This is a genomic window from Kribbella solani (assembly GCF_014205295.1).
Classification (GTDB): Bacteria; Actinomycetota; Actinomycetes; order Propionibacteriales; family Kribbellaceae; genus Kribbella; species Kribbella solani.
Map to the genome: position 1 here is coordinate 3,383,389 of NZ_JACHNF010000001.1, position 457,386 is coordinate 3,840,774.

The window sequence follows — 457,386 nt, forward strand, 5'->3', positions numbered from 1 at the left end:
GGACATCTCTTCTGCAGTATGAACTTTCCGTTGCCCAAGTCAAACAACCAGTAACTGACAACGAAAGACTTCCTGGAACGAAAGACTTCCTCGGTGGGGGTTCTCCACTGCTGTTGTGGGTTCTCCACCGGTACACGAGCGGAGAACCCACACAACGGGTGGATATCCACCCTTGTGACAGACCCGTGGGCGAGCGTGGGTGGTGGTCGGGCTGGGGATGGTTGCCTCAGGCATGGGCCATTCGGTGGATGATGACGATGGCCGAGTCGTCGCCCGGGCCGCCGGCGGTCGCGACGAGTTCGGCGGCGGCGCCGAGGAATCCCTGCGCGACCAGCCGTTCCGCGTGCCCGGCAAGCCGGTCGGTGCCACGGCCGATGTCGCGGCGCGGCGTCTCCACCATGCCGTCGCTGTACAGGAACAGCGCGTCCCCAAGCTTCAGCTGCCCGGTGTTCACCTTGAACTCGGGTGACTCCATCAACCCGAGCAACGGCCCGTCCGCGTCCCGCGTCTGCCACCGCCCGGACCACGCGTCGAACTGGATCGCCGGCGGATGCCCAGCAGTACGTACGTCGAACTCACCGGTCCGCAGATCCACCACGACGTGTACGACGGTGGCGAAGTCGTCGTCCCAGTCCTGCCTGCGCAGGTACCGGTTCGCCGACGGCAGGAACTCCTCTTCCGGTACGACGCCCAGCAACCCACCGAACGCACCGGACAGCAGCAGTGCCCTGGTCCCGGCGTCGATTCCCTTGCCGGAGACATCGACCAGCGCCACCTCCAGTACGTGGTCGTGCACCGTCGACACGACGAAGTCGCCGGAGAACGTGGACCCACCAGCGGACTGGATCGCCACCTCGACGCGCCAGCCGGGCGGCAGCGTCGGCATCTCCCCCTGCGCCGTCAGCGTGTCCCGTAGCTCCATCAGCATCGACTCACCACGCGTACCAGGCACTCCGAGCCGGCTGCGTACTTTGGCACTCGCCAGCACGATCCACGCGACCAGTGCGAGCACCAGCACGAATCCGGTACGCGGCAGGACCGGATGCCGTACTGCCACCACGTACACGGCGAATGCCAGTGTCACCACAGTCAGCGCGACCAACTGGCGGAACCGCAACAACAGGCCGCCCAGCAGGATCGGGATGATCAGCAGGGACGCGGGCAGGTACCCCGGCCAGGCCAGACTGCCCATCGCGAACACCAGCGACATCAGCGCCAGCGCGATGAAGGCCACCCGGTGCGATCGGCGGGCGCGACGGGCCAGCGCCTCGACCCGGCGGCCGATGCGTCGTACGGGCGCGAGTCCGCCGTTCTTCCTCATGGTCTGAAGAAGATAACGGTACTGACCGGTCCGCGCATCAATTCGCAACACAACCGATGGAGATCAGCTCTTGCGAGTGAGGCCGGTCCGCTGGCATTTGGGGCACCAGAACAAGTTACGGCCCGCGAGGAGCTTTGTCCTGATCACCGACTGACAGACATGGCATCGTTGCCCCTGGCGCCGGTACACGTACACCTCGCCGCCGTGGTCGTCCTGGCGCGGATCGCGGCCCATCGCCTCGGGCGTGTGGTCGTCGGCAACGGTGTCGATCCGGCCGGTCTCCACGCCGTACTTCATCAGCTCGAGCAGGTCGTCCCACATGCCCTGCCACTCGCGCTTCTTCAGCACGTTGCCGGGTGTCATCGGGTTCAGCTTGGCCCGGAACAGCACCTCGGCGCGGTACACGTTGCCGACCCCACTCAGCACGTCCTGGTTCATCAGCAACTGCCCGATCGGCAGTCTGCTGCGGTGGATGCGCTTCCAGGCGAGCTCCGGGTCCGCGTCGTCGCGCAGTGGGTCCGGTCCGAGCCGGCCGATCAGCTTGTCGCGTTCTTCATCGGTGATGACTTCACACACCGTCGCACCGCGCAGGTCGGCGTACGCGGTCCTGTTCTGGAGCCGTAGCCGGACCTGGCCGACCGGCTCGGGTACCAGACCCGCCTCGGCCGCGTGGATGTCCATCTTGCCGATCAGACCGAGGTGGATGTGCAGCCAGCCGCCGCCCTCGAGCTCAGCGAGGAAGTGCTTGCCGTGGGCCTCGGTCTGCCGCAGCAGGTGCCCGTCCAGCAGGCCGGCGCCCTCGGCGAACCGGCCCTGTGGGCTGGACGCCCGGACCTTGCGGCCGCCGAACGCGTCCCAGACGTCGTTCGCCAGCCGGTGCAGGGTGTGACCTTCAGGCATGATTCCTCATATGGGGACGACAGGTGATTCCGGTGCGGCCAAGGGACGGTCCGGCCCGCCGACTCCGGCAGTGGTCGGGACCGGCCGCAATATGCGCGCTCGCGACGTCTCCCGGCCCAGCCGGCCCGTCCAGCGCCGCCCGGTGCTGCCACCGGACGAGCCGGACAGCCAGGACGGGCCGGGTGACGGTCAGGGCAGCGGCGGGAGCTCGCCGGTCGACTCGTAGGCCGACAGCATCTCGATCCGGCGGGTGTGCCGCTCCTCACCGGAGTAGTCGGTGGCCAGGAACGTGTCGACGAACCCGGCCGCCTCCTCCTCGGTGTGCATCCGCGCACCCACACTGATCACGTTGGCGTTGTTGTGCTCGCGGCCGAGCCGTGCGGTGTCGGTGCTCCAGGCCAGTACCGCCCGGACGCCCTGCACCTTGTTGGCGGCGATCTGTTCGCCGTTGCCTGAGCCACCGATCACGATGCCCAGACTGCCCGGGTCGTTGACTACTGCCTGCCCGGTCCGCAAGCAATAGGGCGGGTAGTCGTCCACGGCGTCGTACACGGCCGGACCGTGGTCCGCGACGTCGTGCCCGGCGGCAGTCAGGTGCTGCACCAGGTGGTTCTTCAGTTCGAAGCCGGCGTGGTCAGAGCCGATGTGCACTCGCATGCCGAGCAATCTACTGACAGACCGGGACGCCTGGCAGCTTGGGTGCACCCGATCCGATGTACACGTTGGTCACATAGCCGCCGTACTTGGGCAGATAGGCCCACCAGTTGCTGGACCGAGGCGGCGCGTCGATCAGCTCGCCCTGAGCCTGTCCACTGACCAGCACCTCTACCCCGGATGGCAGGTGCCCCAGGATCCCTCCGGACGTATTCGGCGCGCTCCGCACCCGTACGCCGTCCCCAGTGGTCAGCACCCAGCTCCCAGCGGTCCGTACCGCGCCGGGCACGGTCAGCTCCCTGGTCAGCCGAGTCACATCGGTGTACGCCTTCCCGTACGGAGTACCAGCCGGATGCAACGTGAACACCGAGACAATGCTCCGGTCCGCCACGCCAACTGTCCCGGTGGTGTGCAGCGCATCACTGACCAGGTCCACAACCGCCTCCGGCTTGGCGCGATCGGACTGGTACCCACTGGACCCGTGAAACCCGGACCAGCCCTGTTTGATGCTGAAGTCCGGGTCGAAGACAGAGGCGATCCCGAAGTACTGGTCGAAGCCGTCCGTGCCGTACCGGGTCGGTCGGTGCAACAGGTCCATCACGTACTGCCGTACGGGCGCCGGTGCACGGTCCAGCAGGTACTGGTAGATCCGCACGGTGTCAGCCGCCGTGATCGCCACGTACCCCCAGAACCCTGGGTGACTCACCGGCGGACCGGCAGTGTGCGTAAGTCCGAGCCGGTCGATCATGCGGTCCACGATCGCGCTCCCACCGCGCTGCTCCCAGTAGTAGCTCGCCGCGTCGTCGTCACTGCTCCGCAGCATTACCTCGAGCCGCTCCTGGTCAGCGGCATCGACTTCGTACCGCGGACCACGCTCCCAGAGCAGATCGAGCACGATCAGCAGCTTCACCACGGAAGCCGACCGGAACGGCAGGTCCGCGTTCAGTTGCTGGACGAACCCGCCGGTCTGGCGGTCGAAGACGGCGATGCCGGCGATCACATCGGACGGGACGGCAAGATCGCCGGCTGTGGGCAGCTCATCACGCAAGGTCATCTGGTTCCTACTCACCGCTGGAGGTCGTTCCTGAGTGAGCAACTTTCACCGGCCGGACGGCCGCGGAGCAAGCCCTGAACGTGAGACGAAATCGATCAGTCGAAGATCGGGCCGCGGTCCCGGGTCCGCTTGATCTCGAAGAAGCCCTCGGTGCCGGCCACCAGCCGGACGCCGTCCCAGAGCTTGCCGGCCGCCTCGCCCTTGGGTGCCGGCGTCACCACCGGACCGAAGAACGCGGTGCCCTCGACCGAGATCACCGGCGTACCGACCTCCATGCCGACCTGGTCCATCCCGGCGTGGTGCGACTTCTTCAGCGCGTCGTCGTACCTGGTACTGGTCGCCGCCTCGATCAGCGACGCGGGCAGGCCGACCTCCGCGAGCGCCTCCTTGATCACGTCCCCGGAGCCGTTCTCGATCCCCCGGCCCTCGAGGTGGATGCGCTTGCCCAGCGCGGTGTACAGCGGCAGCAGCACCTCGTTGCCGTGCGCCTGCTCGGCGGCGATCAGCACCCGGACCGGACCCCACGCGTTCAGCATGAAGTCGCGGTACTCCTCGGGCAGCTCGTCGCGGCCGTCGTTCAGGACGGCGAGGCTCATCACGTGCCAGGTCGTCCGCACGTCCCGGACCTGCTCGACCTCGAGCATCCAGCGAGAAGTCATCCAGGCCCAGGGGCAGGCGGGGTCGAACCAGAAGTCAGCAGAGGAAGTCATATTCACCATCATACAAAGTTGAAGAACTGAGATACCGACTTGGTATCCAGTACCCACGGTCGAGGGGAAACCCTCGGCGAAGCCCGGTGCCAGGTGCATAGGATGCGGACATGCCTGGAACCAACCTGACGCGCGACGAGGCGCGTTCCCGTGCGGGTGTGGTCGGTGACGTGAGTTACGCGATCGAGCTCGATCTGGCCAACGCGCCCACCGGCGCCCCGACCTTCCCGTCGGTGACGACGATCACCTTCTCCGCCGAGGCCGGCGCCAGTACGTTCGCCGACCTGATCGCGGAGAAGATCCGCTCGGTCACGCTGAACGGCACCGCCCTCGACCCGGACGCGGTGTACGACGGCGCCCGCATCCAGCTCGACGGCCTGGCCGAGAGCAACGAGCTGAAGGTCGTCGCCGACTGCCTGTACTCCCGCACCGGCGAAGGGCTGCACCGCTCGGTCGACCCGGCCGACAAGGAGACCTACCTCTACACGCAGTTCGAGGTGCCGGACGCCCGCCGGGTGTTCGCCACCTTCGAGCAGCCGAACCTCAAGGCCCCGTTCACGTTCACCGTGTCCGCTCCGGCCCGCTGGGTGGTCATCTCGAACGCTCCGACGCCGGAGCCGACGCCGTACGCCGGCGAGAACGGGGAGGAGCTGGCGCGGTGGGAGTTCCCGCCGACCGAGCGCATCTCGACGTACATCACCGCGGTGGTCGCCGGCCCGTATCACGTGGTCACCGACGTGTACGAAGGGCCGCACGGCTCGTACCCGCTGTCGCTGTTGTGCCGTCCGTCGCTGAAGGGCGCACTGGACACCGATGACCTGTTCGAGGTGACCAAGCAGGGCTTCGCGCTGTTCGAGGAAGCGTTCGGTACGCCGTACCCGTTCCACAAGTACGACCAGGCGTTCGTGCCGGAGTACAACATGGGCGCGATGGAGAACGCCGGCTGCGTGACGCTGCGCGACGAGTACCTGTTCCGCAGCCGGACGACGCACGCGGAGCTGGAGGCCCGTGCCAACACCGTGCTGCACGAGCTGGCGCACATGTGGTTCGGCGACCTGGTCACCATGTCCTGGTGGGACGACCTGTGGCTGAACGAGTCGTTCGCCGAGTGGGCCAGCCACTGGGCCCAGGTGGTCGCGACGGAGAAGTACTCCGATGCCTGGACGACGTTCTGCAACGCCCGGAAGAACTGGGCGTACCGGCAGGACCAGCTGCCGTCGACGCACCCGATCGCCGCGGACATGATCGACTTCCACGCGGTCGAGGTGAACTTCGACGGCATCACGTACGCGAAGGGCGCGTCGACGCTGCGCCAGCTGGTGGCGTTCGTCGGTGAGGACACCTTCGTCGCCGCGCTGAAGGAGTACTTCCACGACCACGCGTTCGGCAACACCGAGCTGGCCGACCTGCTGAAGCCGCTGGAGAAGGCGTCCGGTCGTGACCTGGACGACTGGACCGAGCGCTGGCTGCGGACGGCCGGCGTGAACACGCTGCGCGCCGACTTCGCGGTCGACGACCAGGGCGCGTTCACGTCGTTCGCGATCGCGCAGACCGCGATCGAGAAGTTCCCGGTACTGCGTCCGCACCGCCTCGCGGTCGGCCTGTACCGGCGGAGCGACGCGGGACTGGTCCGGACCGAGCGGTTCGAGGTGGACATCGACGGTCCGCGTACCGAGCTGCCGGAGCTGGTCGGCGCAACCCAGCCGGACCTGGTGCTGCTGAACGACGACGACCTCACGTACGCGAAGATCCGGCTGGACGAGCGCTCCCGGGCCACTCTGGTGGAGTCGATCGACCAGTTCACCGACTCGCTGCCCAGGGCGCTCGCCTGGGGCGCCGCGTGGGACATGACCCGGGACGCGGAGATGCCGGCCAGCCAGTACGTCGGCATCGTGCTGCAGGGCATCCGGGCCGAGACAGACCTCACCGGTGTCCGCGCATTGCTCGCCCAAGCCGGTACGGCCATCAACCAGTACGCCGCACCGCAGAACCGGCCGGCACTGCGTGCACAGTTCGAGGAGGCGCTGGCCGGGCTGGTCGCTGACGCCGATCCGGGCAGTGACCACCAGCTGGCGTACGTCCGGGCGTACAGCTCGGCAGTGTTCTCCGAGGCCGGAGCCGACCGGCTCGCTGCCTGGGTGGCCGGCAACGACCTGCCCGCTGGTCTGGCCCTCGACACCGACCTGCGCTGGACGCTGATCGTCGCTCTGGCCCGGCTGGGCCGGATCGGTGCCGCGGAGATCGACGACGAGCTGACCCGCGACACCACCATCACCGGTCAGGAGCGGGCCGCGCAGGCACGCGCCGCGCGGCCGACTGCCGAGGCCAAGGAAGAGGCCTGGCGGGTCGCGGTCGAGTCGGAGGACACGCCGAACGAGACGCAGTTCCGGACCATCCTCGGGTTCCAGCAGCCCGGCCAGGAGGACCTGCTGCGGCCGTACGTCGACAAGTACCTGGCGGCGGCCAAGGACGTGTACACCCGGCTCGGCTCGTCCATGGGCGAGAACGTGCTGGTGTACCTGTCCCCGCGCCACCTGGCCGACCAGGAAGCACTGGACGCACTGACCGGCTGGCTGGCCGCGGAGTCCGCGTCGGTGGACGCTCCGACCCTCCGCTACGTCACCGAGGCGCAGGCCGACCTGACCCGCGCGATCGCCGCGCAGGCGCAGGACGTCGCCTGATCATCCTGCTCTGACGGGCCCGGTCTCATCGGAGGCCGGGCCCGTCGCATTGAACCTCGTAGTGCGGTAAGACTGGGTCGGTGCCCGCCTCAGACCCCGCCTTGGCTGGTGCGGCAGCTGTAGCGCTGACCGGACTCGCAGAGGCGTACCGACCCCGACCTGTCACCCCACTGATGCCCTGGCGATTCCCACATCGTCTGGTGAAGCCGTACATCGTCACGGCCCGCGGACGGCAATGGGACGACCAGATGGTCGACACCGCCCGCATCACCGCCACCAGGCAGTTCGAATTCGACGATGCGATGGGCTCGGCCGGACTGGGCGTGGTCGTACTGCACCTGTCCGACGACGGTGTCTATCTGGTCGTGCAGAGCTGGGCCAAAGACTTCCAGTCCCGACTGAGCATCTTCAGCGGTATCGACGTCGGTGATCTCCGACCAGCTCCGATCGGCGCCGGTCCGACGGTCTGGGAACAGGAGGTCCTCAGCCACGAGCGAGCCGCGTACGTGCAGCACATCCTGTCCGCGGAGGTCGATGTCGACGCCTGGCTGGACGATGCGCTCGATACCCGTCCGCAGGTCAGGTACGACGGCATCCCTTCCGGCACCTAGTTGTTGCCTGCCGCGTCCAGTCGCTGCCGCTGGTCCGCTGTGAGCTCCAGGTCCGCGGCGGCGAGGCTGTCGTCGATCTGAGCCACCGAAGACGCGCCCACCAGTGCGATGGTCGGGATCTCACCGCCAGTCAGCCAGGACAGCACCACCTGGTTCGCCGTTGCCCCGGTCTCCTTCACTACCTCGTCCAGTGCTGCCTTACGCGCTCTGGTACCGGCGTGGTCGTACAGCTCGTCCAGCGGCCTGTCAGCTCGTACGTACGCACCACTCAGCAGTGGTGTGTAGGCCACAAGCGTCAGACCGGGCTCGGAACGTAGATAGGTGAGTAGGTTGCCGTCGGCGACACCGAGGGTGCCGTCCTTGGCCCGGAGCCCCCCTCGGTCCGTTCGGCTGCGGAAGTACGTGTGGTGGTACTGCAGCAGGTCGTACCCAGGTAGACCGGCTTGAGCAGCCAGCGCCCGGTACCGCTCGAGCCGCCAGGTCCAGTAGTTGCTCAGACCGACCAGACCGACCGATCCGTCCTTCACGAGCGACCCGAACGTCTCGACCTGCTGCTCAACCGGTACGGAGTAGTCGTCGATATGTGCGTAGTACACGTCGATGTGGTCCCGGCCGAGGTTCTCCAGGCTGCGCGCCAGCGACTCCTTGACCCCCTGCAGGCCCTCCACGCTCTCACTCAGCTGGTTCGCCGGCTGCAGTGGCCGGCCACCTACCTTGGTAGCGATCGTGAGCTCGTCCCCCACTCCCCGGCTGCGCATCCACCGCCCGAGCAGCTGCTCACTCTCGCCACCCTGAGTGCCGTTCACCCAGTAGGCGTAGTTGTTGGCCGTGTCAATGAACGTCCCGCCGGCTTCGACGTAGCGGTCCAGGACCGCGTACGACGTCGACTCGTCGGTCGCCGTACCCATCAGCATCGCCCCGAGGGCGATCTGGCTGACCCGCCGCTGCCGCGCCGGGTCGCTCCCAATCGTCAGATATCGCATGCCGCCAGCCAAACAACTAGAGCGCTGTCTAGGTCAAGCGCTGCGGCACAACGCGTTGTCGATCAGCCGCGTAGTGGCGTTCTCCTGGGCGATTCCAGCCGCGAGCGAGTCGTTCAGCTGGCTCGACATCGAGACCACGACGCTGTGCCGGCCATCCGCGGTCACACCCGTACGGGTCCGGTAGCCGATCTGGTCACCACTCGGAATCCACACCGTCCCGCCACAGGACAGGTCGCGAGAGAACACACCCAGACCGTACCGGGCGTTCCGCCAGAACGGGTCGGGGCTGCCGTCGGTCTGGACCGTACGCTTCAACCGCCGCAGCTGGGCGGGCCGCAGCAACCGTCCGTCGAACACCGCGCGCACGATCGTGTCCAGGTCCTTCAGCGTGGAGATGTAGCCGCCGGAGGCATCCGCATCGATCAGATCAGTCGTATCGGTGTACTCAGTCGGCGTGAAGCGGGTGTAGCCATGTGCGTACGGCCGGGCGATCCGTGGGTCGGTTCCGGGGAAGTAGGTGTCCCGCAGACCCAGCGGACGAACGATCCGGCGATCCACCTCGCCGTACCAGGGCCGCCCGGTCACCGCCTTGATCACCAGGCCTACCAGGTCGTAGCCAGTGTTGGAGTAGCTCCAGCCTTTGCCCGGCTCGAACTCCGGCGGGTGGCTGAGGCCGGCACGGACGATCTCGTCCTCGGTGTGGATGGTGAAGCGGCGCTCGTAGTACTGCCGGGCGTTCTCGATGGACGGGAAGTTGCCGTCGTAGATCCCTGCAGTGTGCTGCAACAGCTGCCGGATGGAGATGCGGCGCCCGTCGTACCCATTGCCTTGGACCAGCCCCGGCAGCCAGCGCTCGACTGAGTCTTCTAGTCGCATCCGGTGCTCGGCGACGAGTTGCAGGACTACGGTGCCGACCAGCAGCTTGTTCGTACTGCCGATCCGGAAATGGCCGTCGGCGCGCGGTAGCCGGCCGTTGAGCTCACCGACACCGCTAACCACGGTCCGGGACTGCCGGCCGGATGTCTCGCGTACGAGCACGCCGGTGACTCCGGTGGACCGGATCGCATCGGCATCACGTTGCAGGGTCGACCGCTCCGGCGCATCGGCGGGCGCTGCCTCGGCGGGTACGACGGTCGCGGCGAGCAGTGTGGTCGCGGTGAGGAACAGCAGCAGGCGTTTCATTTCTGGCGAGTCCTTCCAGGGCCGGAGGTCGTGCTTCGAGATTTCCAGCCGGTGGCGTACGCGGCCATCGCCCGCGGACCCGCACTGTGGTCGCGTCGGCGCTACCGGTGAGGGTCAAACGCTTGCTGGTCGGCGGTTCGTGAGCAGGCGTACGCGGTCCGCGATCGCCTGCTGAGCAAAGAGATTCTTGCCACCTGAAGAACCCTCACTTCTCCGGATCTTCGGTTTAAGCTGCACCGAACTGTTCATCAGGGGTTGTCCGGGGAGGGGCCCTTGCCATGACCCGTGTCGATCACCGCCGCGTCGATCGCCGCCGCGTCGATCGCCGCCGTGTCGATCGCCGGAAGGCGCCCGCGCGGGCCGCCCGGCCGCAACGGTCCCGTAGCGCCGTCAGCGCCGCGATCGTGGCCGCGGCGGCGATGGCCGCGGCGTTCGCGTTCATCCTGACCCGCGGGACGTCCGCCGACCCGCCGGCCGCCGGGCCGCCGACGGGCACCAACGCCGCCGCGCCCTCGACCCCGACCGCCGACAGCGCCACGAAGGCGGACCGAAAGCCGCCGGTGTCGGCGCCAGAGACCACTGTGAAGGCCCAGACCACCACGCCGCCCGCGGTGAACACCGGGCCGGTCTCGCCGAAGTTCAAGCGCGGCGAATGGATCGCGGTGCTGGACAAGTACCCGACCGACGTCGGTCTGGCCGCGGATCAGGCCGCGAAAGATACCGCGACGAAGCTGTCCCGCGCGGGCGTACCGGCAAAAGCGATGCTGGTCGACGGGCAGTACCCAGGGCTCACCAACAGCTCACTGACACCCGTCACCGCCACCTGGGTGGTGTACCTCGGACCGGGAACGTCGTCCGAACAGATGCTCGACCTGTGCCTCGACCCGCGCACTCAGCGCGTCTACCCGAGCCCGGCCTGCCCTACCTACGAGCCGGCGGCCACTCGCGGCTGAGCGACCGCATCGGTCGCCAGGCGCGCATGCAGGTGTGAATCGTGCCGCCGCCCGGTCGGCTCGACGTAGTAGTCACGCATCACGCCTTCCAGCTGGAAGCCGGCGCGCAGCGCAACGTGACACGAACCCTCATTGACCAGTGCATGGTCGAGTGAGATGCGGTGCAGGCCGAGTCCATCACTGGCGAAGCCCCAGCGCGCAGCGGCATCCAGTGCGCGCGCACCGAGCCGCCGGCCACGAGCTAGTGGACTGACCCAGTACGCGGCAACAGCCTGGTCAGGCACTCGGTGTACGTCCCGTAGCGTGACGCTGCCAAGTACCTGGTCCGTACTGGTGTCAGCGACCGCGAAAACAGCATTGCCACGTACCCAGCCATCGATTCGCGGCTCCAGCCACCTGCCGGCGCGCCGGTCCGCGGGCAGCCGGATCACGGCAGTACCCGCGGTCCACCGGAGGATGGCCGGGTCCTGTAGCGCAACAGCCACCGCAGCCTCGTCGGATGCCACGAAAGGGCGCAGCACCACGTCGCCGAGGTCGATGCGACGTGGCTGGAGAGCAGCCGTCACCGTACTAGAGCTTGTGCGGCTCGTTGTTGGCGTGCAGCAGCGGCGCCTGGTGTGCGTGCGCGCCCAGCTGCTGGACGCCGGTCACCAGGCCACCGGTCAGGTCACCGGTCGCGAACGACGTCTGCATGGTCAGTGCGGCCAGACCGGCGGACGTGTCCGACAGCTGGCGCCGGGCCTGCGCGCCGCTGACGATCTCGAGGCGGCGGCCGGCCGGGTCGACGTACACCAGGACGGTGTTGTCCGGGTCGTCCAGCTCGTTCAGCAGCTCGATCGCGAACGGACGGGTCTCGGAGTCCGCGCCGCCGACGTACACCGAGAAGCGCAGGCCGGACGCCTCTTCGGCGTTCCGGACCGCCCGCTCGATGTCGTAGAGCTGGTCAGGGGTGAATGCGTCACCAGCTGGCACTTGCGCCTCCGGTCGTACGGGCAACGCCGACACCGGCGGTCGCGGTGGTACCCGGAGCGCTGTTCAGCTCGGGCAGCTCGGGCAGGCTGGCCGGGTCGGGCCGGGTCGCGGTCGGGCCGTTGATCCAGACCGGCGGAGCCCACCAGGACAGGCCCGGGCGGTACCGCGGTCCGTTGGCGATCGAGGAGGCGAAGACCAGCAACGCCACGATCGCGACCACCAACACGGGGATCCCGACGAACACCAGCACGGAGTGGCTGGACAATTCAGCAATCACGCCCCGAAGCCTAGTACTTGACAGGTCGGAAGGGGCCGCAGCCCCTCCCAACCCGTCCAACAGCCGCTGCTCCACTCACAACCCGCGCGGAGCGCGCCTGCTCTTCCTCTGTTCAGCAGCCGCCGCATCTCCGCTCACAACCCGCGCGCAGCGCGGCTGCTTTTCTCCTGTTCAGCAGCCGCCGCAGTTGAAATACGTGATATCCCAGTGATTTCCCTCGTTCGCGTAAATGTTGCCCGCGCCCGACTTCCACTGCTGGGCACCGTCGCCACGGTCCGCGATCCTGGTGAACGTGTTCCGGATGTAGTTACTCACACAGGTGTACACCGCGATGTCCACCTTGTACCCGTTCCAGTGGCTGTACGTCCCACTGGCATGACCGGTCTCAGTACCACCGGTGATGTTCACCGCGCACCCACTGGCCGTCTTCAACGTACGCACGCCGTACACCGTGCTGTCGTTGATCTGATCGAACGAGGTACAGGTAGCGACGTTCCGGTTGGAGCAGTTGCCGCTGGACGACCAAGTGATACCGGCGGCCCGGAAGATCGCGGTCGCCTGCGCGTGGGTCATCTTGGTCAAGGCCGATGCCTGCTCGACCGCCACCACGCCGGGCAGCAGCCCGACCAGTACGGCAACCAGGGGTACGACGACACGACGGAGCACTGTCTTCATGGGGACACTCCTTGAAACGGGGCGGATGTTTCAAGGAGTGCATTTCCCGGGAAAGTTATTGGCGAAACGCCAGGTCGAATCAGAAACTGACATCCGAACACTGGTAGAAGGCGTTGCCGGTGTCGGCGATCGTCCAGACCGCGAGGATCATGTGCCGCCCGGTGCGGCCGGCGGGGATCGTGCCCGGGTGCGACACGTCGTTCGGCGGGCGGGTGCCGTTCAGGCTGACAGTCAGGAACGGCGTCAGGTCGAGCGCGGCCCGGGTCAGCGGCTTGCCCGAGTCCCAGCCCTGTTTCGTCAGGTAGTACTTGAAGTCGGTCGTCGCGTGCGGCGCGGTCAGATGCCAGGTGAAGTTGAACCCCTGACCGGCCTGGAGCCGCGTGGCCGGCCACGCGCCACCGCGCTGATCGTCGAGCTCGGCGAACTGCGGCAGCCCAGCCGAGCAGAGCTTCCCGTCCGCCGGACCGGCCGCCGGGAACCCCTTCGGACCCTCCACGCTCTGCGGCTCCCACTGGATCTGGCCGCAGTTCGTCACGGTCCCTTGCTGGCAGTACTTGGCCCGGCTGGTCGGGCCGGTCGTGTACCCGTGCCCGAAGGCGAGTACCGACGTGCACACCGTCAGCGCCAGCGCGCCGGCGGCGATTCCAGCCATGCTGAGTTTCCGAATCCGCAGCATGAGATCTCCTTCCACTGTTGGGGCGGTGGACAGCGAAGGAAGGCGCCTCTCCTGCTCAATAGAAAACAACCGTTCATAACTATTGTCAACGGTTCGTGAGCAGACGCGTACGGAAAGCTAAATGTTCAGTGCGCCGATCAGTCGTCGCAGCCGATGGTTGTTGGGCAGGTCCTCGACGAGTACCGGCTCGCCCTCAGGTCCGCCGAGCGGCACGCGCCAGTTCGGGTACTCGTCCGTGGTGCCCGGCTGATTCTGCGTACGCCGCTCGCCGACCGCATCCGTGAGCGCGACCCCGACCAGCTTCGCGGGTGTGTGAGCCACGTACTGGTGCAGCGCCTCCACGATCCGCTCGACGTCTCCATCGGTGTTGGAGAGCAGATGGCGCTCACGTAGCGCATTGAGCCACGCGTCCCGATCCGCCTCGTCAACAGCCAGTTCTTCGGCCACGGGACGAGTCAGTAGGCCAAGGCGGTTCCTCAGCTCCACGTGATCGCCTGCCAAGTACCCAGCGGTCGGCGGAAGGTCATGTGTCGTCACAGTGGCCAGACAGAGCTCACGCCAGCGCTCCGGAGCCAGCGGCTTGCCCTTCGCGTCCCGCTCGAACCACAGCACCGACGTACCCAGCACACCGCGCTCCGTGAGGTAGTCACGCACCCAGGGCTCCACAGTGCCCAGATCCTCACCGATGACGGTCACGCCGGCCCGCTGGGCCTCCAGCACAAGGATGCCGACCAGTGCCTCGTGGTCGTAGCGCACGTAGGTGCCCTCGGTCGGGCGCTCCGGTGAAACGACCCACCACAGCCGGAACATCCCCAGGATGTGGTCGATCCGCAGTCCGCCACCGTGCCGCATCACGGCACGCACCAGATCCCGCCAGGCGGCGTACCCGGTCTCGGCCAGCGCGTTCGGCCGCCACGGCGGCTGCGACCAGTCCTGGCCCTGCTGGTTGAACGCATCCGGTGGCGCGCCGACGTGGATGTTCGGTGCCAGCACGTCCTGCAGCGCCCACGCGTCCGCACCGTCCGGGTGCACGCCTACCGCCAGGTCATGCAGTACGCCCAGCGACATGCCCGCCGCCTTCGCCCGGGCCTGCGTACGCGCCAACTGCTCGTCCAACTGCCACTGCAACCAGCAGTGGAACTCCACCGCATCCGGGTTCTCATTGCGGAAGGCAACAACTTCCGATGCGTTCGGTGACTGCAACTCCTCCGGCCACTTGCTCCACTCCGGTCCGTGTACGTCCGCGAGCGCGGCCCAGGTCGCGAAGTCGATCAGTCCCTGGCTCTCCCGGTCGCAGTACGCGCCGTACTCGGCAATGCGCCCCACCGACGGCTGCACCCGGAAGAGCACCTGCAGCGCCTCACGCTTCGCCGCCCAGACCGTGTCCCGGTCCAGCGCGTCGGAGTCCTCGCTCAGCGCACGCGCCTGTAGTGCCAGCGTCCGTACCCGGTCGCGCTCCGCCGGCGCCAGGTCGCCGTACTCGTCGATGTCCTCGATCCGGAGGTAGATCGGGTTACCGAATCGCCGTGACGCCGGCAGGTACGGCGAAGGTTCCATCCGGCCGGCCAGCTCAGCGGCGTGCAGTGGGTTGACCAGCACGAACCCGGCGCCCAGGTCGTGTGCCGACCAGGCAGCCAGATCAGCCAGGTCGTGCAGATCACCGATCCCCCACGACCTGCGTGAGCGGACCGAGTACAGCTGCAGCACCCAGCCCCAGGTGCGGCGCAGCTTCTCCGGCTCGAGCTTGCGTGGCGTGACAATCAGCGTGCTGACCGAAATCTCCGGACTGGTCCCCACCTTCGCGCACAGCCGGTGGTACCCGAGTGGCAGGTCACTGGGCAGCTGGAACGTCGCCTCACCGACCTGCACGCCGTCGATCCACTCCGGTTCGACCCAGTGGTCCTGCTGCGGTACGTCCCGCCGCTGACCGCCGTCCTCGAGGTCGACCCACACCTCCGCCGTAGACCCGTGCGGTACGTGCACGGCGAACCACGGCGTCCACCCCTCCCGCATCACCACAGTCGCGGGCAGCGTACGCCGCCACCGCGCCTGACGGTGCTCTGCCAGCGCGAGCGCGGCCTTCTCCGGTGTGGACGCATCCACACCGAGTGCGGCCAGCACGTCCGACACGACCTCGCTGGAGACGATCACATGCTCGCCTTGCCAGTTCCAGTACTCCGTCGCAACGCCATGGGCAACCGCAAGCTCTACAAGGGCCGGAGTGGGAGCTGTCACCCCAGCGAGTCTGCCGTATCAACCGCACCTAGGTACAAACGGCGCGCGTCCTGTTATGCGTTCGAGCGGCGGCGGCTGAGCATCAGGACGGCCACCAGCAGGACTCCGCTCGCTACGACCAGTCCGATTGCCACACCGCCCAGGTTGTCGGTCAACTGGTACAGGGCGGTTGGCCAGATGACCAGGAGGATCGCGCAGCCCACCACCGCGTACGCGGGGCGCCGCGTCCGGCCGTACGCGACCAGCAACGCGGCAGGACCGGCAGTACCCACGGCAAGCGCCATGATCTCGCCGCGCTCCTGCACCAGCCAGCAGATCGACGAACTGAACATCGCGGCTCCGGCCAGTGACCAGGACGTCACCTGATCCCGCACCATTCCCAGCATCGCGAACACGAACGCGACGATGATGAAACCGGTCCCGGCGATCCCCGCGCTGTTCGCGGCCGAACCGGTGTCCGGAGTGAGGACGTCTGCCGTGATCACCAACACACCGACGGCCAGGATCCCAAAAGTTGCCACCAGCAACGAAGAACCCGCCAGCCAGCACAGCCCCGCGCCGGCCAGCGCGAGCGCGACCAGCACCCCGGCCACTCGCCCGGTCTCGCCCTCGATCGCCACGAACGTCGCGAACCCGGCCACGCAGCAGCCCATCGACGCGAGCGCCGAGCTGAGCTGCTCACGCCGCCGCAGCAGCGCCAGCACGACGGCCGCGCCGAGCAGCACCACGGCCGCGGTGGTCCCGGTGCTGATCCGGGCCGCGCGGCCCATCTCACCCCAGTTCGCCAAGGTCAGGAGCGCGACGGCGCCGAGCAGCAGCGCGCCGCCGATGTAGCCGAGCACCTCGACCAGGGCGTTCGGGTGCGACGCCGTCAGCGGTCGGTTCGCTTTGGTCTGGACCGGCTCCGCGGGCTGTTCCGGCGCCGCGGCCGGCGCCGGCGGCCGGCCCGGGTCCGCGAGGGCCGCGTCGATCTCCGCGTCGGCCGCGTCCCGGATCGAGTCGGCCTGGTACTGGCGCAGCACGCCGGCGCTCACGAGCCTCGACAGCTCGTCGTCCAGACGGCTCGACATGCGATCGCTTCTCCCTTGTCAGCCTTACTAAGATCGGGCGGCGAGATGCCTATTCTGACCAGCTACCTTGCGTCCCTAATCAGTCACCCCCTGTTTTCGCTACCGGGTACCTTTCCGACCTTCTTCCGGACGGGCCCCGACGGCAAGCTGAAGATGACCGATCAGATCGTCGTGGTCCCGGCCCGGATCGCCGCCCTGATCATCGGTTTCTTCGTCCTCCGCTGGGTGCTGCACAAGCTCATCCGCCGGTTCGCCCGGCGAACCGGCAACGGGGCCGTCGCGGGCGTCCTGGCGAAGTCGAAACGCGGCCAGGAGTTCGTCGAGAACACCCTCGCGAACGAGCGCCGGGCGCAGCGCGCGGAGACGATCGCCTCGCTGCTGACCAGCGCGGTCACGATCGTGCTGAGCGCGGTCCTGGTGGTGATGGTGCTGGCCGAGCTCGGCTTCAACATCCTGCCGGTGATCGCGTCCGCGAGCATCATCGGCGTCGCGCTCGGCTTCGGCGCGCAGACGCTGGTGAAGGACTTTTTGGCCGGCGTGTTCATGATCTTCGAGGACCAGTACGGCGTCGGCGACCTGATCGACATGGAGAAGGCGACCGGCACCGTGGTCGCGGTCGGTCTGCGCATCACCACGCTCCGTGGCGAAGACGGCACCACCTGGTACGTACGCAACGGCGAGGTGCTCCGGGTCGGCAACATGACCACCCGGGATCCGAACAGCACCGGCTCCTCCGGCGTCGGCTCCGGCACCGAGAAGGAAGAGGAAACCAGGGCCGAGGACAGCACCACGGCCGAAACCCACGGCGAGCACCAGGGCTGAGGTAGGGCTGGAACGGGTGCGTCCGGCGAACCAGGTGGCTCGCCGGACGCTGTTGGTGCGGGTCAGGCGGTGAAGGTGACGTCCAGGGTGATCGGGACCGCGGACAGCGCCTGCGACACCGGGCAGTTCTTCTTCGCGCCCTCGGCGAACTCGGCGAACTCCTCGGCGGTCAGGCCCGGCACGTTGCCGTTCACCGACAGCTTGATGCCGGTGATGCCCTCACCCGGCTGGAAGGTGACGTCGGCCTGGGTGTCGATCGACGCCGGCGGCTTGCCCGCGCCGGCCAGCGCGTGCGACAGGGCCATCGAGAAGCAGGTGGAGTGCGCGGCCGCGATCAGCTCTTCCGGGCTGGTCTTACCGTTGGCGTCGTTCGCGCGGGAGGCCCAGGTGACGTCGTAGGTGCCGACACCGGACGACTCGAGCGCGACCTGGCCGGCGCCCTCCATCAGCGAGCCTTCCCAGTGGGCCTTGGCCGTACGAGTGGTAGCCATGCTCGTGTTCTCTCCTTAGAGGGGTGGTTCGGCGCCCGGACACGTCGATCGCGTCCGGGTGGTTCAGTTCTGCGGTTCGAGCGTGTTCACCATGCTGTCCGCGGCCATCAGCATGTACCGCCAGATCTCCGCGTCCCGCTCCGGGGACAGGGCGATCTCGTCGAGCGCGGCCCGCATGTGGCCGAGCCACCGGTCCCGGGCGCTCGGCGTGACGGCGAACGGCGCGTGCCGCATCCGCAGCCGCGGGTGCCCACGCTGCTCGGAGTACGTCTTGGGGCCGCCCCAGTACTGCTCCAGGAACATCCGGAAGCGCACCTCGGCCGGACCGAGGTCCTCCTCCGGGTACATCGCCCGGAGCTCCGGATCGGCGGCAACACCCCGGTAGAACGCTGCCACCAACCGGTGGAAGGTATCCGCCCCACCGACGGCGTCGTAGAAGCTCTGCTGGTCACTCATGTCGGTCCCAGTCTCTCAAGTGGCCGCAACCTGCTGGACCAGGGCTGCCCGTTCCACGTCACCCAGCACGCGCTTGGCATGCGTCCGGCCGTCCACTGCGACGATCACCGACTCCGCCTTGGCGTACACGTCCTCCGACTCACCACTGCGGTCCACGATCCGCGAACCGAGCGTGTACGAGGTCGTACCGACTGACTGAACCCACACGTCCACGTCGTACGGCGGGTGGCGGAGCAGGATCGGCCGCAGGTAGTCCACGGTCTGACTGACCAGTACGCACGGGTACCGCGCGAAGTAGTCCCCTGTGGTGTCCATCAGCTGACTCAGGAACGCGATCCGGGCTTCTTGCAGGTAGTCGAAGTACCTGACGTTGTTGACGTGGTCGTACGAGTCGATGTCCGACCAGCGGACCAGCACCTGGTACGTGAAGGTCATGCGCCCACCAGCTTCTCCAGTGCGGTGCGCTCGACCGGCGTGATCCGGCGCAGGCGGTTCGCGGTGAAGTCGAACGGCACCAGCTTGGTACGCGCCTCCACGTACGTACGCCGCACCGGCTCCGCGTCCAGGATCTCGTAGTCGACCGTGAACGACGCTGCCTTGATCTCACTGATCCACAGCTCGATCCGGACCGGTTCGGGCCGGAAGTGCAGCGGCGCGCGGTACTGGACCTCGTGCCGGGCGACCAGCAGACCGGTCTCCAGGTTGTCGGCGCCCAGCTCCTTCGCGGTCCGGAACAGGAAGTCGACACGGGCGTCCTGGAGATAGTCGACGTACCGGCCGTTGTTCACGTGGCCGAGCGCGTCCAGGTCTCCCCAGCGCAGCGGGCAGTGGTAGACGTGGCGGTTCCTCATACCTTTCCCACCGCACACCCCGAGCTGTGATGATCCACACGGCGATCATCGCATCCTGGGTACATCCCGGGTGACAGAGCGTGGGTAATGTCATCTTCGGCAGACCAGTCGACCAATTGGAGTGGTGGCGTGAGCGGACAGCGGGTGGCGATCGTGACCGGGGCGGCCCGGGGAATCGGCGCGGCCGTCGCGCAGCGCCTCGCCCAGGACGGCAACGCGGTCGCCGTCATCGACCTCGACGAGGGCGCCTGCGCGGCGACGGTCGAGGCGATCACCGGCGCCGGCGGCCGGGCGATCGGCGTCGGCGCCGACGTCAGCAAGGCCGACCAGGTCGCGACCGCGGTCGAGCGGGTCGCCGCCGAGCTGGGCGCGCCGACGATCCTGGTGAACAACGCGGGCGTGCTCCGCGACAACCTGCTGTTCAAGATGTCCGAGGACGACTGGGACACGGTCATGTCGGTACATCTCAAGGGCAGCTTCCTGATGTCGAAGGCCTGCCAGGCGCATATGGTCGAGGCCGGGTACGGCCGGATGGTCTTCCTGTCCTCCACGTCCGCGCTGGGCAACCGCGGCCAGGCGAACTACGCCTCCGCGAAGGCCGGCCTGCAGGGGCTGGCGAAGACGCTGGCGATCGAGCTGGGCAAGTTCGGCGTCACCGCGAACGCGATCGCGCCGGGCTTCATCGAGACCGACATGACCGCCGCCACCGCGGCCCGGGTCGGCGTCGACTTCGAGGAGTTCAAGAAGGCGACCGCCGCGAGCATCCCGGTGCAGCGGACCGGTACGCCGGCCGACATCGCCGCCGCGGCATCGTTCTTCTGCAGCGCGGAGGCGGGTTTCGTCTCCGGCCAGGTGCTGTACGTCGCGGGCGGACCCCGGAACTAGTAGGGAGCGAACCTATGCCGCAGTCCTTCACCGGTGCCGACGAGGTCGTGCACGCGGTCGGCACCCGGCTGGGTGAGACCGAATGGCTGGAGATCACCCAGGAGCAGGTGAACCAGTTCGCCGACGCCACCGGTGACCACCAGTGGATTCACGTCGATGTCGAGCGGGCGCGCAAGGGGCCGTACGGCGGGACGATCGCGCACGGGTACCTGACGCTGAGCCTGATCGCCCGGTTCGGTGACGAACTGTTCAAGGTCGACGGGGTCAGCGCCAAGCTGAACTACGGCGTCAACAAGGTCCGGTTCCCGTCCCCCGTCCCGGTCGGTACGCGGGTCCGGGCCGGCGCGTCGATCGCCAACGCGGTCGAGACCCCGGCCGGCGTCCAGGTCTCCCTGCACTGGGTCATCGAACTGGAGAACTCCACCAAGCCGGCGTGCGTCGCGGAGACGGTCGTACTGCTGGTGCCCTAACTCAGTGGGCAGACAAGCACGGCGTGGGTAGCAATGCGCTGGTACCCGAGCCAATCGTTCACCGCGAGCATCGGGGTGTTGCCGTCGTAGTTGGCCGTGTACATCCCGCGTACGCCCGCGCTCGCCGCCTGTCGTAGCGCGGTGGCCTTGACCAGTTTGGCCAGACCACGACCGCGGTACTCCGGCATCGTCGACGTCATCTTCGACCAGATCACCGTGTGGTCACCGAGTCCGAGCGTGAAGGCGATCACCTGCTCGTCGTACACGGCCGCGACGCTCAGGTCGAGCACCGTGTCCGGTGAGCGCCAGACCGCGGCCAGCCACTCCTCGTACGGCCGGGAGGTGATCCTCGCGTCACCGGGTTTGGTGCGCTGGGCAACTTGATCGGCGGCGTACAACTGGTGCGGTTCGACGTCGGTCAGCGGTACCAGCCGGACCTTGCTCGGCGTCTCCGGGACGGCCTGTACCTTGGCCGGATCGATGCCCGCGTAGTGCACCTGCCGGGTCTGCCGATAGCCGAACCGCGCGGCCCAGTCGACCGCACCTGGCTCGGAAAACACCCGGGCCGAGGCCGCACCCGCCGCGCGCAGCTCGGCATGCGTTGCCGTCAGCAACCGCGTCCCGATCCCACGGCCCCGGTACTCCGGCCGCACCAGCACCCGCACCTCACCGTCCAACGGATCGGAGCCGGCGATCAGGTTGCTCGTCGCCCAGCCCACCACGGTTCCGTCGTCGAGCGCCGCGAACTCCGACCGCCCAGGCGTCACGGGCGCGGCCAGCCGACGACTCAGCAAACCCCGGGTGACCACCAGATAGGGCACCAACTCGTCGTGAAACGCGACTGCCCCGGCCACGTCCCCCGGTCCAGCCGCCCTGATCTCCATCCGAACTCCTTGGGCCTTCCAACAGCGAAGTCCCCCGGAACATAACGCCCTTTCAGGTGCACACCAGAACGAAAGGCGTTACAGCTGCGTCTCAGACACCCTCACAGCGAGCGGAGCAGGCCGTGTTCGGTCTGTACGCGGCGGTAGCCGAGCCAGTTGTTGATGGCAAGCATCGGGGCGTTGACGTCGTCGTTGGAGGTGTACGCGGCGGTGATGCCGGCCGCGGCGGCGCGACGGAGGGCAACTGACTTGACCAGCTTGGCCAAGCCGCGGCCGCGATGTGCCGGGACTGTTCCGGTCATGCCCGACCACATCCGGTCGGTGTCGGTTTCGACGACCGTGAAGGACGCGATCTCGTCACCTGCCATTGCCGCGACGCTCAGTGACTTGTCCATCGCCGGGCTGTTCCAGATCTCCTCCAGCCACTGGTCGTACTCGACGGCGTCCAATGGTGAGTCACTCGGCTCGTCCAGCGAGGAGATCGTGTCAGCGGTGTACGCGGCCCGCGGGTCGACGGTGTCGAACGTCACCAACTCGATCCCGTCCGGTGTCTCCGGTTGCACGGGCAGCGAGCCGAGCTCCACTCCGGCGTAGTGCATCTGCCGCGTACCGTCGTACCCGAGGTTCCGAGCGAACTCCAGGCCGTCCGGCTGGACGAAGGTCCGGACCCGAAGCGCTCCGACCTCAGTCAGGTGCTGGTGCAGCCGCTCGGCCAGTGCGCTGCCGATGCCGCGCTTGCGGTGCTCGGGATGTACATAGATGCTCAGCTCGCTCTGGCCCGGTTCACTGGTCCAGACGTTCAGCCCGGCCGATCCCCAGCCGATCAGCTCGCCGTCCCGCTCCGCGACCAGTGGCAGGAACCGCTCCCCCGGCGACTGCACGGTGATCATGTGCCGCGTCGCCGCCGCTGACATCGCCTTGTACGGGTACACCACCCGCCGGACCGCTGCCACGCCCTCGGCGTCATCACCTGTTGCCAGCCGGACCAGCGCCCCAGTAGTCATGCCCCGGACCCTAGCCAGCCGGGCGTACCCACGCCATGCATTAACAACAGCAACGCGATCGCAACAGCCGCGAGAATCCCGCGATTCGGCTGTGTAGCCGACTCGTACTAGAGTGACGCGGTGCTGTCGGACTGATCGCCCCGACCGCCGGAAGTGCCATCGTGGTTGCACGCGACGGGGTCACCGGCGGCGGGGCGTCCGCATCTCGCCCATTTCAGCCGTACGTAGCGACTGCCGCCTCGGCGAGCTCCAGCATCCGCTCGCGCAGCTCGGTCGGCTCCAGCACCTCCAGATCACCGGAGAAACCGAGCAGTACCCCGCACGCGGCCTCTCGGACCCGGAAGTGCATTCGTACGTGCGGCCACTCGTCGTCACTCGGTACGTCGCGAGCCACCGCACCTTTCGCGAGCATCGGCGAAGCAATCCGCCGGATCAGCTCGAGCCGCTCCGGCCGGACCCGAACAAGTACGTCGACTCCCACCGGCCGGTGCTTCTCCAGAGCAGACCGCAGTCGCTCCCACTCGGTGCGTACGTCCAGACCGTCCGGCCGATCGGCCTTCTCCTCCAGGATGTCCGCCTGTTCGACCCTGGAGACCCGGTACATCCGTGCAGCCCCACGATGAGCCGCCACCAGGTACCAACGGCCGGCCTGCTCTACCAGCCCCCACGGATCGACAGTTCGTTGCTGTACGCCCTCACTCGCCGACGCGTACCGCAGCCGTACCCGCCGCTGCTTCACCACCGCCTGACGCAGCACTGGTAGCGCACCGGTGTCTTCGGCCTCCGCGAACCACCGGCGCCGGTCTACGACGATCGCACTGGACAACGCATCCGCGTCCCCTTGCAGCTCGACTGGCAGCGTCGCGGCGAGCTTGCCCATCGCAGTGTGCAGCGCATCCCGCAGTCCGAGCTCCTCCGACAACGCAGCACGTCCGGACCAGGCAAACAGCGCCTGTGCCTCCCGTGGCGTCAACTCACTGACGTCGGCTCGGTACCCCGGCAACAGCACACAGCCGCCGTTGCGGCCGCGCTCGCTGTACACCGGCACACCGGCCGCGGACAGTGCCTCCATGTCCCGCAGGACAGTCCGCGTCGACACCTCCAGCCGCTCGCCCAGCTCCCGGGCACTCAGCCGCTCGTGCCGCTGCAGCAACAGGATGATCTGCAACAACCGGTCCGCTCGCACGACTTCCATAATATGCGACAGAAGATGTCGCATATAGGCTGAGAAGCTCTCGTCATGAACGCAATCGATCCTCGCCCGCTGTTCGTCCGCGCCCTGGACCAGGCCGAGCAGCTCATCGGCGGCACCGATCCTGATCACTACAACCTGCAAACCCCGTGCGACGACTACGACGTCCGTACGCTCGAGAACCATCTGCTCAGCGTGCTCACCCGCATCGACCTGGCTCTGCGCGGCGGCGACCCATTGACGATTCCCGTCATCGCCACCGGCGTCGACGACATCCCGGCCAGCTGGAAAGAACGCCGGACGACACTCGACGGCACAATCGCGAACGACGCCGTACTCGAGCAGATCTGCACGCTGCCCTGGGGGACGCTGCCCGGCGCGGCGGCCCTCGCCGGCTACACCGGTGAGCTGACCACGCATGCCTGGGACCTGGCCAAGGCCACTGGCCGTCTCGACGAGCTGGATCAGGACCTGGCGGCTCAGGTACTTCCGATCGTGCGCCGGTCCATTCCGGCCGAGGAGCGCGGTGGGCGGGTTCCGTTCGGCCCGGTAGTACAGGTCGCGGACGACGCGTCGCCGTACGACCAGCTGGCCGCCTGGCAGGGACGTCAGCCCTAGCTAGCTGATCCCACCTTTGAGGGTGAGGCCGCCGTCGACGGTGACTGTCTGGCCGGTGATCCACGACGCCTCGTCGGACAGCAGGAACCACACCAGCGACGCGACGTCCTCCGGTCGCCCCAACCGGCCCAGGGGGTACGTCGCCGCCACCTTGTCCTCGCGGCCTTCGTAGAGCGCCCCGGCGAACTTGGTCTTCACCACCGCCGGGGCCACCGCGTTCACCCGGATCTCCGGCGCCAGCTCGACCGCCAGCTCCTGCGTTACCCGGGACAGCATCGCCTTGGTCGCGCCGTACCAGCCGATCCCGGGCGACGGTGACAGGCCGGCCACCGACGACAGATTCACCACGGCGCCACCGTGCGCGCGCATCCACGCGTCCCGGCACGCCTTCACCCAGGCGATCGCGGCCAGCACGTTGGTGTCCACCATCTTGGCCGCGACCGTCTGATCGACGTCGAGCAGCTTCCCGTAGATCGGGTTGATGCCGGCGTTGTTCACCAGCAGGTCCACCGACCCGTACGTCGCCACTGCCGCCGCGACCACCTGCGACCGGTGCTCCGGATCGGCCGCCTTGCCGGCCACGGCCAGCGCGTGCTCCCGGCCGCCCAGCGTCTGCACGGCCTGGTCGAGCGTCTCCTGGGTACGGCCGGTGATCACCACTCGCGCACCGTCCCGCACGAGGCGCCGCGCGATCGCCAGCCCGATGCCGCGGGACGCTCCGGTGACGATCGCCGTCCGGCCGTCGAGGCCCATCAGCTGAGGCGCTCGAGAACGATCGCCATCCCCTGACCACCGCCGACGCACATGGTCTCGAGACCGAACTGCTTGTCCTCGAACTGCAACCCGTTCACCAGCGTGGTCATGATCCGCGCGCCGGTCGACCCGAACGGATGGCCGAGCGCGATCGCGCCGCCGTGCACGTTCAGCTTGTCCTCGTCGATCCCGAGCTCCCGCGCCGAACCGATCACCTGCACGGCGAACGCCTCGTTGATCTCGACCAGGTCGATGTCGTCGATGCTCATCCCCGCCCGGGCCAGCGCCTGCTTCGACGCCTCGACCGGACCGAGGCCCATGATCTCCGGCGACAGTCCGCTGACACCGGTCGACACGATCCGGGCCAGCGGAGTCAGCCCGAGCTCGCGGGCCTTGGTGTCGCTCATGATCACGACCGCGGCGGCGCCGTCATTCAGCGGGCAGCAGTTGCCGGCCGTCACGGTGCCGTCCGGACGGAACACCGGCTGCAGCTGGCTGACCTTCTCCAGCGTCGTCCCGGCCCGCGGGCCGTCGTCCTTGCTGACCACGGTCCCGTCCGGCAGCGTCACCGGCGTGATCTCGCGCTCGAAGAACCCGTTGTTGATCGCCTTCTCGGCCAGGTTCTGCGAGCGGACGCCGAACACGTCCTGGTCCGCGCGGCTGATCCCGCGCAGCGTCGCCACGTTCTCCGCGGTCTGGCCCATCGAGATGTAGATGTCCGGGATCAGCCCGTCCTGGCGCGGATCGTGCCAGGTGTCGTTGCTCTCGGCGTACTTCTCCGTGCGCGCCACCGCGTCGGTGAAGACCGGGTTGAACGAGCTCGGATCACCGACCCCGGCGGAGCCGAAGTTCTTGTACCGGGACACGCACTCGACGCCGGCACTGACGAAGATGTCGCCCTCGCCCGCCTTGATCGCGTGGTACGCCATCCGCGCGGTCTGCGTCGACGACGCGCAGAACCGGTTCACCGTGGTCGCGGGCGTGTTGTCCCAGCCGAGCTGCACCGCGACCCGGCGAGCCAGGTTCCCGCCGTGCTCGTCGTGCGGCTCCGCGCAGCCGAGCGCCAGATCCTCGATCTGGTCACCGGTCAGCCCGGCCTTCGCGACCGCGGCCTGGATCATCTGGACCGCCAGATCGTCCGGCCGGATCGAGGCCAGCGACCCCTTGTAGGCGCGTCCGATCGGCGAGCGGGCGGTAGAAACAATCACTGCTTCAGGCATCTGCACGTCCCTCTCAGAGACCGAGATCTCTCCCGATCAGTTCCTTCATGATCTCGTTGCTACCGGCCCAGATCTTCGTCACCCGGGCATCCCGCCAGGCGCGCGCGACTCGGTACTCGTTCATGTACCCGTACCCACCGTGCAGTTGCACGCACGCGTCCAGGATCTCGTTCTGCACGCTGGCGCTCCACCACTTCACCTTCGCCGCGTCGACCGCGGACAGCCGGTCCTCGTCGTGCGCGACGATCGCGTTGTCGACGTACGCCTGGGTGACCTCGGCCTTGGTGACCAGCTCGGCGACCAGGAACTTGTTGTACTGGAAGGAGCCGACCGGCTGCCCGAAGGCCTTCCGCTCCTTCACGTACTCGATCGTCTCGGCCAGGATCTGGGTGGCATGCGCGATGTTCGACACGGCGGCACCCACCCGCTCCTGCGCGAGCCGCTCCATCATGTGGATGAAGCCGCGGTCGACGGTACCGAGCACGTTGTCATCGGCAACGAAAACGTCCTCGAAGAAGAGCTCCGACGTACCCGACTCGGTCTGGCCGACCTTGTCCAGCTTGCGGCCACGGGCGAAACCGTCCATCCCCTCCTCGACCACGAACAGGGTGATGCCCTTCGCGCCCTTCGACGGGTCGGTCCGGGCCGCGACGATGACCAGATCGGCCATGTCGCCGTTCGTGATGAAGGTCTTCGACCCGTTCAGCACCCAGCCGCCGTCGGTCTTCTTCGCGCTCGTCTTCAGCGCGGCCAGGTCGGAGCCGCCGGACGGCTCGGTCATCCCGATCGCGGCCACGTACTCACCGGAGCAGAACTTCGGCAACCAGCGCTGCTTCTGCTCCTCGGTGCCGAGATCCACCAGGTACGGCGCGGCGCAGTCGTAGTGGATGCCGAAGCAACTCGACAGCGACGCGGACACCTTCGACAGCTCCTCCGCGAAGACCGCGTTGAACCGGTAGTCGCCGACGCTCGAACCGCCGTACTCCTCCGGGACGTCCAGCCCGAGGAAACCCTGCTTGCCGGCTTCCAGCCAGACCGCGCGGTCGAGCGTCTTCTCCTCCAGGAACTGCTCCATCCGCGGCACCAGCGAGCGGTCGCAGTACTCCTTCGCACTGGCCCGGAACGCGTGATGGTCCTCGCTGAAGATGACGCGCTCCATGGGGCCTCCCCGAGATTTGAGACTGATTGCTAGAGGGTGTCTGGGAACTCTGTGCCGTAGCGAGGAGGTGCTCGGTGCGGTAGCTCGGTGCGCGGGGGCGAAGGTCTCGATGCGGCGCATCGTGGCCTTTGCACCCGTGCGGCGAGGTGCCGTGCCGAGTGCCCCGCAGTAGGTGCAGGGTTCTCAGACACCCTCTAAGCGCTTGCTTAGCTTCACAAGTTTGGTGCAGGGTGTCAACGTGTCCGCAGTCACCGACCCGCTTGTCTGGGAGCATGTCCAGCCGGCCGCCGCCCGCCGGCTGCTGACCGGCGCCATCGACGCGTTCGCCGAGCGCGGGTACCAGGCCACAACCACCCGCGACATCGCCGCCCGCGCCGGTATGAGCCCCGCCGCCCTCTACGTGCACTACCCGTCGAAGGAACGCCTGCTCTTCGAGATCAGCCGCTACGGCCACAACGCCGCGCTGAACGTCCTCCGCGCGGCAGACCCCACCATCTCACCCCCGGACCGGCTCGCTGGATCGCCGGAGCAGTCGACTCCCTCAGAGCGGTTGCGGTCGCTGGTAGCTGCGTTCACCGCGTGGCATGCACGTCATCACACCATCGCCCGCGTGGTCCAGTACGAGCTCGCCGCCCTCTCCCCCGAGCACCTGGCCGAGGTGGCAACGATCCGCCGCGCCATCTCGTACCAGATCGAGCAGGTCCTGTCCGACGGAGTGGCCGACGGCTCGTTCGCCGTCACGGACCTTCCGGGCACCACACTCGCCGTACTGTCCCTGTCGATCGACGTAGCCCGCTGGTACACACCACACCGCGGCGACCCCGAAGCCCTCGGCACCCTGTACGCGGACCTCGCCCACCGCATGGTCCAGGCATAACGAAGACCCCGCACCGGCAGGCGCGGGGTCTTTCGGAAGATGCTGTGGTCAGGCCTGCAGGGCGGCCTGTACGTCGAGGTGGATGTCCACCTTGTCACCGATCAGCAGCTTGCCGCCCTCGAGCGGCACGTTGAAGTCGATGCCCCAGTCCTTGCGGCTGATCGACGCGGAGGCCTCGAAACCGATGATGGTCTGGCCGTAGGCGTTCTGGTCGACGCCGAGGAACTCGAAGGCCAGCTCGATCGGCTTGCTGACGTCCTTGACCGTCAGCTCACCGGCCAGGATGTAGTCGTCGCCCGCGGCCTTGATACCGGTGCTGACGAAGGTCATCTTCGGGCTGTTCTCGGCGTCGAAGAAGTCGCCGGAGCGCAGGTGCCCGTCGCGCTGCTCGTTCCGGGTGTGCACGGAACCGAGCTCGATGGAGACGTTGGTGGTGGAGCCCTCGATGGTGTCCCGGACGACGATCTCGCCGCTGAACTCCTGGAAGGTGCCACGGACCTTGGTCATCAGGTGCCGGACGGTGAAGCCGATCTCGGTGTGCGCCGTGTCGAGGGCGTACGTGCCGGCGGCCAGGCCCGGGATGGTGCTGGTCGGGGTGCCGGTGGTGGTGTCGCTCATGAGGTCCTCTCGGGAAGGGTCGGTACTGGTCGGGGTGACGCAGCCGCTATAGTTCAACATTCAACCGATGACTACGACGGTAGGACTCAACGGTTTAAAAGTCAACTATATTCCCGCTACACTGTTCTCGTGACGATCGATACTGGGACTCGGTGGCTGAACGCCGAACAGCAGGTGGCGTGGCGTGCCTACCTGCTCGGAACCGCACGCCTGATGGCCAAGCTGGACGACGACCTGCGCCGGTTCGGCATCGGCATCAACGACTACGAGATCCTCGTTCGCCTGTCCGAGTCGCCCGAGCGACGGCTCCGGATGGCCGACCTGGCCGACCGGCTGCACCAGAGCCGGTCCCGGCTCACCCACACCGTCGGCCGCCTCGAGAACGCCGAGCTGGTCCGCCGGACGTCCTGCACGAGCGACAAGCGCGGCGTCTGGGCGGAGCTGACCGACGCGGGGTTCGCGCTACTCGAGCAGGCCGCGCCGTACCACGTCGAGGGCGTCCGGGAGAACCTGGTCGACCTGGCCGGCACCGAGGACTTCGCCGCGGTCGGCCGGGTGTTCGACGCGGTCGCGGAGCACATCGGCCAGCGCTGACCGACTGCCTTGGCGCCCTACCGTTGTGCCTGAGCCGGCGTGATCTCCAGGGTCAGCTCGTCCCGGTTGGCGCCGCGGTAGGCCAGCATCGAGTCCCGCATCCGTCGCTTGACCGGAGGAAGATGGTTCACCGCGCGCATGCCCGTACGCATCACCGCCAAGGCGATCCGGCCGATCACGGGCTTGTGCATCGGATCGTCCGACGTCATCTGAGCACGTGACTTGAATACCGCATCGAAGCCGTACTCGATCATCTTGGCCTCGTAGGCGTTCACGGCCGGGATCAGTTCGCGTTTCCCGTCGCGTACGTCGATCAGCGCCCGGCACAGGTTCACGGCGTCGCGCAGCGCGGTGTTCGCGCCGACGCCACGGCCTGGCGTCATGGTGTGAATCGCGTCACCGATCAGCGTGACGTTCGTCGTCGGCCAGGGCTCGACCGGCGCCGAAGTCCAGATGTTGACCGGGAAACAGGTGCCGGGATCGGTCAGTTCGAACAACCGGCGAAGGTCCGGATGCCAGTCCGGCGTCAGGTCCAGCGTGAGCTTCACCAGCTCCTCGCCGCGCAGCTCCATGACATTCGCGGGCAGCTTGTCCCGGGTCGCCGACACACCCCAGTTGATGTAGTCGCGGGTGTTGTCGAACTGCAGCCCGGGCCAGCGCCGGATCAGCTCCTCGGTGTTGCCGCCGATCCCGTGCTTCACCCGGCCGTCGCGGTCCCACTGGAACTCCATCACGTGCAGGATGCAGAACAGCCCCCGCGGCGCGTTGATCATCGAGATGCCCTCGAACACCTTCGGCGGCACCAGCTTCGCGCTCTCCGCGGTGATCGGCAGCTTTCCGGCGATCGCGATGATCCCGGTCTCCTCGATGTCCGCGTGCGGCAGATACTGGCGGCGTACGCGGGAGTGCGCGCCGTCCGCGGCGACAAGAAGATCGCCCGTGGCCTGCGTACCGTCGGCGAAATGGGCGGTGACCCGATCGCCGTGCTGCTCGAACCTGGTGAACTCTCTGCCGAACTCGACGACATCCTCCAGGCCGGTGAGCAGTACCTGCCGAAGCGTCATCCGGCTGATCGACTTCTCGCTCTCGATCGGGTCCGTCGACGGCTCGACCTGCATCGACAGGACCTCCTTGAAGTTCTCCGTGAGCATGTTGAAGTACTTCGGGTCGCGGGCCTTGGTGGCCACGAACGTGTCGTACAGCTCCTTCGGCAGCAGCCCGTGCAGGGCCCGGCTGCCATCCGGGTCGATGCCGACCCGATAGCCGTGCAGGCCTTCGGTCCGCAACGCGTCCCGCTCGTACACCGACACCTCGATGCCGGCCCGCTTCAGGCCGTGCGCAAGCGCCAGCCCTCCGGTTCCGCCACCGATCACCAGCACCTTCATGATTTCTCCATTTATCTCGGGATTCCAAGTATCTTGGTGATTCGAGTATCTTGGAGATTCGAGATAAAAGCAAGCCCTATGCTGAGGTGGCCATGACCAGTAGCCGAGAAGAGCTCGCCGCCGAGATCCAGGAGCAGCTGATCCGGGTCATCGCGGCGCTCGTGCTGTACAACCACGCGGTGTCCGCCAAGGTCGGTCTGGGCGCCAGCGACTCGCAGTTCATGACGCTGCTGCGCGCGCACGGACCGCTGACGCCGCGGCAGCTGGCCGACCACACCGGCCTTACCTCCGGCACGATCACCGGCGTTATCGACCGGCTCGAAGCGCACGGGTTCGTCACCCGCGAGGCCGATCCGACCGACCGCCGCAAGGTCGTCGTGACGCCGGCCCTGGAAAAGATCCAGGAGACGATGGTCCCGCTGTACGCCGAGCAGGGCGCGCGGCTCCAGGGCGTACTGGCGTCCCGGACCGATGACGAACTCCGGGTGATCCTGCGGTTCCTGTCGGACGCGGTCGACAACTCTGCAGACCCGGGCTAAATCCATTGAGCCGGTCACCGCGGTCCGGAACGCTGACGACGTGACCGAACTTCATCAAGACGGGCGCGCCGGTATCGACGCGGCACTCGTCCAGCGACTGATCGCACGGCAGTTCCCGCAGTGGGCCGAGCTGCCGGTGACTCCGGTCAAGATCGACGGCTGGGACAACCGGACGTACCGGCTGGGCTCCGAGCTGACCGCTCGGCTGCCCACGCACGCCAGCTACGTCGCCGCCGTGGACAAGGAGCACCAGTGGCTTCCGGTGCTCGCGCCGCAGCTGCCGGTCGCCATCCCGACCGCGGTCGCGAAGGGATCACCAGGCGAGGGCTATCCGCACCCCTGGGCAATTCGTCGCTGGATCGACGGCCGGACCGCTTCGCCCGAGACGGTGCCCGACCTGTCCGAGTTCGCCCTCGCGGTCGCGGACTTCATCCTCGCGCTGCAGCGCGTCGACGCCACCGACGGACCGCTCGCCGGCGACCACAGCTTCCACCGCGGCGCGCCCCCGGAGTACTACCACGACGAGACCATGCAGGCGCTCACGGCGCTGAAGGGGCGGATCGACGCCGACCTCGCCCTGGAAGTCTGGAAGGCGGCGCTCGCGTCGCCGTGGGATCGGCCGGCGGTGTGGTTCCACGGCGACATCGCGAGCGGGAACCTGCTGGTCCGGGACGGGCGTCTGGCCGCGGTCATCGACTTCGGTACGTCCGGCGTCGGCGATCCCGCCTGCGACCTGGTGATCGCCTACGGATTCTTCTCCGGTACGTCACGCGAGGTGTTCCGCGAAGCGGTCGGCCAGGACGACGCGATGTGGGCACGCGCTCGTGGCTGGGCGCTGTGGAAAGCACTCATCACCGAGAACCTGCCGATCATCGACGTCGTTCTGGCCGATCACGTCAGACAAACGCGCTGACCCCTTCGTACTCGGCCACCGGCGCGGCGCCGACGGTCTCGTACTCGAGCAGCAGGAGACCGCTCGGTGTCGCCGCCTGCTCGGTCAGCCGTAGACCTGCCGTGTCGCCCGGATGCTCGAACAAGCGCCTACCGGAACCGATGATCGTTGGCGCGACCACCAATCGGACGACATCGATCAGGCCCGCCTTCAGGAGGGCGTTGCCGAGCCTCGCGCTGCCGTGGATCTGCAGCTCACCTCCGCTGCTCTGCTTCAGTTCCCCGACGTCGGCCAGGCCCGTCAAGATCGTGGCCGGTCGCCAGTTCGCCTCGGCGAGCGTGGTACTCACGACGTACTTGGGCAAGGCGTTCATTCGTACGGTGAAGGGGTCATCCGGATCGGTGATTCGCGGCCAGTCACGGGCGAAGGCTTCGTACGTACGCCGCCCGAGGAGGAGACCGTCGGCACGGGCGAGCCAGTCGACGGTCTGCCGGACAAACGCCTCGTCGAAGTACGGCACCAGCCAGCCACCCCGCGTGAAGCCGTCACTGATGTCCTCGGTCGGCGAACCCGGCCCCTGACTTACCCCGTCAAGCGTCACAAACTCGGTCAACACAACCTTCATCTGTCTCCCTCCGCTCCAACGCTCTTCATCTGACTCCCCCGGCTTCCGTGCTCCTCAACTGATCCCCGCGCTCTCGACAAGCGCGGCCAGCTGTCGCGTCACCGTGCCCCAGCCGTCGGCGAACCCGAGCTCGGCGTGCCGCCCGCGGCTGGCCGGATCGCCGTGCCGAGCGATCATCCGGTAGTCCGTGCCGTCAGCATGCTCAGTGAGAACGACCTCGACCGTGACCACGATCGGCTGCGGATCAGCCGGCCGCCAGTCGCTGCGGATCGCATTCGTGAACGCGATCCGCTCCAACTCGTCTGCCGCCAGCACCACCGCGTCAAGATGCGGCTCGAACCGCAGACCGTCTGAACTGAGCCGCGACACCAGTGCCCCACCCGGCCGCAGGTCCAGACGCTCAACCCGACACACCGCCGGCGCAGGCACCCACCACTGCGCCAACTGCGCCGGATCACTCCACGCCGCCCACACCACCTTGCGTGGCGCGCGGATGATCCGCTCCACCACCAGATCGAGCTCCGGATCGAACTCTCCGCGACTCACAGGCCCTCCTCTTGCCGTTCTGGTTCGTTTCGTGCCGCTTGTTCGGCGACGAAGCGCTCCAAACGATCGGTACGGTCCTCCCAGACCCGGCGCTGTTCAGCCAGCCAGTCATCGACCAGTGCGAGCCGCTCCCGGTTCAGTACGCAGGTACGCACCCGACCGGTCTTGACGGTCCGGATCAGGCCGTTCGACTCCAGCGTCCGGACGTGCTTCATGAACGACGGCAACGTGATCGGGAACTCCGCCGCGAGCTCGCCGACGCTGGTCGGTCCGCGCCCGAGCCGCCGGATCACGCTCCGCCGGGTCGGATCGGCGAGCGCGACGAACACCCCATCCACTTCCGCCGAATACTGTGCCATGAAGCTAAGTATTAATCAGCTCCAATACTTAGCGCAAGGGCTAACTGTCAGCAACGCGAAGGACCCCGCCTCCGATCGCCGGAGACGGGGTCCTCGATGCCTGGCTCGCTCAGTCGCGGGTGAGCTTGCGGTGCGTGACCCGGTGCGGGCGGGCGGCCTCCGGGCCGAGGCGCTCGACCTTGTTCGCCTCGTACGACGCGAAGTTGCCCTCGAACCAGAACCACTTGGCCGGGTCCTCGTCGCTGCCTTCCCAGGCGAGGATGTGCGTCGCCACCCGGTCCAGGAACCACCGGTCGTGGGAGACCACCACGGCACAGCCCGGGAACTCGAGCAGCGCGTCCTCGAGCGACTGCAGGGTCTCGACGTCCAGGTCGTTGGTCGGCTCGTCGAGGAGCAGCAGGTTGCCGCCCATCTTCAGCGTCAGCGCCAGGTTCAGCCGGTTCCGCTCACCACCGGAGAGTACGCCGACCGGCTTCTGCTGATCCGGTCCCTTGAAGCCGAACGACGCCACGTACGCCCGGCTCGGCATCTCGAAGTTCGCGACCTTGATGAAGTCGAGCTCGTCGGACACCATCTGCCAGACCGTCTTCTTCGGGTCCAGGCCACCACGGGACTGGTCGACGTACGAGATCTTCACCGTCTCGCCGAGCTTCAGCGTGCCGGCGTCCGGCTGCTCCTCGCCGACGATCATCCGGAACAGCGTCGACTTGCCGACACCGTTCGGGCCGACGATACCGACGATGCCGGCCCGCGGCAGCGAGAAGGTCAGGCCGTCGATCAGCTTGCGGTCGCCGAAGCCCTTCTCCAGCTTGGAGACCTCCAGCACCGTGCTGCCCAGCCGGGGACCAGCCGGGATGTTGATCTCGTCGATGTCCAGCTTCCGGGACCGCTCGGCCTCGGCCGCGAGCTCCTCGTAGCGGGCCAGCCGGGACTTGCTCTTGGTCTGCCGGGCCTTCGCGTTCGACCGGACCCACTCGAGCTCGCGCTCCAGGATCTTCTGCCGCTTCGCGTCCTTCTGGCCTTCGACCACCAGCCGCTGCTGCTTGGTCTCCAGGTACTTCGAGTAATTGCCCTCGTAGCCGTACGTCCGGCCGCGGTCGAGCTCCATGATCCACTCGGCGACGTTGTCCAGGAAGTACCGGTCGTGGGTGATCGCCATCACGGCGCCCGGGTACTTCTGGAGGTGCTGCTCGAGCCACAGGACCGACTCGGCGTCGAGGTGGTTGGTGGGCTCGTCGAGCAGCAGCAGATCGGGCTGCTGCAGCAGCAGCTTGCAGAGCGCGACCCGGCGGCGCTCACCACCGGAGAGGTTGTCGACGAGCACCTCCGGCGGCGGGCAGCGCAGCGCGTCCATCGCCTGCTCGAGCTGAGCGTCGACGTCCCAGGCGTTGCGGTGGTCGAGCTCGGTCTGCAGGTCACCCATCTCGGCCAGCAGCGAGTCGTAGTCGGCGTCCGGATCGGCCAGCTCGGCGGAGATCTCGTTGAAACGGTCGAGCTTCTGCTTGGTGTCGCCGACCCCTTCCTGAACGTTCTCCAGCACCGTCTTGCCCTCGGTCAGCGGCGGCTCCTGGAGCAGGATCCCGACCGTCGCGCCCTCGGCCAGCCGGGCCTCGCCGTTGGAGGGCTGATCGAGCCCGGCCATGATCTTGAACAGCGAGGACTTGCCGGTGCCGTTCGGCCCGACCACGCCGATCTTCACGCCGGTGAGGAAGTTGACCGAGACATTGTCGAGAACGACCTTGTCGCCGTGCGCCTTCCGGACGTTGCGAAGCGTGTAGATGAATTCCGCCATACCCAGAGCCTATGTGCTCGACCGGGGCGTTACCCAACCCGCCCACCGCGGTTGTCCACAGCCGGCCGGTTCACGGCTCCGATCCCGCGCCGATCGGTGCATCTTCTCCGGTGACAGCGGACCACACCGATCGGAAGGCGCCACGACATGAGCCTCGGCGAAACGTACCTGACAGTTCTCGGCTGGGTCGGCAGTGACCCAGATTTCAAGGAGTACCGGAAGAACTCGCAGACGACCTTCCGGCTCGGGTCGACGCCACGCCAGTTCGACAAGGCGCTGAACCAGTACGTGGACAAGGCCACGACCTGGTACACGGTGCAGTGCTGGCGAAGTCTGGCCCGGAACGCGTTCGAGTCCGTCCGGCGCGGCCAGCCACTCATCGTCACCGGCCGGCTCCGAACGCACGAGTGGACCGACGACGCCGGCGAGCAGCGCAGCCGCGTCATTCTCGAGGCCTTCTCGCTCGGCCACGACCTCGTCCGCGGCACAGCCGCGTTCACCAGAAGCGTGTCCCGCGCCGAAGCGCCGGCCTTCGCCCACGCCGATTCCGAAACCACTCCGGCCGAAACGACCGCGACACCGTTCCCACCGGACGAGTACTCCGTTCCGCCACTGCCGTTGCCGGCGACCGTCGATCCGGAGGTACGAGCGGCATGATTATCTCAATCTTGACTTATATAAGTACTGCCCGGCATTCTGTGGTCGATCCCAGCAACCGAGCAGAAGAGGGAACCCTCCGTGATCGACATCCTCGAGCACCTGAACGCGGTCCAGCGCGAGGTCAGCCGGACCGGCGAGACCGTCACGGTGCTGATGCGCCGTTCGTACCAGGCCGAGCCGGCCGAGCTCTGGGACGCGCTGACGGACCCGGAGCGGATGCGACGCTGGTTCATGCCCGTCACCGGCGAGCTCCGGGTCGGCGGCACGTTCCAGTTGCAGGGCAACGCCGGCGGCGAGATCCTCGAGTGCGAGCCGCCGCGGCGGTTCAAGGTGACCTTCGGTGGGCCGAACAGTCTGCTGGAGCTCCGGCTGCTGCCCGGCGCGGGCTCGTCCACCGAGCTCGAGCTCGAACACTCGATGAGCGAGGCCCCGGCGCCTGGCGGCGCGGGCGCGCTCTGGGTCGGCCCGGGCTGGGACGGCGGTCTGCTCGGTCTGGCTCTCTACGTGACCGGCGAACTGCCCGCGGACGCCGATCCGGTGCAGATGGCGAACTCTCCCGAGGTGATCAGCTACAACGAGCAGTCCGTCCGGGTCTGGATCGAGGCGGTCCGCTCTTCGGGTACCACCTCGGAAGCCGATCTCACCGAGGCAGCCAAGACCTCACTCGCGCAGTTCGCACCCGACGCCACGCTCTGACCCTTGCACTTCGTGCGAGCGCGCGTCCGGGTGTTCCGAGGCGCGCGCTGCGCCGTACACCGATCGAGCTACTGGCGGGCGATCGCGAGACTGTCGCGGCAAGTCGTGTACGCGGCCAGCTCCTCGCGGGCGGGCTGTACAACGTGGCTGTCGGCAACCTTTTCGAGCTCGGACCGCAGCGCCTTGGCGACCTGCCGGGACCGTCGCTGCGCGCCGTTGGTGGCGAACACCCGGCAGACGAACGACAGCGCCAGCCCGAGCACGGCTCCACCGACCAGCATGACCCACGCGTAGGGGATGCCGTTCCATTCCGGCAAGGGCGGATCGTTCAGCTTGGCAATCCGGGTCACCAGCAAGGCGATCAGCCACGCGGCGCCGCCCAGCGTGACCAGGAACAGCAGCCACTGCACGATCCGGGCGAAGCTCCACCAACCAGGATTGTTGGCCACCCCAAGGTCTGTCCGCGCGACCGCCTGGTCGAGCTCGTCGCCGAGGGACTCCTCCCGGCGCCGGATCGTCGACCGCACCGAGTCCGCCCACGGGCGGGACAGCCCGGCGGCCGCCTTGGTGGTGATCGTGCGTACCGCGGCATCCATCCGCGCCCGCTGCACCGGAGTTGCCGACGGCAACGACGAACGTGCGATCGCCACCTCGTTGGACGCGGATTTACGCAGCGCCTTGCCCTGTTCGCGGGACACCTGGTCGCCGTGCAGCCGACGCAACGGATCCGGCCGGAACCGTCCGATCCACTTGGTCAGCGGCCAGCCCGTCGCGGCGGCGGCCCGCTGCAGATAGGACCGGCGGACGGCGTCCGACACCACGGTCAGCCCGCTGGCGTCGGAGAGCGCATCGACCAGCTCGGTGACATCGGCCTCGGCCACGTCCGGCGTCTTGGCGGTGCCGCACTGGCTCGCCATCCGGTCCGCGACCCGGTCGACATCGGCCGACAGCCGCTCCCGGGCGGAGCGCTTGTTGCTCACCCGCTTGACCAGGAGGGACCGCACTTCCTCAAGGCCGTCACCGCTGACGGCCGAGGTCGCAACGACGGCCGGTGACTTCAGACCGTCGGACTTGAGCAGCTTCTCGAGGTCCTCGAGGCAGCTCTTCTGCTGGTCCGGCGTCAGCTTGTCCATGTGGTTCAGCGCGAACACCATCACCCCGGAATGCGAGGCGAACGGTTTGATGTACCGGTTGTGCAACGCCGCATCGGCGTACTTCTGCGGATCGACAACCCACACCAGCAAGTCGACCAGCTCGACCAGCCGGTCAACGATCAGGCGGTGCTCCACTTCGGTCGAGTCGTGGTCGGGCAGGTCCAGCAGGACCAGTCCGTCCAGGTCTTCGGAGTGTGCGTCCTCGAGCGAGCTCCGGTGCTGCACCTGGTGCCGGCGCGGGATGCCCAGCCAGCTCAATACTTCACCTGCCGGCTCGTCACCCCAGACACAGGCGAGCGGCATCGAGCTCGTCGGCCGGCGGGTTCCGATCGCCGCCAGGTCGAGACCGGTCAACGCGTTGAACAGCGACGACTTTCCCGAGCCGGTGGCCCCGGCGAGGGCAACCACGGTCAGGTCGCCCGACATCCGCAAGCGCTGTCCGGCGCGGTCCACGATCTGCCGGGCCTCGGTGAGTACCACCGGATCCAGCCGGCCGTCACCGGCCTTCGCGGCGGCTTCGATCGCGTCGATCTTCTTCAGGACATCGGTCTCGGCCCGGGCCGGGGTCTCGACCGTATCCACTGTTTCCGTCACGTGCAGTCCTCCACCGCGCGCGCGGCCTCCGTCAGGTTCCTGGCCGTGTCGGCATCGACCGGATGCTGGTCGAGGACTGCCAGGTAGCGGGCGAATTCGGCATCCATCAGGGCATGAACCTTACCGTCAAGGTCGTCCCGCGCCTTGCCGACCATGCCCTGAACCGCCTTGTCGCCGAAAACAGCGTCCAGCAGCCGCTGACCGACCACCGCGCTGCCCGCCCCGACGCTAGCCTCCGCACCCTTCGGAATCCCTGCCCCGCTGGCGAAAACGACCACCATCAACGAAAGGCCGAGACCATTCACGCCGTACTCCAGGATGCGCGCGGTCGACTTCTTGTCCGCGCCTTCACTGCGCACCAGTTCGAGAACGGACTCCTGCCACTCCCGGACCGCACGGCTCGCGGCCGCCGGGAAGTCCGCCGACATCGCACCGAGCGGCGTTTCGCTCGCCGCCAGCAGCTGTCGTCCCGGCGCGGTCCCCTGCCAGATCTTCTCCGCCCGCTCGGCAGCCTCGGCCGCCTGCTCCCGCAGCAACGACTCGACGCCCGACTGGATCGCGTCACTGACGTCCCGCGTCTCGGCCGGCTTGTTGCCGAGCGAGCTCTTCAGGCGATCGCGCAACCGGCCCGAGCCCGACTGCAGTCCCTTCAGCAGCTCACCGCTCCCGACGAATTCCTGCCACCGGGCCAGCACCTCGCCACGCAGCAACGTACCGTCCTGGCACGCCTTCGCGACGTCCTTCACACCCTGGTCGTACGTGGCCTCGACCGACGATCGCAGCTCGAGCGCCGTGTCCGCCTGCGCCTTGACCGCGCTCGCGAACGGCGGCGCCTTCTTCACCATCGCCGTCACCGCGCCCTGCAGGGTCCGGCGCACCACAGCGGCCCGCGCCTCCGCGTCGGCGGCCAGGTCGACCAGCCAGTCCTTGATCGAGGCAACGGCCGCGTCCGGCAGCATCCCGTTGCCATCGACAACGGTCTCCTGGATCGAGAACAACGGCGAGTCACCCAGCCCGCGCTCGAGCAGCATCTGCGCGAGGTGCCCGGTGATGTCGTCGATGGTCTCGCCCGGCGCCCGGTCGAGTACGACCGCGACCGCCGTACTGCGATCCGACGCGCTCTGCAGGAACTCCCACGGCACCGCATCCGAGTACCGCGCCGCCGTCGTCACGAACAACCACAGATCCGCCGCGGCAAGCAGCTGGGTGGCGAGGTCACGGTTCGCCTCGACCACCGAGTCGATGTCCGGCGCGTCCAGAATCGCGAGCCCCCGCGGAACGGTGTCCGCGGCAACCAACCGCAACTGCCCCGCGTCCTCCATCCCACCCGGCTCGTCCGCGGTGGTCCGCGCCATCCCCGGCAACACCCGATCGCCCACGAACCAGTCCGCGTCGGCCGGGTGATGAATCAGCACCGGCGACCGCGTAGTGGGCCGCAACACCCCCGGCTCACTGACGACCTTCCCGATCACCGTGTTGACCAGCGTCGACTTCCCGGCCCCCGTGGACCCACCCACCACAGCCAAAATCGGAGCCTCAAGCTGAACCAACCGAGGCAACAGGTAGTCATCCAGCTGATCCAGCATCGCCTTCTGCTGCTGCCGAGCCTCGTCAGCCCCCACAACCTCCAACGGCAACCGACTCCCCGCCAACACCCCCCGCAACTTCATCAACGCAGTAATCAAAGCCATAGCAGCCTGCTCAGCCACCAACTGCGCCGCCAATTCCTCCCCACTAACCTCCCGCTGCTCTCCCCCACCCTGCATGCCACCCTCACCCACCGACGACCCACCACTCACAGCCGCCGCACCACCCTCACCCGCCGCCCGCCCACCACCCGCAACGCCCTCAGCACCACCTGCACCGCCCGGAGCACTCTCAGCACGCCCGGCACCGCCCGCAGCACCATCAGCCTCGCTCGATCCACCGCCAACGCCCGGCACCTCAGACACGGCATCCTCAGACGGAGCGTCGTCGGACGCCGCACCAGCACCACCGCCGGCGCCTCGCGCGTCTCCTGCTCCGTCGCCCCCATCAGGCCCGTCAGCCTCGGCATCTTCAGCCACCACGGCGCGGTGAGCCCCCTCAGCGCGCTGCCCGCCCTCCGCGCCATCAGCAGGCTCCACACCCACATCAGCCGCATCCGCGTCAGTCGTCGCGTCGGTGTCACCAGTCGTAGCGCCCGCCTCAGCAGTCGCCACGTCCGCCTGACCAGTAGCCACGTCCGCGTCAGCAGTAGCCACGTCCGCGTCAGCAGGCTTCGCGTCCGCCTCGGCCTCATCCGCACTCGTTACGTCCACGCCATCCGCATGCGTCCTGCCCGCGCGTGCAGTCCCCGGGTCCGCATCATCCACCTGCGTCGTACCCGCGTCTGAACTCAGCGTGTCCGCGCCATCAACCTGCGCCGTACCGCTGCCTGCGCCTGGAGCCTGCGTGTCCGCATCATCAACATGCGCCGTACGGGTGCCTGCGCCTGGAGTCTGCGTGTCCGCATCATGCGCGTGCGGCGTGCCCGTCTCAGCGGTCCGCGTCTCCGCGTCATCCGCCTGTGCCGCGCCTGCGTCAATGGTCGCGGCGTTCGGGACATTCGCGCGTGCCGCGTCAGCGTCAGCGGTCGCAGCGCTCGGGACATTCGCGCGTGCCGCGTCGGCGTCAGCGGTCGCGGTGCCAGCAGCATCCGCCTGTGTCGTACGCGCGTCCGTGGTCTCGTTGTCTGCGGCCCCGGCAGCCGTCGCATCCACAGATGCTGAGTCGGAGTGGGTCGCGTCCGTGACCGGGGAACTGTTGTCCGGTGTGCCGGTAGCTGGTGTGACCGTTGCCGGCGTGTCCTCGGCCTGAGCAGCCGTGTCCTCGTCTTGCGTGCTGCCGGGTTCGCCAGGGGTTTTCTGCTTGGGGAGGCCGACGATGATGTTGCCGAATTCCAGGGGGAAGCCGTCTGGGGAATCGTCCGGCTCATACACGACACCGACGGGCGGACGTGGGTTCTGCTCAGGCGACTCCGAGGAGGCATCAGCCGTGGACGGTACGCCTCCTGCGGCGGCCGGCTTGGAGGCCTGAGGCAGTTCGTCCTGAGGACTGGCGCCGTGCGTGTCAGCGTTGTCCATCCGGGCGTTGTACGTGCGGGGTTCCCGGTCCGTTGAGTGGTCGGACGTTGTGTCTATGCCCGGCTCGGCGTCACCGGGCGCGGAGGCGTCCCCGGCAGCCGAAGCCGCACCGGCTGTCGCGGAGGGTGCTCCGGCTGTTTCGGCGGGGTCGCCAGCATGCGCGGAGGTATCGCCTGTGGTCGGCGAGGCTTCACTGGCCGTTGTGGCGGGGTCGGCCGCAGGTGCGGCGGTGTCGCCAGAAGTTGCAGAGGCGTCGGCGGTGGAGGGGGCGGCGCTGGTTGTTGGGGCGGAGTCGGTGGAGGTCGCGGAGGGCTGGCTCTTGTCGGCGGTGGGGGTGGATGCCGGCGGGTCAGTTGGCGTTGCGGCTGATTCTGCGGCCGGGGCATCGGCGGGCTCAGGCGCGCGGCCGGGCTCGGCGGCGGGGTCAGGCGTGCGGCCTGCGTCGGGGGTGGGCTCGGGGGTTTTGCGGCGGCGGCGGCGCCAGAAGCCTTTGGGTTTGGTGGGGGACTGGGCGATCAGGTTCGCCAGCTCCTGGGCAGGCTGATCCTGGCTCGGAACTCGCGGTTCCGAACCTTCACCAGCTGCTGGCTTGGGGTCAGCCACGGTGTCCGCCCACGAGCACAGAGTGCCCGGTCGGACAGCGCAGAAGCAAAGTCATCGTCATCCCCGTTTGGCGGCGTGGACGGGTGGCATCACTGCGGTGGTGGATACGGACCGTATCCTCCCGGCGGTCCTTGGCGGTCAGGGGGCCCCGGCGGGTAACCGGGCTGACCGGATGAGTGATCGGGTTGGGTGGACGGATACCCGGGTTGAGCGGGCGGGTAACCGTCCGGCGAGCGGGGGTGATCCTGCGGGCGCGCGTCGCCCGTGGGGTTTGGAGAGGTACTCGCCGACGCTCCAGAACCAGGCGAAGACTGTCCCGGACCAGACTGCCCCGGACCGGGGGCGCCGGGGTCCTGCCCAGGTCCGCCGGGGTACTGCTGCCCGAAAGCGCCAGATTGCTGCCCAGGTGCGCCAGGGTGCTGCTGGCCGCCGGACGGTTGTCCGGGACCAGTTGGGTACAGCGAACCGTCTCCACCGGGAGGGGGCGCGTACTGCTGGCCGGGAGCCGACCCGTATGGCTGGGTCGGGCCCGGTGCGTAGGGCTGGGTGGGGGTGGCGTACTGGTTGGGGGTGGCGGCGTACTGGGGGGCGGCTTGGGCGAAGGCGGGCATGGGTGGGAAGGGGACTGTGGGGCGGCGGTCGCGGAGTTCGTCGAGGAGTTGTTTTTCGGTTTGGAGGGCCTCGGGGCCGATCACCTGGCGGACGATCTTGTCGCGCAGGTACGCCAGCTCGGTCGCGTTGTGCTGGAAGGCCTTCGCGGCGGCCTCCGCCTGGGGGCCGTAGCGGCGGGCGTTCTGGCGGAGGGCCTTGCGGCCACGGAGAGTGGCGATCAGGGGTACGTCCTGTGGTACCAGCCAGCCGAACCGGACGTAGTCGTACAACCGGGACGCGATCATCTGTCCTTCGCGTGATCGCATCACCAGCGCGAAAACCACCAGGCAGATGAACAGCGGGACCATCAGGCACAGGTACGCGACGATGAATCCGCCGCCGCCGGCCCAGCTCGCGGAGGCGTTCCAGGCGGCGTGGGCGAGGACGGCGGCCAGGTACCCGACCACGGGGGCGAGGAAGCGGACGACGGTACTTCGGTGCCGGATCGCGACGCCGATGCCGATCGCGGTGAACGACGTGAAGAGTGGATGCGCGAACGGCGAGATCACGCCGCGGATGATGAACAGCGCGAACGCGCCGCGCAGTCCGGCGTCGCTGCCGGCCTCCTCGGAGAGCGTGTTGAAGACGCGGCCGTAGTACAGGATGTTCTCGGTGAAGGCGAAGCCGACGCCGACCATTCCCGCGTACACGAGGCCGTCGATGATGCCGTCGAACTCCTTGCGCCGGAGCAGCGCGAGCAGCAGGATCACCGAGCCCTTGGCGAACTCCTCCACCGGCGGCGCGACGAAGACCGCGGACCGGTCGCCGCCGACGCCGGTCTCGGCGAGCCGGTGCGAGACCTCGGTGTTGATGAAGATCGCGGCCAGGGTCGCGATGAAGGCGCCCCAGCAGAGCGCGAAGACGATGTACCTGGTCGGCTCGGGTTCGTAGCGGTCCAGCCAGAGGTACAGCGCGATCACCGGGATCACCGGGACGAACGCGAACACCAGGCCCCAGGTGAAACCGCCCGCGCCGGTCGACTTGGCGACGATGCCGAAGATCACCAGGCCCGCGATCGCGAACACGACCGCGATCACGATGCCGATCAGGACGCCCTGGTTGCGCCGCTGGCCGGGTACCGGGTGGTTCCCGAGCACGTTCGGCCGCGGGTACGGCCCGCTGGACGTGTACGCCGACCCCGCCGCGGGTTGCGGCGGACCTGCCGGGCCTGGTGAGGGGTAACTCATGCCCGCAGCCTAGTTGGGGTGCAGTTTCATCGGCAGGACCACCCACTCAGCGTTACCTGGATGGAACGACAGCCCTGTACTTCGGCTCGCCGCGAACCGCCGTGATCGGGAACCCAGAGGCGCGATCCCCCGGCTATCTGAGAGACTCTCCCTGCCATACGCCCCCGTAGCTCAGCTGGATAGAGCGTCGGACTTCTAATCCGTTGGTCGCAGGTTCGAGTCCTGCCGGGGGCGCACTGCCGCTCTGCGATCCGCCGCTCGAAGATCCGTTCGAGCCGTCGCCGGAGCGCCCGGACCGGGCTGGTAGGGTTCCGGTCGTGGAGATCGAGGTCGACAGAGGCTAGCCGCCGAACTGCCGGTGGCCTTCCTTCCCGTGCGGGTGCCTTCGCGCCCCGGGTGAACGACCCGCACGTTCGCATAGCAGCGAACTTGTCCTGTACGCATGCCCGTCGGCGTGCGCCTCGAATGCCTGGCAGCGAGTCACCGGCCGGGCAGAAAGCAGTGAGATGTCCACGAAATCTTCGGTCGTGCTGCGCGACCTGACCTTCGAGTGGCCGGACGGCGCCGTCGCGCTGGACCGGCTGAACGGAACCATCGGCGCCGGGCGTACCGGTCTGATCGGGCGCAACGGCGCCGGCAAATCGACCTTGTTGCGGCTGATCGCCGGCGTGCTGCGGCCTACTTCCGGCCAGATCGAGACCGACGGCGAGGTCGGGTACCTGCCGCAGACCCTGACCCTTCGCCACGACGCCACCATTGCCGAGTTGCTCGGGATCGACAGGATTGTCGCGGCGATCCGGGCGGTCGAGGCGGGCGAGGCCGACGTACGCCATTTCGATGCCATCGGCGACGACTGGGACATCGAGGCCCGTGCCGGGGAGGCACTGGATCAGCTCGGGTTCTCGGCGGGTGACCTGGATCGCCGGGTGGCCGAGGTGTCCGGCGGTGAGGCGATGCTGATCGCGATCACGGGCCTGCGGGTACGGCGTACGCCGATCACCTTGCTCGACGAACCGACCAACAACCTGGACCGGCTGACCCGCGCGAAGCTGGCCGGGTTCGTAGATCAGTGGCCTGGGACTCTGATTGTGGTGAGTCACGACCTGGAGCTGCTGGAGCACATGGACAGTACGACCGAGCTGTACAGCGGCGCGCTCGCCACGTACGGCGGTCCGTACAGCGCCTGGAAGGAACACCGGGAGCAGACTCAAGCAGCGGCTGTGCAAGCCGCCCGGTCTGCTCAGCAGGCGCTGAAGGTCGAGAAGCGGCAGCGGGTGGAGGCGGAGACGAAGCTGGCTCGCCGGGAGCGCACCGCGAAGAAGACACAGCAGCAGGGCGGTATCCCGAAGATCCTGGCCGGCAACCGTGCGAGCAAGGCGCAGGCCTCCGCCGGCGCGATGCGTTCCACTCTCGACGACAAGGTGCAGGCGGCGCAGGCTGCTGTCGACGCGGCAGACGCCCGGGTCCGCCAGGACGAGCACATCAACCTGGTACTGCCCGACCCGGATGTACCGCGTGGCAGACGCATTGCCGAGCTGTACGACGCCGACCGCACTGTTGTCGTACAGGGCCCAGAGCGGATCGCCCTTGTCGGTGCGAACGGGAGCGGCAAGTCCACTCTGATCAATCAGCTGATCAGCGGCACCGCTCCGCTGCCGGACCGACCGCATGGCCGCCTGCTGACCGAACTGGTCGGGTACCTCCCCCAGCGCCTTGATGGACTGGATGAGGACGCCAGTGCGCTGGCCAACGTGCAGCAGGTCGCACCTGGCACACCAGCAGGCACCATCCGCAACCAGCTGGCCCGTCTACTGCTCCGCGGCGACAGTCCGGATCGCCCAGTACACACGCTGTCGGGTGGAGAGCGCTTCCGCGTCTCGCTGGCCCGGCTACTACTGGCGGAGCCGCCGGCGCAGCTGCTGGTACTGGACGAGCCCACCAACAACCTGGACATCGCCAGCGTGGAGCAGCTCGCGGAAGCACTCGACGCGTACCGGGGTGCGCTACTGGTTGTCAGCCACGACGTCGCGTTCTTGCAGCGGCTTGGGGTAGACACCGTCATCGAGCTGGACAGCGACGGGCGTATGCACCAACGGCGTGAGCTGGAGGGGTGATCCTCTCAGGGAGTTCCTAGCGACTTCTCAGTTGCTTCTCGGGGCGATCCGGCAACCTGGTTCGTCCAACCGGTACGTACGGGTGCTGGAAGGACCGATGCCGTGCATTCAGGAATCATCGAAGGAGTACTACGGGGACGGGAGCTGCGCTACGCGCTGGATGCGGTCGTGGTGCTGGCTGGGATACCAGGTGCTGGGAAGAGTACGTTCCTGCGCCGGGTGTTCACCGGCGGCGAACCAGTACGGGTCTTCGACTCGGCACAGGTCCGTGACCGGTGGAGACCGGTGCTTGGCGTGCTCCCGTACGCCCTGTGGCGGCCGCTGGTGCATCTTGTGTACTACGTGACGCTCCTCGCCGCGATGCGCCGTGGCCAAGGGCCGATGGTGGTACACGACTGCGCCACGCGGCCGTGGGCGCGCCGCCTGATCGGGTGGCGTGCCCGTCAGGCCGGTCTGCCGCTGCATCTGATCCTGCTGGACGTGCCCGGTGACGTGGCTCGTTCGGGGCAGTGGGCGCGCGGCAGGGTCGTCCGGTCGGCCAGCATGGAGAAGCACTGCCGAAGATGGCCCGGGCTGGCCGCGAGGGCGGTCGACGACCCGGGATCCGTCGTGCCGGGGGCCGCGTCGGCGATCGTGCTGACCCGGCGGCAGGCCGATCAGGTCGGGCGGATCAGCTTCGGTTGCGGAAATGTCGGTGGCACCTGATTGACTCTTCCCTCTCGATCGGTAGGAGTGGGAATGAAAGTTCGGGTCGCGCGTGAGGTGCTGGCCGAGGCTGTCGGATGGGTCGCGCGCGGGTTGCCGAGCCGGCCGAGTGTGCCGATTCTGGCCGGGATGGTGGTGAAGGCCGCGGACGGGCAGGTGACGCTGTCCGGGTTCGACTACGAGAGTTCGGCGCAGGTGAGCGTGCCCGCCGAGGTGGCCGACGAAGGCCGGGCGCTGGTGTCGGGGCGCCTGCTCTCGGACATCTGCCGGAGCATGCCGCGGGACTCGGTGGACCTCAGCGGTGAGGCGGCGCGGGTCCAGGTGAGCAGCGGCTCGGCTCGGTTCATGCTGCACACCCTGCCGCTCGACGAGTACCCGCCGCTGCCCGAGGTGCCGGCGGCGACCGGCGTGGTCGACGGGGAAGCCTTCGCGCGGGCGGTGATGCAGGTGGTGAGCGCGGCGGGGCGGGACGACACGTTGCCGGTCTTCACCGGTATCCGGCTGGAGATCCGCGGGTCGGCCATCGCCCTGCTCGCCACCGATCGGTACCGGCTCGGCGTCCGGACGCTGCCGTGGCAGCCGGTGGACGCCGCCGCCGAGGCCAACGCGCTGGTCCCGGCGAAGCTGCTCGCGGAGGTCGCGAAGGCGATGTCCGGCGGCGAGCTGACCCTCGCGCTCGGTTCAACCCGCACAGGGGACGGGTTGATCGGGTTCGAGGGTGGCGGGCGGCATGCGACCAGCCGGTTGATCGACGGCGAGTTCCCGAAGGTGCGCAGCCTGATCCCGACCGAGAGCACGATCACGACCACGGTTGCGGTGGACACGGCCGCGCTGGTCGAGGCGGTCAAGCGGGTGGCGCTGGTCGCGGAGCGCTCGGCGCCGGTCCGGATCACGTTCGCGGACGGTGTCGCGACGCTCGACGCCGGGAACGGCGAGGAGGCGCAGGCCTCGGAAGCAGTCGAGGTGACGATCACCGGCGAGCCGATGGTGGCCGGGTTCAACGCCGGCTACCTGCTCGACGGCCTCGCCTCGCTCGGTACGCCGATCGCCCATTTCGCCTTCACCCAGCCGACCAGACCGGCGAACCTGACCGGCATCAGCGAGCCCGGCGAGACGCCTTCGCCCGACTCGGCGTACATCCTGATGCCGATGCGCCTGCCGACCTGAGCCGGCCATGGACGAAGAACTGATCGCCCGGTACCTCGCCCGCCGCGATCCGGTCGACCACCCGGTGGACCGGATCGTGCTGCTGGGTTCTGCCGTCATCGAGTCGGTCGCGGTGGCCGCCGCGGCGCATCGTACGTACTCGGCGCCGATCCTGGTCAGTGGTGGGATCGGGCACTCGACGCGGTACCTCGATGAGGCGATCCGGCGGCGGGGGTTGGGCGTCGACACCGGCCGGCCGGAGTCGCGGGTGTTTCGTGAGTTGCTGATCCGCGATGGCGTACCACCGGACGAGATCGTGGTCGAGGACCAGTCGGCGAACTGCGGTGAGAATGCCGAGTTCACCCGCCGCCTGATCACTGGCGCCGCGACACTCTTGCTCATCCAGGACCCGACGATGCAGCGCCGTACGCACGCGTGTTTCGAGCGCTCCTTCGCCGACCTGCCCGGCACCAGACTGTTCAGCCTCGCGCCCCTGATCCCATGGATCGGCACTGACCAGGTGGGTGCCGGGCCGGAGACCCCGCCGATCTGGAGCCGAGCACGTTTCCGCTCGCTCCTGCTCGGCGAGATCCACCGCCTGTCCCCCGACGGCTACGGCCCACGCGGACGCGATTTCATCGATCACGTCGACATCCCCGCCGAGGTACTCGCCGCGTACAACCGCCTGGCAACCGCCCACCCCGACGCCATCCGTCATCCGTAGGTCCCAGATCGGCTTTGAGCAGACCTGCTTCAGCTGGTGACGAAGTAGTCCTTCAGCGCCGCTGCCAGAGTTTCAGGCGGCAGTGTGTGGAACGTACCGTCGTGACCCGCCGTAGTGCCGTGCGGAAGCGCGGCGGCTGCCTCCCGCACCGACCGCTGCAACCACTCCGGACTCACGTTGCTGAACAGCCCCGGCGGTCATACGCGACCACCGTGAACGTCGGCGACAGCGCCTCGGCGTACTCGGCGTACTCGGCGAAAGTACGCACGGCCCGTGAACGCACCGGCGATCAGTACCGGCCCCGGCCCGTTGCCGGTAACGTCGTACGCGATCTCGGTGCCGTCCTTCGAAACGACTTTCTGCATCAGCTAGCTCTCCCTCCGCCAGAGCGTGGAACCAGCGATCGCGCGGCAGACACGCTGTGATCCAGTTCACATCGGCACCGCCGTACCCACCCGAGTAAAGTTGGATCATGTATACAGGCGACTGCACACCATCGCGAGGTTGTTGATGCTGCTCCGGCAGTTGGAGTACCTCGTCGCGCTTGCCCGGGAGAAGCACTTCGCCCGGGCCGCGGACGCCTGCTACGTGTCGCAGCCGTCGCTGTCCGCCGCGATCCGCAAGCTCGAGCAGGAGCTGGATGTGCCGATCGTGCGGCGCGGACGCCGGTTCGAAGGACTGACGCCGGAGGGCGAGCGGGTGCTGCTCTGGGCGCAGCGCATCCTCGCTGAGCAAGAGGCGCTCCGCCACGAGCTGTCAGTCATGCGTGGTGGCCTCACTGGGACGCTGCGACTCGGTGCGATCCCTACGGCTATGCCGGTGGTCTCTCTGCTCACTACTCCGTTCTGTGAGCGCCATCCGAACGCGCGGGTCACGCTGGAGTCGCTCTCGTCGCGTGACATCACCCAGAAGCTCGCCGAGTTCGATCTGGACGTCGCGATGACCTATCTGGACGACGACACGCTTGGACACGTACGGAAGACTCCGCTGTACGAGGAGCGCTACCTACTGCTGACACCGAAGCACCCCGAGCTGGCAGACCTACCAACAGCGACCTGGGCCCAGGTCGCTGAGCTACCGCTCTGCCTGCTCTCCCCCGACATGCGTAACCGCCGCATCATGAACGGCTACTTCACCGACGACGGCGCGACCGCGACACCGTCCATCGAGAGCGACACGGTCTCCGGGCTCTACAGCCACCTGCACGGCAACCACTGGTCCACAGTCATCTCACACGCCTGGCTGCACATGTTCGGCGTACCGGAGGGCATGCGCGTCGTACCGCTCAAGCGGCCGGCGATCGGACCGCGCGTCGGTCTGGTGATCGCGGCGCGCAGTCCAGAGCCAGTACTCGCGCGGGCGCTGCTCGACGTCGCGCGGCAGGCCGGCGTACACCAGGCACTCGACGATCTGCTCGACGTGCACTTGATGGGTTCCGGCTATCTCGACATAGCGAGCAAGTCTTTGACCGCCGGACCGTGACCCGGCGATGGTGGAAATCCCTTCAGCACAAGGAGATTCCCACCATGGCAAAGATCGTTTGCGTCCTGTACGACGACCCGGCCGCCGGCTACCCCAGCGCGTACGCCCGCGATGACGTACCCACCATCGAGGGCTATCCCGACGGCCAGACCGCGCCCGCGCCGAAGGCGATCGACTTCACGCCGGGCGCGTTGCTCGGCAGCGTGTCCGGTGAGCTCGGTCTGCGCGGGTTCCTGGAGAGCGCCGGGCACACGCTGGTCGTCCTGTCCGACAAGGACGCGGCGCTGGATCGTGAGTTGCCGGACGCGGACGTCGTGATTTCACAGCCGTTCTGGCCCGCGTACCTGACCGCCGAGCGGATCGCGAACGCGCCGAAGCTCAAGCTCGCGATCACCGCCGGCATCGGCTCCGACCACGTCGACCTGGACGCCGCGATCGCGCACGGCATGACCGTTGCCGAGGTCACCTACTCGAACAGCATCAGCGCCGCCGAGCACGTGGTGATGATGATCCTCGGCCTGGTACGCAACTATCTCCCGTCGCATCAAGTCGTACTCGACGGTGGCTGGAACATCGCGGACTGCGTCGCACGCGCGTACGACCTCGAAGGCATGCACGTCGGCACGGTCGCGGCCGGGCGGATCGGTACGGCGGTACTACGCCGACTCGCGCCGTTCGACGTCAAGCTGCACTACACCGACCGGCATCGGCTGCCGGAATCGGTGGAGCGAGAGCTCGGACTGACCTTCCACCCGAGCGCGGCGGAGCTGGTGCCGCACTGCGACGTGGTCACGATCAACGCGCCGTTGCACCCGGAGACCGAGGGCCTGTTCGGCGACGAGCTACTCGCGACGATGAAGCGCGGGACGTACCTGATCAACACCGCGCGGGCGAAGATCGCGGATCGGGACGCGATCGTCCGGGCGCTGGAGAGCGGGCAGCTGGCCGGGTACGCGGGCGATGTCTGGTACCCGCAGCCCGCGCCCGGCGATCACCCGTGGCGGACCATGCCGCACCACGGGATGACACCGCACATCTCCGGGTCGACGTTGTCCGCCCAGGCACGGTACGCGGCGGGTACGCGGGAGATCCTCGAGGCGTGGCTGGGTGGGACGCCGATCCGGGACGAGTATCTGATTGTCAACAATGGACAATTGGCCGGCGCCGGGGCACACGCGTACTCCACCCGGGCAGCGTCCTCGACCCGGGTGTAAGGGGGATCACGTGAGATCCGGGAAGAACCGGTAAGTACGCCTGGTTGAATGTATACAGAAGCCAGAATTCAGAGAGAGGTTGGACATGATCTTCACCCGTAGGTTCGGTGCACTGGCGGCCCGCCCGCGGTTCCCGGATGCACCGGAGCTGCAGCAGGAGCTCGGCACCCCGATCGACCTCGACGCCGAACTCGCCCACCTGACCGCGGACACCCAACCGGGGCAGCACGGCGGCAAAGCGGACGAGTCGGCCGCCTGATCGGCGGCGGATCCGCAGGTCAGAACGTGGCACTTGGTAGACTGTCTACCAAGTGCCACTGGTGACTCGGGAAGGGACCTCAATGACCACGATGAGCGCGGGGCCAGGGGCGGGTGCGGAGCCGGTCGGGGCGCGGCACGTGAAGCGGCCGACGCCGTTGCGGGAGTCGGTGTACGAGGCCCTCACCGAGATGATCATCGACGGTACGCTCGAACGCGGCCGGCACCTGGTCGAGGTGGAGCTGGCGGGCCTGCTCGGTGTCTCCCGTCAGCCGGTACGCGAGGCCCTGCAGCGACTGAACAACGAGGGCTGGGTGGACCTTCGCCCGGGCTTCGGCGCGATGGTGCACGTACCCGCCGAAGACGAAGTGGATCAACTGCTGGCTGCCCGCGCCGCACTCGAATCGGAGTCCGCGCGCCTGGCCGCCCGGCATGCCACCAAGGACGACATCGCCAAACTCCGCGAGCTCTGCAAGGTCGGCACCGCGTTCCAGGAGTCCGGCGACATCGACGGCACGGTCCGTACGAACGGCGACCTGCACAACCTGATCACCCAGATGTCCGGCAACAGGTTCCTGGTCGATTTCGCCGCGCAGGTCGATCGCCGGGTCCGCTGGTACTACACGCCGGTCGCTCCCGTCCGCGGCGCCGCCTCGTGGCGCGAACACAACCGTCTGGTGAAGGCGATCAGCGAGGGCGACGAGGACAAGTCCGCCCAGATCATGCGCGAACACACCGAACAGACCCGCAAGGCCTACCACGAACTCCAAGCGGCCACCGCCGAGGAGCCCGCTGAGCCGACGTCACCCGCCCGCCGCCGCCGCTCAACCCGCTGACGCCGCGCTAAACCGCCGACGCCGCCGCTCAACCGCCGACGCCGCCGCTCAACCGCTGACCTGCGCCCTTCACCTCCCGGATGCGGGAGGTGAAGGGCCAACCTGAGGGGTTAACCACCCAACTGTCAAAGGCTGCGGGTGGGTTTGCGGGCCGCCTTTCGCGATTGCAGGGCGGCGGCCAGGTGGGTGTACTGTTCCACGACCCGCCGCGCGTACGGGTTGTGGCCGATGATGCGCGGCCACCAGAAACGGCCGATCTGTTCGTGCATCCACAGGAAACCGATCGCGAATCCCATGCTCACCAACGCGCGGAATGCCAGGAACTTCCACGGCTCCGGCGGCAGCGACGGCGTACCGGTGATCACCCAGGCTGTCACTGCTGCGTGCATCAGCAGTGCGAGCGGAAACGCGATCACCCAATAGACCGCCGCCGGCGCGAACACCCCCGCCGGTACCTTGCCCAGCGCAACCAACACGGCGTACCCGGCGCCAAAGACCATCAACGGCACCGCGAGCCCGAGCCCGGTGACTACGGCCCAACCGATGGGCTGACCAACAAACGCGCCCAATCCGCCGGCGATCAGCCCGGCCGCCGCGCCCACCAGCATCGCCGGCACGGTGTACTCCGCCAACTGCTTCACGTCGGCCATCTCAACCCACAGCCACACCGAAGCGGATCAAGCAGTAGAACAGCATCCCGAGATAGAACACCGCTCCGAACCCGATGATCACATTGCGTACGGGACCGGGCCGGATCTTCTTCGGCAGCAGCAGGTTGTTCGTCAGTAGCAACACGATGCAGTACGCGCCCATCGCGAACGTGGACAGGAACGCGAGGATGTCGAGAATCCCGGCCGGACCATCCGCCGGACCGAACAGCAGAATCAGAATCCCGAACAGGATCACGCCCCACAGGAACCCCGCGTACAACCGCGACATCGAGAACCGTTTCGCACCCGGTACGAAGTAGTACGTCATGTCCGCCTGGCCGCGGGAGAACGAGTCGAACAGGCCGAGCGTCGCGTTCAGCCCGATCAGTGCGATGAAGGCGAAGAACAATGTGCCCAGAATCGGCGATCCGGCGGAGGCGAACGCGTCCGACATCGCCTTCAGCGCGGCGGATCGGTCACCACCTTCGATCAGCGAGGCGACGTTCGGGTTCTCCCGGGCCGCGGACATGGCCAGTACGGTGAACGAGATCGTCACCAGCATGGTGATGCCCCAGAAGAGCAGTAGCGCGTCGAACGTGACCCACTTCCGCCAGCCCTTCCACTTCGCCATTTCGGCCGGGTCCTCGGTGTCGAACATGAACCCGCGCGACGGCATCGACTCGGCTTCGCCCTCGGTCCGCAGGCCGCGGATCTTCGGGATGTGCGCGCCCATGCCGGCGCCGCTGTCGCGCAGCTGCAGTGTGTACCACATCTGCTGCATCCCGGACGGTCCCGCGAACGCGATCGAGCCGACCACGATCGGGAACCAGGCCGACGTCATCGCCTTGTCCGGGAAGTACCCGATCGCGAACATCCCGGACAGGGTCCGGCCGAGGTCGTCCCAGTTGCCGACCAGCGCGGCGATCACCGACGTACCGACGACCAGCAGGCCGATCAGCAGACCCAGCAACTTCTCCAGGAAGTTGTAGATCACTGACAACAGACTGAACAGCACGCCGACGAACACCAGCGCCACACACGCGGTGACCTGCCAAGGTATGCCGCTGATCTCCTCGAACGCGGCCGCGCCGGCGGACAGATGACCTGGCCACATGTAGATCAGGATCGCCGCCGCGTAGAAGAACCACATCAGTGGTTTGAAGATCCGGGCCGCGCCGAAGAAGATGCTTTCCCCGGTGGCCATCGCGTACCGCGCCATCTCCAGCAGCACGAACGCCTGCAGCGTGACACCGACCATGAACAGCCAGCGGATGTCCGGCCCGAACACCAGGACGAGCCGGGGCCACATGTACGACTCCCCCATGCCCACGCCCAGTGCGACCAGGAAGACGGTCGGACCGAGGATGTGCAGGGAGGGCGGTGCGTCCGGAAGCTTCCGGATCGGCATCGGTTCGAGCCGGCCGGCCTTCCAGACCTTCTCGGTAACCGCGGCCGCCGGCTCTTCGGGAACTTCTGAGGTCTTGCTCGTGACGTCCAAGGCGGACTCCTTAGATCGACGCCAACTAGCGGATCACTGCACCCCCGCGACGTGTTCCTCCCATCAACCGAGGCCGAGCGGACCGGCGTTGCGGGCCCAGCGATATTTGGCACCGAGGACCTGGACGGGCGTCTCGGTGGTGTACGGGTACGCGACCACACCGTGGTCGAACAGGTACTGCGACGCTTCCTCGACCTCGACGTCACCGGACAGCGAAGCGACCACCGGCTTGTCGATGCCCTTGGCCCGGAACTCCTCGACCACCTCGGCGACCAGCTTCGCGAACACCATCGGCGGCGTCACGATCGTGTGCCAGTAGCCCAGGATCAGCGCGTGGATCCGCTCGTCGGACAGGCCGAGCGCGATCGTGTTCCGGTACGTCGACGGTGGCTCGCCGCCGGTGATGTCGACCGGGTTGCCGGCCGCGCCGAACGGCGGGATGAACTTCCGGAACGCCTCGTCCAGGTCGGCCGGGATGTCCATCAGGGTCAGGCCCGCGTCGACACAGGCATCCGAGAGCAGTACGCCGGAACCGCCCGCGCCGGTGATGATGACGACGTTCTCGCCCTTCGGCGCCGGCAGCAGCGGGATGCCGCGGGCGTACTGCAGCATCTCGTTCAGCCCCGGTGCCCGGACCACGCCGCTCTGCCTGAGGATGTCGTCGTACACCTTGTCGTTGCCGGCCAGTGCGCCGGTGTGCGAGCTGGCGGCGCGCGCGCCCAGGGAAGTTCGGCCGGCCTTCAGTACGACGACCGGCTTGTGTTTCGACACCCGGGCCGCCGTTTCGGCGAACGCCCGGCCGTCCTTCAGATCCTCGAGATGCATGGCGATCAGGTTGGTGTTGTCATCGTGCTCGAAGAAGGTCAGGAGGTCATCCTCGTCGATGTCGGCCTTGTTGCCTACCCCAACGATCGCCGACACGCCCATCCGGCTGGACCGGCTGAAGCCGAGGATCGCCATTCCGATGCCACCCGATTGCGACGACAGGGCAACGGATCCACGCACGTCGTACGGCGTGCAGAACGTGGCGCACAGGCTCTCCGGCAGGTAGTAGTAGCCGTAGATGTTCGGGCCAAGGATGCGTACGTTGTGCTTGCGCGCGATCGCGACGACCTCGTCCTGCAACTCCTGCTCACCGGTCTCGGCGAACCCGGACGGGATCAGGATCGCGCCGGCGACGCCTTTCTGCCCGCACTGCTCGAGGGCCGCGCCGACGAACTTGGCCGGCACCGCGAACACCGCGACATCGACGTCCCCCGGGATCTCAAGGATGCTTGGGAACGCCTTCAGCCCGAGAACCTCGCCGCCCTTCGGGTTGACCGGGTAGATGTCACCCGCGTACCCGCCGTTGACCAGGTTCTTCATCACCGAGTTGCCGATCTTGCCGGCTTCGTTCGACGCCCCGATCACCGCTACCGCGCGCGGCTTCATGATCCGGGTCATCGCGGTCAGGATCTCGTCCTGGCTGTACCGCTCGACGGGTTTGCCGGCCTCGGCGTCGACGATGATCCGGAAGTCGACCGCGGTGGCGCCGTCGGGGCCGGCGAGGACCGGGTTCAGGTCGACCTCGGCGAACTCGGGGAAGTCGGTGACCAGGTCGGAGACCCGCTGGATCAGATTGCCGACAATCTCCTTGTCGACCGGTCGCGCGCCGCGGACGCCTTCGAGCATCTCGCGCGCCTCGATCCCGTCCACCATCGCCCGCGCCTCGGCGGCGGTCAGCGGCGCCAGCCGGAAGGTGACGTCCTTCAGCACCTCGACGAGGACACCGCCGAGCCCGAACGCGACCACCTTGCCGAAGGTCGGATCGGTGACCGCGCCGACGATCACCTCCTGCACGTCACCGCCGGTGACCAGCATCTTCTGCACCTGCACGCCGGTGATCGCCGCGGCCGGATTGTAGGCTTGCGCATTGTCGACAATCTTCTGGTACGCGACCCGCGCCGCGTCCGCGGACTCGACGCCGACCACCACGCCACCGGCCTCGGTCTTGTGCAGAATGTCCGGCGAGACGATCTTCAGCACCACCGGATACCCGATCTCGGCGGCGAGACCGGCGGCACCGTCGGCGGTCGTCGCCAGTCCCTCCCCCGGCGTCGGGATGCCGTACGCGTCGGCGACCAGCTTGGCCTCCGGCGCGCTCAGCGACGCGCGGCCGTCCGCCAGCACCTGATCGAGGATGGTCCGGACTGCTGCCTTGTCATAAGTCATCTGCTGCACTCCCATGTCAGATCACGCCGGCACTTCGTCTCCCGCCACTTCCAGATCACGCCACCCGGATCACCGCGCACTCCGGGTCACACCACCGTCAGCTCACCCGCTTCGGCTAACACCGCCCAGATCACCGCGCACCTCGGACCTCCGCACCTCGGATCGCCACGCTCGGACCTCCGCATCTCGCGGCTCACCGCGCACCTTCAAACGCGTTGGGCGTCAGATCACGCCGGCGGCTTTCAGGTCCTTCAGTTCGCCGGCATCGATGCCGAGCGAGCCGTAGATCGCGGAGTTGTGCTCCCCCAGTCCCGGCGAGGTGAGTACCTCGACCGGGGAGTCGGACAGCTTGATCGGGCAGCCGACCGTCTTGAACGTCCCGCGTTGCGGATGCTCGACCTCGACCACCGCGCCCAGCTCGGCGAGCGTCTCGTCCTCGATCAGCTCCCGCGTCGACATGATCGGCCCGCACGGCACGTTCAGCGCGTTCAGCCGGTCCATCACCTCGAACTTGTTGTGCTGTTCGGTCCACTGCTCGATCAGCGCGAACATCTTGTCGAGCTTGTCGAGCCGCGCGGCCGGCGTCGCCCAGTCCGGGTCCTCGGCCAGCTCCGGCTTGCCGATCAGGTTCGCGATCGGCGCCCAGACCGGCGGCTGCACGATCACGTAGATGTAGTCGTTCGGCCCGCCCGGCGCGCACCGCACCGCCCAACCCGGCTGACCCCCACCGGACGCGTTCCCCGACCGCGGTACCTCATCACCGAAGTGGTCGTTCGGGTACTCCGGCAACGGCCCATGCGCGAGCCGCTGCTGGTCACGCAGCTTGACCCGGGTCAGGTTCAGCACGGCTTCCTGCATCGCCACGGTCACCCGCTGGCCCTTGCCGGTACCAGCACGTTGCAGCAACGCGGCCAGGATGCCGGCGACCAGATGGATTCCCGTACCCGAGTCGCCGATCTGCGCGCCGATCGCGGTCGGCGGCCCGTCCTCGAACCCGGTCGTACTCATCGCGCCACCCATCGCCTGGGCGACCACCTCGTACGCCTTGAAGTTCTCGTACCGACCGGGCCCGAAGCCCTTGATGGACGCGAACACCAGACCGGGGTTGAGTTCCTGGAGCCGTTCCCAGGTGAAACCCATCCGGTCGATCGCGCCGGGGGCGAAGTTCTCCACCAGGACGTCGGCGTCCCGCACCAGCTCGGTGAAGATCTCCTTGCCGCGATCGGATTTCAGGTTCAGCGTGATGCTGCGCTTGTTGCAGTTCAGCATCGTGAAGTACAGGCTGTCGACGTCGGGCAGATCGCGCAGTTGCTGGCGGGTGATGTCGCCGGTCGGTGCCTCCAGCTTGATCACGTCCGCGCCGAGCCAGGCAAGGATCTGGGTGCACGACGGGCCGGACTGCACATGGGTCATGTCGAGTACACGGACACCTTCGAGGGCCTTCATGCTGGTCCCCTTACTTGTACATGGTCTGGTTCATGGTTCCGGGGGCGTACGCGTCCGGGTCGACCCAGACGTTGATGAGTGCGGGCAGTCCGGATTCACGGGCCCGGAGCAACGCCGGCCCGATGTCCGCCGGGTCGCGGACCTCTTCGCCGTACCCGCCGAGCATCCGGGCGAACTCGTCGTACCGAACGTCGCCGAGGGTGTTCCCGATCCGGCTCCGGTCGTGGCCGTACTTGGCTTCCTGTCCGTAGCGGATCTGGTTCATCGACGAGTTGTTGCCGACGACACCGACGAACGGCAGGTTGAACCGGACCAGCGTCTCGAAATCCCAGCCGGTCAACGAGAACGCGCCGTCGCCGAACAGCGCGACGACTTCCTTGTCCGGTCGCGCGTACTTCGCGGCCAGTACGAACGGGATGCCGACCCCGAGCGTGCCGAGCGGTCCCGGGTCCATCCAGTGGCCCGGCGACTTCGGCTGCACGACCCCGCCGGAGAAGGTGACGATGTCGCCGCCGTCGCCGATGTAGATCGAGTCCTCGATCAGGAACTCGTTGATCTCGTGCGCGAGCCGGAGCGGGTGGATCGGGTTCGCGTCCGACAGCTGGCGCGGTAGCCGCTTCTGGTACGCCGCGTTCTCCTCGGCGCGCAACTCCGCGAACCAAGCCTTCCGATCGGCCTTCCGGGACCGGCCGGACGCCGCCTGCGCGACGGCGGCCAGGATCGCGCCGGGGTCGCCGACCAGGCCGAGGTCGATGTCGCGGTTCTTGCCGACGGTGCGGTAGTCCAGGTCGATCTGGACGACGGTCGCGCTCTTCGGCAACCGGCGCCCGTACCCCATCCGGAAATCGAAGGGCGTACCAACGATCAGGATCAGGTCGGCGTTGTTGAACCCGTACCGCCGGGACAGGTGGAAGTGATGCGGATCGCCGGGCGGCAACGTACCGCGCGCCGATCCGTTCATGAAGGCCGGCACGTCGAGCGTACGAACGAAGTCGACCGCCGCTTCGCTCCCACGGGAGGTCCATACTTGCGAACCGAGGAGGACGACCGGCTTCTCGGCGCGGACCAGCAGATCGGCCAGCGCCTCGATGTTCGCCGGGTCACCGATGCTCTTGGTGGACGCGCGGTAGTGACCCGCCTCCGGCACGGTCGCCGAATCGGCCGGCACCGAGTTGTCCAGGATGTCCCGCGGGATCTCCAGGAAGGACGGGCCGGGCGCGCCGTTGTAGCACTCGCGGAACGCCATCGAGACCATGTCGGCCACCCGCGCGGTGTGCGGAACGGTCGCGGCGAACTTGGTGATCGGCGTCATCATGTCGACGTGCGGCAGGTCCTGCAGCGACCCCATCTTGTGCTGGTTGAGCGCGCCCTGCCCGCCGATCAGCAGCATCGGGCTCTCGGCCCGGAACGCGTTCGCGACGCCGGTGACCGCGTCCGTCGTACCCGGCCCGGCGGTGACGACCGCGCAGCCGGGCTTGCCGGTGACCCGCGCGTACCCGTCGGCGGCGTGCGCCGCGACCTGCTCGTGGCGGACATCGACGACCGCGATGCCCTCGTCGACGCAGCCGTCGTAGATGTCGATGATGTGACCGCCACAGAGGGTGAAGATCACGTCGATCCCCTCGGCCTTCAGGGCCTTCGCGACCAGGTGGCCGCCGGAGATCGTCTCCGGCTCCTTCACTTGGGCGGCGGGCTGGGTCTCCGACACTGTCTGCGCCATCTGCAGTCAACTCCTCGGACTGGGGCCTGATCAGGCTTGCTGTAGATTGCATACCGTATGGTGTAGTCGTAGTCTTAACCCACTCGATGGTGGTTGTCCAGAGCTCGGCACCAGGAGGCCGCGATGACGATTCCCGACGAACTCGACCGGACCCACCAGGGCTACTGATGTTGCGGAATTCCCTTGTGGCGTTGAGGAATCGCGACTACGAGCCGGATTTCCGGGCGGACGCGGAGCACGAAGGTCTTGGGCGTACGGCGCCCTGAGCGAGGCACTGCTTCAGCAAGGCGCGTGCTCGTACGTCACCGTTGGCGGACCGGGCAGTGACCGCGACGGCCTCGGCCGCATGCTCCGGAGCAACGAACGTTCGATAGAACGGCTCGCCCCATCGGCCGAGCGCCGGCAGCCACCAGCGCGCCGCTCCCCCGGGCCGATCCTGCGAGCCCAGCAGATGCAGCGCGGTCTCATGAGCCGCGCGGATGCGACGGCGTTCGTCGGGACGGACCTCCCCGACGGTCAACGCTGTCGAGACGCACAGCGCGACCAGCCGGGCGGAGTACTCGAAGCCGACCCGGCTGGTGTCGATGAAGCGCGGCGCCAGTGGCAGTAGCTCGCGGCGGCCGGACAGGCTGCTGTGGTCATGCACCGCCCGCGCCACCGCGCTCAGCACCGGATGCACGCAGGCCGGACGATCGGTCCACGGCTCGCGGGCGAGGCGCGACACCAGCTCCATCACACACGGGTCAGCGCGCGCGACCTTCCCGTACCCGTTCACTCGCCGGCCACCGGCGTACCGAGTTGCGAACGCACCGGCAACGCGGGTCGACCAGGTTGTTTGAGCAGGCGGACGCTGAGCGCGGTGAGTACGCCGAGCAGGCCGGCGCCGAGGAACAGCGGGCGGTAGCCGATCGCGGCCACCACGGACGCGGCCACGCCAATACCGATCAGGCCGCCGACGGCCTTCGCCGAGTACAGGATCGCCTGGTTCTGGAGCAGGCTGTTCTCGCCGAAGAACTCGAGCACGAGGTTCGCCATGATCGCGTAGAACGCGCCACCGCCGAGTCCGGCGAACATCGCGCAGGCGACGAACACCCAGCCCGTGTTGGCGACGACGAGGCCCAGGTGGGCGAATCCCTCGATCATCAGTACGGCGGCCAGTACCCGGCGGCGGCCGAACCGGTCGGAGAGATGACCGGCGAACGAACGGCCAAGACCGTTGACAGCGGCAAGCAGTCCGGCGGCGAACGCGGCGACGCCCATACTCAGTCCGGTGCTGACCGCGTAGCTGACCACGAATCCGATGCCGAACAAGGACAGCGCGGCACTGATTGCCAGAAGCAACCACATCAGCGGAAGCGCGCCCGTACGCATCGCCTCGACCGGCCGGTACTGGCGCGCTGCCGGGATGTTGTGCGGGATGTTGCGATTCAGCTTCCGGTCGACCGCCCAGGCCTGCGCGTCGAGCTCGGCCGGCCACCAGTGCCGTGGCGGGTCCTTGAGCAGGCCGCCGGCGATCAGGACGACCAGCACGGCGAGCAATGCGGTCAGATCGAAGATGATGCTGAGGCTGGATGGAAACCAGGCCAGCAAGGCGATACTCGGCACCGCGCCGATCGCGAATCCACCGGTGACAAAGCCGATCGTGGCGGTTCGCCGATCCGGGAACCAGCGCGCCGACGTGGTGATGCACGCGGCGTACACGATGCCCGCGCCAGTGCCGCCGAGGATCGCATAGCCGACGAGCGCCGCGGCGTAGCTGTCGACGTGGGCGAGGGTGACGAGGCCGATCGCGGCGAGTACGCCACCGCCGACGACGAGTTGGGTCGGCGAGGCACGTCGTACCCGCTGCACCCAGGCGGCCGGTGCGGCGACCAGAGCCTGGCAGGCGACGAAGATCGCGAGCAGCCAGAGCGCACGCGTCGCTCCCCAGCCGTGATCGGGCGCCAGGCCGAGCGCGGCGGTGCCGAATGAATACTGCAGTGGGCTGATCGCGACCATGCACGCCCAGGCAGCCCACAGCTGCCAGCGGCGCGAGTGGCCGGTCAGTTCGCGGGCATCCTCACCGATCCGGTACCGGCGTCCGTAGACGTCACGGACATCCCGGGGCGTGGGCATCACGTGATTCATCAGACCTCCATGCGTACTGCATACCGTATTAGGTCTACATGGGATCTTTCGTACGCCTCCCGGGCCGAGGTTGTCCAGAGCTGGGACGTTGCGACTGGCTCTTGTGACCAGATTGCATACCGAATACAGTCGTCATCAAACATCTGGAGGGACATGGACCTGATGGAGTACCAAGCCAAGGAACTGTTCGCCCGGCACGGCGTCCCGGTGACGCTCGGCCGGGTGCTCTACGACCCGGCGGACGCGGCGGCCGCGGCCCGCGCGCTCGGCGGGCGCGTGGTGGTGAAAGCGCAGGTCAAGGCCGGCGGGCGAGGCAAGGCGGGCGGCGTGCAGCTGGCCGGCGACCCGGACCAGGCGGAAGCGAAGGCCCGCGAGATCCTCGGGATGGACATCAAGGGGCACACCGTACGGCGGGTGCTGCTCGCGCCGGCCGCGGACATCGCCGCGGAGTACTACCTCTCGTTCCTGGTCGATCGGGCGAACCGTGAGTACCTCTGCATCGCCAGCACCGAGGGCGGCGTGGAGATCGAAGAGGTCGCGCACACCAACCCGGACGCGATCGCGAAGGTGCCGATTGATCCGATCACTGGCGTGGACGAGGCGAAGGCAGCTGAGATCGTGGCCGCAGCCGGGTTCCCGGCGGCGGCGGCCGAGGTCGTACGGCGACTGTGGAAGGTGTTTGTCGCCGAAGATGCGTCGCTGGTCGAGGTGAATCCACTGGTCAGGCTGGGCGACGGCTCACTGGAGGCACTGGACGGCAAGGTCACGCTCGACGACAGCGCGGCGTACCGGCACCCGGACCATGCCGGCTTCCAGGATCACGCCGCCGCCGATCCACTGGAGGCCGCGGCGCATGCCAAAGGGCTGAACTATGTGAAGCTGGACGGCTCGGTCGGGATCATCGGCAACGGCGCCGGGCTGGTGATGTCGACGCTGGATGTCGTCGCATACGCGGGCGCGCGGCCGGCGAACTTTCTGGACATCGGCGGTGGCGCGAGTGCCGAGGTGATGGCGAACGGGCTGGAGATCATCCTGTCGGATCCGCAGGTGCGCAGTGTTTTCGTGAACGTGTTCGGTGGGATCACCGCTTGTGACGCGGTGGCGAACGGGATCGTGCAGGCGTACGAGCTGCTGGCCTCCCGGGGTGAAGCGGTGTCGAAGCCGCTGGTGGTGCGACTGGACGGGAACAACGCCGAGGAGGGTCGCGGGATTCTGGATCGGGCCGGACTGGCCGGGCTGGAACGGGTCGACACGATGGACGGCGCCGCTGCCCGCGCCGCCGAACTGGCCGCGTAGGACCTTGCCGCCCGCAACGTTGTGGCTGACAACGTTGCTTCTGACAACGGTTGCGGTTACTGGGCCGCGTAGAGAGGTGTGGAGATGGCGATCTTTCTGACGGAGAAGAGCCGGGTCGTGGTGCAGGGCATGACCGGGGCCGAGGGACAGAAGCACACCAGCCGGATGCTTGCTGCCGGCACCAATGTGGTGGCCGGCGTGACCCCGGGCAAGGGCGGGCAGTCGGTCGACTTCGCGAAACGCTCGATCCCGGTGTACGGATCCTGCGCCGACGCGGTCCGATCGTCCGGCGCGGACGTGTCGGTGATCTTCGTACCACCACGGTTCGCCCGGGGCGCGGTGATCGAGGCAGTGGATGCCGCGATTCCCCTCGTCGTGGTCATCACCGAGGGCGTACCGGTCCACGACACCGCCGCGTTCTTCGCGTACGCCCAGGCGAACGGAACACGCGTGATCGGCCCGAACTGCCCGGGTATCATCAGCCCGGGCGCATCCAACGCCGGCATCATCCCCGCCGACATCGCCGGTCCCGGACGACTCGGCTTGGTCTCGAAGTCCGGCACGCTGACGTACCAGATGATGTACGAACTGCGTGACTTCGGCTTCTCCACCGCGATCGGGATCGGCGGTGATCCCATCATTGGAACCACCCACATCGACGCGCTGCAGGCGTTCCAGGACGACCCGGACACCGACGCGATCGTGATGATCGGCGAGATCGGCGGCGACGCCGAGGAGCGGGCGGCCGCGTTCATCAAGGCGAACGTGACCAAGCCGGTGGTCGGCTACGTGGCCGGCTTCACCGCGCCGGAGGGCAAGACGATGGGCCACGCCGGCGCGATCGTGTCCGGTTCATCCGGTACGGCGGCCGCGAAACAACAGGCACTCGAAGCGGCCGGCGTACGCGTCGGCAAAACCCCCACCGAAACCGCCAACCTCCTCCGCACGATCCTGAACTAGCGCGGCGCGGTGCTCTTGCGGACGATCAGGGTGGTGGGTACGGGTACGCGCCGATGCTGGTGATCGACCGAGCGGATCTCCGCGATCAGCGCGTCCACGCTGCGCCGCCCGATATCGCTGAACGTCTGCCGGACGGTGGTGAGCGGCGGCCAGAAATGCGCCGCCTCCTCCATGTCGTCGAACCCGACCACGCTGACCTCATCGGGTACGGCGCGACCGTGCTCGTGCAGCGCCCGCAGTACGCCGAGCGCCATCTGGTCATTCGCGACGAAGATCGCCGTGACCTCAGGGTTCGCGGCGAGCCGGCAGCCGGCCTCGTACCCGGATGTGGACGACCAGTCGCCGGTGAGCGCGGGCGGCACGGCACGCCCGTGATCGCGCAATGTCTGCTGCCAGGATTCACGCCGCTGCTTCGCGGCGAACGAGATCGACGGGCCACCGACATGCCACACCGTCTCGTGCCCGAGCTCGAGCAGATGCTCGGTCGCCTGCCGCGCGCCCTGGACCTGATCGGTGTCGATGACGGGATGGTCGTAGTGCCCGCCGCCGGCATGCACCACGACGACGGGCAGGCCGACCGGCAGCTCGACCTCGTCGAGCACCCAGGCCTCGATCATCATGATCACGCCGTCGACGGCCTGCTCGGCCAGCCGGGCGAACGCGTCGGCGACCGCCTGCCGGCTGACCGCGAGCACCGGCATCAGGTTCACCGAGTACCCACGCTCGGTCGCGGCGGTGGCGATCGCGTCCAGCGTGCTCTTCGTACCGAAGGTGGAGAGCTCGAACACGATCACGCCGACGCTGCGGAACTCGCCGCTGCGCAGCGCCCGGGCCGCGCCGTTCGGGCGGTAGCCGAGCTGCCGCATCGCCGCCTGCACGCGGGCGCGGGTGATCGTGTCCACGTTCTGCCGGCCGTTCGCCACCCGCGAGACGGTCTGCCCGGACACCCCCGCCAGCCGCGCGACGTCAGCCATCGACGGACCCCGCCGCCGCCTGCTCACCGTTCCCTCCACCCCGGCACCTCCCGTGTGTCTCGCAGTCTAGACATGTTTGCGTCAACACAACGTCCACCGGCGAGCCGCGGGCGGCAGCCCGGGTGGGCCCGGTCGTGCTGCGGCCGGACCCAGGTGCCATACCAAACCGTTTGGTATGTTCGGCTCAGGCCACCCCGACTTTGGTTGCGAGCAGGTCGGTCACCGCGTGTACGGCGCGCAACGTCGGCGCGGGCGTACCGGTGAGCTCGGCGAGCTCGACCACCGCGGCCAGGATGACGTCGAGCTCGAGCGGCTTGTCCTTCTCCAGGTCCTGCAACATCGACGTCTTGTGCTCGCCGACCCGCTCGGCGCCGTCGATCCGCTTGTCGACAGAGATCTCCGGGTGACACCCGAGCGCGGCGGCGATCGCCAAGGACTCCTCCATCATCAGCCGGACCATCTGCCGCGTGCCCTGGTGGGTGGCGATCTCGACCATCGTCGCCCGGGCCAGCGCGCTGATCGGGTTGAACGCCGCGTTCCCGAGCAGCTTGATCCAGATGTCCTTGCGCAGATCGTCCTCGACTGGGCACTTCAGTCCGCCGGCGACCATCGCCGTACTGAACGCCTCGCATCGTTGCGACCGTCCGCCCGCGGGTTCGCCGATCGAGAAACGGGTTCCTTCCAGGTGGCGCACGACGCCGGGTCCTTCGAGTTCGGTCGAGCAATAGACGACGCAGCCGATCGCGCGGCCGAGTTCGAGTACCTGGGTGACCGCGCCGCCCGGGTCGACCGATTCGATCCGCCGGCCTTCGTACGGGCCTTTGAGCCCGTGGAAGTACCACCACGGGATGCCGTTCTGGGCCGCGACGACGACCGTACGATCGTGCAGCAGCGGCGTCAGCAGCGGTCCGGCGCTCGCGTACGAGTTCGCCTTCAGCCCGAGGAAGACATAGTCGACCGGGCCGATCTCGGCCGGATCGTCGGTCGCCGGCGTCCGGGCGGTGAAGTCACCACGCGGACTGAGCACCGTGACGCCGTCGGACCGGATCGCTTCGAGGTGCGCGCCGCGGGCCACCAGGTGGACCTCGGTCCCACCCCGGTGCAGCGCCGCGCCGACGTACGCGCCGATCGCGCCGGCGCCGAGAATCGCGACTCTCATGGAGGTCCCTGCCTTTCTCCGGCTTGTATACGGAATACAGTAGGCTGGAGTCTGAATGCGGTCAAGATCACAGAAATTCGCCAGAACTCGACCGATGAGTCCGCTCCGGCCCGGCGGTATGTACGGGTGTCAGGAACCATTACGAAGGAGCAGGACCATGGGCCACGTCATCGTCACCGCGTTCATCAGCCTCGACGGCATCGTCACCGACCCGGACGGCTCCGGCGGCACCCCGGCCGGCGGATGGGCCTTCCGGCACGGTCCGGAGACTGTCGGCGGGGACAAGTTCCGGCTCGGCGAGCTGATGGACAGCGGCGTACTACTGCTCGGCCGGAACACCTGGGAGCTGTTCAGCCGCCTCTGGCCGAACCGCACCGACGACTTCTCCACCCGCATGAACAAGATGACCAAAGTGGTCGCGTCACACTCGCTGACCGACCTGTCCGCGTTCCCGAACTCCACACTGCTGCCGCAGCCTCTTACTGAGTACGTGCGGTCGGAGCAGCGCACTATCGCGGTCACCGGCAGCCTGAGTGTCATCAGGGCACTGCAGGAAGCCGATCTGGTGGACGAGTACCGGCTGATGACCATGCCGTCGATCGTCGGCGCCGGTGAGAAGCTGTTCGGCCCGGCGGACAAGCCGCTGCACCTCCGGCTCGTTTCACAGGTACCTGCCGGTGCAGCGTCGCTGGCCACGTACACCCGGGACACAATGGCTGGATGAGTTGGCCGGCGATGGTGTGGATCGGTGGAGCTCCCGGCGCGGGCAAGTCGACCATCGCCCGGGAGCTGGCGCGGCAGTGCGATCTGCCGCTTCATCCCATTGACCTCTGGACGTACGCGCACCTGGACCGGCTACCACCGCTCCGGCCGTTAGCTGACGAGCTGGCGCAGGGGCCGGAGTACGCCGCTGATGCCTTCGTCCAGACGGCGCGGTTGCGGCTGGAGCTGGTAGTCGCTGATGTACGGGGGCGCGCGCTGGGTGACGTACCCGCGCTGGTGGAGGGACCACAGCTCTTCCCGTCGATGGCTGATGGAGTCAGCGCGGCAGTCTGGTTAGTACCGGATGCTGCCCAGACCCGTCGGGCTCGGGAGGAGCGGTTGGCCCGCGTGGACGATCCTGCCGGTCATACGCGACTGGAGGCTCTGCTGGCGCGGGACGCGGTGCTGGCGGACCGGGTACGACGTGAGACGGCGGAGCGTGGACGGGTGCTCATCGAGGTGCCAGCTGAGCCGGACTGGGCCGCTGTTGGACGGGCGGTGCGGGAGGCGATCGGCACGGTGCCCGCGCTGGCGGGTGGCTCGGAGCTACGCCGGCAGCGGCAGTACGAGAACCTGGCCGCCTGTACGCAGGGACGGCTCTGGCAGGCGGACCTCGGGCTCGCGGAACTGCCGCCCTACCCGTTCGCCTGCGAGTGCGGTACGCCTGGCTGCACGGCGACGTGGGCGGGAACACCAGAAGAATACGACGCTCGCGGCACGGAACAATGGCTGTCGGGTCACTGAGCGTGCTACGCTCCTGGGCGGTTGATGTTTTGCAGTTCCACGTTCGTTTCGAAGCGCCCGCGGATTTGTGATCCGCCGGGCGTTTTGTCGTATCAGGAGAAAATCATGGCTTTGGGAACAGTGAAGTGGTTCAACGGCGAGAAGGGCTTCGGCTTCATCTCCCAGGAGGACGGCGGCGCTGACGTCTTCGTTCACTACTCGGCGATCCAGACGCAGGGCTTCCGGTCGCTGGACGAGAACCAGCGGGTCGAGTTCGAGATCGCCCAGGGCCCGAAGGGCCTGCAGGCGGAGAACGTCCGCCCGCTCTGAGGCGTACCGCGACAGGCCCGGCCGACTCGTTCGGCCGGGCCTGTTGTCTTGCCGCCACCCTGTCTTGCGTGGCGGCTCGTCCGGCGCCGTGACCGCTGGTCGGGTGGCGTGGTCGCTGGTCAGGTGGCGTGGTCGCTGGTCAGGTGGTCCAGAGGTACTCGCCGTCGTCCAGGACGTCGGTGCGGTGCAGACCGGCCGCTGCGGCGACGGCGGCTGATGCCGTGTGCTCCGGGTGAACATGTGCGACGACCCGGTCGACCTCCTGCGTCTGCAGCCAGCTCACCAGCCCCCGGGCGGCCTCTTTGGCGTAACCACGGCCCTGCCAGCCCGTACCCAGCACCCAGGCGATCTCCGCAGTACGCCCAGTGATAGTCGCCTGGACGTACCCGATCAGCTCCTCCTCGACCTGGATCACCCAGTTGAGCCACTGCTCGCCCGGACGACCCGGACCGGCCAGCTGACGGCGGTAGCGCGCTTCCAGCGCGTCCACAGTGGGCGGCTCACCACCGGTGAAGGTATAGAGCGCTGGATCTGACAGTACGTCCGCCATCCGCGCGGCGTACTCGATCTGCAGCGGCAGCAGGGTCAGACGATCGGTGCGGTACACCGGACAGACAGTAGACCTTCTCTCTACTTCTATTGCTCCAGCTTTTGCTACTCCGGCAACGGCGTGCCCGGCGGAGCCCCAGCGCGGGCGACACTGGGCGCATGATCGAGATCGATTGGGCCGAAGAGGCCGGACGGCTCCGGGCATCAGCCGCAGGCGAGGCCGACTGGAACGCTGCCGTGGCCGGCAGCCTGGTACGCGACGGCGACCGGGTGGTTGCAGACGTCGGCTGTGGCGGCGGTGGCATGGCCAAGGCGCTGGCAGAGGCTCTCCCAGCGGGTACGACGGTGGTCGCGATCGACGCGGATCCAGAAGTACTCGAACAGGCCCGCCAGCACACCGCTGGTCTCGTGCGGTGCGAGCTGGCGTCAATGGACGCCGGTGCAGAGCCCTTGCGGCAGGCAATCGCCGCACCGGCCGATCTGGTCTGGGCGTCCGCGTCAGTGCACCACGCCGCCGACCAGCAAGCTGCCATTGACGCCCTGGCCTCCCTGCTCGCACCAGGCGGTCGGCTGGCGCTGGCTGAGGGCGGACTGCCCGCGCGACACCTGCCATGGGACCTCGGTATCGGTGAGCCCGGACTGGAGCTCCGGCTGGACCTGGCCCAGGACAAGTGGTTCAAGGTGATGCGGGAGTCACTACCTGGCTCCGTACCGATGCCGTACGGGTGGACCGAGGCACTGAGCCGCGCTGGACTCACCGACGTGACCACTCGCAGCGTACTGACCGAAACGCCCGCGCCACTGCCGGCCGGACGGCTGGACGAACTCGTGAACCAGTTCCGCGCCCGGATCGAGCGGATGACCGGTACCGGCGCTGGGCACGGTCATGGGCACGGACACGGGCCTGTGGTGACCGGTGATGAGGAGTGGCTGGAGCCGGCCGATCTGGAGGTCTGGAGACAGTTGCTGGACCCGGAAGGACAGTATTACCTCGGGCGGCGCCGCGACCTGGCCGTACTGTCCGTCCGGAGCGTCCACCTCGGTCACGCGGCGCGTTAACCGGGTACGCCGTCGCCGAACTGTCCGGGCGTCGCCGTAAGGTGGGTGCCCATGAACGACCGGCTGGTGTGGATCGACTGCGAGATGACCGGCCTCGACCTGGCGAACGATGCCCTGATCGAGGTCGCGGTGCTCGTCACCGATTACGAACTGAACGTGCTCGGTGACGGGATCGATCTGGTGATCGCGCCACCCCCCGGCGCGCTCGAACAGATGGGCGACTTCGTCCGCGACATGCACACCGCGTCCGGGCTGCTCGACGAGCTCGGTGACGGCATCCCGCTCGCCGACGCCGAACAGCAGGTCCTCGACTTCATCAGCGGGTACGTCAAGGAACCGCGCAAGGCCGCCCTCGCCGGGAACTCCGTCGGCACCGACCGGACGTTCCTGGTCCGCGACATGCCCCGGGTCGAATCCCACCTGCACTACCGCAACGTCGACGTCAGCTCGATCAAGGAACTCGTCCGCCGGTGGTACCCGCGCGTGTACTACGCGACGCCCGCCAAGAACGGCAACCACCGCGCGCTCGCCGACATCACCGAAAGCATCGCCGAGCTGCGCTACTACCGGGAAACCGTCTTCGTCCCCCAGCCCGGCCCCGACTCCCCCACCGCCCGCGCCGCCGCAAGCCTCGTCAGCGCACCTGCCCCGAGCGCCCCCGCCCCGAGCGCGCCGACGCCGAACAGCCCGGCCGAAGACACCACAACAGCCTCCTGACCTGCACGTTCACCCTCGATTTCAGCTCCCGCGAGTTGATCGCTATGATTGCTCAGCCGTCGCGGTTCGGACGGCAATGGTGGGTGTAGCTCAGCTGGTAGAGCACCTGGTTGTGGTCCAGGTGGTCGCGGGTTCGAGTCCCGTCACTCACCCGAAGTCGAGGGCGACCTGTGTCCGCGGAGAGCGCGGAGCTGGTCGCCTTCGGCATTTTGTGCGGCTGCGCTTCGCTTGCCGCGAGTGGGGGCTCCGCCACCCACACCCCCTGCGCCTTCGCTTCGCTCGGCTCCTGTGGTTGGGCATCGCGGTCTGGCATCCGGCGTCGGTTACCCACATGATCGGGCTCCCGACTCTGGCTGGGCACCGCCGTCTGACATCCGGCTCCGGTTACCCACATGATCGACTGCGGTTGGGCATCGCGGTCTGGCATCCGGCGTCGGTTACCGACGTGATCGGGCTCCCGACTCTGGCTGGGGCGCCGCGGGTCAGGAGTAGAACTTCACTTCGGGATACCGCGTCGAGGCGCCGTCGAAGAGCTGTGTCGGACGGCGGTGCAGCCACAGGTCGAAGAACGCGCGGATGTAGGTGCGGATGGCAGTGACCGCGTGGTCGGGGTCAAGTCCTACGCCGACCTGCGGTGCCTCGGGGATGACTCTGCCCCTCACGAGGCCGGTCAGCAGCGGCAGTAGATCGGTGTACGTGTAGTGGGTGGAGCCGGTGATCGACAGAAACCGGTGCCACCCGCGCAGGTTGTGCCAGACGACGCTTGTCAGGTCTCCGAAGTAGTCGGGGCCGAATCCGCCCGAGGCCATGATCATGAAGGGACGGGCGCCGATGCGGTCCGCGAGCCGGACGAGCTCCTGGCGCGTCCGGTCGGGTCCGGCGTCCGGGCCCGAGTCGGTGAAAAAGCTGCCGTCGAGGTTGATCCCAGCACCGATGCGTGCGTCGTTCGCCATCGCCTGTGCCGTGGTGGCTCCACCGAGCGAGTGTCCGAACATGCCGACCCGGCGCAGATCCAGACTGCCTCGAAGGCCGGCCGGCACGCGGGTATCACGCGGCGACAAGCCGTGACCCGCGTTGAATCGGGTGAGCTGATCGAGGACGAACCGGGTGTCGTCCCGGCGGATCTGCATCGCGCGGTTCGGCTCGCGATCCAGATCGTGCCTGCCGATCTCGACCCGCCCGCCGGGGAATTCCACTTCCGCGGCGTCGTACGTGTGGCTGATCGTCACCACGACGTACCCGTGGCTGGCGAGGTCCTCCGCCACGAAGGTTCCGTGCTCGCGACCGAAGGCGAATCCGGGCGAGAACAAGATGACGGGACGCGGGCGCAAGGATGGTGCGACGGGCCCACCGCTCCGTGCATGCGTAGCAGGAAAGTCGACGGTGTCCAACGAGACCGGCTGGGTTGCGGCGGCCTTGGGGCCTGCCCCGGTGTCCGGGCCGGTCGGCTGGTTGAGAAAGGTCGTCAGTTCCGGTCGGTACCGCGCGAGCGCGGCCGCCGTCATCCACGGCGCGGTTCGGCCGCGTCCGATGCTCGGGTACCACAGACTGACCATCAGCTCCCGTGGACGTGCAACGGTGAGCCAGGGATCCTGACGTGTCTTGTCGACGAGGTGCAAGGCAGCCGTGCCGACGGCGTACGGCCCGGTGGGCGCGGGCAGCGCGAGACGGACCCGGTCGCTTCCTCGGCCGGCCGCGCCGGCGCTTCCAGGCACGGTCTGAAGTGTGAACCCGGCCGCGAGGGAAAGTGCGCCGCCGAGCACCCGGCGCCGTGTGATGTCGTTCATCGGATGTCCTGTCTTCGAGATCATGGCGAGGGCACTCGCATGTACTCACTGTGGCGATGCCCGCGTCACTTCGGCGTCAACACCTTCGGCGACGCCGAGAGGAGACGACAGGTGCAGTTATGGGCTAGAGCCGTTGGGTTTGGGGTGTGTGGTCTTGGGCGGCGTGGGTTGGTAGGACTGGATTCGGACTGGGCCGGGGCCCTGGTCTTTCAGGGTGTCGTCGGGGTTCAGGAGGAGGCATGCCTTCATGGACAGGCAGCCGCAGCCGATGCAGCTGGTCAGTTGGCGTTCTAGGGCTTCCAGTTGCCGGGAGCGTTCTTCCAGTTGCTGTTTCCAGACACGGGAGACGTGGTGCCAGTCGTGCTGGGTGGGGGCGCGATCGGTGGGCAGGTCGGCGAACACCCGGGCGACGTCGGCCAGCGGTATCCCTAGTCGTTTCGCGACCAGGATGAGCGAGATGCGGCGGAGCATGTGCCGGGCGTACAGACGCTGGTTCGCGGACGTTCGCTCGCTGACGATGAGGCCTCGGCGTTCGTAGAAGTGCAGCGCCGAGGCAGACACTCCCGTACGCCGCATCACCTCCCCGATGGTCAGCGGCTCCGCCGGATCGATGTGGCCGGCCGACGTGGCGCCGTCAGGTTTCGCGGGCATCGCCACGTCCCCCCGGGCTGGTGAAGTGGAGGGCGGCGACGGCTGCGGTCAGCAGCAGGCACAAGGCGCCGACGCCGAGCTGAGTGAAGTGCCAGGAAGTGGTGAATGCACCGATCTCGAACGCGCGGACTGGGTCGCTTGGGGTCAGGTGGCCAGCGGCGACATCGGCCGCGTGCCCTCGGTCGTCGAGCTTGCTGGTGAGGAAACCGAGCAGGGACGCACTGAACCCGGCGATGACGAGGGCTTCGGCCGCACCTCGCAGGGTGTTGAGGAACCCGGCGGCCGTACCCAAGAGCCGCGCCGGAACCAGCGCCATGGCTTGCCCATCGGTGATCCCGAACGAGGTTCCCATCCCGATCCCGATCAGCAGCAGCGGGACAGCGACGCGTACGGCCGTGTGGTCCGGGCGAAGGATCAGCAACGCCACGTTGCCGACGACAACCAGTACGAGAGCGGTCATGATCAGGACCCGGGCCGAGACGCCGCGGTTGACCGCGGTCGCGGCGAGGACCGGTGCGACCAGTACGGGCGTGGTCAGCAGCAACATGACGAGTCCGGCGGCGACCGGGGTGTGGCCGGAGACGGCTTGCAGGTACGTCGGCAAGAACACCAGCACGCCGAGGAACCCGATCGACGTCGTCAGCGTGGCCAGGCACCAGCCCATGAACCCGCGGTTGGCGACGAGCTCGGGCGCGAGCATCGGCGCGGCGCCGCGCCGCTGGGCGACGACGAACACGATCAGGCCGACCGCGCCAACACCGAAGCCCGCGATGACGACCGGATGGATCCACCCGAAACTCGGGCCTTCGAGCAGCGCGAACATGACCGCGGTGAGCGCGATCACGAACAGGCCGCTGCCGATCCAGTCGGTTCGTGCGTGCTCGTCCCGTGATTCGGCGAGCCGCGTCGCACCGGCGGCGATCAGCGCGGCCAGGGCGGCGAACACGCCGAAACTGCCGCGCCATCCGGTCAGGCTGATCAGTCCGCCGACGAGCGTCGGGCCGACCGCGATCCCGACTCCGGCCATGGTGCCCATGAACGCGAACGCCCGATTGCGCGCCGCGCCGTCGTACCCGGATGCCAGCAGCGCGCCGCCGGCGGCCATGACTCCGGCGGCCCCGATGCCGGAGACGATGCGGGCCGCGTCCAGGACCTGGATCGTGGGTGCGGACGCCGTGACCAGGAACCCGGCCGCGAACAGCACGGCCGCGACGACGAAGATGCGGCGACGCCCCGCCCGGTCGGCCGCCGCGCCGGCGACCAGGGTCATCGCCGCAAAGGCGAGGTTGTACCCGGCGACCGCCCAGTTCAGCGCCGAGCCGGCCGTACCGAGGTCGGTTCCGATGCTCGGCAAGGCGATCGCCGTGCCGGAGATCGACATCGCCGCCAGCGCGACCCCCGTCAGGACGACCGGCAAGGTCAACCGGGAGGGTACCCGCGGTGTCACGGGCGCGCCTGGTTCAGTCGGTGAGGTGGTGGGCGACGTCATCGGCGGAGGTCCTCTCGATCGCGGTCCGAGCTTGCGGGTTGCGATCACTCCACTGCCTCAACTTAGGTTGAGGTCAACTCAGCGCTCGAGCCGAACCTGACGCGAGCACGCCGCTCCTGGCGATCAGGCTCCGGCCTGGCCGCGGGCGGCCGCGTGGGAGGATGCTCGGGTGAAATCCTGGTTCGGGTACGCGGTTGTGGTGGGGGTCACCCTGGTGGTGGGGTTCTTGGCGTTCGCGGTCTGGGTCCTGTCGCTGGTGTTCTGAGGTGTGACCTGGGTGGGGCGTGGGTGCGTCTTGGGAGGTAGAGGCGCCTACGAGAGGGGTGTGGATGAGTGGGACCGCGGAGTTCGAGGAGTTCGCTCGGGCTCGGATACCGCAGTTGTACCGGACCGCCTGGTTGCTGGCGGGTGATCGGCATCATGCGGAGGACCTCGTACAGGAGACGCTGGCGAAGCTGCTGACCGTCTGGTCGCGGATCGAGAACCCGGGGGCGTACGCGCGAACCGCCTTGGTGCGGACGTACATCTCGCAGCGGCGGCGCAAGAGCTGGGGTGAGCGGCCGACCGGCGAAGTGCCCGAAGTGGTGGAGCGGCCCGGGGATCCGGAGCTGCGGATGGCCTTGCAGGGGGCGCTGGCGGAGCTGGCGCCGCTGGATCGCGCCGTGCTGGTGCTGCGGTTCTTCGAAGATCGCAGCGTCGAGCAAGTGGCGCTGGATCTCGGCAAGACCACCAGTGCGATCACCACTCGCACCGCCCGCGCCCTGAACCGCCTGCGGGCGGTACTCGGCGACGACGCCCAGCTGATCGCGCTCTGAACCAGAGGAGAACCATGAACACGCAACTCACCGACCTGATGCAGCGGGCCACCGAGAACCTCGAACCGGTCACCCCGGACCTGCTGGAGCGCAGCGTCACCCACGGCCTCCGGCTGCGTCGCCGGCGTACGGTCATCCGTACGGCCAGCGGCGCTGGAGCTGTCCTCGCCACGGTCGGCCTGATCGCCGGCGGGGTCCAGCTGCTCAGCTCCCCCGCCGACACCGCGACCGCGGGCACTCCCGCCCCGCTCCCAGTCACCAAACCGTCGGCCAAGCCGTCCCCAGCGACCAACAGCGCCCCGACGTACAAGCCGGGTCCCACCGCAACGAAGGCGCTGGCCACCCTGCAGAGCCTGGTCGCTGCTCCCGGGCGCACGTTCGCGGAGCCCGAGACCTGGGGTGAGCGAGACTTCGCCGGGGCGGCGTACGTCGTCAACGACGGCAAGGGCGCCACGCGGGTCGACGTCATGCTGTCCGGCGGCGGCGAAGCCAACCCCTGCGTACCGCACCGCGCCGGCTGCACCTCCCTGCCCGACGGCTCCTTCCTGTACACGTCCAAAGAGGAGCCGACGTACAACGACGGCCGCCAGGCCGAGTTCAGTGTCGTCGCCAACCGCGTCATGCTGTACCGACCGGACGGTCGCAACATCAACCTGACGAGCTACAACGGCCCAGCCGAGAAGGGCCGGCAGCACACCCGTACGCACCCCATGCTGTCCGTCCAGGACCTCACCACGCTGGCGAAGAGCAAGGCCTGGAAGCTGCCCCCGGTCCGCTCCAGCTCGTTCGGCAAGCCGACCAAATAGCTCAACGACGGAGGAAGCGGACCGCGTCGGCGACGACGTACCCGCTGGGGGCGTCGGTGAGGGACACCGAGGCGGCGAGACCGGCAGCGAAGGTGTACGTACCCAAGCTGACCCACTCGCCGCCTCGCGAGTCCGGCGCCCCACGAACTGTCTGATCAACCAACACCGTGCTGGACCCACCTGCGTACGCGACGGTGTACGGCGCGGCAGTCGACCTGTTCGAAGCAGCCGTGTACGACACCTGCACCTCGTACCGCCCGTCACCAGGAAGACAGGGCTGCCAGCGCACCTGTGCAGTACCAGCGCCCGGAGCATGCGATGCGTAGTTCCCGCTGTAGTAGCCGGGCACTCCGGTACCACTGGGCCAACTGCCCGCGACAACTGAGTAGCCAAGCGCACCGTTGTCCACAGTGATCTCCTCGGACACGTCTGGTGCAGCAGGTCCCTGGGTAAGTGTCAGCTTGTCCAGGGCAACAGCCTGACCACCACCTCGGCCCGTACCAGCCGCAGCGAACCGGACGCCATGCGGTCCGCCACTGAGCTGCATGGTTCCCAGCAAGAGGACGTCGTACCCGGCTGCGGTCTCAGAGGTCGTGTCGATCAGGTAGTTGCGTGGCTTCTGCCCGTCTACCGTCACCGACACCAGTCCGCCGTCCGGCGACCGGTGGTAGCGCAGCCAGAGCTCGTACTCCCCCGGGCCGGGCGCTACTACTCGGCAGGTGAGCTGCTCCACCGGATAGGACCTGGACCTCAGCCGCGGACCACTCGCCAGACTGTCCCGTCCTTGCGTCAGCCATTCCAGGTTGAATCGACACACGTTCACTCGCAGCGGGAAGCTCGGGATGTCACCGTCGCACCCGTAGATCAGCACGATCGTCCCGTCGGACAGCCGGGCCAGGTCCGAGTAGTACGAACGCCCAGGGTTGATCACCCGGCTGTAGCGCAGGCTCTCCGTACCGTCGTAGCTGACCGAGACCGTCATGTTGTAGCGCATCGGCGAGTCCGGCCGGCTGAACAGGACACGTCCACGCGTGTACCCCAGCATGCCCGCGTCAACCGCGTTGAACGTCCCCGTGCCGCCGTCCATCACCGGTGCCGACCAGGTCAGTCCACGGTCCTTGCTGACCGACACGATGCGCTGCCGGTTCCCGCCTGCGGCGTAGCGTCCGTTGATCAGTACCGATCCGTCGTCCAACTGCACCAAGCGGGCCTCGTTGATCGGGTAGTCCGCCGACACCGGCACCGCACCGGTCGTCTGCCACGTACGCCCGTGGTCGTCGCTGTAGACGGACGCGACACCGTACATCCGCTCGACGACGGTGTTCCCGACGATCACCCGCCGGTGCGCCACGTTCATCAGCAGTCGCCCGTTGTCCAGCTGGATGCCATGACCCGGTCCGGGCGAGTGCAGCGCCCAGTCGTACCCGAAGTGATCGAACAGATCGAGTACGCGCGGCTCACCCCAGGTGACGCCCTTGTCCTTGCTGGAGATCACGTGCAGTACGCCGGTGTCACCAGAGCAGCTGGTGTTTTCGGGTAACCGGTCGGACAAGGCGTAGAACAGGAACACCTCGTGCGTTTGCCGGTCGTACACGGCTGCCGGGTTACCCCAGGACTGCCCGTCCACGGACGGTACGACGACCTGTGACTCGCTCCAGGTGTCGCCCTTGTCCGTACTACGTCGCATCAGCAGGTCACGCGGCCCCGCATCGCACACCTCGTGCCGCCCCTCGCAGAACGCGAGGATCGTGTCATCGGGCAGCACGGTCAGTCCGTGCACGTGGTAGTTCGCCAACGGCCCCGATGACGCATCCCACAGCGTCTGCTCGTCGTACGCCGGCTGCCCTGGCGTACGGCCTGCGAACGCCGGCGTCACCCCAGTCATCGCAACACCTAGTCCTACTGTGAAAGCCCGCCGACTGATCATCACGCACTCCTGGGGATGAGGTGTTCTTCCATCGGTTCTACGAGCTCGGTCATCCGGTCCAGCTCATCCGGGGTCACCGGTGCGAGCGGAGGCGCGCAGTGCGGCGGGCACAGACCACGTGCGTTCAGCAATGCCTTGACCGTCGGTACGCCTGGACGCACCGTGTGGATCTTGGTCAGCGCAGTGGCCAGCTCCTGCAGCCGGTCCAGCTCAGCGCCGGGTGTAACCAGCTGCAGTGCCAGCCCTGGAGCCAAGTTCGCAATACCAGGTGTGATGCCGTGTACGCCGGTGCGGATCGCGTCAGCCAGCCCCTGCTCATCTCCTTGACTGACCTCGATGCCAAGCGACATGAGGTAGCGCAGCATCTCGGTGTCACCCGATGAGTCCTTAACACCGACTAGGTACGGCCTGGACGCCGCTGCGCTCTCCTGCGTGAACAGAGTCGAGCGGGGCGAGTTGTACGCGACCACAGGTAGCCCATGGCGGCTGAGCGCCTCGTAGTGCGCTGCTACCTCGTCATCGCGGTGTTTGAAGAACGTGGGTGGACTGGACACGATCCCGTCCGCACCGGCTGCGGCTGCGTCGTCGGCTCGCCGCTCCGCTTCCGCGGTACCAGGTGCAGTCACGTTGACCAGGACTGTCCCGCCCGTGACCAGGTCCCGCCAGCGCTTCACCACACCGGCTGCGAACTCACCTGACAGCTCCACTGGGATCAGCGGTCCTTCACCATTGCTGCCAAGCAGCATCAGCCGTCGTACGCCGACCGATGCCATCGCCACCAGCAAGCTCTCCGCTGCCTCCGCCGACGGCACTCCAGGCGACGACATCGGCGTCACCAACGGAACGACCACACCACTCAGCAGACTCATCCGCGCCACCTCTCGTCGTCGAACAGCGTCACTTCGCCACGCTCCATCAGCACGATCAGACTCAGCAGTGCGCCCCACGTCTGGAACGGCTCACTGTTCGGCTTGTCGCAAGCGGCGCCGTGCACGCTGGAGTAGTTCTCGTGGATGTGCCGGTGCTCGTTCCACTCCTTCAGCACCAGCCGCGAACTCCCCTCGGCCAGCCAGGTGGCGGCGTCCTTCTCACCTGCACGCAGCAGCCCGAGGTAGACCAGGAAGTTCACCGGCGGCCAGGCACGCAGCTCCCAGTACGACGTGTCCTTGAGCTGGATCGGCTCGTGCCGCGGCGACGTCGGCAAGATCCACTCGCCACCGAACCCGTCATCGGTCAACAGGTGCTCGGACAGCATCCGCCCAGCGCGCTCCCCCGTACCTACTCCGGCCAGCAGGGGGTAGAAGCTCATTGTCGACAGCCGCTCTGTCACCAGGCCGGTGTCAGTCCGACGGCTCCGATAAATCCCACTCAGCTCGTCCCACAACGTCTCCATTGCGCGTACGACGGTTTGCCGGCGCTCGCGCAGTTCAGCAGCTACCGCTGTCTCGCCGAGGAGGTCCGCGATGTCTGCCAGCGCCTCACAGTCGGCGGCGTACAGGCTGTTCATCCCGACGTCGTGCGCGGCGAGCAGACTCTTCTCCTGGTCGAACGGAACGTCGTCGAACACCGGATGCCCGTCCCACCCGGTCTCACAGGTCGCCCCGAAGTGCTGGTGGATGCGCGGAATGTCCTGCGGCGACGGGTACTCCGCGTCGAAGTACGTCGACCCCGCGCACAACAGCTCGCCGTCACGGCGTACGCGCCACCACCAGCGGTTCCAGGACAGCAGCGCCTCGAAGGTCTCCGCCAGGAACCACCTGTCGCCGAACCGCCGGTAAAGCTCCAGAACGGTCAGCGAACCGACCGGCGGCTGCGAGCCGTCGTACGTCTTCCGGCCGGTGCCCTGCTCGACGTTCGGGACGAAACCGTCCGGGGTGCGGGCGCGGAGCATCTCGACCACGTTCAAGTACGCGACCGGCTTGCTGTTCGGCGCCGCGAGGAGCGCGTTGAAGAACGCGTCCCAGCAGAACAACGCGTACCCACCGCGCTTGCCGACGTTCCACAACCGGCTGACGGTGGTGATCACCCGCGCCGTGGCCGGCTCGTAGATCGTGTTCCACGAGATCGCGTCCCGAACGATCTCGTGGTGCTGAGCGATCTCGTCCTGCCTTGCGGTCTCGTGGTGCTGGGCCGGCGGTTCCGAACTTGCCGCGCCGAGGTCCGCCGCCGCGGTCGCGACGATCCCCGCGATCTCGGTCAGGCTCCGCACACGACCGGTCGACACCCCGACCACCCGCGAGAGGTCGACGGCAAGGTACGGACCATCGATGTCACAGTACGGATCGTCAACGTGCTCGCCGGTCGTGAAGACCTCCACGACCCGATCGCCGGTCGCGCGAATCCGATCGCCCTCACGCACCACCACGCCGGCGCGATTCCAGAGATAGCTGACCCCGACCGTCAGCAGCGCGCTCTGCTGCTGATTGGCCGACGGCGTCACCAGCGCCACCAGGTCATCACCAGCATGCGCGGTCTGGACCCGAACAGTGATTCCGGCCCAGCTGACAGTCGTCTCGGTGTAGCTTCCGTCGTACGCGTGCGGGCCGAGCGTCACCGTCTCCGCGCCTTCGGTCCGCCGCCCGATCTGCGCGGTCCGCAGCGACGTCCCGCGGTAGTACTCCTTCAGCCCGAAGGACAGGCCGAGCGCGTCGGGGAGCAGGACCTGGGTCAGGACACTGCGCGTGTCCCAGGTGTTCCAGCCGCGCCCCACCTCGTTCTGGAGCCGGTCGTAAGCCGCCGTACTCTCGTTCGTCATAGCACCAGCCTGGCATCGCCGGCCTGGCTAATACGAATTACTCGGCGCGTTACCGGATCACTTCACCGCGAGTACGCCGTGCGTCACCAACTCGACACCGATCGCGAGCGTGAGGAACCCGATGATCCGGCTGAGGGCGCCCAGACCGGTCGGACCGAGCTTGTCGACCAGCGGCGTACCGAACCGGAGCATCAGCGCGACCAGCGCGGCCAGGACCAGCGCCGCCACGATCACGCTCAGCCGGTTGGTGATCCCCGGGTGCCGCGCGGTCAGCGCGATCACCACCCCGATCGCACCCGGACCGGCGATCAGCGGCAAGGCCATCGGCGAGAACGACACGTCCGGCTTGGCGACGCCATGCGTCTTCTCGTCGTCGGTCAGCGCCTGCCGGGACACGATCATCCCGAAACCGGAGTGCGCGACGACCAGGCCGCCGGCGATCTGCAGCGCCGGCAGACCGATGCCCAGGCCTTCCAGCACCAGCGTGCCGAGCAGCGCGAACACGGTCAGGATGCCGAGCACGTAGACCCCGGTCATCACCGCCTGCCGCTTCATCGCGGCCCGGTCGACGCCTTCGGTCAGCCCCGCGAACGTGGCCAGCGCACCGATCGGGTTCGTGATCGGCAACAGTGCGGCCAGCGCTGAAACCGCAACGTGTACGGGCTCCACGGTCGGGAGCGTACACCTCCGAACCTACAAGTCGGGCGCCTTACAACGGCGGTTCGACGTACCAGCGCGGCAACTGATCCGGCTGAAGGTCCGTCGCGTCGCCGGGGCGCGACAACGTGAGGATCGCCTGCTGGATCTCCGGGCGTTCGTTCAGCGCGTCCTCGATCGTGTACAGGCGGGCGGCCACCTCCGACTCGACGTCGTTGCCGACGACATCGACCGCGGCGACCAGGAAGATCCGGTCCGCGCCGACCCACTCCATGTGCAGGAACGTCACCCGCTCGATGTCGTGGTGGTCGAGCAGCGCGCGCAGTACCCGGTTCCGTGCCAGTGGGGTGACCGCCTCACCGGTCAGGAAATCCAGGTTCCGGCTGATCAGGAACAGCGCCACGACGCCGAGCAGTACGCCGACCACGATCGAGCCGATCGCGTCCCAGATCGCGTTGCCGGTCAGTTGGTGCAGGAAGATCGCGACGCCGGCGATCAGGATGCCGATCAGCGCGGACAGGTCCTCGACGAACACCGCGCGGAGGACCGGGTTCGAGGTGAGTCGCACGTACCGCCACGGCCTCAGCATCCGCTGCAGCGCACCGGCCTTGGTCTGTCGCATTGCCTGGGTGAACGAGATCCCTTCCAGTACGAACGAGACACCGAGCACCGCGTACGCCCAACCGTACGACGTGCTTTCCGCCTCGCCGTGCTCGAGCGACTGGATGCCGTGCCACACCGACACCGCGGCGCCCACGGTGAACAGGCCGAACGCGGCGAACATCGACCAGACATAGCCAACCCGCCCGTATCCGAGTGGGTGCTTCCGGTCAGCCGGTTTCCGCGCCCGCCGCTCCCCGACCAGCAGGAAGATCTCGTTGCCGGTGTCAGCCCAGGAGTGCGCCGACTCAGCCGCCATCGACGCCGAACCGGTGATCACCGCGACGATCGTCTTCGCGACCGCGATCAACAGATTCGCCGTGAGCGCAACCAGAACCGTCAGGAGGCTCTCACTCCCACCCTCCACCTCGCCGGTACCACTCACAACTCCGACACTAGGTCATCCGGCCAGCACCATCTGGTACCACGCACACATCTGACAACAGGTCATCCGGTTGAATTCATCTGGCACCGCGCGCACATCTGAGTCATTCAGTCGGCTTCACCTGGTCGGCCGGATGATGCGTTGCTCGATCGCGCGGTTGACCGCGCCGGCCCGGTTGTCGACCTCCAGCTTCGAGTAGATGTGCGCGAGGTGCGACTTGACCGTGGCCTCACTGACGAACAGCAGCTTGGCCAGGTCGCGGTTGGACTTACCGCTGGCGAGCAGGGTGAGGATCTCCACCTCCCGCTCGGTCAGCGTCGGCCCGGAGCGCCGCATCAGCCGGGCAGCGACCGCCGGCGCCAGCACGGTCTCGCCGCGCGCGGTACCGCGGATGGCCCGGAACAGATCCTCCGGCGGCGCATCCTTCAGCAGGTACCCGGAAGCTCCCGCGTCGATCGCGCTCATGATGTCGGCCTCGGTGTCGTAGGTCGTCAGCACCAGCACGTACGGCGGGTCCGGCAGCGCCCGCAACCGTGCGGTCGCCTCGGCACCACCCGCGCCGGCGCCGAGGTTGAGGTCCATCAGCACCACATCCGGGTGGAACGCCGCGACGAGCTGCTCGGCACTGTTCGCATCCGGGGCCTCGCCGACCACGGACAGATCCTCCTGCCCTTCGAGCAACGCGCGCACCCCGGCCCGTACGACCGGGTGGTCGTCGACCAGAGCCACCCGGATCACGGGCTCTCCTTCGTCGCCCGGAGCGGGACCGACGCGGCCAGCGCGGTTCCCTCGCCCGGTTCACTCTCAAGCACCAGCGTTCCTCCCAGTTGTTTCAGCCGGTCACGGATTCCGGCCAGACCGTGTCCGCGGTCGGAATCGATCTTGGCACGAGATCGCGGAAGGCCGCGGCCGTTATCCACAACGTCGAGGACGACGGCATCGGGCTGGTAGGTGAGCGTCACGACAGCCGATTCCGCGGCCGCGTGTTCGAGTACGTTCGCGAGCGCGCCGCGGGCCGTACGCAGCAGAGCGGTCTCCACCTCGGAGTCGAGCGTCACGGGCGTACCGTGCACCTGCATGCGGACCTCGACCGGGCTGTGCGCCGCCAGCCGCTCACAAGTGCGGCGGAGCGCCTCTGGTAGGCCGACCACCAACTCTGCCGGTGCCAGGTCCCGGACCACCCGCCTGGCCTCATCGAGCCCGTCACGTGCGGTGGCAGCTGCCTGAGCGGCGTGCTGTCGCGCCGCAGCAGGCTTGTCGTCCCACTCACGCTCAGCCGCCTGGAGCAACAAGTTGATGCTGGAAAGGCCCTGCGCCACGCTGTCGTGGATCTCGCGAGACAACCGGGCCCGCTCCGCCAGTACGCCGGCCTGGTGCTGTGCGTCGACCAGATCACCCTGGGCGGCGCTCAGGTCGTCCAGCAACGCCTGCCGCGCCAGTGCGTCCCGCTCCAGCGCCCGATAGGCGCCTACGGCAAGCACCGCGATGCAGACCGGTCCCAGCACGATGGTCGGATCGACCCGGTCAGCCATGCGGGTCCACTGCACCACCGTGACCACCACCATGCCCGCTACGACCACGCAGGCCGGCCGGAACGACAGGACCCGCAGGGCAACGAACGAGAGTGGCACGGCGCACCAGGCGAACGAGGGCGCCAACAGGACCAGCAGGAACCACTCCAGCACCAGCAACGCCAGCCAGACCCGGCTGTTGAGCAGGCGGTAGGCGGCGTACGTCGCCAGCAGCACCGCGGCGCCCGCGAGCACCCACGGCGCCCGGTCACCGAAGCCATGGCCGGTCAGGTAGCGCACCGCGGAGGCCAGCACGAGGACGACCAGCGCCGCGTGCAGCGCTGTCGCCAGTCGGTGCGCGTGGCCCAGGATCGCCGGACTGCGGGTCGCCGGACTGTGTGCAGTGGTCATGTCCTGCCGATCGTAGGCCGGAAAGTGCCGGTTCCGAATCATCCGTTCGGCTAGCCGTTGCTGGCCGAACGCCTGTCGTGCCGACGGCCGCGGGGACGGAGGCTGGAAGCAGTTCGGAACCGATCCGCACTCCCCGACCGACTGATTCGCACTCCTGACCGACTGAGAGGCCCGCACATGTCCGTCCGTACGCTGTCCGCCACCCTCGCGCTGTCCGCCACGCTGCTCGGCCTCGGGGCCTCGACCGCGTCCGCGGCCCGCCCGAGCAGCTACGAGCTACCTGGTGACCCCGGTGGGTCGAAGTTCGAGGGCATCGGGTTCGACGCCCGGACGCAGACCCACTACGTGTCCGAGACCACCGGCGGCGAGATCCACCGCGGCCAACTGCGGAGCGGCGCCGCCGCGGAGTGGCTGCGCGGCGACGGCACCGACGGCCGCTGGACCGCCCGTGGTGTCAACGTCGACTCCCAGGGCCGGGTGTATGTCGCCGGTGGCCCGAACGGGATCGACCACCCTGGCGCGCCAGATCTCTGGGTGTACGACCGCGACGGCCGGCTGCTCGCCGCGTTGCGCACCGGCGTACCGAACGCGTTCCTGAACGATCTGGTGATCGGGCCGGACGGCGCGGCGTACGTGACCAACTCCAACGCCCCGCAGGTCTTCCGGGTCGCCGAGCAGCACGGCCAGTGGAGCATCAAGACCTGGGCCGACGCGACCGGCACGATCGAGACGGCGACCGGCTTCAACCTGGGCGGCATCGTCGTGTCACCCGACCGCAAGGCGCTGGTAGTGGCCCAAGGCAACGTCGGCAAGCTCTGGCGCTTCGACCTGCGAACCGGCAAGGCCACCGCGGTCGACACCGCCGGGGCCAACCTGGTCGACGCCGACGGACTCGTGCAGCAAGGCACGAGCCTGTGGGTCGTCCGGAACTTCTCCCGGGTGCTGAGCACACTGCGACTCGCACCTGACGGCCGGACCGCGCGGCTGCTGTCGGCGACACCGACCGACCCGGACCGGGTGCTGACGACCGCGAAGCTGGCACAGGGACGGCTGCTGGTGGTGGACAGCAAGTTCGACGAGGCGACCGCCGTTCCGCCGTACCAGGTCATCACCATGAACCCGCCGCGCCGATGAAGCGCCGCCCGATCGCCGTGGTCGCCGTCCTGCTGATGGCGGTGACCACCGCGTGTTCCACTGAGACCAGCAGTACACCGAGTCCCGCCACGCCAACCTCAGCTCCGACCACCGGAGCTGCCTCCGAGCCCAGCCCTGAGGCCAGCTCTCGGGCCAGCTCCGGGGCGAGCGCTGGGGCCGGCTCGGTGCCTGCGACGCCGCCACCGACCGCGAGGAGTACGCCAGTGCCGTCTACGCTCGACCGCCAGCTGATCGCCGCCGCCTGGAAGAACGACGTCGCCGAGGCCAAGCGCCTGATCGCGGCCGGTGCGAACGTCAACGCGACCGACGACACCGTGCAGAGCGCGTTCCTGATCGCCGCCAGCGAGGGCTACCTGCAGCTGCTCGACCTGACCCTGGCCAACGGCGCGGACATTCGCGGTCTGGACAGCTACCACGGCACCGCACTGATCCGCGCGGCTGAGCGTGGTCATGCGGCCGTCGTCGGCCGGCTGATCCAGGCGGGCGTAGCGGTGGACCACGTCAACAACCTGGGCTGGACCGCGCTGCACGAGGCGATCCTGCTCGGCAAGGGCACCCCGGAGTACATCGACACGGTCCGGCTGCTGATCGCCGCCGGAGCGGACCGTGACAAGCCCGCCGCCAAGGACGGCACTACTCCGGTGCAGGGCGCCAAGGAGCGCGGCCAAACCGAGGTGAGCGCCGTGCTGGGCACCAAGGCGCCCGCGAATGCGTTGCTGGGTGCAGCGACCTCCGGTGACGCCAACAAGGTCGCCGCCGCGCTGGCGGCGGGCGCATCGATCGAGTCCCGCGACGACCACCGGCGTACGCCGCTGTTGCTGGCCGCGCTCAACGACCGAGTGGACGCCGCCCGGCTGTTGGTGGAGCTAGGCGCCAACCCGGATGCGCAGGACGACCGGCAGGACTCCGCCTGGCTCGTCACCGGGGTCACCGGCAGCGTGGCGATGCTGGAGACCCTGCTGCCGGCCAGCCCGGACCTGACGCTGCGGAATCGGTTCGGCGGCATCTCGGTCATCCCGGCCAGCGAGCGCGGCCACGTGGAGTACGTGCGCCGAGTGGTCCAGACCAAGATCAACGTCAACCACGTCAACAACCTTGGTTGGACCGCGCTGCTGGAGGCGATCATCCTCGGCAAGGGCACCAAACCGTGGCGGGAGATCGTCCAGGTCCTGCTCGACGCCGGCGCCAACCCCAACCTCGCCGACACCGACGGAGTCACCCCGCTCCAGCACGCCGAGTCACGCGGCTACGACCAGATCGCGAAGACCCTCCGTACCGCGGGAGCCCGCCAATGACGCCGATCAGTCGCGGATGAGGCAACGGGATGGCAGCTCGAACCAGCGCAGGTGGTCGAACTCGCGGTTCACCCGGCCGTCGGGATCGGACGGGTTGTCCGCGCAGGTGGCGACCAGGTCGCGGGCCTCGGCCAAGTACCCGTCGAGGGCCGATTCGGGAGCCGTGTGATCGTGGCGCGGGTACCGGAGCCTGCCGTCGGCGTCGTACCCGACCTGCGAGAGCCGCATCGGCGGTTCGACCGGACCGCGGTGATGCCGCCACAGACCGTTGGCCGGATCGAAGCGGTAGTCGCCGAGCAGCCGCCAGCCGTCGCGGGCGACCAGCTTGACCGCCTCGACCACGTACGTGAAGACCGCTTCCGAGATGAAGTAGTTGAAGTTGACCCGCACCCAGCCCGGCTTGATCCCCTCGCAGCCGTGCAGGATCTCCTCCTCGAACTCGTGCGAACGATCCAGGTCGATGCCCAGCAGCGCGTGACCGTACGGACCGGCGCACGAACAGCCGCCCCGCGACTGAATCCCGAACAGGTCGTTCAGCAGCGCGACCACGAAGTTGTGGTGCAGGTACCGCCCCGACGGCGCCTTCACCACGAAAGACACGATCGACAACCGCTCGGCATCCAGATTGCCGAGGATCTGGAGGTTCGGCTCGTCCTTCCACGCGTCGACCGCACGCCGCAGGTACGCGTTCTCGTGCGCGCGGATCACCTCGATCCCGACCGCCTGCTTCAGCTGGAACGCCAGGCCGGCGCGGATCGACCCGATGATCGCAGGCGTCCCGCCCTCCTCGCGGTGCACCGGATCGTCGAGATACCGGTGCTCCAACGGGTTCACGTACGCGACGGTCCCGCCGCCCGGCACATCCGGTACCCGGTTGCGCAGCAGCTCCCGGCGGGCCACGAGTACACCCGGCGTACCGGGGCCGCCGATCAGCTTGTGCGGACTGAGGAAGATCGCGTCCTTGTACGCGAGCGGATCGTCCTGCTGACCGCCGTACATGTCGATCTCGATGTACGGCGCCGCGGCCGCGAAATCCCAGAACGACAACGCACCGTACCGATGCAGTAGCGCCGACACCCGGTGCGTGTTGCTGACGATCCCGGTGACGTTGCTCGCTGCCGAGAAGGACCCGATCTTCAGCGGGCGATCGGCGTACTCGCGCAGTCGTGACTCCAGCTGCCCGATGTCGATGTGACCGTCCTGGTCCTGGCTGATCATCACCACGTCGGCGATCGACTCACGCCAGGGCAACTCGTTCGAGTGGTGCTCGTACGGGCCGATGAACACCACCGGACGCTGCTCCGGCGGGATCTGATCGGTCAGGTGGTAGGTGTCGTCCAGCTCGGCGGGAATCCGCAGCCCCATCACGCCGATCAGCTTGTCGATCGCGCCGGTCGCACCGGAGCCGCAGAAGATCACCGCGGTCGCGTCGTCGCCGCCGACGCTGGTGTGGATGATCCGCCGGGCGTCCTCACGCAACCGGGTGGTTTGCAGACCGGTCCCGCTCGACTCGGTGTGCGTGTTCGCGTACCGCGGCAGCACCTCGGCGCGGATGAAGTCCTCAAGGAAGGTCAGTGCCCGGCCGGACGCGGTGTAGTCGGCGTACGTCACCCGGCGCGGACCGTACGGCCCCGGCATCACCTGGTCGTCGCCGATCACCGACGCGCGGATCTGCCGCAGCAACGGCGTCTCGGGTGGCATCCCCGGCGACATCGCTGTCCGGCCGCCGGCCCGCTCCCCCTGGATGCTCATGTAGCCAGGGTAGGTCCGCGGAGTGATGTTCGTCTCGTGTGGCGACGCGGCGCTCTGGATAGGGTCGGTGCCAGTCGACCGCGAGGAGTTGGGATGACGTTTTCCGCCGAGCTGTGGGACCGCGGTGCCGCCGCCGTGTACGAGCAGATCGTCCGGCACCCGTTCATCACCGGGCTGACCGACGGGAGCCTGAACCACGACGCGTTCCGCTACTTCATCGTCCAGGACAGTCACTACCTGCGCGCGTACTCACGGGCACTCAGCCTGGTCGCCGGACGCGCACCGGACGAGGACGCGGTCCGCATGTTCGCGCTACACGCCGCCAACGCGATCGCGGTCGAGCAGGAGCTGCACACCTCATTGCTGGACTCACTGGGGCTGACAGCCGCTGATGTGGATGCAGCCGGTTCCGGTCCGACCACTACGGCGTACATGTCCTATCTGACCGCGGTGTGCGCCACAGGTACGTACGCCGAGGCCGTAGCCGCAGTACTGCCCTGCTACTGGATCTACCGCGATGTAGGTCGGGAGCTACTCAAGCGGTCGTCACCCGACCCGCTGTACGCGAAGTGGATCGCTACGTACGGCTCTGAGGAGTTCGACGCGGTAGTCGAGGACGTGCTCGCCGTCACGGATGCACTGGACGTAGGCGCCGCGGAGCGGGAACGTTGTCACCAGCACTTCGCCATGACGTGCCGCTACGAATGGATGTTCTGGGACGCCGCGTACCACAAGCTCGATTGGCCGGTGGGATGAAGGACTTCTACGACGTCGTCATAGTCGGCGGTGGGCACAACGGTCTCGTCGCCGCCACGTACCTGGCTCAGTCCGGGCTGTCCACGCTCATCCTCGAGCAACGGGCGCACACCGGCGGCGCAGCAGTCAGCGAGCGCGTCTTCCCCGGCGTGGACGCCCGCCTGTCCCGCTACTCGTACCTGGTCAGTCTGCTGCCCGACAAGATCGTCGCCGACCTGGGACTCGCCCTGGAGCTCAGATCACGCTCAGTCGCGTCGTACACGCCCGTGCGGCGTTCTGGACGTGACCTCGGGCTGATGGTCGAGCGGCCAGAGGGTGCGGCGACCAGGGAGTCGTTCAGGGCGCTCACGGGCAGCGACACGGAGTACGAGGCCTGGACCGACTTCTACGGCGCTGTCGGCACGCTGGCCGCCGCTGTAGCGCCCACACTGCTCGAACCGCTGCAGCCCGCTGCTGAGCTGCGTTCGCGCGTCGGCAACGCACTGTGGGAGGACTTGGTCGAGCGACCGCTAGGCGAGACCATCGAACGCCGGTTCGCCGACGACACCGTACGCGGCGTGGTAGCGACCGACTCCGTCATCGGCACGTTCGCTGGACTGCACGACGACTCACTCATCCAGAACAGGTGCTTCCTGTACCACCTGATCGGCAACGGCACCGGTGAGTGGCGCGTACCCGTCGGTGGCATGGGAGCCGTCACCGACGCACTGGCAGCCGCTGCACGACGTGCTGGTGCTGCCCTGGTCACCAACGCGTCAGTCACCTCGGTAGAGGTCGACGGCGTACGCGGATCGGTCACCTGGCTCGGCGGTGACGGCGAGCGGTCCGTCGACTGCTCCTGGGTACTCTCCAACGTCGCTCCGTCGACCCTGGCCGAGCTGCGCGGCCAGACCGGCGTCGAGAAGCCAGAGGGGTCCCAGCTCAAGATCAATCTGCTGCTCCGGCACCTACCGGCGCTCAAGTCCGGTGACGACCCGGCGCGCGCCTTCGCCGGTACGTTCCACATCGACGAGGACTACCCACAGCTCGAGTCGGCGTACCAGTCCGCTCTGGCAGGCCGGCTGCCGGCCGTACCCCCGTCCGAGGTGTACTGCCACTCGCTGACCGACCCGTCCATCCTCTCCCCCGAGCTGATTGCCTCCGGCCATCACACCCTGACCGTCTTCGGCGTCCACTTCCCGGCCCGTTTGTTTGCCTCCGACAACGACTCCGTCCGCGCCGAGGCCACCCGCCGGGTGCTGGCCGGCCTCGAGTCGTACCTGGCCGAGCCGCTCGACGCGTGCATCGCCCGCGACGCCGACGGCAACCCGTGCATCGAGGCGAAGACCCCGTACGACATCGAGGAATCCGTCGGCATGCCCGGCGGCCACATCTTCCACGGCGACCTCCAATGGCCCTGGGCCACCACCCCCGCCGACGCCGGCCGCTGGGGCACCGAAACCGACACCGCCAACCTCCTCCGCTGCGGCTCCGGCGCCCACCGAGGCGGCGCCGTCTCCGGCCTCGGCGGCCACAACGCCGCCATGACCATCCTCACCCGCTAACCGATTTCGCATCTCCCCAATCCTCCTGCTACGCTCCTCTTCGTTCGAAAGCAACACCAAGCGCCGCTAGCTCAATTGGCAGAGCAGCTGACTCTTAATCAGCGGGTTCGGGGTTCGAGTCCCTGGCGGCGCACAAAAGCCCTGGTCACGAAGGTGACCAGGGCTTTCGCTTATGTGGAGCCCATGGTTTATCCCATGGTTTTGTGTCCTACCGCACACTCACCCGCCTGTTCCTGTCGCGTCAGTCGGCTCGCCGTGCCCGGACTGATCGGCGACGTCGAGTGACCGGTTGAGCGCGGTCTCCAGCGCGGCAGCCGCGTCCGGGTTCTTCGCCCGCCGCGCCATGTAGACATCCTGAGTCAGCGACGGCCGGGCGTGCCCGAGCTGGTCGGCGATCTGGCGTGCGCTCTGCCCAGCATCGTCCAGGATGGTCGCCGTGGTCTTCCGGAACGAGTGCGACGTGATCCACGCGAGCGCGTCAGCCTGGCTTCCCTCAGCGGCCTCGCTCGCGAGCTCCAGCAGCTCGACGCGGTCGCTGCCACGGACCCGGTACAGGTCGAGCACCTTCTCAGCGTCGCCCACCTCCAGCCGGACCCGGGCCGTCTCGACCAGGCTCACCCGAGACTGTGGCCAGCTGAGCTTGGTCGCCGTCTCCGTCTGAGACAGCCCGGCCGCCCGTCGAGCCTTCCGAAGCCGGTTCCCGAGATCGCGGCGCGTCTCGCTGCCGATAGGTGACCGCGCCGCCCGCAGGTCGCGACGTACGTTCGTCGGATCGCGGTAGTCGCCGTCACGGTTGGCGAAGATCGGCCGGTCCAACCGGCCGCCGTCCATCAGGCGTCGCCGGAGCATCGCCAGACCCCATGCCGGCACTTTCAGAACGCGCTCCCCCGCCCGCGACTTCGTCCTGATCCGCACCAGACCTTCGCCCCTCACACGGATGATCTGGTGCGTGATCTCGACCTCGCTAGCGGCGAAGTTGACCTGGTGCCCGAGTACTCCCAGCGCCTCGCCGATCCGTACGCCAGTCGCGAGCATGAACGTCGACAGGTCAGGCAGATCGGCTGCGACGGCTCCTCGGTCAGCGCGCAGCTGCTCAAACCAGGCGTCCCGCTCCTCATCCGTGAGCGCCCGTGCTTTGCGCTTCGACGCACTCTCGATCGTGTCGACGTCCCTGATCGGATTGAAATCGAGCGCACCGTACCGCGCTGCCAACCCCAGCGTTCCGGATACGACGCTCCTGCACGTCTTTGCGGTCGGCGGACCAATCTCCGACTTGATCTTGCCGATCACCTTGTCCAGCAGCGGCGTAGTCAGTTCACCGAGGCGCACCTCCCCGAGCGCGGGGAGCACGTGATTGTCGAGCTGACGCCGGTAGGTGTCCACGGTGCCGGGCGATCTCTTGCCGTCCCGCACCTTCTCCTCCAGCTTCGCGAACCACATCTCAGCGGCTTTCGAGAATCGGTCCATCGCATCAAGCCCAATGCCTCGGTTGGCCCGGCGACGATTCTTGAGGTTCTCCTGCAGGTTGTCCTCTGCGACCGTCTTAGTCCGGCCGTTCGCCTCTACCTGACGCACCTTGCCGTCGAAGTCGCGGTAGTACGCCACCGACCGATACGACGTCGCTTTGCCCTTCTCGTTGGTGACGGCAACGTAGGTGCGAATCTTGCCCCAGCTACCCAGCGGGAGGGGTTTCCGTGCCATGTCTGCGTTCCTCTCAGGCTGCGGTCTTCTGGGATTCGAACCAGGCCACGACGTCGGCCGGGTCGTAGCGCAGGTGCTTACCGATCCGCACACCAACCGGCCCATCGCCGGTCAGCCGCCACTTGTAGATCGTCTTCACTGAAATCCGGAGGTAGTCGGCGACGTCATGCACCGTCCAGCGGACAACGTGCTCACCGATCCGGGTCAGGTTGAGTTCCGCGATTCCCTCGGTCACTTGTGATGCCCTCCCGGTCAGGCGCAGTTGATGCGGTCATCGGTGATGTCGGGTACAGCTCGGGGGACCCAAGGCGTACCAGCCGTACCAGCCTCGTTTTGCCTGGTCAGCCCCAAGGAGGCTTGGTTGCCTGGTACGGCTTGAGCCGTACCAGTGGTGGAAGCCTCATCGGGGCTGACCTGCGATGTTGAGGCTGGTACGGCTGGTACGGCTTCCCCACCGGCCTGTTTTGGCTCGGGGCAGTAGCGGTTCCAGGCGTCGGCGAAATCGCTGCGGTGGTAGCCCTTGGCCTGTCCGGTCGGGAACCGGATGGTGTCGCTGCGGATCTCGAAATCGCGCAGCAGGTTGCCCATCCGCATCGCGGTGAGTCCGGCCGCGCCCATCGTCGCCCAGGGCGCTTCGGCATCGCTGCGCAGCCGGTCGAGCAGGATCTGTGTTGGCAGCGCGTCGGCGTCTTGGAACGCCGTGCGGCAGTCGGCCAGCAGCCGGGTCGGGATGGAACCCTCGTCGCCCGCGTCGCGGTCGCTGGTCAGCGCTACGGCTGCCTTCCTGGCAGCGCGGGGCCACTGCCCACCTGCCAGGTCGGCAACGGCAATCATCGGCTCCCAGGTGTCGGCCGCGCGGTCCTCCAACGGCATGTCCGGGGTAGCTGCCCGCAGACCCTTGATGTGGCCGGAGAGCCAGTGGTTGAGGCGCTGTCGCAGCTCATCCAGCTCGGGACCGTCGCGGCCGACACGGTATGGCGCGACCTTCTCCCCGGCAGCGCGTCGGCGCATCCGGATCACAGCCGCCCGGTCCTCGATCGTGTCGGGCATCGCGCCGATCCCTGCCAGCGCGGCCATAGCGAATGTGGCGATCTTTTCCACGGACTTGGTTCCGGCGTCGTACCGCAGCGCGGGGCGGCCGCGCTGGTGACCGGCGTTCAGCAGCCCGCGCAGGTCTTCGTTCTCCCCGGCCTTGGGGCCAAAGATCGTGTCGGCCTCATCGATCAGCAGCGTCGGCGGATCACTCGGCGCAACCCCGATGGATCGGTAGACCGCTGACGGCGACGCGTTCACAGTCATCAACGGCCGGTGGCTCATCCCTTCCACCATGTCGAGCAACCGCGACTTTCCGCAGCGCCGTTCGGGCGCCCGGATGACAAGCCGGGGCGCGCAGTTCCAGGCGGGTACGGCGTGCGTCGCGGCGATCCACAGCACGACAGCGATCGCGGCGGACGTGCTCGGCAGAACCACGTACCGCGCGATGGTGTCGGCCACGTCGTCCAGCAGCTCCGCGCCGTCGATCGGCTCGGGTGCGGTGTCGGTTGGGGAGGTCATGCGGCGATCCCTTCGTCACGGAAGCCGTCAGCGATAGCGGCTCGAATGTCGCGGGCGGTTTGCTCGGCTTGCTGCCCCACATCAGTAAGTGCGGCGATCGCGTCGGCACGGGTGATAGCACCGGCCGCGACCATCCGCGCCACGCCTCGCGCAGCGCCGTACAGCGTCGTTCGGCGCTTCCCCTCGCCCGCGTTGCGGACGGCGTTCAGCGTCGACGTGAGCAGTCCCTCAGGGTTGGAGATGCCCCCCGCTCGGGTGGTCCGGATCGGCCCGGCCGGGTGGCTGGTGGAAATGGCCGGCGGGGCGGGTAGGCATGCGTCGATCAGCGCGGGGGGCATCTCGCTCGGGTCGCACAGTCCCTCGCCCCACCGGTAAGGCTGGCGGGTGCGGTGGTGGATCGACGGCGGCAGCACTACGTACCCGCCGTCAGCCTTCACATCGATCCCGGGCCGGTTCGGCATCGGCCGCGAAGGGATTTCGCGGCCGGGGTGGCGGTAGTACAGGTGCTGTCCGAAAGAGCCCGTGACGACCCACAACGTGCGCGGCACCAGCTGGCCCGTGACCAGGTCGGCAAGGCTGTCCGCTCCCCCATGGGCCGGGTCCACGTCGACCACTACGAGCCCAGACGTAGCCCCTGTGCGTACGGCGAGCTGGCCGCCCGGAACAGCGCCCACGATCAACCTCACGCGGTCCGGGTCGGTGCTGGCGGCGTAAAACCCGTGGCAGGTCAGATGCCCACAGGTCGCCGGATCGTGCGGGTTATCTCGGCAGTCGTTGCAGTTGGCAACGGGCCGCTTGGAGCGACCGAGCATGAACACCGGCCAGCCACGATCAGCGGCAGCGACGGCGGCGGTCAGCAGGTCATTCATCGGAGATCTCCTCTCGAGGTGGGCTAGGCGGCGGTGACGTGTTCGTACGCGTACATGCACGTGTCACAGAGCGGGTCGTGAGTGGGCACGCAGTAGGCCTCGACGCGCCCGCATTTGCGGCAGGTGCGGCGTGCCTGCATCGCCTTGTCGAGCGCGTTGAGCTGTGCCGGTGACGGGACGCGGGACGGGCGGGCGAGGTCGAGCCGGTACAGCCACGCCCACCGCTTGCCGTTGCGCCACACGAGCAGCGCGTACGGCTCCTGTCCGCCCGGTGACATGCGCATCGCCCGGAGCTGGCGGCGGGTGGCTAGCCCTGCGGGTGCCCACCGGAACTTGAACACCGGAGTGCCGTAGTAGTCCCAGCCGAGCGCCTGTTGGCCGTTCCACAGCTCGACCCAGCACGACTTGGCCGGGTGGAGGCTGAGCCCTGCCAGCGCGGCGCACATCAGCGGTCGCCTTTGCTGGTCTTGCTGGTGGTGTTGGTGCCCGCGCCACGGGTGGCGCGGATGCGGTTGATGATGTGGCGTCCGAGCCGGACCCGCAGCCCGGAACCGTCACACCTCGGGCAGTGCCGGAACGCGTTGCCGAACGGGGACTTGAACTTGCCGACGCCCTTGCACTTGCGGCACTTGCCGAACGGCCAGACAGCACAGGTCAGCAGGTAGAACGCGGCGGCAGCGGTCACGATGAGTGTCACCGTGGCGGCCTGCTCGACGGTGTGGAGGGTCGCGGCCAGATCGGCCGACAGGGGCAGCGAGGCGCTACCCTGCCCGCTACCGTGGGTAGCGGCGGTGAGGGTAGAGGTAGCGGCGGCGGACAGCATGGGAAGCCTCCAGAGGGCTGTTTTTGGGCGTGCGGAGCCTGAGCCGCGACCCGCTACCTGCGGATATACGGCCTGGTCAGATCTGGGTTGTGGGGTAGCGGGACGGGTAGCGTTGCCGCTACCGGTAGCGGCAACGCCGCTACCTAAGCCGTCCCGCCACCCCTGCCGGAATGGTTACGCTCCGTTGATGTTGCTGCGGCGGTCGATCGCAGCCCGGATGTCGTCGGCGCGGGCACCCTTGCGGTTCACGCCGTCGCGTTTCACGTCGCGGCTGGGGACCTTCAGCGCGCGGGCCTGAGCCGAGATCGCGTCCGGCGTGGTGCCGTCGTACTGCTCGGGCATCTGCTCTCCGAGCCGTCCGGCGATCGCCTCCCAGTGCGCGGCGGTGTCGGCACCGAGCACGGTGAGGATGTCGGCCAGCACGTCCCGGCTGGTCCGCTCGATCTGTTCCCCGGCCGCGTCGCCGGTCAGCAGGTTCAGGTTCTCGCGCAGCTTGCGGGCGGCGGTCAGGATGTGGTCGGCGTCCTTGGCGTCGGCCAGGAAGGTCCGCACGGTCGGGGTGTCGTCGCTTGCTCCGTACAGGTAGCCGACTCCCCGGAACTTGTCCCCGACGGGCAGCGTGGAGGCGTCGAAGCCTTCCTGGTAGGCGTCGCCACCGAGCACGGCCATGGACACGTCGCGGTTACCGCAGCGCAGCGCGAACCGCAGCGTGTGGTTGTCCCGGAACCGGTTGAACAGCCGCGCCACGTCGCCCGCGCCGACGCCGGACGGCTTCTGCGACGCCGACACCAGCCACACACCAGCGCTCGGGCCGACCGCCTGAATCATCGACAGCTTGCGGGCGATCTGCTTGTTGATCTCCTGGTCTTCGGTCTCGAAGTACTTCTGGAACTCCTCCATCACCAGAATCCACACGCGCAGCTCGGGGTAGCGGGGATCGCGGGCCAGGGCCTCGGTCAGTTTCCCTTCCTCGCACACGTCGACCGGCAGTGTGGTGAGCAGGCTGTTGACGTTGTCGATGTGGGTCAGGATCTCGTCCAGCGCGGCCAGCAGGTGCCCGATCGGGTCGGGGTCGTTGACGTTGGGCACGTCACCGAAAACGATGCGGTGGGCAACCTTTTTGAAGCCGAGCCAGTCCGGGGAGTTCTTCCCGTCGACAATGACCAGCTTCACGAACGGGTCCAGAGCGGCATGCAGGGCGACCATCCGGGCGGAGAACGTCTTGCCCTTACGGGGCTGAGCACCGACCAGCAGGGAGAACCACGGCAGCGACAGCCCGACCAGGCGACCACGCTCGTCCAGCCCGAACCGGACCGGCTGCCAGATCGAGCGGCGCTTGCCGTCGAGCATGTCGGTACGCCCGGCCGGTTCAGCCAGCGGGTCCGTGTCGGCCACGAACAGCTTGTGGCGACGGCTGGACGAGTCGTCCGGGGTCAAGAACACCTGCCGCACATGGACATCCAGGCCGGAAGCGATCTTCTCTTTCGCGCCGACGACCTGCGTCCAGCCCAGACCCCACGGCAGATCGATGACAACCTCGGTGCCGGTGTTGCTCGCGTCGCGGGACATGGTCGAGCCGAAGTTGACCTGCTTGTCGGTCTTGTCCGGGTTGCCCAGTCCGGCGGCGTAGTAGGCGCGCAGCACGATGTCTGAGTTGAGCTTGCGGTACCGGGGCGCGACCACAGCTGTCCCCACCAGCGTCTGACCGGCCGGGCGGCCGTAGTGCGCCAGAACCGCAGTCAAACCAGCCAGCACCGCCGCTACAGCGGCCCCAGGAGCCATGTTCAGCCCAACCAGCGCACCAACGGTCACGGCGATGTTCTGCACGGCCAGCACGCCACCACGCCACAACCGGGTTGCCTTGAGCTGACGGTGGATCCGCTCCCACTCCTTCAACGCGCTCTCGTCGGCCGCCTTCTGCTCCAGCGCGAACGAGTTCGGCACCCACCACCACCGCACCTGCGTCCCAATCAGCCGCGACAGGCCACGGCCCGCGAACCACAGGAACTTCGTTGCATACCAAGGGGATCGGACCGCGTGGAACGCCGTCACGTGCCCGGCCCGGCCGCCAACGCGGCGCATCGTCGCGGGCAGCGCCTTCGGCCGCAGATGCACCGGCACGATCGGCACCCGCTCACCCGACTGCACCGGCAGCGGCAGCGTCCGCTTGTCCACCGGCACCAGCACGTTCCCCGTGGCCGGGTCGTCGTCGGTGTCGCCGTCCAAGGCGACCTCGTAGGCGGTGTCCATCCGCTCAACCTCGGCAGGCGACACCGGCACCAGCGCGCCGGCCAAATCCTCCGGGGCCTGCGCGTCGTCGCGACGGGCGCGGCGCGCGTCCAGGTCGATCGGGTCAGGCAGCTCGTTGTTCATCGGCTCGGTCATGTCACTTCTCCCCGTTCTCGCGGGTGTGGATCAGGTGGGCCAGCGCGGCACCCATGCCGAGCACAGCGACGGGCAGGCAGGCAACGGCAGTGGTGATGGGCCACGGCGCGGCCGTAACGCCAGCGGCCTCCAGCAGGTGATAGGCGACCTGCCCCAACGCGCCCAGACCAAGGGCGGACAGTGCGGAGACCTTGGCGAACCGGCGCGCCTTGGCCGGGACCCGGCCGGACAACCACACCCGCAGCGCGAACGCGGCATACGTCTCGACACCGATCGGAAGCGTGATCGCAGAGTTCAGCGTGAACCCGTCCGCGATGCCGGGCAGCGGGTGCACGACCCCGAACCCGGTCAGCTCACCGAGACCGACCCAGCCGGACCAGACCGCGACGAACGCGGGCAGCGCCAGCAGCAGCACCGGCCACGATCGGACGGGGCGCATCTCAGCCCCAGCCTCAGCGTCGGTGTCCGGAGTCGCCTTGGGAGCCGGGGAGATGCCCCCGCGCCGGATCAGCCGCGGGAACCAGCCCAGCCATCCCGCACGGCGCGCCGGAACCAGGGCTACAGGCGGCGCGACCTGCGAAGACTCCTCGTCAACAGACTCAAGAGCCGTTGCCGCGACCTTGGTTTCGGTGGTGGTCTCGTTCGGGTCCGGCACCGAGTGCAGCCGGGTCTCCGGACGGTCCTCGGTCCGGTCGGCGATGTGCTCGTCGGTCAGGGCAGCGTGGACGGCCTTGGCCTTGTCCTTGCCGATCCGCAGGTGCTTCATCAGCCGGTTCTGCGACGGGACCTCGCCCAGCTCGGCAGCGAGACGGCGGGCGTCCGGGATCAGGTCCTCTACCGGGACCGGGTACGACGTACGAAGCGGGGTACTCATCGCGCCTGACCTCCCGTCAGGTGGCTAGCAACCCAGCCGCCCGCGTGGGGCAGCGTGTCGGTGGTGTGCAAGACGTGATCGCCGCGCCAGACGATCCACGCCGTCCCCAGCGCCGTACGGGGCGAGACGACCTGCACCAGGTCGTATCCCGCGACCTTCCACCAGCCCAGATCGACCTGCACGAGGTCCGCCAGAGCCGTACCGGCGGTCATGCCGCGCCCTCGGTTTCCGGGTCGCGGTCGCCCAACTCCCGGCCGATCTCCAACACCCGGCGCTGCGCCCGCCGAACCCGGCGGGTTTCCAACGGGGACGCGTACGGACCAGCGTTGATGAACGCGATCTGTGCATCCAAGAGGTCCAGCTCGGCCGCGATCAGCGGCCATTCCAGCTCGATACCGGCCAGGTCCGCTGCCGAAGGTTCCTGGCTAGCGACGGCCGACAGGTGGATGATGCTCATTGGGTTGTGCTCCTGTTCGTGAAGGGACTGGACCGGCCCTGACGCCTCGGCGGTTGCACCCGCCGGGGCGTCGCTCTGTCGGGCCTGACCAGAACATGAAGCGAAACTAAGGTGCGCACCACGGTAGCGCTTCAGCGAAGGTTGCGCAAGCGAGGTGCGATACCCTGGTTGGGTGACTGATCTACGTGACGAGTTGAAGTCGGCGACGCTGCGGTATCGCGAGACCGAGGCGGCCCACGAGCAATCCCGGACCGAGATGCTGACCGCTGTCCTTGCGGCGCTCCGGGGCGGCGTACCCCCTACTGAGGTGGAACGGTTGTCGCCCTTCACAGCGGCGTACATCCGCAGAGTTGCCCGCGCGGAGGGCGTCCCGCCAGCGGCGCCAGGGCCTAAGCGGGTGAGCTCCTGAGTGGTCGGCTCGTTCATGCGTCCAGCGTCGGCGCGAAACGATCGATTGATGTGCACTCGGCAGGCTGCGCACTTTTGTGCGCGTTATCCGGTCCAATCGGCGGTTGACTAGAGGGACCACATCAACGAGGGGAAGTGCAGATGCACGTAGGTGAGCGCATCGGGGCCTACCGCAAGCGACGCGGTATGTCGCAAGACGCCCTGGCGGGACTCATCGGAATGTCGCGCTCCTGGCTGTCGCAGGTCGAGCGTGGGATTCGTGGTGTCGATCGACTGTCCACCCTGAACGACCTAGCAACCGTCCTGCGGATCGACGTAACCGACCTGATCGGCCGTGACTGGGTTCTCGCGCCGGACGCGCCAGAGCACGTGAAGGCCGTCGACGCCGTCCGCAGCCAACTGGCGAGCTATCACCACCTCCTGGGCGAGCCCGCAGCTCCGTGGCCGCTCCCACAGCTCCGAAACGGCGCTGTGCAGGTCCACCAGGCCTATCAGGCCGCGAAGTACCACACGGCGACGGCGATGCTTCCAGACCTCATCCGGGCCGCCGACGCGTACGACGGCTACCAGGGCCGCGACGGCAGGGAGACCCACCTTGCGCGATGCTCGGTCTACTCGGCCGCCGCCAAGCTCCTCACGAAGGTGGGTGAGCACCAGCTCGGGTGGCTTGCCGCCGACCGCGCCACCCACGCAGCTATGGCTGCCGAATCCAAGGCCGCACAGGGCCTCGCGGCGTATCAGGTCGTCTGTGCACTGCTCCGCAGCGAGCGCACCGACGACGCGGAAAGGATCGCGGTCCGATCAGCCGAAGGTCTCATGTCGCTGACCGGCTCGGACGCGCCCGACGCGGTGTCACTCGCCGGTTCCCTGTGGCTCATCTCCTCCGTCATCGCTGCGCGCCGCTCAGACCGTGCGACGGCGACCGACCGGCTGACGACGGCCGGACAGCTCGGAGACCTCCTGGCGCACGACGGCAACCACTGGTGGACAGCGTTCGGCCCCACCAACGTCCTCATCCATCGCGCCTCTGTCGCAGCCGAGTTCGGGGAGCCGTCCAACGTGCTGCGGGTCGCTACGGAAATCGACCTGGACACTATGCCGGCCGGACTCCAAGGCCGCCGATCCCGCCTCCACATCGACCTGGCATGGGCGCAAACCCAAGCCAAGAACGACATGGAGGCGATCCTGCATCTCCAGGCAGCCGAGCGCGTAGCTCCCGAGTCGATCAAGTACCACACCATCGCCCGCGAACTGGTACGCGAACTCCTCCGCCGCTCCCGCAAACCCAGCCCGTCCCTGACCGCTATCGCTACCCGCGCAGGAGTACTCGCGTGACCGACCGAACCCTGTACATCGTCGTCTGCGGTGCGCCCCTCGCCTCCCGTACCGCAGACGGCGTCAAGGCCGCCCGAGCCAACGGCTGGGACCCCTACGTCATCCCCACCGAAGCGGCAATGCCATGGCTCGCAGACCAGGACCTTGGAGATGCGCCCGTCATCACCGGCAATCGCACCCCAGACGAGCCGAGGCGCACCCCACCGCCCGACGCGATCGCCGTCGTCCCGATGACCTTCAACACCCTCAACGCCTGGGCGAATGGCAACGCACACACCTACCCGCTAACGACTCTGTGCGCAGCAATCGGGGCCCAAACTCCTACCGTCGCGGTCCCATTCGCGAAACAGGACCTCGCTGGTCATCCCGCCTGGCTCGCCTCACTCGCAGTCCTTCGGTACGCAGGGATAAGCGTCATTGACCCATCCAGCGGCGCAACCAACTCCATCGACCCGGTTGCATCAGGGACGGGAGCCGAGACCGCGGAGAGGTTCGATTGGGCTTGGGTGCTTGGAGTTCTGAATTCGGTCGGGAATCGCTAACCTCCGGGCCGAAGGCGAACTACTTCCTCAACAATCTTCGCAATCAGGGTCGAGTCCGGCGCACCCGACTTGGATTCCTTGATCTGCGGTGCAGACCCGTTGGCTTCCCACGCCCGCCCGAACATCCGTTCCATGAAAGCCAGCTTTGCAGCCTTTACAGCTTCAGGGTCATCGACATCAGCCAAGAACGGACCAACAGCGCGCAACTCCAACTCGACACGCTTGTTCATGTTCGAGCGCGAGAGGGCGTGGGAACCAAACTGAAATGCGACTCCAGCTGCGGTTGCCGCGGTCAAGGTCAAGCCGAGCTTGAGGGCGACGAACTGCCACGAGGGCTTCGCATTCATGTCAATTCGACCAACCGTCCGAACGAGATAAACCGCGACAACCACGAGCAGTACAAAGCCTAAGAAGTAGGCCAGGACTCCCGAGATCCATTCCCTAGTGGCGTACGATCCATAGTCGCGCGCGAGCACAGCCGCGGCAGCTTTGCCCGACACCTTCTCGACGTCATCCCTAAGTACCTTCACGGCATCAAGCTGCTTATCTGCGTCACCTTGGATCTCTTGGAGTTTGTCCATTGTCGGCTTAGCGGATGACAGCAGCGCTTTGCTCTGATCGCTCAGCCATTTCTCATAGCGTTCCTCGCGTTCCGTCTGCTTTGTCGTGAAGGCATCATTGTTCTGCGTCAGAGCAATATCGAGCCGAGTTTCATCCGTCGAGATCTTCGTTCGTAGCGACTCGACCTCAATGGCAAGGGTAGCAAGTGAGTCACTTAGCGCCTTAGCTTGCTCGCTGTCGCTAGCATGCAGCTCAACCGCTTTCTCCCTCTCCTCCGAAATCTTCGTGGTGAGATCGACTATTGAGCGATCGACAAGCTCCCGATACTCCAGGAAGGTTCGGGCCGCCTGGGTGGCTTGCGAACTCTTAGGGACTGGCGGCAGAGCACCAATCGCATTCTGTATTCCATCGACATAGTTCGCAGCGTTCTGCAGGTGGCCAACATTCGCATTAGCGTTATAGTTGCGAATCTCACCCATCATCGCGTTGAATGCGGATTGCACAGCCGCGAAGGTTTGCGAGGAATACGGAATGGTGTCGGAAGCATCTTGATGTGCCTTTAGCACGCTAATTATGTAGCGGACGTGCCTCAACGCTCCCGCCGCCGGTTCCCCTCCCGCCGACCGCTCGGTTGCCTCGGCGACCAGCTCCTCGGCCTGGCCTAGCGCCACCCAAATCTCAAGCGCCTTGAACGCGGTCTCATCCATACCCGACTGCCCCTCCCGAGCGTCTCGCCTGTACCTCCCCACCGAACGCTAGCGGTTTGCCCCGGCGCAGCCGAAGAGGCTGGCTGGCGAGACACGGCACGAGCGTCGACAAGGCAAAGGGAATCAGCGGATTCGACGCTCCTAGCTCGGCCTCGGTGCCCATGCTCGGGCGCGCCGAACAGCCCCCAGCCGCTGACTCGTAACGCAGCACCCGGCTGTGCCGATGAAGCTGGCAGTGGGATGCAAATGACCGGGGGGAGCCGTTGTGGAGCAGATGAAAGGCAAGGCGCGCTTTCGCTGGGAAGTGGCCCGGCTCAGCGCAACACCCGTGCACGTCCACGAAGCTGTGACAATCGAGCTGCCGCACGATCCCGCCACTGTGTGGAACTTCCTCGAAGATCCACAGAGCTCGATCCTGCTATCAGACCGCACGTCTCGCGCCGAGCGCCTGTCCGGGACACCGCTCGGATTGGGTGAGATCCAGCTGTTCATTCAGGAGAGCGATTCGGGTCGGGTCGGCAGCATGCTCGAGGTGGTGGCCTACGATCCGGGGCGGCGGGCTGTCACTCGTGACATTTCAGGTGGCCCGCGTGGCGGTGGCGAGTTGCTGGTGGAGCCGCTTAGCGCTGGCTGTCGAGTTACCCAAAGCCATTGGGTCACATTGCCGGTGGGCACTTCCAGTCGCACAGCCAAGGTCACGCGCCAGGTCTTCCGTGCACATCTGGACGACTTCGGGAGACGGCTGCAGCGCGTAGACAGCAGCGTCATCGCGCGATGGGCGCCATCAGGCGTTTGAGGCCAACCAGTCCGGCCCGATGAAATGGGCAGCGGATGCGGGACCGCCAAGGGCTCGTAAGTGATCGGGGTTCAGGCGTAACCTCGATCCGAACCAGTCGACCGTTATGTGTGGAGGGGCACAGATGGCAGACGAGAAGCCGACCGATCAGCCAGGACAAGAGTCTGTGGAGCCAACTGGAGCGACAGTCGAGCGCGTCGGGATGACCGCCGGCGGTCCGCCGGACATCCGCGGGCTGGATGACCAAGAGGGCGTCCCGGAAGTAAGTCCTGGTACAGAGATCGAGAAGGACGGACCGCCTGACTTCTAGGCGAACTGAGCATGCTTCCCAACAGCACTCTTAGCGTTGTCTTGCTTCTGCTCCTTGTACTGCCAGGGATCTTCTTCGAGTTGATCAGCGAACGTCGGCGCGCTGCGCCGGTCGAGACAAGCTTGCGAGAGTTCGGCCGGATTGTGCTCTATAGCATGCTGTTCACGTTCATTGGGCTGCTACTCGTGGCCATCGTTAAAGCGATCGCGCCGTCGTCGCTGCCAGACGGGGAGACCTTACTCGGGGGCGGGCGCAAGTACTTCGCATCCAACTATCGACAGCTCCTGTTCGGAATCGGCCTGCAACAGGTGGGCGCGCTGGGTTCCGCGTGGGTCACCAACTCGGTGCTCAAGAGACGACCGGGCGCGGCGAACATCAAACCGGCGAGCGCATGGGTACACGTCTTCCGAGGCTCAGTGCCCCCGGGCGAGATCCCGTACGCACGTGTCGTCATGCAGAACGGCGATGTCTACGTCGGCGCCGTCAAGCACAGCTCTGTCGAGATCGCCCAGTCCGACCGCGAGTTGGTACTCGCTCCGCCGCTGAGATACAAGCGCAACGGCGAGGACGACAAGCGTCTGCCTGCCAAGTACCAGAGGGTTGTCCTTAGGGGCACCGAGATCTCGGCTATCGCAGTTGCATACGGCAAGGAACTCGTAGCCGTTGAGGCAAAGCCGCGACGTGGCCTGCGAGAACGTCTGAAGGCTCTTCGAGCAGGTGGAGATTGGGTCTCAGGAATCCTCGACCGCTGATGTGCTGTGGCCCGCACCCCCACGCTTTACCCCATGGGATTGATCGGGAAGCAACGAGTACCAACGACTCCGAACCGCCGTCGCGCTCAGCGCTCCTTCCCAGGTCACGGGCAACATCGGAGTAGCAACGAGCACCAAACGCCAGCCCTGTAAGGGAATCAGCGGGTTCGGGGTTCGAGTCCCTGGCGGCGCACAAATGCCCAGGTCACGCAAGTGTCCTGGGCTTCTTCATGTCTGCGACGCACTCAATACGCACTCAAATGCCGCGCGCAGCCTCCAAGGTGATCCGCACACAGCCGCCTCGCCGACCCTGATCGCGGTTCGTGTGCCCATAACTGTGCGTGACATCACATCGTTTCGCATCGTCGCCGAACTCGCCGGATCAGGCCACCCACCAACGTTGAGCCTCCAACCACTACACCGGTTGGAGGCCTGACATGGCGAAGCCACCGATCCCCCTCGGCTCCTGGGGCGAGATCTCGACCTGGGTAACGTCGACCGACGACAAGGGCAAGCCGATCAAGTACAAGTCGCAGGCCAAGTTCCGCGACCACGACGGTCGTGTGCGCCAGGTTTCGGCGTACAGCAAGACCAAGACGGCGGCCGAACGGGCCCTGTTGAAGAAGCTCCAGGACCGCGCCAGGACCAACCAGTCCGGCGAGCTCACCGCGATGTACAAGGTCAACCGCCTCCTCGACCTGTGGGAGAAACGGTTCGAGGGACTGATTGCCGACGGGAAACGCTCACCCACTTCCCTCGTCACCTATCGCCGCGTCCTCAAGAACCACATCCGCCCGGCCCTCGGCGAACTCCGCATCGGCGAAGCCACCACCCCACGCATCGACGCCGTCCTCGCCAAGATCAAGAAGAACGCAGGAGCACCCACCGCCAAGACCTGCCGCGCCGTCCTGTCCGGCTCCATGAAACTCGCCGTCCGCTACGGCGCACTCTCCATCAACCCCGTCCGCGAAGTCGACACCATCGAAGGCATGCCCAAGTCCCAACCCCGAGCCCTGACCGGCGAAGAAGTCACCCTCCTCAGAACAAGCCTGGCCACCAACGAACCGGCTATCCAGGCCGACCTCCCCGACCTGACCACCTTCATGCTCGGCACCGGTGTACGCATCGGCGAGTCCCTCGCCGTCCTCTGGTCCCAGGTTGATCTGGACGCCGGCACTGTCGAAATCACCCACACCATCGCCCGCATCCCCGGCGAAGGTCTCGTCCGCAAGATCACCAAGTCCAGAGCCGGCGAACGCGTCCTCAGCCTGCCCCAATGGGCCATCGCCATGCTCCGCACCAGACACGCCGCCGGCATCCGCCTCGACGAGCCGATCTTCGCCGACGCCCTTGGCGGCTACCGCGACCCTTCCAACACCCGTCGAGCCCTCCGCACCGCCCTCTCGCCTGTTGGCAGCACTGCTCGCCGCGATCTGGGCGAAAGCCTGAAGACCCTCCGCCGCCAGACCCACCTGACCCGCAAGGAGGTCGCCCACCAACTCGACTGGCCCCAAACCAGAATCGAACTCATCGAAACCGGCCGCATCAAAGTCGACCACCAACTCATCAAGACCCTCGTGGCCACCTACGACATCCAGCTAGACCACCACCACGCCCTACTGGCGCAACTTCACGAAGCCGCCCAGCCAGCCGAATCCGACAAACTCGCCTGGGTCCGCTCCCACGCCCTCCGCAAAACCACCGCCACCGCCCTCGACGACGCCGGCCACACCGCCCGCCAAATAGCCGACCAACTAGGCCAAGCCAAAGTCTCCATCACCCAAGACATCTATCTACACCGCCAAGCCGCCAACCCAGCCGCCGCCCAAGCCCTCGAACACGCCTTCGACGACCCGGATCTCCCTTGAACGAGGACAGATTCCGGTACCTGATGATTTGTGATCCGAAGGTTGCGAGCGTGCCGAACGGCCATCCTGGCTCCAGCACGTCGCTCGCCAGCCGTAGCATCGCGCGTGCGGGAAGCCGGCGCCCGCGACGGCGCCGGACCGGTAGGGCTGCGGGTTGGTCGAGCGTTGCTCACTCGTCCATGCCGCCTACGGGACGCACGGCAACCGGCTATCGCATACTTCACCTGGTTCGGCTCCAGGTGAGCCCGGTCGTCTGCCGCAGGCACGCCGCCCCCGAACGGCGGATACGCCGGGGGCGGTCCAAGATGGCTCGCATGACGGATGTGACGGAATTGCGCGACCACTGGTATTGGCGTCCCGGCTGGAGAGCTGGCCGGTCCTTCTACACCTGGCACATCACGTTCGCCGACTCGCCTGCGGTCGTGGACCTGGGCCAGCAGTACGCGGCCGCGCTGGCCGACCTGCCGGAGTACGACCCGATCCCGTTGCGGTGGCTTCACCTGACCATGCAAGGCATCGGCTTCACCGACGAGACCGAGCGCCGCACAATCGACCAAATCGTCGAAGCAGCGCGAGGCCGGCTCGCCGCGATCCCGCCGGTTGACATCACCATCGGCCCTGCCCAGATCGACACCGAAGCACTTAAGCTTCCCGTCCAGCCTGTCGAAGCACTGACCGGGATCCGCGACGCGATCCGGACGGCTATCGCCGATGTACGCGGCGAGGACAACGTCACCGAGTCGCCGGACTACCGGCCACACGTCTCCATCGGCTACACCAACACCACCGGCCCAGCGCGGCGCGCGGTCGAGTCCCTGGCCCGCCACACGCCCCGGACCACGCAGATGACCGTGGAGGCTGTCGCGCTGATCGATCTGAACCGCGACCACAAGATGTACCAATGGACCACCGTGGCCGAAGCCCAACTCGGTGGCCACCGCTGACCCTCGGGAACGCGGACCCGAACCAGAGGTGGCCACCGGTGGTGGTGTGGAGGTTAGGGATGGTCACCGGGCGAAAGCAGAACCAGTCCGCAGTCGCAGATGTATCGAGGCGGCCCGGGCAGGTTGGCGTACGGCGGTAGGGCATCGTCGCGATAGATGTCATGTCCGCGCCGCGTCGTCGAGACGAGGACCCGCTCTGAGCGCGGAGGCCGGATGCCCCCGGGAAAGAGCATCACCCGGCCACGCCTGACATCAATCGCCGGCGCAGTGATGGCCGTACGCGCCGTGGAACGCGCCGGTCGGGAAGTTCGGTTGGGCACAGGCATGACACGCGGGCCAGACGTGCCGGCACCTTCGTTGTCTCTTGCTGCCGCGGCGGCCGCTGCGATCTGCGTGAGCAGCCACGCCGGTGGGTGAAGGCCGTCGCTGGCCAAGGTCATGTCCGGCAGCGGCACCGTGATCGATGCGGTGCGGTCACCCGGCTCGGGCGGCCAGCGCAGCGGAACATCGTCGCGGGCCGCGACACCAACCTGGACACCGACCGCTGCGTTGTCGAGGTCGAGGGTCCAGCCAGGCAGTCCATCGGCGTAAACCACGTGCGGAACCCCTGTGCCGGGATGCCACAGCCAGACGTCGACCAGGCCAGCAGCCACGTAATCGCAGTGCCGGGCTCGCCATGCCTGATCGGCGAGTGGCTGCTGCTGAACTTCGATCGCGAGCCGTTCGCCGGCACGCAACGTGACCTGGACATCTGTGCGCCGGCGGCGATCAAGCGTCCAGTGTTCGATGGAGACCTTGGCAACGTCGGGTTGCGATCTCGCCCAAGTCGCGACGAGTTGTTTGGCTTCGGCGTGCCACCAACTCTCGGGACCGTGCCCGCCGATAGGGGCTTCGTGCGGCGGGTGCGAGAAGTGATGCCGTCGTGCCCCACCGATGCGGCCCTTGACGATCAGGGGCACCTCGCGGGGCTCTCGAAGATCGAGACCTTCGTGGCAGAGCAGGCACACCAGGCTGCGGTCGCCGGAATACCCTTTCGCCTTCCAGTACTCGAGCGGCTGACTGGTGATCTGCACCTCGTGGCCGGTGGTCAGATCGAGACCGATGACCAGCAGGTCCTTCGGCATCTACGTTCCCTTTCGACGAAGAACGCGCAGATGCCGGACAGCAGGACACAACCCCGCCAAGACGCAGCTCATCGTCGCGTCCGTCCGCCACCGTGCGCATGGACAGATGCCCCGACGAGAAAGTCGTCAACGAGAGTCAGAAAATCGAAGGGAAAGCCGCAGCCGTTAATAGGCGAGTGTTATGAAAGTGGCACTCAGATGGCCGAAATCAAATTCTGTGGTGTGCGCGGCGAAAGAGTCAGCTATAGATATCAGTCAAAGTAAGCCGTGTTCTGGGGCGAACTCAGACTACCGCACCAAGGCCCTAGAGGCTCGGTCAGACAGCATCGGCGGCGTGTGACGCCCTTCCCGATGCCAGCCGGGAAAGGGCCGAAAAGTCCGGCGCCACGGTTGCAGACATGACACTCGACGATTGACTCCGTCGAGCGTGGGTGCAGCGTTGCCGAGGACAGACTCTCGTCACCCGGACGACAGTTGGGGACCTCGGTCATGGACCTGCCTGAGCTCGATCGCGCGTGGCTGCGCACGATCGAGGTGCTGCGTGGCGGCTGGCCCGTCGTTACGACCGCCCCATCCAATGACGTACGGCGTTGTGGCCCGCGATACCCGTGCGGTGCATCCGCCGAAGCGTCGCCTCGGAGGAGCCTGTCTTGGCCATCGCAGACTTAGTCAAAGGTGAGTAGTGGCACGTTGTAGAGGTTGGGTTGGCGGGGGCGGGTGAAGGTGGGAGCGGTTACCTCGACAAGGTAGAGCTCTGTAAGGAACTGGATCTTGGCGCCTAGAAGGTGGCTGGTGTGGGCGGTTGCCGAGTTCGCCTTTAGGCCGACTGAGACGTGGATGTGGGGTAGGACGGTGCCGGTCTGCTCGTCGTAGGCGAGGGAACCGCCGCCGATGGCTTCTACGTTTTCGAGGTGGACGGAGCTCCAGACCGGGGCGTCGGGGTCTTCGAGTTTCTCGCAAGTGCCGACCAGTTGGGCGTCGCGCATGCCGGCGATGAACATGGGGATGAAGCCCTGGCGTACGTCGTACTCGGCGCAGAACTCGGCCAGGGCCGGGTAGAAGTCGTCACCGTGGTCGAAGTGGACGGCGAAGGTGCGGCCCAAGGTCAGTTCGGCGGCGCGCAAGGTCAGCTCCTCTGGAGGTCGTTGAGGTAGGCAACGTATCGAATCGCGGTGTTCAGGCCGCGCGTGGACAGGAGGCGGCTGCGTGGATGCACGATGTCGTCGACCCCTGCGACGGCGAGTTGCTCGCAGCGGCGGTGGAACCAGGGCCAGGGGATGTTGAGATAGCTGGCGACCGCGGCCAGGCGGCGTTGTGGGGTCGACTCGGCGACCAGGGACTCCGCGGCGACCGAGGCTTCCACATCGCTGAATACTGACCGACGCGACGGAGGTGCGCTCGCGTCGACGTACCAAAGACCGGATCCGCCTAGCCAGTTCGCGACCATCGCGTCACCGGCGAGCACGAATCCTTCAACCTCCGCGTGCTCGGGCTCAGGGCTGAACTCGACGGTGATCCCGAAGACTTCCATCAAAGCCACCGCGAGCAGAAGAAGCACACGCTCGTACCGGGGCGACGCCGCCACGTCGAGTTCCGAGACGCGCAAGGCCCTTCGCATCTGCGGGAACCAGCGCGATGTACGGCGGAGGTACTCGTACTTGTGCCGCCACAACAGCCACGACGCCGCCTCCTCGCCGCGGTTCTCGCGCGTCCAGAAGAACGGCTGCCCCGACAACCGATCCAGGTTGCGCGTGATGTGGCGTGCGCAGAACCGTGACCCCAGCCACTGGCCGGCCACCGCGTTGAGCGTCGGAACCTCGCTCAACGCAACATCAGAGGTGCGGCGGCCGTCGTGATGGGCCAAGCGTCCTTGGCTGCTCACCAGTTGCGCGTCGTCGGCGAGCAGGGCGACATCGGTGTTCGTTGCCGCCCAGATGATGCCCGTCGTGAGGTCGTCGAGGAGTGCGGCCGTCGAGATCGGCTGCGGTCCCGTACGGCGGCCCGCGCGGTCGACGAAGCGGCGCCCGTCCAAGGCGTAGAACCGCCGCTCATGATCGACTGCGATGACCAAAGAGCGGCGGTCGGGCCGACTCAGTGGCGCGCCCGCGTCCTTGCCCGGGTCGACCAGTAGCCAGCCCTCCCCCGGCAACTCCACCTCGCGGTAGTGCGCGGCGATCCACACCCGCGTACGACCGGCCGCCCGGCACGCGCACCGTCTCTGACTGCGCGGCCGGCCAGTGATCGGTGGTGAGATCCAGGAGCGAGACCGGCTGTACCGGCAGTTGCTTCGTGGCGACCCGGCGCTTGTAGAAACCCAACTCCGACGGCTCCGACTTGCGCAAGATCGAGCACAGCGCCATCCGGACCTCAGCGGAGGGCCAGGTGTACCAGCCACACTCCCAGTCCGAGATCGACTTCGCGGTCACGAGCATCGTCTGTCCAGTCGCGCGGTAGATCTCGGCGCTGACCAGATCAGCAAGCTTTCCCTGCGACATCCCGCCACGCGCGGCGCGCAGCAAATCATTGCGCCGCCGCGGCTGCGTACTGCCCTCGAACGCGAAGCTCGGCCTGCCCGTCATGACCCTCCTCGGGAGTCTCAGGGCAAGCCTGCCCGCCACCCGCCGGACAGCGTCACGGCATAACGAGACATCTCCAGACGTCTTGGTTCAGCTCAAAATGTCCCGAAATGTCTTAGGTTAGGACTCGTGCCAAACGAACGACTGCGTGCCGCGATGGTGGAACAGGGCCTTACCCATCATGCACTCGCTGAGGAGCTCGGCGTCAACGTCAAGTCCGTCGAGCGCTGGGTCGTGGGCGCCATCGTCCCGTTCCCGCGCAATCGCCACCGCCTGGCGGTTCGGCTCAGTCGTGACGAATCGTACCTGTGGCCGGACGCCCTCACTCGGGACCGGGCCGCCGCGCTGGCCGAGAGCGAAGTAGTCCGCATCTATCCACACCGCGCGGACGTACCCGCGGACGAGTGGCGGCAGCTGTTCGAGGACGGCAACGAGGACATCGGCATCCTCGTGTACGCCGGGCTCTTCTTGGCGGAGGATTCGGGACTGCAGCGTGTGCTTCGGAAGAAGGGCAAGGCGGGCGCTCGCGTACGCATCTTGCTCGGCGATCCGGACGACGTACACATCGCCGAACGCAGCGAAGAAGAAGGCATCGGCGACGCCATCGCCGCAAAGATCCGCAACGCTCAAGTGCTGTACGGCGGGCTGCTGAGCGCACCTGGTATCGAGTTTCGCCTGCACCGTACCGTCTTGTACAACTCGATCTATCGCGCCGACGACCGACTCTTCGTGAACACCCACATCTACGGACTGCCAGCCGCGCAGGCACCGCTCTGGCAACTACGCAAAATCCCAGGCGGCGAACTCGCCGGCCACTACCTGGACAGCTTCGAACGAGTCTGGGCCGACGCAACCCCGATGACCGAATCCTGACGACAACGGAGTCCTGATGCCGCGGCGAATCGACTACTACGACGATCCGAACGCGCCCACCGCGAACAGCATGGTCCCGTCGGTCAACGTCGTGATCGAGAACGACGTCGGCGAGATCCTGATGATCGAACGCTCCGACAACGGCAACTGGGCACTGCCCGGCGGCGGAATCGATCTCGGCGAGTCGCTGTCACAGGCCGGCGTGCGCGAAACCAAAGAAGAAACCGGCATCGACTGCGAAATCCTCGACGTACTCGGCATCTACACCGACCCCAAGCACATCATCCTGTACACAAGCAACGGCGAAGCCCGTCAGGAGTTCTCGATCCTGCTGCGCGGCCGAGCAACCGGCGGTACGCCCACACCGAGCAGCGAGAGCACCCGAGTCCGCTGGATCGCCCAGACCGAACTCGACACCCTCCAGATGAACGCGACAATGCGCCGCCGGATCAACCACTACCTGGACCCCAACGCAACGCTCTACTTCGACTAAGCCGCCAAGCGGTGCTGCACGTTCAGTACCGCCGTACGTAGAGCTGGGCTCGATCGCTGCACCGAGCGGTGTACGACATGCTCACGCGGGTAACGGCTCAGGATCTCGTTCAACCGTTCCTCGACACCAACGGGAACACCGTCGACGGCTGATGTCAGATCGCAGTACGTCAACGCATCAAGCAGACTCCGATCTGGTACCGCGAACTCGCGCGCGAGATCCACAATCCCGCGCTCCTCAGCTTCGACGAGAGCGCCACTGTGATGAGCGACCAGCTGACAGAGGACTGGAGCGGCATCAAGTTCGTCCCGCAGGTACCTGGCGCCGTCGAGCGGATGAAAGTCGGCCGAGCACACCGCTGACGAATAGCCGATGTCGTGCAGGTAGGCCGCGACCACGATCAGCTCGGCGTCCATACCCAAGATGCCCGCCAAACCCCGCGCTCGTGCCGCCACACCTTGCGTGTGTGACCACCGTCGAGGCAACTCGTCGGCCAAGAGCCGACCAGCCAACAACTCTGCATCCGTCGCACTCATCACCCGCACGACATTACGACGGCCCACCACCACCGCAACAGCCTGGTCAGCCGACTGACTGCGGCGAACTCTTCGCCCAGACCGCCTCGAAGCTTGCCGCGTACGAGTCGAACATCTCGCTCTGGGCAGACTGACGGTAGTGATATACCGGCGATCGCGCCGCCGGAACCCCGTACGCATGCTGATTGACCAGCAGATCGCCATCCGAGCGATAGATCGAGTTGTACAAGACCGTGTCATGCAGCCTCAACTCGACTCCCTCCTCCCGCAACATCGGCCCGAGCAGAGCCAACGAGTTGCGGATCTTCGCGGCCATCGCCTCGCCGATCTCCTCCTCCGCTCCCCGCTCGATCACGTTCACGCTGTCGGGCGCTCCAAGCGCAATCCTGATGCGTACGGTGCGACTCTTCTCCCGGAGCAATCGCACAATCCGGGCGTCCTCCGCAAGGAACAGCGCGCTGTACGCCAAGATGCCGATCTCCGACTCGGCCGACTCGAAGAAGGACAGCCAGCCCTTCTGGCCGATGGTCGTACGGCGCGGGTAGATGCCGGCGATCTCGGCCGACGAGCGGCGCGACTCGGCGAGCTTCCGGAGCTCGGGCCAGAGGACCTCCTCGTCGACACCTAGCAGTTGGGTCAGCGCCGCGCGGCTATGCGGATGCGGCAAATTGCCGCGTACCCATCGGTCCGCGGTCTTCGGGTCGACGTGCAGCGTCGCCGCCAGGTCCTGCGCAGTGAGGTTCGCGCTGTACAGAGCGCGTCGGAGCGCCTCGTTCACTTCGATCGCCAACTCTTACCCGACAGTAGATGTCTGTAAATGTCTCTCGGAGGCTAGCATGAAATGTCCGTAAATGTCCTGGATCGCGGTTCTGCTGTCCGTGTCCTTGCGGCGAGGCTTGAGCCACGCTCGACAACGCCGTCGGGCGGTCAGTGAGTCTGATCGAGGGGACCGGATTGATGCGGCGCGGAGAGCTCTATCGGTATCGAGATCCGTCGGGAGTCAGTGGTACGGGCGTGGTCGCGCTGGTCGTCGAGTTCCCGCCGAACGAGGACGGCCGGCAGTGGGTAGCCGTCAAGTGGCTCGGGCCGCACCCGTGCATGACGTTCTGGCCGAGTGTCGACGACCTGCTCGAGATTCACGGGCACTTGGGCGCGTCGGAGATCCGGTGGATGGACCCTGACCCGTTCGATCCGGATGACAATCCAATGCTCGCCTACTCGGGTCGCCCCTAGACCGGCGAGGCCGGCGTGCGAGCCGCACCCCCGCGCCGGTCGCGCCTTCCAACTCCTCGTCGCATCCACCCGAGGACCTGTCCCTGCCACCGCTTCCCCTGTCGGTGGCAGGGCCAGCATTGTCTGTGCCCTGGAGGGCCCTGTGTACAAGGTCGACACCACCCCCGTCGTGCGGGTGCGAAGGCCTCCCAAACGAGAGCCGCCCGATATTCCTGCAGGCCAAGCATTGGCTCCGGACGATCTGCACAAGGGCGACAGGATTCACCACTTCGACTATGGCGACGGCACAATCCACGCCGTCACCGCCTGCTGGCTGCACATCACCTGGGACAACCCAGCCGAAACCCTCGACTATCACTCTCTAGGCATGGCGCGATTCCTCATACGGCTCGGCCCTACGGACGGCGCATGACCAGCGAACCACGTGATGACGGCCCGCTTTGCCGCGTACGCGCTTGGCTCGGCGAGTACCTCATTCTCGACTACGCCGGTGCGTCCGACGACGCGGAGAAGTTCGCGGACACCGTACGCGCACAACATAGGCGCCTGATCGTGACTATCGAGCCAGTCGCAAACCCAGCCAACAAGCGCTGAGATCCCGGCCAGAACACCAACTACTCGCGGCATCAACCGCGCAGTCACCGGCATCCCGCGGGCGGTGATCCACGCCAACATCGGCCGGCACGGGGGCGACTCAGGCGCTGTCCTCGTCGCCATGTCGCGAGGCTCGCTTCATCGGTCCCATCGCTCGTCAAGCAGATGATCGTTGAGTTCGGCGAACCAGGCGATCACGTCGCTCGCCCGGTACCGCAGGTGCCGACCGACCTTCTTTCCCCGCGGCCCATACCCCAACGTCCGCCAGCGATAGAGCGTCCGCTTCGGGATGCTCAAGTACGCCGAGACCTGATCGACGTCCCACAACGGATCTGCATCAGGTACCGGCATCAGAACCTCCAAGCCTCTCCCCCGCAGCAGCACGGCGCTCCCGCTCCGACTTCACAACCCGCCGCAGCTCACCAACTGACCAGCCAAGAATCTCCGCCGCTGCCTCAGCAGAGCGGCAGACGCGAGCCAGCTCGGCCGTCTCGGCCGCCCACCTCGCCTCGGCCTCCGCCAGCCGCTCGTCGTACCGCTCAATCGCGACCGCCTTCGCCTCGATCGCCCGGTCCAGTGACGCCCGTGCCCTGAGCGTCCGACCCGTTGCGGTCTCGATCCGCGCCTGACGTTCACGCGCCCGCCGCAGCGCGGCGACCCGCTCGCTCGCTCCCATGTCGAGACCTCACCGCGCCGGACCATCGAGATCCGGCATCAGGAACGCTGAATCGAGCGGCCGAGCCGGCACCGGACCGAGAGTCGTCCGATCGTTCTTCAGATACCGGTCAGTCGAGTCGATCAGCCGCCTCGCCACGTTGACGACCCGAGCACCGGTCGCCTTGATAGCACTCGCAGGGTCCTCCGAATCGACCTGCCGCGCCCACTCCGCGAGGTACTCGAACGATGCGGCACCAGTAGGTAGACCATGATGCGCCAGGACCACGTACGCGACCGACTCCGCCTCCACCTCGCGAATCCCACCCCACATCTCAGCGCCCCTGTCCTCGCCATCCCTGACCAGGCCGAGGCCCGCCCGCAAGGCGGCCGGCGAATGCAACCGGACATGCGCGAGTTCGTGTACGAGCCGCGCGACCGCCCGGAAATCGTCAAGGTGATCCGCGATCACAATCCGCTTGGCCACATGATCAGTCAGACCTTCGTACATATCACCGGCCGGCCTCACATCGACGGTAAAGCCATCCGCCGCCGCCTCGCGAACCACGGCGGCCCACACGCCCTTAGCCACTGACCTATCTGCGGCAACAGGTGCGCGAGGAAGCCAGATCGGCGGGCCAACGGTTTGAGTCACGTCGAACACAGCACTGACCCCGAAGCCGATCACCTGGTGGTCGACCAGACCCCTGGCTGGCTGCAGGCTCGTCGCCGGTGTCGTCCGTGCGTGAACCGGCTTCAAGATCCGGATCGCCTGGGTTGTATTCACGCGACGCCCGAGCTTGTTCCAGGTACGCCAGTGCGCGACCCAACTCGCCTGCGGCATCTGCAGATTGATCAACACGACATTGCCAAAGCCGTACGCCGGAAACACCGCCGCAGCGTCCAACCACCTTGCCCAGTCAGATCCCGACGCCAACTTGCTCACTTCTGCATCGAGTACCCGATGAAGATCCTCCGCGCCCACCTGTCCCTTGCCCACAGCAACCTCCCGCTCAGATCGGTTGCCCTGTTCAACGTCCAGGCTCGGCGAACTCCCATCCTTGATCGTCAATCCCGGACAAATCCAAGTCCCGGAACCGCGCCGGCATCCGCTTCATCGGCTCAATTGCACTGCGAGAAACAGCAGCCGTTCCCGCAAGGCGCCGCGCAACCCCGCTAGCCGTCTCCAGATGATCGACAAACCTCGCCAGGTCATCGATCACATCGCTGAAACAGGTCATGCGATCCGTACGCACCCAGTAGGGCTGCAGCAAACGTGCCCCACCGGTCGGACGCCGAAGATACGTCAACTCAACTCGCGCCGCGTCCGACCGCGGTACGAACAGCCGACCCGACCAAATCATCCGATGAACCGTCCGTTCCAAATGCCGCGCGACCTGCACCGCTGCCCAGAGCAGCTCGTCAGCCGCGTCCATCAGCTCAGCCGACCTCCATTGACCATCGCCGAGCACTCGGTCGACTACGCCCTTGAGATCGAGGAACGCCACCTCATCAGGCGAATCGCTCCGCCTGCCAAGATCAGACAAGCGCCGCCGCAAGTCCGCATCAACCCGAACCGCAGCACCGTCGAGGCTCCCCAACGCCTGACGCAGACTCTCCAGCTCAACCCGCTGTTCGAGATCGAGGCCGGAAGAACGCGCCGACAACAACAGGCTGGCGACGTACCAACCCTGGCCGCCGATCGTACGCAACTGCGCCGTCGTGGACCGCAAATCCCGAGTCAACACCACCTCATGGGAAACCTCAGCATGCGCACGTTCCCATCGAGCCGCCCTCGCACCAACCATCGAAAGCGCACCACCCACAGGAGCCGGCCCCGCGGCAAGGACGCCGATGCCACCAAGCCCAGCGCCACGTACGTCAGCTCGCGCGATCTCGGTCAACTCCCGCATAACCCGTCGCAACCGCGACGGCCCCCGAGCCCGGACCCTCACGCTGCGCTCGACGACTCGCGCCCCCATCAACGCGACCGCCGCAACCTCAGCCGCCGCCGCAACCCGATCCTCGCGATCGCTCAAGACAACCGCAGACAACGAATCCTGAACCGCAAGCAGATCCGCGCCTGCCCCGATCGCCTGCGCCAATCGACCCAGACAATTCTCCGACCGCTCAACCGCCGCCGGCCCTCCCGCCCCTGCCTTGAGACACACGCCCAGCCGACACAGATGATTCCGAGTCGCAGCTAGAACCGCATCCCAATCAGCCAGCACCTCGGCCTGATCCACGTACACCCCACGCTGGGCGCTGACGGCAATCCGCCTCGCCGTACGCAACAAATCCTCATACGTCGCCCGCATCGCGGACCCTCCGCACATCAGCCGCCGCCGTACGCACCGCATCCCCCAGCGCCAACCGCCAACTCAAGTCCTCGATCGACACCTCAATCCGATCAACCAGCCCCGCCGCCTCCTCCAACAGCGCCACCGGATCACCATCAACATCCCCCTCGTACCGCACATACGGCACAATCCCCAACAACTCACACAACCGATACCGACTAAACGCCGTCAAAGCCCAACGCCCATCCTCCGCCCCCACCTCAAGCCCCTCAACAACCGCCTCAGCCCGCCCCACCAACTCAACAACCCGCCGCCGCACCTCGTCGCGATCCGCCGCCTTGCCGTCCATGCTGCCTCCATTGGCCCCCCGTATCCGAAGCCCAGGAACGTTCGCCCTGTGCATACAGCCTCAACGGATGCCGGGGACAACTTTGTCCGTCTAAGTCCACTACGCACCCCTCGAAGATTGTGTAGATCTCTTCCAGCCTGGCGGGGCCTTGGCACAGAACCCTGGATATCGCTTCTGACCTGCAGTTTTGTCTCTCATCGACGATCAGCAGTTGTCAGCGTTTCGCAGCCTCTCACGGAGCTGTGACGGAGCAGGACCTTGCCTACAGCAACAGTCTGATCGTCGCAGGCATGGCGCACCGGATCTCACATCCCCGACAACCAAAGGGTCGCCTACCTTGTCCACGACCTCCTCTGGCAGGGACTGCGGGCAGACAGTGCCGGATCCGGTGCGCCCGCCAGCACCGACTGCAGCATTGGCCTGAGCGGGCGGCTCGATCGCGAAACAACGGTTACGCCTGACAGGTCTGGGCGACCGACAGGAGCAGCGCCTGAGAGCAATCGCCTCGCTATGGCTCGGACTCCGTTCATTCATCGAAGTAGTAGCGAGGCGCAGGAGCGGTACCCCTAACCTCGCTTTACCATGCCAGCCTTCTCGTCGATTCGCATCACCGGTCGAAAGTTGCCGTTGACCTGCTAACTCTCCAATGGAGAGTGCTCGTTGTGTACTGGCGCTACTCAACCCGTGTCGTTCATTCCGATGAGTAAAACCCTGAGTCCTCCGACATGCCGGCAGCTTTGCGCCACGCCGGGCGTTACCTGCGTCCGGCAGTCATTACTCCCTTGGTGACGCCGACAAACTGCCTGATGTCAGCTGAATCGCTGGCCGCAGGCGCCAGCTTTGTTCTTGGCCGAGCGGAGGAGACGAGACACGCGCTCGACACTGTGCAGTTGGAAGTTGGTGCGAACGCTGTCGGTTCCTCGCTGCGCAACAGCTCATCGGAGGCTGCTCACCGAGTTGATCTCAGGCACAGCACCATTCCATCAGTTACCGCCCGGGGCTTCCGACGAGGCTTCGTCATCGTGCGGGAGGAGGTACATCTGAGTCTTTCGCGCCAGGTGCAGCGGTAGCGGCAGCGCCAGCGTTGATCGCCGGTCCGGGGCCCGACGCAACTGGTGGACCAACGCGGCCCATTGCTCAGTCTCCCCTGGACCGTCGGTCGGCAATGCGGCCACAGTGATTTCCAGCAGGCCGGGGTTCGAGGCGTTGCGTCCAGTGTCGATGACCACCGCGCCGACCTTGTTGATCCGGGTCGCCAGCTTCGAGGCATCGACCGCTGCATTCTTCGCGGTGTCCGCCTTCTCCGCGGAGCTCAGGAATACTCGGTCACCGGCTTGATGATCCGCGTCGAGCCACACGCCCGTCGCAATGCCGTGATGGCCGTCTTGCTGGTCGATCGCGTACCACTGGGACGTCTCGTCCTGTTGCTTGTCGCGGACCCGCACGTGACACAGCCGATCGCCGTACAAACCGATGTCCTGCCCCGGACCGGAGGAGAACCCCAGGAGATCCTTCTCGAGACGACCGTTTTGTAGCCACGTCCACAGCGGGCGGGAGTTCTGCGCGTGTGTCAGGAGCAGCACCCGGCGATCGCGGAGGCTGTAGAGCATGGCTTTGACGAAGTTCTCCGCATCAGCCTGCTGTGTCGCCAGATCGGGCACCCAGGTCGTGTCAGGCTCCTCCTGGTCGAACTGCCCGGGGATCTCCGCGGACCGGGCCAGGTCCAAGAGCAACTGGCGATGTGGAATCCACCGACCGCTTCGCCGGTCGAATCCGGTGGCAAACCCGTTCTGGTCCACTTTGATCGCGATCGGAACCGTCTGGCGTTTCCCGGTTGGTCCGTCAGCCCGGCGCTTCACCATCCACAGAGCGACGTACTCGAGGTCCTCCGGGAATCCCGACAGGCTGTGGACGGGGACGACGGAAGTGCCCATCTGCCGGAAGACGTCACGCCAGGCCTGCGCGGCCCTGATTGTGACGCTCTTCGCGCCCGCGTTCTTGTACTTGCCGCTGGGTACCTGTACGAACTTGGTCAGCCGCCCGGCGTCGGCAAAGCCCAAACGTACGGCGAACTTCGGATCGGTCAGCGGCAAGAACGACTTCGCGTGGCCGATCTCCACGACAGTCGCCAGGACTCCCGACCGGCCGTCGCCGGCGCATTCCGACCGTACGGCGTTCCGGCGACACTTGATCGCTTCGCTCAATGTCGCCCGTCGCGGCTTGGGGCTGGCGAACTCGAGCGGAGAGACAATTTCGCCGGCCTCAGTGAGATGCAACTGCACCGAGAGCTCTGCTGACTGCCACGCACGGATGATCCCGTCCCCACCGGATCCCTCCAGGCCCAGCACGTCGGCCAGCTGAGCGACGAGCGCGTCGCGGGTTCGGGGATGCTGCCACCGGGCTTCGAGGATCAAGGGTTCACCTGCGAGCAATTCGCTCAGCCGGCACCGCAGCGCCGTCGAGCGTTTGGCTACTTGCTCGGCCTTGAACGCGTCCTTCCGTTCCTGTGGCCACGCGCTGTTCGCGGTCTTCGGCAGATTGAGCGGAACCGTCGAGTGAACCGTCGGCCGAAGATCCGGAACGCGACGCAGGAACGGGACCAACGCATCCACGATCCAGTCGTTCAACGGGGCCCTGTCCCGTGCCATCAAGCCGGCACCGACACCGTGCTCCCCCATGTGCGTCGAGTGCACCACAGCTGCCCGGAGACCGGCCGTCTCGTCGATCCACGTGTCCGGAGCCTGACGGAGTACCTCGGGATCAGGGAACGAACGGGCGAGGCTCAACCGGCTGAGCATTCCCTCCGGCCCTCCCTGCAGCCACCGATTGGTCTGCGTCCGGTAGTCCTTGATCATCCTGCTGACACTGAGCCGGTCCGTTGGCGGCGCGCCTCGCAACCAGGAGTCCTCGTGCGCGAGCACGACGGAGACTCCCGTGCGGTACGGCATCGGTACAGCGCCGCCAGTTCGCCACCGCCGGACGCCGGTCCGGACGTGCAGCCGGAAGTCGTCCCGGAAGGGGATCGTCTGCACGGTCACAGAGATGACGAAGGAGAAGAGCCATTCACCATCCTCGTCATGATGTGGCCGCGGCGGCCACGACACCAGCTCAGCTCCGCGCGCGGTCGAGGCGATACGAAAGGACAGCTGAACCCCTTCAAACGTGTACGGCTCGAGTCTCACCACCTGTTGGGCGATGACGTCCGGGAGGAGCTGGTAGAGGCGCCGATGCGGATCTGCTGTGTCTCCGAGGGTGATGTCGCGTCCCAACAGATCGACGTCTGTCGGCTGCCACTCGAGCTCGTCCACGCCCAACGCCTCGTCTAGCGCGATCGCCGCATCGAGAAGCTCTGGATACTCCTCTCGCTGTCGTGGCGTGTGAAGGTCCCGGATCCAGGCACGGACCAGCTGCAGCAGAAGGCCGCGCGGGAACCTCTCCCGGGCGTACAGCCAGGGCTCGTCGTCGGCAACGGTCGCGCTGCGAGCCACACAGACCAGCTGCGGAGCAACGGCGCGCAGGACTTCGTTGAGTCTCTTGATCGGCACTTGGTGGAGATTGTCCGGGTTTGTCCTGCCGATCCGGTAGAAGTCGAGCAAGTCTTTTCGCCAATGGTCCGGGAACGTCAGGCTCTGGAACTCCTGCACAAACCGGTCGCCAGCCCGGTCCGGCTCGAACGCGGACAACCGGATCGCCGAGTATCTGGGCATAGCGTGCTCCGTATCACCGAGGAAACAATTGAGACAAAGCCGAATGGAGGGGGGCATAGAGGGTGCCTACAAGATGGCGGTCGAGCGGTGACACGCCGCTGGCGTTGTCAGGATCGAAGTACGGGTCCAGAACTTCGCGCATGGACACCAGCAGACTGGAGTCCCTGGTGTCAGGCAGATCAGATCCTTCCGCGGCACGTTCGGCGAACGGTGCGTCGACGAAGACCACGCGGGCTGGTACGCCGCCACGGACGAGGCGCCCGACCACCTGCCAGATCACCACTAGCTGGTCCCACGTGAAGCTGACCCTCTCGGTCGGTGACAGCCGTCGCCAGACCACCGGTTGACTCAACAACTGGCGCCATCGTCGCCTGGCCCCGGTACGGAACTGCCGTCCCACGACGTCCAGGTCTCCGGCAGGTTCGACCTGATCCGCGAATTCCGGGGACCGGACGCGCCGCGAGGCCCAGTCGTTGATCGCCTGGATGGCGAGGCCGATGTCGTCCGGCCGCGGGTGCGGGCGAGCGAGAAAGATGGCCGAGCCGATGGCTGCGACCCCGCCGTCGAGGATGTTGTGCCCGCGCTCGACTGCCAGCAGCGGCGCGACGAGCAGCTCGGTATTCGTGGCGGCGAACTCCGCCACGTCACCTCGGGCCAGGGACCGTACCTCCTCGCCCGGTCCCGCGATTCGATGATCCTGCTCAGCATCATCCGGTACCAGCCTGCAGACGTTGCCCTCCCAGCGCGGGATGCGAGCAAGGATCGTAGCGGCCCGGCGCGCCTCGTCGTACGATCCGGTCAGCACCAGCAGACGGCGACGACGTGGATCTTCGATGGCAGCGAGCTCCTGCTCGAAGGGACTGGGGGTCCCGTCGGCACCGCGTTTGGCCAACTGGTTGAGCATCTGCTCCAGGAAAACTGGTCGCAGGTGCGGCTTCGCGCCGGACAACTTCAACGGCCGGCCGTCCTGCTGCAGGAAGCGCGTCGTGAAGACCGACCGGCCAACCGCCTCCAACTCTTCGCTGCGCGGCGTCAGCAGCGCTCCGACCTCGGAGAGAATGTGGTACCGCGTCGATGTCCCGGCCCAGCTTGTTCCCGACATCAGCAAGACATTCGGCGCCGGCAGCCCATCTGCCAGCGTCAACTCGGGCAGCTGGAGCAGCAGTTCCCGCCCGTTGCCGGCGCAGCGGAAGAACCGAAGTTCTCCGCTTCGCGAGTCGACCTTGCTTTCGCTGTCAGGGATGAACTGGAAGCCCAGGATGTTGCCCATCGGCGACTCGGGCACGAGCGGCCGGTAGTCGTCGGGCGGGCGACGGGCGAGCACGTTGCTCGAGGCAGGAAAATCGAGCGCAGCCTCGACTGCGGGCCACAGGTCCGTGAGCAGGTCGAGACGCGTGTGCAGTGCGGACAGGATCAACGTGAACTCGAACCGCAACGCTTGCTCCGACATTCTTTGCGTCGTGAGGTCGGCGTCCCTCCCGGCGCTTGTCAGCAGCTGAACCAGTGCTGGTTCGACGAGGCTGCGAGAGTCGCGCGTCCGAGTGGTGTGGAGCAGTCTGCGGGTCAGGCGGACCAATGCATCCACCCGTTCATCGGCGTGCTCGCGCTCACCGAGTGGGTCGTCCCGGAACTTGTCCAGCACCGAGGTGAGATTCGTTCGCGCATCCGAAGACTCCGGCTGCGGCTCTGCTCCGTTCTCCTCGTCACCAAGTGACTGACCGATTTCGTCGTCCCACGCCGGACGATCTGCCTGCGGTGTATCCGCCGCGTCGGCTTCGTACTGCTCACCGAACCACTCGTCGAGCAGCTTGTACTGCAATGTCCATGGGTTGAAGTAGTCGGCCTCGACCCAGTTCCGCAGATCCCGATTTCGAAGCAACATGTGATAGATCCGGTCAGCAGCTGCCGCGACAGTGTGCAGTGCGGTTGTCCACCGCATCACCGTATCGTCGGACAGTTGGAGTCTCCCTTGCTCGGCCAGTCGGGCGATCTTGTGCTGCTGGATCTCGTCCAGCCACGAGTTCGGTGACCTGCCGATGAGGACTGCGGCCGGCGCGAACATGCTGTCCAGCTGCTGCTGCACCCTGTCCACCTCGTCGACCACGATCAGATCGCTACGCCGGCAGGCGGTCTCGAGATACCGGACGCGCTCCCCGTTCTGGTGTGCAGGTACGGCGCTGTGCACGAGCCCTGCCGGAGTCGCGACCCAGATGTCCGCGCCGACGAGTTCGCGCGCGGCATGGTGCCGAGGACAGCGCTGCCAGAGCGGACAGCCGTGACGCTGACGTCCGTTCGGTCGCGGAACTGTCTGTTCCTCTGCGAGCACGGTGAGACTGCGCGGAGGGACACGGACCGCGGGATAGAGCTGCACACAGGGCGAACTCGAATAGCGCAGCGGCACCGCAGCCTCCACCCCACGCAGAGCGTCGAGCGGACACGCCGTACTGAGGTAGTCGAAGCCCGGGGCATCCTGATTCAGCAGTGGGCCGTCGATCGCGGCAGACCGTCGGTGCAGCCGTTGCAGGTGCTGCTCGCGGGTTGTTGCCCCGAGCACCGGCGCGGCCCGGAGCCCGAGTTCGGTGAAGAAGGCCACCAGTCGCAGGGCTTCGGCGACATCCCCGACCACCAGCGTGGTTCGCATCCCACGGCGTGCGGCCCAGACGGCCAGAATGTCTCGCAGGGTGCTCTTGCCCGCACCAACCATGCCGATGAGGTGGAGCATCCGATCCACCGTCAGGATCTTCGACTTCTCGAACTCCTCGGTGCCCCGGACGAACAGCTCGCACCGTCGTAGACGCTGGGACCACAGATCGTTCGCCGGCTGTCCCGGCGCGGCCAGCGTGTTGTCGATCCACTGTGCCGTTGCGAGCAACTCGTCCAGGTCGACCCGCAGCGGTTTCCCGCCTTCGCGTGGCCCCTCGGTGAGATCATGACCTCGCGCTGCACCGCCCGGCAATTCTGGTGGCAGGATCACCGAGCTCCAGCTCTTCTCCTCGCTGAAGCGCCAGGACCCTGCTGTTGCCAGCGGCAGATCCCTTGTCTGATAGGGCGGCGCCGAACTCAGCGCGTTCTCATAGGCGGCCCACCGACCGGCCGCGATCGACGGCCTGCGGGGCTCAGCGGGGCGATTCTGACCGACGATATCGTAGCCTCGCACCACCGGATCCAGGTCGACATACTCGTCGATCGCCTGCATCCAGCTGCGCGGACGCCGCAACGGCCAGAGCAGCATGCGTGCGATCCGCAAGATCCGTGCGGCATCGTCGGTCGGCACGTATCCGGCCAAGGCAGCGAACGGATAGCCACCGAACAGCACCCAGCCCGCACCGACCGGCTGATCCGGCGTCAGTCGCCGCATCAGATAGAGCCCCAGTTCCACCTCGCACAAACGGGCGGCCGTCCTCGCAGGCTCCGGCGCCTCAGACAGAGCACGAATCAGCTCCGGCAGCAGGTCGGCTGTCCAACTGGTTCGGTTACGCATGGGTTCCCTTCCAGACCGCCTTCGCCTCACGAACGAATGCCCGATGTCCCCAGATCTCCAGATCCGGCGTTGCTCGTAGCGAACGCCGCGCGATCCGCACGTAGGACCGCCGGGCTTTGAGGCGATGATCCGGCACCACAACGAACGCGCGGTCGTACGGCGGGTCGCTGTCGAGGCTCCTCGTGTTCCGGCCGAGGAGCGCCGGATTCGCCCAGTCTTTGACGTCCACCGCCCAGACCTGGCCGTCAGGCATGGTGATGCGCAGGTCGTAGGCGTCGTAGTTCGGCCACAATTCCGGCTCCATGACGGCCAGGTCAGCAGCGAGCGCCAACTCGGCCCGCCCCGGCATGGTCACGAAGAGGCGCAGTGGCCGGGTCAGCAGCCGCACTCCACCGCCCTCATCCACTGGATAGGTGGTTCCGGGACGAATGGTGCCAGCAACACGGCATCGCGGATTTTCGCACCACCACAAGCCGTCGTTGGTTGGTACCAGCAACAACTCGCAGCATGAGCAGGCCGCAAAACTCGAGTTGCGCTGCAATCCGTCAGGTGCCGGAAGGTAGACCCTCTCCAGCAACCCATCGACCGGAGTCAGCTCGGGGTGCAAAGCGATCTCCGACAGCTTCGCCTCCGAGAGCACCGGATGCTCGATCAGGAGCCGCCGGAAGGCGACGTACGACGCCGGGCGCCCGGCTGATCTGCAACTGTCCAATGCACTGTGGATCAGCGCCCGGTCGATCTGCTCGACGGCAGCGTCGGGCGCATCAACGGCCCACTCGTAACAGAGATCGGTCGGCACCCATGCTTCGGGATCGATCAGTAGGTCGTCCGGATGTGCCAGGTCAGCCGGGAGATCAAGCGGCCAGTCGACGACCGGCCGCTCACGGCACCACGCGAGTAGCTCAGGAACCGAAAGAGGCGGCTCCGCACCCCGCAACAGACATGCGAGCACGGTCCGATCCAGAGCGCGCTGCACCTCGGGCGGGTAGGGCAGCCTGAACAGGCCCGGGTCCTCGATCTGGTCGAGATCGATGACGGCGCCAGCGACGGTACGCAAGAGGGTGACACCTTCATGCGGCGCTTCGATGACATTCACTGTTCTTGCTCCGCTCTCGGGAGCTGCCGTTCTGGGCACCATCGGGAGTACTCGCATCGGTCGCAGTGATCACCCGGTCGGGCTTGCGCAGTCGTGTCCGCGTGCCAGGGACCGGCGTACTGCCGGACGATTGCCCGGGCACGACCGATGACATCGGGACGCGTCGGCTGGATCAGTTCGAGGTCAGAGCCACCCGGTCGCAAGATCTCGAGCTCCACGCGCGACCTTCGCGGTTCGTCACCCAGCAGACCTTCGGCGAGAATCAGTACGGCGAGAGCAACCTGGGGGTAGGTCTCCATCAGGTCAGCGCCGACCCGCGGAGATCGATAGGTGGTCGTCTTAACCTCGCGCCACACCCAGCCGCCGCGATCCTGGTAGAGGAGATCAGGTGTTGCGATGACGACGGCGTTCGCCCGCGGGTCGTAGACGGTGAGCTGACGCTCGGAACGCACGCTGTCCGGATCCGAATACCGGAGTGGACAGACAGCCGCGTGCATCGCGATCATCGCCGCGCCGCGTTCGGCCTCGCGGCCGGACACCGACCATCTGCCTCCGATCCAGTCCGACGGATCCGGAGGAACATCCCCGGTGGTGCACTGGACTCTGGGCGTCCGTTCGTGAAGTTGTTCGATCCAGGCATGAACCGCGCGCCCGCGGACGACAGCTCCGCTGTTCTCGATCGACTTGTCCGACGGCAACCGAAGCTGCCGGAAGTGCGCCTTCGCGGGGCACAGACTGTGCAGGCGGAGATCGGTGACCGAGACGGTTCGCCGGGCGCGGTTGGGCTCGTCGACACCGAGGATCCCAGGACTCTTTGTCAGCGCCCCGCACTCACCGGTCAGCGAACAGTCCTTGCAGCTGGCTCCCGGCCGGCGTTCTGTGGCCTCCACCGACCGCCGCAGCGCCGGAGCCGCGTACTGCTCGTACTGCACCCGGGCATCCTCTGGCGTCCCGTCGAAGAGGACCTCAGGCTCACCACCGAGGCAGCCGAATTCGACCACCCGGACCCTCCGCGGCTGGGGAAAGGCCTGCACATCATGCGCTTGTCCGTACCGCGGTCGGTCGGCACGCCCTCCGAACGCGACGACGTACGCCGCCATGGCGACCTGCGCGAGATCACGCACGCGCCGACCGGCCGCACCGAAGGTCAGCAGCCGCAACTCCCGCACGCTTGCGTCGAGCGAGGCGTACCCCCGCCCCCAGGCCCGCAACTCGTAGAGATCGTCAGACCTGACCTGGCGGACCCACAACTTAGGGTCAGGAACCAACGCAGGGGTGACCGGTGAACTCGAGGCGGCGGAGAGGTAGTTGGCGACAGCCTCCTCGACGAAGCGTCGATGCCCGACATGCACAGGTCTGCTCGACTTCTCGCGGGCCTCCCCGAACTCGATCCGGTCCAGTTCGGCCATCACCGGCCCCAGCGCGAAGCCTTCGAGGTCGCGCGCGGACGAGACCCTTCTCGGCAAGCGAAGTGCCGGGCGCGCCTTGACCGCGCACAACAGCGGGCAGTCTTCAGCGCTCTCCTCGGCCGCTCCTGCGAAGACCCTGATCAGCCGCGCCGATCCGGTCGCGCCCGCCGGTATCGGCCAGTCCGTAGCCATGCACTCAGTGAAGCATTCTCTGTGAACAATGTCCACACGAACCATCTGATTGATATGCTTCACAGAGGTGCGGACGGGAAGGGCAGACCATGTCGTTGGAAGTGCTGGGCGGCAACTACGCGCTGCGACGAGTCCTCGGGTCCGGAGCCGTCGCGACCGTTTACCTCGCGCACGACATCACGCTCGAGCGATCAGTCGCGATCAAACGGGTCAGCCCGGAGAACGCGTCGCCGCAGCACGAGCAGCGGCTGCGGCGGGAGGCACACGCGATGGCGGCGCTGAGCGGATGCCGTCAGGTTCCGCAGATCCATGCGCTTGGCGACGCGGACGGCCGTATGTACCTGGTGCTGGAGTACATCGACGGTTCGACCGTCAAGGAGTACATAAGCCGGCATCACCCAGTGGCAATCGACGCCGCAGTCTCGATCATCACCCAGGTCGCTACCGCGTTGGCAGCGGCTCACGCACAAGACCTCATCCACCGCGACATCAAACCCGCGAATCTCATGATCGCGGTCGACGGGACCCTGAAGGTCCTCGACTTCGGCGTCGTCGCGGTGTCCGATCCGGAGGCCGTACGGCTGACCGAGACCGGACACACGCCCGGCACGACCGCCTATATGGCTCCCGAGATCGCTCATTCCGGCATGGCGGGGCCGGAGGCAGACCTGTACTCGCTGGGTTGCGTTCTCTTCGAACTCCTGACCGGCCAGCTCGTCTTCAACGCACCGACACCCCAGGCGATGATGCAGAAGCACATCGAAACAGTCCCGCGGTCTGTACACCAACTTCGCGCCGATGTGCCGAACTGGCTCGGCGACCTGACCGCCCAACTGCTGGCCAAGCTTCCGGCACACCGGCCGGCACAGGCCCTTGACGTGATCGACATTCTCGAGCCGCACCTCCCCGTGTACGGCTCGGGCGCTGATCGGCTATGCGGCAGTCCGGATCCGACGAGGCCGTTCCGTGAGCCGTTCCGGCCAATCGAGCAACAGGTCGACCCGCCGTTGCAGGTGCGACGCGCCCGACGACGGCAGACACCCATGCGGCGAACCGATCTCGTTGACGCGCTTGCGGAAGCCAACGCCCTGACCAGCGCCGGCGATCTGCCCGGAGCCCGGCAGGTGATCGACCAGTGCCTTCGCTGGGCCAGCGGTCAGCTCGGTAGCCTCGACCCGCAGGTCCTGTCGTTACGCCTGAGCAGGGCGCACCTGCTACTCGTGATGGATGCCGCTGCAGACGCGTTGATCAGCTATCAGGAGCTTCGGCCGGACCTCGTTCAGCGATTCGGGCCACACAGCTCGGAGGTCCAGGCCGCCGACGACGGCATCGCCGCCTGCTTAGACGTGGAGGACGGATCGTGAACGAGAACACCCCGACTACCGTGACGGCGACGGGAATCGCGCGGATCGCCGGGGTCGGGCGAGCTGCGGTCAGTAACTGGCGACGCCGGTACGCCGACTTTCCACACCCGGTGGCCGGAACCCCCGGGAACCCTGTCTTCGATCTAGACGAGGTCAGCGTCTGGCTCGACGAGCAGGGCAAGGGGTCGAACGTCCCGGCCTTGGAGCTGGTGTGGCGCAGGATCGAAGCCAGAGGATCTGGACACGTCGCCGAGTCCCTTGCACAGATCGGGACGGTTCTGCTTGTGGACACCGACGACTGGCCAGAGGCACCGCTCAGTGCCGACGCGCTGCGCGAGCAACTGTCGACGACGCAAGGACCCGACGCAACATTGTTGTCGGAAGGCCTGCCGGACAGTTGGACGTCTACCGACGAGGACCTCCTCAAGTCGGTAGCGTCGCTGACCTCAGAGTATTCAAACGCCGATCTCTTCGAGCAACTGCACGAGCGGTACGTCTCTTCTCGGTCGTCGATGAGCGTCGAAGAGACAACCGACGCAACCGCTGAGCTGATGCTCACCCTAGCTACCCCCGGAGCCGGGCCTACGGTGTTCGACTTTGCCTGCGGCACCGGAACCCTTCTCAGAACCGCCTGCGCACGCGCGATGGCGAGCGGCCACGCCGTGCGAGTGTTCGGGCAGGACGCCAGCAAGGCCCACGCCAGGATTGCCTTCGCTCGGTTGGCATTGCTTGCCCAGCAAACCAACAGCCCGATCGAACTGAGGATCCGGGCAGGCGACTCGCTGACTGCTGACGCCGATCCCGGGCTGACGGTCGATACGGTTGTGTGCAACCCGCCGTTCGGTATCCAGGACTGGGGGCACGAGCTCCTCGCAATCGACGAGCGCTGGGAGTACGGCGGCCTTCCGCCGCGCACCGAACCCGAACTCGCCTGGGTGCAGCACGCACTGGCCCACCTGAAGCCCGGCGGCCGCGCTGCTCTTCTCATGCCTCCAGCGGCGGCGAGCAGATCCGCGGGCCGTCAGATTCGGACCGAACTGCTCCGCCGCGGCAGGCTACGAGCTGTCCTCGCCCTTCCCGCCGGAGCCGTCCGCGGCACGAGCGTCGGACCGCACCTGTGGCTCCTCGAGCACCCCACGGCCGAGCCCGACAACCACCAGGTCCTGCTTGCCGACCTCACGAACGAGGAACATCTGCAGACGGATCAGCGAAGCACAGCGGCTGCTGCATGGGAATCCGGATCGAGCAGCGGAATCTCGCACGATGTAGCGGACTGGTTCTCGGTTCTCGATCTCCTCGAGGGCCAGGTCGACCTGACTCCGGGGCGCAGACTCCGCCGACCGCCACCCGCACGAGCGGACAGCGAGTCCGTCATCAAAACTCTTGATGAGCTGCGGTTCCAGACGGCGAATGTCACCGCTCTGCTCCCGGAAAGCCTACGGCCATCAGCGGCAAGCGCCGACAATCTGCAACTCATGTCCGTGGGCACGTTGCTACGTCATCGTGTGGTGGCGCTGCATCGCGGCCGTGCACCGCAGGTCGACCTGACGAGCGGACCGGCCATCGTATCGCAGGATGTGAGCAGGGGCAAAGGTCCAAGCGGGCGAGCGTCGGCCGATGGACTCCTCATCGCTACGAACGACATCCTGATTCCCGCGATCGCCGAAGGAGTCGTCGCCCGGGTGGCAACACCTGACCAGATCGGAGCGCTCCTCGGATCGGGCGTTCATCTGCTCAGGGTCGACCCCGCGCAGCTCGATCCCTGGTACGTGGCCGGCATGCTCGCAAGTCGGAGCAACGCCCATCAGGCAGGAATGGTCCTGACGCCGACCCGAGGGACGACTCGGGTCGACGTGAAACGACTACAGATCCCTTTGCTGCCACTCCAGCGCCAGCACGAGTACGGCACCGCGTTCCGGCAATTGACAGCCCTGGAGAGCCAACTTTCCAGGACCCAGGCGGCCGGCGCCGAGGCACTCCGCGCTCTGGCTGACGGCCTGACCGAGCTTTCATTGGATCCGCAAGACCTGAGTCGATTGAGTCACGATCCAGATCACAAGGAGAACGGATGCATCTGAGCAGACTTCGCGTCCAGGGCCTACGAGCCACCGCGCTCGGGGACCTGGAAGTCAACTTTCCTGGACGGTTCAGCGTGCTGATCGGCGCGAACGGCGCTGGCAAGACAACCGTGAGCGAAGCTCTCTATCTCAGCCACCACAAGACGTTTCCCAACGTGCAGCCCCCTTCGGCATCGACCCTGGGACCGCCGGAACGCACAGTTGAGGTCGACTACTCTTTCGCGTCCGAGGGATTAGTCGAGGGACCGCTGGGGGCAAGCCTCCAGGCGCAGAGCGGCCGCAACGCCCCTGGAACTCTGGCCGCCAGCTGGTCCCGAACTCTTCGCCGCAATCTGGGGAGAGTACGAGCCGAGACAATCGTTGGGGATCAGGCCGAGGACGCATTCCTGCTGGTGTACCTCCCGGCGTCACGCAATCCACTCGACGAGCTGGCCCGACGGGAGGCAAGGATCCTCGTCGAGCTACTGCGAGCGCAGCAGCAGAACAGAGGACGAGGTCGCGACCTGACATCGCTCCGCTCCCGTGCTTCCGTCTTACTGGAGCAACTTGCAACGGACGGACTGCTGACGGGCCTGGAGGATCGAGTCGGCGAGCATCTCCGAGCACTTTCGGCCGGTGTGAGCAGGAACTGGCCCTACATCCGTGGTCAGGTGGTCGACGACCGGTATCTTGCGCGCGTACTGGAGCTCATGCTTGCCACCATCGAGGGCCGCGAGCACGCGTTGCCCCTGGAGGCTGTCGGACTCGGCTACGTCAATCTGCTGCACATCGCCGTGACGCTCGCGGCCATCCCGGACTCCCGTCCGGCAGAATCAGCCGGGGATCAACAGGAGGAACCGGAGCAGTCGACAGAACTCGAGAACGCCGAGGAACGACTCCGCCAGGCCCAGGCCGAGAGCGAAAGCCGTGAGGACTCGTTCTTCCCGGACGGCCCGTTCCACGTCACTTTGGTGATCGAGGAGCCGGAGGCGCATCTCCACCCACAGCTCCAGCATTCGTTCACCCGCTACCTCCGCCGTGAGGTCCAGCGCCGGCCGGAACTTCAGGTCATCCTCTCGACGCACGCCACCGACGTGATCACCTCATGCGATCCCGAGGAGATTGTCGTCGTACGACGCGATCGATCCGGCCGGAATCTCTCGCGGACCATCGCCGCCTTGCCGATCACAGACCGAGAGGACGTGTTGCGCAAGACCCGGCTGCACCTGGATGCCAGTCGCTCGGCGGCGCTCTTTGCTGAGCGACTGCTGCTCGTCGAAGGGGTGACCGAGGCAGCGGTCATCCGTGAGTTCGGCTGGATCTGGGCTGGCGACGACCCGGACAAACAGGCCTTCGTCGACGCTTTGAGCATCGTCGCGATGGGGACGAAGGTCGGCGCATGGGCGGTCCGGCTGCTCGCCACCAGGAACCACGAGCTCTGCAACCGGATCGCGGTGCTGCGCGACACCGATCTCGCGTTCGACCAGACGCCTAGCCAGCCGGCCTGGGCCGATGAGCATGACCCCGACGTCGTGCTCATCGCGCAGAGCCACCCAACGCTCGAGCCCGAGTTGACCGACGGCAACGAGGCGTTGGTCGCCGATGCACTGTCGGAGCTGGACGGACTGGACGTGCCGGCCCAGGTGACGGCGGAATCGGTGCATGAGCTCTTCCGCAGCGCGCGTAAGCCCAAGGATGCTCCTGCGACGCCTGCAGGACCTGCTGCGAGGCGCAAGGGTGAATTCGCACTCGCGCTAGCCGGGCAACTGAGAGATGCACGCACCACCGGAACAGCGGTCAGGGTGCCCGAGCCGATCGAGAAAGTGCTGGACTTCCTCTACATGACGGCGGACTCAGACATCACGGTCGGGTCATGACGCAAACCGCTGGGACCTCGCTGACTGTCGAGCAGCGGCTCGCTGCTGGCGTTCTGGAATCGCGCCTCTTCATCGAGGCGGGTCCTGGCACGGGTAAGACAACCGTCGCAGCTCAGCGATTCGGTGTCCACCGCTTCGATCCGAGGGCACGTACTGACACACGGGCTGTGGTTGCAGTCAGCTTCACCAGGGCGGCGACGCTCACACTGGCACGTCGCGTCAAGCGATTCTGGGGATCCCGCGCACTCACGTGGCCACATCGGATCGTGACCCTCGACACGATCATGTCCGATCTGGTCGGCGACCTGTTGCACGCCGGGCTCCTCCGCTGGCCGAACGGCCACAAGGATCTCCAGGTCGAGGACAGTTGGGCATCCTTCAGCGGCACCACGCGGAACAGGACGGCGTACCGGCTGACCATCGAGCACGGACAGGTCGTCATCCGACGCTATTTCACGCAGTCGCACCACTACACAGTCCCCGCGACGGTGAGCCTGCCTCTCTTGGACCAGGGAATCTGTACGCATGACGACGTTCGTGACGTCCTGAAGCAGGCCATCGCGGACCCTACGGTCGCCGCCCATGTGCGTGCCCGTCTGGCCACGAGCACTCGGGCGCTCATCGTCGACGAAGTCTTCGACGCCAACGACCTGGACATCGCGATCATCGAATTCGCTGTCGAGGCAGGGATCGCGGTCACCCTGGTCGGAGATCCGTGGCAGGCTCTGTATGTCTTCCGCGGCGCCCGGCCAGACGTCGTGCCCCTCCTACTCGACCGCCACGAGTTTCGCAGGCTGGCCCTCACCGAGTCGTTCCGTTGGCGCGAACCATCGCAACGACAACTGGCCGAGGACCTCCGCGCCGGGCGTGGAGTCACTCTCCCGATCAGCGATGACACCAGTGCGGTCGACGTCGTCCTGGCCCTGCAGTGGAAGCCGATGTGGGAGCTCGGTCCAGAAGTCCTTCCGCTGGCATTCCACGGTTTCAAGGGTGGCCAGGAGGAAGCAGCCGCGACCCTGCTGCTGAACCACGCGACCAGGAACATCTTCAGCCTGGACGCGACATACCTCAACGACAGCCTGACGGCACTGGCGATCTCTGACCGCGACCTCCCCCGGCGCATCGAACCCGCACTGCAGGCGATCATCGAGACACTCCGGCCGGGAACCAGGGCAAGTATCCGTGCCGCGTACGTGCAACTCAGCGAGCTTGTCGCAGCCATCTCTCCAAGACGTCTACGCAAACCGCACGCCAGTCACACAGGACGACTTGCGCTTATCCAGGAGCGACTTGGCTTCGCAGGCCGCCCGGTCCCGGGTCTCACGACGCACCAGGCCAAGGGCAGGGAATGGGACACAGTCGGAATCAGATTGTCCCCGGATGAGCAACGGCGCCTCGCCAACGGCCTGAGCGTCGAGCGCGACACCGATCGGCAACTGTATGTCGCGTGCACTCGCGCTTGCCTACGCACCGCTGAGATCTCCCCCTGAGTCTGCAGGTCGACCGCCTTGCCGCTCTTCGAGTACATCCCGTAGTGGATGCTCAGCAGGATTGACAGCCGACTATGACGGCCGGAAACGGCATGTGGAACACCACCGTGATGGCGAACTGCCACCGGGACAGATCGAGCAGGGCCCATGGCGAGTCCTCAGGCGTCGATCACGGGTGCGTCGGCGGCTGCCTTGGTGAAGCGCGGCGGCGCCGATGGCGAGCAGGGCGATGATGACGATCTGCACGGATTCGACGGCGGCGAATGCGTGTGGGGTGTTGTGCTCGGCGCGCACGAGGTACAGCGTGCCGAGGGTGGACACGCCGAGGGCGAAGCACGACGCCAGATTCGTCCGCACCCACGACAACTGCAGATACTTGAGCCGCCAGGCACCAGGTCGCGCGTGAAACTCACGATCGCGCTTGCCGAGTTCGGGCTTTGGGACGAACAGCCGGCCATGCAGGACCAGCCACGCCACCGTATTCTGCTGCACTGCGGCCACCCGGACTGCTGCATGCATCAGCTCGTCGATCACGACCGCCTGGCGATCGGGGAGTAGCTCACGCGGCCCCTTCAACCGTTGCCCATCGGACAGCCGGCTGCGCAGAGCATGCTCCATATCGCCGGCGGCCTCGCTGTTCGTACCCGACTGATTCATCAGGTCCGTCAGGTGAAGGCAGTAGCCAATGACAGTGCGCACCTGTGCTGTCGTCGACCGAAGGTCGCGGGACACCACACCGCCAGGGCGAGTTGCATCGTGAGTCGATTGCCAGTGCGCGGCTAGCAGAATGACGCGGGACTGTTCATCGACAGTCGCCGCGACGTGTTCGCGCCCGCCGGACATCTCGGTCAGCTGGTGCATGCGGCAACGTTGTCGCGAGCCCAAGCAGTGCGCCTATTGTCGGCGATCCGGGCACACGGTGGAACTCGAGCTTTTCGAGCACATCGACCAGATGTCCGAGCAACAACCGCTTGGTCTCAATATCACCGCTCCGCTGACTCGCGAGCCTCGTAACCGCCGCGCGCGCCGCCAGCGCAGTGATCGACGCAACCTCGGATCGGGCCACGACCAGCCACTCATCCTCGAACGCGTCGCTCGTGCTTCTGTTCTGCGATGCGAGAAGATCGGCTCCAGCACCGAGCGACCTAGCGAGTACGCCGAACGGGCCTTCCGCCCTGGCGCCGCTGGCTCTCGCGTAGTCGGCGGTCGACAACTCGAGACGTAGCCAGCGGAAGTGATGGCGAGCCGCGCTCAACGTCGCCTGCCAGCCGGCGATCAGGTCCGTGTCGTCATCGACAGCGAGGTTGTAGGCAACGACCGCGTCCCGTCTCGCGACTCGCAGCAGGTCTTCATACGTCGAGCGCATCCCGGACCATCCGGGTGTCCTCTCCCGCCGACCTCAAGGCATCCGCCAGGGCAAGGCGCCAGCTCAGCTGGTCGATCGGTACGTCGAGCAGGTCGACTTCGCGAGCCGCTTGGTCGAATAGCCCGGCGGGGTCGGCCTGCAGTTGCCCGTCGTACGGCTCGTATGGCGCGCCCAACAACTGGACACAGCGAAACCGGCTGAAGGCCGTCATTGCCCAGCGTTCGCCCGGTCGTGTTGCCTCCAGCATCTCGACAATCGCGTCGGCCTGAACGACCAGTTCAGTCACGCGTCTCGGAACTTCGAAGTAGTTCATGGAATCCCTTCCGTCACAGTGAAAGATGCGCCGAACCTGCAGGTTCTCGATGCGCTGCAGCCAGATCTGTGGACAACCGCCTCGGATCCGATGCCGCGCGGGACTTCTGTAGGTTCAACGTTCGGGGCAGGCCTTCAGCTTTGTGCTGACTCAGGACCACACGTCAGCCTGCCGGTGGGCGTGGCTGACGGACCTCAGACCGTTCACACATCTTGCACTTGAGGAGGCGGTGTTTGCCTCTCACGGGACAGATGCGGCCTGTGCTTTCCGTTGAGCGTGTGTGCGAGGGCTTCTAGGGCAGCGGGACGGCCATCGGGTTGGTGGGTGGCCGTGCTGAGTATTCATCGGTTGACTGCTGGGGACGGCTACAAGTATCTGTTGCGGCACATTGCGTCGGGCGATGTTGATCGGCGTATGGTTACGCCGCTCACGGCGTACTACACCGCGTCCGGATACCCGCCTGGGCGATGGATCGGCAGTGGTCTCGCCGGGCTCGGGGATGGCGGGCTCGAGACCGGAAGCGAGGTCACTGAGGATCAGATGGCGGCGCTTTTCGGGCGGGCTGAGGACCCGGTGACTGGTCGTTCGCTTGGCCGGCCGCACGCGGTCTACAAGAGCCCGTCGGAGCTCGTCCGGGAGCGGATCGCTGACCTCGACCCGGCTCTCACCGTGGCTGAGCGCGAGGCGGCGATTGGTCGGATCCGGCATGAGGAGATGCGGCGCAAGTCGAGGCAGGCGGTGGCTGGCTTTGACCTGACGTTCTCCCCTGCCAAGTCTGTGTCGGCGCTCTGGGCTACAAGCGATGTCGGCGTACAGGAGCAGATCGTCGCTGCTCATCATGACGCTGTTCGGGATGTCGTTGCCCTCATCGAATCCCAGGCGGCGTTCACCAGAACCGGCTCGGGCGGAGTCGCGCAGATCGATACGCGCGGTCTTATCGGTGCGGCGTTCGATCACTGGGATACGCGCAGCGGCGACCCGCAGCTACACACCCACGTCGTCGTCGCCAACCGCGTGCAGGGGCCGGATGGAGCGTGGCGGACGCTCGACGGCCGAGTCCTGTACCGCGCGGCTGTGGCGATGTCCGAGGTCCATAACGTCTTCCTCGCCGATAATCTCAGTCGCCGACTCGGCATCAACTGGGAACTGCGCGAACGTGGCTCCCAGCGCAACCCGGCCTTCGAGATCAGCGGCATACCCGACAAACTCATCGCAGAGTTCTCCGCCAGAACCGAACAGATCGAAGCGAACCTCTCCACCCTGCTAGACGGCCGCGAAGGCTCGATTCATCCACCTAGCCGCCGCGAAATATACACCCTGCGGCAACAGGCAACCCTGATGAATCGTCCACCCAAGCACGCAGCCAATCCCCTGGCAGACCTGATGGCCCACTGGCAGAAGCGCGCAGAACTGGCTATCGGCCGCGACGCGCTTGCCAGCATCGAAAGCACGCTCCAGCAGGCCAGCGGCTGTCACCTCGGCGCTGCTGACCTGAGTCCAGAAACCATCGAGGCGTACGGCGCGGCCACCGTTCTGACACTGCAATCCAAGCGCGCGACCTGGACCCGCTGGAACCTCCTCGCCGAAGCTGCCCGGCAAACACGGCTGCTCCGACTCAGCTCAGCCGCCGAGCGCACGACCGTACTCGAAAGAATCATCCAATCCGCCGAGCAGTACTCCATCAATCTGACCGCCCCAGAACTCATCCCGACACCGGCCACACGAGCCGACGGCGACAGCGCCTTCACCGTCCACAACGGCCAGATCTACACCTCCCCCGTGATCCTCGGCGCCGAGTCAATCCTTCTCGAACTCGCCCACGACTCGACAGGCCCAACGATCGACCACGACGCGATACGGACGGTGGATCTCGGCCCTGACAAGATCCAGGCGCTCCATCGGATCGCCACCAGCGGGCAGAAGGTCGAGGCGTTGATCGGCCCGGCCGGCACCGGCAAGACCAGACTCCTGGCAGCCCTGACGGCCAACTGGACCGCGGCCAACGGCGACGGCTCCATCATCGCGCTCGCACCATCGTCGGCCGCCTCGACCGTCCTCGCCGACGCGATCGGTGTCCCGACCGAGAACATCGCCAAATGGATACACGAATCCCTGGGCCTCGGCGCCGAGCAGCGAAACGAACAGATCCGGCATACCGCCCACGCAGCACACCACGCCAACCAAACCCGGCGCCGGCGACGCCACCAACGACTCGCCATCCACCTCGCAGCCCTCCACACCGACCGCGACCGATGGCAGTTCCGCAAGAACCAGCTCGTCATCATCGACGAAGCCTCCATGGCCGGCACCATCGACCTCGCCGCCCTCGCCCGCGCCGCCGACACCGCAGGCGCCAAACTGCTCCTGGTCGGAGACGACGCCCAACTCTCCGCCGCCGACACCGGCGGCGCCTTCCGCCTCATCGCCCACGCCACCCAAGCCGCCGAACTCACCGACGTGTGGCGCTTCACCACCACCTGGGAACGCGACGCCAGCCTCGCCCTCCGCCACGGCGACCCGTCATCCATCGACGTGTACGACCACCATCATCGACTCACCGCCGGATCAACCGACGCGATGGAAGACGCGGCGTACAAGGCGTGGCTCGCCGACACAAACAGCGGTCAGACCAGCCTTCTTATCGCGGCCGACAACGCCACCGTCGCGCGTCTCAACGCCCGCGCCCAGCTCGATCGCATCACCACCGGTCACGTGGAACCCGGCGGCGTCGAACTCCACACCGGCAGCCACGCCGGCCTCGGCGACCAGATCGTGACCCGCCTCAACAACCGCCGCATCCCCTACGGCACCAGCAACTACGTCAAGAACGGCGACCACTGGACCGTCATCCACCGCTGGCCAGACGGCTCCCTCACCGTTCAGAACGATGCCGGCCAAACCGTGTCCCTTCCCAGCAGCTACGTCCGTACATCCGTCGAACTCGCGTACGCCACCACTGCCCACCGAGCCCAAGGCACCACCGTCGACACCGCCCACCTCGTCGTCACCGACCAACTCACCCGAGCCCTCATGTACGTCGGCATGACCCGCGGCCAACACACCAACCACGCCTACATCGCAACCCACCACGCCGCGTCCGACCTCCACGAACCCCACCCAGAACAAACAATGCAAGACCTCCTCGAAGCCATCCTCCACAACCCCGGCATCGAACAAGCCGCCCACGAAGTACTACGCCAACAACTCGACAACGCCACCAGACTCGACCGCCTCGTCCCAATCCACGAACACCTCTGCCAACAAGACGCCCGCACCCGCTACCACGAAGCAGCAACACGCAGCGGCCTCAACGCCAGCGACCAAACCGCCCTCGAAGCATCACCCGCGTACGGCGCCCTCGTCGCCGAACTCCGCCGCGCCGAATCCATCAACCTCAACCCAGCACAACTCCTCCACCAATCCATCAACCAGTCGCCCCTGCACAACGCCGTCGACCTCGCAGCCGTCCTCCACACCAGAGTCGAACGCCTAGTCACCAGGACCATTCACCGCACCGGCAGCCAACCACCCCTGATCGCAGGCCTTGTAACGCCAGCGCACGACGTCAGCGATCCCACCCTGATCACCCAACTGCGCGAACTCGAGATCCAAATCGGCTACCGCGCCGACCAACTGGCCAGAAAAGCAGCCGATGAAGGCGTTGCCTGGCATCAAATGCTCACCTCGCACGTCCGCCTACCAACCGAAGTTGAGCTGGCGCTGACCCGGGAAATCGCCGCCTACAGAGAGCTGTACGGCGTCCACGCCCCAGCCCCTCTCGGCGCCCCACCACCCGAACAAGCAATCGTGCAAAGCAAGCAATACAGCCGCCTCGTCGCACAGCTGGCCACAATCTCCACGACACCGTCCGAACGCAGGTCGGCAAACACCACGCACACCGCTCCAGCGGAAGGTGCAGCCAGCAACCCAATCGACGAGGGCTGCGTGCCATAACGGTCCAGGACTTCTACTCCCGCGGGCAGACTGATGACCGGACAAGCACGCGTCGGCGCACGCGACGTCCCTGCCTTGCAGAGCCCGCAACTGTCGGACAGCTCTAAGTCGTCGTGCCCCCACACGCGAGGATCCACCGCGCCCACCCGAGGATCAGGACAGCCAGCGCCGATCGCCCCGACGGGCCTCCATCTGGCTCGGCTTCCAGAATCCCTTCTTCGGGCGTACCTCCCAGTCACCGTCGAGCACAGCTGCCAGGAAGTCGTAGAGCTCGGATGCCGGCACACTCTCGAAGACATAGTCATCAACCATCACCCGAGCGTCTTCGAGTCCATCGCGGACGGACACAATGATCGGCTCAATGCGATCCGTCGTAACGTAGAAATCCGAGACTTCAGGGGCGGGCTCGACGATCTTCTCCTCCCACAAGAGACCCGGGTGGGTCTGCGACAGGCGAAGCAAATCGTCGAGGAACCCGCCGCGTGTCAACGCCATGGCCCATGCCAGAGGTCGAACTTCCAGCCGTTGAGCTTCATTCTGAAGACCGTCCTTGCTTTCATACCGCTGACCTTGACCGATCGCCGACTCCAGCCGGTCGCCCATCGTTCTTGCCGGGTCAATTCAGGACTCCGGGCTTCGACGAACCCCGAGTACTTGTTGCCAAATCAGTGCACGTCGAACCATGAAGTCGACCTAGTTGCGCCCGCGCCAGAAGGCCAGGAGCACGCCCGCGTCCAACCGCATTCTGGATGCCTCGGTCAAGCCACACCTCACCGGCATGTCGCAGCATGTCGAGGACGGTTCGGCGTACAAGTACCGGCGCCACTCGAGACGAGACCGTCACGCCGGGAACGCCAGCACGCCATCATTCTGACCTCCAGATGCCCAGAGCACTCGCCAGACGAACATGCACACCCACTTGCTGAAACCATGCAACCTTCATCTACAACTCCGCCGTTGGGCCAGGTGGACAACTGACACATCGAAGTCAGGTAGGAGGTTGGCGCCACCGTGCGCAAGATGGCGCCACCCTCCTCCTACACGCAACCGAACAGTCGTTCAGTCTTCCTCGCGGACGATCCGGACTACCCACCTGGCGGCCGTGGCCGATGTCTCCATATCAAGGACGCTGTCCATCCCCTCGTCGGACAACAATTCCTCGAGGTCCTCCTCATAGCGACGAAACAACTCAGGCAGCTGTGCTTCTTCAACGTCCGGCGGAAAATCCCGGGTGATCACAAAGCAATCCCCGGGCTCCTCGTCATACGGCGCCGGATCCTCGATCAACGGCTTCAACGGAACCGTCTGGAGCCCAGCAGCCTCACCAGCCCTCGGCAACTGCCCGAACTTCTTCCGCTCACCAACAAGCGCGAACGCCTCGAGCACAACCGGTCTGAGGTGATCCTTGATCTCCCCGACCGAGGCAGTCTCCAACTCAGGCCACACCAGCGACAACGACGGCGTGAGCAAACGTCCTGTCTCACCGATCTTGCGCCGCGCCCGCCCGCGCTTGTCGGAGCGATATTCCAGATGTATCGCGACCCGCTCATAGCCGCCCTGCGCTAGCCAGCGGCCGCCATCAAACTCCGACAGCAACTCGGTCTCCAACTCCCGAAGCGCCGTCCAGGCCCGAGTGTCCGCGACACCGGAGAAGTCAGGCCCGTCTTCTCCGTAACGAGGACCACCGACCAGCTGTAACCATGCGATCGTCATCTGCAACTCTTCCATTGACCTGGTGGACAGGTGCCGTGTCGCCGCCAGTAGGACGCGATGCTTCCATACTCCCACAACCGCGCAGAGGACTTACTCCGGAAATAGCGGATCCTTTTACCAACTTTACATCTTGAGCGCATCATGTACTGGCAGCCAGCGAGTTGCTCATTTGGCCGGCCGCGGTAGTTGGTCTGCGAGGTGATTCCGTATTTCCAAGTGTGCCAGCGGCCGCGGTGGCGATAGTAGATGGTGTAGCCGTACGACTTGCCCTGATAGTTGTTCTTCTTCTTGTTCTTGGACTTACCCTTGGCCTTCTTTGGGTAACTCGGACCTTTTTGTTTGGCTCCCCAGCGGGCACGCCCGCCTTGGGCTGAGCCACGGGCTCCGCCCTTGCCGTAGCCGCCGTTGGAGCTGCCCGCGCGGCCCGCGCTGCTTCCACCCACGCGGCCACCGCCGCTCCGACCACCGGCGACTCCAACAGAGCAGTGACAGAACTCGCCATCGGTGTCGGTTTCGTTGATCGGGTCGAGAGGATATGTGTACGCGGTCGGGTTGCCGCCTTCGACAGGGTCCAGGGAGGTGAACAATCCGGTGACGGGATTGTAGAGCCGAGCACCCATCAGGATGATGCCGGTGTCGGTGGCGGCGCGTTGTTCTGTACCGAGCCAGCCGTAGCGGATCGAGCCGGTTGTGGCGCTGTTGGTCTGGTTGGCATTGCCGTACTCGTCGAAGCTGTTCCAGCCCTCGATCGCGGTCGCCGGTGCCGCCCCCGGCAGGTCGACAGTTGTCACGACGTCGCCACGAGGACCTGCGATGGCGAGTGCGCCTGTCCCGTTGCCGTCGACGATAAGGCTGAGATCGTTGCCGATCAGCTCGGCATAGCGCTGCGTACTGGCGCCTGTGGTGATCCAGGTCGGGTTATCGGAGGCGTCAGTGTAGTGCCGAATGCTTTCGCTTGATCCGGAGCTGCCGGTAGTCGCTTCCGTCGAGCGCCGCCCGGCAGCGTCGAGGGTGTATGTGGTGGAGGTTCCGTTCTGGGTGACGGAGCGGGGTGAGTCGTCGTCGTAGTATCCGATCGTTACCGGTCCATCCACAGGATTCGATGCGTCGCTCGCCGGCACGGTCGTCGTCCGGCCAAGCTGGTCGTAGCTGTAGTTCCCGGCGCCGTTTGCTCCGTTGACAGGCCGATCGGCTGTGTCGAAGACCCGGCTGACGCTGGTGCCGCCTCCGGCCGGGCACACGCCGTCCGGTCCCGAGGTCGCGGTGAATTTGGCGTTGCGGTTGCCGTTGCGGTCGAACCCGTAGGTGCGGGTTACGCAGGGCGTGGCAGTGGGATCGGTAATGTCCACGCCAGTGGCCGTCGCTGTTCGGTCTCGGACCCGGGTGAGGCGGCCGACGGAGTCGTAGCTGTAGGACCGGTCGTATGGGATCGCATCGCCCGCTTGGCCCCGGAAGGCGGACCCCTCTGGGGTCCATTCGTGGCTGACCCGGCCGTTTGCCTCATTGTCAACCGACCATGACATCCATGGCCCATTCGGCTCGACGCTCGTCGAACCGTCGGCACTGGTAGTCGTCACTTGCCCGGTGTAACGCAAGCTGACAGGCTCACCCGCATTATCGAGCTCATGATGCTGAGTGATGCCGCCTGGCAGTTTCTGGGTCATGAGAGCACCATCGGCGTCGTAAGCGCCTGACGATGACCAGGTCGAGCCCGCAGCCGTCACCTCAACCTTGGTTGCCAGACCGCGGCGTTCGGTCTTGCCCGCGGCGTCGACGCCATCGTACGTGTAGCGGGTCGAACCATTGGCATCAGTGATGGTGGCTACCGCGCCACTCGCATCGTACACAGTGGTCGTTGGCTGCTCACCGGACGGTTGATACGTGGTCGGGCGCCCCCAGCCGTCATAGCCTGTGGTCACCGTCCCGCTGACTGAGCCATCACCCGCGATCGAGGAGACCATCGTAGGATCTCCGGTCGCCGCGTCGTACGTGGTGACTTTCTCATTGCTGGGCGTCGATCCGGTGAGACCGACGATCGCTGTCTTCACTGACTGAACCCGGCCGTCCAGCAGATGCTTCGTGGTGGTCGTCCTAGTTACGGCGCCGGACGATTCCACCACGACCTTCGGGGTGAGCAGGTAGTTGAAGGCCGTGGTCGTCGTGACCGGCAGCGTCGGTGTCGAACCTGCCGACGAGGTGGGTTGCGCAGCGACGTAGGACTTGCAGATCAGGCCTGCCCACTGTGGCTTGCCGCCGCAATCAGCGAATGCCGGATTGGCCGCCGTCGTGTAGTAGACCGTTCGAGTCGTGCCCGCATCCGCGCCGCTGGACTCGGCCTGCCGTGTCTCGATCGTCCGGCCTTCGGAGTCGTACCGAGTCACGTGCACCTGATCACCGGTCGTTTCAGACCGCGGCCCGGCCGGATTCGCGTCGAATGACACCGTGCCGGCCAGACCGAGTGCCCAACCGTCCGGCTCACCTGTAACGGCTGCGGTGTAGTCCGTCAGGGTGCGTGAGATCACCTCCTCTGCGCCCGTACCGGGATCGAAGGCCGAAACGGTCTCAGTGGTAGCTGCGCGGTACGGCAGGCTGGTGTCAGGGTTGATGCCACCGTTCGGAGCACCTTCGTCGAAGCTCGTCCGGGTATGCACCCGACTCCATTGGATCGAGCCGTCCCTCAGCGCCGCGTACCGTGCTGGGCCGTAGGTGTCGGTGACCAGCGTCCCGGCCGGGGTCAAGATCGTGTCGCCCGCGGAATTCTTGATGTCAGAGTTGTAAATCGTCAGGCTGGCCAACTGATCGACAGTAGCCCCGGCCGGCATGTTGTTGTCGATCACCAGCCGCAGCGCCCGCTCATCCAACTCACGGATTTCGTTGCCTTGGGCGTCATAATCGGTGGAGGTGTACTGCCAGTCGCCAGCCCCGTACTTCGCTGTATTGATCGCATAGCCTGCGCCGTCGGTGTACTGCAACTCGGCGTACTGCCAATCGTCCGCCGACGGCGACCCGGCAGGCTGACGCTCAGGCCCGAATACCGCGAACCCGTTGGTGGGAATGGCTTTCTGATTCCAGCGACCAACCGATCCGGCCGACAGATCCGGAAGTCCTGGCCCGGTCAGCGGAACGTCGTAGACGAACTTCGCCAACGTCGCCGTACCACCCGCTGGGTCGCCAGCTGGACGCTGCCGTGTCACGCTGTCGAGCTTCGCGCGCTGATCCACCGTCACGTACTGCAACTGATACGGGACCTGACCAGCTGGCTTGACCGAGGTCAAATGGTTCTGAGCGTTGTAGCCGTACTCCGTGGACAAGTTCGACCGTGGGTCGGTCACCTTCGTCAACAGACCGTTGCTGTCATACGTGTACGCGGCGACCTTGACCGAATCCATTCCCGCCCCGCCGGATTTGTCGGGATTGTAGATATCAAGCCATGCCTCGCTCAGCCGAACCTGAGATGCGCCGATCGTCGTGTAGACGAACCGCAACGCCCGGCAACCTGGATTCAGCGTGCCCGTGGCTGGACAGGTAACTCCCGGCGGAGCGGGAGCCATGATCCTGATCACGCGGCCATTGCCGTCGTAGGAATAGGTCGTCTTCGACGCGATCCCTGGCTCAGCGATACCAGCCGGACGGAACGAGACCGCATTGCTCGCAGTCGGCGCCGCTGCAGGCGTCCAGGTAGTGACGGTCCCGTCGTCCTCGATCAGGGACAGCACCGTCGATATCCCCGAACCGGTGACTGTGAACCGGGAACCGTCGAGTTCGGTGTCTTCATCCGCGGGCTCCCAAACCCCGGGCGCTAGCGCGGCCGTCGTCCGCCGCTCTCCTGTCGGCGATTCGAAGACCAGCCCAGAGCCGTCCCCACCGAGCAACGCGATGGTCCCGTCGATCCGCGTCGAGTCGACCACTTCGAACCCTGCCCCGCCCACGTCGGTGCCGTCGAACTGCGCGGTCCAGCCTGGACCGAAGACACCCGTCAAGGAGTTCAGCGCACCCGCGTAGGTGGAATGCGAGCGGGACAACATCAAACTTCCCGAGTAGCCGGGGACCGAGATGTCGGTCTCATCCGTGTTGAACTCGCCCGTCCACAACGCGACCTGCCCAGGACCTGCGCCGGAGGTCGGGTAGCCGTTGCCGAAGGCATGCGGTACGCGCTGCACTGTCGTATCGGGGGTTTGGGACCAGGTGCATTGGCTGGAGGAGGCGTAGGTGAAGCAGACCTGGATGTCCAGTTTCACCGGGACGCGCTCGTTGAGGGTGGTGGGTTGGATTCCGGCGGTGTCGGGGTCGGAGTCGAGGGAGTTGTCGATCTTGGCGTTCATGGTGCCCCAGACCGTGTTCACCGTGACACCGGCCGCGCCGTTGTCGGTGACCGGGAGCGCGGTCGCGTCCTCGGTCCAGCCGACCGTGTCATGCGCAGCGCCGCCATAGCCGGAGGTGCGCCACCGGACCTTCGCGGTCACGGTCGATGACTGGCCTTTCGGCGGACCCGAGGCGGTGATCCGGATCGTGTTCGCCGTCGTGATCCGCAGCTCCGCCGTCGGCGAGGTCATCGCGGAGCCGCCCCAGCCGAAGCTGTACGAGCTCGATGAAGAGAGCGTGCCGGCCGGGGTTTCCGCGGTCGCGGTGATCCGGTGCAAGCCCGGGGTGTTCTTATCGAAAGTCACCGTGGTCTTGGCGACCGCGGGATCGCTCGACGGGGTGATCTTGATCTGGCCAGGTGCACCGCCGGCGAAGTTCGTGGGCAACGGCTGGCCGTCGGCGGTGATCCGGACGTAGCCGGGCGCGTTGTAGCCGGTGCCGGTCGCGGTCACCGTACACACCACGTTCGCCGCCGGCGGGTTGTCCTGCCAGGAATTGATCACGTACGGGGACGGGCACGACACCACCGGGGCGGCCGGTGTCGCGGCGCCGATCCGGAGCCGGGTCTGGTAGCTCGTCCAGGGTCCGTCGACACGGCCGTCGTTCGCCTTCGCCCGGATATACAACAGTGTGTTGTCCGGGAGATCCGTGGCTGGGCGGCAGCCGGCGGTCGTGCCGGAGGCGTACACCGACGACGTACAGGTCCCGACCACGGTGTTCGAGCCGGTCATGAACTCGAACACGTACTTCACCGTGTTCCCGTCCGGGTCAGTCGCCTTGGTGCGTACCCAGGGCCGGCGCGTCGGCGAATACATCGACGACGTGGACTCGCCCGGCGCCGCGTAAGCAACGGCCTCAGTGGTCTCCACCGTCGCAGGCGCGTTCGGGGTCCGGTTCCAGGTGAACGAAATGTACGGATCGGCCGGGCCACCGGAAGCGTAGAACCGCTTCCAGGAGTTCACATCCGCCTCATTCGCCGCGACCAGCGCCAAACCACCGGTCGGGTACGACGCGGTCGACCAGGCCTGCGCCAGGCTCGTCATCGGGATCTCGATCCGGCCACCGGGGCAAGCGGAGGAGAAGCCCTTGGTGGTGTTCAGCGACCCGTACACCGCACCCAAGGTGGGCTGGTTCGCCCAGCGGGTCGCGGTCGACACCGGCTGCACCGCCCGGACATTCACCACCGTCGGGGTACAGGACACGCCGCCGTACTGCCACACCGACAAGAACGACGACAACACGTCCTTGCCCGCGAACGGCGCCGTCGCGAAGTTCATGAACGTCCGCTCCGTCTTCGTACCATTCATCCCCACCCGCAGATCGATCGTTCCCGACAGATCATCGGGATACGCCGACTGCACCCAGGTGTCGAAACTCGGCCGCGTCGTCGACACCTCGTAGGTCGGGTCCACGGTCACCGGGAACACCCGGGCGGGGTCCATGAACCAGGCCGGGTCCGGGGTCAGTACCAGGATCGCCTTGCCCGGGGTCGCCTGCTCGACCGACATCTTCACCGGCACGTTGTTCACCGGCATCTTCGTATGCTCATCGGTGACCCCGTCCCACATCTGGCCCACCGGGATCCGCGACCGGACAACGTTCTTCGCGTCGACGAACTCGACCGCGCCATCCTTGTTCTGGCGTGCGGTCAAACCCTTCGTCCGCAACGGAATCCGCCACACCGGCGCGGTCGCCGGCCGTTCCTTCACAACCAGGTCAGTCTCGAAACCAGTACGGCGCGCATCCAGCTTTAAATCCACGCCTGGCTGCACCTCGGCGTACGTCGCGGTGGTTCCGTCGATCGACGGCTCAGGAAGCTTCCACGGCGCCATCCACTCCACCTGACGACCCGCCCCAGCAGTCGCCGACGCAAAGACACCGCCAGCGGCCGCAGTCCGCTTGCCCAGGTGCAGACCGAACCCGTGGCCGAGAGGCGCGACCATACCGTCGGTACCCTTGGCCAGCGTCAGATCGATCGACCGCCACGCACCTTTAGCGTCCTTGAACCGGACCGGCGCCGCATGCGCCTCAGTCGTCATCGTCCCATCCGGGTTCGCCCACGTCGACGACGTCTCCGACCGCAGCGACTCCACCTCGACCCGAGAACCCTGCGACCGCGCTGACACCACCGCCGACACCAGATCCGGCCGCGAATCCACCTTCGCCGCTTGCGGCTTCGGATCGGCCGCAGGAGCAGCAACCGCCTTCTCTTGCGCCTCCAACCCCGTCACCAGCAATGCGAACGACACCACGATTGCCACCGCACGAGACAGCTGCACGCGGGCACGCCGAGAACGAGACATGACACCCCACCTAACGCCGGCCTCGGACAAGCACCGATGACTAGGCGGGTCATAGGGCTGGCCAGCAACCCCCATATCGCCCAAATTCACAACCGCGTTACACCAATTGCAGGAACATGCACTCCACTTGCGAAATTTACGCCAACCAGATAGAGGTTGAATTTAAATCAGCAAAAGATACAAAACCAAACTGACACCTCATTAGATCTATTGGCAATAAATCTAATGAGGTGTCCGTCACGACACCTCCGTGTGGTGCGTCCCAGGCGCCGTCATGCTGACATTGAGCGTCAACATGCTTCTGACCGGTCAGTGAGTGGTTCGAGTGCGGCCATAGAAGTCGCTCAGGTCGCGGGGGCAGCGATAGCGAGGGTAGGTCTCGGTGGAAGGCGAGGGACCGAAGGGCCTGCGTTGTCTTGTCCGAGCTTCGCCTTCACTGTTGATCGGACCCGGTTCAGGGCGACGGCCAGCCAAGAGACCCCCGGATCCGTACGCCACGCTAGGACCGACGATCAACTAACTCCCGCAGACACCGCTCGCGAACGTGCGACCGCCACCTCGCAATGATGCTCGATCCGCCATCCGTGTTTGAAGACGCCTCATGTCGAGGTTGGTTCAGAGCTTCTCTGCGATGGCGACCAGAGACGCGATCAATCCGACGATGAGGGAGGCCGGAGCAAGCACCTGCCGCAGGGGCCACCGAGAGTAGGCACGGTCGTTGATCAGCGACGCCGGTTGGAGCGCCGATCGCCCGAGTAGGGTGACGTCGCCGAGGATGGCGAATCGAATAATGCGGGTGATCGTCACGCTGGTTCTGGCGTCCGCAGCATTGTCGGCCAAGGAGTGAAGGTCTTCGACCAAGAACTGTGCGCTCTGCCTGAACACAAGGGGATCCACTCCTGGGATCTGTCGTGATCGCTGCTTGACCAGGCGGTAGATGCACAGACGGGCTCCCTCAAACGCTCGCTGTTCAGGTGTCCGTCCTTCGTGCCAGATGTACGTCGCGGACGAACGGACACCGAGCCATCGCTCCAGCGGCAATACACCCCACGGTCGGGGTTGATCTGGCGCACAGACCTCACCGAGGCACAGCAACAAGCTGTCACAGACGCGGAGCCGGCCGTTGAGGAAGATACAGCCAAGAAGCGGAACAGCAGCGACCACGGACGCCCAGAACCCCGCCTCATAGACTGCCGAATCAACCTGATGCCATGTGGCCGGCAGCAAGAAAATGACCGGCGCTGCCAACGTCACCAAGCAGGCCCAGGCGCGGAGATCTGCAGTAGTGCGGGCTTGACGAAGATCTCGGATCCTGCGCTGCGTCACGCCGTGCTCGCTAAGCCAGCCCAGCGGGACCGCATCGGCTCCGCGGCTTGATCGGTAGACCCGCACCAGCGCGCCGACAGCATAGAAGAGGATCACCCCCAGCACGCCTTCCGCGAGCCAAGGAGCAGCGAGAGCAATGTATCCAAGCGTTACTGAGCAACCCAATACATAGTAAAAGGTCACTACCGCAAGGATCGGGATCGGCACGTCGCCCGTACGGTCGAAACGATGAATGAACGGCGGTATCAACAACCCGACCATCGCCACCAAGAAGATGAAGGTCAGGAACGTACCAGCCAAGATGAGCACAAGGAAGTCAAGTTCGGTCTTCACAGGGGCGTACTCTCCCACGAAGGAGCAGGCGCCTCGATCTGCCGAGTTGCCCGGTTCACCCGACCTCTGGCTCTGGTCGATGGACCGTCCGACCACAACCTAGCAACGAACTCCAGTCGCGCAACCGGCGTAGGGCAAGCGTCAAGTCGCGGTGGAAGGCGAGAGGGTCGGAGGGGGCGGCGTCGGCTTGGTAGCAGGCTTCCCAGAAGGTGCGGAGGGCGGAGAGTTCTTCGATGATGGCGCCGTGGTGGGGCCAGCAGGGTGGGATGACCTTGTGGTCGAGGTTGTAGCGGGTGGTGGCCCAGGTGATCCAGGTGGCGAGGGTTTCTAGTTCCTCGGTGGTGGAGGCGGGGTCTAGGTCGCGCCAGCAGATGACGTAGGGGTCCGTGGGTGCGGTGAAGGCGAGGGCTCGGGCGAGTTCGTCGTCAGGGTTCATCGCAGGTTCCACGACGCGTCTTCGAACTCCGGCGGTGCGTCTGGGCTCATCGGAGGGTGGCTTTGCCGATGCTGTCGCGGATTTGGTCAGCGTCTGCGCGGTCAGTCCATGGGGTCATCGTGAGCAGGATGGGTGGGGCGGTGCGGGCCAGCAGTACACCGGTGCCGAAGGGCAGGGTGCGGATGACGTCGGGCGGGAGGATGGGGATTCGGCGGGTACTGGTGGAGGTGGTGCGGCCGCCGTCGGGGCCGCGGCTCCAGTTGCGGACTTCTTCGTCGCGTTCGCCGCAGACTGCGGCGAGGTCTTGGAGGTCGCGGGGTTGGGCGGAGCCGCCGAGGATAAGCCTCAGGGTCGCGGCGTCCCACATCGCGGCGGCGGCTTGTTCGCCCCAGCGTTCGCGGGCTTGGGCGAGGGATTGGATGACGACGAGAGTGGAGATGCCGGAGCCGCCGCCCTCGGCCATGAGGCCGGGCAGGGATGGTACGGCGCAGAGGTTGGCGATCTCGTCGAGTACGAGCGCGAGTGGTGGTTCTAGTCGGCCGCCGGGGTTGTGGGCGGCGAGTTGGCGGGCGGTTTCGGTGATGTCTTCGAGCAGCGCGGCGATGAAGGATGAGGTGGCGCTGGCTCCGGCGCCGGTTCCGAGTAGGTAGATGGTGCCGTGTTCGCGGATGAAGGCGGCGGGGTCGAGGCCTTCTCCGGGTGGCGGGTCGAAGGCGTGGCGTACGGCGGGATCGGCGAGCGCGGATAGTGCGGAGCGGACGCCTGCCCAGATGGCGTCGCGTGTGCGGCCGTCCATGCGGACGATGCCGTCGAGGGTGTCGCCCCAGCCTTCGGCGGCGACGTCGGAGCGGTTGAGGATGGTGACGGCTTCGGTGGCCGAGGCCGGTTCGAGACCCCACCTGTACAGCTGGGCGATCCCTGCGTCGTCGATCGCTGCAGCATGGAGGAGGCCGCGCAACGCCATCTCGGTTTGGCCGTGCCAGAAGGCTCCGTCGGTGACACCGCCTTTGGTGAACCCGGCGCCGGCGGCGAGACCGCTGGCGCGGACCATGGCGGTGGTCGGGTTCTCGCAGCCACGTACGGGAGACCAGCGAATGCCCTCGACACGGCCGAGACCTTGCGGGTCGAAGACAGCGACTGGGCCGATCTTGCGGCGGAGTTCGACGGTGGCGGCGAGGTTGTCGGGACGCGTCGAGGTGGTGACCACAGCACCGGGTGCATCGATGACAGCGCTGATGATCTGATGCAGGCCTTTGCCGGAACGGGGTGGGCCGAGGACGATGCGTGAGTCTTCGACCGAGGCCCAGCATTCGCGCCCGTGGGAGTGACCGAGGAGCGTCCCGACCTCGGCGGGCGAAGTTGAAGGCGCTTGCGGGCGGGCGGAGCGTCCTCGCCGCACGACCTGGCACCGCCCGACCGCAGACTCGACCTCGGCACCGGTCGCGAGACCCGGACGCGCAGCCAGCGCCCGCCGTCGCCTGGCCGCAGTCGAACGGCGGCCGAGCCACAGCCGCGCGCCGACCAGACAGATGACAGTCGGCACGGCCACGACGACGGCCACGGTTGTCCAGTAGATGGCCGGGCCGAAGTCCCCACTGGTCTGCCCGAAGACAACAGCTGGTTCGCCTGGGTCGAAGACGACGCGCATGGCGTCGATCCAGGGCGATCGTGGCCAGGCGCCGGTCGTGAGCAGGCAGGCGAGACCGCCGGCCATATAGAAGACGCCGTTGGAGCAGAACAGGATGCCTGCGGCAATGAAGATGATCTCGGTGAGATCGCGTGGTGGTCGTTGAGTCATGGGTATCTACATCCGGGCGTCGGTGTCGAAGAGTTCGACTTCGCGGGTATGGCGTACCAGCTGGACGACGAAGGATCTGTTGGGCAGCCGCCACAGCGCGCGGCCTTTCGGTAGCTTGGCGATGGTGGCGATCTCGACGTCGGTGAGGCCGAGCAGACTCGCGGTACGGGCCAGCTGATCGGGTTCTTGGCGGAGCATGATTCGGGTTGAGCAATCGGCCAGGAGACCTTCGGCCAGCGCGCGTGCTTCGGAGCCGAGGTCTCCGACAGCGGCGAGATCGGACAGGCGGTGGACGATGAGGATGTTCGATACGCCCCAGGCGCGGGAGAGTTTCCACTGTTCTTGCATGCGGCGCAGCAGCGCGGGATCACGCATCACTCGCCAGCCCTCGTCGTACACGATGTAGCGGTTGCCGCCCGCAGGATCGGCGACCGCTGCCTCGAGCCACGACGACGCGCACGCCAGCGTCAAGCGCAGCACCTCGTCGTTGCCTCCGCTGCCGAGCCAGGACGAGTCGAGCGTGACCATTGGCAGTGTCGGGTCGAACTCGGTGGTGGATGGGCCGTCGAACATGCCGGCCAGGTCGCCGTGCACGAGGCGGCGGATCGCGTGGGCTACCTCGCGGCCGTCGTCGACCAGGTTTGTCGTACGCAGCCCTGCACGTTCCGCGAAAGCTCGGTCGGGTGTGAAGAGCGCGACTACGACATCCGGGATTGTCGGAGCGGCGTGGTAGGAGACTGTTTCGAGCGCGAGGTCTAGGGCGGTGTGTTCGACGGCGGCCAGCGGACGGCCGAGTGTTGATTCGGCAAGGGTGCCGAGCAGGGCTCGGCGGCGGGACCAGACGATCCGCTGCCATTCGTCCGATGCGACCGTGGATGGTCGGCGGCCGGCGTCGAGTGGGTTGAGCCGGGCCGGGAGTCCGGGTCCGAGTTTGATGGTGGCTCCGCCCATTGCTTCGGCTACTGCGGTCCATTCGCCTTTGGGGTCGCAGGGGACGTAGGCCTTGTGGCCGAGGGCGATGGAGCGGGTGATAAGTGCCTTGGAGGTCGATGATTTGCCGCTGCCGATGACGCCTGCGAGCAGTACGTTCGGGTTGGTGATGGCTCTGCTTTGGTACAGAACCCATGGGTCGTACACGAATGAGCCGCCGCTGAAGACGTCAGAGCCGATGTAGGTGCCGTCTGCACCCAAACCGCCTTCGGCGAGGAACGGGTACGCGACCCGCAGCACCCTTGTAGTTGCTCGATGCGTGTCGACCAGTAGCCGTCGACCGCCGCGTACGCCCGACTCACCGTCAAGAGCTTCCGCAGCGGTCTTTCGTGGGACGTCGTTGCGCGGGCGTCGATTGGCTTGGCGGGTGGCCTTGTCTGCGTCGTCGGCCTCGTAGTACGCCGTGTGCCTGGTCGCCATCAGAGTCCGATGCCGAACGGGAGGGCGGCGGCGAGGAAGCCTTCCATTTGCTGGCCGACGAGGCGGCGGAGGTCGAGGAGGGCTTGGCTGGCGGCGATCTCGATCTCCATGCAGGCGTCGTCGAGCGCCTCGTCGGTGTCGGCGGATACGACGAGCAGGCCGAGCCAGCGGACATCGCCGTGACCGGCGGCGAGGTCGCGTTCGCGTTGGGCGACGTCGGCGTCGAGCTGGCGGTCTTCTTCGGATTCCAGTTGGCCGATGCGGTTGCGCGTGGCTCGGTCGCTGACTCGCTCAACCTGGTGACGCCGTGCATCGCGGAGTGCTTTGGCCATCGGGATCGGCTCTAGTACCAGGGTGAACGTGCGGCGAATGCCGGGCTTGAGTAGTAGCGGGCTGAGGAAGGACGGGGTGGCGCGAAGCCGGGGCCATTCGGTGATGACGTACACGCGTTGCAGCGACGAGTCCGTCCGCAGTTGGTCCCAGCCGACGTCGACGGCCAGCGGGCCGGCGTCGGCGGCATCGAGTGACTGCGCTTTCTGGAGTGTTCGGGTCGCGGCTGGGTCGAAGGCGGTGCGCAGGCTGACGGCCAGGTCGCCTGAGCCGAGCCAGGCGCCGGTCACGCCTGCGGCGGCGAGTGAGGTCTGGAAGGCGCGTGCTTCGGATTCCAGTACGGTGGTGGCGCCGGCCATTCCGCCGCCATGTTTGCGTACTTCGCGGGATACGGTGTCGAGGTTCACCGCGAAGCTGAACAGCGTCTCGTGCCGCGCGGCGGCGGGTGCGGCTCGTTCCAGTAGTTCGGTGTAGATCGCGCCGGCAGGCGTACGTGGATCGACGTGCCGTTTCGTGGCCCATTGGCCTAGTTCGTCACCTGGGTCCGGCAGGGTGCGTTCGAGGATCTGGGCTCTGGCGATTCGGTTGCCGTTGCACAGGCTGGCGATGAGCCTCCCGTACGCCGCGACGCGTCGGTCCTGCTCGTCAGCGTTTTGCAGGAGATGGGCTGGACCTTCGATCCTTGCGACCGCGATCAGGCGCCGTCGGCGTGGATCGTGGACGACGCCGAATCCAGTACTCGACGTCATGATCCGTAGTGCGCTCCCCTCGCCGGGCAGCTGCAGACGGCCGAGCTTGCGTGGCTCCATCACGCGGGCGCGATGGGACTGTTGGCCGCGCAGTGAACGCCACGAGTGCGTTCCCATCAAGACAAGCCATCGGTATGTCGGCAGTTCCTCGATGCGGGCGAATGCGACGACGACGCAGATCGGAGCGGTCAGCAGTGCGGTGAACTTTGCCGGTGCCGGCAGTTCGGTTGCGATTGTCAAGGTGACGAGAGTGACTGCGGCCAGTACGAGGCCGACCTGCATCGGGCGCAGGCCGAGCAGGACAGCGTGCCGCTCGGGGCGTGGGAAGCGGGTCGACAGCGGATCGGGATTTGTCATCGTGTTCCACCGTCCTCGTCGCCAGCGTCGCTTGACGTACGACCCGGATCACCAGACTCATCGACCGGTACGTGTGTCCAGGAGACGGTGCTGGAAGTCCGGGTTGCGCGGTCGTCCTCCGATGCAGAAGGTGGAGATGCCGCCGAGTACGTCTCGTCGCCAGGCTGTCCCTCAGTGGCTCTATCGCTTCCGGTCGTGGTGTCGGCAGAGTGCTCGTGCTTGGAGTCGTCGCCCACTACCGGACCGCTGTCGTTCTTCCCGCTTGAGCCACTGAAGTGGTGCGCGCTCCAACGCTGCGCTTGTTCCATCCGCTCCTTCACCATCGACGGCCCTGCGGCTCCTTGCTGGAGCGCATGAAGCGCGCTGTGACTCTGATCGCCTGCCCAGTGAATGAACGAGAAGGTCGCAACGGGCGCGAACGCAGCCATCGCGAACAACAGAACCCCGGTCAGAAACGTCCCGACACTCGCACCGGCGCTGGTCCCCGGAGCACCCACGGCCGACAGACCGAGCGTGAACACCACCGCCATCGCAACCTTCGAAAACAGCAACGCACCGATCACCTCGATCCATCGCCGCAGCCAATGCCGCGTCGCCGACCAGGTCCAACTGGCCAGCGCAATCGGCGCGAAGACGACAAACGCAACCAGCGCGACCTCGCGAATCAACATCACGAAGTACAACGCCGCCGTCGCGATCAGGCCGAACGCGACCGCGATGGCGAGAAACCCACCGAGTGTTCCGACGCTCAGCAGGGCCGTGACGTTCAGCAGCCGCTCGATCCCTGGCCGGGTCGTCGGGTTGCCGAGAATCGCGGCCGACATCTGGTCGACCGCCTTCCCGCAAGCGCCGACAATCCCGACCGCGAACGGTACGCCGGCGGTCCCGAGTAGCGCCCCGAAGATCGCTTGACCCAACCGAGCTGGCTCCCGCCGAATCGCCGCCGCCGCACACTGGATCACGAACGCGACCACAAGCAAAGGCAATGAAATCGACACGACCAAATGAAGGTTGTCGGTCCACCACTGCTGGCTGAAGTCCGGCGTCGTACTCGAACTGAAACTGTCGAACACGTACGTCGTCAACTCACTCAGCCCTTTCGCCAGCCAGCCGACGAACGAATCCCAGACCGAATCAGTAATCGCGTCTTTGCCCGCCGACACCGCACAGGCTCCCGGGTTGATCAGACACTGCATCCAAGGCATCAGGTACGCCTCAACCGATGACAATGCCGCTGAAGAACTTGATCAGGCTGTTCGCCGAGCCGATCAAGATGGCTGCCCCCAGCGACGCCAGTACGCCGATCCGTCCTTTGCTCGCGAAGTTCGGGTTGCCGTTGATGTTGCCCAAGGCCCATGCCGCGGCCGAGATGATCAACGCGACCACGCACGTGACGAGCGCGAACGTGATGGTCGCGCCGGCCAAGGTGCGTACTTCGGGCAGTCCTGGCAGCCCGTTGGTGTTCGGGGCAACGCCCGGGTCCTGCGTGATCACCAGGTGCCGGGACAAGACACTGTCTTTGAACACGTCATGTCCTTCAGGTAGTGGGATAGCTGGGCGGCGCCCAACCGAGATAGGTCGCGCCCCACTTCGACTCGATGACGCCGAAGTCCACGAGGTACACACCGCCCTCGCCGGGGACCGAATCGCCAATGTCGTTCGAGACGATGCGGCCGTTGCCGACGTACGTCGCCACGTGCCCGTACGGGCCGCCGGTGTCCCAGAACACGAGTGCGCCGGTTGGTGGCTGGCGATCACGCAGATGTGCTTGGCTGGTCGCGATCATGTGGCGCCATTGCTCGGCGGCCGAGAAGTACCCTGCACGTGGCCGGCCCCAGATGTTTGCGGCCAGGCGCGCGCAGAGCTGGTAGTAGCCGTGGCTGCCGACCAGGCGCAGCGCGCGAGGGACGGCCTCGTCCGCTCCTGGGAGGCGCCCGCCGTGGTCTGTCGGCATCTTGCAGCTGACTGGTGCAGCCCCGGCAGCCGGTGCATTGGCAGACGACCCACCGGCGAGTGACGCACTGGCCGGCCGCGCACCCACGAGCGGCGCACTCGTGGGCCGCGCACCTACGAGCCTCGCCCTGCCGCAGGCGTCGGCATCGCTCTCCGTGCTGCCCGCGGCGAGAGCGATGGGCGCCACGAAACCAGCGCCACCAGCAAGCAGGGCCGTAGCGGCGATGGTCTTGACGATCACGGCGCTACCTGCGACGTCGCGGACCAGAATCGGCACAGCGGCGTACACACAACGGCCACCGCGGCCTGCCGATCCAGAAACCTCGTGTCGGTGTCGCGGATGACGGTCTGCTTGCCGCGTACGACGTAGGCGTGCCACCCGTTCGGAGCCTGACTGCGGTTCACCATCGCGGCGAGATCCGGTGTGATCTCAGCCGTGATGCTGGTGGCGATGGCGCGCGCCTTGTACGACTGAAGCTGGTCCCACTCAGGCCATTGGGGCAGCAGGCTCTTCGCGACCTGCGGCGCGGCCGAAGCCGGGTCAGCGAACACCGTCACCGCGTTCTGCCAGTCGACGTAGCTGTGCCGGGTCGTGTCGTATGTCCAGATCGCCCGGGCATAGGCGATCGCGAACTCGCGGGGATCAGTGGTCGTCGGCCGCCGCCAGGCATCCAGTTCCGCCGGCGGTTCGCTTGGGATGGTGGTGCCGTGGACGCCCGGCGTACCTGACGGCTCGTCCGGGCTCTGCCAGCGGGTGACGAGCGTCCAGACCAGTGCGATCACGCCGACGACGACCAGCACCGGGACGACGGCCTTGAATCGGATCGGGGACTTCACAGCGGCTCCTTTCATGGAGACTTCGGTACTGCGCAGCCACGCGTACCCAGCGGTCGCCAGCGGCCGTGGGATGAGCCGCAGCGCGCTGAGGACTCCGAGCGCGAACCTGAATTGCGCGCGGTAGTAGCGGACAAGCCAGTGATGGCGGGGCATGCGGAACTGGCCGTTCGGGATGTTCGTCATGCCAGGCCTCAACGGTTCAGGCCGGGCAACTTTTCGTCAGGCGGGTCGTCAGGCAGCAGCCAGCCACTCGACGCCGGCCGTCCGGCGGTGGCCGCGACGGCTTGATCCGCCGAAAAACCGCTGGTCACGCCCGGCGACGGCCCGAATCCAGCGCCGCACGACCGGGTCAGCGAAGACCACCTCCGCAGACTCCCCCAGCGCCAGCCTGGCCAACGCCGACATGTGACTGGCGCCGCCGCGCAGCAGCCAGGCCAAGCCGTCCGCTTGCGCTCCCGTCGCGCCGGCTAGGCGTACGCGAGCGACAATGCCTGCGCGATAGAACGGCGGCCCGTCCGCAGCCGCCCTGATCAGGCGCCGGCCGACAGACGGCGCCAGTCCCTCCGCTGTCAGTTCCAGTGCGATCCGCTCCAGGTGGTACCCGAGAATCGGCCACTGCGCCGCCTCGGCGTCTGGCAATCGCCAAGTCAGCGGATGACGCCGGCGTCGAACTACCTCAGCCCGTACCGCATCCTGCAACCGCCACCGCACCAAGTTGGCCAGGTACCCCCACGACATCCCGCTAGCAGGCGGATCGACCGCCAACTCCATACAGCGCTCCCAGGCGATCACCCGCGCCATCTGCGCCGCCTCGTCCGAACCGAGCGCCCTTCGCAGCCGGTGCGACAGCGGTACGACAATCCGGGCCTCGATCCCATCAGCCAGCCGGCGCGACGGCCCCGCCGCCCACCCCGAACGCTCCGCCTCGGCGATCAGTACCTCCAGGTCAACGTCCATACCCACAATCTCCCGGCGAACCACCCGACCCAGAACCCGGATTCCGCATTCAAGGACTCCTAGAGATATCGCGCGGATCGCCGTCCACATCGTCGGCATCGAAGGCATGACCGGCGTCCGTCTCTGGCGATCTCGAACGGCTACGCGCCGCGCTCACGCCGTCGATCCCGGAGCTGGACTGTACGAGGAGGGGATTGCCTACTCCGCCGCCTGGCCGCGACGGCCTCCGTCGGCCCCGCGACCGTCCGCGGCTGCATCGGCCGGCCGCCGCGATGATCTCGTTCGACACGATCTGCTCGTCGAGCTGCACCGCGGCCGCAAGCCGCGCGACCTCCTCAGCAACCCGCCCAGCCGGCAAACTCGCGATCAGCGGCGCAACCGCCCGCACCGCGTTCACCTGACCACTGACGTGATCGAGAACCCGGCTCCACTTCGCAAGCTCGGTCTCGATCGCGAACTCGACCAATGGCCTCGCAGTCGTCAGCACATCAACTAGAAGTCTGGGGTTGGCCACATGGAGCGAGGCCGGGTCTGCTTTGTCAGGGAGCCGCGCGAAGAGCACATCGTCGAACACGTCCCGCAGAACCGGCAGGCTGCGTACGGCGCCAGCTCGCCCACCGACATCCCCGTCCAACGCGACAATGACCGCATCTGTCCAGGAGTGCGCTCGTACGATGCGTGCCTGCTCGGGCGTGATCGCCGTACCGCAGCAGGCCACGCCGACCCAGTCATCACCCGCGAGCCCGACCGCCGGCGCATCCATTGCGCCCTCGACAAACACCGGAATCGCACCCGCACGCAGCCGATCGAGCTGGGCATCGAGCCCGACCAGCGTCTGCGCCTTCGCGAAGATCTTGGTCCTCGCCGTGTTCAGGTATCTCAACCGGGCACCCCGGGCACGACCGACAAACCCCACCGGTCGCAGCTCGCGATCGTGAGCAACAAACACGACCCGATCCCGGAACCGATCAACCAGATAGCCATTACGCGTCACCGAAGCCAGCCCGGCCCTCACGATCGCCTGGTCATCGAACCCTGCGCGACGCATATGGCCAACCAGACGCGACCAGCCCTCAGGCGCGTACCCGACACACCACTGCGAATCACAGGCCAAGAGTGCACCCAGACCACGGTCCCGAAGATGCGCCGCTGCCCAGCCATCGTGATGCTCGACGAGTTGTTGCCGGTAGAACGAGGCAGCCGCGGCATGAGCTTCGTACAGCCGCGTGCTCACAGGTCCAGCTGGCGGTCTGGCGGCTCGTACTCCACGCCCGCGGCCGCGTGGCCGATCCGATACGTCAGCGCCGGCCGCGTCGTCGTCAACAACTCCTGCAACGCCCGTGGCCCCGCCTCGAACGACACCAGCTCCCTCGGGCTACACGACAACGCGACCGCACGGACCTGGTCGTAGTACACCGCCAGATCAAGCAAGTACCCCGATGTCAGCTTCTGCCGATGCTCATCACCGTGAAGCAGAACAACGACCTTGTCGCCCATCGTGAACTTCCGCAGCATCCGCGCCTGCGCAGTCGACAAGCCATCACCGACCACCGGAATCCCAGCCCACTGCCCATCCAACCGCCGGCTCATCTCCGACACCGCGATCGCATCCACCGGATCATCCACCAAGACCGGCGTCGCACCACCACGCAGAAGATCCAGTTGTTCCTCGATCCCCACCAGAACGTTCGATGCCTGGTGGAGCGCCATCCCCGTACTGAGGAACTGAACCTTCCCGCCCAGCTCAACCCCGACGAACCCGACCGCTGACAACCGCGCATCACGCGCGACCAGCATCAGCCGATCGCGATGACGATCGACCAGCTCACCATCCACCCACATCGCCAACCCGGCCCGAACCATCGCCGACGATCCGAACCCCTCAGACCGTAAATGATCCACCACACCGTTCGCGGTGTCCGGCGCGTACCCCACTCGCCACATCGAACCCGCAGCCAACACCTGCTCAACACCTGCATCCTTCAAGTACTGCACAGGCCAACCGCCCGCCCGCAGCAACTCCTGCCGAAAGAACCGTGCCGCCGAAGCATTTGCCTCCAGCAACCGACGCCGCTCCTCCGCCGTGATCGCAAACCCGGGATCATTCACTGAGACCTCCACAAAACCAGACAATTCCGGTCTCGAAGGTCCCGCCGACACACCAGCTATCGAACCCAGATCACAACATCCAGGAACCCACGACAACTCACAAACTTGGACCTGGCAACGGCGGCTCAACATCGGTGCCCCGGGCCGGAAAGACCCCACGACCAGTGGCCCGATAAGTCATCAACGGCCGCGAACTCAGCAACAACTCATTCACCCGCTCCGCGCCAAGATCCCGCTGCGCGATACCAGCCAACGATTCGCCAGGAGGCACCTCAACCGCCCGCACCCTGTCGAAGAAGAACGCCAAGTCCAGCAGGTAGCCGGCTGTCTGATTCCGCTCGGCCTGGCTCCCACCCAGCACGACAACCACCTTGTCACTCGTACTGAACTCCCGCAGCATCTTCGCCTGCGCAGTCGACAATCCACCACCACACACCGGAATCCCAGCCCACCGCCAACCCGCCGCGCGCCCAGCATTCGACACCGCAATCGCATCCACCGGCGCATCAACAATCACCGGATGCGCACCGCTGGCAAGCAGCTCCCGCTGCTCCTCCACCCCAACCAACACATTCGCCGGCCGATGAACCACCGTCACCGGACTCACCGACCGCGCCACCCCATCCGGCCCGATCCCCACAAACCCCACCGCCGCCAACCGCCGATCACGCGCCACCAACATCAACCGATCACGATGCCGATCAACCGCATCCCCAACCTCGTTCCAGGCCATCAACCCAGCCTTCGCCAGCGTCGCGTACCCGAACCCCTCCCGCCGCAAATGATCAACCAACCCCGACCACATCCGCGGCGCATACCCAACCTTCCACACCGAATCAGCCGACAACACCGACCCCGCCCCATGCGCCCTCAAATACTCCAACGGCCAACCACCAGTTGCCCGAAGCAACTCCCGCCGAAAGAACCACGCCGCTGCAGCATTCGCGTCCAACACCCGCCGCCGCTCATCCGCCGACAACCCAAACCCCTCAGCACCCACAACACCCTCCAAAGCAGCACCCACTGACTGCTCCGAAGCCCACCCCAAGTCCCCAACCACCAGAACCCGGAATCCAACATCAAGGACCCCACCCCACAACACCGATCACATCAAACCGATGTCGCGCCCTACCTCCTGCTGTTCCAACAACTCCTTCGCCGAAATCGACGACGCACGCCGACGCCGCACCACAGTCGGCTCACGCTCATCAAACGGTGACGACGACCCAGCCCAAAGCCCCGCCGACCGAGCCAACTGACCACCCACCACATCAATCGCAGCATCAACCAACTCAATGGCCTGCCGAACACTCCACCCAGCGCCGCCCAGAGACCCCGTCGCCTCCTGTGCCTCGCCAGCTTTACAACCCTGCCCACCTAGATACATACAGCCGACAATCGAGGCGGATGCCCAGCTCCAGAACCGCGATCAAGGGATCCAGGACTCAGAGACAGCAGATGCCCTGCTACTTCATGGCTCTAGCTCCTGGCCGGCTGACTCTGCCACGAATGAATCAATGCCAATCTGGCGAGACGCGCCTTGTGGACTAGCAGGAGGAATATCCGCCGGCAGGTAGAGCTCGGCGGCGGCGAACAGACGATTCGCCGTGGCTACAACCCGGCCGCCCAACGTCTCAATCTGCCGAACAGGCGACGCCCTGCCAACTATGCCCGTCGTCCTCGCCATCAGGTCCGCCGATGGCCGCCCTGGCAGACACCCGAAGCGCGAGAGCAGCACGTACGCAGCCGACGTCGCTTCCAGCCTCGCTACACCATGACAGACCGAATCACGAGAACCCTTATGCATCTTCAGATGAGCCAACTCATACGCCAAGCCCATCGTCGCCAAAGGCAGCTCAAGATCATCCGCGACAACGATCAAACCCTGTCGACGAACGGTCTCCGCACCGCCGCCGCCTGGCGCCAGGCGTCCCCGTTCAACGCGGTAGCCTCCCGCAGCCGCCACGTGCTCCAAGGCAGCAAACACATCGTGCGACTGCCGACCTGGGGACGACTCAATCGGCCGACCGTCGGTTTGACTGACATCCCACACGGTCGCCACAGCATGACCCTGCACCGGCCCAACCGAACGCTCAGCCTCCAGCGCCGGGGCGACAATCCGGATACCAGAAGCACCACGAGCAATCCGCCGACCTCTACGCAGCCAACCCTGCCGCCCCTCAACCATCTCCGCACCCGGCATCTGCAACTTGATCAGCACCACGTTACGAAACGACTGATCTCGCAACACCGCAGCCGCATCAAGCCACCGAACCCACGCCGCATCTGACCAGCTCCGCCGAAGCTCAGCCTCAACCGCCCCACGAAGATCGCCAACCGTCACCCGAACTCGGTTCACCTGCCCGAGCATCATGTCTATCCGGAGAACCTAGAACCCCGAGGTCGATCTCCAGGGCCCGGAGAGAAGGCCCGTCTGTCCCGGCCCACCCGCTCTGGCCATCATCGTCGCACGAGTGAGCCGCCCGTTCGTCACATTGAGCATGGAAGCAAGGCAGTCCACAAAGCACTGTTGCAATACCGAGGTCATCGTCGGCCGTAGGCCGCCCAGTCGTCATCTACGGGACGAAGAAGTTGGTCTGCCGCCTCGTCGAGCCATGAGGCACCAGCAGGCACGGCTAGGCGATCGTGGTGGTCAACGATCCAGCCGGAGCCGAGCAAGCGTTCCCAGCCTGTGAGGCCCACGCAGCTGTTCCGGGGGGCATACACCAGCATCGTCGCAGGGGACGGTCCACGGCTGGCCTATGCTGTGGGCGACCGGCTCAAGCCGCAGCGAGCGATTCCGCACGAGCACGACCCGGCTCGAACGAAATCTTCTCGCGGGTGGGCTGGGTTCGCTACCGTTCCCGGTCGAGTTCTCGCAGCATGGTCAGCACAATGTCCGCGGCATCGGTCTGCGCCGCTCGCTTTGAAGACTCGGTCGCGGTTGCTTCCACCCGCTTGTCGTCCTCGGACCTTCGGACTGCAAGCACACAGGTGAAAGCTGGGCGATGTGCCGGGCCGGTTCTGCTGTGCGACCATTCGGGCGGCGCCAGATGACCGGCCTGAGCGAGCTCGTGGACGGCCGAAATCGGCGAGGAGGTCCGGCGGGTTCGCAGAAAGCCAGTGATCGTCTGAGTCGGCGCTGACTGTGCGCGAGAGACAGCGCCCATGCGAGGCGCATCGATGGCGATGCCAGCTGACTTGAACCAGTTCCGAATTACGCCCGTCGGCAGGCCAAGCATGTCACCGACATCGCGGACGCTCATCCCGTCTCCGATGACGTGACGGTGCGCCTGCTCGAACAAGGAGTCGAGGATAGCCGCGTCGTCGGCAGGAAGGCCCAGGTCTTCAGCATGGAGCGCGGCCGCGGCTTGCAACTGCCGATGTGCGCGCATGAGGCAGACCAGACTGCAGAAGAGTCCAAGACGTCGCTGCATCTGCTCGGAACCCAAGGCCCGATGAATCGTGTACCACCCGCCCGGGACGAACGTCCCTTCTTCACGACGGCCGCAGCTTCGGCACCAATAGCCGCGTGGGTCGTGTGGCGTTTCTCCGTCCCATCGCAGACCGGATGCGTATCTGCCCTCGCGGGCATCGTCGCCGTCAGCCAGCGGATCAGTGATAGACACCGTGTTGTACCCTCCGTGTGTGATTGATCACAAACGGCAGCACTGTAGGGCAGTGCTGGACGGGTTGTCGAAGGAGACCCATGCCTGAGCGACTCCCCGCATGGATGCGGGATGTCTTGCGGAGTAGGAGATTTACACGCGACACTGCGGTCAGCCTGCGCGGCGCAATGACTGCGGATCAGCTCACGGTTACCCAGATGCGTTTGGTGCTGCTGCAAGGCCTCTCTGGGCACTGGACTGCGGTCATCAGACGCGAGGTACTTGACTGGCTCGTGGCCAGACCTGCGCTCGCAACGAGCGTCGTCGCTGAACATGTCCAGGTGGCCAAGCTGCCACAACCGCTCGTGACAACGCGCACGCATGGCCAAACGATCCAAGCTCAGGTGTCCCTGCAGCTGGCGAACACACTGATGACTGGCGACTGGCGATCCGGCAAGACGCGCCGCGCTGCCGAACACTTTGCGCACGTGAGCCTGCTGGCGAAGCTCAGCGGCGCCGAGGCTCCGGAGCCGAACTCCTGTGCTGACAACACTCGGTCCGAGCCGGCCGGTGTCCCGCGACTCTGGAGCAGCAACCGTGCGGTGACAGCCGTACATCTCGGCGATCAGCTCGACGCCCTGAAGGTCCTGCTGTCGAAGCACTGGGACCTCTTGTACGACGTAGAGGTGTGCCCATCCAATGCCCAGCTGCTTCTCTTGCCGCCGGACCGGAAGTCCATGGACCGCGACCTCGCCACGATCGGCGTGCGATCTCGACGGCATCGTGTGCAGCGCACGATTCTCCGACCAGGTCAACCTACCGAAACCCTGGACGGCTTGCGTGTCGATCTTTCAGAAGCCGTACCGCTTCTGGTTGCCGCTACGGATCAAGCCGGATGGGCGCAATCGGCGCAGCTGCTGGCCGAAATCGCACAAGCCGCGGCGACGTGGGTAGCCGAGGGCTGCGTCGTACCGACTATCCGCGAGGCACATGTCTACACGGACCAACGGCCAAGCTGGCGAGTCGGCCCACTGACCGGAAGCCAAGACAAACAACTCCTGCAGTGGGGGCGGAACCTTGAACGTCTGCCGAGCTGCATGCGGAACGTCTCGGGAACACCCGAGCTGGCCAACGGCGCCGAGACCGTTCGTGAGTTTGTCGACGCGACAGTCGAGCACCTTGCATCGGACGTCGAACAATGGTGCGCGAGACATCAGTTCGCTCTCCCTCGCCTGATGACGTCGAGCGTGAACGACAACCTGCAGGACTGGACGGACGACCTCGAGGCTGGGAGCGAGGGGATTCTGCAGTCTGAGTTGATTCTTCGCATAGATGCTCCGGACTTCATCTCCGAGCAGTCACCGGTGCACGCTGTGCTCCTCTTCCGCAACGGGTCCGGAAAGACTGTGGCAGCAGACGACGTTTGGCGCGGGGTCGCCGAACGCCCCATCAACGATCCGCGGCTACGTCTTCGGGTTCGATGCTTGCTCCGGCACGCAGGGAGACGGTTTCCCCCGCTCCGTGCCCTCGGCAACCAGTACAGGCCCGGCTCGCTCTTGATCGGGCTCGACTACGTCGCAGCGCTGCGAGGTCGCGTCTCTGATGACCTTGCGGATCTCGGCGTCAGCGTCGAATGGCGCGGAGGCTGGCTGACCAGGCTCAAGCCGCGGGTACTCGTAGGACCGCCGACGTTCGCCCCTGAGCCAGACGGGTCACTCGGTCTATCCCAGCTGCTCGATCGACGATGGCAATTGACTCTCGATGGCGACTTGGTCACTGACGACGAGATGATCTTGCTTTCTCACGCAGTCATGCCGTTCGTTCAGCTTCGCAACCGCTGGGTTCTTGTCGACGACTGGACGCGCCAGAAGGCGCGCCATCCACAGATGAATCCCGTCGAGCGCGCTTCCGGGGCCCTGCAAGCCCAGCTCGGCGTCATGGAGATCGATGGCCGGGCCTATGCCTGCACACCGACCGACGGGCTGGCATACCTGCTGGACAAGCTCGCGCAGTCTGCCGACGAGGACGACCGGAGAGACACCAGCATCCCTGATTACCTGTGCGGTCTCCACAAACACCAACGGCATGCGGTCTACTGGCTCGAGCGGATCAGCAGGTTCGGCATCAACGGTCTGCTGGCCGACGATATGGGAGTCGGCAAGACCATCTCCGCACTTGGATTCCATCGATCACCCGCCCGCCCGGACCACGACCGTCCGACGCTGGTCGTATGCTCTGCCGGCGGCCTCGTACAGAAGTGGTGCGACGATGCAGCAGCGCTGATGCCAGACTTGCAGGTTCTCGCATACTGGGGACGCGACCGCCGCATCCCGCCGTCGTTCAGCGGAGTCGTCATCACGACCTACGGCACACTTGTGCGCGACCAGGAGGAGCTCGCGGCAAACCGTTGGGGTCTGGTCATCGCAGATGAGGCTCAAAGGATCAAGAATCCCAAGACCAAAGCCGTCCAGGCCATCCGACGTATCCGCTCAACGCTCCGGCTTGCCCTATCCGGCACGCCACTGGAGAACCATCCCCGAGAGCTGTGGGCGATCCTGGAATTCCTCAACCCAGGCCTGTTCGGGACGCAACCGCGATTCGAATCAAGATTCGTTTCACCGCTGCGACAGCTCGCCGGCACTGAGGGCGAGCAACCACACCGCCAGCGAATACATCAGATGATGAGCCTCGTAATGCTCCGTCGGACAAAGACAGACCCCACCATCCTCCCGGGCTTGCCAGCCCGCCAAGATTTCATGCACCGTATCGGATTCTCCGACATGCAACGTTCCCTGCTGGAGGCGCTAGGCATCGACACCGAGAACCAGTTCAGCCTTTCCAAGTCACTCCGGCTGAGCGGAGTGGCGCTCCTCAGACTTATAGAAGCATGCCGCCAGGTGTGCAACAGTCCCGCACAATATCGAGGCGACCCTGCCTCAAGCATTGCCACCGACCCCCGTGGGGCTGCCATCGAAGCTCCCAAGCTGGCGCGGCTGGGCGAGATTCTCACCGACGCGACGCGGCGTGGTGAGAGTGCGTTGGTCTTCACCCCCTACGCTGTGATGGCGAACCTCATCAACGCATACCTCGCCGGCATCGGACTCGAGAGCTTCCTCTACCACGGATCAGTCTCACCATCAGCCAAACGCAAGGCGCTCATAGCGATCAAGAGCGAGCAAGCCAGAGTCCTCGTTGTCACCGTCGGTAGCGGCGGCGTTGGACTCGATCTCGTCCGGCCCAACCATGTCGTCCACTATGACCGCACATGGAGCCCCGCCAAGGAAGACCAAGCCAGTGACCGGGTCCATCGAATGGGCCAACGCCGCGATGTCAAGGTCCATCACCTCTTCCACGCCCATAGCATCGAGGAGCACATCGCAGCGAAGCACACCAACAAGCGACGCTACGCAGACCACTTCCTCCCAACCCTCGACGCTACCGCTCCACGACTCAGTCCCCGCGAACTGGCGAATCTCTTCGGACTGGACACTCGATAAGACTTGGTCCGTGCCCCGACCGGTGCCGACATCACAGAAGACCGCAATGCCACGGCCTCTTTTCGACCTGAGCGCAGTCAATAGTCGACGACCTTCGTCGCGAACGCACGGCCTCGGGTGGGCCACGGAGCGGCCAGCTTGCATCGACGTAGTCGATTGCTTACACGCGATGCGACACTACCTCTTGAGAGTTCGCTGTGCGACCGGTCGTCGCACGACGAGGTGACGGTGTCGCGTTCCCGTCTGACTGCGGGCACCACCGGGTTATACGAGGAGCCAACCGATCCGGAAGTGCTCCTCAAGACCGATCAGGATGGACTCGTGCAGTCGGTGACGAGGTTGACGAGCTACCTGCACTCTCGTGGCCTGGCCTGAGAATTGCTGGCAGCCGGCGGTTGGCGCGATGCGCTGGAGAGCGAGTCGATCTTCGTGTTCCGCGAGGTGGCGGCGGAGTTCGAGCGGCCGGTGATCCTGTTCTCCGGTGGCAAGACCTCGATCGTGATGCTGCACCTGGCTCGGAAGGCGTTCGCGCCGGCGGGTGTGCTGTTCAGGTTGCTGCACGTCGACACCGGCCACAACTTCCCCGAGGTACTGGCGTACCGGGGCGCGGTGGTGCGGAAGCTCGGGCTGCGGCTCGAGGTGGCCAGCGTCGAGGACTACATCGCCGACGGCCGGCTGCGTGAGCGATCGGACGGCACCCGGAACCCATTGCAGACGGTTCCTTTGCTGGACGCGATCAATGCGCACCGGTTCGACGCGGTGTTCGGCGGCGGCAGGCGGGACGAGGAGCGGGCCCGGGCCAAAGAGCGGATCTTCAGCCTGCGCGACGAATTCGGCCAGTGGGACCCGCGGAACCAGCGCCCGAACTGTGGTCGCTCTACAACGGCAGACACCTACCGGGCGAGCACGTCCGGGTGTTCCCGCTGTCCAACTGGACCGAGCTGGACATCTGGAACTACATCGAGCATGAGCAGATCTCGCTGCCGACGATCTACTACGCCCACGAGCGGGACGTGTTCGAGCGCGACGGGATGTTACTTGCCGTCGGTCCTAACTCGCAGCCGCGCCAGGGCGAGGCAGTGGAACGGCGCGTGGTGCGATACCGCACCGTCGGCGATATGTCCTCCCCGGCGCGGTGCCAGCGAGGCGACATCGGCGGCCTCGACGCGGAAGTCCTTGTGCCGAGACACGGCGACTGACTGCGTACTCCTGGTGACTTCAGCGGTTAACCTATCCCCGGGGCCGGTGGTGTACGAGCCCGGTGGGGAGGAAATCACATGGCGGGGTCAGACACATCAACTGGGCGCGGTGCGACCTGGGCGCATCTGGGACTTGCACGTGCACACGCCGGCATCCATCGTGCAGGGGTACGGCGGTGACAACGAGGAAACGTGGTCACGGTTCCTCGACGAACTGGAATCGTTGCCCGACGAATCGACTGGTCGGCGGAGCCGCAGCGAACAGCGATCTTCCCTCGCCGCGTACCTCCGTTCGCCGGACGCCTTCGGCGCATGATGTCCGACCCACGCTTCGCTGAGCTGACTTACCGCGGACTGAGAGGGAGCGCAACTCTGGTGCTGGTCGAAGAACCCGGCGGCAGCAAACGTCTTCTGCGCGACGGCGAGTCGCGTGCTCGCGGCCAGTTCGAATGGGGGTACGGCGGCACTGGACCTGGAAACCTCGCGGATACCCTCGGCCTAGACATCCTGGGCGACCTCGTCGTGTGCCCAGTCTGCCTCGGCGGAGCAGCGTTCACATCGAAGCTCGTCCATTGCCGCGAATGCAGAGGAACCGGACAGGCACCCGAACTGTTCGTCGTCCAAGAGATGATCGGCGAGAAGGTCCGCGCTCTGCCGCGCGGCTGCGAACCAGACCGGACCTGGTCGACCGACTGGACCTACACACGTCGCGAACTCCTCGAACAAGTACTGACAGGCGACTAGCATGCAGCGAGCGCCTAGATCCGCCGCAGCCCGCCGGAGTCGTCACGGTACGTAGAACCCAAACTCTGTTCGTACATGGTGGTCCACGCTGCAGCGGGTTCGACGACGGATCCAACAGGTTCGACGATCGGGACGGTGCCTCCAACAGGTGTCGCGCGGAGCGATCGATGACGAGAAAGAGGCAGCGGATGCTCTCGACCTCGACGTGCAGTACGACACTCAAGCCGTCGCTCACCGGAGGCGATCCGCGGGGTCGATCCCGCTCAGCCGATCCAACGAGGCACATGGTCGAAGGGCGAGCTCATCGCTCCCGATGGGCATCTTGACGCGTCGCGCGTATGCCGAACAACACGGCTTACTCGAAGCGCAGAAGCTCAACGCCAGCTTCGTTGAGTATCTGGTACAGGTCGGCGATCCGGTTGTTCGAACCGCGAGCGTCGCACTGGGTGAAGATCAGTCGCTCCGCGGCTCGCGACACGCCTACGAAGAACGCCATTGTCGACCCGATCGTGTCGCGGGCGTGTGCCCACCACTGATCGTCGTCCATCCCGACGAGGAACACGGTGTGGTACTCGAGTCCCTTGCTTCGGTGGACGGTCAGCAGCGGTACGGCGGCGGCGTCGGTGAAGGTGTCAGCGACCTGATCCCACGAGTCGACGCGTTCGACAACTTCCGTCAGTCGGATCCGGAACGAATCAAGTCGACCGACCAACTCCGCGGGGCCGGGCAGAAGTTGCAGGCTGATGTCCGATTTGGGGAACAGGGCGTCAAGCGCCTTCTGATGCGGTACGCCCCGCTGATTCTGGTCAGGTATTAATGTCACGGCCTGCACCTGACACGGGGGCAGGCAAGAGCAGACCTGTCGCATCGCCCCCCAGGTCCCGGGTCTGGCTTCAGTGGGAATGTCCAGCTCGCCGGCGGAAGTCTTCGCGATGGCCCCGGCCGGGATGATGACGTCCTCGCGATCAGCAAGCTGTCTCGGCATTTCGGTGGCGTAGACGTTAGTTCGGCTCGGTCCACGTCATTGACGTTCTACGCGATCTGCGACAGGACTGCACCGGCGGTGCCGCTCGGCGCCGTCGAGCCCGCCGCCAGCAGCCGAAGACGAGCCCGACCAAGCTCAGCGACCGAAGGTCAAGGACCAAGGCCTGCGGCCCACGCCAAGACCCCCGAATCGTCACCGATGTCCTGATGCAGAACCGTCACTTGATGCAGAACTGTCACCTATGTCCTGAGACATACCATGCAGCCCGGCTGCAGGGTCCGACCCTAAGGGAACATATATTCTAATAATGTGATGACGAGTCGAGGTGTCGGGGATGTTCAGCGCGTGCTCGGCCAGCCGCAGTCATGGATCGAGCTGAACTTCGCGACACCGGAACCGCCTCTGCCAACACCGCTTGGTGATCCGCTGCTCGAGTTCCTGTGCAGCCAGGTCAGCGGCTGGGAACGCCAGGTCGAGACCGAAGCGAACGAGTATCATCGGCAGCCGCTCGGTGCCGCACTCGTGCGATATGCGCAAGACATCCGGGCTCAGCTGGCAGCGATTCGGCTCGTGCTTGCCCGGTACGGCGAAGCGCGTGACGCCGGCGCCGCCGAAGCACCGGTGCTGCGCGCGGTACTGGTCGACCTGGCCACCGCGTACCGCCACCGGCACCCTGACTGGCGGGCCGAGTGGTCGGCCGGCTAGCTGGCGAAGCTCCGCACGGCCAGACGACCGCCACGTTTGCGCCTAGCAGATTGCGTACTCGACGGCATCAGCGGTACCGCTCTGGACGCCGTCCAGACCGCGCCGAGGATCTCGCAGCGGTCGAAGAGATACTTGCCCGCGGGGAGACAGGCTCACCGCCGGCACCGGCCGAGCAGCTGCAGGCGCAACACGGGCAAGCCTTCGATCGCACTCCTGTGGATAACTCCGAACGCGCCCGTGCGGATGAGGGCAAACTGCTCATGTCGCCAGCCCCGGCCCGGAGTCACCGGCGGGCGTAGCCGCCCGCCCGCATGGCGTCGAGGCGCGAGGCCCGCCGGCGGGCAGGCCCGGGCTGGCCAGCACGAACCGCAACGTCCGTGAGCCAGGGACGGTGCGGTGTCGAACCTGGCGCCTTCAAGCCGAGGTGCGCGAGACTCCCCTGCATGACGATGCACGAACCACCCGGCGGTGAGCTGGCGAACGTAGCCGCGACGGGAGATCTCGACAACCCGGCCCCGATCGCGGAACCGCCCAAAGCAGGCAAGATGGACACGGCTGCCAAACTCGTTGCTGGTGCCGGCGGTTCCGCCGTACCTCTCCCCTTTGTCGGTGGGGTCCTCACCACTGCTTTCGAGATGATGGCCGACCGCGGCCTCAACAAGCGCCGCGACGCCTGGGAACAGACCGTGGTCGCCGCGATCAACCAGCTCATCGAGTGGAACAAGGCGTTCGCGGACAGCGACGTCCTCTTCACCGCGGTCGTGAAGGCCGGACGGATCGCCCTGGCGACCTATCAGCAGGAGAAGCTGGATGCTCTGCGCAACGCCGTGGTGAATTCCGTAGCGCCAGGCGCGCCGGCCGACGATGAGCAGGCCCGCTTCTTCCGGTTGATCGATGAACTGACCCCGTCGCACATCGTCATGTTGCGGTTCCTGCAATCCCCGGGCGGAGCGCTCCGGCAGTTGCCGGCCGATCAGCGCCCGGCACGTTTCAATATCCATATCGAGATGGTCATGATGGGCAAGGTCTTCGAGATGGTGGCCCCGGAGATCGCCGCCAACCTGGAGTTCAGAGACCTTCTGGTCTATGACCTGAGCCAGGCTCGGCTGGCTCTGACGTTCAGCTCGCTCGACGACCTCGGGATGGAGGAGTCGGACGATCGGACATTCGCGACCTCACTCGGCGCGCGATTCCTCGCCTTCGTGTCGGACAACGATCAGGAGCCGGCACTGAAGCAGCCGTCGAACACCGCAGTTCCTGCCCCGGCCGGCTGAGGGCCGCTCGGACGGGTCAGCTGACAGCGCCGTCAACTCCACGCCCGGAGGCACCCACGACGACACGCTGCTTGGCGGGCGTAGCGGGATGGACACACGTGGCTCCGAGAGCCGTGTTGCGTCCCCGAGCCGGGTCTCGGCACTGGTCACGTTCTCGAGCTGGCCGGCCAACCAGTAGCGTGCAGGCCCAGCAAGAAAGGAGCCCTCCCGGATCAGAGGCGGTTTCAAGGGGTTGTTGCAACACATGTGAATTAGCTGGCTGTGGCCAGGAGCTTAGCGAGACGCTCGGCTGGGGTTTCCCAGTCGAGCGTTTTGCGTGGTCGGCCGTTGAGTCGTGCGGCGATGGCGGCGAGGTGGTCGGCGGTGTGGACTGATAGGTCGGTGCCTTTGGGGAAGTACTGGCGCAGCAGGCCGTTGGTGTTCTCGTTCGAGCCGCGCTGCCAGGGTGAGTGGGGATCGCAGAAGTAGACCGGGAGGTCGGCGGCCAATGAGAACTGGTGGTGCAGGGCCATCTCGGAGCCCTGGTCCCAGGTCAGGGAGCGTTTCAGGTGTGTGGGCAGGGTGGCTGCGGTGGCCAGGAGTGCGTCGCGGACGGTCTCGGCCTCACGGTTGCCGGGGAGGTGGACCAGTAGGACGTAGCGGGTGGCGCGCTCGACCAGGGTGCCGATCTGGGATTTCTGGTCTTTGCCGATGATCAGATCGCCTTCCCAGTGGCCGGGGACGGCGCGGTCGTCGGCCTCGGCGGGCCGGTCGCTGATCATGACCATCGCGGTGGTGAACCTCGGCTGGCGCTGATCGGAGCGCCGCCGGGGTTTGCGGTAGACGCGGCCGGTGCGCAACGCGACGGCGAGCTCACGGCGTAGCTCACCGCGGCCCTGGACGTAGAGGGCTTGGTAGATCGTTTCGTGCGACACCTGCATCTCCGCCGGTCGGCGTAGGTGCGGCGCAGACTACGGCTGATCTGCTCAGGGCTCCATTCCAGACCCAGCCACCCCTGCACCACCTCACGCAACTCGGCGCAGGCAGCGATCTTGCCGCGCTTAGGGCGCGGCCGGCGGCCGTCAGCGCGATCTTGGGCCGCGTGTGGCCGGTAGTCACCGCTACCCGGATGCGCATTGCGCCGCAGTTCGCGGCTGACCGTCGAGGGCGATCTGCCCAGCCCCGCCGCGATCGTCCGTACCCCCAGGCCGGCCCGGCGCCGGTCAGCGATCACGATCCGCTCGTCCTCGCTCAAGAACCGCGAAGAGGCCCCGGCCACCGGCATCCTGCGTGCCGGCAGCCGAGACCTCATCACACGACCTTCAGGCCGTCCGTTGCGCCACACACGACCAGTGCGTTCGTTCACACCCACCAGCCGCGAGGCTTCCTTATTGCCATACCCCTGGTCCACGAGCCGGAAGTATTCCGCCCGCTCACGAACCAGCTTCTTCCGACCTTGAGGCACCCTGCGGCCTCCGCGAATCCTGAAATCCATCGCACCCCTCAAACTGAGGTGTTGCGACGACCCCTAGAACCCAAGAGAGATCCAGGAGGGCTTCGGCAAGTGGCGCCCGGCTTTGTCAGCTGCGTGCGCGCGGATGGCCATCAACAATTCTCCGAGCATGTCGTGCCAGGGATCTGCTCATGCTGCGGGCCGAAGCACGAACCTCAGCACCGGTCGGTGTCCGAACGGTCGATCGAGCGGCATCCCAGTCGGCCATGCTGGCGCTGGTTGGCGCGCATCGGCAAGGCGGCGAGCTGGGAGTTGAAGTCCGCCGGCGAAGAAACAACGGCCGCGCAGGAACGAGCCTCCAGCTAGGGGTTGACCGACTCGACCAGGCCCTTGGCCAGGGGTGTCGGCCCGACTGCATTAGGCGATCCGTACTCCCAGAGTCCCGCGCAAGACAATCATCGCCTCGGTTAACTGCAGCCGCCCGTTGCGCGGCTGACCGACCGCGGACGCGCTGTCCCACACCCCGGCCCTAAGCACATGGTGCAGGCCACCGATCACCGCCCTGGAATGCGTCGAGTACCTCGGGCGGGGCAGGCTGATCCAGAGCCATCGTGTGAAGAGACGCTCTGCTGGAGCTGCCGCTGATCTCCCGCTGCTCTAGATTGGGCAGTGTGCCAATAATTGAGGTCGCCGAGCTGAGCAAGGACTTCCGAAAGCCGCAGCCGACAACTGGTCGACTCGCTGGTGTCCGGCAACTGTGGGCCCCGACGCGCATGGTGCGAGCGGTCGACCGGGTTGGTTTCACAGTCGATCGCGGGGAGATGGTCGGCTACTTGGGCGCTAACGGTGCCGGCAAGTCCACCACAATCAAGATGCTCACCGGTATCGTCGTACCCACCTCGGGCACGGTGAGGGTCGACGGTGTCGTGCCTTGGAAGGATCGCAAGAAGCATGCCCACAACATAGGGGTTGTTTTCGGGCAAAAGACCCAATTATGGTTCGACCTGCCCCTTCGCGTGTCGCTGGAAACCATTCGCGACCTCTATCGGATCAGCGCAGTAGAGTACGCCTCGCGGATCGACGAGTTCAACGAGGTACTGCAACTCAAGGACTTCCTGGACACACCGATCCGGTCATTGTCGTTGGGGCAACGGATGCGCGGGGATCTTGCCGGCGCAATGCTCCATCGCCCTCAGGTCCTTTACCTCGACGAGCCCACGGTGGGACTGGACGTTGTCGCGAAACAAGCCCTTCGTGACTTTATTGCGGAGCAGAACCGGGCACATTCCACCACGGTGATGATCACCACGCACGACATGGACGACATCGAGCAACTGTGCAAGCGCATTGTGCTGATCGACCGTGGCCGCGTTGTTTACGATGGTAATCTCAGCGCTTTGAAACGCCGATATCTGCCTTTCCGAGAGGTGGTGATCACTCCAGCAGAGGGCGCGGGCAGGACGCTGATCCGAGCGGAGCGAGCTGATCGGCTCGAGAACCCGGATGGAACAATCTCACTTCGCTTCGACCCCGAACAGACCAGTGCCGCAGCCGTGATCGCGCAGGCCATCTCGGCGACCGAGATCGCTGATCTGCACGTGAACGAACCCAAATTGGAAGATGTTGTTCGCCTGATCTATGCCGAGGCCGCAAGGTGATCGAGGCGCCTCGGGCCGGCAGCACCCAACGACCTAGTTGGGTCATGCCGTGGTCGATGATCCGGCTTGGCGCCAAGAACGCGCTGTTCTTTAGGGCGAACGTCGCGCTGTCGACGGTTTCGGTCGCATTCCAAGCAGTCCTGCTCGTGACCGTGTGGCGTGCCGTCTATTCCGGTCGCAGCCACGTCGCAGGCATTAGCGCGGCCGACGCAGTCAGCTATGCAGTGACCGCAATGCTGCTATGGCACGTCGCACTACCCTGGCAAATTTCGTCGATCCCCGGGCGGGTGCACGAGGGAACCATTGCGACGGACCTCATCCGTCCCCTTGGCATTGTGGGACAGAGCCTCCTGCAGTCCGTCGGAGGAGTTGTGGGCGCGATCCCAGGAGCCATTGCCGGCCTGGCTATCGCATTTGCCCTGGGCGGGCTGACACCGCCAGCGACCGCCGGTGCAATGCTTGGATTCCTTCTCACCAGTGCGCTCGGCTGGCTGCTCGCCACAATGCTGAATCTCGCGGTATCGATGGTAGCATTCTGGACGACTGACACTCGCGGACCGTTCTACGTCTACCGCGCCATCGCCAGCTTTGCCTCCGGAGCTCTGGTTCCGCTGTGGTTCATCCCGGCGTCGCTCCGTCCACTTCTCGATGCGCTGCCCTTCGGATTGCAGGTCTTTGCGCCGCTGCAACTCTGGCACGGGCAGGTGCCGCTCGGCGGGCTCTGGGGCGTCCTTGCGGCACAGGTCTGCTGGTTGGCGGCCACCGCAGCGATCGTCGCCTTGATAACTTGGCGTGCCTTGCGCAAGGTGGTGATCAACGGTGGCTAATCTGCTCCGCGACTTCTGCATCCTGCTTCGTGTGGCGTGGTTAATCGAGCTTGAACACAAAGCTAATCTCTTCATCTCGATCGTCGGCGCGCTGGCCTTCAACGCTGGGCAGCTTATCTTCATTGGAGTCCTGCTTCACGCGTTCGGTTCATTCGCCGGATGGACTCCGGCCGAAATGATGGTGCTATTCGCAATCCGCATGGCGAGTCACAGCGTGTACGCCTTCTTCTTCCGCAGGATGATCGATGTCGACCTCGTTGTGCACTCAGGTGAGTTCGATCGCTACCTGCTACGTCCGGCAAATCCCTTCTTGCAACTCCTGATGCGCCGCTTCAATCTGCAGCAATTTGGCGACGTGATCATTGCCGGTGCGATCCTGGCCCTGGCCCTGCCCCAAGCCACAATAGCTTGGCATCCGCTGCTCGCTCTTTGGCTTGTCATCGCGATCGCTGCTGGGGGAATGTTGGAGGGTGGTCTCCAACTCGCTCGCGGCGCTCTGGCGTTTCGACTGCAGAACACGCAGTCTCTGACGGGTCTGATCGACGCTATCTTTGGGACCTACGGGAATTTTCCGTTGCAGGTCTTCGGTATGGCCGGATCCATCCTGTTCACAATCCTGGTGCCTTTGGCCTTCGTCGCGTGGATTCCAGCCGCCATGGTCACGGGCCGGGTAGAATCACTGTGGTTTCCCGCATGGTTAGGGTGGCTCAGCCCGGCGGCAGGAGTGTCGTGCTTGGCAGCGGGAATTGCGTTCTTCACTCGACAATCTCGGCACTATTCGAGCCCCGGCTCCTGAGCGCCAGTCGACGACGCGAATTAGATCCCCTACACCCCGCGATGCGATCGCAGGAAGCAGCATCGCCGTACCCGATGATCATCGGATTGGGCCCGGAATGGCTCGCTGCGTCGGTTGGACGAAGCCGACTCACTGAACACCGTGCCGATGGCGCGACTCCCCTCAAATAACGTGCCCTCGTACGACAGCCGCAGTTCGTGATCTGACGATGTGGCGGTCGCGGACGCGAGGCGGTCACCGCTAGATGATCTCGGGTTGTGCGGACTAAACAAGATCGCGCGGTGGCCGCGGGCCAAAGGATAAACGCGGGTTGTTGGCGGACGGAGTTCGAAAGGTTGATGGCGCGGATCGCGCCCCGCTTCGCCCGGTTGGAGTCGCGGCGGCTGGAGCGAGATGCGGTCGCAGGGTTGATGTCGGGGTTGGCGGTGAAGACCCGCTGGACGGTGGCTGAGCATGTTGGTCACGACTCGCCTGATGGTCTGCAGCACCTTCTGCGGAAGGCGAAATGGATACCGATGGTAGTGCGTGACGATCTGCGCCGGTATGTCGTCGAGCGGTTCGGCCAGACCGATGCCGTGTTGGTGGTGGACGAGACGGGCGACCTCAAGAAGGGCGCCCACACCGCTGGGGGTGCAGCGCCAATACGCCGGGACCGCTGGACGGATCGAGAACGTCCAGGTAGCGGTCTCCCTGACCTATGCCAGCGCTGACCGGCACGCGTTGATCGACCGGGAACTGTATCTGCCGCGGGTCTGGGCTGACGACGCCGCCGTCGCGAGCAGGCCGGCGTCCCAGCGAAGGTGAAGTTCGCGACCAAACCAGCGCTGGCCAGCGAGATGATCGCTCGCGCCTGGACGCTGGCGTGGCCGCGCTCTGGGTTGCCGGTGACGAGGTCTACGGCGCCGACCCGAAGCTGAGTAAGTCCTTAGAGGATCGGGGCGTCGGGTATGTACTCGCGGTCGCATGCAGCCACCAGGTCCGCGCCGGCGTCGGCAACATTCGGGCCGACGAAGTCGGTGCCAGCCTGCCGCGCCAAGCCTGGCACCGGTTGTCGGCCAGTGACGGATCGCAGGGGCCGTGGTTCTACGACCGGGCCTGGATCAGCATCGAACGCGCTGATGCTCAAGGGCAGTGTGGTGAATGGTGGTTCCTGATCCGCCGCAACAACGCACCGGCGAGCTCGCCTACTACCGCTGCTGGTCACCGACACCAGTTCCGCTGCGCGAACCGGTCCACGTCGCCGGCCCCCGCTGGAGGATCGAGGCTCGTTCCAAGCCAGCAAGACCCTCAGCGGGCTCGACCAGCACTAGATCCGCCGCTGGGATGTCAGCTGGCGCTGACCATCCTCGCGACGCTCGCCTGCACCTTCCTCGCCGTTCTCTCCACGACTGAGCGAGCCAAAACTCAATCCCGCCTGGCCGGATCGCGTCAACCCGCGACGAGATCCACCACCTTTTCAGCACGTTCGTCGCCGAACCGGCGGGACACCGGCTGCACTGCTCGATCTGGAGACGCAGACACCAACACGGAACTCGAACCAGCCACCACCAGCGCCGACATGCCAACCCAGCGTGACGGTACAAACTACGGCTGTCGCACTAGGGCCTGGTCGACGGGCACGTGCCGAGTCCGGCCTGGTGGCAAGCATGGCCAAGATTGCTTCGTGCGCGATGCCGGCAACGACTCGTGGCTTTACGTCCGCAGCGGTGGCAACTCCGCTCGATGCCGACCATCGCGTTCAGGAGTTCGTCTCAGGTCGGCAAGATCCGTCGATGCGGGACTACTTGTCGCGTGCGTGACCGCGGTTTGCGCTCACCCAGGCGTGCTCAAATCGGAGTTCGGGCCAGCGTGCGTCAACCAAGTCAGGCCTGCAAGAACTTCGCCTTCACACGCCGCCACTCGATCGGGCCGCGGGGGCAACAACAGCAGGCCCCGTTTCGGCGCCGCAGACCAACCGCGCAGACTACCGCCGTACGCCACCCGGCCCGCAAACCGGAGTCCAACTGACACCCTCTGCGGCCCGATCGAGGACTTGTATCAGTGACCATGGGACAGCGCAGCCTCGAAGACCGGGCGATTGGCCGAAACATACCGCCTTTCTAGCTGCGACCACTCGATCCTAGATTCCACCTGCTCACGACTGGCGACACCCGGACACGGCAGATCCAGGAATCGGCGCCAAAACTCGACGTTGCGCGCCTGCCGATCCAGTATCGCATCCACGACATCGCTCCTCAGATCGGCGTCCAGACCGTAAGCGTCAACCAGCAGTCGGACCTGGCTGGCCTGCCGTTCAGCCTCAGGCGCACTCTGCTTCGACGACACGCACCAGGTCCACGCCATGTAACCGACATCCTCTAGCGGCTCGCCAGGAGCGGCCATATCAAAATCAATGAACGCTATTGGTTCTTCATCTTGAAATATGGTGTTATTCGGGCCAGGGTCATGATGGCAGACAACCGACCGATCTGCAGCCAATGCGCTCCCCCGGGTGGCATCGTGAAAGCCTCGAAGCAGCCTTCCCGCCGCCGCCACCTGAGCATCGGCCCAACGCTCAAATCCGCGGACCGAACCCTCGATGAAAGTGAAGGTGTCCCTGCCGAGATCGTCGAGGCCAAGATGGCGCGGCGCGCCCTCGAATCCCCGAACCTCCAACAATGCAAGCAAGTCCGCAATAAACTCCGACGCGTCCGACGACGGCCTCCGCACCGTTTCACCGACCCGCACGACACCCTCGGTGAGCCTACCTCCTGTCAAAGGTATCTCAACCTCCGCCGACTTCGACAAACCAACACCTCCACCAATTTAGGGTTAGAAGCCTTTATAGACCAGCATACAATCTCAAAAGCTCTGGATAATTTGGCACGTCAGGGTTCGTCACATGAATCCAGTTTCCGCCGTTCGACTTCCCCGTGTGATGCAACATCACGCGACGAAGAAAAGTCTTCATTGCCTGCAGTGCCGAATTCTCCTGTTGGCCACACATCATTATCAGGCGAACACGTTTGCCCACCAAGTAGTCTTGCATCCGAGGATGGAGATCCGGCCTGTTAGTATATCGATAGAACGCCATATAGTCCTCGACAGATAGCACATGCTCAGTCGACATGGTCTCTTCGAAACCCAAGGCCAACGACACGCACTGAACTATCTCGACGAGTTTAATTTCACCCCGCGAGGCAATGCGGGGTGCCAGTTCCACCAGACGGGCCTGGCACGACGCACCATCAGTAATCGGCCATTTATACCAGGAAAACGCATCAGCCTCTGCACCTACATGCCGCCGAGCCAGTTCCGCACCGTAGATCGTATTCTCGAAGTTCGGTGTGAAATTCAACTGCACTTCCGAGTTCACAAATCCTGCCAGATGCATGCAAAAATCACCCGCAAGCTTGCCGTCAACGACGCTTGTCGCGCCGCCCAGCGCGTCAGGCTTCAAGAAAATCGGAACGATGCTCCAATGTGAAACTATAGTCATACTCGCTACTTTCCCCTGCACCATATTCGCTTACACGGCCGCGAGACCCTCGGTGAGAGCGAGCAAGCCAATACGTTACTCGCACACGCGCTCTCCGCTGTGGCGCAACACGCCGGTCCAGCGATGATCCGTGGCATCCTCACGTACGACCCGAGGACCTCGTCATCGAGCAATGGTCCGTGAACAGTTCCCAGGTCTTGACGGTGAACGACCTGAGGGCGATTGGAATGCGGACCGCCACTCGGCGTCTTCGACAGACCGTCAGAAAGAACCATCGACTGACTGACTGATGCACCTCCCATCCGGACTGGACTTCGGCACCCTTAGTGATCTCTGCGCCCCTCAGTCATCGTCGGTCCCTGCAGCCGCCGAACCTCGCTCGCGAGAACTTGCCTGGAGCCTCAGACGCCCTGTGACGCCACCACGTCACCGTCGAACCAGCAGATCGAGTTGCCAAGGACGGACGCGTGCCGACGGCCTGCGACACCTCACGCCATTATCGACTCGATTAGCCGACGCATCTCGAGTCGACCGGCCATTCTAGGGAAGCGACGGGCTACCAGGCCAGACTCCGCTGCGGCCAGGACATTTCTTGCCCGATCGTCAATAAAGGCGACGGACGACGGAGGAGATTGCACGGCGTGGCACAACGCGGCGAAATAGCTCGGATCAGGCTTAGCGTATCCGACGTTACAAGATGCTACGACTACATCGAAGAAATCCCGCGAGTACGAGCCCATCATGCTCGCAAGGCGCTCCTCAACTTGATTCGTCGCGAGAATTACTCCATCAAACCTCCTTCGCCAACGGCCCACTTCCTCGATGATGCCAGCATCGACCTTGACGGCACAATGCCGCGACGCGATGAGCTTCGCAAACTCTCCTACGCCGTTGGAAGCACTCCATTTCTCAACCTCCGCCGCAAAGCCGGGCGACGTCAAGAAAGGCTCCTCGAGCTCCGCGATCGGTATCGATACCGAAGCCTCCGGAAGCAATTGGCCGAGGTGACTTCCTTCTTGCAGAACACCATCAGCATCCAAAGCTAGCCACACACCAAATCCCCATTCCTTGCCATCATTCGAAAGTCACGCAACACCGCTTCTCGCATCACTCTATGATCACGACGGACGCACCACAGCCCGCACGGAGGGCCAGGTCGCAACGGACAGCTCAATCTGGGGCAGAAATACCGGGGTCCCGAGAGCGGTCCTCAATTCCCCGGTGGGGTGCATCGACAGGAGAACTGCATCATCGCCACCAGCAGACTTCTGGTAGCTTTGGCATGGCCCATCGCTCTCTCCATCACGAGACTCCCCTGGGAGCCGGCGGAAGGCCGAACATAGCACCGTTAGTGCGCGCGATTTCCGAGATATCAAGTTCCGTCTGGTCACCGCTGGCGTACGGCGTCACCACGCGGTCGAGCGGTGGATTGACCAGAAAGAGCACCGTCAGGCGGCGGCGCAGTCGATGATTACGTACCTGGTGATACAACGGTGGAATGTCGCCTCCCGTCATTGCAGTCAACAGACTCCCAGGCATCAACAGTATGCTGCCTGGGTCGCAGCGGGCGGCGGTCATTTCGCCATCCAACTCGGTCTCGAGGCCCGGACCATCGGTGTTGGCCAATGTGATCAAATGACCATCCTCGTGCCGATCCTGCAGGAGGTCCCGGTCGCTTTCGTGATACCAGTTTATCTCGAGGTAAGACGACCGTTCGAGATCCAGAGCATGTGGCTCGCCAGCGTAATACCCCGCGAGCGCTGTGAATAGATCCTCGACTATCTCCGCCATCACGCCCCAATATCCGCTAAGCGCGTTGATGAATGGCTTGACGCTGTCCGAGTCTGCGTTTGGAATAGCTTTTGGCGCGTCCGCCCAGTATGTAAAGCTCTCATTCATGTCGGGTCGATTGGGGTCGACAGAGTACTGGCGGCCGTACGGACGGAACCCGAAGTTGAAATCTTCACTACCGTGAGATAGCTTTACGTCCTCTTTCTGCATAAAGAACCGAGCGGCCTCACGACGCAATGCCGCGAGCGACCGTGCCGCGTGACCTTGAAGGACGATGTCCGCTTGGGCCCGCGCGCGGAGCTTGCCAAGGATATCCGCACCAATAGTCATTGCAATCTCCTATTGGGGTAGTCGATCAGAAGTAATAGAGCCGGCTGAGTGGAACCGACTCACTTGCCGGAGAAGTGACTGGGACGCCGTCCAGAGTTACGCGGTGAGTTTCGGGGTCGACTTTGACCTCCGCGAGTCGATCGTTGCGCAGCATGTCGGTCAGTCCAATCGTCCGAGTACCACGAACCGCGACCCTCCGACGACGTGACGGGAGCTCGTCGTCGGCATTGTCAATCGCGGCCTGGCTGACGAACGCCACCGAGAGGTCGGCCGCAGTTTCTCCATAGGCCCCGAACTGACGACCCAAGGTGAGCGGCTGGCACGTCTCAGTCGATGCGTTGGGATCTCTCGAAACTCCGAAAGCGGGATAACCAGCCTTGAGGACTAGATGGGGTTTCGCTCCAAAATACGCCGGGTGCCACAGGACGATATCGGCCAGGCGACCGGGGGTTAATGCGCCCACCTCGTGAGCGAGCCCGTGAGCGAGAGCGGGGTTGACAGTGAGTTTCGCGATGTATCGCAGAATACGCCGATTGTCATCTATTTCGTCAGAATCCGTGTCGAGAGCTTTCATCTTCGCAGCAACTGCGAAGGTTCGACGGACCGTCTCACCAACGCGGCCCATGGCTTGGGAGTCGGAGGATGTGATTGGAATCACGCCGAGATCATGCAAAACATCCTCTGCGCCAAGTGTCCCTGGCCGAATCCTATCTGCGATCAGGCGTAACGACTCATCGGCGGCCGAGGCGACACGGTGAACGGTGGCGATCATCTGAAGGTGCTCTTCGGAGGTATCCCGCGTGAAAGGCAAGCTAGGGTTGGTAGATGATCCGATGATGTTCGGAACGCCAGCCATCTCGAGGACGTTAGGCGCATGTCCTCCCCCGCACCCTTCTACGTGGAATGCATGGAGCGTCCGGCCAGCTATGACAGCCAGGGTTTCGCGAACGTACAGGGCTTCATTCAGGGTGTCGCTGTGCAATGCGACTTGAACGTCATATTCCTCGGCGACGTTCAAAGCCATATCGAGAACGCGAGCATTTGCCCCCATGTCTTCATGTACCTTAAGACCGGAAGCACCGCCTTCGACCAACGCGCGAACCAACCCCGAAGGATGGGAGCTTGAACCACGTGCTAAGTATGCGATGTTGACAGGCCACGCGTCCAGCGATCGCATGGCATGGCGCAACTCCCTGGGGACCGTCACACCACATCCCCATGTTGGACCGAAGTTCTGGGAGACCACGGTCGTCACGCCCGCAGCCAGGGCTGCGTCCAGGATTCGGGGCGAGACGAGATGAACATGACTGTCGACGACGCCTGGGGTCGCGATGAGTCCCTCACCGGGAATGACCGTCGTGCTAGTCCCCACGACGACTTCGACGCCGGCCAGCGTGTCGGGGTTTCCGGCGCGACCGATGGCGTGAATTCGTCCCTGCTTTACTCCGATAGACGCTTTGCGGATTCCGAGCACTGGATCAACGATGACTGCGTTGGAGACTACGAGGTCGCAAGTTTCGGTTGTCACCTCGGCCTTCATGTGCATTCCGTCACGCGCCGACTTCGCATACCCAGTGACAAATTCGTTGCCGGGGAGTTGAGAGTCCTGCGCCACGCGCAGAACGAGGCCGGTATCGGCAAGTTGAATTCGGTCGCCGACGGTAGGCCCATGTAACATGGCGTAGTCCGCTGATTTCATGTCGATTCTCCCTGGTCGGCATCCCGGCTGTTCGCACCCAGATAGCCAGCTTCTTCGGCGCGGTCGACTGCCTTCTGCTGCGCAGCAGGCGAATCCAGTGGGCCGTCGACCAAGCCGGCGAAGCCGATGACAATGCGATTGCCGCCGACCGGAGTCAGGAGCACACGCCGGGTACTGCCTGGTTCGAATCGCTCGACGGCGCCCACCGGTATGGCCAGACGGCGACCATATGCGGTCCGGCGATCGAACGCCAAAGCTCGATTGACTTCGAAGAAGTGGAAGTGGCTGCTCACGGCAATCGCAACGTTGCTTGTATTCGTCACCTGGATCTCAGTCGGGTCAACATAGGTAGGCGCCGCACGCAGAGGAGAGAGAACTGCCCCTGGGCCTGGCTCCGAAGCAGAGACGTCTTCGATAGGACGCGTGATGACGATCAGTTTGGTGCCGTCATCGAACGTTGCTTCGACTTGAATCTCGGTTAGAACGCTCGCGACTCCGGGTAGCACGTCGGCTGACGTGAGAACGTTACGCGCAGCTGCTACTGCTTCGTGCAGACGAGCACCATCACGGGCGGCTTCGCAAGCCGCATGCGCGATCAGTGCAGTCGCCTCCGGGATGTTCAGAGGCAACCCTCTCGCCCAACGCTCGCGGGCAAGGAGCGTGGCCAAGTAGAGTTGCAGTCGATCCTGCTCGGCGGGGGTCAGGTGCAAGAGTCCTCCATGCTTGGCTTGATAGAAGCAAGTCAGTCATTCGCCTATGACCACGCCACAGGATTTTGCGTGATCGCGAATCGCAGTTCGCGCACGTGCCAAATCCTCGAAGGCTAGCTCCGGCATCAGTGCTTGGGTGTAGTCGCGCATCGCATCCTCAGGAGAGACGGTGGATGTCTCTTTCCAACGCTGCGCGATGTCTGCCATGGTTCGCTCATCAGCAATTTGCAGTCCAAGCCGCGCCGCCGCTTCCTCGGCGGCAGGCGGATTGGTGAGATAGACATAGTCGCGCGCTCCGGGTTGTGGAGAAAGCACCTCAACATCAACCGCGGAGAAGACTCGTCGGCGGGCACCTGCGGCCGAGACCGTCTTCCAGCTCCTCATTCCGGTGGAGGTCGCCGAGTGGGAATGGCAGCCGGTGCAGTGGGCGACCAGCATCCACGATCCAGTCGGCCTCGAGCAGATCATCGGTCTTCCGGTGGCCGACCTCCTCGCGCAGACCGAGTGGTTCGAGCTCGACGGAGATCGGCTCGTCTCGCCGGAAGGCACGTTGATGATCGTCGAGTACGCCTGCCGGACGACACCGATGCCGGTTCTGGACTGGGTGGTCGAGAGCGAGAAGGAGTACCGGCAGAGAGCCAAGCCCGGTCGACCGACTGTCAGTCACGACAAGAGGCCGTACATGACCTCGCCTGAGTGGGAGTACCAGCTCTATCTTGAGCATGGCCGGCCGTTGCACGAGCTCCTTCGGTCCTGGTGCGGTCAGCGTGCCGCGACGATGCAGGAGCGCCTCGCCGCGGCCGAGGCTGAGGTACAACGCCTGGACCAGCTCGTCGTCCGCCTTGTCGACGAGTTGAAGCAGCACGGTCACCGCATGGCTGCGGAGATCATCGCCAGGACGTATGAGGAAGAACGGATCACGCCGGCGAACTACCGGCCCGTTGTCGACAGGCCGCTCAAACCGTCCGAGATCCCCGTGCGGTATGAAAGAGCGCCGCGTCGCTGGGGCCACTGACGCTCAGGGGCCGTAGCTGTTCCTTGACCCCATGAACGGCTGAAGGTCCTGGGCACGTGGCTCCGGTACCTGCGGAAGCAATGCGTCGGCGGCCAGGGGATCGATCCTGTCGGCCGTACGCTCGATTTGTTCGGCCCAGTCGAGTACCCGAGCACGCTCCTCCCCCTCCGTTCGGCTCGCCTTGTCGCGAACGGCCTCGGCGTACCGGCGTAATCCCTCGGCTTCTGACCACCGCATCCTCTGGGTGCGTATCGCCTCGTGTACGAAGTGCAGACGATACTGCTCTACGGCCTTGTCCCGGACGATCTCCCAGTTGCGGCGCCGCTCCTCCTGCCGCTTGCGTTCCTCCTCCTCGCGCTGCAGAAGACGGCCATGGCGCAGCCGGATCTCCTCAATAATCTGCGCGAGATCGTCCTCCAACACATGGTCATCGGTATCTTTCCACCTGCTAGCCCAGAACTCACCACCTTCTCCCTCCAGCTCGATCTCCAGGTGGTGATCGGGAACATCGTCGAGATCGGGAAACACATGACCGCGGCGGGCGCGTGCAAGTTCCCGCTCGGTCGGCTGATGCGGCTCTTGCAAGATGGCCTGCTTGAACCGCAGCACGAAATCGACGCTTTCGAGCCTGAACTGGACCGTGTCCGTCTGCACGGCGCCACGCGCGTACCGGTCACGCCTCGATGGCCCGCGCCTCGACACGCTGACTGTCATGCCATGCTCGCGGCCACCGACAACCAGCGCGTCGACTAGGCGCAAAGCGCGCTCCCGTGGTTCCCCGATCACTGCGAATTCCTGGCTGCTCATCAGGCGCGACGCAACGTCAGTCGGATCATGCAGTACCCGTGCAACCGGCAAGGGGGCAAGCACAGCGGTCTGCCAAGCAGGCAAGGGCTCCAGGGCGATCTCCGTCATGAACTCCCCGTGGTCCCGCCGATGACCAAAGGAGAGACACATCCCCTCAGGGATCCGACCGAACCGCTTCGCGCTAGCCGCGAGTTGACGATACCGCTGGAGCTCGCTGTACGGCACCAGTATCCGATGGCCAAGCGACTCCTTGAGCGACGCCATCAGCTGATCCACCGGGCCCGGCTTGCGCACTTTGGCGCGCTTCTCCCGCTTGCCCGCGGCGGGCGCTTCGCCGTTGGGCGCGCGGAGAGTTTGGTCCGTCGTGGGTGTGATTTCCCAGCTGGGTAGGCGCCATGTTCGAGGTAGTGGGCACCGTCCTCCGTCAACGACGCAATCCAATTCACGCCGTGGCCGCCGACCTCGAGCAGGCCACGATTGTGCAACGCTCGAGCAGTCACTCGATGCGAGAAGTCCTCGTAGACACCGTCCGCACAACCATCGCGCACCCACGCCAGCACCTCGAGCTGAACTGGATTCAACGGAGCATCACGAATCGCCATTGCCCCATCTTGGCGGACACAACTCTGCATAGCGATCCATCGAACACCGGTCGTGCGGCCCGACATTGTGTTCCGTGAGAGCTGAGCTGAGGAAGGCCGTCGTTGCGAGCTCGTGAACCGCGCCATGTAACGCTGAGTGGTTATCTCCGATTCACAGGCGAGGAGGTGACCACGCCGTGTTGCGGTGGGAGCAGTGGGAGAGTTCACGACAAGGGGTAGGTTCATCCGCCCGCCGGTGCTGAAAGCACGCCCGGCGCCGACGCAGAGAGACAGGGACGCCGGCGGCATCAGTCTTCGCACGGAGGTGGACTCGCCTGGAGACATCGGCAGCGCGTTTGTGCTACGGCGAAGTAGGCCGCTCGTGCACTCAGCGAGCAGCCGTCGACGGACCACTCCCAGCCACGCCGAGATACCGAGCTGGGCGAGAACGCTGGCGCTGAGGATGCCGTCGGCTTGCATTCAGCTCGCGAGACCTGACCGGCATCTGCCGACGATCGACGATTGACCGCATGTCACCCACGATCCGCAAAGCGAGGAAACACCTGCGATGGCACCGCCGCCCAGGTGGACAGCGACGTTGAAGGTTGCACAGGATGAGGCCGCTCTGGCTGTTCGGCGCTACAACGACGCCGCTGAGACACGCGGCTTCGAGGGGTTCGTCGTCCACATGCATCTCGCTTGGCTGTACCTACTCCACGCTCGTTTCATGCGCGACGGCGTAGACTTCCGCTATCGAGACCGCGACAACCCACGACGCTTCGTGAAAGTCGACGGCGGGTACAAATGCTGGGAATTGTCGCGGTGCGCCGAGGAGCGGTGGCAGGACGAAGCCGACCCAGTTCGGAACAACCTGGATTTCTTCATCCGACTTCGGAACCGGATCGAGCATCGGCACAAGAAGAGCGACGCCGAGCTGGCGCTGGCAGTCAGTGGCCATGCCCAGGCACTACTGCTGAACTTCGAAGAGGAGATCGTCGCGACGTGCGGCGACAAGTACAGCCTCGCTCACATCCTGCGCTTCCCCGCGTTCATCGGTACCTTCACCGACGACGGCGAGAAGACATTGCGCCGCCTGCGGGACAAGCTGCCCACAGACCTCAAGCGCTTCATCGCCGAGTTCCACTCCGGACTTCCGGATGACACCGGCTCAGACCCCCGGTTCGAGTTGCGTCTTCGCGTGGTGCTCGAGCGCGTCGTGCGTGATCCTGAAGCCCCTGTCGATGCAGTTCACGCGCTGGGACGACATGACCGACGCCGAGAAAGAACTCGTGGAGAAGATGGGCAAACGCGGGCAGACCGTGATCCGCGAGCAGAAGCGAGCCGTCGTCGGCCACGGACTACTGGGTGCCGGCGAAGCTGCGCGTCGGGTAGCCGCAGCGATCCCCTATCGATTCAACACCCGCCACTTCCTCGACGCCGGACGACGCAAGAGCATCCGTCCAGCCGCCGCTGCCAACGATCCACACCCGGAACGAACGGACGAAAAGTACTGCCTCTACGTTGAGCTGTCCAAGTCGTACGGCTACACGCAAGCGTGGGTTGACTGGCTCATCAAGAACTGCAGCACGTCAGCAGGATTCGAGAGCACAACGGGTCGAGAAGCGATGCCGAACGCGCAAGAAGCCCAGACATGTCATCGGCTTGCAGACTCGCCGCCCTCCACCACCACACATCCGCGGTCAGCCGCGTCGACCGGAAGGCCGCGAGTTCTGGGTGTGAGAACAGCCGCTGCCGACGGTCGCGTGGCTGGACCGACATACGCGCGAACCTACTGCCTAGAACCAGGATGGGTGAGATGTGGGAATCGCCGCCTCGACGCCTTCACCGGCAGTCGTTACCAGTCGCATGCCGCGGGATTCAACGCACCTCTTTACGCACCTCAATCAGCGCGAGAGGATGGCGGGCGATGAGAACCGATGCGAACCTCGCCACCCGCGAATCCCTTACCAGTAGGAGTTTTCGCGCATCATCGACAAGCGATGGTCAGCCTCAGGTGGAATTCAGCGGGTTCGGGGTTCGAGTCCCTGGCGGCGCACAAAAGCCCAGGCCACCACGGTGCCCTGGGCTTCTTCATGTCTGCGACGTCCCCTTTACGTTCCTCTTTGCCAGATCTCGGCCGCAGACTGAGCCACCACCTAGCGTCAACCGCTAACTGAGAGAGTCCGCCGACCTTCGCGCGATCGTGACTGTGCGTCACATCACATCGCTTCTCATTCTTGCCGACATCACGAAACAGGCGCGCCGCCGGCGTTGAGCTACCAACCACCACACCGGTTGGAGGCCTGACATGTCCAGAGCGCCACTGCCGATCGGAACCTGGGGAAGCATCTCCACTCGCGTCGTCAAAGCCGACGCCAAGGGCAAGCCTGTCAAACACCTCACCAAGGCCAACTTCCGCGACCACGACGGGCACGTCCGAGACATAACCGCGTTCGGCAACACCAAAGTCGGCAGCCGAGCGCAGACTCCTCCAGAAGCTCCAGGATCGCGCCAGGACCAAAAAATCCGGCGAGCTGACCGCGATGCACAAGGTCAACCACCTTCTCGACCTCTGGGAGGAGCTATTCGAGGAGATGGTCACCGACAACACCAGGTCACCCACCTCCCTGGACACCTCCCGCCGCGTCCTCAAGAACCACATTCGCCCCGCCCTCGGCGAACTCCGTATCGGCGAAGCCACCACCCCACGCATCGACACCGTCCTCGCCAAGATCAAGAAGAACGCAGGAGCACCGACGGCGAGGACCTGCCGCGGCCGTCCTGTCCGGCGCCATGAAACCCGCCGGCCGCTACGGCGCCCTCTCCGTCAACCCCGCCCGCGAAGTCGACACCATCGAAGGCAAGCTCAGGTCCCAACCCCGAGCCCTGACCGGCGAAGAAGTCACCCTCCTAAGGAGGAGCCTGTCTGCCGACGAACGAGCTGTCCAGGCCGACCTCCCCGACCTGACCGCCTTCATGCTCGGCACCAGCGTACGCATCGGCGAATCCCTCGCTAGATCACGAATTCATCAAGACGCTCGTGGCCACATCTACGACATCTACGACATCTACCCTATTACGGAAGCTCTTCTACGACGAGCGTGAGCACGAGGGACGTTCATCGCGAAGGTGAACCGCGGCCGCGGGGGCCTCAGGCTTTGTGCAATAGCCGGGTCCCGCACGTCCGCCATAAGCGACGACTGAAACCGGGCGATGATTGCCTTAGGCCACAAAGGCGGCGGATCTCGCGATTGGTGGACGTCGCCCATCGGTACGCCGAGCTACGGGAGTGGGTGTCTCTCGGATCCCGCCCCCGAGCTCCGGCGGTGTGGCTAGCTCTCCCGCCTGGCCGCCAGCCGGGCCAGGTTGCCCAGCTCGGCGATCGCCCGCGCCACCGACCTGGAGACTGGCGGGTCCGGCGAAGCGATCGACCGAAGATGACCGGGTGCGGAGGCCATCAGTTCGTTGGCACGGGCCTGGCAATGGTCTCTTGCTCCGGTCTTCTCGACCAAATAGGCGGCGCGCGCCAACTGCTCCGTTGTCAGCTCACCTCGAGCGGCATACAGCGCGCCGAACTCTTCACCTTCGGCTGTCCGGGACTCGAGTGCCGCGGCCACGGGTAGCGACTTCTTGCGTCTGCGCAGGTCGTTGAAGACCGGTTTCCCGGTGACTGCCGGATCCCCCCAGATTCCCAGCAGATCGTCGACGTACTGATAGGCGAGGCCTACCTCCGCACCGAACCGCCGCAGCCTGGCAGTCTGCTCCGGAGATGCTCCGGCAGACAGGCCACCGAGTTCAGCTGCGCAGCTCAGCAGAGCCCCGGTCTTCCGCTGGGCCATCGCCACACAATCGGCATAGCGGATCGTCTTGCAGGTCTCGAACTCGCAGTCGGCCAGTTGCCCCTCGATCAGTTGCTGAACCGTGTCCCCGATCGCACGGGCTGCCGCACCGGACTCGGCGACTGCCTGGAAGGCGAGGCTGAGCAAGGCGTCGCCTGCCATGATCGCCGGACCTGTCCCGAAAACCGACCATGCTGTTTCCCGGTGTCGGCGGGTGCGGTCACCGTCCATCACATCGTCGTGCAGCAAGGTGAAGTTATGGACCAGTTCTACGGCAACCGCCATCGGGATGGCCGGCCCAGCCGTCCCGCCGACAGCCTCGGCCGCCAGCAGCGTGAGCGTCGATCGGATCAACTTACCGGAGCAGGCCGAACTGGGTGCGCCGTCCTTGTCGGTCCAGCCGAGGTGGTACTCGCCGATCCGTCGAGTCGACGTCGGGAGCGTCGCGACTGCCTTGCGCAGGGCGGGTGTGACCAGCTGCCGGGTCCGCGTCACCGCCTCGGTCCCGGCGTACGCGGTCACGGGCGCACCAGTCCTGCGTCGGTGCTCAGTCTCATGCCGTCGGCGATCAGGTACCGGTCGGTGTGATGCGACCAGTCGAGATTGCCACGCATCCACGAACGCATTCCGGCCACGAACGCCGAGGCCGTCGCGACCTCGGCCGACGTCAACCCGAACCACGCATCGATCAGCTCCTCGAACTCACGCTGCGCCGCGTCGAACTGCGCCACCTGCTCCGCGACCAGCTCCCAGGCGATGGCAACCGCGTCCTGATGGCCGACTCCATGCGTCCGAGCCAGGACCAGTACGCCGTTGGTCGTCTCGCCGGCGGCCAACTCCTTGGGCAACGAGACAATGTCGTTGACCCAGACAACGACATCGGAAGCCCGGTTGTACATGGCAACCAACGGCTCTGATTCGAGCAGCAGGGGTAGCACCTCTTGCCCCGCAACGACCTCTGCGAGATCAAGCGACGGCGTGATTCCACCGGATGCCCGGCGCAGTTGCGTGTACTGAAGCTGGTGCGGCGTGTGCCCGTGTTCCCGGTTGAGAGCCTCATACTTGAAGGCGGCCAGGAACTGGGACATGTGCAGGATGAAGCGATCCCGCCACGCCCTGCTGCGACCCACCGCCAGGCACTCCCACACCTCACCCAGCAGAGCATCCAGCCGAGTGACGGCCGGGCCACTTTGCCCATCTTTACCCAGTACGGCGAGAATCCGCGCGCAGACCGCGTCGTAGTCGCCGACCGGCCCAGCGAAGCAGTCATCGATCACGAACGCCCAGGTGAACCAGCCCGCGACCGGCACGATCCGGTCCGCCTCGATCGTCGGGTAGGCCCGCGCGATCAGTTCACCCAGCCGCGTCTTCGCCAGCCGGCGACGCGCTCGCGGGTCGTCAAGTACGTCGTACCGGTCGGCCCAGCTCAAGATCGCCGCCTCGATCCGCTCGGCGTACGGGGACAGCGCCGGCTGGATCCGGAACAGCGGATGATCCGATGGCGGATCGAGACGCAGGACAGCAGGTGACGTCACGCAGGTTTCCATCGCGATCAGCGGCTTTCGACGGTCATCGGCAGCGTGCCCACGGACAGCTCTGCCTTGACCAAGGGCTTGAAGGTGTGGCCCGGGACCGCTCGCAGCCGCCAGCGGGCGGCGATGGACGCGATCGCGATGGTCATTTCCTGGTTCGCCAGCACGTCCCCGAGGCACTTGCGGCTACCGCCGCTGAAGGTGATGCAGGCGCCGCGCGGCATCGCCCGCACCGAGTCCATCGTCCACCGTTCGGGGACGAACGCGTCCGGGTCGGGGAACAAGGACGGATCGCGGTGCAGCGCGTAGGGGCTGAACAGAATGCTCGACCCAGCCGGTACGGGATAGCCGGCGAGGGTCGAGTCCTCGACGGCGCGCCGCGTGATGAACCACACCGGCGGGTACATCCGCAGCGCCTCGTTCACAACCATGTTCGTGTACGGCAGGTTCGCGAAATCTTCGTAACTTGCGGTCCGCCCGCCCAGTACGGCGTCCACCTCGGCATGCAGTTTCGCCTCGGCCTCCGGAGTCTGGCTCAGCAGCCAGAACGCCGACGCCAGCCCCGACGCCGGGGTCTCGACCCCGGCCGCCAGGATCGTCATCAGCTCGTCGCGGACCTGCTCGTCAGTCAGACCGACGCCGTCCTCGTCCCGGCCGGCCAGCACGATAGACAAGATGTCGTCGTGCTCCAGGCCGTCGGCGCGGTATGCGGCGACCATCGTCGCGATCACGTCGTCGAGCCGCTGAAGGGCTTCGCGGTACTCACGGTTCGCCTTGATCGGCAGCTCGTGCAGGAACGGTACCGGCAGGAACATGCGCCGGTAGACGCCGTGCCAGACCTTCGGGAACGACCGCTGCACCTCGGCGATCGCCGCAGCACCGACTTTGCTGTCGGAGAACATGGCCTGCGCGGTCACCCGGGTGGTGAGCCGGCTCATCTCGTCCAGGATCGTCACCTGCTGACCTGGTCGCCAGGAGTCGATCAGCTCGCCCACGTGGTTCTGCATCACCTGGGTGTACTGCGCGAGGCGGTCCTTGCGGAACGCGGGCTGCAGGAACGAGCGCTGCCGCTTGTGTGTCGTGGCGCTGCAGGTGCCGACTCCGTCGCCAAGGATGATGCGCATCTTGTCGATGAACTCGCCGCCCTTGTCGAAGGTCCGGGGGTTGTGCAGCAACTCCTGGATGACCTCGTGGGTGCAGGCCATGTAAGCGGTCTCACGACCGAGCTTCACCTTGACCAGATCACCCTCGTGGCGCAGCGACGGCAGATAGTTCAGTGGGTCGCGGAAAATGTTCAGGGCGTTGCCCAGGACCGGAACCGCCCCGGGCGCATCACCGAGCCGGTACGGCTGGTCGACAGAAGAAACATTCATGACAACTCCTTCGGATGATCAGCTACGCCACATGCGGTAGACCCACTTGGCCTGCGGCTTGGACGGAGTGTAGGCGAGGACGAAGCCGATCCTCGACAGGCGGCACGGCCGCGGAACGCGATCCCCCAGGCTTCGGGCACCGCGTTGCGCTGCCCGAATCCCGCGGTGACCCCGATGCTCTTGAGCCCAACGGCTGCTGGGCCTTATTACCCGAAACGGCACGTTCAGCACGATCGACGACCTGACCGCCGGATGCCTCGAAGACTTCCTTTCGTTCGAAGTGCCAACTCCCCACCTTGGTCGCCCTCACCCGTGCCCGGAGCCGACTGCGATCGCCGCAAAAGCCGATGCAATCAGAACGGATGTTTGGTCCAGTTGGTGCGGATGTCGTTGATGACGGGTGTGGCTGAGAGGAGCTGGTCCCAGCCGGCCTCTGTCATGCTTTTCTTCCAACGCAGCCTGCCGTTCAAGGCCGGGACGTGCCTCGACAGGCCGTGTACCGTCTGGATCGCGGTCTGTACGACAAGCCGGATCGAGTTCGCCGCATGATGCGACTGCAGCGAAAGCTTCCCCGTTGGGGTCAGATCGACCAGCCCAGGCGTCTTGGCCGGCGCGTTCGCCCTGTCCTGATGGGCAAACCCGTGCCGGACCTTGACGACCGCATCGAGAGCCTCAGCGGCTGCCGTTCCGCGATAGACGGTCGTCGTCCCACGCCAGTTCGTACCCGTTCCGGACAGTTCCTGCCAGCCACAGGTGACCTGCAGTTCCCAGTCCGGTCGCGGATCATAGTGGAAATAGGTCCAGAAGAGTTTGGCAATGTTGTTCGAGCTCGGCGTCTGAACAATCCCTCTACTGCCCTCGATCGCGTACCACGGCCGCCCGACCAACGCCCCCGGCGCATGCCCGCGAGCGCGGATCGCCAGGTCTTCACAAAACGCCTCCAGCGCACCCACCGAAGCCACCACCACCGCACGATTCAGCGACTTGTGCGCGGCCGGAGGCTGACCCGCGCCGGTGCGATTTCCCGCTCCCCGACGACGAGCGGCCAACTCGGCGTTGCGCTCCTCCACGATCCCGAGCAGCCTGCTCGCATCAGTGAGGTACTCCGGCAAATTGTCGAGCGACTCTTGCAGCGGATGCGCAGCCATTAGGCCATCCTGAGGCCACCGCTGCCCCGCGGCAAGTCACGTACGAAAGGAGCCCGGCGGCGGACCTGCAAGCCCCGTCAACCACCGGACGTCGTACCCCTCGCCGGGCACGGCCTCGCAGCGCACATCTCAAGAGATCGCCGAGCACAACGCCCGAATGTGGCCGGGTCCTCAGGTGTAGCTGGTTGCCCGAGCTATTCGCCAGCGATGAGTTGGGACAAATTCTCCTGGACGTCGCTCGGGTAGATGCCTAAGGCATCGAGGTCGGGAAGGGCTGTCCAGACCAGCTCGTAGCTGTTGTTCTTGCTATGAGCTGCTGCTTCGTCGCCGGACAGGTGAGCGGTTCCGGCGACATTGGCCATGAGGAAGTAGTAGGCGAGCCGCCCGTTGTGCGTGCTGGTCCAGAGCAGTCGATCGATCTCGGCGGTGAGTGTGGTCTCCTCTTCGAGCTCGCGGAGAGCAGCTTCCTCGGGTGTCTCGCCGGGTTCGATGTGCCCGCCGGGGATAACGGCGTAGTGGTGACCCTCGCAGTCTGGGCCTGTGGCGTCGCCGGCCTTACACATCACACAGGCGTCGGCGTGATTCTGCCGGAGGTAGCGCTTGATGATGAGTACTTTGCCCGCGTCGACTACGACCGCGGCGGCTCTCGGGATCGACATGTGGTGGAGCATGTCATCGGGTTCGGACAGTTTCTCGCTCTGAACACAATGCTCTACTTCGACTAGTTCGAAAATCCTTATCGCCGCAAGCCGATGGCGAATAGGCTGGGATACATGACCGACGGCGACTGGAGGGATGGCGGGTTCAGGCAGCGTCGGCCCTCCGTCGAGACTCTCGCGTGGGTTGCGGCGGCGATGGGCGGGGGCAGTCGCGTCGTTGGACATCGCCGAATGACCGGTGGCGTCTGCTCCGCCGTACATCGGCTGACCGTCGAACGACGCGGCGTACGAACGTTCGTCGTACTGCGGCAGTACCCGAATGGGCTTGGTCTGCAGGAGCCGCTGGAGAAGGAGATCGCCAACCTTGGCGTAGTCGCGGGAAGCGGGCTGCCGGTTCCGGGCATCCTTGCTGCTGATGTCGCCGGCGCTGCGACCGGAGGCTCGCCGTCGTTGCTGATGACACGGCTACCCGGGCATGTTGACCTCAACCCGGCGGAGCCTCGATCGTGGCTGACGCGGATCGCGGAGATTGCCGTATCGCTGCATTCCCTCGATCTCCCCGCGAAGACATTCAGACCGTGGACGGATTCCTGGATCGCGCCGCGAGACGGGTTCCGGGTACCGGCCGACGCGCGGAAGCCGGCTGTGTGGAAGGCGGCGTTCGGCGCCATGTCAGCGCCGCCGCCGAAGGACACTGCCGTCTTCTTGCACTGCGATCTCCTGCCCGTCAACCTACTGTGGTCACGCGGGCGGATCACTGGGCTGACCGACTGGAACTCCATTCATCGAGGATCGCGCGCGATCGACATCGGGCACTGCCGGCGGTACTTGGCCGCGCTCTACTCGCCCGACTGGGCCGAACAGCTCCGGTCACTCTACGAGTCCATGGCCGGAGTGACTCTCAATCCATGGTGGGACCTGTACGCCCTGCTCCACTACGACGACACCGGATCAAAGTGGATCCGCGGCCAAGTCGCCGGGCGTCGACCCGTCGACGTACCCGGCATGACCGCCCGCGTCGAAACCGCCGTCGAGACAGCGTTACAGCGCCTCGGATAACTGCAGCCCCCTGATTGCCCTTCCGATTCGGTCCGGAGCGTCACGCCCGAGCTCTTGACCTGCCGTTTTGCGTGCACTATTCGGCCGGTAGGTGGCTCGGGTGCGGCCGAGGAGGGCGCTCCAGTCTCGGAGGCGTCGGAGGGCGAGGGTTAGGTCTCGGTGGAAGGCGAGGGCTCGGGCGAATTCCTCGTCCGGGTACGGCGGATGGATGGTGCCGTGTTCGCGGATGAAGGCGGTGGGGTCGAGGCCTTCGCCTCGGGGTGGGTCGGAGGCGGGGCGGGCGGTTGAAGCGACGTCGACCGAGCAGCGTCCGAGCTGTCGGCCTCCGTCGCCACCATCCGGCGTGATCTCAACTATCTCGGCGACAAACGGTTGCTGACCCGTACCCGGGGCGGCGCCGTCCCGAACGACATCAGCTCGTCGAGCACGCCGAACGCGTCGTCGCCGTCGCCGACAGCTCGAAGCTCGGCCGCCGCGTGTTCTCCCAGATCTGCAAGCCGGACCAGATCGACGTCCTCATCACCGACGCCGCCGCTCCCCCGAACCTCCTCCGCCAGTTCGAAGACGCGGGCATCGACGTCCGCGGTCTGACCCTCGCGGCTCCGGGTGGAGGTCAGTCGCCTTGGAGATGGAGTTCGGTGTACGGCTCCGTCGAGCAGCGTTCGCCGAGGTGGTGGACGGCGGCCAGGAGCACGCGCTCTTGATCGTCGGTGGTGAGCTTCCGCTCCGTCTCCACCTCCTCGAGGAGCTGGGGCATTTCCGCTGCGGTGAGGATCAGATCGCCATACGGATCGACCCGGCTCAGCATCGGGAGCTTGCTACGTTCGCAGATTCTGGCGAACACATCATCCGTGTCCGGCACAATGTCCAGCTGAGTCAGCCGCCGGCGCTTCGAACTCGTCCCGGGCCGGCTCACCTGTTTCAGCACGACATCTACGCCCATGGTGACAACACCCTACCGAAGCGGTTCACGGTGCACCCGACGGGAAAGCCGGGATTACCTTGCCCGTACGAATCACAACTCGGATGTAGTACTGCGCTTCGCTCGTCGCCGTTGTCCCGATCGACGACGGGACCGGTAGAGGGTCATGCGCGGCCGACGAGGCCGAGGGTTACCAACCTGGGCTTGCGGGGAGTGTTGGCGGTGGTGGCGCGGCTGGGCGGTTGGGGCGCTTCTCCGCGGTGTATCCGGTTGGGTAGTTGAGGCCTGGGTGGCTGCGTTTGAACCAGGCGACGCAGTCGGCCGGAGTCTTGATGTCGCTGTCCCGCCACGTCGCTACCCAGTCGGCGAACACGTTCGTCGTCGGGCCTTTCAACCAACTCGTGGACGGCACCAGGTGACCTGGATTCCCTGCCGGAGCGGCCGGCTGGATGGTGCGCCCCAGAGAGGTCTTGCCACGGATCACTGACCCGACGGCGGCTCCTCGTCGCATGAGCAGTTCGCTGGTCGAGAGATCGAAACCTGCGCCGAAGAAGTCACCGGTCGAGCCGTCGAAGTAGAAGGTGTCCCAGCTGTCTACACAGAAGCGTACGCGCATCTCATCGTTGGTCACCGTCAGAGAGCGAATCAAGATGCGATCCGTGCCGCCGATCTTGGTCGTACCTTCGGCCCCAACCAGACCATCCATGATCGCCTGCGTCGTCGCCTCGGCGAATCCGGGATAAGAGACGCGGGTGTCTTGGTACAGATCGGAGGACTCCACCCACGCCCGGGCCGCAGCCGCATCAGCGGACTGCAGCGAGACGCCGGGAGCGGCGGACCAGATCCACGATCGTGGATAACCGAGCGTCGGCTGCACGGCGCTCAGCGGCTCTTCCTTCGCGCCCAGTACGGAGCACCCTGCCAACAAACCGGCGACGGCGATCGCGAGAGCGCTCCTGAAGCGTGCGTGACCCCTTCGGTTCCTCAACCGATGCCTACCTTTGTTCCGAGTTCTTCGCGGTTCTCAGCCCGTCGTTTACTGACCGCATCGTCGTAGATCTGATGGTATTGCGCCAGGTACTCGGTGCGGGCATGTGTTGCCCCAGGCACCTTGTCGGCCGCCTCGCCGTAGGTGGTCGCCAGCCAGTTGTAGTCCCGCTCCAAGAACTCCGCCGGCGACCTCAGCCGTGGCGGCTCACCGTCCGCGCGAATCTACTAGCCGGTGTCGTGCTGACCCGGCAGGCTGGTGAGGCGCTGGCGGCTGGCTGTTCGGGGGCGGCGGGTGCACAATTCTGTTAGCGGGGAGGGATGGATATGAGTGGTGAGCAGGCGGGGGCGGGGACTCGTGGGGTGAGGGTGGAGTTGTTGGCTTCGGTTGAGCTTGGGGGTGAGATTCCGGGGATGGATGGGCGTCGGCTGCGGATGCGGATGGTGACGATCGAGCCGGGTGGGGTGTTCGGGCCGCTGCATGATCATGTTGGGCGGCCGGGGACCGTGTACGTGCTCGAGGGGACCATTACCGATCATCGGGACGGTACGGCGACGGAGTACGGGCCTGGGCTTGGGTGGCCCGAGGACCGGAACACCGTGCACTGGCTGGAGAACCGGGGCACGGTGCCCGCGGTCGAGATCTCGGTCGACGTCGTCGAAGCGGCGGACTAGCTCGACGCCCGCGGTACTACGTCGAACCTACTGAGCTCGACGCCCGCCGTACTAGCTCAAACGTACTGAGCTACCGCCGTTGGGCTACCTCGGGACGAGCCACAGTTGCCATGGGTCGTTGGCTCCGGGGCCGGTGCCCTTGCAGTAGTAGGAGGACCAGTCGTTGGGGCGGACTTCGAGTTGCCATCTGCCCTGGCCCAAGCAGTGTTCGAGGGTTGAGTAGTAGCCGCCGGACTGGGCGGGGCCGCCGGCATGGGCCGGCGTGACGACCGCGACCGAGGTGGCGGCGGTGGCGAGCAGCATGGTCGCGGCGGTGAGTACTCTTCGGCTCTTCATATAGGTGCACCTGTCTGTCGGCAGTCTGACTGCACCAGCAAAGCCGGTACGCCCGTCCGCGGACCACCCTTTCGAGAGCTGTCGAACAGTCCCCCGGGGTCGGTTACAGGCTGATCGGGAAGATTGTCATCGGGTTCTTGCCGGGGATCAGTTGGCCGTACAGGACAACGGAGCCTGGGGTGATCGGGCCGGAGCAGGCGGTCAGGGTGAGGCGTACGGTGACGGTCTGGCCGGACTTTTGGGTCATCGTCACCACGCCGTTTCCGATGAGCTTGCGATCCCGTCGGACCTCCACGGTCGACCGCGGTCCGAACTGGTCGAGTGCGCGCTGTCCGGTGACCTTGATCTGTAGGGTTCCGGCCCAGCCATGTTCGGTCCGGGTGAATGCCTGCTGATGGACCTCCAGGTTGTCCATGCCGGACGGCACCCTCGACGGGAAGTGCTCGTCCACCGACGACCCGCACCGCGGCTCACCGACCGATGGATAAGGCTTCGTCGGCAACGGCTTCGTCGGCAAGGGCTGTGTCGGTCGGGACGGCGCCGACGCGGGCCGCACCGCCGGCGGCTGGTCCCCGGGCAGTACCGCGTAGGCACCGAAGCCGCACAGCACCGTGGCCGCGACTCCCCCGGCGCTGATCATCGCCACGCGTCGGCGTCGGCGGTGCCGGATCCGTGACAGCAGGTCTGCATCGTTCAGTCGTGGTGTTCCGGCGCGGGTCTCGGCAAGTTCGGTGAGCAGGTCGTGCAGCGGATCGGTCATCGTATGTTCTCCTTGTCGAGGGCAAGTGTGGACGCGAGCCTGGCCCGCGCATCGGACAGATGTCTCTTCACCGTGCCTTCGGCGCACTCGAGCTGGTCGGCGATTTCCTGTACCGACAGGTCCTGGTAGTAGCGCAGTACGACGCAGGCCCGCTGTTTGGGTGACAGCATCATCAGCGCCTGGCGTACCTCGTCGACCGCCGCCGGATCGTCGTCGTGATGTACGTCGGGATCGACGAGCAGATGGCGGCGTTTTCGCCAGAGCAGCGCCCTACGGCGGCCGTCGACGAACTGGTTCAGCATCGCGCGCCGTACGTAACTCTCGAGCTGACTCAAGTCGTCGTCGACCCGCAGGCGGCCGAAGACGCGCAACAGCGCCTCCTGCGTCAGGTCGGCCGCCGCCGATGACTCGCCGGTCAGCAGGTAGCCGTACGCGTGCAACGCCGATCCGCGCGTTGCCAACAGGTCCTTGAAGCTTTGCTCCCAGTCAGCCATCGGTCTCCGTTCTCTCATGGTCAAGACGAGCGGGTCCAGCGACAGGTTGGGGGCTCAGCGAAAATACTTCCGGAGCACTCTCCACAGCGCGGTACGGGCCATCCGCCGGGCGGCCCGGTTCCGGCGTACGCGCCGCCACGCCCGCGTCGTACGCCGGACCCGAGGCTGAACTCCGGGCTTGACCTCAGGCTGAATGATCACCGGACGGCTCAGATGCCGGTTCACCTCCGCAAGATGGTCGTCGAACACCGACTGCCACAGCAACTGCCGCAGCACTGCCTCGTCGCTCGCGCTGCTGGTCGCCTCACTGGACCTCTTCCACAATGCGCGGACGGCATCATCACCCACGCCGTCGAGTCGCGCCCGTACGGCCTCGTGATCAGCTGCCGCACCAAGACGCTTGACCTGTACGGGTGCCGCCGACGTCGTCTTGAAGAATGGAACAGCTGTCCACTGTGGCATCAGCTGCTCGATCAGCTCCAGGTGCAACGCGTTCTGCAGCCGTTGCGAGGTGGTCAGGCGGAACGCCGCACGGGAGAACGCCGGCAGCAGCAGAGGCGAAACCACTCCACTGCGTTCGCCTGTGGTCCCCCACCGGCGCAGTCGTTCGACGACATAGAAGTAGTCGAGCATCCGCGCATCCTGCAGGCCGCTGCGGCCGGCCTCGTCCAGCACCGACCGGATCTGGGTCTCGACCGCCTCGCGGGCGGCGGCGGGCACCCCGTTCGCAGCCACCAGCCGGCGGCTGAGCCTTTGCGTGAACGCCTCGATCTTCGCGTGCAGCGGCAGTTGATCGATCGCCGCGACGTCGCGCGGGTAGAAGTGCCCGTGCGCGACCTCGCCACCGGCGCCGCCGATCGCAAGATGGTCCACTCCGGCCAGGTCGCTCGGAGGTTGGTGAAACAGGTACGACGACGGCCGCAACCCGTCGCCGTACCGATGCCATCTCCGGATGCGTTCGATCACGCCGGGCAACGGCACGGGAGCCACCGCCGCAGCCGCCTTGGCCGACGCCACCACCTTGGCCGGCGCAACAGCCTTGGCCGGCGCAGCCGCGTTGGAGGGCGTGCTGACGGCATGGTCGACCTCGAACGGAAGCGCCCGGACCAGCGTCTTCGCCGTTTCCGCCTCGGCTCCGTAGCTGTTCAGCCGCACGTCGACCCCGGCCGACAGGAACGCCGCCGCGACAACCCGCGAATCCCGCCCACCCGACAGATCGACCGTCGGCGTACCAGGCCACAGCCGGCCGATCGACCGGGCAACACCCTGCAGCGCGGCAGCCGTCTCCGGTATCGACGTGTTCCCCGACCAGACACTGGTCGCGTCGATCCGGGATACCGTCATCCGCCCATCACGGCCCCTGACCTCAACATGCGTGGCGCCCGGCACCACCGAGACGTACTCGTATGGCATCGAGGCGCCCATGAACCACCCGCACCCGGCCGCGAACCGCCAGCCCGAAACGCTGGGAGTGGCCGCCACATCCGCGAACAAACACGCGGCGGCCGGTCGATTGCTCCACACCCAGCCATCCGCGGTACGCAGCTGGAATATCCGGCCCAGACCGACCGAATCGGTGTAGAGATCGAGTCGTTGTGCATTCTGATCCAGCACACACAGTACGAAAGGAGGCGCCAGCTCCAGCAACCGCTCCGGCGCCTTTCGCGCCGCCAAGGCAAGGGGTACGGCCGCCCGCTCCGGCGCGATGTCGCCGACAACAGACTCATAGCCAAGCGGCGCGTGCAACGACGCCACGCTCAGACCCGCTTCCTCCTGCCATGCGGGCCAGTTGCACGAAGGCGTACGCCGCCTCCAGCTGAGCAACCCGACCGGGCCCGCGTCAGAGCCCGATCGGGTCGCTGTCTCACCCCACAACTCGCCGTAGTACGCCTCGACCCGTCGAATACCGGCCCGCACCCGATCCGAATCCACCAACCGGTCGAACGCATAGGCGACGATCGTTTCCATACCCACCAAGACGAACACCTACCGAACCCCGTTGAGGGTCGATCTGATAGCTGTCCTTGCGTCTCAGTGCTGTGCCGTGAGGTCTACTTCGGGGTTTCGATGTCTGGGCAGCGGGTGTTGGCTGGTTTTTTGAGGTTGATCAGGAAGTTGTCGACTGCTTGGTTGATGCAGGTGCTTGGGCCGTAGGACGGGGTGGTGGGGTAGATCGTGTGGCCGTAGCCCTCGTACGTGAGGAGTGGCGCGCGGGTCTGTTTCGCGAGGGCCTGCGCTCCTTCGTACACAGTGGCGAAGTCGTACAAGTTGCCCACCACAACCAACTTCACGCTCTTGTCGACCTTGGGCGTACGCGGCGGGTTGGTGACCTTTCCGGTGTAACCGGTGCAGTCGAGGGCGTGGGTCGAGTGGTCACTCCACTGGACGTTCGGGTACTTCGCGGCCGTCCGCTTCACCAGCTTGTTCCACTCGGCGTAGTTCTTGACCTTGAAGTCGAAGTCGTGGCAGAACCACACCTCATGCGGAAGCCGCGGCGGCACACCCGCCTGCGTCGCCGTACCTTGCGCCGCGCCGGCCGAGGTGGTGCCACCGCTCGCCTTCCCGTCGTACAGGCCCTTCAGGCGGGTCGCGAACCGGCCCCAGTCTTCCGGATAGTTGCTGCCACCCGTCAGGCGGTTCAGCTGGTAGAAGTCGATCGCGTCGCCGGTCGTCGGGTCCGTCAACTTGCCGGCGCGGGCGCGCTCCCGCAGCTCGCCGTACACCTTCTTGGTGTCCTTGCCGTACAACACGCAGCTCGGCGTCCGGTCACACCAGTCGGCGAACGCGACGAAGTTCCGCTCCAGGATGCGGGCGTGATCGTCGACCCATGCCTCCAGGCTCGCGCCCTTCGGGGACCGGTCCGCGGTCCCGTCGCTGACCAGCGCGCGGACCCGCCGCGGGAACATCTCGGCGTACTGCTGGATGGCCAGCGACCCGTACGAGTAGCCGATCTGGGTGATCGTCTCCTCGCCAAGAGCCGCCCGGATGGCGTCGATGTCCTTGACCACCGAGCGGTTGTCGGTGTGGTCGTACAGTGGGCCGGTCCGCCGGCGGCAGTCCTCGCTGAGCTCGATCTTGGCCGCGGTCATCTTGTCGAAGTCGGCCTGGCTCTGCGGGGTGAGGAGCTTGTCGGCCTTGTCGGCCAGCGCCTCGTCGCACACCACCCGGCTGCTGGTGTTCACGCCGCGCGCGTCGTACGTGACCACGTCGAAGCGCTCGTGGACCGCGTCGCTGAACACCTTGCCGTTCCTGCGGGTCAGGTCCAGGACGCCCGAGGTGCCAGGGCCGCCCGGGTCCATCATCGCGACGCCGATCCGGTTCGCCTGGTCCTTTGCCTTGACCCGGGCGATGCCGATGTGGATCTTGTCGCCATCCGGCTTCGACCAGTCCAGAGGTACGTCGACGGTCGCGCAATCAATCTTCACGTCCGTGTCGGGGCACTGCTGCCAGTTGATTCCCGACTCGGCCGCGGTCACCGGCTCCGCGCTGGTGACGAGATAGCCGAGCAAGGCGAGCACGAGCCCGCCTCCCACGACAGCCAGCGGTCTGCGTTTCATCAGAGGGTTCCTCCTGTAGTGAGTGGACAAATCAGGGGGGTTACGGCGCGGCCAGCGCCTCGGTGGGCGCGAGGCGAGCGGCCCGGATCGCGGGGTACAGCCCGGCGATGGCGCCAATCACCAAGGTGGCTCCGACGCCGCCGACGCTCGCCCAGGCCGGTACGACGCCCGGCCAGTCCTGGGTCATCGCGTACACGGTCGTCACGCTCACCCCGAGCAGTACGCCACCGGCCCCGCCAAGCGCCGACAACAGCAGCGACTCGGCCAGGAACTGGACCCGGATCTGTCCCCGGGTCGCTCCGAGCGATCGCCGCAGGCCGATCTCGGCGCGGCGCTCCAGGACGGAGATGACCATCGTGTTGGCGACGCCGACGCCGCCGACCAGGAGCGCGACCGCACCGAGTCCGAGCAGCAGACCGGTGAACGCCCGGTCCGTGGCCTGGCGGGCAGCCAGCGCGTCGGACGGCCGGGACACCTTTACCTCGTTGGGCGCTTCCGGGTTCGCGGTCGCGGCGAGGACCGACCGGACCGCTTCGACGGCGGAGTCCGCGGACCTGGTGTACACGGTGGACGGGTGGCCGTCGAAGCCGAAGGACTTCTCGGCCGACTCCCAGCCGATCAGGGCCGCCGAGTCCAGCTCGGGCGCCAGCGGCGCCTTGTCGAGGATGCCGATCACGGTGAACCACTTGGTACCGATCAGGACCTGGACGTCCGGCCCGGCCGCTCCGATCCCCAGCCGCTTGGCGGTATCGGCACCGAGGACGACCGCCGGGTACCTGGCGGTCGCGGCGTTCAGCCAGGTGCCATTGGCAACAGTCGCGCCGACCGCCTTCAGCAGGTCCAGATGCGCCGCCTGGACGCTGATCCCGCCGGACTGAGCCGCCGGGATCCTGTCGTTGCGATACACCTTCGCACCCTCTACCGCGCCGGTCGCCGCGACCTCGGTGACCGGTTTGATCCGCGAGATCGTCGCGACCGCTTCCTTCGGCAGCTTGGCGTCCTCGCCGAACAGTCCCTGTCCGGGCGACGCGGTCAGCAGGTTCGTACCGAGCGAGGCGAGCTGGCGATCCAGTTGGGCCCGGCTCGACGACGAGATTCCGACGACGGCGATCATCGCGGCGATACCGATCGCGATCCCGAGCGCCGACAGGAACACCCGCATCGGCCGCGTACGCAGACCCGAACCGCCGACCCGGATCACATCGGCCGGACTCAGCCGGGCCGGCGTCAACCCGCTCACGCCGCCACCTCGCCGTCGCGCATGACGAGCTGACGTGGCAGCGTCGCGGCGATGTCCCGGTCGTGGGTGATGACAAGCACCGTCGTACCGGCCTGGTGCAGCTCGCGCAGCAAGGTCATCACGCCGGCGCCTGACGCCGAGTCGAGGTTGCCGGTCGGCTCGTCGGCCAGCAGCAGCGGCGGTTCGCCGACGACCGCCCGGGCGATCGCGACGCGCTGGCGCTGACCTCCGGACAGCTGATGTGGCTGGTGGTCCATCCGATCCTCGAGACCGACCCTCGTCAGCGCGGTACGGGCGCGCCGCCGCCGGTCTGCCAGGCCGCGCCCGGAGTACAGGAGGCCGTCGGCGACGTTGTCGAGTGCGGATCGTCCGGGCGCGAGGTGAAACTGCTGAAAGACGAACCCGATGGTCCGCGCCCGCAGCGCCGACACCTGCCGGTCCGGCAGCTTCGCCACGTCGTACCCGCCGATCCGGACCGCGCCGGACGACGGCCGGTCGAGGCTTCCGATCAGGTGCAGCATGGTCGATTTCCCCGAGCCCGACGGGCCGACGATCGCGACCAGCTCGCCGTACCCGATGGTGAGACTGACACCGTGTACGGCGGTCACGCCGCCCGGGTACGTCTTCGTGACGTTGTCCAACTCAACTACCGCACCGGTGCCGGCCGGCGTCGGGACGGCGCTCATGACGGCATCCCGACGGTCATCTTCTCGGCCAGGCCGGCACCGGAGACCTCGACCCGGCCACCGGCGAACAGCCCGGTCTTCACCGCGATGACCTTCGACGTCGAGCCCTCGACGACCTCGACTCCGTAGCCACCTTCGGCCAGCGCGAGCAGGGCCGAGACCGGCACGGTAAGGACGTTCTTTCGCTCTCCCGCGGTGAAAGACACCGTCACCGACGCCTCGTCGAGGCCGCTCAGAGCCCGCTGGTCGGCGAGGCTGATGGTTACCTCGATCTTTGTTTCGGACTCGGAGTCGGCATCCTCGCCTGCCTGGACGATCGTCTTGGTGCCGGAGATCTTTCCGGTCACGGTCTTCCCGTTCGGCAGCTTCACCTTCACCGCCGCGCCCTTGGTGGCGATCCGCTGATCACCGGTTTCGAGGTCGACGGTCACCACCCGCGACGTACCGGTGTACTTGAAGATCGCCGAGTTCCCGCCGACGCCGGCACCGACCGCGGCCTCCTGCGTGTCGACCCGGATCGGGGTGGTCGCGTAGACGACCCGGCCCAGAGCAAGCTTGCCGGTCTCCTCGAGGCCGAGATCCTCCTGCCATTCCTTGACCGCGTCGGCCGTCGCGTCGGTGTACTCGTCATCGACCGTGAAGCCGTCGTAGCCGAGCGCACGCAGGTTCTTCTCGAACTGCAGGACGTCCGCGCCCTCGTCGCCCGAGGCCAGCGCCCGGTAGGCGGGCAGGGCACCGTAGAACAGGACGATCGGATCGTTGTCGATCGCGAACAGCGTCTGCCCGCGGGTCACCGTGGCGCCGACCGCCGCCATCGCGGTCACCGTGCCGCTCAGCCGGGTCGAGATGGCAGTCGTACTGCCGTGGCTGAGCTCGCCGCTCTCGTCCTGGCTGTCGACCAGGGTCTGCCGGGTCACCGATGCGGTTGCCGGCGGCAACGCCGCGCTGGCGGTCCGGTCGTCGGTCCCGCCCCCGCCGCCAAGACCGACAGCGGCCGTCACCGCGGCGGCCAGGGCGAGGACGGCGGCCAGCGCCAGCCCGGCTCGACGGCGCCGCCGACCCGCCGGCCGGTCGGCGGCGGTCATCAGTTGCCCCCGATCGCACCAGCGGACGGCTGCGTCGGCTGGTACTGCTGGCACTTCTGCTGGGCGGCCTTGAACTCCGCCGACTGCGGGTCGATGCCGCTGTTCGGGTCCATCTTCACGGCGCCGCCGTTGGCGTCCGGGTCCGGGAACTTGGGTACGCCGTTCTCCCGCATGCACTGGGCGAGCTTGCGCATCTGCTCGACCATCCCGGAGTCGACCTTCGGCTTGTCGCCACCGTTCGGCAGGTACTGCGTGCACTTCTCCCGGGCAGCATCGACCTTCTGCGGATCAGCGCTCGCCGGCGCCTCGACCCGCTTCCCGCCGGAGCTGTCAGCCTGCGGATCCGGCCAGTCGGGCATGCCGTTCTCGCGCATGCACTGGGCGAACTTGTACTGGTCGGCCTGGTTCCCCGAGCTACTGGCGGAGGTTGTCGCCGAGCTGCTGCCGCCACCCGCGGTCGCGACATCGTTGTTCTCGTTCTTGGAGCCGCAGGCGCCGAGGCTGAGCATCAGCCCGACCGCCGCGAGGAGCTTGATCGCATTCATCGTCTTCATGCCGTAAACACTGCTGGCGGTGAGTGAGAACCCGCGTCTGCCCGTGGTGACACTTCCGTGTCTATCCACGGGTGTACGCGGCCACGCCGATGTCCGCCGCGAGGTACACGCGACCGGGGCGGCCGCCCACGTACAGTTTTGGATCATGGCTACCGCGCGCCCGCTGGCGAACCTCGCGTCGAGTGCCGCCCGGGCGTGGACACGCTGGGCGGCGCTGCACGACGCCGTGCTGGCCGCGGCGCTCCTGCTCGGCACCCTGGCGACGTCCAAGAACCTGCTGACCGGACCGGTGCGCCACCTCACGAATGTGGATGGCGATGTGCAGCTCGCGGTGTGGATCATCGCGTCCGTGGCGATCGCGGTCGGCGTGGCGCTCCGGCGGCGCAAACCCTGGCTGATGCTGCTTGTCTCTGCCGCGGCGAGTGCCGTACATCTGGTGCAGGGCATGCCGCTGCTGATCATCGATCTGGGCACGCCGATCCTGCTCTACACGGTCGCCAGCAGCGCGCGACGTACGTACACCCTCGCCGCGACCGCGGGCCTGATCCTGGCCGCCGCCGGTTGGAGCATGTACGCCGGGGCGACCGGCACGCCGACGGCCGGAGTACCGGACCGGATCGCCCCGCCGATCAGCCGCGCGACGGCGCCGGCGGGGGAAGCCCGCCCTACGCCATCGGGCTCGCCTGGCATCCTCCAGGACACCTCTACCGGCGTGATCCTGCTCGGATCGATCCTGGTGACCTCGTGGGCGATGGGCTCCGCGGCCCGCAACCGCCGGGACTACCTGGACGAACTCCACGCCCGCGCGGCCGACCTGGAACGCGAACGCGACCAGCAGGCAGCGCTGGCGGTCGCCGCCGAACGCGACCGGATCACCCGTGAGCTGCACGACGTCGTCGCGCACGGCCTGTCGGTGATGGTCACCCAGGCCCAAGGCGCGGAGGCGGCGCTCACCCGCCGGCCCGGTGACACCAGGTCCGCGCTCTCCGCGATCATCAGCACCGGCCGCGACTCGCTCGCCGACATGCGCCGCGTCCTGTCCCGGGCCGACAGCCTCGAGGACGCCTGGCACCCCCAGCCCGGTATCGATCGGCTTCCCGAGCTGGTCGCCCATGTCACGAAGGCCGGGACCAGGGTCCGCTTGCAGGTCAACGGCACTCCGGCCGCGGTGCCGGCGGCGGTTGATCTCTCGGCGTACCGCATCGTTCAGGAAGCACTGACCAACACCATGAAACACGCGGGTTCCGGCGCCGCCGCCACGGTGAACCTCACCTTTCACGACTCGGAGGTCGTCATCGAAGTCAAGGACAACGGTCGCGGGCAGACCAGCAGTGACGGCAACGGGCACGGGCTCCGCGGGATGGGTGAGCGGGCACGGTTGCTCGACGGGCAACTGACCGCGGGGCCTGGTCCGCTCGGTGGCTTCGTCGTCCGGGCGACGCTCCCGATCGATCGGCCGCGGCCATGATCCGCGTCCTGCTCGCCGACGACCAGGCCCTGGTACGCACCGGGTTCCGGATGATCCTCGACAACGCCGACGACATGACGGTGGTCGGTGAAGCCGCCGACGGCGAACAAGCAGTCGCGGCGGTGCTCGAACATCGGCCCGACGTCGTACTGATGGATGTCCGGATGCCTGACGTCGACGGGGTCGAGGCGACGCGCCGGATCTGCAAGTCGGCCGACGCCGGCCAGACCCACGTGCTGATCCTGACCACGTTCGACCTTGACGAGTACGTGTACGCGGCGCTCCGGGCCGGCGCCAGCGGATTCCTGCTGAAGGACACCCTGGCCGCGGACCTGCTGTCCGCGATCCGGGTCGTCGCGCGCGGCGATTCGGTCGTCGCCCCGACCGTCACCCGGCGGCTGCTCGAACGCTACGTCGGCAGCGGCTCGGCGGCGCCCGTGTCAGGCCTCAGCCTGGATGCGCTGACGGAGCGCGAACGCGAGGTCCTCGGCCTGATCGCGCTCGGTCTCACCAACACCGAGATCGCCGGCCGGCTCTTCCTGTCCGAAGGCACGGTCAAGACGCACGTCCACCGCATCCTGTCCAAACTCGAGCTCCGCGACCGCGTACAGGCAGTCGTGTACGCGTACGAGAGTGGCCTGGTCCGCGCCGGGATGTCCTGAGCTGGTTCAGGCGCCAGTGTCTTGTTCGAGGGTGGTGAGGTAGCCGACCAGGGCCTGGTTGAGCTCGGTGATCCAGCGTTCGCGCTGGGCGGCGGGCGTGGAGACGATGGTGCCGAGCAGCGCGGCGAAGATCTGGGTGGCTACCGCCGCGGTGGTCTCCAGGCGGTCGGCCGGCAGGTCGGGGTAGCGGGCGGCCAGGACGTTCGAGACCCGGCCGGTGACGGCCTGCTGGAGGGCGCGGGTCGGTGCGCTCAGCTTGTCCGGGAGGTCGCCGCTGCCGAACAAGGCCTTGAATCCCGGGTTCTCCAGGTTCACCTCGACCATCGGGCGGATCATCCGGTCGACCAGTTCGGGCAGCGGTAGCCGCGCCGTACCGGGGTCGAAGGCCTTGTCGTGCGCGGCCGTCAGCTCGCTGCGATAGCGCTCCGCGAGGGCCTCGGCCATGGCCTCCTTGTTCGCGAAGAACTGGTACAGGGTGCCCGGTGAAACGCCTGCCTGGCGAGCGATCGCGTTGGTCGTGGCCTTCGCGTACCCCGTCTCGGCGAACACCACGGCTGCCGCGTCCAGCAACTGCACCATCCGCCGCTGGCCGCGCGCCTGGCGACGTGGCTCGTCCATGACCCTCCCGTTGACAAATACGAGCAATTACTCGTATTTTCATATGCGAGTAACTGCTCGCGTTTCGACATCCTACCCCCGCCGGCCCCGGAGGTCCGTCATGCCTGAAACCACCTCGCCGCGCACCGGTCTGCTCACGCGCGTCGGCCGGCTGACCGCACGACGCCGGCGGACCGTCGCAGCACTCTCGCTCGTACTGACCGCGCTCCTGCTCGCCGCCGCTGCCGGCGCCCTCGGCTCCTTGTCGTTGTCCCGGATCGCCGACCCCGGCTCCGAGTCGGATCGCGCGCGGGACGTGCTGGCCGAGCAGTTCCACACCGGGCCGCCCAACCTCGCGTACCTCGTGACGGCGACCGCGGGAACCGTCGACGATCCCGCCGTACGCACCGCCGGCGTTGGACTCACCAACGAGATCGCGCGGCAGGCAGGCGTCGCCGAGGCAGCGTCGTACTGGTCCCGCGGGGACAGCCCGGCGCTGCGCAGCAAGGACTCCCGGCAGGCGCTCATTCTGGTCCGCGTACCCGGCGACGTGAACGCGGCGAGGCAACGGGTCGGCGAGCTCGCCGAGCGATACGCCGGATCGCGGGCCGGGATCACGGTCCAGGCCGGCGGTCAGGACGAGGTGTTCCGCGAGATCGGCGCCCAGGCCCGCGCGGACTTCCTGCAGGCGGAAGCGATCGTGCTCCCGCTGGTGCTGCTGCTCCTGATCATCATCTATCGCCGGGTTTCGCTCGCGCTGGTGACGCTCGGCGTCGGGATCTTCGCCGTCGGCGGCGCACTGGCCGGGCTGCGGTTCATCGCGGCGTTCACGGAGGTCTCGACGTTCGCCGCCAACCTCGCGCTGGTGATGGGCCTCGCGCTCGGCGTGGACTACTGCCTGTTCGTGATCGCCCGGTTCCGCGAGGAAATGGCGGCCGGCGCGGAAGTCGCGGACGCCGTGGTCGCCGCCGTCGGTACGGCCGGGCGCACGGTCTTCTTCAGCGGACTGACGGTCGCGGTGTCGCTCCTGGCCCTACTGCTGTTCCCGTTGTCGTTCCTCCGCTCGTTCGGGTACGCGGGGGTCCTCGTCGTCACGTTCGCGCTGCTCGGCGCGCTGGTGATCCTCCCGGCAACGCTCGCGCTGCTCGGCCGGCGAGCCGTGCGACCGGTGGCCCAGCAGCCGGCCGGCTCCGGGCGTTGGGCCGCCCTCGCGACAGCCGTGATGCGCCGGCCGATCCGTATCGGTGGCGCCGTCCTCGCCCTGATTCTGTTGCTCTCGGCACCTGCTTTGGGGCTGCGGTTCGGGCTGCCGGACGCGCGCATCCTGCCGGCCGACGCGAGCAGCCGAATCATGGCCGACCAGGTACGGCAGAACTTCGGCCAGGAAGAATCCGACAGCCTGTACGTGGTGATGCCCGAGATCACCGATCCGGCGCGGGTGGCACCGTACGCGGATGCACTTGGAAAACTGGACGGCGTCGCGCAGGTGGACACGTACGTGCGCGACGGCGGCGCGTACCTGACGGTCATCCCGGCCGAGGACGCGCTCGCCGGCGACATCAGTCAGCTGGTTGAGCAGGTGCGCGCGGCAGAGGCACCGTACGCGACCGTCGTCGGTGGAACGCCCGCCGAGATGTCGGACTGGCGGGCCGCGCTCACGGAACGCATCCCGCTCGTACTCGGGCTGATCCTGCTGCTCAGCATGCTCGTGCTGTACGTCGCGACCGGTAGCGTCTTGCTGCCGTTGAAGGCCACCGTGCTGAACTTGCTCAGCCTCGCGGTCATGTTCGGCGTGATGGTCTGGGTGTTCCAGCGCGGCAACTTGTCGGGACCGCTCGGTTTCACCGCGACCGGCGTACTCGAGGCAAGTATGCCGACGCTGATGTTCTGCATCGTGTACGGCCTCTCGATGGACTACGAGGTGTTCATCGTGTCGCGGATCCGGGAGGAGTACCTGCGCACCGGCAACACCGACCACGCCGTCGCAACCGGCCTCCAACGCTCCGCGCCACTGGTCACCACGGCAGCCGCCGTACTCGCCCTGTCCTTCGCCGTGTACGCCGCCGGCGGCGTCGTCTACCTGAAAATGATCGGCATCGGCATGGCCGTAGCAGTCCTCGTCGACGCCACCGCAATCCGCGGCATCCTCCTACCAGCCTCCATGAAACTAGCCGGCCAAGCCAACTGGTGGACCCCGGCACGAACTCCACTTACTGGGGTTGGGGTGGGGACATCAGGTGGAAGGAGGTTAGTTGTTGGTAGGCGTCGGCGGTTCGGAGGATGGTGGGGTCTTGGTGGGGGTGGGTGATCAGTTGCATGGAGAGGGGCATGCTGTTGGGGTCGAAGCCGATGGGGACGGCGCAGGCTGGTAGGCCGGTTAGGTTCCATTGGGGGGTGAACATGGCGCTTGCCCAGCCGTTTGTGCCGGTTGGGTCGAGTTCGTCGAGGAGGGGGGCGCCGGCTGGGAGGGTGGGGGTGAGGAGGACGTCGCAGTCTTGCAGTGCGTGCGTGGCGGTTTGTTTGAAGATTTCGGCCAGCTGGCGGGCGCGTACGTAGTCGGCGGCGGTGAAGGTTGCGCCGCGGGCGAGGAGTCCTCGTAGTGGCTTGCCGTAGTCGGACCAGTGGTCGGCCAGCGAGCGGTGGTGGTACGCGAATCCCTCGCTCAGGAGGACGATGTGGTTCGCCATCTTGGCCATGTCGGCGTTCGGGAGGTCGACCTCGGTCACTGTCGCGCCGGCCGCGCGGAGCGTCGCGATCGCTGCTTCGACGGCGAGTCTGACCGGTTCGGAAACGTTCGCCGCGTCGAAGAAGTACCCGGTCGGTATGCCGATGCGGATGTCTTTCGCGGAGCCGTCGAGGTTCGCCATCGAGCCTGCTGATTGCCGGTGTTCCGAGCCGGACCGGCCGTCGGGTGCCTCCCCGGTCATCGCCTGCAGCAGGGCCGCGCAGTCCCAAGCCGAGCGGGCGATCGGGCCGACCGTGTCGAGCGTTGGCGCCAGCGGGATTACCCCAGTCGTCGGCACCTGTCCGAAGGTCGGCTTGAGACCGGTCACCCCGTTGAGCGCGGCGGGGTGCCGGATCGAGCCGCCGCTGTCGGTTCCGAGGCCGCCCAGCGCGAGGCCGGCAGCCACGGCGATCGCCGTACCCGAGCTCGATGATCCCGCGAAACGCCGTGGCTCCCAGGCGTTCCGCGGCCGCGGGAAGCCCTTGGTGGGATCGTACGGGCCGACCGCGTACTCGCTCGTCGTCGCCTTGCCGACGATGATCGCGCCGGCCTGCCGCAGCCGGGCGATGACCGGGGCGTCACCCTCGTACGTCCAACCGGGTGGCGGGACCAGACTGTTCGCCCGGGTCGGGCCCTCCGCGGTCGCGATCAGGTCCTTGATCACCAGCGGGATGCCGTGCAGCGGACCTCGGTACGTGCCCGAGGCAAGCTCTTGATCAGCATGTTCGGCCGCGGTGAGTGCTGCCTCGCGGTAGGTGTCGGCGAAGGCGCCGAGTACGGAACCGAACCGCTCGATCCGGGCGAACATCTCCGTCGTGAGCTCGACCGCCGAGGTCGTGCCCGCACGCATCGAGGCCGCGGTGTCCCGAATCGTCGGCGCGATACGGCCGGATGGCGGTGTTGGTGCGGGGTCGGTTGGGTCCGGGAAGTGCATCGGGACCGAGGCGTCGACGGCGATCCCCTCCGTGACGGCCTTCCGCAGCGCGTCGGCCTGGGCGCGCAGCTTCAGGTGGTCGGCGGCGATCGCGTGGGCCTCTTCGGCCGGCGGCGCGAGGCCGGCGAGCTCCCACAGCGCGCGGACGCGCTCCTCGCTCGAAGTCACGATGGCTGCCTCCTCACGACCGCTCGGTGGCGACGGAACTCTTCGGCCCCCGCGCGGCGTCAGCGCGCCTCGCCCGCCGCCGCCACCGGCCGGTCCGCTTGGCACTCAGCACGGCGGCACTGACCGCGACCAGCAGCGCGAGGCCGTTGAACAGATCCGTCACCCACAGCTTGTTACCCATCAACTGCAGGCCTTTCACGCCGATCGCGAGCAGCAGCAGTGCCAGCACCGTACCCCAGACGTTGAACCGTCCCGGCTTGAGCTGGGTCATGCCGAGGAAGCACGCGGCGAAGCTCGGCAGCAGGTACGCCGGGCCGAGGCTCGGAGACACGTTGCCGATCTTCGCGGCGACCAGCACGCCACCGAGCGAAGCGAACAGTGCCGCCACCACGAACGAGCCGACGACATAGCGTACGGTCCGCACGCCGGCCAACCGAGCAGCGTCGGCGTTGGCCCCCACCGCGTACGCGCGGCGCCCGATCGGGGTGTGCTCGAGCACGTACCAGACAAGCAGGCACAGCACGACCGCGTACGCGGCGATGATCGGGAAGCCGAAGAGATCGTGGTTCGCGAGGTTCTGGAATCCGGCCGGGGCCGGGCCGATGAACTGGAAGTTGGAGACCTGTTCGGTGACCGCGAGCAGCACGGAGCTCATCCCGAGCGTGGCGACCAGGCTGTCGACGCCGATCACGGACACGAACACCGCGTTGACCACACCCACGAGCAGACCGATGACCACCGTCACCAGGACCGCCAGGACCGGATTCAGGTGGTGGTTCACCAGCAGCGCGGAGCAGATCACCGCGCTCATGCCCAGGTTCTGCGCGGCCGAGAGATCGAACTGGCCCACGGCGAGCGTGACGAGCAGGCCGAGGGCCAGGATCAGCGTGACCGCCTGGTCACCCGCGATGCTCGCCGCGGTGGTGTGGGTGGGGAAGGTGTCCGGCAGCCGCAGCGAGAAGAACGCGACGAAGGCGATGCACAGGGCCAATCCGGTGTATCTGCCCCAGGAGACCTTCGAGAAGACAGCCTTGCCGGACCCCCGGGCCGGTTCCCGATCAGCTTCGGCCGGCGTGGCTGGTGACTCGGCGGTCACGATGCCGGATCGACGTTCGACAGACATGGCCGGTCCTCCTGATGGTCGGCGGCAGAGTGGTCAGTGACGGAGTGGTCGGGGGCGGAGTGATCGGCGGCGGAGTGATCGGTGCCGGAACAGTCGGCGGAGTCGTCGGGGGCGGAGTCGCGGATCGTCTCGCTGACGATGCGTGCCACGGACAGATCCTGTTTCGCGAGCACGGTCCGGACCACGCCCTGGCGCATCACCAGGACGCGGTCACAGACCGCGCACAGTTCCTCGGCGTCGGACGACGAGAGCACGACGGCACGTCCTTCGGCGGCAACCCCGGCCAGTACGTCGTAGATCGCCGCCGTCGCGCCGGCGTCCACTCCGCTCGTCGGTTCGTCGAGCAGCAGCACCTTGGCGTCGAGACGCATCCAGCGCGCCAGTACGAGCTTCTGCTGATTTCCACCGCTGAGCAGCGCGAGCTGCCGGTCCGGATCGGCCGGCATCACGTTCAGGCGCCGAATCCATGGCCGTACCGCGCGGCGTTCGGCGCGCGGGCCGAGCCAGCGCGCCTTCCGGGTGGCGGGCAGCCGAGGCAGCGTGACGTTCTCCCGCGCGGTCCACTCCTGGATCGTCGAGAGCCCTTTACGATCCGCCGGCGCGTACGCGATGCCGGCGTCGATCGAGCGGTCCGGCCGGCCGGCCACGATCGGCCGGCCGCCGAGCGTCACTTCGCCCGCGGCCCGCGGCCGGGCGCCGAAGGTCAGCCCGAGCGCCTGGTCGAAGCCCGAGCCGACCAGTCCGGTAACCCCGACGATCTCCCCGGCCCGGACCTGCACCGAGAAGTCCGCGACCTGCCCACCGGACACACCGGTTGCCTTGAGCAACGTCTCGGTACCGGCCGTCGGCAGCGCCGGCGCGAACCCGGCCGGTTCGCGACCGATGATCAGCCGGATCAGCTTGTCGTGATCCATGTTCTCGACCGGTTCGGTACTGATCCGCCGGCCGTCCCGCAGTACGGTGACCCGATCGCCGACAGCGAACACCTCGCGAAGCCGATGGGTCACGTAGAGCACAGCCGTACCCCGTTCGCGGAGCCGGCGCATCAGGCCGAACAACTGCTCCACCTGATGCTGCGGCAACGATGCGGTCGGCTCATCGAGTACGAGCAACGCCGGCGCCCCGTCGGTCGCGGCCACTGCCCGGGCGATGGCGAGCATCGTCCGCTGTCCCGGAGTGGCTTCCCGGATCGGGCGTCCGGGGTCGAGCTCGATCTCCAGCTCGGCCAGCAGCCGTTGCGCCGCGCGTAGTTCGCGCCGCTCGGACAGCCACCAACGGCCGGCGTAGCGGCTGCCCAGCGCGAGGTTGTCGACCGCGTCGAACTCGGTCACCAGTCCCAGGTCCTGATGGATGAAGGCGACCGCCTGCTCCCGCGTGATCCGGCTGCCGAGGGCCAGCGGCACCCCGTTCAGCGTCGCCGCCGAGCCAGGGTCCGGGGTGTGATAGCCCGCGAGAACCTTGATCAGCGTCGACTTTCCCGAGCCGTTCTGTCCGAGCAGGCAGTGCACTTCACCCGCCCGGACCTCCAGGTCGACGTCCGCCAGCGCCCGCTGGGCCGGAAACGTCTTCGACAGCGAGGAGATGCCCAGGACCGTCCTCGCCGGAGCGGCGGCCGTACTCATTGTCCGGTCCAGGCCGAGATATAGGTCTGCTGGTAGTTCGGCGGTTCCGGCGCCGTACCGGCCTGGTCGACGTTGTTCTTCAGGTAGATCTGCTGCCAGCCGATGTGGTCAGCGCGGTCGCCGAGCGGCACGCCCATCACCAGCCGGACCAGCTGGTCCACCGACCGCCAGCCCTCGGCCTGGAGCTCGATGGCCAATCCGGCCCAGTCCGTCCCGTTCTTGATGCCTTCCAGGACGGCCTGGTTCGTGGCGCGGCTGATGACCTTGACCTTGCCCTGCAGCCCGGCTGCCTGCAGCGCGGGGGTGAGCCCGGACTGGTAGTCGACCATGGGTGTCACGACGTACTTGGTCTTCGGATGCGCTTGCAGGTAGCCGGTGATCTGCGACGGAACCGACTTGCCGACACCCTGAACCGACGCCTCCAGAACCCCGACCTTGCCGCCGACGCTCTCGACGACCTTCGTGAAACCGTCCTTCATCGGCGACCAGGCGGTGGCGAACGACGGATCCCACACCCAGACCGCGTCGACCGCGCCGCCGGCGTCGGCAACGACGGCGCTGCCCAGGATCTTGCCGGTCTGCGCGACGTCCGTCTTGCCCAGCACGAAGGCCTCAACACCGCTGTCCGGCCCGAGCTGCTCGGGCGGGGAGATCTCCGAGATCTTCGTACCGGCGGACTTCAGCTTGGTCAACTGTTCCCGCAGCGAGGAGTCCGGCAGGGCCGGGACGTACGCCAGCGCGTCCGGCGGGTCGGACGCCACCTGGTTCATCAGCGACACGTAGCTCTGCGGTGTGCTGTCGTGCTGCAGCACCGTCGTGTTCCAGCCCAAGGCCTGCGCGGCCGCCTTCGCCCCGTCCGCGACCGACGCGCAGGTCGGGAAGTTACAGGTGACGATGACGAAGCGCTTGCCCTTGGGCGGCGCGTCCGGCAGCGCCGGAATCGGCTCCAGCGACTTGGTCGCGCTGTACTCGGCGAAGACCGCCTTGGCCTCGGCGAGGGCCGCCTTCGCGGCCGGGTTCGACGGCACCGCGCTCTGCGCGCCGGCGTCGGAACCACTGCCACACGCGGTCAGGAGAAGACAGAGCGCGCCGGCACCTAGGACGGCGGCCCGAGAGTGAAACTTCATGGCAGGACTCTCTTTCCGGATCTGTGAACGAGCGAGACTCCGCTCTTGACGAGGCGCTGCCGCGGTCCCGGGTACGCCGCGGCGTGCCCCTACCTCGCGAGCCGCAGCGCTGCTTCGGCGAGGTGACTGTCGACGCCACTTCTGGCGTCGTCGACGTCGGCCGGGGCCGCGCCGTTACGCAGCCGCCGTTGGTAGATGGCTTCCTTGATGATGGCCGCGCGCCAATGCTCGAAAGCCAGGAACACCGGGAGGTGCTCGAGGTCACGGCCGGACTCGGCGGCGTACCGCTCGGCCATCGCCTGGGCGTCGAGCAGTCCCGCGGCCTGGGCGATCCCCTGGGCGCGATGGGAGCGGACCTCACCGGTGCCCTCCCAGTACGCCAGCAGATGCGCGAGGTCCGTGAGCGGATGTCCGAAGGTCGACAACTCCCAGTCGAGCACCGCCAGTACTGGCCGGTCGCCGCCGAATCGATCGACCATCGTGTTTCCGAGCCGGTAGTCGCCGTGTACGAAGGTGAGCGCGTCACTCGCCGGCAGCCGTCGGTCCAGCTCGGCGGCGATGCGGTCGACCTCCGGCAGGTCCCGGTGTGGACGACCGCGCCAGCGCTCGTGCCAGCGCTTGAGGTGCCGCTCCATCACGTTGCGGCTCCGCCCGGGCTGGTAGCTGGGGAACGACGGAAGTGGCACCGCGTGCAGCTCCGCGAGGATCCGGACCAGGTCCGTGCAGATCCGGATCCGCGCCGACGGCCGGATCACGGCCAGGTCGTCCGCGGTCTGTACGACGATGCCGTCGACGTAGTCCATGACGTAGAAAGGGGCGCCGAGCAACGAATCGTCGCCGCAGTACCCGTGCACCATGGGCACCGGCACCGGGGTGGTGGCAATCATTCGCAAGGTGTCGTGCTCGCGGCGCATGTCGTGCGACTGTTCGGGAATCAGGCCGATCGGCGGCCGGCGGACGACCAGCCGGCGGTGCGCGCAGGTCGCGAGCAACGTCAGATTCGAGCTGCCGCCGGTGAGAAGTTCGACTCCGGAGAGCGGGCCCGCGTCAGGTACGCACCTGGCGAGGTAGGCCCCGAGCCCGGCGACGTCCACGGACACCCCGGCGACGTCTGTTGGTGCACTCGTCACGTGAGATCTCCTTTCCGAAGATCTGGATTGGGGTCAGAACAGGTCTCCGCCCGCGACGCTCGCGGTGGTACCGGTGCGCTCGAAGGCTTCGATGACCCGGCGCCCGCTCTTCCAGCGGTGCACCTCGTCCGGCCCGTCGATCAGGTGGTGACCGCGCGCCTCCGCGTACCAGCGGGCCAACGGCAGGTCGAGGGAGTAGCCGTGCGACCCGTGCAGTTGCAGCGCGCGGTCGATGACGCTGCTGAGCATGTCGGCGACGAACACCTTGGCGATCGCGTTCTCGGTCGCGATGTCGTCGCCGTTCTCCAGTTTGTACGCGATGTGCAGCACCATCAGCCGGGCGATGTAGAGGTCACGCGCGCAGTCCGCCAGTTGCCACTGGACGCCCTGCAGATCGCCGAGCCGGCGGCCGAACATGCTGCGCTCGACACACCGCTTCGCCGCCATGTCCAGCGCCGCCTGCGCCTTGGCGATCGACCGCATTCCATGGCGCAGACGCCCGTACCCGAGGCGGTGCTGCGCGACGAGGAACCCGTCGCCGCGTACGCCGACCAGGTTCGCGGCAGGCACCTCGAGTTCCTCGATGCGTACCTCCGCGTGGCCGTGCACGATCTCGTCCTGGACGGCGGGCTGACCGACGTCACCGAGGACCGGGATGTCCCGAAGGATGCGGTAGCCGGTCGCGGGCAGTTCGACCAGGAACGCCGAGCACTGCCGATGCCGCGGCGCGTCGGGATCGGACTTGGCGATGATCATTGCCAAGTCGGACGTGGTCGCGCCGCTGCTGAACCACTTCTCACCGTTCAGGATCCAGGTGTCGCCCTCGAGCCGGGCGGTCGTCTCCAGGCCGGTCGCGTTGGAACCCGCGACGTTCTTCTCGGTCATCGAGAAGCACACCCGCGAGCGGCCGTCGACCAGCGGCCGGAGGAACCGCTCGTGCTGGTCCGCCGAGCCGTGATCGAGGATGGTGAGCATCGTGGCGTCGGTCGGCGACATGCAGTTGAGCGCCCACCCGCCCAGACCGGAGAAGGACCGGCCGACCTCGAGCTGCACCAGGGCGTTCCCGAGGTGCCCCAGCCCCATGCCGCCGTGCTCCGTCGGAATGAAGGGGCACCACAGACCAGCGGCCCGCGCCTGCGGCTGCAGCTCGGCGACCAGCTCCCAGTACGGGCGTTCGCCCAGCTGCTTTTCGGCCGGCAGCACGGTCCCGTCGACGAAGGCCGCGACACGCGCCCGCAGGTCCTCGAGCTCGGCCGGAAACGAGAAGTCGATCATCAGCTGGTCCTCACCGTTCGGGCGAACCACCGTCGCCTACAGCACATCAATGGCGACAACCTACGTAGTAGTATGTGATTGTGCAAGACATCAGCGCTTCTTCTTCTCCGCCCGAATGGTTCACGCGAGCTCTTGCCTCCCGCGCCGAGCTCAGCGTCACGAGCGTCGACGGGCTGCGGATCAGCCACCGGTCCTGGGGTCCAGTGGGTACGCCCGGCGCTCTGCTGGTCCACGGCGGGCTGGCCCACGCGCGGTGGTGGGACCACATCGCTCCGCTGCTCACCCGCGCGGGTCGCCGCCGGGTCGTGGCTCTCGACCTGTCCGGACACGGCGACAGCGGCCGGCGCGATCGCTACAGCGTCGGTACGTGGGCTCGCGAGGTCGCCGGCGTCGCCGCGGCCGGAGGCTTCGCCGGGCCTCCGGTCGTCGTCGGCCACAGCATGGGCGGCATCGTGGCTTTGCGCGTCGCGGTGGATCACGCCGAGGCGATCGCCGGGACGGTCACCGTCGACAGCCGAACCATCGAGCACACCGATGCGGAGCTGGCGGCACACGACCGGCGGTCCGCTCTGCCGGCGCGGATCTATCCGAGCCAGGAGGCCGCGATCGCGCGATTCAGACCGGTCCCCGGCCAGCCATCGCTGCCGTACGTCCGGAAGTACATCGCGCGCGCCTCGGTCCGGCAGTACGGCGGCGGATGGACCTGGAAGTCCGATCCGCGCGTCTTCGGCGGGCAGGAGTTCGACCACGGCGACCTCTCCAGGCTGAGCGGCCGGGTCATGATGCTGCGGGCCGAACACGGGCTCGCCGCCGTCGGCGTGGACGACCCACTGCAAACCGCCGGCATCCCGAGCGTGGAGATCCCGGCGGCCGGCCATCACGTCATGCTCGACCAGCCGCTGGCCCTCGTCTCGGCACTGCGGACACTGCTCGCCACCTGGCAACCGTGAGCATGCACGCCGTTCGAACGGCATGCATGCTCCCGGCGAGACGCCAGGAAACTCTGGCCTCAGGCACCTGTCCACACCGGTTGCCGCTTCTCGGCGAATGCCCGGGCGCCCTCCAGCGCGTCGGCCGAGGACACGACCTCGTCGACCAGCGCCTGCTGTCCCGGAAACGCGTCGATGTCCCGATAGCCGACCGCTCCGGCCACGATCTGCTTGCTGACCCGGACCGCGAGCGGTCCGTTGGCAGCGATCTTCAGAGCCAGTTCCCGGGCGGCGCCGAGGACCGCACCCGGTTCCGAGAGCAGATTGACCATCCCGTACCGACGTGCGGTTGCTGCAGGCAACGATTCGCCGGTCAGGGCGAGTTCCATGGCCAGGTGGTACGGAAGCACCTTCGCCAGGCGCACCAGTCCGCCCGACCCGGCGACCAGCCCACGACGCACCTCGGGCAGGCCGAACTTCGCATCCCGCGCGGCTACGATCAGGTCGGCACTGAGAGCGAGCTCGAAGCCACCCGCCACCGCCCAGCCCTCGACCGCGGCCAGTAGCGGTTTCGCCGGCGGCCGCTCGGTCAGGCCGCCGAAACCACGCCCGGGCAGTACCGGGATCTCGCCCCGGGTGAACGCCTTGAGATCCAGGCCGGCGCAGAAGTTGCCACCGGCCCCGGTCAGGATCGCGACGCTGAGGCCGGCCCGAGCTTCGAACTCGTCGACGGCGGCCGCGATACCGTTCGCCACTTCGAGGTTGACCGCGTTGCGCTGGTCCGGCCGGTTGATCGTGATGACGGCGACACCGTCCCGGCCGGCCTCGAACAGGACACTGCTCATCGCGACTCCTTCGTCGGTACGGGAACGTACGCCGCGCCACTGATCAACGGCCACAAGCCGCCCTTCCCGGCGGCCAGAACATGCTGGTCCAGCACCGCGGAACAGGCAGCCTCGTTGCCGGCCTCATCCCGCCAGGCCCACAGCCGCGTCGTACTGTGCCGGAGCGGGTGCTCTTCGGTGTACCCGAGCGCGCCGTGGATCTGATGCGCCAGCGAGGCGACCAGCCCAGCGGCCTGTCCGGCGACGGTCTTCGCCGCCGCGACCGCCACTTCCGCGCCGCTGTCCGTGTCGACCGCCACCGCCGCGGCCTCGACCGCGATCTTGGTCAGCAACACCTCGCCCGCCATCGCGGCCAGATGTTGCTGCACTGCCTGGAATTTCTTGATCGGGCGCCCGAACTGCTCGCGCTCCCCCGCGTACGCCACCGTCAGTTCGAGCGCCCGCCGGGCCGCACCGGCGATCAACGCGGCCCGCGCCAGCGTCGTACGCAGCCGTTGCTCCCGTAGGACCCGCTGCGGCTCGCCGCGCAGCCAGTACACCCGCTCGGCGGGAACGGTACAGTCGAACGCGACGTCGTCCCGCGGTTCACCCGCGATGTTGGTGCCTTGGGCAACCAGACCCTCGGCACGCCGGAGCAGGATCACCTGATCCTCGGCAAGCACCACCAAGTGCTCGGCGGCACGCGCCCAGGGCACCCGGCGCGCGACTCCACTCATCTGCACGCCACCGACCGTTGGTTGCACCTGCAATTCCGGACCGGCGACGATCGCCGCCAGCGGACCCGGCGGAACCTGCACACCGCAGCCGGCGAGCAACCGCCCCGCAAGCAAAGCTGTCTCGGCGAACGGAACCGCGGCGGCATACTCACCGAGCACTTCGAGGACGGCGACCGCGGTGACGACATCGCCCCCGCTGCCCCCGTACTCCTCGGGTACCGACAACGTGGTCACGCCGATCGATTCCAGGGCCGACCAGAGCGACGGGTTCCAGCCGTCCGTACGGCGGAGGGCCTCGTCGTCGGCACCGTACTTCCCGCAGACCGACCGGACACTGGCGTCCAGCGCCTCGATGATGTCGTTCATCGCACCCCCAATTGCCTGGCGATCACGCCGCGCAGGATCTCGTTCGTTCCGCCGCGCAGCGTGAATCCGGGACTGTGCAGGACGGCTTCGGCCAGCATCCGGGGCAGCTCGTCGGTGGCCCCGGGGTCCGGTTCCACCTGGGTCAGCATCCGTACGCAGTCGATGACCGTGTTCTCGAACCGGGTGCCGAGATCCTTTACCGCGGCCGCCTCGACCGCGGGGACGCCGCCGGCCTCGAGCCGTCCCGCGACCGCGAGCGACATCTGCCGCAAGGCCCAGAGGCGCGCGACGACTGACCCGAGAGCACACCGTTCGCCGAGCCGGCCGGCGGCTGCCAGCGACTCGGTGGCGACCGCGAGCAGCGGGAACGTGGACAGGATGCGCTCCGGTCCGCTGCGCTCCATGGCCAGCTCGTGGGTGACTTGATGCCACCCGTCGCCGGGCTCGCCCAGCACCCGCGCGTCCGGGACGAACACCTCGTCGAGAACTACCTCGTTGAAGTGGTGCTCGCCGGTCAGCAGCCGGATCGGGCGGATCTGTACCGCCGGATGTGGGAGGTCGATGATGAACTGGCCGAGGCCGGCGTGCCGGTCCGCGGCGGGCGCGGCGGTGCGAGCCAGCACCACCAAGGTCTGCGCGTGATGAGCACCGCTGGTCCAGACCTTCGTACCGCTGAGCCGCCAGCCGTCGACCACCCGGGTCGCCCGGGTGCGTACGGACGCGAGGTCCGAGCCGGTGTCCGGTTCGCTCAGTCCGACTGCGAAGAAGCGCTCGCCGCGAGCGATCCCGGGCAGGTAAGTGTGCTTCTGCTCCTCGGTCCCGAATCGCAGCAGCCCTGGCCCGGTCTGACGATCCGCGATCCAGTGCGCGGCGACCGGCGCACCGGCGGCGAGCAACTCCTCGGTGACGACGAACCGGGCCAGCGCGCCGGCCTGGCGTCCGCCGTACTGCTCCGGGAAGGCCATCCCGATCCAGCCTCGCTCACCGAGCCGCCGGCTGAACGACGCGTCCCAGCCGCCGAGCCACTGGTCGCACCGCGGCGTGAACCGGCCGGCTGCGAGCTCCGCGCCAAGGAAGGCACGAATGTCGCGCCGAAGGGTTTCGAGTTCGGCCGGCAGTGTCACCGGCCGCAGGTTCCACAGGTCCATCAGACAAGCCTCGTTCTCTCGATCGGCGCCTCAGCGCACGGCCCAGCGCCCGGTGTACTGGGGCTCGGCGACCTTGTCCAGGAACGCGCGATAGGCGATCGGCACGTCCTCAGTGGCCAGATTGACCGCCTGCGCGCGGGCCTCGTTGTCGAGCGCCTGGCGCAACGTCTGGTCGGCGCCCTGGTTCAGCAGCGCCTTCGATTGCGCGACCGCGACCGGCGGCAGTGCCGCCAGCCGGCCGGCCAGCTCGGTGACGAACTCGTCGAGCTCGGCCGCGGGCTTGAGCCAGGTGACCAGGCCGAGCTCGCGGGCCTCTTCGGCATCGATCACGTCCGGGAGCATCAGCAGCCGCTTCGCCTGCTGCAAACCGACCAGGCGCGGAAGCAACCAGGACCCGCCGAAGTCGACGGACAGGCCGCGCCGGGCGAAGATCTCGCCGAAGCGAGCGGCCGGCGAGGCGACCACGAAGTCACTGGCGAGCGCCAGGTTGGCACCCGCGCCGACAGCAGGCCCATCGACCCGCGCGATCAGCGGCTTCGGGAACTCGTGTACGGCGACCGCCGCGTTGTTCAGCCGGCGCATGCGCTCCAGCGGGTGATCGTCCTTCGGCCCACCGAGGTCAGAACCCGCGCAGAAACTTCCCTCCGCTCCGGTCAGGACGACCACGCGAACCGTTCTGTCCGCGGCGAGCTTCTCGAAGGTTTCCCGGAGCAGTTGCCAGGCCGCCGGATCGAGCGCGTTCCGGCGGCTCGGCCGGTTCAGGGTGACGCGAGCGATCGCCCCCTCCTGGGACAACAGGATCGGCTCCACACCGTCGGTCATCTCAGCGTCCTCCGAACACGGGCTTGCGTCCGTTCCGGAACGCGTCCATCGCCTCCGCCGAGTCCTCCGTACTGTGCACGACGGCCATGTGCGAGGAGATCAGGTCCAGCGCGGTTCGGGCATCGGTGTTCGCCGACTGGTACGTGGCCCGCTTGATCAGCCGGAGATTGAGCGGTGGCTGATCCGCGATCCGGCGGGCCAGCGCCTGCCAGGCCTCGCCGAACTCGTCGTCGGCGTAGACATGGTTGGCGATTCGCAGCCGGAGCGCCTCGCCGGCATCGACGAAGTCGCCGGTCCACATCAGCTCCAGCGCCTTGCCGGTCCCGACGATCCGGGGCAGGTAGTAGCACCCGCCGTCGCCCGGGACCAGGCCGATCCGGATGTACCCCTCCGACAGCTTGGCGGACCTTGCCAGCAGCCGGATGTCGCACATCAGCGCCATGTCCATCCCGGCTCCGACGGCCGTACCGTTCACGGCCGCGATCAGTGGCTTGTCCAGATCCTCCACCGCGTACGCGACCCGGTGGATGCGGTCGTCGAGCAACCGCTTGACCGACAGCGGTCCGGTCGCCTCCGCCGCGAACGCGTTGAGGTCGATTCCGGCGCAGAACGCGTCCCCGGCGCCGGTGACGACCACCACCCGGACCTCGTCGTCGAGCCGCGCCGACCGCAGCGCCTCGGCCCAGCTTTCGATCATGTCCAGGGTGAACGCGTTCTTCACCTGCGGACGGTTCAGCAGGATCGTTCCGATCCCGTCCCGCACGGTGTATTCCAGATCTGCCATGGCTCTCCTCGACGACGGACCTCGGGGCTCCCGGCGACGAAGCAGCAAGTCGTTGCACGGGCAGAATGAGGATGACATACTACCACGTAGGTTATTTTTCCGAGGAGGCGAAATTGATGGACTACTCGCACCTGGCGCCGACGCTGCTGGTGGAAGCGGACGGCCCACTGCGTATCGTCACGATGAACCGGCCCGACGACCTCAACTCGGTCGACGACGACCTGCACGAAGGCCTCCGCCGGGTGTGGGACCTGCTGAACGACGACGAGGACGCCCGCGCCGTCGTGCTCACCGGCGCGGGCCGGGCCTTCAGCGCCGGCGGCCATCTGCCCAACTTCGTCCGCAGCCACACCGATCTCGCGGTCCGGCGGCGGAACATCCGGACCGGTGAGCGACTGGTCCGCGCGATGCTCGGCTGCGACCTCCCGGTAGTTGCCGCCGTCAACGGTCCGGCGGTGGGTCTCGGCTGCAGCCTGGCGACGATGTCGGACTTCGTGGTGATGGCGGCGGAGTCCTTCCTGAGCGATCCCCACGTACGCGTCGGCCTGGTGGCCGGTGACGGCGGCGTGGTCACCTGGCCCGCGCTGACCAGCCTGCTGACCGCGAAGGAGTACATCCTGCTCGGCGACCGGATTCCGGCCACCGACGCGCTGCGGATGGGTCTGTGCAACCGGGTCGTGCCGGCCACCGACGTACTGACCACCGCCAAGGAGATCGCCCACCGGTTTGCCGCGCTACCACCGCAGGCGGCACAGGACACCAAACGGGCGCTCAACGCGCATCTGCTCGGCTCGGCCAACACGGTGCTCAACTTCGCCCTGGCCGCGGAGTTCGAGTCCTTCGGCAGCGAGGAAGTCGCGGTCCAGGCCACGGAGTTCATGGCGAAGTCCGGCCAGGACCCGAAGGAAGCCTGACCGATGCGGGAAGTCGTGATCGTGGACGCCGTCCGTTCGCCGATCGGTAAACGGAACGGCGGACTCAGCGGGAAACATGCGAACGAACTGCTCGGCGATGTCCTGCTCGGGCTGCTGCGGCGCAACAACCTCAGCGGTGCCGAGGTGGATCACGTCGTCGGCGGGTGCGTGGGCCAGCTCGGTATGCAGGCGGCGAACGTGACCAGGAACGCCTGGCTCGCCGCGGGCCTGCCGCTGGAAGTGCCGGCCGTGACGGTCAACGCGCAATGCGGCTCGTCGCAGGAGGCAGCGCTGATGGCGCACGCCCAGATCGCGAGCGGGCTGGCGGACATCGTCATCGCCGCCGGCGTCGAGGTGATGAGTCACGTTCCGCTCGGCGCCAACATGCCGCCCGGCGGACCGTACGGCAATCCACGCGGCGGCCGGTACGCCAAGGTGTACGAGCCGACCATCCAGTTCGAGGGTGCCGACCGGATCGCCGAACAGTGGAGCCTGAAACGCGACGAGCTGGACGCGTACGCGAAGAGCTCGCAGGACCGGGCCGCCCGCGCCTGGGACGAGGGTCGCTTCGACAGCCAGATCATCCCGATCGAGGTGGCGGCTCCGGACGGCACCGTGGTCGTCACCCGGGACGAGGCCCTTCGGCCGACGACGCTCGACGGCCTGGCCGGACTGAAGCCGGTCCAGCCCGACCGTACGCCGGAGAGCTTCCACACCGCGGGGAACTCGTCGCAGATCGCCGACGGCGCGGGCGCGGTCCTGCTGATGAGCCGGCAGCGAGCCGATCAGCTCGGGCTCCGGCCGCGGGCCCGGCTGATCGATTCGATCCTGGTCGGCTCCGACCCGGTGCTGATGCTGACCGGACCGATCCCGGCGACGGCGAAGGTACTGGGCCTGACGAAGTTCACCCTGGCCGACCTGGACGTGATCGAGATCAACGAGGCGTTCGCGTCGGTCGTGCTGGCCTGGGCCAAGGAGTACGGCGCCGACCTGGACCGCGTCAACGTCAACGGCGGCGCGATCTCGTTGGGCCACCCCATCGGCGCGACCGGTTCGATCCTCATCACCAAGGCCGTGCACGAGCTGGAACGCAGCCACGGCCGGTACGGACTCATCACCATGTGCTGCGGCGGCGGACTCGGGACCGCGACGGTCATCGAACGCCTCTGAGCTGCCCGCCCGAAGAGACAGGACCCACCCGATGCCCGACTCGACCCCGCGCCCGTGGATGACCGGCGAGGCCGCCGACCTGTTCGCGATGGCGGCCGCGTTCTTCGACGAGCAGATCCCGGCACACCGCGAGCGTTGGGAGGCCCAACATCACGTCGACCGTGAGTTCTGGCTCCGGTGCGGCGAGCTCGGCCTGCTCTGCGCCAACATCCCCGAGCAGTACGGCGGTGGCGGCGGCACTTTCTTGCATCAGGCAACCATCCAGGAGGCGTACGCGCGGCAGGGCGATCGCTCTTGGGGAAACGCGATGCACAGCGGGGTCGTCGCCGACTTCATCCATCGGTACGGAACCGAGGAGCAACGGCTGCGCTGGCTCCCGAAGATGGCGACCGGGGAGCTGATCGGCGCCCTCGCGATGACCGAACCGTCGGCCGGCTCGGACCTCAAGGCGATCCGGACCCGCGCCGAACGCGGCCCGGACGGCTGGCGGCTGAACGGCTCGAAGATCTTCATCACCAACGGTGGCAGCGCCGATCTGGTCATAGTGGCGTGCTCGACCGACCCGGCGAAAGGCGCGAAGGGCATCTCACTGCTCGTCGTCGAGACCGCCTCCGCGCCCGGCTTCGGCCGGGGCCAGCCGCTGAACAAGATCGGCCAGCACGGCGCGGACACGAACGAGCTGTTCTTCGACGACGTGCCGGTGCCGGCCGGCAATCTGCTCGGCACGGAGGGCGCGGGCTTCGCGATGCTGATGGAGAAGCTCCCGCAGGAGCGGCTGATCATCGGCATCACCGCGGTGACCGCGATCGAGCTGGCGGTCGCGCTCACCACCGAGTACGTCAAGCAGCGCGAGGCGTTCGGGGCGCCGTTGTTCGAGAAACAGCACGTCCGGTTCGAGCTGGCCGAGTGCGCGACGCTCGCGAAGGTGGCCCGGACGTTCCTCGACGACTGCATGCGTACGCATCTGACCGGCGGCCTGGATCTGCCCACGTCGAGCATGTGCAAGTGGTGGCTGACCGACGTGCAGTGCCGGGTGATCGACAAGTGCCTGCAACTGCACGGTGGGTACGGCTACATGACCGAGTACACGATCGCCCGGCTGTACGCGGATGCCCGCGCGCAGACCATCTACGGCGGCGCCAACGAGATCCAGAAAGAGCTCATCGCGCGGTCGTTGTGATGGCCGGGCGATGAACTCTTGTATCAAAACCTACGGAGTAGTATGTTCCCCGGAACGCTAGGAGGATGCAGTGACCGCTCGCGCTCTGGATGGCATTGTCGTTCTGGATCTCAGCCAGGTCTACAACGGCCCGTACTGCACGCTGCTGATGGCTCAGCTCGGCGCGGAGATCGTCAAGATCGAACCGTTCCGCGGCGAACCCGTCCGCTGGCGGGTGGTCGGTGAGCAGCAGACGGCCGCCTTCGGCCTGCTGAACGGGAACAAGGAGAGCCTCCGGCTGGACCTGAAGGACCCGCGCGGCAAGGAACTCTTCCTGCGCCTGGTCGCCCGGGCCGATGTGGTCGTGGAGAACTTCGCGCCCGGCACTCTGCAGCGGCTGGGACTGGGCTACGAGGTGCTTGCCGAGGCCAACGAGAAGATCATCCTGGCGTCCGGGCGCGGCTACGGCGCGCAGACGCCGCAGGCCGGTCAGCGGGCGATGGACCTGACCATCCAGGCGGTCTCCGGCGTGATGGGGTCCACCGGGTACCCGGACCAGCCGCCGATGAAGGCCGGTGCGGCGCTCGCGGACTTCTTCGGCGGCACGCACCTGTTCGGCGGGATCATGGCAGCGCTGTACCAGCGCACCGCGACCGGCCGCGGACAGCACGTCGAGGTCGCGATGCAGGACGCCGTAATCCCCTCGCTCACCTCGAACATCGCCGGGTACCTCGACAGCGGCGGCACGCTGCCGGAGCGTACCGGCAACCGGCACGGCGGGCTGGCCGTTGCCCCCTACAACGTCTATCCGGCGGCTGACGGCTGGGTCGCGATTCTGTGCATGACCAACGGCCATTGGCAGTCGCTGTGCGGGTTGATGGATCGGGATGATCTGGCCGACGATCCGTCCTTCGCCACTCCGGCGGCCCGGGTCGCTCAGATCGACAAGCTGGACGACTTCGTGGCCGGATGGGCCGGCGGCCGGCCTCGCGACGACATGGTCGCGAACCTGCAGCAGGCCGGAGTGCCGTGCGCGCCGGTACTGACCTTGTCCGATGTGATGTCCGGGCCCATGGTCGGTCCCGACAGCATGATCCGGCCGGTCAAGAGCGCCGACGGCCAGGTGTCGTACGTCTTCGGCAGCCCGCTGCACCTGACCGGCTCGGAGCCGGTCCCGAGTACAACCGCACCGGCGCTCGGCGAGCACAGCGACAGCGTGCTCACCCGCACGCTGGGCCTCACCGGCGCCGAGCTCGCGACGCTCCGCGCCGAGAACGTGATCTAGGAGGAATCGTGGCCGTCGACGACACCGTGCTCGAAGCGGTTCGGACCCGGATCGGTACCGAGAGTGCGCACGAGCTCGGCACCATCACCGCGCTGATGATCCGCCGGTACGCCCGGGCGATCGGGGAATCGAACCCGCTGTACTACGACACCGAATTCGCCCGTGGTTGTGGGCATCCGGACATCATCGCGCCACCCAACCTGGTCACCGCGGTGTCGGCGTGGGACGAAGGTCCGGCCGAGGACGGGTTGCGTTCCGACGGCGTCCCGACGGCCGCGCTCCAGGACCTGCCCACCGAGGGCGTACGGGTGATGGGCGGCGGTGAGGACATCGAGTTCCATGCCCCGATCCCGGCGGGTACGACGCTGACCGAGCGAAGCGCGATGGTCGGCGCGGAGCTCACCCACGGCAGCAAGGGGCCGGTCATCGTCGTCCGCTACCGGCACGAATTCGTCGCCGCCGACGGTCGTGTCCTGCTCACCTCGACCCGGAAGGTCCTGCTCCGATGACCACCAAAACCACCGGTCTCCGCTTCGGCGACGTCAGTGTCGGCGATCGGCTGCCCGAGCTGCGCCGTACGCCGAGCCGTCTGCAACTGTTCCGCTACAGCGCGGTCACCTGGAACAGCCATCGCATTCATTTCGACGCGGAGTACGCCGCGTCCGAGGGCTACCCGGACGTACTGGTGCAGTCGCATCTGCATGGCGCTTTCCTGGTGTCGCTGTGCACTGACTGGATCGGCCCGACCGGAACGCTCCGACGGCTCGAGGTGACAGTCCGCAGGTACGCGGTGCCGGGCGATGTGCTGGTTTGCACCGGCACGGTCACCGGCGCGGAGCGCGCCGACGACGGGACCGGCCTGCTTCACCTCGACCTGACCGAGACGCGCGAATCCGACCAGGTGCGATGCGCTGTCGCGACCGCCACGGTCGCTTTGCCGCTCTGACCCCTGACCGACGAGAAGGACGACCATGAGCAAGCGAGAGATCCTGCGGATCGCGAACTGTTCCGGGTACTACGGTGACCGGCTGTCGGCGGCCCGCGAGATGGTCGAGGGCGGTCCGATCGACGTACTGACCGGCGATTACCTGGCCGAGCTGACCATGCTGATCCTGGCGAAGAGCCGGCAACGCAAGCCCGGCACCGGGTACGCGACCACCTTCCTGACCCAGATGGAGCAGGTACTGGGCACCTGCCTGGACCGCGGTATCAAGATCGTCACCAACGCCGGCGGCCTGAACCCGGCCGGGCTCGCCGCCGAGCTCGGCCTGCTCTCGGAACGGCTCGGGCTCCGGCCGCGGATCGCCCATATCGATGGCGACGACTTGCTCGACCGGATTCCGGAACTGCAGCAGGACGGCCATCCGTTGGCGAACCTGAGCACCGGACAGACCCTCGCCGCGGCCGGCGTACACCCGGTGACCGCGAACGCCTACCTGGGCGGCTGGGGAATCACCGCGGCGCTCCGCGGCGGTGCGGACATCGTGGTCTGCCCGCGAGTCACCGACGCGTCGCTGGTCGTCGGGCCGGCCGCGTGGGCGTTCGACTGGCAGCTCGACGACTGGGATCGGCTGGCCGGCGCGGTGGTGGCCGGGCATGTGATCGAGTGCGGCGCGCAGGCGACCGGCGGCAACTACTCGTTCTTCGACGAGCTGCCGTGGCGAGGTCCGCTCGGGTACCCGATCGCCGAGATCGCGGCGGACGGGTCGAGCGTGATCACCAAGCACCCCGGGACCGGCGGCGCGGTCACGGTCGAGACGGTCACCGCGCAGGTGCTGTACGAGACCGCGGCGCCCGACTACTTGAACCCCGACGTGATCGCCCGGTTCGACACGGTCGAACTGTCGGACGCCGGGCCGGACCGGGTCCGGATCAGCGGTACGCGCGGACTGCCGGCGCCCGAGACGTCGAAGGTCTGCATCAACTACCACGGTGGCTATCGCAGCAGCGCCACGTTCGTCCTGACCGGCCTGAACATCGAGGCCAAGGCGGACTTCGTCACCCGTGCGCTCGACCAGGCCCTCGGTGGTCTGGACACCTTCGGCGAGGCCGACGTACGGCTGCTCCGCACCGACCGCGCCGACGCCGACAGCGCCCCGGGCGCCGAGGCCCGGCTGAAGGTGACGTTGAAGGACCTGGACGAGGGGCGGGTCGGGCGTCCGTTCTTCAACGCGATCGGCGACTTCGGGATGGGCGGCTACCCCGGCATGTGGATCGACCAAGCAGACCGGGCCGCGAGCGCGTACGGCGTCTATTGGCCCGCCCTCGTACCAGCGTCCGTACTGAGTCCCGAGGTGGTGTTCGCCGACGGACCGCGGTTGACGGTCCCGGCTCCCCCACTCAAGGCCTACGACGGGTACCGCGCCGCGGCGCCGACGGCGAACGCGCCGACAACGGACGAGACCGTGCTGGCACCGCTGGGTTCGGTGGCCGGTGCCCGCTCGGGCGACAAGGGTGGCGACGCGAACGTGGGGTTCTGGGCGCGGACCGACGACGGCTACGCCTGGCTGCGGAGCTGGCTCGACGTCGAGGCCTTCCGGAACCTGCTCACGGAAGCCACCGGCCTCGCCATCGACCGGTACGAGCTGCCGAACCTTCGCGCGCTGAACTTCGTCGTCCATGGCCTGCTCGGCGACGGCGTCGCCGCGAGCACCCGGCCGGACCCGCAGGCGAAGGGACTGGGCGAGTACCTGCGCTCGCGCCAGGTCGAGATTCCGCGGCGGTTGCTCACGACGGAGGCGGTCCGATGATCAGGCCCTGGTTACCACTGACCGCGGCGAACCTCGCCGACGTACCCGGCGCACTGGGCGTGTTCGAGATCTCCGACCCGAGTGGCGTGATCGCGATCGAGTACGCCGGCGGCCACAGCAGCTTCGGTCTGCGCGGCCGGCTCGAACGCTGGCTCGACGAGCGGCCCGGACTCTCGTTCAGGTACGAGCGGACCAACTCGTACCTGTCGCGCTACCGCGAACTCGTGCGCGCTTTCGAGAACGAGCACGGCGAACCACCTGAACAACCGAACCGCACCGACCAGAGGCTGGAGGGAGACCGATGAGCTTGCCGGTCACCGATGTGCAACGCGACCTGATCGACCTGGTCCGGCGCTTCGTCAGCACCGAGATCGTCCCGCTCGAGTTCGAGCTGGACCCGGACGAGAGCGAGCTGAGCGCTCCGGTTCTCGAACGGCTGACCACCAAGACGAAGCAGATGGGCCTCTACAACATCGACGTACCCGAGGAGTTCGGCGGCGCGGGCCTCGACACCGTGACGCGGACGCTGCTCGCGATGGAGATGTCGCAGCACCGCGCCGGACTGTACGCCCCGTGCTACGCCGCCTTCGGCCAGCCGGACATGGGCCAGCTGTACGACGGCACCGACGAGCAGAAGGAGCGGTACCTGTACCCGGTGCTGCGCGCCGAGAAGAAGTCGTTCTTCGCGCTCACCGAACCGTCCGGTGGCAGCGACCCGGCCCGGGCGATCCAGACCCGGGCGAAGCGGGACGGTTCGGACTGGATCATCAACGGCAACAAGACCTTCATCAGCGGCGCGGACACCGCCGACTTCGGGCTGGTCTTCGCGCGGACCGGCGATCAGGAGTCCGGCCGCTCGGGCATCACCTGCTTCATCGTCGACGCGGACACGCCGGGCTTCACGGTCCGGCGGGTGATCCATACGCTCCGCTCCGGGCACTGTCCGACCGAACTCACCTTCGAGGACGTCCGGGTGCCGGCCGCCGCGGTGCTCGGCGAGGTCGGGCAGGGCTTCGCGCTCGCGACCGAACGCCTGACCAAGAACCGGATTCCGTACGCCGCCGGCTGTCTGGGCGTCGCGATGAAGGCGCATCGGATGGCCGTCGAGTACGCCGGCACCAGGTCGGTGTTCGGGTCGACGCTCGCCGAGCACGAAGGCATCCAGTGGATGCTCGTCGACAACGAGATCGACCTGCGGTCGGCGACGCTGATCACGCTCGACGCCGCCGAGCGCGCGGACAGCGGGCAACCGTTCCGGACCGAGGTCGCGCTGGCCAAGATCGTCGCCACCGAGGCGGCCGGCCGGGTCGTGGACCGCGCGATCCAGATCCATGGCGGCTACGGCGTCACCAAGGACCTGCCGCTGGAGCGGTGGTACCGCGAGCTCCGGATCCGCCGGATCGGCGAAGGCAGCACCGAGACCCAGAAGATGATCGTCAGCCGGGACCTGCTCCGGGGCCGCTACCGGGGACTGCTGGACCGATGAGTACCAGGCACTCGGAAGGAGCACCGATGAACGACAACCCCGCGTCCGGCGCGAACCGGCAGGTGGGCACCAGCCCGTACGGTCCCGAGGACCAGATCGGCCGCCTGAACCTGATGACGCCGGAATCACGGCAGGCCGTGATGAGCCGGGTCGACGCCACCCAGCTGTTCGATCTCTCGGTGGAGTACTTCATCGGGATGCCGTCCTGGCAGGCGATCGGCGATCCGCCGTACCAGTTCTGGATGACGCATTCGCCGCACGGTACCGAGGTCGAGGGCTGGCCGGGCATTCCGGCGGAGCTGACCAAGTACATCAGCTACTCGGGCGACTCGGTGCTGATGTACACCCACACCGGTACGCACATCGACACGCTGAACCACTACGGCTACCACGGCAAGATCTACAACAACTTCACCGAACGCGAGCACCTGGGTTCGCGGCACTGGACGGTGAACGGCGCGGACAAGTTCCCGCCGATCGCGGCCCGCGCGGTACTGCTGGACTTCCCGGCGCTGCGGGGCGTCGACGTGCTGCCGGCGTCGTACGGGATCACTCCGGACGACGTCGACGAGTGTCTCGCCGCCGAGGGCCTGGCAATCCAGGAGGGTGACGTCGTTCTGATCCGTACCGGCCGGATGCGCTACTGGCCCGAGAAGGAGGCCTGGGGTGACAACCCGCCGGGGATCAACCGCGCGGCGGCGGTGCACCTGGTGAACCAGGGCGCGATGATCGTCGGCTCCGACACGTCCTGTCTCGAACAGGCGCCGGCGAGCGACGACGACAACTTCACCCCGGTACACACCTTCCTGCTGGCCGAGGCCGGAGCACCGATCATCGAAGCGCTCAATCTGGAGGAGCTGGCCGCGGCCAAGGTGTACGAAAGCGCCTTCCTCGCGGCCAACCTGCGGCTCCGCGGCGCCACCGGGGCACCCTTGCGGCCCTGGGCCTTCCCGCTCCGTAAGGACTAGTCCGCTCCGTAAGGACTAGTCCGCTCCGTAAGGACTAGTCCGCTCCGTAACGACTGAGACAGCGGCCGGACAACTGCGTTCGGCCGTCTGGTTCGAAATCACAGTAGATCCATGAACCAACTAGGAGTTTGCATGCGCGACGCAGTGATCGTGTCGGCGGTCAGATCGCCGATCGGCAAGCGGGCCGGCGTTCTCTCCGGCCTGCACCCGGCGGACCTGTCCGCCCAAGTACTCCAGGGCCTCGCGGCCCGCGCCAACCTGGACCCGGCCCTGGTCGACGACGTGGTCTGGGGGTGTGTCGGCCAGGTCGGCGAGCAGGCGGTCGACATTGCGCGGACCGCCGTCCTCTCGGCCGGCTGGCCGGAATCAGTACCCGGTACGACCGTCGACCGGCAGTGCGGATCGTCCCAGCAGTCCATCGCGTTCGCCGCCGCCGGTGTGATCGCCGGTCATTACGACATCGCGGTGGCCGGCGGTGTCGAGTCGATGTCCCGCGTCCCGATGGGCAGCACGTACCGCGACGGTTCGCCGATCGGCGACCTCTACGTGAAGCGGTACGGCGAGGGGATGCCGAACCAGGGTCTCGGCGCCGAGCAGATCGCCCGCGAATGGTCATTGAGCCGCACCGACCTCGACACGTACGCCGTGCGCTCGCATCAGCGGGCCGCGCGTGCTGCCGCGGCTGGACTCTTCGACGCGCAGATCGTGGAGATCGAAACCGCTGACGGCGTGGTACGCGCCGACCAGGGAATCCGCCCGGACAGCACGGTCGAGGTGCTGGCCAAGCTGAAGCCCTCGTTCCTCGACGACGGCGTGATCAGCGCCGGCAACGCCTCTCAGGTCAGCGACGGTGCCGCGGCAGTACTCATCACCTCGTCCGAGATCGCCGCGGCCAACGGCTGGACGCCGCTGGTCCGCGTACACACCTCGGTCGTCGCGGGCAGCGACCCGAACATCATGCTCACCGGTCCGATCCCCGCCACCCACAAGGCGCTGAAACGATCCGGGCTGAGCCTCGACGACATCGGCGCCTTCGAGGTCAACGAGGCGTTCGCATCCGTGCCGCTCGCCTGGCAGGCCGAGTTCGGCGTACCCACGGAGAAGCTGAACCCACTGGGCGGCGCGATCGCGCTGGGCCACCCGCTCGGCGGCTCCGGCGCGCGAATCACCACCACCCTGATCCATCACCTGGCCGACCAGGGCATCCGGTACGGACTGCAGACCATGTGCGAAGGCGGCGGGCAGGCCAACGTGACGATCTACGAGTTGCTGGCGTGACTCGGCGTTTCGCCGATGTCGAGGCACTCCGTGGCGCGATCGGCGAGAGCCTCGGCAGCGGCAGCTGGATCGAGATCGACCAGGAGCGGGTCGACGCGTTCGCGGCGGTCACCGACGACCGGCAGTGGATTCACGTCGACACCGTGCGGGCGGCAGCGGGCCCGTACCAGGGCACGGTCGCGCACGGCTACCTCACGCTGTCGCTGCTGCCGGCGCTGGGGCGCTCGATCTTCACCGTCGACGGGCTCCGGATGTCGATCAACTACGGCCTGGACCGGGTCCGGTTCCCGCACCCGGTCCGGGTCGGCGCCCGGATCCGGGCGCACGCGACGCTGGCCGGCGTGACCGATACCGGCGCGGGCACCCAGGCAGTCGTCAGCTTCACGGTGGAGATCGACGGCGAGAGCAAACCCGCGTGCATCGCGGAGACCGTCCGGCTGCTGGTACCGAGCCGGACCTGACCGACACAAGGAGCGCAGTATCAATGGGACGATCAATGGGGCGCTATCAAGGGCGGATCGCCGTCATCACCGGCGGCGCACGCGGGATCGGACTGGGCATCGCCCACCGGCTGGCCGAGGAAGGCGCCGGTATCGCGCTGATCGACCTCGACGAGGCGACGGCCGCCGAAGCGGTCGCCGGCCTGCCGCTGACCGACGGCGCGAAGGCCATCGCGGTCGGCGCCGACATCAGCGACGGTACGGACGTCGAGGCCGCCGTCGGGCGGGTCACCGGCGAGCTGGGCGGTGTACACGTACTCGTGAACAACGCCGGCGTCACCCGGGACAACTACCTGTTCAAGATGACCGAGGACGACTGGGATCTGGTCATGGACGTGCACCTGCGCGGCGCGTTCCTGATGAGCCGCGCGGTCCAGAAACACTTCGTCGACCAGCGGTACGGCAAGATCCTCAACCTCTCCAGCACGTCGGCCCTCGGCAAGAAGGCGCAGACCAACTACGCCACCGCGAAGATGGGCATCCAGGGCCTGACCCGGTCGCTCGGGATCGAACTCGGCCCGTTCGGGATCAACGTGAACGCGATCGCGCCCGGGTTCATCGTGTCCGAGATGACCGACGCGACCGCCGCCCGGCTGCAGCTGGACGTCGAGGAGTTCCGGCGGCTCGGCGCCGAGAAGAACCCGGTGAAACGGGTCGGCCAGCCGGCCGACGTCGCCGCGGCCGCCGCCTTCCTGTGCAGCGACGAGGCGTCGTACATCACCGGACAGACCTTGTACGTCGACGGCGGCGCGAAGCTCTGAGCCGACACCCATGAATCCCGCGCGAGCCGCCGCAGTGACCATCCGTCTCGGTAGTATGTCCGCATGAGGCAACAACCCGTCACCAGTCGTTCACAGGACCCCAAGCGTCAGATGGGGGCCCGCGAGATCCTCGACGCCGCCGCGCTCGCGTTCTCGGAGCGCGGCTACGCCGCCACCTCCATCGACGACGTCGCCGATGTCCTGGGCGCCACGAAAGGACGGATCTACCACTACTTCCGGACCAAGGGCGAGCTCTTCATCGGCATCCACCGCCGCGGCATCGAGTGGATCCTGGAGGCGATCGGCCCGACGGCCGAGCGGGCCGACCTCGCGCCGGCCGACAAGCTCCGGGAGATGGTCCGGCAGCACGCGCTGATGATGATGGAGCACCACACCTACATGGGGGTCGGCCAGTTCCTGATCGACATCCACCTGGCCGGCGAAGGCCGCCAGAGCGCCGCGATGGAGGAGATCCTCCGGATGCGCCGGCAGTTCGAGGACTACTACGTCAAGGTCGTCGAGGACGGCATCAAGACCGGCGCGTTCCGCGACACCGACCCGAACCTGGTCGCCAAGGCGATGCTCGGCGCGGTCAACTGGATGCACGTCTGGTACCGCCCGGACGAGACCCGCGACACCCCGGAACAGCACGAACGGATCGCCACCACCCTCGCCGACCACGCCGTCTACGGCATCGTCGCCTGAACCCAAGTGCTTGCCCCGAGCAACTTATTCTCAGGTACGATCCGGCGCGCCACGCCGTAGAAATGCACGCAGGACGTTCTCGGTCACCGTCGACACGGTGTTGGCGTCGTTCTCGTGGGAGAGGCAGTTGGTCCAGCCGATCGATCCGGTCGCGAAGGTGATCCCGCCACCCTGCCAGTCCGTCAGGGCGAGATCCGCGCCGACATCGTCGGACTGCATGACGTCCGGCGCCAGTTGCCGGACATCGTCGATACAACGGTAGTAGCCGGACCGGTGGTTTCCCTTCGAGGTAGCGATCACGACGGTCTCGGCAGGGGCCGGCCGGTCGATCGGCACGTGGTCGAACTCGTCGTCCACGGCACCGCCGGTGGGTCCGAAGTCGCCGATGACGGCGTCCTGCGGAACACCATCGAGCGCGTACGAGAAACGGCTGACGCGCGCGTGCGGCAACTGCCGATAGCCGGCGCCGCTGCCGTACCCGAGGCCGGCGAATCCCACGCCCACCAGGCTTTCCGGCGGATGGCCGCGATGCCGCCAGAGGCCACCAGGCTCACCGGTGAGGCTGTGATGCACCTCCCCCGCCGGCGAATCACCGGTCCGAGTTCCCGCCTGGCCACGCCGTACCTCGATCACGTGCGCGCGTTCGGAGCTGGTGGAGGTCACCCAGTAGAACCCGTTTCCGCCGAGGTACATCAGGCGTCCGCCACGCGCGACGTACCTGCTCAAGGCATCGCGCATCGAGGCGGTGCAGTACTCGGGATGGCTTCCGGTGATCACGACCTGGTACTGCTCGAGCAGTCGTGCGCCAGCGGTGTGCAGGCACTCGTCGGTCAGCACATCGGGCGACTGACCTCGGCGTCGCAACCATCCCAGCAGCTCGAGATCGGCGGAGAGGTGACGCGGGGCGCCGCTCGACGAGTAGCGGTAGAGCGGACTCATCTCCATGACCGGTCGCAGCCGGGACGAGTAGCAGGTCGGACTGCCGTCGAGATGGGTGTCGTACATCGAGAGGCCGAGCTCGGGGTGCTCCAGGATGTAGCGCTCCTCCGGGAACAGCTCCGGTTCGTCCAGGCCACGCAGTTGGGCCGCGAGTTCCGCCGCCCGATCGGTGATCCGGAAGTTCGCGTACGCGAGATAGGTGTACGTCGGCAGGATCACCGCGACCCGGCTGGTCGGCCGACGTGGCGCGACAGTGAACGGAATCCACCGTTGGTCATCCGCCGACGCCAGCTCCACGGCGTACACACCGCTGGCGAGGTAATCGGGAAGGTCCACCCCGAACGTCGGCTGCCAGGACGCGTCCTCAAGGTCGTCGGAGTGGAAGTGGACAGCGGCGTAGGTGCCGGGCGCGTGGCGTGGATCGACCTCGGTGCCACTCCACGCGTGGCCGGTCACGAGTCGGGTCGGGCCGTTGACCGTGCGGCCGTGGAGTCCGGCAAGACCCGAGTCATGGACGTACGTCGACTCGGGCCGTACTGCGAAGTCCCACGCGGCGACCAGTTCGCCGCGGCCCGGGTGCCCGTGCACCACCTCGCGCCAGACCTGGGGTGCCTCGATCTTTCCCTCGAAGACATCCCGCTGCCGGAGCGCGCCGATCATCAATGGCGCTTGGTCACCGGGCCGGTCGAGGGGTACGTCGAAGGTGCGGCGTACGGATTCACGCGTGGCCGAGTTGTGCGCCGGCTCGTAGTACAGTCGCGCCTCGCGCTGGTCACCGTCCAGGCTCGCCTCGACGTGGTACCACCTCTTGGCCGCAAGCCGATGATCGCACCTGAGCCGCAGGCTGGCTTCCGGGGTCGAGAAGACGAGTTCGAGTCTTCCGAGGCAATCGAGCCTTAGCGCGATCGAGGCGTTCTCGTCGGCACGCGACAAGACCGTCTGCGCGCTGCCGTTGCCGGGGAGGGTCGGCCACAGCGATGCGCGAATAGTGAAGTTCCTGCTGCGCAAGGCGTCCGCCGCCCGCGGGACCAGGACGTACGAGCCGGTCGAAGTTTGTTGCCGGAGGCCCTGATGCGCGCCGGCCTCGCGTACCAGACTCGTCACCGGCCTGCCTGCGCTGATACCGCCGTCCAGCCGGACCAGGCTGGCGCGAAACGATGCGTTCTGGGAATCGACGTGTACGTTGACCGTGCTGCCCGGCCGCGTCACCCAGACATCTGGATAGCCGGCGAGCTGGACGGAACGCGTCGGCGGATACGTCGGCATGGCATCAGCCCTCCGCTCGGGTCGGTTCCGAGGTCGAGGAACGTTCGATCAGACAACCGGCCAGGGTGTGTCGTTCGCCGCGGGGCTCGGCGCTGCGCGCGGCGAGGACCAGGTCGAAGGCAAGCTCGCCAAGCTGCTGCTTCGGGTTGCGCAGGGTCGTCAACGGCGGGTCGACGTACTCGGCGAACTCGATGTCGTCGTACCCCACGACCGACACGTCTCCCGGCACATTGAGGCCGAGGTCGCGGGCGGCCTTGATCGCACCGATGGCCAGCATGTCGCTGTAGCAGGCAAGTGCCGTAGGGCGTGTCGCTCCGGCCAAGTACTCCCTGACCGCTGTCCGGGCGGCATCGAACGAGTCATCGGCCGCGACCACGACCCCGGCGTCGACGCCGGACTCCTGGAAGGCCTGCCGGAAGCCGAGCAGCCGAAGGAGACAGGTACGAACAGGTGGTCCGGCTACGAAAGCGACCTCGCGGTGACCGAGCTGGTGAAGATGCCGCGCGACCAGCCGGCCGCCGGCGACATCGTCGTAGACGACGTTCGCCGCCCAGGGACCGGGCACGCGTTGGTCGGTCATCTGCGTCACGGTGCGGCTCGTGATTGCCCCCGTACTGAAGGAATCAAGGAGATCCCAGCGAGGTGTCTCGTCCCACTCCAGCAGCACGAGCGGGGTGCGACGGTTGGGCACTGACCACGACTCCGCGTTGCCGGCCGCGCCACCGACGATGACGCCGTCGAGGCGTTTGCCGAGCAGCAGATCGAGCATCCGGCGCTCCTGGTCAGGATCACCGCCGGAGCTGGCGACGACGACCGAGTAGCCATGTGTTCCGGCCAGTTGCTCGATGCCGTGCGTCACCTCACTCCAGTAAGGCACCCGGATCGACGGCACCAGTACGCCCACCGTGTTCGTCGAGCCGGTCACCAGGGCCTGCGCGACGGCGTCCGGCTGGTACCCGAGCTGGGCAGCGGCCGCGAGCACCCGTTCCCTGGTTTCCGGCCGCACCTTCGGCGAGCCCTGGAACGTACGGGTCACGGTGGCGATCGATACGCCACTCAGGCGCGCGACATCCCGGATCGTTGCTGAGGGCGGACCCATCTTCGCCATGCACACCGTCTCTCTGTTCATCGCCATGTCTTGACAAGCTGATGGTACCGTTTACACTCGACGCAATCCACCCAATTCAACGACTTTCGGCTTCACACACGCAATCAATGTGACCGTTTACATGAACTGAGGGGTTTGCATGACCAGCACCGCGCAGACATCGCCGGACTACTCTTCCTGGCCGGTCCGGAGCGTTCGCTCCCGTGAGCTCTACGACCGTGCCCGCTCCGTCGTTCCCGGCGGAGTCGTCGGTCAGGGCCGGATCTACGATCCGTACCCGCTCTACATCGACCGCGCCGACGGCGCCCACGTCTGGGACGTCGACGGCAACCGCTACCTGGATTTCCACAGCGCGTTCGGTGCGGTTCTGCTCGGTCACAACCACGAGCGGATCCGTACCGCGATGGAAACCTGTCTGCGGGAACGAGGCGTCACCTTCGCGGCCGCGCATCCGCTGGAGGCCGAGCTCGCCGAGCGGATCGTCGAGATGGTGCCGTGCGCCGAGATGGCGGTGTTCAGCTGCACCGGCAGCGAGGCGACCCTGCACGCGCTGCGCCTCGCCCGCGCGGTGACCGGGCGGCAGAAGGTCCTCAAGTTCGAGGGCAACTACCACGGCTGGAACGAGCACCTCAACTGGAGCGTGCACTTCGACGCCGAGAACGAAGGCGGTCCGGCCGAGCGACCGGTTCCGTACGCCGAGAGCGCCGGCGTCGCGCAGTCCGCCCGCGAGAACGTCCTGGTCGTGCAGTACAACGACACCGAATCGCTGACCCGCATCGTCGAGGAGCATCGCGACGAGCTCGCCGCGGTGATCGTCGAGCCGATGTTCTTCAACGCCGGCGTCGTCCTGGCCGAGCCGGGCTTTCTGGAGCAGTGCCGCGCGCTGTGCGACGCGGTCGGCGCGATCCTGATCTTCGACGAGGTGATCACCGGATTCCGGGTCGCACCCGGTGGCGCGCAGCAGGCGCTCGGCGTAGTGCCGGACCTGGTCACCATGGGCAAGGCGGTTGCGAACGGCATGCCGATCTCGGTGCTCGCCGGCCGGCGGGACCTGCTCGAGAACCTGTCCCCCACCGGACCCACCTTCTTCTCCGGCACGTTCTACGGCCACACGCTCAGCGTCGCCGCGGCGGTCGCCTGCACGCAGTTCCTCAGCGAGACACCCGAATTGTACGACCAGCTGGACGCGCTCGGGCGACGCCTGCGGGACGGACTTCGCGAAGCCGCCGCCGAGGGCGATGCACAAGTCAGCGTCGAGAGCTACGGCTCGGTGTGGAGTATGCACTTCGGAGCCTCGTCGCCTCGCACCTACCGGGACATCTCCAAAACCGCCAAGACCAAAAACGCCGGAGTCCAGCGTGACTACCAGCGGTGGATGCTCGAACGAGGTGTCTACATCCACCCGCACTACATGATCCGCGGCTATCTCACCGCGGCCCACAACGCCGATCACATCGACCACGTGATCGAGAGCAGCAGGTCGTTCTTCGCGGCACACCGCAGTGATCTGTCGTGACGCACTCAAGCCAGGGAGCGCTCGATCCAAGGAGAAGAACATGCGCAAGGTCATTGCCGCCCTGTTAGGTCCGGTGCTGGCGACCGCCGTCCTCGCCGGCTGCTCGAAGGAGCAGGCCGGCACCGAGGGCACCGCGGTCAGTAGTGGCAAGAAGGTCCACATCATCATGGTCACCCACGGAGCACCGGGCGACCCGTTCTGGAACGCGGTGAAGCGGGGCGCCGAAGACGCCGCCAAGGATTTCAAGGTCGAGTTCGACTACCAGTCCACGTCGAAGGTCGACCCGGCCGAACAGGCCCGATTGATCGAGGCGGCGATCGCCCGCAAACCCGACGGGCTGGCCGTGTCCATCCTCGATCCGGACGCCGTCGCCGGCCCGATCAAGAAAGCCGTCGCCCGCGGCATTCCGGTGATCTCGCTGAACTCCGGCGACGCCTTCTTCGCCAAGCTCGGGATCCTCGCCCATGTCGGGCAGGCCGAGGAGATCGCCGGGCGCCAGGCCGGCGAGCGGATGGCCGGCGAAGGAGTCAAGAACGCGATCTGTATCAACCACGGTCAAGGCGACAAATCGGCGGAGCTGCGCTGCCAGGGATTCACCGGCGCGATCAGCAAGGCCGGCGGGAAGGCCAAGCAGGTAGTGGTGAGCCAAGGCGACCCGACCGGAACCCAGCGCCGGATCGAAGCGGCGCTGAAGGCCGACCCCGGCATCGACGGCGTACTGGGTCTCGGTCCGGTGATCTTCAACCCGGTCAAGGCGGCACTCTCCTCGACCGGCAAGCTCGGCAAACTCCGGTTCGCGACCTTCGACCTCTCCCCCGACATCCTGGCCGCCGTCCGCGACGGCCAGGCGGATTTCGCCATCGATCAGCAGCAGTACCTCCAGGGGTACCTACCGGTCGAGTTCCTCGCCCAGCGACTGCGGCTCGGCATCTGCCCGACCGGTCTGGTACTCGCCGGCCCGAACTTCGTGACCAAGGCCGACGCGCAGGCGGCGATCGAACTGTCCAAGCAGGGATTGCGGTAGGTGACAGATGACCTCCACGACAACCACACCCTCGAAGACCACGCCGTTACCGCAACGGCGGCCCGTCGCCGGCGTTGCCGGCCTGCTCCGCAGACCCGAGCTCGGCGCGGTCGCCGGCGCGCTCGGCGTGTACCTGCTGTTCACCGTCGTCGCCGGGAACTCCTTCTCCGCCCTGGAGGGGATGGGTAACTGGCTCACGGTCGCCGCCGAGCTCGGGATCATCGCCGTACCCGTCGCCATGCTGATGATCTCCGGCGAGTTCGACCTGTCGGTCGGATCGATGATCGGCGCCGCCGGAATGATCGTCGCCGTCGGGGTCGGCCACTACGGCTGGCCGGTGGCACCGACGGTTCTGCTCGCGTTCGCGTTCGCGCTCGTGATCGGTTTCTGCAACGGCGTCCTGGTCGTGATGACCGGCCTGCCGTCGTTCATCGTCACCCTCGCCACGCTGTTCCTGCTGCGAGGGCTGACGATCGGCATCTCGCGCGCCACCACCGCCTCGACCAACGTCAGCCTGGACGATGCCCATCAGGGTTCGTTCCTGACGACCTTCCTGACCTCGACCCGCGGCACCTTCTCGATCGAGATCCTGTGGTGGCTGGCGATCACTGCCCTCGCAACGTGGGTGATGCTGCGCAGCCGGTTCGGGAACTGGATCTGCGCCACCGGCGGCGACATCGCGGCCGCACGCAACAGTGGCGTCAAAGTCGACCGCGTACGCATCGTGCTGTTCATGGCGACGGCTGCCGGGGCCTGCCTGGTAGGTGTCATGCAGGTGCTGACGTTCGGCTCCGGCGATGTGCTGCGAGGTGATCAGCAGGAGTTGCAGACGGTCATCGCCGCCGTCGTCGGCGGGTGCCTGCTGACCGGCGGGTACGGCACGGTCGTCGGCGCGTCCTTCGGCGCGCTCACGATCGGAATGGCCAGCCTCGGCATCAACTACGCGGGCTGGGATCCGGACTGGTTCAAAGCATTCCTCGGGGCGATGCTGCTCCTCGCCGTGATGGCCAACAACCTGATCCGCAAGAAGGCATTGGAGTCACGATGAGCCTGCCTGAACAGCCGATTCTCGAATTACGTGACGTCTGCAAGTGGTTCGGCACCGTACGCGCCCTGGACGGTGTGTCGATCGCCATCCACCCGGGCGAGGTGCATTGCCTGCTCGGCGACAACGGTGCCGGCAAGTCCACCTTGATCAAGATCCTGTCCGGGGTTCACAAACCCTCACAGGGCGAGTTCCGCGTCGACGGCGTACCCACCACGTTCGACAGCCCGCGGGACGCGATGGCCAAAGGTGTCTCGACGGTTTTCCAGGACCTGTCGATGATCCCGCTGATGAGTATCGGCCGGAACTTCTTCCTCGGCCGCGAACCGATGAAAGGCCATGGTCCACTCAAGCGCATCGACATGCGGACCATGAACGACATCGCCCACGCCGAGCTGGCGCGGATCGGAATCCAGGTCCGTGACGTCGGCCAGCTGGTCGGTACGCTCTCCGGCGGCGAACGGCAGTCCGTCGCGATCGCGCGGGCGGTGCATTTCGGGGCGCGGGTGCTGATCCTCGACGAGCCCACGTCCGCTCTGGGCGTGAAGGAAGCCGGGGTGGTGCTGCGCTACATCGCGCAGGCCCGCGACCGCGGCGTGGCGGTCGTCTTCATCACCCACAACGCCCATCACGCGTTCCCGGTGGGCGACCGCTTCACCATCCTCACCCGCGGCCAGAGCTACGGAACGGTCGCCAAACACGAGACGACCCGCGAGGACGTACTCAACAAAATGGCCGGCGGCGACGACCTCGCCGAACTCGACCACGAAATCGCCGAGTTCGCCCGCACGGACGAGTCGAGCACCTAGTACGACCCGCCCGAACCACGGTGACCTGCAAGCCCGGAAGCCCACCCTTCCGGGCCTCAGGACCGGCTTGTGAAGATCCGGACTCGCGCTACGGGTGATGGGTGCCGGGCAGCCAGTTGGTCAGGAGTGGGGTGAGGAGGTCTTTGTTGTGTTTCGGTGGGGTTCGGTACTGGAGCGACTCGTTGTTGTGGGCAACCAATGGGACGGGTACTTCGTGCAGGCTGCCGTGTGATCTGTAGTGGGATGGGAGTTGCTCCGACTCCTGCCCCGGTGCGAGGTCGCCGAAGACCGTGTTCGGGTCGCCGAGGACGACCAGGTCACCGATCCGGTCGGGGTGCAGATGGAAGCGTACGGCCGCGTCGCCGCGGGTCAGGACGCTTTCGACGCCGGGCAGCTTGTTGAGCGCGTCGGTAACCCGGCCTTCGTCGCGCGGATCGTTGAGCCAGATCCACGCCGTACCACCGAACGTCCGGTGATGACGCACGTACTTGTCCTTCTCGGCGGACAGCGCCCGCCGGACCGGTGCGTCCCGGTTGGCAAGTGCCTGGTTGAGGTCGTACACCAGCGTCTTGTAGTTCATGCCGTGGTCCGCCGTCGCGAAGAACGCCGCGTCCGGCGCCGCGTCCACGGCCACGGTCCAGAGCCAGTGGTTGATGCCGGCGGAGTAGATTCCGGGCGGCTGGCCGTAACGGTCCGCGAAAGCGGCAGGCGGTTCCTCCGCCGCGACGGCCGGCGTTGTCTTCGTACCGAGCAGACTGACCGTCTTCTTCTTGGCGGTAAGCAAAGCCGCCTTCCCACCGTGGTCGGCGACCTGCGTCATCAACGTCGGTCGCAGGAGCAGCTCGGCGCTCTCCATGTAATCCTCTTCGCCGGTCGCCGGGACGTAGTAGTAGTTCCCGGTGATGCCGTGCTCCGAGGGCCACGCGGCACAACTGATTCCGGCGTTGTTCGCGTTCGTGACGGTCGGAGCAATCGCCTCGACCACCGTCGACAAACCGTTCGCGCCGAGCCGGTCCAGCTCAGGCATCACCTCCGGTGTCGCGTACGCCGGGTCCAGGCCGTCGATCATCGCAACGACCACGCGCTGCCGGTTCGTCATCGGGTACTCACTCCTCACCCTCGAGCTGCTCGGTCAAGCGGATGACGTACTCGGCGCGATCGGCGCGAGTGTGGTGCTGAAGCAACATCACGGGTACGCCGTGGTGGTCGGTGTTGATTCCGTTGACGACCAGAACCGGCGTACCCGGCGCGATGTCGAGCCAGCGGGCGGTCTCGTCGTCAGCCGCCGCGGCCGAGAATCCACGTTCGGCCCGGATCACCGGGAGCCCTTGGTCGGCGAGCACCGACGTCAGGCTGTTCACCCCGTCCCAGTCCGCCGGCGCGACACCGACCGGCATCAGCACGGTCGACAGCGACCACGGCGGACCGTCGAGCAGCCGCCGGAAACGGAATCGGGCCAGCGGCGGTTTCCAACCGCGAGGCACCCGGCTTCTGGTGTCCGCGTCCAGATCCCGCAGCCAGACCCGGGAGGACTCCAGCAGCTCGTGGGTGACGGTCAGCCCGCGCGCGGCCATACTCTCGGCCAGCCCGGCGTGACTGTCGTCGATCCGATGCCGCACCGACGCCTCGCGGACGAAACTGCCGACGCCATGCTCGGTCCGGATCACGTTCGAACGCGCGAGCTCCGACAGCGCCCGGCGCACGGTCAGCCGATTGACGCCGTACGCCTCGGCGAGCTCCTTCTCCGGCGGCAACTTCGCCCCCGGAGCGAACTCACCGTGCTGGATTCGATCGGTGAGATCACCGGCCAGTTCGCCGTACAGCGCTGCTCCCCGGCGCCGCAGGACCGCCGAGCCTCGAGTCGCCATGATCATCAGTCTGGTAGATGTCTACACATCTACCAGACCTCGATCCATGAACAATGCATGAACTGACGTGGCTGCTACGAGACCTTTGCGTGGTTGTCGGGGGTGGAACGGCGGGATCTGCGGCGGGTGAGCAGGGCGGTGCCGAGGACGGTGAGGGCGATGACCGCGGTGGCGCCGAGGTTCAGGCGCTGGTCGGATTGGGTGGCCATGAAGACGAGCATGACGGGGATGACGATGACCACCGCCCAGGTCAGGTACGGGTAGGCCCACATGCGTACCGGCAGCGGGGTGCCTGAGCTGTCGAACTTGGCGCGGAGGCGGAGCTGGGAGACCGCGATGACGAAGTAGACGAGCAGCGCGATCGCGCCGGAGGTGGCCAGGAGTACGCCGAAGACCTTTTCGGGGAAGAGGTAGTTGCAGATCACGGCCAGGAAGCCGACCGCAGTGGACGCGAGGACGGCACCGCGCGGTACGCCGCGGGAGGTGGTCTGGACGACGATCGCCGGCGCCTGGCCGCGTTTGCCGAGTGAGTAGATCATCCGGGACGCGGTGTACAGCGCCGAGTTCAGGCAGCTCGCCACGGCTACCAGCACGACCAGGTCGACGATGACCGTCGCGCCGGGTACGCCGAGTGCCTGCAGCGCGGTCTGGTAGGAACCGTTGGTGGCCAGGCCGGGCTCGTTCCACGGCACGATCACGACGACGAGCAGGATGGACGCGAGGTAGAACAACGCGATCCGCCAAATCACCGAACGGGTCGCCTTGCCGACCTGCTCGTCCGGGTGGTCGGACTCGGCGGCGGCGATCGTCACGATCTCGGTACCCATGAAGCTGAACATCGTCACCAGGACCGCGGCCACGACCGCGCCGAACCCGTTCGGCAGGAAACCTCCGGTGTCCCACAGATGCTGGATCCCGCTGTGGTCCGAACCGAACACGCCCAGCACGGCCAGTACGCCGATCCCGATGAACCCGATGATCGCGATCACCTTGAGCAGGGCGAACCAGAACTCGAACTCGCCGTAGTTCGCGACGCTGAACAGGTTCGTCAGGGTCAGACCCAGCGTCACCGCGAGCGCCCAGACCCACTTCGGTACGCCGGTCCAGCCCTCCAGGATCGCCGCCGCCGCGGTCGCCTCGACCGGAATCACCAGCACCCAGAACCACCAGTACAGCCAGCCGACCGTGAAGCCGGCCCAGGACCCGATCGCGCGGTCGGCGTACACCGAGAACGAGCCGGTGTCCGGGTTCGCCGCGGCCATCTCGCCGAGCATCCGCATCACCAGGACGACGAGCGTCCCCGCGAAGGCGTACGCGATGAGTACGCCGGGACCGGCTTTGCTGATCGCCGTACCGGACCCGACGAACAGGCCGGCGCCGATCACGCCGGCGATGCTGATCATCGTGACGTGGCGGCCTTTCAGCCCCGCGGACAACTCATCGACAGCCACGTCGTACTCCTCGCAACGATGTTCCGGCCGCCCGGGCGGATCGGCTCCGGCGAACATCCTGGCAGCGAAAAGGCTCAATTCGCATCCGAACCGCCACCAACCGTGCACTAACAGTTACAGTCATCGACCGCTGACAGCCGACCTGGGCGCCAAGAGAGCGTCGCGACCGCCGATCAGGGTTTGGTGGCTTCGGCGATCTGCTCGTGGTGGCGGATTACCTCGCTGATGATGAAGCCGAGGAGCTTCTCGGCGAAGACCGGGTCGAGTTTGGCGGTTTCGGCGAGGGCGCGCAGGCGAGTGATCTGGCCGGCTTCGCGGGCCGGGTCGGCCGGTGGCAGGGCGTGTACGGCCTTGAGGTGGCCGACCTGCTGGGTGTACTTGAAGCGTTCGGCCAGGATGTGGACGAGAGCCGCGTCGAGGTTGTCGATGCTGTCGCGCAGCCGGTCCAGCTCGGCGCGGATCGCCGGGTCGACATCCTGCGGGCCGGCGGCGTTGCTCGTGGTCATGCGGTTCAGCATAAGCAGCCCATCCAGGCCCGCACCGAGCACCACCGGGTTCGCTTGCCGGCCGGTAAGGTGTCGGGTGGGTCGTGACTGGCGTCTGGATGGGTCACCATCGTGGAGCGACCCCGTCAGCTGACGCTGTGCCGCGCGCCTGGGCCTCTGGGACATTCTCTGGGAGGCACAGCGTGGTGTATGACTTCACTCCTTCGGCACTGTCGACGGTACGGCCCCGGCTGGTCGGGATCGTCAACGTCACCGCCGACTCGTTCTCCGACGGCGGCCGGTTCCTGGCAACCGAGGATGCGCTGGCGCAGGCGTGGCGATTGCTCGCGGCCGGCGCGGACATCATCGAACTCGGGGCGGCCGCGAGTCATCCAGGCGCCGAACGGGTCAGCGTCGACGCGGAGATCCGCCGTTTGGCCGACGTACTGGACGAGTTGGTGACTGCCCGCGTTCCGGTGTCGATCGACTCGTACGCACCCGAGACGCAGTTGTACGCCGCGGCCCATGGCGCCACCTATCTCAACGACATCCACGGCTTCCCGGACCCGGAACGGTACGCCGAACTGGCCGACAGCGGATGCACGCTCATCGTCATGCACGCGGTCCAGCACCGTGGCCCGGCGACGAAGGTGCGGATCGACCCGCCGGCCGTACAACAAGGGATCGACCGCTTCTTCCGCGACCGGCTCGACGCGCTGCAAGCAGCCGGCATCAGTCGCGACCGCCTGGTCGTCGATCCCGGGCTCGGCTACTTCCTCAGCAGCGCGCCCGAGCCGTCGATCATGGTGCTGGCCGGGCTCGCGGACCTGAAGGCCGGCTACGGCCTGCCGGTCCTGGTCTCACCTTCCCGGAAGTCGTTCCTTCGCACGCTGACTGGCAAGGACCTCGCCGACATCGGGCCGGCGACCCTGGCCGCGGAGCTGTACGCGGCCGGCCAAGGCGCGGACTTCATCCGTACGCATGACGTCGCCGCGCTCTCGGACGCGCTGACGATCTTCACCGCCCTGGCCAAGGGACGCGCGTAACCGGCATTTCTTCATCGAGCGATGGGGTTTACTCGCGGACGCCTGTACCGTTAACTTCATCAAGTGATGAAGAAAGGTGTGGGGCCGATGAGAGTGATCGTGGTCGGGGCCGGACTCGGCGGGTTGACGCTGGCCCAAGGTCTGCGCCGCGCGGGGATCGACGTCGTGGTCTACGAGCGGGAAGAACCCCGCGGCCGCCCGCAAGGCGTCAGCATGCATTTCGACGACCGGGGCATGACGGCGCTGCGCGCGTGCCTGCCGCCGGGGCACGTCGCGATGGTCGAGGCCACCATGGGCGGACCGCGCGAGCAAGCTCTGACCTTGTCCGAAACGGACGGCGAGCTCACGGTCGAGCGGAGCCAGTCGCTCGACGGGACGAAAGGGCCGGCTCGGCCCGGCCGGCAGGTCGACCGGCCGTTGCTGCGGGCGGTGATGCTGACCGGGCTGGAGGACACGGTGCGGTTCGGGGCGCCGTTCGCTCGGTTCCAGCAGCTTGCCGACGGCACTGTCCGGGCGTGGTCCGCCGATGGGCGTACGGAGGTCGCGGACGTACTGGTCGGCGCGGACGGGATCGGCTCGGCGGTCCGACGCCAGTACCTGCCGCATGTGCAGGTCGTCGACACCGGAAAGCGCATGGTGATGGGCGCGACGCCACTGCGGCGCGTGGTCGGTACTGGTCTGCCCGAGCTGATCGGTCACAGCGCGGCCCGGGCGCAGGTGCGCGGGACGATGATGGCGATGGGCATACTGCGGTTCACGCAGCCGCCGGTCGCGGCGCGTACGGAGTGCCTGCCCGGCCTGGACTCCCGCGCGGTCGCCGACGCCGAGGACTACGTGATGTGGGCGCTGCCGGTGACGGAAGAGCAACTCGGTACGGCCGAATCACCCGCCGCTGTCTGGGGTCAGGCGCAGGAATTGGTCTCCGGCCTGCCGGAGACATTGCGGACGCTCGTCGACTCGGCGTGGCCGGACCGCACAGTGGTACTGCGGAACGGGATGATCCCGCCACCACCGGTCTGGCCGGCCGGTTCGGTGACACTGATCGGCGACGCCATCCATGTAACCCCTGGCTTCGGCGGCAACCTCGCGATGCAGGACGCGCACCGGCTCTGCGCTCAACTGGTGCAGGCCGCGCGCGGCGAGAAGGAATTGCACGCCGCGATCGCCACCTACGAAGACGTGATGCGCCACGAAAACTTCACCACCCCCGCCGCATCCCGCCCGGCGGAGGCAGCAGTGGTGTCGCGGGGGTCGGGCGGATGAACTTCAATCTGTTGACGCAGCAGTCGTTGTCCTTGTTCAGTGCGTTGGGTGGCTGGCGTACGCTCGCGGAAGCCATCGCGTCCCGGGCGGTGTTCCTGGTCGCCTACCTGATCACCGCGAACGTCGTGGTCTCCGCGCTGATCGCGGTCGGTGCCGTGTGCATCTTCGCGGTGGCCCGGGTCTGGACCGACCGCAAGTACTGGCAGGCCGCAGGCGGGTTGTTCACGGTCGGAGTGTCCTCGTTCATGGCCGGGAGCAGCGGGCAGGCCGTCAACTTCTACCTCACCGGCGTACTCGCCAGCATCGTCGGCGGCGCAGTGTTCCTGGCGTCCATGCTGGTGGGACTACCGCTGATCGGCGTGGCAGTGGGAGCGGCGCGCGGCGACCGGTTCGGCTGGCGGCGGGATCGTGCGAGCCGACGGCGCTACCAGCTGTGTACCGCGGTCTTCCTGGCGAAGTTCGTCATCGGTGCGGCCGTGATGGTCCCGCTGTACCTGACCGAGCAGGTGGTCCCGCTCGGGATCGCCAGCACCTTGCTGACCATGCCCGCGCTGGCCGGCTGCGTGTACGTGAGCTGGCGAATCCTGCGCGCGAGCGTGGCGCCGATCGAACCAGGGAGAGTCGCTTGAACGTGCAAGTCAGCCACAGCGGCATCACGCCGACGTCCGCGGAGGTACCGGACTTTCCCGTACTCCGAGTCGACAGCGACCGGCTCGTCTACCAGGAAGCACTGATCAACGGTCAGTACCTCGGCGCCCACCTGTCGGCGATGGGACGGCCCAAGCAGCGCCTGGAGATCTGGCAGGACCTGCAGGGCGGAGCCACCTCCGACCGTCCGCTCCGGACCAGACAGCACGCCTTCATGCTCGAGATCGACGGCCAACTACTGACCGACCGCTGGGAATGGACCGGCTCCCACACCGACGGCGTACACACGGTCGTCGCGCTCCGCCATCAGCAGCGGCCAGTGGCAGTGGACGTTCACACCAGCTGCGACGGCACCTCGTTCTTCACCCGCCATCTCGTCATCACCAACACCGGAGATCGCCCGTGTGCCATCGCGAAAGTGGCACCGTGGTCCGGCCTGGCCTGGAGCGCCGGCGACAAGGGCGTACTCGCGCCGGAGCACTTCTCCTCGGCCGACGTGGAACTGCAGGCCCTCCCACACTCGGCGTTCACCCTCGGCCGGATGACCGATTCGTCCTGGGCGAACGAGGGCGCGTTCGACTGGGTACCACTGCCGGCCGGGCGTTCCGGCATCGAAAGCATGCGCGGCCATTCCGGCTTCGGCGCACCGTCGTGTTTCCTGCGCAACGAGGCCACCGGAGAGTTGCTCGCCATCGATCTGGCCTGGTCGGGAAACTGGTCGATCACCCTGTTCAACGACTTCGAGCCGGCGCGTCGTCCGCGCTGCGACGCGCGTGCGTACGTCGAGGTTGCTCTTGCAGGCCCGGCGCCACTCCGCGTCCTCGAACCGGGTGAGTCGGCCGAGACGCCCAAGGTCCACGTCGGCGCGTTGTTCGGCGACCTCGATGCCGCGATCCAGGCGCGCCACCGGCACATCCGTACGAGTGTCGCTCCCCCGCAACCGCAAGGCGCGCAACATCTCGTCGAGCTCAACACCTGGGCCGCCGCGCAAGGCCAGATCACCGAGGAACAGCTCTACGCCGAGATCGACCTTGCCGCCGAACTCGGAGCCGAGCTGTTCATGCTGGACGCCAACTGGTTCGGCAACGCGGCGAGCGATTGGATCGACGGTCTTGGCGACTGGAACCAGGAAAGCCCGCTGCTGACCAAAGGCGTCCGCGCCGCCCTCGATCGGGCGCGCGAGAACGGTTTACGCGCCGGTCTGTGGGTGGAGCCTGAGCGCGTCGGCAGCAACAGCAAACTCCTTGCGGACAAGCCGGAATGGTTCATGCACCGGCGCGGGCAGGTCATTCCGAATCTCGATCTGTCCCAGCCCCAGGTGGCGGAGTACTTCGAGAACACCATCACCGAAATCATCGACCGGTACCAGCTCGACTGTTTCCGGATCGACTACAACCTCCGAGTCGGTGAGGGCGGCGAAATCGACCGCGATGGTTATACCGAGAACATTCTGTGGCGCTATTACGACGCGCTCTACAAGGTCTTCGACACTATCCGCGAACGGTATCCGAAGTTGCTGCTGGAGAACTGTTCATCCGGCGGCGGCAGAACCGATCTGGGCATCATGTCGCGATTCCACTGGACGCAGGTGACCGACCACTTCGCACCCGCCCCTACCGCGCGGATCCTCAACGGCGCCACGATCACGTTGCCGCCAGAGCTCTGCCAGCCCTACCCGGGCCGGGGCGCCCAAGGCGTGTCCGACATCGACTTCCTGATCCGCGTACGGCTGTTCGGCCACTTCAACTTCGGCGCGAGCTTCCCGGCCGTACAGGATCGCAACCCGGCGACCTGGGAACGCTGGCGGCATGGCATCGAGCTGTACAAGGACTTCTGCCGTCCGCTGCTGCCCACCTCGCGCATGTTCCACCACACCCCGATCCAGCGGCAGACCGAACCGGGCGAGTGGATCGTCTGGGAGTGCGCCGACCCGACCGGCGATCGCGCGTACGCCGGCATCTTCCGGCTGCAAGCAGCCGAAGGCGACTCGTACCACTTCCGTCCCCGCGGCCTGCGTACCGACCGCGCGTACCGGATCCGCTACGACACCGCCGGATGGGATCGCGAGCTCGACGGCGGGGCGTTGATCGACAACGGAATCCGCGTACCGGTCGCGTCCGCGCTGACCTCGGAACTGCTGCTGATCGAGGCCGTCTGAAAAGAAAGCCGCGGGTATTGTCTTGGCCATGACGGAAGCGACACCTCCGGGCCGGCCCGGCCGCTGGCGTTCAGGAGCGGAGAGCAAGCAGCGGATCCTCGACGCTGCCCGCACCCAGTTCCTGCTGCACGGCTACGCGGGCACCACGGTCCGCGCCGTCGCGGCCGAGGCCGGCGTCGACCCGGCGATGGTCTTCTACTTCTTCGGCAGCAAACAAGGCCTGTTCGGTGCCGCCGTCAACCTGTCCGCCGCGGTACCGCCGGCGATCGAATCGATCTTCACCGGCGGCTTGGACGGCATCGGCGAACGCATCGTCCGGACTCTCGTCAGCAACCTCGACAAGTCCGACCGCACCCCGACCGCCATGCTCGCCTGGCCGGCCGCACCCCCGAACGAGTCCGGCTCACTCCTGCGCGAGTTCATCGACCGGGAAATCACCACCCGCCTGGCCGACCTCCTCGACACCCCGGACGCCAAGGTCCGCGCCGGCATGGTGAACGCCCAGATCCTGGGCCTGACGGTAGCCAGATACAACGTCCGCCTCGAACCCATCGCCTCCGCCACCGTCGACGACCTGGTCACCTGGTTCGCCCCAATCATCGAACAATGCCTCACCGGGAGCGCGACCCCGACCTGATCGCCGAACCGGCGGCAGCCGAGCTCAGGTTCGGGTCAGTTGCACCCAGTGGGTGCGGCAGTCGGACATTCGGCCGGCTGGTTCGCCGCGGCGGGTTGCACGGGCGGCGCCGGTGGCGGTGTGCTCCTGGAGGTCGAGACAGATCGTCGTCTCGGCGCTCTTGGCGCAATCCGCGGTCGGCATGCGCTGTGGCAGGGTCAGGTTGACCTCGAACACGTCGTCCGGCCCGGGCGAATCGACGACGGCGGTCACGGTGGCTTGATCGGCGATCGAGCCGTCCACCGATCCGTCGGCGTCAACCTTCAGGTACAGCGGTACGTCGCCCTCGTATGTACTGATGACACCGGACCAGCCGCCGGCGCCGAGCCGCGGGCCCCGCGATAGCGGCGGGGAGGAAATCGGCGGCGTGAAACCCGGAACGAGGGAATCGAGTACCGCGTTCGACACCGCGCGGGCGAACGTCAGGCTGCTGCTTCGGTTGATGAGTACGGACACCGCGACCTGGTGCTCCGGGACGATCACAAGCACGGCACCGACACCACCCATATCGCCACCGTGCGACAAGATCGTCGTACTCCCGCTTCGCCGGATGCCCCAGCCGAGCGTGTAGCTCTCGCCACTGCTGTCCTCCGGCAAGCCCGGGGAATGCGCCTGCTCGATGCTGTCGGGTGTCAGTACGGAGTTCGTGCCGCAGTGCGAAAGTCCGAACCGCACCAGATCCTCGGCGGACAACCAGGCCAGCGAGGCACCGCGGTGACTGGAGTCGAAGTCCGGGTACGGACCGAAGGGTTCCTTCGGATAGGGCCGGGCCGGCGGCGCAATGCCCCGATAGCGGGCGCCTACCCGACCCGTCGACGCTCCGACGGCCTGGAAGATCTCGCGCCTGACGAACTCCGCGGGGTCCTCGCCGGTGACGGTCGCGATCACCTGATCGCACAGCCCGTAACCGAGGTTGGAGTACTCGAACGCGCTTCCGGCCGGACGGAACAGGAGACCGTACCGCTCGACCGTCTGCGCGAAGGGCGGGCGGCGATCGCCACGATCGGCATAGTAGAAGTCCCAGTACGTACCGAGCCCGGCCGTGTGGTTCAGGGTCTGCCGGATAGTCGGAGCCGCACCGGCCGCGGGCGTACGCGGCAACCGCAGTCCCCCGAGGAGTTCCTCGATCGGCTGATCCAGGTCGAGCAGGCCGTGCTGGGCCAGCAGCACCACAGCTGTCGCCGTGATCGGCTTGGTGACCGAGGCGAGCAGGTACGCCGTGTCGCGCGCCGGCCTGATCCGATGGACTCGGTCCGCGAACCCGTACGACCGAGTGTCGACGACCGCGTCGCCCACCCCGATCGCGACCGAGATCGAGGGCAGGTGCTCTCGCCGGAGGAGCCCTTCACACAGCTCGTCGACAGCGTCAGGCATCAACGATCACCTCCTGACCATGTTCGCCGAATCATGGCGCCGGGATCCACTCCCGGCTCACGGTAAATTCCTTCAGCCGCCCCTCATCCGGTACGGCGCCCAGACCCGGCCCGGTCGGCACCGGGACATGCCCATCACGCAGTACGACCGGCTCAGTGATGTCGTTTGCATAGAACCGGTCGGACGCCGACGTGTCGCCGGGCAGCGTGAAGCCGGGCAGGGACGCGAGCGCGATGTTGGCATTTCTGCCCAGCCCGGTTTCGAGCATGCCGCCGCACCAGACAGCGATGCCGTGGGCCGCGGCGAGATCGTGGATTCGCCGGGCCTCCAGGTACCCGCCGACGCGACCGGGCTTGATGTTGATCACCTGCGCGGCCCGCATCGCGATGGCGTCGGCGGCGGCGGCCGCGGAGATGATCGACTCGTCCAGGCAGATCGGGGTCGAGATCAGCCGCGCGAGCTCCGCGTGCTGCCGCAGATCGTCGTTGGCCAGTGGCTGCTCGATCAGCAGCAGCCCGAACTCGTCCAGCCCGCTCAGGTGGCGCGCGTCGCTCAGCCGGTAGGCCGCGTTGGCGTCCACCTGCAACAGGACATCGGCCCCGAAGCGCTCCCGTACCCGCGCGACCGGCTCGAGGTCCCACCCGGGCTCGATCTTCAGCTTGATCCGCGGATAACCCTCGTCGAGGAATCCCCCGACCGTGTCGAGCAGCTGCCCGATCGACGGCTGGATCCCGATCGAGACGCCCGCGGGAATCCTCGACCGGCTGCTTCCCAGGTACTCCGCGAACGGCCGGTCCTCGGCCCGGAGTTGCGCGTCCAGGACCGCCATTTCGACCGCGGCCTTGGCCATCCGGTGACCGCTGATCGGCTCCAGCACGCCGGCAACCGACTCGGCCCGGATGTCCCCGTCGGCGACCAGCCGCGGCAGCAAGAATCTGCGAATGACGTTCGCGGCACCGTCGGTGTACTCGCTCGAATAGAGCGGGTCGCGGCCGGCCACGCATTCGCCCCAGCCCTCGCCGTCGGATCGCACCCAGCGCAGCAGCAGGATGTCGCGCGCCGTCTCGGACCCGAAGGACGTCCGGAAGGGCTGCTTGAGTGGCATCGTCACCCGCACCAGTTCCACGCCGATCAGCTTCGCCACCGTCTCGTCACTCCTTGTACGTCGACCTGCCGTGGCTGCAAGTCAACAACGAACCGGGCGGTGGGCGATTCGTGGAGAGCTACCCAATCCGGGCCGCAGGTTCGTAGATCGGTCCACAGATGCGCGGACCCGGAGCTGCGATCGTGACGCCATGACAACGACGACTTCCGCGCTGCCCGCGGATCTGATCCTCACCAATGCCTTCGTCGTCGGTGCGGCGAAGGATGGCGTCAGCCGCGACCTGGTCATCCGGGCCGGCCGGCTCGTGTCGATGCGGCCTTCGGGTTCTGCTCCGCTCCCGTCCGCGCCGACCGTCGATCTCGACGGCCGATTCGTGCTCCCGGGGCTCTGGGACAATCACGTACATTTCACCGAATGGGTCTCCAGCAGCAACCGGATCGACCTGTCCGGAGCACGGTCCGCGACCGAGGCCGTCGCCCTGGTCGACGCGGCGCTCCGGCAACGGGACGGCAACGACCGGCCTCTGGTCGGGCACGGCTTCCGGGACGCGCTCTGGCCCGACCTGCCGCACCGTGACCTCCTCGATGCCGTCGCTCCGACCACCCCGGTCTGCCTGACCAGCGGCGATCTGCACTGCGCCTGGCTCAACAGCGCGGCGCTGAAGGTACTCAACCTCGAGTCCTCGCCGACCGGCGTGTTGCGCGAGAGCGCCTCCGAACCGGCGACCGAGTTCGCGCAGCAGCAGAGCCGGGCGGACGGCCCTTCGGTACGCGCGGCACTCGACGCGGCGGCGGCCCGTGGTGTCGTCGGCGTGATCGACTTCGAGTTCGCCCCGAACCTTGACGTCTGGGCCCGCCGGTACGGGGGCGCGCATCATCCGATCCGGGTCGAATGCACCGTCTGGGAGGAGCATCTCGAGGATGCCATCGCCCGCGGGCTCCGCACCGGTGACGTCCTGCCCGGGACCGCCGGCATGGTCACGCTCGGCCCCTTCAAGGCCCGGGTCGACGGCTCGCTCAACACCCGCACCGCTTACTGCTACCACGCATACCCAGGCATCACCGAAGACCCGCGCGGACTGCTCCTGGCCGAGCCCGAGCGGCTGACGGAGCTCATGCACCGCGCCACCAGCAATGGCATCGACTGCGCTATCCACGCGATCGGCGACCGCGCCAACAGCATCGCCCTGGACGCCTTCGAGACCCTCGGCGCCCGCGGGACGATCGAGCATGCCCAGCTGATCTCGGAGTCCGACTTCGAGCGATTCGCCGAGCTCGGCGTGACGGCGAGCATCCAGCCCGGGCACACCCTCGACGACCGCGACGCCGCCGACCGGCTGTGGGCCGGCCGGACCGGGCGCTCGTTCGCCTTCGGCTCATTGGCGGCGGCAGGCGCGGACCTCCTGCTCGGCTCCGATGCCCCGGTCTCCCCGCTCGACCCCTGGTACGCGATCGCGAGCGCTGTCCGGCGTTCCGGCGACGAACGCCCGTCCTGGCACCCCGAGCAGGAGCTGACGGTCGCCCAGGCGCTGAAGGCAACAGTGCGTACTCGGCGTCGGCTCGGCGTCGGCGACGTGGCGGACATCGCCATCACCGAACTCGACCCGTTCGACTGCACCGCGGCCGAACTGGCGGAGATGCCGATGTACGGCACCCTGGTCGCCGGGCAATGGACCTGGCAGGCCTCGTGACCGCCTCCCCAGGCGGCGAGGAGCCGGTCGACCTCGCCCTGGTCGGTGGTCGCGTGATCGACCCCGAAACCAACCTCGACGAGGTGCGTACGGTCGGCATCACCGGCGGGCGGATCAGCTGGCTCCGGCCAGAGGTACCACTGGCGGCGAGAACCATCGACGCGACCGGCCTGGTCGTCGCGCCCGGATTCATCGACTTGCACAGCCACGCCCAGTCGTTGGTGGGCGCGCGGCTGCAAGCGCTCGACGGGGTGACGACCGCTCTCGACCTGGAAGCCGGCCGGTTCCCGGTAGCGACCTCGCTGGACGCCATCGCCCAGGAGAGCCGGCCGATCAACTACGGCTTCTCGGCCAGCTGGTCCGCGGCGCGTTGCGCTCTGGTCACCGGGGAGCAACTGCCCTTGGGCACCGTGCTGCCTGCCTTCGACAGTTGGCAGGCGCCGCTGACCGGGCGGCCGGTGGATGAACTGATGGCTCTGCTGGAGTCCGAGATCGCCGATGGCGCGCTCGGGATCGGCGTCCTGCTCGGCTACGCCCCGGAAGTGACCCGCGCCGAGTACCTCGCGCTCGCCCAACTGGCGCAGACCCACGCGGTACCGACGTTCACCCACACGCGGTACCTGTCGAATGCCGAGCCGGGCTCCTCGCTGGAAGGGATGCTGGAGGTCATCGGGGCAGCCGCCGCGACCGGGGCCCACATGCACATCTGCCATCTGAACAGCACGTCCTCGCGGCAGATCGACCAGATCGTGATGGCCATCGAGCGAGCTCGCGAACGGGGGCTTGCGATCACCACCGAGGCATATCCGTACGGAGCCGGTGCCACGCATGCCGACGCGGCCTTCCTCGATCCGTCGAACCTGTCCCGGATCGGGATCGGCCCGACCGCGATCCTGGCCTTGAAGACCGGCCGCTTCCTGCGCGACGTCGACGAACTCGTCCGTTTGCGCGCGGACGAACCTGACGCGGAAGTCATCATGCACTGGGCGGACGAGAAGAAACCGGCCGACAGAGAGCTGCTCCTGCGCTCACTGCTGCTGCCGGACACCGCCATCGCGACGGACGCGATGGACCCGTCGCTGCACGGCGTCCCGCTTCCGAGAGACGAGTGGCCGCTGCCGGACGGCGCGCTGACGCACCCGCGCTCGGTCGGCTGCTACGGCAAGGTGTTCCGTTGGATCGTCCGCGAACTCGGTGCGCTGACGCTGCCGGAGGCGGTGCGGCGATGCTCGCTCCGGCCGGCCCAGATCCTCGCCTCCGTCTCACCGGCGATGCGGCGCAAGGGCCGCGTACAGGTCGATTGCGATGCGGATCTGGTCGTCTTCGACCCGGACACGTTCGCCGACCGGGCGGACTACGCCGTGCAGCGACCGTCGACCGGCGTGGCACAGCTCTTCGTCGGCGGCACGCAGGTCGTACGCGACGGCGAGCTCGACCTGGCCGCGCTGCCCGGACGCGCGGTCACCGGGCACTAAAAGGAAAGGAAACTCGATGCGGGTCTACATCTCGATCGATCTGGAAGGCGTCGCGGGAATCGCGGACCGCCGGCAGGTGAATCGCGGCACCGATGACTACGAGCACTCCCGTACGCTGATGGCCGGCGAGGCGAATGCCGTCATCGCCGGCGCGTTCGACGCCGGCGCCGAGGTTGTCGTGGTCAACGACTCGCACGGCGACCTGTGCAATCTGCGACCGGCCGATCTGGACGATCGGGCCCAGCTGCAGATCGGTTCGGTCAAGCGGCCGAACGGCATGACATACGGGATCGACGCCGGCTTCGACGCGGCGATGTTCATCGGCTATCACGCGATGGCAGGAACGGCCGGCGCGGTCCTGGAACACAGCTTCTCCAGCGCCACCGTGGCCGATCTGCGGGTCAACGGCGCGTCCTGGGGCGAAACGGAGTTCAACGCCGCGATCGCCGGCGGCGCGGGCGTACCGGTGGTCCTGGTCAGCGGGGACGACGCCGCCTGCGGGCAGGCCGCCGCGGCCCTGCCGGGGGTGCGTACGGTGGCCGTCAAGCAAGGTCTGGGCTATCGATCCATGCGCAGCCTGTCGCCGGCCGAGGCCCGGAACGTGCTGACCGAGAACGCCGCGGCGGCCCTTCGCTCGCCGCTGCCGGCCGCGTTCGCGCCGGAGCCACCTTACGAACTCGAGATCGACTTCCTGACCACGTCGATGACCGAGTACGCCGCTGTCGTACCCGGCGCGCGCCGCCCGCGACCACGGACGGTCGCGGCGACCGCCACCAGTACCGAGGAGCTCAACCGTTACCTGGCGAGCTTCCTCGACCTGGCCGTGCACGGGCTCGGCATCTAGTTCTGACCGCCTTTGGAAGAGGAGTGCAGCATGCGGGTTTACATCTCCATCGACATGGAGGGCATTGCCGGTGTCACCACTGCCGATCAGGCCTATCGCGGCGGGCACAACTACCCGCGCGCGCAGCAGCTGATCACGGCTGAAGCGAATGCCGCCATCGCCGGCGCGTTCGACGGCGGTGCCACCGAGGTACTGATCAACGACGCGCACGGCACCATGGACAATCTCCTGCCGGACGAGCTGGACGAGCGTGCGACGCTCCTGCTCGGCCGGCCCAAGCCGCAATGCATGATGCAGGGGCTCGAGTCCGGGCACGACGTCGCGATGCTGCTGGGCTATCACCCGGCGGCGAACGAGCCCGGCATCTTCTCCCACACGCTGTCGGAGTGCTTCGCGCGGTACCTGATCAACGGCGAAACGGCGTCCGAGGCCGACGTCGCGATCCTCCAGGCCGCCGCACTGGGAGTACCGGTGGGTCTGGTGACCGGCGACGACCAGATCTGCCAGTGGGTCGAGAAACGTTATCCGGGGATCGCGACGGCGAGCGTCAAGCAGTCCGTCGGCCAGCTGAGCGCCGTGAACCTCCATCCCCGGCGCGCCTGCGAGCTGATCCGGACCACGGCCGGCGACACCGTCCGGCGCCTAGGTGCATTCCAGGTACCGCCGGTGCCGGAGCGACTGCACCTCCAGGTGACCCTGCAGCAGCCGGCGCACACCGAGATCGTTGCCATGATTCCCGGCGTACGCCGCCTCGATCGACTCACCGTGGAAGCGGACCTCGCGACCCCCGACGACCTGGTCGCGCTCACCACGGTGATGTGGGAGCTCACTCCCTGAGCAGGTCTCCCGCCCTCGGCACCAGCGAGGGCACGGCCGCCAGCAGCCGCTCGGTGTACTCGTGCTTCGGCGCGGTGAGCACCGAGTCGGTCGGGCCCGACTCGACGACCCGCCCCTCGTACATGACCGCGACTCGTTCACTGACGTGCCGGACGACCGCGAGATTGTGGGAGATCAGCAGCAGCGCAAGGTTGATCTCCCGGCGCAGATCGGCGAAGAGATTCAGGATCGAAGCCTGGACCGACACGTCCAGAGCAGACACCGGCTCGTCCGCGACCAGGAGCTCCGGCTCAGGCGCCAGCGCCCGCGCGATGGACACCCGCTGGCGCTGTCCTCCGGAGAGCTGCCTTGGATGCGCATCCGCAAGGGCGGCCGGCAGCTGCACCAGGTCCAGCAACTCACGCATCCGGGCCCGCGCGGCCGTGCCTTCGGCCCGGCGATGCACGCGAAGCGCCTCAATGAGGGTCTGACCAACGGTCATGGTCGGATTGAGCGACGAGTACGGGTCCTGGAAGACCAGCTGGACCACCCGCCGCTGGGACAACTGCCGCCGCTGCCCGACCTCGGTACCGTTGATCCGGATCGTGCCCGAGCTGTGCGGAAGCAGACCGACGACGGTACGCGCCAAGGTCGACTTGCCGCAGCCCGATTCACCGACGATCGCCAGCGACTGGGTGGCGCCGACACTGAGGCTGACGTCGTCGACGATCCAGCGCTGATCACCTTCCCGCCGCCGGGCCTGGCCGTAGCGGACCTTCAGGTGTTCGACTTCGAGCAGCTCAGGCATCCTTGATCACCGGTTCCTCCTCGACGGATCGGGCCACGACGTCCTGATGCACGCACCGGCAGCGCCGTTCACCCGACCCGAAGGACAGCAGCGGCAGTGGGGCCAGGTTTCCTTCGGTACAAAGGGCATCGCTGAACGTGCAGCGCGGGGCGAACCGGCAGCCACGACTGGCCTGGGCCGGATCCGGAGGCAGGCCCGGAATGGAATGCAGCCGGTCCCGGGAGACGACCAGATCCGGCGCGGAACGCAGTAGTCCCAGCGTGTACGCGTGCCGTGGCGCGCGGAAGATCTCCGCGGTACGGCCGGCCTCGACGATCTGGCCCGCGTACATCACCGCCACCTGCTCGCAGAGCTGGGCGACCACGGCGAGGTCGTGCGTGACGAAGACGACGGCCAGTTCATTGGACACCCGCAACGACTCGATGATCTTCAGGATCTGCGCCTGGGTGGTCACGTCCAGCGCCGTCGTCGGCTCGTCGCAGAGCAGAATCCGCGGCGAGCAGGCCAGCGCGGCCGCGATCATCACCCGCTGCCGCATGCCGCCCGAGAACTCGTGCGGGTACGCCCGCGCCCGGCGGGCAGCATCAGGGATGCCCACTTCCGACATCAGCCCGACGGCACGCTCGTACGCGGCCTTGCGGGACAGGCCCAGCTCGAAGCGCGGCGCCTCGGCGATCTGCGCGCCCACCGTCATCACCGGATTCAGCGCGGTCATCGGGTCCTGGAAAATCATCCCGACCTGCCGCCCGCGGACGGCCCGAAGATCGCGCGCGGTGGCGCCGGCCAGCTCGCGCCCCTCGAAGTCGATGCTGCCCGCGCTGACCTCGACGCCGCGGGGCAGCAGCCCGATCAGCGATCGCAGGGTGAGGCTCTTGCCACTGCCGGACTCGCCGACCAGGCCCAGCGTCTGGCCGGCCTGCACGCTCAGCGAAACGTCGTCGACCAGGGTCACCGGATTCGGCCCGACGGTCGAGATCGTCAGGCCCTGAACCGTCAGCAACGGATGCTCCGCGGCCATGATCACTCGCCTCGCAGAATGTCGGCCAGGCCGTCGCCGCACAGCGACAGCGCGAACCCGACGATGATCACCGCGATCCCCGGAGCGGTCGCGATGATCCAGTGACTGGTGAGGAACGGCGTCCCGTCGGCGATCATCGATCCCCATTCCGGCGTCGGCGGCGCGATCCCCAGCCCGAGGAACCCGAGGCCGACGATCGCGATGATCGTTCCGACCACGCTGGACATCGCGTACACGACGGCCTGGGTCAGGACGTTGGGCAGTAGGTGGCGGAGCAGGATTCGCCGTCGGCTGTAGCCGAGACTGCGCGCGGCCAGGACGTACTCGGCGTGCTTCTCGCGGAGCACCTCGCCACGCACGATCATCATGTACGCCACCCAGCCGAGAATCGTGAAGGACACCAGCACGCTGGTCGTACCGGAGCCGAGGACGAACACCAGCGTGATCACCAGCACCATGAACGGGAACGCGAGCACGATCTCCGCGATCCTCATCACGACCGTGTCCACCAGGGTGCCGAAGTACCCGGCGAAGAGCCCGAGCAGTACGCCGATGACGAACGGCGCGACCACGGCCAGCAGGCCGACGGGAATGTCGATCCGGATCGAGTAGATCAGCCGCGCCCACACGTCCCGGCCGAGCTGGTCGGTCCCGAGCCAGTGCGCGGCCGATGGGCCGGCCAACGGATTCGCCGCGTCCTGTGCCAGCGGGTCGTGCCGGGTCACCAGCGGAGCGAAGACACCGAGCAGGCCGATGAACACCAACAGCCCGATCCCGGTCGACAACGAGAGGTTGGTACGCCAGCGCGGCCGGACGCGACGCTTGGTGAGAGCTTCGGCCGGGACCCGGTTCGTCAAAATGATCATCGCAACCCCACCCGTGGATCGAGGACGGCCCGGACGAAATCGGTCAGCAGGTTGACGATGATCACCAGCACCGCGAAGACCAGCGCCAGACCCTGGACGACCGGGAAGTCGCGCCGCGAGATCGAACTGACCAGCAGGTTGCCCAGTCCGGGTACGGCGAAGACCGATTCCACGATGACCGACCCGCTGACCAGCCCGGCGATGTTGAGGCCGAGGATCGTGATGGCCGACACCGCGGCGTTCCGCAGTACGTGCCGGGTCAGCACCCGGGACTCCGAGAGGCCCTTCGATCGTGCCGTCGTGACATAGTCCGAGCCCAGCACCTGGAGCATCTCGGCCCGCAGCGCCCTGATCAGCAGCGGCGCGATCCCGATCGCGACGGTGAGCGACGGCAGGATCATCGCGGACAGATGAGCGACGGGACCGTTGCCGAAGCCACCGACCGGGAACCACCGCACCTTGATCGCGAAGGTCAGCACCAGGATCAGGCCGACCCACGGCGCCGGCGCGCCCAGTCCTATTTGGCATCCCAGCCGGATGATCTGGTCGACGACCCGCGACTTCGTGAGCGCCGCGGCGGCGGCCACCGGTACCGAGATGATCACCGACATCAGGCAGGAGACGACGATCAACCAGGCAGTCGCCGGGGCGTACGAACCGATGATCGACAGCGTGGACTGCCCGTAGAACAAGGACGATCCCAGATCGCCGTGCAGTACGCGGCCGAGGTACCGCCAGTACTGCACGGCCAGCGGGCGGTCCAGGCCCCACTCGCTGCGCAGACTCGCGATCGCGAGCGGGGTCGCGCGGTCACCGAGCGCGGCCCGGGCCGGATCGCCGGGAATCGCGTGCATCAGCAAGAAAGTCAGGATCGTCACGCCGAAGGCAATCGGAATCGCCTGGAGCACCCGCAACGTCAGTGCCATGCCGCGACCTGCTCCACCGCTCTCGCGTACGCGGACGCGAGTGCGCAGGAGCGCGGTCGTCAACGGCTGAGCCATGTCTTCTCCAGGTGGTAATCACCCGTCGACGGCACCTCGAAGTCGTGTACCCGCTGAGACATCGCGTAGCTCCAGGGCACGTAGTACAGCGGAACGTACGGCAGCTCTTCGTTCAGCTTGTGCTGCAGGTCCGCGTACGCCGCGGTCTGCTTCCCAGGATCGGACATCGCGATGGATTGCTTGCCGAGGTCAACCACCGCCGGATTGTTGTACCCGGCAACTTTGGCGTAGCCACCGACCGCCGGATCGGACAGCGTGGGTACGTTCTCGGCGGTGTCGGGGATGTCGAGGCTCAGCTTGCGATGGCAGATCTCGTACTTGCCCTCGTCGATCAGCGACCACAACGTGGTGGGGTCGAACTGGCTGATCTTCACCTTGATGCCGATCTCGGCCAGGTTGGTCTGGATGGACTGGGCCACCGCGGACTGCACGGCGTCACCGCCGTCGATCGAGTACGTGAGCTCGAAACCGTCCGGATACTTCGACTTCGACAGCGCCGCCTTCGCCGCCGCGACATCGCGCTGCGGCGCGGTCAGCGTCTGGTCGTACCCAGGCCACTTCGGAGCGAACATCGAACCCGCCGCCTGCGCGTGGCCGAACAGTGCGAGCTTGATCAGCGCGGGCCGGTCGACGGCGTGCGAGATGGCCTGGCGGACGTTGAGGTCGGACAGATGTGGCGTGGTCGTGTTGAGCAGCAGGAAGTACACCAGCGTCGAGTCGAAACTCTGGACGGTGATGTTGTTCTGGCTCTTGAGTTCGTCGAGTTGCGACCAGGCCGGCGACTCGACCACATCGGCCTGCTGCCCGCGCAGTTGCAGCGTACGCGTCGAATCGTTGCTCACCGTGGTGAGTACGACCTTGTCCAGGTACGGCTTCCCGGACTGCCAGTAGTGCTCGTTCCGGTCGAGGACGACCTCGCGCCCGACGGCCCATGACGTCATCACGAACGGACCGGTCCCGACCGGCTTCTTGAAGAACTCCTGCTCGCTACGGCCACCGAACTTGTCCGGCACGATGCCATTGCCGTAGAAGGAAAGTACGCCGCGCATGTCGGTGTAGGACTTGGTAGTGATCACCACGGTCTTCGGGTCCGGCGCCGCCACCGACTTGATCGCGACATTGATCCACCCGGTGTCCTTGGACTTCGTGGTGCGATCGATCGAGAACTTGACGTCCGCCGACGTCATCGGCGAGCCGTCGGCGAACTTCACCCCGTCCCGCAGCGTGAACGTCCAGGTGAGCCGATCCGCCGACAAGGTGTGGGCAGTGGCCAGCCAGGGCTCGGCCGTGCCGCTGGTCGAAGTCCGGTACAGGCGTTCGTAGACATTGCTGACCATCCAGATCGCCTCGTTGTCGCCGATGTGCGCGGGGTCCACGGCCAGGATGTCCGCGGCCCGGGCGACGGTCAACGTGCCGCCCCGCACCGGGCTTCCGCCGCCGCCACCCTCGGCGGGCGTACCGGCACAGGCCGTCAGCAGCGGGCTGGAGAACAGGGTGAGGCCACCCAGGACGAATGCTCCCTTGAGAAATTCACGCCTACCGGTTTCGTGAGTCATTGTCTGGGCTCCTTGCTCTCAGGGGGCCGGCCTCAGCAGGCCGGTCAGCAACGCGATTCGTTGCGGGATGGCGTCGATGACGACGTGTTCGTGGTCGGCATGAGCACCGGCACCGACCGCGCCCAGGCCATCTAGCGTCGGCGTACCGAGAGCGGCCGTGAAGTTCCCGTCCGACACCCCGCCGGCGGAGATCTCCGTCAGCTCGCCCAGGTCGCCCGCGCGAGCGATGGCCACGGCTCGCTCGAAGAGCGCCCGGGACATCGTGTGTTCCAGCGGAGGGCGGTGATCACCCTCCACTTCGAGCCGTATCCCCGGTGTCACCGGGACCAGATTCTCCAGCTGGGTACGGATCTGGGCCAGCTGGTCCGTGGACGCCGAACGCACGTCCACCCAGACCGAGCCGGAGTCCGGAACGGTGTTTGCCGTCGTCCCCGAAGTGAAGACCGTCGGCGTCACCGTGGTCTGGGTCTCCGGATCTTGGTACGTGGCGATCCGGCGTACTTGCTCGGCGAGTTCGAGAGTGGTGTTCAGGCCCTTCTCGGGTTCCAGTCCGGCATGCGCGGATCGGCCGATCGCCTTCACCACGTACCGCGACATCCCTTTGCGTGCGGTCTTCAGCGCGCCGCCCGGGCCACTCGGCTCGGTGACGAACACGGCGGACAGTCCGGCCGCCTCGGCTTCGATCAGGTCCCGCGAAGTCGGCGCCGAAATCTCCTCGTCCGCGGTGAGCAGGATGGTCAAACCGTCTCGCAACGCGACCGGCAGCTCGGCTACCGCGTAGAACGCCTGGACGATTCCGGCTTTCATGTCGAAGCACCCCGGCCCACGCAGTACACCGTCCGAGACCGACCACGGGTGGTCGCGCAGACTGCCGACCGGCCAGACGGTGTCATAGTGGCCGAGTACCAGAACCCGGCGCGGGCCCTCGCCCCACGACCAGCGCAGGTGCGACCGTCCACCCACCTCGATTAGCTCGGCCGACTGGCCCATCAGCTCGGCACCGATGTCGTCGACCAGTTCCGCGCAGCCGCTGAGTGCGTCCAGATCGTCCGACGGGGACTCCCAGCGCACCAGCGCGCCGATGTGCTCGACCACCTCGTCGACGCCGTTGCTCATGTCCATGCCAGCGGATGATATGGAGCTCCGCGACAGGCTGTCTTTGGGAGATCATACGAATCCGGCCGGTCGATTCCATCCGGTCGCCACGCCCCGATTTGCGCGATCACGCGGGTACGGACCGCGAACGCCATTTGTAGATCCCTCCCAACCGGGCCGGGGGATTTCTGCCATTGTCCCGGTGCGCGGGCGGACGCCGACAAGCGATGGTTCTGACTGCGACGCCCGGACCGGGCCGCGCAGCCGTTCAATCAAGTGGAGGAGCCCTATGGAGGTCCGCCCGGACGCCCTCTCGGAGGCCGAAGCAGCTGCCGTCGCGGCGGCACGATCGGCCGGGGTCACCATGACGACCGCTGCCTCGGTCGAACAGATCAAGGAGCTCCAAGACGTCCTGGACTCGACCTGGCAGCCGCCGCATGGGCGCTCGACAATGCCGAAAGAGCTCCTGATCGCGATGTCACACGCGGGGAACTACCTGGGCATCGCCGTCCGGGACCACCAGGCTGTCGGCGCCTCCGTCGGCTTCTTCGCGACGCCGGACCGGCAGACACTGCACAGTCACGTTGCCGCCGTACAAAAGGGATCGCGAGGACGCGGCGTCGGGTACGCGGTCAAGCTGCACCAGCGGGCCTGGGCACTCGCGGTCGGATCGGAATGGGTGGAGTGGACCTTCGACCCGTTGGTTGCCCGCAACGCCTATTTCAACATCGAGCGACTCGGAGCCGACCTGGTGAGCTACGAGGCCAACTTCTACGGCGCGATGGAGGACTCGCTCAACGCCCACAGCGAGTCCGACCGCGCGATCATGCGTTGGCACCTGCCGAAACCGGCCGGCGGAGCAGGGGTGCAATGCACCCTGGCGGAAGCGGGTCAGCTCGCTCTTGCCGTGCGCCCGGACGGCCGTCCGGAGACCGTGCACGTACGCGGGGTCGAGCCACAGCGCGTCGTCGTCCAGGTACCGCCTGACATCGAAACAGTACGAGCGGCACAACCTGAGCTGGAAAGCTTATGGCGCGTGGCTCTCCGCGACACGCTGACCGATCTGCTCGCCGACGGGTATCGGGTCACCGGTTTCCTCCGCGCGGGCGCGTATCTGCTGGAGCCCTGAACCCTGCTATTTGTGCAACCCGCCAAGATTCGGGCCACAACCCCGTAGCTCGGCACGCTTTCACGGCAGGCGTACGGATGAGACCCTCTGACCATGGCCGACCCCAGCATGCGGTCCCCAGGCGCGAATTCCTGGCACGATCTGGACATGATCCGAGCACCGCGCCCGCTGCTGGCACGGCTACTGGCCACCGTCGGCGGCGACCTGCTGCGAGCCCTGGGTCCGGACCCGGACCCAGGCGCGACCGTCGAGAGCATCGCGATCTTCGATGCCGCCGACCAGGGGGTGCCGCCGGCCGGCGCGCTGGTCCTCGGCGTGGGCGTCGGCGAGTCGGACGTTGCCGGCGTACTCGATCGAATCGGTTCGCACTCCGCCGTCGCCCTGGTCCTGCGCCTTCCGGTCGACCTGCCTGACGACGTTCTGCGGCAGGCCGACGAGGCCGGGATCTGCTTGCTCGGACTGAGTCCGTCCGTCGGCTGGCACCAGCTCATCACGCTGCTGGAAACGGTCATGAGTGCCCGGACCGAAGGCGCGTCCGGCGCCGAGACACTCGGCGGCTTCGCCAACGGTGACCTCTTCGGCCTGGCCAACGCCATCTGCGCCCTGATCGACGCGCCGGTCACGATCGAGGACCGCAGCGCCACCGTGCTCGCGTTCTCCGATCGTCAGGTCGAGGCCGACCACATCAGGATCGAGACGATCCTCGACCGGCGCGTACCTGACGTGTACACCAGCGCCGACGAAGCACGCGGCGCCAACCAGGCGATCCAGCGGTCGGTCGGTCCGGTGTACCTGCAGCCGATCGACGTCGGTGACGACCGGCCGACACTGCCCCGGATCGTGGTGGCCGTTCGGGCCGGTGACGAGTTCCTGGGTACGATCTGGGCCGTCGTACGGGAGCCGCTCAGCCCGGACAAGAACCAGCTGTTGCTCGACGCATCACGACTGGTTGCCCTGCACCTGTTGCAGATGCGCGCCGAAAACGACCTTGCCCAACGCGTACGCACCGATCTGGTGGCCGCGGCGCTCCAAGCCGGCACCGCCGGGCGGGACGCGCTGCAGCGCCTCGGCCTCGCCGACCGGCCACTCGTCGTCGCGGCCGCCACCGCCCAGCGCGGAGCCGACTCCGGCGCACTCGAAAAGCCCGACCTGCAGGCACACTCGGTCGCTCAGCTGCAGCGCACGGCGGCCGCGTTCTCGTTGCATCTGGCAATGTCCTGGCCGGGCTCCGCGGTCGCGATCATGAACGGCCTCATCTACGCGATCGTTCCGCTGCAGCGCACCGAGCAGGCCGACCTCGCGCTCGACCGCACCTGCCAGCAGTTCCTCCGCCAACGCGCGGCGAGTACGCCGTTGTTCATCGGGATCGGGCGGATGTCCATGAGCCCCGAGGAACTGTTGCGGTCGCGGGTGGACGCCGAGCGTACGGCGCGGCTGCTGTCATCCGGGATCGACGGCCGTACGGTCGCGCGATCCGTCGACGTAGAGGTCGAGTCGATGCTCTCCGAACTGCGCCACCTCGCGGCAGCCGACGGACGCGGGCCAACCGGCGCGTACGCCCGGCTCCTCGAACACGACGCGACGCGCAAGACCACGACGATCGAAACCCTCCAGGTGTGGCTGAACGCCAACGCCGACATCACCAAGGCAGCCGCGGCCAGCCACGTACACCCGAACACCTTTCGCTACCGACTCAAGCGACTCGGCGAGATCGGCAGATTCGACCTGGAAGACGCCGACGAACGCTTCGCCCTGTCCTTCCAGCTCCGCCTCTTCCCACCCACGGACTTCCCCCAACGCCCACCCGACGCCGACACTCACTGACCCGTCCCCCGCGGACGCGAATGACCGTCGGCGTCGCTCGGCTCACCGGCCGGCGTCGTCGCGGGGATGACCGGCGGCGTCGAACCTGGCGTGCATCAGATCATGCACCTGACGATCCGCACTGGACGGCGACGCATCGAGAGCAGCTAGTACGCCCAACCGGTCGCCGGGCGTACGGTTCTGACTCAACTTCAGCTTCGCGGTGACCTTGTCGATGCGCACCGTGAAGGCCTGCAGCTCAGGCAGCAACTCGGTAATCCGCTCCCGAGCCCACCCATCCGGCACCCACCGACCACCCTCACGCGCCTGCTCGTGATCGCCGTTGCCAGCCTCGCGATCGCCGTTGCCGGGCTTGCGGGCCCGCTCGTGGTCGGCGGTCAGCCGCATCAGGTGCGCGCGGACGGCGTCGGGATCATCCATCGGCACACACGTCCCACGAATCTCGATCGCCACGAAGTTGTACGTCGGCAACCCGCGGTCGGCGTACCAACCAGGACTGACATAAACCGCCGGCCCAACCACACTCACCAACAACCGCGCCCCCGACCGAACCGATTCCGCAAACGGATCAGCCCCCGCGACATGCGCCACCAACTCACGTACACCATCGGCATCACGCCGTACCTGAACCGGCACATGAGCGATCCGCAGCTCCGGCACATCCGTCACAAGCGTCGCAAACGGATGCACCTCGACAAGCCGATACACCTCATCCAGGTCCGGCTCGAGGTAGTCGGGATCGACGTACATAAAGGCTCCATTCACTTCACGACAACACGGCTCCACGGGGCGCCACCCAACCCGGCTCCATCGCCGACCAGCCCGCCCGTCGCCACCGACACCGCCGACCAGCCACCCCACCCCCGATCCTGCCCGCCCCACCCCCCCACCCGCCTCGTCCCCCCCAACAACTTTCCAACCCCACTTCCGTCCAACTCACCACCCGACCAGGCAAGCCCCGGCAACGGCGGGTTCTCCACCCTTGTTGTGGGTTCTCTACTGGTATGCGGGTGGAGAACCCACAACAAGAGTGGACAGGCGGGTCGGACCCCCAAGCTTCAGCGCGTGGCTGCCGGTCCCTCGCGGTGGTTCTGAGCCGGCGGCCGCACCGCCGACTGGCCGGTCGGGGCCGCGGGTTGTGAGCCAGGTGGTGCGATGCCTTCGACAACGAAGGTCCGGTAGAGGCTCGCCACGTCCCACGCCGCAGGATCCGCGTCGACTGGACCAGTCGGAGGAGGATTGGGGTTTGGACCCGGATCAGGCCCACCTTCGCGCCGGTCCATCGGTAGTCTCGCGACCACCACCGGCTGCCGCGGCAACACCGCGACCTCCTCATGATGATGCTCATCGCCATGACCGGTCAGCTGGCTGACCGCGGGCATCGCGGCAGCCGCGATGTCGTCACCCGGACACACCACGAACGCCGCCGCCCGGATCGCGACCGCACCCGCCTTCAGCCCAATCGCCCTAACCCGCTTGGCCTTCCCACTCTGCAACCGCTCCGTCAACCGAAGCTCCGCCCGCCCAAGCCACCGCGCCGCCGCCCCATGCTCATGCGCGTGCTCATGCCCGTGACCATGCCCATGCCCGTGCCCCTGGTCACCGTGAAGTTCATGCTGGCTGGAAATCTGTCCGTCCCTTCGTCAGTCCAGCCACCTTACCAAACACGAAAACCATTTCCATTAACTTGGTCAGCCGCCGCGGAGTGTACGGCCGAGGGTGGTGAGGGTGTGGCGGACTGACTGGCCGGTGCGGGTGGTGGTGAGAAGGCCGGCTTCGCGGAGTACTTTTGTGTGCTGGCTGACTGCCCCGGGGGTGAGGTTCAACCGGCGGGCGAGGGTCTGCGTCGACGTAGCGATGTCCAGTTCGGCGAGGATGTTCGCACGTGAGCGGCCGATCAGGTTCGCGAGTTCATCGAGGCCGGCGGCGGCAGTACCCGCCAGCGCAGCCGTCTCGCTGCGCACTGCAGGACATACCAGCGTCGGCGTCAGCTCGCCGTCGATCAGCGTGATCGGCCGGCCGTAGTTGAAGTACACGGGCACGATCACCAGTCCACGGCCCGCCAACCACAGATCCAGCTCACACCCGTAGTCCGCCTCCAGCACCGGGTACTGCCAGCGCACGGACGGATGCAGATCATCGAGCAGCGCCCCGACACCACCAGCCACCAGGCTCGCCGCGTAGCACGCTCGCGCCTTCTCGAACCCTTGCGGTACGTCCGCGTCAGATCAGCCTGAACCACCGGCTTCGGTAACGCCAGCATGCTGTCGAAATGCGCCTGCGGGTCCGGCTCGTCGAGGTTCGGTGTGAGCAGGTCCGCGAAGTTCCCCGCCAGCGGAACTACCGAACACGCGGCCTGCAGACTCAACGCCCCGCCGGACTGTTCCCGGGCCCGGCGCAGCACGCGGTCCCGCCAGCCACGGAAGCGCAGCGGGAGCTCCGGCTGCTGCAGGCTGTTGATGCTGAGCACCAGCTCCCAGAGCGGATGCGGCGACCCGGCGACCCGTACCTTGAGGAGATCTTCAGGCGTGAAGTGAATCCGCAATACCACGGCGCCGACTCCCCTCACTCATGTCGTCACTCTAGGTTACCTCCCTTGAGGTGAGGTTTAACCCGCGTCGTCGCGAAGTTCGGAGCGCAGCTCCTCGATCTCGGCATTCACTTCGGCCCATCGCCGGGCCACCGCCGCCCACTGCTCCGGCGGGTTCTGCCCGGCCCGGTACCCGCGCCGCTTCAGCTCCTCGTACTCCGGCCGGAGCAGGTTCCGCTCATCGCGAAGACTCGCCAGCGTCAGTGCCGCCTCAACCCGCCGCAGGTCGTACTTCCGCGCCGAACGCACCCCGCCCGAACCAGTCGCCTCGGCATGCAGGCGCTTCGCCTTGATCACCGACGTGATCGCGACGAGCACCAGCACACCGGCAAGCGCCAGCTCGAAGTACGCGACCCGATGCGCATCCGCCAGCTTGTCCGCGAAGCTCACGATGTCGCCAGTGCCATCACGCTGACAACCAAAGCCGACCGACGGCATCAACGTACGACCACATCGCGGCTGGTACCCGGGCCGCAATCTCCGTACGCCGGCCACGACAAGCCACGCCGCCAGCACCGCACAAACCACCGCCCGAACCACCAACGCCCGCGGCCACACCCGACGCTGGTACTGCCCCTGGCTGACACTCGGCACAACCACTCCCCAGCTCTTCTGGACACAGGTCGAGACAGTGTCAACCAGCCGACCGAGCCCCGCCAGAAGAATTCAGTCTGAGCTCAATTGCTCCCTCGGCCGGGTTCGGCGGTGGGCGGGCCTGACACGTCGTAGTCTCTGTTTGACAGTCGGTGCGACGGACGGGGAAACAGGCGAATGCAGGTTGTGCTCACCGTGGTCGACCCCGCGCTCGGCGTACGGGCGGATGTGCTTGTCAAGGCCGATGCCGATGCCTTGGTATCCGCAATCGTGCCGCAGCTTGTCGCGGCGGTCGGCGGACTGGCGTCACCGCCGGGAACGGCCTCGGTGACGAGCTTGCACGGCGCCCGCGTACAACCCCCGATCTACGTCGGCGGTGCACTTGTCGATCCGGGCGCCACGATCGCCGGCTCGCCGCTGCGTGAAGGTTGCGTCGTCAGCCTCGGCGACTCCCGTGGCTGTCTGCCCCGAGAGCCGCAAGGGCTGATCGAGATCCGTGTCGTCAGTGGCCCGGGCGCCGGCGGCGTACACCGGCTGGGGATCGGAAGCTACACGATCGGAACCACTGCCGAGTCAGCCATTCGTCTCGCGGGAGCGGGCATCCCGGATTCGGTCGGTACGGTGACCGTGACGACCGCCGGTGAAGTAACGCTTCGGTCCGACGTCCCCGGCTCCGCGCCGGCGCCGGACCGGCCGCACGATCCCGCCGCGGGCCCGATCGTGCTCCCTGGCGACGGCAAAGCAGTCGAAATGCTGCAACCTGGCCATCGAGCAGCGTTGCTTGAGGTAGATCGTCGCCCGCAGTCCGATACGAACAAATGGTCCGGCCGTGCCTGGGCCCCAGGTTCGCAGCTGACAATTGGCCCGGTCGTCCTTGAGCTCGCGGCCGTCCAGCCTCCGGACGCCTCACTGTCCGCCAGCCCCAATGGCGGAATCCTCGATTTCAACCGCCCACCACGGCTCCTGCCACCACCGCGGCTGACCGAGTTCAACCTGCCGGCCGAGCCCGAGAAGCCGCGCCGGCAGAGCTTCCCGCTGATGATGATGGCCCTGCCGCTGGTCGCGTCGGTCGCGATGGCGGTGTTCCTGCGGCAGCCAGGCATGCTCCTCTTCGGTCTGCTCTCGCCGCTCCTCTACATCGGCCAGTACTTCCAGAGCCGCCGCGAAGGCAAAACGAGTTACAAGCAGCAGCTGGCTGAGTACCGGGACCGGAAACGCCGGATCGAAGCAGCAGCCATGGACGCGTTGGCCGACGAGCGCGAGGCCCGCCGGCGTGACGTACCAGATGCGGCGAGCCTGCTGCTGTTCGCGACGGGCCCACGCTCCCGGCTCTGGGAACGTCGCCCGACCGATCCGGACTGGCTGGAGCTCCGGCTCGGTACGGCGGACCTGGCCAGCGAGGTTGTGGTCGAGGACGCGACTCAGGACAGCCACGTACGGCGGCGTACCTGGACTGCTCCGGACGTACCGGCGACCGTCCCCCTGGCATCCGTGGGAGTCCTGGGGATCGCCGCGCCGAACGGCGACTCGCAGCGCCTCGGCGCCTGGCTGACCGGGCAACTTGCGACGTTGCACGGCCCGCAAACGCTACGCCTGATGGTCCTTTGCCCGCCGGACTCGGCCGCGGACTGGGCCTGGACGCGTTGGCTGCCGCATCTGCGCGGCGGCGAGGACGACGGGTACCTCGATGCCGTGGGCAACGATGACGAGACCACGATCCGGCGGATCGCCGAGCTCACCGCGCTCGTCGAGGCCCGGCGCAAATCACTCGGCAATGCCGGCTCCGAACCGCCCGCGTTCGCGAAGCAGCTCGTGGTCGTCATGGACGGCGCCCGCCGCCTTCGGCTGCTACCCGGAGTGGTGGCGCTCCTGCGCGACGGTCCGTCGGTCGGCGTCCGGTTCATCTGTCTGGACGCCGACGAGCGTCAGCTCCCCGACGAAGCTCAGGCGGTAGTCACCCCGCACGGCTCGTGGTGGCGCCTTCGCCGTACGGGCGCGCGCCCGATCGACGGCATCCGGGCCGATCTGGTCACTTCGCAATGGCTTGATCGACTGGCGAGATCCCTCTCCCCGATCAGAGACGTCTCCGGCGGCGAGGGCGGCGCCGCGCTACCCGACGGCAGCCGGCTCTTGTCGGTGCTGGGCATGGACCCACCCGGTCCGGAACAGATCGCCGCGCTCTGGAAAGTGCGCGGGCGTACGACCCAGGCGCTGCTCGGCGAGGGTATCGACGGCAACTTCGTCGTCGACATCGTTCGGGACGGACCGCACGGCCTGGTCGCGGGCACCACCGGCGCCGGTAAGTCCGAGCTGCTGCAGACCCTGATCGCTTCGCTTGCCATCGGCAACCGTCCGGACGAGATGAACTTCGTTCTCGTCGACTACAAGGGCGGTGCGGCCTTCAAGGACTGCAACCACCTTCCGCACACGGTCGGCATGGTCACCGATCTGGACGGCCACCTGACCACGCGCGCACTGGCGTCGCTGGCCGCCGAGCTCCATCGCCGTGAACGTCAGCTGAAGGCGGCCGACGCGAAGGACATCGAGGAGTACCTGGAGCGAATGGCGCCGGGCGACGAGCCGATGCCGAGGCTGCTGATCGTCATCGACGAGTTCGCCGCCATGGTCACCGAACTCCCGGACTTCGTCACCGGCATCGTCGACATCGCGCGTCGCGGGCGGTCGCTCGGCGTACACCTGATCCTGGCCACCCAACGGCCGGCGGGCGTGGTGACCAACGACATCAAGGCGAACACGAACCTGCGGATCGCCCTCCGGGTCACCGACGCCGGCGACAGTACGGACGTGATCGAGGCACCGGACGCGGCCCGGATCGGCAAGTCGACGCCCGGTCGCGGGTACGCGCGGCTCGGCCACTCGTCGCTGGTGCCGTTCCAGACGTCCCGGGTCGGGGGCAGGCCACCGGCGCTCGTCGCGTCATCGGTGCTGGCGCGCGTCGCACCCTGGCACGAGCTCGGCCGGCCGGTCACGCTTGAAGCCGACTCGCACGATGACGATCCGATGACGCCCACGGACCTGGCTGTTCTGGTCCGGAGTCTGCAGGAGTCCGCGCGCCTGACCGGCGTGGCGACGCCACCGAGCCCTTGGCTGCCGCCGTTGCCGCTTCGCGTCACGCTCGACCAGCTCGAGCCGGGCCAACTCGACGACGACGGCCGGGTGCCGCCGATTCCATTCGGTCTGTGCGACGTTCCGCATCAACAAGCGCGTGCCACTGCCGCGTACGACCTGAACTCGCCCGGACCGTTCGGCATTGTCGGTACGCAGCGCAGCGGCCGCTCGGCCACGCTGCGCGCCATCGCCGCATCGATCGCGCGGCTCGCCGGGCCCAGCGACGTACACCTGTATGGCGTTGACTGCGGCAACAATGCGCTGCTCCCGCTGATCAACCTCCCGCATACGGGTGCGGTGGTCGCGCGTGATCAGCTGGACCGGCTGATGCGCCTGACGGATCGGCTGAAGTCCGAGATCGGGCGGCGTCAGCAGCAGCTCGCGGCGAGTGGGTTCGCCGACATCGCGGAGCAGCGCCGCCGGTGTACTCCGGCCGATCGCCTGCCGTACCTCGTGATCCTTCTCGATCGGTGGGAGGCGTTCCGAGCGGCGTTCGAGCAGACCGCCGGCGGGCGGCTGTACGACGACTGGTTCCAGATCCTGCAGGAAGGCGCCGCCGTCGGTGTGAAGACGATCCTCACGGCCGACAAGTCGGTGCTGGCCGGACCGATCTCGACGCTGCTCGAGGACAAACTGATGCTCCGGATGGCTGATTCGGCGGACTTCCTGAACATCGGGATGGCGATCAAGGACGTACCGCAAACCTTCCCGCCGGGCCGTGGGTTCCGGGCCGAGGGCGGGCTCGAAACGCAGGTAGCGCTGCTGACCGACGACGACTCCGGCACCGCGCAGGTCGCGGCATTGCACGAGATCGCCGCGCGGTCCACGCCACTCGCCGAGATCCCCTTCGCGACCCGCCCGTTCCGGGTCGACCCGCTGCCGGTCACGATCAGTACGACGGCGGCGCTGGCGCTCGGCCCGGCGGCACTCGGCGACTCCGAGATCCTGGCCGGCGTCGGCGGCGACACCCTCGGCCTCCGGGCGTTCGACGCGCACGTACACGGGCCGGGAATTCTGGTCGCGGGCCCGACCCGGTCCGGCCGCAGTACTGCGCTCCTCACCCTGATCGAGTCGATGATCTCGCGCGGCCGGCAGGTCGTTGCCGTCGCCCCGAGGCGCAGCCCGCTGCTCGATCTCCCTGGTACCGAAGGCGTGGTCCGCGTTTTCGGAGCGGATGCCGACAGCAACGAACTCGCGGCCGTCCTCGACGGCCTGCGGACGCCGCACGCCCTGGTGATCGACGACCTGGAACTCATCGGCGAACACACGCCCCTCGCGGAGCTGATCGAGTCTCGCCTCGGCCAGTTCCGCGACACCGGCAACCTCGTCATCGCCGCCGGCACGACCGCCCAACTGAACAGCATGTACGTCGGGCCGGCCGCCGCCATCAAGCGATCACGTACCGGCCTGGTGCTCGCGGCCGAGAAGTACGACGATGCCGAAATCCTGGGCGTCATGCTCCCGACCGGCCTCCCCACCGGCTCCCCGCCCGGCCGCGCCATCATGATCACCACCGGCTCCTGGCAGCGCATCCAGGTCGCGACGCCGTCAGCGTAACCCGGCGCCTGAGTTGCAGGTTCCTGCAACTCAGGCGGTAGCGGCCCGTAGCACTGTGTAGTGTGAGCCGATGTGGCTCAGACCTCAGGTGAAACCGCCGCGGCCGGCGGCACGGTGCCGAACCCGCTGCACGCGTACCTGAACGCCCTGCTGAAGCGCGTACAGGCAGCCCAGGAGCGACTGCACAACAAACAGCAGCGGCCGGCTGTAACGATCGCTAACGGCAGCGCCTGGTCCAGCACGACAGCCACCCTCTGGGCCGGCGAGTTCTCGAAACAGGCAGCCAAGTACGTAGCCGGTGTCCGAGCCCTCAACGACGGCGTCGAAGAACTACTCCGCCGCACCCCGGCAACGTGTACTCCAGAAGAAGCAGCCCGCTGGCGCGCCAAGCTCGGAGGCCACGGTGGCCGATAAACCCGAGTCCGGCCGCTCCGGCGACGGCGACGGCGACGGCTTCTGCGGTATCAACCCCACGGTCCTCGCCGGAGTCATCAAGGACCTGGCCGCGATCGAAGCCGCCATCACCACCGAACTCCGACGCCTCAAGCCCGACTTCGAAAAGGCCGGCGTCTCCACCGCGCCGATCAACGACCTCGGCAACGTCTCACGGTGGCTCCACGAGCAACTCCCAATGCTACGCCGCCGCCAATCCGCCGCATCCCTACTCGCATCCCAGGGCATGTCGTTCACCCCCAACACGAGCCTGCTCTCCGTACCCGAAGACTCCGGCGCGGCGACGAAGCAAGCAGCCAACCTTGCGGTCGATAACACCAAGGCAGGGCTCGACGGCAAACCCGGCAGCCGTGACGGAGTGCTCGCTGCCGTCAATGCGCTCGAGCGCATCCGCGGCACCAAGGGCCGACTCGATCCCGACGAGGTCCTGTTCCTTGAGACCTACTACGGCCGCCTGGGCAAGGACGTGTACAAACTCCCCGGCTATCTCCGGGACGACAACAACTGGATCGCCCCGACCAGAACCAGTTACACGCCCGGCGAGGTCATCCCCACGGCCGTTGATGCCAAGGTCAGGGAGAAGCTTGCGGCAGCAGCTGCAGGTGCCCTGCTGACTCTCTCGGACGAGTCACGGGGAGGCGGATGGAACCGGCTCCCAGCGTTCGTCCGCGAAGCCGCCCAGGACAAGTTCGCGGGCTTCCGTATGCCCGACGGCGGCTGGGCACCTGAAGGCGGCGAGAAGGCCGCGCCGTTCGCCGCCTTTCTTGCCCAGGCAGATCCGGCCGACCGAGCGGGTCTGGTACTCAGCAAGCGTCTCGCGATCTCGGCAGCAGAATCGATTCCGGCCTACCGGCGGCTGCAGACCCCGACTTCGTACAACCCGCCGGCAAGTGATGAGCTCGCGCGAGTCTTCCTCCACATTTCCAGCCGCAACGAGCAGGCCATGCATGATCTCCTCACCGGTCAGCACATGGAGCAGCCGGCAGATGTCTCCAAGGGAATCTACAAGGGCTACACGACCTCGAAAGACTTTCTGGTCGCCCTCACCACACATGTCTGGAGCGACGGTGGTAAGGCCGTGTCCGAGACGCTCAACTGGATCGCCGACGCGAAGAGATCAGCAAGCCCCGCCCGCCAGCAGCTCGCGAGTCAGGCCTGGGACAGCGTCTTCAAGACGCTCACGGACGAATCCGTGCTCAGGGCCGAGCTCGATATCCAGGCCGGCGAGCAGCGGGTCATTGACGTCCTGGCGAAAGCGACCCGACCAGCCCTCGGCGTCGTCAGCCCCGAGATCACCCGGAGCCTCGCTCGCGGAATCGCGGCATTCATCGACGAGGTGGCGAACGATGAGAGCAACGAACAGGCCAGTGCGCGCCTGTTCACCCTCGTTGCTACCGACCCACTCGCCGCCGAGTCTCTGGCCGGAGCCATCTACCTCCAGAATGTGGCGGGCATCCACGACACCCTCAGGCATCCGGTGGGCGGCCGTTTCGTAGTGGGTGCCGATCCGGCAGGCAGGCTGCAGGCGCTTCTCGAAGCAGCCTTTATCAATGTCGCGTTCGAGCTCAATGCAGACACCGCTGAAGCCGCGAAGGCGGCCGACGAACTCAGAGGCAAGGCGCTCAGCGCCGTCGCGGGCTTCGTCACCAAAGGCTTCGGGACCGAACTCCCGTCGTTCCCTGGACTCGACCCGGTTGACATGCTGGACCGAATACTCGCCCATGCGATCTCCGGCGGCGGGGATCCGGCCGAACCTCAGACCGTGAAGTTCGACGGGATCAATCCTGCCGGAGCGACCGGCGGAGCGCTGATCGTCCGATACAACTTCGTCAAAGCCCTGATCGAGTCCGGGCAGCTCAAACTTGGAGATCTGCCGATCGACTTGCGCAGCGAGACTACTCCCCCGCACCTCCTCTCGCCCGCGGAGATCCCCAGCTGGGATCGATCGAAATTGGCAGCGCATTACATAGACTCGGTCTCGAGCGTGCCAGGTGCCGCAGAGAAGCTGACGTCCTACCTGGACGAGTACCGCTTCGTGACATCAAGGGTGCTTCTGAACCGAAGGAACGACAGAATGTTCAACTGAGCGGCTCTCGATCTGAAGGGAAAGGGCAACAGACGTGCCTCGTGCCATTTGGTGCCGTCGCCGGCAGGCGATCGGGGTCGCAGCATTCTCGCTTCTGACGCTGGTCGGCTGTTCGGCGCGCGCCGACGACAAGCAGCCGCCCGCTGAGCCGGTCGGACTTCCCCAGTCCTGGATCTGGTCAGCTGCGTCAGGCATCCCAATCGACTCAGCGGACGCCCGCACGGTTCGTGGATGGTTCGAGTCAGCTGTGCTGTTTCAGGGGGCGTTGGTCTCCTACCCAGGCTTTCCGCAAGCGACCTCGGCCGACCTGTTGAATGAGCTGATGCCGGCAGACGACGGCCTCCAGCGCGCGGGAACCGAGCGTCTCCTGATCCGATCGATCACTGTCACCGATGGACACCTCAATGCCAGTGTCTGTGTCGACGGCTGGGACGGGTCCTACTTCACGTCTGCCGGCAAGTTTCACCGCGCCGAGATAGCGCTCGTGGTACAGACCCTGGACATGCGGAAGGGTGGGCCGACAACCGCTAGCCCAGCACGCGCGGGACAAGCGCTCGTCGCGGACTCCGCCCCATCCCCGGTCGGCGGCAGGCCGTACTCGAGCTGGCTGAAGGGACCGAGCGACAACGTCTTCGGCGGTTGGATCGCCTACAACCGTGAGTTCGCTGCTCCACCAGCCGATTGCATTGCCTGGTTCAAGAAGAGTCATCCGACCATCAAGTACCCCATTACCTACGCCAACGACAAGCGGCCGAACCGTCCCACCTCCGCGCCGCCACCAACCCTGCCGGCCAGCCCAGGCTGGTAGCACGTGACTGACGCGCGGAAGCTCGCGACAAGAAGACCACACGGGGCAGTCGTTTCGGCAATGGCGATTGCGACAGCTCTGGCCCTTGGCGGATGCGGCTCATCCGATCCGCACTCCAGCACGCCGGTCGCCGATACCCCAACGTCCCCTACCCCTGCGCCGACCTCACTGGAGTCATCTAGTGTTTCGGTGCAGATCAAGCCTTTCACGAAGCCGTTGTCTGCGACCCAGGCGCAAGTCCGCACAAGCTTCAGTCAGTACATCACCGCTCGGTTCCGGTTCCAGTCGCATCGTTGGATCATCGACCCGGTCTACGCCAAAGCGGTCCTGCCTGGTGCGCCAGAGAACCCGATGAATACCGACACCATCGGCCTGGCTGGACCGGCTGTCATCGAGATCCTCTCAGTGACAACCACGACATCCACGAAAGCGACCGTGGCCTACTGCGTAGATGACCGATCCGTGCGATACATGGGACGAGACGGAGCAGTCGACATCACCGGCCCCGCCGGCGACCACCTAGTGGGTGACGTCGCGCTCGAAACATCTACATTCCTCCTCACCACCGACGCGGCAGTCGACGGCACCACCAGCACCTCGCCACGCTGGCTCCTGAAAGACGGGACGCTCTTCGCCGGAGCCAAGGAATGCCAGCGGATGATCGACTCACCGCCCCCACCTCCGCCCACTCCGCGCGGCCCCACCAACACCCCGTGATCCCGGGCCGAAGCCTGCCAACCAGGAACGAGGGTTGGTGAGGTGGTTGTGCTGGTTTGTTCAGGGCGTTGGCCCGGCGGCGGCCGCCGATGGTGATGGTCAGCGGGTGATGGTTTGGATTTCGCTGATGGTTAGTTGGTGGGTGGTGGTGTTGGTGGGGCCGGTGAGGTCTTGCTGGCGGGTGTTGGCGAGCCACCACTGGACTGTCCAGCCGACGCTGGCCGTGAGTGCGTAGCTGCCGCTGTGCTGGTAGGTGACAGTGCAGGCTGCCGGATCGTTCGCGGTAGCGGTGGACCATGGAATGCCGGCACCTTGACAGGGTTGTGCAGGGCCGCCGTCACCAGGGGTCAGACTGATCTGCGGGACGATCCGCCACTGCAGCGCGTACCCCTCGAGAAAGATGGTCTTGGACTTCTGCTCGTAACGACCCGGCACGTACCGGCCCTTGTCATCGGTGAGCCAGACCCAGGTCGGGACTCCGATGACCTGCCGGGTGGCGATCGGGTTCACCGCCAGGTACGGCTTCGCGAACGGCAACGAGCCGACCACCGACTGCATCACCTGCAAGGGCGTACGTCGCGGGATCTCTGGTGGTGTCTTGAAGAACTGGATATCGAGCCCGGCCCTGCGGATCAGCCCGTTCTGCCGCATGTCCGAAACCCGGATATCGCCCAGCGCCCGCTGCAGATCGGCAATCGTCTTGTACTGCCCGAACGCGCAGAACTTCTGATACCAATGCCCACCCTGCCCCTCAGCCGGCTCACCAGGCGAAGGCTGATAATCCGGCTTCGGCACCCAGACACACGCCGGCCTCCCACGACTCACCGACTTCCCGTTCCGCCCCTCGTCCCCACCATCCTTCTCACCCGGAACCGTCGGACAAGTCAGACCTCCATCAGCCGACGTCTGATCGGTGGTGAGCCCGCCACTTGGATCGCAACGAATGCCAGCGGCGGCCGGCAGGCACTGGATCGCCGCGCCGGCGATCAATCCGGCGACTCCGAGAATGACCGGCGTGATCAGGCGCATCCGGCCGTCTCCGGCTTATTGGTCTGAGTCTCGGTCACTTTCCACCGGCCGCCGATCAGGACCACTTGGTCATGGTTGGACAAGCGGATACCCCCCGACTTCCTGACCTCGCCCTTCTTGCTGGTCAGGGTCAAGTCGTCGATGACGCAGGCGTACACCGTAGCGGTGGCCGGCTTGGCTTTCAGATTGATCACTGCGACCCGGCCTTTGATGAAGGTGATGCTGCCACCGAACTTCGACTCGATCAGATACATCCCGCCGACCGAAGACTTCAGCGCCGACAACGCGTTGCCGGTCATGAACTTCTCGTACGGATAACTCGGCTTGTTGGTCACGGTGCCATGTGACCGATCCGCGATGTACGCCTTGTAGTCGGCCATGATCTTGGTCTTGGCGGCCGGGGTCGGGTCGACGGGCTTGGGTGGTGGCGGTGTGGACGACGGTGGCGCGCTGGCGGGGAGCAACGGCGTCTGGGGCGTTTCGGCCGCCTTGTCCTTGTCCGCTCCGCCGCATCCGGCCAGACCGGCGACCAGACAGGCCGCGAGCACCGCACCGCTGAGCGTCCGAGCTGACGACATCCCACTCTCCCCGAGTAGACATTGGTTGGATCGCACAATCCGTGGACGATCATGTCCAGCCAGCAACTATCCCACGCCAGATGCGCCAGGTCAGTTCTTCGGCCGGATCAGCCTCGCGTCGGGATGGTTCCGCGCGTACAGGTGCCGAGCCGCCACGGTCGCTGACTGGATGGAACCGGCTTGGCATCAGTCATGACTTCTCGCGATCGCAACGCAAACAGCGGCAGCCGTCAGGAGTTGCTCGAGCCGGCCGAGAAGGACTTCCTCGGCCGGCTCGCGGGCACTGGGCGGACGCTTGGTTTACTGGCCGCCGGTGGCGATGGTGATGGCTTGGCGGTTCTTCTGGACTGCGGAGGCGGCGTTGGCGAGGTCGGTTTCGATCAGGCCGATGTTCTTCTGGCACTGGGTCCAGGCGACGCGGAACTCGTTGGCGTGCTTGCCGGTCCAGGCGGTGCCGACGACGACCTTGCCCGCGGCGGCCTTCAGTTGCGCGAGCTCCTCCGCGAACGACTTCAGCTTCGCCGACAACGCATCCAGACCAGGAAGATCTCCACCGGTCATACCCCCGCTAGCTGGTCCACCCACGGTACTTCCCCATTTCAGCTCGGTACTCGGTGGCCGGCCACTGCCGGCCCGAAAGTCTGATACAAACACCTGATTGTAGGTGACGGTTGGTCCGCACGTGGTCGCGAAAAGTTGCAGGAACCTGCAACTGCGAGTGATCGAGACTTGACCAGTAGTCGGGATAACCTTGCTCGGCAAAGACGCACGCCGTGCGGGGGCGGGCGCGATTTGTCATGACGAGGTGCCCGCTGATGCTTTGAGGAGAGCGGGTCTGATGTCCAGCACCGTCGGCACGGAGTCGGCCGATCGACAGCGCCAGCGTGAGCAGCGCAAGGCGACCGGTTCGCAAGGGAGCCGGCTACCGGCTACACCGCGGCGGCGACGCCCCGCGCTGGCCGCGTTGGCCGCGTTGCTTGTCGTCGGTGGAGCCTTGGTAGCAGGGGTTCTGGCCGTCCGGATGGACGAGCGGCAGGCAGTCATTCAGGTTTCGCGGGACGTCGGCGTCGGGCAGAAGATCACCAGCGCGGACCTGACCGAGGCCCGGGTGGCGGCCGACGTCCCGAGCCTGATCCCGGCGTCCCGGGCCAATGAGGTCGTCGGCCTCTTCGCGAAGGTTGCGATGGGCAAGGGACAGCTGCTCGACAAGTCGATGCTGACCAAGCAGGGACCGTTGCAATCGGACAAGGCAGCGGTCGGCATCCTTCTCACCGCCGGCCGGACCCCTGCGGACGGGCTCGCGTCCGGAGATCTCGTCGAGCTGGTACGGATCGGTCAAGGCTCGGTCCAGTCGGCGGTGATCGCGCAAGCGACTGTTCTTGCCGTCAGCAACAAGGCGGACCAGAAGGGATCGGCGCTCGGAGACCAGTCGTCGGCCGGGACCGCGCAGACCGCGACGGTGCTGGTGGACCGGGCCGATGTCCAGGCAGTGGCCGATGCCTCCGGCAACAACCGGATCGCGGTCGCGCTGCTGCAGCGGGGCACCTCGCTGGAGGACAAGTAGTGGGTCTCTACGTCCTCGCGGCCGCCAAGGGCTCGCCGGGCGTCACCACGTCGTCGGTCCTGCTGGCGAGTATCTGGCCCGGCGAACCGATCCTGGCGGATCTTGACCCGGCCGGCGGCGATGTCGCGCTGCGCTATCGAGACACTTCCGGCGTACCACTGGACCCTGACCGTGGCCTGCTCTCACTCGGCGCCGCCGTCCGTCGTGGCGTCGCCGAGGTTCAATTGTCCGATCATGTCCAGCGGATCGCCGGTGGCCTTGAGGTTCTGACCGGTGTCAGCTCGCCGGATCAGGTGCAAGGGCTGGGTCCGACCTGGCAGCATCTGGCCCGGTCGCTTCGTTCGGTCCCGGGTCGCGACGTGATAGCGGACTGCGGCCGGTTGACGCCCGGCGCGGCGACCATCCCGGTGCTGCAGAGCGCCGACGCCGTACTGATGCTGGCGAGGCCCACCCTCGAAGGGCTCTCGCATCTTCGGGAGCTGATCCGCGGCCTGGCCGAGCTGCTGCGCCTCGGCGGGTACGACGCGGTCCCGGTCGGGGTCGCGCTGATCGCCTCGTACCGGGACGCGCGCACTCCCGGCGAAGTGCAGTCGATCCTGGACCAGGCCGGGCTCCGCGCGTCCGTGCTCGGGATTCTCGCGGACGACGCCAAGGCGGCCGCCGCGATCCGCACCGGCGACGCCCGCCGGGTACGCAACTCGCTGCTGACCCGTTCGGCGGCCGAGATCCGGGACCGGTTGCTGGCGGTCCAGCGCGAGCTGCCGGGTGCCGCCGCCACCGCGCGGTACGAAAGTGGCAAGGAAAGGGCGCTCTGATGGATCAATCGCTGGTCCGCAGTCTGCGCGAGGACGTCGCCGAGGTGCTGGCCCGGCAGCGTCGCGAGGACACCGCGAACGGGCTGCCGCAGATGAATGCCGAGGACGAGCGCCAGTTCGCCCGCGCGGTCGTCGGCCGGGTCCTGGAGGCGCACGCCCGGGGCGAGCTCGCGGCCGGCCGCACTCCCCCGGCGGCCGCCGAGGAGCAGGAGCTTGCCGACGGCATCCATGCGGCGCTGTTCGGGGTCGGGCGGCTACAACCACTGCTCGACGACCCGATGGTCGAGAACGTCGACATCAACGGCTGCGACCGGGTGTTCATCGGGTACGCCGACGGACGTGAGGATCGCGGTGCACCGGTCGCCGAGAACGACGACGAACTGGTCGAGCTGATCCAGACCCTGGCCGCGTACTCGGGACTCGCGAGCCGCCCGTTCGACGCCGCGAACCCGCAACTGGATCTCCGGCTTCCGGACGGCAGCCGGCTGTCGGCCCTGATGGGTGTCGTCCCGCGCCCGTCGCTCTCGATCCGGCGATCCCGGCTGTCCCGGGTGCGGCTGGAGTCCCTGGTCGAGTACGGCACCTTGAGTCCGGAGCTCGCCGCCTTCCTGTCGGCCGCGGTCAGTGCCCGGAAGAACATCATGATCGCCGGCGCGACGAACGCCGGAAAGACCACGCTGCTCCGGGCACTCGCCAACGAGATCCCGCCGGACGAGCGGCTGATCACCGTCGAACGCGCGCTGGAACTCGGGCTCGGTGAGTTCGAGGACCTGCATCCGAACGTGCTGTCGATGGAGGAGCGGCTGCCGAACTCGGAGGGCCAGGGCGCGATCGTGATGGCCGAGCTGGTCCGCCGCAGCCTGCGGATGAACCCGAGCCGGGTGATAGTCGGCGAGGTGCTCGGCGACGAGATCGTCACCATGCTGAACGCGATGAGTCAGGGAAACGACGGCTCGCTGTCGACGATCCACGCGAACTCGTCGCTGGAAGTCTTCAACCGGATCTGTACGTACGCGATCCAGTCGGCGGAACGGCTGCCGGCCGACGCGACGATGATGCTGATCGCGGGCGCGATCGACTTCGTGGTGTTCATCGAACGCCGGAACGAGTTCGCCGAAGGTGGCGCGCTGCGGCGGATCGTCACCTCGGTCCGCGAGGTCAACGGTGTCGACGGCCGGGTGCTGTCCAGCGAGATCTTCGCCCAGGGCCGCGACGGCCTGGCGGTGCCGGCGGCTCCGATCAGCTGCCTGGCCGAGTTGCAGGCAGTCGGGTACCGCGGTAGCGCGGCGGCGGGATGGGCATCGTGAACCCGTCCTTCACGCTGGTCCTGATCGTCATCGCGGGCGCCGTCGCCGGCGGCGCGCTGCTGGTACTGATCCTCGCCCTCGTCCCGCGCGAAGAGTCCGCCGAGCTCAAGCCGCCCTCCTCGTTGCTGGCGGCAATGAAACGGGCCGGCATCCGGCTGCCGATCGCGATCGGGGTCGGTCTGCTCCTGCTGCTCCTGACCCGCTGGCCGGTGGCGGCGATCGCGGGCGGCGTACTGGTCTTCGCCTGGCCGTTGCTGTTCGGTGGCGCGCAGGAGGAACGCATCGCGATCGCCCGGCTGGAGGGCGTCGCGACCTGGACCGAGTCGCTCCGGGACACCGTGGCCGGTGCGGTCGGTCTCGAGCAGGCGATCCCCGCGACCGCGCACGCGGCCTCACCGGCGATCGCGAAGGAGCTGTCCGCGCTCGCGGACAGGTTGCGCGTACGGGTCCCGCTCGGCCAGGCGCTGCAACGGTTCGCCGACGAGATGGACGACTCCAGCGTCGACCTGATCGTCGCGACCCTGATCCTGAACTCGAAGCTCCGCGGCCCGGGGCTCCGGGACGTACTGACCTCGCTCGCCGACTCCGCCCGCGCGGCGCTCGACATGCGGCAGCGGGTGAGCGCGGGCCGCCGCAGCACCCGGCGCAGCGTACGGATCGTGATCGGCGTCGCGCTCGCCTTCGTATTCGGTCTCTCCATCTTCAACCGCACCTACGTGCAGCCGTATTCGAGCCCGATCGGCCAGGTGGTCCTGCTGCTGATCCTCGGCCTGTACGCGGCCGGCTTCGTCTGGCTGCGCCGGCTGGCGACCTTCGAGATGCCCGAGCGCTTCCTGCATGCCCGGGACCGGCTTCCGGACGCCGAAGGAGCTGGTCGCCGATGACGCTGATCATGCTGTGCGGAGCCATCGCCGGAGCCGGCCTGCTGCTGGTGATCCGGCTGGTGGACCGCTCCGAGCCGGAAGGCGCGGTCGCCCTGCTCCAGCTCGATGCGGACCGCCGCCGATTCCGGCAAGAGGTCAGTCTCACCGCGGATCGACGGCATCAGACCGAGTCGCTCCGGATGCGCCGGCTGGGCGCGAGCCTGCGCCGCGTACTCGATGCCCGGGGCATCCAACTGCCCACGTCGGTTCGCGCGGACCTCGGCGTCACCGGACGTTCGCTCGAGGCGCATCTTGCCTCCAGCCTGACCGCGGGCCTGGCCGGATTCTTCGTCCCGGTGCTGCTGCTCACGCCGGTGGGCGTGGTGACCGGCGGCATCCCGATCGTGGTGCCGATCTGGCTGTCACTGGTCGGCGTGATCTTCGGCGCGCTGCTCCCGACCGCACAGTTGCGCTCGGTGGCAGCCGACCGCCGGCGGGACTTTCGGCATGTCGTCAGCTCGTTCCTCGATCTGGTCGCGATGAACCTCGCGGGCGGACGTGGCGTACCCGAGGCGCTGTCGTCGGCGGCCGGGATCAGCGACGGCTGGGCGTTCATCCGGATTCGCGACACCCTCGAGACCGCGCGGCTGCAGGGCATCACGCCGTGGGCCGCGCTCGGTCAGCTCGGCGAGGAGCTGTCGATCGACGAGCTCCGGGACCTCTCGACCGCGCTCGCGCTGGTGGCCGAGGACGGCGCCAAGGTACGGGAGTCGCTGACCGCCCGCGCGGTCTCGATGCGGCGCCGGGAACTGGCCGAAACCGAAGGCCGGGCGCAGACCCGGTCACAGTCGATGCTGATGGCACAGATGCTGCTCTGCGTCGGCTTCCTGCTGTTCTTGACGTATCCAGCGGTGGCCCGGGTGATGGGCCTGTGACCCACCCGCCCGTGACCACCCAGAGGAAGGAACAACGATGACAGAATCGACCCAGCAGGCGCTGCTGTTCGCCCGCGTGCTGATCGGTGCCCGGTTCGACAGCGCGCGGCGGTCCGAGCGGGGCGTCTCGGCGGTCGAGTGGGTACTGATCTCGGCACTGCTCGCCGGCATCGCGCTCGCCGTCGGCGTGATCCTGTACAAGAAGCTGACCGGCAAGGCTGAGAACTTGCCGCTCGGCTGACGGCCGGACGGTCGACGATGGTACGGCGCCGCGCCCGTGGGCATCCGGATCGGGGAGCGAGCAGCATCGAACTGGTGATCTACGCACCGATCCTGATGCTGTCGATCTTTCTCACCATCCAGTTCGCGCTGATCTATCTCGGGAACCAGGCGGCCGGTTCGGCTGCCCGCGAAGCCGCGCGGACCGCGCGGACCACCCTCGACAGCAGCGCGGCCGAGGCCGCCGGCGCCGGCTACTCGGCGAAGGTCGGCAGCGGCATCCTCGAGGATGTCACCGTCACGGTCGAGCCGGTCGGCACCGAGCAGGTTCGGGTGGTGGTCACCGGGCACGCGCTCAAGATCACGCCGTTCATCGATCCACCGACCGTGACCCAGGTCGTCCAAGGCCCGTTGGAGGAGTTCCGTGCAGACCGCTGACCGTCGCCGCGACCGCGGCTCGATGGCAGTGGAGCTTGTCATCCTGGCCCCGGTGATGATGGCCTTCATCGTGCTGGTCGTCGCCTGCGGGCGGTACGTCGCGGTCCGCGGCGACATCGAGGCGGCCAGCCGGGACGCGGCCCGCGCGGCGTCGCTCGAACGCTCGCGGGACGCCGCCGAGCGGGCGGCCGACGGGGTCGCGGCGGCCGCGCTGGAACACCCGGAGCGCTGCCAGGCGGTCGAGCTGACCGGTGACTTCGTTGCCGGTGGCACCATTACGGCGACGGTGACCTGCGACGTCTCGTACGAGGGACTGGGCCTGATCGGGATTCCCGGCTCCAAACGGCTGACCGCGAGCAGCTCCGCGCCCCTCGACACGTACCGGAGAACCGGATGAGGCGCCGGGGTCAGCAGGGATCAGCCACGGTCTTCCTGCTCGGATTCGCTACCGTGCTGCTGGTCGGCGCGGGCCTGGTCATCGACGGCGGACTCGCGCTGAACGGCCGCCAGCGCATCGCCGACGACGCCGAACAGGCATCCCGGTACGGCGCCAACGCCATCGACGAGAACGCGTTACGCGACAGCGGCGCGGTGCGGGTCGACCCGGATACCGCGGTCGCCCGCGCGACCTCCTTCATGGCGGACCGGGGCTACCGCAACATCGCCGTCGCGGTCGACGGCGACAAAGTGACGACCTCGGCGGAAGGAAGTGTCGAAACGGCGCTGCTCTCGCTGGTCGGTATCAAGTCGTTCACGGTCCGCGGTGATGCCACCGCGGAAGCTGTCGAGGGACGGTAAGGAAACCACGATGAGTCGAACACCGAGCCCGGAACGGTTTCTCCAGGCCGAGCTGGCACCACACCGAGAGCGCTCGATCGGCCGCGCGCTGCTCGCGGCCGTCGCCCTGCTGGTACTGGTGGCCGGGGTGCCCGCCGCGTTGATCGCCTTCACCGGTCCGCCGCCGTTCCCGCACAGCTGGCCGGATCGGGACACCCTCACCAGCCCGATCGGCGTGGATACCCTGCTGACCGTCCTGACCTTCGTCGTCTGGCTCGCCTGGCTGCATTTCGTCGCCTGTGTCGCCGCCGAGCTCAGTAGCGCCGTGCGCGGCCGTGGAGTGCCGCGGTCGATTCCACTCGGCGGTGGCAGCCAGCGCATCGCCAGGGTTCTCGTCAGCGCGTTGATCGTCACCGGCATCGCGGCCGGCCAAGCATCAGCCCTGACCACCACACACGAGCCCACAGCACAGCCGACGCACAGCGTTTCCACGACCCACCAAACGACGGCCACGCCGCAGGACAAGCCCGCTGCCGCCCATGTGACCAGCAACAACCCGCTGGCCGGCAAGAAGGTTTACGTGGTCAAGGCACCGCATGCTCATCGGCATGACAGCCTGTGGGACATCGCGGACAAGCACCTGGGTGACGGTCGCCGCTACACCGAGATCTACGAGCTCAACAAGGAACGCGTACAGCCGGACGGGCAGCGTCTGCATCTCGCCCGGCTGATCATGCCGGGCTGGAACCTGATCATGCCCGAGGACGCGATCGGGGTCTCGCGCGTCCCGGTCGAGCACGTTCCGGAGCAGCGGACGGAGGAGACGCCGCCGAAGCGTACGACCGAGGCCCATCCGCACGTCACGGTCGACGATCGCGGCAGCCAGGCCGAGCAGGCCGAACAAGGTGACCATGCTGGGCAGGCCGACGGCGGCGCTGGTGTCGCCCAGACCGACACGCGGTTCCGGCTTCCCTCCGATCTGCTCGGTGGCGGTCTGCTGACTGCCGGTCTGCTCGCGCTGCTGCTGATCGAGCGGCGGCGGCGTCGCGGCAGCGACCCCGATCAGGCGGCGACAACGGCCGAGGTCGCCATCCGGGTCGGCGGGGATCCCAGCCGTTCCATCGCGCTCGACCATGCACTGCGCGCTCTCGGCGGCAGTTGCGAAGCGAGTGGCGTACCGCTGCCGCCGATCTTCGCGGTGCTCGTCGACGACGAATGGATCGAGCTGCTGCTGGCTCCCGCGCAGGGCAAGGCACCAGCGCCGTGGCAGGACCTCGACGACGGCCGCCGGTGGCGGATCGCCCGCGCGGCGGTCGGCCCGGACACCGGCGGCCCAGCGCCGTACCCCGCGCTGGTTTGTCTCGGCCGGGACGAGGACGGGCGCGACGTCCTTGTCGATCTCGAGGCGGCCAGCGGCGCCGTCAGCATCCACGGTGACGCGGTCGTCGCCCGCGAGGTCGCGAACTCCGTCGCGGTGCAGCTCGCCACCAACCCGTGGGCGGATCTGCTCGAAGTCACCGCCTGGTCGTTGCCTGATGGGCTGGACGAGATTCTGAGCGACCGCTTGCGAGTCGTCCGGGACCTCGACGCGTTGCTGCCCGAGCTCGAACAGGCCGACGCGGAGCCCGGTGTGCTGACCGGCCAGGTCTCGCGGTCGATGGACGAGATCCCGCAGTACGTCGTACTCGGCGCGCCGCCCGGCGATGACGCGGCCACACGGCTGGCAGCCCTGGCGGGCCGACGCAGCAGTGGGTTCGGGCTGCTGGTGGCGGGTCCGGTCCCGGGCGCACGCTGGCAGCTGTTCGCCGATGAGTCGGGCGTGTTGCGGATTCCGGCGCTGGACCTGATCGTCCGCGCGAGCCGGCTCACCGAGAAGTCGCTCGACCTGGTCACCGATCTGCTGGCGTCCGCCCGCAGCACGGCCGCGGCGGATCCCGCGGGCCAGGTGCGCGTACCACAGAGCGGGCGCGCGGGTGATGACTCCAACTGGGTCACCGCGAACGTACGGGTCGGTGTGCTGGGGCGGCTCGACATCCGATCGCCACGCATGATCGAACCCGCCAGGTTGCCGCTGGCAACCGAGGTGGCCACCTTCCTCGCGCTACATCCCGGCGGCGTGCATCCGAGCGTACTCGCGGCGTCGGTCTGGCCTGGTGGGGTCACTACCGAGGTTCGGGACGCGACGGTTCAGCGCGTCCGGGAGTGGCTCGGTACCGATTCCCAAGGAGCGCACCAGCTGCGCATCGATGCGACCGGGCGGCTCTATCTGGGTTCCGAAGTGGCGGTCGACTGGGACTGCTTCTGCGAACTGATCCGCCGCAGCCGGACCGCACAGACCACACGTGACGAGCGCGAACTGCTGCGCCGGGCCATGCATCTCGTCCGCGGCCAGTTCCTCAGCGACCGCGTACCGGGCACGTACTCGTGGCTGGCCCGGGTGCACCTGGAGCGGCTCGTACCGGACCTTGTCATTCACGCCGCGCACCGGCTCGCGGAGCTGTCCATCGGCGACGACGATCCGGCCGGCGCCGCGAACGCTGCCCGGGCCGGCCTCCGGCTCGCGGTCAGCTCGGAGCGCCTCTGGCAAGACCTGCTGGTCGCCGAGTACCGGCGCGGCGGTCATGCGGCGGCCGAGCAGGTCGTACACCTGCTCGGCGAGGCGGCCCAGGCGCAGGGGCTCACCCCGAGCGCGGAGACCGAATCTCTGATCGAGGAGTTGCTGCCAGGGCGAACCACGGTCCGGCGTGTCGGCTGACCGGAGCGTCAGAGCGGCATCAGGTTTGCAGCTTCCTGCAATTTCGTGGTTGCGGTCGGTGATGGCATGGGATAGTTACTGGCTGGACATGATCGTCCACGGATTGTGCGATCCAACCAATGTCTACTCGGGGAGAGTGGGATGTCGTCAGCTCGGACGCTCAGCGGTGCGGTGCTCGCGGCCTGTCTGGTCGCCGGACTGGCCGGATGCGGCGGAGCGGACAAGGACAAGGCGGCCGAAACGCCCCAGACCCCGTTGCTCCCCGCCAGCGCGCCACCGTCCTCCGCGACGCCGACCCCCAAGCCCGTCGACCCGACCACGGCGGCCAAGACCAAGATCCTGGCCGACTACAAGGCGTACGTCGCGGCGAAGTCAAGTGGAATGGTCAGCAACAGGCCGAGCTACCCGTTCGAGCAACACATGACCGGCAACGCATTGTCGGCAATGAAGTCTCAGATGGGCGGAATGTATCTGATCGAGACGAAGTACGGCGGCAACATCATCTTCGTCAAAGGCCGAGTCGCGGCGCTCAATCTGAAAGCGAAGCCGGCCACCGCCACCGTCTACGGCTGCGTCATCTCCAACCTGACCTCGAGAAGCAAAACGGGCAAGGTCAGAAAGGACGGCGGCCTCCGCGCGTCCACCCATGACCAATTGGTTCTCGTCGGCGGCACCTGGAAAGTGACCGAGAACCAATCCAACAAACCTCAGGATCCCGGATGCGCCTGATCACGCCTGTCATCCTCGGAACTGTCGCGTTGATCGCCGGCGCGGCGATGCAGTCTCTGCCGGCGGCTGCCGGCGTGCGATGTGATCCGGGTGGTTCGCTCGTCCTGGATCCGGACACTGCCGATGGAAGTCTGACCTGCCCGCCGGCCCCGGGTGAGAAGGATGGCGGGCAGGACGGGACGAACGGGAAGTCGGTGAGTCGTGGGAGGCCGGCGTGTGTCTGGGTGCCGAAGCCGGATTATCAGCCTTCGCCTGGTGAGCCGGCTGAGGGGCAGGGTGGGCATTGGTATCAGAAGTTCTGCGCGTTCGGGCAGTACAAGACGATTGCCGATCTGCAGCGGGCGCTGGGCGATATCCGGGTTTCGGACATGCGGCAGAACGGGCTGATCCGCAGGGCCGGGCTCGATATCCAGTTCTTCAAGACACCACCAGAGATCCCGCGACGTACGCCCTTGCAGGTGATGCAGTCGGTGGTCGGCTCGTTGCCGTTCGCGAAGCCGTACCTGGCGGTGAACCCGATCGCCACCCGGCAGGTCATCGGAGTCCCGACCTGGGTCTGGCTCACCGATGACAAGGGCCGGTACGTGCCGGGTCGTTACGAGCAGAAGTCCAAGACCATCTTTCTCGAGGGGTACGCGCTGCAGTGGCGGATCGTCCCGCAGATCAGTCTGACCCCTGGTGACGGCGGCCCTGCACAACCCTGTCAAGGTGCCGGCATTCCATGGTCCACCGCTACCGCGAACGATCCGGCAGCCTGCACTGTCACCTACCAGCACAGCGGCAGCTACGCACTCACGGCCAGCGTCGGCTGGACAGTCCAGTGGTGGCTCGCCAACACCCGCCAGCAAGACCTCACCGGCCCCACCAACACCACCACCCACCAACTAACCATCAGCGAAATCCAAACCATCACCCGCTGACCGTCAGAGCGATACGTCCTGTAGGTGCTCGTTCCAGATTTGGCCGGCGGGGTTGTGGGAGTCAACGCCGTTGTAGAATGCGGTCACCACGGCTTGGACCGCGGTGGATTCCAGCGTTGACGCCTGGATCAGCTTCGGGCGGTAGATGGCAAACTCCGGTGCCGGCCGGTACGGAACCGCCATCGTGAACCGGCCGACCGGCTCCGTCCGCTGCGCGAACTCGACCAGCAACGCGTCGGTCCGTACGCCCGACTCGAGCGTGATGACGGTGTCGTAGACCAGCACCAGAACCGGCCACTCCCCCGGCTGATCGAAGTTCTGCTTCGCCAGCTCCACGGCCGCCGCCGGGTCATCGGTCACCAGTCGCTCAATCGGCGTACGATCCGATCCGTCGCCGCGCGCGAACAACGGGATCACCGGCTCGGCGTCGGCGACCGACCACATCGAGTGCGCGGCCAGCTTGCCCGCCAGCTCCGCGGATTGTTGCATCACGCAACTCCTGTTCTCCCGATTTGGGACCCGAGTCTGCCATCCACGAGGCGCGGCAAGCCCGGCGCCGGCATCATCGGAGCATCTTCCGCGGTCGGGCGGCTTCGATGAGGCGGTCGCGTTCGGTACGGGCGGCTTGCCAATGCGTCGACGAATCGACGCGCCGGACCGCCTTGCCGGCGAAAGCGAGGTAACAAACACCGACCGCAACCAGTGCAAGGTCGATGTATGGCAGGTAGCTGAACGGTGCTTCGGGTGCTGGGTAGACGCTCGACCACAGCGAGTACCCGAGTACGGCGCTGGCCAGGACGGCGATGACAACGCCGAGCGTGCTACGCAGCCGGGCGAACCAGTACACGCTGAGCATCACGACCGCGAGGTACGAGGTGGTCAGCAACAACGCGGCGGCCGCGGCGACGTACTCGAAGGCCAGGTACGCGGGGTACCGCGCGAAGCCGATCGACAGGCCCAGAATCGCTGCCCCGCAGATACCGATCACCATCGGCGGAACACCCGTACTGGTCAACCGCCTGCCGAACAGGCCGTCGCGCCACATCGCGTTCAGGGTACGAACCGCGCCGGTGGTGGCCGCCGACACCGTCGACATGCCCGCGATCACCACGACGGACGTCATCACGAAGGCTGCCCAGGTACCGAAGTGCCGCTCGCCGAGCGCGAACAGCGGCGCGGGTGAGGCCGCGAGTGCTTCCAGGCTGGGAAAGCCGAGCGTGATGAACACGCACGCGAACACGTACAGCGCACCACTGATCAGCAGCGAGATCCACATACTCGCGGGCACGGTCCGTCGCGCCGAGTGCGTCTCTTCGCTCAGCGACGCGCCGGACTCGAACCCGCCGAACGAACCGAGCGCGATCGCCATCCCGAGGAAGAGCTTCCCGCCGTGGACGCCGGAGAGCGAGAACGCCTCGCCCAGGTGGATTCCGTGGTCGCCGCCGGTGGCGAGAACGGTCACCCCGACGAGCAGCAGCGCCGCGATCCCGAGGCATTCGACGACGACCTGGAAGCCGGTCGAGAACTCGGCTCCGCGCCAGACGACGTACAGACAGATCGCCCAGATCACCAATGCCACCAGCGGCCAACTGACCGACGGCAGCTTGGCGTACTCGAGGGCGACGTTGACGAAGTTGGCTTCGTTGGACAGCACACTGCCGGCAAACCCGAGGTACGTGAGCAGGTAGATCCATCCGGTCAGGAGCGCGAGCTTGGTGGTGCCGATGATGCCCGCATAGAAGTAGAGCGATCCGTCCGAGGAGAAGTGCCGGGCCAGGGACGACAGGACGTACACGACGAGGCCGCCCGCGAGGAGTCCGAGCAGGAACGACGGCGCGCCGGCCGTACCGGTGACCGCGACGACGGTCGCCGGCAGGATCGCGGTACCGGCCGACGGACCGGACACGGACAGTGGTTGCGCGACGCTACGGATCGCGCCGATGCCGCCACGCGTGGATTTCGCTTGCTGCTGTGTGCTCGTGGACATCGGGATACCTCACTTGTTCCAGGGGATCGATGGTGGTCGGACCGAATGCCAGTTGTCCAGCAAGGCCTTGGCTGCGATCCCGGGACTGCTCTGGAAGGCGCAGTGACCGCCTGCCATTCGGGTCAGCACCGCCTGTGGGTGGTACGCGAGCAGGGATTCCGCGCAGGGCGCGGCGAAGATCAGGTCGTCGACGGCGACGACCGCGGCCGTCGGGCAGGTGATGGCGCCGAGGCGACGCCGGCTGTCGAACGGGAGCATCGCTTCGATCAGGTGGACGAGGTTGGCCGCGATGCCGGGCAGCCGCTCGACGGCGCGTACGGTCGCCCCGAACTCGGCCGGATGTTGTTCCGCGAACGCCGGGCCAAGACCCGCGTACGCGAGGAACTGCACGGCTTCGTGAATCCGGTCCGCCACCACGAGGTCGCGTACGAGGCGCAGCACGAAGCGACCGTTCTCCCCCAGCCACGGAGCGGAGGACACGAGTCCGAGGCTGGCCACTCGTTCCGGAGCGGACAATGTGACTTCCTGCGCGACGAGCCCGCCCATCGACATGCCGACCAGGTCGAACGTGCCGATCCGAAGCGCATCCGCCACCGTCAGCACGTCCTCGGCCAGCTCGGACACGGTCAGCGACGGCGTCGCCGCACTCGAGTCGCCGCACCCGCGACAACTGATGCGTACGAGCGCTCGCTCGCCACTCAGCAACGGGACAAGCGGCTCCCACACCTCCGGACCATCGAGCAGCCCACCAACCAGAACCGCAGGGCGAACGACCGGCGACCCGGCCGCCGTCCCGCCGCCAACGTCACCGCCGCCGAGGTCGCCGCCAGCGAGGTCACCGTCGACGACGACCTGCAGTGACACCCCGTCCCGGACCAGTCGCGTTGTACTTTGCGCCATGGGCCTTCCTTCCTCGTAAGCGCTCAACCACCCGCTCTAGGCGAACCCGATCTCGAACTCGCCGATCTCATCGGCGCCCGACACCAGAACCGATCCGGACGTCAGGTACTGCCCGCTGGCGGCCCCCACCCCCGCGGGCGTGCCCGTGAAGATGAGGTCGCCAGGCAGCAGTTCGCAGACCGCCGACAGCGACGCGACGAGCTCCGGCACGCTGAAGAACAGATCGCCCGTCCGGCCCTGCTGGCGGAGCTCGCCGTCGACGCTGCACCACAGCCCCACGTCATCGACGTCCGCGAAGGCATCCAGTCCGACGGCGACCGGCGCAAGCGGTCCGTACCCGGCGAAGCTCTTGCCCAGGGAGAACTGCGGCGGCGTGTCACGCAGCTGCACTTCGCGATCCGACACGTCCTGCCCGACGGTCAGCGCAGCGACCGCGTCCCAGGCGTCGGCGGGCTTGAGGTCACGACCACCGGCGCCGATCACGACCACGAGTTCGACTTCCCAGTCGACCTTCGGCCCGGACAGCCGGACCGTGGACCCGGGTGCGGTGATGCAGCTCGGGAACTTCGTGAACACCATCGGCGCGACCGGCGCCGGAAGGCCCGCTTCGACTGCATGCTCGCGATAGTTGAGTCCGACCGCGAACACCTGCCGAGGCTCGGGTACGCACGCCGAGACGGCCCCGGTGACAACCGGAAGGTCGTCACGCCGATCGCACTCCAGCCAGGCCCGGCGCACGGTATCCACCCGGCTCAGCGCGACATTGACGTCAACGAGCCCTGCATCACCGGTGAGTTCAGCCAGATCGACCCAACGACCGCCGTGGTTCAGCGCGGCCCGGCCACCGACGCACCCGAGCCGGAAACCCACCGCCGTACGAAACTCACCGCTCATGATCGACCATCACGTGCTTCAAGTGGGTCATCTCGGCGATGCTGTACAACGACAGATCCTTGCCGTACCCGGACGCGCGTACGCCGCCGTGCGGCATTTCGGGAGTCACCACATCGTGGCAGTTGACCCACACCGCACCCGCGTCGATCCGCCCGGAGACATCGACCGCCCGGCCGACGTTGCGGGTCCAGACCGACGCACCGAGGCCGTACGCGGTTCCGTTGGCCATGGCAACCATCTCGTCCTCGTCGCCGGCCCGCTGGATCGTGACGACCGGGCCGAAGACCTCGCGCTGCACGATTTCGGCGTCCTGCGCCGGTCCCTCCACGAGGGTCGGGGTGACGAAGTAGCCGGGCCGGTCGACGGCCGTCCCGCCGACGGTGACCTTGGCGCCGGCGGCGTCCGCGCGCTCGACGAATCCGAGCACCCGCTCCCGCTGTTCGGCGCTCACCACCGGTCCCATCTCCGGTTCGTCGGCCGGCGCGCCGACCGTAATACCGGCGATGCCCTCGCGGAGGCGCTCGGCGAGCTCGTCGTACACGTCGGCGTGGGCGATCACGCGGGACGCGGCCGTACAGTCCTGTCCGGAGTTGTAGAAACCACCCTTTCGGATACCGTCCGCGACCAGATCGAGATCGGCGTCGCCGAAGACCAGGACCGGGCTCTTGCCGCCGAGTTCGAGCACGGTCCGTTTGAGCGTCTCCGCGGCCGACCGAGCGACGATCCGGCCCGTACTGGTGTCGCCGGTCAGCGTGACGAGCGCGACGTCCGGGTGCGCGACCATGCTCGCGCCCGTTGTCTCGCCGTCGCCGAGAACCACATTCAGTACGCCGTCGCCAAGCACCTGGCCGGCGAGTTCACCGACGCGGATCGTGGTAAGCGGCGTCTGCTCGGCCGGCTTCAGCACCAGTGTGTTACCGGCGGCAAGAGCGGCGGCGGTCTTGTACGCGAGCATGACCATCGGGTAGTTCCAGGGCGTGATGCCCGCGATCACCCCGAGGGGTTCGCGCCGGACGAACGAAGTCTTGCCCGGGACGTACTCACCCGCGGACAGCGACTCCAGCGCGCGGCCGGCGCCGGCGGCGAACCGGATCAGATCGATCGCCCAGGTGATCTCCTGGCGGGCGTGCGGCTCGGGTTTGCCCACGTCCAGCGATTCCAGGCCGACGAGATTGTCCAGGTCCGCGGTGAGTACGTCGGCGAGTTCGAGCAGCTTCGCGGCCCGGTAGGAATGCGGCGCGCGGCCCCACGTCCCGAAGGCTGCGCGCGAGTCGCGTACGGCCTCGTCGACCACCGCCGCGGAGGCGACCGGCAGGTCGAGGACGGTATTGCCTGACGCGGGATCGATGACGGGGATCGTGGCCACGGCGTCGTGGCTGGGCTTGCCGCCGATCCAGTGGCTTGCGGCCGGCACGGTGGTCATGGTGACTCCAGTCCAAATTGAGTCGAACGATTTGTTCGATATGATGAACGCTGAGGGGTTGCCGTTGCTGACCGCAACGGAGTCGGTGGGAACGGAAAGGTTGAGTAGGGTGACGCCTGTGTCAATCAGCTCGGTAGTGGGTTCGAACCTGCGGCGGCTGCGGTCCGAACGGAATCTGTCGGTGTCCCAGCTCGCCCGACGGTCCGGGATCGCGAAGGCGACGCTGTCGAATCTCGAGGCCGGCGAAGGCAACCCGACCGTGCAGACCCTGAACAACCTGGCCGAGGCGCTCGGGGTGCTCCTCGGTGATCTGCTGGAGGTGCGGACGCCGAGCCTGGTCCGCGCGGCCGACGCGCAGGTGATCGACGATCCGACCAGTTTCGGCCGCCGGTTGTTCCGCGCCGCGGGAGCCGCGGCCGACGTCTTCGACATCACGTTCCGGGACGGCAGCCGGCACCACTCCCAGTTCCGCAGCCCGGGCGCGATGGAGCATACGTACGTGCTGTCCGGCCGGCTCGAGGTGGTGATCGGCGAGCGGACCGAGATCCTGGAGGCCGGCGACCTGATCCGCTACCCGCTGGAGGAAGGCGCCGAGCTGAAGGCGGTCGGCGGCGACGCCCGCGTCATCCTGGTGATCGAGTTCGCCCAGCCTGGCGAGTCGCCGTCGATCCGCCCGCTCCCGCTCTGATCCCGCCGAGCAGCAGGGCGGCCTGCTGGACTTGATGCCCGACGAGTTCACGCGGCTCACCATCCCCCGATCCAGCCGCGGAACAGGCCGCTGGGCCGCGAGACCGGCGGCTCCTCGGTCGCGGTCAGGATGTCGAGATCGCAGCCTTCGTGCGCCTGCAGGACATGCTGGTCGAACAATGCCGCCCAGCCGCGACGTGGCCCGGCGAATTCGCGCAGCCCACCTCGCCGGCGTACGAGTTCGGCCTCGTCGACGAGCAAGTCGAGGCGTCGCCCAGCCACACTGAGTTCGATCTCGTCCCCGGTACGAACCAACGCCAGCGGACCACCGACCGCCGCCTCGGGCGAAACGTGCAGGATCGCAGTACCGTATGCGGTGCCGCTCATGCGTGCATCCGAGACGCGCACCATATCGGTGACGCCCGCCGCCAGCAGGCGTTTGGGGATCGGCAGCATGCCCCACTCCGGCATGCCGGGGCCGCCACGCGGTCCGGCGTTGCGCAACACCAGCACGGTCGAGGCATCGACCTCCAGCTCGGGGTCGTCGATGGTGCCGGCGAGTTCCTCGATCGACTCGAACACGAGCGCCCGGCCGCGGTGCTCGAACAACTCCGGGCTCGCCGCGCTCACCTTGAGGACGGCACCATCGGGCGCCAGCGAGCCATGTACGACCACGATCCCGCCCGACCGCGACAGTGGCGCGGCCGCGCGCCGGATCACTTGTCCGTCGGCCGGTTTCGCAGCGTCGAGTTCGGTACCGAGGGTCCGGCCGGTGACTGTCAACGCGTCCAGGTGCAGCCAGGATTTCAGTTCCGCGAGTACGGCCGGCACACCGCCCGCGCCGTGCAACCTGGAAACCAGATGCGCGCCGGACGGACGGACATCGGCGATCAGCGGTACTTGCGCGGAGATCTCGTCGAACCTTTTCAACTGCAGCGAAACGCCAACCCGCCGCGCGATGGCGAGCAGGTGCACGATCGCGTTGGTCGATCCACCCAACGCCATCAGCAGTGCGATCGCGTTGTCGAACGCCTCGGGTGTCAGCAGCTCGCGAATCGTCGGACTGCCTTGGCGTGCCATCGTCACCGCGGCCCGGCCGGCGGCCGCCGCCGCGTTCGCCCGCCGACCGTCCGTCGCCGGGATCAGCGCCGTACCCGGCAGCGCCAGGCCCAGCGCCTCCATCAAAGCGGCCATCGTGGACGCGGTACCCATTTCCGCGCAGTGCCCGACGGTCGACATGACGCACGATTCGAGCGCATCCAGATCGCTCGACGTCGAGCCGGCGCGCAGTTTGTCGACGAACTGCCACACCGCGTGCCCACCGCCGAGTTCCGCGCCGTCCACCACCGGTGGAGTCGCCGGCCCGGCGCCGAAACACAACGTCGGCAAGTTCACGCTCGCGGCACCCATCACCTGCGCCGGTACGGTCTTGTCACACCCGCCGAGCAGTACCACCGCGTCCATCGGGTACCCGCGGATCGACTCCTCCACGTCCATCGCCATCAGGTTGCGGAACATCATCGCGGTCGGCTTGATCAGGTTCTCGCTGAGCGAGATCGTCGGGAACTCGAAGGCGACTCCGCCGGCCTCCTGGACGCCACGTTTGACGTGCTCGACAAGCTGCTTCAGGCCTGCGTTGCAAGGGTTGTAGTCGGACCACGAGTTGGCGATCCCGATCACCGGGCGCCCGTCCAGTTCCTGCCTGCCGAGGCCGACCGGCGTCAACGTCGACCGGTGGATGAACCCGGGCAGATCCCGCGGCGCGAACCACTCGGCACTGCGCAACGGGCACGCGGTCCGGTCCACGTCGTCGCACGTCATTGCGACTTCCGTTTGGTGAAGGTACGGACGGCCGGGCGCAACGTACGCGAACTCGCCAACCGTGTCATCAGCCGACGCCCGGCGGCGGTCCCCTGTGTGGCGGCGGCCAGGTACATCCGGCTGCGTTCCGCCAGCGACGCACCGCTGCGTACGGCCCAGGGGCGCGGCGTCGGCAGTTCGAGGTCGGTGAGGACCGCCATCGCGCCGTTGTAACCGGGCGCACCCATCACGCCGCCACCGGGATGCGTGCCCGAGCCACACAAGTACAGGCCTGCTACTGGCGTCCGGTACGGGCTGCGGCCCGCGAGGATCTGGTCCGGCGTCATCGCACCGTGGTAGATGTTCCCGCCGGGCAAACCGTATTCACGGGCGAGGTCCTGAGGCGTCAGGCTGCTCACGTCGAGTACATGGTCGGTGAATCCAGGCGCGAAGTCCTCCAACCGGCGTAGCACAAGGCGTTCCAGATCAGTCCGCGCCTCGTCCCAGCTCCGGTCCGCCAGCTCGATCGGCAGTTGCTGGACACCAGTAGTGATCAAGTACCGCTTGCCGTCGCGGAGCTGCGGATCGCGGACGCCTTCGATGACGACCTCGATCGGTGGCGCGTCCGGCAACCGCCCCGCGGCCTGTGCCTTGCCCGCGGCCTCCAGTACGTCGACGTCCGGCCCGAGGAAGGTGTGGGCCGAATGCAAAGCATGCTCACGGTCGGTCCGGTACCGCGGAAGGGCGTCCGCGGCGAAGTACACGCGAGCCATCGACCCACGATGATCGATCTCGCCGAACGTCTGGTCCGTGTGCTCAGCCGGCAACAGCGAGGTCATCGTGGTCGTCGGATCGAGGTTCGAGATCACCACCCGCGCGGTGAACTCACGGCCTTCCGCGGTGACCACGCCGGTCACGCGTCCGTCGTCGACCATGATCTGGGCGACCCGCTGATCGGTCAGTACGGCCGCTCCGTACGCCCGCGCGCTGGCCGCGAGCGCGTCCGCGATCGCGCCCATTCCCCCACGCGCCCAACCCCACTGGCCGAAGTGTCCTTCGAATTCCCCGACCGAGTGGTGCGCGAACACGTACGCCGATCCAGGCGTGGACGGTCCGCCGAAGAACGAGACCAGGCCGGGGTACGCGAAATGTCCGCGCAGCAACGGATCCGTGAAGTAGTGCTCGACCACGTCGCGTACGTTGCCGGTGACGAACCGATCGAAGAGCGCACCGGCGCCGACGCGATCGAACCGGTCGGCGAGCTCGTCCATCGTGATCGGCGGCGCGAGCAGCAACGGGGTGAGCAGATCGCCGACGACCTGCATGTCCATCCCCAGCGACATGAATCCTTCGGCCTCCGCGGCACCGAAACGCTCCCGCGTCTCCCGCAAGGTCTCGTCCACCTCGGACCACATCACGTAGTCGCGGCCACCGTCCTCGATCGTCCAGGTCATGGCGTCGCCACCGTGGTACAGGTCGAGTCCGTACTTCTTCAGCTCCAGATCGTTGATCACCTCCGGACGCAGCAGGCCGACGGTGAACGCACAACTCGAGCCACGCAACGCGGGCAGGATCTCTTCGGTGGTCGAGGCGCCGCCGACCAGGCTCCGGGCCTCGAGGACGGTCACCCCGAGCCCGGCGCGGGCGAGGTAACCGGCCGCGGCCAGGCCGTTGTGGCCGGCGCCGATGACGAGGACATCGTTGTTTGTCATCTTGGATCGCTTTCGTGAGGGCTGGATCAGTCGAGAGTGCGCAGTACGCCGGCGGCCGATTCCAGGGCCTCGTCGATGAGCGGGTCGTCGTGGACGGCGGAGAGCATCCAGGTGCCGCGCGGCTGGATGTGAACGCCGGCCACCATCAGCCGTTCGGCGAACCGGGCGGCTCGTCCGGCGTCGGCGCGCGCCACCAGGTCGGCGTACGAGCGCGCGGCCGCTGCTCGCGCCGGTGTCGTTCCGGGTTGGTCCGGCCCGCTGTCGAAGCTGGTCCAGAGCATGCCGCCGACCTGCCGTACACACAGCTCCGGCGCGTACTGGCGACCCAGCTCGCGCAGGCCGGTGGCGAGCCTGGCCGCGGCGTGTTCGAGGCGATCGTAGAAACCGTCGGCGCGGTATTCCGCGAGCGCGGCGTTCGCGGCGGCCAGGGACGGGGCGTGACCATTGAAGGTACCCAGATGAGTGACGGCACCAGAGTCGACCAGGCTGAGGATGTCGCGCCGCCCGGCGACCGCGCTGACCGGGAAGCCGGCCGCCAACGCCTTCGCGAGAACGACCAGATCCGCCTGCACCCCGAACCGTTCCTGGGCACCACCACGGGCAATCCGGAAGCCGGTGACGACTTCGTCGAAGATGACCAGGCCGCCGGATTCACGGGTACGCGTCGTCACTGCTTGCAGGAAGGCTGGTTCTGGTTCGAGCAGGCCGACCTGCGGTACGGGTTCGAAGATCACCGCGGCGACCCGGCTCCCGTGCGCGGCGATGAACTGCTCGAACATCACGGTGTCGTTCCACCGCAGCACCGCAACGGGTGCGTCCGCCAGGACCCCGGCCGTTGCAGGCTGCGCGGTAAGCGAATCGCCCAGTTGCTCGGCCGGCGGCCGCCCTGGGGTGTTGAACGCTACGCCGTCGAGCCAGCCGTGGTAGTGCCCTTCGAACTTCACCAGCAGGTCGCGGCCGGTGAAGGCCCGCGCGAGGCGAACCGCGGCGGCGACCGCTTCGCTGCCGGTGGAGGACAAACACACCGACTCGGCGAACGGAATCGCGTCGACCACGGCCTCGGCGACCGCGGCCTCTAGGCGGTGCTGGCCGCCCGAGAGCACGCTTTCGTTCAGCTGCCGGGTGACCGCGTCGACCACTGTCCGCGGGCTGTGGCCGAGCAGGAGCGGACCATAGCCGAGGACGAAGTCGAGGTACCGGTTGCCGTCGGCATCCCACAGCTCGGCGCCGGAACCCCGCTCGAAGACCGTCGGTACGGGCCGGGTCGCCAGCCGCACCGAGCTCGTGACGCCGGCCGGGAGGTGTACGCGGGCCCGCTCCAGTTGCGCGGTGCTCCGGCCGAAGCGGCTGCCCACACTCAGTTCGTTCATCGGTCCCTCGTCTTCATTGTTCGTTTCATTGCCCGAAACGTTCACTAAACTAAACACACCGAGTGTGCTCGTCAAGCCTTCACGCGACGATTGCCGGATCAGGGCGTCCAGGTCACCGGCAGCGTGGTGAGACCGCGAAAGACCCAGCCCTGCCAGTGCTCGGTGCGGCGACGATCCGTACCGAGTCCGCGCAGGCGCCGGTAGAGCAGCGGCACGGCGACCTCGCCGATGGAGATGCGAGCCGCCCAGTGACCGGCACACAGATGCGTGCCCGCCCCGAACCCGAGGTGTGGCTTCTTCGCTCTGGACAGGTCGAACTCGTCGGCGCGCTCGAAGACGGCTGGATCACGATTGGCCGCGCCAACGACCACACCCACCTCGGCGGCGGCGGGCAGCCGGACACCGTCGAGTACGGTCTCGCGGGTCGTCTGCCGTGGATACATCCCGATCGGCGACAACCAGCGCACCGCCTCGTCGAACGTTGCCGACCACAACGATTCGTTCGCCAGCACGTCGTCGCGCTGCCGCTGGTGCCGGCTCAGTGCCCAGACGATGTTCGTGACCATGTGCTGCGGTTCGTTCAGCCCGCCGGAGATCGTGAGTTTCACATTGGCGTGTACGGACTCCTCGGGCTGATCGCTGTTGACCATCGCCGACGTCATCGACCCGTCGGGCGTACGGCGGTAGTACGGAATCAACTCGTCCAGCAGCGCGTCCACGTCGGACCGCGCGGTGCCGCAGCGCGCCCAGATCCCGGGATCTTCGGCCAGGTTGGCGAATCCGGCGATGAAGGCATGCGACCAGCGCGTCAGGTCAGCGGGCGACGCACCCCGTAGCCCGAGCAGGTCGATCAGATTCCGCGCGGCGAACGGTGCGGCGAAGTCGCGGTTCAGGTCCGCCTCGTCCGGTCCGCGTTCGAGTAATCCGGCGAGGCAGGTCTCCGCGTTCTGCTCGAACAGCGGAAGCCAGTTCGCCTTGATACTCCGCGGGCGCAGGCAACTGTTGACGGGGGTACGCTCGGACGCGTGCTCCGGGTCGTCCTTCCGGAGCATCGGCTGGGCTCCAAGGGCCCGGGCCATCAGGGCGGAGCTGCCGCGTACGCTCGCCGAGAACGTTTCCTGGTCCGCCTCGATCGCCGAGCAGGCGGCGAAGGACACCGCGAGATACCGCTTCAGCGCGGGCACCCACACGACCGGACCGAGTTCGCGCAGGCGGCGGTACGTGTCGTACGGGTCGCGAACCATCGCCGCCAGGTCGACCCAATCCGCTACCGCGGCAGGCGTGGAAGTCTGGTCAACGGACATGATCAACTCCTGAGGTGGTGATGTCCTGGGCGTACTGCTTGAGGCTGAAGCCGTCCTGTGCATCACGCGCGAGCGACGGCGCCGTACCGGCGGTGAGCACCCGGCGGGCGGCTACGTGGTCACCCGGACTGTTCAGCGACTCGACGGCGATCAGGCGGTCGTCGCGAAAGCACAGGACGGAGAACCGGTCCGGATCTCCGGTGACAACCGTGTGGGTCGCCGCGCCGGACAGCCCGGCGACCTGCAACCGCAGACGGCCTTGATTGCTCCAGAACAGCGGCAGCGCCTCGTAGGCGTCGTCGTTTCCGAGCAGTGTCGCGGCTACATGCCGGCCGTGGTCGGTGGCGTTCTGCACCGACTCCAGCCTGATCCGCTCCCCCGACGCCGGATCGCGGAACCGCGCGCAGTCGCCGGCGGCGTAGATCGCGGGATCGGGCGTACGCAGCCGATCGTCGACCAGGATGCCGTTGTCGACCGGCAGGCCCGCGGTTCGCGCAAGTTCGTCGCGTGGCTGCACACCGATTCCGACCAGCACCAGATCGGCCGGGTACGAGGTTCCGCTCGACCCGACCACCGCCGTGACGTCACCGGCGACCGTACCGGTGATGCGCGCGACCGTCTCGTTGCAGCGCAGGTTCGTACCCATGCTCAAGTGGGCTGCCGCCAGGTGACCCGACATCGGAGCGGTCAGTGCGCGGGCCAGGGGACGATCGCCTGCTTCCAGCACGGTGACCTCGAGACCACGACCGCGTACGGCGGCGGCGAACTCCAGGCCGATGAACCCGGCGCCGACGACCACCACGGAGCGGGCTCGGGTGAGGAGCTCACGAAGCGTCCGCGCATCCCGGAGCGTGCGGAGTTGGTGGATGCCGCGTAGGTGCGCGCCCGGCACGTCGAGAGGCCGGCAACGGGCGCCGGTGGCGAGTACGAGGGCGGAGTAGTCGAGCACTGCGCCGTCTTGGAGGATTACCTGCTTCGCGCGGCGGTCGATCTCTCGGATCGCGCTTCCGTCCCGGAGCATAACGTTGCTGTCGGCAAAGAACTTTTCGGCCCGAAGAGGTAGCGGGGCGACGGCCATGTCCGCGACGAAGTCCTTCGAGAGGGGCGGTCGTTGGTACGGGTGGTCGCTGTCGTCGTCGACCAAGGTGATCGCACCGGCGAAACCACCGGCACGCAAACTCGCGGCCACCTGCACGCCCGCATGCCCGGCCCCGGCGACAACCACGTGACCCGCGTGCCCGGCCCCGGCGACGTGGCCCGCGCGTCCGGCGACCTGGCCGCGCCCGGCGTCCTTCGTCGTCATACCTGTTGCTCCGGGACGTCCACTTCGATCTCGTCGAGGCCCGTGCCGAGGGTCAGTTGGCAGGCGAGCCGGCTGCGTACGGGGTCCCGTGGCGCGACCGTGCAATCGAGCATCTCGTCCTCGTCGGCACCGATCGCGGGCAGCGCGTCGAGGTACTGCTCCCGTACGTAGACGTGGCAGGTCGCGCACATGGCCTGCCCGCCGCACTCGCCGACGATGCCCGCGACTCCGTTGGTCACGGCGGCGCGCATCAGACTGACGTCCGCGTCGACTTCTACCACCTCGGCCGGCGTACCGCCGTAATGAAATGTGGCCTTCTGCACCTGCGGCTCCTTGCTCTCGCGCTTCCGCGACTGCTGGCGCAACCATCGTCAGTACCGGACCCTATTCAGGTAAAGCAGCAGTTCCGGGCGAACGTCTTGAGGAAAACTCATGAAGCGCGTACCGTCGCGGCGGTGGGCGACGGCATCGAGAAATTCAGCCTCCGGCAGCTGCGCTACTTCGTCACGGTCGCCGAAGCAGGCACGATGGCGGCCGCGGCCGAGCGCCACCACATCTCCCAGTCAGCGATCTCGCTGGCCGTCACCCAACTCGAACGTGGCCTCGGCGTGCAGCTGCTGTTGCGCCGCAAGTCCCGTGGCATCGCGCTCACCGACGCCGGCCGGAGATTGTTGCCCGAGGCCCGGACCTTGCTCGCGCATGCCGGCGAGGTGCAGTCGACCGCGCAGAGCATCAGCCAGAACGTCAGCGGCGAGCTGACCGTCGGCTGTTTCCCGACCATCACGCCGTTCGTGCTGCCGGACATCCTGCGCCGGTTCCCGCAACTCCATCCTGAGGTGGTGCTGCGGCTCGCCGAAGGATCGGTGAGCGAACTGACCGACCGCTTGCTCGAAGGGACCTGCGAAGTCGCGCTGATGTACGACCTCGGCGTCAGCGCGGACATCACGAAGACCCTGCTGTACCGCGTCCGGCCGTACGTCCTGCTCGCCGAGGATCACCCGCTCGCCGACGACCGGCCGATCCGGCTCGCCGAACTGCGCGGCGAACCGATGGTCATGCTGGACATGCGGCCCAGCGCGGACATGTTCCGAGCGGTGCTGGCCTCCGGCGGCGTCGAGCCGGACGTCCGCTTCGTCTCGGCGAGCTTCGAGTCCGTCCGCTCGCTGGTCGCCAGCGGGGTCGGCTACTCGCTCCTGCTGCAGCGACCGGCGGCCACGTTCACGTACTCGGGCCCGGGCCTGGTCTACCGGGAGATCGCGGACGACGTACTCGAGGTGGACGTCATCCTCGCCCACGCCCGCGACGCCCGCCCCACCCGCCGAGCCCGAGCATTCAGCGAGTACTGCATCGCCACGTACACGACCAAAGGTGATCGCGTGAGCTGAGATCCATTTCAGTGGTTAACCTCGCGCTCGGCCCCTTCCTGCCCGGTGTGCGGGAGGCTAACGGACAGCCCCAGGGGTTAACCACTGAAATGGCACGGGGCGGCGACGGCGCGGTGGGCGGCGGCTGTGAGTGCGGGCAGGTCGCTGGTGGCGACGACCGCCGCGATGTGACCATCGGGCCGGATCAGCCAGGTCTCCGCCGGTTTCGCGTCCAGCGCGCGAGCAATCACCCCATCCCGGTCGACGTCCCCCAACTGCAACACCACACTCGGCGCCGCGGTAGCTGCCGCCAGCGCCCGAGCGACCTCCCGCACGTTGCCGCTGGTCACCAGCGCGAGCAGTCCGTCCCGCACGAGCTGCCGCAACCGATGTACGTCCGGCCGCCCCGCGACTCGAATCGGTCCGTCCGGAACGAGTACACCAGGCACCGCCGCCGGACTCTCTCCCCGCGGCGGCCGACCGCCGAACACCCGATCCGGATCAGCCGTCGTCAACGCGGAATCCACGTACCAGAAGGGCTCCGCGAATCTCCCGCTGTCGACCCGTCCACGCGCTTCAGGATCGCTCACCGCCGCATCGAGGATGCCTCGCCGCGTCTCCCGCTCGGCACGGTTCTGGGGTACGAGGAACCGCATCGTCCGACTCGCGACGTCAAGGTTCTCCGCGGCCGCCGCACGCCGTTCGGTGTCGTAACTGTCCAGCAGCGCATCGGTCGCCCAGCTGTTCAGTACGAACGCCAGCTTCCAAGCCGCGTTCTCGGCATCAGCCACCCCGGAGTTGAGCCCACGCGCACCGAACGGCGCGACCAGATGCGCGAAGTCACCCGCGAGCAGCACCCTGCCGACCCGCATCCGATCCACCTTGCGCGCATGGAACCGGTAAACCGACTTCCACACGATCTCGTACGGCCGATCGCCGATCACCTGCCGGATCCGGGTGTCGAGTCCGCCCCGAGCGACCTCGGCCTCGAGGTCGAAGCCGGCCGGCACCTGCCAGTCGATCCGGTATGTCGAATCCGGACACGGGTGGATCAGCACCTGCCGGCCAGGGTTCCACGCGGGGTCGAAGTAGAACCTCCGCTCGGTCTCCCAGCCGGGTAGCTCGGCCCGGATGTCACAGATCAGGAAGCGATCGTCGAACGTCTGACCGTCGAAGGTGACCCCGAGCAGCTCGCGAAGTTCGTTGCCCTGGGCACCGGCCGCCACCACCGCGTACGGAGCGGTGATCCGTCGCGTACCAGCGGAGGAGTCGCACGTCAGCTCGACCTGTTCGGCATCCTGGTGAAGGTCAACGACGTCGTATCCCCAGCGGACGTCGATCAGCGGCTGCGCGGCGATCAGTTCGTCGAGTACTGCCTCGGTGTGGCATTGCGAGACGTTGACGAAGGCGGGTAGTGGGGAATGTCCGCGGTCGACGAAGGACCAGTGGAAGAGCTCGCGGTCGCGATAGTAGGTGCGGGCTGTTGTCCAGGTGAGGCCGTCCCGCGCGATCCGGCCCGCGCCGAGGCTGGACCAGATGTCGAGGACGTCGCGCTGCTGACAGATGGCTTTCGAGCCGACCGCCGATCTGCGTGACCGCCGATCGAGAAGCGTCACCGGGATTCCCCACCGAGCCAGCAACAACGCTGCGGTCTGACCCACGGGCCCGTTGCCAACAACCGCAACCCCGGCAGTCGTCCGCGGGTTCATCCCTGGAGCTCGTCCCAGATTTGGCGGTCGCGGTCGGCGGTCCAGATCCGTGGCCAGGTGATGCCGTTCAGTTCGTCCCACAACCGGGCCACGTCGAACGGCAGGCAGTGCTCGAAGATCGGCCACGCCCCGTACGCGGGAGCGAGCGCCGCATGCGTCAACTCGAACGCCTCCTTCAGCGAACCACCCCGAGCATGCACTTCACCCGCCTTCGCGCGCATCACCAGCAGGAACTCGCGGGTCTGCTCGATCGCCGCGTCGACCGCCGCCCGCCCGCGCGGAACCGCGCCCCGGCCACCGACCAGTACCTCGGCCTCGAACGCCTTGACCCGGTCCAGCGTGCCGGTGGACCAGTCGGCGTGGAAGGCATCGCCGGTGTACAGCGCGGCCTGCGCCTCGACCAGGTCACCCGCGAAGAGCACCCGCTCACCAGGCAGCCACGCGACGATGTCGCCTGCGGTGTGCCCGCGACCGCAGTACTGCAGGACGAGCTCGCCCCGATCGCCGCCCAGGTCGATGGTCAGCGAATCGCTGAAGGTGAGGTCCGGCCAGGTCAGCCCGGGTACGGAATCGGGATCGCGGAACAGGCGCGGCATCCGCCCCAGCTCACTCGCCCAGTCCTGCTGACCACGTTCGGCGATCAGTACGCGGGTGTTGTCGTGCGCGATGATCGTTTCGGCACCGAACGCGGACGCGCCGAGGACGCGGACGGCGTGGTAGTGCGAGAGGACGAGGTACTTCACCGGCTTGTCGGTGTGCTCGCGTAGCTTGGTCAGCCAGTCCTGTGCCGCGACCGGGGTGGCGCGCGCCTCGAACGCGACGACGAAGTCCTCGCCCTCGATCGCGCCGACGTTCGGGTCGCCTTCGCTGGTCAGCGCGTACACGCCGTCGGCCAGAATCTCCAGGGTCTCCACCTTCGCGGCGAGATCGGCCGCGGAGGCGAACGGTTTGGTTGCCATCAGGGTCCTTCCGTCCCGGCGGCCCGACTGCGCGCCGCTCCTTGGCGACTCACTGTGACAGCGCGCGAGTCATTCGGAAAGGACAAGAATCTGAGAACCTTGATAAGTTGAGGCTATGAAGCCGGTGCGGTTCTCGATTCGGCAACTCGAGCACTTCGTCGCCATCGCCGAGGCCGGGACGCTGAGCGCCGCGGCGGAGCGGTTGCGCGTGTCCCAGCCCGGCCTGTCGCAATCACTGACCGAGCTCGAACGTGCTCTCGGCGCGCGCCTCGCGGTACGCAAGAAGGCGCACGGCGTCACGCTAACGCCGTCCGGCCGCCAGGTGCTCGGCGAAGCGCGTACGTTGCTCCGCCGCGCCGAGGACCTGGTCAGCATCGCGTCCGGCGGGAAGGATCTGGTCGGCACGCTCACGGTCGGCTGCTACGTCACCCTCGCCCCCACGGCACTTCCCACGCTGCTGCAGGACTTCAGCGACCTGCACCCCGGCGTACACGTCGACTTCACCGAGGACACCCAGGACGTGCTGCAGCGCCGGCTGACGAACGGCGAGCTGGACCTCGCGATCCTTTACGACATGGAGATCGAGCCGGAGCTCGAGCGCGCGATCATCGACATCCGGCGGCCGTACGTCCTGCTGCCCGCCGGCCACCGGCTGGCGGACGCGCCCGCGGTCGCCCTGACGGACCTCGCCGACGAACCGCAGGTGCTGCTCGACGCGCCACCGAGCTCGCAGAACACGCTGGCGATCTTCAAACAGTTCGGAATCACGCCGGTGATCAAGTACCGGCCGACGTCCTTCGAGCTGACCCGGGCGCTCGTCGGCAGAGGCATGGGGTACGCCCTGCTGGTGCAGCGCCCGGCCAACGATCGCACGTACGACGGAAGCAAGGTGGTGATCAAGGAGATCACGGAACCCGTCGACGGCGCCCACGTCCTGCTCGCCTGGTCCCCCACGGCCGGCCTGAATCGCCGGGCCGAAGCGTTCCTCACGATGTGCACAGACCGCCACGCGGCAAGAGACATCGGCCCGGCCGGGACAATTCAGTAGCCCTGAGCAACAAACATCGGATCCACGGCGTACGGCGAAGGTGCTGGCCGGCAGCAGAACGGCCGTCATCTCGGCAATCCAGCAAGGCGAAGGCGGCCGTCGTCGACCTCGGCAACCTGGTCAGCGGTTGTCAGGAGGGTTCGGTCGTGGGTCACCAGGACGGTGGCGGTGCCCTGATCCTTCGTGAGGCGGGTGATCAGGCCGATGACGGCGGCGCCCCGTTCGTGGTCGAGGGCGCTGGTCGGCTCGTCGACAAGGAGAACCTTGGGATCGTTCATCAAGGCCCGGGCGAGGTTGACGCGCTGGCGCTGTCCACCGGAGAGCTGATGCGGTCGGCGACCGGCGAAATCCGCCATCCCGACGGCGGCCAGCAGCTCCAGCGCACGGGACCGTGCCTTGGAGGGCGAACGGCCGTCGATCTCGGCCATCACCTGGAGCTGCTCGGCGGCGGTGAGCGACGGCAGCAGATTCGGCTGCTGGAACACGATTCCGACAGCGCTACGGCGCAGCTCGGTCAACTCGGCGCGGCTCAGCCCGGTGGTCGGCGTATCGTCGATCAGCACCGTACCGGAGTCGGGCGTGATCAGGGTGGCGGCGACGGCCAGCAAGCTGGACTTGCCGGAGCCGGACGGACCGATGACCGCGGTCAGGCTGCCCTTCGGAACCTCCAGGTCCACCGTGTCGAGCGCGGTCAAGCGACTGTCGCCGTCGGGGTAGGTCAGGGTGATGGCTGTCAGCTTCAAACTCATCGGGCGCTTCCCAGAGCAGTCAGAGGGTCGACGGAGGTGATTCGGCGGATGGCCAGAGCTGCCCCGAGCGCGCCGAGGAAGATCAGCACGGCCGCCGGTAGCAGCACGGTGGCCGGAGTGAGGAGGAACGGTACGGCGGACCCCGATACGACAGCGCCGACCGCGGCGGCGATCCCGGTACCGATCACGGTGCCTCCCGCCAGCAGTACGACGGCCTGGCCGAGCGCGTCCCTGAGCAGGGTCGCGGTGGAGGCGCCGAGCGCTTTGAGGACGGCGACATCGCCGCTGCGCTGGATGGTCCACACGGTGAAGAACGCACCGATGACCAGCGCGGAGATCGCGAAGAGGAAGCCACGCATCAGTTGCAGCGAGCCGTTCTCGGACGTGTACGAGCCGATCGCCGCCAACGATTCCTTGGTGGACACCGACGTCGTACCCGCCGCTTGATCGCCGGCCGCGAGATCGACGCCGGACGTGGTGTTCAGGGCGATGACGGTTGCTGCCGGCCGGGTGCCGGCACCGGACGGCGGAGCCGCCTTCTGCCAGGTAGCCAACGTGACCCAGACGACGGGCGTGTGGCTGAAGGACGAATCGCCTTGCACGGCGGCGACCTCGAGTTGCTGCCCAGCCAGGTCGAGCGTGGCGCCCGGCCCGATGCCGAGCTCGTTGGCGGCGGTCGTGGACAGCACCACGGAACTGTCGCTGACCTTGCTGCCCGCCGGGAGGAGACGGGAGGCAGGCTGAACGCCGAACGCGGAAACGCCGATGCTCTTGCCGCCGGCGGTGGCTTTCGTGGTGGTGATCCCGAGTGGTTCCGCGCTCTCGACACCAGCTACGCGGGCCCACTGCTCCCACTGACTCTGGGTCACGGTCGAGTTCGCGTACGACAAAGCCTGCCCGGCACTGGGAGTCTGAAACGCAATCCGGTCCGCCGGCAGGTTGCTGACGGCAGAGATGTTCTGCTGCCCCAGCCCGGCGGTCAATCCGGACAGTAGCCCGACCAGCAGGGTGATCAACACGATGACCGTACCCATCAGGGCGAAGCGGCCCTTGGCGAATCTGAGATCTCTCCAGGCGACGTACACGGTCCTACTGCCCTTCAGGCGGTCCAAATACTGACCCTTCTACGATCGCCGTCCGGCCCGGTCCGCGCGTCTGGCGCAGGACGGCACTTCCCGGGCCGAAACGCGGTACACGACTTGTAACTTTCGATGGAGGCCCCGAGGTGGCCGCCTTCGTAGACTGAAGGCATTGTGAACACCGCTGTCCTGACCCCGACGAGCCGCACGCTGGCCTGGTGCCTGCACCTGCTGATCATCGGCTTGCTCACACTGGCCGCCGCCCGGGCCGTCATCGGCAGCCGGCCCCACGCAGGTTGGATCGTCGCCGTGGCGCTGACCTGCGGCCTTGCGTACGCGGTCGGGCCACTGCTTTCCCGGATTCGTACGTCCCGGAGAGCCGCTGCGGTTTGGCTGGCCGCGGTGGGCCTCGTCTGGTTGGTGCTGCTGGCCCTGTCCCCCGACGGCATCTGGGTGGCGTTCCCGCTGTACTTCCTCCAGCTCCATCTACTTCCGCGCAAGGCCGGCCTGATCGCCGTACTCCTCACCGCGGCCGCGGCCGTCGCCGGATTCGCGGCTCACCAGCATTCCTTCAACCCAATGGTCGCGATCGGACCCGCGCTCGGCGCCGCCGTTGCGGTGGCGGTCGTCTGGGGCTACCAGGCCTTGTACCGCGAGAGCGAACAACGCCGGCGGCTGATCGAGGAGCTGACCGCCACCCGCGCCGACCTTGCTTCCGCCCAGCACAACGCGGGCGTACTGGCCGAGCGGGAACGCCTGGCCCGCGAAATCCACGACACCCTCGCGCAAGGACTGTCCAGCATCCAGCTGCTGCTGAGCGCGGCCGAACGGGCCCTGCCCGGCCAGACCGAGACCGCCATCGCCCAGGTCGGCCAGGCCCGCCAGACCGCGGTCGACAACCTCGCCGAGGCCCGCCGCTTCGTCGCCGCCCTCAGCCCACCCGCGCTGGAGCGGAACACCCTGGCCGACGCGCTCGAGCGGCTGTGCACAACCACCTCCCGGCGTCTCCCGATCAGCGCCCGCTGGCAGACCACCGGAGACCCCGTGCCGTTACCTACCGAGCACGAAGTCGCACTGCTGCGGATCGCACAGTCCGCGCTGGCCAACACCGTCCAGCACGCGCGCGCGACCGTGGTCGAGGTGACCCTCAGCTATCTGGGCGACCACGTCGCGCTCGAGATCACCGACAACGGCGTGGGATTCGATCCGTACGAGTTGCCGGCCGCCTCGGTCAGCGGCGGCTTCGGGATCACGGCGATGCGCACGCGAATGGAGGAACTCCACGGTAACCTGCACGTCGACTCAGACCCACACCACGGCACCACACTCCACGCCGAACTCCCACTCACCATCGCGCCTCCTCGCAAGCGTCCAGCCGGGGCGGAGGGGTGGGCGTGAGCTCGGGTGGGAAACCTTCGGGCGGGGCCGGGGCGATCCGCATTCTGCTCGCCGACGATCACCCGATCGTTCGCGCCGGGCTGCGCGCCGTACTCGGCACCGAAGCCGGCCTGGCGGTCGTCGCCGAGGCCGCCACCGCGGAGGACGCGGTCCGCCGCGCCGCCGAGGGTGGGATCGACGTGGTGCTGATGGATCTGCAGTTCGGCCAGGGCATGACCGGCGCGGAGGCCACCGCGCTCATCACCTCCCGCCCGGACGCGCCGCGCGTCCTCGTCGTCACCACGTACGGCTCCGACGCCGACATCCTGCCCGCGATCGAGGCCGGCGCGACCGGTTACCTGCTGAAGGACGCCCCACCCGAGACACTCGCCGCCGCCGTACGAACTGCCGCCGCCGGCCGGACCAGCCTGGCCCCCGCGGTCGCCGACCGCCTGCTGACCAGACTCCGAACACCGGGTACGACGTTGACCCGCCGCGAAACCGAGGTCCTGGTACTGGTCGCCGAAGGCCTTTCCAACCAGGCGATCGGCCACCGCCTCCACCTCACCGAGGGCACCGTCAAATCCCACCTGGCCCGGATCTACACCAAACTCGGCGTCGACTCCCGCACCGCCGCCATCGCCACCGCCACCGACCTCGGCCTCATCCGCCGCTGACCGGCTCACGCGTCCACCAACCGCACGCCGCGCAACTCGTCTAACTGCCAGCTTCAGCGGTCAGCGGTCAGCGGTCAGCGGTCGGCCTCCTGTGCCGCGGCGGCGATCGGCTCCAGGTCGGTGATCAGTTGGTCGAGTTCTTCGACTGAGAGACTGTTGTAGGGCGGCGCGGCCAGTTCGTCCGTGAGTGCCTCGATCCGCGCCTTCGTCTCCCGCCCGGCGTCCGTGAAACCACCGTCGGCATCGACAAGACCACGGTCGCGCATCCCGTCGACGACAGCATCCAGCCGCGCCTTCGGCAGGTGGTGAATCCGGCCGAACTCCTCCGCCCGCATGCCCAGCGCGAGCGCCATCAGTACATGCGACTCCGTACCCCCGATGCCATTAGCAACCAAAGCGGCATTGTGCCCGTCCCCGCGATGCTCCCGCAGCAGCGTCGCCGCGTGCCAGAGCCTGGCTACCGGATCCTCCGGCACGGCAAGTGCACGCAGCCCCGCGTACAAGACTCGCCCTTCGATCGGCGCGCTCACGGCCGCGCGGGTCGCGACCTCGGCGGCCCGTACCAGACTCGTTGAATCAGCCAGCGCACCGATCGCCGCCCGCAACGCGGCAGCGCTGCCCCGCTCGCGGATGGCGATCGCCTCCGCCGGAGTGACCTTCGCCCAGACCCGCGGAATGTGCCGCGCGACCTCGCCCGGGGCGAAGTTGTAGAACACCGCGTGCACCACCTCCGACGACGCGAGGCCCAGCGGCGCCGCCCGCCCGGCGAAGTACCCGTCCCAATAGTTCCGCATCCCGACAGCCAGGAACTCGTCGTTCGGTATGTCCGAAAAGGTAACGGTCGCGATCGGCTCCACCAGCTCGAACATCCGCCGAACCTTCGCCTGCGAGTGCGCCATCCTGAGCTCCACCTCCAGTCCCGGCCGCCCCTTCATAAGCAGCACCTACCCCTCCAACGAACACCCCACCCCCAATCCGACACCCCATCCCCATTTGAGAGGTGAACCTCCCCCTGTGCCCGTTCACCACCCGCATGCGAGCGGCGAACAGACAACAGCCCACGTTCACCTCTCAAATGACCGGGGTACGGCGCGGGGCGGTGGGGGGTGTGGGCGGTGGGGGGCGTGGGCGACGGCAGGGGTGGGGCGGTGGGGGGGGCGTGGGCGACGGCAGGGGTGGGGCGGTGGGGTTACATTGCCCAGCGGCGGAAGCCGGCTTCGGTGTTGATGGTTTGGCCGGTGATCAGCTGGCTCTCGGGTGAGGCGAGCCAGCGTACGACGCGGCCGATCTCGTCCGGGCGGGTCCAGCGGCCGGACGGTAGCGCGCGGCCGACCTGTTCGGTGAGCTCGGGCGTTGCCCAGCCGGTGTCGACCGGACCGGGGTTGATGGTGTTGACGGTGATCCCCCGGTCGATCAGCGCGTCCGACAGCGTGAGAGTCAGCTGCTGGATCGCGCCCTTGCTGATCGCGTACGGCACCTCCTGGCTCATCGGCGCCAAATGCTGCCCGGAGGTGAACATGATGATCCGCCCAGCACCGCGCTGCTCCTCGTACGCGGCCGCGAACGCCTGCGCCAGCAGCACGCTCGCCCGGGTGTTGACCGCCCAGGTCAGGTCGAGCTCGGCCGCGGTGACCTCGGCGAGGGTGTGGTTCGAGCTGCGGGCGTGGTTGGCGACCACCACATCCACCGCGCCGAACGCCTCCACCGCGGCGGCGATCACCTGTCCGGGTGCGTCCGGTGCGGCGAAATCGGCCGACACGTGCCGCAACCGCTCGCTTGCTGCTGGGCCGGGCGCTCCGGGTTGGTCCTCTCGGCCCAGCGCCTCGATGATCCCGGCTTCGCCCACCGGATCGGCGCCCCAGGGCAGCTCCGCGTCGCGAGGCGCCCACGAGTGCACGAGCACTGACGCGCCCGCCGCCAACAGCTCCTTCGCCACCGCGAACCCGATCCCGACCCGCCGACTCACCCCGGTGACCACCGCCACCCGGCCCGCCAGCGACCCCGAGTGCACGCCCGCCGGCGCACCCGGCCGGTCACTGGTCGACGTCGACGTCGACGTCGACGTTGCCGGTGCCGACGCACCCGGTCGGTCACTGGTCGAAGTCGACGTCGATGTGGACGTTGCCGTTGCCGGTGCAGAGGCCGGTGCCGGTGCAGAGGCCGGTGCCGGTGCAGAGGCCGGTGCCGGTGCAGAGGCCGGTGTCGGTGCCGGTGCGCCGGCGTGCGCCGGTGCCGATGCCGGTGCGCCGGTGTGTGCCGGTGCCGGTGCCGGTGCGTCGGCGTGTGTCGGCGCGGGCGGCGCGCCACCGCTGATCTCATTACCCGTCATCCGGCGAAGGCTACCTGCCTCGTCCTCGCGGAACCCCTGGTTATTGCACCCGTTCGGCCCGGGTACGGGCGACCGTGCCGGTGCGGAGTGGACGCAACGCGGCAGCCAGATCCAGGAGCTCGGTGACGAAGCGCTCGAGGCGTTCAACGATGTCGGGGGCAACCAAACACGGTTCGCCACCGTTGACTGCCGGCAGGTAGTCGGAGTCCATCGTGCACAGTGGCGTCGTCGTACTGACGCCGCGGAGACCACGGACCACCGTACGCAACTGGTCCACCGCTTGCGTACTGCGCTGGCGCCCGTGGCTGGCCAACCCGACCGGCTTGTGCTGGAACTGCCGCATCGACAAGCAGTCCAGCGCATTCTTGAGTACGCCGGAGAACGAGTTGTGATAGAGCGGCGATGCCAGCACGATCGCGTCGGCGGCGTCGGTCAGCTTGACCAGTCGGCGCACGGCCAGGTCGGGGTGGTTCTCGGGAGCCCGGTGGAACGCCGGATCGGCGATCGGTACCGGTTGCTCCGCGAGATCCCACCAGGCGACTTTCGCGTTGTCGGTGGACAGCCGGGCACCGACCGCGGTCGCGAGCGCGGTCGTGTACGAAGGTTTGCGCACGCTGCCCGTGACGACGAGAACCCGTAGCTCAGTCACGATCGGGTTGCCCAGCGGCGAGTTGGTCCGGGCGAGGCTGTGGTGAGGAGTTGGCTGGTGAGGAAAGCGACCGCCTGCGGCCAGGATGCTGCTCGCGCGTCGGCGTTGTGCGGTTCCGGATGCCCGTCGACGTCCATGAAACCGTGCTCGGCCGCCGGGTACACCTGGATCGTCGTCGGCGCGCCACGCTCCTGCAAGGTGGCCTGCAGGTCGAGGAAGGTGTCCAGTTTGGTCAGATGATCCTGGCCGGCATAGATCAGGTGTACGGGCGCGGTGATACTGCCCGCGACCTCCACCGCATCCACCTCCAGGTGCGGCGGCAGCGGCCGGATCAGCGTCGGGAAGTACGGCACGACCGCGGCCAGCCGGTGATCGACGGCCGCGTGCATCAGGTTGAACCGTCCACCCATACAGAAGCCGATCGTCCCGACCCGTCGAGCGCCCAGGTCCTCGATCAAGTAGTCGGCACACGTGGTCAGCTCGGCGATCACGGTCGAGTCCTTCAACGCGGCCGAGCGGGCGCGCACCTCCTTGTGGTCAGCCGCCGGCGCCTGGCCCGGGTACGGGTCCCAGATCAATGTGGTCAGCCCAGCGCCGGCCAGCTCGGCCGCCAGGTCCCGCACCCGCTGGTTGAGCCCGAAGGCGAAAGGCACCAGCAGAACCGCGGCGTCGTTGCCCGCCTCGGCCCGCGCCAAGTGACCGGACAGGCCACGAAACTCAAGGTCTTCGGATGTCGTCATGATTTGGTACTCCAAAAGTAGGCGTCACCAGCTGCTGCTGGTCCGCGACTGGAACCGCCAGCCGTCAGCGGTACGGATGAACACGTCGGTCATCAGACCGAAGGCATGAATGACCGGAGCCGCTCCGGCATCCACGCGCAGCCGCAGGTTGTAGCAGCGGCCGCTGGCACGGTCCTTGCCGTCAGCAACGATCCTGATGTTGGTATACAGATGCCGAACCCCGGCCGTCCCCTCACCGAGACCGCGCAGCTGGTCCCGGCCTCGGGTGACGCGACCGTCAGCGCGGGTAAAGGAACCGTCAGCGGTGAACAGCTCGGCGGCCGCACCGGGTTCTCCGAGATCGAAACAGTGCGCGTACTGGGCGTACAGGTCGTGGATTTCCAGCAGGTCCGCCGCGGCGAGCACGTCATTCATTGGCCGCCCCCACGAACAGTGTCCAGGGCCGCCGCCGGATCGGGCGGCTCGCTGTCTCCCCGCCACGCGACATGCCCGTCGGGGCGTACGAGCACCAGCCGCCGCTCGTACTGCCGCGCCAGCTCGGGATCGTCCCAGCGGATGACGCGCAGTGGTATACCAAATTTCTCCGCCGCCACCCGGAACCCGCCGGACCAGGCACCGTCGAACGCCAGCAACGTGAACCCGTCGCCGAAAAGATCCAGCGTCGAGCGCCCATCCGGCAGTACGCAGTGCGGCGCCCGGTTGCCCGGCGCGCTGCTCTGCACCCAGGACGCGGCATCGTCGAACGAGACCGGCTCAGCCGGATCCGAGTCGCCCAGCACGACGATCGGCGATCCGGCGTAGCTGTAGCCCAGCTCCAGCGCCGGTGATTCCAGCGCGAACTCCTTCTCCCGGCTGGCCTTGATCCTGGCCGCAAGCTCCGTCCGGTGACTCGCGCCTTCGACCGTGTCGTCCTCCAGCGAGGACGGGATCTCCAACCGGGTGTCGTCCCGGTGCAGCGCCTCGGCGTACCCGATGTTCCGCAGCCCGACCGGCCGCCGCTCGGCCTCGTACGACCGCAGCAGTCCCGGTCCGCCCCAGCCATCCACGACCGCGGCGAGCTTCCACCCGAGATCCACCGCGTCCCCGAGGCCGGTGTTCATGCCGAAACCGCCGGCCGGCCAGGGCAGATGCGCCGCGTCTCCGGCCAGGAACACCCGCTCGGTCCCGTACGAGTCGGCGACCACGCAGTGCCCCGACCAGGTCCGGGCGTTGAGGATCTCGAATGGCATACCAGGCAACGCCCGCCGGCAGACTTCTTCGGTGTCCATCGCGGACAGGTCGTAGTTCTTGTCGTGCCACAGGTTGACCCGCCACTCGTCCCGCCCATCGACAGAGGTGACGACGCCACGCGCGCGCGGCCCGACGAGGTTGTAGTAGGCGGCCGGTCCGACGGTCCGGTGCGAGTTGAGCGGAGCGCGGACGGTGATCGCGACGTTGGCCGTCTCGGCGAAGCGTCCGCTCAAACCGATCCCGAGCTGTTTGCGTACGCCGCTGCGGCCGCCGTCGCATCCCGCGAGATAGCTGACCTGCACCTGCTCGGTCGTCCCGCTCTCGAGATCGGTGAGCTGTACGAGGACGCCGTCGGCGCTCTCCGTGAAGCCGTCGACCCGAGTACGCAACCGGATCGTCACCGCGGACAGCCCGCGGACGGTGTCCAGCAAGACTGGGTCGAAGTAGGTTTTCGGGCACCAGATCCGCGATTCCGGGCTGAACCGTGATCGTCCCGCGGGATCGCCGTTGGCCGGGTGCTCGAAGCCGACCAGTTCATGGCCGGCGAAGCTTGTCACGTACCGGTAGCTGCGCGGGTGATCCGCCGGGAACCCCGAGTACCGCACGGCGTCGGCGATGCCCCAGCGGCGCAGATGTTCCATTGTCCGGGTGTTGACCAGGTTCGCGGTGGTGAAGTCGACCGTGCCGGTCCCCTGATCCACCAACAGCGTCGGCACACCCCGCCGCCCCAACTCAACCGCAAGCGAAAGCCCCACCGGCCCCCCACCAGCCACCAAAACCACAGCCCGCCCACCACCCACCGCACCCGACGCACTCACAGGACGTGCTCCGTGGTGAGGCGGTCGATGGCGTCGGCGGACAGGCCGAGCAGTTCGGAGTAGATCTCGTGGTTGTGCTGACCCTGCGCCGGTGCGGGCGACGTGATCGCCGACGGGGTCTCACTGAACCGCACCCACGGACGCAGGAAGCGCGCCGTAGGCGCTCGCGGATCCTCCACCTCGACGAACGCACCCCGCGCCTCGAGATGCTCGTCCTCCAACACCTCAGACAACCGGAGGACCGGCCCGGCCGAGATCCCGATGGACAGGAACACCTTCCACAGCTCGTCCCGGCTGGTCTCGCGGACCCAGGCCGACACCTCCGCCTCCAGCGCCTCGACGTTCGCCCTGCGATCGGCGGCCGTGGCGAACCGGGGATCGGCGATCGCCTCCGGCCGCCCCATCGCCGCCGCGAACCGCTCCCACAGATCGTTGGTGATGTCCGGCAGATGAAACGCGATGTACCCGTCGGCGCACCGCTTCGGCGCGATACCGACCGGCCGTCCCTCCACCTGGGTGTGGAAGTTCGCGATCATGAAGCCCATCAGGGCCTCCTGCATCGACACCGACACCTGCTGACCCGGACCGCCACGCTCGCGGGCGAACAGCGCGGCAAGAATGCCCAGCGCCATCGACACCCCGGCCGCCTCGTCGCCGATCCCCTGCGGCTTCAGGCCGTCCTGGCCGGCGTTGTCCCAGGCACTCGCGGTCCACCCGCTGCTCGCCATGATCGTCGCCGCGTTCGCCCGCATATGCGCGTACGGCCCGTCCTCGCCGTAACCGCGCGAACTGGCGTATATCAGGTCCGGGTTGAGCTCCTTCAGTTTGGTATACCCAATGCCCAGCCGGTCCATCACCCCGACCGAGAAGTTCTCCACCACCACGTCGGCCTTGCGGGCCAGCTCGCGGAACAGCTGGACGCCGCGCGGGTCCTTGAGGTTCAGCGTGATGGCCTTCTTGTTCACGTTGACGACGCGGAACTCGTACCCGTCGTGATCGGCGTCGACCGGCATCCAGGCATGCCGGAAGCGGTCCCCGGCGCCGTGCTCGATCTTGATCACCTTCGCGCCCAGATGCGCGAGCAGCATGGTGGCGAACGGGCCGTTCAGGACATGGGTCAGATCGAGGACCAGGACGCCGTCGAGCGGCCCTTTCCGGATGGACATCAGTTACCTCCACGCATCAGTTACCTCCATGCATCAGTTGTCTCCACGCATCGTTGGCAGGGCGATCTCCGGGGAGACCGGCGTGAATTCGGCGGCGACGGGCAGCCCGATCCGTACGTCGCCGGGTCGGCAGCCGAGCAGCTTGGTCGTCAGTACGACCTGCCCGTCGGTGCCGTCGAGTACGACCTCCGCGAGCACGTACGGCACCTTGCCCAAGGCCGGATGCAGGACCCGGTGGACCACCACCCACGACCGCACGACTCCGGAGCCAGGCAGCTCGACCCACTCATGTGCTTGCGAATGGCAACCAGGACAGAACTCCGCCGGAGGATGCCGCCACCGCCCACAACCGGTGCATCGCTGAGCACGCACCCGACCCTGAGCACAGCCCGCCCAGAACGGCGCGCTGTCGGCATCGGGTACGGGCAGCGGCGGCCCAGATCCCTTCATCCAAAGGCCTTTCTCAGTACGAGCGAGCTGTCGCCACCTTGTCCGCAGACGAGCCCGACCTCGGCGTCACGGACCTGACGACAACGCCCGCGATCATGGTCGTGAGCGCCGGCACACAAGTCGTCGCGAACCCCCTGAGTACGCAGCTGCTGCACCGCCTCCACGACATGCCCGAGCCCTTGCAGGTACGCCTCCGACAACAGACCACCGTGGGTATTGAGCGGCGTCGCGCCATCGAGACCCGCCTGCCCATCCGCGATCCAAGCCGGCGCCGCGCCGACCTCACACAGACCGAAATCCTCCACATGCTGCAGGCAGGTGCCGGTGAAAGCGTCGTAAAGCTGAGCGAAATCGAGCTCGTCGACGGTGATCCCAGCAGCCCGGTACAAGGCAGGCGCGGCCGCCGCGGCGTGCGTACGGTGATCCGTCGCCGGAACCGCGCCGCCGAGACCGGCCAGGATCGACACGCCACCGTGCCGCAGGTCCCGCGCCCGCTCGCTCGAAGTCACGACCAGCGCGGCCGCGCCATCGCTGGTGAGACAGCAGTCCATCCGCCGGAACGGCTCGACGATCCACGGCGACTCCTGATGCTCCGCCACCGTCAGCGGGTCCCGCATCATCGCTTTGGTGTTCAGTACGGCATGCTCACGCTGGAGCACGGCCAGCCCGGCGAAATCGCGGTTCGTGATCCCGTACCGCTGCATGTACGCGGTGACGGCCGGCCCGAGATTCGCGGCCGCGTGCAGCGCGCCGAACGGTACGCCCCACTGCCGTTTGCCGCGGGCCTGATCCGGTGGCGGCAGCAGCGCCGGTCGTTCACTGCGGCCGTTCATCGCCCGGTATACCAAAACGTTCTCGCACAGCCCGGCGTACACGGCCATCGCCGCCGAGAGCACCGCCGAGCAGGCCGCGGCGCCGCCAAGGTTGTCGAACAACTGGTAGTCACACCGGCTGAGCCCCAGCGCGGCAACGAGTTCTTCGGGCCACATCGTGTCCGGCGCCCAGCCGTAGCAATAGGTCACGACGCCATCGATGTCCGCGCTGGTCAGGCCGGCGTCGTCGATCGCCCGCAGGCTCGCTTCGGTTGCCAACGCGGTGGTCGTACGGCCCGAGTCGCGGCCGAACGCGGTCCAGCCGATGCCCGCGATCGCGGTCGCGGCGCGAAAGGCCGCGCCGGTCACGAGGTCTGCTCCGGATGAAAAGTGCGCGGTACGGACGGGACGCCGGTGAAGCCGAGCTCGGACCAGCGCCGAGTGACCCGGTCGTACGTCTCACGCCGCAACGCGGTCCGCTCGGAGAACACGTCGAGATACCGGTGATCACGACAGGCATTGATCAAAGCCTTGGAGCCGTACCGGCGGATCTCCGGCGGGTTGAGCGTGGGGTCCAGCGGGGTCGACCAGGTCTTGCGCAGGATGTCGATGTCGTCGATCGGACTGCAGCGCGTCGACATCGCCCACAACACGTCGTTCAGATCAGTGGGATCGACATCGTCGTCGACGGCAACGATCCACTTGGTGTAGTACGCGCCGCCGGGGCACTGCGCGGCGAGCGCCAGCGCCTGCGCGGCATGCCCCGCGTACCGCTGGGCCAGCGAGATCACCACGACACCGAAACCGCCGGCCGCCGCGGGATGCGAGTAGACCCCGGCGATTCCCGGAATGCCCATCCGCTGCAGGTCGTTCCAGATCCGGGCCGACCGCACGATGCCGAAGAACGTCGACTGTTCACAGGCCGGATGGTCGGCCATCAACGCGTGGGTGACGATCGGGTCGTCCCGGTGGTGGATGGCCTTGACCCGCAGCAGCGGCGCGGCACCCTCGGGACGGCCGTAGTACCCGGTGAACTCGCCGAACGGTCCTTCCATCCGGCGCGCGCCCGGCTCGGCGACACATTCCAGTACGACGTCAGCCCGGGCCGGGATCAGGAGATCGCTGTGACGGGCCTGCACTACTTCGACCGGAGCGCCGCGCAGGCCGCCGACATGGTCGTACTCCGAGACGTTCTTCGGGAAACTCTGCGAGCTGACCAGGAACTGCAGCGGGTCGACCCCGAGCACCACGCAGACCGGCACGTCCTCGCCGCGCGCCCAGCGACCTTCGATGTGCAGCAGCGCGTCCTTGCCGGGGGACATGTACAGCCCGAGCTCGTCGCGCCCGTGCACCATCATCCGGTACGTGCCGAGGTTGAGGTTGCCGCCTTCGGGGTTGCGGGTGATCACCGAGTCGGCGGTCCCGAGGTACCGGCCGCCGTCACCGGGCCAGAAAGTTGCGGCGGGCAACTGCCCGAGGTCGATCCGGTCGCCGGTCAGGGTGTTCTGGAAGACCGGCGCGGCGCCCGGGTCGACGAGCTTCGGCTCGATCACGCGGCCGAGCTTGCGCATCGTTGCCTCGATCAACTCGGTCGTGCCGAGCTCCGGGTCCTCACCGAGCGCGACCGCGACCCGCCGCCGGCTGGAGCCGAACGGGTTCCAGAGCGCGCGGTACCCGGGCCGGCCGGCGATGTTCTCGAAGAGCAGCGCGGGCCCGCCCTCACGGCGACCGGCCAGGTACGTGATCGCCGACATCTCCTCGTCGACGTCCACCTCGGCGCCGATCCGCTGCACTTCGCCCAACTCGTCCACGACCGCCAGCCACTCACGCAAGTCGCTCACAACCACTTCGGCAACCTCCTCATCAGATACGTCAGATACGGCTCATCAGGGTGACCTGCTCAGCCGACCGGGTTCGCCGCGGCTTCTTCGAGTGAGCGGACTCGCCGCCACTGCTCCGCCGGACGGGCCTTGCCGTCCCAGCCGATCTGATCCATCCCGGTGTAGAGCTCGACGTCGTACCCGTCCGGATCCAGGAACTCCAGCCCGGGATTGCACCCCGGACCCTTCCGTCCTTCGAAAACGATCGGCACCCCACGCGCATGCAGGAAGTCCCGGATCTCGATCAGCTCCGCGAGCGAACCCACCTCGAAGGCGCAGTGATCGAACCCACGCTGCCGGCGGCTCTTGTCCGGCAGCGGGTTGTCCTCGTCGGCCGGCGCCAGCCCGAGCACGTGATGATCCGCCGCGCAGCGCAGGAACACGTACCCGTGCTCGTTCCGGTCGGAGACCGTGAACCCCATCACCTCGGTGTAGAAGCGGGTGCTCACCTCGATGTCGCGCACCCGCAGAATCAAATGCCCGAGCTTCCGCACCTTCACCGGAGTCCCGGAAGTCCTGTCACCCATCTCCACCTCCAGATTTACTACAGGCCTCTACTTTGTATCATGTAACAGTTAGCTCGACCACCGCTGGATCAGGTTCAGGTGGATGCCGAACTGGTCGAGGATCTTCACCACCGTGTGGTCGATCAGGTCCTCGACCGTGTCCGGGCGGTGGTAGAACGCGGGCACCGGCGGCAGGATCGTCGCGCCGGATTCGGTTGCCTGGGTCATCAATCGGAGATGCCCCAGGTGCAACGGCGTTTCCCGGACCGCGAGGACGAGCGGTCGCCGTTCCTTCAGGCAGACGTCCGCGGCCCGGGTGAGCAGGTTGTCGTTGTAGCTGGACGCGATCGCCGACAGCGACTTGATCGAGCACGGCGCCACCGCCATCCCCATGGTCAGGAACGATCCACTGGAGATCGCGGCGGACAGATCGCGATCGTCATGGACGTGATCCGCCAGGCCCAGCACGGTTTCGGGATCGCGGCCCAGCTCCAGTTCGATCGTCCGCCGGGCACCGCGCGACACGACGAGATGGAGCTCGATGTCCGGCCGGTGCTCCCGAAGTGCCTCCACCAGGCGTACGCCGTAGTGCGGCGCGCTTGCTCCCGAGATCCCGACCACCAACCGGGACGGCGGTTCGACGGCACTCATCCACCGAATCGCTTCTCGAGATCGGCCAGCTCGGCCGCGCCCTGCTCGGACTCGAACCGCCGCGCCTCGGCGATCCCGGGCGTGCGATCGATGTAACCCTGCAACGAACCGCTGTCACGCAGTTCGGTCAGCAGTGCCCGCTGCGCATGCAACGCCGCCGTGAGCAACCACCCAGGCAGAAGTGCCGCGTCCGCGCCAAGTTCCGCGAACCGCTGCACCGACATCCCCTTGGGCAACACGCCGATCAGCGGCTTGTCGAACGCGGCGCGAGTCTTCGCGATGTCTTCAGGCGTACGAGCCGCCAGCCACAGCGCGTCCGCCCCGGCCTCGACGCACTCCCCCAGCCGATCCAGTACCTCACCGAGATCGCCTTTGACCTCGGAGCGCGCGATGACCAGCAAGCTGTCGTCCGTACGCGCATCGACCGCGACGCGAATCCGATCGACGAGTTCACGCCGGCCGACCGTCGCGGGCTCGACCCCTTCCAGGTACGCGGGCCGTTTCGGGAAACGCTGGTCTTCCAGATGCAACGCGGCGACCCCGGCACGCTCGTACTCGCGCACCGTCCGCGCCACGTTCGCGACCCCGCCGAACCCGGTGTCGGCGTCCGCGATCACCGGCAGCTCGACCGCGTCCACCACCCGCCGGATCGCGTCGACCGTCTCCGTCAGGGTCAGGATTCCGGCGTCGGCGTACCCGGCCAGATGATGCAGAACGCTGCCGGAGCAGTGCACCGCGGGCATCCCGACGGACTCGATCAGCCGCGCGGTGACCGCGTCACCACAGCTCGGCGCGAGCACGATGTCCGGCCGGGCGAGCAGCTCCCGCAACCGCCGGCGCCGGTCGCCCGCCGTCGTCCCATCAGCCATTCGGACCCTCCTCGAGAATTTAGTACAGGCCTCTACTTTGCATGATTGCATAGTTTCCAGGTTCAGAGTACGTTGGCCGGCATGACAGAGGGATCACTCCGGCCTGCTTCGATCCCTGCCGAGCTGGCAACGGATCTCGTCGCGGCCTGCCGCCTGCTGCACGCGCAAGGCCTGCTGACGTACAGCGGCCACGTTTCGGCCCGGCTGCCGGACGGTGCCGGGATGGTCATTCATTCCCGGGACAAACACCGTGGTGCCGTGACGGCAGCGGATCTGCTGACCTGCGATCTGACCGGCCAAGCGCATCTCCCGGCCGGCCAGCAGCGCGTACCGATCGAAGTCTTCATCCATACCGGGATCTACCGGAACCGCCCCGATGTGCAGTCCGTCGTGCACACGCATTCGCCGCTGGCGGCGGTGTTCAGTACGACGCGGACGCCGATCGTCGCGGCGAAGAATCACGCCTACCGGTGGCGAGACGGCGTACCTACTCATCCCGATCCGACCCACATCGGCAGCAGCGAACAAGGCGCCGAGCTCGCGGCCACGCTCGGCCGCCACCACGCGGCCTTGCTACGTACGCACGGCGGCGTCATCGTTGCCGAAAGCATCGAAGCGGCCGTTGTCGACAGCATCCATTTCGAAGAGAACCTGAAGACCCAGCTCGCCGCGACCAGCCTCGGTCAGTTCGCTCCGCTCACGGACGACGAGCTCGACCGGCTCAGCGCCGGCTTCAACCGGGAACGGCACGTCCGCCGGCTGTGGCGCTACTACCTCGAAGACGCGACGCTCGGCAGGAACCATCGGACGGCGTCGCTCGAGCCGGAACCGATCGCATGATTGGGCAACCCAACGACCTCGACGAGGCGCGCGAGTTGCTCGCGGACGCCTGCCGGGTGCTGTACCGGCTCGGCCTGGTCGACTACATGGGCCATCCGAGTATCCGGATACCCGGCTCCGACCTGATCCTGATCAAGCCGCGGCATTCGACCCGGATCGGCGCGCAGGACGCGATCCCGCCGGAACGGATGGCGGTGATCGATCTCGACGGCCGCCTGATCGCCGGCACCGACCCGCCGCCCGGCGAACGGTTCATCCACACCGCGATCTACCGGGCCCGGCCGGACGTCGGCGCGATCGTCCACACCCATCAACCGATGGCGACGGTGATGGGGATCGCCGGCGAACCGATCCAGCCGATTCTGCACGTCCAGTCGGAGCTGGTGTCCACACCGGTTCCGGTCTGGGAGTGCGCGAAACTCGTCACCGACGCCGAGCTCGGCGCGGACCTGGCCCAAGCCCTTGGTACGCATCGCGTCTGCCATCTTCGCGGCCACGGAATCGTCAGCGTGGCCGAATCCCTGCCCGAGGCCGTGATCAACGCGATCCATCTCGAGCAGCTGGCCGAGGCGTCCTGGCGGGTCCGCGCGCTGGGCGCGCGGCCGCGGGTCATTCCACCCGGCGAGATCGAGCAGCGCGCCGCCACCGGCTCCGGCTGGGCGGTGCGCTGGCACTACTACCTGGAGACAACCGACCACACCATGAGGAGAACGTGATGACCGCGCAACCGGCTGCCCGGAAGAAGTTCGACGTCGGCGGGGTACTGCTGGACCGCCCGTTCAAGATCCGCAGACTCAACCACTTCGGCCTCAACACCGCGGACATGGACGCCGCGCTGCACTTCTACGGAACCCTGCTCGGCTTCCGGGTCACCGACACCCTGGACATGACCGGGATCGTCAAACGCCGCTTCCCCGACCTGGAACAGCCTTGTTCCGGTACGGGTTACTTCCTGCAGCACAACAGCGACCACCACACGCTCGTACTGTTCAGCGCCTGGCACTACCAGACCCTGATGGGCAACCTGCCCGACGGCGTGAGCGCGAACCAGATCACCTGGCAGGCAAACAGCATGGCCGAGGTGAACAACGCGATCGGCTGGTTCCAGGGCAACGGTCACAAGCTGCACAAGGTCGGCCGGGACATGCCGGGATCGAACTGGCACCTGTACATGTTCGATCCCGACCGGCACCGGAACGAGATCGTGTACGGCATCGAGCAGATCGGCTGGGACGGTCTGAGCAAGCCACGCGAAATGTACTACCGCGCCTTCCACGACACGCCCGCGATCCCGCAGACCAACGAGTACACCGAGGTCCAGGATGCGCTTGCCCGCGGCATCGACATCCACTCCGGGTACCGCCACCTGGACGCGCTGCCGGCGAACCACGACGTCGAAGGCATCATGCTCCCCCGCCCGTTCAAGGTCGTGAAGCACGGGCCGGTCGGGCTGTTCGTGGAGGACCTGGAGATCGCGCTGGACTTCTACGTCCACGAACTCGGTTTCACCATCACCGAAGAGGTCACGTACGAGGGCCATCGCTGCGTCTACCTGCGCGCGAACACCGAACATCACTCGCTGGCGCTGTACCCGATCGAGATGCGCGGAGTCACGGGCCTTGCACAGACCAGTACGACGGCGATGTTCGGCTGCCAGGTCGCGAGCTACCGGCAACTGCGCAACGCGGTGGAGTTCTTCAAGGCCAACGGTTGCGACGTACTCGAACCTGATCCCGCGCTGCACCCGGGGATCGACTACGCCGCGCACGTGGTGGACCCGGACGGGCACGTCGTGCAGCTCTACTACTACATGGAGCAGATCGGCTGGGACGGCAAGCCGCGGCCGGCCGCGGAGCGTCCGGTGATCACACCCGGCGAATGGCCCGAAACCGTGCCGAACTACAGCGACACCTATCAGGGCGAGACGTTCCTCGGCCCGTGGGGCTGACCGACCATCCGTTCCCGTTCACAAGGAGAACATTTCATGTCCGAAGACATCACGGCCGGCCGGATCAAGGTCGGTGAGCTCAACGCGTACCTGGCCCGGCCGACCGCTCCGCACACCGGCGGGATGCTCCTGCTGCCGATGCTCAGTGGGCTGGGCAAGCAGCTCCGCACGTACGCCGAGGACGTCGCCCGCACCGGGGTCGCCGCACTGGCCTGGGACCCGTGGCACGGTCCGACCGGCGACGAGCTCGATCACGAGCAGCTCCGCGGGTTGCTCGGTGGCCTGAAGGACCCGACCGCGCTCGAAGAGCAGAAGACCCTGCTGGACCACATGTTCGGCGAGCTGGGCCTGGCCAAGGTCGGCGTGATGGGCTGGTGCCTCGGCGGCCGGTACGCGCTGGTGCTCGCCGCGCACGACCACCGGGTCGCCAGCTGCGTCGCGTACCACCCGACGGTGATGCCCGAGCCGACGCCGGCCCAGGACGAGGACGCTGTCGCGCTGGCCAGCGAGATCACCTGCCCGACGTCACTGATCTACCCGGGCGCGGACCACATCGTGCCGCTGGAGAGCTTCAAGCTGCTGCAGAAGGCGCTGAACAAGCGGGAGTCGGCGCCCAGCGTGGTGCACATCTACCCGGGCGCCGGCCACGGCTTCATGGAGGCCGGCCGGCAGGACCAGGAAGCCAACCGACTGGCGACGAAGCTGTCCTGGCCGCAGACCCTCGAGTTCGTCCGCGCCACCGTGTCCTGATCGCTCGCCCGATCAGAAAGGGGCGAGGAGCCGACCGGCTCCTCGCCCTTCTTTGTTCTTCGGTCAGCTGGTCTTCTTGGTCTTTCCCCGGCCCGCGTCCTCGATCCGGCCGACCAGCTCCAGGCAGGTACTGCGGATCTCGTCCAGCGTGTCCTGCTCGACACCGTCGACCAGTTGCAGCGGGATGTCGAGGTACTCGGTCCAGATCTTGTCGAACAGCTTCCGCCCGGTGGGCGTCATTTGCGCCCGGATCGTCCGCCGGTCCTTCGGGTCGGCGACCCGGACCACCATGCCGTCCCGCTCGAGCTGGTCGACCAGCGCGGTCACCGCGCGGGGCGTGACGCGCAGCCGCGCGGCGAGCTTGCCCAGCGGCACGCTGTCCTGGTGCTTGAGCTGCATCAGGATCTGGAACCGCGACTCGGACAGCCCGTGACCGTTCGCCCAGGAGTCGACGTACTCGTGCATGAGCCGGCTGAGCCACCGCAGCGCGGCGAACATCTCCAGCCGCCGCATCGCGGCGGCCCCGACCAGCGGTTCGAGCATCTGCCGGGACTGCTCGTCGAAGAGCTGACCTTCCGCGTCCCGGACGATCGACGACGAACTCTTGTAGTCGTCTACAGTAGAGCCCTCAAGTGCCATGAGTTGATACTACCTGGTACCCGGGGCGCTTTCAGGCCGAACGGGCTCGGACGAAATCCGATCGGAAGAACACCAACGGGTCCAGGTCATTGCGCGCGCCGACCGCCCGTACCCGGCACGTCACCAGCAGGTGGTCACCGCCGGGCACGATCGAGTCGACCTCGGCGTCGATCCAGGCGAGCGAGCCCGCCAGGATCGGCGCGCCGCCGTACGGCGCCGGCCGCCAGGACACGCCGGCGTACTTGTCGGTCCCGCTGCGCGCGAACTGCCGCGCCAGCCAGTCCTGCCCCTCGGCCAGCACGTTGATGCTCAGTACGCCACTGCGCTCGATCGCCGGCCAGCTTCGGGACGCGCGGCCGGGGCAGATCAGCACCAGCGGCGGGTCCAGCGACAGCGAGCAGAACGACTGAATCGTCATCCCGACCGGCACCCCGTCGGTCTCCGCGGTCACCACCGACACCCCGGTCGCGAAGTTGCCGAGCGCCCGCCGGAACCGGTGCTCGTCCAGTATCCCCGCCACATCCGAGTCCAGTTCGCTCATCACGATCCTCCTGAGACGTCTTCCGCCAGCACCGCGCGGTCAGTTGTTGCTCCCGGCAACACATTCACCGGCCGGGCGCCCAGCGCGATCACCACCGCCGCCGCGCCGAGCGCCACCCAGCCCGCGACCAGGAACACTCCGTGCAGACCCGCCGTGTACGCGTCGACGGCAGCCCGCGCGTACGTGTCCCGCTGAGCCTCCGGTAGCGCGGCGATCATCCGTGCGATACCGCCCGACGAAACCGCGCCGGCCACCGCATCGACCTGCTGAGCCGGCAGCCCGGCCAGCTGCTGGGCGACCGACGAATGAATACCGGCACCCAGCACCGCGCCGTTGACCGCGATCCCGGTCGCCAGGCCGAGCTGCCGGAACGAGTAGCTGATCCCCGACCCGGCGCCGGCCTCCGCCCGCGGCACCACGCTCATCGCCAGCGCGCCGAGCATCGGATTGAAGATCCCGGCACCGATCCCGATCACCACGAACCCGGGCAGCAGAGCGCGCCAGCTGTCGCCAGGCCCGAACCCGCGCAGCGCGAACAGGCCGGCGCCGGTGACGGCGAGACCGAGAGCGACCAATCGGTGCGGCGGGAACCGCCCGACCAGGCGCCCGGTCAGCGGCGCGACGAGGAACGTGGGTCCGCTCATCGCGAGGACGATCAACCCGGCCTGCAACGGCGTATGTCCTTGCACGCTCTGCAGGAAGATCATCAGGTAGAGCAACAAGGCGAAGTGCGTCGCGCTCCCGGCGAACGCGGCCAGTTGCGCACCGCTGAAAGCCCGGTTCCGCAGCCTGCGTACGTCGAACATTGGGTACTTCACGCGCAGCTCGACGACAGCGAAGGTTGCAAAAAGCACCAGTGACGTACCCGCCAAGGTGATGATCCAGAAGCCGGCCAGGTGACGGCCCCAGGTGATCAGATAGACCAGCGCGGTCAGGGCCGGCGTGAACAGGACCGCGCCCCACCAGTCGGTACGCCGGTTGCCGATGACCTCGCCGCGAGGTACGCGCCATCGGGTGATCGCGATGGCCGCGAGGCAGATCGGCACTTGCGCGAGGAACACCCAGCGCCAGCTCGCGATCCCGACCAGCAACCCGCCGAGAATGGGGCCGAGGGCAATCGATCCGCCGGTGAACGCACCCCAGACACCGAACGCGATCCCGCGGTACCGGCCGTGGTAGGTCTCACTGAGCAGGGTCAGGGAGACCGCGTACATCATCGCGGCCGCGGTGCCTTCGAGGAATCTGGTACTCAGCAGCCAGGTCGCGTTCGGCGCCATCGCGTTGCCGACCTGCGCGACCAGGAAGAGCCCGAGCGCCGGCAGGAGTACGCGCCGGCGGCCGAGGCGATCGGCGATCGATCCGGCCGTGAGCAGGAAGGCGGCGAGCGTCAGGGAGTACACGTTCGTGATCCATTGCAGGCTGGTCAGGCCGACACCGAAGTCGGCCTGGACCCGAGGCAGCGCGACGGTCACCAGGCCGACGTCGCCCAGCAGCATCAGGTCGATCAGGCAGATCGCGGCCAGCGGCCACCAGCCACCGGACGGCTTGTCCGTCATCGTGGAGCTCCATCCTGCCGATTTGTTGGCCGAACCAACACCGCAACCAGTGCGGCGCCAACCAGTGCGACGATCCCGCCGACCAGGAAGATGCCGTTGAGCCCGGCAACGAACGCCGAATGCGCGGCGGCGGCAACGGCCGGCTGCTCGGCTTCGGGCACCGAGGCCAGCAGCGGCCGGATGGCTCCCGACGCGACCGCGTCCGCCACGTGACTCGATCCACCCGGCAACTGCTCGTCGAGCCGAGCATTGATCACCGCGCCGAACACGGCTCCGTTCACCGCGACGCCGGTGGCGATGCCCAGCTGCCGGAAGGTGTAGCTGATCCCCGAACCCATCCCGGCGCGCCGCCGCGTGACGACGCTCATCGCCAGCGCGCCGAGCATCGGATTGATCATTCCGCCGCCGAAACCGATCAGCACGAAGCCGGCCAGCAACGTCGTCCATTCGCTGCCCGGTGCGACCGACCGGAGCAGCAGGATGCCGGCGCCGGTCAGCGCGAGTCCGATTGCCACCGGCCATCGCGGGCCGATCCTGCCGACCAGGCGACCGGTCGACAAGGCGGCGAGTACGGTCAGCGCGTTCATCGGCAACAACCGCATTCCGGCCTGCAACGCGTCGTACTGAAGGACGCCCTGGAGATAGAGACTGAGATACATCAGCAGCGCGAGATGCGTCGCGCCCAACGTGAAAGCGGCCACCTGCGCGCCGCTGAACGCGGGGATGCGGAACCTGGACAGGTCGAGCATCGGCTCCCGCACCCGGCGTTCGACGGCCACGAAGATCACGAACAGGACCACGGTCGCGACGGCCGGCGCCAGTGTCGGCGCGCTCGTCCAGCCCGCGTCCTTGCCGCGGACGAGCGTGTAGACGAACAACCCGAGCATGATGCTGAACAGGACCGTGCCGGCCCAGTCTGCCCGGCCGCCGACCGGAGGCGTACGGGGTACGCCCAGCGCGACGATCGCGATCGTGACCAGGCAAACCGGCAACTGGATCAGGAAGACCCAACGCCAGTCGGCCGATTCGACCAGGATCCCGCCGACGATCGGTCCGAGCGCGATCGACGAGCCGGTCAGCGCGCCCCAGACCCCGAACGCGACCCCCTTCGTCCGGCCGCGATAGGTCTCACTCAGCACGACCAGCGAGACCGAGAACATCAGCGCGGCGGCGACACCTTCCAGCAGCCGCGTACCGATCAGAAATCCGGTACTCGGCGCGAGACCGTTTCCGAGCTGGGCGAGTAGGAAGATACCGAGACCGCACAGGAGCAAGGGTTTTCGCCCCCAGCGGTCCGCAGCCGTACCGGCGGTCAGCAGGAACGCCGCAAGTGCCATCGAATAGATGTTGGTGACCCATTGCAGGCCGGAGAGCTGAGCATGGAACTCGGCCTGCACCTTCGGCAGCGCGACGGTCACCAGTCCGACGTCGCCGAGCAGCATCAGGTCGACCAGGCAGACGGCGACCAGCGGCCACCACTGCCATCCGCTCGTACGCTGCTCCGCCGCCTGCTCCAGATCGGCCGGGTGAGTTGCCGGCCGTACTACTTCGCTGTTTCCTTGATCGGGCGCAACACTCATGACGCCACCCCTCCGTGGCAGAGAATGGGGAGAGGCCGAGTCAGAGCTGCCGAATCTGCGGCAGGACCTCGTCGGCGAAGAGTTTCATCGAACGCAGCACCCGGTCCTGCGGCAGATCACCGATCTGGAAGATCAGGTTGACCACGCCGGCGCCGACGTCCTCGCGAATCTTGCGGATCTGGGCCGCGACCGAGTCCGGTCCGCCGCAGAAGATCTGGCCCATTTCGATCCGGGCCGGCAGTCCCTGGTTCAGCCGCTCGGCGACGATGTCACGGAACCGGCCGCCGGTCGCGCCGCTGCCGCCGAACATGCCACGGCTGCCGGCGAGTCCGGTCATCCGCAGCATCGGATGCGCGACGTTGTCCGCGTACCGGAAGTGCGGCTCGATCTCGGCGAGTGCCTTCTCGTCGTTGTCCGAGACGTAGATGTCGGCCTGGTACAGCACGTCGTCCGGGCTCGTCTCGGTGCCGGCTTCGCGGGCGGTCTCCCGGTACGTACGCGCCGACTCCGCGGCGGCCGCGATGGTCGTGAACGCGAGTCCGATGCCGGCCCCACGCCGCGCGGCGAAGATCGCCGACTCCTTGCTCGAACCGGAGACGAAGATCGGCGGCAGCGGCTGCTGGACCGGACGCGGCCAGGCAGACACCACCCGGTTCTGGAAGTGCACGCCTTCCCAGCCGAACGGGCCGGGGTGGGTCCAGGTCTTGAGCATCAGGTCGTACGCCTCGACGAACCGCGGGCGGGACAACGTCGGTGACACGCCGGACACCAGGTACTCATAGGGCGTGCCGCGCAACAGACCCGCGATCAGCCGGCCACCGCTGAGATTGTCGACCATCGCGTACTCCTCGGCGAGCTGCACCGGATTCGCCAGCGGAATCCGCGCGCCCAGGATCGCGATCTTCGCCGTGCTCGTCCGCTGCGCCAGCGCCGTCGCCATCACGCTCGCGTTCGGGCACATGGCGTGCGAGGAATAATGGTGCTCGGCACAGGCGACCCAGTCGAAGCCGAGCTGCTCGGCGTACGCGGCCGCGTCGAGGGTTTCTTGGTAGCACGCCACCGAGCGGGCCGGATCGAACTGCGCGTTGGACGTCGGCCAGCGCGTCGGGAGTTCACGCAGCGGCGCGTACGGCATCAGCGTGAAGAACGACGCCTTCACCGCGACTCCCCCGGCACGCTCGCGACGAACAGTTCGCCGGTGGCCAGGAAATCGGCCACCAACGGTACGAACCGCTCGGTCGCCGACAGCGTCAGCGAGTGCGCGCTGTCAGGCAGGAACGTGGCCGAGCAGCGCGGGATCGCGTCCTGGTAGATCGTTGCGAGAGCCGGCGGTACCTGCTGGTCCTCGGTGCTCCAGAGCACCAACGTCGGTGCCTCGATCTTGCCGAGAGCGGCCCGGAAGACCTCGGGATCGTTGCCCTTGAGCAACGGCACGCCCTGGCCGGCGTTGCGGGCCCGCTGCTGTCCCGCTTCCGGCGTGAAGAACCCGTCCGGTACGGCCGGCGCCGGGCCGAAGTTGCGCAGGGCAAGTTCTTTCGGCGGCAGCGGCCGCGGCGGCGGGCCGGGTGGGAGGAAGGCGAACGGCGCCACGGCGACCAAGTTGCGGACCGCCTCCGGGTGCCGGGCGGCCAGCCACAGCGCGCAGACCGCGCCGAACGATTCACCGACCAGCTGGACCGGCTGATCCGTTACCTGCTTGACGAACGCGGCGAACACGTCGGCAACCTCGACGATCGAGCCCACCGCGCCGGTGCTGCCGTCGAAACCGGGCGCGGACGGCGCGTACACGTGGAAGTTGCCGGCCAGCTGTTCCAGGAACGGCGCGCCCGGCACCGATCCACCGACGGCGTGCAGGAAGACGAGCGGCTCGCCCGTTCCGCCTTCCAGGTACTGGATTTGTCTGCCGTCCAGCTCCAGCTCGGACTGCTTGAGGTTGGCCATGGTTCGAAGCCCTTTCGATGCGCGGTGTCTGCCTGATGCACCACGTACGGTACAGAGGACATCTACACTGTGCAAGGCTTCATTGTGGAGGCCTACACTAAATCTTCCGGACCAGGTTCTCGAGGTGGCCGATACCGGTGATCTCGGTGCTCAGCACGTCCCCATCGGCGAGATAGCGGGCCGGCGTACGAGCGTGGCCGACACCGCTCGGCGTACCGGTGGCGATCACATCTCCTGGACGCAACGTGAGGATCGTCGATGCATACCGGACCAGGTCCGTCGGTGTGAAGAGCAGGTCAGCGGTGTCCGCCTTTTGCATCAGCTCGTCGTTGACCGTGCAGCTGATCGGCAGCTCCGGGCGTACGCCACCTGGAAGTTCGTCCGGCGTCACGAGTACCGGACCGAGCGGCGTGGTGGCTTCGAACGTCTTCCCCTGCAGCCATTCCTTCGTACGGAACTGCCAATCGCGCATCGTGACATCGTTCAGTACGGTGAAACCGGCAATCGCCGCGGCTGCCTGAGCTTCGGTCGCGCGGCGTACGGTGCGGCCGATCACGACGGCCAGCTCGGCCTCCCAGTCCACGCAGGACGACTCGGGCGCCAGCTCGACCGGGTCGTACGGTCCGATCAGCGCTTCGGCGAACTTCGCGAAGAGGGTCGGATGGGCCGGCAGGTCGCGGCCCATCTCCAGGATGTGGGTGCGGTAGTTCAGTCCCACGCACAGGATCTTGCCCGGGCGCGGTACGAGCGGTGCCAGGCCCACGCTCAGCGGATGCGCCGCGCCGGCGGTTTCGGCCGCGTACGTCGGCCAGTCGGCACGCGTCAGCAGCTCGCCGACATCCGCGTACCCGAGTTCGATGAACGCGTTGGGGGTCTGGCGCGCGGCGCGGGTGCCGTTGGCGGTACGGATGGTCGCGAGTCTCATCGGTTGGCCTCCTCGACGCGCCCGCGATGCAGTTCCAGGCGCTCGATGATCGGGGCGTCGCTGAACCGGAACAGGTCCAGGCCGGTGCTGGTTTCGATGGCGAGCGGCTGCCAGGACGGCACCACGAACAGGTCACCACGGCTGGTCTGCCATTTTCTGCCGGCCACGGAGACCTCACCCTCGCCCTCGAAAATTTGGTATACCGAAGCTCCGACCTCGCGGACCGGCGTGGTCGCGGTGTCGGGTGCCAGCCGGTGGAACTCGGCCCGCAGGGTCGGCATCACGTCGCCACCCGTCGCCGGGTTGGTGAAGCGCACGGCGGCATGACCCGGCTCGACCGTCACGTCATAGCCCTCGGCTTCGAGCGCGAGTTGCTCCGCCAACGCACGGTCGGTGTGTTCCCAGCGGTATGCGAGCAGCGGCGTCGCCGGGGTTGGGCGGATCAGGCTGAGTGGGCGTAGACCGGGGTGGCTCCAGAGGCGTTCCGATCGAGAGTGGTGTGGTGCTTCGCGGGTCTCGACCTCGTCAGGTCCGAACTCGAAGAACGTCGCGTCGGTGAAGTACTGGAACGGGATGTCCAGGCCGTCGAGCCAGGCCATCGGGCGATCTGAGCTGTTGTGGTGACCGTGCCAGTTCCAGCCGGGCTGCGGCAGGAAGTCGCCGCGGCGCATGGCGACCGGGTCACCGTCGACAACCGTCCAGACGCCTTCGCCCTCGATGACGAAACGGAACGCGTTCTGGGTGTGCCGGTGGACGGGCGCGTCCTCGCCCGGGTTGAGGTACTGGATCGCGGCCCAGAGCGTCGGCGCGGCGAACGGTTTGCCGCCGAGACCCGGGTTCGCCAGCGCGATCGCACGCCGCTCCCCGCCGCGGCCGACCGGCACTAGTTCGCCGGCCCGCTCGGCCAGCGGCAAGAGCTGGTCCCAGCGCCAGAGATGCGGCTGGGCTTTGGACTGCGGGGCCATCGGCATCAGGTCCCCGATCTGCGTCCAGAGCGGAACCAGCAACTCCCGCTCGAACCCCCGATACAACTCCCCCAACTCAGATCCTTGCTCCGGGATCTCCAAGGGTTGTCGCTCGGAGGATTGCGTGAGCTGTTGCTCGGGGTGGTTGGTTCTGGTCATCGCCGGTCAAACTCCCTCGATCCGGACAGTTGGCACTGCCCGGCGAGGTGCAGGGTCCCCGCCGGGCAGGCCACCAGCGTGCCCACCCCACCCCCACCTGCCCACCTCTTTCTGCCCTCCAGAAACTCCCCAAAGGACCCACCCCACACTTTGAGAAGCCACCGAGCGTTTCCACGCTGCGTTCTTGCGCGGTGGCTTCTCAAAGTGCGGGTCAGGTGGTGAGGTCCGCTTTGATTTGGGTGGCGGTTGACGCGAGGTGGGTGATCCAGTCGGGGAGTTGGGTGCGGTTGAAGCGGGCGGTGGGCATGGCCAGGGTGATCGCGGCCTCCGGTCTGGCCGCTGCGTTGGGGATCGGCAAACTGACCGCCGTCACACCGGTTTCGGTGCGTTGATCGTTGATCGCGAAACCACGTTTGCGTACCAGCGCCAGCTCCCGGCGCAGTCTTCGCAGATCCACGTCCGCCGAGGTCTCGTACAAGGAAGCGAGCTCGGCCGGCGGCACCGCGGCGAGCAGCGCCTGGCCTCCGGCGGTCAAGTGCGCGGGCAGCGTTTGACCCATCCGGTCCCCCACGCGCAACGGCCGCGTACATTCCGTCGTCATCACGAAGCGGGTCTCCGTGCCGACGACCACCACGAGGTTCGACGTCTCGCCGACGCGGTCGGTCAGCGCGCGCAGATGCGGCCCGGCGACGCGGCGCAGCACCGCGAGCGGAGCCTCGGTGACCGGCGCCGGCCGCAGCATCCGGCCCGGGAAGTACCGGCGATCGTCCGACCGCTCGGCGAAGTCGCGGTACACCAGCATCGCCAGCAACCGATGCGCCGTCGACGGCGACACCCCGAGCCGCTCCGCCGCCTCACTCACCCGCAACTGCCCCTCGTGCCGCAGCATCTGCGCCAGCACCAGCGCATGATCCACCGAATCAATCGCGTACGCCGGCCGATTCTTCATGACAGAAAATGATAGGCCGCGAACCGTCGCGCCTGGCGCGGTCGCAAGCCGGCCACGACCAGCGCCGATACCCCGAACACGCCGGCCGCGATCACGAACCCGGTCACGAATCCGGTCTCGTCCGGCCGGTGCGTCAGCGGCGGCAGGTGCCGTGCCATCACCCTGGCCGCGAGTTGCACGCCGATGACACTGCCGATCCCGCGGGTGAACTGGATCAGTCCGGTCGCGATACCGGCCTGCTCGGTAGGTACCGCGGCGAGCACGGCATTCATCTGCCCGGTAAACGACACCGCCGCGCCCGCACCGGCCACACCCAGCCAAACCAGTAGGTGCCAGGGCTGATCATGTGCCACCACCAGCGCGCCGAAACCGCCCGCGGCCACCATTGCCGCCAGCACTAGAGCTCGTTGGGTTCCCCAACGATCATCCAGCCAACCTGCGATCGGCCCCATCATCAGGCCGATCATCGTGAACGGCGCGAGGTACAAACCGGCCTCGGTCACGGTCGCGCCGAATCCCGGTCCACGGCCGGCAGGTAGCGAGACCAGCTGCGGTATGAGGAAGAACGTCATCCCCGTACTGACGCTAGTCAGCAGGGCGGCCAGGCAGACGAGAGCCACGGTTCGCCGCCGGAGCAGGGCCGTGTCGATGAACGGATCTCGGCGCCGGCCCTTGATCCGGAGCAGCCCGAGGATTCCCAGCCCAGCGTAGGCAAGCAAAGCCCACGACCCCCATCCCCACCGCAATCCCTTGTTCAGCACCAGGTTCAGCGCAATGAAGGGCCCGGCCAGCAGGGTCAGACCCAGCCAGTCGAGGCCACGTCGCCGGACCGCCGGTTCGATCGGCTGCCGCGGAGTGACCAGTAGGAGGCCGCCGACGCAGGCGAGGAAGACGACTGTCGGGATCGCGAACATCAGATGCCTGCCCAGGTTGTCCGCGGTCAGCCCGGACACCACCAGGCCCAGCCCGCCGCCGACTCCGACCGAACCGACGAGCAGCCCAACGGCCACCTTTGCTCGGCCTGGGTTGAGCCGCCACAGCAACGCGAGGCCCAGCGGGAAGATGCCGTAGCCGCATCCTTGCAGCACCTGACCGACGATCAGCATAGTCAGGGTCGAGCCGACCGCCGAGAGCAAGCCGCCGAGCCCGGTGACGGCCGCGACGACGCGTAACACTCTGATCGGGCCGTAGATGTCCGCAAGCCGGCCGACCATTGGGGTCGCGACCGCGCCGGAAAGGGTGAAGAGGGTTACCAGTAGGGCCGAATCGGTCGGCGAGAACGACAGTTCGCGCTGCAGTAGTGGGAGCGCCGGGACCAGTACTGTCTCCAGCGCGCCCATAACACCGGCGGTGAGACACAACATGACAACCACACCACCGAGCACGCGATCACCATCGGCGGTACGGCCTACCGGCCGGCCGGGGTCCTGCATCATGAAGTCCTCCCATGCTTGGAAAGGCAGCTGCTGAAATGCACCGCGGGTGGTCGAGAGCAGCGCAGGTCGCGAGGAGCCGCGCTGGCCGGCGAGGAGTAGCGCGGGCGGGGTGCAGCGCGGGCGGCGAATGTGCGAGCGGGGTCAGTGCGCTGGGGAGGGGCGGTCCTCAACCGGGTGGTAGTCGAGGTCGTAGCCGAAGGCTCTTGGGCCGACCAGGTCGAGTGCTCGTGGCGACCGCCAGAGGGGGTGGCAGGGCCAGGCGAGCAATGCGACCCGCTGTCCGTACCGGAGCATCTCGGTGGAGATCGCCGACGCGGTCTGCGGGTCGACCATGGTGATCAGATCCGGCACGGTCGCGAGCACCTCGCCGGACTCGATCACGGCGAGATTCTCGTTCTGCAGTTCGACCCTGAGCATCCGGCCCCGGCAGCTTCCGGTGCCTTCGATCGTCACCGAACCGCGCACGAAACCACCACCGGTAGTCCGGTTGACGTCGCGGACCTTGCCCTCGATCAGGCACCGGGCACCGAGTTCGGCCATCAGCCCGGCCAGCGGATCGGGACCCTGGACGCTGCGCCCGATCCGCACCGCGGCCGAGACGCTGCCCTCGATCACCGCGCCCCGCGCCTGCGCGGCCGTCATCAGGTAGGTGGCGATCAACGCCATCCCACCACTCGCGACGCACAAGGCCCGGGCCTGCCGCTCCGCCCAGGCCGCGTCGGCCGGCCGCAGCGTACTCACCTGGCCGAGAACGTCGGCCAGCACGGTCGGATTCAACGTGATGCCGGCCAGATGCATGGACGTCATCTGCACTTCGGGAAAGGCACGTCCCATCCCATCGGCATCGAGCATTGGCACACCAAGCTGTGTCGCCCACAGGATCGGTCCCAGACCGTTGCCGCCACCGATTTCGGCCGACATCACCGCCGCGATCCGCCGGCCGGTGAGCTGCTCGATCTCTTCACAGATCAACCTCGGCTGCTCCGCATTGCCGGGCATCTCCATCGCCACCGTCGGCGCGCCGATCCCACCGAGCGGGACGACCAGCTCGTCGTCGCCGAGGTCCTCCACCCGCGCCACCGGGACGGGTCCGAATCTGCGCAGGGCCTGCGCCAGGAACGGCACCGCGTTCGCCACCGCGCCGCCTCCGCCGGTGCCGAGGACAGCACAGCCGCGGGTGAACGCGGGCAGGTCGGCCTCGGTCATCTGGGTGAGCTGAGTGGCCTGAGTCGGATGCATGGCGACAACTATGCCGAGCGGGCCCACCCCGGCCTAGGTGGCCGGAGCACAGCAAGCGCGGCCGAACTATCGCCTTGTCACAAAGCCGATTCCGGGCCGCCGCGACGGCACGCCCTACAGCCGGCTCAAGGGGCCTGCGGCAACAACGTTCACCCGGAGCGCGGGCTGGGTCAGGTACGACAACGGTGTCTCGGTGATCTCGACCACCTTGACCGTACGCGGGTCCGCCCCGGCCTCGACGGCGCGCCGGATGGCGGTGCCGCAGGAGTGCTCGATGCCCTCGTCCCGGCCGGCCCCGGCCGGAACGAGCGCCTCCCAGCGGCCGCCGGCCTGGGCGATCGCCGCGCCGACCGCGTTCGCTACCCCGGCGCGCTCGGGACGGAGTACTTCGGAGGCGCCCTCGACCTGGTCAGCGACGAGGAAGGCGCCACCGCCGACCGCGATCAGCGGCCGATCCGCCTTACCGAGCGACACCCGCTCCACCGCGTCCTCGATGGCCTGGTCGAAAGCGCTCAGTGCGGTACTGAGCAGCGTCCGGGTCGGCGCGGACCAACCGCCCGGCCAGGCCGCACCGATTCGGCCGCGGCCCGCCAACACGGCCGCGTCGGTCAGCGTCGGTGTGTTGCCGCCGAACGCCATCGCCGCCGAGGTGATCCGGTGCCCGACCGACTCCGGTCCGATCCGTGGTTCCTGCCCGGTTCCGGACACGACGGTGCCGCCACCGAAAGCCAGACTGAGAATGTCCGGCATCCGGAAGTTCGTGCTGATACCGCCGATCTCGGTGCTGAGCGCGGATTCGCGGGGAAAGCCGTTGACCAGTACGCCGAGGTCGGTGGACGTACCGCCGACATCGACGATGATCGCGTCCGCCACCCCGGACAGGTACGCGGCGCCACGGATCGAGTTCGCCGGTCCGGAGCCGATCGTCAGCACCGGATAGCGGGTGGCGTAGTCGAGCGCCATCAGGGTCCCGTCGTTCTGCGCGAAGTACGCGGCCGCGTCGATGCCACGCTCGGCGAGTACGGTCCGCAGCGCACCGGTGACCTCGCCGGCGGCGGAGTACAGCGCGGCGTTCAGCACCGTTGCGTTCTCCCGCTCGATCAGTCCGAGCGAGCCGATCTCATGGCTGAGTGAGACCGGCACGTCCGCGCCGAGGAGCTCGCGCGCGACCGCGGCAACCGTCAGCTCCTGATCGGCGATCGCCGGGCTGAACATCCCCGTCACTGCCACCGCGTCGACCGTTCCGGCCAGCGAGCCGAAGAAGCTCCTGACCGCGTCCAGGTCCAGTGGAACGACCGGCAGGCCGTCGAAGAAGTACCCACCCGCCACGATCGACGAGTCCACCACGACGGCATCGGCCAGGTCGGCCGGCCAAGTCGCCAGCGGTGGAACTCCGGTCGTCGCGGGCGCGCCGATCCGCAGCGCCGCGACCCGGCCGAGGCCACGGCGTTGCAGGATCGCATTGGTCGCGTGGGTCGTACCGAGCATCACCCGGCCGACTCGCCCGGCATCCGCGCCGAGCTCGTCGAGCACCCGGACGAGCGCCGCGTTCATACCGCTGGTGACATCGTCGCTGGTCGGCTGCTTCGTCCAGGTCCGGATCCGGTCCGCACTGTCCAGCACGACCGCGTCCGTGTTGGTGCCACCAACGTCTATGCCGATCGTCAGCTCTGTCTCGTCCATGCCGACGAGTTTGCCGAGCCGGAGCGTTCCGGCCAATGTCGTCACGGCACAGCAAGTGCAAGCAGACTAGCGCCATGCCACAACTCCTGACCCATGATGTCGCCGGCCTCCTCGATCGGCAGTCGAGGCTGCAACTCACCTTGCTGGCCGGCCCCGGGCAGAGCCGATCGATCCGCCGAGCCAGTGGCGTGCGGACATTACGCGACCTCGACCAGGCTCGCCCGGGCAGCATCGCGGTCGTACTCGAACCGCTGGGAACCGATGTCGGCGGGTACGCGATGGACGTGGCGATCCGTCAGGCCGACCAGTTGGGACTGGCCGCGATCGTGCTCGACTCGCCGTACGAGTTGTCGCTGACCGCGCGGCATCTGGCCGGCCGCGCGAAGCTGCCGGTGATCGGGTCTTCGGCGACGCGGGCCGGCGCCGAGATCCTGCTCCGGGTCGACCGCTTCCTCCGTGGCGGCGCCGCGGAGGTGCTGGCCCGCGCCGACGCCGCGATCCGCGCCGCCCGGGACGCGACGGCTTCCGGTACACCCGATCCGATCGGGGCCGTGCTCGACGCCGCGTCGGCCTCGCTCGGCTGCCGGCTGAACCTGATCGAGCACGCGCCGGACGACCCACTGGCTCCGGGCGCGGTGGTGCTCGGCGAACAGGCCGTCGCCGAGGTCACCTGTGCACCGCGGGACGAGGCGACCGAGGTCGTACTGCCCGCGGTCGCGGCGCTCGTGTCCAGGATGCGGCAGCGTGAGCTGAACCAGCGGTTCGCGCCGTCGATGACACGTGCGGAACTGATCCTGCGGATCGTGCTGTCCGAGCACGCGCAGCTTCCGCAACTGACTGATCAGGCGTATCGCATCGGCCTTCAGATCCAATACACGCATGTGGCGACGTGGCTGCGAGTCGATCCCGTGCCGAACGGTTCGGGCGAGCCGGCCGGGCCGGTCGAGCGGCGGCGGCTGCTCGGTGACCTCGAGCTGAGCGTGCTGCAGTCACTGCACGCCAAGCCGGGGACCTGGCACGTCCTCAGTCTGGACGGTGCGCTGCTGGTCCTGCGCTCGGAGCCGGATCCAGGTGCTGGGTTCTGCCGCCAGGTGCACGCGGAGATGTCCGGCCTTGTCACCGGCCTGGCCGACCGCGACGACGTCACCGTTACCGCTGGGCTCGGTACCGCGCGGCCGGGAGCCGACGGGATCCGGCAATCCACCGCCGAAGCGCAGGTCACCGCGGACGGAGCGGCCGCGGCCGGCCGGCGTGGCACGGTCAACGACACCGATCCAAGTGGACTGCGCCGGATCCTTACCGAGCTCTACGCGGCGCCGCTGACCCGGAATCTGCTCGCCGAACTGCTCGCGCCGCTGGACGCGCTCGGTCCGGAACGCTCCCGGACGGCGATCCACACCCTGTCCGCGTACTTCGACGCCCAGGGCTCACCGAAGCAGACCGCACGGAAGCTGCACCTGCACCCGAACGCGGTCAGTTACCGGCTGCGCTGGATCGCCGAGGCGCTCGGCACCGACCTCGGCGACGCCGACACCAGATTCGCACTGCAACTCGCCTGCCGACTGCGCCTGCTGGCCAGCACGCCGGACTCGCTGCCCGGCTGCCACCGGCGCTGACACCGGGCGCTGACACCGGAGCCGACACCGGGCGCCGGCGCCGGCTCCGGCTGGGTGCGCCAAGTCGGTCGTACGCCGCTCGCGGTTCTTAGTACCGGGCCGGTTCTTCGTGTCAGAAAGTGTAAAGGCCGAATCCGGCCGTGCACGGCAGGCCGATCGTGCCGCATACTGGAGCTCTGATGCAGGCCAATCGCGTGACGACGCGTCGTCATCTGTCCACCAGTCCGTTCGCCGCCAAGGTCGCCGACTCGCCGAAGAGTTTCGAAGTCGACGAGCGCGTGACCCACGACCGGGAAGGACTGGGTCGCGTGCACTCGGTCGAGCCCGGCAGCGTCGTCGTCGATTTCGGCGGCGGCAAGATGATCCGGATCGTTACCCCCTTCACCAAACTTCATTCGCTCTGATCCCCGTACGCCACCCGGTGTCCTGAGCCCAGTTCAGGACACCCGGCGTCACGATCAGTGGCGCCTGCGTCACGCTCAGCAGTGGCGGCTCGCGGCGAAGGCGAGTGCCGTGCGTGGGTGTGCTACCAGCATCCGTAGGTTCTGAACGAGGCTCGAATCGGGGCGGGCGTCGAGGAAGCCGTACAGGCGCTGGTCGGTGACGAGACCCAGGCCGTTGCGCCGCCAGACCTCGATACCGCGCGCACCAGCGCGGCCGGCGATGACGCCACGCCACTCGTTCACAATGGTCGACCCGTCCACGGCGACCAGCGTCTTCTCGACGTACAGCCCGCGTTTCGCCATGAAGCGGCACATCGTCGCCCAGCCGCGGCAGATCTCGTCGATACCGTCGGCGTGGATGATCAGCCCGTCGAGCGTCGCGTCCCACCGCGCGTCCGGCGCGAACACCTGGCGGATACCGTCAGCATCACGCTCATTGGTCATCCTTTGCGCTTCGGCGACGAACCTGGTCGCAGCTTCGATCAGTTCGGGTGCAGTCATCGATTCACCGCTTCGGCCAGGAGGGCAGCCGTCAGCTCGGGCTGGTCCTCGGTGAGGTACGTATAAGAATTGGCGACCGTGCGTACGCTCACGCCAAGCCGGTCGGCGTACCTCCGGGCGCTCGCCAGCGGGAAAACCCGGTCGGCAGACGCCCAGATCAGCTCAATCGGCTTCCCGAAGGTGGTGGCCAGGATGGTCGCGGCGGACCGGGTGAACTGTTCGTCGACCGAGCCGATCGCCTTGCGCCCGTCATGCCGGATCGCCGCGCTGCGCAGGACCGGGTCGACGTAACTACGCATCGTCAGGTCGTCGATCGGATACTTCGCCAGCCACCCGTACGTGTTTCGCCAGCGCCACGCCGTCGGCGCGCGCAGCACCTGATAGAGCGTGCGGTACGTCAACGGATGCGCAGCGGTTCGCTTGAGCAACGGGAATCCCCCCGGCGCCGGTGGCCAGGTGCAGTCAGGCGTCTCGCACGACGCGAGTACCAGCCTCCTGATCCGCTCGGGATGAGCCGCGGCGGCCAGTTGGCTGTACGCGCCGCCCGAATCGTTCCCGAACAGGACAACGTCGCGGAGCTCCAGCGCCTCGATGAAGTCGGCGATCATCCTGGCGATCCCCGGCGGCGAGAGGTCAGCGTCCCGATTCACGGGGGTCAGGTGCGATCCCAACGGCCAGTCCGGCATGATGCACCGGAAGCGATCCGACAGCAGTGGTGCCGCCTTGCGCCAGATGTTGGCGTTCACGAGGTACCCGTGGACGAAGACGATCGGCGGCCCCTGGCCACGTTCGTGGTAGTGCACCCGGCCCGAAGGAAGCTCGATGGTGTGCGGCGTTCCCAAACGGCTGTCTCTCATTGCACCGGATGAGAGGTGCTGTTCGCGGTCAGGAAGGCGTGGATTGTGCGGGCCAGTTCGGTTGGCTGGTCCTCGGGGACGAACGTGCGGGCGTCGGGGATCAGCGTGAAGGTGGCTCCGGGGATTGTGCGGGCGAGGCGCTTGCCGTTGTTGCGGCGGAACCACAGGTCGTCGGCAGACCAGGCGATCAACGTGGGTCGCGTGAACGTCGCGAGTCGGCGCGCCGCCTGGCGGGTGTGCCTCGGCGCCGTACCGCGGAAGAACTTCACCACGTCACGCCTGACGCCCGGATCGCGAAGCGGCTCGACATAAGAGTCCAGTACGTCGGGCGCGAGGCCGTGCTTGACGATCGACCAGAAGAACAACCGCCGGACCGGTTTGGTATACCAGAGCCTCGCCACCGACGCCCCTAAGCCCGGTACGAATGTCAGCGGGTGCAACGGCTTCAGGTACCGCGGTGGGAACTGGCCGAAGGTGTCGCAGGACGTCAGGATCAGTCGGCCGATCCGGTCCGGGTACGCGGCCGCGAGCATCTGCGCGATCGCCCCGCCGGAATCGTTGCCGACCACAATGACCCGGTCCAGGCCGAGCGCGTCGAGGAAGTCGACGACGAGGCGGACCATCCCCGGCGGCGTCAGGTCGGCGTCGGCGTGCATCGGGAACAGGTGCGATCCCTTGGGCAGATCAGGCGCGATGCATCGGTAGTCACCAGCCAGCTCAGGGATGACACCACGCCAGATCCCGCCGTTACAGAGCGCGCCGTGCAGGAAAACGATCGGCTCCCCACCGCCATCACCGCGATCGTCACCTCCACCACCGCGACCACCACCGCCACCGCGACCGCCGCTGTCGCCATCACCGCGACCGCCACCGCCGCTGTCGCGGTAGCGGATCGTCCCCTGTGGGAGCTCGAGTTGCAGTACCGAGTCGTCGAGTAGGTCCGTCATCGCGACTCCTGGTGTGCTCGGCCGACCGAATCTCTTGCATGCATTGCAACAGGTTCGTTGAACGTAACACGCCGGCACGCTTCTTACAATCATTGCAATAGATGTCCGCGGTTAGCGACCAAGCCCAGCGGCGGTGTGCGGGTCAGTCGCTCAGCAGGCCGTGGGTGAAGGCGTCGGTGGCGGCGCGGAGCAGGCGTTTGAGCTGCTTCGGGTCGCGCTGCAGGCGGTCCTGGCGCCAGGCGAGGCTGATGATGCCGTTCCAGGCGGACCAGAGGACCGTTGCCATCTCGTCCGCGTTCACCGTGCGGATGGTCCCGGCCTTGATGCCGCGCTTGATCGCGTCGACCATCCGCTGGTTCTGCTCGTCGACCGAATCCGCGAGCCGATCGGCCAGGTCGTGCCCGGCCGCGTAGCTGCCCGGCTCGGCCGGAAACGCCAGCATCCGGAAGTACTCGGGATTGGCCAGGTAGAACGCGAGGTACTCCTCCGCGGCGGCGTGCAGTTGCTCGACCGGGTCCCGGCCCTCCACGTACGCGAGGTCCATGAACTTCCGGTCGGCGTCCAGCGCCTTCTCGACCAGTGCCGCGTACAGACCGGCCTTCGACCCGAAGTGGTTGTAGACCGAACCGATCGCGACTCCGGCAGTGGCCGCGATCTCCTCGACCGTCACGTCCGCGACGGCCCGCGTGGTGAACAGCTTCTCCGCGGCGTCGAGCAACGCTTCGATCGTCCGCTGTGCCCGTGGGTCCACCACCACCCGCCCTTCCCTGCCACCGTCGCCAGTCTCCGCCGCCTTCACGTTAACAGCCGGCCCGGCACGCAATGCAGCTAAGGGCGCGTGTGCAGGTGGTTGCTGCCGGTGGTTCGTGGTCTGGGTGCTAGTGGACGAGGGTGATTGCGGTGGTTGCGACGAGTGCTAGTACTACGACATCTGCTGTGATGAGCAGTGCTGAGTCTCGTACCTTCGCGCGGGACGCGATTGCTCCGAGCATCAACAGGGTGAGGCCGATCGCGGCGAGTACGCCGAGGGCGGTGATCTTGAGGCCGATCAGTACGCCCGCGGCGCCCGCGAGTTCCAGTACGCCGATCAGGCGCCAGAGTGGTGGGGCGATGCCGAGGTGGTCACGCACCGCCAGGCTCTGGCGAAGGCCGAGGACCTTCACCCCGCCGGTCACCACGAACAGCACCCCGACCACAATCGCCAGCACGACATCCACGGCAATACTCCACTCGCCACCCGACGACCAGCAACGATCGCGAGCCTACAGCGCGCGCCGTCGGCCGGTGACCGTCGCACGTGCCCCGACGGCTGTCAGGTGGTTAGGGCTTCGGTTGGTGGGGTGTGGCCGGCGCGGACTGCTGGGTAGAGGCCGGCGATGGCGCCGATCAGGATGGTGGCGGTGATGCCGCCGGCTGTTGCCCAGACCGGTACGACGACGGGCCATGACTGCGTGCCGGCGTACACCGTAGTGACGGCGACGCCTAGAACCACGCCGCCGATGCCGCCCAGGGCCGACAACAGCAAGGCCTCGGCGAGGAACTGTTGGAGGATCTGCCCACGGGTTGCTCCGAGTGCGCGGCGGAGGCCGATCTCGGCGCGGCGTTCGAGCACTGAGATCACCATCGTGTTCGCGACGCCGACGCCGCCGACGACCAGCGCGACCGCGCCGAGGCCGAGCATCAGGCCGGTGAACGCCCGGCTGGTCGCCTGCCGGGCGGCGAGCGCGTCCGACGGACGGGATACGGCTACCTCGTTCGGCGCCTCCGGGTTCGCGGTGGCGGCGAGTACGTCCCGGACCGCGGCGACCGACGAATCGTGCGACCGGGTGTAGATGGTGGTGGGATGGCCGTCGAACTCCAGGTACGTCACGGCGGCCGGTTTGCCGATCAGGGCGGCGGTGTCGAGTTCGGGCGCGAGCGGTACCGGATCGAGGGTTCCGATCACGGTGAACCATCGGCCGCCGAGGTATACCTGTCCGCCGGCGCCGATCCCGAGCTGGGAGGCCGCGGCTGATCCCAGCACCACAACGGGATACCGGGCGGTGGCTGGGTTCAGCCAGCTGCCGGAAGCGAGGTCGGCGCCGACCGTACCGAGTAGGTCCTGGTCGGCGGCGCGGACTGAGATGCCGCCGCTCTCGGCCGCGGGTACCTGGTCGGTTCGGTATACCAAAGCGTCGGCGACTTTGCCGGTGGAGGCGACCCGCTCGATCGGTGCGATCCGGCTGATCATCGCGACCGACTCGTCCGGCAAGGTGGCTGCCTCGCCGGTCAGGGTGGTGCCGGGTTCGACGGTGAGCAGGTTCGTTCCGAGCGCGGCCAGTTGCCGGTCGAGGTCGGCGCCGCTCGACGAGGAGATGCCGACCACGGCAGTCATCGCCGCGATCCCGATCGCGATCCCCAGCGCCGACAGGAACACCCGCAACGGGCGGGTCCGAAGACCTGTTCCGCCAACGCGCAACACGTCCCGCGGCCGCAACCGAGCGGGAGTCAACTGATCCATCACAGCACACCCCCGTCACGCCTCGACCGCACCCCAGCAGGAGCCGATGGCACCACTCCCCCGTCGGGCATCGCGGGCGAAGACGCGGAAGCCGGTGGCACCACTCCCCCGTCGTGCGTCACGGGCGAAGGCGCGGAGGCCGATGGCGCCGCTCCTCCGTCATGCGTCACGGGCGAAGACGCGGAAGCTGGTGGCATTACTTCTCCGTCGCGCATTGTGATTTGGCGGGGTAGGGCGGCGGCCAGGTCGCGGTCGTGGGTGACGATGAGGACCGTAGTGCCGGCGGCGTGTAGTTCGCGGAGGAGGTTCATCACGCCCGCGCCGGCAGCGGAATCCAGGTTGCCGGTTGGTTCATCGGCGAGCAGGAGGTCCGGCTCACCGACGACCGCGCGTGCGACCGCGACGCGTTGCTGTTCGCCGCCGGACAGCTCGCCCGGGAAATGGTCGAGCCGGTCGCCCAGGCCGACCCGGACCAGCGCCGCCTCCGCGCGCCGCCGGCGTTCCTTCAACGGCACCCCGGCGTACAGGAGGCCGTCGGCAACGCTGTCGAGCGCTGATTGCCCGGCGCCGAGGTGGAACTGCTGGAAAACAAAGCCGATCAGCCGGCTCCGCAACGCCGACAGTTGCCGATCCGACAACGCCGACACGTCATGACCGCCGATCCGGACCACGCCCGCCGACGGCCGGTCCAGCGTGCCGATCAGGTGCAGCATGGTCGACTTGCCCGAACCCGACGGCCCGACGATCGCGACCAGTTCGCCCGGCCCGACCGACAGGCTGACCCCGCGCAGCGCCGAAACACCGCCGGGATAGGTCTTCACAACCTCCTGTAACTCGATCACGACGGCATCCCCACCTGCATGCCCGCGGCCAGTCCGGCGCCGGCGATCTCGACCCGCCCGTCGGCGAACATCCCGGTACGAACCGCGACGACCTTGCTGGTGCCGTCGGCAACGACCTGAACGCCGTAACCACCCTCGGAAACCGCAAGCAACGCGAGGACCGGCACACTCAGTACGTTCTTCCGCTCGGACACGGTGAACCGGACATCAACCGACGCGTCGTCGGCAACCTTCGCCACGGTCTTCTGCGAACCGATGCTGATGGCAACAACTGTCTTCGCGGCCTTCTCCTCCGCTTCCGCGGCGGCAGCTTGTACTGACACGACCTTCCCGTCGACCTGCTTCCCATCGGGCAACGTCACGCGGACCGCGGTCCCGACCCGCGCGAGCCGCTTGTCGGCACCTTCCAACGTGACCAAGGCGATCCGCGACGTACCCGTGTACGTGAACAACGCGGCCCCCGGCTGAACCGCGTCGCCCAATTGCGCCTTCTGCTCCGCGACCCGGATCGGGCTGACCACGTACACGACCCGGCCAAGATCGACCACGCCCGTACGCGGAAGTCCGAGGTCGCGCTGCCAGGCCTTCACCGCCTTTGCCGTCGACGCGGTGTACTTGTTGTCCACGGTGAATCCCCGATAACCCAACGCGTACAGGTTTCGTTCGAACTGTTCGACATCCACCCCGCGCAGGCCCGTCGTCAAGGCGCGGTACGCCGGCAACGTCCCGTACAGAAGGATGATCGGGGCGTTGTCGACCCGGCCGAGTACATCCCCGCGACTGATGGTCGTACCAACAGAGGGCAGCGCGGTCAGCGTTCCGGACAACCGGCCGGCCAGCGTGGTGGCGTCGCCGTAGCCCAGCTCGCCGGTCTCGGTCTGGGTGTCGACCATGGTTCCGCGGGTGATCTTGCCCGTCGTCGGCGGCACCGTCGCCGCCGCTTTCGGCTCGTCTCCGCCGGCGCCGAAGTCCAGCCCGGCCGCCGCGACTCCGGCGGCGCCGACCGCGACGACGACGGCTGCTGTCACGGCGACCCGGCCTCCTCGCCGGCGCCGTTTCACACCGCTCACCCGTTGCTCTGATTCTGCGGCCCGGCCGTCGAGCCGGCCGGCTGGCACTTCCTCTGCGCCGCCTGGAACTCGGCACTCAACGGGTCGATCCCGAGCTTGGTCGGGTCCGTCTGCTTCCCGTCCGCGGCCGGGTCCGGGAACTTGGTGATTCCGTTGTCCCGCATGCACTGCGCGATCTTGCGCAGCTGCGCGATGGCACCCGCGTCCGGTTTGCGTACCTCACCGAGGCCCGGCAGATGCGACTTGCACTTCTCGGTCGCGGCCTCGACCTTCTTCGGGTCGGTACCCTCCGGGACGGTCAGGTCCACCCCGCCGTTGGCGCCTTCCTTCGGGTCCGGATACCCGGGTACGCCGTTCGCCCGCATGCACTGCGAGAACTTCAGCAGCGGCGCCTTGTCGTCCGGTCCCGCGCCGCCCGAAGCCGAGGCCGAGGCCGACGGTGAGGCACCGTCCGCGCTCGCCACCTGCGGCGTCTCCTCCTTCGCGCCACAACCGCTCAACGCCACGGCCAGCACGGTCACCGCCGCCAATCCGGTCCAGATCCGCATCTTCGTCTCCTTCCGTGACCGGCCGGGTGCCGATCCTGGAACTCAGTCCACCGCTCCGGCCGTCACCTGGTGATTTCCGAAAAAGTTGACGCCGAGGTGACGTCACCGTCTGTCAAACTCGGCTCATGCGAGTGCTGGTGGTCGAAGACGAAGAACTGCTCGCCGACACGATCGCGGCCGGGCTGCGGCGGCACGCGCACGCCGTCGACGTCGCGTACGACGGCGGGACCGCGCTGGAGAACGTCGGCGTCCACGACTACGACGTCGTGGTGCTCGACCGCGACCTGCCGGTCGTACCCGGCGACGAGGTGTGCCGCGCGATCCAGGCCACCGACTCACCGGCGCGGGTGCTGATGCTGACCGCGGCCGCCGATGTCGACGACCGGGTCGCCGGGCTCACGCTCGGCGCGGACGACTACCTGCCGAAACCGTTCGCTTTCCCGGAGCTGGCCGCCCGGGTCGCCGCACTCGGCCGGCGGTCCCGGCCGGCCACCCCGCCGGTGCTGCAGCGCGCCGGCATCCGGCTCGACCTGCATCACCGCGAGGTCTACCGCAACGGCCGGTACGTGCCGCTGTCCCGCAAGGAGTTCGCCGTCCTCGCCGAACTGCTCCGGGCGGACGGCGCCGCGGTCTCGGCCGAATACCTGATGGAGAAGGCATGGGACGAGAACGCCGACCCGTTCAGTCACGCCGTCCGGATGACGATCCTCAAGCTCCGGCGCAAACTCGGCGACCCGCCGGTGGTGCAGACCGATCCCGGCGTCGGGTACCGGATCGCATGAGGCGACCGCAGCTCACCATCCGGGCCCGGTTCACGCTGATCTGTGGCGGCCTGCTGCTCGCCTCGGGCGCGGCGATCCTGGGCATCACGTACGTGCTGCTCGACCGGCAACCGCCCAGTCAGGACTTCACCAGCGCGGGCCACACCCCGACTGCACCGTCGCAGCCCGGCACGGTGCGTACGCCGCCGCCGTCGATGGACTTCCAGGTCGCGGACAACGCGCAGCGCGCCGTACTCAACCGGCTGGTCACTCAGGGCGCCATCGCGCTCGTCGTGGTCGTCGCGGTCGCCGGCGCCTCCGGCTGGGTACTCGCCGGGCGGACGCTCGGTCCCCTGCAGCGCATCACCGAGACCGCGCGACGGATCGCGGACGCGCCCGCGGCCGACCGCGAACTGCACGAACGGATCGCGCTGGACGGGCCGGCCGACGAGGTCAAACGGCTGGCCGACACGTTCGACGTGATGCTGGAACGCCTTGACCACTCGTTCGAGGGGCAGCGCCGATTCATCGCCAACGCGTCCCACGAGCTGCGTACGCCGCTGACCCTGAATCGCACCTTGCTCGAAGTCGCCACCGACGCCGACGAGGTCGCGCCCGAGGTACGGCACCTCTCGACGACCTTGCTCGCGATCAACGCCCGCCATGAGCAGCTGATCAACGGTTTGCTGCTGCTCGCCCGGTCCGAGAACGAGTTGATGGAGCGCTCGTACGTCGATCTGGCCGACATCGTCGATCATGTCGCCGGTCAGTTGCCGGCCGGTGAGGTCACCGTCAAGGTCGACGCGAACGAGGCGCCGGTGAGTGGCAATCCGGTACTGCTCGAACGGCTTGTGCAGAACCTGGTCGAGAACGCCGTGCGTTACAACGTCGCCGATGGTGGCTGGGTCCGGGTCAGCAGTCGCCCCGGTCCGGACGGTGGCGGGGTGATTGTCGTCAGCAACTCCGGGCCGGTGGTGCCGCCGTACGAGGTCCCGAGTTTGTTCGAACCGTTCCGGCGGCTTGGTCCGTCGCGGCCGTCCAGCGGTGCCGCGGGTGCCGGGCTCGGGTTGTCGATAGTGCGGGCGGTCGCTCGGGCGCACGGGGGTGACGCGCGGGCCGATTCGCGCGACGGCGGCGGGTTGGTGGTGACCGTCACGCTGCCGCGGTGAGACTTTCCGGGGTGGGCGGACTAGCGTCGTTTGTGTGATGACCCGCGAGTTGGCTACTGATTTGCCGGTGTGGGCAGCGCCGATGGCCGGTGGGCCGAGCACGGTTGGCTTGGTCATAGCGGCGGCTCGGGCCGGCGGGCTGGGGTTCCTGGCCGGTGGGTACAAGACGCCGGACGCGCTCGCGGCGCAGCTCACCGAAGTCAGGGCGAGCGGCGTGGCGTACGGCGTGAATCTGTTCGCGCCGAATCCGATCGCGATCAAGCAGCTGGACTACCTGGCGTACGCCCGCGTGCTGCAGCCTGAAGCCGATCGGTACGGGATCGCGCTCGGCGATGAGCCCAGGAACACCGACGACGATGCCTGGAACGCGAAACTCGAGTTGCTCCTGGAGGCACGCGTACCGGTGGTGTCGTTCACCTTCGGCCTGCCGGACGCCGACGCCGTCCGGGCGCTCCAGACCGTCGGCAGCGTCGTCGCGCAGACCGTGACCACGCCTGGCGAGGCGGTCGCGGCGGCCGAGCTCGGCGCGGATCTGCTGATCGTGCAGGCACCCGCGGCCGGTGGTCACTCCGCGACCTTCACTCCCGAGCAGGTGCAGGAAGCGGTTGGCCTGCCGGACCTGATCAGCACGGTACGGGACGTGGTCGCGTTGCCGATCATCGCGGCCGGTGGAATCGCATCGTCCGGTGACAGCGCGGCGGCGATCAATGCGGGCGCTCGTACGGTGATGGTCGGGACCGCTCTCCTGCGTACGCACGAAAGCGGCGCGTCCGAACCGCACAAGGCCGCACTGATCGATCCACGATTCGGCGAAACCGCGCTGACCAAGGCGTTCACCGGCCGCCCGGCGCGCGGGCTGCGAAACTACTTCATCGATCGCTACGAGGGCTCGGCGCCGCTCGGGTATCCCGCTATTCATCACCTCACCAGTCCGCTCCGCAAAGCAGCCACCGCGGCGAACGACACCACTCTCATCCACCTCTGGGCGGGCACGGGATACCGGGCAGCGCAGGCTGAACCAGCCGCTACCACGTTGAAGCGCCTCGCCCCGAGCTGAACCAACGGGCGCCGGCGACGATCTGCGTGCTGCCGGCGGGGCAGGTGGCGCTAGGTTTGGGCGCCGGCGGTGATTTGGCTGGGGAGGTTCAGCCACCAACTCGCCGCGGTTTGAGCTTCGTGGGGTGCGCGCGCGTCCAGGCGGAGGCGCTCCAGGGTGGGTAGGTGCCCGGTGATGCCGGCACTGTAGGCGAGGCCGCTGAGGATCTCGGCGCTCTCCCGCCGAGCCGCCTGCCGCAGGTGCTTCTCGATCGCATGGTTCCACCAACTGTCCGGCGCTTTCCCATCCAGGTGTGCGATCGCGAAAGCAGCCACCCGGACCGTCTCGGCGGGTAGGCCGTCGGCCGTCACCATCAGCTGGGCGAGACGAAGCTCCGGCTCACCGCCTACGTACCGCAGCGCCGCCAGCAACGTGCTGCTCCACTCCGGATCGCCGGTCAGCGTCGACGGTTTCATCAACTCGGCCCGAAGCGCCGCGGCCAACGAGCGCTTGTACGGCGTCGCCGCGAGCAGTGCGGCCGCCGCAACGCGGATCTCGGAATCGGCATCGAAGAGCAGTCCGTCCACCAACTCGGAAAGTACGTCCAGCTCGCCCGTACCGGATTCGTCGACCGCACTTGTCCGGGCGGCGATCCCGTTCACCATCGCCGTACGCCGATCGTCTGGCCGTACGAAGGGCCGGGCGGGCGAACGGAACGCCTGCAGCGCGGCATCCGCCCGCGCCTGGTCGTACGCCTCCAGACGCCCTCGGTCAGCCGCCGCCGCGAGCGCGATCACCGCACCGGTCAACGCCTTGTCGTTCGTTGGTTCGGCCAATTGACGAAGCAGCACGGTGATGGCGTACGCGTGATCGCTGGCGCCCAGCGCGGCCACGGTGGACGTCATGACCTGATGATCGGGCAGCGCGGCGGTGGCGGCGCAGACGTCGATGACCGCCTCCTGGCCGCTGGGATGCACGACGAGACGGTTGAACGCCGCGTAGCGCAGGTTCCACGGCGTACCGCACGCGATCAGCATCTCCACCAGGAGCCGTTCGGCGATCGCCTCCCAGAGCGGTTGCGGCAAGAACGCCATCGGCCGCGCGTCGAGCAGCCCGGTCAATTCGTCCCACTCCGCGCCGGAAATCACCTCATCCGGGGAACAGGCCAGCTCAAGCAGTTGATTGATCCGGCCGGCCGGCAAAGCAGTGTTTCGTGCCGGCACGGTCAGCGGCGTACGCCCCAGCTGTTCGAGCAAATCGAAGATCGACGTCAGGGTCCCGGTCGGCAAGGCGAGCAACCGCTCGTACCTCGTGATCGCCCCACGCGGCGCCCGCAGCGAACCAGCCTCCCAGCGCTGAATCGTGGACGGATGGACCGGCCGAACCACTTGGTCCGGCAGCACCCGCGCGAACGCGGTCCGGGTCCGAAGACCCGGGTCCGGTCCGGCCACGCGGTTCACCTTCAGCATCCACCCCAGCCAGCGCTGAATCCTGTTCACCATCGCCCCTCCCCACGCGGGGTGTACCACAAAAGTGGCCTCGAAAGGTAAGGCTGTGCACGACCGGATCGCGTCCGCACAACGCCGCCGCCGCGCCGAGGCCGGCGCCGATCGTGGAAGCACCGACACCTCGAGGAGACAACGTATGCGGAGCTTGGCGAAGTATGTCGCGGCCGCGGTGGGCGTACTGACGCTCGCGATCAACGTTCCGGCCGCCAACGCGACCGACGGCGGCAACGGCATCGGCGGGAACCCGGTGAACTGCACCGGCAACTGGACGGTCGGCGCGGCCGTACCGGTCAAGGCCAGTGACGGACGCACCATCGGCTACTCACAGATGTGGTGGTCGAACAGCTGCCAGGGGAACTGGACGCGCGCGTGGACCGTCAACGGTCAGGCGACGACCATGGAAAGCACCATCGCGCAGGGCATCCCGCCCGGCCCGAACCGGCGGTTCGCGATCGCGAACGACTACACGAACGTCCACTTCACGCTGTACGTCCATGCCAGCCCCAGCGAGAAGATGTGCGGCAGCACGCAGATGTGGGACCCGGTCACCACCAACTGGGCCTTCACCGGCGTCTACTGCCGGACCTGAGCCACTCGGAAGAGCGAACGGCGGCCGGCAGGGGGGCTGCCGACCGCCGCTCGTGCCGGTGGTAGGGAGGGGACCACCGGCGTTCAGGGGATTCGTGCTGGGTGTTGCCGGGTGTTGCAGGTTCAGCGTTGCCAGAAGCGAACGTAGTCGATCGACTTCTTCGCCGACATCGTGGCCGGGTTCGGGTCGAAGCCGGGCTTCGAGTAGACGTACAGGTCCTCGATGATGTTCGTGTTCTCCGTCGGGGCACCGGCCACGCTGCAGATCAGGGTGCCATCGATGTAGAACTTCGTCCCCGAGGCCGAGATGTCCGCGCCGTACACATGGTAGTCCGCGCCCGGATCGAAGCCTAGATCCACCTCGCAGCCGCCCTTCGCGCCGGCGTGCGACGTCAGGTACAGGTGGCGCGGGCGGTCGCTGTACTGCTCGTAGACGTCCGTTTCCTGCCACGAGTCAACGCCCGACGCCTGCCAGGTCCAGAACCCGGGCCAGAAGCCACGGGTGTCAGCGACCGTGCCGCCTTGGGCGTCGCGGAGATCGTAGGTGAGTTTGGCCCGCGACTCCATGTAGCCGTACTTGAACGTGACGCCGCCGCTCGCGGTCGACGTGAGCAGGCAGGACGTCCAGTCGTACGTCGTCCCGGACGGCGCCTGGTACTGCTCGCGCTTCGCGGTCATCGTGACCGCGCCGTTCGCTTCGGTGCAGTTGCGGTCCAGGTTGTACTCGAGCTGCTGATTGCCCTTGTTACCGCGACCCGCGTCGGGAAGCGCGCTCGAGTTGCCGTTCCACTTCGTCCCCCAGTCGACCGCGGAACCGTTGAACTCGTCCCACCACTTGATGTTCCAGCCGGTACCTGCACCGACCGGCTGCACTCCGGCGGGCGGGTTGTCGCCCGCCTGCACTTTCAGTCCACCGGTGTCGGCGGTCGCGCTATGGGCCGCTAGCAACGATCCGGTGAGGGCGATGACACCGGCAATCGCCGGTAGCACAAGCTTTCGATGAAACATGAAGGATCTTCTCCTTGTCACTGCGCCGGGGCGGCCGGCCGCAGGGGGCGGACAGAAGGATTACAGTTTCCGGAAACTTTTGGCAACGGTGCAGCAACAGCTTGCCACGTATTCCAGCGATGTGCCAGCATCGGATCTGTTCTTCCTGGAGGTGAGCTGCGGTGCGGGTTCTCGTCACCGGTGCGGCGGGATCCGTTGCACGGCAGGTACTTCCGGCCCTCGAGCGCCGCTACGAGGTCCGGCCGGTCGATCTGCCCGACGGTGACCTGAGCGACCTGGAGGCCGCCCGTCGCCTGACCACCGGGGTCGATGCAGTAGTGCATTTGGCCGGCAACCCACAGCCGGCCGCCGGCTGGGAGAGCCTGCACCGACCGAACATCGTTGCCCTGACCAACATTCTGGCCGTTGCCGGGCGCAGCAGAGTGGTGCTGGCCAGCTCGGTGCACGCCGTCGGTCAGTACCGGCTCGGCGGCGTCGACGCGCAGCGGCCGGCCGCGCCGTGCTGTAGCTACGGCGCGACCAAAGCGTTCGCCGAGGTCGCGGCGCGGGCGCATTCGTACCAAACCGGAGGTACCGCGATCTGCCTCCGGCTCGGGGCGTGTACGCCGACGCCGCCCGCGCGGCAGGCACTCGAACTGTGGCTAGCGCCGGAAGACCTGCAGCAGTTGGTCATCCGCGCGCTCGAGGCGCCCGCCCGGTTCGCGATCGTGCCTGGGGTCTCGGCGAACACCGGGAGCCGATGGTCGACCGCCAACACCATCGGCTACCGCCCCACCAAGGACTCCGCCCAGTACCGGAACCAGGTTGACGATGTGCCCGGATGGGCAACGTGCGAAGGAGCGGCCGCGTGACGTGTCGACTGATTGCCGAGACCGAGCTCTCCGATGGGCAGGACGCCCAGCTCCGGAGGCTGCTGGCGAAGGCGTTCCCGGACCGGGCGGAGCACTTCCGCCGGCAGTCGTGGTGGCTGGCGCGTCCACAGTGGCGGCTGATCCTGAGCGATGACGGCGTACCGGTCGCGCATCTCGGTATCGAACGCCGCCGGGTCGGCGTCGGCGACGACGACGTGTACGTTGCCGGGATCGGCCATGTTTGCACCGATCCGGCGTACCGCGGGCGCGGTCTTGGCCTGGAGCTGATGAAGCATCTGCATGCGGTGCTGCCGGCACCGTACGGTTTGCTGACCTGTTCGCCTGCTGTCCAAGGGTTCTACCAGGCCGCCGGCTGGGCCGAGGTCGCGCCGGGAGTGACGATGACGAACGTGTACACCGGCGAGACCATCGAGTCGTTCACGCACCCGGCGATGGTCCTCGGCGACAACTTTCCGTCCGGACGTCCGATCGACATCCGCGGGCTCCCCTGGTAGTCCCTCCGCTTATCCCCTGATCGACCGGCCGAGGTGCGGCTCTCCCCCGAGTGAAATATCGCCGCACCCAAACTCCGGTCCGCGGAGGTCGCCGCCGTGGCGCCACGGCGGCGGCCTCCTGCACTGTCAGCCCGCCGGCACCCGGCGCACGATCGTGAACGCCTCCGCCAGCCGCCCGGCCGGCAACTGACCGGCGGCCCCCACGGCGGCGCAACGATCCCGGACCGACTCGGGCTCGATCCCCGGCTGGCTCCGATGCTCGGCCAGCGCGGCCACCTTCAGCCCGAACGTCTCGGTGATGTCCACGTAATGGTCCGGTTCCGGCGGCTCGCAGAACCAGACCTCAGGCACCGACCACGTACCCAACTCCGACAACTCCGGATGCACGTACGGGTTGAGCGCATCGGGGTACACCGCGCAAGCGGCCGCCTCGCCGACGGCCGAATGATCAGGATGATCTGCTTCGCGCAATCGCCACGTACGCTCCGGTGAGCTGGTCATCACCCGCTCCGGCCGCTTCAGCCGGATCGCCCGGGTGATCTCGCGACGAAGATCGAGTGTCACCGTCAAGCGCCCGTCCGCGTACCCATCGAGGAACTCGACGTCCTTGACCCCGATCGCCGCCGCGGCCGCCCGCTGCTCGGCCTCGCGCAGCTGCTGGATCGTCTCCCGCGGCTCGCCCTGGCCCGCTTCACCACGGGTGACGACCAGGTACGACACCTCGATCCCGTCGCGTACCCATTGCGCGATCGTCCCGGCGGCGTTGAAATCAACGTCGTCCGGATGGGCGAAGACGGCGAGTGCACGGGTCATTTCAAGGCTCCAGCGGTCAGGCCGTCGACGATCCGGCGCTGGAATAGCAGCGCGCCGATCACCAACGGGACGGTGACGGCGACACCGGCCGCCATCTGGGTACCGAACGGTTGGTCGAACTTGTACTGCCCGGTGAACAACGCGGTGATCACCGGCGCGGTCCGCATCGACTTCTCGTTCGTCAGCGACAACGCGATGATGAACTCGTTCCAGGCCGCGATGAAGGTGATGATGCCGCTGGTGAAGATGCCCGGCATCGCCAGCGGCAGAATCACCGAGCGGAACCCCTGCCACTGGCTGCACCCGTCGACCTGCGCCGCGTCCTCGAGCTCGGCGGGCAACTGTTTGAAGAACGCGGTCAGGTTGAACACGGTCAGCGGCAGGCCGAAACTCAGACTCGGCACGATCAGCGCCTGGTATGTGTTGATCCAGTCCAGCCCGACGAACAGCTTGAGCAGCGGAATCAGCAACGTCACGCCGGGGAACATCGAGGTGGCGATGATGACCGCCAGCACGACGTTCTTGAACCGGAACTGGACCCGCGCGATCACGTACGCGGTGGTGATGCCGATCGCGAGCGTGATCACCGTGGTCGTACCCGCGACGATCAGGCTGTTCAGCAACGCCCGGCCGAACCCGTTCCGGGCCGAGAACGCGGCTTTCATGTTCTCGAAGGAGATCGGCGCCGGAAAGAGGGTGGTGGCGAACTGGTCGGACGGCTTCCGCAGCGCGCTGACGATCATCCAGTAGAACGGGACCAGGCAGTACAGCACGATCAGCCCGGACCCGAGATCCGCCAGCCGGAACCGGCCGAGGCCCTTCCGGCCCACGGCCTTCGGAGCGGGCGGGCCGGACCGTTTGGCCGGCTTCGGGCGTACTGCTTCAGCTGCGATGGTCATCGGCTCTCCTTGAGCCCGCGCCCGATCAGATCGGCACCGAGCACTTTGACGAACAAGAACGCGATCAGCGCGATGTACAGGAACAGCACGGTCGAGTACGCGGCGGCCGGACCGTACCGGACGTTCGACATCTCGTACTGGGCCAGGGTGGACAACGTCTCGACCGAATGTTTGTGCGCGCCGACCAGGACGAACGGCAGGTCGAACATCTTCAGCGCATCCAGGATCCGGAACAGGACCGCGACCACGAGCGTTGGTTTGACCAACGGAATGGTGATCCGCCAGAAGGTGGCCCAGGTACCGGCGCGGTCGATCTTCGCCGCCTCGTACACCTCCTTCGGGATGATCTGGAGACCGGCCAGCACCAGCAGGCCGATGAACGGCGCGGTCTTCCAGATGTCCGCGATCAGCACCGTGGTGAACGGCGCGGAAATGAACCCGAAGATGGTCGAATCGTCGGCCGTCCAGACGACCTGCGTGTGCAGCACCGCGTTCGCGATCCCGTCGCTCTCGAAGACCCAGCGCCACAGCAGCCCGGAGATGGCCGTCGGGATGGCCCACGGCACCAGAACGCTGACGCGGACCAAGCCGCGGGCCCGGATGGCCCGGTTCATCACCAGGGCCATCGCGACGCCGAGCACGACCTCGGCGGTCACCCCGATCACGGTGAACAGCGTCGTGTTCCAGAACGCGTTCCGGAACGCTTCGCCGGACTCACCGGTGAAGATCCCGGCGAAGTTGCCGAGGCCGAACGACTCGGTCCGTTCGAGCATCCCGGTCTGTGGGTTGACCTGGTCGGCCACCTGGACGAAGGCGAGCCGGACCGCCGCCAGCACCGGGTACCCGACCACCAAGGCCAAGGTCAGCAGGGTCGGGGAGAGCATCAGGGCGGTGGACCACCCTGAGCCCTGCCGGTTCGGCGGCTTCACCGTGCTTCTTCCGGTCCGCTCCCGGATCATTGTCGTCATTTGCCGACGATGCCGCTCAGTCGCTGCTGCAGGTCGGACAGCGCCTGCTCGGACGTCTTCTGACCGGTCAGCGCGCTACTCACTTCCTCCTGGATCGCGGCGGTGGCGTCGCCGTACTTGATCACCGCCGGCCGTGGCGCCGCGTTCATCAGGCCTTCTTTCAGCATCGGCATGAACGCGTACTGCTTGACCAGATCCGGGTCGTCGTACATCGCCGTGTACGCGGGCGACTGCGCCGACTGGACCATCAGCTGCTTGGCGGTCTGCTGGCTGGTCATCCACTTGATGAAGTCCAGCGCGGTCTTCTTGTTCTTCGCGTACTTGCTGATCGCCAGGTTGTTCGAGCCGATCGTGCCCTTGCCCGGACCCTTCAGCCCCGGGATCGGCGCGACGCCGAACTTGCCGGCAACCTTGCTGGAACCGTCGGTCTTGTTCGCGAGCGTGTAGACGTACGACCAGTTGCGCAGGAAGAGCAGCTTGCCCTCCTGGAACGCGCGGCGGCCGGCCTCCTCGTCCCAGGTGATCGCTGCCTTCGGAATCCGGCCGGACTTGAAGCCGTCGACCAGGAAGTTCAGGCCCTCCTTCGCCTCCGGGGTGTTCAGGGTCGGCTTGCCGTCGGATCCGACCACCGAGCCACCGGCCGAGTTGATCGCCTCCGACGCGTTGACGGTCAGCCCTTCGTACTTGTTGAACTGGCCGCCGTAGCAGTCGACACCCTTTGCCTCCGGCAACTTCAGGACCTTGGCACAGGCGGCATCCAGCTCGGCCCAGGTCTTCGGCGGCTGGACGCCGGCCTTGGTCAGCAGGTCGCTGCGGTAGTACAGCAGGGCGGTTCCACCACCCCACGGAGCCGCGTACATCTTGTCGAAGTACTTCACGCCCGCGACCAGCGACGGAAGGATCTGCCCCAGCGGGAACTCGCTCTGCGGCAGCTCCTCCACCCAGCCGTTCGCCGCGAACTCCGCGGTCCAGACGACGTCGAGGGACACCACGCCGTACGAGGAGGACTTGGTCTGCGCGTTCTGGATCAGCTGCTGACGCTGTCCGTCCGCCTGCGCGGGCAGCTCGACCAACGTGACCTTCTGGTCCGGGTGTTCGGTATTCCATTTGTCGAGCAGACCCTGCTGTACGCCGCTGGAGTCCTTGCCGGTGACGAACGTGATCGGTCCCACGCCGTCCAAGGCGTTCGATGCGGGCTGGGACACGGGCTTGGGATCGGCCGTACAGCCGGTCAGGGCAAGCGCCGCGGCGACCAGCAGCGCGGGATAGCGGTACTTCATGGCAGGACCTCCAGAGTTGCTCCGCCGGCCAACGGCCGGCCGCGGACATCGGTGGCGGAAAGGTGATAGGTACCGGGCTTGTCCAGCGCGACGAGCGTGTCGAAGCGCTGCAGCCGCCCGCGTCCGATCCCCAGCGTCGTGGTGGAGACGGGTTGACCGCTCGCGGTGGTGATCCGGAGCTTGACCGGCCCATGGGCCGTGACGCCGGCGCTGACATCCACGCTGCGCGATGCCTTGACCTGCGAGTGCGAGACCTGGGTGATCTGCTGCCCGTTCGCGGTCCAGATCGGCGCGGTGTCGATGGTCCGATCTTTGGTATACAGAACGAGTTGCGCCAGCGCGGTCTTGCCGTTCGGCGGTGCGGGGTAGCTGAGTGGGAGCTGGTTGCCGTTGGCAACCTGCACGCCGTCGAGGTACAGCTCGGCCCGCTGAACACCGGCCGGAAGCTTGTCGACTGTCGCCTTACCCGCATCGAGGCGGAGTACCGGGCGACGATCCGGTGTCCTGACCGCACCGGTCAGCTGCGCGAGCGCCTGATACGTACGCGTCGGCTTGTTCGGGTACTCGAGCAGCGTCCAGCCGTGCCACTCGTCGTTCGGCGTCACCTCGGACCAGACGAACCACGCCAGCCCGGAGACGTACGGGCGTTGCGCCGCGAGCTCGTACGCCCGGCGCAGGTAGTACGCGCGCTGATCGTCCGGTACCAGACCCATCCACGTCCGCACCGACGAGTACGAGAACTCGCCCAGGTAGATCTTCTTGTGCGCGTCGCCCTGACGGACCATCTCGGAGCGGAGCCGATCGATCCCGAGGAAGTTGTCGTCGAACTCGCCGCCGGCCGCGTTCTCGCGGACCTTCGCCGGATCGTGGTTGTCGGGATGCCGGTCGTCGGTGTACGGGTGCGCGCCCATCGCGTCGAAGAAGTCATCGTTGTGGGCGGCATCGGGATACTTGCGCAGGGCGGCGTACACCTCGCGCACGAAGCCCGGATCGGTGCGGGTGGTACCACCGAAGATCACGTCCGCCTTGCGGTCCTTCGCCTTCACCGCCAGGTACCCGGTACGCAACAGCTTCGCGTAGTCGGCGGGATCCTCGACCGGCTTGTAGAAGTCGCGCCAGTTCTCCTCGTTCCAGATCTCGTAACTGTCGACCTGGTTCCGGTACCGCGCCGCCAGCGTCTGCACGAAGTCGCTGAACTCCTGCAACTCGGTCGCGTTCCGCGTCGGCGGGTACCAGATCCGCTGGCCGTAGTCCGGCACGGTCGCGACCAGGTCCGGATGCACCCAGTCGGGCGTCGAGTTGACGTGTACGGCGGTACTGATGCCGCGCCGCTTCGCCTTCTCGAAGTAGCGATCGAGCACCGACCAGTCACAGGCATCACGTGTTGGGCACAGACCAGTCCAGGACGCGACCACCTGCGCGCGTCGTACGCCCGCCTCGGCCATCTTGTCGAGCGAGGCATCGAGGTTGTCCGCGGCCGGGTAGACGAAGGCCACCGCGATGTCGCGGACCCGGGACGCCGGGACCGGCTGATCTCGTTGTGGTTCCGGCAGCACGACGCCGGTCGACGGCGGCGCGGCCGCGTTGGCTGGGTTTCCTACCGCGGTTCCTGCGGTCGTACCCGACACCGCGCCGAGGGCGAGAGCGGTGGCGAGCATGACGAATCGAACTCTGGAGCGCATGATGAATCACTTTCCGCGCACCCCGTTGCGCTTGAGGGCAGCCCCGTTCGACCGCGGACCGTCGGCACGCGGTGGTCAGGGTGTGAGTTGGGTCAGTCCTGGCTGGGTAAGGGCCGGGACGGCCAGTGGATCTCGGCGGTCACCGGGCCGGTCGACTCGCGGACGATCAGCTGCGTGTCGACCTCGACCGGCCCGGTGTCCGCCTTGTCGCCGGACTGGAGGAGGTTCAGCAGCAGGTCGACCGCGAGTGAACCGATCTCGTCGACCGGGATTCGGACGGTGGTCAGCTGTGGCCGCATCAGCGATGCGACGAAGGTGTCGTCGACCCCGACGACGCTGATGTCGTCGGGCACCGACAGACCGCGGTTGGCCAGCTGGAGCATCAGGCCGATGGCGGTCAGGTCGTTGTTGGCGATCGCCGCCGTGACGCCGTGCGCGGCGACGATGTCGGCCGCCTGGACGCCACCCTCGACGGACTGGGCGAACGGACCGAGCTCGACGAGCTCCATCCCGAGTGCCTTGCAGGTACGGCGGACGGCGGCCCGGCGATGCTGGTTCGACCAGACGCCGCGCGGCGCGTTCACGTACGCGCACCGGGTGTGGCCGAGGGCGTAGAGATGCTCGACGGCCTGCCGCATCCCGTCCTCGCTGGAGGCGACGACGGTCGGCAGACCGCCGGCGCTCCGGTTCACCAGCACGGTCGGAACCCGGCCGGCGATGTCGACCAGGGTCTCGCTGGGCAGCCGCGACGACCAGAAGATCAGGCCGTCGACCTGCTTGGACATCTCGGCGACCGCTTCCGCCTCTTCGCCGGCGTGCGCGTCGCTGTCGGCGAGGTAGATGCCGTAGTTGCGGGACCGCGCGCGGCGCTGCACGGCCTTGATCATCGGTGGGAAGAAGGGGTTGACGATGTCCGGCACGATCAGCCCGACCGATCCGGTGCGGGTCGACCGTGGGGCCGGATCCGGGACGTAGCCCAGTTGTTCGGCAACCGCCAGCACGTGCGTGCGGGTCACGGCGTTCACCCGGTCGGGCATACCGAACGTCCGCGACACCGTTGCCTTCGACACCCCGGCCTCAGCCGCGACGTCCGCGATGGTCACCGCCATTCCGACCTCCTTCTGTGTGCTAGAGCCTGCACCGGCCGTGGATGTGAGTCAAGACCATTCCGGCAACTATTGGCAAAGTTGCTGCAACAAGACAGGATGGTTCCAGATTCGAGGAGGCAGGGTTTGCGGATCGTCGATGCGCGGTTGACGGTGGTTCCGGGGCGCGGGCAGGACATGCTGCTCGTCGTGGTCCAGACCGACGAAGGGGTACACGGTCTCGGCGAGATCGGGGTGCGTACGTCGCCGGGGGTGTCGCGGGCGGTGCTGGAGCACCTGCGCGGGGTACTGATCGGCGCGGACGCCACCCGGATCGAGCATCTGTGGCAGACGATGAGCCGCGGCGACTTCTTCCCCGCGGACCGCTCGGCCGGCTGCGTCATCTCGGCGATCGACATCGCGCTGTGGGACATCCGCGGCAAGGCGTACGGCGTGCCGGTGTACGAACTGATCGGCGGCCGGGTCCGCGACTACGTCACCTGCTACACCCATGTCCACCCCGAGGGCCACGACACCGAAGCGGTGGTGGCGAGCTCACGCCAACTGGTCGCGGAGGGCTGGCGGAACCTCCGGCTGGTGGTCCCGACCGCGGGCGAGGTGATCGAGCCGCGGCAGGCGATGCGGGTGGCGATCGAGCAGTTCCATGCCGTCCGTGATGCCGTCGGCAACGACGTCGAGCTCGTCATCGACGCGCACACCCGGCTCGATCCGCCCGAAGCGGTCACGCTCTGCCGGGAACTCGAGTCCGCCCGCCCGTACTTCGTCGAGGACGTACTGCGCTCCGAGGACCTGGACGCGTACCGGATGCTGCGCTCGCGGACCGCCGTACCACTCGCGGCCGGCGAGCAACTCACCTCGAAATGGCAGTTCCGCGCGCTGATCGAGGGTGACCTGATCGACCACGCGCGGATCGACCTCGGTATCGCGGGCGGGATCACCGAGGCCCGCAAGATCGCCGCGATGGCCGAGGCGCATCACCTCAAGATCGCGACGCACAACCCGCTCGGCCCGGTCTCGACCGCCGCCGCGATGCACTTCAACCTGACCTGCCCGAACTTCGGCCTGCAGGAGATGCCGCCCCAATCGGTGCACAAGGCAATCAACCACCCGCACACCCTGGCCGGCGGCAACCTGAGCGCGCCCCGGCTTCCCGGGCTCGGTGTCGACCTCGACCACGCAAGGATCGAGGCCGCCACCGGCCCGTCCAGGACGCCACAGATGCGGCGCCTGGACGGCTCGTTCACTAACTGGTGAGGACAGGTTTGGTACGGCTCGTACGCCGCCACGCGAGTACCACGGCCGCGATGAAGAGGAAGAACGGGAGTGCACCGATCGCCCAGCTCAGGCTCATCGGCGGGCCGGGCTGCTTCAGGACCGCGAGGTTCTTGAGCTCTCCGACCCCCTGACCTTGCGGCCCGTCGACGGCGAAGCGGAACGTCCAGTTGCCCTCGGCACGCAACGCCTCGATGTCCAGACCCCACTTGTCCCGGGCCCGCGGGTGCCGGGACAGCTTGCTCTCCAGCACGTCGCCGTTCGGTTCGATCCGGGTCAGCGTGCCGTGCTTGTCGGCGATGCCACCGTCCGGCAGGAAGGTGAAGTCGAGCGACTGCTGCGCCCGGATCGGCCAGACACTGAAGCCGACCAGGATCGTGTACGGCCCCGCCTGCACCTTCTCGGTATGAACCACCTTCACGGCCGGAACCGCTGCCGCGGGCATCGTCGTCAGTCCGAGTACGACCGCGATGGCAGCGACCGTCGCGCCAAACCGCCGGATCATGCCTGCACCTCCGGCCGTACCTGCCGAAGCACCCGGCCGAACCCGTGCATGGCCAGACCAGCCGCCCCGCCTAGCAGTGCTCCCAGTACCACTGCCAGCACGACGGCAACACCGGCCGGCGCCTCTTCCCCGGCAACGATCATCGCCTGGTACGGGGCGCAGGCCGCCACTGTTCCGGCCGTCAGCGCGCCGACGAGGCCGTACCGCCACTTGTTGTCCTTGACAAGCAGTTCGGCGACCAGCGCAACCAGGACAAGACACATCGGCCAGACGACCGGCATCACCGGGATTCCCAGTACGTCATCGCGCAACGGCAACCCGAGCGAGTCCGCGTACAGCTTGGTCACCCACGGCGAGAACCACCACAGTACGAGCTGAATCACCGCCAGCGCGCCGGCGGTCTGGACCATCGCCCACTTCCGGCCGGTCATCGCCCGGATCGCCAGCAGGAGCAGCGCGGAGACGCTGCCCGTCCCGAGCGCCACCCACTCGACACCCTTGCCGAGCAGCTCCAGCACGACCAGCAGCAGGCAGTCGATCGCCAGCAGCATGCTCGTCGCGGCGACCGCGCCGGGCATCCCCCAGCGGCGATCACGCGCGGCCGCGAAGACGAGGATCGCGCCGCCCATGGAGATGGTGATCGACAACAGCAGTCCGATGTGCGGCGGCGACTCGAGTACCGCGTCGAAGCCGTACACCTCGTGCCACCACAGGTCGTACATGCCGTACAGCAGGAAGGACGCGGAACCCGCGCCCGCGACCAGGTATCCCACCGGCGCCTTGAAGGTGCCGCGGAAGACGGCCACCGCCTGGCCGCCGGTCGCGGGATCGATGCGGTGGCCGGCGCGGGCCTTCGCGGTGGTGGAGAGGACGACGGCCAGGCTGACCAGGCCGGAGATCGCGCTGCCGGAGTAGAGCAGGAGGTGCGGCAGGGTGAAGAACGTGTCCGGTCCGACGTCGGCGTGCCACTGGGAGTCCCAGCAGATTCCGACCAGGGAGAGGAAGGTCGCGGTCAGTACGGCAACCGCGGCCGGCCATCCCCTGCTGAGCAAGGTCTGTGGCTGTGTATCGGCGTACGCCGGTTCGCTGCTTGCGATCGACGCCATGAAGTTCCTTTCGTCGGAGGGTTTCGGCAGATCCTTAGCCGGCCACCTGGACCGGGACCACTACCTCGTCCTGGTCGGAGCCGTGACGCAGCCGGACGGTGATCGACCACTGTCCGGGCATGGACAGTTCGAGACCTTTGGCCTGGTAGTGGCCCGGCGACTTGAAGGTGGCGGTGACCGGGTCGGTGGCGTGGCCCATCCGGGCCATCGCGGGCTCGAGCACCACCTCGTCCAGCGTCGCCGGTTTGCCGTCCCGGTCGGTGATCTCGACCTGCCACGGGCCGGACTTCGGCTTCGGGTCCACCAGGCGGACCGTGTAGTGGTCCGATCCGGCGACCACCGCGTCCTTGTCACCCGTCAGCGTGGTCCGGTACCAGAGCACCAGCCCCGCCACGACCGCGACCACCGCGCAGCCGAGGGCGATCCGTTTGATCATGAAACTTCTCCGTTCGTGGCGGGTACGTCGAGGACGACCGGAATGGTGAGGACGGCGTAGTCGCGCTCGACCTGGACCCAGAGGTAGTAGCGGCCCGGGTACGGGAACGTGGTGGTGAATCGCACTTCCGGACCGAAGCCGGCGACGGTTTCGTCCGGCGGATTCACCGTCGGTTGTCCCGGCGCCATCGCGTGTCCATGCAGCCAGACCGGTGCCCGTTCGAAGGGGGAGGACTTCGTCTCGGACACCGGCCCGGCCGCGATCAGGTGGCCCTGCATACCCAGCCAGAGCTGCAGGGGCGCATCAACAGCAACGGAGATCGTCGACGACCGGCCAGCCGCCGGCCGCCCGGCCGAGACGGTCACCTTGGTGCCGTCGACGACCCGCGCGCCTAGCCCGGCAGGAGCTGGTTCGGCTGCTGGTTTCGTTGCTGAAGGCTGCCCGGCGACGGGGAAGCCGGCTGGGCGTACCAGCTGCATGCCTCCGCCGCGACGGGCGAGTTCCACGGACAGTGCGTACGTACCAGGCTCGGTCGGGGTGAGTTCGACGCGATAGTCACCAGCGGCGACGCGGATCGGATGCAGGTGCCACAACTGCCCGGACGGACTGATCACCACCAGGTGCGCCAGCGCCCCGTGATGCAGCTGCAGGTCGTCGACGGGCCGCCCGGTCGACCCATCCGTCAGCACCAGCCGCAGCTCGAACCGGCGCCCGGCCGTCGCCGCGTCGGCCTCGACCCGAATGTTCACCGGCGGCCGCGCCGGATCGGTCCGTGGCGCGGACGCATCGGCGTACGGGTCCACGGTGTTGGCGAGCGTCGCGTCAGTCTCACTGCCCGGTACGGCAGGCGGGCGTACGGTCGGCGAGAGCATCGCACCGGTGATCCCAACCGAGAGCGCCATCACCAAACCACCGGTCGCGACCATCGCGACCCCGGTCCCCCGGCGCCGTACCGCCGCGACCAGGGCGCACACCAGGCAGCCACCCGCCGCGATGAACCCGCCGTACGCGGCCCGCTCGGTCGGCGCGACCACCTTGACCTGTACGACGAACGGGATCCGCGCGGTCCGCGTACCGTCGCCGATCTCGAGCTCCCACGGCCCGGCGCGATCGACCGTCAGCGTGACGCCGTACAGACCGGGCTCCGCGCCGAGCTCCACGGTGCCGCGCTCGGTCACCTGGCCCGGCGCCGAAAGGTTGCCTTTGGCATCTTGCGGTACGAGCGCCAGCATCAGCTTCCCGGGCGGCGAGCCGCGGTGCGTGACCACGTCGATCCGGAGCGGACCAGGCACCTTGTCGATCCGCCGGACCGTGACCGTCAGCTCCCGTTCACCGAGCGACTGCGCGAACGACTGATCGGACCCGGTCGGGCCGCCATCCGCGACCGCCAATGAAGGTGCCTGCAGCAACAACACGGCACCGACCAGGATCGCGAAGAGACGCGCCAGCGGCCCGCGGCGGCGAAGATGCTTGTTCATCGCGGCCAAATCTAGGCACCGGAAACGCACCGGTCGTCACGGTGAGTGGGGATTTCAGATCCCCCGTACGGGGGACCACTCCACACCTCCCCAAACCGGTTTGGGGAGGTGACACGCCCGCTCAGAGGGGTCAATCCTCCCCAAACCGGTTTGGGGCGGGTTAAACCAGTCCGTTCTGGAACGCGTAGACGACCGCGTGCACCCGGTCGCGGAGGGCCAGCTTGGTGAGGATTCGGGACACGTGCGTCTTGACCGTCTCCTCACCGACGCCGAGCGCGGCGGCGATCTCCGCGTTCGACCGGGCCGCGGCCAGCTGGATCAGTACTTCGCGCTCGCGTCGCGTCAGCAGCTCCAGGTCCGGCGCCGTCGCGGGTGGCGCGATCCCGGCCGCGAAGCGCGCCACCAACCGCCGCGTGACCGACGGATCGATCAGCGCATCGCCGCGCGCCGCGATCCGGATCGAGGCGAGCAGTTCCTCCGGCAGTACCGTCTTCAGCAGGAATCCACTCGCTCCGGCCGCCAAGGTTCGGTACACGTACTCGTCGGTGTCGTGTGTGGTCAGCACCAGAATGCGCGTCCGGTTACCCGGCTGGGCCAGGATCGCCTTTGTCGCGGACAGCCCGTCCAGGCGCGGCATCCGGATGTCGAGTACGGCGACGTCCGGCCGCAATCTGATGCTCTCGGCAACAGCCGACTGGCCGTCGCCGACTTCGCTGACACATTCCAGATCAGGCTGGGTGTCGAGTACCGCGCGAACTCCGGAACGGAACATCCGGTGGTCGTCGGCCAGCAGTACGCGCACCGTCATTCGGCGTCCAGCGGAACTCGTACGCGCAGCTGCCAGGTCGCGCCCTCGGGACCACAGCCGACCTCGCCGCCGAACAACCGCACCCGCGAACAGATACCGGCCAGTCCGCGTCCCATCGAGGTTTGCCAGCCGGCCGCCGGCCGTTCGCCCAGACCGTTGGTGACGGCAACCAAGATCGCGTCCGCTTCGTAGTCGATGTTCACCCGGGCATTGTCGCCGTTCCCGTGCCGCAACGCGTTCGTCAGCGCCTCCTGCACGATCCGGTACAGCGCGACGTCCAGCGACGCGGGCAGTTCGCGTTCGGCCCCGGTGACGGTCAGCGTCACGGGCAGTCCGGCCGCGCGTACGCCGACGAGCAACTCCTCCACACTGCCCAGACCGGCCTGCCGATCGGACTCCTCCGGTTGCCCGTGCAGCAGGTCGAGCAGCCGTCTCAGGTCGAGCATCGCGGACCGGCTGGCCGATTCCACCGAGGTCAGGGCTTGCTGCGCGCCGCCCGGTGGACTGTCGGCCAGCGCGAGCCGGGCCGCGCCGGCGTGGATGGAGATCGCGCTCATATGGTGCGACAGACCGTCGTGCAGGTCCCGGGCCAGCGCGCCGCGATCGTCCGCGACCGCCTCCCGGATCGCGATCTCGCGTTCCCGGGTCAGGCGTTCGGTACGGCGCTCGAGATCGGCCAGGTACGTGCGGTGGGTGATCGTCAGGCGACCGACCAGCCCGGGCAGAAGGATGCTGGCCGAACTGGTCAGGATGATCAGATCCCAGCCGGACTGCGGATCTCGCTCGATTCCATGGCCGATCACGCCCGCGGCGATCAGCCCGGCGAGTACGAGACCGGCCGGGCGGTTGCGCAACCAGGCGCCGGCCAGGAACGCCGCGATCAGCGCGCCGAAGTTGTTCACCTCCGGCTCGGTCGCCGGCCGGCCCGGCATCAGGAGCGGGCTGAGGATGAAGACCGCCGCGTGGGCACCGGCCACCCAGGCCACCCAACGCGGCGGGGCGGCCAGCGCCAGGTCGACCACGATCGCCGCGATCAGCAGCGTGATCGGGCGCCATTTGTTCATCGGCGGGCCGAACAAGAGCATGACCGCCGCATCCGTACCGGCGCAGATCACCGCGATCCCCAGCGCGACGAGGCCGAACCTGCCGCGTAACCACAGTCGCGGGTCGGCCATCAGCCGTACGTCAGCGTCGCCCATCTGTCCTCATCTCGCCCAGCCGTGCCGTGTCAGGCCAAACCTACTGGGAGCGAGCGATGGTCAGCGGATCGTGAGCAGGAGGGCGGCGGCGAGGGCGACCTCGACCCAGAAGTAGAACCAGATCGGGTAGAAGGCGGTGGGGCGGTCGGCGATCCGGCCGATGAGCCGGCCGGCCGCCATGCCCAGAAGGGCGATCGCTACGGCGAGTACGACGCCGCGGCGGAGGTCCGGGGTGGTTGCGGCGACGAGTAGGACAGCGGCGATGGCCAGGCCGAAGCCACCGTAGACGGCGCGTACTTCGGTGCGGGCGTGGCCGGTGTCGGCCTGCAGCGCGAAAGGTCTGACCAGGGCGGCGGGGGCGGCCAGGCCGTAGATGCCCATGCCGGCGAAGAAGACAGCCACCACGACGATGACAACCACGCGCGATTCCCTCCGGCCGGGTTCATGCAATCATTGCAATAAGTACCGGCACCGTACCATTCCGGCGATTTACTCGGGCTTCTGTTCTGTCTTCTGTTCCGTCGTGGCGGCGGTGATGACCATGGTCAGGCGGTCGTGCAGGTCCATCAGCTCGCCGAGGTCCAGGCCGAGACGCTGTACGATCGCGGGCGGGACCTCAAGGGCCTGGTCGCGGAGCGCGCGGCCTTCGTCGGTGAGCGATACGGCCAGGGAGCGTTCGTCCATGACTGAGCGGGCGCGGCTGAGCAGACCGGCGGCTTCGAGACGTTTGAGCAGCGGGGACAAGGTGGCCGGCTCGAGCTGGAGCATCCCGGACAGATCCTTCACCGACACCGGCTCGCGTTCCCAGAGCGCGAGCATCACCAGGTACTGCGGATGGGTCAGCCCCATTGGCTCCAGCACCGGGCGGTACAGCGCGATCACCGTACGCGCCGCGACCGCCAGCGCGAAACAAACCTGGTGCTCGAGCGCCAACGGGTTCTCCGGCGGCGTGATCTTCGTCCCTGCCATGTGATTAGTGTAGCAACCTTATGTACACTAATGATTAGTACACGAAACAATAGTGGAGGAGTGATGACGCAGGTGATACGACGGCGGACCCCGCGTCCGATGAACATCGAGACCGTGCAACGCTGGGTCGTCTCCGCCGTCCTCTTCCACGTCGGCACCGTGCCCGCGGTCACCCTGGCCGTCTACAGCATCGGCGTCGCGGCGGACGAGTTCGGCCGCGGGGTCGGCCTGTGGTTCATGTCCGGCGTGATCGGCCTGCTCACGGTCGCCGGCATCCTCGCCATCTTCCGCCGCAGCCCACTGTCCCCGTGGCTGATCCTCGGCGTACTCCCGACCGCGGTCACCGGCTTCTACATCTTCTGAGCGCACCGCGTCCGCCGAGACCGCCGTACGCAAAAAGACGGTCGGCCTCGCGCAACGCCGGGAGCTGGGGGGTGTGCTCAACCAGGCCAAACGAAGTCGACCGCCCTATCGACAGCTTCGCACCGATCGCCCCCACAAACCTGAGAACCGTACGCATTCCGGAACCGCCCGGTCAAAAACTCCCATCCCCTGAACCACCGCGCTCCCAGCCGCCCACCCCGAGGCCCCCGACCACCCACCAGTTCAGGGGTTATCCCCTCAACTGCAGGGTTGCCCCCTCGGTATTCGACGGGGCAACCCTCCATCTGAGTGGGCAACCCCTTCGGGTCAGGGGGTGGGGTTGTGGGGGCGTTCGGGAATTAGCAGGAGGGCCAGGACGATCAGCATGGTGCCGACGCCGGCGTAGCCGACTGCGTGGACGGCGTTGACGAACGCGTTGCGGACCTGGCTGAGGAAGATCCCGTCCGGGCGGGCGGCGGCCTCGCGGAAGCCGTCTACCCAGGTGCCGGCCGCCTGACCGGCCGTCGCGGTGAGGCTGGAGCGGTAGACCACCGTCGCCAAGCTTCCGAGTACGACGAGACCGGTCGCGATACCGATCTCGTTCGCGGTCTGGGCGAGTGACGCGGCCGAGCCGGCGCGTTCCTGTGGTGCGTGCGAAATGATGTCGTTCATCAGGAACGGGAACGCGGCCCCGATCCCGGCCGTCGTCAGTACCGCGCTGCACACCACGATCGCGATCCCCGACCGCCCGGCCGGCAGCAGCGTGTACGGGACGAAGCCGGCCGCCATCACGATCAAACTGCCGAGCACCACGTACTTCGGGCGGAGCCGGTGACCGAGCCACGGGCCGGCGTTCGCCGCGATGATCATCGCGATCGTCGACGGGATCATCAGCAGCGCCGACTTCAACGGTGACAGACCGAGCGCGGACTGCAGGTAGAACGCCGCGAAGATCGACGTACCGCCCATCAGCAGCGCGGTCAGGAACAGTACCCACATCGCACGGCTGACGCCCGGCATCCGGAGCAGCGCGAGGTCGACGAGTGGATGTTCGAGCGTGCGCTGGCGGCGTACGAACATGAATCCGAATGTCAGGCCAAGCAGGCCCAGTCCGATCGTTGACCACAGTGGTGCGCCGTTGACCGACCACTTGAGCGTGGCGACCAGCGCGAGGATCGAGGCCAGGCAGAGAGCGGCGCTGCGGAGGTCCAGGGGTACGTCGATCCTGGTTGCGGATTCCGGGAGGAGACGCGGGGCGGCCAGCAACGTCAGGAGCATGACCGGTACGCCGAGGAGGAAGACCGAGCCCCACCACCAATACTGCAGCATCACTCCGCCGATCAGCGGCGCGACGGCCATGCCGGTGAGGAAACAGGTCATGTACACGCCCATGGCGGACACTCGGCGCTTCGGATCCGGGAAGAGCTGACCGATCAGCGCCATCGAGGCGGGCATGATCGCCGCGCCCGCGATACCCATCACGGCGCGGGTCGCGATCACCATCCACGGCGCGGTCGAGAACGCGGCGGCGGCCGAGGCGATCGCGAACACCGCGGCGCACAGGACGATCAGCCGGCGCCGGCCGATCCGGTCGCCGACCGCGCCCATCGTGACCATCGTGCCGCCGACCATGAAGCCGTAGATGTCGTTCATCCACAGCAGTTCGGTCGGCGACGGCCGCAGGTCGGCCGACATCCGCGGGAGCGCGACGCCGAGCACACTGATGTCGATCGCGATCAGCAGCGAAGGCAGGGACAACAAGGCCAACGCGACCCGGGGATCACGAACGCGCCCGGCAACTGCCCTGGCCGACGTGGGTGTGGACGTCATCAGAAATTCCTTTCGAAGCAGCTCAAACCGAGCGCTGGGTGGTGGGGTCGGTGGTTGGGGGTGGGGTGGGTTGGTAGTGGGTGATGACTATTTGGGCGTCGGCGAGGGTGGTGGTGATGTGGTGGAGGGGGCGGCGGGTGTTGGTGGGTGGGAGGAGGGGGCGGCCGGCGCCGAGAGTCAGTGGGTGGACGGCGATGTGGAACTCGTCGATCAGGCCGAGATCGGCGAGGGTCGCGGCCAGGGCAGATCCGCCGGTCAGGAGCAGGTCCTGGCCGGGCCGCGACTTCAGCTCGGTGACCTGCTCGGCCAGATCGCCGCCGATCACCTGGCTGGTCCACTCGTCGCCCGGATAGTCGTGCGAGAACACGATCTTCGGCGTCGCCCGCCAGAACGGCGCGAACGCGGCCGTGTGCGGGTCGTCGCGCACCGACTCGGCCTTCGGCCAGAAACCGACCATCATTTCCCACACCGGCCGGCCGAACAGCAGCGTGTCGACCCGACGATCCAGAGCATCCGAGTACGCGATGAGCTCCGGCCCCATCACCGGCCAGTCGAACTCCCCGTTCGGACCGTCGATGTACCCGTCGATCGAACTGTGGACCCAGTAGATGAGCTTCCGCATGGCCGCCTCCTCGAGAGTGTCTTCACGAGCAGGTCGGACCCGGTCCCAGCTTCTTGACATCCCCGGCCGACGAATCCGCCGAGGCTCTGTCTGAACTGTGAACACGGACCTAGACATCATATGTTTCACCTGCCAAGGTGAAGAAAAGCCGCCGCATCCTCTCCAAGCGCGGCTAAAGATACGATCTGGAGGTAATGCGATGAAGTTCGCCCGCTTGGGTCCGGTAGGCGCGGAAGTACCCGTCGTGATCACCGACGACGGCGTCCGCGGCCTGGCAAGCCTCACCACCGACCTCGACGCCGGGTTCTGGGAGACCGATGGTCCGGCCCGGGTCGCGGCCGCGCTCGCCGCGGGTGAACTCCCCTTGGTCGAGGACGCCGGCAGCCTGCGGATCGGCGCGCCGATCGCACGGCCCGGTGCGATTGTCTGCATCGGCATGAACTACGCGGCGCACGCGGCCGAGTCGGGCGCGGAGCCACCGAGTTCCCCGGTCATCTTCTTCAAGGCGCCGAACACCCTCGCCGGCCCGAACGACCCGGTGACGATTCCCCGCGGCAGCACGAAGACCGACTGGGAGGTCGAGCTCGGCGTGGTGATCGGCAAGCGCGCGTCGTACCTGGACTCGCCCGCGGAGAGCCTGGAGTACGTGGCCGGGTTCGTGGTGGCGAACGACCTGTCCGAGCGGGCGTTCCAGATAGAGCAGTCCGGCGGCCAGTGGAGCAAAGGCAAGATCGCCGCCGGGTTCAGCCCGGTCGGGCCGTGGCTGGTCACGCCGGATCAGGTCGAGCACCAGAAACTCCAGCTGCGAAGCTTCGTCAACGGTGAGCCGCGGCAGGACTCCAGTACCGCCGACCAGATCTTCGACGTCGCCACGGTCATCCACCACCTGAGCCAGTACATGGTGCTCGACCCGGGCGACCTGATCATGACCGGTACGCCCGAGGGTGTCGCCTTGTCCGGACGGTTCCCGTACCTGAACGCGGGTGATGTCGTCGAGGTCGAGATCGACGGCCTGGGCCGCCAGCGCCAGGAGTACGTCGCGTACGAGGCCGGGCGATGAGCCAGCCGGAGTTCGACGGTCTGGTCGCCGTCGTCACCGGCGGTGGTTCCGGGATCGGGGCGGCAACGGCGCGCGAACTGACCGCCCGTGGAGCACGCGTCGCCGCGCTCGATCTCGATCCGTCCGGCACACCCGACGGCGTACTCGGGATCACCGCCGATGTGACCGACGACGCGAGCGTACGCGCGGCCGTACGCCAGGTGGCCGACACGTTCGGCCGGATCGACATCGTCGTCAACAACGCCGGAATCGGCGCGCAGGGAACGATCGAGGACAACCCGGACGACCAGTGGCAGCGGGTTTTCGACGTCAACGTGATGGGTGCGGTCCGGCTCAGCCGCGCGGCCCTTCCGTACCTGCGCGAGTCCCCCGCCGCCGCGATCGTCAACGTCGCCTCGGTCGCCGCGACGACCGGGATCCCGCAGCGCGCGCTGTACTCCACCACGAAGGGCGCGGTGCAGTCGCTGACCCTCGCGATGGCGGCCGACCACCTCCGCGAGGGCATCCGGGTGAACTGCGTGAACCCGGGCACCGCCGCGACCCCGTGGGTACAGCGGCTACTCGACGCCGCGCCGGACCCGGTCGCCGAACGCGCCGCGCTCGACGCCCGCCAGCCGCACGGACGACTGGTCGAAGCCGAGGAGGTCGCGCTCGCGATCGTGTACCTGGCCGGGCCTTCTTCGGGCTCCACCGCCGGCACCGCGCTGGCGGTCGACGGCGGAATGGCTACGCTGCGACTCCGCCCGAAGGACTGATCCGTAGCCCTAGGGATGAACTGAAAATCATCCGAACGACAGAAAAAGGAACCGGATGGCGCTGACCGATGTAGCCATCGAGAAGATCAAGGCGATGATTCTCGACGGCCGCCTCAAACCCGGCGACAAGCTGCCGCGCGAGGCGGATCTCGCCGAGCAGCTCGGGATCTCCCGGAGCCCGCTCCGCGAGGCGGTCAGCGTGCTCTCGATGCTGCGCATCCTGGACGTACGGCGCGGCGACGGCACGTACGTCACCAGTCTCACGCCCGACCTGTTGCTGGAGACGATGAGCTTCATCATCGACTTCCACCAGGACTCCAGCATCCTCGACCTGTTCGAGGTACGCCGCGCGCTCGAACCGATGGCGGCCGAGAAGGCCGCGCTGGTGATGAGCGACGCGGACACCGCGGACCTGCTCGCGCTGACCGATGCCGTCGATGCCGGCAGCCCGGTCGGCGACGTGGTCGCGAACGACCTCGAGTTCCACCACCGCATCGCGACCGCGGCCGGCAACCCGGTGCTCTGCTCGTTCGTGGACAGCGTCGCCGGCCGCACCCAACAGGCCCGGATCTGGCGCGGCATCATCCAGGCCGACGCGTTCGAACAAACCCAGCGCGAACACCGCGCGATAGCCCAAGCCATCGCCGACCACCAACCCAGCATCGCCGCCGCCCTCTCCCTGACCCACGTAGCCGCCATCGAAAACTGGATCCGCCACAACCTGAGGCCTTGAGCCGTACACCCTGTGTATCGGCGGTGGAGCTACTTCGGCGCCGGTTGGGCCGGGCGCTTGAGGTCGGCGGGAATGTCGGGGGCTGCGGGTAGGGTCTGGGGGTGGATGTTGGGGAGCGGATTCAGGAGCTTGCGGGGCGGGTCGTGGAGTTGCGCGATGCGTACTACCGGGGGGCTCCGGTGGTGGCGGATGCGGAGTACGACGCGGTCGAGGACGAGCTGCGGGAGCTGATCGCGGCCAATCCGGAGCTCGCGCCGGACCCGAATCCGTTGGAGCAGGTGGGTGCGCCGACGGTTTTGCATGCGCCGGTGCGGCATTCGCGGCCGATGTTGTCGTTGGAGAAGGCCACGCGGCCGGAGCAGGTCGAGGCGTTCTTCGGTCGGTTCCCGGGGCAGTCCGTCGTGGTGATGCCGAAGCTGGACGGGCTGTCGCTGGCCTTGGTGTACGAGAACGGGCAGCTCGCCCGAGCGGTCACCCGCGGCGACGGAACCACCGGCGACGACGTGACCCCACTGGTGCGTGCACTGACCGACGGCGTCCCGGCGCGGCTCACCATCCCCGCGATGGGCGACGACGCGAGGCGGAGCGACAGCTCGGGACAGGGCGACGGCTCGGCACAGGGCGACAGCTCGGCACAGGGCGACGGCTCGGCACAGGGCGACGGCTCGGGACAGGGCGAGGCTCCGGGGCGGGTTGAGGTCCGGGGGGAGGCGGTGATGTTGCGGTCTACGTTTGCCGCGTACAACGCCGCGCATCCGGACAAACCGCTGATCAACCCGCGAAACGCGGCGGCGGGGACGTTGCGTGCCAAGGACCCGGCGACGGTCGCGGAGCGGCGGTTGCAGTTTCTCGCGTTCGATCTGCTCAGTGAAGGTGACGCCACCGACGCCGACCTCGAGCGGGCCTTGCAGACGATGGGCTTCACCGTCGCCGGGATGCGGCACTGCGACGACGCGGCCTCGGCGCAGGCAGTCATCAGCACGATCGAGGCACAGCGCAACGACCTGGACTACGACCTCGACGGCGCGGTGCTGCGGCTCGCCGACCGTGGTGCGTTCGCCGCGGCGGGTACGCGCTCGAGCTCGCCGCGCGGCGCGCTGGCGTACAAATTCGCCGCCGAGGAGAAGACCACCGTGCTGGCAGACGTGGTCTGGGATGTCGGCAAGACCGGCAAGATCGCGCCGGTCGCCTGGCTGGAACCGGTTTTCGTCGGCGGCACGACGGTCACCCGCGCCACGCTGGCGAACCAGGAGGTGATCCGCGCCCGCGACATCAAGATCGGCGACACCGTCCTGGTCCGCCGGGCCGGGGATGTGATCCCGTTCGTCGCCGGCGTACTCGACGCGTCGAAACGCACCGGCGCCGAGCGCGACATCGTGCCGCCGTCGGTGTGCCCGTCCTGCGAACAACCGCTGACCGAGCAGGGAAACAGTCGCGAGCTGTTCTGTACGAACGTGTCCTGCCCGGCGCAGACCGTACGCCGCCTGATCCACTGGGCGTCCCGCGCGGCGGCGGACATCGACGCGATCGGTGGGGTTTGGATCGAACGGCTGGCCGACGCGGGGATTCTGGAGCATCCGTCGGACTTCTATCACCTGACGGCGGAAGGTCTGCTCGAGTTCGACCGGATCGGTGAGGTGTCGGCGGCGCGGATGATCGACTCGATCGACGCCAGCCGTCAGGTCGGTCTCCGGCGGGCGTTGATCGGCCTGGCGATCCCGATGGCGTCCGAGGGTACGGCGGCGAAGTTGTGCCGAGCGGGCTTCGGTTCGCTGGAGGAGCTCGTCGACGCGGGCGTGGACGGGCTGGTCGCGGTGGAGGACATCGGGCCCAAGGTCGCCGCGTCCCTGGTCGAGCATCTGAGCCGGTTACGCCCCGAGCTCGAGCGGCTGCGCGCGGCCGGCGTCTCGCTCGACGTACGCGAGGAGGACCTGCCGCCGGTGGTCGCCGCCGGGGCACCACTGGCCGGTAAGACGGTGGTCGTGACCGGCGCGATCAGCGACCCGCGCTCGGGCGAGAAGGTCGCCCGCCCCGCGTTCCAGCGGCTCTGCGAGAAGGCGGGCGCGACGATCGCCTCGTCGGTCTCGGCGAGTACCGATTTCCTGATCACCGGCGCCGACGTGGGTGCCGCGAAGCTCGCCAAGGCGGAGAAACTCGGCGTCACCGTGGTCGACCAGGCCGAGATCTGGCAACAACTTCAGGCCGCCGATCTGCTCACTCACTGACCGCCAACCGTTGCAGAAAGTCACTGAAAGTGATCCGTCGGTCCGGGCAGATCGGAGCGTAGTCTCGATAGCGACCTGATTCCGTGCCCTAGGGGGGACCGTGAGCCAGTCTGCCAACCAGCCTGAGTACCCGGATGACATCGACGCCGCGGTACTGAAGATCGCCGGCGTGGTCGTCCTCGGCGCGATCATGTCGATTCTCGACATCACCGTGGTGAACGTCGCGCTGCCGACCTTCCAGGACGAGTTCGGTACGCCGGAGAGCCCGGTCGCGTACTCGCACGTCGCCTGGACCGTGACCGCGTACACGCTGGCGCTCGCGACCGTGATCCCGCTGACCGGCTGGGCGGCCGACCGGTTCGGGACGAAGCGGCTGTACATGACCGCGATCTTCCTGTTCACCGCCGGGTCCGCGCTCTGCGCCACCGCGACCAGTATCGACATGCTGATCGGCTTCCGGGTGCTGCAAGGCCTTGGCGGCGGCATGCTGATGCCGCTCGGGATGACGATCATGACCCGGGCCGCGGGACCGCACCGGATGGGCCGGCTGATGGCGATCCTCGGTGTCCCGATGCTGCTCGGGCCGATCCTCGGGCCGATCCTGGGCGGCTGGCTGATCCAGGTGGCGAGCTGGCACTGGATCTTCCTGATCAACGTGCCGCTGGGCGTGATCGCGCTGGTGTACGCCAGGTTCGCGCTCGCGCAGGACAGCCCGGAGCGGTCCGAGTCGTTCGACTTCCTCGGCGTCGCGCTGATGTCGCCGGGTCTCGCGCTGTTCCTCTTCGGCGTCTCGTCGCTGCCCGCCGAGAACGGTGACTTCGGCGCGCCGCGGGTCTGGGTGTCGATGCTGATCGGTGTCGTACTGATGGCGTCGTTCGTATGGCACTCGTTCCGGCCCGAGCATCCACTGCTCGACCTGCGACTGTTCCGGAACCGCAATCTGACCGTCTCGATCGTGACGATGTTCCTGTTCGGCGCGGCGTTCTTCGGCGGGCTGCTGCTCGTACCGACGTACTTCCAGCAGATCCGCGGCGAGTCCACGCTGCACGCCGGCCTGCTGGTCGCGCCGCAGGGCCTCGGCGCGATGGTGACGATGCCGATCGCCGGGCGACTGGTCGACAAGGTACCGGTCGGCCGGATCGTGCCGTTCGGGATCGCCGGGATCGTGATCGGGATGTTCGGACTGACTCAGATCACGGCCACCACGCCGTACCCGGTGCTGATCGGGATGCTGGTCGTGATGGGCCTGGGGATGGGCGGCACGATGATGCCGCTGTTCACCTCGGCGCTGCGGACGCTGGCCGGCCCGCAGGTCGCGCGCGGGTCGACGCTGCTGAACATCACCCAGCAGATCGCGTCGTCCTGCGGCGTCGCGACCATGTCGGTCATTCTCACCAACCAGCTGAACAACTCGCCGGTCATCCCTGGTACGCAACACATCCCCGGCCTGGGCGACGGCCTGCGCGAAACCCAGGCCGCGATCCTGTCCAACACCCGCCCGGAGAACCTCGCACCCCTGCACATCGACCCGGCCGCGATCGGCCGCGGCCTGACCGAGGCGGCGACGGCGTTCTCCCACACCTACTGGGTCGCCTGGGTCCTGGTCCTGCTGACCCTGATCCCGGCCCTCCTGCTCCCCCGCCGCCAAGAACAGACCCACCTGACCGACGACCAACTCCCACCCGCCGTCGTCGACTAGAGGCCGGTGATCAGGACCAGGAAGCGGTACAGGAGGTACGTGTCGATCACCGCGAGCGTCATGTGAATCGTGAACCATCGCGGCACGCGGTCGGTACGAAGCCGGCGAAGCGTCTTGAAGGTCACCCACGCGTTGTGCGGAATGCAGGCGAGCATCCCGACGATCCCGCCGACTGTCGCGGCATCGCCGAGTACACCCGTGACGCTCGGCCCGTTCGGAACCTGGTCGAACTGCAGAAACACCAACGTGGTCGCGACCAGTACGCCGATCCCCGTACGCCCGAGCGCCTTTTCGTATGTCGCCTTGGCGGACTGCACGGCCAGGTCGCCGGCCGCCCGCGCGGCGAGCTGCAGTACGACGATCGCATGCAGAAACACTGTGGTCGCAAGAAATCCGCCGAGTAGCACCGCGGGCTGAGCGAACGCCGGCGCGTGATCCTCCGACCAGATCAGAACCCAGTCCCGCGGCAGGCAGATCCCCGCCAGCATCATCACCCCGAGCCAGAACACCGCCCACGGCAGCGGTACCCGCCGCCGCGCCACCGGAGCGGCCGGCGCCGGGTTATCCCTGCGCACAGGTGAGCCATGCGGGCGTTTGCGTTTTCTTGCCACCAAGGCCTCCAGTCCGGATTTCGACTGGGTGACCGTACCGGCCGCCGGTCCAGCAGGTCGCGGCTGGTCCTGTTGCCACTGGTCGGGGGCGGGCGCTGACGGTATAACGGTGAAGACCGAAATTAGACGTCCGGCGCCGGCTCCGGCGCGGCCGCCGAAGTCGGCGGGAGTCAGCGGAGCAGGTTCGAGCCGGCGTACCAAAGAGGAGTCGTCATGCCCGAGTCCCTTGCCCTGCAGGGTGGTATACCAATTCGGCAGACCGATTTTCCGGCCTGGCCCGTTGGTGACGCGGCCGAGGAGGCGGCGCTCGTCGAAGTGCTGCGTTCGGGCCGCTGGGGCAGTACCCATGGCGACCAGGTGGCCCACTTCGAGGCCGAGTTCGCCGCCGCTCAGCAGGCCGAGTACGGCACCTGTCTCGCGAACGGGACGCTCGCGTTGGTGGCGGCATACCAAGCTGCCGGCGTACGCGCCGGTGACGAGGTGGTCGTACCGCCCTACACCTTCATCGCGACCGTTTCGGCGGTGCTGTTCCTGCAGGCGATCCCGGTCTTCGCCGACGTCGATCCGGAGACCCATCTCCTCGACCCCGCCGCCGTGGAGAAGGTGATCACGCCCCGTACGCGGGCAGTGGTCGCCGTACACATCGGCGGTCGCCCGTGTGACCTGGACGCGCTCACCGAGGTGTGTACGCGCAACGGGGTCGCCCTGGTCGAGGACGCGGCCCAGGCCCACGGCGCGTCCTGGCGCGGACGCCGGGTCGGAGCGATCGGTGATCTCGGCACGTTCAGCTTCCAGTCGAGCAAGAACCTGAGCGCCGGCGAGGGCGGCATCATCGTCACCAACCGCGCCGAGCTGAACGACGCGGTCTATCCGCTGGTGAACGTCGGCCGGACCCGCGATGGTGCCTGGTACCAGCATGATCACCTCGGCTACAACCTGCGGCTGACCGAGTTCCAGGGAGCGATCCTGCGCGCGCAGCTCAAGCGGCTGCCCGAGCAGGCGCGGCGGCGCGCGGAGAACGCCGACCGGCTCACCACCGGCCTCGGAGAGTTCCCCGAGGCGATCGCGCTCGCGCCGGAAGACCCGGCGGTCACCGAGCACGCGCGGCATCTTTACCTGTTCCGGTTGCGCGGCGTGACCGCGGCCGAGCGGGACTGGTTCGTGTCGGCGCTGCAGGCCGAGGGCGTCCCGTGCTCGCCCGGCTACCCGGGCCTGCACACGAACACGGCCGTACGCGACCGGATGACCGAGCTGCTCCGCGCCGCCGACCGCCCGGAGCCGGCGTTCGACTGCCCGGTCACCGACCAGCTCGCCGCGAGCACGGTCTGGCTACCGCAGAACCTGCTGCTCGGCGAGGAGTCCGACACCGCGGACATCCTCGCCGCGATCGCGAAAGTCCTCCAGCACCCCTGAACACCCGCACTTTGAGAAGCCACCGCTCGTTTCAACGCAGAAAAACGCGCGGTGGCTTCACAAAGTGAGCCGGGCGAGGCTGCTGGAGCGGGTGAGGGGTGGGGGTGTCGGTTGAGGGGCGATTTGTGGGGTGGCGCCTAGAGTTGCGGTGTGGAGGATGAGGGATGACGGTGCCGGGGTCGTACGACGAGTTGCGGCGCGCGATTCAGCAGCGGCTGGACTCGATGGCGCCTGGGCAGAAGCGGATTGCCGAGCAGATCTTGACCGATCCGGAGGGTACGGCGTTCCGTAGCGTGGCCGAGACCGCCGCGAAGGCCGAGGTGCATCAATCGTCGGTCGTCCGGTTCGCCGCGCTCTTCGGACTGTCGGGCTACCCGGCGCTGACCGCGTTGTGCCAGCAGCAGCTCACCCGGGAAGCGCAGTTGATCTCCCGGTTCGGGCGAGCGGAGAAGCTGAGCCAGTCCGAGGATCTGCTGGCCGCGACGGTCGAGCATGAAGAACAGAACATCCGCCGGACGCTGAGCCGGATCACCCCGGCGGACTGGGAGCGTACGCTCGAGCTGCTGGGCGATTCGGAGCACGTGCACGTGATGGGCCTGCGCAAGTGCCTGTCGGTCGCGGAGCTGATGGCGTACCTGCTCCGACTGGTGCGCCCGGGCGTACATCTGGTGTCGCCGGTGACCGGTGCGCTGGTCGACGAGCTGCGGGATCTGCGGGCGGGTGACGCGTTCGTCGCGATCTCGATCAACCGGTACACGGCGGAAACCGTGCGAGCGTTCGAGGAAGCGAAGAAGCGCGGGCTGCACACGATCGCGCTGACCGACAGCAGCGCGTCGCCGCTGGCCCGGATCGCGGAGGTCACGCATCTGGTGGACTGTGAGGGCGTCGCGATCCTGCGGTCGGTGACCGCGTTCATCGCGCTGGCGCAGGCGCTGGCGACCGGTGTTGCCGTCCGCAACGGTACGCGGAGCCGGAGCGAGCTCCTCCAGGACGAACGCCTACTCGGCGACTTCGGCGTCTACTCCGGCTGAGGGACGAACTCGGTCCACGGGACTGTTGCTGGTGGCTGGCCGTCGGCCTGCAGGGTGATCTCGGCGGCGGTCAGGTCGACCACGGTTGAGCAGTGCGTCATCAACGGGTCGTCGCCTGCCGCCGTACGCCGCACCGAGCCGGTCAGAACCTCCAGAAACCACTGACGATCAGGCGCAACCGGCGTCAAGGCATCGAGTACCGCGCCACGGGCCTCACTCTCTTCACGTTGCCCAAGGCTCCGTACGCCACCCGAACCGGCCGCACCACCGGGCGCCTCCAAATACCGCAGATGATTGGTATGCCAAATGTACGGCGCCGCCTCGACGACCGCCGACTGCCCGGCCGCGACCTCGACGGTCGCCACCCGCCCGCTGTGCACGTCCCCGATCGTGTACGTGAACCCGCCCGCCGTCGGGATGCCGCGCAGATAGTCGATCGTTGCCTCGAACGACGACTCGTGCTGCAGCGCCCGCGCGACGAAATGCCGCCCCGGCGCCACTGCCGGACGCGCGACCTGGACATGATTGATGCCCCAGGCAACACCTGCGGCGGTCGCCGCGAACGCGTTGCTGGGAAGGAATCCCGGGTACCACTGCGCGGTGACCGGCTGTTCGCCGTCGAGCTGCAACGTCAGCAGCATGAACCGCCCACTCAACGCCGGCGCCCCGTCCTCGTTGTGCGCGATGTATGAGTGTTCCGCGAGGTGACCTTGCCGGAGTCGAGCCGCTGGTGGTTCGGCCCGCCAGCCGAGATCGGAACAGCCGACCCCGTCGTCGCCGCCGAGGTCGCCGCGCAGATTCGCCAGCACCATCGCGTCCACGTCGAACCCAGCTCCGGCGGCGAGATCGTGCAACTCGGTCAGCTCGCGCGAGTGTGTCCGCTCGGTCGCCGCCAGCACCTCGCCGACCAGCCGTCTCCCGGCGGTGGTCTCGGCGAAGGCCTTGAGCGCTCCCGCCTCGGGAAGTCCACCGAGCACCGCATGGATCTCGGCGGCCGCCACGCCGCCCAGCGCGCGGAACACCTCTGCCCGCGGCCCACGCACCCACAGCCACCGCAAGCCACCGACCGACCGCTCCGAAATCTCAGCACTCATGCCCAGAGCTTGACGACTCTGGAGTTGCGGAGTCAAGATCATATGCAACTCTAGTTGCATGGAGGCCGCCATGTCCGACCGCTCGACCCCGCTGCGCAGCGCGCTGGGCAACCGCCAGATGACGATGATCGCGATCGGCGGCGTGATCGGCGCCGGTCTGTTCGTCGGCAGCGGCAAGGCGATCGGCTCCGCCGGTCCCGGGGTCCTGATCGCGTACCTCGGCGTCGGCCTGATCGTGATCCTGGTGATGCGGATGCTCGCCGAAATGGCGGTCGCGCAACCCGAGACCGGCTCGTTCTCCAGCTACGCGAGCCGCGAACTCGGACCGTGGGCCGGCCTGTCGGTCGGCTGGCTGTACGCGTACCAGTGGTGCATCACGGTCGGTTTCGAGGCAATCGCCGGCGCCGCGATCGCGCATCGGGTGCTGCCCGGCATACCATCCTGGCTCGCCGCGTTCGTGTTCATGGCCGTACTGATCGCGGTCAACCTGGTCCGGGTGGCGAACTTCGGTGAGTTCGAGTTCTGGTTCGCGCTGATCAAGGTGGTCGCGATCGTCGCGTTCATCCTGCTCGGCCTGGCCGCGCTCTTCGGTCTCGTGCCCGGCTTCCACTCCCCCGGCCTGAGCAACTTCACCGATCACGGTGGCTTCCTGCCCGAGGGCAACACGGCCGTGCTGCTGGCCACGCTGGTGGTGTTCTTCTCCTTCTTCGGCACCGAGGTGGTCACCATCGCGGCCGGCGAGGCGGTCGACCCGGTGCATTCGGTCCGGCGCGGAATGAACAGTGTGGTCTGGCGAATCCTGGTCTTCTACATCGGCTCGATCTTCATCGTCCTCGCGCTGCTGCCGTGGAACGACAACAAGGTCACCCAAAGCCCGTACGTCGCCGTACTCGAGAAGCTTGGTATACCAGGAGCGGCCGGCGTGATGGACGTGGTCGTGCTCACCGCCGTGCTGTCCTGCCTGAACTCCGGGATCTACGCGTCGTCGCGGATGGTGTACGCGCTCGGCAAACGCGGCGAAGCACCGCGACTGTTCGCCCGGACCAATCAGCACGGTGTACCGGTGGCTGCCGTATTGCTTGCCTCAAGCATCGGTCTGGTCACGGTAGTGGCCAACTACTTCGTCCCGACCGAGGCGGTTTTCACCTTCCTGCTCGACTCGTCCGGCGCCGTCGCCGTGGTGGTATACCTGTGCATCACCGCCACCCAGTTCCGCGGCCGCCGACGGCTCGATCGGGAGGCGCCCGGCTCGCTGACGCTGAAGATGTGGGCGTTCCCGTACCTGACCGTCCTGGTCGGCGTGGCCCTGATCGCGATCATCGCCGGGATGGCGGTCAACTCCGGCAGCCGCCGCTCGCTGCTGCTGACCCTGCTCGTCACCGCGATCACCATCGTGGCGGGGGTGATCCGGCAGCGCCGGAGCACGACGGCGAGCGCACCGGAGAGCACGTTGTCGACATCCGAGGGGATTCAGTGATCAAGCACTCCGCCACCCTGGCGGTCAACGAGAAGATCGCCGCGCGCCGCGCCGCCGGGCAGACGGTGGTACACCTCGGCTTCGGCGAGGCCGGGCTCCCGGTGCTCCCAGCAGTGGCCGACGTACTGCGCGCGGCGGCGGACCAGAACGCGTACGGCCCGGTGCTCGGGTCGGCGTCCGCACGGCAAGCAGCCGCCGGGTACTTCGACCGCCGCGACTTGCCCACGGACGCCGGCCAAATCATCTTCGCCCCTGGCAGCAAAGCCTTGCTGTACGGCGTTCTGGCCGCCCTCCCCGGTGATCTCGTCCTCCCGACCCCATCCTGGGTCACGTACGCGGCGCAGGCCGCACTGACCGGGAAACGCACCATCCCGGTACCGATCCCCGCCGACGCGGGCGGCGTACCAGACCCGGCCCAACTCGAAGCAGCGCTGCACACCGCCCGCGCGAACGGCGCCGACCCGAAGATCCTCGTCCTGACCCTTCCGGACAATCCGACCGGTACGGCGGCCGGCGCGGATCTGGTCAAGCAGGTCACCGAGCTCGCCGCCCGCGAGGACCTGGTCATCCTGTCCGACGAGATCTACCGCGAGCTCACCCACCACCCCGAGGACCACGTCAGTCCCGCGGCGCTGCTCCCCGAACGAACCGTCGTCACGTCGGGCCTGAGCAAGAGCATGGCCCTCGGCGGCTGGCGGATCGGCTTCGCCCGCATCCCCGATGGTCCACTCGGCACCACGCTCACCGATCACTTGATCGGCATCGCCAGTGAAGTCTGGTCCAGCCTCGCCATGCCGATGCAGGCAGCCGCCGAGTACGTACTGTCCGAACCAGCCGAGGTCACCGATCGCATCACTCGCAGTCGTCACCTCCATGCGGCGGTCGCGCATGCGGTACATGACATCTTCCGAAGCGCGGGCGCCACGTGCCGTACGCCCAACGCGGCCTTCTATCTCTATCCCGATCTGGAACCGCTGCGCCCACAACTGGAGTCGGCCGGCATCACCACCGCCGAGCAGTTGTCGACGCACCTCCTGGATCAGCACGGCGTGGCCGTTCTCGCGGGCTCCCACTTCGGCGACGACCCGAGCGCGTACCGCTTCCGCGTCGCCACCTCCCTGCTCTACGGCAGCACTGATGACCAACGCATCCAGGCGCTCGCCGCCGACGATCCGGCCGGGCTGCCGTGGATCGCCGCCCAGCTCGACCAGCTCCGGCAGGGCCTGCATCAGTTGACCTGACTGTGTGTCACCACTCGCCTCCGGCTTCAATACCACTTACAGTTCTGGTACGCCCAAACCCACCGCGTTGGGAGCGTCGATGACTGTGCATGGGGATCACGCAGCGCAAACGCCGGCCGATTGGGTGCCGGTCGAGCATCGGCTGTTCGGGCTGGATCGGCGGACGTTCGCGGCCGGGTTCACCGCGCTCGCCATCGCGCTCGTACTGATCTACGGATTCCAAGGACTGAACGTCGCGATCCCCTGGCACAACGAGATCAAGGCCGGGCAGGTCCTCGACCTCGGTGACGGCGCGACCGCGGTACCGCCGGTCGGCTGGCAGCTCGAACACGGGACGCTGGTGGGCGGCGCGGGCGCGATCCCGACCGCGTTGCAGGTACTGCTCGCGTCCGGCGGCGCGACCATCGAAGCCGACGGCACGACGTACGACGGACCGGCCGCCGCGTTCCTCGACCAGGTCCAGAAATCGGAGGGCGCGTCCGCGAACGTCGGCGGCTCACGCGGATCGTTGACGACCGCGGCCGGGCTGGTCGGCGTGGTGCAGAGCAGCACCGGGCCGGGTGGTGACGCGATCGATGTCGCGTTCAAGATGGCGGTCGGTCCGGCGGACGTGGTCGAGTCGGCGCCCGCGTTGCTGGTCCGAATCCGCACGGCGGCCGGACAGTTCGAACGGTACGAGGACGAGGTGGCCGCGTTCCTGCGCAGCATCAAGCCGGGAACGGCATCATGACCGCCGAACCCGAGCTGAAAGTCGCGCAACGACAGGCGATCCACGCCTCCGGCTGGGGTCAGCCGTTCCGGTTCCTGCAGCCGCACAACCTGGCCTTCTGGGTGTACCTGCTGGGCGTCGGCGGCGGCACGCTGACCATGCTGCAGTACTTCAGCTCGGGCGCGGAGTTCTACTCGTCCGCGTTGACCGGCGGCATCGTGCTGTTCGGTCTGTACCTGGTGCCGTGGCTGTTGCTGCTGCGGCACCAGAACCGGTTCACCGCGCAACCGGCGTCGCTGCTCGCGACCGGGTTCATCTGGGGCGGGATCGCCGCCACGTTCTGGATCGCGCTGCCGGCCAACAACGCACTGCTGGCGATCTGGACCAAGGTCGGCGGCACGTCGTTCGCGCAGAACTGGGCCGCCGGACTGACCGCGCCGATCAACGAGGAGTTCAGCAAGGCGATCGGGCTGGTGCTGCTGATCGGGCTCGCGCCGCGCCTGGTCCGGAGCGCGTACGACGGCTTCATCATCGGTGCGTACATCGGGCTCGGCTTCCAGGTCTTCGAGGACGTGCTGTACGTCTACAACGGCGCGACCCAGGTGTACGGCGTCGATCAACTCGGGTCATCGCTCAAGATGTTCCTGATTCGCGGCGCGGCCGGCATCGTGTCGCACGCCCTGTTCAGCGCGATCTTCTGCGCCGGCCTGATGTGGATTCTCGGCCGCAGCGGTGAACGAAAGCTCCTTCGCGGCGTACTGACGATGCTCGCCGCGATGGTCTTCCACGGCGCCTGGGACGACATGGGCGGTCTCAGCAACGGCTCCGCCCTGCGTTCGATCGTGTTTCCGTTCCTGATCGCGCTGATCGAGCTCAGCGCACTGTTCTACGTGCTCCGGCACGCGGCGAGTCAGGAACGGTCCTGGATTCGTGAGCTGCTCGCGCCCGAAGTCGAAGCCGGCATCGTGGACCCGCCACTGCTGGATGCGGTCAGCGGCCTGCGGGCGGATCGGAAGAAGTACCGCAAACTCCTCCGCGACCGGGCGCGGGCCCGGCACACCGTCGAAGCCGCCAGCGACCTGGCGCGCGAGATCGCCAAGGCCGACGGCGCCGACACCCGGCGGGTCGACCACGCCCGCGCCGAGCTCCGCCGCCTCCGCGGCGCATGACGGTGCCGCGATCCTGACGTTGTACCGCAGAACTAGCAATTATGGAATAGGGCTTACAAAACTGTGATCGGAGCTGCGCCTGGGTTGATCATTTTCGACAGAACTGCTCAGTCTGCTCTTGCCCCGGCCGATTTCTCGGGGTGAGATAGGCAGATGACGGACACGCGCGCCCCCGAGGCGGTGGAAGGACAGGGCTTCTCCTGGCGCCCGTTGCTCTGGCTCGCGGTCGCGACCTTCTCGATGGGCATCGACGGGTACGTACTGGCCGGCCTGCTGCCGCAGATCGCCGGTGACCTGCACGTCAGCGCGGCCGCCGCCGGGCAGCTGATGTCGGTGTTCGCGCTCACCGCCGCGATCGCCGGCCCGGTGTTCGGCACACTGACCTCCCGCTGGGAACGCCGTACGACGATCGCCCTCGCGCTTGCCGTGTTCGTCCTCGGCAACGTGATCGTCGCCGTCGCCACCAACTACCCGATCGCGCTCAGCGGCCGGGTCATCGCCGCGCTCGGCGGCAGCCTGCTGAACGCGGCAGTCGTCGCGTACGCGCTGGCGCTCACCCCGGTCGCGCACCACGGCAAGGCGTTGTCGTTCGTCCTCGGTGGATGGATGACGGCGACCGCGCTCGGCGTACCCGTCGGCCTGATCCTCGGTCAGTCCAGCTGGCGGTTCCCGATGATCCTGGTCGCGATCGTCGGCACCAGCGCACTGATCGGCATCCTGCTCCGGCTGCCCAAGTTGCATCTGCCCGGCGGTACGCTCGCCGACCGGATCCGGCCGCTCGGCCAACCGCGACTGGTGGCCGGCCTCTTCGTCAGCTCCGGCATCCTGTGCAGCAGTTACGCGTGTTTCACGTACGCGACCCTGATCCTCGGACCGCACTTCCACGAGCACTGGGCGATGATCGTGATCATGTTCGGGTACGGCGTGGCGAGCATGGCCGGGAACGCGATCACCGGCCGGCTGGTCGACCGGTTCAGCGCGATCCGGGTACTGACCGTGATCCTCACCGGTCTGCTGCTGAACGCGATTCTCGGCATGGTCGCGCTGATGCTCGCGCCGGCGGTCGTCGCGGCGGTGTGGGGCCTGGTCTGGTTCTTCTCCGCCGGCGTCGGCAACGGCGGTGCCGCCGTACCGCAGCAGGCCCGGCTCGCGTCACTCGCACCGGACTCGGCCGCGATCGTGATCGCGCTGAACGGAAGCGCGATCTCGCTCGGCGGCGCGCTCGGCAGCGGTCTCGGCGGCGTCGCCCTGACCGCCGGCGCGGCACCGAACGGCCTGCTCGGCGTGTCCGCCGTCATCCTGGCGCTCACCGTCCTGCTACACCTACTCGTCTCCCGGACCAAGCCCACCACCATATAATTCGGCCATGACCGAAAACCAGTCAGAGGCGAAGCCGGCGGACGCGGTCGTTCGGGTTGTGTTGGCGGCTTCGCCGTCGTTTCGGGAGATGGTGTTTGCGGCGGGGAGCATGGATCGGCTCTCTGCGGTCGGCGAAGTTGTCTTACTCGATGATCCGGGTGATGCAGACGCTTTGATGGCCGCGCTGCCCGGGGCCGATGTGCTGATCACGTCCTGGGGTGCGACTCCCCTCACCGCCGAGGTGCTCACGCCCGCCAACCGCCTGCAGTTGATCGCGCACGCCGCATCCTCGGTGAAGCACTTCATCACCGACGAGGTTTTCCGGCGCGGCATTCGGGTGACTCAGGCCGGCCAGGCGATGGCGCGACCTGTGGCTGAGGTGTCGCTCGCCTTCACGCTGAGCATGCTGCACCGCATCCATCGCTTCAACCACACCATGCACGCGGGCGGCTGGCGCGAAGAGGCGATCGCGCCTACTTCCACAGGCACCACCGCGGGTACGAGCGACGTCGTGCTCGCCCAACATGGCCTGGCCGGGTCGCGGATCGGCGTGGTGGGTGCCTCGCGGACCGGCCTTGAATACATCCGGATGCTGGTCGCGCTCGGCGCGGACATCGCCGTCTACGACCCGTACCTGACCAACGAACGCGCGGCAGGGCTGGGCGTACGCACAACCACCCTCGACGAACTGCTCCGTACGAGCCGAGTCGTTGCACTCCACGCGCCGACGTTGCCCGAGACCCGGCACATGATCGGCGCGCGGGAGCTCGCGCTGATGCCGGACGGCGCGGCCCTCGTCAACACCGCCCGCTCGTGGTTGGTCGACACCGCCGCACTCCTCGCCGAGCTCCGATCTGGCCGGATCGACGCCGCCCTGGATGTCTTCGACGAGGAGCCTCTCCCCGCGGACGATCCGGTGCGTACGCTCCCCAACGTCCTGCTCACCCCACACCGCGCCGCCGGCACCGTCGAGTGCTACTTCGAGATGGGCGAACTCACCGCCGCCGAAGTAGAACGGTTCAGCACCGGCCAACCGCTCCACCACGAACTGACCCGATCCACCCTCGCCCACATGGCCTGACCCGGTACGCTCCCGGCATGGCGGAGGCGGCGGCTGAGGTACGGGATCGGGTGCAGGACAGTTTCGAGCGGCAGGGACTGATGGAGCACCTGGGCGCGCGGATCTCGTACATCGGGCCTGGTGAAGTGCGGATCGTGCTCCCGAGCAGGCCCGAAGTGACGCAGCAGCACGGGTACTTCCACGCCGGCGCGACCAGTTCGATCGCGGACAGTGCCGGTGGGTACGCCGCGTTCACGCTCTTCCCGGCCGGTACTTCGGTGCTGACCGTCGAGTTCAAGATCAACCTGCTGGCGCCGGCCGAAGGCGATCACCTGGAAGCGGTCGGGACCGTAATCAAGCCGGGGCGGACGCTGACGATCTGCCGGCTCGAAGTTTTCGGTGTCACTCGTGAGCACCGCACCCTGGTCGCAGCCGGCCAGCAAACGCTGATCCAGGTGGAGGCGCGGCCCGAACGCTGAAAGTCGTTCAGACAAGCCCTTGACTCAACCCGCGATTGGGCGATTACTCTAGGTGAGGTAAGCCGAGGGCTGGATGCGGGCGAACTGGGGATCGCCAACCGAGCTGTCCAGGCCGATCGATCCGCTGTCTTCTCGTACCTTCGCAGTACTTTTCGTACCTTTCGCACTTTCACAGGCCGGGCAATGCCGTGTCCGGCCGGGGGACGCTGCCCGTACGCCGACGTGCGCCCGGGCTCTTGCAGGGGCGCTGACGCGCGCCTGAAATCCGAATCGAAACGGTGGTGTGTTCGCATGACCTTGACCGATTCCGGCACCGAAGCCAACGGCCGGCAACCGCAGAGCCAGGCGCAGCTCAGCCTCGGCACCGCGGCCGCCCGCAACCTGGCCACGACCACCAAGTCCGAACCACAGATGCAGGGCATCACCTCGCGGTGGTTGCTCAAACTGCTGCCCTGGGTGGAGGCGAAGGGCGGCGCGTACCGGGTGAACCGCCGGCTGAGCTACTCGGTCGGCGACGGCCGCGTCACCTTCACCACCACCGGCGCGCGGATCCGGGTCATCCCGCAGGAGTTGTGCGAGCTGGGCATGTTGCGCAGTTTCGACGACGTGGAAGTACTGTCCGCGCTGGCGGATCGCTTTGTGCAGCAGGAGTTCCAGCCCGGCGACGTGATCGTCGAGCGTGGTCGTCCGGCCGATCAGATCTGCCTGGTCGCGCATGGCAAGGTGAACAAGATCGGCGTCGGGAAATACGGTGACGAGACCGTACTGGAGACGCTCGTCGACGGCGATCACTTTACCTACAAGGCGATTCTGGAGTCGGACGACTTCTGGGACTTCACCGTCAAGGCGATCACGCCGGTCACGCTGCTGACGTTGTCACAGGCATCGTTCGAGGAACTCGTCTCGCAGTCCGATCCGCTGCGTACGCACATCGAGCAGTTCCGCAACAGTCCGCGGCGATCGGAGAACGAGCACGGCGAGGCGGCGATCGAGCTGGCGGCCGGGCACGAAGGTGAATCCGATCTGCCCGGGACGTACGTCGACTACGAGACGACCCCACGCGAGTACGAGCTGAGCGTCGCGCAGACCGTGCTGCGGGTGCACAGCCGGGTCGCGGATCTCTACAACCAGCCGATGGACCAGACCGAGCAGCAGCTGCGGCTGACCATCGAGGCCCTGCGCGAACGGCAGGAGCACGAGCTGATCAACAACCGCGAGTTCGGCCTGCTGCACAACGCGGATCTGAGCATGCGCATCCCCACCCGCAGCGGTCCGCCGACGCCGGGTGACCTGGACGAGCTGCTCAGCCTGGTCTGGAAGGAGCCGGCCTTCTTCCTCGCCCATCCGCGATCGATCGCGGCGTTCGGCCGGGAGTGCACCCGGGCCGGGATCTACCCGGACACGATCGACGTCGGCGGGCACCGGCTGCCGGCCTGGCGTGGTATACCAATCTTCCCGTGCAACAAGCTCGGGATCAGCCAGACCCGGACCAGCTCGATCATGCTGATGCGGACCGGCGAGGACACCCAGGGCGTGATCGGTCTGCACCAGACCGGACTCCCGGACGAGTACGAGCCGGGGCTGTCGGTGCGGTTCATGAACATCACCGAGAAGGCGATCATCAACTATCTGGTCAGCGCGTACTACTCGACGGCGGTTCTGGTGCCGGACGCGCTCGGGATTTTGGAGGGCGTGGAGATAGGCCGCGAGGGCTGACTCGTGGGTCAGCCCTACGAGCTGCCCGACTTCTACGTGCCTCATCCGGCCAGGATCAATCCACACCTGGACGGTGCGCGGGCGCACAGCAAGTCCTGGGCCTACGACTTCGACATGATCGACGTTCCCCAGCAGGGTAAGGCGATCTGGGACGAGCACGACTTCGATTCGCACGACTACGCGCTGCTGTGCGCGTACACGCATCCGGACGCGACCGGGCCGGCGCTCGACCTGGTCACCGACTGGTACGTGTGGGTGTTCTACTTCGACGACCATTTCCTGGAGCTGTACAAGAAGACCGGAGACATCCCGGCCGCCACCGCGTACCTGGATCGGCTGCCCGCGTTCATGCCGGTCGAGGGCGACATCACTTCGACGCCGGAGAACCCGGTGGAGCGTGGGCTCGCCGACCTGTGGACGCGGACCGTCCCGGCGATGTCGGCGGGCTGGCGGCAACGGTTCCGGCAGACCACAGAGGCTCTACTCGCCGAGTCCCTGTGGGAGTTGTCGAACATCACCACCGGCCGGATCGCGAACCCGATCGAGTACGTCGAAATGCGCCGCAAGGTCGGCGGCGCGCCTTGGTCGGCGAACCTGGTCGAGTACGCCGCGGGGGCCGAGGTGCCGGTGGAGATCGCCTCGACGCGGCCGATGCGGGTACTGAGCGACACGTTCTCCGATGCGGTACACCTGCGCAACGACCTGTTCTCGTACCAGCGTGAAGTCGAGGTTGAAGGGGAGTTGAACAACGGCGTACTGGTGATCGAGCGGTTTGTCGGTTGCGGTGCGCAACAGGCGGCCGAGCTGGTGAACGACATCCTTACGTCGCGGCTGCATCAGTTCGAGAACACCGCGTTGACCGAGGTTCCGCGGGTGGTGGAAGAGCATCAGGTCGATCCGGCTGGGCGGCTGGCGGTGTTCAACTACGTGAAAGGCCTGCAGGACTGGCAATCGGGCGGTCATGAGTGGCATTTGCGGTCGAGTCGGTACATGAACAAGGGCGGCAAGGCCGCTGAAGGTCGTGGCCTCGGCATGTCGGCGACGCGCCTCGTGGCATCGTTGGTTGCCACTGCTCCCTATCGCGGTCGCTCGCATCAGTTCGTTCCGCACCAGGCTGTTGGTCCGACCAATCTTCCTTCGATCTACATGCCGTTTGCGGCGCAGCAGAGTCCACATCTTGGCGCGGCCCGGTTCGCGACCCTCTCGTGGGGCGAGCGGACAGGCATCACTGACGGAACCATCTGGGACGCGGGCATGCTCGAAGCGTTCGATCTGCCGCTCTGTGCGGCCGGGATCTTCCCGGATGCGACGCCGGAGCAGCTCGATCTCGCCAGCGCTTGGCTGGCTTGGGGCACATACGCCGACGACTACTATCCGGCCGTCTTCGGGCGGCGGCGGGATCTGGCGGGTGCTCGGGTGAGCAACCAGCGGCTGTCGGCGATCATGGCCGTGGACGCGGACGGACCGTCCGCACCACCCGATCCGCGCGGGATCTCTGGCGTGCCGACGGCTCCTGTTGGGGCGCTGGAGGTTTCGCTGGCCGATATCTGGCAGCGGACGGCGGCGGGGATGACTGTCGAGCAGCAGCGCGCGTTCAAGCAGACGGTCGATTCGATGACCGAGAGCTGGTTGTGGGAGCTGGCGAACCAGGCGCAGAACCGGATTCCGGACCCGGTCGACTACATCGAGATGCGGCGGCGGACGTTCGGCTCGGAGCTGACGATGAGTCTGTGCCGGATCGGTCACGGTGAACGCGTACCCGCCGAGGTATACCGGTCGCGGCCGATCCACGCGATGGAGAACGCCGCGGCCGACTACGCCTGCCTGCTGAACGATCTGTTCTCCTATCACAAGGAGATCCAGTACGACGGCGACTTTCACAACGGGGTGCTGGTCGTCCAGAACTTCCTTGCCTGTGACAAAGAACGTGCCGTTGCCATGGTCAACGAGCTGATGACGGCGCGGATGCAGCAGTTCGAGCAGGTGGTCGCGGTCGATCTGCCCGCGTTGATCACCGGGTTCGGCCTGGAGGACGACGTCCGCCGGATCGTCCTCCGGTATGCCGACGAGCTGCGGAACTGGATGTCCGGCATCCTCGCCTGGCACCGCGGGTGTCATCGCTACGGCGCGGCGGACCTTCCACACCGATCCACCAGGCCCGGCGCACTTGGTATACCAGCCGGGCTTGGTACGTCCGCCTTCCGCATCTTCCGAAAGGCTGGTGCAGCATGAACGATCAGCAACTGAGTCTCAGTACCCGCGCGGCACGACAACTCGCGACCACCACCAAGTCCGTACCGCAGATGCAGAGCATCTCGCCACGCTGGCTGCTGCGGATGCTGCCTTGGGTGGAGACGACGGCCGCGACCTACCGGGTGAACCGCCGCAGCACGTTCGCGGTCGGCGACGGGCGGTTGAGCTTCACAGTCACCGGATCGGACGTCCGGGTGATCCCGGCCGAGCTCGCCGAACTGCCGGCGTTGCGCGGGTTCACCGACGATGAGGTACTGACCGCGCTCGCTGATCGGTTCCGGCGGGAGGACATCGAGCCCGGGCAGGTACTGGCCGAGTTCGGCAGTCAGATCAACGAGATCATCCTGATCGCGCATGGCAAGGTGACCAAGTCGGGCGTCGGCGCGTACGGGGCCGGAACCGAGCTGGGCACCGCGGCGGACGGCGACCATCTGGGCGCCGAACTGTTGGTCGAACCGCCGGAGCACCTCTGGGAGTACACCGCGAAAGCCGCGACCAGTTGTGTCGTACTGAAGCTTCGCCGGGACGAGTTTGCCGAGCTGGTTGATCGCTCCGAGAGCCTGCGTACGCACTTGGAGGCGGTGCGGAGTCAGCCGGAGCGGGCGCAGAACAAGTCGGGCGAGGCGGCGATCGACCTCGCGTCGGGGCATGCGGGCGAGGACACCTTGCCGGGGACGTACGTGGATTATGATCCGTCGCCGCGTGAATACGAGTTGAGTGTCGCGCAGACGATCCTGCGGGTGCGTACGCGGGTCGCCGATCTCTACAACGATCCGATGGATCAGACCGAGCAGCAGTTGCGGCTGACCATTGCGGCGTTACGCGAGCGGCAGGAGTACGAGCTGCTGAACAATCGCGACTTCGGGCTGCTGCACAACGCCGACTACAAGCAGTGCATCTACACGCGTACTGGGCCGCCGACGCCGGATGACTTCGACGAACTGCTGACTCGGCGGCGTAAACCACGGTTGTTACTGGCTCATCCGCGGGCGATCGCGGCGTTCAGTCGGGAGTGCACTCGCCGGAAGGTATACCCGGAAACCACGACGGTCGACGGCCGGACGGTACACGCGTGGCGCGGGGTGCCGCTGCTGCCTACGGACAAGATCCCGATCTCGCCGAACAACACCACCTCGGTGCTGGTGCTTCGTACCGGCGCGGATGACCAAGGGGTGATCGGGTTGCGGCAGACCGGGTTGCCCGACGAGTACGAGCCTGGGCTGAATGTGCGGTTCCTCGGGATCAGCGAGAAGGCGATCATCTCGTACCTGGTCAGCACGTACTACTCGGTCGCGGTACTGGTCCCGGACGCGCTCGGCGTCCTGGAAAACGTCGAACTCGGGCGCTGAGGAGCGATGCGATGTCAACTCTTCAAGGCACCCGATCGGCGGCCGACCTGCTTACCTGGAGCCGTCAACAGGTCGAGCCCGCGCTCCGGGCCGCGGTCGAAACGTTGCCCCCGGCAACTCGGCGGATCGTGGCATACCATTTCGGCTGGGCCGACGAGGACGGGAACCCGGCACATGCCGACGGCGGAAAGGCGATCCGGCCGGCGCTGGTTCTGCTGACGGCGCAGGCCGTTGGTGGTACTGCCGAGTCCGCGTTGCCGGCTGCCGTAGCGGTCGAGCTGGTCCACAATTTCTCGTTGCTGCATGACGATGTGATGGATTGCGATACGGCTCGGCGGCATCGGGCCACGGCTTGGACGGTATTCGGGCTTGGGCCGGCGATTCTGGCCGGGGACGCGTTACTGGGGTTGTCGTTCGACGTGCTCGTCGGCAGTGGTCATCCGGCGGCCGGCGAGGCCTGCCGGACACTCGGGGCTGCCGTGCAGGAGCTGGTCGACGGGCAACTGGCCGATGCCGAGTTCGAGACGCGGGACGATGTCACGCCGGCGGAGTGCGTGCGGATGGCGCAGTTGAAGACGGGCGCGTTGCTCGGGTGCAGCACCGCGCTCGGTGCGCTGTTCGGAGGCGGCCGGTCAGACCAAGCGGATCATTTGCGGCTGTACGGCGAGGATCTGGGTTTGGCATACCAATATGTCGACGATCTCCTCGGCATCTGGGGTGAACCTTCCGTCACCGGAAAGCCGGTCTTCTCCGACCTCCGCCGCCGCAAGAAGTCCCTGCCGGTCGTCACCGCTCTCTCTTCAGGAACCACGGCCGCGCGCGACCTGTCGACGCTCTACCACCGCGAAGGCGACCTCTCCGACACCGACCTCGCAACCGCCGCCGCCTTGATCGAAGCATCCGGCGCCCGAGCCACAAGCCAGTCCCAAGCCGACGCCCTCCTAGCCGCCGCCCTAACCGAACTAGCCACGGCCACGACCCCCAACCCCGCCACCACCGAACTAACAACCCTCGCCCACCTAGCCACCCGCCGAACCCACTAGTGGGGACCCATGCCACCACCGCCACCGCCACCCCCGCGACCCCAACCCATGCGCCTCACACCACCACACCCCACAACAGCAACCCCACCCACCCCGCTACCCACCGCGCTGCCGACAACCCCACCCACGCCACCGCAGCCACCGCCGCCGCACGCACCAACCACTCCACCGGCCCTCACAACCCGACTACCCCAACCAACCCCACCCACATCACCGTCGCCGCTGCGAGCAACCCCGTCAACGCCACCAGAAACAGCACCGTCGGAGGCGTCACCAACTCCGGCAACGCCCCCGCCAACACGAACAGCCCAGTCAGCGGCAGCACCACCACAACCGCCATCACCCTCGCGACCAGCAACCACTCCGCCAGCCCCAACCACACCTCCGCCACCGACGACGCCCGCAACACACGCAACGCACAAGGCGCACGCAACGCAGGTTCCGCAGGCAGCGCAGGTGACACACGCAACTCAGCCCAAGCAGGCACCGCACGCTGCGCAAGTGGAGCAGGTGAAGCCGGTGGCGGACGAACCCCGGGCTGCGCAGGTGACGAACGCAGCTCGGGCTACTCAAGTGCAGCAGGGGGAGCAGGTGGAGCATGAAGGGCGGGCAATGCAGGTGGGGCGGGTGGGGTGGGGTCGGCGGAAGGTTTTGTTGGCGGGGCCTCGGGGGTTTTGTGCGGGGGTGGAGCGAGCGGTGGAGGTTGTTGAGCGGTTGCTTGCAGCCGGGTCGGGGCCGGTGTTTGTTCGCAAGCAGATTGTTCACAATACTCAGGTTGTCGCGGACCTCGCCGCTCGTGGGGCGGTCTTTGTTGACAATCTTGATGAGGTGCCTCGCGGTGCCACCGTCGTGTTCTCGGCCCACGGTGTCTCGCCGTCGGTCCGGCGCGATGCGGCCGAGCGCGGGCTGAATGTGGTCGACGCGACGTGTCCTCTGGTCACCAAAGTGCATCAGGAAGCGCGTAAGTACGCCGCGGCCGGCGACACCGTCGTACTGATCGGCCACGCCGGGCACGAGGAAGTGGAGGGGACTCTCGGCGAGGCGCCGGAGCGGACAGTCCTGGTCGAGGATCTGCAGGATGTCGACAATCTACAAGTCGACGATCCCACCAGAGTCGCCTACCTGACCCAGACCACGCTCGCGGTCGACGAGACCACCGCGCTGATCGATGCCCTGCGCAACAAGTTCCCCGGCGCCCGCGGACCCGGCACCGCCGACATCTGTTACGCGACGACGAACCGTCAGGCAGCGGTGTCCGAGATCGCCGAACGTGCGCAACTGATCATCGTGGTCGGATCGGCCAACTCCTCCAACTCGCGCCGGCTGGTGGAGATCGCGATCCGCTCCGGCACGACCGCGTACCTGGTCGACCGTGCCGACGAGGTCGAACCGGATTGGCTGGACGGCGTCAGCGTCATCGGGCTGACGGCCGGTGCATCGGCTCCCCTGGTGCTGGTTGACGAGGTGATCGCGCGGATCGGGGAGTACGGTCCGGTCGACGTCGTCGAACATACGGTGACGCGGGAGACGGTCAGGTTCACGTTGCCGCCGGAGGTGCGGTGACCATGAGCCTGTTCGTCAGCGGGTTGCTCTGGGTCGGCGGCATCATGATCGTCACCGCGGTCCTCGCCGTCGTACTGCGCAAGTGGCGTCAGCGCGAAGGGCGGGAGGCGAACAACGAAGTCGCGGGCCAGGTCTTCACCGTGGTCGGCGGGGTGAACGTGGTGATCGCGGCGTTCGTACTGATCTCGCTGTTCGACGGCATGGACAGCGCGAACCGGACGGCGTACGACGAGGCGAACGCGCTGGTCGCGGTGCAGTGGGCCGGGGAGGCGCTCGCACCGCAGGACCGGACCCGCGTACGCCAACTGACGCGCGCGTACGCGACCGAAGTGTCGGACCGGGAATGGCCGGCGATGCGGAACGGACGTGAGGTCGACGATCAGGGCTGGACGTTGCTCGCGTCACTGCAGAAGACGGTGGAGCACGCGAAGACGACGAGCGAGCGGCAGGAGGACCGCCGGGTCCAGGCGGCGAACCAGGTCTGGATGGTATACCAGGCAAGACAGTCCCGGCTGAACTCGAGCGGCAGCGGGGTCAGCGAGGTGGTGTGGTTCGCGATCCTGATCGGCAGTGTGATGTCGGTGGCGCTGATGTTCATGTTCGGCGGGCCGGGGTTGTACTCGTACGCGTTCATCGTCGCGATGCTGTCCGGCGCGATCGGACTGCTCCTGTTCGCGATCTACCAACTACAGAACCCGTTCAGCGGCGGCGCGGACGTCGGCCCCGACGCCTTCGTGGCAGCCATCTCCCGATTGAACGACGGTGGATGATCCCGGCCCGAAGGTCACCTCAGCCGCGCGTGGCGGGGTGGGCGCGGTTGTTTGTGCCGTGGTGGTGGCGGGAGTGGTCGCGGGTGGGTTCGCCGTCGTGTCGGCGGGACCGTCGGTGGCTGCGGCCGGGTGTTCGTACCTTGACTTTCAGTCGGCTGGGTACCAGTCAGCGTCTCGGTTGATACGGGTCGACCTGCCGTCGGGGCGTACGTCGGATCTCGGGCGACTCGGCTACCAGGTACAAGCGGCCGGGTACGCGCGTACGCAGGATCTCGTCTACGGGATCGCCACCCGCGGCCACGGCGGCTGGCTGCTGCGCCGTCCGCATCTCGTGTCGGTGACTCGCCAGGGCAAGGTCACCGATCTCGGCGAGGTACGGCACGGCATCGGTGGGCTCGCGGATGCTTCGGCCGGCGCGGTCGTCGGTTCGCGGTTCTACGTACGCGATCATCTGCGGCTGTACACCGTGGACATCAACCCGGCTAGCAGCTCGTACCGGCGGGTGGTTGGCGTCGTACGGCTGTCGCTGCTTGGGCTGGAGGTGGAGGATTTCGGGGCTGATCCCTCGTCGGGGGTGTTGTACGGGGTGGCGACGTGGGGTCATGTGGCGAAGCTGGTCACGCTGTCGCCCGCGACCGGCGCGGTCCAGGTGGTGGCGAACGTGCCGGGCATTCCGTGGCAGGACGGGTACACGTCGGTCGTCGTCACCAACTCCAGCGTGTACGCCGTACACACCGGCCACGGCCGACCGAGCCAGCTGTACCGAATCGGCTTCGACGGCTCAGCCACCAAACTCACCACCACCCGCCCACTCGCCAACAGCGATGCCGCCGGCTGCCTAACCCAATCCACCCCACCGCCCCACACCCCAACTCCCCCACCACACACTCCTCCACCGCACACCCCAACTCCCCCGCCACATACCCCGCCGCCACATACCCCGCCTCCTCCGACGCACCCCTCCACGCCAACACCGCACCCACCCCCGACCACCCACCCAACGCCACGCCCAACCCCACCCAGGCCGCACCCACCCACCCCACGTCCTCCGACCCCACCTGGGCCTACTCGACACCCGTCGCCAACGCTCACCCCCTCCCCAACCCACCCCTCACCGAGTCCCACCGCGACCCCATCCCGCCGCGACCTCCCACCCCCGCGCACCACCCCATCCCCAACCAAGCCACCCCGCACCCCGCCACCCCGCGCCACCCCACCCACGGACTTCACCATCGCCCACCCCCTCGCCATGCAACCAACACCCCGCGACCACCCGAACCACACCGTCCAGGTCCTCCGCCGCTGGTCCCTGGCCACCCTCCTGGTCATCCTCAGCGGAGGCGCCGCCACCGCCGCCCAACGCCGCATGCGAAGACACCGCCGATGACGTACCGAAGAACAGGTAGTAGTCCCGCCGCCGAGACCGGCGCGACCACCACGAGCAGGCGTGGTCCGGCCGGCGGACGCCACGACAACCGCGACCAGCGTGGTGCGGTCGCCGGCCGCAGCGACCAGCCGTGGGCGCACCACCGGGCGCTGAGACCGGCGCGACCAGCCGTGGGCGCACGGTGAAACGGCGACCACTACCCGTCCTTCGGTACGCGATCGCGGGAGGTGGGCGCCGGCGCGGCACCTGCGGACGGAAGTTCGTTCAACCCGGCCGATGATGGCGTCGGGCCGGCAGCACCTGCGGACGGAGGTTCGTTCAACCTGGCCGGTGATGGCGTCGGGCCGGGTGGGCGCGCTGGGACGACGCCGGGCGGGTGGGTGCGCCGGGGATGGCGTCAGGCTGGGTGGGTGCGCCGGTGAGCTGTGTGCTTCCCGGACGTCAGGTAGCTCGGCAGGATCAGCATCCCGGCCGGTTCGCGGAAAGTTCTTGTCGTCGGAGCGATGAGTTCGAGGGCCGGCGGTGGTCTGTACTGGTGTGACTAGACGGATGAGCGGTTCGGAGCGGTGGGTCTTGGGGCTGGCTTCGGTGGGGTCGGTGATGGTGGCGCTGGACACCTTGGTGGTGGCCGCGGCGCTGACGACCATTCGGGCTGATCTCGGGGCGTCGGCCGAGGGGCTGGAGTGGACGGTCAATGCCTATGGGCTGAGTTTCGCGATGTTGTTGATGACGGCGGCCGCGTTGGGTGACCGTCTGGGGCGGCGGCGGATGTACGCGGCCGGGCTCGCGCTTTTCACGGTTGCTTCGGTCGCGTGTGCGATGGCGGCGAATCTGCCGTTCCTGATCGCGGCGCGCGCGGTACAGGGCGTCGGCGCGGCGATGGTGATGCCGCTGGCGATCGGCCTGCTCGGTGCGGCGTTTCCGCCGGAGCGCCGGGCGCGGGCGATCGGGGTCTTCAGCGGCCTGACCGGGATCGCGGTGCTCGGCGGACCGTTGATCGGCGGACCGTTGATCGGCGGCGCGGTCACCGAAGGGCTGTGCTGGCAGTGGATTTTCTGGATCAACGTACCGATCGGCGTGGTCGCGATCGCGCTCGTGCTCACCAAGATCCCGGAGAGCACCGGCCCGGCGCGACGGCTCGACCTGGTCGGCGCGGTGCTGATCAGTCTCGCCGCACTCGGTCTCGTCTGGGGCACCGTACGCGGTGAATCGGCCGGCTGGACGAGTGCGGAAGTACTGACCGGCTTCGCGGGCGGGATCGTGCTGCTGATCGCCTTCGGGCTGTGGGAGCGGCGTACGAAGCACGCGATGGTCCCGCTGACGTTCTTCCGGAACCGGACGTTCACCGCGGCGAACGCGGCCGGCTTCTTCCTCACCGCGGCCTTGTTCAGCGCAGTGTTCTTCCTCTCCCAGTACATGCAGGCCGTACTCGGATCCGCACCCCTGAAGGCCGGCCTGCAACTACTTCCATGGACCGGGACGTTGTTCATCGTCGGACCGATCGCCGGCCGGCTGGTGGATCGGGTCGGCGAACGTTCGCTGGTCGTGGTCGGTCTCGCGCTGCAGTCGGCCGGCATGTTCTGGATCAGCCGTGGCGCGGAGCATTACTGGGAACTGATCCTGCCCTTGGTGATCACCGGTTGTGGAGTCTCGCTGGCGATGCCCGCGGCGCAGAGTGCGGCGATGGCAGCGCTGCCGCCGCATGCGGTCGGGATCGCGTCCGGCGTCTACAGCATGACGCGCCAGCTCGGCGGTGCGGCCGGGGTCGCCGTACTCGGATCGGTGTTCGCGTCGGCCGGCGGGTACACCGGTAACGGTTTCTCGCGGGCGCTCGCCGGCGGCGGCGTACTGTCGTTGCTCGGGGCCGTCGCGGGCCTGGCGATCGCCACCCGGCGTACCACCGAGCCGAACCTGGCGAATCCGGCGGCTGCCCAGGCGGCGGGCGCGAGGGCTGCCCAGGCCGCGGAGGCTGCCCAGGCCGCGGAGGCTGCCCAGGCCGCGGAGGCTGCCCAGGCCGCGGAGGCTGCCCGGGCCGCTGGGGCGAAGGCGGTGGAAGGAGCTCGATGAACCTTGAGGAGGAGTTCGCGCGGCATCGGGGCGAGCTGGTCGCGCACTGCTACCGGTTGCTCGGTTCGCTGCACGACGCCGAGGACGCGGTCCAGGAAACGTACCTGCGCGCTTGGCGCGGGCACGCGGACTTCGAACACCGGTCCACCATCCGGACCTGGTTGTACCGGATCGCGACCAACGTGTGCCTCAATCTCCTCCAGCACAGCAGCCGGCGCGTGGTCCCGTCCGCGCTCGGTGCCCCCGGCAACGATCCGGACGACCTGCACGCGTCGGCACTCGAAGTGCCCTGGCTGGAGCCGTTCCCGGATCAGTTGCTCGGCGCCGACCCGGCCACCGTGGTCGGCGACCGGGAGAGTCTGCGGCTCGCGATGGTTGCCGCGATGCAACATCTTCCGCCGCGGCAGCGCGCCGTACTGATCCTGCGTGAGGTACTCACCTGGCCGGCCGCCGACGTCGCCTCGCTGCTCGACACCACAACGGCCGCCGTGAACAGTTCGTTGCAGCGGGCGCGGGCCGAGCTCGCCCGGCAGCGCCCGCGCGAAGACGAGTTGAGCGAACCGCACGAACCGTTGCGCCGCGCGTTGCTCGACCAGTTCCAGGCGGCGATGGAAAACAAGGACCTCGTCGTGCTGGAAGGGCTGTTCGCCGCGGACGCCCGGTGGGAGATGCCGCCGATTCCGACCTGGTTCAGTGGGCGTACGGACGTACTGCGCCTGCTCGAATCGAAGTTGCGTCCAGGACCCGGTCAACGCGTACTGGTCGAGACGTCGGCGAACGGACAGCCCGCCTTCGCGATGTACCTGCGCGGCGCCGACGGCCGGTACCACGCGCATTCGATCAAAGTGCTGACGCTGCGGAAGGACGTTGTCTCGGCTGTCATCGCGTTCCACCACCCTGCCCTTTTCCCAGCCTTCGGGCTGCCACTGATCAGGAGATCTTGATGTCATCGGCAACTGTTTTGCGGGCATTGCACGTTCCGGGTACGCCGCTGGTCGTACCGAATGCCTGGGATGCCGCGTCCGCGCGGCTGATCGAAGCGGCCGGGTTCGCGGCCGTCGCCACCAGCAGCAACGCCACGGCGGCGGTTCTCGGGTACGACGACGGGGAGGCCGCACCGGTTCAGGACGTGCTGGATTCCGCCGCGCGGATCGCTCGCGCGGTATCCGTACCGGTCACCGTCGACTTCGAGCGCGGCTACCGGCTCGACCCGGCGGAACTGGTCGAACGGTTCGCCGCCACCGGCGCCGTCGGCCTGAATCTGGAGGACTCCGACCCGGCGACCGGCGCGATGATCGACCCGGGCGAGCAGGCCGACTTCCTGGCCGCGGTCCGCGCCGTGGCGGGTGACACCCTTGTCATCAACGCCCGGATCGACGCGTTCCTGCGCCAGGCCGGCTCGGCTGAGGATCAGCTGAGCACCGCGATCGACCGCGCCGCCCGCTATTTCACGGCCGGCGCCGACTGCGTGTACCCGATCGGGGTCGGCGATCTGGACCTGATCGGCCGGCTGGTCAAGGAGGCGCCGGGCCCGGTGAACGTCGCGTACGGGCAAGGCGCCAACACCATAGCCGCGTACGCGGCGCGCGGCGTCGCGCGGGTGAGCTTCGGCCCGATGTTCCAGCGGCATCTCTACGGGACGTTCGCCAGGAGCGTACTCCCCACGCTGCAGGCGGACCGGAATCCGTTTGCCGGGTGATTGTCCGGTGTGGGATTCCGGCGATGGGGTACTACCGGTTCGGGCGTGGCTGGTGATTTCGCGCCCGAAGGTAGTGCAAGGCAACCATCGACAGGAACGGGGTAAGAGACGATGGGTATGTTCGACGAGATGAAGGACAAGGCCGGAGACCTGGCCAAGGAGCACAGCGACCAGGTCAACGAAGGTCTGGACAAGGCCGGCGAGTTCGCCGACGAGAAGACCGGCGGCAAGTTCGGTGACCAGATCGACCAGGGCAAGGACATGGCCCGGGACCAGCTGGGCAACCTCGGCGGCGACGGCGACGGCGACTCAGCGGACAACCAGTCCTGACCCACACCCCTGGGCGGGCCGCGCACCTCACCGCGACCCGCCCAGCGGTCCCCCCGGCGGTGTTGGCTGGGGTTCAGTGCCAGATGACTGTTTCGATTTCGCGGCGGCGTTCGGCGAATCTGCCGTGGTCCGCGGTGCTCGTCAGCAACTCGCGCAACTCGGCCTCGAAGTCCGGCAGCCGGGTGCCGAACAGATGCGGCGCCGAGCTCGACAGCGAGAACACTGACGCGACCAGCTGCTCGACAGTACGGTCCTCGATCTCGTCACCGCCGACGATCAGCCGGTCCGGCCCTTCGTACCCGGCTGCTTTCATGATCTCCTCTTCATCCGGCAGAGCTCCGTTCAGGCGTACGCCCTGCCCGGCGCGGCGTACCGGCCCGAGATAACGCGCCACCAGCGCGTCGATCGCGTCCCACGGCGGCCTCGGCCGGGGCAGTTCGTCGGGCCCGTCGAGCCCGCGGTGCGTCGTCGCGCGGACCTGCACCCACCGCCCGCCCGGCGCCAGCATGCCGCGAATCCGCGCGGCCACCAGCGGCTGATCCATCCAATGAAACGACTGCGCGAACGTCACAACCTGGAACACACCAAGCTCCCCCGGCAACTCCTCGGCCCGCGACTGATGCCACTCCGCGTTCCCGATCCCGGCGTCACTGGCCCGCCCGGCGGCAACCGCCAGCATGTCGGCGTCCGCGTCGACCCCGACAACCGTCGCAAAGTACGGCGCCAGCAGCAAAGTCAGCGATCCCGGCCCGCATCCGACGTCCAGCAGCCGCCCCTGACCGTCCAGTCCGAGCTCGTCCCGCAGCCCCACCCCGAGCGCCTTCGGGTAGGCCATTCGCCCGACCGGATAGTGCGCGGCGCTGCCTGCGTACAGGCTCTCGTCCCAGGTCCATTCGCTCACGAAGCGAGGCTAGCGCTAACCGATAAGTCGATATTGTATGGTTAGTTTGATGGAGCTCGCGCAGCGGTACGAGAAGCACGGACGGACGATTGCCTGGGACCGGCGTGGGCAGGGGCCGGCGGTCGTGTTCTGCCACGGGACACCGTTCTCGTCGCGAGTCTGGAGCGCGTACGCTGATGCCCTGAGCAACGACTTCACGGTATACCTGTGGGACATGCCCGGGTACGGCGAATCGTCCAAGCGGGTTGACGATCCCGTCGACTTCGATGCCCAAGGCAAGGTGTTCGCGGAGCTGCTGGCGTACTGGGAACTGGACCGGCCGCGAGTGATCGCGCACGACTACGGCGGCGCGGTTTCGCTCCGGGCGACCTTGTTCGAAGAAGCGGTATACCATTCGCTGACGCTGGTCGACACGGTCGCGATCCCGCCGGCCGGGTCGCCGTTCTTCCAGTTCGTGCAGGATCATCCGACGACACTCGACGAGCTACCGGAGTACATCCACGACGCGGTGCTTCGGGCGTACATCCAGGACGCCAGTCATCACGATCTGCGGCCCGATCAGCTGGACGAACTGGTGGCGCCGTGGCTCGGGCCGGAAGGGCAGCCGGCGTTCTATCGGCAGATCGCGCAGTTCGACGAGCGGTACCTGCGGGAGATCGAGGCGAACCTGCATCGGCTGACGATCCCGGTGACCGTCCTGTGGGGCGCGGAGGACCGCTGGATACCGCCCGCGACCGGGCGCAAACTGGCCGGCCTGATCCCGTCGGCCACGCACACCGAGATCCCGGGCTCGGGACATCTCATGCAGTACGACGCACCGGCGCCTCTCACCGCGCGATTGCTCGAATCGTTGAGAGTTCGTTGAGAGGGTGTTGAGGCGTCGTTGAGAGGTCGCTGAGCGTCGGCTGAGTACCGGCTGACAACACCGGACGCCGACCGCAGCCGGCTGCTCGCGCGCGGTCAGAATCGCCGACAGGGGTTCGTTCCAGGCGATTCCCGTCGTACTCTGCTGAGCGGGGAACGATGGCTCTGGGGGGGACGATCGTTTCGGCGGGGCGACGGTTCGGTGGGGAACGGTGGCTCGGCGGGTGTGTGGCCGGGCGGGGAACGATGCTCGTTGCAGGGGAGAACTGCGTGATGCTCGAGTGTGCGCGGCTGGGTGCGCGATGACTTCACTACGACGGATTCTGGTCTGGATTTCCGGCGCCTCGGCGGGTCTCGGGGCCGCGCTGGCGGCGACGATCCCGTTCGACAATCCGGAGCTGGTCGACCTCTCCCGCCGCGGCGGTACGCCGGGAACCCACCACGTCGCGGTCGACCTGGCCGACCCCGAATCCTGGCCGGTCGTGGACAAGGACTTCCGCCAGCGGATCGAGGCCGGTGATCCGGAGCTGGTCGTGTTCATCCACAACGCCGGCACGCTGACACCACTCGGCCCGGCCGATCGGGTCGACACCTCGCAGTACACGCGCAACGTACTGCTCAACTCCGCGGCCGCGCAGATCCTCGGGCACTCGTTCCTGAGCGCGGTGTCCGGGCGGGACTGCGAACAGCACCTGATCATGCTGTCGTCGGGCGCGGCGCGGCAGGCGCACGAGGGTGAGTCGAGCTACGGCGCCGGGAAGGCAGCCATCGACCAATGGGTCCGGACCGTCGGCCTGGAGCAGCAGCGCCGCGAACACGGCTGCCGAGTGATCTCGGTGTCGCCTGGTTCGCTGGACACCGGAATGCAGGCGGAGTTGCGCGCAACATCCGCCGAGCAGGTACCGGTGTCGAGCCGGTTCCGGGAGCTGGAAGCACAGGGCCTGCTCGCCAAACCGGAGTCCGTAGCCCGAGCAATCTGGTCCCTGCTAGACCGAGACCTGGACAACGGCACCGTCCTCCACATCCGCGACATAACCTGACCCAACCACCTGCCCCGCGCTAATCACCGCACACCTGCCGCCACGTACCTGCCGCCGCGCACCGGCTGCCACGTACCTCCCGCCACGTACCTCCCGCCGCGTGCCTGTTCGCGCGTGCCTGTTGGCGCGGTGGCTGGTTGCCACTGCCTGTTGGTACGGACTACTGCTCGGCTAGGCGATGGATCTGGTCGCGGGTTGCCGGGTACAGCTCGGTGTACGTCCGCAGCAAGGTCTCGTACGTCCGCGCCGTCGAAGGATCGGGCACGACAACGTGATCGGCTTGGGTCCAATCAGTGTCCGGCGGCACCGCCCCGATCCCGATCGCGGCGAGCAGCGCGTCGCCGTACGACGCACCGATCGTCTGCCGCGGGACCACCTGTTCGACCCCGGTGACATCGCTGACGATCTGCGCCCAGAGCCCGCCCTGCGTACCACCACCGACCGCGACCACGCGTTCCGTACCAGTGAACGTGTCGAGGATTTGGCGTACTCCACAGGCGATTCCCTCGTACGTTGCCCTGAGCAAATGTCCGCGCCCGTGCCGCAAGGTCAGGCCGGCGATCACGCCGCGTGCGAGCGGATCGTAGATGGGGGTGCGTTCGCCGCCGAAGTACGGCAGGAGTACCAAACCTTCACTCCCGGCAGGGATCGCGGCCGCCTCGGCGAGGAGGGTCGCAAATGGTATACCACCGGTCAGCTCCTGCAGCCAGGTCGTGATCGACCCCGACGTCGCCATGCCGGCCGCGAGGGTGTGCGATCCCGGTTCGACGCCGGACGTGGTCCAGAGACCGCGGACACTGGTCGGCGCCGGGAGGACCTGCACGAAGAACATCGTCGATCCGTACATGAGCATCAGATCGCCAGGACGTCGTACGCCGACGCTGAACGCCTCGGCCCAGGCGTCGACAGTGCCCGCGATGACGGGCGTTCCGACCGCGAGGCCGGTCGCCGCGGCTGCTGCTTCGTGGACCACGCCAACCTGTTCGTACGGCCAGACCAGCGGCGGCAACACGAGGCCAGGCAGCACCGCGTCGACCCAGTCGGTGGCCCAGTCCTGTTGGTGAATGTCGTAGAACGGGTCGCACTGGCTGGCCGTGTGGTGATCGAGCACCCATTCGCCTGTGAGTCGGGCGATGACGTACGTGTGTGCGCTGAACCACCGGTCGTCCGGGCGCCACCCATCCCCCGCGTCCCGACGCAACCAGGCCAGCTTCGGGCCGATCGCCTGACTGGAGAGCTCCTTCCCACACCGCTCAAGGATCGCCTCAGCGCCGAGCTGCTCGGTCAGCTCAGCAATTTCACGGGTCGCCCGACTGTCGATCCCATACAAGATCGCCGGCCGACGCGGCACCAGCTCACCATCAGCCTGAACCACACACGGCCCAAGCCCAGAAACACAAACACCAACAACCTCCCCACCACCAGCACCCCCAACCCCACCACTCAACCCAGCGTCACCGACGCCACGGGCGAAGCCCTCGCCACCGGCCGTGTCACCAAAGGCGTTGGTGGCGTTTGCGTTGGTGGTTAGTTCGGTTAGGACTTCTGTTACCTGAGTCCACCAGTCGTGGATGGGGTCCATCTCTGCCCAGCCCGGTCGTGGCAGATTTGGGGCGTGGTCGCGGCGGGCGACCGCGACGACCTCGCCGTCGAGCGTGCAGAGGACAGCCTTCGTACTGCCGGTACCGATGTCGACCCCGATGACGAAGCTCATCCGTCGATTGTCCACGTGAACGGTCGCCCGGCGGTGAGAGATACCTGCTTGCGGCCGTCGCGGTGTCGTAGGACAACGGTTGCGTCGCGGTCAGCGGTTAGTACAGCGTGTGCGGTTAGGCGGCTTTGGTGAATTGGGTGTCGTACAGGTCGGCGTACAAGCCGCCGTGCGCCAGTAGTTCCTCGTGGGTGCCGCGCTCGCGGATCTCGCCGTCGGCCAGGACCAGGATGATGTCGGCGTTGCGGATTGTTGACAATCGGTGCGCGATCACCAGCGACGTACGCCCGACCAGCGCGTTCGCCAGCGCGGTCTGGACGGCGGCCTCGGATTCGGAGTCGAGGTGCGCGGTTGCCTCGTCCAGGATCACGATCGACGGCGACTTGAGCAGCAACCGCGCGATGGCGAGCCGTTGCCGTTCACCACCGGAGAGCCGGTACCCGCGATCGCCGACCACCGTGTCCAGACCGTCCGGTAGATTGTCGACAAGAGTCGCGATCTGCGCCGCCTCAAGCGCCTCATGCAGTTCGGCATCGGTAGCGTCCGGCCGGGCCAGCTGCAGGTTCGCGCGGATCGTGTCGTGGTACATGTGCGAGTCCTGCGTGACCACGCCGATCACCCGGCGCAGCGAGCTCTGAGTCACGGCGCGTACGTCCTGACCACCGACAAGTACGGCTCCGCCAGTAGCGTCGTACATCCGGGATACCAGCGACGACAGCGTCGACTTGCCGGCACCGGACGGGCCGACCACAGCGACCAGCTGACCAGGCTCGACGGTGAACGTGACGTCCTTCAGCACCTCGTCACCGGTCTCAGCGGACAACGTCGCCACCGATTCGAGCGACGCAAGCGAGACTTCCGAGGCCGACGGGTAATGGAACGACACGTGGTCGAACTCGATCGACGGCTCGGCCGTACGCGGCAGTTCCTTCGCGTCGTCACGATCCGCGACCATCGGCGGCAGATCGAGTACCTCGAGTACGCGCTCGAAGCTGACCAGCGTGGTCATCACGTCGACCTGGATGTTGGACAGCGCGGTGAGCGGGCCGTACAGCCGGTTCAGGTAGGCGGTCAGCGCGACGACCGTACCGATCCCGAGCGCTCCTTCGACCGCGAAGATCCCGCCCACGCCGTACACCAGGGCGACCGCGAGCGCCGCGACCAGCGTCAGCGAGACGCGGAAGATGCTGCCGTACATCGCGGTCGTGACACCGATGTCGCGGACCCGCGCGGCCTTGCCGGCAAAGTCCTTCGACGAGTCCTGCGTACGCCCGAACACCTTGGCCAGCACCGCGCCCGCGACGTTGAACCGCTCGGTCATGGTCTGCGCCATGGTGGCGTTCAGCCGGTACGTCTCGGCTGTTGCCTCACGCAACTTTCCGGCCAGCAGCCGGGCCGGGATGACGAACAGCGGGAGCACGACCAGGGCGAGCAGCGTGATCTTCCACGACATCACGAACATCGCGGCCAGTACGAGCGTGACGCTGAGCAGATTGCTGACCACGTTGGACAAGGTGGACGTGAACGCCTGCTGGGCGCCGAGGACGTCACCGTTCAGGCGCTGGATCAGCGCGCCGGTCTGGGTACGGCTGAAGAACGCGACCGGTAGTTGCTGGACATGGTCGAAAACCTTGGTCCGCAGGTCGTACACGAGTCCTTCGCCGATCCGCGCCGAGAACCAGCGCTCGGCGAGCGTGACCGCGCCGTTGACCAGGGCGAGCAGCGCGACGACGAGGGCCAGCCAGACGACGACCTCGGCGTTCCGCGGGACGATGCCGCGGTCGATGATCGCGCGGAACAGCAGCGGGGTGACCGCGCCGGTGCCGGCGTCGAGCGCGACGAGGGCGAGAAAGGCGGCCAGATAGCCGCGGTACGGGCGGGCGAAGCCGAGGATCCGGCGCAGCGTGCCCGCGCTGAGCTTGTGATGCCGGACGGAGGAATCCTTCATCAGCGAGCGCATCGCGCGCCCACCGCCCCCGCCCGGAAGTCCAGAGAGTTGTGACATGCAGTTCCTTCCGGTCCGAGATATGCTGAGATTAACTCACTATGAGCAAACCTCACAACATCCGGATTTGTTCCCGCGGGCACGACGGCCAGCCGGCGCGTACGCGGCGACTCGTTCACTAGGCTCTGCACATGCCCGCTCCCGATGACACCGCGGAACAGATCGCCGCCCTGCTGGACGGCATCGTCCGCCGCCAGCGCCGTGGCTCCCGGGAGGGCTTCAAGGACAGCGTCACGCACGGTCAGTTCCGGGTGCTGCGTACGCTCGATCGCGCCGGCCGGGCGCTCCGCCTGAGCGAGCTGGCCGCCCAACTCGGCATCGTCCCGCGCTCGGCCACCTCAGTGGTCGACGATCTGGAAACCGCCGGCCTGGTCGCCCGCCACCCGGACCCGAACGACCGCCGCGCCACCCTGGTCGACCTCACCCCCGCCGGCCGCCAGATCCTCACCACCCTCCGGGAAAAACGCCGCTCCGTGATGGCCACCCAACTCGCCCGCCTCACCCCAGCCGAACAAGAAACCCTCGCCCACCTCCTCCACCGCCTCACCGAGGACTGACCGCCGGGCCGTCGCCGCGCGGATTGCCGGGATTGTGCAATCCGGCGGGGGTTCGGGCGTGGGGGTGGTTGGTTTTCGGTATGCGGATTGCGACTACGACGCCGGCGCAGGCGGCCGGGATGGTTCGGCGGGATCAGGAATTGTTGGTGGGGCTGGTCGAGGGAAAGAACGAGGAGGAGCTGCGGGCCGCGTACGAGGTCAATGACGGGCCGCTCGGGCATTTTTGCGACTCGCTGCATGACCTGGTCGCGCATGTGTTGATGTGGGACGAGATCACCTTGGCCGTACTGCGGGATGCCGCGGTGGGGCGGCTGCACTGGAGCCTGGATCCGCGGTGGGAGACGGCGGAGATCGGGAGTGCGCTGAACTTCGGCGGAGTCGAGGCCGGGCGGAGGATTCCGTCGGAGCTGCTGCTGCACCGGTATACCAAAGTTGGCGCGGCGCTGGTCGCGGAGATCGAGCGGTACGACGAGCGCGCCTGGGCGGACCCGGCGACCGGCGGTGGGTACGACGGTGGCATCGGCGCGCTGGCCGAGTACGTGTCCACGACGCCGGATGGGGTCTTGTTCGGGCACGCGGCTCGGCACTTGTTCCCGAAAGCGGTGGCTGGATGAGATCCGAACTCGTCGACAGCGCGGAATTCGGCGCCGAGACCGATGCGGTACTGAAGCACCTTGCCGATCTGCCGGGATACCCGGCCGCTGATCCGTACGAAGCCCTGCTCCTGGACCGGGAGGACCTTCCGGATCCGGTGCTCGCGGGTGAGCGTGATCCACGGGTTTCGGTCGAGGAGATCGAGATCGCGTTGCCTGGTCGTACGCTGCAGGCGATGGTATACCGGCACGCGACCCGGCCGCGGCCGATCGTGCTCTGGCTGCACGGCGGCGGGTTCATCGGTGGCCATCTGCGCGACATCGAGTACGCGGCGTCCGGGATCGCTGCCAACGGCAACGTTACCGTTGTCTCGCTCAACTACCGGCTGGCGCCTGAAAACCCTTACCCGGCAGGGCTTCACGACGTACACGACACGCTCGGCTGGCTCCGGACGAACCTTGACGGCGATGGGCGGATCGCTGTCGGTGGGCAGAGCGCGGGCGCCGCGCTCGCGGCCGGGGCGTGCTTGCTGGCGCGCGAGCTCGGTACGCCGCTCCCCGACCGGCAGCTGCTCTGCTACCCGACGCTCGACCTGCATCCGGACGAGGATTGGCACGAGTGGTACTTCGGTGCCGAAGCCAACGATCATGTCCCGGCGTTTGGTATACCACTGCGCGCGACCAGGCTCGCGGGTCTACCGCCGGCGCTCATCCTCGCCGCCGGACGCGACTCGTTGCGCCCCGACGCCGTCGCGTACGCGGACCGGCTGCACCACGACGGCGTACCCACCCGACTGGTCGAGTACGCCGACACGATGCACGCGTTCCTGAACTTCCCGGGCGTACTCTCCGCCGGCCGGCACGCGGTCGAACTGATCGGAGCGGACCTGCGTACGGCCTTCAGTGCACGCCGCTCATCAGCCGCCGGATCGGGCGAACGCCCAACGCCACTGCCCCGCCCAGTACCAGCGCGACCGCACCGATGACACCGAAGTACGCCGCTTCGTGGTCGGTGCTGTAGAACTTCGACAGCACGCCGGACATCGCCGTACCCAATGCGACCGACAGGAAGAACAACGCGACCATCTGGGTACGGAACGCGTCCGGCGCGAGTTTTGTCGACAAGGAGAGACCGACCGGCGAGAGCAGCAACTCGGCGATCGTGAACACCAGCAGGATGCCGGCCAGCCCGAGCAGCGGCGCGCTGTTCGGGCCACCGCCGGCCATCGTCAGGAAGAGCAGGAACGCGACGCCCATCACCGACAGCCCGAGACTGAACTTGACCGGCGTCGACGGCTGCCGCGGACCGAGCTTCGTCCACAGCGCCGCGAACACACCGGACAGCACGATGATCATCACCGGGTTGATCGACTGCACGAACGACACCGGCATCTGCCAGCCGAAGATGGTCCGATTCAGCCGCTGGTCGGAGTAGATCGTCACGACCGTGAACTGCTGCTGGTACAGCGACCAGAACGCCGCACTGGCAATGAACAGCGGGATGAAGGCCTGCACGCGCTTCCGCTCCACCTCGGTCAGCTGCTTGCTGGTGAGGATGACCGCGAAGTAGATGACCGCGGCGATCGCGCTGACCACCGCAACCGCGGTCGCGAACCGGGACGCGGGCAGTACGCCCGAGACCAGCAGCGCGACGACCACCACGAGCACCGCGCCCGCGATCAGCGCGACCTTGCGTCCGTCCTCGGCCGGAAGCGGATTGGGTACCTCGCGCGCGGCGGCGCTCAACCGGCGCCGGCCCGCGCCGTACTGGACGATGCCGAGGAACATCCCGACCGCCGCCAGACCGAACCCGTAGTGGAACCCGACGTTCTTCTGCAGCAGGCCGGTCAGCAGCGGTCCGACCAGTGCACCGAGGTTGATGCCGAGGTAGAACAGCGAGAACCCGCCGTCGCGCCGATCGTCGTCGGCCGCGTACAGGGTGCCGACCAGGGAGGTCGCATTCGCCTTCACACCGCCACTGCCGAGCGCGATCATGACCAGGCCGACGGCGACCCCACCCAGACCGGGGATCACTGCCAGCGCGATGTGACCGGCCATCACGACGGTCGCGCTGTAGAACAAGGTGCGCTCGGCACCGAACAGCCGATCCGCGAGCCAGGCGCCGAGGATCGTCGACAGGTATACCAAACCGCCGTACGCGCCGACGATGCTCGTCGCCGTGCCCTCGTCGATGCCGAGACCACCGCGGTCGGCGGAGTAGTACAGGTAGATCAGCAAGATGCCTTGCATGCCGTAGAACGAGAAGCGTTCCCACAGCTCGACGCCGAACAGGTTCGCGAGCACTGGCGGATGCCCGAAGAACGTACGCTGGGTTCTCTCGGTTTCCGGGTGGCTCACGGCACAGTCTCTCCCTCGAGTCGGCACAGTGCTGGGTCACTACGGTGATCGGGCCGGCGATCGGCCGGTTCGGACGGGTCAGTGATCGGCGCGGTGGGTGAAGAAGCGGGCCGGGTTGCCGGCCGCCCGCGGATTCGAGGCCAGCCAGGTGGCGAACGAATCGGGATGCCGGTGCTCCAGCTCGTCCAGGTAGGCACGCCGTACGTCGACCATCGCCTGGCGACGGTCCGCACTCACGGCCCGCTGGAGCTGGGTGAAGCTCCGTCGCCAAGCCAAGCACAACTCGTCGTCGGTCAGCTCGCCGACGCTCCGGACGACCGCCGACAAGTACTTCGGCAACGGCCAGTCCGCCACCGGACGAACCCCGGCGCCGAACACCTCGGGCCGCCGATCCGGTGCCTTGGGCAACTTCATCCGCGACCGCCTGGCCCCGGCGCGGCGCTCGGACCGGCGCTCGGACCGGCGCTCGGACCGGCGCTCGGCGCGGCGATCGGATCGGCTCTGGGCAGGGTTGTCGGAGCGGCTCTCGGAGTGCCGCTCAGCCCGGCCTTGGGCGCGGCGCTCAGCCCGGCTTCGAGCGCGCCGCTCGGACCGGCTTTGGGTACGGCCGGCGCGATCGTGCGATTGTGCCTGCGGACGGTGGTCGTCCGACCAGGCGTGCGCGGACGTACGCGCATGTGCGTGCGCTTCCACCTCCGTGCGCCCCGAACGCAACCAGCTCATCGCGGGCGGCGACACCGCGGCGATGAGGGCCAGCAGCGCCAGCGTGCCTGCACCGACCGCGGCGGCGAACCCGCAGACCGCCAGCACCATCAACCCGCCGAGCACACCCCAGCGCGGAACCAGCTGCACCAGGTCACCAGACGGGAGGTCCCGGCCGAGCCCGATGCTCAGACAGACGGCGCCGGAGGTCAGCGCCGCCACCAGGAACGCCACCAGGTTCGTCCCCGGCGACACGAACACCAGCGCGGCCAGCACCCCGATCCCGGCCAGCACGCCGACCGCTGCCCGCCAGATCCGGACGTACCGCAGCTCGATGTCGACCATGCTCACCCAGTGCCCCATCGCCGGGCCTCCAACCGGGAGTTCGCCTACCCCCAGTGTTACTCGTTCGGGCCCCGCAATGAAGCCTCCACCCGCCGCCACGCCGACAGCGGACCTCCAACACTCACCAAGGCCGTCCGGAGCCGCGGTCGTGAGGCCTCGTGAGCGTGGGGGAAGGCGGTCGCGGCGAGTTGGTGAGTGGGGGAGGTCCGGCCCCAAAAGGCGGCGAAGGGTGCAACCGGTTGCAGAGGCCGGTTAGGGTGGTGGGATGGCGTCTCGGGTTGGGCGGGTGGCGGGGGTTACGATCGGGGACGTGGCGGCGGCGGCCCGGGTTTCGCGGTCGACGGTTTCGCGGGCGTTCACGCGGCCGCAGTTGCTCAGTCCGGCGACCGTGGAGCAGGTGCTGACGACCGCGGCGCGGCTTGGGTACGTGGGCAATCAGGCGGCGCGGGCGCTGTCGACCGGACGGTTCGGGAACATCGCGGTGGTCGTACCGGACATCGCGAACCCGTTCTTCCCGCCGCTGGTCCGGAGCCTGCAACTGGCGGCAGAGACGGCCGATCTGGCGGTGTTTCTCGGCGATTCGGACGAGTCCGCGGAGCGGGAGGCAAAGCTGATCGCGCGGCTCGCGCCGCAGGTCGAGGGGTTCGTACTGGCGTCGCCGCGGCTGTCCGAGCAGCTGATCCGCGAACTCGCCGCGACCCGCCCGGTCGTACTGGTGAACCGTGATCTCGACGGGATCGCGCGGGTGCTGATCGACTCGTCCGGCGGGATGACCGAAGCCGTGCTGCTGCTGAAAAAGCTCGGTCACCAGCGGCTCGCGTACCTGGCCGGGCCGCGGGATTCGTGGTCGGACGGTCAGCGGCGTACGACGTTGGCGCGCGTTTCCGAGCAAGCCGGACTGACCGTCGAGGTGATCGAAACCGGGCGGCCGAGTTATGCGGCGGGGCGGGAATCGGTGTCGGCGATCGTACGGTCCGGTGCGACGGCGGCGATCGCGTTCGACGATGTGGTGTCGCAGGGGGTGCTGGCCGGGCTGGAGGTGCGAGGGATCTCGGTGCCGGCGGATTTCAGTCTGGTCGGGTGCGATGACACGCTCGCCGCGCTCACCACGCCCGCGCTCACGACGGTCTCGGCCGGCGCGGCAAGCGCGGGCGCGGCGGCCGCCCAGCTCCTCATCACCCTCCTGCAGTCCCCCGACGGCCGACCGGCAGACGCGGCTGCCGGGGGTGAGGGCGCCGCCGCCGCGGGTGCGAGCGGTGCTGCCGGAGGTCGCGCCGGAGAAGATGGGGGCGGTGGGGAGTGTGTGCGGATTGGGACGCATTTGGTGGTTCGGGGTACTACGGCGGTTCGGGGTGGGATGGTCGCCTGAGGTGGTCAGGGCCGTTGACGTGCAACCGGTTGCATGCTGGAATCACGGACATGACTCGGATCGCGATTGCCGGCGCCGCTCATCCGCACGTCGCCTACGCGACCACCGAGGTCGACGAGCGCGATGACGTCCAATTGGTCGCGGTATCCGACCCGGATCGCACCACCGCCGAACGGTGGGCAACGCCGTACGAGGCGAAGGTCTTCACCGACCACCGGCAACTGCTCGACGAGACCCAGCCCGATGTGGTGATGGTCGCGGGGATCTACAGCGACCGTGGCCGGGTGGTCGTCGACGCACTCGACGCCGGCGCGCATGTGATCGCCGACAAACCGCTGTGCACGACGCTCGAAGACCTGGACGCGATCACCGCCGCCGTACGCCGAACCGGCCGCCACGTCACCCTCCTGCTGGAGAAGCGGTACTACCCCGTCACCCTCGCCGCGCTCGAGATCGTCCGCTCGGGCCAACTCGGCACCATCCACGGCGTCACCTCCTCCGGGCCGCACAAACTCAACCGCCCGACCCGGCCGGCCTGGTTCTTCGACCGTGCGCGGTACGGCGGTCTGCTCAACGACCTGTCCGTACACGACCTCGACGCCGCGCTTCTGTTCACTGGTCTGACCGGCGGTACGGTCAGCGGATCGCTCGCCGGAAATCCGGCCTGGCCTCGGTACGGGGCGGCGACGCTCAGCGGTCCCGGCGTACTGGTCACGGCGGGGGTCGATTGGCTGACGCCGGCCGGTTCGCCCGTACACGGGGACTATCGGATGAAGCTCGTCGGTACGGAAGGTACGGCGGAGTTGCTCTGGGCCCGTAACCGCCTGAAGCTGACGACAACCGACCTGGCGCCGCACGACCTGCCACTGCCGAAGGGTTTTCGCCCCGCCGAGTTGCCAATCCAGGCGCTTGCCGCAGGCAACGAGCCGGACATCACCACCGCTCAGAGCCTGCTCGCCACCCGCCTCGCCCTGTTGGCGCAGCAGTCCGCGGAGAGCGACGGTATACCTTTGCCCTGGGCAACCGACGATCCAAACCGTCCGTGATCGGAGAGAAGGTCCTATGCGTTTCGCCTTGATCGGTGCCGGTGTGATCGGTGCCGTACATGCTCGTCTGATCGAAGCCCTCGGCAACGAAGCCGAACTGGTCGCGGTTGTCGATCGCGATCTCGAGCGGGCCGGGAAGCTGGTCGAGCAGTACGGCGGTCGCGCGTACGCCGATCCGGCGGAGGCGTACGCGGCGGGGGAGCTCGACGCGGTCGGGATCTGCTTGCCGAGCGCACTGCACGCGGACGTCGCGATCGAGGCGCTGCACGCCGGAAAGCACGTGATCGTCGAGAAGCCGGTCGACATCACGCTCGCTGCCGCCGATCGGCTGCTCGCCGCGCAACGGTCGACCGGTCTGACCGTGTCGGTGATCAGCCAGCGCCGCTTCCAGCCGCCGGTCGCGCAGATCCGGGCCGCGATCGACACCGGCGCGCTCGGCCGGGTCACCTCCGGGATCGCCGAGTCGGCGTTCTTCCGCCCGCAGTCGTACTACGACGGCGACGACTGGCGCGGCACGCTCGCGGTCGACGGTGGTGGCGCGCTGATGAACCAGGGCATCCACGCTCTCGACCTGCTGGTCTGGATGCTCGGCCGTCCGGTCGAAGTCAGCGCGCAGACCGGCCGGCTCGCGCACGAAGGGATCGAGGTCGAAGACCTGGCCGGCGCGTCGATCCGCTTCGAGAGTGGGGCGATCGGCTTGATGCTCGCCAGTACGGCCGCGTACCCGGGGCGTCCGGTTCGGTTGACGATCCACGGTGATCAGGGCACCGCGGTACTGGACGACGACGAGCTTGCGTACTTCGCTTCGGCTGACGCCGGTATACCAAAAGCTCCGGTCCTCGACGGTCCGAGCGATTGGGGAGCGGTTGAGCTGGCGCACCTCGCGCAGTACCGCGACTTCATCGCCGCCGTCCGCGAGGGGCGCGCGCCGATGGTGCCGGTGGAGGCCGGGCGCCGGTCGCTCGCGACCGTGCTCGCCGTCTACGAATCGGCCCGCGCCGGGCGTCCCGTCGAGATCAAGGAGGACTGACGCATGCCGCTCCGCGTCGCCCTGGTCGGTACCGAGAACAGCCACGCCGACGAAATCATCCGCCACCTGAACGTCGAGGAGATCTCGGATGCCGCCCGCATCGTGGCGCTGGTGGGTGCCGACGACGAACGGAACCGCAAGCTGGCGGCCGCGGGCGGGATCGGTCAGATCGTGCCGACCTCGGCGGAGCTGATCGGCAGCGTCGACGCGTTGATCGCGACCAATCGCGACGGCGCATTGCATCGCGAGCACGCCGTACCGTTCCTGGCGGCTGGTATACCAGTCTGGGTCGACAAGCCGCTGGCTGCGAGTACGGCAGACGCGCGGGCGATTCTTGCGGCGGCGGAGCAGTCGGGTACGCCGGTCACGTCGTACTCGGCGGTGCGGTGGGTCGCGGATGCGGATGCTCTCGCGGCTGAGGCGGCACAGGTCGGCGAGTTGCAGGCAGTCACTGTCACCGGGCCGGCGGATCCGGACAGTGAGTACAGCGGGATCTTCTTCTACGGCATCCACGCCGCGGATCTGGCGCAACGGCTCGCGCCTGGCGAACCTGGGCCCGTCGCGGTCGAGCGGGTCGGGTCGACCGTTGTGGTGCGGTACCGCTGCGATGGCGTACTGGTCACGTTGCAACTGGTGAAGCCGACCGAGGATGCGCGGGTGCCGTTCCACGCGGAGGTGGTCGGGCGGACCGGGCTGGCGAGTCGCGACATCCGGCTCGATTCGGAGTACGTCGTACCCGGCCTACAGGTGTTCTTGAAGATGCTCACGACCCGCGAACAACCACTCGACCACAAGACCATGCTGGCGCCGATCACCGTACTGGAGCAGGTGTAGGGACCAGCCGAGAGCAGGGGTGGGCTGGGGCCTGCTCAGGTTGCCGTAACGGCAGTGGTCAGCGGGCTCTTCCGCCACTCTTGCCCTTTGGCGCATTGCGAGGTTTGGACGGACGGCTCAGCTCCCCGACGGGCTGGACGTGTACCACGTTGTCGCCGTCCTTGACGTCAAAAGCCTCGCTCGGGTCTGGGCGACCATCGTGGATCGCCTTCAGTACCGCCTTCGTCAGGTCGTCCTCGCTCATCGTGTCTCCATTCGGGTCGGATGGATCGATGGTTGCAGTTCAGCGGGTCAGCCCTCACACGACCGCGCTTCCAGCCGTTCCACTCGTATGAACAAGTACGAGCGACGAGTGGCCGGAGCGGACTGGGGCGTGGTGACCGCCGAGGTGGACGATCTCGGCTGTGCGCTGCTGCCTCAGCTGCTCACCCCGAGCGAGTGCGCGCGCATCGCCGCCCTGTACGAGCAGGCCAGCCATTTCCGCGCCACGATCGACATGGTCCGGCACCGGTTCGGCGAGGGACAGTACCGGTACTTCGACCGGCCGTTCCCGGAGGCGGTCGAATCGTTGCGGCAGGCACTCTATCCACGCCTGCTGCCGATCGCGCGGGAATGGTATACCAAACTTGGCCGGGCGGCTGAATGGCCGGACACCCTGGACGAGTGGCTGGACATCTGCCACGCCGCCGGCCAGCCGCGCCCGACCCCGATCCTGCTGCGGTACGGCGCCGGTGACTGGAACGCGCTGCACCGTGATCTGTACGGCGACAAGGTGTTCCCGCTGCAGGTCGTGATCAACCTGAACGATCCCGGAATCGACCACACCGGTGGCGAATTCCTGCTGGTCGAACAGCGCCCACGCGCGCAGTCCCGGGGTACGTCGACGCTGATTCCGCAGGGTCACGGACTGGTCTTCACGACCCGCGATCGGCCGGTGAAGTCCGCTCGCGGATGGTCCGCCGCGCCCCTACGCCATGGCGTCTCCGCGATCCGCTCCGGCCAGCGCCACACCCTCGGTTTGGTATTCCACGACGCGAAATGACGCAGCACGCCCGCTAGTGCGCCCGCCGTCACCCCGTACGCATCGCCAAGCAATCGGCTCAAGGTGCCGCCGATCGCGCTGCAGCCGTAGGTGGGCGGCCACGAGGTACTCGATGGGGTTAAGGGGCGGCCAGGTCGGTGCAGATGTCCCAGGCGGCTTGCTGGAGGAGGGCGGCGGTTTCCGGGGGTAGGCCTTTGACCGGGGTGTCGATGCCGACCGGGTCTGCTTCGAGGAGGGCGATCAGGAAGACGCAGGCGCCCAGGTAGCTGCCGGCGATGGTTGGGTGGCTGTTGTCCGAATCGTGCAGCACCGGCTGGTCGTGAGTGGCGAGGAACCGTTCCCAGACCGGTCCGACCGGGACGAGTGTCGCGCCGAGCTCGGCGGCGGCAGCGGCGTACGCGTCGGTCAGTGCTTGCTGGGTATCCGGGGCGTTTCGGCGGGCCCAGGTCAGATACAGGACAGTACGCAGACCCGCGTCGCTGATCGCCGCGCCGAAGTCCCGGGCGCTCTCGCGGAAGCGGGCCGGGCTCTTGATCGGAAGGGTGCTCTGCTCTTGGAGTACGACCGTGTCGAAGCCGCCGGTCCTGAGCTGATCGAGCGCCTTGCCGGCGTTCAGGTGCTGCCGCAGTGACGCTCCCCCGACCGAGATCACCTTGTGCTCGATCGCAATCCCACGCGCCGCCGCCAGCCCCTTGACCAGGCCAGGCAAGTTGTTGTTGGTCGTAAAACTGTTCCCGACATAGAGAATCCGCACGCCCTGGACGGTACCCCTCAAGGCAGCACATTTGGTATGCCATTCGGTGGGTGAGGTTCGGGAGCGGATGATGCGGAACGTGCTCGAGGTCGCGTACGACGGGGAGGTGCTGGTCGGTTGCTCGACGGTGCGGCCGCCGGCGGAGGAGACATCGGTGGCGGAGACGTCGGCGGTGGTGGAGACGCACATTCTGGCGAGCAACGAGGACGGGCTGCGGTTCGCGAAGGCGCATGGGTTCGTCGAAGTGGAGACGTACCTGTTACCAGGCGACAGCGTGCCCTTTGTGGAACTACGGTTGGGCGCGTGACGATGCGCTTCTCGATCAACATTCCGAACTTCGGGGACTTCGCCGACGTGCGTACGGTCGCGCGGGTGGCGACCGTGGCTGAACAGGCCGGGTGGGACGCACTGTTCGTGTGGGACCACGTGGTACACAGCAAGGAGTCGCGGCGCGGGCAGCCGTTCGGTGATCCGTGGATGCTGATGACCGCGGCGGCGCTGGCGACTTCGCGGATTCTGCTCGGGCCGCTGGTCACGCCGGTGGCGCGGCGCCGGCCGGAACAGCTCGCGCGGCAGGTGGCGACGCTGGACGGCGTGAGCGGCGGGCGGGTGATCTTCGGCGCGGGGCTTGGTGGGCCGATCGAGGACGAGTTCGGGAGTTTCGGGGACGAGACCGATCCGAAGGTGCTGGCGGAGAAGCTTGACGAGGGGCTCGGGCTGCTGGCCGCGTACTGGTCGGGTGATCGGGTTGATCATGACGGCAAGCACTACCGGGTCGATGACGTTGAGTTGCTGCCGGCAACGGTTCAGCGGCCGCGGCCGCCGGTGTGGATCGCCGGGTACTGGCCGCGGAAGGCGCCGATGCGGCGGGCGGCCCGCTGGGACGGTGCGGTGCCGTTGTTCGCCAGTGCCAACCATGGGAATGCGCCGGCGGTTGAAGAGGTACGTGAGCTGGTCGCGTTTCTTGACGGAGAGCGGGAGCACCGGAGCCGGCCGTACGACGTGGTTGTCGGCGGGATCAGTCCGGGTGATCCGGCTGGTGCACGGGCCCTGATCGAGCCGCTCGCCGAGGCGGGCGCGACCTGGTGGGACGAACGGCAGCTGATCCGGGGCACGGACTTCTACCGCCTGGAACCAGTCTTGCGCAGGATCGAGCAAGGCCCGCCGACCTTCGCCTAAACCCCGATGCGCAGGGCGCGGACGTCCACGTGAGCGCGACCGGACAGTCGTGGGGTGAGTACTTAGACTGCTGATATGAGTGAGGATCAGCCGTCTTGTTGTGCGCCGTCTCGGGTGGGTGACTCGGTGCCGCCGCCAGTACCAGGTGGGCGGGGTGCGCATTTGGTTGAGCAGGTTGTGGTTGGGGGTGGGGTTTTCGCGATGGGGAACCCCAATGGGGATGAGAACGGCGGTGATGGGGAGCTGCCGGTTCATGAGGTTGAGTTGGGTGGGTTCAGGATTGACGCGACCAGCGTGACCAACGCGGACTTCGCGCGGTTCGTGGACGCCACTGAGTACAAGACCGAGGCTGAGATCTTCGGGTATTCGGCGGTGTTTCATCTTGCTCTGGCGGCTGAGCCGGACGAGGTGATGGGGCCGGCTTCGGGTACGCCGTGGTGGGCTGGGGTGCGCGGGGCCGACTGGCGGCATCCGGGTGGTTCGCGGTCGGATCTGGACGGGATCGAGGATCACCCGGTCGTACACGTCAGCTGGAACGACGCGGTCGCGTACTGCAAGTGGGCCGGCCGTCGGCTGCCGACGGAAGCGGAGTGGGAGTACGCGTCGCGCGGCGGCCTGGAGGGGGCGCGGTACCCGTGGGGCGACGAGCTGATCGGCGACGACGGGATCCACCGGTGCAACATCTGGCAGGGTGAGTTCCCGCGGAAGAACACCGAGGAAGACGGCTTCCTCACCACCGCCCCGGTCCGTACGTTCGAGCCGAACGGCTACGGCCTGTGGCAGACGGTCGGCAACGTGTGGGAGTGGTGCAACGACTGGTTCGGCCCGCGCTACTACAAGTTCTCCCCCGCCGCGAACCCGCCCGGACCGTCACTCGGCGCGGCCCGGGTGATCCGCGGTGGTTCGTACCTGTGCCACGACTCGTACTGCAACCGCTACCGCAACGCCGCGCGCTCGTCCAACACCCCGGAGTCCTCAATGGGCAACGCCGGCTTCCGCACCGTCGCCCTCTGAAGTACGCGACCGCAAACCGGGCGTACTCGCCGCGACTCCGGCCACCGCGGCGATGCAGAGCAGCGCGCCGGAAACGAGTGACGTCACTGGTGAGGTGAATTGTGCGACCAGGCCACCTCGGAGGTTGCCCAGATCAGGACCGGCCTGGCCGACGATCTGCTCCGCCGCGCTGACCCGCCCGAGCAGCTCCGGTGGCGTGTACAGCTGGATGATCGTGCTCCGCGAAACCACCGCGAGCGTGTCCGCCGCACCAGCCACCGCGAGGCAGACCAACGCGAGCCACGGCACCGGCGAGAACGCGAACAGCACCAGCGCGATCCCCCACGCACCCGAGCCGCACAGCATCACCACACCGTGCCGCGGCAGCCGGGTGAACGTCCCGGAGAACACCGTCGCGATCACCCCGCCGACGGCGATCGCGGTCAGGAACAGGCCGAGCGTACGCGGGTTGTTGCCGAACCGCTCCGCGTTGATGACCGGAAACAGACTGATCGGCATCGACAGCACGGTCGCCGCGAGATCGGTGATCAGCGCGCCACGGATCACCGGCGTCGAGGCGACGAACGTCAAACCGTCCCACACCCCACGCAGGCCGGGCTTCGCGGTGGACTCGATCTGCATCCGGGGCAGACCCAGCACGCCGTACAACGCGGCGAGGAAGCTGACGGCGTCGATCAGGTAACACACCCCGACACCCCACGCGCCGATGATCAGACCGCCGAGCGCCGGGCCGAGCAGCATCGCGCCCTGGAAACCGATCCGGTTCAGCGCGATTCCGGCGGCGAGCTGATCCCGGGTGAGCAGATGCGGAAGTACGGTCCGTGCCACCGGTCCGGCGGTCGCGCCGAAGCACGCCTGGACGCCGATCAGCACGAGCAGTACGCCGACCGGCACCCGGCCGAACACGAGCTGACTGGCCATCACACTCGCGACCAGCAGCTGACCGATCGTGGTGACCAGGTAGATCCGGCGGCGTTCGAGCCGGTCCACCAGCGTGCCGGCGAACAGGCCGAGCACGATCAACGGCAGCGCCTGCGCGAGCCCGACCGCGCCGGTCCAGGCCGGGCTCGACGTCTGGTCCCAGACCTGGAACATCACCGCGACGAAGGTCAGCTGCCCACCGAACCCGGACAACACCTGGCCGACCCACAACCGCCGGTACGCGACCACCCGCAACGGCCGCAGATCGATGAACGCCCCCTTCACTCCCCCACACCTTCCACCTTCGCAACGCCGCCCGCCTCCGCTGCACCCTCCGGCTTCGCAGCACCGTCCGACTTCGCAGCGCCCTCCGCCTCCGCAGCACCGTAGAGCTTCGCGGCATCTTCCAGACCCGCCACGCCGGCCAGCTTGGCCGTGATGCGGTCGTGGAAGCTCTGCCGCTCCAGTGCCGCCTCGAGGTCGCGTACCACCTGGGTCAACGGGTACGGGAGCTCGGCGTCCAGCTCGGCCAGCGCGGCGTCGGTGGCAGACCACTCGGCGGCGAGCAGCTCGACCAGCTTCTTCGACTTGGCGGTCAGCGTGACCCGCTTGCTCCGGGCATCAGCTCCGGGCACGGTCCGCACCAGCCCCGCCGTACGCATCCCGGCGACCTTCTGGCTCAACGCCGAGTGCGTCCGGCCGGTCACCTCCGCCAGCTCGGTGATCGTCAGCGGTCCCTTGTAGTGCAGTTGCAGCAACTCGCGTACGTACGTCGGTTTGAGGCCGTCGATACGCCGGTCGGTGTAGATCCGGGCGACGTCGGCATCCAGCCGGGCCAGCAACTCGTACAGCGGTCGCCAGTGACTCTTCTCGGTCGGGTCGTCCATGCCGGGATCATAACAGCACTTATATAAGTGCTGTCACATTTTTACGATACGGCAGTTGCGTAAATGCCTTGGCACGGCTATCTTCTTTTCGACACCGCAGTAGCGAAAAAGAGGGTGAGCGATGGCAGCGCGAGGGCGGCCGCGGGATGCCGGCGTCGAGGGGCGGGTGCTGGCGGCGGCGATGAGCGAGATGCGCGCCCGCGGGTACGACGGGATGTCCGTCGAGCGGATCGCCGAGCGCGCCGGGGTGGCCAAGACCACGCTGTACCGGCGCTGGCCGAGCAAGGCCGAGCTGGTGATGGCGATGATCGCGCAGCTGACCAGCGCGGTCGCGTTCGACCCGACCGGGGACCCGCGGCGGGACCTGACCGAGTTCGTCGCCGGAATCGCCGGCGCCCTGGACTCCATCCCGACCGCGCTGGTCGCCGACCTGGTCGCCGCGGCCGCCCGCGAACCCCGGGTCGGCGAAGGCGTCCGCGCCCTCTGGGCCGAGCGGCACGCGGTCGTCGCCACCGCGATCGGCCGGTTCCAGGACGAGGGCCTGATGCCGGCACACGCCGATCCCCGCGTCGTCGTCGACCAGCTCGTCGGCGCGCTGTACTACCGGCTCCTGATCACCGGCGAGCCGATCGATCCCGCCTACGTGAGGGCGCTGGTGCACAGCACCCTCGGACCGGAGCAGTCATGAAGAAGTTCCTTGTCGTTCTCGGCACCGTCATCGTGGTGATCGCCGCGTACACGGTCGTCACCGTCGTACGTCCGTTCGTGCTGCACACCGAGATCGAGATCGACGCGTCCCCCGAGCAGGTCTGGAACGTGCTCACCGACCGCGAGGCGTACCCGGAGTGGAACCCGTTCATCATCTCGTCGACCGGCGAGTTGAAGGTCGGCGGCAAGATCACCAACGTCCTTCGCGACACCAAGGGCAGCGAAACCGCGTTCGACCCGACCCTGCTCGCGGTCACGCCGAACGAGGAACTGCGCTGGATCGGCAAGGTCCCGCCCGGCGCGATCTTCGACGGCGAGCACTCGTTCCGGCTGACCGCGCTGCCGAACGGGCGCACCCGCCTGGTCCAGGAGGAGAAGTTCACCGGCGCCGCCATCCCGTTCACCCGCTCGATGCTGAACAACACCATCAAGCCCCAGTTCGAAGCGATGAACCGCGCCCTCGCTGACCGGGCGAAGGCTAGCTGACCGAGGGACTTGTTGCCTGCGGCACCAACAGCTTGGGTGCCGTAGTGAGGCCGACCGACCAGATGTCCTGGGTTCCGGAGGGGTTGCGGAGGGGGTAGAGGAGGGTGCTGTTGTCCCGCCAGACGGGCTGGTCGTCCAGTTGGCGGGACTCGGGTGGATGGGTGATCCGGTGGGTGGCGAGGTCGAGAACGGCGAGCCGCCAAGTACCCGGGCCGGTCTTCTGTTTGTACGCGATCCGGCGGCCGTCCGGTGACAGCGAAGGGCATTCGACGTTCTCGGCGATCGCGGTGCCGCGGTACGCGCGGTAGTCCGCCTCGATCAATCGGGTCCTGCCCTTGCTGGCCATGGTCGCGTAGAAACGGTTGCCGTCGGCACCGAAGGTGATGCCCCAGTAGTTCACGTCCGACGCGAAGTACCGTTTGCCGTCGACGAAAACCGCGAGTTCCTCGATCGTCTTCACGAGTCGCCCGGTGTTCACTTCGTACAGACCGGTGCGGGTGGAGAAGCCGGTGGCGGCGTACGAGTCACCGGTTACGAAGAGGGTCCAGTTCACGATCCGGCCATCGGGTGACACGCGGGCGCGGCTCGGCGTACCAGGCAGGGTTTCGCGATGCCGTTCGTGCAGGTTCGCGTCCAGTACGAACATCTCGGTCAGCGGTGGTAGCGAACTGGGCTTCAAGCGCAGGCAGATCGCCGTACCGTGGGCGGCGGCGAAGCGGTCGCAGTGCAGTTCGCCGACGCGACGTGGCGTACCCGGATCGGCGACGGGTACGGCGGCCAGCTTGCCGGAGTCGGGGCCCGGCGCGAGGTTGCGGAAGAACAGGGTCTTGCCGTCGAGCAGCATCGGCTGACCGGAGACAACGGGCACGGCGTTTTCGGTGGCACCGCCGTCACGGGCCTGGATGACGTACGTGATCGCGCCGCCGATCAGCGCGAGGATGCCGATCGCGGTGACGATGAGGCGGCGGGTCATCGGCGTACCTCCGGCGGTTTGAAGATCGCGGCGGGTCATCGGCGTACCCCCAGCGGTTTGAAGATCGCGGCGGCGATGGTGACTGCGAGCAGGGCGAGGGTGAAGGCGAGGATCGCCGGGCGGAGATCCCAGAGCGTCCAGAGCAGACCGACCGTGACGGCGGCGGCCATCCGGGCGAGCGCCTGCCCGGTCTGCAGGACGGCGAGCCCGCTGGCGCGCAGGTGTTCGGGCAGAAGTGGGCCGACCGCGGCCGGGAGTACGCCGTCGGTGGCGGCGTAGAAGACGCCGTGCAGCGCGAGGACGAGCCACCAGCTGCCGATCGGGCCGCAGATGATGAGCAAGGCAACGATCAGCGCGAGATGGCCGCCAAGGAAGACCTTCCAACGACCGATGCGATCTCCGAGCCGGCCGAGCGGAATGGCGAGCAGGAGGAACGTACCGGCGGTTCCCAACGGGAGCAGGGGAAAGACGCTGGTCCCGATGTCCCAGCGGCGCTGCACGGCCAAATAGACGAACGAATCGGTGATCGTGAGCAGACCGAGACCAGCCGCCCAGATGCAGCACCGGCGAAAATTTGCCTCACGCAACAACCCGAGCGTCGTACGAATCGGCGCCGGTGCCTGAACAGGAGGCGGCGCCGGTTGGTCGCGAACGAACGAAACCAGCAGGATGACCGCGCACGTCGCCAATGCAAAGCTGGTCACGAAGACCGAGTCGTAGTTGTTGAGACTGGCCCACAGCACGAGCGTCGCGACCAACGGCCCGAGAAACGCGCCGACGGTGTCGAGCGCGCGGTGGACGCCGAAGGAACGGCCCAGGCTCGCCGGGTCGCTGCTCGACGTGATCAGCGCGTCACGAGGAGCGGTCCGGATACCCTTGCCGGCGCGGTCGATCGCGAGTACCGCACCGATCGCCGGTACCACCGGGCCGGCGACCAGGAAGCCGAGCTTCGCGATCGCCGACAACGCGTAGCCGATGCCGGCGACGGTCTTCAACCGCCGCCAGCGATCGGCCACATGTCCGCCGACCAGCCGCAGTACCGCGGTCGCACCGGCATACAGACCGTCGAGCAGGCCGAACTGCAGTGGGTTCAGCCCGAGCCCGAAGACCAGGTACAGCGGCAGGATCGCGGTCACCATCTCGGCCGAGATGTCGGTCACCAGGCTGACGATGCCAAGGGCAACGACATTGCCCGGTACGTTCCTGACTGCCCGGCGTAACGGTGTCCGCGGCGGGCCGACGGATGCGAGATACATCAGTGGCAGGTGTACGTCGGGCTGCTGTCCAGGACCTTGCTGTCCAGCCCGATCAGCTGGGTGCTGAACGTCGTGTCGGTCATCGACAGTTTGAGTACGCCGAAGTCCTCGATGATCTTCGCGGTCGCCGGATGCGCGGCGCTGACCGGGTAGAGCGGCGCACCGCCCATTCCGCCGATGATCTGGACCGGGCCGTTCGGATCCTTCGCCCCGGCGGCGTTCTGCGGCAGGAACCGTTCGTAGTGGTGGTCGTGACCGTTCAGGATCAGATCGGTCTTGGCGGACACCAGCGTCTTCCACAACGGATCGGCGTCCGGGTTGTCGCCGTGATCACCGGAACTGAAACGCGGGTGGTGGTAGTACGCCGCGATGCAGCCCTTGGTGTTCTTCGCCAGATCCTGCTTCAGCCAGGTGAGTTGCGCCGGTTCGGCCAGCCCTTCTTCCTTGACGAAGTCGTTCGAATCCAGGGCAATGAAGTGCCAGTTGCCCATTTCCCAGCTGTAGTAGTTCTTCCCCTGCGGCGTGGCGATCGAGCCGAAGTACTTGTGGTACCCCTCGTACGGCGTGTTGTCGTACGTCTCGTGGTTGCCGGGGATCGGGTGGGTGATGTTCTTGAACTTCCCCCACGTCGTCGCGTAGTACTTCTGGAAGTCGGACAGATGCGCGTCGTCGTACTGGTTGTCGCCCATCGTGATCACGGCGGCCGGGTTCATCGCCTGGACCAGTTTGGCGGTCTTCGGGTGTACGCACTTCGAGTCCGATGCGGTGCAGCGATCCGCGATGTCACCGGCGGCCGCGAGTACGAACCCGCCGGTTCCGCCCGTACCTGTCGTGACTGCGATCGGTGCGGCCGCCGCGGACGTGTTGCCGGCCAGGTCGCGGGCGCGCACCGAGTACTGGTACGCCGTGTTCGCGGTCAGACCGGTGTCGTTGTACTGCGTACTCGCCGTGGACGCGATCACCTTGCCATCGCGGAGCACTTCGTACGCACTGACGCCGACGTTGTCGGTCGATGCGGTCCAGGTGAGCGCTACTGAGGTCGCGGTGGCGCCGGTGCTCTTCAGACCGGTTGGTACGGTCGGTGCCTGGGTGTCGCCGGAGGAGTCCTTCGTACCGTAGACCTCCAGCTCCCAGAGTGAGTAGCCGTAGGACGTGGCGCGTTGCGTACCGACCAAGCGGAGATACCTGCCGTGCGCGTTCAATCCGGTCAGGTCGTCGGTCGCTCCGTTGCCGTTCGCAACTTCCTTGACGGTGGTGAAATTGGCTCCGTCGTCGGAGACCTCGATCCGGTACGCCTTCGCGTACGCGGCTTCCCAGTTGAGCTTGACCCGGCCGACGGCGGCCGGCTGGCCGAGGTCGACGCGGAGCCATTGTGGATCGGAACCTTCGGCACTGGCCCAGCGCGTCGACGAGTCACCGTCGACTGCCTTGGCCGCTGCCAGCGTGTCATCCTCGTTGCTTGAGGCAATGACAGGTCGGCCCTGCGAGAGCAGGGTGTCGGCGCTGGTTCTGGCGTCGGCGGCGGAACCACCGAGCGCGACGACCAGGCCGACGGGGAGCACCAGCGCGAGCAGGCGCAGTTTCATGCGACACCTCCGGGGGCGCGGAGTTCTGAATTGTTAGGAAGGTTACCTAACAGTTAATGCCAGGTAAAGCCCTCTTCGCGGTTGCCTTGAAAATGCGGTCAGCTGAGCGGCGTGGTGGTGGCGCGGTGGACCAGGCGGGCCGGGACGACGATCTCCTGGGGCTCGCCGGTCGGGCCGTCGGTGATCTGGGCGGTGAGCAGCGCGGTGATGCGGTCGGCCATCTCGGCGTGGCCGGGGCTGACCGTGGACAGCGCCGGGACCAGGTACGCGGCCTCGTCGATGTCGTCGAAGCCGATCACCTGGACATCCGCCGGTACCCGCAGCCCGGCGTCGGCCAGCGCCCGCAGCGCGCCCATCGCGACCACGTCGTTGAGGGCGAACACCGCGTCGAACCCGATCCCCCGATCGAGCAGCGCGCGAATCCCCTCGTACCCGTCCTGAAGCCGGAAACTGCTCCGGATGTTCAACCTTGGATCAACGGGGACGGCCGCCTCGGCGTGGGCCAGCGCGTAGCCCTCCGCGCGCAACGCCGGCATGTTCGCGGCGCCGTCGGGCTCGCCGCCGAGCATCGCGACCCGGCGGGCGCCGGTCGCCAGCAGGTGCGCGGTCGCCTGGCGGGCACCGTCGACGTTGTCCATCATCACGTGGTCGAAGCGGGACGGCAGCGCCCGCTCCCCGATCAACACCACCGGCGCGTCGGTACGGAGCTGGCCGAGCTCGGCCGGGTCGATGTCGACCACGCTGAGGATCAGCCCGTCGTACATCCGCAGCCGGGAGAACGCGACCGCCTCCATCTCCCTCTCGCGGCTCGCGCCGGTGCGCTCGACCACGACCCGCAGGTCATGCGCCTCGAACCGGTCCGCCAGCCGGCCGGCCAGTTGCGCGAAGTACGGGTTTTCCAACTCAGGTACGGCCAGGCCGACCACGCCCGTACGCCCCGCTCGGAGGTGCCGCGCGGCCAGGTTCACCTGGTAGCCGAGCTCGCCGATCGCGGCCAGTACCCGCTCCTTGGTCTCGGCACCGACCCGGGGCCGGCCGTTGATCACGTTCGACACCGTCATCGTGGACACCCCCGCGGACCGCGCCACATCGGCCATCGTCACCACGGTGGACGCCTTCTGCCGCATGTTCCCCACCCTACGGAAGGCATCCGCGGCGACGTCGCACCGCACGCCGCGAACCCCTGACGCCGTACCCCACCTTGAGAAGCCACCGCGCGAATTCTCGCCCGCGAAACGCGCGGTGGCTTCTCAAAGTGGGGTCAGGTGGTGGGGTTGCGGCGGTTCTGGAGGGTGGTGGTGGCGAAGGCGGCGAGGAGGAGGGCGACGCCGCCGGCGCCGAAGCCGATGACGAGGGTGCCGCGGCTGCTCAGCCGGGCGTCGCACTGCATCGGCGTAATGCCCTTGTCCGGCTGGAAAACCGAGCCGCAGGAGTCACCGGCGGCCGAGATCGGCCGCACGGCGAAGACCACCCCGACGATCAGCAGGACCGCTCCCACCGCGCCGAGGATCTTGGTCAGCACCGGCCACCCGTTCGGGCCGCCGGGCGTACGTCAGCCGGAACCGACCGCTCTTGCCGGGCCAGATCCTGCATCCGCACGGTCACGCTCCCTGGTAGCTCGGTGAGATTTGATCAAATCTAACGCAGCTAGCAGGGACTGCTGAAGTTCGGGGGCGGCGGCTGGTGGAATCTTCACCCAGTTCTAACGGAGCGCGACCAGCGAGCCACTCGCCCGGCCGTGCGCGACATCGGCCAGCGCCCGGTCGACGGCATCGAACGGTACGGCGGTGGTGTGCGCGCTGATTTCGAGCCGCGCGATCAGCCGGAGCAGCTCCTCCCCGTCGCGCCGGGTGTTGGAGGTGACGCTGCGCAGGTCCCGCTCGTGGAAGAGGTGCCGCTCGTAGTTCAGCACCGGTACGTCGGACAGGTGGATGCCCGCGACCGCCACCGTGCCGCCCGGACGGACGGCCTCCAGCGCGTACGGGACGACGTCACCCGCCGGGGCGAACACGATCGCCGAGTCGAGCGGTGCCGGTGGGCGATCGGCGGTCTCCCCTACGAACACCGCGCCGAGTGCGCGGGCGAGTACCCGGTTCTGTTCGCCGCGGGTCATCACGAACAGCTCGGCGCCCTGCGCGGTCGCGAGCTGCGCGGTCAGGTGGGCACTCGAACCGAAGCCGTAGATGCCGAGGCGGCCGCCGGGTGGCAGGTTCGCGCGGAGGAGCGCGCGGTAGCCGATGATGCCGGCGCACAGGAAGGGGGCGAGCTCGATCGCGGGGCGGTCGGGCGGGAGGGCGTACGCGAAATCCTGCGGGACGACGGCGTACTCAGCGAAGCCGCCGTGCGCGTCCCAGCCGGTGTAGGTCGATCGCGGACAGAGGTTCTCGGCACCCCGCCGGCAGAACTCACACCCACCACAGGTCCCCCGCAACCACGCAATCCCAACCCGATCACCAACAGCAAAGCGATCGGCGGGAGCGGCGCGGTCGCCGCCGATGTGGTCGGCGGTGGTGCGGGTGCTGGTGGTGCGGGTAGTGGATGGGCCGTGGGCGACCACCGTGCCGACTGCCTGGTGGCCTGGGGTGATGTGGAGGTGTTTTGGGGGGAGGTCGCCTTCGCAGAGGTGGAGGTCGGTGCGGCAGATTCCGCATGCCTCCACCTCTACGAGTACCTCGCCAGGTCCTGGTTCGGGGATCGGGCGCCGTATCTTGCGCAGCGGAGCGGTGTCGATCGGGCCTGGACGATCGACCACCCACGCGTACATCTCGTCGGTCATGACTCCATCATGCGGCGCGTTGGAGGGCTCGTTCGCGGCGTTCGGCGACCTTTGAGCCGGATTCGCGGCGGGCCATCCGGCGGAGTACGACAGGGGCGAGCAGTACGCCGGCGATCGCCCAGACGCCTAGTACGGCGGCGGTTTCCAGGTGCCGCCAGGAGTCGCCGACCTCGACCACGACGGTCGAGTCGGGCAGCAGGGCGGAGCGCATGCCGAGGCCCATCCAGTAGATCGGGGTGACCTGACCGATCCACGCGATCCAGCCGGGCAGGGCGGTGATCGGGTAGAAGATGCCCGAGATCGCGATCAGTCCGAGTACGGGCAACTGGATCAACCCTTGCGAGCGGGCGCTGGTGAACACCGAGCCGAGGATCGCGCCGATCGGCAAAGTGGCGACCAGACCGAGCACCAGGACCCAGATCAGCGTGAACCAGTTCGCCGAGCCGACTGCCAGACCGTCGACCAGGAGCAGGCCCGGGATCAGCAGGATGGCCAGGTCTGCGAGCAGGCCGCCCGCTACCGAAACGACCTTGCCGACGACGTACGCGAGCATGCCGTTCGGGACGGCCTTGGCCCGCAGCAACGTACCGTCCTCGCGGTCGGCGGTCAGGTGCTGGCTCATGCTGACCATGCCCATCGCCGCGTTCATGCCGAGGATGCTCGGTAGTGCGAGCGCGCCGAGCAGGATGCCGGTCGAGCCGAAGTCGCGGTCCCGGAGGAAGAACAGCGCGACCAGCATGAGTACGGGCCAGAGGAAGTGACTGAACAGTTCGGCGCCGTTCGTGAACGACTGCCGAAGCTCGATCAGTCCACGCTGCCAGCCGATCCGGATCGCCGGTGTCATGTCGTCTCCTGTCCGCGGACCAAGGTGAGATACGTGTCTTCGAGGGAGGCGCGGCGTACTTCGAGCTCGCGCAGCCGGTCGCCGTACGTCCCGAACAGGTCGCGGACGAACCGGGTCGAGTCGGTCGTCGATTCGCGGAAGGGCCGGCCGTCGACCGACCATCGGACCTCGTCCTGGCCGGCGATCAAGGTGGTCAGCTCCGCGGTCGTGCCGGCCGCGATGATCCGGCCGCCGGCGAGTACGAGGATGCGGTCGGCGAGCTTGTCGGCCTCGTTCAGGTCGTGGGTGGTGAGCAGGATCGTGGTGTCCTGCTCGGCGGCAAGCCGCCGGACCAGCTCGTGGAACTCCGACCGGGCCTCCGGGTCGAAGCCGACGGTCGGCTCGTCCAGGAACAGTACGTCGGGGCGGCCAACGATTCCGATCGCGACGTCCAGCCGGCGGCGCTGACCGCCGGAGAGGGTCTTGATCTTCTGCCCGGCGAACGGCGTCAGCCCGACCGCGTCGAGCAGCTCGTCGGTCGGCCATGGACGCGGCGCGGCGGAGGTCGAGTACGGCGCGTAGTACCGGCCGAGGTGGTGCAGCAGTTCGCGTACGCGCCAGTTGCCGTGGTCGCGCCAGGACTGCAGCACGATGCCGAGCCGGGACCGCCAGTGCTCGTCGCCGGCGGCCGGGTCGACGCCGAGGACCTCCACGTCGCCCGCGGACCGGAGCCGGAAGCCTTCCAGGATCTCGATCGTCGTGCTCTTGCCGGCACCGTTCGGGCCGAGCAGGGCGAGCACCTCGCCGGGGCGCGCGGCGAAGGAGACATCGCTGAGTACGTCGGTGTCGCCGTACCGCATCCGCAGGCCGTCCACTGTCATCACCATGACCCGAAAACTATGTTGCATTCACCGAATCGGCAATCAACTCCAGGCGCTGCCGGCTGGAAAAACCCTGCTGGAACGGGCATTCTGTGCAATGAGACTGCGAGAGAACGCAACTCGTTGCAATGGGATGACAGCAAACGCACGAGCGGACGCACGGAGGCACCGATGCCCGGAGGACGGCTGAGTCACCAGGACCGGCTGGAGATCGCGACCGGTCTGACCGCCGGGCTCGGGTACGCCGAGATCGCGCGGCAGCTCGGGCGCCCGACGTCGACGATCACCCGCGAAGTCGCGCGGAACGGCGGCGCGGGCGGGTACCGGGCGGACCACGCGCACTACGCGACCGCCTCCCGCGCTCGTCGCCGCCGGCCGGCCACGCCGGGCGAACGGCCGCGCGCCGAGGACCCGCTGCAGGAGTACGTCGAGCGCTTCGCCACGATGATGGTCCAGGGCGGCCTGCCCCGGATGGCGTCGCGCGTACTCGCACTTCTGTATACCACCGACGCCCGGACGCTGACCGCGGCCGAGCTCGTACGCGAGCTGCACGTCAGTCCAGCGTCGATTTCGAAGGCGATCGGCTACCTGGAGCGGGTCGGAATGGTATACCGCGAGCCGGACCCGGAGCGCCGGCCGCAGCACTATGTGATCGCCGAGGACGTCTGGCTGAAGGCGTGGGAGGTGAGCGCCGGCACCAACCTGAACTGGGCCGAGACCGCTGCCGAGGGCGCTGAGCTCCTCGGGCCGGACAGTCCGGCCGGCGAGCGGCTCACCCAGATGGCAGCGTTCTTCGGGCGGCTGAGCGAGGACATGTCCGGCGGCGGCGGCTTCACGGACTGCCTGTCCGTACTCGCGACGCTTTGGGAGGCGGATCGGCTGCTGACGGTCGAGGAGGTCGCGAGCAAGCTGGAGTGGCCGGTGGAGCGGGCGGCCGACGTGATCGCGTACGCCGTCAAGAACAGTTCACGGTAGGAGCGTACTGAGCATCCGGCGGGTGACACCGCCGTCGGCCAGACCGAGCTCGACCAGATCGTCGAAGATCTGCTGATCCCCCGCGGCGGCCCGAATCCCGGCGTTGAGAATGCGCTCCGATCGGCTCAGCTGAGCGATCAGCGCGGTGTGCCGGAGGTGCCTCGACAGCATCCGGGAAGTGCGGCGACGGTACGGCGTACCCGCGTCCGAACTGTTCGCACGCAGCGCCTCCGCGACCGCACGCCCGGCGTGCAGACCGGTAGCGATCGCGTAATAGATGCCCTCGCCGGTCATCGGGTTGATCAGACCGGCCGCGTCACCGGCGAGCAGCACCTGGCCGCGCTGCGGACGCCAGGTCCAGCCGGCGAGAGGCAGGTGATGACCCCACCAGGACTCGCCGCCGTCGGTCGCGCCGGGGAGTAGCGTTTCGAGATGCCCGAGCAGGTCGGTGCGCGTCGGGCGCGGGCGGTCGGCGGCGAGCAGTTCGCCGTACCCGACGTTGGACCAGCCGTCACCACGGTCGAACGACCACGCGTACGAAGGCTGGCGGCCGGGACCGTACGCGATCACCTGACTCGCGGCGCGGTCCGGCGGCGTCGGCGCGTACCCGCGGATCGCCAGCGCGACGGGACCAGCTTTGGTGCCGAGCTCGCGGCGTACGACCGAATGCGCACCGTCCGCGCCGACCACGAACCGCGCCTGCAACTCACCGTCGAGCGTCACCGACCGGCGGTCGATCGTCAGGTCACGGACGCGCCGCCGGACGAGCTGCGCGCCCGCCGCCTGCGCCGCCGCGACCAACCGCTCGTCGAAGACTGCCCGCGGCACCACCCAGGTCGGGCGATGCATCTCCCGGTCGACGCCGACCTGCCCCTTGTTGAGCACGAACCGGCGCACCGGCGTCCAGTCGTCGAGGATCCCGGTGACCCCTACCTCGGCGAGCAGGTCGAGTACGTGCGGCGCGATCCCGTCACCACACGCCTTGTCCCGCGGGAAGTCGTGGCGGTCCAGCAACAACACCGACAACGTCGGGTCCGCCGCCAACGCCCCCAACGCCGCCCCAGCCCCTGCCGGGCCCGCGCCAACAATCACCAGATCCCACACATCGCACAGTGTCGCAGCACACCGGGTGCGTACTCGAGCGAGGTAGTGCGGACGCGACCGTCATGGGGTCCTCCAAGGCACTGTGCCGGCGACGGCCAATCCATAACGTCGGCAGTGACTTCGAGGAGAACCGAATGAAACTGCTTCTGGTAGCAGCGCTGCTGGGTGGAACCTTGACCACTCCGGCCGAACCTCCCGCATCCCCGCCGACGTCCATATCCAAGTCCATTTCCACGTCAGCGCCACGGATCGAGTGGGGGCATTGCCGGCTGAACGCGGGCGACACCGAAGGGGCCGAGCTCGACCGGGCCGGCGCGGAATGTGGCGAGCTGAAGGTGCCGTTGGACTACAGCCGCCCGGACGGACCGAAGATCAGCATCGCCATGTCCCGGTTGAAGGCGACCGGTCACCGGATCGGTGCGATGGTGCTGAACGACGGTGGGCCGGGTGGTCCGGGGCTGAGCATGCCACTGCGATTGCGGACCATGATGCGGGAGGCCGGCACGCGGTACGACCTGATCGGGCTCGATCCGCGCTTCGTCGGGCGCAGTACGCCGATCGACTGCAAGCTGCCGTTCGCGGGATGGCCGTGGGCGGATGGCGCGAGCCGTGCGACGTTCGACCGGGTCGTTCGGCAGCAGGCGGACCTCGCGGCGCGGTGCGGGGCAAACGCGGGTCAGTACCTTCCTTATGTCAGCACCCGGAACACTGCCCGGGACATCGACCAGGTGCGGATCGCGCTCGGCGAAGAGAAGATCTCGTATCTGGCCTACTCATACGGCACGTACCTCGGCGCGGTCTATCTGCAGATGTTCCCGGGGCGTACGGATCGGGTCGTGCTCGACGGACCACTCGATCCGGAACTGTACGGCGCGCAGTTGCTGCGGACCGTCGGCCCGGCGAACGAGGCCGCGTTGCGGGACTGGGCCACGTGGGCGGCGGCGCGGGACCGTACCTATCAGTTGGGGACGACCACGGCCGGGGTGATGGCGTCGGTGGATCGCATCCTTCGCGTCGCGGCCGGGCCGGGGCTGGCGATCGGGAAGTACCGGCTCGATGACGGTTCGGCGCCGGTGGTGCTGTTCGGGCCGCTGGCCGATGACCGGGACGCTGCCCGCGCGACGTACGCGGGGTTTGTTCGGACGATGCTGCGGGCGACGTACGGTCCGGTCGAGCCGAGTGCCGAGTTCGGCGGGTTGCTGGCGGGGTTGCTGACGCCGGCGGCATCACAGCTGTCCAGTGCGCAGATCGCGATCGTCTGCGGTGATCGAGCGGTGCCGCGTGACCCCGCCACGTATTGGCGGGACATTCAGGCACATCGGCGTACGGAACCGCACTTCGCGTCGCTGGCGCGATCGATCTCGGCCTGCGCGTTCTGGCCAGTACGGCCGCGGGAGGCGCCGACGCGGATCGCGAACGCGGAGCCGGCGTTGATCGTGGCTGCTGACGGCGATCCGCGGGCGGTTTACCCGAATGCGGCGGCACTGCAGCGAAAGCTGACCGGGGCCCGGCTGATCATGCTGCGGGACGCACGCAAGCATGGGATCTTCGGTGAGTACGGCAACGGTTGCGTCGACGGGAAGGTGATCCGCTACCTGCTCAGCGGTCGGCTGCCCGCGGTTGATCAGACCTGCTGAGGTCAGGTGCCGGGGCGGCGGCCGGGCTTGTTGGGGCGGCGCGCGGTGGTGGCGCGGCGGGTGCGCGGGGAATGGGGTGTGCCGGCGCCGAAGCCCGTGACCGGGCGGGCCTCGTCGAGATCCACGATCTTGGGCGGCGGCGGGACGAAGAGGGGAATGGTGTCCTCACGTGCCGGCGACGGTGGTGGCGGCACGGTTGGCTTGGCGCGGGCGGCGGACTCCTTGCTCACCTTCGGCCGGGGCGCCGCCACCGCCGGGGCCGCGACCGGCGGGCGGGTCGACTTGCGGTGCGGCAGCCGCGTACTCAACTCGATGCCCAGCGCACCGATCAACTTGTGGCAGGCAACGATCGAGACAGCGACCGCGAAGACAGTGCAGCCGGCGAACAGTACAGACTGACCACCGGCAGCCCAGTTGTGCGGATCGGTACGGATCATCGCCGCGATCATCGCGACCACGATCGCGTTGGTGATGCCGACGGCAACGGCCAGCCCGACCGTACGCAGCAGCACCGGCCGTTCCAGACCGACGTCGTCCGCGGCAGCCACCAAACCGGCGATCAGCCCGGCGAGTACCGGCACTGTATAGACAAGCGCGAGGGTGAGACCGGGGCTGGCGACGAGATAGAAGATGTCGAACACCAGCGCCGTACCGGTCAGCGCGGCCGCGAAACAGATCACCATCGGTGGGTACGCGCGCACCACCCGGACCGCGTCCGCGGGCACGGTCTTGAACATCCGCAACGCCAGAAGCAACTACTCATCCCCTCGTCAACCCCCATTGTGCAACCCGCCGCCACCGAGCGTGAGTCACGACCACCAGCGAGTCGTGACGCACGCTCGATCGAAGTGGGTCCGCCTTGGAGAGTCGAGAGGGTCAGGCGGCGGCCTGGACCGGATCCAGCTTGTCGCGGAGGTCGTCGAGGATGCGGCGCAGAACCCGGGAGACCTGCATCTGGCTGACGCCGATGTCGTTGCCGATCTCGGACTGGGTCCAGCCTTCGACGAACCGGAGCTGCAGGATCCGGCGGTCCCGCTCGCCCAGATCGGCGAGCACCGGCTCCAGCATCTCCACTGTCTCCAACTGGTCGATGGTCGCGTCTTCCTCATCAGCTACCACGTCGGCCAGCGTCAGCTCCGCGTCCACCTCGGCCGGCCGGTCCAGCGACAGCACGTTGAAACAGCCCCGGGCCGCGAGCGCCTGCTCGACCTCGGTCAGTTCGACCTCGAGGTGCTCGGCGATCTCGACCGGGGTCGGTTCGCGGTTCAGTTCCTGCTCCAGCTCGGGCAGCTTGGTGGCGATCGTGCCCTGCATCTCCTGCAGCCGGCGCGGAATCCGTACCGTCCAGGCGCAGTCGCGGAAGTACCGCTTGACCTCGCCGCGGATGGTCGGGATGGCGAACCCGATGAACGGGATCTCCGCCTCCAGCCGGTAGTGGTGAGCAGCTTTCACCAAACCCAGGTAGGCGACCTGTTCCAGGTCGTCCGCCTCGGCGCCACGGCCGCGAAATCGGCGCGCGATGCCCTGGGCCATCTCCAGATTGAGCTCGACGACCTGCTCGAGCAGTTCCTGCCGTTCCTCGGCGGAGGTACTGGCGGCCCGGCGTTCCATCAGTTCCCGGGTGGCCGCTTCACGTGCGGTCCGATCGATCGGACGAGGGGCCGAAGCCCGCTCCATGGTGCTCGTTCCCATTGGTATGACCTCGCGACTGTCTTGTCACGGCGTGGCACTTAGCTGAACCACGGTCATGCCTGCATTCGAAGTCGTACCCAGTACTCCGGATCTCATGCATCGCGCTCCGGATGTCGTACAGGCGGGGTACTGGAGAGGCAGAGGTGGGCCTGGAGCGGCCGGATCGTCACCGACCGCGACGAACACGCCGTTCCAACGAGCGTTTGACCTCGACACGGTGACAGGAAGTAAGGGAGCGGACACATGACCCCAAACCGTGTACGATGCAAATGCAAGCCCAAATGCACGTGCATATGCCAAGTACGTATGGAAGGTGCAGCTGATGACTGCGATCTACAACGGCATGCCTGGCGACTCGAACACCGAGCTGGTCTGGCGCAAGAGCCAGCGCAGCGGCCCGCAGGGCAACTGCGTCGAGGTGGCAAAGCTCCCGGACGGCGGGGTGGCGGTACGCAACTCCCGCTTCACCGAGGGCCCGGCGCTGGTCTTCACCAAGGCCGAGATCGAGGCGTTCCTCGGTGGAGTCCAGGACGGCGAGTTCGACTACCTAGCCTGAGCCTTACAACTACGTAAAACAGATCAAGGGCCCCTTCGCCAGGCGAGTGACGAAGGGGCCCTTCTGCGTGCCCGGAGCGGCGCCGGCGGAGTCCGTAGGCGCCGGCGTACCGGCGGGGTGTTTTCAGTGACCTGGTGGAGACATGGAAACGCCAGGTCCGGCTCTCCGGCGAGAGTCGAACCTGGCGTGCTCGAGGGGCGGGTACGACAGGTACAGAGCGGTACTGAGGACTACTGGACGGTCAGCGGCCAGAGCTGTTCGCTCGGGAGCTCCGAGGCCTTGCCGGTCGCCGCATTGTCAACGGTGATTCGCAATCCGGTGAACTTCGGCGTCATCACCTTCTGATAGCGCGACGCACGATCGGGCTCGGCCGCGTACTCCGCGATCAGGTGGTCACCCAGCCAGATCCGCACCATCTTCCGTCCTCCTGCCGTTCTGTCTGTGGTCATGGCGCCATGCTTACGATCGGGTCGCCGTCCAGCTGCCGGACGCCGCGCAGCCAGCCCTCGAAGGCCCAGCGCTGTTGCTCGGGGCAACGCGCGACCAGTTCCTGGATCTCCCGCTCGGTCAGCTCCTCGGGCGCGTGCCCGCCGGCCCTCGCGGCCGTACGTTCCGCTGCCCCAGTGTCGTCGTCGTTCATCGACTCGGGTTCCCCAACCAGTCATGCCGGTGGCGGTGCCGCCGACGGTCTGTAGGACCGGCCTGCCGGATCACGCGATGTCACTTTTCGCGAGATACAGCTCACCTTCTGTGCATGAATCAATCATGGCGTCAGCACGCAGCGAATGCAAGCGCCCGATGCACGTGCATCCGCACGTTTTCCATTTCGAGACCAGAATCGGCCGGTTTCCGCTTGAATCAGGCTGGATCAGGTCCGTCGAACACTGTTCGTCGCCGCGCCAAGCGTGCCACTTTGTACTGACAAAGTGGCTGATCCGGCGATCGAGTAGGCTGACGCTCCGTGATCGCTGATCCTGATTCGCCGCCGGCAAGTAAGAACTTCGGCAGATCTGCCTGCCGTCGTGCGATGATGTCCCCTCGCGGGTGAGATTCCCGCCGGTGACGATCGCTGGGGCCGCTGGGAGGTGGGTGTGACCGAGTCGGGCGCGCAAAGCGGGCCGACCGCGCTGCGCATCATCCTCGGGGCGCATCTTCGCCGGATGCGGGTGGCGGCTGGGATCAGCCGCTCGGACGCGGGCTGGGAGATCCGCTCGTCGGAGTCCAAGGTCAGCCGGATGGAGCTGGGCCGGGTCGGTCTGAAGGAACGCGACGTCGGCGACCTGCTTACTCTCTACGGTCTCGACGACGAGGAAGAGCGCGGGCGGTTGCTCACGCTGGCCCGCGAGGCGAACAACCCCGGCTGGTGGCACCGCTACGGCGACGTGCTGCCGAGCTGGTTCCACTCTTATCTGGACCTGGAAGCCGCGGCGCAGCTGATCCGTGTCTACGAGCTCCAGTTCGTCCCAGGCCTGTTGCAGACCGAGGAGTACATCCGCGCGGTGATCCAGCTGGGTCGCGGGATGATCGCGGCCGAGGAAGTCGAGCGCCGGGTCACGCTGCGGACCAACCGCCAGGAGATTCTGACCCGTCCCGATCCGGTGCGGCTCTGGGCAGTCGTCGACGAAGCAGTCCTGCAGCGCCCGATCGGCGGCGTCAAGGCGATGCTCACCCAGATCGACCACCTGATCGAAGCGTCCCAGTACCCGAACGTCACCCTTCAGGTGATGCCCTTCAAGGTCGGCGGCCACGCGGCGACCGGCGGCGCGTACAGCATCCTCCGCTTCCCGGAGCAGGACCTCCCGGACATGGTGTACATCGAGCACCTCACCAGCGCCCTGTACCTGGACAAGCTCGAGGACCTCGACCAGTACACCGCCACCATGGAAGCCCTCTGCGTCGCCGCCCCACCCCCAAGCAAAACCCGCGACCACCTGATGCGAATCCGCAAGGACGTCGAACGCTGAGCCAGTAGCCTCGGCGGGATCGTCTACACCGCTCAGCTCAGTCATCGGGATGCACCGGATCTG

Annotated in this window: 433 protein-coding genes, 3 tRNA genes, 6 pseudogenes and 1 riboswitch (1 of these 443 only partly in view); of the genes and pseudogenes, 187 read left to right on the forward strand and 255 right to left on the reverse strand. The window is 67.3% G+C overall.

Annotated elements, in window-relative coordinates; translation table 11 throughout:
- Window positions 1-226 precede the first annotated feature (226 nt).
- Together HDA44_RS15175 and HDA44_RS15180 are read right to left on the reverse strand one after the other, a co-directional pair.
- Window positions 227-1,321 (reverse strand): PP2C family protein-serine/threonine phosphatase, encoded by a 1,095-nt coding sequence (locus tag HDA44_RS15175; protein ID WP_184834879.1) that lies wholly within the window; start codon window positions 1,319-1,321, stop codon window positions 227-229.
- 63 nt (window positions 1,322-1,384) lie between these two features.
- Window positions 1,385-2,221: an Fpg/Nei family DNA glycosylase gene (locus HDA44_RS15180; RefSeq protein ID WP_184834880.1), complete on the reverse strand. Its 837-nt coding sequence runs from the start codon at window positions 2,219-2,221 to the stop codon at window positions 1,385-1,387.
- Window positions 2,222-2,231: 10 nt separating this feature from the next.
- On the opposite strand from HDA44_RS15180, the gene HDA44_RS15185 reads away from it, so the two are divergent.
- Complete coding sequence (locus HDA44_RS15185; protein WP_184834881.1) at window positions 2,232-2,447, forward strand: hypothetical protein; 216 nt, start codon at window positions 2,232-2,234, stop codon at window positions 2,445-2,447.
- On the opposite strand, the gene HDA44_RS15190 is transcribed toward HDA44_RS15185, so the two are convergent.
- The 3 genes from HDA44_RS15190 to HDA44_RS15200 all read right to left on the reverse strand — a co-directional run bounded on the left by HDA44_RS15190 (window position 2,411) and on the right by HDA44_RS15200 (window position 4,639).
- Window positions 2,411-2,878, reverse strand: a complete 468-nt coding sequence (locus HDA44_RS15190) for a ribose-5-phosphate isomerase (RefSeq protein WP_184834882.1) — start codon at window positions 2,876-2,878, stop codon at window positions 2,411-2,413. The two genes, HDA44_RS15185 and HDA44_RS15190, sit on opposite strands and share 37 nt — an antisense overlap.
- 10 nt (window positions 2,879-2,888) lie before the next feature.
- Window positions 2,889-3,929: an SH3 domain-containing protein gene (locus HDA44_RS15195; protein WP_184834884.1), complete on the reverse strand. Its 1,041-nt coding sequence runs from the start codon at window positions 3,927-3,929 to the stop codon at window positions 2,889-2,891.
- A 95-nt stretch (window positions 3,930-4,024) separates the two neighbouring features.
- A complete protein-coding gene (locus HDA44_RS15200; protein WP_184834886.1) occupies window positions 4,025-4,639 on the reverse strand; it encodes a mycothiol-dependent nitroreductase Rv2466c family protein in 615 nt (204 codons plus the stop codon).
- Between the two features lie 110 nt (window positions 4,640-4,749).
- Here HDA44_RS15200 and pepN point away from each other — a divergent pair, with 110 nt between their 5' ends.
- Window positions 4,750-7,320, forward strand: a complete 2,571-nt coding sequence (gene pepN, locus HDA44_RS15205; protein WP_184834888.1) for an aminopeptidase N — start codon at window positions 4,750-4,752, stop codon at window positions 7,318-7,320.
- Window positions 7,321-7,520: 200 nt separating this feature from the next.
- Window positions 7,521-7,931, forward strand: a complete 411-nt coding sequence (locus HDA44_RS15210) for a hypothetical protein (RefSeq protein ID WP_337906017.1) — start codon at window positions 7,521-7,523, stop codon at window positions 7,929-7,931.
- Here the strand turns inward: HDA44_RS15210 and HDA44_RS15215 are convergent.
- Both HDA44_RS15215 and HDA44_RS15220 read right to left on the reverse strand, forming a co-directional pair.
- A complete protein-coding gene (locus HDA44_RS15215; RefSeq protein WP_184834892.1) occupies window positions 7,928-8,914 on the reverse strand; it encodes an aldo/keto reductase in 987 nt (328 codons plus the stop codon). The genes HDA44_RS15210 and HDA44_RS15215 overlap by 4 nt on opposite strands.
- Window positions 8,915-8,947: 33 nt before the next feature.
- A complete protein-coding gene (locus HDA44_RS15220; RefSeq protein WP_184834895.1) occupies window positions 8,948-10,096 on the reverse strand; it encodes a serine hydrolase domain-containing protein in 1,149 nt (382 codons plus the stop codon).
- Window positions 10,097-10,374: 278 nt separating this feature from the next.
- Between HDA44_RS15220 and HDA44_RS15225 the strand changes: the two genes are divergently transcribed.
- Window positions 10,375-11,049: a hypothetical protein gene (locus tag HDA44_RS15225; RefSeq protein WP_184834897.1), complete on the forward strand. Its 675-nt coding sequence runs from the start codon at window positions 10,375-10,377 to the stop codon at window positions 11,047-11,049.
- On the opposite strand, the gene HDA44_RS15230 is transcribed toward HDA44_RS15225, so the two are convergent.
- The 7 genes from HDA44_RS15230 to HDA44_RS15260 all read right to left on the reverse strand — a co-directional run bounded on the left by HDA44_RS15230 (window position 11,022) and on the right by HDA44_RS15260 (window position 16,954).
- Entirely contained in the window at window positions 11,022-11,615 is a 594-nt protein-coding gene (locus HDA44_RS15230) for a GNAT family N-acetyltransferase (protein ID WP_184834899.1), read from the reverse strand. The genes HDA44_RS15225 and HDA44_RS15230 overlap by 28 nt on opposite strands.
- Window positions 11,616-11,619: 4 nt before the next feature.
- Complete coding sequence (locus HDA44_RS15235) at window positions 11,620-12,021, reverse strand: DUF5130 family protein (RefSeq protein ID WP_184834900.1); 402 nt, start codon at window positions 12,019-12,021, stop codon at window positions 11,620-11,622.
- Window positions 12,008-12,298 (reverse strand): aa3-type cytochrome oxidase subunit CtaJ, encoded by a 291-nt coding sequence (ctaJ, locus tag HDA44_RS15240; RefSeq protein WP_184834902.1) that lies wholly within the window; start codon window positions 12,296-12,298, stop codon window positions 12,008-12,010. The genes HDA44_RS15235 and ctaJ overlap by 14 nt, the downstream gene beginning before the upstream one ends.
- A 171-nt stretch (window positions 12,299-12,469) precedes the next feature.
- Window positions 12,470-12,973 carry a hypothetical protein gene (locus HDA44_RS15245; RefSeq protein ID WP_184834904.1) on the reverse strand — a complete coding sequence of 168 codons (504 nt, stop codon included), beginning with the start codon at window positions 12,971-12,973 and terminating at the stop codon, window positions 12,470-12,472.
- Between the two features lie 79 nt (window positions 12,974-13,052).
- Window positions 13,053-13,649, reverse strand: a complete 597-nt coding sequence (locus HDA44_RS15250) for a lytic polysaccharide monooxygenase auxiliary activity family 9 protein (protein WP_184834906.1) — start codon at window positions 13,647-13,649, stop codon at window positions 13,053-13,055.
- Between the two features lie 117 nt (window positions 13,650-13,766).
- Complete coding sequence (gene malQ / locus HDA44_RS15255; protein WP_184834908.1) at window positions 13,767-15,884, reverse strand: 4-alpha-glucanotransferase; 2,118 nt, start codon at window positions 15,882-15,884, stop codon at window positions 13,767-13,769.
- A 53-nt stretch (window positions 15,885-15,937) separates the two neighbouring features.
- On the reverse strand, window positions 15,938-16,954 hold the full coding sequence (locus tag HDA44_RS15260) for a hypothetical protein (protein WP_184834910.1): 1,017 nt from the start codon (window positions 16,952-16,954) through the stop codon (window positions 15,938-15,940).
- A 153-nt stretch (window positions 16,955-17,107) separates the two neighbouring features.
- Here HDA44_RS15260 and HDA44_RS15265 point away from each other — a divergent pair, with 153 nt between their 5' ends.
- Window positions 17,108-17,776, forward strand: coding sequence for a mechanosensitive ion channel family protein (locus HDA44_RS15265; RefSeq protein WP_238352457.1), 669 nt, complete (start codon window positions 17,108-17,110; stop codon window positions 17,774-17,776).
- Window positions 17,777-17,838: 62 nt separating this feature from the next.
- Here HDA44_RS15265 and HDA44_RS15270 read toward each other — a convergent pair whose 3' ends face one another.
- The 4 genes from HDA44_RS15270 to HDA44_RS15285 all read right to left on the reverse strand — a co-directional run bounded on the left by HDA44_RS15270 (window position 17,839) and on the right by HDA44_RS15285 (window position 19,574).
- Window positions 17,839-18,267: an OsmC family protein gene (locus HDA44_RS15270; RefSeq protein WP_184834914.1), complete on the reverse strand. Its 429-nt coding sequence runs from the start codon at window positions 18,265-18,267 to the stop codon at window positions 17,839-17,841.
- Between the two features lie 63 nt (window positions 18,268-18,330).
- Entirely contained in the window at window positions 18,331-18,723 is a 393-nt protein-coding gene (locus tag HDA44_RS15275) for a globin (RefSeq protein WP_184834916.1), read from the reverse strand.
- A 15-nt stretch (window positions 18,724-18,738) separates the two neighbouring features.
- Window positions 18,739-19,158, reverse strand: coding sequence for an acyl-CoA thioesterase (locus HDA44_RS15280; protein WP_184834918.1), 420 nt, complete (start codon window positions 19,156-19,158; stop codon window positions 18,739-18,741).
- A complete protein-coding gene (locus HDA44_RS15285; RefSeq protein ID WP_184834920.1) occupies window positions 19,155-19,574 on the reverse strand; it encodes an acyl-CoA thioesterase in 420 nt (139 codons plus the stop codon). Before HDA44_RS15285 ends, HDA44_RS15280 begins: the two co-directional genes overlap by 4 nt.
- A gap of 129 nt (window positions 19,575-19,703) precedes the next feature.
- Here HDA44_RS15285 and HDA44_RS15290 point away from each other — a divergent pair, with 129 nt between their 5' ends.
- Window positions 19,704-20,459 carry an SDR family oxidoreductase gene (locus HDA44_RS15290; RefSeq protein ID WP_337906021.1) on the forward strand — a complete coding sequence of 252 codons (756 nt, stop codon included), beginning with the start codon at window positions 19,704-19,706 and terminating at the stop codon, window positions 20,457-20,459.
- A 14-nt stretch (window positions 20,460-20,473) separates the two neighbouring features.
- Window positions 20,474-20,929, forward strand: coding sequence for a MaoC family dehydratase (locus HDA44_RS15295; RefSeq protein WP_184834924.1), 456 nt, complete (start codon window positions 20,474-20,476; stop codon window positions 20,927-20,929).
- Here HDA44_RS15295 and HDA44_RS15300 read toward each other — a convergent pair.
- The 3 genes from HDA44_RS15300 to HDA44_RS15310 form a co-directional block, all read right to left on the reverse strand.
- Window positions 20,926-21,813: a GNAT family N-acetyltransferase gene (locus tag HDA44_RS15300; RefSeq protein WP_184834926.1), complete on the reverse strand. Its 888-nt coding sequence runs from the start codon at window positions 21,811-21,813 to the stop codon at window positions 20,926-20,928. The two genes, HDA44_RS15295 and HDA44_RS15300, sit on opposite strands and share 4 nt — an antisense overlap.
- 101 nt (window positions 21,814-21,914) lie before the next feature.
- The gene (locus HDA44_RS15305) at window positions 21,915-22,817 is read right to left on the reverse strand and encodes a GNAT family N-acetyltransferase (protein WP_184834928.1); all 903 of its coding nucleotides are present in this window, start codon (window positions 22,815-22,817) and stop codon (window positions 21,915-21,917) included.
- 214 nt (window positions 22,818-23,031) lie between these two features.
- Entirely contained in the window at window positions 23,032-24,012 is a 981-nt protein-coding gene (locus HDA44_RS15310) for a helix-turn-helix transcriptional regulator (protein ID WP_202887380.1), read from the reverse strand.
- A gap of 45 nt (window positions 24,013-24,057) precedes the next feature.
- On the opposite strand from HDA44_RS15310, the gene HDA44_RS15315 reads away from it, so the two are divergent.
- Entirely contained in the window at window positions 24,058-24,627 is a 570-nt protein-coding gene (locus HDA44_RS15315) for a TIGR03086 family metal-binding protein (RefSeq protein WP_184834932.1), read from the forward strand.
- On the opposite strand, the gene HDA44_RS15320 is transcribed toward HDA44_RS15315, so the two are convergent.
- From HDA44_RS15320 to HDA44_RS15330, 3 genes are read right to left on the reverse strand one after another with little or no spacing between them, the layout of a single operon-like run.
- Window positions 24,628-25,380 (reverse strand): SDR family oxidoreductase, encoded by a 753-nt coding sequence (locus HDA44_RS15320; protein ID WP_184834934.1) that lies wholly within the window; start codon window positions 25,378-25,380, stop codon window positions 24,628-24,630.
- Window positions 25,380-26,600 (reverse strand): acetyl-CoA C-acetyltransferase, encoded by a 1,221-nt coding sequence (locus tag HDA44_RS15325; RefSeq protein ID WP_184834936.1) that lies wholly within the window; start codon window positions 26,598-26,600, stop codon window positions 25,380-25,382. Before HDA44_RS15325 ends, HDA44_RS15320 begins: the two co-directional genes overlap by 1 nt.
- A gap of 13 nt (window positions 26,601-26,613) precedes the next feature.
- Complete coding sequence (locus HDA44_RS15330; protein ID WP_184834938.1) at window positions 26,614-27,759, reverse strand: acyl-CoA dehydrogenase family protein; 1,146 nt, start codon at window positions 27,757-27,759, stop codon at window positions 26,614-26,616.
- A gap of 238 nt (window positions 27,760-27,997) precedes the next feature.
- Here HDA44_RS15330 and HDA44_RS15335 point away from each other — a divergent pair, with 238 nt between their 5' ends.
- Complete coding sequence (locus HDA44_RS15335) at window positions 27,998-28,636, forward strand: TetR-type transcription factor C-terminal domain-containing protein (RefSeq protein ID WP_184834940.1); 639 nt, start codon at window positions 27,998-28,000, stop codon at window positions 28,634-28,636.
- 48 nt (window positions 28,637-28,684) lie between these two features.
- Here the strand turns inward: HDA44_RS15335 and HDA44_RS15340 are convergent, their stop codons facing one another.
- Window positions 28,685-29,254, reverse strand: a complete 570-nt coding sequence (locus HDA44_RS15340; RefSeq protein ID WP_184834942.1) for a YceI family protein — start codon at window positions 29,252-29,254, stop codon at window positions 28,685-28,687.
- Window positions 29,255-29,389: 135 nt separating this feature from the next.
- On the opposite strand from HDA44_RS15340, the gene HDA44_RS15345 reads away from it, so the two are divergent.
- Window positions 29,390-29,848: a MarR family winged helix-turn-helix transcriptional regulator gene (locus tag HDA44_RS15345; protein WP_184843661.1), complete on the forward strand. Its 459-nt coding sequence runs from the start codon at window positions 29,390-29,392 to the stop codon at window positions 29,846-29,848.
- Between the two features lie 17 nt (window positions 29,849-29,865).
- Here the strand turns inward: HDA44_RS15345 and HDA44_RS15350 are convergent, their stop codons facing one another.
- Window positions 29,866-31,233 carry an FAD-dependent oxidoreductase gene (locus HDA44_RS15350; RefSeq protein WP_184834944.1) on the reverse strand — a complete coding sequence of 456 codons (1,368 nt, stop codon included), beginning with the start codon at window positions 31,231-31,233 and terminating at the stop codon, window positions 29,866-29,868.
- Between the two features lie 92 nt (window positions 31,234-31,325).
- Here HDA44_RS15350 and HDA44_RS15355 point away from each other — a divergent pair, with 92 nt between their 5' ends.
- Together HDA44_RS15355 and HDA44_RS15360 are read left to right on the forward strand one after the other, a co-directional pair.
- Complete coding sequence (locus HDA44_RS15355; protein ID WP_184834946.1) at window positions 31,326-31,772, forward strand: MarR family winged helix-turn-helix transcriptional regulator; 447 nt, start codon at window positions 31,326-31,328, stop codon at window positions 31,770-31,772.
- A gap of 40 nt (window positions 31,773-31,812) precedes the next feature.
- Window positions 31,813-32,685, forward strand: a complete 873-nt coding sequence (locus HDA44_RS15360; RefSeq protein WP_184834948.1) for a phosphotransferase — start codon at window positions 31,813-31,815, stop codon at window positions 32,683-32,685.
- On the opposite strand, the gene HDA44_RS15365 is transcribed toward HDA44_RS15360, so the two are convergent.
- The 4 genes from HDA44_RS15365 to ettA all read right to left on the reverse strand — a co-directional run bounded on the left by HDA44_RS15365 (window position 32,669) and on the right by ettA (window position 35,986).
- Window positions 32,669-33,289, reverse strand: a complete 621-nt coding sequence (locus HDA44_RS15365) for a dihydrofolate reductase family protein (RefSeq protein WP_184834950.1) — start codon at window positions 33,287-33,289, stop codon at window positions 32,669-32,671. The two genes, HDA44_RS15360 and HDA44_RS15365, sit on opposite strands and share 17 nt — an antisense overlap.
- Before the next feature lie 54 nt (window positions 33,290-33,343).
- Window positions 33,344-33,835, reverse strand: a complete 492-nt coding sequence (locus HDA44_RS15370) for an SRPBCC domain-containing protein (protein WP_184834952.1) — start codon at window positions 33,833-33,835, stop codon at window positions 33,344-33,346.
- Window positions 33,832-34,194 carry an ArsR/SmtB family transcription factor gene (locus HDA44_RS15375; protein WP_184834954.1) on the reverse strand — a complete coding sequence of 121 codons (363 nt, stop codon included), beginning with the start codon at window positions 34,192-34,194 and terminating at the stop codon, window positions 33,832-33,834. Before HDA44_RS15375 ends, HDA44_RS15370 begins: the two co-directional genes overlap by 4 nt.
- A 109-nt stretch (window positions 34,195-34,303) precedes the next feature.
- Window positions 34,304-35,986, reverse strand: a complete 1,683-nt coding sequence (ettA, locus tag HDA44_RS15380; RefSeq protein ID WP_184834956.1) for an energy-dependent translational throttle protein EttA — start codon at window positions 35,984-35,986, stop codon at window positions 34,304-34,306.
- 147 nt (window positions 35,987-36,133) lie between these two features.
- Here ettA and HDA44_RS15385 point away from each other — a divergent pair, with 147 nt between their 5' ends.
- A complete protein-coding gene (locus tag HDA44_RS15385; protein WP_184834958.1) occupies window positions 36,134-36,643 on the forward strand; it encodes a single-stranded DNA-binding protein in 510 nt (169 codons plus the stop codon).
- Window positions 36,644-36,724: 81 nt separating this feature from the next.
- Window positions 36,725-37,342 carry an SRPBCC domain-containing protein gene (locus HDA44_RS15390; RefSeq protein ID WP_184834960.1) on the forward strand — a complete coding sequence of 206 codons (618 nt, stop codon included), beginning with the start codon at window positions 36,725-36,727 and terminating at the stop codon, window positions 37,340-37,342.
- A gap of 68 nt (window positions 37,343-37,410) precedes the next feature.
- Here the strand turns inward: HDA44_RS15390 and HDA44_RS15395 are convergent, their stop codons facing one another.
- The 3 genes from HDA44_RS15395 to HDA44_RS15405 all read right to left on the reverse strand — a co-directional run bounded on the left by HDA44_RS15395 (window position 37,411) and on the right by HDA44_RS15405 (window position 44,635).
- Window positions 37,411-39,090, reverse strand: coding sequence for a GTPase (locus tag HDA44_RS15395; RefSeq protein WP_184834969.1), 1,680 nt, complete (start codon window positions 39,088-39,090; stop codon window positions 37,411-37,413).
- The gene (locus HDA44_RS15400) at window positions 39,087-42,194 is read right to left on the reverse strand and encodes a GTPase family protein (RefSeq protein WP_184834971.1); all 3,108 of its coding nucleotides are present in this window, start codon (window positions 42,192-42,194) and stop codon (window positions 39,087-39,089) included. Before HDA44_RS15400 ends, HDA44_RS15395 begins: the two co-directional genes overlap by 4 nt.
- 692 nt (window positions 42,195-42,886) lie before the next feature.
- Complete coding sequence (locus tag HDA44_RS15405; RefSeq protein ID WP_184834973.1) at window positions 42,887-44,635, reverse strand: PrsW family intramembrane metalloprotease; 1,749 nt, start codon at window positions 44,633-44,635, stop codon at window positions 42,887-42,889.
- A gap of 160 nt (window positions 44,636-44,795) precedes the next feature.
- Between HDA44_RS15405 and HDA44_RS15410 the strand changes: the two genes are divergently transcribed.
- From HDA44_RS15410 to HDA44_RS15430, 5 genes are all read left to right on the forward strand, one after another.
- Window positions 44,796-44,869, forward strand: a tRNA-Arg gene (locus HDA44_RS15410).
- A gap of 272 nt (window positions 44,870-45,141) precedes the next feature.
- The gene (locus tag HDA44_RS15415) at window positions 45,142-46,749 is read left to right on the forward strand and encodes an ABC-F family ATP-binding cassette domain-containing protein (protein ID WP_184834975.1); all 1,608 of its coding nucleotides are present in this window, start codon (window positions 45,142-45,144) and stop codon (window positions 46,747-46,749) included.
- A gap of 102 nt (window positions 46,750-46,851) precedes the next feature.
- Entirely contained in the window at window positions 46,852-47,454 is a 603-nt protein-coding gene (locus HDA44_RS15420; RefSeq protein ID WP_184834977.1) for an AAA family ATPase, read from the forward strand.
- 33 nt (window positions 47,455-47,487) lie between these two features.
- Window positions 47,488-48,621: a DNA polymerase III subunit beta gene (dnaN, locus tag HDA44_RS15425; RefSeq protein ID WP_184834979.1), complete on the forward strand. Its 1,134-nt coding sequence runs from the start codon at window positions 47,488-47,490 to the stop codon at window positions 48,619-48,621.
- 7 nt (window positions 48,622-48,628) lie between these two features.
- Entirely contained in the window at window positions 48,629-49,324 is a 696-nt protein-coding gene (locus HDA44_RS15430) for a YdcF family protein (RefSeq protein ID WP_184834981.1), read from the forward strand.
- A gap of 197 nt (window positions 49,325-49,521) precedes the next feature.
- Here the strand turns inward: HDA44_RS15430 and HDA44_RS15435 are convergent, their stop codons facing one another.
- A complete protein-coding gene (locus tag HDA44_RS15435) occupies window positions 49,522-49,689 on the reverse strand; it encodes a hypothetical protein (RefSeq protein WP_184834983.1) in 168 nt (55 codons plus the stop codon).
- A gap of 145 nt (window positions 49,690-49,834) precedes the next feature.
- On the opposite strand from HDA44_RS15435, the gene HDA44_RS15440 reads away from it, so the two are divergent.
- The 4 genes from HDA44_RS15440 to HDA44_RS15455 all read left to right on the forward strand — a co-directional run bounded on the left by HDA44_RS15440 (window position 49,835) and on the right by HDA44_RS15455 (window position 53,114).
- Entirely contained in the window at window positions 49,835-50,806 is a 972-nt protein-coding gene (locus HDA44_RS15440) for a LysR family transcriptional regulator (protein WP_184834985.1), read from the forward strand.
- 44 nt (window positions 50,807-50,850) lie between these two features.
- On the forward strand, window positions 50,851-52,020 hold the full coding sequence (locus HDA44_RS15445; protein WP_184834987.1) for an NAD-dependent formate dehydrogenase: 1,170 nt from the start codon (window positions 50,851-50,853) through the stop codon (window positions 52,018-52,020).
- 85 nt (window positions 52,021-52,105) lie between these two features.
- The gene (locus HDA44_RS15450; protein ID WP_184844908.1) at window positions 52,106-52,279 is read left to right on the forward strand and encodes a hypothetical protein; all 174 of its coding nucleotides are present in this window, start codon (window positions 52,106-52,108) and stop codon (window positions 52,277-52,279) included.
- 91 nt (window positions 52,280-52,370) lie between these two features.
- Entirely contained in the window at window positions 52,371-53,114 is a 744-nt protein-coding gene (locus tag HDA44_RS15455; protein WP_238352458.1) for a GntR family transcriptional regulator, read from the forward strand.
- A 125-nt stretch (window positions 53,115-53,239) separates the two neighbouring features.
- On the opposite strand, the gene HDA44_RS15460 is transcribed toward HDA44_RS15455, so the two are convergent.
- From HDA44_RS15460 to HDA44_RS15490, 7 genes are all read right to left on the reverse strand, one after another.
- Window positions 53,240-53,722, reverse strand: coding sequence for a hypothetical protein (locus HDA44_RS15460; protein WP_238353067.1), 483 nt, complete (start codon window positions 53,720-53,722; stop codon window positions 53,240-53,242).
- A gap of 43 nt (window positions 53,723-53,765) precedes the next feature.
- Window positions 53,766-55,262 (reverse strand): Nramp family divalent metal transporter, encoded by a 1,497-nt coding sequence (locus HDA44_RS15465; protein ID WP_184834993.1) that lies wholly within the window; start codon window positions 55,260-55,262, stop codon window positions 53,766-53,768.
- A 63-nt stretch (window positions 55,263-55,325) separates the two neighbouring features.
- On the reverse strand, window positions 55,326-57,473 hold the full coding sequence (locus HDA44_RS15470; RefSeq protein ID WP_184834995.1) for an acetate--CoA ligase family protein: 2,148 nt from the start codon (window positions 57,471-57,473) through the stop codon (window positions 55,326-55,328).
- A gap of 222 nt (window positions 57,474-57,695) precedes the next feature.
- The gene (frc, locus tag HDA44_RS15475; RefSeq protein WP_184834997.1) at window positions 57,696-58,919 is read right to left on the reverse strand and encodes a formyl-CoA transferase; all 1,224 of its coding nucleotides are present in this window, start codon (window positions 58,917-58,919) and stop codon (window positions 57,696-57,698) included.
- Between the two features lie 10 nt (window positions 58,920-58,929).
- Window positions 58,930-60,639 (reverse strand): thiamine pyrophosphate-binding protein, encoded by a 1,710-nt coding sequence (locus HDA44_RS15480; RefSeq protein WP_184834999.1) that lies wholly within the window; start codon window positions 60,637-60,639, stop codon window positions 58,930-58,932.
- A 205-nt stretch (window positions 60,640-60,844) separates the two neighbouring features.
- Window positions 60,845-61,414 carry a hypothetical protein gene (locus HDA44_RS15485; RefSeq protein ID WP_184835001.1) on the reverse strand — a complete coding sequence of 190 codons (570 nt, stop codon included), beginning with the start codon at window positions 61,412-61,414 and terminating at the stop codon, window positions 60,845-60,847.
- Window positions 61,411-62,766: an OFA family MFS transporter gene (locus tag HDA44_RS15490; RefSeq protein WP_238352459.1), complete on the reverse strand. Its 1,356-nt coding sequence runs from the start codon at window positions 62,764-62,766 to the stop codon at window positions 61,411-61,413. Before HDA44_RS15490 ends, HDA44_RS15485 begins: the two co-directional genes overlap by 4 nt.
- A gap of 153 nt (window positions 62,767-62,919) precedes the next feature.
- Here HDA44_RS15490 and sucC point away from each other — a divergent pair, with 153 nt between their 5' ends.
- Window positions 62,920-64,062, forward strand: coding sequence for an ADP-forming succinate--CoA ligase subunit beta (sucC, locus tag HDA44_RS15495; protein ID WP_184835003.1), 1,143 nt, complete (start codon window positions 62,920-62,922; stop codon window positions 64,060-64,062).
- A gap of 84 nt (window positions 64,063-64,146) precedes the next feature.
- A complete protein-coding gene (gene sucD, locus HDA44_RS15500) occupies window positions 64,147-65,022 on the forward strand; it encodes a succinate--CoA ligase subunit alpha (RefSeq protein ID WP_184835005.1) in 876 nt (291 codons plus the stop codon).
- Here sucD and HDA44_RS15505 read toward each other — a convergent pair.
- Complete coding sequence (locus HDA44_RS15505) at window positions 65,019-65,996, reverse strand: LacI family DNA-binding transcriptional regulator (RefSeq protein WP_184835007.1); 978 nt, start codon at window positions 65,994-65,996, stop codon at window positions 65,019-65,021. The genes sucD and HDA44_RS15505 overlap by 4 nt on opposite strands.
- A gap of 184 nt (window positions 65,997-66,180) precedes the next feature.
- Entirely contained in the window at window positions 66,181-67,155 is a 975-nt protein-coding gene (locus tag HDA44_RS15510) for a 2-dehydropantoate 2-reductase (protein WP_184835009.1), read from the reverse strand.
- A 157-nt stretch (window positions 67,156-67,312) separates the two neighbouring features.
- On the opposite strand from HDA44_RS15510, the gene HDA44_RS15515 reads away from it, so the two are divergent.
- From HDA44_RS15515 to HDA44_RS15525, 3 genes are all read left to right on the forward strand, one after another.
- Window positions 67,313-67,879, forward strand: coding sequence for a dihydrofolate reductase family protein (locus HDA44_RS15515; RefSeq protein ID WP_184835011.1), 567 nt, complete (start codon window positions 67,313-67,315; stop codon window positions 67,877-67,879).
- Complete coding sequence (locus HDA44_RS15520) at window positions 67,876-68,661, forward strand: P-loop NTPase family protein (protein WP_238352460.1); 786 nt, start codon at window positions 67,876-67,878, stop codon at window positions 68,659-68,661. Before HDA44_RS15515 ends, HDA44_RS15520 begins: the two co-directional genes overlap by 4 nt.
- Window positions 68,662-68,766: 105 nt before the next feature.
- Window positions 68,767-68,970, forward strand: coding sequence for a cold-shock protein (locus HDA44_RS15525; RefSeq protein ID WP_184835013.1), 204 nt, complete (start codon window positions 68,767-68,769; stop codon window positions 68,968-68,970).
- Between the two features lie 139 nt (window positions 68,971-69,109).
- Here HDA44_RS15525 and HDA44_RS15530 read toward each other — a convergent pair whose 3' ends face one another.
- Window positions 69,110-69,577, reverse strand: coding sequence for a GNAT family N-acetyltransferase (locus HDA44_RS15530; RefSeq protein WP_337906024.1), 468 nt, complete (start codon window positions 69,575-69,577; stop codon window positions 69,110-69,112).
- 101 nt (window positions 69,578-69,678) lie between these two features.
- Between HDA44_RS15530 and HDA44_RS15535 the strand changes: the two genes are divergently transcribed.
- The 3 genes from HDA44_RS15535 to HDA44_RS15545 all read left to right on the forward strand — a co-directional run bounded on the left by HDA44_RS15535 (window position 69,679) and on the right by HDA44_RS15545 (window position 71,447).
- Window positions 69,679-70,578 (forward strand): class I SAM-dependent methyltransferase, encoded by a 900-nt coding sequence (locus HDA44_RS15535; protein WP_184835017.1) that lies wholly within the window; start codon window positions 69,679-69,681, stop codon window positions 70,576-70,578.
- A 51-nt stretch (window positions 70,579-70,629) separates the two neighbouring features.
- Window positions 70,630-71,295 (forward strand): oligoribonuclease, encoded by a 666-nt coding sequence (gene orn, locus HDA44_RS15540; RefSeq protein ID WP_184835019.1) that lies wholly within the window; start codon window positions 70,630-70,632, stop codon window positions 71,293-71,295.
- Between the two features lie 79 nt (window positions 71,296-71,374).
- Window positions 71,375-71,447: transfer RNA gene (locus tag HDA44_RS15545), tRNA-His, on the forward strand.
- Window positions 71,448-71,777: 330 nt separating this feature from the next.
- On the opposite strand, the gene HDA44_RS15550 is transcribed toward HDA44_RS15545, so the two are convergent.
- The 3 genes from HDA44_RS15550 to HDA44_RS15560 all read right to left on the reverse strand — a co-directional run bounded on the left by HDA44_RS15550 (window position 71,778) and on the right by HDA44_RS15560 (window position 75,156).
- On the reverse strand, window positions 71,778-73,082 hold the full coding sequence (locus HDA44_RS15550; protein ID WP_184835021.1) for an alpha/beta hydrolase family protein: 1,305 nt from the start codon (window positions 73,080-73,082) through the stop codon (window positions 71,778-71,780).
- Window positions 73,083-73,199: 117 nt separating this feature from the next.
- On the reverse strand, window positions 73,200-73,733 hold the full coding sequence (gene soxR / locus HDA44_RS15555) for a redox-sensitive transcriptional activator SoxR (RefSeq protein ID WP_184835023.1): 534 nt from the start codon (window positions 73,731-73,733) through the stop codon (window positions 73,200-73,202).
- Complete coding sequence (locus HDA44_RS15560) at window positions 73,717-75,156, reverse strand: MFS transporter (RefSeq protein WP_184835025.1); 1,440 nt, start codon at window positions 75,154-75,156, stop codon at window positions 73,717-73,719. Before HDA44_RS15560 ends, soxR begins: the two co-directional genes overlap by 17 nt.
- Before the next feature lie 395 nt (window positions 75,157-75,551).
- Here HDA44_RS15560 and HDA44_RS15565 point away from each other — a divergent pair, with 395 nt between their 5' ends.
- A complete protein-coding gene (locus HDA44_RS15565) occupies window positions 75,552-76,037 on the forward strand; it encodes a SigE family RNA polymerase sigma factor (RefSeq protein WP_184835027.1) in 486 nt (161 codons plus the stop codon).
- Window positions 76,038-76,051: 14 nt separating this feature from the next.
- Window positions 76,052-76,843, forward strand: a complete 792-nt coding sequence (locus HDA44_RS15570) for a hypothetical protein (protein ID WP_184835029.1) — start codon at window positions 76,052-76,054, stop codon at window positions 76,841-76,843.
- 1 nt (window position 76,844) lies between these two features.
- On the opposite strand, the gene HDA44_RS15575 is transcribed toward HDA44_RS15570, so the two are convergent.
- The 7 genes from HDA44_RS15575 to HDA44_RS15605 form a co-directional block, all read right to left on the reverse strand.
- Window positions 76,845-78,728 (reverse strand): golvesin C-terminal-like domain-containing protein, encoded by a 1,884-nt coding sequence (locus HDA44_RS15575; RefSeq protein WP_184835031.1) that lies wholly within the window; start codon window positions 78,726-78,728, stop codon window positions 76,845-76,847.
- A 41-nt stretch (window positions 78,729-78,769) separates the two neighbouring features.
- Window positions 78,770-79,639, reverse strand: a complete 870-nt coding sequence (locus HDA44_RS15580) for a dihydrodipicolinate synthase family protein (RefSeq protein WP_184835033.1) — start codon at window positions 79,637-79,639, stop codon at window positions 78,770-78,772.
- Window positions 79,636-81,525, reverse strand: a complete 1,890-nt coding sequence (locus HDA44_RS15585; RefSeq protein WP_184835035.1) for an MGH1-like glycoside hydrolase domain-containing protein — start codon at window positions 81,523-81,525, stop codon at window positions 79,636-79,638. The genes HDA44_RS15580 and HDA44_RS15585 overlap by 4 nt, the downstream gene beginning before the upstream one ends.
- 57 nt (window positions 81,526-81,582) lie before the next feature.
- Window positions 81,583-82,194: a MarC family protein gene (locus HDA44_RS15590; RefSeq protein ID WP_184835037.1), complete on the reverse strand. Its 612-nt coding sequence runs from the start codon at window positions 82,192-82,194 to the stop codon at window positions 81,583-81,585.
- Between the two features lie 40 nt (window positions 82,195-82,234).
- Window positions 82,235-83,227, reverse strand: a complete 993-nt coding sequence (locus HDA44_RS15595) for a cation diffusion facilitator family transporter (RefSeq protein WP_184835039.1) — start codon at window positions 83,225-83,227, stop codon at window positions 82,235-82,237.
- Between the two features lie 117 nt (window positions 83,228-83,344).
- The gene (locus HDA44_RS15600) at window positions 83,345-83,965 is read right to left on the reverse strand and encodes a response regulator (RefSeq protein WP_184835041.1); all 621 of its coding nucleotides are present in this window, start codon (window positions 83,963-83,965) and stop codon (window positions 83,345-83,347) included.
- On the reverse strand, window positions 83,962-85,149 hold the full coding sequence (locus HDA44_RS15605; RefSeq protein WP_238352461.1) for a sensor histidine kinase: 1,188 nt from the start codon (window positions 85,147-85,149) through the stop codon (window positions 83,962-83,964). The genes HDA44_RS15600 and HDA44_RS15605 overlap by 4 nt, the downstream gene beginning before the upstream one ends.
- A 177-nt stretch (window positions 85,150-85,326) precedes the next feature.
- Here HDA44_RS15605 and HDA44_RS15610 point away from each other — a divergent pair, with 177 nt between their 5' ends.
- Window positions 85,327-86,283: an SMP-30/gluconolactonase/LRE family protein gene (locus tag HDA44_RS15610; protein ID WP_184835045.1), complete on the forward strand. Its 957-nt coding sequence runs from the start codon at window positions 85,327-85,329 to the stop codon at window positions 86,281-86,283.
- Window positions 86,284-86,507: 224 nt separating this feature from the next.
- Window positions 86,508-87,599 (forward strand): ankyrin repeat domain-containing protein, encoded by a 1,092-nt coding sequence (locus tag HDA44_RS15615; RefSeq protein WP_337906027.1) that lies wholly within the window; start codon window positions 86,508-86,510, stop codon window positions 87,597-87,599.
- Between the two features lie 6 nt (window positions 87,600-87,605).
- Here the strand turns inward: HDA44_RS15615 and HDA44_RS15620 are convergent, their stop codons facing one another.
- Window positions 87,606-89,351, reverse strand: coding sequence for an aminotransferase class V-fold PLP-dependent enzyme (locus HDA44_RS15620; protein WP_184835047.1), 1,746 nt, complete (start codon window positions 89,349-89,351; stop codon window positions 87,606-87,608).
- 93 nt (window positions 89,352-89,444) lie between these two features.
- Between HDA44_RS15620 and tenA the strand changes: the two genes are divergently transcribed.
- The 3 genes from tenA to HDA44_RS15635 all read left to right on the forward strand — a co-directional run bounded on the left by tenA (window position 89,445) and on the right by HDA44_RS15635 (window position 91,784).
- Window positions 89,445-90,107: a thiaminase II gene (gene tenA / locus HDA44_RS15625; RefSeq protein WP_184835049.1), complete on the forward strand. Its 663-nt coding sequence runs from the start codon at window positions 89,445-89,447 to the stop codon at window positions 90,105-90,107.
- Window positions 90,104-91,651, forward strand: a complete 1,548-nt coding sequence (locus tag HDA44_RS15630) for a phytoene desaturase family protein (protein WP_184843670.1) — start codon at window positions 90,104-90,106, stop codon at window positions 91,649-91,651. The genes tenA and HDA44_RS15630 overlap by 4 nt, the downstream gene beginning before the upstream one ends.
- A 60-nt stretch (window positions 91,652-91,711) precedes the next feature.
- Window positions 91,712-91,784 (forward strand) — tRNA-Lys (locus HDA44_RS15635).
- A gap of 86 nt (window positions 91,785-91,870) precedes the next feature.
- On the opposite strand, the gene HDA44_RS15640 is transcribed toward HDA44_RS15635, so the two are convergent.
- The 10 genes from HDA44_RS15640 to HDA44_RS15685 form a co-directional block, all read right to left on the reverse strand.
- Window positions 91,871-93,352, reverse strand: a complete 1,482-nt coding sequence (locus HDA44_RS15640; protein WP_184835052.1) for a helix-turn-helix domain-containing protein — start codon at window positions 93,350-93,352, stop codon at window positions 91,871-91,873.
- A 13-nt stretch (window positions 93,353-93,365) separates the two neighbouring features.
- Window positions 93,366-93,587, reverse strand: coding sequence for a helix-turn-helix transcriptional regulator (locus tag HDA44_RS15645; protein ID WP_337906029.1), 222 nt, complete (start codon window positions 93,585-93,587; stop codon window positions 93,366-93,368).
- A gap of 17 nt (window positions 93,588-93,604) precedes the next feature.
- On the reverse strand, window positions 93,605-94,906 hold the full coding sequence (locus HDA44_RS15650; RefSeq protein WP_184835054.1) for a DUF3631 domain-containing protein: 1,302 nt from the start codon (window positions 94,904-94,906) through the stop codon (window positions 93,605-93,607).
- Complete coding sequence (locus HDA44_RS15655; RefSeq protein ID WP_184835056.1) at window positions 94,903-95,775, reverse strand: bifunctional DNA primase/polymerase; 873 nt, start codon at window positions 95,773-95,775, stop codon at window positions 94,903-94,905. Before HDA44_RS15655 ends, HDA44_RS15650 begins: the two co-directional genes overlap by 4 nt.
- 23 nt (window positions 95,776-95,798) lie before the next feature.
- Window positions 95,799-96,221 (reverse strand): RRQRL motif-containing zinc-binding protein, encoded by a 423-nt coding sequence (locus tag HDA44_RS15660; protein WP_184835058.1) that lies wholly within the window; start codon window positions 96,219-96,221, stop codon window positions 95,799-95,801.
- Window positions 96,221-96,598, reverse strand: a complete 378-nt coding sequence (locus HDA44_RS15665) for a hypothetical protein (RefSeq protein ID WP_184835060.1) — start codon at window positions 96,596-96,598, stop codon at window positions 96,221-96,223. Before HDA44_RS15665 ends, HDA44_RS15660 begins: the two co-directional genes overlap by 1 nt.
- 174 nt (window positions 96,599-96,772) lie before the next feature.
- The gene (locus HDA44_RS15670; RefSeq protein WP_184835062.1) at window positions 96,773-98,983 is read right to left on the reverse strand and encodes a cell division protein FtsK; all 2,211 of its coding nucleotides are present in this window, start codon (window positions 98,981-98,983) and stop codon (window positions 96,773-96,775) included.
- 1 nt (window position 98,984) lies between these two features.
- Window positions 98,985-99,857 (reverse strand): ABC transporter permease, encoded by an 873-nt coding sequence (locus HDA44_RS15675; RefSeq protein WP_184835064.1) that lies wholly within the window; start codon window positions 99,855-99,857, stop codon window positions 98,985-98,987.
- Window positions 99,854-100,069, reverse strand: coding sequence for a hypothetical protein (locus HDA44_RS15680; RefSeq protein WP_184835066.1), 216 nt, complete (start codon window positions 100,067-100,069; stop codon window positions 99,854-99,856). The genes HDA44_RS15675 and HDA44_RS15680 overlap by 4 nt, the downstream gene beginning before the upstream one ends.
- Complete coding sequence (locus HDA44_RS15685) at window positions 100,066-100,314, reverse strand: DUF6284 family protein (RefSeq protein ID WP_184835068.1); 249 nt, start codon at window positions 100,312-100,314, stop codon at window positions 100,066-100,068. The genes HDA44_RS15680 and HDA44_RS15685 overlap by 4 nt, the downstream gene beginning before the upstream one ends.
- Before the next feature lie 172 nt (window positions 100,315-100,486).
- Here HDA44_RS15685 and HDA44_RS15690 point away from each other — a divergent pair, with 172 nt between their 5' ends.
- The 3 genes from HDA44_RS15690 to HDA44_RS15700 all read left to right on the forward strand — a co-directional run bounded on the left by HDA44_RS15690 (window position 100,487) and on the right by HDA44_RS15700 (window position 102,599).
- Window positions 100,487-100,723, forward strand: a complete 237-nt coding sequence (locus HDA44_RS15690; protein WP_184835070.1) for a hypothetical protein — start codon at window positions 100,487-100,489, stop codon at window positions 100,721-100,723.
- Window positions 100,724-100,863: 140 nt separating this feature from the next.
- A complete protein-coding gene (locus tag HDA44_RS15695) occupies window positions 100,864-102,057 on the forward strand; it encodes a helix-turn-helix domain-containing protein (RefSeq protein ID WP_272956419.1) in 1,194 nt (397 codons plus the stop codon).
- Window positions 102,054-102,599, forward strand: coding sequence for a flavoprotein (locus tag HDA44_RS15700; RefSeq protein ID WP_184835074.1), 546 nt, complete (start codon window positions 102,054-102,056; stop codon window positions 102,597-102,599). The genes HDA44_RS15695 and HDA44_RS15700 overlap by 4 nt, the downstream gene beginning before the upstream one ends.
- Here the strand turns inward: HDA44_RS15700 and HDA44_RS15705 are convergent.
- Window positions 102,596-103,867, reverse strand: coding sequence for a hypothetical protein (locus HDA44_RS15705; protein ID WP_184835076.1), 1,272 nt, complete (start codon window positions 103,865-103,867; stop codon window positions 102,596-102,598). The genes HDA44_RS15700 and HDA44_RS15705 overlap by 4 nt on opposite strands.
- 274 nt (window positions 103,868-104,141) lie before the next feature.
- Between HDA44_RS15705 and HDA44_RS15710 the strand changes: the two genes are divergently transcribed.
- The 5 genes from HDA44_RS15710 (at window position 104,142) to HDA44_RS15730 (ending at window position 108,537) form a co-directional block, all read left to right on the forward strand.
- On the forward strand, window positions 104,142-104,663 hold the full coding sequence (locus HDA44_RS15710) for an SRPBCC family protein (protein WP_238353073.1): 522 nt from the start codon (window positions 104,142-104,144) through the stop codon (window positions 104,661-104,663).
- A 124-nt stretch (window positions 104,664-104,787) separates the two neighbouring features.
- The gene (locus tag HDA44_RS15715) at window positions 104,788-104,973 is read left to right on the forward strand and encodes a hypothetical protein (RefSeq protein ID WP_184835080.1); all 186 of its coding nucleotides are present in this window, start codon (window positions 104,788-104,790) and stop codon (window positions 104,971-104,973) included.
- An 11-nt stretch (window positions 104,974-104,984) separates the two neighbouring features.
- Window positions 104,985-105,725: a DUF6338 family protein gene (locus tag HDA44_RS15720; protein ID WP_184835082.1), complete on the forward strand. Its 741-nt coding sequence runs from the start codon at window positions 104,985-104,987 to the stop codon at window positions 105,723-105,725.
- A gap of 437 nt (window positions 105,726-106,162) precedes the next feature.
- Window positions 106,163-107,593, forward strand: a complete 1,431-nt coding sequence (locus HDA44_RS15725; RefSeq protein ID WP_184835084.1) for a helix-turn-helix domain-containing protein — start codon at window positions 106,163-106,165, stop codon at window positions 107,591-107,593.
- A gap of 314 nt (window positions 107,594-107,907) precedes the next feature.
- Complete coding sequence (locus HDA44_RS15730; RefSeq protein ID WP_184835086.1) at window positions 107,908-108,537, forward strand: 2'-5' RNA ligase family protein; 630 nt, start codon at window positions 107,908-107,910, stop codon at window positions 108,535-108,537.
- Between the two features lie 53 nt (window positions 108,538-108,590).
- Here HDA44_RS15730 and HDA44_RS15735 read toward each other — a convergent pair whose 3' ends face one another.
- From HDA44_RS15735 to HDA44_RS15745, 3 genes are all read right to left on the reverse strand, one after another.
- Window positions 108,591-109,661 (reverse strand): competence protein CoiA family protein, encoded by a 1,071-nt coding sequence (locus HDA44_RS15735; protein ID WP_184835088.1) that lies wholly within the window; start codon window positions 109,659-109,661, stop codon window positions 108,591-108,593.
- Between the two features lie 665 nt (window positions 109,662-110,326).
- Window positions 110,327-110,785: a PPC domain-containing DNA-binding protein gene (locus HDA44_RS15740; RefSeq protein ID WP_184835090.1), complete on the reverse strand. Its 459-nt coding sequence runs from the start codon at window positions 110,783-110,785 to the stop codon at window positions 110,327-110,329.
- Between the two features lie 2 nt (window positions 110,786-110,787).
- On the reverse strand, window positions 110,788-111,843 hold the full coding sequence (locus HDA44_RS15745; protein ID WP_184835092.1) for an XRE family transcriptional regulator: 1,056 nt from the start codon (window positions 111,841-111,843) through the stop codon (window positions 110,788-110,790).
- Window positions 111,844-112,366: 523 nt separating this feature from the next.
- Between HDA44_RS15745 and HDA44_RS15750 the strand changes: the two genes are divergently transcribed.
- The gene (locus HDA44_RS15750; RefSeq protein ID WP_184835094.1) at window positions 112,367-113,110 is read left to right on the forward strand and encodes a helix-turn-helix transcriptional regulator; all 744 of its coding nucleotides are present in this window, start codon (window positions 112,367-112,369) and stop codon (window positions 113,108-113,110) included.
- Window positions 113,111-113,126: 16 nt separating this feature from the next.
- Window positions 113,127-113,603: an NUDIX hydrolase gene (locus tag HDA44_RS15755; RefSeq protein ID WP_184835096.1), complete on the forward strand. Its 477-nt coding sequence runs from the start codon at window positions 113,127-113,129 to the stop codon at window positions 113,601-113,603.
- Here the strand turns inward: HDA44_RS15755 and HDA44_RS15760 are convergent.
- Window positions 113,600-114,139, reverse strand: a complete 540-nt coding sequence (locus HDA44_RS15760; RefSeq protein WP_238352462.1) for an HD domain-containing protein — start codon at window positions 114,137-114,139, stop codon at window positions 113,600-113,602. The two genes, HDA44_RS15755 and HDA44_RS15760, sit on opposite strands and share 4 nt — an antisense overlap.
- Window positions 114,140-114,185: 46 nt before the next feature.
- Window positions 114,186-114,929 (reverse strand): XRE family transcriptional regulator, encoded by a 744-nt coding sequence (locus tag HDA44_RS15765; protein ID WP_202887384.1) that lies wholly within the window; start codon window positions 114,927-114,929, stop codon window positions 114,186-114,188.
- A 167-nt stretch (window positions 114,930-115,096) separates the two neighbouring features.
- Here HDA44_RS15765 and HDA44_RS15770 point away from each other — a divergent pair, with 167 nt between their 5' ends.
- The 3 genes from HDA44_RS15770 (at window position 115,097) to HDA44_RS15780 (ending at window position 115,966) form a co-directional block, all read left to right on the forward strand.
- Window positions 115,097-115,372, forward strand: coding sequence for a hypothetical protein (locus HDA44_RS15770; RefSeq protein ID WP_184835100.1), 276 nt, complete (start codon window positions 115,097-115,099; stop codon window positions 115,370-115,372).
- Window positions 115,373-115,514: 142 nt separating this feature from the next.
- Complete coding sequence (locus tag HDA44_RS15775) at window positions 115,515-115,784, forward strand: hypothetical protein (RefSeq protein WP_184835102.1); 270 nt, start codon at window positions 115,515-115,517, stop codon at window positions 115,782-115,784.
- A complete protein-coding gene (locus HDA44_RS15780; RefSeq protein ID WP_184835104.1) occupies window positions 115,781-115,966 on the forward strand; it encodes a hypothetical protein in 186 nt (61 codons plus the stop codon). The genes HDA44_RS15775 and HDA44_RS15780 overlap by 4 nt, the downstream gene beginning before the upstream one ends.
- A gap of 138 nt (window positions 115,967-116,104) precedes the next feature.
- On the opposite strand, the gene HDA44_RS15785 is transcribed toward HDA44_RS15780, so the two are convergent.
- The 9 genes from HDA44_RS15785 to HDA44_RS15825 form a co-directional block, all read right to left on the reverse strand.
- Window positions 116,105-116,317 (reverse strand): helix-turn-helix transcriptional regulator, encoded by a 213-nt coding sequence (locus HDA44_RS15785; protein ID WP_184835106.1) that lies wholly within the window; start codon window positions 116,315-116,317, stop codon window positions 116,105-116,107.
- On the reverse strand, window positions 116,304-116,642 hold the full coding sequence (locus HDA44_RS15790) for a hypothetical protein (protein WP_184835108.1): 339 nt from the start codon (window positions 116,640-116,642) through the stop codon (window positions 116,304-116,306). Before HDA44_RS15790 ends, HDA44_RS15785 begins: the two co-directional genes overlap by 14 nt.
- 9 nt (window positions 116,643-116,651) lie before the next feature.
- The gene (locus tag HDA44_RS15795; RefSeq protein WP_184835110.1) at window positions 116,652-117,107 is read right to left on the reverse strand and encodes a M78 family metallopeptidase domain-containing protein; all 456 of its coding nucleotides are present in this window, start codon (window positions 117,105-117,107) and stop codon (window positions 116,652-116,654) included.
- Window positions 117,108-117,651: 544 nt separating this feature from the next.
- Window positions 117,652-118,938, reverse strand: coding sequence for a hypothetical protein (locus tag HDA44_RS15800; protein ID WP_184835112.1), 1,287 nt, complete (start codon window positions 118,936-118,938; stop codon window positions 117,652-117,654).
- Window positions 118,922-119,269 (reverse strand): hypothetical protein, encoded by a 348-nt coding sequence (locus HDA44_RS15805; RefSeq protein WP_184835114.1) that lies wholly within the window; start codon window positions 119,267-119,269, stop codon window positions 118,922-118,924. The genes HDA44_RS15800 and HDA44_RS15805 overlap by 17 nt, the downstream gene beginning before the upstream one ends.
- A 983-nt stretch (window positions 119,270-120,252) precedes the next feature.
- Complete coding sequence (locus tag HDA44_RS15810) at window positions 120,253-122,976, reverse strand: pPIWI_RE module domain-containing protein (RefSeq protein ID WP_184835116.1); 2,724 nt, start codon at window positions 122,974-122,976, stop codon at window positions 120,253-120,255.
- Between the two features lie 13 nt (window positions 122,977-122,989).
- A complete protein-coding gene (locus HDA44_RS15815) occupies window positions 122,990-126,457 on the reverse strand; it encodes a pPIWI_RE_Z domain-containing protein (RefSeq protein WP_184835118.1) in 3,468 nt (1,155 codons plus the stop codon).
- Window positions 126,450-127,514: a pPIWI_RE_Y domain-containing protein gene (locus HDA44_RS15820; RefSeq protein ID WP_184835120.1), complete on the reverse strand. Its 1,065-nt coding sequence runs from the start codon at window positions 127,512-127,514 to the stop codon at window positions 126,450-126,452. Before HDA44_RS15820 ends, HDA44_RS15815 begins: the two co-directional genes overlap by 8 nt.
- Window positions 127,515-127,549: 35 nt before the next feature.
- Window positions 127,550-129,154, reverse strand: coding sequence for a PD-(D/E)XK nuclease family protein (locus tag HDA44_RS15825; RefSeq protein WP_184835122.1), 1,605 nt, complete (start codon window positions 129,152-129,154; stop codon window positions 127,550-127,552).
- Window positions 129,155-129,243: 89 nt separating this feature from the next.
- Between HDA44_RS15825 and HDA44_RS15830 the strand changes: the two genes are divergently transcribed.
- The 4 genes from HDA44_RS15830 to HDA44_RS15845 are packed head-to-tail and all read left to right on the forward strand — an operon-like array spanning window position 129,244 to window position 135,942.
- The gene (locus tag HDA44_RS15830) at window positions 129,244-130,518 is read left to right on the forward strand and encodes a serine/threonine-protein kinase (RefSeq protein WP_184835124.1); all 1,275 of its coding nucleotides are present in this window, start codon (window positions 129,244-129,246) and stop codon (window positions 130,516-130,518) included.
- A complete protein-coding gene (locus HDA44_RS15835) occupies window positions 130,515-132,596 on the forward strand; it encodes an N-6 DNA methylase (RefSeq protein WP_184835126.1) in 2,082 nt (693 codons plus the stop codon). Before HDA44_RS15830 ends, HDA44_RS15835 begins: the two co-directional genes overlap by 4 nt.
- Complete coding sequence (locus HDA44_RS15840; protein ID WP_184835128.1) at window positions 132,587-134,452, forward strand: ATP-dependent nuclease; 1,866 nt, start codon at window positions 132,587-132,589, stop codon at window positions 134,450-134,452. The genes HDA44_RS15835 and HDA44_RS15840 overlap by 10 nt, the downstream gene beginning before the upstream one ends.
- The gene (locus HDA44_RS15845) at window positions 134,449-135,942 is read left to right on the forward strand and encodes a UvrD-helicase domain-containing protein (protein ID WP_184835130.1); all 1,494 of its coding nucleotides are present in this window, start codon (window positions 134,449-134,451) and stop codon (window positions 135,940-135,942) included. The genes HDA44_RS15840 and HDA44_RS15845 overlap by 4 nt, the downstream gene beginning before the upstream one ends.
- A 72-nt stretch (window positions 135,943-136,014) precedes the next feature.
- Here HDA44_RS15845 and HDA44_RS15850 read toward each other — a convergent pair whose 3' ends face one another.
- From HDA44_RS15850 to HDA44_RS15860, 3 genes are read right to left on the reverse strand one after another with little or no spacing between them, the layout of a single operon-like run.
- Window positions 136,015-136,803, reverse strand: a complete 789-nt coding sequence (locus HDA44_RS15850; RefSeq protein WP_184835132.1) for a hypothetical protein — start codon at window positions 136,801-136,803, stop codon at window positions 136,015-136,017.
- Window positions 136,745-137,308 (reverse strand): hypothetical protein, encoded by a 564-nt coding sequence (locus HDA44_RS15855; protein ID WP_184835134.1) that lies wholly within the window; start codon window positions 137,306-137,308, stop codon window positions 136,745-136,747. The genes HDA44_RS15850 and HDA44_RS15855 overlap by 59 nt, the downstream gene beginning before the upstream one ends.
- Window positions 137,292-137,594: a hypothetical protein gene (locus HDA44_RS15860; protein ID WP_184835136.1), complete on the reverse strand. Its 303-nt coding sequence runs from the start codon at window positions 137,592-137,594 to the stop codon at window positions 137,292-137,294. The genes HDA44_RS15855 and HDA44_RS15860 overlap by 17 nt, the downstream gene beginning before the upstream one ends.
- A 351-nt stretch (window positions 137,595-137,945) precedes the next feature.
- On the opposite strand from HDA44_RS15860, the gene mobF reads away from it, so the two are divergent.
- Window positions 137,946-141,575, forward strand: coding sequence for a MobF family relaxase (mobF, locus tag HDA44_RS15865; protein WP_184835138.1), 3,630 nt, complete (start codon window positions 137,946-137,948; stop codon window positions 141,573-141,575).
- 153 nt (window positions 141,576-141,728) lie between these two features.
- Here mobF and HDA44_RS15870 read toward each other — a convergent pair whose 3' ends face one another.
- The 16 genes from HDA44_RS15870 to HDA44_RS15945 form a co-directional block, all read right to left on the reverse strand.
- Window positions 141,729-142,178 (reverse strand): hypothetical protein, encoded by a 450-nt coding sequence (locus tag HDA44_RS15870; RefSeq protein WP_184835140.1) that lies wholly within the window; start codon window positions 142,176-142,178, stop codon window positions 141,729-141,731.
- A gap of 456 nt (window positions 142,179-142,634) precedes the next feature.
- Window positions 142,635-143,288, reverse strand: coding sequence for a hypothetical protein (locus tag HDA44_RS15875; RefSeq protein WP_184835142.1), 654 nt, complete (start codon window positions 143,286-143,288; stop codon window positions 142,635-142,637).
- Window positions 143,285-149,911: a DNRLRE domain-containing protein gene (locus HDA44_RS15880; protein ID WP_337906034.1), complete on the reverse strand. Its 6,627-nt coding sequence runs from the start codon at window positions 149,909-149,911 to the stop codon at window positions 143,285-143,287. Before HDA44_RS15880 ends, HDA44_RS15875 begins: the two co-directional genes overlap by 4 nt.
- Window positions 149,912-150,568: 657 nt before the next feature.
- Window positions 150,569-151,612, reverse strand: a complete 1,044-nt coding sequence (locus HDA44_RS15885; protein ID WP_184835146.1) for a hypothetical protein — start codon at window positions 151,610-151,612, stop codon at window positions 150,569-150,571.
- A gap of 55 nt (window positions 151,613-151,667) precedes the next feature.
- A complete protein-coding gene (locus HDA44_RS15890) occupies window positions 151,668-152,048 on the reverse strand; it encodes a hypothetical protein (protein WP_184835148.1) in 381 nt (126 codons plus the stop codon).
- A gap of 46 nt (window positions 152,049-152,094) precedes the next feature.
- Window positions 152,095-153,846 carry a type IV secretory system conjugative DNA transfer family protein gene (locus tag HDA44_RS15895; protein WP_202887385.1) on the reverse strand — a complete coding sequence of 584 codons (1,752 nt, stop codon included), beginning with the start codon at window positions 153,844-153,846 and terminating at the stop codon, window positions 152,095-152,097.
- 6 nt (window positions 153,847-153,852) lie between these two features.
- Window positions 153,853-155,256 (reverse strand): ATP-binding protein, encoded by a 1,404-nt coding sequence (locus HDA44_RS15900; protein ID WP_238352463.1) that lies wholly within the window; start codon window positions 155,254-155,256, stop codon window positions 153,853-153,855.
- Window positions 155,256-156,692 (reverse strand): SCO6880 family protein, encoded by a 1,437-nt coding sequence (locus HDA44_RS15905; RefSeq protein ID WP_184835150.1) that lies wholly within the window; start codon window positions 156,690-156,692, stop codon window positions 155,256-155,258. Before HDA44_RS15905 ends, HDA44_RS15900 begins: the two co-directional genes overlap by 1 nt.
- Window positions 156,689-157,897 carry a TrbL/VirB6 family protein gene (locus tag HDA44_RS15910; RefSeq protein WP_184835152.1) on the reverse strand — a complete coding sequence of 403 codons (1,209 nt, stop codon included), beginning with the start codon at window positions 157,895-157,897 and terminating at the stop codon, window positions 156,689-156,691. Before HDA44_RS15910 ends, HDA44_RS15905 begins: the two co-directional genes overlap by 4 nt.
- A 10-nt stretch (window positions 157,898-157,907) precedes the next feature.
- Window positions 157,908-158,219 (reverse strand): DUF6112 family protein, encoded by a 312-nt coding sequence (locus tag HDA44_RS15915; protein ID WP_337906035.1) that lies wholly within the window; start codon window positions 158,217-158,219, stop codon window positions 157,908-157,910.
- Between the two features lie 10 nt (window positions 158,220-158,229).
- Entirely contained in the window at window positions 158,230-158,646 is a 417-nt protein-coding gene (locus HDA44_RS15920) for a CHAP domain-containing protein (RefSeq protein WP_184835154.1), read from the reverse strand.
- A 236-nt stretch (window positions 158,647-158,882) separates the two neighbouring features.
- Window positions 158,883-159,482, reverse strand: a complete 600-nt coding sequence (locus HDA44_RS15925; RefSeq protein WP_184835156.1) for a hypothetical protein — start codon at window positions 159,480-159,482, stop codon at window positions 158,883-158,885.
- A gap of 231 nt (window positions 159,483-159,713) precedes the next feature.
- A complete protein-coding gene (locus tag HDA44_RS15930) occupies window positions 159,714-160,439 on the reverse strand; it encodes a hypothetical protein (protein ID WP_184835158.1) in 726 nt (241 codons plus the stop codon).
- Between the two features lie 49 nt (window positions 160,440-160,488).
- The gene (locus HDA44_RS15935; protein WP_184835160.1) at window positions 160,489-161,673 is read right to left on the reverse strand and encodes a toprim domain-containing protein; all 1,185 of its coding nucleotides are present in this window, start codon (window positions 161,671-161,673) and stop codon (window positions 160,489-160,491) included.
- Window positions 161,670-162,680: a hypothetical protein gene (locus tag HDA44_RS15940; protein WP_337906036.1), complete on the reverse strand. Its 1,011-nt coding sequence runs from the start codon at window positions 162,678-162,680 to the stop codon at window positions 161,670-161,672. The genes HDA44_RS15935 and HDA44_RS15940 overlap by 4 nt, the downstream gene beginning before the upstream one ends.
- Window positions 162,646-163,650: a hypothetical protein gene (locus HDA44_RS15945; RefSeq protein WP_337906037.1), complete on the reverse strand. Its 1,005-nt coding sequence runs from the start codon at window positions 163,648-163,650 to the stop codon at window positions 162,646-162,648. The genes HDA44_RS15940 and HDA44_RS15945 overlap by 35 nt, the downstream gene beginning before the upstream one ends.
- 711 nt (window positions 163,651-164,361) lie before the next feature.
- Here HDA44_RS15945 and HDA44_RS15950 point away from each other — a divergent pair.
- Window positions 164,362-164,838 carry a hypothetical protein gene (locus tag HDA44_RS15950; protein ID WP_184835165.1) on the forward strand — a complete coding sequence of 159 codons (477 nt, stop codon included), beginning with the start codon at window positions 164,362-164,364 and terminating at the stop codon, window positions 164,836-164,838.
- Between the two features lie 565 nt (window positions 164,839-165,403).
- Here the strand turns inward: HDA44_RS15950 and HDA44_RS38550 are convergent.
- Entirely contained in the window at window positions 165,404-166,177 is a 774-nt protein-coding gene (locus HDA44_RS38550; protein ID WP_184835167.1) for a putative dsRNA-binding protein, read from the reverse strand.
- 197 nt (window positions 166,178-166,374) lie between these two features.
- Between HDA44_RS38550 and HDA44_RS15960 the strand changes: the two genes are divergently transcribed.
- The 4 genes and pseudogenes from HDA44_RS15960 (at window position 166,375) to HDA44_RS15975 (ending at window position 171,596) form a co-directional block, all read left to right on the forward strand.
- A complete protein-coding gene (locus tag HDA44_RS15960) occupies window positions 166,375-169,653 on the forward strand; it encodes a DEAD/DEAH box helicase (protein ID WP_184835169.1) in 3,279 nt (1,092 codons plus the stop codon).
- A gap of 381 nt (window positions 169,654-170,034) precedes the next feature.
- A pseudogene (gene cysD / locus HDA44_RS15965) lies at window positions 170,035-170,777 on the forward strand (sulfate adenylyltransferase subunit CysD); the annotation flags it as partial.
- Window positions 170,778-170,961: 184 nt separating this feature from the next.
- The gene (locus HDA44_RS39090; protein ID WP_184835171.1) at window positions 170,962-171,168 is read left to right on the forward strand and encodes a hypothetical protein; all 207 of its coding nucleotides are present in this window, start codon (window positions 170,962-170,964) and stop codon (window positions 171,166-171,168) included.
- Window positions 171,169-171,227: 59 nt separating this feature from the next.
- Complete coding sequence (locus HDA44_RS15975) at window positions 171,228-171,596, forward strand: hypothetical protein (RefSeq protein WP_184835173.1); 369 nt, start codon at window positions 171,228-171,230, stop codon at window positions 171,594-171,596.
- 355 nt (window positions 171,597-171,951) lie between these two features.
- On the opposite strand, the gene HDA44_RS15980 is transcribed toward HDA44_RS15975, so the two are convergent.
- Window positions 171,952-172,581, reverse strand: a complete 630-nt coding sequence (locus HDA44_RS15980) for a 3'-5' exonuclease (protein ID WP_184835175.1) — start codon at window positions 172,579-172,581, stop codon at window positions 171,952-171,954.
- A 312-nt stretch (window positions 172,582-172,893) separates the two neighbouring features.
- Here HDA44_RS15980 and HDA44_RS15985 point away from each other — a divergent pair, with 312 nt between their 5' ends.
- Both HDA44_RS15985 and HDA44_RS15990 read left to right on the forward strand, forming a co-directional pair.
- Window positions 172,894-173,286, forward strand: coding sequence for a hypothetical protein (locus tag HDA44_RS15985; RefSeq protein ID WP_184835177.1), 393 nt, complete (start codon window positions 172,894-172,896; stop codon window positions 173,284-173,286).
- Window positions 173,287-173,729: 443 nt separating this feature from the next.
- Window positions 173,730-174,560, forward strand: coding sequence for a hypothetical protein (locus tag HDA44_RS15990; protein ID WP_184835179.1), 831 nt, complete (start codon window positions 173,730-173,732; stop codon window positions 174,558-174,560).
- 251 nt (window positions 174,561-174,811) lie between these two features.
- Here HDA44_RS15990 and HDA44_RS15995 read toward each other — a convergent pair.
- Window positions 174,812-176,034, reverse strand: a pseudogene (locus HDA44_RS15995) (IS30 family transposase).
- A 629-nt stretch (window positions 176,035-176,663) separates the two neighbouring features.
- Here HDA44_RS15995 and HDA44_RS16000 point away from each other — a divergent pair.
- The 4 genes and pseudogenes from HDA44_RS16000 to HDA44_RS16015 all read left to right on the forward strand — a co-directional run bounded on the left by HDA44_RS16000 (window position 176,664) and on the right by HDA44_RS16015 (window position 180,848).
- On the forward strand, window positions 176,664-177,650 hold the full coding sequence (locus HDA44_RS16000) for an ATP-binding cassette domain-containing protein (protein WP_184835181.1): 987 nt from the start codon (window positions 176,664-176,666) through the stop codon (window positions 177,648-177,650).
- A 44-nt stretch (window positions 177,651-177,694) separates the two neighbouring features.
- Window positions 177,695-178,477, forward strand: coding sequence for an ABC transporter permease (locus tag HDA44_RS16005; RefSeq protein ID WP_184835183.1), 783 nt, complete (start codon window positions 177,695-177,697; stop codon window positions 178,475-178,477).
- Window positions 178,470-179,273, forward strand: a complete 804-nt coding sequence (locus HDA44_RS16010) for an ABC-2 family transporter protein (protein ID WP_184835185.1) — start codon at window positions 178,470-178,472, stop codon at window positions 179,271-179,273. Before HDA44_RS16005 ends, HDA44_RS16010 begins: the two co-directional genes overlap by 8 nt.
- A gap of 338 nt (window positions 179,274-179,611) precedes the next feature.
- Window positions 179,612-180,848: pseudogene (locus HDA44_RS16015) on the forward strand (IS701 family transposase).
- Between the two features lie 462 nt (window positions 180,849-181,310).
- Here HDA44_RS16015 and HDA44_RS16020 read toward each other — a convergent pair.
- The 7 genes from HDA44_RS16020 to HDA44_RS16050 form a co-directional block, all read right to left on the reverse strand.
- On the reverse strand, window positions 181,311-182,000 hold the full coding sequence (locus HDA44_RS16020) for an aminoglycoside phosphotransferase family protein (RefSeq protein WP_337906038.1): 690 nt from the start codon (window positions 181,998-182,000) through the stop codon (window positions 181,311-181,313).
- 94 nt (window positions 182,001-182,094) lie between these two features.
- On the reverse strand, window positions 182,095-182,712 hold the full coding sequence (locus tag HDA44_RS16025; RefSeq protein ID WP_184835189.1) for a hypothetical protein: 618 nt from the start codon (window positions 182,710-182,712) through the stop codon (window positions 182,095-182,097).
- Between the two features lie 527 nt (window positions 182,713-183,239).
- A complete protein-coding gene (locus tag HDA44_RS37245; protein ID WP_337906039.1) occupies window positions 183,240-183,803 on the reverse strand; it encodes an HAD family hydrolase in 564 nt (187 codons plus the stop codon).
- Between the two features lie 250 nt (window positions 183,804-184,053).
- A complete protein-coding gene (locus HDA44_RS16035; RefSeq protein WP_184835191.1) occupies window positions 184,054-184,872 on the reverse strand; it encodes a 2OG-Fe(II) oxygenase family protein in 819 nt (272 codons plus the stop codon).
- 25 nt (window positions 184,873-184,897) lie between these two features.
- Complete coding sequence (locus HDA44_RS16040; RefSeq protein WP_184835193.1) at window positions 184,898-186,571, reverse strand: urease subunit alpha; 1,674 nt, start codon at window positions 186,569-186,571, stop codon at window positions 184,898-184,900.
- A complete protein-coding gene (ureA, locus tag HDA44_RS16045; RefSeq protein ID WP_184835195.1) occupies window positions 186,568-187,281 on the reverse strand; it encodes an urease subunit gamma in 714 nt (237 codons plus the stop codon). The genes HDA44_RS16040 and ureA overlap by 4 nt, the downstream gene beginning before the upstream one ends.
- Window positions 187,282-187,317: 36 nt before the next feature.
- Window positions 187,318-187,665: a hypothetical protein gene (locus HDA44_RS16050; protein WP_184835196.1), complete on the reverse strand. Its 348-nt coding sequence runs from the start codon at window positions 187,663-187,665 to the stop codon at window positions 187,318-187,320.
- 4 nt (window positions 187,666-187,669) lie between these two features.
- Between HDA44_RS16050 and HDA44_RS16055 the strand changes: the two genes are divergently transcribed.
- Window positions 187,670-188,296 (forward strand): hypothetical protein, encoded by a 627-nt coding sequence (locus HDA44_RS16055; RefSeq protein WP_184835199.1) that lies wholly within the window; start codon window positions 187,670-187,672, stop codon window positions 188,294-188,296.
- A 3-nt stretch (window positions 188,297-188,299) separates the two neighbouring features.
- Here the strand turns inward: HDA44_RS16055 and HDA44_RS16060 are convergent, their stop codons facing one another.
- Window positions 188,300-189,367, reverse strand: a complete 1,068-nt coding sequence (locus tag HDA44_RS16060; protein ID WP_238352464.1) for a hypothetical protein — start codon at window positions 189,365-189,367, stop codon at window positions 188,300-188,302.
- 915 nt (window positions 189,368-190,282) lie between these two features.
- Between HDA44_RS16060 and HDA44_RS16065 the strand changes: the two genes are divergently transcribed.
- A complete protein-coding gene (locus tag HDA44_RS16065; RefSeq protein WP_202887388.1) occupies window positions 190,283-191,209 on the forward strand; it encodes a DUF3644 domain-containing protein in 927 nt (308 codons plus the stop codon).
- A 1,268-nt stretch (window positions 191,210-192,477) separates the two neighbouring features.
- Window positions 192,478-192,789, forward strand: a complete 312-nt coding sequence (locus HDA44_RS37250) for a hypothetical protein (RefSeq protein ID WP_238352465.1) — start codon at window positions 192,478-192,480, stop codon at window positions 192,787-192,789.
- A 227-nt stretch (window positions 192,790-193,016) separates the two neighbouring features.
- Here the strand turns inward: HDA44_RS37250 and HDA44_RS16075 are convergent, their stop codons facing one another.
- The 5 genes from HDA44_RS16075 to HDA44_RS16095 all read right to left on the reverse strand — a co-directional run bounded on the left by HDA44_RS16075 (window position 193,017) and on the right by HDA44_RS16095 (window position 198,235).
- Entirely contained in the window at window positions 193,017-194,045 is a 1,029-nt protein-coding gene (locus tag HDA44_RS16075; protein ID WP_184835205.1) for a polyprenyl synthetase family protein, read from the reverse strand.
- Window positions 194,042-195,058 (reverse strand): terpene synthase family protein, encoded by a 1,017-nt coding sequence (locus tag HDA44_RS16080; RefSeq protein WP_184835207.1) that lies wholly within the window; start codon window positions 195,056-195,058, stop codon window positions 194,042-194,044. Before HDA44_RS16080 ends, HDA44_RS16075 begins: the two co-directional genes overlap by 4 nt.
- Before the next feature lie 17 nt (window positions 195,059-195,075).
- Window positions 195,076-196,428 (reverse strand): cytochrome P450, encoded by a 1,353-nt coding sequence (locus HDA44_RS16085; RefSeq protein ID WP_184835209.1) that lies wholly within the window; start codon window positions 196,426-196,428, stop codon window positions 195,076-195,078.
- 353 nt (window positions 196,429-196,781) lie between these two features.
- The gene (locus HDA44_RS16090; RefSeq protein ID WP_184835211.1) at window positions 196,782-197,576 is read right to left on the reverse strand and encodes a hypothetical protein; all 795 of its coding nucleotides are present in this window, start codon (window positions 197,574-197,576) and stop codon (window positions 196,782-196,784) included.
- A gap of 194 nt (window positions 197,577-197,770) precedes the next feature.
- The gene (locus HDA44_RS16095) at window positions 197,771-198,235 is read right to left on the reverse strand and encodes an NUDIX domain-containing protein (protein WP_202887390.1); all 465 of its coding nucleotides are present in this window, start codon (window positions 198,233-198,235) and stop codon (window positions 197,771-197,773) included.
- A 231-nt stretch (window positions 198,236-198,466) separates the two neighbouring features.
- Here HDA44_RS16095 and HDA44_RS16100 point away from each other — a divergent pair, with 231 nt between their 5' ends.
- The 3 genes and pseudogenes from HDA44_RS16100 to HDA44_RS38900 form a co-directional block, all read left to right on the forward strand.
- Window positions 198,467-199,294 carry a phosphotransferase family protein gene (locus HDA44_RS16100; protein ID WP_184835213.1) on the forward strand — a complete coding sequence of 276 codons (828 nt, stop codon included), beginning with the start codon at window positions 198,467-198,469 and terminating at the stop codon, window positions 199,292-199,294.
- 306 nt (window positions 199,295-199,600) lie between these two features.
- Window positions 199,601-199,693: pseudogene (locus HDA44_RS38895) on the forward strand (DeoR family transcriptional regulator); the annotation flags it as partial.
- A 65-nt stretch (window positions 199,694-199,758) separates the two neighbouring features.
- Window positions 199,759-199,998 (forward strand): annotated as a pseudogene (locus HDA44_RS38900) (hypothetical protein); the annotation flags it as partial.
- On the opposite strand, the gene HDA44_RS16110 reads toward HDA44_RS38900, so the two are convergent.
- The 3 genes from HDA44_RS16110 to HDA44_RS16120 all read right to left on the reverse strand — a co-directional run bounded on the left by HDA44_RS16110 (window position 199,908) and on the right by HDA44_RS16120 (window position 201,380).
- Window positions 199,908-200,237, reverse strand: coding sequence for a hypothetical protein (locus HDA44_RS16110; RefSeq protein WP_184835215.1), 330 nt, complete (start codon window positions 200,235-200,237; stop codon window positions 199,908-199,910). The pseudogene HDA44_RS38900 and the gene HDA44_RS16110 sit on opposite strands and share 91 nt — an antisense overlap.
- Before the next feature lie 169 nt (window positions 200,238-200,406).
- On the reverse strand, window positions 200,407-201,204 hold the full coding sequence (locus tag HDA44_RS16115) for a hypothetical protein (protein ID WP_184835217.1): 798 nt from the start codon (window positions 201,202-201,204) through the stop codon (window positions 200,407-200,409).
- Window positions 201,201-201,380, reverse strand: a complete 180-nt coding sequence (locus HDA44_RS16120) for a hypothetical protein (protein ID WP_184835219.1) — start codon at window positions 201,378-201,380, stop codon at window positions 201,201-201,203. Before HDA44_RS16120 ends, HDA44_RS16115 begins: the two co-directional genes overlap by 4 nt.
- 237 nt (window positions 201,381-201,617) lie before the next feature.
- Between HDA44_RS16120 and HDA44_RS16125 the strand changes: the two genes are divergently transcribed.
- Window positions 201,618-201,878, forward strand: a complete 261-nt coding sequence (locus HDA44_RS16125) for a cupin domain-containing protein (RefSeq protein ID WP_202887391.1) — start codon at window positions 201,618-201,620, stop codon at window positions 201,876-201,878.
- Window positions 201,879-201,962: 84 nt separating this feature from the next.
- Here HDA44_RS16125 and HDA44_RS16130 read toward each other — a convergent pair whose 3' ends face one another.
- The 9 genes from HDA44_RS16130 to HDA44_RS16170 all read right to left on the reverse strand — a co-directional run bounded on the left by HDA44_RS16130 (window position 201,963) and on the right by HDA44_RS16170 (window position 210,590).
- On the reverse strand, window positions 201,963-202,214 hold the full coding sequence (locus HDA44_RS16130) for a hypothetical protein (RefSeq protein ID WP_184835223.1): 252 nt from the start codon (window positions 202,212-202,214) through the stop codon (window positions 201,963-201,965).
- 103 nt (window positions 202,215-202,317) lie between these two features.
- Window positions 202,318-202,974: a hypothetical protein gene (locus tag HDA44_RS16135; protein WP_184835225.1), complete on the reverse strand. Its 657-nt coding sequence runs from the start codon at window positions 202,972-202,974 to the stop codon at window positions 202,318-202,320.
- Window positions 202,971-203,468: a sigma-70 family RNA polymerase sigma factor gene (locus tag HDA44_RS16140; protein WP_184835227.1), complete on the reverse strand. Its 498-nt coding sequence runs from the start codon at window positions 203,466-203,468 to the stop codon at window positions 202,971-202,973. Before HDA44_RS16140 ends, HDA44_RS16135 begins: the two co-directional genes overlap by 4 nt.
- Window positions 203,469-203,522: 54 nt before the next feature.
- Complete coding sequence (locus HDA44_RS16145; protein WP_184835229.1) at window positions 203,523-205,454, reverse strand: hypothetical protein; 1,932 nt, start codon at window positions 205,452-205,454, stop codon at window positions 203,523-203,525.
- Window positions 205,455-205,519: 65 nt separating this feature from the next.
- Window positions 205,520-207,025 (reverse strand): alpha/beta fold hydrolase, encoded by a 1,506-nt coding sequence (locus HDA44_RS16150; RefSeq protein WP_184835231.1) that lies wholly within the window; start codon window positions 207,023-207,025, stop codon window positions 205,520-205,522.
- 40 nt (window positions 207,026-207,065) lie between these two features.
- Window positions 207,066-208,265 carry an ABC transporter permease gene (locus HDA44_RS16155; protein WP_337906041.1) on the reverse strand — a complete coding sequence of 400 codons (1,200 nt, stop codon included), beginning with the start codon at window positions 208,263-208,265 and terminating at the stop codon, window positions 207,066-207,068.
- The gene (locus HDA44_RS16160; protein ID WP_184835233.1) at window positions 208,262-208,951 is read right to left on the reverse strand and encodes an ABC transporter ATP-binding protein; all 690 of its coding nucleotides are present in this window, start codon (window positions 208,949-208,951) and stop codon (window positions 208,262-208,264) included. Before HDA44_RS16160 ends, HDA44_RS16155 begins: the two co-directional genes overlap by 4 nt.
- Window positions 208,948-210,036: an efflux RND transporter periplasmic adaptor subunit gene (locus tag HDA44_RS16165; protein ID WP_184835235.1), complete on the reverse strand. Its 1,089-nt coding sequence runs from the start codon at window positions 210,034-210,036 to the stop codon at window positions 208,948-208,950. The genes HDA44_RS16160 and HDA44_RS16165 overlap by 4 nt, the downstream gene beginning before the upstream one ends.
- Window positions 210,036-210,590: a hypothetical protein gene (locus HDA44_RS16170; RefSeq protein ID WP_184835237.1), complete on the reverse strand. Its 555-nt coding sequence runs from the start codon at window positions 210,588-210,590 to the stop codon at window positions 210,036-210,038. The genes HDA44_RS16165 and HDA44_RS16170 overlap by 1 nt, the downstream gene beginning before the upstream one ends.
- 145 nt (window positions 210,591-210,735) lie before the next feature.
- On the opposite strand from HDA44_RS16170, the gene HDA44_RS16175 reads away from it, so the two are divergent.
- Complete coding sequence (locus tag HDA44_RS16175) at window positions 210,736-212,058, forward strand: sensor histidine kinase (RefSeq protein WP_184835239.1); 1,323 nt, start codon at window positions 210,736-210,738, stop codon at window positions 212,056-212,058.
- Entirely contained in the window at window positions 212,055-212,720 is a 666-nt protein-coding gene (locus HDA44_RS16180; protein WP_184835241.1) for a response regulator, read from the forward strand. Before HDA44_RS16175 ends, HDA44_RS16180 begins: the two co-directional genes overlap by 4 nt.
- A 6-nt stretch (window positions 212,721-212,726) precedes the next feature.
- Here HDA44_RS16180 and HDA44_RS16185 read toward each other — a convergent pair whose 3' ends face one another.
- A complete protein-coding gene (locus HDA44_RS16185) occupies window positions 212,727-213,338 on the reverse strand; it encodes a TetR/AcrR family transcriptional regulator (protein WP_202887392.1) in 612 nt (203 codons plus the stop codon).
- A gap of 100 nt (window positions 213,339-213,438) precedes the next feature.
- Between HDA44_RS16185 and HDA44_RS16190 the strand changes: the two genes are divergently transcribed.
- Window positions 213,439-215,625 carry an MMPL family transporter gene (locus HDA44_RS16190; RefSeq protein WP_184835243.1) on the forward strand — a complete coding sequence of 729 codons (2,187 nt, stop codon included), beginning with the start codon at window positions 213,439-213,441 and terminating at the stop codon, window positions 215,623-215,625.
- On the opposite strand, the gene HDA44_RS16195 is transcribed toward HDA44_RS16190, so the two are convergent.
- The 6 genes from HDA44_RS16195 to HDA44_RS16220 form a co-directional block, all read right to left on the reverse strand.
- Window positions 215,528-217,144: an amidase family protein gene (locus HDA44_RS16195; protein ID WP_184835245.1), complete on the reverse strand. Its 1,617-nt coding sequence runs from the start codon at window positions 217,142-217,144 to the stop codon at window positions 215,528-215,530. The two genes, HDA44_RS16190 and HDA44_RS16195, sit on opposite strands and share 98 nt — an antisense overlap.
- 13 nt (window positions 217,145-217,157) lie before the next feature.
- Window positions 217,158-218,267, reverse strand: a complete 1,110-nt coding sequence (locus HDA44_RS16200; protein ID WP_184835247.1) for an ABC transporter permease — start codon at window positions 218,265-218,267, stop codon at window positions 217,158-217,160.
- Window positions 218,237-219,889, reverse strand: coding sequence for a sugar ABC transporter ATP-binding protein (locus HDA44_RS16205; RefSeq protein WP_184835249.1), 1,653 nt, complete (start codon window positions 219,887-219,889; stop codon window positions 218,237-218,239). The genes HDA44_RS16200 and HDA44_RS16205 overlap by 31 nt, the downstream gene beginning before the upstream one ends.
- Window positions 219,886-221,016, reverse strand: coding sequence for a sugar ABC transporter substrate-binding protein (locus HDA44_RS16210; protein ID WP_184835251.1), 1,131 nt, complete (start codon window positions 221,014-221,016; stop codon window positions 219,886-219,888). Before HDA44_RS16210 ends, HDA44_RS16205 begins: the two co-directional genes overlap by 4 nt.
- An 89-nt stretch (window positions 221,017-221,105) precedes the next feature.
- Complete coding sequence (locus HDA44_RS16215; RefSeq protein ID WP_184835253.1) at window positions 221,106-222,146, reverse strand: phosphotransferase; 1,041 nt, start codon at window positions 222,144-222,146, stop codon at window positions 221,106-221,108.
- A 33-nt stretch (window positions 222,147-222,179) separates the two neighbouring features.
- Window positions 222,180-223,421, reverse strand: a complete 1,242-nt coding sequence (locus HDA44_RS16220) for an acyl-CoA dehydrogenase family protein (RefSeq protein ID WP_184835255.1) — start codon at window positions 223,419-223,421, stop codon at window positions 222,180-222,182.
- Between the two features lie 80 nt (window positions 223,422-223,501).
- On the opposite strand from HDA44_RS16220, the gene HDA44_RS16225 reads away from it, so the two are divergent.
- Window positions 223,502-224,371 (forward strand): alpha/beta fold hydrolase, encoded by an 870-nt coding sequence (locus tag HDA44_RS16225; RefSeq protein ID WP_202887394.1) that lies wholly within the window; start codon window positions 223,502-223,504, stop codon window positions 224,369-224,371.
- Between the two features lie 59 nt (window positions 224,372-224,430).
- Here HDA44_RS16225 and HDA44_RS16230 read toward each other — a convergent pair whose 3' ends face one another.
- The 5 genes from HDA44_RS16230 to HDA44_RS16250 are packed head-to-tail and all read right to left on the reverse strand — an operon-like array spanning window position 224,431 to window position 229,031.
- Window positions 224,431-225,195 carry a crotonase/enoyl-CoA hydratase family protein gene (locus tag HDA44_RS16230; protein WP_184835257.1) on the reverse strand — a complete coding sequence of 255 codons (765 nt, stop codon included), beginning with the start codon at window positions 225,193-225,195 and terminating at the stop codon, window positions 224,431-224,433.
- The gene (locus HDA44_RS16235; protein ID WP_184835259.1) at window positions 225,192-226,277 is read right to left on the reverse strand and encodes an acyl-CoA dehydrogenase family protein; all 1,086 of its coding nucleotides are present in this window, start codon (window positions 226,275-226,277) and stop codon (window positions 225,192-225,194) included. Before HDA44_RS16235 ends, HDA44_RS16230 begins: the two co-directional genes overlap by 4 nt.
- Window positions 226,274-227,425 carry an acyl-CoA dehydrogenase family protein gene (locus HDA44_RS16240; RefSeq protein WP_184835261.1) on the reverse strand — a complete coding sequence of 384 codons (1,152 nt, stop codon included), beginning with the start codon at window positions 227,423-227,425 and terminating at the stop codon, window positions 226,274-226,276. Before HDA44_RS16240 ends, HDA44_RS16235 begins: the two co-directional genes overlap by 4 nt.
- Before the next feature lie 30 nt (window positions 227,426-227,455).
- Window positions 227,456-228,247 (reverse strand): enoyl-CoA hydratase/isomerase family protein, encoded by a 792-nt coding sequence (locus HDA44_RS16245; RefSeq protein WP_184835263.1) that lies wholly within the window; start codon window positions 228,245-228,247, stop codon window positions 227,456-227,458.
- Window position 228,248: 1 nt separating this feature from the next.
- Window positions 228,249-229,031 carry an enoyl-CoA hydratase/isomerase family protein gene (locus tag HDA44_RS16250; RefSeq protein WP_184835265.1) on the reverse strand — a complete coding sequence of 261 codons (783 nt, stop codon included), beginning with the start codon at window positions 229,029-229,031 and terminating at the stop codon, window positions 228,249-228,251.
- Window positions 229,032-229,147: 116 nt separating this feature from the next.
- Here HDA44_RS16250 and HDA44_RS16255 point away from each other — a divergent pair, with 116 nt between their 5' ends.
- The 14 genes from HDA44_RS16255 (at window position 229,148) to HDA44_RS16320 (ending at window position 242,007) form a co-directional block, all read left to right on the forward strand.
- Entirely contained in the window at window positions 229,148-229,945 is a 798-nt protein-coding gene (locus tag HDA44_RS16255) for an enoyl-CoA hydratase/isomerase family protein (RefSeq protein WP_184835267.1), read from the forward strand.
- Window positions 229,946-229,948: 3 nt separating this feature from the next.
- The gene (locus HDA44_RS16260) at window positions 229,949-231,115 is read left to right on the forward strand and encodes a thiolase family protein (RefSeq protein WP_184835269.1); all 1,167 of its coding nucleotides are present in this window, start codon (window positions 229,949-229,951) and stop codon (window positions 231,113-231,115) included.
- 31 nt (window positions 231,116-231,146) lie between these two features.
- Window positions 231,147-232,295, forward strand: coding sequence for an acyl-CoA dehydrogenase family protein (locus HDA44_RS16265; protein WP_184835271.1), 1,149 nt, complete (start codon window positions 231,147-231,149; stop codon window positions 232,293-232,295).
- A gap of 70 nt (window positions 232,296-232,365) precedes the next feature.
- Window positions 232,366-233,559 carry a CoA transferase gene (locus tag HDA44_RS16270; RefSeq protein ID WP_184835274.1) on the forward strand — a complete coding sequence of 398 codons (1,194 nt, stop codon included), beginning with the start codon at window positions 232,366-232,368 and terminating at the stop codon, window positions 233,557-233,559.
- 8 nt (window positions 233,560-233,567) lie between these two features.
- A complete protein-coding gene (locus HDA44_RS16275; protein ID WP_184835276.1) occupies window positions 233,568-234,068 on the forward strand; it encodes an FAS1-like dehydratase domain-containing protein in 501 nt (166 codons plus the stop codon).
- On the forward strand, window positions 234,065-234,505 hold the full coding sequence (locus tag HDA44_RS16280) for a hotdog family protein (RefSeq protein WP_184835278.1): 441 nt from the start codon (window positions 234,065-234,067) through the stop codon (window positions 234,503-234,505). The genes HDA44_RS16275 and HDA44_RS16280 overlap by 4 nt, the downstream gene beginning before the upstream one ends.
- A 25-nt stretch (window positions 234,506-234,530) precedes the next feature.
- Window positions 234,531-236,309, forward strand: coding sequence for an acyclic terpene utilization AtuA family protein (locus HDA44_RS16285; protein ID WP_184835280.1), 1,779 nt, complete (start codon window positions 234,531-234,533; stop codon window positions 236,307-236,309).
- Window positions 236,306-236,614 carry a DUF7508 domain-containing protein gene (locus HDA44_RS16290; protein ID WP_184835282.1) on the forward strand — a complete coding sequence of 103 codons (309 nt, stop codon included), beginning with the start codon at window positions 236,306-236,308 and terminating at the stop codon, window positions 236,612-236,614. Before HDA44_RS16285 ends, HDA44_RS16290 begins: the two co-directional genes overlap by 4 nt.
- A complete protein-coding gene (locus HDA44_RS16295) occupies window positions 236,611-237,795 on the forward strand; it encodes an acyl-CoA dehydrogenase family protein (RefSeq protein ID WP_184835284.1) in 1,185 nt (394 codons plus the stop codon). The genes HDA44_RS16290 and HDA44_RS16295 overlap by 4 nt, the downstream gene beginning before the upstream one ends.
- Window positions 237,796-237,821: 26 nt before the next feature.
- Window positions 237,822-238,763, forward strand: coding sequence for a cyclase family protein (locus HDA44_RS16300; protein ID WP_184835286.1), 942 nt, complete (start codon window positions 237,822-237,824; stop codon window positions 238,761-238,763).
- Window positions 238,764-238,895: 132 nt separating this feature from the next.
- Window positions 238,896-240,041, forward strand: coding sequence for a thiolase family protein (locus HDA44_RS16305; protein ID WP_184835288.1), 1,146 nt, complete (start codon window positions 238,896-238,898; stop codon window positions 240,039-240,041).
- A complete protein-coding gene (locus tag HDA44_RS16310; RefSeq protein WP_184835290.1) occupies window positions 240,038-240,502 on the forward strand; it encodes a MaoC family dehydratase in 465 nt (154 codons plus the stop codon). Before HDA44_RS16305 ends, HDA44_RS16310 begins: the two co-directional genes overlap by 4 nt.
- A 35-nt stretch (window positions 240,503-240,537) precedes the next feature.
- Complete coding sequence (locus HDA44_RS16315) at window positions 240,538-241,302, forward strand: SDR family NAD(P)-dependent oxidoreductase (RefSeq protein WP_184843705.1); 765 nt, start codon at window positions 240,538-240,540, stop codon at window positions 241,300-241,302.
- A gap of 63 nt (window positions 241,303-241,365) precedes the next feature.
- Window positions 241,366-242,007 carry a TetR/AcrR family transcriptional regulator gene (locus HDA44_RS16320; protein ID WP_184835292.1) on the forward strand — a complete coding sequence of 214 codons (642 nt, stop codon included), beginning with the start codon at window positions 241,366-241,368 and terminating at the stop codon, window positions 242,005-242,007.
- Window positions 242,008-242,037: 30 nt separating this feature from the next.
- On the opposite strand, the gene HDA44_RS16325 is transcribed toward HDA44_RS16320, so the two are convergent.
- Window positions 242,038-244,212 (reverse strand): N,N-dimethylformamidase beta subunit family domain-containing protein, encoded by a 2,175-nt coding sequence (locus tag HDA44_RS16325; protein WP_184835294.1) that lies wholly within the window; start codon window positions 244,210-244,212, stop codon window positions 242,038-242,040.
- Window positions 244,213-244,216: 4 nt separating this feature from the next.
- Complete coding sequence (locus HDA44_RS16330; protein WP_184835296.1) at window positions 244,217-245,347, reverse strand: LacI family DNA-binding transcriptional regulator; 1,131 nt, start codon at window positions 245,345-245,347, stop codon at window positions 244,217-244,219.
- A gap of 112 nt (window positions 245,348-245,459) precedes the next feature.
- Between HDA44_RS16330 and HDA44_RS16335 the strand changes: the two genes are divergently transcribed.
- Genes HDA44_RS16335 through HDA44_RS16350 form a run of 4 tightly spaced genes read left to right on the forward strand, consistent with a single transcriptional unit; the run spans window position 245,460 to window position 249,714 of the window.
- Window positions 245,460-246,836: an aspartate aminotransferase family protein gene (locus HDA44_RS16335; protein WP_184835299.1), complete on the forward strand. Its 1,377-nt coding sequence runs from the start codon at window positions 245,460-245,462 to the stop codon at window positions 246,834-246,836.
- A 40-nt stretch (window positions 246,837-246,876) separates the two neighbouring features.
- A complete protein-coding gene (locus tag HDA44_RS16340) occupies window positions 246,877-247,860 on the forward strand; it encodes a sugar ABC transporter substrate-binding protein (RefSeq protein WP_184835301.1) in 984 nt (327 codons plus the stop codon).
- Between the two features lie 7 nt (window positions 247,861-247,867).
- A complete protein-coding gene (locus tag HDA44_RS16345; RefSeq protein ID WP_184835303.1) occupies window positions 247,868-248,908 on the forward strand; it encodes an ABC transporter permease in 1,041 nt (346 codons plus the stop codon).
- The gene (locus tag HDA44_RS16350; protein WP_184835305.1) at window positions 248,905-249,714 is read left to right on the forward strand and encodes an ATP-binding cassette domain-containing protein; all 810 of its coding nucleotides are present in this window, start codon (window positions 248,905-248,907) and stop codon (window positions 249,712-249,714) included. The genes HDA44_RS16345 and HDA44_RS16350 overlap by 4 nt, the downstream gene beginning before the upstream one ends.
- Window positions 249,715-249,802: 88 nt before the next feature.
- On the opposite strand, the gene HDA44_RS16355 is transcribed toward HDA44_RS16350, so the two are convergent.
- The 4 genes from HDA44_RS16355 to HDA44_RS16370 form a co-directional block, all read right to left on the reverse strand.
- A complete protein-coding gene (locus HDA44_RS16355) occupies window positions 249,803-250,813 on the reverse strand; it encodes an alkaline phosphatase family protein (RefSeq protein ID WP_184835307.1) in 1,011 nt (336 codons plus the stop codon).
- 7 nt (window positions 250,814-250,820) lie between these two features.
- The gene (locus HDA44_RS16360; RefSeq protein WP_184835309.1) at window positions 250,821-251,582 is read right to left on the reverse strand and encodes a GntR family transcriptional regulator; all 762 of its coding nucleotides are present in this window, start codon (window positions 251,580-251,582) and stop codon (window positions 250,821-250,823) included.
- Window positions 251,583-251,656: 74 nt separating this feature from the next.
- Window positions 251,657-253,033: an amino acid permease gene (locus HDA44_RS16365; protein ID WP_202887395.1), complete on the reverse strand. Its 1,377-nt coding sequence runs from the start codon at window positions 253,031-253,033 to the stop codon at window positions 251,657-251,659.
- 173 nt (window positions 253,034-253,206) lie between these two features.
- Window positions 253,207-253,539 (reverse strand): chorismate mutase, encoded by a 333-nt coding sequence (locus HDA44_RS16370; RefSeq protein WP_184835313.1) that lies wholly within the window; start codon window positions 253,537-253,539, stop codon window positions 253,207-253,209.
- A 73-nt stretch (window positions 253,540-253,612) separates the two neighbouring features.
- Window positions 253,613-253,700, forward strand: a riboswitch (ZMP/ZTP riboswitch).
- Between the two features lie 69 nt (window positions 253,701-253,769).
- Between HDA44_RS16370 and folP the strand changes: the two genes are divergently transcribed.
- The 5 genes from folP to HDA44_RS16395 all read left to right on the forward strand — a co-directional run bounded on the left by folP (window position 253,770) and on the right by HDA44_RS16395 (window position 259,270).
- Window positions 253,770-254,564, forward strand: coding sequence for a dihydropteroate synthase (gene folP / locus HDA44_RS16375; RefSeq protein WP_238353093.1), 795 nt, complete (start codon window positions 253,770-253,772; stop codon window positions 254,562-254,564).
- Window positions 254,565-254,651: 87 nt separating this feature from the next.
- Entirely contained in the window at window positions 254,652-255,827 is a 1,176-nt protein-coding gene (locus HDA44_RS16380) for an FAD-dependent oxidoreductase (protein WP_184835315.1), read from the forward strand.
- Complete coding sequence (locus HDA44_RS16385; RefSeq protein ID WP_184835317.1) at window positions 255,824-256,456, forward strand: DUF3159 domain-containing protein; 633 nt, start codon at window positions 255,824-255,826, stop codon at window positions 256,454-256,456. The genes HDA44_RS16380 and HDA44_RS16385 overlap by 4 nt, the downstream gene beginning before the upstream one ends.
- A gap of 2 nt (window positions 256,457-256,458) precedes the next feature.
- Window positions 256,459-258,633, forward strand: a complete 2,175-nt coding sequence (locus tag HDA44_RS16390) for an alpha-galactosidase (protein WP_337906820.1) — start codon at window positions 256,459-256,461, stop codon at window positions 258,631-258,633.
- A gap of 28 nt (window positions 258,634-258,661) precedes the next feature.
- On the forward strand, window positions 258,662-259,270 hold the full coding sequence (locus tag HDA44_RS16395; RefSeq protein WP_184835321.1) for a TetR/AcrR family transcriptional regulator: 609 nt from the start codon (window positions 258,662-258,664) through the stop codon (window positions 259,268-259,270).
- A gap of 24 nt (window positions 259,271-259,294) precedes the next feature.
- On the opposite strand, the gene HDA44_RS16400 is transcribed toward HDA44_RS16395, so the two are convergent.
- The gene (locus HDA44_RS16400; RefSeq protein ID WP_184835323.1) at window positions 259,295-260,683 is read right to left on the reverse strand and encodes a serine hydrolase domain-containing protein; all 1,389 of its coding nucleotides are present in this window, start codon (window positions 260,681-260,683) and stop codon (window positions 259,295-259,297) included.
- A 31-nt stretch (window positions 260,684-260,714) separates the two neighbouring features.
- Window positions 260,715-261,827, reverse strand: coding sequence for an o-succinylbenzoate synthase (gene menC / locus HDA44_RS16405; protein ID WP_337906045.1), 1,113 nt, complete (start codon window positions 261,825-261,827; stop codon window positions 260,715-260,717).
- 151 nt (window positions 261,828-261,978) lie between these two features.
- Between menC and HDA44_RS16410 the strand changes: the two genes are divergently transcribed.
- From HDA44_RS16410 to HDA44_RS16425, 4 genes are read left to right on the forward strand one after another with little or no spacing between them, the layout of a single operon-like run.
- A complete protein-coding gene (locus HDA44_RS16410) occupies window positions 261,979-263,478 on the forward strand; it encodes an amidohydrolase (protein ID WP_184835325.1) in 1,500 nt (499 codons plus the stop codon).
- Window positions 263,475-264,953: an amidohydrolase family protein gene (locus HDA44_RS16415; protein WP_202887396.1), complete on the forward strand. Its 1,479-nt coding sequence runs from the start codon at window positions 263,475-263,477 to the stop codon at window positions 264,951-264,953. Before HDA44_RS16410 ends, HDA44_RS16415 begins: the two co-directional genes overlap by 4 nt.
- A gap of 16 nt (window positions 264,954-264,969) precedes the next feature.
- Window positions 264,970-265,797 (forward strand): M55 family metallopeptidase, encoded by an 828-nt coding sequence (locus tag HDA44_RS16420; protein ID WP_184835329.1) that lies wholly within the window; start codon window positions 264,970-264,972, stop codon window positions 265,795-265,797.
- A 30-nt stretch (window positions 265,798-265,827) separates the two neighbouring features.
- Window positions 265,828-266,634 (forward strand): M55 family metallopeptidase, encoded by an 807-nt coding sequence (locus HDA44_RS16425; protein ID WP_184835331.1) that lies wholly within the window; start codon window positions 265,828-265,830, stop codon window positions 266,632-266,634.
- On the opposite strand, the gene HDA44_RS16430 is transcribed toward HDA44_RS16425, so the two are convergent.
- From HDA44_RS16430 to HDA44_RS16455, 6 genes are read right to left on the reverse strand one after another with little or no spacing between them, the layout of a single operon-like run.
- Window positions 266,624-267,421, reverse strand: coding sequence for an ABC transporter ATP-binding protein (locus tag HDA44_RS16430; protein WP_184835333.1), 798 nt, complete (start codon window positions 267,419-267,421; stop codon window positions 266,624-266,626). The genes HDA44_RS16425 and HDA44_RS16430 overlap by 11 nt on opposite strands.
- Window positions 267,414-268,439 (reverse strand): ABC transporter ATP-binding protein, encoded by a 1,026-nt coding sequence (locus HDA44_RS16435; protein WP_184835335.1) that lies wholly within the window; start codon window positions 268,437-268,439, stop codon window positions 267,414-267,416. Before HDA44_RS16435 ends, HDA44_RS16430 begins: the two co-directional genes overlap by 8 nt.
- A gap of 2 nt (window positions 268,440-268,441) precedes the next feature.
- On the reverse strand, window positions 268,442-269,305 hold the full coding sequence (locus HDA44_RS16440; protein WP_184835337.1) for an ABC transporter permease: 864 nt from the start codon (window positions 269,303-269,305) through the stop codon (window positions 268,442-268,444).
- Window positions 269,302-270,306 (reverse strand): ABC transporter permease, encoded by a 1,005-nt coding sequence (locus HDA44_RS16445; protein WP_184835339.1) that lies wholly within the window; start codon window positions 270,304-270,306, stop codon window positions 269,302-269,304. The genes HDA44_RS16440 and HDA44_RS16445 overlap by 4 nt, the downstream gene beginning before the upstream one ends.
- Window positions 270,291-271,862, reverse strand: a complete 1,572-nt coding sequence (locus tag HDA44_RS16450) for an ABC transporter substrate-binding protein (RefSeq protein WP_184835341.1) — start codon at window positions 271,860-271,862, stop codon at window positions 270,291-270,293. Before HDA44_RS16450 ends, HDA44_RS16445 begins: the two co-directional genes overlap by 16 nt.
- 18 nt (window positions 271,863-271,880) lie before the next feature.
- Window positions 271,881-272,984 carry a M20 family metallopeptidase gene (locus HDA44_RS16455; RefSeq protein ID WP_202887397.1) on the reverse strand — a complete coding sequence of 368 codons (1,104 nt, stop codon included), beginning with the start codon at window positions 272,982-272,984 and terminating at the stop codon, window positions 271,881-271,883.
- A 262-nt stretch (window positions 272,985-273,246) separates the two neighbouring features.
- On the opposite strand from HDA44_RS16455, the gene HDA44_RS16460 reads away from it, so the two are divergent.
- Entirely contained in the window at window positions 273,247-274,086 is an 840-nt protein-coding gene (locus HDA44_RS16460; RefSeq protein ID WP_184835343.1) for a GNAT family N-acetyltransferase, read from the forward strand.
- 147 nt (window positions 274,087-274,233) lie between these two features.
- Window positions 274,234-275,910 (forward strand): PucR family transcriptional regulator, encoded by a 1,677-nt coding sequence (locus HDA44_RS16465; protein WP_184835345.1) that lies wholly within the window; start codon window positions 274,234-274,236, stop codon window positions 275,908-275,910.
- A 42-nt stretch (window positions 275,911-275,952) separates the two neighbouring features.
- On the opposite strand, the gene HDA44_RS16470 is transcribed toward HDA44_RS16465, so the two are convergent.
- From HDA44_RS16470 to HDA44_RS16490, 5 genes are all read right to left on the reverse strand, one after another.
- Entirely contained in the window at window positions 275,953-276,660 is a 708-nt protein-coding gene (locus HDA44_RS16470; RefSeq protein ID WP_184835347.1) for an FMN-binding negative transcriptional regulator, read from the reverse strand.
- Between the two features lie 308 nt (window positions 276,661-276,968).
- Window positions 276,969-277,418 carry a hypothetical protein gene (locus HDA44_RS16475; RefSeq protein ID WP_184835349.1) on the reverse strand — a complete coding sequence of 150 codons (450 nt, stop codon included), beginning with the start codon at window positions 277,416-277,418 and terminating at the stop codon, window positions 276,969-276,971.
- Between the two features lie 183 nt (window positions 277,419-277,601).
- Window positions 277,602-277,958, reverse strand: a complete 357-nt coding sequence (locus HDA44_RS16480) for a helix-turn-helix domain-containing protein (RefSeq protein ID WP_184835351.1) — start codon at window positions 277,956-277,958, stop codon at window positions 277,602-277,604.
- The gene (locus HDA44_RS16485; protein WP_184835353.1) at window positions 277,955-278,461 is read right to left on the reverse strand and encodes a hypothetical protein; all 507 of its coding nucleotides are present in this window, start codon (window positions 278,459-278,461) and stop codon (window positions 277,955-277,957) included. The genes HDA44_RS16480 and HDA44_RS16485 overlap by 4 nt, the downstream gene beginning before the upstream one ends.
- A gap of 57 nt (window positions 278,462-278,518) precedes the next feature.
- On the reverse strand, window positions 278,519-279,094 hold the full coding sequence (locus tag HDA44_RS16490) for a hypothetical protein (RefSeq protein WP_184835355.1): 576 nt from the start codon (window positions 279,092-279,094) through the stop codon (window positions 278,519-278,521).
- A gap of 177 nt (window positions 279,095-279,271) precedes the next feature.
- Between HDA44_RS16490 and HDA44_RS16495 the strand changes: the two genes are divergently transcribed.
- The 5 genes from HDA44_RS16495 to HDA44_RS16515 all read left to right on the forward strand — a co-directional run bounded on the left by HDA44_RS16495 (window position 279,272) and on the right by HDA44_RS16515 (window position 287,844).
- Entirely contained in the window at window positions 279,272-283,780 is a 4,509-nt protein-coding gene (locus HDA44_RS16495) for an FtsK/SpoIIIE domain-containing protein (RefSeq protein ID WP_184835357.1), read from the forward strand.
- 72 nt (window positions 283,781-283,852) lie between these two features.
- The gene (locus tag HDA44_RS16500; protein ID WP_184835359.1) at window positions 283,853-284,194 is read left to right on the forward strand and encodes a hypothetical protein; all 342 of its coding nucleotides are present in this window, start codon (window positions 283,853-283,855) and stop codon (window positions 284,192-284,194) included.
- The gene (locus HDA44_RS16505; protein ID WP_184835361.1) at window positions 284,184-286,319 is read left to right on the forward strand and encodes a TPR repeat domain-containing protein; all 2,136 of its coding nucleotides are present in this window, start codon (window positions 284,184-284,186) and stop codon (window positions 286,317-286,319) included. Before HDA44_RS16500 ends, HDA44_RS16505 begins: the two co-directional genes overlap by 11 nt.
- A 34-nt stretch (window positions 286,320-286,353) precedes the next feature.
- Window positions 286,354-287,127: a hypothetical protein gene (locus HDA44_RS16510; RefSeq protein ID WP_184835363.1), complete on the forward strand. Its 774-nt coding sequence runs from the start codon at window positions 286,354-286,356 to the stop codon at window positions 287,125-287,127.
- 189 nt (window positions 287,128-287,316) lie between these two features.
- Window positions 287,317-287,844, forward strand: a complete 528-nt coding sequence (locus HDA44_RS16515) for a hypothetical protein (protein ID WP_184835365.1) — start codon at window positions 287,317-287,319, stop codon at window positions 287,842-287,844.
- Between the two features lie 99 nt (window positions 287,845-287,943).
- Here the strand turns inward: HDA44_RS16515 and HDA44_RS16520 are convergent, their stop codons facing one another.
- From HDA44_RS16520 to HDA44_RS16530, 3 genes are all read right to left on the reverse strand, one after another.
- Window positions 287,944-288,873, reverse strand: coding sequence for a hypothetical protein (locus HDA44_RS16520; RefSeq protein ID WP_184835367.1), 930 nt, complete (start codon window positions 288,871-288,873; stop codon window positions 287,944-287,946).
- The gene (locus tag HDA44_RS16525) at window positions 288,864-289,451 is read right to left on the reverse strand and encodes a hypothetical protein (RefSeq protein WP_184835369.1); all 588 of its coding nucleotides are present in this window, start codon (window positions 289,449-289,451) and stop codon (window positions 288,864-288,866) included. The genes HDA44_RS16520 and HDA44_RS16525 overlap by 10 nt, the downstream gene beginning before the upstream one ends.
- A 300-nt stretch (window positions 289,452-289,751) precedes the next feature.
- Window positions 289,752-290,012: a hypothetical protein gene (locus tag HDA44_RS16530; RefSeq protein ID WP_184835371.1), complete on the reverse strand. Its 261-nt coding sequence runs from the start codon at window positions 290,010-290,012 to the stop codon at window positions 289,752-289,754.
- Window positions 290,013-290,289: 277 nt separating this feature from the next.
- Between HDA44_RS16530 and HDA44_RS16535 the strand changes: the two genes are divergently transcribed.
- The 12 genes from HDA44_RS16535 (at window position 290,290) to HDA44_RS16590 (ending at window position 300,773) form a co-directional block, all read left to right on the forward strand.
- Window positions 290,290-291,015 (forward strand): SAF domain-containing protein, encoded by a 726-nt coding sequence (locus tag HDA44_RS16535; RefSeq protein ID WP_184835374.1) that lies wholly within the window; start codon window positions 290,290-290,292, stop codon window positions 291,013-291,015.
- Window positions 291,015-291,830, forward strand: a complete 816-nt coding sequence (locus HDA44_RS16540) for a CpaE/TadZ family protein (protein ID WP_184835375.1) — start codon at window positions 291,015-291,017, stop codon at window positions 291,828-291,830. Before HDA44_RS16535 ends, HDA44_RS16540 begins: the two co-directional genes overlap by 1 nt.
- Window positions 291,830-293,137 (forward strand): TadA family conjugal transfer-associated ATPase, encoded by a 1,308-nt coding sequence (locus HDA44_RS16545; protein ID WP_184835377.1) that lies wholly within the window; start codon window positions 291,830-291,832, stop codon window positions 293,135-293,137. The genes HDA44_RS16540 and HDA44_RS16545 overlap by 1 nt, the downstream gene beginning before the upstream one ends.
- Entirely contained in the window at window positions 293,125-294,021 is an 897-nt protein-coding gene (locus tag HDA44_RS16550) for a type II secretion system F family protein (protein WP_184835379.1), read from the forward strand. The genes HDA44_RS16545 and HDA44_RS16550 overlap by 13 nt, the downstream gene beginning before the upstream one ends.
- Complete coding sequence (locus HDA44_RS16555; RefSeq protein ID WP_184835381.1) at window positions 294,018-294,935, forward strand: type II secretion system F family protein; 918 nt, start codon at window positions 294,018-294,020, stop codon at window positions 294,933-294,935. Before HDA44_RS16550 ends, HDA44_RS16555 begins: the two co-directional genes overlap by 4 nt.
- A 37-nt stretch (window positions 294,936-294,972) precedes the next feature.
- Window positions 294,973-295,176: a hypothetical protein gene (locus HDA44_RS16560; RefSeq protein ID WP_184835383.1), complete on the forward strand. Its 204-nt coding sequence runs from the start codon at window positions 294,973-294,975 to the stop codon at window positions 295,174-295,176.
- 17 nt (window positions 295,177-295,193) lie between these two features.
- Window positions 295,194-295,592 carry a TadE/TadG family type IV pilus assembly protein gene (locus tag HDA44_RS16565; protein ID WP_184835385.1) on the forward strand — a complete coding sequence of 133 codons (399 nt, stop codon included), beginning with the start codon at window positions 295,194-295,196 and terminating at the stop codon, window positions 295,590-295,592.
- Window positions 295,579-295,989, forward strand: coding sequence for a TadE family protein (locus tag HDA44_RS16570; RefSeq protein ID WP_184835387.1), 411 nt, complete (start codon window positions 295,579-295,581; stop codon window positions 295,987-295,989). The genes HDA44_RS16565 and HDA44_RS16570 overlap by 14 nt, the downstream gene beginning before the upstream one ends.
- Complete coding sequence (locus tag HDA44_RS16575; protein WP_184835389.1) at window positions 295,986-296,390, forward strand: pilus assembly protein TadG-related protein; 405 nt, start codon at window positions 295,986-295,988, stop codon at window positions 296,388-296,390. Before HDA44_RS16570 ends, HDA44_RS16575 begins: the two co-directional genes overlap by 4 nt.
- A 10-nt stretch (window positions 296,391-296,400) precedes the next feature.
- Window positions 296,401-299,124, forward strand: coding sequence for a BTAD domain-containing putative transcriptional regulator (locus HDA44_RS16580; protein WP_184835391.1), 2,724 nt, complete (start codon window positions 296,401-296,403; stop codon window positions 299,122-299,124).
- A 141-nt stretch (window positions 299,125-299,265) separates the two neighbouring features.
- Window positions 299,266-299,853 (forward strand): hypothetical protein, encoded by a 588-nt coding sequence (locus tag HDA44_RS16585; RefSeq protein ID WP_184835393.1) that lies wholly within the window; start codon window positions 299,266-299,268, stop codon window positions 299,851-299,853.
- A complete protein-coding gene (locus HDA44_RS16590) occupies window positions 299,844-300,773 on the forward strand; it encodes a hypothetical protein (RefSeq protein WP_184835395.1) in 930 nt (309 codons plus the stop codon). The genes HDA44_RS16585 and HDA44_RS16590 overlap by 10 nt, the downstream gene beginning before the upstream one ends.
- A 3-nt stretch (window positions 300,774-300,776) precedes the next feature.
- Here the strand turns inward: HDA44_RS16590 and HDA44_RS16595 are convergent, their stop codons facing one another.
- The 5 genes from HDA44_RS16595 to HDA44_RS16615 form a co-directional block, all read right to left on the reverse strand.
- Entirely contained in the window at window positions 300,777-301,262 is a 486-nt protein-coding gene (locus HDA44_RS16595) for a hypothetical protein (protein WP_184835397.1), read from the reverse strand.
- 73 nt (window positions 301,263-301,335) lie between these two features.
- Window positions 301,336-302,760: an APC family permease gene (locus HDA44_RS16600; protein WP_184835399.1), complete on the reverse strand. Its 1,425-nt coding sequence runs from the start codon at window positions 302,758-302,760 to the stop codon at window positions 301,336-301,338.
- Between the two features lie 9 nt (window positions 302,761-302,769).
- Entirely contained in the window at window positions 302,770-303,660 is an 891-nt protein-coding gene (locus HDA44_RS16605) for an alpha/beta fold hydrolase (RefSeq protein WP_184835401.1), read from the reverse strand.
- A gap of 36 nt (window positions 303,661-303,696) precedes the next feature.
- Window positions 303,697-304,554, reverse strand: a complete 858-nt coding sequence (locus HDA44_RS16610; RefSeq protein ID WP_202887398.1) for a fumarylacetoacetate hydrolase family protein — start codon at window positions 304,552-304,554, stop codon at window positions 303,697-303,699.
- Window positions 304,544-305,977 (reverse strand): aldehyde dehydrogenase family protein, encoded by a 1,434-nt coding sequence (locus tag HDA44_RS16615; RefSeq protein ID WP_184835403.1) that lies wholly within the window; start codon window positions 305,975-305,977, stop codon window positions 304,544-304,546. Before HDA44_RS16615 ends, HDA44_RS16610 begins: the two co-directional genes overlap by 11 nt.
- Before the next feature lie 109 nt (window positions 305,978-306,086).
- On the opposite strand from HDA44_RS16615, the gene HDA44_RS16620 reads away from it, so the two are divergent.
- The gene (locus HDA44_RS16620; protein WP_184835405.1) at window positions 306,087-306,665 is read left to right on the forward strand and encodes a helix-turn-helix domain-containing protein; all 579 of its coding nucleotides are present in this window, start codon (window positions 306,087-306,089) and stop codon (window positions 306,663-306,665) included.
- A 56-nt stretch (window positions 306,666-306,721) separates the two neighbouring features.
- Here HDA44_RS16620 and HDA44_RS16625 read toward each other — a convergent pair whose 3' ends face one another.
- The 6 genes from HDA44_RS16625 to HDA44_RS16650 form a co-directional block, all read right to left on the reverse strand.
- Window positions 306,722-308,485, reverse strand: a complete 1,764-nt coding sequence (locus HDA44_RS16625) for a dihydroxy-acid dehydratase (protein WP_184835407.1) — start codon at window positions 308,483-308,485, stop codon at window positions 306,722-306,724.
- Window positions 308,482-310,176, reverse strand: a complete 1,695-nt coding sequence (locus HDA44_RS16630) for a phytoene desaturase family protein (RefSeq protein ID WP_184835409.1) — start codon at window positions 310,174-310,176, stop codon at window positions 308,482-308,484. Before HDA44_RS16630 ends, HDA44_RS16625 begins: the two co-directional genes overlap by 4 nt.
- 26 nt (window positions 310,177-310,202) lie before the next feature.
- Window positions 310,203-311,546, reverse strand: coding sequence for an aspartate aminotransferase family protein (locus tag HDA44_RS16635; RefSeq protein ID WP_184835411.1), 1,344 nt, complete (start codon window positions 311,544-311,546; stop codon window positions 310,203-310,205).
- Window positions 311,547-311,644: 98 nt separating this feature from the next.
- Window positions 311,645-312,850 (reverse strand): cytochrome P450, encoded by a 1,206-nt coding sequence (locus HDA44_RS16640; RefSeq protein ID WP_184835413.1) that lies wholly within the window; start codon window positions 312,848-312,850, stop codon window positions 311,645-311,647.
- The gene (locus HDA44_RS16645) at window positions 312,840-314,153 is read right to left on the reverse strand and encodes an NAD(P)/FAD-dependent oxidoreductase (protein WP_184835415.1); all 1,314 of its coding nucleotides are present in this window, start codon (window positions 314,151-314,153) and stop codon (window positions 312,840-312,842) included. The genes HDA44_RS16640 and HDA44_RS16645 overlap by 11 nt, the downstream gene beginning before the upstream one ends.
- Complete coding sequence (locus HDA44_RS16650) at window positions 314,150-314,476, reverse strand: 2Fe-2S iron-sulfur cluster-binding protein (RefSeq protein WP_184835417.1); 327 nt, start codon at window positions 314,474-314,476, stop codon at window positions 314,150-314,152. The genes HDA44_RS16645 and HDA44_RS16650 overlap by 4 nt, the downstream gene beginning before the upstream one ends.
- A gap of 132 nt (window positions 314,477-314,608) precedes the next feature.
- On the opposite strand from HDA44_RS16650, the gene HDA44_RS16655 reads away from it, so the two are divergent.
- On the forward strand, window positions 314,609-315,538 hold the full coding sequence (locus HDA44_RS16655; protein WP_184835419.1) for a LysR substrate-binding domain-containing protein: 930 nt from the start codon (window positions 314,609-314,611) through the stop codon (window positions 315,536-315,538).
- A gap of 77 nt (window positions 315,539-315,615) precedes the next feature.
- Here HDA44_RS16655 and HDA44_RS16660 read toward each other — a convergent pair whose 3' ends face one another.
- Both HDA44_RS16660 and HDA44_RS16665 read right to left on the reverse strand, forming a co-directional pair.
- Complete coding sequence (locus HDA44_RS16660; protein ID WP_184835421.1) at window positions 315,616-317,226, reverse strand: FAD-dependent monooxygenase; 1,611 nt, start codon at window positions 317,224-317,226, stop codon at window positions 315,616-315,618.
- Window positions 317,223-318,185 (reverse strand): MBL fold metallo-hydrolase, encoded by a 963-nt coding sequence (locus tag HDA44_RS16665; protein WP_184835423.1) that lies wholly within the window; start codon window positions 318,183-318,185, stop codon window positions 317,223-317,225. The genes HDA44_RS16660 and HDA44_RS16665 overlap by 4 nt, the downstream gene beginning before the upstream one ends.
- Before the next feature lie 115 nt (window positions 318,186-318,300).
- Here HDA44_RS16665 and HDA44_RS16670 point away from each other — a divergent pair, with 115 nt between their 5' ends.
- Window positions 318,301-319,233, forward strand: a complete 933-nt coding sequence (locus tag HDA44_RS16670; protein WP_184835425.1) for a LysR substrate-binding domain-containing protein — start codon at window positions 318,301-318,303, stop codon at window positions 319,231-319,233.
- 65 nt (window positions 319,234-319,298) lie between these two features.
- On the opposite strand, the gene HDA44_RS16675 is transcribed toward HDA44_RS16670, so the two are convergent.
- Together HDA44_RS16675 and HDA44_RS16680 are read right to left on the reverse strand one after the other, a co-directional pair.
- Complete coding sequence (locus tag HDA44_RS16675) at window positions 319,299-319,982, reverse strand: ABC transporter ATP-binding protein (protein WP_184835427.1); 684 nt, start codon at window positions 319,980-319,982, stop codon at window positions 319,299-319,301.
- On the reverse strand, window positions 319,979-321,094 hold the full coding sequence (locus HDA44_RS16680) for an ABC transporter permease (protein ID WP_238352468.1): 1,116 nt from the start codon (window positions 321,092-321,094) through the stop codon (window positions 319,979-319,981). The genes HDA44_RS16675 and HDA44_RS16680 overlap by 4 nt, the downstream gene beginning before the upstream one ends.
- 141 nt (window positions 321,095-321,235) lie before the next feature.
- Between HDA44_RS16680 and HDA44_RS16685 the strand changes: the two genes are divergently transcribed.
- The gene (locus HDA44_RS16685) at window positions 321,236-322,459 is read left to right on the forward strand and encodes a histidine kinase (protein ID WP_184835429.1); all 1,224 of its coding nucleotides are present in this window, start codon (window positions 321,236-321,238) and stop codon (window positions 322,457-322,459) included.
- On the forward strand, window positions 322,456-323,115 hold the full coding sequence (locus tag HDA44_RS16690; protein ID WP_337906052.1) for a response regulator transcription factor: 660 nt from the start codon (window positions 322,456-322,458) through the stop codon (window positions 323,113-323,115). The genes HDA44_RS16685 and HDA44_RS16690 overlap by 4 nt, the downstream gene beginning before the upstream one ends.
- Before the next feature lie 74 nt (window positions 323,116-323,189).
- Here the strand turns inward: HDA44_RS16690 and HDA44_RS16695 are convergent, their stop codons facing one another.
- The 13 genes from HDA44_RS16695 to HDA44_RS16755 form a co-directional block, all read right to left on the reverse strand.
- The gene (locus HDA44_RS16695; protein WP_238352469.1) at window positions 323,190-324,050 is read right to left on the reverse strand and encodes an SCO6745 family protein; all 861 of its coding nucleotides are present in this window, start codon (window positions 324,048-324,050) and stop codon (window positions 323,190-323,192) included.
- Window positions 324,051-324,304: 254 nt separating this feature from the next.
- Window positions 324,305-325,126 carry an SDR family oxidoreductase gene (locus tag HDA44_RS16700; RefSeq protein WP_337906054.1) on the reverse strand — a complete coding sequence of 274 codons (822 nt, stop codon included), beginning with the start codon at window positions 325,124-325,126 and terminating at the stop codon, window positions 324,305-324,307.
- Between the two features lie 358 nt (window positions 325,127-325,484).
- A complete protein-coding gene (locus HDA44_RS16705; RefSeq protein ID WP_184835431.1) occupies window positions 325,485-326,093 on the reverse strand; it encodes an NAD(P)H-dependent oxidoreductase in 609 nt (202 codons plus the stop codon).
- Window positions 326,090-326,833: a dienelactone hydrolase family protein gene (locus HDA44_RS16710; protein ID WP_184835433.1), complete on the reverse strand. Its 744-nt coding sequence runs from the start codon at window positions 326,831-326,833 to the stop codon at window positions 326,090-326,092. The genes HDA44_RS16705 and HDA44_RS16710 overlap by 4 nt, the downstream gene beginning before the upstream one ends.
- A gap of 24 nt (window positions 326,834-326,857) precedes the next feature.
- The gene (locus tag HDA44_RS16715) at window positions 326,858-327,247 is read right to left on the reverse strand and encodes a nuclear transport factor 2 family protein (RefSeq protein WP_184835435.1); all 390 of its coding nucleotides are present in this window, start codon (window positions 327,245-327,247) and stop codon (window positions 326,858-326,860) included.
- Window positions 327,244-328,881 carry an FAD-dependent monooxygenase gene (locus tag HDA44_RS16720; RefSeq protein WP_337906056.1) on the reverse strand — a complete coding sequence of 546 codons (1,638 nt, stop codon included), beginning with the start codon at window positions 328,879-328,881 and terminating at the stop codon, window positions 327,244-327,246. Before HDA44_RS16720 ends, HDA44_RS16715 begins: the two co-directional genes overlap by 4 nt.
- Window positions 328,878-330,047, reverse strand: a complete 1,170-nt coding sequence (locus HDA44_RS16725; protein ID WP_184835438.1) for a CaiB/BaiF CoA transferase family protein — start codon at window positions 330,045-330,047, stop codon at window positions 328,878-328,880. Before HDA44_RS16725 ends, HDA44_RS16720 begins: the two co-directional genes overlap by 4 nt.
- A gap of 33 nt (window positions 330,048-330,080) precedes the next feature.
- Window positions 330,081-330,497, reverse strand: coding sequence for a Zn-ribbon domain-containing OB-fold protein (locus HDA44_RS16730; RefSeq protein ID WP_184835440.1), 417 nt, complete (start codon window positions 330,495-330,497; stop codon window positions 330,081-330,083).
- Window positions 330,494-331,678, reverse strand: coding sequence for a thiolase C-terminal domain-containing protein (locus HDA44_RS16735; RefSeq protein ID WP_184835442.1), 1,185 nt, complete (start codon window positions 331,676-331,678; stop codon window positions 330,494-330,496). Before HDA44_RS16735 ends, HDA44_RS16730 begins: the two co-directional genes overlap by 4 nt.
- A complete protein-coding gene (locus HDA44_RS16740) occupies window positions 331,675-333,150 on the reverse strand; it encodes a UbiD family decarboxylase (protein ID WP_202887400.1) in 1,476 nt (491 codons plus the stop codon). The genes HDA44_RS16735 and HDA44_RS16740 overlap by 4 nt, the downstream gene beginning before the upstream one ends.
- A 59-nt stretch (window positions 333,151-333,209) precedes the next feature.
- Window positions 333,210-333,716 carry a VOC family protein gene (locus HDA44_RS16745; RefSeq protein WP_184835446.1) on the reverse strand — a complete coding sequence of 169 codons (507 nt, stop codon included), beginning with the start codon at window positions 333,714-333,716 and terminating at the stop codon, window positions 333,210-333,212.
- Between the two features lie 48 nt (window positions 333,717-333,764).
- Complete coding sequence (locus HDA44_RS16750; protein ID WP_184835448.1) at window positions 333,765-334,346, reverse strand: UbiX family flavin prenyltransferase; 582 nt, start codon at window positions 334,344-334,346, stop codon at window positions 333,765-333,767.
- On the reverse strand, window positions 334,343-335,215 hold the full coding sequence (locus HDA44_RS16755; RefSeq protein ID WP_184835450.1) for an isocitrate lyase/PEP mutase family protein: 873 nt from the start codon (window positions 335,213-335,215) through the stop codon (window positions 334,343-334,345). The genes HDA44_RS16750 and HDA44_RS16755 overlap by 4 nt, the downstream gene beginning before the upstream one ends.
- Before the next feature lie 81 nt (window positions 335,216-335,296).
- Here HDA44_RS16755 and HDA44_RS16760 point away from each other — a divergent pair, with 81 nt between their 5' ends.
- Genes HDA44_RS16760 through HDA44_RS16775 form a run of 4 tightly spaced genes read left to right on the forward strand, consistent with a single transcriptional unit; the run spans window position 335,297 to window position 338,753 of the window.
- Window positions 335,297-336,055 (forward strand): class II aldolase/adducin family protein, encoded by a 759-nt coding sequence (locus tag HDA44_RS16760; RefSeq protein WP_184835452.1) that lies wholly within the window; start codon window positions 335,297-335,299, stop codon window positions 336,053-336,055.
- On the forward strand, window positions 336,052-336,771 hold the full coding sequence (locus HDA44_RS16765) for a class II aldolase/adducin family protein (RefSeq protein ID WP_184835454.1): 720 nt from the start codon (window positions 336,052-336,054) through the stop codon (window positions 336,769-336,771). The genes HDA44_RS16760 and HDA44_RS16765 overlap by 4 nt, the downstream gene beginning before the upstream one ends.
- Window positions 336,771-338,003 carry a VOC family protein gene (locus tag HDA44_RS16770; protein ID WP_184835456.1) on the forward strand — a complete coding sequence of 411 codons (1,233 nt, stop codon included), beginning with the start codon at window positions 336,771-336,773 and terminating at the stop codon, window positions 338,001-338,003. The genes HDA44_RS16765 and HDA44_RS16770 overlap by 1 nt, the downstream gene beginning before the upstream one ends.
- Before the next feature lie 36 nt (window positions 338,004-338,039).
- The gene (locus tag HDA44_RS16775) at window positions 338,040-338,753 is read left to right on the forward strand and encodes a dienelactone hydrolase family protein (RefSeq protein WP_184835458.1); all 714 of its coding nucleotides are present in this window, start codon (window positions 338,040-338,042) and stop codon (window positions 338,751-338,753) included.
- 63 nt (window positions 338,754-338,816) lie between these two features.
- Here HDA44_RS16775 and HDA44_RS16780 read toward each other — a convergent pair whose 3' ends face one another.
- The 12 genes from HDA44_RS16780 to HDA44_RS16835 form a co-directional block, all read right to left on the reverse strand.
- Entirely contained in the window at window positions 338,817-339,392 is a 576-nt protein-coding gene (locus HDA44_RS16780; protein WP_184835460.1) for a MarR family winged helix-turn-helix transcriptional regulator, read from the reverse strand.
- A 31-nt stretch (window positions 339,393-339,423) separates the two neighbouring features.
- Entirely contained in the window at window positions 339,424-339,933 is a 510-nt protein-coding gene (locus HDA44_RS16785) for a flavin reductase family protein (RefSeq protein WP_184835462.1), read from the reverse strand.
- Window positions 339,933-341,489, reverse strand: coding sequence for an MFS transporter (locus tag HDA44_RS16790; RefSeq protein WP_184835464.1), 1,557 nt, complete (start codon window positions 341,487-341,489; stop codon window positions 339,933-339,935). Before HDA44_RS16790 ends, HDA44_RS16785 begins: the two co-directional genes overlap by 1 nt.
- Window positions 341,486-343,069 carry an MFS transporter gene (locus tag HDA44_RS16795; protein ID WP_184835466.1) on the reverse strand — a complete coding sequence of 528 codons (1,584 nt, stop codon included), beginning with the start codon at window positions 343,067-343,069 and terminating at the stop codon, window positions 341,486-341,488. The genes HDA44_RS16790 and HDA44_RS16795 overlap by 4 nt, the downstream gene beginning before the upstream one ends.
- A 40-nt stretch (window positions 343,070-343,109) precedes the next feature.
- Window positions 343,110-344,228 carry an LLM class flavin-dependent oxidoreductase gene (locus tag HDA44_RS16800; protein ID WP_184835468.1) on the reverse strand — a complete coding sequence of 373 codons (1,119 nt, stop codon included), beginning with the start codon at window positions 344,226-344,228 and terminating at the stop codon, window positions 343,110-343,112.
- Window positions 344,225-345,010, reverse strand: coding sequence for an alpha/beta fold hydrolase (locus tag HDA44_RS16805; protein WP_184835470.1), 786 nt, complete (start codon window positions 345,008-345,010; stop codon window positions 344,225-344,227). Before HDA44_RS16805 ends, HDA44_RS16800 begins: the two co-directional genes overlap by 4 nt.
- A gap of 97 nt (window positions 345,011-345,107) precedes the next feature.
- Window positions 345,108-345,935, reverse strand: coding sequence for a fumarylacetoacetate hydrolase family protein (locus HDA44_RS16810; protein WP_184835472.1), 828 nt, complete (start codon window positions 345,933-345,935; stop codon window positions 345,108-345,110).
- Complete coding sequence (locus HDA44_RS16815) at window positions 345,932-346,975, reverse strand: cupin domain-containing protein (RefSeq protein WP_238352470.1); 1,044 nt, start codon at window positions 346,973-346,975, stop codon at window positions 345,932-345,934. The genes HDA44_RS16810 and HDA44_RS16815 overlap by 4 nt, the downstream gene beginning before the upstream one ends.
- A 295-nt stretch (window positions 346,976-347,270) precedes the next feature.
- The gene (locus tag HDA44_RS16820) at window positions 347,271-348,008 is read right to left on the reverse strand and encodes an IclR family transcriptional regulator (RefSeq protein ID WP_184835476.1); all 738 of its coding nucleotides are present in this window, start codon (window positions 348,006-348,008) and stop codon (window positions 347,271-347,273) included.
- Window positions 348,005-349,444, reverse strand: coding sequence for an MFS transporter (locus tag HDA44_RS16825; protein WP_184835478.1), 1,440 nt, complete (start codon window positions 349,442-349,444; stop codon window positions 348,005-348,007). The genes HDA44_RS16820 and HDA44_RS16825 overlap by 4 nt, the downstream gene beginning before the upstream one ends.
- 141 nt (window positions 349,445-349,585) lie before the next feature.
- Window positions 349,586-350,683 carry a DUF917 domain-containing protein gene (locus HDA44_RS16830; RefSeq protein WP_202887401.1) on the reverse strand — a complete coding sequence of 366 codons (1,098 nt, stop codon included), beginning with the start codon at window positions 350,681-350,683 and terminating at the stop codon, window positions 349,586-349,588.
- A 114-nt stretch (window positions 350,684-350,797) separates the two neighbouring features.
- On the reverse strand, window positions 350,798-352,366 hold the full coding sequence (locus HDA44_RS16835) for a hydantoinase/oxoprolinase N-terminal domain-containing protein (protein WP_184835480.1): 1,569 nt from the start codon (window positions 352,364-352,366) through the stop codon (window positions 350,798-350,800).
- 74 nt (window positions 352,367-352,440) lie between these two features.
- Here HDA44_RS16835 and HDA44_RS16840 point away from each other — a divergent pair, with 74 nt between their 5' ends.
- A complete protein-coding gene (locus HDA44_RS16840; protein WP_184835482.1) occupies window positions 352,441-353,982 on the forward strand; it encodes a PucR family transcriptional regulator in 1,542 nt (513 codons plus the stop codon).
- Between the two features lie 179 nt (window positions 353,983-354,161).
- Window positions 354,162-354,386 carry a hypothetical protein gene (locus HDA44_RS16845; RefSeq protein WP_184835484.1) on the forward strand — a complete coding sequence of 75 codons (225 nt, stop codon included), beginning with the start codon at window positions 354,162-354,164 and terminating at the stop codon, window positions 354,384-354,386.
- Between the two features lie 75 nt (window positions 354,387-354,461).
- On the opposite strand, the gene HDA44_RS16850 is transcribed toward HDA44_RS16845, so the two are convergent.
- The 9 genes from HDA44_RS16850 to HDA44_RS16890 all read right to left on the reverse strand — a co-directional run bounded on the left by HDA44_RS16850 (window position 354,462) and on the right by HDA44_RS16890 (window position 361,690).
- A complete protein-coding gene (locus tag HDA44_RS16850) occupies window positions 354,462-354,926 on the reverse strand; it encodes a nuclear transport factor 2 family protein (protein ID WP_184835486.1) in 465 nt (154 codons plus the stop codon).
- Window positions 354,923-355,783, reverse strand: a complete 861-nt coding sequence (locus HDA44_RS16855) for an alpha/beta fold hydrolase (protein WP_184835488.1) — start codon at window positions 355,781-355,783, stop codon at window positions 354,923-354,925. The genes HDA44_RS16850 and HDA44_RS16855 overlap by 4 nt, the downstream gene beginning before the upstream one ends.
- Window positions 355,780-356,730 (reverse strand): alpha/beta fold hydrolase, encoded by a 951-nt coding sequence (locus tag HDA44_RS16860; protein ID WP_184835490.1) that lies wholly within the window; start codon window positions 356,728-356,730, stop codon window positions 355,780-355,782. Before HDA44_RS16860 ends, HDA44_RS16855 begins: the two co-directional genes overlap by 4 nt.
- Before the next feature lie 142 nt (window positions 356,731-356,872).
- On the reverse strand, window positions 356,873-357,487 hold the full coding sequence (locus HDA44_RS16865) for a TetR family transcriptional regulator (RefSeq protein WP_202887402.1): 615 nt from the start codon (window positions 357,485-357,487) through the stop codon (window positions 356,873-356,875).
- Between the two features lie 121 nt (window positions 357,488-357,608).
- Window positions 357,609-357,947 (reverse strand): DoxX family protein, encoded by a 339-nt coding sequence (locus HDA44_RS16870; RefSeq protein ID WP_202887403.1) that lies wholly within the window; start codon window positions 357,945-357,947, stop codon window positions 357,609-357,611.
- Window positions 357,948-358,042: 95 nt separating this feature from the next.
- Entirely contained in the window at window positions 358,043-359,230 is a 1,188-nt protein-coding gene (locus tag HDA44_RS16875) for an ABC transporter permease (protein ID WP_184835492.1), read from the reverse strand.
- Window positions 359,230-360,072, reverse strand: a complete 843-nt coding sequence (locus tag HDA44_RS16880) for an ATP-binding cassette domain-containing protein (protein WP_184835494.1) — start codon at window positions 360,070-360,072, stop codon at window positions 359,230-359,232. Before HDA44_RS16880 ends, HDA44_RS16875 begins: the two co-directional genes overlap by 1 nt.
- Entirely contained in the window at window positions 360,069-361,100 is a 1,032-nt protein-coding gene (locus tag HDA44_RS16885) for a peptidoglycan-binding protein (RefSeq protein ID WP_337906060.1), read from the reverse strand. The genes HDA44_RS16880 and HDA44_RS16885 overlap by 4 nt, the downstream gene beginning before the upstream one ends.
- A gap of 38 nt (window positions 361,101-361,138) precedes the next feature.
- Window positions 361,139-361,690, reverse strand: coding sequence for a hypothetical protein (locus HDA44_RS16890; RefSeq protein WP_184835498.1), 552 nt, complete (start codon window positions 361,688-361,690; stop codon window positions 361,139-361,141).
- Window positions 361,691-361,815: 125 nt separating this feature from the next.
- On the opposite strand from HDA44_RS16890, the gene HDA44_RS16895 reads away from it, so the two are divergent.
- The 3 genes from HDA44_RS16895 to HDA44_RS16905 are packed head-to-tail and all read left to right on the forward strand — an operon-like array spanning window position 361,816 to window position 364,677.
- On the forward strand, window positions 361,816-362,472 hold the full coding sequence (locus tag HDA44_RS16895) for a response regulator transcription factor (RefSeq protein ID WP_184835500.1): 657 nt from the start codon (window positions 361,816-361,818) through the stop codon (window positions 362,470-362,472).
- The gene (locus tag HDA44_RS16900; RefSeq protein ID WP_184835502.1) at window positions 362,469-363,620 is read left to right on the forward strand and encodes a sensor histidine kinase; all 1,152 of its coding nucleotides are present in this window, start codon (window positions 362,469-362,471) and stop codon (window positions 363,618-363,620) included. Before HDA44_RS16895 ends, HDA44_RS16900 begins: the two co-directional genes overlap by 4 nt.
- Before the next feature lie 34 nt (window positions 363,621-363,654).
- Window positions 363,655-364,677, forward strand: a complete 1,023-nt coding sequence (locus tag HDA44_RS16905) for a nitronate monooxygenase (RefSeq protein ID WP_337906061.1) — start codon at window positions 363,655-363,657, stop codon at window positions 364,675-364,677.
- Between the two features lie 50 nt (window positions 364,678-364,727).
- Here HDA44_RS16905 and HDA44_RS16910 read toward each other — a convergent pair whose 3' ends face one another.
- A complete protein-coding gene (locus HDA44_RS16910; protein ID WP_184835512.1) occupies window positions 364,728-366,158 on the reverse strand; it encodes a hypothetical protein in 1,431 nt (476 codons plus the stop codon).
- Window positions 366,159-366,300: 142 nt separating this feature from the next.
- On the opposite strand from HDA44_RS16910, the gene HDA44_RS16915 reads away from it, so the two are divergent.
- Complete coding sequence (locus HDA44_RS16915; protein WP_184835514.1) at window positions 366,301-366,753, forward strand: hypothetical protein; 453 nt, start codon at window positions 366,301-366,303, stop codon at window positions 366,751-366,753.
- A gap of 122 nt (window positions 366,754-366,875) precedes the next feature.
- On the opposite strand, the gene HDA44_RS16920 is transcribed toward HDA44_RS16915, so the two are convergent.
- On the reverse strand, window positions 366,876-367,760 hold the full coding sequence (locus tag HDA44_RS16920; protein WP_184835516.1) for a glycoside hydrolase family 16 protein: 885 nt from the start codon (window positions 367,758-367,760) through the stop codon (window positions 366,876-366,878).
- Between the two features lie 161 nt (window positions 367,761-367,921).
- Here HDA44_RS16920 and HDA44_RS16925 point away from each other — a divergent pair, with 161 nt between their 5' ends.
- Together HDA44_RS16925 and HDA44_RS16930 are read left to right on the forward strand one after the other, a co-directional pair.
- Window positions 367,922-368,611 carry an NAD-dependent epimerase/dehydratase family protein gene (locus HDA44_RS16925; protein WP_184835518.1) on the forward strand — a complete coding sequence of 230 codons (690 nt, stop codon included), beginning with the start codon at window positions 367,922-367,924 and terminating at the stop codon, window positions 368,609-368,611.
- Complete coding sequence (locus HDA44_RS16930; RefSeq protein ID WP_184835520.1) at window positions 368,608-369,126, forward strand: GNAT family N-acetyltransferase; 519 nt, start codon at window positions 368,608-368,610, stop codon at window positions 369,124-369,126. Before HDA44_RS16925 ends, HDA44_RS16930 begins: the two co-directional genes overlap by 4 nt.
- 126 nt (window positions 369,127-369,252) lie before the next feature.
- Here HDA44_RS16930 and HDA44_RS16935 read toward each other — a convergent pair whose 3' ends face one another.
- From HDA44_RS16935 to HDA44_RS16960, 6 genes are all read right to left on the reverse strand, one after another.
- Window positions 369,253-369,939, reverse strand: a complete 687-nt coding sequence (locus HDA44_RS16935) for a PIG-L deacetylase family protein (protein ID WP_184835522.1) — start codon at window positions 369,937-369,939, stop codon at window positions 369,253-369,255.
- Window positions 369,936-370,838, reverse strand: coding sequence for a carbohydrate ABC transporter permease (locus HDA44_RS16940; protein WP_184835524.1), 903 nt, complete (start codon window positions 370,836-370,838; stop codon window positions 369,936-369,938). The genes HDA44_RS16935 and HDA44_RS16940 overlap by 4 nt, the downstream gene beginning before the upstream one ends.
- A complete protein-coding gene (locus HDA44_RS16945; protein ID WP_184835526.1) occupies window positions 370,835-371,806 on the reverse strand; it encodes a carbohydrate ABC transporter permease in 972 nt (323 codons plus the stop codon). The genes HDA44_RS16940 and HDA44_RS16945 overlap by 4 nt, the downstream gene beginning before the upstream one ends.
- Window positions 371,803-373,086 carry an ABC transporter substrate-binding protein gene (locus tag HDA44_RS16950; protein ID WP_184835528.1) on the reverse strand — a complete coding sequence of 428 codons (1,284 nt, stop codon included), beginning with the start codon at window positions 373,084-373,086 and terminating at the stop codon, window positions 371,803-371,805. Before HDA44_RS16950 ends, HDA44_RS16945 begins: the two co-directional genes overlap by 4 nt.
- Window positions 373,083-374,768, reverse strand: coding sequence for a beta-galactosidase (locus HDA44_RS16955; RefSeq protein ID WP_184835530.1), 1,686 nt, complete (start codon window positions 374,766-374,768; stop codon window positions 373,083-373,085). Before HDA44_RS16955 ends, HDA44_RS16950 begins: the two co-directional genes overlap by 4 nt.
- Before the next feature lie 92 nt (window positions 374,769-374,860).
- A complete protein-coding gene (locus HDA44_RS16960; RefSeq protein WP_184835532.1) occupies window positions 374,861-375,877 on the reverse strand; it encodes a LacI family DNA-binding transcriptional regulator in 1,017 nt (338 codons plus the stop codon).
- A 123-nt stretch (window positions 375,878-376,000) separates the two neighbouring features.
- On the opposite strand from HDA44_RS16960, the gene HDA44_RS16965 reads away from it, so the two are divergent.
- Entirely contained in the window at window positions 376,001-377,128 is a 1,128-nt protein-coding gene (locus HDA44_RS16965; RefSeq protein WP_184835534.1) for a mandelate racemase/muconate lactonizing enzyme family protein, read from the forward strand.
- Here the strand turns inward: HDA44_RS16965 and HDA44_RS16970 are convergent.
- From HDA44_RS16970 to HDA44_RS17005, 8 genes are all read right to left on the reverse strand, one after another.
- A complete protein-coding gene (locus HDA44_RS16970; protein ID WP_184835536.1) occupies window positions 377,118-377,651 on the reverse strand; it encodes a hypothetical protein in 534 nt (177 codons plus the stop codon). The genes HDA44_RS16965 and HDA44_RS16970 overlap by 11 nt on opposite strands.
- A complete protein-coding gene (locus HDA44_RS16975; protein WP_184835538.1) occupies window positions 377,648-378,757 on the reverse strand; it encodes a hypothetical protein in 1,110 nt (369 codons plus the stop codon). The genes HDA44_RS16970 and HDA44_RS16975 overlap by 4 nt, the downstream gene beginning before the upstream one ends.
- A gap of 34 nt (window positions 378,758-378,791) precedes the next feature.
- Window positions 378,792-379,193, reverse strand: coding sequence for a FixH family protein (locus HDA44_RS16980; protein WP_184835540.1), 402 nt, complete (start codon window positions 379,191-379,193; stop codon window positions 378,792-378,794).
- Complete coding sequence (locus HDA44_RS16985) at window positions 379,190-380,671, reverse strand: hypothetical protein (RefSeq protein ID WP_202887404.1); 1,482 nt, start codon at window positions 380,669-380,671, stop codon at window positions 379,190-379,192. The genes HDA44_RS16980 and HDA44_RS16985 overlap by 4 nt, the downstream gene beginning before the upstream one ends.
- A gap of 160 nt (window positions 380,672-380,831) precedes the next feature.
- A complete protein-coding gene (locus HDA44_RS16990) occupies window positions 380,832-381,479 on the reverse strand; it encodes a response regulator (RefSeq protein WP_184835542.1) in 648 nt (215 codons plus the stop codon).
- Window positions 381,476-382,678 (reverse strand): sensor histidine kinase, encoded by a 1,203-nt coding sequence (locus HDA44_RS16995; protein ID WP_202887405.1) that lies wholly within the window; start codon window positions 382,676-382,678, stop codon window positions 381,476-381,478. The genes HDA44_RS16990 and HDA44_RS16995 overlap by 4 nt, the downstream gene beginning before the upstream one ends.
- Window positions 382,679-382,738: 60 nt before the next feature.
- A complete protein-coding gene (locus HDA44_RS17000; RefSeq protein WP_319040007.1) occupies window positions 382,739-383,098 on the reverse strand; it encodes a DUF4345 family protein in 360 nt (119 codons plus the stop codon).
- A 69-nt stretch (window positions 383,099-383,167) separates the two neighbouring features.
- On the reverse strand, window positions 383,168-383,647 hold the full coding sequence (locus tag HDA44_RS17005) for a MarR family winged helix-turn-helix transcriptional regulator (protein WP_184835544.1): 480 nt from the start codon (window positions 383,645-383,647) through the stop codon (window positions 383,168-383,170).
- A 63-nt stretch (window positions 383,648-383,710) separates the two neighbouring features.
- On the opposite strand from HDA44_RS17005, the gene HDA44_RS17010 reads away from it, so the two are divergent.
- Window positions 383,711-384,010, forward strand: coding sequence for a hypothetical protein (locus HDA44_RS17010; RefSeq protein WP_184835546.1), 300 nt, complete (start codon window positions 383,711-383,713; stop codon window positions 384,008-384,010).
- Window positions 384,011-384,337: 327 nt separating this feature from the next.
- Here HDA44_RS17010 and HDA44_RS17015 read toward each other — a convergent pair whose 3' ends face one another.
- Window positions 384,338-385,840, reverse strand: coding sequence for an MFS transporter (locus HDA44_RS17015; RefSeq protein ID WP_184835548.1), 1,503 nt, complete (start codon window positions 385,838-385,840; stop codon window positions 384,338-384,340).
- A gap of 22 nt (window positions 385,841-385,862) precedes the next feature.
- The gene (locus tag HDA44_RS17020) at window positions 385,863-386,462 is read right to left on the reverse strand and encodes a dihydrofolate reductase family protein (RefSeq protein WP_184835550.1); all 600 of its coding nucleotides are present in this window, start codon (window positions 386,460-386,462) and stop codon (window positions 385,863-385,865) included.
- Window positions 386,463-386,661: 199 nt separating this feature from the next.
- Between HDA44_RS17020 and HDA44_RS17025 the strand changes: the two genes are divergently transcribed.
- The 5 genes from HDA44_RS17025 to HDA44_RS17045 all read left to right on the forward strand — a co-directional run bounded on the left by HDA44_RS17025 (window position 386,662) and on the right by HDA44_RS17045 (window position 392,934).
- The gene (locus HDA44_RS17025) at window positions 386,662-387,522 is read left to right on the forward strand and encodes a fumarylacetoacetate hydrolase family protein (protein ID WP_184835552.1); all 861 of its coding nucleotides are present in this window, start codon (window positions 386,662-386,664) and stop codon (window positions 387,520-387,522) included.
- Complete coding sequence (locus tag HDA44_RS17030) at window positions 387,519-388,277, forward strand: SDR family NAD(P)-dependent oxidoreductase (protein ID WP_184835554.1); 759 nt, start codon at window positions 387,519-387,521, stop codon at window positions 388,275-388,277. Before HDA44_RS17025 ends, HDA44_RS17030 begins: the two co-directional genes overlap by 4 nt.
- Window positions 388,278-388,332: 55 nt before the next feature.
- Window positions 388,333-389,010: a FadR/GntR family transcriptional regulator gene (locus HDA44_RS17035; protein WP_184835556.1), complete on the forward strand. Its 678-nt coding sequence runs from the start codon at window positions 388,333-388,335 to the stop codon at window positions 389,008-389,010.
- Window positions 389,011-389,111: 101 nt separating this feature from the next.
- Window positions 389,112-391,235 (forward strand): NAD-dependent DNA ligase LigA, encoded by a 2,124-nt coding sequence (gene ligA / locus HDA44_RS17040; RefSeq protein ID WP_337906065.1) that lies wholly within the window; start codon window positions 389,112-389,114, stop codon window positions 391,233-391,235.
- Between the two features lie 100 nt (window positions 391,236-391,335).
- Window positions 391,336-392,934, forward strand: a complete 1,599-nt coding sequence (locus HDA44_RS17045; protein WP_184835558.1) for a DHA2 family efflux MFS transporter permease subunit — start codon at window positions 391,336-391,338, stop codon at window positions 392,932-392,934.
- Here the strand turns inward: HDA44_RS17045 and HDA44_RS17050 are convergent.
- A complete protein-coding gene (locus HDA44_RS17050) occupies window positions 392,931-393,509 on the reverse strand; it encodes a hypothetical protein (RefSeq protein WP_184835560.1) in 579 nt (192 codons plus the stop codon). The genes HDA44_RS17045 and HDA44_RS17050 overlap by 4 nt on opposite strands.
- Before the next feature lie 249 nt (window positions 393,510-393,758).
- Here HDA44_RS17050 and HDA44_RS17055 point away from each other — a divergent pair, with 249 nt between their 5' ends.
- Together HDA44_RS17055 and HDA44_RS17060 are read left to right on the forward strand one after the other, a co-directional pair.
- A complete protein-coding gene (locus HDA44_RS17055; RefSeq protein ID WP_184835562.1) occupies window positions 393,759-394,958 on the forward strand; it encodes a DegT/DnrJ/EryC1/StrS family aminotransferase in 1,200 nt (399 codons plus the stop codon).
- Between the two features lie 164 nt (window positions 394,959-395,122).
- On the forward strand, window positions 395,123-395,989 hold the full coding sequence (locus HDA44_RS17060) for a MurR/RpiR family transcriptional regulator (protein WP_184835564.1): 867 nt from the start codon (window positions 395,123-395,125) through the stop codon (window positions 395,987-395,989).
- On the opposite strand, the gene HDA44_RS17065 is transcribed toward HDA44_RS17060, so the two are convergent.
- Window positions 395,977-397,083, reverse strand: coding sequence for a C45 family autoproteolytic acyltransferase/hydrolase (locus HDA44_RS17065; RefSeq protein ID WP_184835566.1), 1,107 nt, complete (start codon window positions 397,081-397,083; stop codon window positions 395,977-395,979). The two genes, HDA44_RS17060 and HDA44_RS17065, sit on opposite strands and share 13 nt — an antisense overlap.
- A gap of 70 nt (window positions 397,084-397,153) precedes the next feature.
- Between HDA44_RS17065 and HDA44_RS17070 the strand changes: the two genes are divergently transcribed.
- The 11 genes from HDA44_RS17070 to HDA44_RS17120 all read left to right on the forward strand — a co-directional run bounded on the left by HDA44_RS17070 (window position 397,154) and on the right by HDA44_RS17120 (window position 410,938).
- Complete coding sequence (locus HDA44_RS17070) at window positions 397,154-398,560, forward strand: amino acid permease (RefSeq protein WP_184835568.1); 1,407 nt, start codon at window positions 397,154-397,156, stop codon at window positions 398,558-398,560.
- On the forward strand, window positions 398,557-399,801 hold the full coding sequence (locus HDA44_RS17075; RefSeq protein ID WP_184835570.1) for an aminotransferase class I/II-fold pyridoxal phosphate-dependent enzyme: 1,245 nt from the start codon (window positions 398,557-398,559) through the stop codon (window positions 399,799-399,801). Before HDA44_RS17070 ends, HDA44_RS17075 begins: the two co-directional genes overlap by 4 nt.
- Window positions 399,802-399,880: 79 nt before the next feature.
- The gene (locus HDA44_RS17080; protein WP_184835572.1) at window positions 399,881-400,531 is read left to right on the forward strand and encodes a hypothetical protein; all 651 of its coding nucleotides are present in this window, start codon (window positions 399,881-399,883) and stop codon (window positions 400,529-400,531) included.
- Window positions 400,528-401,679, forward strand: coding sequence for a PrsW family intramembrane metalloprotease (locus HDA44_RS17085; RefSeq protein WP_184835574.1), 1,152 nt, complete (start codon window positions 400,528-400,530; stop codon window positions 401,677-401,679). Before HDA44_RS17080 ends, HDA44_RS17085 begins: the two co-directional genes overlap by 4 nt.
- 153 nt (window positions 401,680-401,832) lie before the next feature.
- Entirely contained in the window at window positions 401,833-403,038 is a 1,206-nt protein-coding gene (locus HDA44_RS17090) for an MFS transporter (protein ID WP_184835576.1), read from the forward strand.
- Window positions 403,039-403,045: 7 nt separating this feature from the next.
- The gene (locus tag HDA44_RS17095; RefSeq protein ID WP_184835578.1) at window positions 403,046-404,119 is read left to right on the forward strand and encodes a hydroxyacid dehydrogenase; all 1,074 of its coding nucleotides are present in this window, start codon (window positions 403,046-403,048) and stop codon (window positions 404,117-404,119) included.
- Window positions 404,120-404,136: 17 nt separating this feature from the next.
- The gene (locus HDA44_RS17100; protein WP_238352472.1) at window positions 404,137-404,577 is read left to right on the forward strand and encodes a PaaI family thioesterase; all 441 of its coding nucleotides are present in this window, start codon (window positions 404,137-404,139) and stop codon (window positions 404,575-404,577) included.
- A gap of 291 nt (window positions 404,578-404,868) precedes the next feature.
- The gene (locus HDA44_RS17105; RefSeq protein WP_184835580.1) at window positions 404,869-406,293 is read left to right on the forward strand and encodes a family 2B encapsulin nanocompartment shell protein; all 1,425 of its coding nucleotides are present in this window, start codon (window positions 404,869-404,871) and stop codon (window positions 406,291-406,293) included.
- Between the two features lie 3 nt (window positions 406,294-406,296).
- Window positions 406,297-408,525, forward strand: a complete 2,229-nt coding sequence (locus tag HDA44_RS17110) for a terpene synthase family protein (RefSeq protein WP_337906068.1) — start codon at window positions 406,297-406,299, stop codon at window positions 408,523-408,525.
- Window positions 408,522-409,895 carry a family 2B encapsulin nanocompartment shell protein gene (locus HDA44_RS17115; protein WP_184835582.1) on the forward strand — a complete coding sequence of 458 codons (1,374 nt, stop codon included), beginning with the start codon at window positions 408,522-408,524 and terminating at the stop codon, window positions 409,893-409,895. Before HDA44_RS17110 ends, HDA44_RS17115 begins: the two co-directional genes overlap by 4 nt.
- Window positions 409,896-409,906: 11 nt before the next feature.
- Window positions 409,907-410,938, forward strand: a complete 1,032-nt coding sequence (locus HDA44_RS17120; RefSeq protein ID WP_184835584.1) for a family 2 encapsulin nanocompartment cargo protein polyprenyl transferase — start codon at window positions 409,907-409,909, stop codon at window positions 410,936-410,938.
- A gap of 175 nt (window positions 410,939-411,113) precedes the next feature.
- On the opposite strand, the gene HDA44_RS17125 is transcribed toward HDA44_RS17120, so the two are convergent.
- Complete coding sequence (locus HDA44_RS17125) at window positions 411,114-411,353, reverse strand: hypothetical protein (protein ID WP_184835586.1); 240 nt, start codon at window positions 411,351-411,353, stop codon at window positions 411,114-411,116.
- Between the two features lie 197 nt (window positions 411,354-411,550).
- On the opposite strand from HDA44_RS17125, the gene ispH reads away from it, so the two are divergent.
- The 3 genes and pseudogenes from ispH to HDA44_RS38905 form a co-directional block, all read left to right on the forward strand.
- Window positions 411,551-412,501, forward strand: coding sequence for a 4-hydroxy-3-methylbut-2-enyl diphosphate reductase (gene ispH / locus HDA44_RS17130; protein WP_184843759.1), 951 nt, complete (start codon window positions 411,551-411,553; stop codon window positions 412,499-412,501).
- Window positions 412,502-412,503: 2 nt separating this feature from the next.
- On the forward strand, window positions 412,504-413,271 hold the full coding sequence (locus HDA44_RS17135; RefSeq protein WP_184835588.1) for a bestrophin-like domain: 768 nt from the start codon (window positions 412,504-412,506) through the stop codon (window positions 413,269-413,271).
- A gap of 115 nt (window positions 413,272-413,386) precedes the next feature.
- Window positions 413,387-413,872 (forward strand): annotated as a pseudogene (locus tag HDA44_RS38905) (DUF6923 family protein); the annotation flags it as partial.
- Here HDA44_RS38905 and HDA44_RS38080 read toward each other — a convergent pair.
- Window positions 413,872-414,060, reverse strand: coding sequence for a hypothetical protein (locus HDA44_RS38080; protein ID WP_184835592.1), 189 nt, complete (start codon window positions 414,058-414,060; stop codon window positions 413,872-413,874). The pseudogene HDA44_RS38905 and the gene HDA44_RS38080 overlap by 1 nt on opposite strands.
- A gap of 1,147 nt (window positions 414,061-415,207) precedes the next feature.
- Between HDA44_RS38080 and HDA44_RS17150 the strand changes: the two genes are divergently transcribed.
- The 4 genes from HDA44_RS17150 (at window position 415,208) to HDA44_RS17165 (ending at window position 418,754) form a co-directional block, all read left to right on the forward strand.
- The gene (locus tag HDA44_RS17150) at window positions 415,208-416,725 is read left to right on the forward strand and encodes a DHA2 family efflux MFS transporter permease subunit (protein WP_184835594.1); all 1,518 of its coding nucleotides are present in this window, start codon (window positions 415,208-415,210) and stop codon (window positions 416,723-416,725) included.
- Entirely contained in the window at window positions 416,722-417,669 is a 948-nt protein-coding gene (locus tag HDA44_RS17155; protein WP_184835597.1) for a sigma-70 family RNA polymerase sigma factor, read from the forward strand. The genes HDA44_RS17150 and HDA44_RS17155 overlap by 4 nt, the downstream gene beginning before the upstream one ends.
- Window positions 417,669-418,424: an isocitrate lyase/PEP mutase family protein gene (locus tag HDA44_RS17160; protein ID WP_184835599.1), complete on the forward strand. Its 756-nt coding sequence runs from the start codon at window positions 417,669-417,671 to the stop codon at window positions 418,422-418,424. The genes HDA44_RS17155 and HDA44_RS17160 overlap by 1 nt, the downstream gene beginning before the upstream one ends.
- A 111-nt stretch (window positions 418,425-418,535) precedes the next feature.
- The gene (locus tag HDA44_RS17165; protein WP_184835601.1) at window positions 418,536-418,754 is read left to right on the forward strand and encodes an antitoxin; all 219 of its coding nucleotides are present in this window, start codon (window positions 418,536-418,538) and stop codon (window positions 418,752-418,754) included.
- Window positions 418,755-418,827: 73 nt separating this feature from the next.
- On the opposite strand, the gene HDA44_RS17170 is transcribed toward HDA44_RS17165, so the two are convergent.
- Complete coding sequence (locus tag HDA44_RS17170; protein WP_202887406.1) at window positions 418,828-419,655, reverse strand: methyltransferase domain-containing protein; 828 nt, start codon at window positions 419,653-419,655, stop codon at window positions 418,828-418,830.
- A 49-nt stretch (window positions 419,656-419,704) separates the two neighbouring features.
- On the opposite strand from HDA44_RS17170, the gene HDA44_RS17175 reads away from it, so the two are divergent.
- Complete coding sequence (locus tag HDA44_RS17175; RefSeq protein WP_184835603.1) at window positions 419,705-420,520, forward strand: alpha/beta fold hydrolase; 816 nt, start codon at window positions 419,705-419,707, stop codon at window positions 420,518-420,520.
- A gap of 301 nt (window positions 420,521-420,821) precedes the next feature.
- On the forward strand, window positions 420,822-421,559 hold the full coding sequence (locus HDA44_RS17180; protein ID WP_184835605.1) for an SDR family NAD(P)-dependent oxidoreductase: 738 nt from the start codon (window positions 420,822-420,824) through the stop codon (window positions 421,557-421,559).
- 160 nt (window positions 421,560-421,719) lie between these two features.
- Here the strand turns inward: HDA44_RS17180 and HDA44_RS17185 are convergent, their stop codons facing one another.
- Both HDA44_RS17185 and HDA44_RS17190 read right to left on the reverse strand, forming a co-directional pair.
- On the reverse strand, window positions 421,720-423,273 hold the full coding sequence (locus HDA44_RS17185; RefSeq protein WP_184835606.1) for an FGGY-family carbohydrate kinase: 1,554 nt from the start codon (window positions 423,271-423,273) through the stop codon (window positions 421,720-421,722).
- Window positions 423,274-423,388: 115 nt separating this feature from the next.
- A complete protein-coding gene (locus HDA44_RS17190; protein ID WP_238352473.1) occupies window positions 423,389-425,230 on the reverse strand; it encodes an ABC transporter ATP-binding protein in 1,842 nt (613 codons plus the stop codon).
- A 176-nt stretch (window positions 425,231-425,406) separates the two neighbouring features.
- On the opposite strand from HDA44_RS17190, the gene HDA44_RS17195 reads away from it, so the two are divergent.
- From HDA44_RS17195 to HDA44_RS17205, 3 genes are all read left to right on the forward strand, one after another.
- Entirely contained in the window at window positions 425,407-425,832 is a 426-nt protein-coding gene (locus HDA44_RS17195; protein ID WP_184835610.1) for a MarR family winged helix-turn-helix transcriptional regulator, read from the forward strand.
- Between the two features lie 80 nt (window positions 425,833-425,912).
- The gene (locus tag HDA44_RS17200) at window positions 425,913-426,446 is read left to right on the forward strand and encodes a hypothetical protein (protein WP_184835612.1); all 534 of its coding nucleotides are present in this window, start codon (window positions 425,913-425,915) and stop codon (window positions 426,444-426,446) included.
- Entirely contained in the window at window positions 426,443-427,411 is a 969-nt protein-coding gene (locus tag HDA44_RS17205) for an alpha/beta hydrolase (protein ID WP_184835614.1), read from the forward strand. Before HDA44_RS17200 ends, HDA44_RS17205 begins: the two co-directional genes overlap by 4 nt.
- Here the strand turns inward: HDA44_RS17205 and HDA44_RS17210 are convergent.
- Both HDA44_RS17210 and HDA44_RS17215 read right to left on the reverse strand, forming a co-directional pair.
- Complete coding sequence (locus tag HDA44_RS17210) at window positions 427,326-428,783, reverse strand: peptide MFS transporter (RefSeq protein ID WP_184835616.1); 1,458 nt, start codon at window positions 428,781-428,783, stop codon at window positions 427,326-427,328. The two genes, HDA44_RS17205 and HDA44_RS17210, sit on opposite strands and share 86 nt — an antisense overlap.
- A 78-nt stretch (window positions 428,784-428,861) precedes the next feature.
- Window positions 428,862-429,848, reverse strand: a complete 987-nt coding sequence (locus tag HDA44_RS17215; RefSeq protein WP_184835618.1) for a hypothetical protein — start codon at window positions 429,846-429,848, stop codon at window positions 428,862-428,864.
- A gap of 292 nt (window positions 429,849-430,140) precedes the next feature.
- Here HDA44_RS17215 and HDA44_RS17220 point away from each other — a divergent pair, with 292 nt between their 5' ends.
- Genes HDA44_RS17220 through HDA44_RS17235 form a run of 4 tightly spaced genes read left to right on the forward strand, consistent with a single transcriptional unit; the run spans window position 430,141 to window position 434,109 of the window.
- Window positions 430,141-431,199 (forward strand): LacI family DNA-binding transcriptional regulator, encoded by a 1,059-nt coding sequence (locus tag HDA44_RS17220; protein ID WP_337906074.1) that lies wholly within the window; start codon window positions 430,141-430,143, stop codon window positions 431,197-431,199.
- Between the two features lie 50 nt (window positions 431,200-431,249).
- A complete protein-coding gene (locus HDA44_RS17225; RefSeq protein WP_184835622.1) occupies window positions 431,250-432,245 on the forward strand; it encodes a Gfo/Idh/MocA family protein in 996 nt (331 codons plus the stop codon).
- A 16-nt stretch (window positions 432,246-432,261) separates the two neighbouring features.
- Complete coding sequence (locus HDA44_RS17230) at window positions 432,262-433,275, forward strand: Gfo/Idh/MocA family protein (protein WP_184835624.1); 1,014 nt, start codon at window positions 432,262-432,264, stop codon at window positions 433,273-433,275.
- 3 nt (window positions 433,276-433,278) lie between these two features.
- Window positions 433,279-434,109 carry a Gfo/Idh/MocA family oxidoreductase gene (locus HDA44_RS17235; RefSeq protein WP_184835626.1) on the forward strand — a complete coding sequence of 277 codons (831 nt, stop codon included), beginning with the start codon at window positions 433,279-433,281 and terminating at the stop codon, window positions 434,107-434,109.
- Window positions 434,110-434,167: 58 nt separating this feature from the next.
- Here the strand turns inward: HDA44_RS17235 and HDA44_RS17240 are convergent, their stop codons facing one another.
- Window positions 434,168-434,353: a hypothetical protein gene (locus tag HDA44_RS17240; RefSeq protein ID WP_184835629.1), complete on the reverse strand. Its 186-nt coding sequence runs from the start codon at window positions 434,351-434,353 to the stop codon at window positions 434,168-434,170.
- Between the two features lie 87 nt (window positions 434,354-434,440).
- On the opposite strand from HDA44_RS17240, the gene HDA44_RS17245 reads away from it, so the two are divergent.
- Window positions 434,441-435,151, forward strand: coding sequence for a 2OG-Fe(II) oxygenase (locus HDA44_RS17245; protein WP_184835631.1), 711 nt, complete (start codon window positions 434,441-434,443; stop codon window positions 435,149-435,151).
- Window positions 435,152-435,269: 118 nt separating this feature from the next.
- On the opposite strand, the gene HDA44_RS17250 is transcribed toward HDA44_RS17245, so the two are convergent.
- A complete protein-coding gene (locus tag HDA44_RS17250) occupies window positions 435,270-435,905 on the reverse strand; it encodes an SGNH/GDSL hydrolase family protein (protein ID WP_184835633.1) in 636 nt (211 codons plus the stop codon).
- A gap of 67 nt (window positions 435,906-435,972) precedes the next feature.
- Between HDA44_RS17250 and HDA44_RS17255 the strand changes: the two genes are divergently transcribed.
- From HDA44_RS17255 to HDA44_RS17265, 3 genes are all read left to right on the forward strand, one after another.
- Window positions 435,973-436,212 (forward strand): hypothetical protein, encoded by a 240-nt coding sequence (locus tag HDA44_RS17255; protein ID WP_184835635.1) that lies wholly within the window; start codon window positions 435,973-435,975, stop codon window positions 436,210-436,212.
- A 2-nt stretch (window positions 436,213-436,214) separates the two neighbouring features.
- Window positions 436,215-437,084 (forward strand): LLM class flavin-dependent oxidoreductase, encoded by an 870-nt coding sequence (locus HDA44_RS17260; RefSeq protein WP_184843765.1) that lies wholly within the window; start codon window positions 436,215-436,217, stop codon window positions 437,082-437,084.
- Between the two features lie 75 nt (window positions 437,085-437,159).
- Window positions 437,160-438,098, forward strand: a complete 939-nt coding sequence (locus tag HDA44_RS17265; protein ID WP_184835637.1) for a formylglycine-generating enzyme family protein — start codon at window positions 437,160-437,162, stop codon at window positions 438,096-438,098.
- Here the strand turns inward: HDA44_RS17265 and HDA44_RS17270 are convergent.
- Together HDA44_RS17270 and HDA44_RS17275 are read right to left on the reverse strand one after the other, a co-directional pair.
- On the reverse strand, window positions 438,060-439,304 hold the full coding sequence (locus HDA44_RS17270) for an MFS transporter (protein WP_184835639.1): 1,245 nt from the start codon (window positions 439,302-439,304) through the stop codon (window positions 438,060-438,062). The genes HDA44_RS17265 and HDA44_RS17270 overlap by 39 nt on opposite strands.
- Window positions 439,301-439,906, reverse strand: coding sequence for a MarR family winged helix-turn-helix transcriptional regulator (locus HDA44_RS17275; RefSeq protein WP_184835641.1), 606 nt, complete (start codon window positions 439,904-439,906; stop codon window positions 439,301-439,303). The genes HDA44_RS17270 and HDA44_RS17275 overlap by 4 nt, the downstream gene beginning before the upstream one ends.
- 121 nt (window positions 439,907-440,027) lie before the next feature.
- Here HDA44_RS17275 and HDA44_RS17280 point away from each other — a divergent pair, with 121 nt between their 5' ends.
- Both HDA44_RS17280 and HDA44_RS17285 read left to right on the forward strand, forming a co-directional pair.
- Window positions 440,028-440,594, forward strand: coding sequence for a TetR/AcrR family transcriptional regulator (locus HDA44_RS17280; RefSeq protein ID WP_184835643.1), 567 nt, complete (start codon window positions 440,028-440,030; stop codon window positions 440,592-440,594).
- A complete protein-coding gene (locus HDA44_RS17285) occupies window positions 440,591-441,100 on the forward strand; it encodes an SRPBCC domain-containing protein (RefSeq protein ID WP_184835645.1) in 510 nt (169 codons plus the stop codon). The genes HDA44_RS17280 and HDA44_RS17285 overlap by 4 nt, the downstream gene beginning before the upstream one ends.
- Here HDA44_RS17285 and HDA44_RS17290 read toward each other — a convergent pair.
- The 8 genes from HDA44_RS17290 to HDA44_RS17325 form a co-directional block, all read right to left on the reverse strand.
- Window positions 441,093-442,073, reverse strand: a complete 981-nt coding sequence (locus tag HDA44_RS17290; RefSeq protein ID WP_184835647.1) for a TolB-like translocation protein — start codon at window positions 442,071-442,073, stop codon at window positions 441,093-441,095. The genes HDA44_RS17285 and HDA44_RS17290 overlap by 8 nt on opposite strands.
- A gap of 35 nt (window positions 442,074-442,108) precedes the next feature.
- Window positions 442,109-443,329: an MFS transporter gene (locus HDA44_RS17295; RefSeq protein ID WP_184835649.1), complete on the reverse strand. Its 1,221-nt coding sequence runs from the start codon at window positions 443,327-443,329 to the stop codon at window positions 442,109-442,111.
- Window positions 443,329-444,915 (reverse strand): discoidin domain-containing protein, encoded by a 1,587-nt coding sequence (locus HDA44_RS17300; protein ID WP_184835651.1) that lies wholly within the window; start codon window positions 444,913-444,915, stop codon window positions 443,329-443,331. The genes HDA44_RS17295 and HDA44_RS17300 overlap by 1 nt, the downstream gene beginning before the upstream one ends.
- A 98-nt stretch (window positions 444,916-445,013) precedes the next feature.
- The gene (locus tag HDA44_RS17305; RefSeq protein ID WP_202887408.1) at window positions 445,014-446,042 is read right to left on the reverse strand and encodes a LacI family DNA-binding transcriptional regulator; all 1,029 of its coding nucleotides are present in this window, start codon (window positions 446,040-446,042) and stop codon (window positions 445,014-445,016) included.
- 134 nt (window positions 446,043-446,176) lie between these two features.
- Window positions 446,177-446,437, reverse strand: a complete 261-nt coding sequence (locus HDA44_RS17310; RefSeq protein ID WP_184835653.1) for a hypothetical protein — start codon at window positions 446,435-446,437, stop codon at window positions 446,177-446,179.
- Window positions 446,438-446,617: 180 nt separating this feature from the next.
- On the reverse strand, window positions 446,618-447,691 hold the full coding sequence (locus HDA44_RS17315) for a zinc-dependent alcohol dehydrogenase family protein (protein WP_238352475.1): 1,074 nt from the start codon (window positions 447,689-447,691) through the stop codon (window positions 446,618-446,620).
- Between the two features lie 7 nt (window positions 447,692-447,698).
- Entirely contained in the window at window positions 447,699-448,535 is an 837-nt protein-coding gene (locus HDA44_RS17320; RefSeq protein WP_184835655.1) for an ABC transporter permease, read from the reverse strand.
- Window positions 448,532-449,401 carry an ABC transporter ATP-binding protein gene (locus tag HDA44_RS17325; RefSeq protein WP_238352476.1) on the reverse strand — a complete coding sequence of 290 codons (870 nt, stop codon included), beginning with the start codon at window positions 449,399-449,401 and terminating at the stop codon, window positions 448,532-448,534. The genes HDA44_RS17320 and HDA44_RS17325 overlap by 4 nt, the downstream gene beginning before the upstream one ends.
- A 165-nt stretch (window positions 449,402-449,566) precedes the next feature.
- Between HDA44_RS17325 and HDA44_RS17330 the strand changes: the two genes are divergently transcribed.
- Window positions 449,567-450,370 carry a GbsR/MarR family transcriptional regulator gene (locus HDA44_RS17330; protein ID WP_184835659.1) on the forward strand — a complete coding sequence of 268 codons (804 nt, stop codon included), beginning with the start codon at window positions 449,567-449,569 and terminating at the stop codon, window positions 450,368-450,370.
- On the opposite strand, the gene HDA44_RS17335 is transcribed toward HDA44_RS17330, so the two are convergent.
- Window positions 450,362-451,474, reverse strand: a complete 1,113-nt coding sequence (locus HDA44_RS17335; protein WP_337906076.1) for an NAD(P)/FAD-dependent oxidoreductase — start codon at window positions 451,472-451,474, stop codon at window positions 450,362-450,364. The two genes, HDA44_RS17330 and HDA44_RS17335, sit on opposite strands and share 9 nt — an antisense overlap.
- A gap of 134 nt (window positions 451,475-451,608) precedes the next feature.
- Between HDA44_RS17335 and HDA44_RS17340 the strand changes: the two genes are divergently transcribed.
- Complete coding sequence (locus HDA44_RS17340) at window positions 451,609-453,111, forward strand: alpha/beta fold hydrolase (protein WP_184835661.1); 1,503 nt, start codon at window positions 451,609-451,611, stop codon at window positions 453,109-453,111.
- A gap of 2 nt (window positions 453,112-453,113) precedes the next feature.
- Here HDA44_RS17340 and HDA44_RS17345 read toward each other — a convergent pair whose 3' ends face one another.
- A complete protein-coding gene (locus tag HDA44_RS17345) occupies window positions 453,114-453,866 on the reverse strand; it encodes a hypothetical protein (RefSeq protein WP_238352477.1) in 753 nt (250 codons plus the stop codon).
- Window positions 453,867-453,987: 121 nt separating this feature from the next.
- Window positions 453,988-454,803 (reverse strand): SigB/SigF/SigG family RNA polymerase sigma factor, encoded by an 816-nt coding sequence (locus HDA44_RS17350; RefSeq protein ID WP_184835663.1) that lies wholly within the window; start codon window positions 454,801-454,803, stop codon window positions 453,988-453,990.
- Between the two features lie 322 nt (window positions 454,804-455,125).
- Here HDA44_RS17350 and HDA44_RS17355 point away from each other — a divergent pair, with 322 nt between their 5' ends.
- The gene (locus tag HDA44_RS17355; RefSeq protein ID WP_184835665.1) at window positions 455,126-455,359 is read left to right on the forward strand and encodes a DUF397 domain-containing protein; all 234 of its coding nucleotides are present in this window, start codon (window positions 455,126-455,128) and stop codon (window positions 455,357-455,359) included.
- 230 nt (window positions 455,360-455,589) lie between these two features.
- Here HDA44_RS17355 and HDA44_RS17360 read toward each other — a convergent pair whose 3' ends face one another.
- Both HDA44_RS17360 and HDA44_RS17365 read right to left on the reverse strand, forming a co-directional pair.
- Complete coding sequence (locus HDA44_RS17360) at window positions 455,590-455,808, reverse strand: hypothetical protein (RefSeq protein ID WP_238352478.1); 219 nt, start codon at window positions 455,806-455,808, stop codon at window positions 455,590-455,592.
- Window positions 455,805-455,999 carry a hypothetical protein gene (locus tag HDA44_RS17365; RefSeq protein WP_184835667.1) on the reverse strand — a complete coding sequence of 65 codons (195 nt, stop codon included), beginning with the start codon at window positions 455,997-455,999 and terminating at the stop codon, window positions 455,805-455,807. Before HDA44_RS17365 ends, HDA44_RS17360 begins: the two co-directional genes overlap by 4 nt.
- A 451-nt stretch (window positions 456,000-456,450) precedes the next feature.
- Here HDA44_RS17365 and HDA44_RS17370 point away from each other — a divergent pair, with 451 nt between their 5' ends.
- A complete protein-coding gene (locus HDA44_RS17370) occupies window positions 456,451-457,323 on the forward strand; it encodes a Scr1 family TA system antitoxin-like transcriptional regulator (protein WP_184835669.1) in 873 nt (290 codons plus the stop codon).
- A gap of 37 nt (window positions 457,324-457,360) precedes the next feature.
- On the opposite strand, the gene HDA44_RS17375 is transcribed toward HDA44_RS17370, so the two are convergent.
- On the reverse strand, window positions 457,361-457,386 hold the end of the coding sequence (locus HDA44_RS17375) for a hypothetical protein (RefSeq protein WP_184835671.1). 1,111 nt of this gene lie beyond the right edge of the window; 26 of the gene's 1,137 nt are visible here — the last part of the coding sequence; its start codon lies off the right edge, out of view; the stop codon is at window positions 457,361-457,363.

Coding starts and splice junctions, on each gene's coding strand:
- HDA44_RS15175 (WP_184834879.1), bottom strand. CDS start 1,321: ATGAGGAAGAACGGCGGACTCGCGCCCGTACGACGCATCGGCCGCCGG.
- HDA44_RS15180 (WP_184834880.1), bottom strand. CDS start 2,221: ATGCCTGAAGGTCACACCCTGCACCGGCTGGCGAACGACGTCTGGGAC.
- HDA44_RS15185 (WP_184834881.1), top strand. CDS start 2,232: ATGGGGACGACAGGTGATTCCGGTGCGGCCAAGGGACGGTCCGGCCCG.
- HDA44_RS15190 (WP_184834882.1), bottom strand. CDS start 2,878: ATGCGAGTGCACATCGGCTCTGACCACGCCGGCTTCGAACTGAAGAAC.
- HDA44_RS15195 (WP_184834884.1), bottom strand. CDS start 3,929: ATGACCTTGCGTGATGAGCTGCCCACAGCCGGCGATCTTGCCGTCCCG.
- HDA44_RS15200 (WP_184834886.1), bottom strand. CDS start 4,639: ATGACTTCCTCTGCTGACTTCTGGTTCGACCCCGCCTGCCCCTGGGCC.
- pepN (WP_184834888.1), top strand. CDS start 4,750: ATGCCTGGAACCAACCTGACGCGCGACGAGGCGCGTTCCCGTGCGGGT.
- HDA44_RS15215 (WP_184834892.1), bottom strand. CDS start 8,914: ATGCGATATCTGACGATTGGGAGCGACCCGGCGCGGCAGCGGCGGGTC.
- HDA44_RS15220 (WP_184834895.1), bottom strand. CDS start 10,096: ATGAAACGCCTGCTGCTGTTCCTCACCGCGACCACACTGCTCGCCGCG.
- HDA44_RS15225 (WP_184834897.1), top strand. CDS start 10,375: ATGACCCGTGTCGATCACCGCCGCGTCGATCGCCGCCGCGTCGATCGC.
- HDA44_RS15245 (WP_184834904.1), bottom strand. CDS start 12,973: ATGAAGACAGTGCTCCGTCGTGTCGTCGTACCCCTGGTTGCCGTACTG.
- HDA44_RS15250 (WP_184834906.1), bottom strand. CDS start 13,649: ATGCTGCGGATTCGGAAACTCAGCATGGCTGGAATCGCCGCCGGCGCG.
- HDA44_RS15260 (WP_184834910.1), bottom strand. CDS start 16,954: ATGTCGAGCCGTCTGGACGACGAGCTGTCGAGGCTCGTGAGCGCCGGC.
- HDA44_RS15265 (WP_238352457.1), top strand. CDS start 17,108: ATGACCGATCAGATCGTCGTGGTCCCGGCCCGGATCGCCGCCCTGATC.
- HDA44_RS15270 (WP_184834914.1), bottom strand. CDS start 18,267: ATGGCTACCACTCGTACGGCCAAGGCCCACTGGGAAGGCTCGCTGATG.
- HDA44_RS15275 (WP_184834916.1), bottom strand. CDS start 18,723: ATGAGTGACCAGCAGAGCTTCTACGACGCCGTCGGTGGGGCGGATACC.
- HDA44_RS15280 (WP_184834918.1), bottom strand. CDS start 19,158: ATGACCTTCACGTACCAGGTGCTGGTCCGCTGGTCGGACATCGACTCG.
- HDA44_RS15285 (WP_184834920.1), bottom strand. CDS start 19,574: ATGAGGAACCGCCACGTCTACCACTGCCCGCTGCGCTGGGGAGACCTG.
- HDA44_RS15295 (WP_184834924.1), top strand. CDS start 20,474: ATGCCGCAGTCCTTCACCGGTGCCGACGAGGTCGTGCACGCGGTCGGC.
- HDA44_RS15300 (WP_184834926.1), bottom strand. CDS start 21,813: ATGGAGATCAGGGCGGCTGGACCGGGGGACGTGGCCGGGGCAGTCGCG.
- HDA44_RS15305 (WP_184834928.1), bottom strand. CDS start 22,817: ATGACTACTGGGGCGCTGGTCCGGCTGGCAACAGGTGATGACGCCGAG.
- HDA44_RS15310 (WP_202887380.1), bottom strand. CDS start 24,012: ATGGAAGTCGTGCGAGCGGACCGGTTGTTGCAGATCATCCTGTTGCTG.
- HDA44_RS15315 (WP_184834932.1), top strand. CDS start 24,058: ATGAACGCAATCGATCCTCGCCCGCTGTTCGTCCGCGCCCTGGACCAG.
- HDA44_RS15320 (WP_184834934.1), bottom strand. CDS start 25,380: ATGGGCCTCGACGGCCGGACGGCGATCGTCACCGGAGCGTCCCGCGGC.
- HDA44_RS15325 (WP_184834936.1), bottom strand. CDS start 26,600: ATGCCTGAAGCAGTGATTGTTTCTACCGCCCGCTCGCCGATCGGACGC.
- HDA44_RS15330 (WP_184834938.1), bottom strand. CDS start 27,759: ATGGAGCGCGTCATCTTCAGCGAGGACCATCACGCGTTCCGGGCCAGT.
- HDA44_RS15340 (WP_184834942.1), bottom strand. CDS start 29,254: ATGAGCGACACCACCACCGGCACCCCGACCAGCACCATCCCGGGCCTG.
- HDA44_RS15350 (WP_184834944.1), bottom strand. CDS start 31,233: ATGAAGGTGCTGGTGATCGGTGGCGGAACCGGAGGGCTGGCGCTTGCG.
- HDA44_RS15355 (WP_184834946.1), top strand. CDS start 31,326: ATGACCAGTAGCCGAGAAGAGCTCGCCGCCGAGATCCAGGAGCAGCTG.
- HDA44_RS15365 (WP_184834950.1), bottom strand. CDS start 33,289: ATGAAGGTTGTGTTGACCGAGTTTGTGACGCTTGACGGGGTAAGTCAG.
- HDA44_RS15375 (WP_184834954.1), bottom strand. CDS start 34,194: ATGGCACAGTATTCGGCGGAAGTGGATGGGGTGTTCGTCGCGCTCGCC.
- ettA (WP_184834956.1), bottom strand. CDS start 35,986: ATGGCGGAATTCATCTACACGCTTCGCAACGTCCGGAAGGCGCACGGC.
- HDA44_RS15385 (WP_184834958.1), top strand. CDS start 36,134: ATGAGCCTCGGCGAAACGTACCTGACAGTTCTCGGCTGGGTCGGCAGT.
- HDA44_RS15400 (WP_184834971.1), bottom strand. CDS start 42,194: ATGGACAACGCTGACACGCACGGCGCCAGTCCTCAGGACGAACTGCCT.
- HDA44_RS15405 (WP_184834973.1), bottom strand. CDS start 44,635: ATGAGTTACCCCTCACCAGGCCCGGCAGGTCCGCCGCAACCCGCGGCG.
- HDA44_RS15415 (WP_184834975.1), top strand. CDS start 45,142: ATGTCCACGAAATCTTCGGTCGTGCTGCGCGACCTGACCTTCGAGTGG.
- dnaN (WP_184834979.1), top strand. CDS start 47,488: ATGAAAGTTCGGGTCGCGCGTGAGGTGCTGGCCGAGGCTGTCGGATGG.
- HDA44_RS15430 (WP_184834981.1), top strand. CDS start 48,629: ATGGACGAAGAACTGATCGCCCGGTACCTCGCCCGCCGCGATCCGGTC.
- HDA44_RS15435 (WP_184834983.1), bottom strand. CDS start 49,689: ATGCAGAAAGTCGTTTCGAAGGACGGCACCGAGATCGCGTACGACGTT.
- HDA44_RS15440 (WP_184834985.1), top strand. CDS start 49,835: ATGCTGCTCCGGCAGTTGGAGTACCTCGTCGCGCTTGCCCGGGAGAAG.
- HDA44_RS15445 (WP_184834987.1), top strand. CDS start 50,851: ATGGCAAAGATCGTTTGCGTCCTGTACGACGACCCGGCCGCCGGCTAC.
- HDA44_RS15450 (WP_184844908.1), top strand. CDS start 52,106: ATGATCTTCACCCGTAGGTTCGGTGCACTGGCGGCCCGCCCGCGGTTC.
- HDA44_RS15455 (WP_238352458.1), top strand. CDS start 52,371: ATGAGCGCGGGGCCAGGGGCGGGTGCGGAGCCGGTCGGGGCGCGGCAC.
- HDA44_RS15460 (WP_238353067.1), bottom strand. CDS start 53,722: ATGCTGGTGGGCGCGGCGGCCGGGCTGATCGCCGGCGGATTGGGCGCG.
- HDA44_RS15470 (WP_184834995.1), bottom strand. CDS start 57,473: ATGACTTATGACAAGGCAGCAGTCCGGACCATCCTCGATCAGGTGCTG.
- frc (WP_184834997.1), bottom strand. CDS start 58,919: ATGAAGGCCCTCGAAGGTGTCCGTGTACTCGACATGACCCATGTGCAG.
- HDA44_RS15480 (WP_184834999.1), bottom strand. CDS start 60,639: ATGGCGCAGACAGTGTCGGAGACCCAGCCCGCCGCCCAAGTGAAGGAG.
- HDA44_RS15490 (WP_238352459.1), bottom strand. CDS start 62,766: ATGAATCACGTGATGCCCACGCCCCGGGATGTCCGTGACGTCTACGGA.
- sucC (WP_184835003.1), top strand. CDS start 62,920: ATGGACCTGATGGAGTACCAAGCCAAGGAACTGTTCGCCCGGCACGGC.
- sucD (WP_184835005.1), top strand. CDS start 64,147: ATGGCGATCTTTCTGACGGAGAAGAGCCGGGTCGTGGTGCAGGGCATG.
- HDA44_RS15505 (WP_184835007.1), bottom strand. CDS start 65,996: ATGGCTGACGTCGCGCGGCTGGCGGGGGTGTCCGGGCAGACCGTCTCG.
- HDA44_RS15510 (WP_184835009.1), bottom strand. CDS start 67,155: ATGAGAGTCGCGATTCTCGGCGCCGGCGCGATCGGCGCGTACGTCGGC.
- HDA44_RS15515 (WP_184835011.1), top strand. CDS start 67,313: ATGGGCCACGTCATCGTCACCGCGTTCATCAGCCTCGACGGCATCGTC.
- HDA44_RS15520 (WP_238352460.1), top strand. CDS start 67,876: ATGAGTTGGCCGGCGATGGTGTGGATCGGTGGAGCTCCCGGCGCGGGC.
- HDA44_RS15525 (WP_184835013.1), top strand. CDS start 68,767: ATGGCTTTGGGAACAGTGAAGTGGTTCAACGGCGAGAAGGGCTTCGGC.
- HDA44_RS15535 (WP_184835017.1), top strand. CDS start 69,679: ATGATCGAGATCGATTGGGCCGAAGAGGCCGGACGGCTCCGGGCATCA.
- orn (WP_184835019.1), top strand. CDS start 70,630: ATGAACGACCGGCTGGTGTGGATCGACTGCGAGATGACCGGCCTCGAC.
- HDA44_RS15550 (WP_184835021.1), bottom strand. CDS start 73,082: ATGAACGACATCACACGGCGCCGGGTGCTCGGCGGCGCACTTTCCCTC.
- soxR (WP_184835023.1), bottom strand. CDS start 73,733: ATGCCCGCGAAACCTGACGGCGCCACGTCGGCCGGCCACATCGATCCG.
- HDA44_RS15565 (WP_184835027.1), top strand. CDS start 75,552: ATGAGTGGGACCGCGGAGTTCGAGGAGTTCGCTCGGGCTCGGATACCG.
- HDA44_RS15570 (WP_184835029.1), top strand. CDS start 76,052: ATGAACACGCAACTCACCGACCTGATGCAGCGGGCCACCGAGAACCTC.
- HDA44_RS15575 (WP_184835031.1), bottom strand. CDS start 78,728: ATGACTGGGGTGACGCCGGCGTTCGCAGGCCGTACGCCAGGGCAGCCG.
- HDA44_RS15580 (WP_184835033.1), bottom strand. CDS start 79,639: ATGAGTCTGCTGAGTGGTGTGGTCGTTCCGTTGGTGACGCCGATGTCG.
- HDA44_RS15585 (WP_184835035.1), bottom strand. CDS start 81,525: ATGACGAACGAGAGTACGGCGGCTTACGACCGGCTCCAGAACGAGGTG.
- HDA44_RS15605 (WP_238352461.1), bottom strand. CDS start 85,149: ATGACCACTGCACACAGTCCGGCGACCCGCAGTCCGGCGATCCTGGGC.
- HDA44_RS15610 (WP_184835045.1), top strand. CDS start 85,327: ATGTCCGTCCGTACGCTGTCCGCCACCCTCGCGCTGTCCGCCACGCTG.
- HDA44_RS15620 (WP_184835047.1), bottom strand. CDS start 89,351: ATGAGCATCCAGGGGGAGCGGGCCGGCGGCCGGACAGCGATGTCGCCG.
- tenA (WP_184835049.1), top strand. CDS start 89,445: ATGACGTTTTCCGCCGAGCTGTGGGACCGCGGTGCCGCCGCCGTGTAC.
- HDA44_RS15630 (WP_184843670.1), top strand. CDS start 90,104: ATGAAGGACTTCTACGACGTCGTCATAGTCGGCGGTGGGCACAACGGT.
- HDA44_RS15640 (WP_184835052.1), bottom strand. CDS start 93,352: ATGGCACGGAAACCCCTCCCGCTGGGTAGCTGGGGCAAGATTCGCACC.
- HDA44_RS15650 (WP_184835054.1), bottom strand. CDS start 94,906: ATGACCTCCCCAACCGACACCGCACCCGAGCCGATCGACGGCGCGGAG.
- HDA44_RS15655 (WP_184835056.1), bottom strand. CDS start 95,775: ATGAATGACCTGCTGACCGCCGCCGTCGCTGCCGCTGATCGTGGCTGG.
- HDA44_RS15660 (WP_184835058.1), bottom strand. CDS start 96,221: ATGTGCGCCGCGCTGGCAGGGCTCAGCCTCCACCCGGCCAAGTCGTGC.
- HDA44_RS15665 (WP_184835060.1), bottom strand. CDS start 96,598: ATGCTGTCCGCCGCCGCTACCTCTACCCTCACCGCCGCTACCCACGGT.
- HDA44_RS15670 (WP_184835062.1), bottom strand. CDS start 98,983: ATGACCGAGCCGATGAACAACGAGCTGCCTGACCCGATCGACCTGGAC.
- HDA44_RS15675 (WP_184835064.1), bottom strand. CDS start 99,857: ATGAGTACCCCGCTTCGTACGTCGTACCCGGTCCCGGTAGAGGACCTG.
- HDA44_RS15680 (WP_184835066.1), bottom strand. CDS start 100,069: ATGACCGCCGGTACGGCTCTGGCGGACCTCGTGCAGGTCGATCTGGGC.
- HDA44_RS15685 (WP_184835068.1), bottom strand. CDS start 100,314: ATGAGCATCATCCACCTGTCGGCCGTCGCTAGCCAGGAACCTTCGGCA.
- HDA44_RS15695 (WP_272956419.1), top strand. CDS start 100,864: ATGCACGTAGGTGAGCGCATCGGGGCCTACCGCAAGCGACGCGGTATG.
- HDA44_RS15705 (WP_184835076.1), bottom strand. CDS start 103,867: ATGGATGAGACCGCGTTCAAGGCGCTTGAGATTTGGGTGGCGCTAGGC.
- HDA44_RS15710 (WP_238353073.1), top strand. CDS start 104,142: ATGAAAGGCAAGGCGCGCTTTCGCTGGGAAGTGGCCCGGCTCAGCGCA.
- HDA44_RS15715 (WP_184835080.1), top strand. CDS start 104,788: ATGGCAGACGAGAAGCCGACCGATCAGCCAGGACAAGAGTCTGTGGAG.
- HDA44_RS15720 (WP_184835082.1), top strand. CDS start 104,985: ATGCTTCCCAACAGCACTCTTAGCGTTGTCTTGCTTCTGCTCCTTGTA.
- HDA44_RS15725 (WP_184835084.1), top strand. CDS start 106,163: ATGGCGAAGCCACCGATCCCCCTCGGCTCCTGGGGCGAGATCTCGACC.
- HDA44_RS15730 (WP_184835086.1), top strand. CDS start 107,908: ATGACGGATGTGACGGAATTGCGCGACCACTGGTATTGGCGTCCCGGC.
- HDA44_RS15735 (WP_184835088.1), bottom strand. CDS start 109,661: ATGCCGAAGGACCTGCTGGTCATCGGTCTCGATCTGACCACCGGCCAC.
- HDA44_RS15755 (WP_184835096.1), top strand. CDS start 113,127: ATGCCGCGGCGAATCGACTACTACGACGATCCGAACGCGCCCACCGCG.
- HDA44_RS15760 (WP_238352462.1), bottom strand. CDS start 114,139: ATGAGTGCGACGGATGCAGAGTTGTTGGCTGGTCGGCTCTTGGCCGAC.
- HDA44_RS15770 (WP_184835100.1), top strand. CDS start 115,097: ATGCGGCGCGGAGAGCTCTATCGGTATCGAGATCCGTCGGGAGTCAGT.
- HDA44_RS15780 (WP_184835104.1), top strand. CDS start 115,781: ATGACCAGCGAACCACGTGATGACGGCCCGCTTTGCCGCGTACGCGCT.
- HDA44_RS15785 (WP_184835106.1), bottom strand. CDS start 116,317: ATGCCGGTACCTGATGCAGATCCGTTGTGGGACGTCGATCAGGTCTCG.
- HDA44_RS15790 (WP_184835108.1), bottom strand. CDS start 116,642: ATGGGAGCGAGCGAGCGGGTCGCCGCGCTGCGGCGGGCGCGTGAACGT.
- HDA44_RS15800 (WP_184835112.1), bottom strand. CDS start 118,938: ATGCGGGCGACGTATGAGGATTTGTTGCGTACGGCGAGGCGGATTGCC.
- HDA44_RS15805 (WP_184835114.1), bottom strand. CDS start 119,269: ATGGACGGCAAGGCGGCGGATCGCGACGAGGTGCGGCGGCGGGTTGTT.
- HDA44_RS15810 (WP_184835116.1), bottom strand. CDS start 122,976: ATGCCCAGATACTCGGCGATCCGGTTGTCCGCGTTCGAGCCGGACCGG.
- HDA44_RS15815 (WP_184835118.1), bottom strand. CDS start 126,457: ATGCGTAACCGAACCAGTTGGACAGCCGACCTGCTGCCGGAGCTGATT.
- HDA44_RS15825 (WP_184835122.1), bottom strand. CDS start 129,154: ATGGCTACGGACTGGCCGATACCGGCGGGCGCGACCGGATCGGCGCGG.
- HDA44_RS15830 (WP_184835124.1), top strand. CDS start 129,244: ATGTCGTTGGAAGTGCTGGGCGGCAACTACGCGCTGCGACGAGTCCTC.
- HDA44_RS15840 (WP_184835128.1), top strand. CDS start 132,587: ATGCATCTGAGCAGACTTCGCGTCCAGGGCCTACGAGCCACCGCGCTC.
- HDA44_RS15845 (WP_184835130.1), top strand. CDS start 134,449: ATGACGCAAACCGCTGGGACCTCGCTGACTGTCGAGCAGCGGCTCGCT.
- HDA44_RS15850 (WP_184835132.1), bottom strand. CDS start 136,803: ATGCACCAGCTGACCGAGATGTCCGGCGGGCGCGAACACGTCGCGGCG.
- HDA44_RS15855 (WP_184835134.1), bottom strand. CDS start 137,308: ATGCGCTCGACGTATGAAGACCTGCTGCGAGTCGCGAGACGGGACGCG.
- HDA44_RS15870 (WP_184835140.1), bottom strand. CDS start 142,178: ATGGGCGACCGGCTGGAGTCGGCGATCGGTCAAGGTCAGCGGTATGAA.
- HDA44_RS15875 (WP_184835142.1), bottom strand. CDS start 143,288: ATGACGATCGCATGGTTACAGCTGGTCGGTGGTCCTCGTTACGGAGAA.
- HDA44_RS15890 (WP_184835148.1), bottom strand. CDS start 152,048: ATGAACCCTGACGACGAACTCGCCCGAGCCCTCGCCTTCACCGCACCC.
- HDA44_RS15895 (WP_202887385.1), bottom strand. CDS start 153,846: ATGACTCAACGACCACCACGCGATCTCACCGAGATCATCTTCATTGCC.
- HDA44_RS15900 (WP_238352463.1), bottom strand. CDS start 155,256: ATGGCGACCAGGCACACGGCGTACTACGAGGCCGACGACGCAGACAAG.
- HDA44_RS15905 (WP_184835150.1), bottom strand. CDS start 156,692: ATGACAAATCCCGATCCGCTGTCGACCCGCTTCCCACGCCCCGAGCGG.
- HDA44_RS15910 (WP_184835152.1), bottom strand. CDS start 157,897: ATGCCTTGGATGCAGTGTCTGATCAACCCGGGAGCCTGTGCGGTGTCG.
- HDA44_RS15920 (WP_184835154.1), bottom strand. CDS start 158,646: ATGCCGACAGACCACGGCGGGCGCCTCCCAGGAGCGGACGAGGCCGTC.
- HDA44_RS15930 (WP_184835158.1), bottom strand. CDS start 160,439: ATGGACGTTGACCTGGAGGTACTGATCGCCGAGGCGGAGCGTTCGGGG.
- HDA44_RS15940 (WP_337906036.1), bottom strand. CDS start 162,680: ATGTTGAGCCGCCGTTGCCAGGTCCAAGTTTGTGAGTTGTCGTGGGTT.
- HDA44_RS15950 (WP_184835165.1), top strand. CDS start 164,362: ATGAGCCAACTCATACGCCAAGCCCATCGTCGCCAAAGGCAGCTCAAG.
- HDA44_RS15960 (WP_184835169.1), top strand. CDS start 166,375: ATGCGTTTGGTGCTGCTGCAAGGCCTCTCTGGGCACTGGACTGCGGTC.
- HDA44_RS15980 (WP_184835175.1), bottom strand. CDS start 172,581: ATGCCGAGACAGCTTGCTGATCGCGAGGACGTCATCATCCCGGCCGGG.
- HDA44_RS15985 (WP_184835177.1), top strand. CDS start 172,894: ATGACGAGTCGAGGTGTCGGGGATGTTCAGCGCGTGCTCGGCCAGCCG.
- HDA44_RS15990 (WP_184835179.1), top strand. CDS start 173,730: ATGACGATGCACGAACCACCCGGCGGTGAGCTGGCGAACGTAGCCGCG.
- HDA44_RS16005 (WP_184835183.1), top strand. CDS start 177,695: ATGCCGTGGTCGATGATCCGGCTTGGCGCCAAGAACGCGCTGTTCTTT.
- HDA44_RS16035 (WP_184835191.1), bottom strand. CDS start 184,872: ATGACTATTGGTGCGGATATCCTTGGCAAGCTCCGCGCGCGGGCCCAA.
- HDA44_RS16040 (WP_184835193.1), bottom strand. CDS start 186,571: ATGAAATCAGCGGACTACGCCATGTTACATGGGCCTACCGTCGGCGAC.
- HDA44_RS16050 (WP_184835196.1), bottom strand. CDS start 187,665: ATGAGGAGCTGGAAGACGGTCTCGGCCGCAGGTGCCCGCCGACGAGTC.
- HDA44_RS16060 (WP_238352464.1), bottom strand. CDS start 189,367: ATGGCGTCGCTCAAGGAGTCGCTTGGCCATCGGATACTGGTGCCGTAC.
- HDA44_RS37250 (WP_238352465.1), top strand. CDS start 192,478: ATGAAACCCGCCGGCCGCTACGGCGCCCTCTCCGTCAACCCCGCCCGC.
- HDA44_RS16085 (WP_184835209.1), bottom strand. CDS start 196,428: ATGAATGTTTCTTCTGTCGACCAGCCGTACCGGCTCGGTGATGCGCCC.
- HDA44_RS16090 (WP_184835211.1), bottom strand. CDS start 197,576: ATGGCTGCGCATCCGCTGCAAGAGTCGCTCGACAATTTGCCGGAGTAC.
- HDA44_RS16095 (WP_202887390.1), bottom strand. CDS start 198,235: ATGTCGATCCCGAGAGCCGCCGCGGTCGTAGTCGACGCGGGCAAAGTA.
- HDA44_RS16100 (WP_184835213.1), top strand. CDS start 198,467: ATGACCGGTGGCGTCTGCTCCGCCGTACATCGGCTGACCGTCGAACGA.
- HDA44_RS16110 (WP_184835215.1), bottom strand. CDS start 200,237: ATGGGCGTAGATGTCGTGCTGAAACAGGTGAGCCGGCCCGGGACGAGT.
- HDA44_RS16125 (WP_202887391.1), top strand. CDS start 201,618: ATGGATGGGCGTCGGCTGCGGATGCGGATGGTGACGATCGAGCCGGGT.
- HDA44_RS16130 (WP_184835223.1), bottom strand. CDS start 202,214: ATGAAGAGCCGAAGAGTACTCACCGCCGCGACCATGCTGCTCGCCACC.
- HDA44_RS16135 (WP_184835225.1), bottom strand. CDS start 202,974: ATGACCGATCCGCTGCACGACCTGCTCACCGAACTTGCCGAGACCCGC.
- HDA44_RS16140 (WP_184835227.1), bottom strand. CDS start 203,468: ATGGCTGACTGGGAGCAAAGCTTCAAGGACCTGTTGGCAACGCGCGGA.
- HDA44_RS16150 (WP_184835231.1), bottom strand. CDS start 207,025: ATGAAACGCAGACCGCTGGCTGTCGTGGGAGGCGGGCTCGTGCTCGCC.
- HDA44_RS16160 (WP_184835233.1), bottom strand. CDS start 208,951: ATGAGCGCCGTCCCGACGCCGGCCGGCACCGGTGCGGTAGTTGAGTTG.
- HDA44_RS16165 (WP_184835235.1), bottom strand. CDS start 210,036: ATGACCGCCGCCGACCGGCCGGCGGGTCGGCGGCGCCGTCGAGCCGGG.
- HDA44_RS16170 (WP_184835237.1), bottom strand. CDS start 210,590: ATGAAGACGATGAATGCGATCAAGCTCCTCGCGGCGGTCGGGCTGATG.
- HDA44_RS16175 (WP_184835239.1), top strand. CDS start 210,736: ATGGCTACCGCGCGCCCGCTGGCGAACCTCGCGTCGAGTGCCGCCCGG.
- HDA44_RS16180 (WP_184835241.1), top strand. CDS start 212,055: ATGATCCGCGTCCTGCTCGCCGACGACCAGGCCCTGGTACGCACCGGG.
- HDA44_RS16185 (WP_202887392.1), bottom strand. CDS start 213,338: ATGGACGAGCCACGTCGCCAGGCGCGCGGCCAGCGGCGGATGGTGCAG.
- HDA44_RS16190 (WP_184835243.1), top strand. CDS start 213,439: ATGCCTGAAACCACCTCGCCGCGCACCGGTCTGCTCACGCGCGTCGGC.
- HDA44_RS16200 (WP_184835247.1), bottom strand. CDS start 218,267: ATGTCTGTCGAACGTCGATCCGGCATCGTGACCGCCGAGTCACCAGCC.
- HDA44_RS16205 (WP_184835249.1), bottom strand. CDS start 219,889: ATGAGTACGGCCGCCGCTCCGGCGAGGACGGTCCTGGGCATCTCCTCG.
- HDA44_RS16210 (WP_184835251.1), bottom strand. CDS start 221,016: ATGAAGTTTCACTCTCGGGCCGCCGTCCTAGGTGCCGGCGCGCTCTGT.
- HDA44_RS16220 (WP_184835255.1), bottom strand. CDS start 223,421: ATGATCGACTTCTCGTTTCCGGCCGAGCTCGAGGACCTGCGGGCGCGT.
- HDA44_RS16230 (WP_184835257.1), bottom strand. CDS start 225,195: ATGAGCAGTGTCCTGTTCGAGGCCGGCCGGGACGGTGTCGCCGTCATC.
- HDA44_RS16235 (WP_184835259.1), bottom strand. CDS start 226,277: ATGAACGACATCATCGAGGCGCTGGACGCCAGTGTCCGGTCGGTCTGC.
- HDA44_RS16240 (WP_184835261.1), bottom strand. CDS start 227,425: ATGGACCTGTGGAACCTGCGGCCGGTGACACTGCCGGCCGAACTCGAA.
- HDA44_RS16245 (WP_184835263.1), bottom strand. CDS start 228,247: ATGACCGACGGTGTGGAGCCGATCCTGTTGTCCCAGGAGGGGGCGATC.
- HDA44_RS16250 (WP_184835265.1), bottom strand. CDS start 229,031: ATGGCAGATCTGGAATACACCGTGCGGGACGGGATCGGAACGATCCTG.
- HDA44_RS16255 (WP_184835267.1), top strand. CDS start 229,148: ATGGACTACTCGCACCTGGCGCCGACGCTGCTGGTGGAAGCGGACGGC.
- HDA44_RS16260 (WP_184835269.1), top strand. CDS start 229,949: ATGCGGGAAGTCGTGATCGTGGACGCCGTCCGTTCGCCGATCGGTAAA.
- HDA44_RS16265 (WP_184835271.1), top strand. CDS start 231,147: ATGCCCGACTCGACCCCGCGCCCGTGGATGACCGGCGAGGCCGCCGAC.
- HDA44_RS16280 (WP_184835278.1), top strand. CDS start 234,065: ATGACCACCAAAACCACCGGTCTCCGCTTCGGCGACGTCAGTGTCGGC.
- HDA44_RS16285 (WP_184835280.1), top strand. CDS start 234,531: ATGAGCAAGCGAGAGATCCTGCGGATCGCGAACTGTTCCGGGTACTAC.
- HDA44_RS16290 (WP_184835282.1), top strand. CDS start 236,306: ATGATCAGGCCCTGGTTACCACTGACCGCGGCGAACCTCGCCGACGTA.
- HDA44_RS16295 (WP_184835284.1), top strand. CDS start 236,611: ATGAGCTTGCCGGTCACCGATGTGCAACGCGACCTGATCGACCTGGTC.
- HDA44_RS16300 (WP_184835286.1), top strand. CDS start 237,822: ATGAACGACAACCCCGCGTCCGGCGCGAACCGGCAGGTGGGCACCAGC.
- HDA44_RS16305 (WP_184835288.1), top strand. CDS start 238,896: ATGCGCGACGCAGTGATCGTGTCGGCGGTCAGATCGCCGATCGGCAAG.
- HDA44_RS16315 (WP_184843705.1), top strand. CDS start 240,538: ATGGGGCGCTATCAAGGGCGGATCGCCGTCATCACCGGCGGCGCACGC.
- HDA44_RS16320 (WP_184835292.1), top strand. CDS start 241,366: ATGAGGCAACAACCCGTCACCAGTCGTTCACAGGACCCCAAGCGTCAG.
- HDA44_RS16325 (WP_184835294.1), bottom strand. CDS start 244,212: ATGCCGACGTATCCGCCGACGCGTTCCGTCCAGCTCGCCGGCTATCCA.
- HDA44_RS16330 (WP_184835296.1), bottom strand. CDS start 245,347: ATGGCGATGAACAGAGAGACGGTGTGCATGGCGAAGATGGGTCCGCCC.
- HDA44_RS16335 (WP_184835299.1), top strand. CDS start 245,460: ATGACCAGCACCGCGCAGACATCGCCGGACTACTCTTCCTGGCCGGTC.
- HDA44_RS16340 (WP_184835301.1), top strand. CDS start 246,877: ATGCGCAAGGTCATTGCCGCCCTGTTAGGTCCGGTGCTGGCGACCGCC.
- HDA44_RS16345 (WP_184835303.1), top strand. CDS start 247,868: ATGACCTCCACGACAACCACACCCTCGAAGACCACGCCGTTACCGCAA.
- HDA44_RS16350 (WP_184835305.1), top strand. CDS start 248,905: ATGAGCCTGCCTGAACAGCCGATTCTCGAATTACGTGACGTCTGCAAG.
- HDA44_RS16355 (WP_184835307.1), bottom strand. CDS start 250,813: ATGACGAACCGGCAGCGCGTGGTCGTTGCGATGATCGACGGCCTGGAC.
- HDA44_RS16360 (WP_184835309.1), bottom strand. CDS start 251,582: ATGGCGACTCGAGGCTCGGCGGTCCTGCGGCGCCGGGGAGCAGCGCTG.
- HDA44_RS16370 (WP_184835313.1), bottom strand. CDS start 253,539: ATGACCACGAGCAACGCCGCCGGCCCGCAGGATGTCGACCCGGCGATC.
- HDA44_RS16380 (WP_184835315.1), top strand. CDS start 254,652: ATGAGAGTGATCGTGGTCGGGGCCGGACTCGGCGGGTTGACGCTGGCC.
- HDA44_RS16385 (WP_184835317.1), top strand. CDS start 255,824: ATGAACTTCAATCTGTTGACGCAGCAGTCGTTGTCCTTGTTCAGTGCG.
- HDA44_RS16395 (WP_184835321.1), top strand. CDS start 258,662: ATGACGGAAGCGACACCTCCGGGCCGGCCCGGCCGCTGGCGTTCAGGA.
- HDA44_RS16400 (WP_184835323.1), bottom strand. CDS start 260,683: ATGCCTGACGCTGTCGACGAGCTGTGTGAAGGGCTCCTCCGGCGAGAG.
- HDA44_RS16410 (WP_184835325.1), top strand. CDS start 261,979: ATGACAACGACGACTTCCGCGCTGCCCGCGGATCTGATCCTCACCAAT.
- HDA44_RS16420 (WP_184835329.1), top strand. CDS start 264,970: ATGCGGGTCTACATCTCGATCGATCTGGAAGGCGTCGCGGGAATCGCG.
- HDA44_RS16425 (WP_184835331.1), top strand. CDS start 265,828: ATGCGGGTTTACATCTCCATCGACATGGAGGGCATTGCCGGTGTCACC.
- HDA44_RS16430 (WP_184835333.1), bottom strand. CDS start 267,421: ATGCCTGAGCTGCTCGAAGTCGAACACCTGAAGGTCCGCTACGGCCAG.
- HDA44_RS16435 (WP_184835335.1), bottom strand. CDS start 268,439: ATGGCCGCGGAGCATCCGTTGCTGACGGTTCAGGGCCTGACGATCTCG.
- HDA44_RS16440 (WP_184835337.1), bottom strand. CDS start 269,305: ATGATCATTTTGACGAACCGGGTCCCGGCCGAAGCTCTCACCAAGCGT.
- HDA44_RS16445 (WP_184835339.1), bottom strand. CDS start 270,306: ATGGCTCAGCCGTTGACGACCGCGCTCCTGCGCACTCGCGTCCGCGTA.
- HDA44_RS16450 (WP_184835341.1), bottom strand. CDS start 271,862: ATGACTCACGAAACCGGTAGGCGTGAATTTCTCAAGGGAGCATTCGTC.
- HDA44_RS16455 (WP_202887397.1), bottom strand. CDS start 272,984: ATGGACATGAGCAACGGCGTCGACGAGGTGGTCGAGCACATCGGCGCG.
- HDA44_RS16460 (WP_184835343.1), top strand. CDS start 273,247: ATGGAGGTCCGCCCGGACGCCCTCTCGGAGGCCGAAGCAGCTGCCGTC.
- HDA44_RS16465 (WP_184835345.1), top strand. CDS start 274,234: ATGATCCGAGCACCGCGCCCGCTGCTGGCACGGCTACTGGCCACCGTC.
- HDA44_RS16470 (WP_184835347.1), bottom strand. CDS start 276,660: ATGTACGTCGATCCCGACTACCTCGAGCCGGACCTGGATGAGGTGTAT.
- HDA44_RS16495 (WP_184835357.1), top strand. CDS start 279,272: ATGCAGGTTGTGCTCACCGTGGTCGACCCCGCGCTCGGCGTACGGGCG.
- HDA44_RS16520 (WP_184835367.1), bottom strand. CDS start 288,873: ATGCGCCTGATCACGCCGGTCATTCTCGGAGTCGCCGGATTGATCGCC.
- HDA44_RS16525 (WP_184835369.1), bottom strand. CDS start 289,451: ATGTCGTCAGCTCGGACGCTCAGCGGTGCGGTGCTCGCGGCCTGTCTG.
- HDA44_RS16530 (WP_184835371.1), bottom strand. CDS start 290,012: ATGACCGGTGGAGATCTTCCTGGTCTGGATGCGTTGTCGGCGAAGCTG.
- HDA44_RS16535 (WP_184835374.1), top strand. CDS start 290,290: ATGTCCAGCACCGTCGGCACGGAGTCGGCCGATCGACAGCGCCAGCGT.
- HDA44_RS16545 (WP_184835377.1), top strand. CDS start 291,830: ATGGATCAATCGCTGGTCCGCAGTCTGCGCGAGGACGTCGCCGAGGTG.
- HDA44_RS16550 (WP_184835379.1), top strand. CDS start 293,125: ATGGGCATCGTGAACCCGTCCTTCACGCTGGTCCTGATCGTCATCGCG.
- HDA44_RS16555 (WP_184835381.1), top strand. CDS start 294,018: ATGACGCTGATCATGCTGTGCGGAGCCATCGCCGGAGCCGGCCTGCTG.
- HDA44_RS16560 (WP_184835383.1), top strand. CDS start 294,973: ATGACAGAATCGACCCAGCAGGCGCTGCTGTTCGCCCGCGTGCTGATC.
- HDA44_RS16565 (WP_184835385.1), top strand. CDS start 295,194: ATGGTACGGCGCCGCGCCCGTGGGCATCCGGATCGGGGAGCGAGCAGC.
- HDA44_RS16575 (WP_184835389.1), top strand. CDS start 295,986: ATGAGGCGCCGGGGTCAGCAGGGATCAGCCACGGTCTTCCTGCTCGGA.
- HDA44_RS16580 (WP_184835391.1), top strand. CDS start 296,401: ATGAGTCGAACACCGAGCCCGGAACGGTTTCTCCAGGCCGAGCTGGCA.
- HDA44_RS16585 (WP_184835393.1), top strand. CDS start 299,266: ATGTCGTCAGCTCGGACGCTCAGCGGTGCGGTGCTCGCGGCCTGTCTG.
- HDA44_RS16590 (WP_184835395.1), top strand. CDS start 299,844: ATGCGCCTGATCACGCCTGTCATCCTCGGAACTGTCGCGTTGATCGCC.
- HDA44_RS16595 (WP_184835397.1), bottom strand. CDS start 301,262: ATGCAACAATCCGCGGAGCTGGCGGGCAAGCTGGCCGCGCACTCGATG.
- HDA44_RS16600 (WP_184835399.1), bottom strand. CDS start 302,760: ATGTCCACGAGCACACAGCAGCAAGCGAAATCCACGCGTGGCGGCATC.
- HDA44_RS16605 (WP_184835401.1), bottom strand. CDS start 303,660: ATGGCGCAAAGTACAACGCGACTGGTCCGGGACGGGGTGTCACTGCAG.
- HDA44_RS16610 (WP_202887398.1), bottom strand. CDS start 304,554: ATGAGCGGTGAGTTTCGTACGGCGGTGGGTTTCCGGCTCGGGTGCGTC.
- HDA44_RS16615 (WP_184835403.1), bottom strand. CDS start 305,977: ATGACCACCGTGCCGGCCGCAAGCCACTGGATCGGCGGCAAGCCCAGC.
- HDA44_RS16625 (WP_184835407.1), bottom strand. CDS start 308,485: ATGACGTGCGACGACGTGGACCGGACCGCGTGCCCGTTGCGCAGTGCC.
- HDA44_RS16630 (WP_184835409.1), bottom strand. CDS start 310,176: ATGACAAACAACGATGTCCTCGTCATCGGCGCCGGCCACAACGGCCTG.
- HDA44_RS16635 (WP_184835411.1), bottom strand. CDS start 311,546: ATGAACGAACTGAGTGTGGGCAGCCGCTTCGGCCGGAGCACCGCGCAA.
- HDA44_RS16640 (WP_184835413.1), bottom strand. CDS start 312,850: ATGTCCGTTGACCAGACTTCCACGCCTGCCGCGGTAGCGGATTGGGTC.
- HDA44_RS16645 (WP_184835415.1), bottom strand. CDS start 314,153: ATGACGACGAAGGACGCCGGGCGCGGCCAGGTCGCCGGACGCGCGGGC.
- HDA44_RS16660 (WP_184835421.1), bottom strand. CDS start 317,226: ATGAACCCGCGGACGACTGCCGGGGTTGCGGTTGTTGGCAACGGGCCC.
- HDA44_RS16665 (WP_184835423.1), bottom strand. CDS start 318,185: ATGGCAACCAAACCGTTCGCCTCCGCGGCCGATCTCGCCGCGAAGGTG.
- HDA44_RS16670 (WP_184835425.1), top strand. CDS start 318,301: ATGAAGCCGGTGCGGTTCTCGATTCGGCAACTCGAGCACTTCGTCGCC.
- HDA44_RS16675 (WP_184835427.1), bottom strand. CDS start 319,982: ATGAGTTTGAAGCTGACAGCCATCACCCTGACCTACCCCGACGGCGAC.
- HDA44_RS16695 (WP_238352469.1), bottom strand. CDS start 324,050: ATGAAGGGGCGGCCGGGACTGGAGGTGGAGCTCAGGATGGCGCACTCG.
- HDA44_RS16710 (WP_184835433.1), bottom strand. CDS start 326,833: ATGACGACATCCGAAGACCTTGAGTTTCGTGGCCTGTCCGGTCACTTG.
- HDA44_RS16715 (WP_184835435.1), bottom strand. CDS start 327,247: ATGAATGACGTGCTCGCCGCGGCGGACCTGCTGGAAATCCACGACCTG.
- HDA44_RS16725 (WP_184835438.1), bottom strand. CDS start 330,047: ATGTCCATCCGGAAAGGGCCGCTCGACGGCGTCCTGGTCCTCGATCTG.
- HDA44_RS16730 (WP_184835440.1), bottom strand. CDS start 330,497: ATGAAGGGATCTGGGCCGCCGCTGCCCGTACCCGATGCCGACAGCGCG.
- HDA44_RS16745 (WP_184835446.1), bottom strand. CDS start 333,716: ATGGGTGACAGGACTTCCGGGACTCCGGTGAAGGTGCGGAAGCTCGGG.
- HDA44_RS16750 (WP_184835448.1), bottom strand. CDS start 334,346: ATGAGTGCCGTCGAACCGCCGTCCCGGTTGGTGGTCGGGATCTCGGGA.
- HDA44_RS16755 (WP_184835450.1), bottom strand. CDS start 335,215: ATGGCTGATGGGACGACGGCGGGCGACCGGCGCCGGCGGTTGCGGGAG.
- HDA44_RS16760 (WP_184835452.1), top strand. CDS start 335,297: ATGACAGAGGGATCACTCCGGCCTGCTTCGATCCCTGCCGAGCTGGCA.
- HDA44_RS16765 (WP_184835454.1), top strand. CDS start 336,052: ATGATTGGGCAACCCAACGACCTCGACGAGGCGCGCGAGTTGCTCGCG.
- HDA44_RS16770 (WP_184835456.1), top strand. CDS start 336,771: ATGACCGCGCAACCGGCTGCCCGGAAGAAGTTCGACGTCGGCGGGGTA.
- HDA44_RS16775 (WP_184835458.1), top strand. CDS start 338,040: ATGTCCGAAGACATCACGGCCGGCCGGATCAAGGTCGGTGAGCTCAAC.
- HDA44_RS16780 (WP_184835460.1), bottom strand. CDS start 339,392: ATGGCACTTGAGGGCTCTACTGTAGACGACTACAAGAGTTCGTCGTCG.
- HDA44_RS16785 (WP_184835462.1), bottom strand. CDS start 339,933: ATGAGCGAACTGGACTCGGATGTGGCGGGGATACTGGACGAGCACCGG.
- HDA44_RS16790 (WP_184835464.1), bottom strand. CDS start 341,489: ATGACGGACAAGCCGTCCGGTGGCTGGTGGCCGCTGGCCGCGATCTGC.
- HDA44_RS16795 (WP_184835466.1), bottom strand. CDS start 343,069: ATGAGTGTTGCGCCCGATCAAGGAAACAGCGAAGTAGTACGGCCGGCA.
- HDA44_RS16805 (WP_184835470.1), bottom strand. CDS start 345,010: ATGGCCAACCTCAAGCAGTCCGAGCTGGAGCTGGACGGCAGACAAATC.
- HDA44_RS16810 (WP_184835472.1), bottom strand. CDS start 345,935: ATGAGACTCGCGACCATCCGTACCGCCAACGGCACCCGCGCCGCGCGC.
- HDA44_RS16820 (WP_184835476.1), bottom strand. CDS start 348,008: ATGAAGAATCGGCCGGCGTACGCGATTGATTCGGTGGATCATGCGCTG.
- HDA44_RS16825 (WP_184835478.1), bottom strand. CDS start 349,444: ATGATGCAGGACCCCGGCCGGCCGGTAGGCCGTACCGCCGATGGTGAT.
- HDA44_RS16830 (WP_202887401.1), bottom strand. CDS start 350,683: ATGCATCCGACTCAGGCCACTCAGCTCACCCAGATGACCGAGGCCGAC.
- HDA44_RS16835 (WP_184835480.1), bottom strand. CDS start 352,366: ATGGACGAGACAGAGCTGACGATCGGCATAGACGTTGGTGGCACCAAC.
- HDA44_RS16840 (WP_184835482.1), top strand. CDS start 352,441: ATGCCACAACTCCTGACCCATGATGTCGCCGGCCTCCTCGATCGGCAG.
- HDA44_RS16845 (WP_184835484.1), top strand. CDS start 354,162: ATGCAGGCCAATCGCGTGACGACGCGTCGTCATCTGTCCACCAGTCCG.
- HDA44_RS16850 (WP_184835486.1), bottom strand. CDS start 354,926: ATGACTGCACCCGAACTGATCGAAGCTGCGACCAGGTTCGTCGCCGAA.
- HDA44_RS16855 (WP_184835488.1), bottom strand. CDS start 355,783: ATGAGAGACAGCCGTTTGGGAACGCCGCACACCATCGAGCTTCCTTCG.
- HDA44_RS16860 (WP_184835490.1), bottom strand. CDS start 356,730: ATGACGGACCTACTCGACGACTCGGTACTGCAACTCGAGCTCCCACAG.
- HDA44_RS16875 (WP_184835492.1), bottom strand. CDS start 359,230: ATGGATCAGTTGACTCCCGCTCGGTTGCGGCCGCGGGACGTGTTGCGC.
- HDA44_RS16890 (WP_184835498.1), bottom strand. CDS start 361,690: ATGCGGATCTGGACCGGATTGGCGGCGGTGACCGTGCTGGCCGTGGCG.
- HDA44_RS16895 (WP_184835500.1), top strand. CDS start 361,816: ATGCGAGTGCTGGTGGTCGAAGACGAAGAACTGCTCGCCGACACGATC.
- HDA44_RS16900 (WP_184835502.1), top strand. CDS start 362,469: ATGAGGCGACCGCAGCTCACCATCCGGGCCCGGTTCACGCTGATCTGT.
- HDA44_RS16910 (WP_184835512.1), bottom strand. CDS start 366,158: ATGGTGAACAGGATTCAGCGCTGGCTGGGGTGGATGCTGAAGGTGAAC.
- HDA44_RS16915 (WP_184835514.1), top strand. CDS start 366,301: ATGCGGAGCTTGGCGAAGTATGTCGCGGCCGCGGTGGGCGTACTGACG.
- HDA44_RS16920 (WP_184835516.1), bottom strand. CDS start 367,760: ATGTTTCATCGAAAGCTTGTGCTACCGGCGATTGCCGGTGTCATCGCC.
- HDA44_RS16935 (WP_184835522.1), bottom strand. CDS start 369,939: ATGACCCGTGCACTCGCCGTCTTCGCCCATCCGGACGACGTTGATTTC.
- HDA44_RS16940 (WP_184835524.1), bottom strand. CDS start 370,838: ATGACCATCGCAGCTGAAGCAGTACGCCCGAAGCCGGCCAAACGGTCC.
- HDA44_RS16945 (WP_184835526.1), bottom strand. CDS start 371,806: ATGACGACAATGATCCGGGAGCGGACCGGAAGAAGCACGGTGAAGCCG.
- HDA44_RS16950 (WP_184835528.1), bottom strand. CDS start 373,086: ATGAAGTACCGCTATCCCGCGCTGCTGGTCGCCGCGGCGCTTGCCCTG.
- HDA44_RS16955 (WP_184835530.1), bottom strand. CDS start 374,768: ATGCGCTCCAGAGTTCGATTCGTCATGCTCGCCACCGCTCTCGCCCTC.
- HDA44_RS16960 (WP_184835532.1), bottom strand. CDS start 375,877: ATGGCGGTGACCATCGCGGACGTCGCGGCTGAGGCCGGGGTGTCGAAG.
- HDA44_RS16970 (WP_184835536.1), bottom strand. CDS start 377,651: ATGATCCGGCGGTTTGGCGCGACGGTCGCTGCCATCGCGGTCGTACTC.
- HDA44_RS16975 (WP_184835538.1), bottom strand. CDS start 378,757: ATGGCGTCGATCGCAAGCAGCGAACCGGCGTACGCCGATACACAGCCA.
- HDA44_RS16980 (WP_184835540.1), bottom strand. CDS start 379,193: ATGATCAAACGGATCGCCCTCGGCTGCGCGGTGGTCGCGGTCGTGGCG.
- HDA44_RS16985 (WP_202887404.1), bottom strand. CDS start 380,671: ATGAACAAGCATCTTCGCCGCCGCGGGCCGCTGGCGCGTCTCTTCGCG.
- HDA44_RS16990 (WP_184835542.1), bottom strand. CDS start 381,479: ATGACGGTGCGCGTACTGCTGGCCGACGACCACCGGATGTTCCGTTCC.
- HDA44_RS16995 (WP_202887405.1), bottom strand. CDS start 382,678: ATGGGCGACGCTGACGTACGGCTGATGGCCGACCCGCGACTGTGGTTA.
- HDA44_RS17005 (WP_184835544.1), bottom strand. CDS start 383,647: ATGGCAGGGACGAAGATCACGCCGCCGGAGAACCCGTTGGCGCTCGAG.
- HDA44_RS17010 (WP_184835546.1), top strand. CDS start 383,711: ATGACGCAGGTGATACGACGGCGGACCCCGCGTCCGATGAACATCGAG.
- HDA44_RS17015 (WP_184835548.1), bottom strand. CDS start 385,840: ATGACGTCCACACCCACGTCGGCCAGGGCAGTTGCCGGGCGCGTTCGT.
- HDA44_RS17020 (WP_184835550.1), bottom strand. CDS start 386,462: ATGCGGAAGCTCATCTACTGGGTCCACAGTTCGATCGACGGGTACATC.
- HDA44_RS17025 (WP_184835552.1), top strand. CDS start 386,662: ATGAAGTTCGCCCGCTTGGGTCCGGTAGGCGCGGAAGTACCCGTCGTG.
- HDA44_RS17030 (WP_184835554.1), top strand. CDS start 387,519: ATGAGCCAGCCGGAGTTCGACGGTCTGGTCGCCGTCGTCACCGGCGGT.
- HDA44_RS17035 (WP_184835556.1), top strand. CDS start 388,333: ATGGCGCTGACCGATGTAGCCATCGAGAAGATCAAGGCGATGATTCTC.
- HDA44_RS17055 (WP_184835562.1), top strand. CDS start 393,759: ATGCCCGAGTCCCTTGCCCTGCAGGGTGGTATACCAATTCGGCAGACC.
- HDA44_RS17060 (WP_184835564.1), top strand. CDS start 395,123: ATGACGGTGCCGGGGTCGTACGACGAGTTGCGGCGCGCGATTCAGCAG.
- HDA44_RS17065 (WP_184835566.1), bottom strand. CDS start 397,083: ATGAGTGCTGAGATTTCGGAGCGGTCGGTCGGTGGCTTGCGGTGGCTG.
- HDA44_RS17070 (WP_184835568.1), top strand. CDS start 397,154: ATGTCCGACCGCTCGACCCCGCTGCGCAGCGCGCTGGGCAACCGCCAG.
- HDA44_RS17080 (WP_184835572.1), top strand. CDS start 399,881: ATGACTGTGCATGGGGATCACGCAGCGCAAACGCCGGCCGATTGGGTG.
- HDA44_RS17085 (WP_184835574.1), top strand. CDS start 400,528: ATGACCGCCGAACCCGAGCTGAAAGTCGCGCAACGACAGGCGATCCAC.
- HDA44_RS17090 (WP_184835576.1), top strand. CDS start 401,833: ATGACGGACACGCGCGCCCCCGAGGCGGTGGAAGGACAGGGCTTCTCC.
- HDA44_RS17095 (WP_184835578.1), top strand. CDS start 403,046: ATGACCGAAAACCAGTCAGAGGCGAAGCCGGCGGACGCGGTCGTTCGG.
- HDA44_RS17100 (WP_238352472.1), top strand. CDS start 404,137: ATGGCGGAGGCGGCGGCTGAGGTACGGGATCGGGTGCAGGACAGTTTC.
- HDA44_RS17105 (WP_184835580.1), top strand. CDS start 404,869: ATGACCTTGACCGATTCCGGCACCGAAGCCAACGGCCGGCAACCGCAG.
- HDA44_RS17115 (WP_184835582.1), top strand. CDS start 408,522: ATGAACGATCAGCAACTGAGTCTCAGTACCCGCGCGGCACGACAACTC.
- HDA44_RS17120 (WP_184835584.1), top strand. CDS start 409,907: ATGTCAACTCTTCAAGGCACCCGATCGGCGGCCGACCTGCTTACCTGG.
- ispH (WP_184843759.1), top strand. CDS start 411,551: ATGCAGGTGGGGCGGGTGGGGTGGGGTCGGCGGAAGGTTTTGTTGGCG.
- HDA44_RS17135 (WP_184835588.1), top strand. CDS start 412,504: ATGAGCCTGTTCGTCAGCGGGTTGCTCTGGGTCGGCGGCATCATGATC.
- HDA44_RS17150 (WP_184835594.1), top strand. CDS start 415,208: ATGAGCGGTTCGGAGCGGTGGGTCTTGGGGCTGGCTTCGGTGGGGTCG.
- HDA44_RS17155 (WP_184835597.1), top strand. CDS start 416,722: ATGAACCTTGAGGAGGAGTTCGCGCGGCATCGGGGCGAGCTGGTCGCG.
- HDA44_RS17160 (WP_184835599.1), top strand. CDS start 417,669: ATGTCATCGGCAACTGTTTTGCGGGCATTGCACGTTCCGGGTACGCCG.
- HDA44_RS17165 (WP_184835601.1), top strand. CDS start 418,536: ATGGGTATGTTCGACGAGATGAAGGACAAGGCCGGAGACCTGGCCAAG.
- HDA44_RS17175 (WP_184835603.1), top strand. CDS start 419,705: ATGGAGCTCGCGCAGCGGTACGAGAAGCACGGACGGACGATTGCCTGG.
- HDA44_RS17180 (WP_184835605.1), top strand. CDS start 420,822: ATGACTTCACTACGACGGATTCTGGTCTGGATTTCCGGCGCCTCGGCG.
- HDA44_RS17185 (WP_184835606.1), bottom strand. CDS start 423,273: ATGAGCTTCGTCATCGGGGTCGACATCGGTACCGGCAGTACGAAGGCT.
- HDA44_RS17190 (WP_238352473.1), bottom strand. CDS start 425,230: ATGCGCTCGCTGATGAAGGATTCCTCCGTCCGGCATCACAAGCTCAGC.
- HDA44_RS17195 (WP_184835610.1), top strand. CDS start 425,407: ATGCCCGCTCCCGATGACACCGCGGAACAGATCGCCGCCCTGCTGGAC.
- HDA44_RS17200 (WP_184835612.1), top strand. CDS start 425,913: ATGCGGATTGCGACTACGACGCCGGCGCAGGCGGCCGGGATGGTTCGG.
- HDA44_RS17205 (WP_184835614.1), top strand. CDS start 426,443: ATGAGATCCGAACTCGTCGACAGCGCGGAATTCGGCGCCGAGACCGAT.
- HDA44_RS17215 (WP_184835618.1), bottom strand. CDS start 429,848: ATGGGGCACTGGGTGAGCATGGTCGACATCGAGCTGCGGTACGTCCGG.
- HDA44_RS17225 (WP_184835622.1), top strand. CDS start 431,250: ATGACTCGGATCGCGATTGCCGGCGCCGCTCATCCGCACGTCGCCTAC.
- HDA44_RS17230 (WP_184835624.1), top strand. CDS start 432,262: ATGCGTTTCGCCTTGATCGGTGCCGGTGTGATCGGTGCCGTACATGCT.
- HDA44_RS17235 (WP_184835626.1), top strand. CDS start 433,279: ATGCCGCTCCGCGTCGCCCTGGTCGGTACCGAGAACAGCCACGCCGAC.
- HDA44_RS17240 (WP_184835629.1), bottom strand. CDS start 434,353: ATGAGCGAGGACGACCTGACGAAGGCGGTACTGAAGGCGATCCACGAT.
- HDA44_RS17245 (WP_184835631.1), top strand. CDS start 434,441: ATGAACAAGTACGAGCGACGAGTGGCCGGAGCGGACTGGGGCGTGGTG.
- HDA44_RS17255 (WP_184835635.1), top strand. CDS start 435,973: ATGATGCGGAACGTGCTCGAGGTCGCGTACGACGGGGAGGTGCTGGTC.
- HDA44_RS17260 (WP_184843765.1), top strand. CDS start 436,215: ATGCGCTTCTCGATCAACATTCCGAACTTCGGGGACTTCGCCGACGTG.
- HDA44_RS17265 (WP_184835637.1), top strand. CDS start 437,160: ATGAGTGAGGATCAGCCGTCTTGTTGTGCGCCGTCTCGGGTGGGTGAC.
- HDA44_RS17275 (WP_184835641.1), bottom strand. CDS start 439,906: ATGGACGACCCGACCGAGAAGAGTCACTGGCGACCGCTGTACGAGTTG.
- HDA44_RS17280 (WP_184835643.1), top strand. CDS start 440,028: ATGGCAGCGCGAGGGCGGCCGCGGGATGCCGGCGTCGAGGGGCGGGTG.
- HDA44_RS17285 (WP_184835645.1), top strand. CDS start 440,591: ATGAAGAAGTTCCTTGTCGTTCTCGGCACCGTCATCGTGGTGATCGCC.
- HDA44_RS17290 (WP_184835647.1), bottom strand. CDS start 442,073: ATGACCCGCCGCCTCATCGTCACCGCGATCGGCATCCTCGCGCTGATC.
- HDA44_RS17295 (WP_184835649.1), bottom strand. CDS start 443,329: ATGTATCTCGCATCCGTCGGCCCGCCGCGGACACCGTTACGCCGGGCA.
- HDA44_RS17300 (WP_184835651.1), bottom strand. CDS start 444,915: ATGAAACTGCGCCTGCTCGCGCTGGTGCTCCCCGTCGGCCTGGTCGTC.
- HDA44_RS17305 (WP_202887408.1), bottom strand. CDS start 446,042: ATGCGGCAGAAGGCGTCCACCGTGGTGACGATGGCCGATGTGGCGCGG.
- HDA44_RS17315 (WP_238352475.1), bottom strand. CDS start 447,691: ATGACCGACGAGATGTACGCGTGGGTGGTCGATCGTCCAGGCCCGATC.
- HDA44_RS17320 (WP_184835655.1), bottom strand. CDS start 448,535: ATGACACCGGCGATCCGGATCGGCTGGCAGCGTGGACTGATCGAGCTT.
- HDA44_RS17325 (WP_238352476.1), bottom strand. CDS start 449,401: ATGGTGATGACAGTGGACGGCCTGCGGATGCGGTACGGCGACACCGAC.
- HDA44_RS17330 (WP_184835659.1), top strand. CDS start 449,567: ATGCCCGGAGGACGGCTGAGTCACCAGGACCGGCTGGAGATCGCGACC.
- HDA44_RS17340 (WP_184835661.1), top strand. CDS start 451,609: ATGAAACTGCTTCTGGTAGCAGCGCTGCTGGGTGGAACCTTGACCACT.
- HDA44_RS17350 (WP_184835663.1), bottom strand. CDS start 454,803: ATGGGAACGAGCACCATGGAGCGGGCTTCGGCCCCTCGTCCGATCGAT.
- HDA44_RS17355 (WP_184835665.1), top strand. CDS start 455,126: ATGACTGCGATCTACAACGGCATGCCTGGCGACTCGAACACCGAGCTG.
- HDA44_RS17360 (WP_238352478.1), bottom strand. CDS start 455,808: ATGACCACAGACAGAACGGCAGGAGGACGGAAGATGGTGCGGATCTGG.
- HDA44_RS17365 (WP_184835667.1), bottom strand. CDS start 455,999: ATGAACGACGACGACACTGGGGCAGCGGAACGTACGGCCGCGAGGGCC.